Origin of the sequence: Streptomyces sp. NBC_01717 (assembly GCF_036248255.1) — a bacterium.
In the GTDB taxonomy this organism is placed as follows: domain Bacteria; phylum Actinomycetota; class Actinomycetes; order Streptomycetales; family Streptomycetaceae; genus Streptomyces.
Genome location: NZ_CP109178.1, coordinates 4,522,525 through 4,983,897 on the forward strand (window position 1 = coordinate 4,522,525; position 461,373 = coordinate 4,983,897).

The window sequence follows — 461,373 nt, forward strand, 5'->3', positions numbered from 1 at the left end:
CGAGCAGTTCTGGCGACGCGCGGTCCCGCTGCAGGAGGAGGTCCCCTACGAACCCACCCCCGAAGGAATCTCCGGCGTACGTCATTCGATCGCGAAGCTGCTGGTGGAGGGCCATGTCGACGAGGCCATCGCCCGCCGTCTCGGCATGAACGTACGCACCTGCCGCGCGCACATCGCCAAGCTCAGTTCCGCGCTCGGCAGCAACAGTCGTGCGCAACTCGGCTACCTCATAGCGCAGTCCGGGATCCTTGAGCAGGATCACTGACCCGCCACGTACATCGCCGCTGCGCAACCACTGTGTGTGTCGGTGTTCGACATGGCGTCCGACCTGCTTCCTTCGTGAAGGCGTGCCGTGACCGCGCAACGGGGGAGAACACAGCCACGACCCCACGACCCTTGTGCTCCCGAGGAGTTCATCACCCCCGACACGGCAACACTCCCCCAATGACTACGCTTCCACCACCGTCAGCTTGTTGCACTGTAAAAAGTGGGGGGCCCTCAGATGGCCGTAGACAGGGAAGTTCCGGTCCACCCGCATGATGCGCGAGAGCTGTGTGACTCCGCGATCCAGCTCTACGCCGAGGCGCTCCGCAAGGGGCGGATCCCACGCGCCGACCTCGCACCAGCCCCGTGCCTCATCGACATGGCCCTGGTCCACCCCGACCCCCGGGACGACGCGTGGATGCGCCCCGTGCCACCGTCCGCCGCCCTGGCACATCTGCTGCAGCCCGTCACCCGCGAGATCCACGAACGGATACGGCGCACCGCGGCCCTCGCGGACTCGCTGGCCCCCCTGGCGTCGGTGGTCAGTGAGGACCCCAACCTCGCCATCACCGTCATCGAGGGAAAGCCACAGATCAGGGCAGCCGTCGGCGACGCGACGGCGGGAGCATCGAGGGAGGTGCTGACGATGCAGCCAGGCAGCACCAGACCCTTCAATCAAATGCCGGAGGCGCTGCCCCGCGCCCTGTCCATGGTCGAGCAAGGGGCCAGCCTGCGACACATCTACCAGCACTCGGCCCGGTACGCTCCCCGACTCAAGGAGTACCTGGCCCAGGTCCCCGCGGACCGCCTCCAGGTACGCACCGTCGAACAGACCGTGGAACGACTGCTCATCTTCGACCGCGCGGTCGCCTTCATTCCCGCAAACGCCACGCGGGACGTCGCCCTGGAGATCCGCCACCCCGCCCTGATCCGCTTCCTGATCCAGATGTACGAGGTCCTGTGGGCGCAGGCCACTCCCCTCACCCAGCAACTGCCCACATCGGCCCCCGGCACCCCCGTCACCGCCGTACAGCGCAGCATCGCGCGCCTCCTGGTCGAAGGCCACGTCGACGACGCGGTGGCCCGCAAGCTGGGCATCAGCGTCCGCACCTGCCGGTCCCACATCGCCAAACTCATGCAGGCACTCGACGCCTCCAGCCGGACCCAACTGGGCGCGCTCATCGTCCGGTCGGGCATCGCTGAGCCGGACGGTGACGTCCGCACCGACGCGGAAGGCCCGCCACCCGTTTCCGGGTGACGGGCCTCGGCCGTCGTACGTACGCCGTAACCGCGCCTATTCCTTCGGCCTCTTCGGCCGCCAGACCACCAACGCACTGGTCTGCTGCACATCCTGATACGGCACCAGATCACGCCGGTACGACGCATGCACCTGCGCCTCGCGCTGCTGCATCGCCGCCGCCGCACCGTCCACTGCCGCGGAGAGTTCGGCGACGCGCTGCTGGAGCGCGGCCACCTGGTTCTCCAGCTCGATGATGCGCTTGATGCCCGCCAGGTTGATGCCCTCGTCCTGCGACAGTTGCTGCACGGTGCGCAGCAGCTCGATGTCGCGGGCCGAGTAGCGCCGGCCGCGGCCGGCCGTGCGGTCCGGGGAGACCAGACCGAGGCGGTCGTACTGGCGCAGTGTCTGCGGATGCAGGCCCGCGAGCTGGGCCGCGATCGAGATCACGTACACCGGTGAGTCATCGGTCAGTTGGTACGGATTACGTCGTCGGCCGTCCACATCATGCTCCCTTCGCGGCCTGGAACAGCTCCGCCCGCGGGTCCTCCCCCGCGGTCGCCTTCCGGTAGGCCTCCAGCGCGTCCTGCGCCTCGGGACCCAGTTCCTTCGGCACGGCCACCTCGACGGTGACCAGCAGGTCGCCCCGGGTGCCGTCCTTGCGTACCGCACCCTTGCCCCGGGCGCGCATCGTACGCCCGTTGGGGGTACCGGCCGGCAGTTTCAGGGTGACCGGGGGGCCGCCGAGCGTGGGGACCTTCACCTCGCCGCCGAGCGCCGCCTCCACGAAGGTGACGGGCACGGTGACCGTGAGGTTGTCGTCCCTGCGGCCGAAGACCGGGTGGGCGTCGACATGGACGACGACGTACAGATCGCCGGCCGGGCCGCCGCGCTCGCCCGGAGCGCCCTTGCCGCGCAGCCGGATCCGCTGGCCGTCGGAGACGCCCGCCGGGATCCTGACCTGCATGGTGCGCGACGAACGCGCCCGTCCACTGCCCTTGCAGACATCGCACGGGTCCTGGGCGATGAGGCCCCGGCCCTTGCAGTCCACGCAGGGATCGGTGAGCGAGAACCCGCCGCCGCTGCCGCGCGACACCTGGCCGGTGCCGACACAGGTCGGGCAGACCCTCGGGGTGCCGTTCTTGTCGCCGGTGCCCGAACACGCCTTGCAGGGCGCCTGGCTGGACATCCGCAGCGGGACCGTGGCCCCGTCGACCGCCTCGGTGAAGCTGAGCGTCACCTCGGACTCGATGTCCTGGCCGCGGCGCGGCTGCACACGTGTCCCCGCACCGCCGCCCCGGTTGAACAGGCCGCCGAAGACATCGCCGAGACCGCCGCCGCCACCGAAACCACCGGGGCCGCCGGCTCCGCCGCCCTGGGTGCCTCCGAAGAGGTCGCCCAGGTCGAAGTTGAAGTTGCCTCCCGCACCGCCGGGACCGGCCCGGAAGCCGCCGTTGCCGAAGAGGGCGCGCGCCTCGTCGTACTCCTTGCGCTTCTTGGAGTCGCCGAGGATGTCATTGGCCTCGGAGATCTCCTTGAAGCGCTCCTCCGCCTTGTCGTCGCCCTTGTTGGCGTCGGGGTGGAACTCGCGGGCGAGCTTGCGGTACGCCTTCTTGATCTCTGCGTCGGTGGCGTCCTTGGGGACGCCGAGAACCTTGTAGTAGTCCTTCTCGACGAAGTCCTTCGTGCTCATCGACGTCCCTCCTTCCGGACGATCGGCCGGGCGACCGGCCCGAGGGCCGGTCGCCGGGGCAGACGGTGGGCCCCTCGGTGGTCGGACGAAATGTCAGACCTCCTCGGTGCCACCGCTCTCCTCGTCGTCTGTCTTCTCTTCCTTCGCCGCCGCAGGGGCCGCCCCCGGCTGGGGTTCGGCCACCGCCACCCGCGCGGGGCGGATGGTGCGCTCGCCGATGCGATACCCCGGCTGGAGGATCGCCACGCAGGTCGTCTCGGTGACGTCCGGCGCGTACGAGTGCATCAGCGCCTCGTGGATCGTCGGGTCGAAGGGCTCGCCCTCCGTGCCGAACTGCTGCAGGCCCAGCTTGGCGACGACCGTCTCGAGTGATTCGGCCACCGACTTGAACCCGCCCACGAGCTCGCCGTGTTCCCTGGCGCGACCGACGTCGTCGAGCACGGGCAGGAGCTCGGACAGGAGACCCGCGACAGCGATCTCCTTGACCGTGACCCGGTCCCGCTCGACGCGGCGGCGGTAGTTCTGGTACTCGGCCTGGAGCCGCTGGAGGTCGCCCGTGCGCTCGGCGAGCGCGGTGCGGACCTGGTCCAGCTGGGCGGTGAGGCCGACTGTCTGTACTGAGTCCCCGGCCGGGGACGCCCCCTCCTCCGAAGAGGGGGCGGCGTCCTTCGGCTCAGCTCCGTCAGGGGTGGCGCCGGAGGGGACGTCAGGCTTCTCCTCGAAGCCCGGAGTCTCCTCGGTCACACCGCACCGCCCTTGGCGTCCCGCTCGTCGTCCACGATCTCGGCGTCGACGACGTCGTCCGCGCCGTCGGCGTGCGCCTGGCCGGGCTGCGGCTCGGCCTGCGGGCCGCCCTCGGCCTGTGCGTTCGCGTACATCGCCTGGCCCAGCTTCTGCGAGACGGCCGCGACCTTCTCGGTGGCGGTACGGATCTCGGCGGTGTCCTCGCCCTTGAGCTTCTCCTTCAGCTCGGTGAGCGCGTCCTCCACCTCCGTCTTCACGTCACCGGGGACCTTGTCCTCGTTGTCCTTGAGGAACTTCTCCGTCTGGTAGACGAGCTGCTCGCCCTGGTTGCGGGACTCGGCGGCCTCGCGACGGCGGTGGTCCTCCTCCGCGTACTGCTCGGCCTCCTCACGCATCCGGTTGACCTCGTCCTTCGGCAGCGAGGAGCCACCGGTGACGGTCATCTTCTGCTCCTTGCCGGTGCCGAGGTCCTTGGCAGCGACGTGCATGATGCCGTTGGCGTCGATGTCGAACGCGACCTCGATCTGCGGGACACCACGCGGGGCCGGCGGCAGACCGGTCAGCTCGAACATGCCGAGCTTCTTGTTGTACGCCGCGATCTCGCGCTCGCCCTGGTAGACCTGGATCTGCACCGACGGCTGGTTGTCCTCGGCCGTCGTGAAGATCTCGGACCGCTTGGTCGGGATCGTGGTGTTGCGCTCGATGAGCTTCGTCATGATGCCGCCCTTGGTCTCGATACCGAGGGACAGCGGCGTGACGTCGAGGAGCAGAACGTCCTTGACCTCACCCTTGAGGACACCGGCCTGGAGCGAGGCACCGATGGCGACGACCTCGTCCGGGTTCACACCCTTGTTGGCCTCCTGGCCACCGGTCAGCTCCTTGACGAGCTCGGCGACGGCCGGCATACGGGTCGAGCCACCGACGAGAACGACGTGGTCGATCTCGGAGAGCTGGATGCCCGCGTCCTTGATGACGTTGTGGAACGGGTTCTTGCAGCGCTCCAGGAGGTCCGCGGTGAGCTGCTGGAACTGGGCGCGCGTGAGCTTCTCGTCCAGGTGCAGCGGGCCCTCGGCGGATGCCGTGATGTAGGGCAGGTTGATCGTGGTCTCCGTGGAGGAGGACAGCTCGATCTTCGCCTTCTCCGCGGCCTCGCGGAGACGCTGGAGAGCCATCTTGTCCTTGGACAGGTCCACACCGTGACCGTTGGCGAACTGCTTCACCAGGTAGTCGACGACGCGCTGGTCCCAGTCGTCACCACCGAGGTGGTTGTCGCCGTTGGTGGCCTTCACCTCGACGACGCCGTCGCCGATCTCCAGGAGCGACACGTCGAAGGTGCCGCCACCGAGGTCGAAGACGAGGATCGTCTGGTCGTCCTTGTCGAGCCCGTACGCCAGTGCGGCGGCGGTCGGCTCGTTGACGATACGCAGGACGTTCAGGCCCGCGATCTCGCCGGCCTCCTTCGTCGCCTGACGCTCGGAGTCGTTGAAGTACGCCGGGACCGTGATCACCGCGTCGGTGACCTTCTCGCCCAGGTACGACTCCGCGTCGCGCTTCAGCTTCTGCAGGATGAAGGCGCTCATCTGCTGCGGGTTGAAGCTCTTGCCGTCGAGGTCGATCTTCCAGTCGGTGCCCATGTGGCGCTTGACCGACCGGATGGTCCTGTCGACGTTGGTCACCGCCTGACGCTTGGCGACCTCGCCGACCAGCACCTCGCCGTTCTTCGCGAAGGCGACGACGGACGGCGTGGTCCTGGCGCCTTCGGCGTTGGTGATGACGGTGGGCTCGCCGCCTTCGAGAACGCTGACGACGGAGTTAGTCGTGCCCAGGTCGATGCCGACCGCACGTGCCATTTCAATTCCTCCAACTGACTACTTGAGTGGATCTGACTCAAGGATGCATGACACCCGCCCCAGAGTCAACAGACCTGAGCGGGGTCGACTCAACTATCGTGCACACACCTCGCGCCACCTGCGGTTTGTCCGAGATGCGAGGGGTGCATATCCGGGCACATATCCAGCGACCACTACCGGCGATCGAGGGTGACACCTACCGACCCGACGGCCCACACGCCCCGCTCCATCATCGCCGCATGGGATCGTTCTGTCACAAAATGCCGCGAGATGCACAAAACCGGCATCCGACCCGTCCAACCCGGCAGGTGTGCACGATGCAGACGCAGATGACGGCGAAGCGCGCGCTGGATCTGGCCCTCGGCTCGGTCCTGCTCGTCCTGGCCGCCCCCCTGCTCGCCGCAGGAGCCGCCGCGCTCGCCGCACGGCGGCCACCCGGCGGCGTACTGACCCGCTCCGTGCGGATCGGCCTGGCCGGCCGGCCCTTCGTACTGCGCACCCTGCGCACCCGCCGACTGCGCCTCGACCTGCTCTCCCGGCTGCCCCATGTCGTACGGGGAGAGCTCTCCCTCGTCGGACCGGAACCGCTCCCCCCGGACGACGAGCGGGCCGGGACCGCCGACGGAACGACCGGCGGCGCCGGGGACGGGCCCGGCGCGCAACACTGGCGGCAGGAACTGAGACCCGGCCTGACCGGCCTGGCCCAGGTCCGCTCCCGCTCCGGGATGCCGTGGGACGAACCGGCCCTGCTCGACCAGCACTACGCCGAGCACCACTGGCTGGGACTCGATCTGACGATCCTGGCGGCGGCGGCCCACATTCCGCTGCGCGCCGCGGTCCGCAGGCTCACCCACCGCGGCAAGGCACACCTGAGCGACACAGATCACCGACTGCGCGGCTACAGCGCGGCGGAATAAGTGGATAGTGTCAGCACAGACTGATTAAGTTACTGCTTAGTAATCGCTTGTACTCCGACACGTCCCACAAGTGCCGGATCCCACCCTCGCAGGCCCGAGGAGCCCCCAAATGCAACTCGCCGCGATCATCGTGTCGCTGGTGCTGACTGTGGTCGGCGTTGCGCTCATCGCCCGAGCCGTCGCGCAGATCTACCGGTTCGTCAAACTCGGACAGCCGGTCCCGGTAGGCAGCCGCACCGACAACCCGAAGCAGCGCACGATCACCCTGGTCAAGGAGTTCCTCGGCCATACCCGGATGAACCGGTGGGGGATCGTAGGCTTCGCGCACTGGTTCGTCGCCATCGGCTTCCTGACGCTGCCGCCGACGCTGCTCCAGGCGTACGGACAGCTCTTCAAGGCCGACTGGGTGCTGCCGATCATCGGTGAATGGCTGCCTTTCGAGCTCTACATCGAGTTCATCGGCCTGATGACGACGGTCGGCATCCTCGTGCTGATCGCCATCCGGCTGCTGAACCTGCCCTCCCGGGCCGGCCGCAAGTCCCGGTTCGCGGGCTCCAAGGCCTGGCAGGCGTACTTCGTCGAGTACGTCATCCTCGTCATCGGCCTGGCGATCCTGACCCTGCGCGGTCTCGAGGGCGCGATCCACCACGTGGAGGGCTACGAAGCCGCGTACTTCGTCTCGTACCCCCTGGTCCTCGCCTTTAAGGGACTCGGCCTCGGCGCGCTGCAGAACCTCATCTACTTCACCGCGATGATCAAGATCGGCACCTCGCTGATCTGGATGATCACGGTCTCGCTCAACACCAACATGGGTGTTGCCTGGCACCGCTTCCTCGCCTTCCCGAACATCTGGTTCAAGCGCAACGCGGACGGCGCGGTCGCGCTCGGCGCGCTGCAGCCGATGACCTCCGGCGGCAAGGAGATCGACTTCGAGGACCCGGGCGAGGACGACGTCTTCGGTGTCTCCCAGGTCGAGCAGTTCTCCTGGAAGGGCATCCTCGACTTCTCCACGTGCACGGAGTGCGGTCGCTGCCAGTCGCAGTGCCCCGCATGGAACACCGGCAAGCCGCTCTCCCCGAAGCTCCTGATCATGTCGCTGCGCGACCACGCGCACGCCAAGGCCCCGTACCTGCTCGCCGGTGGCGGCAAGGACATGGAGGGCAACGAGAAGGCGTCCGAGGAACAGCTGAAGGACGTCCCGGCCGCGGCGCTGGCGGAGGCCGAACGCCCCCTCATCGGCACGGTCGAGGAGAACGGCGTCATCGACCCGGACGTGCTCTGGTCCTGCACCACCTGCGGTGCGTGCGTGGAGCAGTGCCCGGTCGACATCGAGCACATCGACCACATCGTCGACATGCGCCGTTACCAGGTGATGATCGAGTCCGCGTTCCCGTCCGAGGCGGGCACGATGCTCAAGAACCTGGAGAAGAAGGGCAACCCCTGGGGGCTCGCCAAGAAGCAGCGCGTCGAGTGGACCAAGGAGGTCGACTTCGAGGTCCCGATCGTCGGCAAGGACGTCGAGGACCTGTCGGAGATCGACTACCTCTACTGGGTCGGCTGCGCGGGCGCCCTGGAGGACCGGGCCAAGAAGACCACGAAGGCCTTCGCCGAGCTGCTGCACATCGCGGGCGTGAAGTTCGCGATCATGGGTGGCGACGAGAAGTGCACGGGAGACTCGGCCCGCCGCCTGGGCAACGAGCCGCTGTTCCAGCAGCTCGGCCAGGAGAACGTCGCGATGCTGAACATGGCGTTCGGCGAGGACGACGAGGACGAGACGACGAAGAAGCCCAAGTCGTCCAAGAAGATCGTCGCGACCTGCCCGCACTGCTTCAACACCATCGCGAACGAGTACCCGCAGCTCGGTGGCGAGTACGAGGTCATCCACCACACGCAGCTGCTCCAGCACCTGGTGGACGAGGGGAAGCTGATCCCGGTGACCCCGGTCGAGGGCCTGATCACGTACCACGACCCGTGCTACCTGGGCCGGCACAACAAGATCTACACGCCGCCGCGCGAGATCATCGCGAAGGTGCCGGGTCTGCGGAACGAGGAGATGCACCGCCACAAGGAGCGCGGCTTCTGCTGCGGCGCCGGTGGTGCCCGGATGTGGATGGAGGAGCGGATCGGCAAGCGCATCAACAACGAGCGCGTCGACGAAGCCCTCTCCCTCAACCCGGACATCGTCTCCACCGCCTGCCCGTTCTGCCTCGTCATGCTGACCGACTCGGTCAACGGCAAGAAGAACGACGGCAAGGCGAAGGAGTCGGTCCAGGTGGTCGACGTCTCGCAGCTGCTGCTCGACTCGGTGAAGACCCCGGCGGACCCGGCGGGCGAGCCGGAGTCCGAGAGTGCGCCGGAGCCGGAGCCGGTGAAGTAGCTTTCGGCCGCAGGAGGGGCTGACGGGGAACTCCCCGTCAGCCCCTCCTGTCGTTTCCGGCCCCTCCGCCCCCACCGCTTCACAGTGCTGCGGGGCGACGCTTCCGGTGTGCCTCAACCGTCGGCGAGCAGTCGGCCGACGCGGAGAGCGACGGGCCGCCCGGGAGCGGAGCCGGGGCTTTCGGGACGGTTTCGTACAGGGCGGTGCTCGGCCGGAAACGGGAGCCTCCGGGGAGGCCCCGCGCCTCCCCCTCCCGCCGCCACCTCCCGCCCCAGAAATAGTTGCGGCCCCCATACAACCCTCCGGCCCCACCGCGAGTCTCCTGTTCGCCAACTGCAGGGCTACACCTGGGACAACTCCCGGCAAACGCTCGCGGAACGCACCCCATTGACTGCGGATGCCCGCCAGGCATCCCCGCATGCTGCAGGAGAACCCGCATGCAGAAACACCTGCGTATCGCCCTCGCATCGGCCGCCGCGGCCGCGCTGACGGGCGGACTGCTCTCCCTCTCGACGGGCGTGGCCGGCGCCGCCGACTCCGTCCACCACCCCATGGCCGACTTCAACGGCGACCACATCGGTGACGTCGCCTTCTCCGCCGGCTGGGCGACCGTAGGCGGCAAGAAGGACGCCGGCCAGATCGTCGCCCTGTACGGCTCCGCGAACGGCGTGACGTCCACCGCCCGCAAAACGGTCAGCCAGAACACGACCGGCGTGCCCGGCAGCGCCGAGACCGGCGACGCCTTCGGCTGGGTCAGCGCCTACGGCGACTTCAACGCCGACGGGTTCGACGACCTGGCCGTCTCCGCGCACTATGAGGACGTGGACGGCGACACCGACGGCGGCACCGTCGCGATCCTGTGGGGTTCCTCCTCGGGCCTCACCGGCGGCACGACGATCAAGGACCCGGCCGTCTCCTCGCACGACCATTGGGGCCGCACGCTCGCCGCGGGCGACTTCGACAACGACGGCAAGGACGACCTCGCGATCGGTTCCTCGGCGAGCACGATCTACGTCTACAAGGGCGGCATCACCAAGACGGGCACCTCGGGCGGCCGGTACACCGTCAAGCCGCCGATCGAGTCCGGCGGCACCAGCGGTCCGCTCAACCTCACCGCGGGCGACGTGAACGGCGACGGCGCCACCGACCTCGTGGTCGACGGCTACGAGACCACGACCGACTACGGCTGGAACACCAACTACTACGTTCCCGGCACCGCATCCGGCCTGAACGCCTCGTCCGCGAAGGCACTGAAGCCCGGCATCATCACCGCCATCGGCGACGTCAACGGGGACAACTTCGGCGATATCGTGACCGGCCAGGAGTGGGACAAGCCCAAGGACGGCCCGGTGCTGCCCGGCACGGTCGACGGCGGCAAGGTCAACATCACGTACGGCTCCGCGGGCGGCCCCGCCACCACCACGGCCATCAGCCAGGACACCGGCAACGTCCCCGGCGGCTCCGAGCGCGGCGACTACTTCGGCGGCGAGCTGTCCCTCGGCGACATCAACGGCGACGGCTTCCAGGACCTGGTCGTCGGCGCCCCGGGCGAAAACCTGGGCAGCGCCGTGGACACCGGCTCCGTGACGGTCCTGTACGGCTCCGCATCCGGCATCAACACCCAGTCCGGCGGCCAGTTCTTCGCCCAGTCCACGGCCGGCGTCCCCGGCTCGGACGAGTCGAAGGACTACTTCGGCAACGAGGTCAAGCTCACCGACGTCAACGGCGACGGCAAGGCGGACCTGACGATCGGCGCGTACGGCGAGAACGGCGGCAACGGCGCGCTGACCTACCTCCCGTCCAACGGCACCCGCATCACCACGACGGGCGCGCGCTCGCTCTCGACGACGTCGGTGGGCGTGTCCACCGACGCGTACCCGGGACTGGGCGGCAACGCGGCCAACTGACCGGCCGCTTCGCGTTGTCGGGCCCGCACCGTCTCGGTGCGGGCCCCTTCCCTATCGCCACCCACCTCTGGAGCACCATGCGGAAGCGCACCCCTGTCCTGGCGGCAGCGATGCTCACCACGACCGCCCTCCTCAGCTTCCCGGCACCCGCGTTCGCGGCTGCCGCCAAGTACGCCGACGACTTCAACGGCGACGGTTACCGCGACCTGGTGGTGGGTGCCCCCGACGCCACCGTCTCCGGCAAGGCGGAAGCAGGTGCCGTCGTCGTCCTCTATGGTTCGGCAGCGGGTCCCGGTAAGGCCAAGAAGCAGTTGATCTCCCAGGCCACCGCGGGCGTGGTGGGCACCGCGGAGGCGTACGACCGGTTCGGCGAGTCCGTGGCCTCGGCCGACCTGGACGCGGACGGCTACGCGGACCTGCTCGTCGGCTCGCCGTACGAGGATGTGGGCGACGCACGCAACCGGGGCTCGGTCACTGTCCTCTGGGGCAGTTCCCAGGGGCTCAAGACCGGTGTCGCGCTGTCCACGCCGTCCCCGGCCTTCGGCGGTGACGGCTGCTCCTTCGGGACCGGGCTCGCCGCCACCAGCCCCACCGCCACCTCTCGTGCCGTCGTGACCGTGCCGGGCTGGTGTGCCGTGCGGACGCTCAGCGGGCCCGTCAGCCGGACCGGGAAACCCGCTTCGTCCGCACTGCTTGTAGACAACCCGTCCGCCGAGGACGCACTACTGGGCGACCTGGACAACAACGGGCACCCGGACGAAGTGGAGATCTCCGTGGGCCTCGGCGACCACCCGGCGGGCGGTGTGTTCGTCAACCCCCACGACACCCAGACCTACGAGCCGCCGCTCTCCACCGATGGCGACAACGCCACCATCGGTGACGTCAACGGCGACGGGTACCGCGACCTCGTCATCGGAGATCCCGGCGACATGACCATCGACGGCACACCCCAGCCCGGCACCGGCCACCTGGGCGGTCAGATCGCCATCTGGCCCGGCGGCGCGCAGGGCATCGACCCCGCCGCCACGCCGATCCTGATCCACCAGGACACCCCCGGAGTGCCCGGAACCGCCGAGAGCGACGATTCCTTCGGCGCCGATGTGAGCGTCGCCGACATCAATCAGGACGGATACGGCGACATCGCGGTCGGCGTCCCCGGTGAGGACCTCAACGGCACCCGGGACGCGGGCAGCGTGATCGTGATCCCGGGAAGCGCGACCGGTCCCACCGGCGCGGGCTCCACCAGCATCACGCAGAACTCCGCAGGCGTACCCGGAGCCTCCGAGCGCTCCGACAGGTTCGGCGCGACGGTCCGCCTCGCCGACTTCACCAAGGACGGCAGGCCCGATCTCGCCGTCGGCACACCGGGCGAAGTCGCCCCGGGTGCCACCCGCAGCACCGGCGGTGTCTGGGTGTTCAAGGCCTCTTCCACGGGCCTGAGCCTCGCCACGTCCTACAGCATCATGGCCGGCTCCGTGGGTCTGCCCACGACCACGGACACCTCCTGGTCGTCCGTACTCGCTCCGTGACCCCGACACGCCACCCGTTCCCTGGAGAAGCAACTGCCATGCGTCTTCGCACCACCACGGCCCTGGCCGCCCTCGTCGCGGCGGGCCTGACCCCCCTCACCCTGCCCACCACACCTGCCTCCGCCGGTACCACGAAGTACGCGGACGACTTCAACGGCGACGGGTACCGCGACCTCGCGACATCAGCTCCTGACGCCACTGTCAGCGGCGAAGTCGGCGCGGGAGCCATCGTTGTCACCTACGGCTCAGCATCCGGCCTGGCCGCCTCCAGCCGCACGGTGATCAGCCAGAACTCCGCCTCGGTGCCTGGCGCCGCCGAGAAGTCCGACAGCTTCGGATCCAGCCTCGCCTCCGCGGATCTCGATCGCGACGGATACGCAGACCTTGTCGTCGGCGCCGAATACGAGGACGTCGGCACCTACACGGACGCAGGCAGCGTCACCGTTCTGTGGGGCAGCGCATCGGGGCTGTCGGGCGGGGCCACTCTGTCCCCTCCCCGCCGGCGCTTCGACAAGGACCGCAGCGGAATGTCCGTCGCGACCGGCGACTTCGACGGCGATGGCTCGATCGAGGTCATGGCCGCCGGGAACGGCGACCTGTGGCACATGGAAGGCCCGTTCACCCGCTCGGGCACGGCAGCCGATACCGAGTACATCTTCAACGACACCACACGAAACCTCGCCGTCGGTGACATCACCGGCAACGGCAGCGACGAACTCCTCATGCTGGGCGGAATGGCCGACGACGACCTCGGGGGCGAGGTCGCAGTGATGAGCTGGGACTCGGGCGAGTGGCAGAACACAGAGATCGCTGCGGACGGCCTCACCGGAGCCGTCGGCGACATCGACGCGGACGGATATGCAGACGTCGTCCTCGGCCGCGGCGACAAGCACGGCAACGAGGCGAAAGCGGGCATCGCCAAGGGCGGCCAGATCACAGTCCTCCATGGCAGCCCGGCCGGCCTGGGCGCCACGCGCCCCGCACGCACGCTCAGCCAGGCGTCCTCCGGGATTCCCGGCACCGCCGAGACCTGGGACGGATTCGGTGACTCCGTCGCCATGGGCGACATCAACGGCGACGGCTACGCGGATGTTGCCGTGGGGGCCCCGGCCGAGGGCGTCGGTGACCAGCCCGAGGCCGGTGCGGTCACCGTCCTTCGAGGCTCGGCGACCGGTCTGACCACGACGCGCGCGGTCTCCTTCACGCAGAACAGCACGGCGGTCCCGGGCACGGCTGAGAACCTCGACAGCTTCGGCTCGGCAGTACGTCTCGCCGACCTCAACGGCAACGCCAAAGCGGACCTGTCCATCGGCGTCGCGGGCGAGAACGAGGTGGGCGGGATCTGGTACCTGCCCGGCACGTCGACCGGTCTCACGGGCACCAAATCCGTTGGCTGTACCGCCACTTCACTGGGTCTGGCCTCGGCCGGCTTCCCCGCGCTGGGCGAGGACTTCGCCCAACCCCGTTGATCAAATACGTCTCGTACATGACGCATGACCGTCGGCGAGCCCGTCCCGAGTGGTGCACAGCATCCGGGCGGGCTCGTCGCCTTCGGGGATTCAGATGGTTCCCGGCCCTGTCCGGCCAGGCCCAGCGCGTTCTCCCCGCGCGCGCTCGGAGTGCCCTCGGCCGTCGATCCCCTCCGGCACGGATCCGCACTCCCGACCGCCCCGTACACACCCCTCACTGCTGCCCCGGGACACCCTTAGGGGATGTCACAGCTCGGCCGCAAAGCCGGGCCCGATCCTCCGGGCCCGGCACCTCACTGTCCCGGACCAGGTACGTTCGATTACGTGGCTGGATTCAGGATCGGACGCGGCCGGGACAACCGCACCCCGCAGCAAGGGCAACAGCAACCGCGGCAGCAGCCGTACGGCACGCAGGCACCACCGCCGCCGTACGGTCAGCAGCCATGGCCGCCGACGGGAGGCAACGGCACCCCGTACACAGCCGGCCGGCCCGGCGGACATCAGGGCAACGGCGGCTACGGCGGCGCACACGGCGAGCCCGAATACTTCGGCGACCCGTACAACCAGCCCCAGCAGCCCCACCGAGGCGACCCGTACGCCAACAACCCGGGTCACACGCAAGCGTTCAGCATCGACGAGGACCCGTACGGCGACGGCAACACCTACCGCGCCGGCCAGGCCCCCGCCCAGCCCGCAGGCCCCCGCCTGCACTGGAAGGATCTGCTGAGCGGCATCGTGCTGCGCCCCGGCCCGACGTTCTGGCAGATGCGCGACTACCCCGTCTGGGGTCCGGCGCTCATCGTCACGTTCCTCTACGGCCTGCTGGCACTCTTCGGTTTCGACCAGGCCCGCGACGACGCGATCCACGCGACGCTCTCCGCCGCCGTCCCGTACGTCGTCCTCACGGGCGTCGGCTTCGTCATCGGCGGCCTCGTCCTCGGCGCGGTCACCCACACCCTCGCCCGCCAGCTCGGCGGCGACGGCGCCTGGCAGCCGACGGTCGGCCTCTCCATGCTGATCATGTCGATCACGGACGCACCGCGCCTGATATTCGCGCTGTTCCTGGGCGGCGAGAACTCCCTGGTCCAGGTCCTCGGCTGGGTGACCTGGCTGGCCTCGGCCGCACTCTTCACCTCGATGGTCAGCAAGTCGCACGACCTGCCGTGGCCGAAGGCACTGGGCGCATCCGCGATCCAGCTGATCGCCCTTCTGTCGATCATCAAGCTCGGCACGATCTGACGCACCCACCACCCGCACCACAGAAATGACCCCCGGCGCCGCGGCACCGGGGGTCATCCACTTTCCACTGCGGCTTCCGCCTCAGGCGTCGAGAACCTGCCCACTGCGCCGCACGACAGGCTTTTCCACACTCCACGGGAAGTTGATCCAGCGATCGGTCTTCTTCCACACGTACTCGCACTTCACGAGCGAGTGCGACTTCTCGTAGATGACCGCGCTGCGCACCTCGGCGACGTGATCGATGCAGAAATCGCGCACCAGCTTCAGCGTCTTGCCCGTATCGGCGACATCATCGGCGATCAGGACCTTCTTGTCCGAGAAATCAATGACATTCGGAACGGGCGCCAGCATGACCGGCATCTCCAGCGTCGTCCCGACCCCGGTGTAGAACTCCACATTCACCAGGTGGATGTTCTTGCAGTCCAGCGCATACGCCAGCCCGCCCGCGACGAAAACCCCGCCCCGGGCGATGCTGAGCACCACATCCGGCTCGTACCCGTCGTCGGCGACGGTCTGCGCGAGCTCCCGCACGGCATGACCGAACGCCTCGTACGTCAGGTTCTCTCGTACGTCATTCATGGTCCGGCATCACACCTGAGTCCGATGGAAGTTCATGAACGAACGCGAGGCCGTCGGCCCACGCTGCCCTTGGTAGCGCGACCCGTACCGCTCCGAGCCGTACGGGAACTCCGACGGAGAACTCAGCCGGAACATGCACAGCTGGCCGATCTTCATTCCCGGCCACAGCTTGATCGGCAGCGTCGCGAGATTCGACAGCTCCAGGGTCACATGCCCGGAGAACCCGGGGTCGATGAACCCGGCCGTCGAATGCGTCACCAGCCCGAGCCGGCCGAGCGAGCTCTTGCCCTCCAGCCGCGACGCAAGATCGTCGGGCAGCGAGATGACCTCGTACGTCGAGGCGAGCACGAATTCGCCGGGATGCAGGATGAACGCCTCGTCCCCGTCCGGCTCGACCGTACGGGTCAGGTCCGCCTGCTCGACGGCTGGGTCGATATGCGGATAGCGGTGGTTCTCGAACACCCGGAAGTAGCGGTCGAGCCGCACGTCGATGCTCGAGGGCTGCACCATCGACGGATCGAACGGATCAATGCGGACCCGCCCGGCGTCGATCTCGGCCCGGATGTCCTTGTCTGAGAGAAGCACGTCCCGAGGATACGCAGAGCGCGCGGGCCCGCCCCAACCGGACCGCCCCGCGCGCTCTGGCACAACCGTCTGCCGACGCCTCTACCGCTCCTCGAACACCACAGGAACGGCATGCCGCAACCGGGCACAACGCGGACAGCGGATAAGCCTCCCGGGACCGATCCGACCGGACCCGAGCTGCTGCAGCGGGAACGAAGCGGTAGCGAAAATGTGCCCTTCGGCACAGCGGACGACGGTGCGCTCCATGGAGTCCATCAAGTCCCTTCCCCAACAAGCCTTGGACGAGAAAGCCACATTAGGGGATGAACAGGACGCCGCTCCAGGCGGCACTCCGACCACGTACGCTACGCCCCAACTCCCGCCCCCGGCAGCCGCATCCACACCTCGGACACAACACCCAGGCCCCCGGCTCACGCACCGGGGGCCTGCCATGGGGTACAGTGTGCGACGATGAGCGTTGATCAACCAGCGCTCCGCGCGGGTGTAGTTTAATGGTAGAACATGAGCTTCCCAAGCTCAGAGCGCGAGTTCGATTCTCGTCACCCGCTCCACGACGAAGGCCCAGGTCAGCGACCTGGGCCTTGCTTGTTGTCTGGACCACCCTCAGCCCGCCGTGCCCTTCGCGTGCCCCAAGTCGCCCAAACTCACAGCCGAAGGGGCGGATAGCGGACCGGCTCAAACGGCAACAACTCTCGGCATCTCGGATTCCGAGACCCACTTGACGTGACCTGCATCACTCTGAATGAGTGTGGGTGGGCATCACTTATGCGAAGTGACGGTGCAGAAGGGTCTACTCCCTTGACCCACCCTCTTCCCCGGAGCTCGCTTGGACATCGAGGGCGTACGGGTGGACGTACCTGCCTTCGTTGAAGGGGGTGAACCAGCTCTTGATGCTCATAGGTGCGATGCCCATATGCGCGAGTGCCGGGTCCTCATCAATGCCGTCCGTCGCGTCGTCGTACAGCCACTCGTGGTCCATGTCCTCGTAGACCTGGTCGGCGAAACAGTCGAGCGCTGATGACGTCCCCGAGTCCAGAAGGCCGTACATGTCGAGCGTGCTCTTGGCCTGTCCCAGGAGAAACCTGAGCGAGAGTTCCTCTGCCACACAGCTGAGCTGCTGGAATGACCCGTTGGTAAAGCGGGTGGTCAAAGCGATCGCGGTCACGAGGAAGCGGCGCGCGAAGGCGGCGTTGTACTGCAGTGCGTAGCGGTCGGGCAGCTCTTCCAGGAGCCAGAACGGGCGCTCGCTCTCGGCGACGGTTGTCCGGTGCTGAGCGAGGGTCTGCAGGTCCTGGAACAGTTCGTCCACGAGCAGATGAGTGCCGTGTACCAGCGCTCCTGCGGCGAGTCCGGCGTCCTCCGCCGAAACGCCGAAGTCGAACGCATCCTCCTCGGCTTCTTCCCTGTCCTCCTCGCCGGCGACTCCGAACATCTCGGGACCGAAGGACTTCAGTCCGCCCGCCATAGAGCGGAGCGTGATGCGCATAGCCGCGCTCTCAGCCGCCTGATCCGCCTCGATCCAGGACTCGGAATCCGATCCTGCGACCGGCTGAGTGTGACGGGCTCTGCGGGACGCCGGATCGTCAGGTGGTGCATCAGGACCGTCTGCCGCATCAAGGCTCTCCTTCGCCAACTCGGGGTGTAATTCGACCTCGCACCGGTCGACGGTCCACTCGGACAGCAGATCCGAACGCTCAAGAAGCTCGCCCACAACGGATCGGACAGCGTCCTCGGCGAACTCCAATGAGGGAGCGTCAACGAAGACCTTGAGCAGTGCCCCGCCGGGGTACACCGCCACGATGGAGTCGAGGAGATCCGCCTCCATGTCGTCCGGGCCTTCAATGCCGTCGATCGACGCAAAGCCCAGCTCAAGTAGGGATACAGCGCCAGCACGTTGCAGAGCATCCATCTCCTGAGCGCCAGCGGGGATCCGGATGTCTACAGTCACGACATGAGTCACGCGAGCCAGAGTGGCAGGGCAGCACCACCGCGCGAGGGAAAACAGTCTCTTTGACGGGTTGGGGCAGTCCATCACCTGGCCTGCCCCAACCCGGTGGTGCGGCTACGCCTCGTGGGCCCTTTTGCGTTCGGCCGCCCGACGGCGTTGGGTACGCACCCGCTCGTCCATCCCTGTAGCCACCTCACGCTGCCGCTCGTCGTCGGAGTGCTGATAGATCAGCGCCGCCTTCTCCGAGGACTGGCCTGCGCGGACCATCGTGTCCTTGAGCGTGGCACCCGACTGGGTGGACAGGGTGTGGCCGGTATGGCGGAGGTCGTAGAAGCGGAAGTCCTTCGGCAGGCCGACCTTGGCCCGCGCCCTGCGCCACTTGCGACCGAATGTGGACCGCCGGAAAGGGGCGCCCTTCTCGCCTACGAACAGGAGCCCGTTGGCCTCCTTCTCGGCGTACCAGTCCAGGTGGCGCTTCACCTCGATGTGCAGGAAGGCCGGGAGGAAGACGGTGCGCCTGCCAGCGGTCGACTTCGTGTCGCCTTCGACCCGACGGCCGGTGGTCAGCTCGGGTGCTGCGTCACTGATCTTGACCGCGAGGGGTTCGAGCGTGACGTCGGGCCGTCGCAGGGCCGCCTGCTCCTCTGGGCGCATCGGGCCGTAGGCACCGAAGTACACCATCAGCCGCCACCTCGGCCCCATGGCATCAGCGAGGGCGTCGACCTGTTCGACGGTGGCCGTCGGGCGTTCCTTAGCCTTCTCGCTGCCGGCGCCCCTGATCCGGCAGGGATTGCGGCGGATCAGCTCGTCGTCGGTGGCCGTCTCCATGATGGCCTTGAGGAGACGGTAAGACTTGGCGACGGTCGTCGTGCCGGTCGCCTCCAGTCGCTCGGCCCGCCAGGTGCGCACGCCGGGCGGCGTGATGCCGTCCAGGTTCATGGAGCCGAACGCAGGCAGGAGGTGTAGCCGCAGGAGCCTGCGGTACAGCTCCTCCGTAGTGGCGGAGAGTCCGCGCTCCTCGATCCACTTCACCGCGTACGTCTCGAAGTTGACCGCACCGGCGTCGGGGTCCACCCAGTGCTTGCGCTCAATGTCGGCCTGGGTGAGGGTGAGCCAGGTCTGCGCTTCGGTCTTGGCCGCGAACGTCTCCGGAGCGGCCCGTCGACTGCCGTCCGGGGCCCAATAGCGCACCTGCCACCGGCCGGAGGAGAGCTGGCGTACGGAGCCGAATTCGCGCCGCCGCTGCGGCTTGCGGCCTGCCATCAGGCTGCCTTCCCGTAGCGGGCTCGCGCCTCACTCGTAGTCAGGACCGTCCGCTCCTCGATGTAGGCAGCCAGGGCGTTCCCCGGGATGCGGACGGGCTTGCCGAGCTTCACGTAGCGAATGCGGCGCTCCTGGATGAGACGCCGGATGAAGCGGACGCCTGTTCCGAGGCGCTGGGCGGCCTCCTCCACGGTTAGGAGGCGGTCAGCCGTGTGTGTCACCTCCTTCGCGGCACGCGCAGTCTGTGCGGAGGCATGAGATATCGCCGGTCGGCGCAAGGGAAGTCCTCTCCTGGCAGTCAGGGGCGCGGCAACGCCGGTCTGCCGAGGTCGGTCGAAAGGGATGGCGATTGTGCTGACCCGTTCCTGGGGGCTTGCGTGCCCAGGGGGTCGGAGCTGGGCTACGCCTCTGGGGCGGAGCCGTGCTGGTCGGTGTTGGGATGTTCGCCGGGCGGGGCCCCGTAAGCCTGCAGCAGGTGGCTGCTGGCCGCTTCGGCCATGGCGTTGGAGACCATCACATCGGCCTCTTCACGGATGTCGGGGTGCTCGGCGAGGTAGGCGTCGAGGGCGTCGCGCGCCCGCGTGAAGGCGGCGTTGGCGCGCTGCGTCTGGCGGTACGCGTCGACGACGTCGTCGATGAGTTCCATGGCGCGGGCCATGGCCGCGAGCCGGGGAGGGCCGACCATGTTGCGCAGCGAGACGCCGAAGACCTCGGCGAACCCGATCGCTTCGTCCACGTTGATACGGCGCTTGCGGTTCTCGATGCGCCAGACCGCGGACGGGTTCATCTCGAACCCGGCCTCGTTCATGCGGTCGGACAGGGAGTTGGTGCTCCAGCCGCGCGCTTCGCGTTCCAGCTTGATCCGTACCGCGACGTTCTCCTCGCCGCTGAGCAGGACCCCTTGGGGGGAGCCTTCGTCAGCCATACCCACCTCCTTCCGTACGTAGTACGTCGCTGCCATTTGCAACGAGATCAACAGTAGCATGCTTCTGCGAGATGCAGAACACTTCTGCAATCAGCAATTCATGTGGCAAAGTGGTGGTGCCAGCCACAGCAGACCCAAGGAGTCGTACGGCCGCTCAAGCGCACGAAAAAGCCCCCCGGCACAGCCGGGGGGCCAAGCGCAAACCTCTCAACCGCCATCCCTAGCGATCAACCTGCGAGGCCGGGATTGCCGTCCCATGTGGCCCGCAAGCAGAGGAGCTCGATGCCCAGTATGGACGAAGTCACCCCGAACACGCCATCCCTCTCCGCCACGCCCGTCGTGTGGCCGGCCGTTGCCATACCCGGCCAACCGGCCGAGCCCGTGTCCTCCACGCCGCCGTCCGCGCAGCCGCCCGCAGACGAGCCCGAACCCGCCCCGGCCTCCGAGGGAGAACAGGTCTTGGCAGACCTACGGGCGCAGTTCCGGCGGTACGTCGTGCTGCCGGGCGAGGAAGCCGTCACCGCCGTGACGCTGTGGGTGGCGGCCACCCACCTGCAGACGGCGTGGCAGCACGCCCCACGCCTCGCGGTCGTCGGACCGGCCAAACGGTGCGGCAAATCGCGGCTCCTGGACGTGATCACCGAAACCGTCCACGACCCGCTCATCACGGTCAACGCCTCCGCCGCCGCGGTCTTCCGGTCGATCACCGAGGCCCCGCCCACTCTGCTGGTCGACGAGGCCGACACCCTCTTCGGCTCGGCGAAGGTCGCGGAGAAGAACGAGGAGATGCGCGGCCTGCTCAACGCCGGACACCAGCGCAACCGGCCCACCCTGCGGGTCTCGGGCCCCAACCACGAGGTCTCGAAGTTCCCCACCTTCGCCATGGCCGCCCTCGCGGGCATCGGCGACCTGCCCGACACGATCATGGACCGGTCGGTCGTCATCCGGATGCGCCGCCGCAGGCCGGGCGAGAAGGTCGCGGAGTTCCGCACTGTCCGGGACACGCCCGAGCTGCACGCACTGCGCGACCGGCTCGTGGCCTGGCTGGCCCCGCTCCACGCCGAGGCGATGGACCTGACACCGAGCATGCCGGTCGAGGACCGGGCCGCCGACACCTGGGAGCCGCTGGTCGCCGTCGCCGACCTCGCCGGCGGCCAGTGGCCCGACCTCGCGCGCGCCGCCTGCCAGGCGATGACGAAGCACGAGGTCGAGCAGGACCAGGACAACGGCGGCCTGAGCATCCGCCTCCTGGCCGACATCCGCCGCGCCTTCGCCGCTGAGGGCAACCTCTCCGCGATCCGCACCGGCCGCCTCCTCGACATCCTGAATCAGGACGACGAGTCGCCCTGGCCTGGGTACACCGACAAGGGCCTGACCCCGCGCGGGCTGCAGATCCTGCTGAAGCACTACGGCATCAGCGCGGCCAACCGCCGCTTCCCCGGCAACGTCCAAGCCCGGGGGTTCACCCGCCTGCAGTTCGCCGACGCCTGGGCGCGCTACTGCCCCGAGCCGGACTCCACGACCGGCGCCTGACCCGACACGACCCGTCGCGACCCGTACCCGCGCAGGTCAGCGCGGTTACGGGTCACCGGCCCGCAACGAGTCGACTCGACATCACCGCCGCTCCCGTACCTGCTCTGACCAGGCACGCAACGAGTCGCGACGAGTCTCCCCGACCACGGCCACATCAGCCGCCTCCGCACCCCTGGAGCACCACCTTTGCCCTCACCCACCACCGTCATCGCCCCACCCGCTGCCCCGGCGCCACTGGCCGCCGCAATCCGCACGGGTGTGGCGCTGCTGGCCGTGGCAGCCTTCGCGCTCTCCTACGACGCCCTGCGCCAAATGGCTGTCGCCAGCCACATCCACCGGGCTCTCACCTACGCCTTCCCCCTCGTCATCGACGGCTTCATCGCCATCGGGATCGGCGCCCTGCTCATCCTGCGGACCGCACCGCTGCCCGCTCGCCTCTATGTCTCGGCGCTGGTCGGCATCGCCACCGCCACGAGCATCTGGGCCAACGTCCTGCATGCCATCCGCCTCAACCAGCAAGCCGGCCACGCCGGACTTGCCCTCGACGACGTCACCGTCGGCGTCATTTCCGCCATCGCCCCACTCGCCCTGGCCGGATCCGTCCACCTCTACCTCCTCGTCGCCCGGCGCCCGACCACTCCCGAAAGCCACAACAGCAAGGGCCACAGCGCCAACAACGGCCACAAACCCGCTGAGGTAAACAAGGACAGTGCCAACGCCGCGGCGGGACCGACCACGAAGCAAGTGGCGGAAGCCACGCACCAGCCCGGTAAGCCACGAGGTCAACAGCCAAGCGTCTCCCTGGAGCAGGCCATCGACATCGGTCGCACAGCCCCCCTCGGGCGGGCCGGCCGCGTCTCGCGCCGCAACGTCGAGAAGGCGATCCGGGACAAGGGTTTCGGCATCTCCCGGAGCCGCCTGGATGAGGTCAAGAACCTGCTGCAGGCCGAACTCGACGAGGCCACCACGGGCACCAACTGAACCCCGCAGCCCACGTCATCCCAGCCCGCCGCTCCCGCGAATCAGCACGGGAGGGGCGGGCCCTCACCCCACTACTGCTTGCAGGATTCCCCATGCATGACCTCGACCACGAACTCGCCTCAACACAGGAGCAGATGCCCTTCACCCCAGCCCCGGACGGAGCAAGCTGTAGCGCTGGACCGTCCAAGGGCCGGTCCAGCGCGCTTGCCCCCGCCCCAGGGGTGGCGGAGGAGGTCCTGCGCCAGGGGGCGCCCGACCAGGAACTGGTGGCCGAGGGCGGCCACCAGCGGGACAAGCTCACAGCCAGGCAGGGCCGTCGACGCCCCCGCCAGCCCCGCCAGCGCGTAAAACGCCTGACCTTCCGCGCCAGCGAGGCCGAAGAAGCCGAGATCCAGGCCGCCGCCGACGCAAAGGGGGTCTCCAAAGCCCGGTTCATAGCTCAGGCGGTCCACGCACAACTCCGCGGCCGGAACGGACTCGACCAGGACGAGGCCCTCGACCGGCTCGAAGCTGCCCGCGTCGACCTGGCCCGTGTCGGCAACAACATCAATCAGATGGCGCGGATCCTGAACTCCGGCGGCGACGTCATCCATCTCGCCCGCGCCACCAATGAGGTCGGCGAGGCGGCAGCCATGGTGAAGGCTGCCGCCCGGAAGCTGGTGAGCTGAACTCCTTGGTCCCCGACATCAATCCGCCCGGCGGCCGGACGATCGGCCTGCTCAAGTACCTCTACCGAACCAGCGACATCGAAGCCCACATCGACCCGCACATCGTCGCCGCCTACGACCCCTTCATCGCCGATCCCGGCCGCGATCCGAGCGCCACGTTCACCGAACTCGCCGCCGATCTGGACCAGTGGGTCGACGCCCTGAAGTACAAGGCGCCGGCCAAGCATGTCTGGCACTGTTCGGTGCGCACCGCGGACACCGACCGCATCCTGAGCGACGAGGAATGGGCCACCGTCGCACGCCGCATCGTCAACGCCACTGGCATCGCCCCCGAAGGCGACGAGCAAGCATGCCGCTGGATCGCCGTCCGGCACGCTCCCGATCACATCCATCTCGTCGCCACCCTCGTACGCGCCGACCGCACCCAGCCACGCCGCCACAAGGACGCCACTCGCGCCCAGGCGGAATGCCGGGAGATCGAAAGGGAATTCGGCCTGCGACAACTGAAGAAGGGCGACGGCACCGCCGCCAAACGCCCCACCAGTGCCGAGCGCCGCAAAGCCGAACGCCTCGGTCAGGAGGCCACCTCGCGTGAACTGCTGCGAGAGCACGTCCACCGCGCCCTCGCCGGCGCCGCTGACGAGACCGAGTTCTTCGACCGCCTGGCCGCCGAAGGCGTACGCATCAAGAAGCGCGTCGCGCCATCCGGTGACCTGCTCGGTTACGCCATCGCGATCGTCGGCGATCGCAACGCCGACCAGGAACCCATCTGGTACTCCGGCTCGAAACTCGCACCAGACCTGTCCCTGCCCAAGATCCGTGAGCGATTCAAGGCCAACGGGAACGCCCCCGAGCCCCCGGCCCTCATGGAACGATTCGGCGAATCCGCCCCAGGCCGCGCCCGCCGTTTCGCCGCCGAAGCCGTCGATACGGCACTCACCGCGCTCGCCTCCCCCGACGACGAGGCCGTGGCTGCCCACCTCGTCGGGGTGGGCGAAGTCCTCGACGCCCTCACCCAAACCACCCTGGGCCGTCCACATAAGGAACTCCAAGACGCCGCACGGACCTTCGAGCACGCAGTGCGCTCCCACATTCGCGGCGAGCAGACCCAGATGTACGCCCTGCGACGGGCTGCCCGCCAGATCGTCCACTCCGGCCCTGCCCTCGGACGCGGCGCAGATGGCGCCACCACCGCTCTGGTCCTGGACCTTCTGATCCTCACCGTCATCGCCGCCGGACACTGGCACGCCGCCCACCATCACGGCCAACAAGCCGAAGCCGCACGCCGAACCGCCATGCACCTGCGCACGGCGTACCGGGCTGCTGCTGCAGACCCGTTGGCCGACATGCGCGCTTACGGCGAAAGGCTCACCGCCCGCACGCAGCAGCATCACGCCCAAGCGTTCCGCTCTGCACTGCCCAAGCTGGCCGACCGCGTCCAGGTCGAGGCCGGTTGGCCCGCCCTGACGGCCGTACTCGACCAGGCACAGCGCGCCGGCCACGACACCACAGCCCTCCTGCGTAAGGTCTCGGCGCAGCGGGAGCTCTACAGCGCAGACTCTGTCAGCGAGGTGCTTGTCTGGCGCCTGTACCGGCTGGACCTCGTACCCGCCAAGATGCCCACCGCTGCACCAGCAAACCAGCGCACGGCGGCACAGGACCTGCACACCGTCCCTCCGGCCACTCTCGCGAGTACACACGGTGCGCGCTCTCGCCAGCGTTGAGCACAACGCCGGCGTCTATGACGTGACGCCGATCGGCAGCCCGTTCGCCTGACCCTCATCAGGCGAACGGACATCGATCAGCCGAGCAGACGGGCAACCTGCTTTCGCAGGGGTGCTTCGAGCTCCAGGTTGTTTCCGCGCTCCATGCCCTGAGGTACTCGCTGGCCACGACCAGTTGGGCGAAGTGCCCCGCGGTCGACTCCAGCATGGGCTTGAACTCGTGAAAGACGCGGTCGGCGACGGCAGGGGAGGTGAGGCTGGAGATGTAGAGAGTGGCTTCGTCGTACCCGGCCGGAGCCAGCCCCCACCGCTCCCAATCCAGGATGCAGAGTTCGGGACCGGCCAGATTCGACCACTGGATGTCGGCGTGTGCCGTGCTCCACTCCATGACCTCGGTGCTGACGTCCGCGCCGAGGAACTGGGGCACTACGCAGCTCGTGGACACAAGCGAGATCGCGTCCAGCGCATCACGCAGTGCTGCCCACCAGATAGCTACTCATCGCTCGCGCCCTCCTGGAGCCGCTCGCGGTAGAGGCTGACGAAGCGTCTCGTCAGCCGGCCGAGGTCACGCATGTACTCGTAGGCGGCGAATTGGGAAGTGGCAGCCGTGGGCCGGGCGTTCAGCTCCAACAGGCGGTATGCATCCCTGTCCGCACGGCCGCTCCGCGCGCTCCTTCGACGCACGATAAGGCACGTCCGCGCGCTGGGCCCGCAGCCGCTGTGCCCGTCCCGAAGGTTCTCGACTTCGGCACCATTTCCGCTGAAGGGGCCACACGCATTCCAGTTGAGGAAAATCACTGATGCGGGAGAATTGTCGGCTCTCTATTCCGTTCCGGCAGTGGTCGCCGCAGGTGACGTTGTTCCTGCAAACCGGCGAGGACTTGGCCGAGGAGCAGTGGGGGCGCCTGGCCGCGCGCGGCATCGCGGTGGTCGACGGCGAGGTGACCGGTCTGGTCCTGGTGGAGGACCGGCTGGCCGGGGTCCGGCTGGCCTCGGGCAAGCAGGTGCCGGTGGAGGCGCTTACGGTCGCTCCGCGGATGGTGGCGTGCGGCGAGGTGCTCTCCGGCCTCGGGCTGGGCACGGTGGAGCATCCCATGGGGGTGGGGGCGTACATGGCGTCGGATGCGAGCGGGCTGACGGAGGTGGCCGGGGTGTGGGTGGCGGGCAACGTCACCGACTTGATGGGCGGCCTCGCGGCCGCGCAGGCGGCCGGTGTGCAGGCCGCCGCGGCGATCAACGCGGATCTGGTGGACGCGGGCACCGACGCTGCCGTGGCCCGCCGCAGGTCAGCCGCCTCCGGGGGCGTTTTCGGCGTGGCCGGTGAGGCCGAGGTCTGCGCGCGGGTCCTGGGCGAGCGGCGTCATGGTCTCGACTCACTGCTGCGCTCCGAAGGGCCCGCGCAGCCGTAGCGGCGGACCGACGGCGCTCGCGTTCGGGGTCAGTTGGGGCGGGCATGCAAGTGGGCACGCTCGCCCTGCTGTCCGAAGATGACGAGGAGTTCCACCGGCTGGTCGTCGGCGGGACCGAGCCAGCGCGGTACGTGGGGGTCGAACACCGCCACCTCGCCGGGTGCCAGGACAAGAGCACGGTCGCCGAGCAGGAGAGGCAGGCGGCCGTTGAGGACGTAGACCCGCTCATAGCCCTCGTGGGTCTTCAGTCCGGGCTCGTCGGCGCTGGGGTACCGCGGTGATGACGTGGGTGGAGTCCGTGCCAGTGCGGCCAGCAGCAGGTCCAAGGCCCTTCTCCTCCAGGCCGTGCGCGACCGCCCAGGAGCGGAACTCCGACAGCACCGTGTGGTCGAAGCCCGGGTCGGCCAGCTCCAGTCCGAGGACGTATTTCCCCAGGTTGGCCCACACTTCCTCGGCGGCCTGCCGGTCGGTGAGGTTCTCGGTCTGCTGCAGCACGGTGACCAGCACGAGGCGTCCCGGGGACCAGCCCGGCCTGCCCCGCTGTCCGAACCCGGCCGCGAACTCGGCATCGGCGAACAGCTCCCCGAGCTGGTCACGGACCCCCATCGGCAGCGGGACCTCCCGCTTACCCGAGTACATCGCCCGGATCGCCGCGGCGATCTCCGGTGCCGGCTCCGGCCAGGGCTGCGGCTGCACCGACACCACACACTCCATCCTGCCGACAGACGTCACCGGCCTGCCGCAAGATCACATTCCACGCGTCGCCTGACGAGCACTCACCGAGCCCAGGAATTGACCACCAGGATCGAACAGCCGTGGCGTGGTCAGGCTGGAGTTGCCGAGCGGTGTGAAGCGCCGCGGTGTCATCCGTTGTCCTTCGTCACGCTCATGTCCTGGGTGCCGACAACGGAGAGCAGTCGGAGCGCGTTATGGGAGGAGCTGCCGCGTTCGGCGGTGAAGCAGACGAGGCGTTGGTCGCGCAGGGGAACGGCGAGGGTGTCGCAGTTGAGCTGCAGCGTGCCGACCACGGGGTGCTGCATGGTTTTGTGGTGGTGGGCGCCGCTTTCGACGTGATGGTGGTCCCACAGCTCGGCGAACTCGGCGCTGCGCCTGTGCAGCGTGTCGACCATGGTGCCGATCTGCGGGTCGTTGGGGTAGCGGCCGGCGGCGGCGCGTAGCTGGCCGACCGCCAGCTGGCTGAACTCCTCGGCACCGGTCATGCCGTAGTGGCGGTCGGCGGGATCGGGGTGGAGGAAATGACGGTAGATGAGGTTGCGCCGGGCCGGGGGCACAGCGGAGAAGTCCTCGAAGAGCGCGGTGGCGAGCGAGTTCCATGCGATTACGTCGTAGCGGGCATTGACGACGAACGCAGCGATTTCGGTCATGTGCTCCAGCAGGTTCAGCACCGTCGCCGGAACGTCCGAGCGCGGTCCATCCGGCGACTCCGGTGCGACGCCGGCAAGTTCGAAGAGGTGGACACGTTCGTCCGTGCTGAGGCGCAGGGCGCGGGCCAGTTCGCTCAGGACCCGTCGGGAGGGGCTGGATCCGCGTGCCTGTTCCAGACGTGCGTAGTACTCGACGGAGATGTGCGCGAGCCGGGCCACCTCTTCGCGGCGCAGCCCGGGTGTGCGCCGGGCGGTGCCGGCCGGCAGGCCGACGTCGTGGGGTTGCAGCCGCTCCCGCATGGTTCGCAGGAATGCGGCCAGGTCAATGCGGTCCATGTAGCCCAGTATCGTCTTCGCCGCGAACGTTGCCAGGTACAGACTGGGCGTGGATGATCCGGACGTCGGCGGCTGGACCTGATGGCGGTCGATCCACGGCACGCCCCGGGGGCGCCGGCGTGCCGGTCGTCCCGAGGCGTGCTGTGGCTTCGTCGGCGCGTTACGGATGGATCTGCGCGCCGTGGCCGAGGTCGAGGCGGATCGAGTCCCGTACGACGAGAGAGCTGCCGGCCGTGAACACTCCGCCGCGGCCAACACGCCGGTGTACTTCGCGATGACCGGTGCGGCGGCGTAGTCGGTCACGGCGTCTACGGAACCGCGGAGGTCGTTCTGGTGGTCTCAGCCGACGGTGAGGGCGTCCTTGTGGGCGCTCAGCCAGTCGCGGAAGGTCTGCAGACCCGGGTGCAGGTTCCGGACGAGGTTCAGGTCGCGGGCGCCGGTGAAGGCCTCGGCGGCCTCGGTGTAGTACTGGAACATGTTGCCGATCTCCACGGCGGCGGGAATGCCCAGTGCCCGGAACTGGTCGTGGGTGAGCGGCTGGTAGGCCACCGGCTCGCCGTACAGCTCAGCGAACGCAGAGGCCAGCTGCTCGCCGGTCAGATGCTCACCGGCGATACTGACCGTCTCCCCGATGAACTCCTCACCACGGGCGAAGATCGCCAGTGCGACCCTGCCGATGTCTTCGGCGGCGATCCCGGCCAGCGCGCGGTCGCCCATCGGCAGGCTCAGCACCAGGTGGCCGGAGTCGTCGCGGCTGGGGGCGAAGCCCTGCAGGAACGCCTCCCAGTAAAAGGTGGTGCGCAGCAACGTCGTCGGCACGCCGAGGTCGACGAAGAACCGGTCCGCCTCAGCCTTGGCATCGAAGTGCGGAACGGTGTAGGACCCCTCGAGTACGGGCACCCGCGCGTCGGAGACCGGGAGGTGGGCGCGGGTGTCCTCCAGCGTCGACCAGATGACATGCCGCAGCCCGGCGCCCTTCGCGGCCCGCGCCGCATTGCCGGCCTGGGCCAGCTCCGTCTCGGCGGACATGCCCTCCCAGTAGTTCGTCACCACGTACGCGCCGTACGCGCCGTCGAACGCCCGGCGCAGGCTCGCCTCGTCGCCGAGGTCGGCCTCGACCACCTCGGCGCCGCTGTCGGCCAGTGCACGAGCCTTGTCCGACCTCGCGTCGCGGGTGATCGCGCGGACCGCGAACGGCCCGTCCTGGTCGGCCAGGATGGCGCGCGCCAGTCCGCCGCCCTGGGCGCCCGTGGCCCCGACCACCGCAATGATCTTCTTCTCGGACACTTTCCATCACTCCATGTCGTGTTGATACGACGGACACTTCTGCCCTGTCACGGCTCGATTGTTGGTTGCGCACCAGAGGGCCAACCAGGCACGGATTGGGCGAGGCTCATCGCAAACTGATCAGTACGCCGTGCCCGGCGGTCGTGGCGCTGCTGCGCGCTGCTGCCGCCCACAGGTGCTTGTTCGACGGCACGGCGGGGTCAGGCTTCTCGCTTCGACCCGTACCTGAAGCGGGGTCAAAGATGTGCAGAGGTCGCGGCACGCACAGGGGCGCGAGTGCGCTGTTGCGACGGGGGTCGGCGGACGAGGTGAAAAGGGCCCGGCCGTCGGAGTCTCGGCGCCGTGAGGCGTTGCGTCCGGGTGAAGGCGGGCTGGGGCCCCCGGTTACTCGTCGCCGACCCGTGGAGTCACACGGTGACGCCCCGCGTCACCGCGTCACCGCGTCACCGCGACGGCGGGACGTCCTGGCGGCGCTGGGACCCGGGGTGTCGATTCGGCCGCATGATCCTCTCACCGAATCGCGCCATGGTCGCCCGGGGTACGACTCTGGGAACCAGGGCGACGAGCTTCCACGGATATCCGATGACCACATGCGGACGATTTCTCTCCAGCGCCCGCAAGGTGTCGCGGACAACGCCTTCTGGTGGCCGCTTGGGCCCCATGCGTGCCTCGTCGTCGTTCCCGAGGACCTGAAAATATTCGGTGTCGGTGGCGGACGGGCAGCAGGCCACTATGCGGATGCCGCGGGCGCGGTACTCGGCCCACAGCGATTCACTGAACGCCTCTACGAACGCCTTTGAAGCGGCATAGACCGCTTGAAACGGCACAGCCTGAAATGCGGCGACAGAGGAAACATTGATGACGGCGCCGCCGCCTTCTGTGAGCATTCCAGGCAGGTAGTGATGGGTGAGATCGACAACCGCGGCGGCGTTCACCATCACCATGGCATGTTCGCGGTCGGGGTCGATTGTGTCGAATGGGCCGTAGGTGGCGAAGCCGGCGTTATTGACAAGGATGTCGATGTGCAGGCCAAGCTTTTCTGTGGCGGCGTGAACGGCGGCCGGGGCCGTGGGCAGACTCAGATCGGCGACGACGACGTGCGCCGGGCGCGCGTAACGGTTCTCTATTTCAGCGGCGAGTTCCGTGAGGCGCTGCTCGCGTCGCGCGACCAGGACGACCTGGCAACCGCGCGCTGCGAGTTCTCGCGTGAAGGCGGCTCCTATACCTGAGGAGGCTCCGGTGACGAGGGCAGTGCGCCCTTTGAAGTCCATGCAAAGGCCTATCTGCTAAATGAAGGAATGCGCCTCGCCGAAGCGAAGCGGCTCAGTTGGGGATGACTGTCGGGGCACGGTGCCCATGCCGGTCTCCCCGATGGGGAGGTTCGGGTGCGAGTCGCCTTGAACCCCGCCACGTCGAGAGGACGCCCTGCCACACGCTCGGCCTGCCAGGCGGCGTGCGACACCAGGAAGCAGCCACCGTGGGGCGAGCCTCGAAGAGCGGGGCCCGCATCGGGCTGTTGAAGGCAGGAAGGGAGCCCGTGCCGCTCGCGGACCAGCGCACGCGCCTCGATCTCCCGCCCCATGGCAACTCCCGTCCGAACTCCGCCGACCTACGGATCCCCCCAGGGCCGCCGTCGTGCACAGGCTGCGGTCTGGGAGTGTCCGAGGGCTTTGAAATCGTGCCTTCCTTGTCCCAGGGGGATGCCGATTGGCATCTGCCGACGATCTGGTGCAAATCTCACAGCGAGAGCAAGATCTTCAGCGGTCTCCTAGGCCTGCTCGACGATCTCGGCGATGATGTCGAAGGGGTGATACTCGGCGAACTTTCTCTGGATCTCGCCCGCACGCTCGCGGTACCGCAGTTCGTTCAGTACCTCGTCGACGGCGGCGCGGACAGCGGTCACCTGTGGGCGGGCGCTGTGCAGGTTGACGCCGGTGCCGGACCACTCCACGCGGGCGGCGACCTCGGGCTTGTCCTCGGTCTCACCGGCGACGACGAGTGGTACGCCGTGGCGCAGCGCGGTCTGGACGCCGCCGTAACCGGCGTTGGTGACCAGGACATCGGCGAGCGGCAGCAGCTGCTCGAAGGGTACGAATCCGGCGAGGTGGACGTTGGCGGGGACCTGGCCGTCCATCTCCGCCCGCACCATGTCGGGGCCGTCGGGGCGTGCGGTGGCAGCGACGACGGTCACGTCCGCATCCGCCAGGGCGCTGAGCGTGGGGACGACGAGTTGGGACAGGTCGTTGTTCTCCACGGTGCCCTGGGTGACGACGACGACCGACCGGCCGGAGGACAAGTCCGCCCACCAGTCGGGGCGTTCGAATTCACTGTCGGGGCCAGCCGGGAAGGGGCCGATGAAGCGGAAGCCGTGCGGCGCGTCGCTGCGCGGGTACTCGAAGGCGGGAACGGTCAGTTGGAGCAGGTGGTCGGGGACCGCGGCCATGGCGTTGAAGAGGGGGCCGGGGAGCGTGACGCCCATCGAGGTGAAGACGCCCTCCACGTACTGTTGCGCATCGGCGAAGATCGCCCCCATCTGGACGCGCATCTCGTTGTAGCGAGCGCGTTCTTCGTCGGTGGTGGGCGGGAGCAGCCCCGGCCCGAAAGGCGCGGTGTCCACACTGTCGAAGGGGGGCGGCGTGATGCCGATGTTCACCAGGAGCGGGCGCTGACCCCGAGGGGCACGCAGGGCCGTCGGCAGCGTCCCGAAGGACGTGAGTTCGCTGATCACCACGGTGGCGGGGAACTCTGCGAGCAGTTCCTGAAGGCGCTTGTCGTGGACCGGCGCGGGGTCGGCGCCGAAGTGCTTGAGGTCGAAGGCTATGCGTTCGAAGGGGGCGAGTTTCTCGCGCTCGACGAAGCCGGCGTCGAAGGCGCCTCTGCCGGGGTCGACCTCCGCGGGGTACGGGACGAAGCGTGCCCCAGTCTTGCGAACCCGGTCTTCGAACTGGACGCCCGTGTAGAAAAGCACCTCGTGGCCGCGTTCGGTCAGGTCGGTCGCGATCGCCGCGAGGGGCACGATATGGCCGAGCAAAGGGCTCGCTGTGACAATGATCTTCGCCATGGTTCCATTTCTGGATATGCCGGACCGCAATCCGGGTGCAACTGATGGGGATACGTATCGGGTTTCAGATGGAACGATCCAGATACACCAAGCATCTTGCCCGCGCCGGGAAGTACTTGCTGCACGGCGTCAAGCGGCGCGGTGCCACCGTTAACCTGCAGGACCGGCGGCTGCGCTGCCAGGCCCAACCTGTACCTGGCAACCGTCGTCGTGTGGTTGTTGGGTGAGCGCGTGATTCGCATCGCCCTCGGCGCCGCTGTGCGTTGCGGGCGTGTGCCCCTGGCACGGCAACCGGCTGATGATGCCCCCGGTCCTGGGGTAGTTCAGCGGAAGCCCGGGAACACCCCAGGACGGCAGCAGACTCCACGGCCGCAACGCGACGTCGACGGCCATGGTGAGCTTGTCGACGAATTCCGGACGGTCGGTGACGCGGTGCTTCCAACCCTCGGCGGCGGTGCAGGACCTCGGCGATCTGCCGCGGCCTCCCGGCATCGGTGGAGACGCTAGGAGCGTGTCTCAGTAACCGGCTACCCGCTGTCGGAGTGCACCCGGATGTGGCTCTGGCAAGATTTTCGTAGCCGGAGATCATCCCGATGTGGGCAGTCGCCCGGTTTGCGGGGTGGGAAGCCTTTGAGTGTGTTCTGTTGAACTGCCAAAGTTGTTACCGCACTTGGCCGGGTTGCTGGTGTTCTCGGTCGATACTTCCGGTCCTGTCGTGGTGATCGAGGCCCGTACGCGCTCCCGTGTTCCAGCACGATGCAGCGGGTGCGGCGTCGTGAGCGACTGGATCCACAGCCGCTATGTCCGGCATCTTGCCGATGCGGCGCTCGGCGGCCGGCCTGTCCGGATCGACCTGTCCGTGCGCCGTCTGTACTGCGAGAACGCGTCCTGCCCGAAGGTGACCTTCGCCGAACAGGTACCGGGGTTGACCGTGCGCTACCAGCGGCGAACGCCACTGCTGCAGCACCTGGTCGAGGCGGTCGGCGTGGTGCTGGCAGGCCGGGGCGGAGCCCGGATGCTGCGCGTCATGAACGTCAGACTCTCGCGCTGCACCGTGCTCGCCCAGCTGATGCGGATGCCACTGCCGCCGCTGGTCACACCCAGAGTGCTGGGGGTGGACGACTTCGCGCTCTACGGCGCCACCTACGGCACCCTCCTGGTCGACGCCACCACCCGTCTCCCGCTCACCCTCTGGGAGGGCAGGGACGCCGAACAGCTCAGCCGATGGCTGCGCGCGCATCCCGGAGTCGAGGTCGCCTGTCGCGACGGATCTCTCACCTACCGGCAAGGGATCGCCGACGGTGCCCCCGACGCCGTCCAGGTCAGCGACCGCTTCCACTTGTGGTAGGGCCTGTCCCGGCGCGTTCAGGAAGTCGCCGCCGCCCACCGCGGCTGCCTGCCAGCCGCACTTCCTGCCCCCGAACAGGCCAGACCTGAGACGCCTTCGACGACAACAGAACCTGGACAGGACGCTCCCGCCGGTCAGCATGCCCGGCGGCTTTTCGAGGCCGTGCACGCGCTGACTGACGCCGGCCGCCCCTACAGCGCCGCGGCCCGCGAACTCGGACTGGACCGCCGCACCGTCCGCAAATACGCCCGGGCCTGCAGCTGGCACGAGGTGATGCGCCGCCCTCCACGCCGCCCATCAACCCTGGATCCCTACCTCGACTACCTGCAGCAACGCTGGGACGAGGGCCAGCACAGCGCCAAGATCCTCCACCAGGAACTCCTCGGCAAGGGCTACCTGGGCCACTACCAGCGCGTGAAAATGGCCCTCGCACCTCTACGACGCGGCCTGCCTCTGGACGAGCCCCGCGAGCGGCCGCCCTCTCCACGAGAAGCCGCACGCTGGATCACCACCAACCCACTCCGGCACGGCCCGCAGACCGCTGAGCGTCTGCGGCGGCTGCTCGAACATTGCCCGGAACTTCAGCGCGCCCACGAACTGATCCGACAGTTCGCCGCCATGCTCGATACGCGCGACGCCACACCGCTGCCCGAGTGGCTCGACCAGCTCACCAACAGCGGACTGGCACCCTTCGCCAGCATCGCCACCGCCCTACGCGAAGACCAGAAAGCGGTCGCCCAGGGAATCACAACCCCGTACAACTCCGGAGTCAACGAAGACCGCATCACCGACGTCAAACTCCAGAAACGCGTCATGGGCGGCCGGGCCAGCGTCCCACTCCTCCGCCACCGAGTCGTACTGATCGCCCACCTACGCCGCCACTACACGGACCAGCGGACCTTGCTCCAAGATGATCTCCGGCTACGAAAATCTTGCCAGAGCCCCGGATGTGCCCAGTCACGTACAGCTGAGCGTGCCCAGGACGCCTGCACTGGATTCAGGTCCGTCGTCTGAACGTGCCGGGGGCTGTCCCGTGCGTGCGCTTGAATGCGTTGGCGAAGGCGAACTCGGAGGCGTAGCCCACCTGGGCGGCGACGGATTTCAATGGTGCGTCCGATGCCCGCAGCAGGCGCGCGTCCGTGGTCATCCGCCACCAGGTCAGGTAGCTGAGGGGTGGTTGGCCGATCAGTGTGGCGAAGCGCCTGGCGAACGGTGCGCGGGAAAGCCCCGCTTCCGCGGCGAGTTTCGCCACTGTCCACGGTGCCGCCGGGGCCCGGTGGATGGCGTGGAGGGCTGCGGTGACCGGCGGGTCGTTGAGCGCGGCGGCCCAGCCGGTGGTGTTGCCCCGGGCGGGCTGTTCGTTGAACCAGATGCGCAGGATGTACAGCAGCAGTGTGTCCAGGAGCGCGGGGACCACCGCGGCCGCGGCTATGGCCGGGCGATCACCGTCGCCGGGGCGGCCGCCCTGCGGGAGATGGGCTCGTCAAGCGTGCGCGTGTGCACGCCGAGCTCCAACGTCGGCGGCGTCGCCACATACAAGGCAGCCGGGTTCGCGGCGAGACCGGAGATCGCCGACCGGATCCGGAAGGTCTGACGTCGGGGTCCCAGACCTTCTCACCATGCGGCAGCACCTCGTACGGCGGCCGTGCGCGGCAGAGCCTGCCACCTCCCGCAGATCTTCGACCCGCACACGAGCAGCCGCTTCCCGTGCCTCCAACAACCCCAGCACCGACGCCATCGCGCACCCCTCACCGAACAAGCGGAACAGAACGTCGGAACTCTCCCTTACCCCGCCCGAAACCATGCCTGACCAGGGAGAATCAAAAGATCACGTTCGGTTGAGATACGTTCTGAGGCCAAGTCAGCCCCAGCCCTGGTCCGGAGCAACTCTCGTACGAGATAGCGGTGTTCCTGACCTGTCACGCATACTCGGGCGATGCCATTTCAGCGTTGACGCGGGGGTAACAGGGCGATGGAACGCGGCGGGAGGATCGCCGACCGGTACGAGCTGGTCAAGCGGCTCGGCAGCGGTGGCATGGGCGAGGTGTGGGCCGGGCGGGACCACGACCTGCATCGCAACGTCGCGCTCAAACTGCTCATCCTCAACCAGGGAACCCATTCTGACCTGCCCAAGCGGTTCGAACGCGAGGCGGTTGCCGCTGCGCAGATCAACCACCCGAACGTAGCTGCCCTCTACGAACGCGGTGTCCAGGGCAACGTGCACTACATCGTTCTGGAGAAGGTCGAGGGCTCCAGCCTCGGCGACGTCATCCTTCACGACGGCCGCCTGGACCCCGCCCGCGCACTAGCCATCGCCGACGGGATCTGTGCAGCGCTGGTCGCCGCACATCGCGCCGGAGTCGTCCACTACGACATCAAGCCCCACAACGTGATGCTCACCGCTGACGGACAGGTCAAGGTGGTCGACTTCGGGATCGCCGGATTCAATCAGACACCCTTGCCCCTGGCACGAACCACCGTGTTGACCCCGGCCGGTACCGCCGAATACGCCGCACCGGAACAGTTCCTGGCCGAGCGCGGCGATGAACGCTCCGACCTGTACGCGCTCGGCGGAGTCCTGTTCGCGATGCTGACCGGCCAACCACCGTTCACCGGGGACGGGTTCATGGAGGTACTCCAGCGCAAGCTGGCCGAGGACGCACCGCGACCCGACACGATCCGCCCCGGTCTTCCGCCCGCTTTGACTGCGCTCGTCAGCGAACTCCTGGATCGCGTCCCCGACCGGCGCCCACAGACGGCACAGCAGGTCCAGACGTACCTCAGCCGCCTCCAGAGGGGCCCAGGAGCTCCAAAAACCTCCGACCGTCCGCCCATCCCGGACGCCGGACCCGGCAGCACGGTCGCCATCAGCCCCGGCGGTCTTCAGTCTCCCCTCGTACAAGCCCTGGCGTCGGTCTCAGGGCCGCTGGAATTCGGCGCTCAACTGCGGGTGCTGCGGCAGCGGGCGGACGGCACGTGGACCGAAACGCGGATGGCCCATGCGGTGTTCTCGTCGGAGTGGCCCTTAGACCCCAACGACCAGGCGAGAGCCGACACCATCGTGGAGCGCTGGTTCAACGGCGCCAGCCTCCCCGCGCGCTGGGCCGCCCTTGAGCGGCTCGTGACCGCCCTCGGTGCCCGTGACGACGAAGTATCGGCCGTCCGTGTCGCATGGATCCGTGTCATCTCGTCCCACCCGGACGTCCCGCTCACGCCCGACGGTTCCCTCGGCCCGACAGCACCCCGCGCCACCCAGCCCGCACCCCAGCCGCCCTCCCGACCGCCTGGCCGTGTCTGGCGATGGTTGCGGTGAGAAACCTTATCTCAACCGATCATGGAACGTGCGGTTCGAACAGGCTTCCCGCCCGGGTGATCTTCCCGTTGTACGCGCATGAAGACAGGGCCTCTCGGTAGCTCGGGGATGCGAATCTGACCGAGCAGTGCCGGGAGGCCCTAGTGTCCTTGTTGTACGTGTCCGAGCCGGTCCAGTTCAACTCGGCTGCTCCATCGTGTGATTGCCTCGCGCATGTGTACGGCAACGCGGCCGACCATCCCGATCGGGTGCGCCGGTATCCGTCGGACATGACGGACGCGGAGTGGGCGGCCGTGCGGCCGTTGCTGCCGGTGCCGGCCTGGCTGAATGGGCGGGGTGGACGCCCCGAGGGCTACTGCCACCGCCAACTGCTGGACGCGATCCGCTACCTGGTCGCGGGCGGGATCTCCTGGCGGGCGATGCCCGCGGACTTTCCAGACTGGGGCCGGGTCTACGCCTTCTTCCGCCGCTGGCGCGAGCACGGGCTGGTCACCGAGTTCCACGACCGGCTGCGCGGGAAGGTCCGTGAACGCGAAGGCCGTGAGGCCGAGCCCACCGCGGGGATCATCGACGCCCATTCGGTGCGGGCCGCCGCGACGGTGCCGTCCGCCTCACGCGGCTACGACGGCGGAAAGAAGGTGCCGGGCCGCAAACGGCACATCGTGACCGACACGCTGGGCCCGCTCCTGGTCGTCTCGGTCACCGCCGCGAACATCGGCGACCGGGACGCCGCGGCAGGACTGCTGACCCGGCTGCGCCTTCTGCACCGCGACATCTCCCTCGTCTGGGCCGACGGCGGCTACACCGGCGGCCTCGTCGACTGGTGCCGGGACAGACTGGCCCTGACCTTGGAGATCGTCAAGCGCACCGACGACATGACAGGGTTCGTGGTCCTCCCCCGACGCTGGGTGGCAGAGCGCACGTTCGCGTGGTTGATGAACTCCCGCCGTCTGGCCCGGGACTACGAGACGTTGCCGGCCAGCAGCGAGGCGGTGATCCGGTGGTCGATGGTCACGCGGATGAGCCGGCGTCTGGCACGGCCACGGGCCGCCGGCCGGCACTGAACATCCCCGATACCTCAAGGAGGAGCCACCCGCGGTCTGCCAGGCGCCTGGCCTTCGAACGCACCCCCTCGACCTTCGCCGGCGTCGTCCCAAGGCCCAGCTCCGCCGCGATCTCCTTGGCCTTCACCGGTCCCTTGCCCGCGGACCGCCGCTCCTCCAACACGCCCAGAATCCGCTGGTAGTCGGGCGCGAGCAGGGTCACCGGCAGCCCGTCCCACCAGGGCGGCACCACCGACCCCGGCACCGGTGAGGGCACCGTTTCCTGCTCCGCCTCGGTCACGGCAGTCGTCTCGGCGGCGGACAAGGCCAGGGCCTCGACCAGCTCCTCCCGCAGGCCCTCCACCCGCACCCGGGCAGCCGCCTCCCGCTCCTCCAGTATTCCCAGCACCGACGCCACCGCGCACCCCTCGGTCATGAAGCAGATACAAGACGCCGCATGCCTCCCTCACTCCGAGCAAAACCATGCCTGACCAGTAGAAATCAACGGATCACGTTCGGTTGAGATACGGCTTCTCAGGTCAGGACTTGGTGCTGGATGAGCCGTAGACGGATCGGGCCGGTGCTGTGGTGGATGGCGTTGGAGAGCAGTTCACTGACGATCAGCTCCGTGGTGGTCACCAGTCGCTCCAATCCCCATTCGCTGAGCTGACGGGCGGCCACGTGCCGGGCGGTGCGGACGGCGAAAGGCTCGTTCGGCAGGTCCCAGGAGGCGACCTGGGTTGGGCTGAGTGCGTTCGTGCGGACAAGGAGCAAGGTGACGTCATCACTTGATGCCTGAGTCGCCAACGTCTCGGTCACTTGGGTGCTGAGGTCTTCCAGGGGTCGACCGGCATGCGCTGCCAGGGTGGCGCCCAGGCGGTGCATGCCGACGTCGATGTCGTCGTCGCGGGTCTCGATCAGGCGTCGGTGTAAAACGCGAGCACGCTGCCCTCGGACAGCTCCAGTTCCACGGCGTCGAAGGGGACCAGCCCGATGCCGAGGGGGGCTCCTGCGGGAAGGTCGGGGAAGGTGACGTGGCCCTGCGGGTCGACGATCACAGGCGGAGGGTGCCCGGCCCGTGCCATCGCGCACCGCCGGGTGACCGGGTCGTAGACGGCATACAAACAGGTAGCGCCCAGAACCACGGGGCCATGCTCTGGCGCGTCGGCGTCGTCCTCGGTCAGCCGGCGGACCGTGCCATCGAGGTGGGCCAGCAGTTCGTCGGGAGGCAGATCCAGGTCCGCGAGCGTGCGCACGGCGGTGCGCAGCTGGCCCATGGTCGCCGCGGCGTTGATGCCGTGCCCGACCACATCCCCGACCACGAGGGCCACCCGCGCGCCGGACAGCTCGATTACGTCGAACCAGTCGCCCCCGACGCCTACGTCCGTGTCGGCTGGCAGGTAGCGCGAGGCCACCTCGGGCGCCGTCATGTGCGTCGGATGACCAGCACGGCCACGTCGTCGAGGTGGTCTACCGCGACCGCGGCGTCGAGGATGCGGTCGGCGGTCTCCTCGGCGCTCAGTCCGTCGTGGAGGGCCGCGCCGGCCAGTGTTCCGGCTCGCTCCAGTCCGGCTTCCAGTGTGAGGCCCGGTCCTTCGACCACGCCGTCGGTGACCATGACCAGCGCGCTGTCCTTGTCCAGGGTGAAGGTCTCCTCGCGGTACTCGGTGTCGGGCACGACTCCCAGGACCGGCCCGCCCGGCAGCTCGCGGATGCTGTGGCTGCCGTCGTCGCGCGCGCACAGCAACGGCACATGGCCGGCGCTGGCGCCCGTGACCCGTCCGTCGTCTGGGTCGATATGCAGCATGGTGCAGCTGGAGAATCGTGCCGCGTCCATCGTGACGAGCAGTTCGTTGGTGCGCGTCAGCACGGTTGCCGGATCCGGTTCCTGGGCGGCGATCGCGCGCATGGAGGCGCGTACCTGTCCCATGGCTGCGGCGGCGTCCACGTCGTGCCCCTGGGCGTCGCCGATCTCCAGGGCGATCGTGCCGTCGGGCATCACGAAGGCGTCGTACCAGTCGCCGCCGATATCCAGCCCGTCGCGGCTCGGTCGGTAGCGGGCGGCGACCTCCAGGCCCGCGAGGTGCTCGGGCAACGTGGGGAGCATGGTCTTCTGCAGCGCCGCGGCCAGCTCCACTCGCGCCTGTTGCAACCTGATGCGCCTCAGTGCCTGGCCTGCCAGGTCGGCCAGCGTACCCATGAGGGTCATCTCGTCCAAGGATGGCCGGTATCCGCTGCCGTGGGTCACCAGCCACGCCCCGAGTGGCTGATTGCCGGTCTCGCTGAGGGGGGTCATGGAGACGGCGTAGTCGGAGCCGAGTCGGCCGAGCCGCGGAAATTCGGCCCCGTTTGGCCAGCGATGGATGTAATCCGTTCGGTCGGGGATGAACTGCGGCTTGCCGGTGCGGATCGCCTCGGGCAGCGGGCTCGGATGGTCCAGCGACATGCCGTGCATGGGGCTGGCCTCCCGCATGGCTATCCCGGCATCGGTGGAGACGCGCAGGCGGCCTTCGTCGACGAGCGCGAGCAGGGCGCCGCTGGCGCCGAAGGTGGCGGCGAGCCGGGTCAGGACGACCTGCTGCAGCTCCTGCTCCGTGGCTGCAGTGATCAAGGCGGAGGAGAACTCGGCGATGTCTTTGGCGCGCTGTCGCTCGGCAGCCAGCGCGGCCTGCGCCTTCTCTTTGCGCCTCTCCTGCTTGGTGTCGTCGCGGATCACCCCGAAGATCCGCTCGGGGCCGCCATATCCCAACTGGATCCGACGGGTCTGAGCGGCCAGTTGGTGCCAGCCGCCGTGCTGGGGGAGGTACCGCAACATCAACCAGGGGGATTGGGCGGAGGTCGAGCGCAGGAGCCGCCGCAAGGTTTCCCGGTCGTCAGAGTGCACTGCCGAGATCACTCTGGAAAGCGACGCAGTGGGACCCGGGAAGAGCGCGGCCAGGGCGGGTGCGCCACCGAGCCACTCCAGCTGGTGCTCATGGGGTGAATACATCCACAGGCCGAGGTGGGCGGCCGTGGTGGCCATCCGGAACGGGATCAGCAGGCTCGCCAGGTCGTTTCGCGCATCCAGGGCATGCACCCAGACCAGCTGCTCGTCACCAGTGGGATCCTCGACCGTCCGTGCCTCGACCAAGCAGGCGACGGGTGCTCCGCCTCGTCCGGGGAAGTCCAGCACCCGCATCGCGACCGTCTTCGTCCTGGCGGCGGCCACCACGAGACTCTCGGCCGACATCCGCTGGCTTGCGGGCCACAGATCACCGAAGTCACGTCCCAGCAACTGCTCAGCGAAGTCACGTCCCAGGCACTGCTCCGCCGGCTGGCCCAGCGCTGTGGCCATCGCAGCGTTGAGGCTGCGGATGGCACCGTCCAGCGCCAAAAGAGCTGCCGGGTCATCCCCTCGAAGGAGTTCGTCCGAGGCATCCATTGCGGCTCCCTGGAACATACCAAAACAGCCTCTTCAGCCATTTTCGCGCATTTTGCCGCGATATGTCGGTAAAGGCTGCGTCTGACCGCCTGCGTCGAGTGACGACGGCAGGGAACCCGCTGGAAACGGCAGACGGCCGCCCGTGAAGAGGGGGCGACGGAGCTCGGTTGCGGTACAGCAGCGGAGTACAGCAACCCCAGCAATGGCCCATGGCCTGTAGCGTCCCTTGGAGACTTCGACGCGACCGCTAAGGCCGCCGTTGACCGATCCACATCCAGCTACGAATCAGAAGTTTCCCGTGCCACAACCGCGCCAGATCGGGCGGGGACTCACGGGAAACTGCGGCTACTGGCGGAGACCACAGCCAGCAGCCGCCGAAGTCGCATCTCGCAGGTCAGCGATCCAGGGCGGCTTCGCCGCCCGCCGTGGGGCAGGTAAATGGGCGCGCCGAGCACCCCGTGACCCTTGATCAACACTGCATCGCGGGGCGGCAACGCAGGAGGCGGAGGTCAGCTGGTCAACTACCTGCGGTTTTGCCCACCCCGGTTGGTATTTACGCGTCAGAGGTGCTACATCCCGCAAGCGATCAGTGATTCCCAAGCTCAGGGCGCGAGTTCGATTCTCGTCACCCGCTCCATCGAAAGAGCCCCAGGCCAACGGCCGGGGGCTTCTTTGTTGCCTGGGCTTGGTGCGCATCGGGCGACACGCCTGCACCACACTCTCTGTACAGGCCTGCACCGCACTCTCTGTATCGGGGTCGCCGGAAAGCCGGCCGGACCGCTCGAAACCGCCCGGCCTCGGCGACAGCCGGGGACAGTAATCGCGAGCCGCTTCGCGCATACTCCAGTATGCTTGCCGCATGTCCTCAACGACTCGCATCACCGTCACCCTGCCCAGCGACCAGGTGGCGGAGCTCCGCAAACTCACGGACAACGTTTCCGGCTACGTGGCTGAAGCGGTCGCCCGCCAAATTCGGCACCAGCTGCTGGGCGACGACCTACGACGCCATGAAGAAGAGCACGGAAGCTTCAGCGACGAGGAACTGGCGGAGGCCCGGTCGAAGATCTTCGGTGCCGCCGGCACCTCCAAGGACGCGGACGCCGCATGAGTGAGCGCATCGAAACCGTTGTCCTGGACTCGGAAGGGCTTTCGGCCTGGATCACACAGGACCGCAAGTTCCTCGCGATGCTGCAGGTGTTCCACGAGATGGGTGCCGACCTTGTCATCGGGGCGAACACCATCGTGGAGGTCAGCCACTCTCGCACCAACATTCCGCGCCTCAACTGGACGCTGTCGCGGATCAAGGTGGACCCGGTCACGGAGCAAGCGGCAAGGGCCGCTGCAGAACTCCTCAAGGGAGCCGGACTGCACGGCCACAAGTACGCCATCGACGCCACCGTGGCCGAAGTGGCCCTTCGCCAGCTAAAGCCGGTCGCGCTGCTGACGTCCGACAGCGACGACATGACAAGGCTCTGCGGTGGCCACGTCCGGATCATCCCCCTCTGACTCAGCCCTCTTCGAGAAGATGCGCCTCGACGCTTCCTCATCGGGATGTCCCATGGCATGCAACCTCGGTGGACGTCCACAGCGCCCTTGCCGCTCGTGCCCCATCCGTGCCCAGCCGAACGGTCAACAGCAGTGAACAAGGGCTCCGAGGGTGCCGTGCCAGGAGCGTCTCCAGAGCGGCGTATCAGCAGGTCAGGGCGCATTCGGTCACCGCAAGAACCGTTGATTCCCAAGCTCAGAGCGCGAGTTCGATTCTCGTCACCCGCTCCATACAAAAGCCCCAGGCCAGTAGCCCGGGGCTTCTTTGTTGTCCGGACCAGTTCAAGCGTCCCGTGCCATATCCGTGCCAGATGCCTGGTCATCCACTGCTTCGCGCCGAGCCCGTACGAGCTGGTCGAGGCCGGCCGCCACCTCGCGCTGCCGCTCCAGGTCCGAGTGCTGATAGATGAGCGCGGCGCGTTCGGTCGACTGCCCCGCGCGCACCATCGTGTCCTTCAGCGTCGCCCCGGAACGGGTCGTGAGCGTGTGCCCGGTGTGACGAAGGTCGTAGAAACGGAAGCCGTCAGGAAGACCGACCTTCGTACGCGCAGCACGCCACTTCCGCCCGAAGATGGACCGGCGAAACGGCTTACCCTTCTCCCCCACGAACAGCAGTCCGTCCGGACCATTCTCGGCGTACCAGTCGAGATGCCGACGGAGGTCGGCCCGCAGAAAGGCCGGCAGAACCACGAGCCGCTTGCCCGCCTCGGGACTTGGTCGGCCCCTCTGCCCGATTGCCGGTGGTCAGCTCCGGAGCAGCCCGCCGTACCCGGACGGCCAGGTTGTCGAGATCGACGTCCTTCCGACGCAGCTCGGCTTGTTCCTCCGGCCGGAGCGGTCCGTAGGCACCGAGGAAGACCATCAGCCGCCAGCGAGGCCCGAGGGCATCGGCGAGCGCGTCGACCTGGTCGACGGTGGCGACAGGCCGTTCGGCCGCCGGTGGCCATGAGTCGATCACCGCATAGAGCGGCCCACGGCCAAGACGATGGTTGCGGACGCTACCCCCTCCGGAACAACGAAGAGACCACCCATCCGGCCGGGGTGGTCTCTTCGTTCTAGGGCCTGTCCGAAGGGTCGCGTCACCGACCCCGCACCGACAGCACTGTCACACGAATGGCCCAACATGACGTGCCACCCACATGGGCGAAGATCAAGCTGATTAGTGCCCCAACCGAGGCAATCCGTGAAAGGCGAACCAAATGCGCATTCGACGAATCCTCGCCGCCGTCATCGCCACGGCTGCCCTCACCGGACTCGGCCTCACAGGCGCCGCCACCGCCACCGCCGCCACCGCCACCGCCACCGCGCAGGGTGCCCCATCCGTCGTCACCCCTTCTGAGTGCAGGCAGGGCGGCGGAATGCCCGATCTGGCGGACAACCTCTGCAAGGGCGGTACGCACGAAGGGGAGCAGGTCGACTGAACCCCACAAGGCGCCCCGCAGCCACGCGCCGCGGGGCGCTCCCGCGCGAGCGTAGCCGGGAGAGTCGCAGGGACTGTGCGGACCCGTCGGGCACGCTAAGTCCGAGTCGGCCCAGAAGCACGCGGCGGGCGGGAGCTCCCGAACGCCGTCGCGCGCGGGCGCAGCGAGCTGCCAAGGTTTGCGCGGCCGTAGGCCGACGATGTGGACTTCTTGGTGGTTCTAGCCAGTTCGACCGACTACCGCGAGTGTGGTGTCGGGCGGGACGAAGGAGTCGCTGACGGGAGCGGTCGGCCAATCTGCGGCCAGGCAGTGCGCATGCGGATCTTGCTGGACTTGTATGCCCAGGTCAAAGGCTCGTAGTGGCGATAAGCGGACCGGTCTTGAAGACCGTGGCTGCGCGAGCGCGGTAGAACAGCCCGGCCTCCTGTGGGGCACGTCCCGTGCCCCACCGCTCTCAGGCACTGCCGCCCGGTGGGGCGGCCCCGGCGACCTTCGACGCGCCCCGGCGCACTGGCCACCAGCTGTACAGGACGGACAACAGCAGGATCGGGGCGGTGGCCCAGGCCATCAGCTTGAGGCTCGTCCCCCCGTCCCCGTCGTCGGAACCCATCAGCACAATCGGGAAGCCGCCGAGCGCGAGGGCCAAGCCCGCCACGAGCCCGGCGATGGGCTCCCAGGGCGGGTTGGCCCCCTCGGGCGTGGGTCGATGCCGCAGCCACCACCAGTACGACAGGAGTCCTAGCCCGGAGGCCAGCGCCGCCACGGCGAAGGCCCCGGGCAGCCGCCCGTCGTGGACGGGGGACCGATAGGTCTCCTGCGTAAGGGAACCGAACCGGATCGCACGGAGTTCGTCGTTCCAGTAGATGCCGGTCACACGGTCGCCGCGGCGCACGGAGTCGTATACCTGCAGTGAGCCGTCCATGCGCACCCGGTGCTCGGCCCCTTCGGGACGGTCCGCGTAACGCAGGGTGAGGAAGTATTTGTGGGTCTTCCCGCTGAAATCGGTCTTCTTGTCCGTGACGGTCGCCACGACGGCCGCCCGGCATGTGTCGGACCGGGTGCCGACCGGGCAGTCCGGCGCCGCGGCGTACGCCCGGTTGTCCCTCTCGGCGAGCGGCACGAGGGCGAACAGCACTCCCGACACCAGAACGAGCAACAGGCCGACCGCGCGAACACGCCGCGCCCCTCCTGCGGATTGCCGGATACCTTCTCTTGCCCCGCCCACCACGTCCGTCTCCCCCACCGTTTCGTCCCCCTGGCATACTCCGCTCCCACAGCATCGTTCACCAGGCGGTGCACCCGGCATCAAGATGCCCTACAGATTGCCGGACACCGACCTGGACAGCCGCCCTGCACTCCTGGAGCCGATGCCGGACGGAATTGAGCACTGTGCCTCATGAAGTTGCGGGTCACGGGGCTGGTGTGCGCGGGGCTCGGGATGCTCGTGCAGGTCGTGGGCGGGTGACTTCAGTTCAGATCATCGGCCACCGGGAGACTTCTCGGTTCGTCAGAACCAGCAGGGCTCTCTGACCAGGGCGGTCGCCCACTTCGGGTCGGTGCGAACCTTGCCGAGGACCCGCCAGTTCTTCAGGTGGGCGAAGCCGTGATCCACCGGTGCCCGGACTGCGGCAAGAGCTCGGTTGGCCAGTTTCTGACTGTAAGTCAGACGTCGGTTTCGGGCGGCCTTGTAGCCGGTGATCACTGCCTGGTCGGCGCCAGAACCGGTGTCGTCGAGCCCGACGAACCCCAGGTCGGCGATCGCGCCGAGCCCGGCAGCCCGCCCGCTCGGCCTGGACCTCTTGCAGCTGCTCGACCAACTCCTCGGCGAGTGGGTCCATTTCACCCGGACGAGCCGTGATCCGCTCCAGCTCCCGCACGCCCACGCCCTCCCGACGTACCGGCCCGGTGACGGATCGTGAGAGCGGCAGCACGGTCACCGCAGCCGAACCCGACAACGCCCCCGGCCGGCATGTCAGACGATCTTCACCGTGGACACCGGCCGACGATCAGCGCGAGTATCCCGCCCGCACCTCACACCAGTCCCGCGACCTGCAAACTTCACAATGCACAGGTCTCAGTCTCCCGCTACTGCGCATCCGTCAGTTCGCGTCGCCGCGCCATACGACCCACATGCTCAGCGCCGACCCTGATCCAACCACCCAGCAAGAGCCATCAGAAACGACCTAACAGGCTGAGTCGGGAGTGCGCTGCGGAGCAGCCAGGACCCAGGCGGCGAAGGCTTCGACGCCGTCCACGACTGCCTCGAAGCGCGGGGAGTGGAACAGGTCGAAAGCGTGCTGTCCGCCGGGCAGTTCGGCGTAGACCACGGTGCTCTCCGAGACGCGGCGCAGTTGGGCGACGAAGTTCCGGGCGGCCTCGACGGTCGCCAGCGCGTCCCCGGTGCCGTGGGCGATGAGGAATGGTGGCGCACCGGGGTTGAGGTACGCATACGGTTGGTACGGGGACGGCGTTTCATCGGGCTCCTCGCCGAAGAAGTGGCCGTAGTAGCCGTAGAGGCAGATCGCAGCGGTGACCGAGGTGTCGGCCGACTCGAATCCGGGCTGGAACACCGGGTCGTTCGGAGTGAGCGCGCACAGGGACGCCAGGTTGGATCCGGCGGAGCTGCCCGCCACGAACAGCCTCGACGGATCGGCGCCGTACTCGGGGGCGTGCTCGCGGACCCAGGCAATGACCTTCTTGGCGTCGATCTGGTGGCCGGGGAAAGTGGTCTGGGGCCGCAGCCGGTAGTTGGCGCTGATGCACACCCACCCCTGGCTGGCGAGCCGGTACAGCAGGGGCCGTGCTTCGCGGTTCTTCGCTCCGCTGGTGTAGTGGCCGCCGTGGAAATAGATCAGGACCGGCGCGTTCTGCGGCGCGTCGCGGCGGCGGTAGATGTCGAGGAGATTCCGGCGCCCGGCGTCCCCGTAGCTGATGTTGGGGATCCGCTGCACGTCACGCCGCCGCATCAGGCCCGGCAGCAGCAGGATGCGGGCCCAGGGCCGGTGGCGGCGCAGCGGTACGTGCACACGATCCCGCCAGCCGGCCCCGAGGCCCCGCTCAAGAGCCCGTCCGACCGCCTGATCCGTGCGCAGGCCCCGCCAGGCGGAGACAGCAAGGCCGACGGTGGCGACGGCGGCCACCGCGGCCGTCACCTTGGCGCCCGGTGACTCCAGATCGCCCTGGGCGGCGGCCAGTGCCGTGGAGGCCACCAGGACATAGATGCCCACGAACGGCACCTCGTTGAGGCCCAGGCCGAACCAGAAGCTCATGGTCGCCAGTGGCCGGGGCCGGCGTGGCGCGACAACGGCGAAGAAGGTGCACCAGGCGAAGAGCGCGGTCGTCGCCACATATCCCATCGGCATGTCCATGAACGTAGCACCGTCAACTTCGGGAAATTTCCTGTGACTTCAGTCAGGCCGACGTCGTCGAGCAGGCCCGGCAGATGTCAGGAGATCCGTACTGTCACGGACTTACCGGGCTTGAGGTTGATCCGCTTGCGGAAGTCACCGGCGCGCAGCTCGGTCGTCGTGCCGCCGACGCTGCGGACCGTGGCCTCGGTTGCTTTGCCGTTGCGCCAGGACAGGTCCACCTCGAAGCCGCCTCGGGCTCCCACACCGCTTACCGAGCCCTTGGCGGCCCAGGCGTGAGGGAGTGCGGGCAGCAGTTCGATCACGTCCGGTCGGGAGTAGAGGATCATCTCCAGGGCGGCCGCGGAGCCGCCCAGGTTCGCATCGATCTGGAAGATCGTGTAGCTGCCCTGGCTGTACATGTCGAACCAGTTGGCCGAGCTGCCGTTGCCGTTGTTGAGCGATGGTCGGAGGATCGTCAGGTAGAGCTGGTATGCCTTCTCCGCGTCCTTAAGACGGGACCAGCACAGCGACCGCCACGCGCACGCCCAGCCGTAACTGTCCATGCCACGGGCGGTGAGCAGCGCGCGGACACCGTCGAGCAGTGCGGCGGGGCTGGTGTCGGCGCTGATCCTGTCGCCGGGGTACAAGCCGATGAGCGGGGACAGGTGACGGTGCGTGGTCTCGCCAAGGTTGTCCGGGCTCATCCATTCCTCGAGCCAGCCGGTCTTCGGGCTGACCTGAGGCATGTAGAGCTTGTCCTGCATCGCTGCCAGGTCGGCAGCGAGCTCCACGTCCCGGTGCAGTGTTCCGGAGGCCACCTTGAACTCTTCGAAGAGCTCCCACGCCAGTTCCTGGGCGTAGGTGTTGCCCTTGCCGTCCGGGCCGTGCTCCGGCGACCAGGAAGAATCGTCGATCAGCACCTCGCGTGACGTCCCGTCCGGATCCGTGACCGTTTTGGTGATCAGCCGTGCCTGCCAGAACTCGGCCGCGCCCTTGAGCACCGGGTATATCAGTTCCAGGTAGTCGCGGTCCTGGCTGTACTCGTAGTGCCTCCAGAGGGAGTTGCAGAGCCAGGCGTTGCCCGACGGGTGCCAGACCCAGCCGCTACCGCCATAGATATTGGTGGAGAAAGCGATCGCCCAGCCGGCTATCTTCCCGGTGCTGTTGCGAAACCTGTTGCGCTCGTTGTTGTACAGCCGCTTGGTGACGTCGGTCCAGACCGGCAGCTGGGACACGCAGTACTTGGCGAGGGCATGGGAGTTCTCGCCAAGTCCGGCAGGGTCGGCCAGCCAGTAGTTCATCTGGACGTTGATGTCGGTGTGGTAGTCCGCGTACCAGTCCGGGTTGTTGTTGTGCACCCAGAGACCCTGCAGGTTCATCGGGAGCCAGTCACGGGAGCCGGTGATGGTCAAGTAGCGGCCGTACTGGACGTAGGTTGCCTCCAGTTCCGGGTCTGGCGTGGATTTGTCGGTGTACCGCACCGCGATCCGCGACCATGAATCCAGCGAGCGCTGCACCGGGGACGATTTGCCCAGGTCGATCGTGAACCGGTTGTAGAGCCGCTGGTAGTCCGCCACGTGCGTGTTGAGCAGCTGGGTGGCGGACACCTTTGCCGCAGCGCTCACCTTGCCGCGGGCGACGGCGAGGGGATCAGTGGCCGGCTCGCGATAGTTCTTTGTGGCATCGGGAGAGTAGTCGGTGCCGCCGCACAGCACGATCAGCAGCTCGTGACAGTCGACAAAAATGATCTTGTCGCCGTCCACGCGCACCTTGCCGGTATCGCTGGCCGCGGTCACTGCGGCGGCATAGCGCAGGCCGTTGCCCAGCGCCCCGGCGATCGACAGCTGCCCGTTGCCACCGGACGTCGTCTCATCGTGCGTACCGGACAGCGAGACCGTGCCGGTGTGCTTGCCGTCGCCGGTGAGCCGCATGACGACCACGTCGTCCGGATGGCTGATGTAAACCTCGCGACGGTAGCGAGTACCACGGTGTCGATAGGTCGCGGACACCACGCCGTTGCTCAGGTCGAGCTGGCGCCGGTAGTCGCTCATCGCGTCGCCCGAGTGGCCGGGCAGCGCGATGCGGAGTTTGGCGAGTAGTCCGAAGCTTCCGAAGTCGTCTTTGCCGTAGGGCAACTGTCCGTCGTCGGTGAGAGTGTCGTTGCGGCCGCCGGTCCAGAACGAGCCGTCGGTGAGGTAGACGAAGTCGTCCGCCGGGTCGCAGCCGATCAGCGCACCCAGCCGGCCGTTGCCGACCGGTAGGGCCTCCTGGATGATGTTCGCCTCAACAGCAGGCGTGCGGTACCAGATCGTGGTGGCTTTGCCTTCCGGAACCATGTCCACGCCGGACGGGCGGATCGGGTCGGCGTGCGCGGTGAACGGGTACAGGCCGCCGGCGAAGGCGAGACCACCGCCGGCGGCGCCGGCGAAGCGGAGGAAGTTGCGACGGGATGAAGTGGGCACGGCAGGTCCCTTCGACAGGAACACACGGGATGTCGCCGCTAACTATTCACAATTATTTGGTCGGGTCAACGGTCAGCACCTACATTCATCCGATCTATAAACCTGAAGTAGCCGTCTTTGTAAGCTTTTCATCCACTTCACGGTCCTTCCATTACTGACTGGCACACGTGAGATCCGATGACTATCCGCGACGTTCGTTGAGCGCCCCTGGCTCCGGTCGCGCATCAATGCTCAGGGCGCTCTTCGTGAACACGTACTGACTGGTACAGAGCGGGGTGCTGAACTCGCCGTCTGGTGGTAGAGCACCGAAGCCTCACGGAGGCAGGTACGTCCTCCGGCGTGGTCACCGAGGTCACCTTCTGCTCGGCCTGGCCGGATCGCTCCCCTGTGGGCATTTTCCATGCGTGTCACACATCCAGGCCTCTCGTGCCCGATCCCGGTCCTGGATCTTGATGGACGACCCGATGTCACCGCGTCTCCGTTGCAGACACACGTGCACTGCCGAACCAGGGACACGGGCCCCGTGCTCCCTGTCGTCAAACCGCACGTCTTCTGCCACGGCGGACCCGGCATCTCGGATTTCTTGGGCGACTTGGCCGATCTCTTGACAGACCGGACCACCGTGCACCGCTGGGACCAACGGGGATGCGGGCGGTCGCAACGACGCGGGCCGTACTCCGTCGCCCGATCCGTGGCCGACCTGGACGTCGTCCGCCGCCACACGAGTAGCGCTCAGGCCGCACACTGGTGCAACTCGGCTCAAACTGGTTCGGGTTGCGATTCCGGTTGCCGCGCTGGTGCGGTCCTCGGTTTCCACAGTGCGTTGGTCCTTACGTAGCCGTGGACCACTGAGGTCGTCACCAGCATGAAAAGTGGTCCGGACACCCACGGGTGCTTCGCGATCTCCAACGGTAGATAGCGATAAGACACCAAGAGCGCAGCGAAGACGGTTGCGCCGCAAGCGACCAGCTGGATCCCTGATCGATCCCAGCCGCGGTCGAGCGAACGCAGAGCTGCCTCGATCGTGAGCGTAAACACCACGCCGGCAATGAGATCCGCGCCGTAGTGGTAGCCAAATCCCAGCGTTGCGCAGAGCGTAGCTATCAGCCAGAACGTGCCTGCGAATCGCAGAAGCCGTGGACCCGTCCGGGAATGAATGAAGATCGCGGTAGCCCACGCCGTGTGCAGGCTGGGCATGCAGTTCCGTGGGGTGATCTCGTCGAACGGCATGTGGTGCGGGGTATTGATCGGCGGCGGCGTTTCCGGCCACAGGTCGGCCACCGCCCAGTGCTCGCTGGGCGGCGTTTCCGACCACAGGCTGACCGTCGCCCAGTGCTGGGCGCCGGTGCCGTAGGCGAAGATCGGTCCGACCACCGGGAAGATCATGTAGATGGCGGGCCCGAGGAGGCCGATCACCAGAAAGGTGCGCACCAGATGATGGCCCGGGAAGCGGCGCTCGACCGCCACGTTACGCAGTTGATAAAGCGCGACGATGACCGCGGCCACCGCGAGCTGACCGTAGACGATGTCGAGAAAATTGAAGCCGATCGGGCCGGTGGCCGTGACGATCCGGCCCACCAGCCACGACGGGTTGCCCAGCGCGTGATCGGCGGTTGCCACGTACTGGTCGAGCACCGCTGGGCGGGTCTTTGATGTGATGAGTAGCCAGGTGTCGCCGGTCTTGCGGCCGGCCACCAGCAGGAGGCCCAGCCCGACGCCCTTCAGCAGCAGGACACGTTCCGGGCCGGTACGGCGAGTGACAGCGATGACCGCATAGCCCAGAAGTACCCACAACGCACCGTTGCCGAAGGGGTGGCCGCCGGTCATCTTGGCGTCGACCGCCCACCGGACCACCAAGAAGGCGACGTCGATACCGATCGCGGCAGCAGCTGCGGTGAACCGTTGCCGCCAGGTGAGCACCACCATCATCAACGCCATACCGGCGTACAGCAGGAAGCCTGATTTGGGGGCGAATATCACCTCTCGCGCCTGGTTGGTGATCGGCCCCGGCAGGCCGTAGCGACGTGCGGCGATCTCCAGCGCGATCAGGAATCCGAGGGCCGCGACACCCGCAACGCCCCAGAGTCTCACCCGTGGTTGACGCCACACGGAGAACACTGTTCTGCTGCTTATTCGCGAAAAGGCCTGCGATGGTATATATCTCAATTTTCAGCCGATTTTCTATATTTTGATTAAAAGTCAGGGTGGATTCGCTTGCCACCTTCCGATCGGGCTGCCTTCTCCCTCACCAAAAGCAGCCCGCCCGACGGGCGAAGACGGAAAGAGCGCAGTCCGGGTTCCGCCTCGTTCATGATGCGGCGTGGGACGCGTCGCCCGATCGTTGGCTCCGGCTCGGCGAGGGGAACACGGATCCTGAGTTGTCGACGTCGACGTCCCGCCGGCGTATCCCTACAGCCTCAGCGAGCCCGTCGCCCTGGATGTCCCGTCATCCGGACTACCGTGAACAGTGGCGGCCGCACCAGATGCGCACCAGGTTCGAGTGCTGATCGATCAGCGCGGCACGCTCGGAGGACTGCCCGGCGCGGACCATCGTGTCCTTCAGCGTGGTGCCCGACACAGCTCGTCGGTCGTGGCGGAGAGACGGCACTCCTTACCCATTGCAGCGCGTGGTCCTTGAAGTTGACTGCCCCGGCATCCGGGGCCTGCCAGCCCCCTGCCGAACGTCGGTCTGCTGTTCCGCGAGCCAACAGCATCCCGCGTCGTCTCGAAAGTGTGCGGGGCCGGACGGTCGATGCCATCGGGGCCGAGGTAGCGAGCCTGGTACCGGCCTGACGGCAGCCTTCGGATGCGGCCGAAGCGCCGCTTCTTCTTCGCCATCAAGGTTCCACGTGGGCCGAAGGCGGACGGGACGGAAGCTGGGGTGAGTGGTGGGTCGGGGTCGCAGCCAGGTGCGGATTACCTTCGAGCTGTAGCCCTTGTCGCCGACGACGTGATCGGGCCTGACGCGCGGGCGCTCAGTCGAGGACCGCGAGGTGGTCGGCGGCGCCTCCGTGCCACTCGATCATGAAGAGGGTGGCGTCGTCGCTGGTGCACCCGCGCCGTTCCCACTTCAGTGTGTGGGAGAGCCGGCGCAGATCCGCCCGCAGCCCCTGCGACGGCTCCTCCCCCAGGCGGTTCACGCAGCGGATGAGGCGTTCCTCGCCGAACTGCTCCCCGTTGTTGACGTGTTCCTCGATGATGCCGTCGGTGTAGCACAGCACCCGGTCGCCTTGCTGAAGCGTGTGCTCTCTGATCCGGGGCTCCTCACCGCCGAAGCCGACGGGCAACGTCGTCGCGCTCTCCAGCTGCTGCACGACCCGGCCGTCGCGGATCAGCAGCGGCGCGGGGTGGCCCGCGTTGACCAGTTGCATCTCACCGGTGGCGATGTTCACATGCATCAGCTGCGCTGTGACGAAGTGGTCCGGCCCGAACTGCCGCGAGATGGCATCGTCCATCAACGCGTACTTCTCGGCCAGACTGACGAAGACGCGCCGGGCATGACGGTAGGCGCCGATGGCCACGGTCGCCATCGTGGCAGCGTCCAGGCCGTGGCCCATCGCGTCGATCACGGCCACATGCAGGATGTTGTCGTTGAGGGCGTAGTCGAAGCTGTCGCCGGCGATGCGGTAGGCGGGCTCCAGGATGCCGGCCACCTCGACCTGCGGCACGGACATCGACATCGGCGGCAGCAGGCTCCACTGGATCTCCGCGGACACGCTCATCGGCTCACGGCGCCGGGCCCGGGAGAACTGGTCGGTGTAGGCGCCCTTGGTGACCAGCATGTCGGCGACCAGGCCGGAGAGCCGACTCAGCAGCCGCCGGTCGTCGTCACCGACGGCGTCCAGAGTGAGGGCCATCACGCCCACCGTGTCGCTGCCGTCCAGCAGCGGCAGGTACATCCGGACGCCCGAGGGGGCTTGCGGCACCTCGACGACGCCCCCGCGCAGGAACGCCCGGCCGGCGGGGGAATCAATGATCGGCTCGGGCTGGCTGACGTGCAGTTTCCTGCCCGGCAGCGACACCAGCAGCTCCTGCGCGTAGTCCTGGAGCAGGATGGAGACGTCACGACCTCCGATCCTGGCAACCTCCTCCGCGACCAGCGGGACGATCAATTGCGGCGGCAGCAGCCGTGCCCTGTCCAGCAGCAGACCGAGCAGCCGCTCGCCAAAGCCCTCCGACCGATCCACGCTCTCCTCGCCCATGGCCGGAATGCCACCTCCTTCCTGCCACCGCCCCGGTCACCGCCTCCGCACAACGTGACCGGATACGCCCGCCCGATCGGCTCATTACGCCAAGCGCGGCATGTCGGCCCACGTCGTCGGCGGTCCGCGGTTCACTCGGAGCTATGAACAAGGCTGGGCAACCCCGAAGCCTCCCGCACTCCGGCAGAGCTCTACGCTGACCTCCTGAACAGCGGTGATGCACTCACTGACCACTTGAGTCCGCCATGGTTTCCGGCGAGTCGGCGTGCGCGGTCGGGGACATGAGCGAGGGTGCCGCCAGGGCGGCTGCTGTCAGCGAGGCGGCGCCCGGCGCCGGTAGGGATGATCACGGTCGGGGTGACGAACCGCCGGTCACGAGGACACGAGCGGTGTTGCCTCCGGGTGTGGTGACCGGAAGGTTCCGGCATGCCGTTCGATCCGTCGGGGGCTCATATCCCCAGGACTGCCGCACTCCGCCGGATGCCCCGCCGGAGTACCTTGGACATACCCAGAACATTCCGTACACGAGCTTCCGAGCCCGTGTCGTTCTTGGCGATTCACAACGCCGGGCCGGTGCAGACCGGCCCGGGGCAGGGTTCGCGTCATGACTGCGACCATTCTGTACACGTCCGCGGTCGACGACCGGACCTTCTCTTTGTCCTCGTTGCCGCCGCGCCTCTCGCTGGCCCCGGCCGGCACCGATCCCGCGCTGCTGGACGGCGCGTGGTGGCCGCGGTCGCGCGATCTGACGGCGGAACTTCCCGCGCTGACAGCGGTGCTCGACCCGCTGTGGGGGCGGATCACCCGCGTGACGGTGAACCCCACCGTCTGGCCCGTGATCCCACGGAAGGTGCCCGTCCGGGGCCATGTGGTCCACGTCGGCTGGTTCAAGCCCGAACAGGACCCGAACAAGTTGCTGCTCCTCTCCTACACCACCGGCCGTTGGGACCTGCTGGTGATCCCACCGCAGACGGACCCGGGTACCGCCGCCCGACTGCTGACCGCAGCCGCCGATCCGGCACGGAGCCTCACCGCCAGTGGGCTGCTGCGGGAGGCCGAGCTCTTCCGGGCTGCGGCCGAGGCCGACTGGGACCTCGCCCGGGAGACGGTCTGGGACTCCGAAGGCGGCCACAGCGCCCGTCCGGCCTCGCGACGCCGTACCGGAGCAGTCGTCGCCCGGGCGCCCGGCCCACGGGAAGGGATGTGAGGCGTGGAGATCTTCATCGATGTGCACGCCCGGAGGAGTGGCTGGCTATGACTTCGGACGCGCATGTCCCTGGCCGTACCGATGACGCGGCGCCGCTCCTGCTCCTGTCGGACACGAGCGGCCAGCCGATCGTTCCCGGGGTCGCGGTGCTGCGGATGGAGACGACCTCCAATCGTGAGGGGATCTTCGACGGTGCGTGGTGGCCGCGTTCCCGCGACATCGCGTCCCAACTGCCCCGGCTGATCGATGCCTTGGTCGCTCGACTGGGACCCATCGCGCGGGTCGGTCTGGACGCGAGTGCCTGGGACAATGCTCCGGGCCACCTCGTGATCGGTGGCCGGACCGTCCGTATCGACTGGTCCGCCGTCGACGACAGCACGATGATCGTCACGCGTGGTGAGCAGGACCACTTCTCGTTCCTGGTGATCCCTCCCCAAGCCGGTGCCGCCGCCGCGCGCGCTGCGATGGCCATGGCCGTGCAGGACGGAAACTGCACGCCTGCGGAGCAGATCCTCATGAGCGTGGGCATCATCCCCGCATCACCGAGTTGATGCGGGCATGGAAGCGGCTCCGGATGGTCTCGCCACCGGAGCCGGCCCTTCCAGGGCGCCACACGTGAGAGTGTGCGTCCTTGCCTTCAGGATACACCGCAAATCGGTCTAAAGCGGATTCGTTCCCCGCCTATTCCGAAGTGCCGTGCCGCTGCCCTGCTCTGCGCCACAGGTATGAGCATTGCTCTAGGAGTCTGACCGGGGAGGTTGTGCGCCCCTGGGGGTATGTCCAGGGGCGCAGTCACCTCACAGACGCATGGCGCTGCTCCTCAGAGGCCGCCGCCGTTGCGATACAGCCATGAGAACGAGCGGACGCTACCAAGCCTTGTGGCTGTTGTCCTTGTGGCTGTTGTCCTTCTTGCCGTTACTCTTGTGACCGTCCCCCTTAGATCCCTTGTCTCCCTTGTGGCCCTTCGGGCCCCTGTCTCCCTTGTGGCCCTTGTCTCCCTTGTGACCCTTCGGACCCCTGTCTCCCTTGTGGCCCTTGTCTCCCTTGTGACCCTTCGGTCCGGGAGGCCCGGAGGGGCCAGGAGGCCCGGAGGGTCCGGGAGGACCGGTGGGGCCGGTCGATCCGGTCGGTCCGGGAGGACCGGTGGGGCCGGTCGATCCGGTCGGTCCGGGAGGACCGGTGGGGCCGGTCGATCCGGTCGGTCCGGGAGGCCCAGCCGGTCCCGTCATGCAGACCGACCTCGTGATGACGTTGTGGTCCAACGTGACCGCACCATTACGCGCCAGCGCCCGGCCCTCAATCGCCGCATTGGTGGTCACCGTGATGGCCGTCAGGGCCAGGATGTTGCCCTTGAAGAAGGAGTTGGTGCCGAGGGTGGCGGAGCTCCCCACCTGCCAGAACACGTTGCAGGCCTGCGCTCCGTTGATGAGCGAGACGTTGCTCGACGAAGCTGTGGTCAGAGTGGAGCCGATCTTGAAGATGAAGACGGCGTTCGGGTCACCCTGGGCGTCGAGAGTGACAGTCCCGGTGAGACCCAGCGACGACGAAGCGCTGTAGACGCCGGGAAACAGCGTGGATCCGCCGATGTCACCCGGGGAGGTCAGGACGGTGTTGGTCGGCCTGCTGGCCGCGTCGTTGTACGCGATGGTCAGGTCGGACTTAGCCTGAACGGCGGCGGCATCGGCGACGTGCTGCACTCCGTTGACGACTCCGGGCGGAAAGCCCGTCACCGAGCTCCCAGGGCTGAGTCCCAGGTCGCCGTTGACGACCGTGTTGGGGACCGGGGGGACGACCACATTGGTGACCGTTGTACCGGCCAGGACCGCGTAACTCGTGGCGGCCCCCAATCCCACGGACGCCTCAGCTGCGCTCGCAAGGTTCGAGATCAAAGTCATCGTCAGCACCAGCGCGGCCGCGGGCAGCATGGCGACAGTTGCTTTGAATCTCCGTGTTCGCCGCCTGCCAGGCGGGGTGGAGGGGATGGCATCCAATGCCATGGATGAGTCCTTTCTTCGTCACCGTTGACCTCAGTCGCCAGGCTCCCTGGCGCTCGAGGTGAGCTCTGGTCAGGTCACAGGCGCTGTACTCACGACGAGCTCTCGCTGACTCGTGATGCATCGTCACTCGCCTATAGAAACTACTCATATACATGTAAAAAGGATTTTATTTGGACTCAAGGAGTCGCGCTGACACGGCGTTCGCTCTACCAGCGGATACCAACGGATCAACTGGGCTACCGACGCAGCAGCAATGACGAGCACAATCACGCCGCCGACCCTGGCCTGGCCGGGGCGGAACAGCAGCGCGGCACCACCCCCGGCAACCGCTACGGACGTCCCAGCTTCCGACTGTCCGGTTAGGGATGTGACCAGCAGTAGCGGCCCGGACCGAGACTGGATGGCCTGCCTTGGCGGCCGCGCTGGACCAAGCCCAGCGCGCCGGCCACAACAGCACAGCCCTCCTGCGCAGGGTCACTGCGCAGCGGGAGCTCGAAAGCGCGGATTGCCTCAGCGAGGTGCTTGTCTGGCGCCTGTACCGGCTGGATCTCGTGCCGGCACGCGCCAAAGGAGCAACGACCGGCGAAGCGGGTCGTCCACACCGCTCATCCTGTCGCCGTCCCGGGTGCGGAGGCTACGCACCCCCGTCGGCGTTGAGGACGACACCAGCGTCCATGACCCCTGGAGGTACTCGCCGGCCACGACCAGTCGGGAGAAGTAGCCAGAGGCCGACTGCAGCATCGCCAAACAAGAACAGGCTCGGCTCCTCCTTGGCCCGCCCGCGTCGGCGGGTTCACGGCAGGCCCGCACCCATGGCCTTGAAGGCCAGGGGCGAGGTCGTCTGGCTGAACGCTTGACAGGGACGGACGGCTTCCCCGGATCGCGGGGGAAACCTCGAGGTATCCGGGGGCGAGCTCGTGGAGCTGTCCGTCATCGAAGAGGGGGTTGGCGCGAGGGGTGATCCAGGGGCCGGGGCCAGCAGTCACATAAATGCTGGCCCCAGCCCCCGGCCATCTACGTCACACCTGGATTCGCGAGGCTGCCGCACCCGCGCGGGTGGGCATGCTCAGTCATTGCTCTGCTGTCGTACGAGGCGCTGGGCGCGCTCGCGTCGTGTCTTGGAGAAGGGGTCCACTGTCGTACCGGCGCCCTGGCCGGGAGTGGTCTCCCCCTTGCGCAGCTTGCGTGCCACGTCGCGTACTTCGCGGCTGTCGGGTCCCCGGTCGAGGTAGAAGAGGGATTCATCCAGCGGATTGTCGTCCCCTCCCCAGCGGACGACCCCTTCGAAGTCGGCGAGGATGTCGCGCACCACGATTTCTTGGAGGGGGAAGAGGCTTCCCTTGGCGGAGGCGCCTGGGCGGATGCGGACCGCGGTGCCAGAGGCGAGGTTGGACGAGGGCAGGCTCTTGTTCAGGCTGTCGATCGACCGCCAGCCGGCGAGGTCGATGGAGTGGAGTGGTTCGACCTCGTAGTGGAAGCGGCGGATGACGTGGAGCAGGATGGCTTCTGCGTCGCCGATGCGGATGTCGAGCTTGAGGCCGGTTCCGGGAACTGGGCGGGTCCACACGGTGGAGACATGGTTTGCCTCCTTCTCCAACGGCCAGCCGTTGGCGGATGTGGGTACGTCGGCCGGTGCGGTCTTCGGGGCCTCGATGGACGCGGCCGTCGCTACGCTCGGCGTCAGAGAGGTCACAGCAGTTGCGGCTGCGACGACGCCCGCGTGCATCAGCACGGTACGTCTGGAAACGTCTCGTATGTTGTGCTGCATGTCTTCGTATCCCTTCTCACGGTGTGTTGATGATCAGCGCCGTGATCGGCAGCAAAGTGGCAAGGACGCTGAGTAGCCAGTAGGTGGGTGGTGTGAGCGAACTCCGGCGTGCAACCGCCCGGTTCACAGCCATCCAGAGCAGGATGTACGGGCCGACGACGACGGCAGCGATCGGCAGCCAGAGCGCCATACCGTCGTTTTCCTCCGCCGGGGGGCCTGTCAGCCAGCTTGATGCGAGGTACCACAACAGCCAGAACGGCACTACGCCTGGGATCCCCAGAAGCAGATTTGCACCCAGAGCTGCCGGCCACCGCCTGATCATCTCTCCAACTTTCCTAAGTTCACCCGTGCTACTCGGCACGAGACAACGCGTTGTAGTTCTCCAAGACGTTGTACAAGCCCATGAGTTCTTGTCCGTACTGCTCGGCATCCGGACCTTCACCGTTGTACCGGCCGAGTACGGCCTCGGTGACGTGGACGGAGCTGTTCAGGTTCGGTCGGCCGATACCGAGCAGCTCCCCGTTCCAGAGCAACGTGTAGGCGACCGAGCGGACGTTGTATTCCTGGTCGTCGTGGAGTTTGTTCCAGACGTTCTCCAGATCGTCCTCGTTCTCGTAGTCGAGCCCCGTGCCGTTGATAATGCCTTCGCCGATGCAGTAGTTGCGGGCCTGGATGGCGGTCTTGGCGAAGATCTGGCCCCAGCCGGTGCTGCAGTCGTCCTTCAGACCCGCTTTGACCGCTGCGTCGGCGGCGAAGTCCAAAGGATTGAGTTTGCGCAGTTCCCACATGACCGGGGCCTGGATGAGGGCCTTACGGACGCGCAGGGTTCGGGCCAGCGAAGTGAAGAGCCAATCGGCATCCACCACTGCGTTGAAGGCTTCCGTGGTCGAGATGCCGCCGAGGGTGGCCCAGTCATCGTCAGCCGTCCAGCCCTCCCCGCCGGTCTCGGGAACGCCGATGGATGTCAGATAGTTCTTGACGGCGTTCAGCATGGAGGCGCGATAGGCGTCCTCGTCCAGGTCGACGTCCAGGCCGTCGAACGAGACACCGGCATCGAAATCGGCCTGTCCGGTGTCGCGGCCCGAGGCGATGTTGTTGTCGATCTCGAGTGATCCGCTGTCCGAGCCCACCGTGATGGTGGATATCTGGTCGAAGGACCACTTGGCGGGCAGTGGATAGCCGAGGTTCCCGGAGAAGCCGCTGGACATGTCGGAGACCATGCACACGGTTGCGTACCCGGCGTCGATGACGCGCTGGCAGACGTTGCGCGCACCGTAGATGCCCACGTTGTACTTGGAGTTCTCACTGATGGTCCGCGTGATGGCGCGGAAGTGCGGGATGACGTAGTCGGTGACTTCACCGTCCATCGCGTCGTAGTCGACCGCGAAGTAGATGATGGTGCCCGGCTTGAAGCCGTGGTACCGGGCCCAGTCGAGGGCCTCGAAGGCGTCCCTGGTGCCTTGGTTGGTGTTGAAGTAGTCGGCGGACCGGCTCCACGTCTGGTAGATCGGGTAGCAGCGCAGCCCGGCTTGCTTGATGGTGGCGAGCTCACCGGGCTGGATCTGCTTCTCCTTCAGATCCCCATCGGGGAAGGGGTTGTAGAGATACCGCCCGACGTACTTGTAGCCGGCTGCCTTGAGCGCTGCCGCGCGCTCCGGGGTGATCATGGTGACGCCGTCGCAGGCTTCGCCCTTGCGGGACTGGTCGCCGTAGGAAACGAGCAGGGACGCCCACGTCGGAAAGTCGCCGGCGCCGGTGACAGGGAGCAGGCTGAACGCCTGGAAGGTCTGCACGCCGGACTGCACCGCGGCGGTGAAGTTCCCGAAGGGCACGGTGTTCTTATTCAGGATCATTGCCGCGGTGAAGAGTTGAGCCCACACGCCTGTGGAGTTGTTTGCGACCGATACGGTGTGCGACTTCAGCCCGGACTGCGTTCCAGGACCGAAAACCCCGTTCGCTACGCCGTCCGCCATGCCGAGCTCGTACTGGATGGCGAAGAGCATGGATTTGGCGACGTCTCTGGAGTGGTGTCCGTCGCAGGGGATGATGTAGAAGTCCTTGCGCAGGACGTACCGCCCGTTGAGCCACTGCTGGATTGAACGGATGGTGTCTGAGCCGCCGCTGATGGTGACGTAGGCGTCCATGTTGAACAGACCCTTGGCCGTCTTCGGCCATAGGGCGCTGCCTGGGTACGTGCCGTCCACGCCCATGTTCTGGTGCAGCTCGGCGATGGCGCTCTTGACCCGGTCATTGTAGGTACCGTCGATCTCGCCGCCGTCGTAGCCCTTGCAGTACAGGGCGGACTGGATGATGCGGCAGAAGTTCGCTGACGGGATTGTCGTCTCGTCGAGCTTGCCGTACTTCGAGCCGATCGTGGCCAAAGTCGTCGGGCCGAAAGAATCCGAGAGCGCGGTGATGCCCATCTCGTACTGCAGCGCCCGGGTGAGGGCATACATGACAGGCCAGCCGGTCTGGCCGTTCTCGTCCAGCTTCGATATGCCGAGAGTGGCACCGTTGTTGTAGGTCGTGTTGATGAATCTCTGGGCGAGTTGGACCATTTCGTCGGCCATGTGTCTCCTGCTTCCTTCCCAGTGATCAGAGCCATACCCGCTATTGGGGATGCCCTGTCGAAATCGATTTCCGTAAGCAGGGCTCGGTCCCGATGGGAACTTGGGTTGGCGCGCCTGCAAGTGCGTTTTGGGGTGCCATCGTCAACCGAGAACTTGCTGGTCTGCCATAACCGATTCCTCTCGTGTGAACGTTCAGGGACGAGCCCGCGGCCCGGTCGGGCCCCGGGCGGTAATTGACGTCAGCGCCGCAGTGCCTCGACGGGCTGGCGGCCGCTTGCATGCCAGGACGGGTCAGACCTGCCGGCAGGCCTGTGACGAGTGCGAGGTCGCCCAACTCCGGCACGGGGAACGGAGACCTGCTCCAGCACGCGCTCAAGTTGAGGGCCGCCACCGTAGTGGCCGGGTGTCAGGACGAGGGCGAGGGGCCGGCATCGTCCCTCTGCGACGAGGTGGATCTTGGTGGCGAAGCCTCCCCGGGAGCGCCCCAGGCACTCGCCGAGCTGACCAGCTCCGCCAGCCGGACGGCCAGTCTCCGCAGCACCGGATCGACCCGGTTCGTCCCCCTGTCGGCCCCCTTTTGAGGAGCTGCGGCAGGCGGCGCTTTCCTCGCGCCGGGGGCATGCCGATGGGCCCGCACTGCGGTGGAGTCCACCGACACGTCCCGGTCGATCCGCCTCTCAGCGTCCTCGGCAGCCTGGACACGGGACAGCAGCATCGTCCATGTCCCGTCCGCTGACCAGCGACGATGACGTTTGTAGACCGTCTCCCACGGCCCGAACCGTTCGGGCAGATCCCGCCACTGCACACCCGTCCGCACCCAGTACAGCACCCCGTTGATCACCCTCCGGTGATCACTCCACCGACCCCCACGCGCACCACCACGAGGCAGGAACGACTCCAGTCGATCCCACTCCGCATTCGTCAGATCCCCACGCCCCATAGACCCAGCCTGACCCCAACACCCCACCTACGTCCGGAGATCCGAGAAACAGTGCCTGGTGCTTCAGGCCCTGGATGCACCGGTACTTGACCGTGGCAGCCCGGTCTCTCGCCCCATGGTTCGCGTCGAGAGGGTCACCAGCACGGGGCTCGTGCCACTCTCGTGCCACAACGGGCGGGGAACCAAGGGGAATCGCGGTGCGTACGGGTCCACGCCGCCCAATCCATCCAAGGCGGGGAATCCACAGGTCAGGCCGACGATCGCCCCACCACGCCCCTGAAGCGGATGTCGCAGGTTCGAGTCCTGCCGGGGCCCCAGCGCAAAGGGCCCGGACCGATCACGCTCCGAGGCCTATGGAGAACAGTTCGGTGTCACATGAGCGGCCGGTCCCGCCGACCAGGCAGGGACCGGCCGTCGTCCGCAGGGATGCACTCCCCTGGTCAGTGGGTGAAGGGGCCGCCGAGCGTGGTGTAGGACAGTTTGAGCGAGATCACGGTGTACGACTTCGAGCCGGTGCCGATGGTCCCGGACGTCGAGCCCTTCAGCATGTGGACAAGGCCCGACCGGGTGTTGTCCAGCCAGTCGTTCGTGTCCACCATGAGGTCGGCGCGGCCGTCCCGGGTGTAGTCGGTGAGCTTGAGGTTCCGTCCGAAGTAGTCGTCGTTCTCGACGGCGCCCGCGATACCGGAGGTGTTCTGGTCGTACGCCTTGGCTCCGCTGCCGGACAGACCCCCTGCACGGCCGAGCAGCACCGTGACCATGCCGGCCTGGCGCTTGCCCGCCAAGTCCTCGCCGGGGGCCCCGATGGCGAGGTCCGCGTATCCGTCGCCGTTGACGTCGCCGGCGGCGACGGCGGCGCCGAAGTAGTCCTCGTTCTCCGAAGAGCCGGGAACGCCCGCCGTGTCCTGTGTGAACTTCAGCGGTTTGCGAGCCGTGTTCGGCCCGGCGGAGCCGCCGTACTGGACTGTGACGTAGCCCCGTTCCCCGTCCGGCCGCTCGTAGCCGCGGCCGATGGCGAGGTCGCCGTAGCCGTCCTTGTCGAAGTCGCCGATGGTGGTTATGGGGCCGCCGCCGATCTGGTGGCCGCCGTCGTCGGGCACGCGCATCTCGCCCGTGCGCCGGGTGAAATCGCTGCCTCCGCGGTGGAAGTAGGCCCGCAGGTCCACGTCGTCGTAGCCGTCTTGGAGATCTCGGCCAAGAATGTACAGGTCAGTGGCGGCATCGGCGGTGACCCGGCCTGCCACCAGCTGGGAGGCGTCCAGATAGCCGTAGCCGCCGCCGAGGGACTGCCAGCCGCCGCGTCCGCCGGTGCGGGTGAAGGGGCCCTCGAGCAGGACGACACCAGCCCGGCTGCCGCTGAGAGCGGTGAGGTCCTGGTCACCGTCGCCGTCGAAGTCGCCGGCCACGACGTCCAGCCCGAACCGGTCGCCCTGGCCCGGGTACTCCGGCGCGACGGGCGAGTGGAAGACGGTGCCGGAACCGAGGCCCTTGGCACCGCCCCAGACGACGGTCAGCCCCCCGCGGCCCTGGATGTCGCCGACGTCCTCGCCCGGTGAGGCGACGACCAGGTCGGCGTAGCCGTCGCGGTCGAGGTCGGCGCTGGTGGCGGCGAATCCCCAATCGTCACCCTGCTCCACCGCGCCGGGTATGCCAGGCGAGTCCTGGTGGATGGTCTGGACCCGCGTGCCGGGGCCGGTCGACGTGCCGTAGACGACGGTGACCCTGCCGTCCTTGCCATGCGCCCCGCCGAGCATGACGAAGTCGCGGTAGCCGTCGCCATTGAAGTCGTCGGCCGGCTTGGCGGAAGCCGCGACCGCCGAGGGGGCAGCGAGGAGCGGGCCGCAAACCGCTGCCGCGAGCACCGTGGCAGTGGCGAGGACGGTACGTGTGACGCGCATGGTTCTCCGTTGTCCGATAGCAGGCGGTGGCGCTTGAACTGCGATCTTCGACCTGTACGGATGCCCAATGGTTGTACGGCAGTGACGGGCGTGGTCGCCGTGCGGCGGCGTCAGCCGTCTGCAGTGCCGTCTCTGGGCCGTCCGAGGCCGCTCAGCAGCAGCCGACAATGACCGACGACGACTCAGGCGGACGCGGCGAAGCCCCGGAGCTGCAGGAACGCAGGTCCCCGAGACCCCCTACAAGACCCAGGGCAAGAAGAAGCCCAGTCGAGTCGGCAATTGCGTGGCCGTGGAGTCCTGTCGCCTCCACCATGGCCGTATGGAACGGTTGCAGATCAGCGCGTGGCAGTACGTGGCGGAAGTACTTCCCGCCGAGGAAATCCCGTCGGCCTCAACGGCCTTCGCCTGCTGCGCGAGCGCGCCTGGACCGGCTCCCTCAGTAGCGCTGGACCACGCTGACATCCACGGCTGACATGGGCCTCGGACATCAAGGTCGGCGCACATGGGCACACGCCGGCGAACAGGTGCATCCTGACCAACAGGCCCTGGCGGCTGGGGAGGCCAGGTGATCCGTGTGCACACCTGCCTACGGATCAGATGGCGCCCACTGCCGCAAGAGCAGCCCCGATTGGCCGAGACGAGCGCACTACGTCCCGAGCCCCCGTGCCCCGCTGACCCGTGTCCCGTGTCCCGTGTCCCGTGTCCCGTGTCCCGTGTCCCGTGTCAGCGAACCTTGAGCGTGTGTCATCGACCCTTGGGCAGCACTGCCCCAGGGCTTCCCTCAAGGGCTGACCGTTGTCATGATCCAGCCATGGCTCACAACAGCTCACCCGTCTACCAGGCGCGCTACGGCTGGGACCTCAAGACCGCTGGCGTCGTAGCGCTTTCCGCCGTCTTCACAGCAGTCCTGCTGCTCCCGGGCATGCCGGTGTTCGCGCAGATACTGGGCCTGCCGCTCTTCGGCGGGGGCGGGCTGTTCATGTCGTACGTGGCACTGAGCCGCAAGGTCGCGTTCCGGGTGGACGAGACAGGGGTGCTTCTTGGAGGGAGCCCCGCCCGGTACAAGGCCACCACCAGCCATGTGCCCTGGGATGACATCACAGGTTTCGTGCTCTGGCGCCAGGCCGCGGGCAGCGCTTCCCTGCCCTATGTCGGGGTCACCCGGCGGAAAGGCGCTCCGGCCCTCCCGGGAGATGGCCCAAAGGCCCGTGCTGCCCTCAAGTACCTCGTTCCGGTGCCGGCGGACGTCGCACTGGCCTCACGGGCGGTGACCGGGTGGCGCTTGGACAAGGACCGACTAGTCGCTGCCGTCGCCCACTTTGCGCCCGAGATCCCCGTGCGTGACCTCTCGTAGTCGACGTACACCTTGTGCGCGCACCCTACGCGCGGTCGATCAAAGTTCGTTGGCACGAAGCTCAACGTTGGATGGCACAGCACACCCCGCCAGATCAAGATGCCCACCACTGCTCGATAGGACCATCCGGCAGTCCCTCTGAGAAACCTCACGGCAACCTCTATGGCCATGGTTGACCGATCCCTCCATATCTACGGATCAGGAGTTCCCCATGCCACAACCGCGCCGGATCGGGCGGGGACTCACGGGGAACTGCGGCTGCTGGCGGAGGCCGGAGACAGCAGCCGCCGAAGTCGGTATCCCGCAGATCAGACCCCAACTCGCCCCGCCTCGCTCGTAAAGCGGGTGTCGCAGGTTCGAATCCAGCCGGGGCACCAGCAAGAGGCCCCGGACCGTTCATGGTCCGGGGCCTTTGACATCAGTTCCGCCGCATCGGGTGAGGGTCCTCAGCTCGTGTTCCCCGGAGCGGCGTACAGGCATCGACTCGGGGGCCCCGCCGGTGCTCAGGCGGCCTGGCCAGGCCGACGCGTGGGGTGCTTCTGAACGAGTCCGTGCTCGCCTGCGTAGTCCTGTAGCAGTTGCCGCAGGTGGTGCCGGGCCCGGTGGATGCGGGAGCCGACGGTGCCCGTGGTCACGCCCGTGAAGTCGGCGGTCTCTTGATAGGTGAAGCCCTCGACGTCACAGAGGTAGATGGTCACCCGTTGCTCGGGGGGAAGGGCGCGCAGGGCTGCCCGGACGTGTGGGTTGCCCAGGCGGTCCAGCACCTCGGCCTCGGCCGAGCGCAGTCCCCGCGGCATGTGGGACTCGGCGTGCGCCTGCTGCCAGTCCTCGATCTCGTCGGTGCGGCTGCGTGCCGGCTCGCGCTGTGCCTTGCGGTTGTTGCTGAGGAAGGTGTTGGTCAGGATGCGATCGAGCCAGGCTCTGAGGTTGGTGCCCTGCTGGAACTGGTCGAAGTGCGCGTACGCCTTGGCGTAGGTCTCCTGTACCAGGTCTTCGGCGTCGTCCGGATTACGGGTCATGCGCAACGCGCCTGAATACATGCGATGGCGGAGTTCCAGGGCACATTCGAAGCCGGCCATGCATTGGGCATCGGGCGGCTTGTCTTCGTCGGTGCGCCGTTCTCGGTGCCGGCCGGTGCTGTCGCCTACCGTCGGCATCCCGCTCGGAGTGCTGACAGGGGGAGCGGCGATGGATGTGGGCATCGATGGTTTCCTCCTTCGACTCACTGCAAGTGCGTTGCGGTTCCGCGGGGTGCGGGATGCCGGCCAGCCGGTCCGCGCAAGCTCTCGTCCGCTCCGTCAGCCGGGCTCTGACCCACCGTCTGCCGGCTGCTGAACGACACGCGCTCGGCCGGCCCGACCGAGGCCGTACTGAGCAGGGGCGCCCTGAATCACCCGCGCAGACAAGGGACACGGCGATCAGCACGACAGCCTCCTCTCGGCGGACGGCGGACGGCGGACGGCGGATGGCGGACGGGAAGTGCCCGAAGGCGTACCGCGGTTCCGCGCGCGGTACGCCCTGTCTCAGCTTTGCGGCAGGCCGAACCGATACCGGCCACCCTGGATTTCGAAGACGTAGGGACGCGTCAACTTGTCCCATGCGCCGATCAAGTCGGCGTCCAAGGCGGCGTTCCCCAGCGTGTGCAGGATGTCCCGCACCTCAGGGGAGCGCCTCGGGTTCTCGCCCGCCAGCCAGGCGGTGACGATCTGTTCCTGGGCGCAGGACAGCAGCCGAAGCTCACGCTCGCGGGCTCGGCGGCGCTCACAGCGCAGGACCCACCGCCAGCCCAGAGCGCTCCCGCTGCGCCTGCCCGACCGACCCGGTCGTGTCCCGGTATGACGCCCCAGGCGGACGTTCACGCCGATGGCGAGGACGGTGATCAGACCCAAGGCCGCCATCGTGTACGCGATCTCGTTCGTCGCACTCACTTTGTCTCCTGCCTTGCCGGCGCCGTGCCCGTCTCCGCTACGCGCTCTTGGTACGCAGCTCCTCCAGTGACGCCGCCGTCAACCGGTGTGGTGTCCGACCGGGTTCGACCAGCACGACGTTGCAGGCCGCGGCGTGGGTCATCGCGGCGGTGAAGCTGCCGTCGGCGAACTGTGCCACCGGTCCGCGCGGGGATCGGCCGACCGCGATCGCGTGTGCTTCGACGTCGGCGGCGTGCTGGGCGAGGACCCTGCCGGCCGTGGCGTGGTCGCCGATGCTGGTGAGTACCTGTCCGGTGGCGGTGATGCCGTGTGCTGCGAGGTGGTTGAGGTGGGCGAGGACTGCGGCGCGTGCCTGGTCGCCGTCCTCGGTGTCGACGGCCTGTTCCTCGATGACGGCGATCTCACGGACGTGGACGACCTCCAGAGGGCTGTCGGTGTCGCGGGCGATGGCGGCGGCCGCGTCGACGATCAGGGCCGCGTCCTTGGCGGCGCCGACCGCCACGATGACCGGGCGGTACCCGGGCGCCGGAGTGGCCCCGACGCGCTCGAGGGTCGGGCGCACCGTCTCGCCGTGGGCCTCGTTCTTCTCCGCGGCGCTGACCAGCTTGTGGCCTGAGGCAAGGACGAAGACCGCGAGGATGAAGGCGGCACCGCCGACGTAGAACGGGACGCTGAGGTTGGTGGCGTCGGCGAGCTTGCCGGCGACGAACGGGGCCAGGCCGCCTCCGATGAACCGGACGAAGCCGTAGGACGAGGAGGCGACCGATCGCTCGACCGGTGAGACGAGCATGACGGCCTGGGTGGTGAGGGTGTTGTTGATGCCGATGAACGCGCCGCTGACGATGACCGCGACAATCACGGCGACGGGGGTGTCGACGCCGACGGCGATGACCGTCATGACGATGCCGAGCGCGATCAGGTTTCCGTAGAGCACCGGGGCGGTGCCGAATCGGGCCTGCAGGCGGGGCGCGACGAACACGCTGAAGGCGGCGACCAGCAGGCCCCAGGCGGTGAAGACCAGGCCGAGCTGCTCGGCGTCGAGCTCCATGGGGTACGGCGCGTAGCCGAGCATGGTGAAGAATCCCCAGTTGTACAGCAGCGCCATGATGCCCATGGTGAGCAGGCCGCGGTGCCGCAATGCCTTGAGCGGGGCGGCCAGCGATGTGCGGTGCTCGGGCTTGGGCAGCGCGGGGACGAACGCGATCGTGGCGATCAGGCAGACGGCCATGAGTGCGGCGACGCCGAAGAACGGCCCGCGCCAGCTGATGGTGCCCAGTTCACCGCCGAGCAGTGGACCGACCGCGATGCCGAGACCGAGTGCGGCTTCGTACAGGATGATCGCTCCACCGAAGCCGCCGCTGGCCGAGGCGACGATGACCGCCAGGCTGGTGGCGATGAACAGGGCGTTGCCCACGCCCCAGCCGGCGCGGAAGCCGACGATGCCGTCTATCGAGCCGGAGGCGCCGGCGAGCGCGGAGAACACGACGATCAGCACCAGGCCTATGACCAGCGTGCGCTTGGCGCCGATCCGGCTGGAGATCCACCCCACCACGAGCATCGCGACCGCGGTCACGACCAGGTAGCTGGTGAACAGCAACGACACCTGACTCGGTGTGGCATGCAGGTTCTTCGAGAGCGAGGGCAGGATCGGGTCGACCAGGCCGATGCCCATGAACGAGATGACGCAGGCGAACGCCACGGCCCAAACAGCACGTGGCTGCTTGAACAGGCTCGCCGTTGTCCCATGCGATGCACTCATTGCCTATTTTCCCTTGGAAGAAGGTTGTCTCTCATCGATGCCGGCGGTCACTTGGACGCCTGGGCCTGGACCGATCGGGCGAGCGCGGGGAGGGCGATCAGCACCGCGGACTGCTCCTGCGGATCAAGCCGGTCCATCAGCTCGCGCAGAGCCTCTGCACGCTCGGCATGCCGCTGTCCGACCACGTCGGCTCCGGCGTCGGTCGACTCGACCAGCACGCCTCGCCGATCGTCGGTGCTCGCGATGCGGCGCACCAGCCCGTCGCGTTCCATACGCGTGACCAGCTGTGTCATTCCGGGCTGGGAGACGCCCTCTGCGCGTGCCAGCTCGGTCACCCGCTGGGGTCCCTCGCGGCCGAGGCGGCTCAACACGGACGAGGCCGCCGGGCTCAGACCCCCGGCCGTGCTGACCTGACGCACATACCGCACCAGCTGCTCAAAGGCGACGACGAGCTCTTCACCGGAGCCACCGGACTCCATAACCCTATTATGCATAACTGCATTATGGAAGGGGGTGGGTCGATCGTCAATGTGACCTGGATCTCAACTCTGATGGGTCAGCGGCTGGAGCAGGCAGCAGCTTGAGCAGGCGGCCCATGGGGCACGCGATGGTGAACATCGAGGGCTGCTTGAGTCCGCCCCCCTCCCGAGTGCGGGGGGCGGAGTCGCCGTCCGGCCGCGGCCGGGGTGAGGGTTCGGTTCCGTGGACCGGACGACTCATCCACTCAACCAGCCCGCATTCCCCTGCCTCAAACCCCACGTAGGCCATCCGGCGGTACGGCGGGGTCCGCCGTTGTCCGCGGTCCAGGCCGCCGCCAGGCATGGGCGGTGAGATCAGAAAACGGTGGTGGGCTCGAAGGTGTTGCGGGCACGGCTGGACACCAGCGGCTGTGGGGCCGGTGTAGCCACAGGGTCAGGCCCAGCTGTCGGGCCAACCGTCTCGGACGAGGAACTTGTCCTGGGGGAGTTCCAGTCCACTGAGCGTTTCGGGTGTGGCCCCGACGATCGCCCGCACGTATTCGACGTCGCCGGTGACGAGCGTCTTCTTGTCGCCCACCTCGTCGGTGACGAGGAGGAGGCCGTAGCCGTCGGGTACGGGATCGAGGCCGGCGGCCAGGCAGAAGCGGCGGTAGTTCTCCAGATCGCCGAGGTCGGCCGGGGTGGCAAACGCGATCCCTTGGGGGGTGAGCATGCCGTCATCCTCTCGCCTCGGTGGCTGTGGGCGGGTGGCCGCCGCACTGCGGGCAGTACGGGAGTTCCTGCTGCTCGAAGCCCTGCCTGGTACAGCAGCGGAGTACCGCGACCGCGGCGACCACCCCGTGCAGCAACCGCGCCGGCCAGGGCGGCGGCTCGCGGGGAACAGCGGAGCAACAGGCCGGCGGTGCAGATCCATGACCGCCGGCCGAGCGAGCAGCGGTCTCATCCACAGTCTCATCCGCAGCCGTTCACGGCCGTTCAGCCGTCCTACAGCCACCAGTGGAGCCCGGCTCACGAACGACCGTGAATCACGGCGAACGGGTCCGTGCAGAGCTGGAAAGAGTGTCCGGACCGGCCCAGGCGTCGCGCAGCACCTCCGCCCCCCGGACGCAGCCCAGGGGGCGTCACACGTGTCCCAACCCTCCGTCGGACGCCGGTGGTCGCGCCCGGTCCGGCCTCGGGCCGGGAACTGGCGGCCCTGCCCGGCCCGGAGCCGACCTGCGGGCCGGGCCGGCCCTCCAGCCGGGCCCGGACGGCGGCCGACGCCGTCGGCCGGCCCCCGGTCAGTCCGTGCCCTGCTGCGGTTCTGACTGCCCGGTGCCACTCTCGGTGAGAGCCGTGCGCGCGGCCAGCAGCAGTTCTTCGGAGAGCGGGTTGCCCCGGGTGGCGCGGGCAAGGGCGAGGGCACCGACCATGGTGCAGAGCTGGGCCATGCCGTCGTCGTCGCCGGTGGCCAGCCGAGCGGCGCGGTTGCGTACCCCGTTGATGTAGACGTGGTGGGCGTGGGTGGCCTGGCCGGGCTCGCGCCCCAGGTCAGAGGCGAATCCGGAGACGGGGCAGCCGTCGCCGGGGTGATCGCGGTGCCAGACCGAGAGGTACTGCTCGATCAGTGTCCGGCGGGCGGCCTCGTGCTCCTCGAGCGTCACCGCCGAGTGTTCCGCCTGCTCGGCGAAAGCGTGGGCGATGGCCTCGTCGACCAGGTCCTCCTTGGAGGCGAACTGCTTGTGGAACCCGCCATGGGTGAGCCCGGCGGCCTTCATCAGGTCGGCGACGCTGACCGCTGTGCCTTTCTCGCGGAACATCCGGGAGGCGGTGGCTACGACCCGCTGCCGGTTCTCCTGTGCTTGCGCCTGGGACACGCGGCCCATGGAATCACTCTCCCCAGATAGATGTTGCTTGCAATCTATCCTAGCCCCCGTTTAGATTGCTTATGACATCTATTTGGCGCCGATGAAATCACCCGTCAGATCAAGCAGGGCCTTGCGCTGCCTCCCACCGTCTGAGGCCGACGGCCTCCGCCCCCGACAGCACTGGAGACCCCTGTGGCATCGCCACCCGCCCCCACCGAGTCCTCCACGCCCGCATCGTCCACGCCACCCGTGCCATTTCGTCGCCTTTTATGTGGGCCTCCAGCGCAACCCCCAGCCGGCACGGAGTGCCGCTGGCCGTGACCGGGCAGCAGCTCGCCACCGAGGTCCGGCAGACGCTCGGCGACCGCGTCGACGTGCACCAGGCCGGCGCTTCTGATGGGCCCGCGGTCCCGGCACGTCGCCGCCCGGGGCTGAGGGCCCGCTGCCCGGGAGGCGCGTGGCAGGGCCCCGTATGCCGACCTGCCGCTCGCTCTGCGGAAACCGCGACCCGCGAGCCCGGAGTGGATCTGCGGTGACTTCGCCGGGGCCACGCCTTGCCGACAGCTCCGCTGACGCTCGGATCACACCTCGACTCAGATATTCCATTACTCCGAAGGAGATCGACTGATGGTTAGCAGCAACCTTGTTCTCATCCCCGGTGCCGGCGGCGTGGGCCGTACGGTCTTCGAGCAGTTGCGCGCTCAGGATGTGCCGGTGCGTTTCATGGTCCGTCGCGAGGACGAGCGTGCGGCTGAGCTGCGGGCGCTCGGCGCAGAGGTCGTCATCGGTGACCTGACCCGGCCCGAGACGGTGGCGGCCGCGCTGCAGGGCGTGGCACGGATGTACTTCGCGATGCGTGTGTCGCCGGACCACCTGCTCGCGGCGACCGTGGTGGCCTCCGTTGCGAGGGAGTACGGGAAGCTGGAGGCTCTGGTCGACCTGTCGCAGATGACGGTGTCGCAGATGACCGCCACCAGCACCGAGGAGTCGCACCAGCAGCGGCTGCACTGGCTGGCAAAGCAGGTGTTCGACTGGTCCGGCCTGCCCGTGGTGCACATCCGGCCGACGGCGTTCCTGGACACTCCGCTGTTCACCATGATGGCGGCGCGGTCGATTCAGGAGAACGGCACGATCGCGCTGCCGTTCGGCACCGGACGCACTTCGCCGATCGCCGTGGCCGACGTCGCCCGGGTCCTCGCCACCGTGCTCCGCGACCCGGCTCCGCACATCGGGCAGGTCTACGAGCTGACCGGGCCGCGCTCGGTCGACATGACGGAGCTGGCCGCGGAATTCACTCTGGCGCTGGGACGACCGGTGACCTACGTGGACGTGCCCCCGGAGACGTGGGCGGCCCAGCTCCCGAAGATGGGGATGCCGCCGCACCTCGAACAGCACGTCGCCACCATGGCCCAGCTGCACCGGGACAACCGTTACGACCGCACGGCCGACGGCGTCGAGCGCGTGACGGGCATCCCCCCGCAGTCGATCGAGGCGTTCGTGGCCGCCCGCAGGGACTTCTACCTGGGCTGAGCCGCCCCGGCCAAGGCCGGCCCCGCGACTGCTGCCGCGGGGTCGGCCGGGCCCTCTTGGCCCTGTCGAAGACCTTGACGTGGGAGGAGTCGACCACTCAGCGCGACCGGTCCGGCCTGGATGCGGCGTTCAGCGCGGCAAGCAGGATCTCGTGCAGGTGTTGCCAGACCTCGGCCTCGTTCCACTCACGCAGTCGGCGCCGGCACGTCATGCCCGCACCCAAGCCCAGTTCCTTCGGCAGGTACTCCCACTGGATCCCGGCCGTAGAGCACGTACAAGATCCATGATCTGCCGTTTGCCTGCGCGGGACTTGGGGTCGCCGCTCACCCGGCGGCCCGTATTCAGTGCCGGGGCAGCCCGCCGCACCCGGACCGATTCGGTGTCGAGGTCGTTGTCGGCGCGGCGTCTACAGCACCTTCCCAGCACCGGGCGGGCGGCGTCTGCGCGTGCGGGCCCCTGGCGATCGGCCCCGTGCGGCTCGTGCGCAGCGCCGCCGCGGAGACCGCGCCTGGAGGCGCTCGGCCGCGGCGTGACATAGCGTTTCCCTGACGGGCCGGAGCCGACAGTCGTAGTACGGAACGGCGGATCAGCGGTGGAGCAGCACGAGGGCAAAGCCTCCTGCCAGGCGGATGAGGGATGGTGGTCCGGCCGTCTGCATGAGCTCTGGAGTCTCGCCGACAGGGCGCAGGACGTGACGGACCTGGCGGATTCCCTCTACGACATGCTGCTCCGTATGCCCGGTGTGCTGGCCGTCGTGGGCACCCGCTGGAGCGGTGGGCTGCTGCACTATCTGCGGAGTGTCACCCTGGCGGAGCCGACGCCATCTTTCGTGGAATTCGAACAGGATTTTGGCGAATCCACCGCCGCCGGGGCTCCGTGCGGCGATCCGACTGTCACGGTTCACGATGTGTCGGAGCTCGACGGCGCCATGCCCCATGTCCAGGTTCTGGCGGCAGCGGGCGCGCGGAGCGTGGCGTTGTGTGCCGTGCCACTGGGGCAGGGCGGCTGGGCGTCGTTGATGGTCGGGACCGCAGACAGGGACGCGGTCGATGTGACGCTACGGGCCCGGTTGAAGCAGGTGGCCGAGGTCACCATGGTCTCCGACAGGCGCATCACGGCGCGGCGCGAGGACGAGCTGCGTCACGTGAGTGACGCCTTCCTGGCGGAGGCGTCGTTGCAGATGGATTCGAGCCTTGATGTGGAGAGGACCGTGCGACGGGTGGCTCGGACGGCTGTGCCCGCTGTCGCCGAGGGGTGCGTCCTGCATCTGCGTCGTTCCGGCGGACTGGCTCCCGTGGCCTGCTCACACATGGACGCGGGCGAGCAGCAGTGGCTCGGTGTGGTCGCGGCCGAGGACCTGTGGCTCACGGATGTGTTGCAGCAGGTCGTCAACCGCGGGCAGGCGCTGGTGTTGCATGGTGACGAGCTGGCAGGGGGACCCTTCGGGCCCACCTCGTCCGGGGCGGGGCGTGCTGTGCGTGCGGTCAGTGTGAATCCGCTCAAAGCTCGGGGGCGGGCTCTGGGCACTCTGACGTTCCTCTACCACCGGGTGGACCTCGCGGAGGTGGCCTCTCTGTTCCTTGCCGATCTTGCCGACCGGGCCGCGTTGGCCATCGATACCAGCACCCTCTACGAACAGCGGCGCCAGCACGTGGTCTCCCTCCAGCGGCATCTGCTACCGAGAGAGCTGCCGCGGATTCCGGGTCTCACTCTGAGTTCGGCATACGAAGTGGGCGATGAATCGCTCGATGTGGGCGGTGACTTCTACGACGCCGTCCCGGGGGCGCGGGGCGGTGTGACGCTCCTTGTCGGTGACGTCTGCGGTCGCGGGGCGGAGGCTGCGGCACTCACCGGTCTGGCCCGCCACACCTTGCGCACCCTGCTCGAGAACGGCAGTACGCCCGAGCACGCGCTGGGACGGCTGAACCAGGCTCTGGTCAGGGAGGGCACGTCCCGCTTCGTGACAGCGCTCGTAGCCGTGCTGGTGTCGGAGGGGAAGGGATTTCGCCTGCGTTATTGGAGTGCTGGACATCCGGCGCCTCTGGTGCGGCGTGAGGATGGCGCTGTGGAGGAGCTCGCGGCCCACGGGGATCTGCTGGGTGTGCTGGAAGAAATCGAGTACGGATCCGGGTCGGCGCATGTGGCGCCGGGGGACGCGCTGGTGCTGTTCACCGACGGGGTGACCGAGGCGAGAGCGGCTGACGGGACGTTCTTCGAATCCTGCCTGCAGGACGCGGTGGCGCAGCAGGGGGCCGGTGACGCTCAAGGGTTCGCCGAACGGCTGGCAGCAGCTGTTGTGGAATTCCGGGCGGCGGGTGCGGACGACATCGCCGTGCTCGTCGCACAGGCGGAGATGGTCGCGTGAGCGGGTCGGCCGAGGATCCGAGGATCGATCACGATTTCGTCTGGGTGGTCGAGGATTCGGCGGAGGACGCCGAGGCCATTCAGCGGGCGCTCGGCCGCACTCATCCGGGTCTGACGCTGGAATTCACCGACAGGGGGGCGGGAGTCGCCGAGCGGTTGCTGGAAGCCACCCGACGACCGGGGCTCGTCCTCCTGGATCTGCACATGCCCGGTCTCAGTGGAACCGCGGTGCTCCGATCGATCCGCTCCATGCCTGAACTGAACAGCGTGGCCGTGGTTGTCTTCACGGCCTACACCGCGCCGGACGAGGTCGACGCGACCTACGCGGCGGGGGCCGACAGTTACATCTACAAGCCGGTCAACTTCGAGCTCTTCCGCACCGTCCTGAAGGGCGCTGTGGACTACTGGCAAAGAAGAGCGAAGGGCGGGGACGAGGGCCCTGCCGCTCAGTCGCCGCCTTCGTGACCCAGAGTGAAGTAGAAGCTGGTCCCGCAGCCTGGTTGGCTTTCGAGCCACAGCTCGCCGCCGTGCCGTTCGACGATCCGTTTGACGATCGCGAGACCCACGCCGGTGCCTCCACCGCGCTCGTCCTGCCCGTGCAGTCGGCGGAACAGCTCGAAAACCTCGCCCTGATGGTCGGCCGGAATGCCGATGCCGTTGTCGCGGACCACGACGGTCTGCTGGGGGGTCCCGCCCGCCGGCGTGCGGAGTGTGTCGACCAGGATCTCGACCGTGCGGTCTCCTTGATCGGCGGCGTACTTGGCAGCGTTCACCAAGAGATTGACCAGGACCTCGTAGAGCCGGTGCTCATCGGCGTACACCTCGGGTAGATCTCCTCTGACGACCCGCACGTGGGCCTCGGCCAGACGTTCCCCGGCCACCTCGAGCGCGGAGTCCAGCACCCGGTCCAGTGGGACACGGATGCGGTGCAACCCGCCTCGGCCCAGCCGGGCGAAGTGCAGCAGCGAGTCGAGCAGGTCATCCATCCGGCCGGCCAGTCGCCGCATGGTGAGCATCCGTCGGACAGTCGTCGCGTCGAGGTCCGCTGCGGCGTCCTCGATGACGAAGGTCGCGGCGTTGAAGATGCCCCGCAGTGGTTCCTTGAGGTCGTGGGCTGCTGCATGGGCGAACGAGTCGAGGTCGGAGTTGGTGACGCGTAGCTGTTCGGTGAGCGCTGTCAGTTCGGCCTCGTGCCGGAGTACGAGACCGGTCAGCGTGCGCCAGAGCTCCTGCGCGGTGGCGCGGTCGGTCGGCGTCCAGGGCAGGCTCCGTCCACGTACCACCGCGCGGAAGACGGCACCTGACCCGCGAGGGGTGAGCCGCTCGCCTCGCGGGCCGACCTGGACGGGTTCGGAAGGGTCGGTGGCCCATTGGCGGGCGGTGGGACGGTCTCTGCGGAACCAGGCGAGGAAGTCGCCCGAGCGGCTCAGCGTCACCATCAGGATCCCCGCCGGACCGCTTTCCGTCATGTCGCCGCCGGGTCGGTCCGGTTCCTCGGACAGGCGGTCCGTACTCCAGACCGTGCCCGGTGACAGCCCTGCCGCGCGTGCCTGGAGGATCTCCAGCAGAGCGGGTGCGACACGCATCCCGCTGGAGGTGCTGCGTCCGCCCCGGCAGAGCACCGCAGCATCGGCGTCCAACAGTGCTCTGAGGGCGTCGTCGCCTGCCAGAAGTGAGCCCTCCAGATCGGACGTGACCCGGGAGATGATCTGGTCAAGCCGCTCACGGGACGCGGTGAGCGCCTCCGCCTGCTCTCGTTCCTCGATGACCGCGAGTTGCAGGGAGAAAGCGACACCGAAGAACTCACATACCGCCCGCAGTTCCGGGGGAATGGTGGCGGGGGCGTCGCCATGACAGGCGATCAGCCCCCAGAGCTCGCCCTCCCGGAGGACACTCACCGACATCGACGACTTCACACCGATGTTCCGCAGGTACTCCAGATGAAAGCCGGACACGGTGCGAAGTACGGAATTCGACAGGTCCAGTGGCAGGCCTGAGCCAGGCCGTCCCGGGGGGTGCAAGCCCACACTGACGTCGTCCACGTCAGCGATCACCCGGATCCAGTTGTCGCGGTAGAGCCGCCTCGCCTGGGGCGGGATGTCGCTGGCGGGGAACCAGAGCCCCAACCAGGGTTCGTGGCCGTCGGTGAGTTCCTCCGCGACCACCTCTCCTGGTCCGTCCTCGCCCTCGAAGCGGTAGGCGACCACACGGTCGAAGCCGGTCAGCGCCCGGATCTCACGGGTGGCCGCCTGGCAGCACTCGGCTGCCGTGGTCGCCGACCGAAGCCGTGTCAGGGCTCGCCGAACCCCCTGGTAGTAGCGCGAGAAGTGCGGCAACGCGACGGCTCGCGGCTCGCACTCCATGATCAGAAAGGGCCCTTGCCGGTGTGCGGTCACGTCGAACATCCGAGGGGCGCCTGCCACGTCGATGGAGACAGGGAGAACCAGGCTTGCCGCCTCGTGCTGAGCGCTGACCCCAAGAGCCTCGGCCCAGTCCTCGGGGGACAGCACCCGCGTGATGGGTCTCCCGACCAACTCCTGGGCCGCGATCCCCAGCAAGCGACCGGTGTTCAGGGCTGCGGTGTCCACGGTGCCGGTATCGGCCTCCACCGCGAGCAGGGTGCCGTGGGACTGGATCCTGCCCAGCAGATGAATGGGCTCCTCGACGCATTCGCTGAGGTCGAAGCCCAGGGCCGCCGCGGCCTCGGCCTCCCGCCCTGGGTCCGGAAGGGACATCTCTTCTCCCACGCACCGTGTTCTCGATCCGGTCCGGTCGGCCCGTCCGGCCCGCCGAGATCCTTCCACGTCACCCTGGGCCGAGAGGCCGCTGAGGGCGCGTGTCGTCGCTCCTGGCGGCGTTCCTGCTGAGCCTGCTCCCGGCATCACGGTCTCCTTCGTGCCCCGGATGCCTCCGCATAGCGTTCACTGTTAATCCATTGCAACGAATGAGCAACTATCGTTGCGTTAGCTCCGTGAATCGTTGCAACGAATTCCACGCCTTCACCTGCACTGATGGCGATTATGCGCAACAGGCCTATTGAAGGAATCTTGAACGCAACGTAGCTTTTCCATCATCGGAAACACCGAACCGAAGGAGAGCACAATGCAGAAGTTCGACACCCCCGCCCCCGTCTCGACCGTCCTGGACATCCCCGCGGGACGTATCTGGTTCATCGCCGCCGATCGGGCCGACACCACCGTCGAGGTCCTGCCCGCGGACGCCTCGAAGGGCCGCGACGTGAAGGCGGCGGAGCAGATCACGGTCGAATACGGCGACGGGGTCCTGCGCATCGCGGCCCCGGAGGCGAAGAACCGGATCCTCGGCCTCTCCGGGTCCGTCGAGGTGACCGTCCAACTGCCCGCCGGCTCCCGCGTCGAGGCGAAGGCGGCCGGCGCCGAACTCCGCGGCGTGGGACGGCTCGGTGACGTCGCCTTCGAGGGCGCGCAGGGCTCGGTCAAGCTCGACGAGGCCGACAGCGCCCGCCTCACCGGCCTCGACGCCGACATCACGGTCGGCCGCCTGAACGGTCCCGGCGAGATCAGCACCCAGAGGGGCGACGTGAACGTCACCGAGGCCGTACGCGGCACGCTCACGCTGAGCACCCAGATGGGCGACATCACCGTCGGTGCCGCCCGCGGAGTCTCCGCCTCCCTGGACGCCGGCACCACCTACGGCCGGATCAACAACACGCTCAAGAACACCGACGGCACCCCCGGCTTGACTGTCCACGCGACCACCGCCCACGGCGACATCGTCGCCCGCAGCCTGTAAAGAGGAGCAACCCCCATGACCAACCCGGCCATCGCGGCGAACGGGCTGCGCAAGTCCTACGGCGACAAGGTCGTGCTCGACGGCATCGACCTGACCGTCCCCGAAGGAACGATCTTCTCCCTGCTCGGCCCGAACGGCGCCGGCAAGACCACCGCCGTCAAGATCCTCTCCACTCTGATCAGCGCCGACGCCGGCTCCGGCGAGATCCACGTCGGCGGCCACGACCTCACCGCCGACCCCCAGGCGGTCCGCGCCGCGATCGGCGTCACCGGACAGTTCTCCGCCGTCGACGGGCTGATCACCGGCGAGGAGAACATGCTCCTCATGGCGGACCTGCACCACCTGTCCAAGAGCGAGGGGCGCCGGATCACCGCCGAACTCCTCGAGCGCTTCGACCTGGTGGAGGCCGCGAAGAAGCCCACCTCCACCTACTCCGGCGGCATGAAGCGCCGCCTTGACATCGCCATGACGCTGGTCGGCAACCCGCGGATCATCTTCCTCGACGAGCCGACCACCGGCCTCGACCCCCGCTCCCGCCACAACATGTGGCAGATCATCCGCGAACTCGTCACGGGCGGCGTCACCGTCTTCCTCACCACCCAGTACCTGGAGGAGGCCGACGAACTCGCCGATCGCATCGCGGTCCTCAACAACGGCAGGATCGCCGCCGAGGGCACCGCCGAGGAGCTCAAGCGGATCGTCCCCGGCGGCCACGTGCGACTCCGGTTCACCGACCCGACCGCGTACCAGTCCGCCGCCGCCGCGCTGCGCGAGGCCACCGGGGACGACGAGGCGCTCGCGCTGCAGATCCCCAGCGGCGGCAGCCAGCGCGAACTGCGCTCCATCCTCGACTGGCTGGACGCGGCCGGTATCGAGGCGGACGAGCTGACCGTGCACACCCCCGACCTCGACGACGTGTTCTTCGCCCTGACCGGCACCAGCGTGCCCAGCCTGCCCAGCCAGCCCAAGGAGGCTGTCCGATGAGCTCCCTGTCCCTCGCCGTACGCGACTCGTCCACGATGCTGCGCCGCAACCTCCTGCACGCGCGCCGCTACCCGTCCCTCACTCTGAACCTGCTGCTCACCCCGGTCATGCTGCTGCTGCTCTTCGTCTACATCTTCGGCGACGCGATGAGCGGCGGCGCGGGCCGCTCCGCCTACATCGCCTACATCGTCCCCGGCATCCTGCTCATGACCATCGGCTCCACCGTCGTCGGCACCGCGGTGTCCGTCTCCAACGACATGACCGAGGGCATCATCGCCCGTTTCCGCACCATGGCCATCCACCGCGGCTCCGTGCTCATCGGTCACGTCATCGGCAGCGTGCTGCAGTCGGTCGCCAGCGTGGTCCTCGTCGGCGCCGTCGCCGTGGCCATCGGCTTCCGCTCCGCCGACGCCACCGCCCTGGAGTGGCTCGCGGCATTCGGGCTGCTCGTGGTCTTCGCCCTGGCGCTCACCTGGATCGCCGTCGGGATGGGCATGGTCAGCCCGAACGCCGAGGCGGCCAGCAACAACGCGATGCCGCTGATCCTCCTCCCGCTCATCTCCAGCGCCTTCGTCCCGGTCGACGCGATGCCGGGCTGGTTCCAGCCGATCGCCGAGTACCAGCCCTTCACCCCGGCCATCGAAACCCTGCGCGGGCTGCTGCTCGGCAGCGAGATCGGCCACAACGGGTGGCTCGCGGTCGCCTGGTGCCTGGGTCTCGCGGTGCTCGGCTACTTCTGGTCGGCTTCGAAGTTCAACAGCGACCCGAAGTAACCGCCGTGGCAGCGCGGGCCGCCTCCCGCAACTCGTCACTCCCCAGGGCGGCGTACTCCGACACCGCGTCGGCGTACGCCGCCCCGTCCGCGTCGGCGGCCACCCGCCGGGCCCGGGCAGACAGACATCATCGGCCGGAACTCCCGTAGCACGCCGAGCCGTTCGGCCGGCACGAGCAACGGCACTGCGCATCGGTCACCGACGGCCCGAACCGTGTCGGAGGGTAAGGGCTGTGCCGTAATCCCTCGTGGGCGCGAGGCAACACGGCCGATGACGCGCCTCGTACGGTCTGCCGTTTCATTCGGGGCCGGTGCGAAGGAGGGTCGAACCGAGGTACTTGACGGCGAGCAGTGCGACTTCCAGATCGGTGTGGCCTTTCTGGACCGGGTGTCCCAGGATTTCCTCGGCTTTCCGAATGCGGTACTGCACGGTGTTCTTGTGGAGGATTTGAGCGCCGGCGGTGGCGGTGTAGCTGCAGCCGGTGCCCAGGAATATCTGCACGGTCTCCCGAAGCCGTGCGCTGTGCTCGTCATCGACGGCCAACAGACCCAGGACGCCCCACACCCAAACACGCATGTTGTCGATGTTCGTGGCCATCAAGGCTATGGGAGCGACCGTGGGGAAATCGGTGAACTGCGGGGCCGGGCTGGCCGCTTCCGCGAGTTCCTGCGTGGACAATGCCTGCCGGTGCGTGGAGCGGAATCCGTCGAGCCCGTAACCCACGCCTCCGGCACACATGCGCACAGAAGGATCGCTGTGCTCGACAGCATTCGACACCTGTTTCCAGGAGACGTCGCCCTGCGAGCCGAGCGGCAGCCAGGCCCAGGACGCAATTGCGTCTCGGGGGACGAACAGCGGCCTGGCGGAGCAGCCCAGCTCATGGGCGATCTCGTCGGTGATCCGGTGGAGTCGAGCAAGGCCATCACCCCCACCCGTCGGTGTGGGCAACCAGGCCACCAGCCCGATGTGATGCTGCTGGAACCGGTAACCAAGTGCTGGTTCGGCCCAGTTGAGGTCGACGTCCTTCTCGGTGAGGATGTCTCGCACGCGCGCGGCGCGCGCGGCGGTCTGGCTGAGCAGCCAGTGATCACGTTCCTGTTGGTAGATCACGATGACATGCTGGGTTACACGGTCGATGTAACCGAAGCTCACCCGCAGCATGCGCCGGTTGGTCGCGGTGGCGAGATCCTCGTCGGTGCCCTGACGCTTGAGTTCGCCCAGAAACCAGTGCAGAAAACGCCAGTGGCCGATCCTGTAGGCCCTGGCCATCGCGCTGAGGGGGACACCTCTCTGAGCCAGCCTCCTGGCGTACTCAAGAGCGGCTGCAGGCCCCTCGATCTTTTCCAGAGGTATGTCGTTCTCGAAAATGTGCAGCAACGTAGCGACATTTTCCCCTACGCTCGCCTGCAGGATTTTGACGACGGTTGCGTCGCCCCTGAGTTCCGGGATCTCGGCAAGGACGTACTCCACTATGTCGCGGCTGATCTCCGTGAGGTGTGACCCTACGTTCTCCGCGACCACGGACAGTTGTTTCGCGGCCTCGGGATTCTCCGCAGCCATACCTCAATCCTACCGAGTGGTTCGTGGCCTATCCGCTTCTACGGGACGCAGATAGGCCGAACTCGGGAAGCCCATCCGATAACCGCCGCGGAAGGCCGTATTGCGGGCCCAGTGGTTGTCGCGCGGTCCACGCCCGGCCTCCGGTCACTGACGGGACCCCGGCGCGCGATCCGAGGGGATCGACTCCTTCCAGCCGTTCTTCGGAAACGCGCGGGTGCCGGATTTCGGGGCGGTCGTCGATCATGTCCTCATGCCCTCATGCCCTCATGAGCAATGAGTCGGTGGGCTTCCTACGCGCCCGACTGGACGAGGAAGCCGCCTTGGCTCGCCGCTGCGACGGGTCAGGCCGCGCGCCCGAAGGAGCGCAGCCGGGTGAAGGAGGACTCCAGTCCCCGCTTCAGCAGCCGCGCCGTCGGCCGTTCCACGAGGCGATGGACCAGCCAGCTCAGGACCAGGAAGCCGGCGATGACGAGGGCGACCAGCAGCCGGGCGTCCATGGCGTCGTGCAGGCGGCTGATCAGTGTCGTGCCGATGGCGTAGTGCATCAGGTAGAGCGGGTAGGTCAGGCAGCCCGCGGTGACCAGCCACCTCCAGCGGATGTGATCGGTGAAGCCGAGCGCGACGGCGACCATGACGAGCAGGAACACCGTGAAGATCAGCACGGATCCGCGCCAGCTGGAGACCCCTTCGTGCGCGACCCGCAGCCCCAGCTCCCGCTGGCCCATGAGCAACGCCATGGCGAGGATGCCCCATAGCAGCAGGTCCTGGCCGAAGCGGTGCATGAGGTAGAGGGCCAGACCCGCGATGAAGTACCAGGCACCGCTCGGGTCGGCCGCCAGCACCAGCAGCGGGAACTTGGACACGGGGGCGAGCATGGCGGCCGCGCCCCACACGCAGCAGAACACGACGACCCTGCGGTAGGTCAGCCCCATGGCGACCATGACCATGAAGAGCAGGTAGAACCGCAGCTCCGACCAGAGGGTCCAGTAGACGCCGTCGACGTTCGGCACGCCGGAGCCCGACTGCAACATCGTGAAGTTGAGCAGGATGTCCCGCCCCTGCGGCCGCCCCCACACGCCCGGCAGGGCGACCAGGACGGCCACGGTGAGGGCGACGGCGACCCAGTACGCCGGGTAGAGGCGAATCACCCGGGAGACGAAGAAGTCCTTCGGAGTGCGGCCCCAGCACGACATGCAGATCACGAAGCCGCTGATCACGAAGAAGATTTCCACGCCGATCCAGCCGAAGGACGCGAAGCGGAACACCGTGGGCATGATCTCGGACACCGGCCGGCCCCAGAACGCGTTGCCCGGCTGGTTGACGCGGGAGGTACCCGCGTAGTGGTGCAGGGCCACCATGAGGGCGGCGACCAGGCGTATGCCGTCGATGACGTACAGCCGGGGTCGTGCCCGCCCGGCCATGACAACCTTCCGCGCCGGGCGCCTCCGCGGCGGTGGCTCGGCGACCGCGACGCCGCCACCTTCGAGCGAATCGACGGCCGGGGGAAGCGGTTGCTGATACCTGCCCTGCATCACATCTACGCCATCCTGACAAGTGGAACCGACGGAACCCTGGCCCCACGGGCCACAGGCACCTCACGGTACGTCCCTGAAAACCCACCCAATCCGGATAGGCAGCGGCGATTCGGACACGCGAGAGTCGACCTTCGGGAGACTCTCGCGGATACGTCACGCCACGTTCTCCGCCACTTCACCCACCGAGCATGCGACCCTCGCGGATTTCTGGTCCTCCGCTGCTTCACGTCGAGCCCGTACGAGCCGGTCGGGGCCGGCCGTCACCACCTCGCGCTGCCGCTCGAGGTCCGACTCCGCGGGCCCTGGCATGAAGCTGTCCTGCGTCGTGCAGCATGTTGACACCGAAGCCTCTGTTTCGGACGCCGTGCCGCTGGCATCGTTTTCCCCGCAAGCACGGTCCGGTGAATTCGGGGGAATCAATGACCGCCGATGCCAGGCGCACTTCGCAACGCGTCATCCACTGCGCCGAGCCGTCCTTCTCGGCCGAAATTCCCTCGTTCGCCGGCAGTTCGTTCACCCGGCGCACGATCCGGTGAACGGGTGGCAGTGATCCGGACCGTAAAGAGAGAACAGGGGAGAACATGAAGAAGGCAATCCCCGCTGCCGGTATCGCACTCGGTGGTGCGGCTTCCCGCTCGGCATCCTGGTACCACGGCTGCGCCCATGGGCCGCCGTCGCGTCCATCCATCGAGCGGTCCCTGCGTGAACGGCTGCGGCGGCCGGAAAAGGACGCCTGCGATACGACCGCCCGGGGAGCGATGGAAAATACTGGTCGATCGTCAGGCCGGTTGTCTGCGAGCGCATTTCAGATCGAACCCATGGCAATACGCGAACGGTGGAGTCAACTGTGGCAATGGTCGGGCTGTTCTGGGTCTCCGAGGATGCGGTCCACGTCGGTGCACCACCTGGTGAGTCGGCCCCCGGTGTCCGGTTGGCCGCCGCGGGCCTCGATGCGGTCGGACCCGGGTCCGGCACCTGGAAGTGGGCCGAACTCAGCTCGGTGACCGTCGTCGGTGCGCCGGTGAGAGCGACTCCCGGCCGGCAGCTGTCGATGACGCTGGACGTGGTGCTCGGGGCCATGGGGCTGGGCGGACCGGAGGGCCCGGCCGAGATGACCGTACGTGTCCAAGCATCCGACGGTGTGGCCGAGTTGCTCGTGCACTCGGCCGCCGCCGGCGCGTACACCCCTCGTGAGATCGAACTGTCCCATCAGGTACTGCACCGCTTCGTCGCCGGGACCCTCAGTCCCGCGGTTCTCAGCGCATGGGGGCGTGCGCACGGTACGGGGAAGACTCCGCGCCCCACCGAACGCGAGACTCTTCTCCAGCAATGGGCGCAGTCCTGATGGCGGGCCTGTCGCTGCGGCCCGTTCCGGTCTGCGTGCTCAGGAACTCGGCTCCGCCGCTGGCCAGGCACGGGCACGATCCGGCCGCCTTCGTCGAGATCGGGTCCCTGACCAAGGTTCTCACCGGCACCGTACTGGTACGGATGGTCCGGGCGGGCCTGCTCGGCCTCGACGACGCGGTGGAGCAATGGCTCCCGATGCAGCCCGGATCGGGCATCACGCTACGGAACCTGGCAGACCACACCTCGGGCCTGCCACGGCTGCCACCGGGCCTGACCGGCCCCGATCCCTACGCGGCCTTCGACGAGGACGCGCTGCGGGCCCTCCTGGGCCGAATCGGGGAGGTCACCGTGAGGCAACCGGGTCAGGAGGCCGAGTACTCCAACCTCGGCTACGCCGTGCTCGGTGCGGCCCTCGTGTCCGCGGCCGGGCGTCCGTACGAGGAATTGGTCCGTGAGCACGTGCTCACGCCGCTGGGGGTGGACGAGGTGACCGCGCATCCGCCCGCCGATCGACTGCTTGGTGCGCGGAGCCTGTTCGGCAGAGAACGCGACCGGTGGACATTGGACGGGCCGATGCTGTCCGCAGGGGGGCTGTGGGCCACGCCTCGCGCGCTCGCCACCGTGGTCACCGGACTGCTGCTCGAGCGCGCGCTGGGCGAACCGGCACCGTCCTGGCAGTCGGCGGGGCCACTGTTGTGGCACAACGGGGCGACCCGCGATGCCTCGGCCTTCACCGGGGTGATCCCCCGGACGGGGAACTGGGTGCTGGTGCACCGGCTCGGCGGATCGCCCGACCGCACCGACAAGATCGGACTCGGCCTGCTCGCCGCCGGGAACACGGCGGGACAGAACGAAGGCGAACGCGCATGACCGGCATCGACGCCGCGGTCGTCGGCACCGGCCCCAACGGACTCGCGGCCGCCGTCACGCCGGCACGCGCAGGCCTGAGGGTGGAACTGTACGAGCGCGCCGACGACATCGGCGGCAGGCTGCGCAGCAAGGCGCTGTTCGACGAGGACGTCATGCACGACATGTGCGCCGCAGTGCATCCGATGGCCATGGCCTCGCGATTCTTCCGCGAGTTCGACCTCGGCGCGCGCGGCGTCGAATCGCGAGGCGGCCGGCCAAGGTCGGCTGAGGTCGCTGCGGCTGAAACACTCCGTTCACGGTGAACCAATATGTGTGTTCGCGAAGTGAGAAATCAGAACAAGGCGCAATGAGGGTATCTCATACAACAGGCCGAGCGAAATCATTCACCACGCAGAGCCGATCCCACCGTGCTACTGTCGATGTCAGTTGCAGTTGTGGTTCCCAAAAACTTCAAGTGCCTCCACCGGCCCTTCTGCCGTTGAGAGCGCTTTTGTATTTCCGGTCATTTTCCGGGCGGGGCAATCATCGCGCGACGCGGAGTCCGCACAGTGCGGACTCCGGGCACTGCCCCGAAGGAGATTCGACATGGCATCTGGCACCGTGAAGTGGTTCAACGCAGAAAAGGGCTTCGGCTTCATCGAGCAGGACGGTGGCGGCGCTGACGTGTTCGCCCACTACTCGAACATCGCCGCCCAGGGCTTCCGCGAGCTGCAGGAAGGCCAGAAGGTGAACTTCGACATCGCGCAGGGCCAGAAGGGCCCGACGGCCGAGAACATCGTTCCCGCCTGACGCTGACGCGTAGTACGAGCCGGGTCCCGCACCTTGGGGTGCGGGACCCGGTTCGTTTCATTTGAGGGTGCAGCCCTCCCCCGCAGCCCCCGGCACCACCAGCGGCAAGCATCGCGGAATCGCCGCCTCATCGCATGGGGCGCCCCATCCGGCTCCACCAGACGAATATTCCGTATGAGATTCCACTCCGGAAATTCGATCCTGACGCCCGAGACTCTGCACGCATTTCGGCGACTGACGCTGTTTCTGCTGCCACTCTGATCAACTTCGCTTTTCACTTCGGCCCGTTCTCGCGATTCACCGTGCTGCTCATCTGCTGCGGGAATTCCTTGATACGCGCCGCATCGAGGAAGGTTCCGCATGAACCTCACACGCACGAACAACCGCTTCTCCCGCACCCGTACGGGTGGCGGCTGCGCCGATGGCTCCGGTGGCGGCGACCGGGGCAGGCGCTTCGGCTCGTCGGCCGCATCACCGGCGCGCAGGCTCCCTCGGGAGTCCCGGTCGTCATCACGGCACCGGTGACCGAGCGCCCCGAGCGCAGCGGTGCCTCACGCCCTCGGCGCGGCCGCCCCTCGCAGGCGCCGCGCCGTACCGCCCAACGGCACTCCGCCTTCGACGCGGCAACCTAAGGGCTGTCCCGTAGAAACCTCGCGATCAGGACGCTGGTCCTCGCAGAAGACACCTTTTGACGGTGGGTCAAATGCATCCCCGCCCGGCGAGCACCACCCCAGGAACAGCACGGTGGTCTCCTGCCGAACCGCAGCACCCCGCCCGGACCGTTCCCCCTCCACTCCCTGTGAGGCATCATGCGCTGTGTCATCGCCCGCTTCCCGTTCGAGCTGACCAAGAGCGGCGTGCTGGAATCGATGAAGGCCGTCAAGCCCGAGCCGATCACCGGCGACTCCGTGACCATCGGTCGCCGTCAGTACCCCGCCAAGCAAGTGGGTGAGGTCATCACCCGCCAGGACCGCCGTGATTTCAGTGCCGGTGAGGTCGTCCGGGCCATGGCCCACCTCGGATTCACCTGCCGCACCCTGCCCAAGGCCGCACCCGCCCGCGTCCTCAGCCCGTTCCAGCAGGCTTCCGCGATGCTCGGCACGCCTTTGTCCGTCTGACCGACGGGCAGGCGCAAGCCGACGTCTGAACAGCGAGGAGGCCCGGTCGGCGCGCGCCGACCGGGCCTCCTCGCGTGTCGTGCGATTCCCGTCCTGGCGGGGCTCAGTGATAGCTGAAGTCGCCCACGGTCCAGGCGCTGACGTCCTCGATCGAGACCCGGTACATCCCGCCTGTCTCCGGGATCCCCACAGCCCCCTGCAGAATCCGTGCGACGTGGAAGTGCAGATGCGTGGGCGGCCCGTCCTTCCGGGTGGAGGCGGTGAAGGTGCCGGCGAACTCGCCCAGGTGGGCCGAATCCGTCAGGACCTCCGACACCCGCTGTCGCCAGACGGCTTCGGGAGCCAGCCGACCGGTGATGACAGTGCCACCGGTGACCACGGTCAGGGACATCTGATTGCTTTGCCCGGTCTCCACCAAGGCGGCGACGTCAACGAGCAATTCGTCAGGCTTCGACATGAGAGCCGATTCTATTCACCGGGACCGTCCGGCGAGCTTCGGCAGTGGGGCCATCGGCTGAACGCCGAAGACCGCCGCGCCGCGGCAGACACGGACGAGAGCTCCGGCTGAGCCCGTCAGCGCTCGGAGCCGACGACCTGCGGACGCGAGTGTGCGCACACCCGGAGAGCGAGAGCGGCACCCACGTCTCCTCCAGCCGCTGATCGCCGGCGGGGCAATTCCCGAGTCCGGAGGGCGAGTTCGATTCCCTTCACCCGCTCCACGCAAATGTCCCGGTCCGGTGGCCCGGGGCCGGTGAAGTCCAGCCGCTCATCCCGGTATTCGTGACGACATGTCCGGGAGCAGGACGCATCACCGCCAGCAGATCTTTGCAGCAGCGTCACAAGGGCTGCGCATCACCTTCGGCGCGTGCCAGTAGCGTTACTGCCCGCTCGATCCCGCGTGCGAACTCGAGACAGGTCGCCGGCGTCCCTGGCGGCGCAGCCATCACAGAAAAGATCGCAGATGGACTACTGCTCCGCGTGCCGCCGAATTCTCAATGGGGCGCTCGTGTGTCCGGGGTGCGGCGCATACGCTCCCGACATAGCCCCGCCCGCCGATCGCTCCCACGGCACGGCCGCCTCCGCCGCAACGGCGAGTCAGGCATGGCGCGTGGAGGAATGGCCTGCTCCGGGGTCGTACACCGGCACTCATCACGCCGAGGCGGACCCGATCGGCAGCGGCGCGCCCGGAGGCGCGACGGCGGACGCGTCGGCCACCGGTGCGTCCAGCGGCCCCGAAGGCACTGCCTCCACCGGGCAGGGCCGGGCGGCTCGGCGTCGGCAGCTGGCGCGCTGGAAGAAGAACAAGCGTCGGGCCGTGGCCGCAACGGCCGTTGCCCTTGTCGGTGGCGGCCTGACCGTTGCCGCGCTACCGGCCACCAGGTCGTCCAACAGCCACACACACGCGGCCTCACCGCCGGAGCCGGTGACCGCGGCCACCCCCCGGACAGCGACCACCGACTCGGTATCGGAGCAACCGGACACCCAGGTTCCGCAGCATCCCAGCCCCCACCGCCCGGCGACGACGAGCCGGCACCAGAGCGCCACCGTCGCCCTGCCGCACACCGCGACGCCGAGCCGACAGCCGAAGGCCGCCGCCACGGCCGCCTCTCCCGCGACCTCGAGCGCCACGCCGGACACCACACCCGAGTCGGCCGACGGGACGCACACGGGCAACGCCGAGACCCCGGCCCAGGCTCAGGCCCCGGCCCCCGAGACGACTCCGCCCGCTTCCACCGACCACTCCGGCGCAGGCCCATCGGGTGTGCACCTGCTGCCGATCACGTCGGCGGGTGATCCGACATCTCCGACGCAGATCTGTCTGATCGCTGTGTGCATCGGCTGACAGCTCCGTCGCCCTCGCACACAGACGTCCACGTGCGCGGACGAAGAAGCGGTCCCTCCCCGTCCGCGCCCTGACGGACAGCGCCACCGTGACCCCAGGGATGCGTGCGGCAGAACGGCGGCGAGCCTGGCCGCTTCCTGCGCGCCCGCCGGGCTCGGGTGGCCCCCGAACAGGCCGGTCCCGCAGCAGGCCGCGGCCTGCGCCTCGCGCCCGGTCGTCGCACCGCAGGCTGCGGCTGATGATGGGAGTACGGCCGAGCACTCGGAGCTGATCATGACGGGTTGGTTTGTCAGGGACTACTCCCAGGACGATCTCGAGGCGGTGATCCTCCTGGACACGGAGAGCGGCACGACCGGAGAGCCTCCCCTCTTCCAGCTCTCCGACACCGTGGCGGCCCTCCAAGCCCTTCATCCGGCCGTGGTGGCCATGGCGGACGATGTGATGATCGGGGCTGCGGTGAGCAGGGTGGAAGGCGACAGGGCGTGGATCCTGCGTATCTGCATGGCCCCGTCCTGGCGGCATCGAGGTCTGGGCAGTGCCCTGATCACCACCCTTGAGCACCGGCTCTTCGCCGGTGGCGTCCGGACGGTGCACGCGGTACTGCCCGAGGGCGAGACCGGTGCCGTCGCTCTGCACAACTGCGACTTCGGCACCCGCTCCGGCCTGGTGTTCTTCGAGAAGCGTGGGCCCGTGACCCCTCAGGCGATCAGCATGCTGGCCGCCCTCGGTGCGGAGCTGCCGCCCGGGGGGCTGTGGCAGAAGGTCGCGGGCATGGAACGGGAGAAACAGCTCATCGAGCGGCGTCTGGTCCTGCCGCTGGCCCATCCCGAACTGGCCGCCCAGCACGGGGTGGAGCTGCCACGCGCGGTCATGCTGTTCGGTCCGCCCGGGACGGGCAAGAGCACTTTCGCGCACGCGATCGCCAGCCGCCTGGGATGGCCCTTCGTCGAACTGTTCCCCGCACGTCTCGCCGCCGAGTACGGGCTGGCGACCGGGCTGAACCGACGGTTCGACGAGATCGCCCAGCTCGACCACGCGCTGGTCTTCATCGACGAGGTCGAGGAGATCGCCGCCGAACGCAGCGGTGCGGACGCGACCGCGGTCGGCATCGTCAACGAGCTGCTCAAGGCGATCGTCCGGTTCCGCAGCCAGGACGGCCGACTGCTCGTCTGCGCCACCAACAACGTGACCACGCTGGACCCGGCCTTCCTGCGGCACGGTCGCTTCGACTACGTACTGCCCATCGGCCCTCCCGACCACACGGCCCGGGCCGCGCTGTGGGAGAGCTACCTGGCACGAGCGGGCGCGGAGGCCGACAACGCGGCACTCGCGTCCGCCAGTGAGGGATTCACGCCCGCCGACATCGCCCACGCCGCACGTACCGTCTCGCAGGCCCAGTTCGAGCGCACCATCGACACCGGAACCCGGGCCCGCCCCACCACGGACGACTACCTGGAGACGATCGGCGCGACCAAGCCCACGGTCAGCAGCACCATGGCCCAGGAGTTCTCCGACCAGAGCGACAGGTTCGCCCGCATCTAGGGCCTCTCGTTTGGATCATGCTGGGCCACGGTGCTGCGGCGGTTGTCGCAGCACCCCGCCCCACCGCGGCCGCGGTGAGAACTCGGTCACCTCCGCGCAATGAAATGTGCCGGAAACGCACGGGTGTTCGTTACGAAACGCAACCCGGCCACCCTCTCTGTCGCCGGACCCCCACGCCGCCCCGAGGAGGGACTCCCTCTTGACCCCCGTGACCCTGGCCGCGGCAGGCCTCGACACAGGCGACACCGCCTGGCTGCTCGCCGCCACCGCGCTCGTCCTGCTGATGACTCCCGGGCTGGCCCTGTTCTACGGCGGCATGGTCCGCTCGAAGAGCGTCCTCAACATGCTGATGATGAGCTTCGTCTCCATCGCCCTGGTCACCGTCGTCTGGCTGGTCGCGGGCTATTCGCTGGCCTTCGGCGACGACGTCTTCGCCGGCCTCATCGGCAACCTCGACCACGTGGGCCTGGCGGGCATCGGTCCCGGCACCCTCACCGGCAGCGTCCCCACCCTGCTGTTCACCACGTTCCAGCTCACCTTCGCGATCATCACGGCGGCACTGATCAGTGGTGCGATCGCGGACCGCATGAGGTTCGCGGCCTGGCTGGTCCTCGTGCCGGTGTGGACCCTGCTCGTATACGTTCCCGTCGCACACTGGGTGTGGGGACCCGGCGGCTGGATCGCGCACTCCCTGGGTTCCCTGGACTTCGCCGGGGGCCTCGTGGTGGAGATCACGTGCGGAGCGTCCGGCCTGGCACTCGCCCTGGTGGTGGGCCCGCGCATCGGCTTCAAGAAGGACGCCATGCGCCCGCACAACCTGCCGATGGTGATGCTCGGCGCCGGCCTGCTCTGGTTCGGCTGGCTGGGCTTCAACGGCGGCTCGGCCCTCGGCGCCAACGGTCTTGCAGCGGCCTCGCTCCTCAACACCCTCGTCGCCGGATCCACCGGCCTGCTCGGCTGGCTCTTCGTCGAACAGAAGCGCGACGGCCACCCGACCACCTTCGGCGCGGCGTCGGGCGCGGTCGCCGGACTGGTGGCGATCACGCCCGCATGCGGCACGGTCAGCATCCTGGGCGGCGCCGTGGTCGGACTCGCGGCCGGCGTCGTCTGCTCGTACGCGGTCGCATGGAAGTTCCGGTTCGACTACGACGACTCGCTGGACGTGGTCGGCGTGCACTTCGTCGGAGGTGTCGTCGGCACGTTGCTCATCGGCCTGTTCGCGACGGCCACGATGACCGGCGGCAAGGAGGGTCTCCTCTACGGGGGCGGCCCGGGCCAGCTCGCCCGGCAGGCCGTCGCCGTGCTCGCCGTGGCCGCGTACACGTTCCTGGTGACCTACGGGATCGGTAAGGCGATCGACAAGCTGATGGGGGTGCGGGCCTCCACGGAGGAGGAGCTCACGGGCCTGGACCAGACGGTGCACGCGGAGAGCGCCTACGATCACGGCGTCCTGGGTCACGCCGCCCCGCAGGCCCTGGCCCTCGCGACACCTCATTCCAAGGACAGGAGCCCTGCCACATGAAGCTCATCACCGCGATCGTCAAGCCGTACCGCCTTGACGAGGTGAAGACCGCACTGCGGGAGCTCGGCGTGCACGGACTGACCGTTACGGAGGCCAGCGGATACGGGCGTCAGCGCGGCCACACCGAGGTGTACCGGGGCGCCGAGTACCGGGTCGACCTGGTGCCCAAGGCCCGCATCGAGGTCGTCGTCGAGGACGCGGACGTGGACCTGGTCATCGACGCGGTGGTCCGCGCCGCCCGGACCGGCAAGATCGGCGACGGCAAGGTGTGGGCGGTGCCGGTGGACACGGTGGTACGGGTCCGCACGGGCGAGCGGGGCCCGGACGCGCTGTAGCCGGACAGGTACTGACCTGCGGCGTCGAGGATCAAGAGCGCCCGCTTCCGCCGGCCGCTACTCGCCGATACGTACCACCGCCAGCGTGATGTTGTCGGGGCCGCCCGCCTCGATGGCGGCCTTCCACAGCTCGAAAGCGGCCCTGCCGTCGTTGTGCACCCGCAGCAGGCTGTCGAGTTCGTCCTCCATCACCGGGTCGGTCAGCCCGTCGGTGCAGACCAGGTAACGATCGCCTGCGGACAGTGGCAACGTCGTCACGTGGGGCGTGACGGCGCTGAACCGGGAGGCACCACCGAGCGACTGCGTGATGAGCGACGTGGTGCGCCGGCCGGGCGCCAACGGCGGACTGTCGTCGACGCTCACCCGGCGAAGCCCGTCCTGAGTCGCGTCGAGCACCCTGCTGTCGCCGACGTTGAAGGCGAGCAACGACTCCGCCAGCACGACGGCACCCGCGACCGTGGTACCCATGGCGGCCAGCTCCGGATGGCCGACGGCGGCTGCGTACACCGCATGATTGCAGGCCTTCAGAGCGTCACGGACGGCCTCCTCGCTGTCCAGCGAAGGGCCGATCGCGGCGAGTTGGCGGACGACCAGCGCACTGGCCACCTCGCCGGCCGGCTGCCCGCCGATACCGTCGGCGACCGCGACGACGAGCGGTGCGCCGAGAGGGAACAGCAGTGTCTGCGGGTTCTCGGTCACGGTGCCGCACAGCGTCCACGGCCCGACAACGAGGCTGTCCTCATTGTGATCGCGGATCAGCCCGGTGTGGCTCAATGCAGTGACAGCTACGTACGGCATCAGAGGGTCCCGCTCTCCGTGACGGCAGGCGCGTCCCGCACCTCCATTGTGGCGCTGCGAGCCGACGGATGCCCTCGTCGCTGCCCGGTTCTCGTCGGCCGCCGGTGGACAGGGCTGCACCTGGGTCTCCCGCCGGGTGAGGCGTTACCGCCGGCGTTACGGCCTTCGGCCCCACGGGCAGGCATCGGACCATGCCCATGCTCGTCGGAACGTCAGGGTGGCAGTACAAGGACTGGCGCGGCGTGCTCTATCCACCCGGGCAACCACAGCGGCTGTGGCTGGAGGAGTACGCCCGGCAATTCGGCACGGTGGAGAACAACAACGCCTTCTACCGGCTTCCCACCGCGGAGATCTTCGCCTCCTGGCGGGAGCGGACCCCGGAGGGGTTCGTCATGGCGGTCAAGGCCAGCCGCTACCTGACCCACCTGAAGCGGCTGCGCGACCCCGAGGAGCCGGTGCATCGGCTGATGGATCACGCCCAGGGTCTCGGCGACCGCCTGGGACCCGTGCTGCTGCAACTTCCGTCGCACTTCCGGGAGGACATCGAGGCTCTGGACGCCTGCCTGGCCTGCTTTCCCGACACGGTTCGGGTGGCCGTCGAACTCCGGCACACCTCGTGGTGGGAGGCGGAGCGAAAGCTCCGGACAGTGCTGGAACGGCATGGCAGCGCACTGTGCTGGGCCGATCGGGGGTCCCACCCGGTGACGCCGCTGTGGCGTACGGCGTCGTGGGGCTACGTACGGTTTCACGGCGGCATCGCAGAGCCGCCGCCGCGCTACGGCCGCCAGGCGTTGAAGTCGTGGGCCCGTCGCATCGTCGACGCCTGGCCCGACAAGAACGATGTGTATGTGTACTTCAACAACGACCTGGGCGGCGTGGCCGTCGTGGACGCCGCGAAGTTCGCACGGGCAGCGGCCGCGTTGGGCCGGACGGTGAGCCGTACGCCTCCGCCCCCGCCGGCACGGTCCACGTCCTGAGGGAAGCGGAGGACCGGAAGCAGCGCCTGTCCCACCGGCGGCACGACGAGGCCGGTGCACCCGTCGTTCCGTGACATCAGCCACACAGACTTTTGGCACTCAGGTCGTCGAATAGTAGATCGAGGCTCGACGGCATAGTGCGTTTTATCCGTCTTGATGCATAAATACTCCGCGCGAGATCGAGTGGTATTCGACCTGCTCGACACTTTCGCCCGTTCGTGCGGCGAACAACGGCTTCTGACGGACCAACGGGCTTCTTCGCCACCCCGGGAGCCGGACCAGCACGCCTGCGCGCCCGTTTCAAGAGCCGTCCACGGCTACGGGCCGAGGTAGTACTGCGGCCTGTTGCCGCACCCCGACACCAGTTCCAAGAATGTCGGCCGCAAGGCGTCTCCACGGCCCTGGTGCAGGAACCGGGCAGAGCCGGACCCCCTGGGGGCGCTCCGCGATCACCGAGCGAGGTCACGCATGAGGAAGCACCGCAGGAAGTCGTACTACCGGCCGATAGCCATCGCTGTCATCGCCGTGGGAGCCGTGGGTGTGCCGTCCGCCGCCATGGCCTGCCTGGGTACTCAGGGTGATGCGGGCGGTCGCCCCTCCGGCCACTGGGAGAACGTGAGCTCCCACCAGCGGTGGACGGGCTCGTCCTGGGGTCATGCGCCGACTGCGGGAGCGTCGAAGAGCCCCACTGCGACTCCCGGCGCACCGCAGACCACCGCGCCTCCCGCCGCACCTGCTACGACCGCACCGGCATCCGGGGACACGGCCCGCGTGCTGACGCTCGTCAACAACGAGCGCAGCAAGGCCGGATGCTCCCCGCTGACCACCAACGCGAAGCTGACCAAGGCCGCTCAGGACCACAGCAAGGACATGGCATCCCACCGGAACATGTCCCACACGGGCTCCGACGGTTCGTCGCCCGGCGACCGGATCACGCGTGCCGGTTACAGCTGGAGCTCCTACGGCGAGAACGTCGCCTACGGCTACTCCACGCCCGAGAAGGTCATGGCGGCCTGGATGTCCAGCCCGGGCCACAAGCGCAACATCCTCGACTGCTCGTTCAAGGAGATCGGCATCGGCCTCGCGCAGCCCAACAGCTACTGGACCCAGGACTTCGGCACGGCCCGATAGGGACACTGCGGGGACGGTGCGCATCCTCCCTCGGGTGAAGGCCCCGACCGGTTCGCCGGTCGGGGCCTTCGCCGTCGGTGCGGTTCCATGCGCATGGGCGACCGCCGGCGCGAGTCATGGCGCAGACCGGACGGGCCCCGGCATCAGGGTTCCCCGGGCGGCGTCAGGAGGCGCCGCTCGGGCCCTCCTGGAGATACGCGGCGATGTCGGCCATGTCGTTCCCGATCGCCAGCACGCCCTTGATGTCGGGCGCCGACGCACCGTTCACCCCGGCGAAGAACACGTCGTAATGTCCCTTGCCGGTCTCCAGATACCCGGCGATGGTCTCCGCGCCCACGCCCAGCCGGTCGTTGACGAGGTCGCCACCCGCGACGGTGCCCGTCTTGGCCGAGACCAGGCCGCGGGCGGGGCAGCTCCGGCAGGAGAACGCGAGTGACCCGTCGACGCCCAGCGTGGGCAGCGCCTCCCGGAAGCGGGTCGCGTCGGAGGTGCCCTGCCAGTACGTGAGGATCTGGGCGACGGCGCGGGGCGTGGTGCGGTCGCTCGGGTCGCCGCCGCGGCCGTCGGAGAGCTGAACCGTCTTACGGTCCACCTTGGCGACGTCCAGGAACTTCGCGAACACGGGGAAGCCGTCGGCGCACCGGGAACTGCCCGTGCTGACAGCCATGAGGCAGATCCCGAGATTCGCCCCGAGGTTGTGGCTCACCTTGAGGATGAGCCGGGCGTATTCGTCGTAGGACGGAGAAGTGAACCGGGCCACCTCCGGCGCGCCCCCGTACGACCGGGGCAGCCGGCCGGCCGGGTTGGGCCCCACGGGTTTGGCGGTGACCTCGACCCCGGCCCGCTTCAGTGCCTCGATCAGGGCAGTACGGCCGAAGGTGTTCGGATCACGGATGTCCGACACCCGCAGGACCGGGTCGGAATCGGCGGCGATGGTGCCGGAGAGCTTGATGCGGGTGCCGTCGGCGGAGGGTTTGACCGTGATGTCGGTGGGCTTGCCGGCCTCGACGGTACGGACGGTGGACGACACGGCGTACGGCGCCACCCGCGGACGCCAGTCGAGCCGGGCCGGCGCGCCCGGACCGTCGCCGGCGGTGGTGAGCAGATCGATCACGTTGTCATTGATGATCAGCGGCGTCGGGGTCGGATCGAGCTCCGGGTCGGAACGGAACAGCCGCGCGTCCACGATCACGTCGCCGACCACCTTGGTGATACCCGAGTCGCGCACCTGCTGGGCCAATCGGTCGATGCCGGCCAGCGGGTCCTGCGGGGTGAGGGTCGCTCCGGGAACGTCGTCGGCGTAGGTGTGGTCGATGGCGGTGAAGGCGACGGTGCCGTCCGCACGCGTACGGCCACCGAGGGTCAGATCGCCCTGGGCGACGAGGGCCAGGTCCCCGGTGAGGGTCGCGCCCTGGCGCTTTCCGACGGCGTGCACCGGTGTGACGAAGCGGTGATCGCTGCCGAGGGTGTGCCAGGTGCCGCTGACGCTGAACAGTTTGGCCACCGACCCGGGGATGAAGAACTGGTCGGCGGAGCGCGTCTGCACGATCTCGCCGGTCGCCGGGTTCTGCTGGAACATCCCCCACTGGGCATGCGGGTAGTAGGGCTTGTGCATGATCGACGCGATGCGCGGGTCGAGGCCGGCCAGCTCCTTCGACGGCGTCACCCAGGCAAGGCCGAACGCGGCCACACTGCCGGCGAGCAGGAGGCCGAGGACGGTGAGGACACGCTGACTGTTCCGGCTGCTGCTCCGGCCTGGCGTGATGGCTGATGACATGCGGACTCCACGTGGTGTGTGGTTCGCGGTGCTCACAGGGACCGAAAAGGGTGCTTCGAGGCTATGGGCCGTGAGGGGTGGAACGATTCGGCGCGGCGAGCGGGTCCCCCGGACGGTCGCGGGACGGGGCGGCCGGATGCGCCCGTATGGTCGCGAGGGGGTATCGGCTCACCCCTCCGGCGCCGCCCGCAGGCAGCTCACTGCCCCAGCAGCGCGGGCAGGTCCGCGAAGGAGTCCAGGACGTGATCCGGGGTGCCGGTGGCGGACCTGTGTGTCTCGGGCAGGTATTTGCCGGTCCTGACCAGTACGCCGGTGATACCGAAGCGCTGCGCCGCCAGTACGTCGGTCTCGATGTCGTCGCCCACCATCAGCGTCTCGGACGCGACGACGCCGAGGTGGGCCAGCGCGGTGGCGTAGAACGCCTCGGCGGGCTTGCCGGTGACTTCCGCCTCGACCCGGGCGGCCCGTTCCAGCCCCGGGAGGAAGGCCCCGGTGTCGAGGTCGAACCCTTCCGACGTGCGCCAGTAGAGGTTCCGGTGCATCGCGATCAGCCTGGCGCCGCGCTGGAGGTGGCGGAAGGCAGCATTGAGGGCCGCGTAGCTGAACGCGTCGCCCGCGCCTCCCACGACGACCACGTCCACGTCCCCCGGGGCACCCTCCGCCACGTCGACGAGTGTCACGCCCGCCAGGTCTTCGCGGACGTCGCCGCTGTTGAGCAGCGCGCACCGGGCGCCGGGGTGGTGCTCGCGCAGATACGCGGCAGTGACCGACGGTGCGGTGAGGATGTCGTCCTCACCGATGGGGAAGCCCGCCCCGGCCAGTTTCGCGGCGATGCGGGCGCGGGTGCGGGACGTGGTGTTGGTGACCAGGGCGAGCGGGAGTCCGGCGGCACGCAGCCGCTCCATGGCCGCCACAGCGCCGGGCAACGGCTGCCAGTCCACGGTGAGCACGCCGTCGATGTCGATCAGGGCCGCTCCGGACACTCCGTTTCGTTCCATACCGTCGAATGTCGCCGACTTGCGGGACCGCCGCACATGGGGTTGCTTCGAAGTAGGCACGTACGTGGTCACTGTCTCCCCTGGGTCGGGGGTGAGCCACTGTGTTGTTCACCGATCGCGCGGATGCGGGGCAGCGCCTCGCCGAAGCGCTCAGGCATCTGGCGGGGGAGAAACCCGTGGTGCTGGGTCTGCCGCGCGGCGGGGTTCCCGTGGCCGCGGCGGTCGCCACGGCGCTCGACGCCCCGCTCGACGTGATCGTGGTCCGCAAGCTCGGTGTCCCGTACCACCGTGAGCTGGCCTTCGGTGCCATCGGGGAGGGCGGTGTGCGGGTGATCAACGACGACGTCGTCCGCCGCGGAGGACTGAGTCCCACGGACATCGCCACCGTCGAGCGCGCCGAGCAGGCGGCGCTCGTACGGCAGGCCGAACAGTTCCGTGACGACCGGCCCCGGCTGGCGCTCGACGGCCGTACCGCGATCGTGATCGACGACGGGGTCGCGACCGGTGCCACGGCCTCGGCGGCCTGCCAGGTCGTACGGGCACAGGGCGCGGCCCGCGTGGTACTGGCCGTCCCGGTGGCTCCCGCGGACACGGTGGCCTGGCTGCGTACGCAGGTGGACGAGGTCGTCTGCCTCTCCACTCCGGTTCTGTTCTCGGCCGTCGGCGAGTGGTACCGGGACTTCTCCCAGACCTCCGACGAGGAAGTCATCTCCCTGTTGAAGGCGTAGCGCCACGCTGATCCATGCGGGGCCGGGTGGAGCCGCCCGGACCCGCTGCACCGGTTCACGCGTGCCGCCGTACAGACCCGTATACAGTGCGAAAAACATGCAACTTCAAGTACATGGGGGGCCGACATGGCACTGTTCGGGAACGCGCACACCATCGATACGGCGACGGCGCAGCAGGACTTCGCGCGGCTGCTGGGCCAGGGCGAGCAGGTGCACGCCGCGTACCTGCTGATACGCGACACCATCCTCTTCACCGACCGGCGTCTCCTCCTCGTCGACAAGCAGGGGATCACCGGCAAGAAGGTGGAGTACCACTCCGTGCCGTACCGGAGCATCACGCATTTCGCCGTGGAGACCGCCGGCACGTTCGACCTCGACGCGGAGCTCAAGATCTGGGTCTCGGGCACCTCGTTGCCGATCCAGAAGACCTTCACCAAGGGTGTCGACATCTACGAGGTGCAGGCGATCCTCACCCAGTTCGTGGCGAAGTAGGGTCCCGCCGGCTGCGCGGGCGGCTGCTCGGTCCATTCAGTCCGCGCAGTACGCGTCCTCCGCCGGGCGCGCCCCCGTCGTGAGGAACTCGGTGACCTTGCCCGTGCCGCACGCGTTGCCGTTGCCCAGGTAGACGCCGTGCCCCCCGTGGTCGACCGTGACTAGCCGCGCACGGTCGCCCAGGGCCTCACGCATCTTCAGCGCGCCGAAGTACGGGGTCGCGGGGTCCCGGAGGTTCTGGATCATCAGGATGTCGGACGGGCCCTCCGAGGTGATCTTGGTCGGCTTCTCGGCGGGTGCGTCCTTCCAGAACGCACAGGGCGTGATGTTGGCCGGCATCCCGGCCGTCAGCGGGTGACGCTCCCGGTCCGCGGCCACCGCCCTCCGGTACGAGGAGACGGATGCCGGCCAGCGCACGTCGTTGCAGATGACAGCCACCATGACCGCGGCGTCCTGGTCCGGCAGCGGGTTCGCGAGATCGGCCGGGAGAACCGGTGTGGCGGCCGGGTCCTGGGCCGCCAGGACGAGCCGGGCCGTCTGCTCGAACGAGGCGTCGCTGTAGAGAGCGCTCTGCAGCGCCTGCCGCAGCCGGTTGCCGGTCAGCGCGACGCCCGCCGTGGTCGTCGCCTTCGGCTCTCGGTCCAGCTCCGCCGCCACGGAGAGGAACAACGGCCGTACGTCCTCGGCCCGTCGGGCAAGTCGCAGCCCCTTGGCCTCCTGCGCCGGATCCGACGCCCAGGCCGCGAAGTCCCGGAAGCGGTCGTCCGCCGCCTGCGACATGTTGGCCAGCCAGCCGCGCGCGACCCGGGCCGGGTCGGGGTCCCCGCTGCTGTCCAGCACCCAACGGTCCGTGTGCTGCGGGTACTTCTGCGCGTACACGGCACCCACGTACGTACCGTACGAGACCCCCCACGCCGACAGTTTCTCCTCGCCCAGCGCCTGCCGGAAGCGGTCGATGTCGCGCACCTCGTTCGCCGTGGTGAAGCTGCGGAGCACGGCGCCCCCGTTGCGTGCGCAGGCCTCGGCGGTACGCCGGGACCGGGCGACGTTCTCCGTGATGTCACCGCCCGGCTCCGGCCAGGAGCGCAGGCTCGTCATGTACCGGTCGCCCTCGTCGAGCCCGCAGTTCGCCCGCGTACTGCCGCCGGTCCCGCGCGGATCGAGGCCGACCAGGTCGTACGCCCCCGCCATTTCCCTCTGCAGTGCCGCCCCCTTCTGCGTCAGCCGCTGCACCCCGGCGCTGCCCGGGCCGCCGGGGATCACGATCAACGTGCCGCGCCTCGCCTCGGGACGGTCACTGCGCAGACGGGAGACGGCGAGGGTGAGCTGCGGACCGGCCGGGTCGGCGTAGTCGAGCGGTACGGGCAGGTCGGCGCACTCCTGCCCGGCGGGTCCGCCGGGCCGGTCGCAGGGCCGCCAGGTGAGGGCGGGGACAGAAGTGCCGGACTTCGCCGGTGCGGCCTGGGCCGTCGGGGCGGTGGCCGCTGTCAGGGACGTGGCGACGGCGGTCGCGGAGAGCACGAGAAGCAGGGCCCGATTGCCGTAAGTGGTCATGGGACAAGGCTTGTTGAGCGGAATCCCCTTTCCCATCCGGCAGGCGTCACGGCTCCGGTGGGGGTAGCCCCCGAGGTTTCGGGGGCGGTCACCCGAGTGCCGGACCGGGCCGCGGGGCGGGAAGGCCCGGCGCCCACCGGTAGCCAGGGCAGCGGGACGATCCACCACGTGCGGCCGCCCGGAGAGCGATCCGAAGTCAGCCGTTCCTCCTGCCGAACAGCAGCTTCCACGGTGCGATCGCCGACTCGATCTGTACGCGCAGCCCGAGCTTCGATTCGCCGTTGACCCGCTCTTCGAATCTGATCGGCACCTCGACGATTCCCAGTCCGCGCCTGACCGTCCGATAGTTCATCTCCACCTGGAAGGAATATCCGTTGCTGCGGATGGACGGCAGATCGATCGCCTTCAGGGCGTCCGCCCGCCATGCCTTGAAACCGGCCGTGGCATCCTTCACGTGCAGCCGCAGAATCGCGTTGACGTAGAAATTCGCCCAGGCGGAGAGCGCCTTGCGGTGCCAAGGCCACTCGGTCGCGAGAGAACCGCCCTCCACATAACGGGAGCCGATCACGACGGCGGCATCGTCGGCGAAGAGTTTCTCGACCATGAGCGGGACCACCGAGGCCGGGTGGGAGAGGTCGGCATCCATCTGAATGACGACGTCCGCTTCTTCTTCGAGCGCGCGTGTCATACCGGCGACATACGCGCGGCCGAGCCCGTTCTTCTCCGTCCGGTGCAGAACGCCGACCATGCCCGAGGTCTCGGTCGCGAGCCGGTCCGCGACTTCGCCCGTGCCGTCGGGCGAATTGTCGTCCACCACAAGAATATGCAGGTTCGGTACGTGCAGATCCGTGAGCAGATCGACGAGGATGGGCAGGTTCGTCCGCTCGTTGTAGGTGGGGACGACCACCACGACCTTCGGGGAAGTCTTCTCCACGACCATTCCCTTGCGCTCTCAGGCATTTGCTGGTGATTCACGCTCTTGATCCGCGCGAGCCTAGCAGTCGGGAACGGCGCCTCTGCGAGTCATCCGGACAGTTATGCGCATCGCACCGGCCGCCCGTCCGCAAGCTCCCTGCCGCCCGCCGAGGAGATACGGGTCCGGCAGAAGTCGATACGCGAGCACGCCGTTGTTCCAAGGGTCCGAATCGATGAAAAAGGCCGTCGCGTTTCCGCACCCGCGTGCGGGAACATCGCTGACTCTTCCCGGACTTCACGGGTGTTGGGTACGCTGACGGGCGCGCAGACCCGGGTCCGTTGCACCCTTTCGCCGCCGAATCGGAGTGCGCCATCAACCTTCCGCAGACTCCGGCCGCTTTGCACGCGACGCGCCGTCCCGAGAGGCGTCACGAACCAGGTCCGGAACGGGGCTCCGCACCACTGTCCCGATACCGGGCCGGCCTATTGCCCGCGCTGCTGGCACTGCTGATGGGCCTTTGGGGGATCCGTCGCGAAAACTCCATGTGGCGCGACGAGTCGGTGACGTACCAGGTCGCCCATAGAAGCCTCTCCGAGATCTGGCATCTGCTCGGCAATGCCGATGCGGTGCACGGCCTCTACTACTTCCTCATGCACGCGCTGTTCGCCGTGGGGGGCGACAGCCTCGTGACACTCAGGCTCCCGTCGGTGCTCGCGACTTCCGTCTCCGCCTTTCTGGTGGCGGCGACCGGAAACCGCCTCGTGGGCCCCCGTGCCGGACTCATCGGCGGTCTCACCTTCGCTCTCCTGCCCATGGTCCAGATGTACGCGCAGGAGGGCCGCTCCTACGCCATGGTGTGCGCGCTCATCGCCCTCTCCACCTATCTGCTCGTCGGCGCCGTCGACAATTCCTCCCACCGGCGCTGGACCGCGTACGCACTCACCGTCGTCGCCGCCGGATGGCTCCACGAATTCGCGGTCCTCGCCCTGCCCGCCCACGGCCTGACGCTGTACCTCTCGCGGCTGCCCCGTGCGCTGATGCGGTCCTGGGCGGTCGCCGCAGGGCTGTCCGTGGTCGCGGTCGCCCCGCTCGCCCTGCGGTCCGCGGGCCAGTCGGGGCAGGTCTCCTGGATCGGGTGGCCGCATCCGGGCGAATGGCTCGTCGTCGCGGCCGTCACCCTCGTCGGCGTGCTCTGCGCCGGGTACGCGACGAGGCCGGCGGAACCGGCCTCGGGTACGAGGGCTCGGGCGGGCGTGCTCCGTCTGGTCAGGCTGGCCCTCCCGCTGCTGATCGCGCCCACGGCCACGCTCCTCCTCGCCTCCCTCTACGACCCGATGTACCTGGACCGCTACGTCCTCTACTCCCAGCTCGCCCTGGCCCTGCTCATCGGTGTGGCCGTGGACCGGCTGTGGGACACCGCGGGACGGACCGCCCGGCCGACGGCGTCCCGGTCACGGGCCGTGGTGTTCGGCACCGCGGCGGCCGGTGTGGTCGTCGCTCTCCTCCCGGTGACACTCCAGATGCGCACCCCGGACAGCCGCAAGGACGACGTCACCGCGATCGCCGCCCAGGTGCGGACCATGGCGTCGGACGACGCCGGTGTGCTCTTCATGCCGGCACGACGGAGGGAATGGGCCCTCTCCTACCCGGACGATTTCCGGGGCCTGGCCGATCTGGCCCTGCAGCGGGGCCCGAAGGCCGACAACACGCTTGAAGGCACCGAGTTCCCCGCCGACCGGATCCGGGTCCGGCTGCGCGCGTTCGACCGGATCGTGGCGCTCACCGATCCGCCGGGGCAGCCGGAGGACGCGTTTCCCGAGGAGGCGGTCAAGCGGGACATCCTGCGGCAGGAATTCGTCGTCTGCCGCCGCGTGCAGGCCAAGGGTGGCCAGGTCACGCTGTACGCGCGGCCGGGCAGGTGCTGACCCGGCCGCGCCCGGCCACGCGCCGGTCATCCGGCGCCTCTGCGCCGGGCGGGGCGCACACGCGGACGATACGCTGGTGCGAGCAGGGACTGTGATGGTGACTGACGGTTGCTGCGCGGCGGTGGGGCCCGCCGTACCCGAACCGCGGCAGCAGTGCCGCCAACGGTCCCTACTTGCGATGGAGTGTGCCCGCGTACGGGCACCCGGCAGGTAGGAGACGTATGCCCATGGGAGCCCAGCAGCCCCACATGTCCCCCGTACCCACAGGGTCCTGGGGATCCGCGGCGGATGAACCCGACGACGCCGAGGCCGCCATGTCCGTACCCGAGCAACGGGCCGAGCGGTCAGGGCGGCGGTGGTCCGGACGGCGGTCGTCCGGCGGGCAGTGGCCCGTCGTCGCCGTCGTCGCCCTCGGTGGTGTGCTCGGGGCGTGCGGCCGTTACGGGGCTTCGCTGATCTGGACGACTCCGCCGGGCGGCTTCCCCTGGACGACGCTGCTGGTGAATGTCATCGGGTGTGCGGTGATCGGCGTGTTCATGGCGATCATCAGCGATATCCGGTCGGTGCACCGGCTGGTGCGGCCCTTCTTCGGTACGGGGGTGCTGGGCGGGTTCACCACGTTCTCCACGTACGCCGTGGACATCGAGCGGCTCGTGGACGCCGGCCGGGCCGGTACAGGTATCGCGTATCTCGGGCTGACCCTGCTGGCGGCGCTGGCCGCGGTGTGGAGTGCGGTGTGGCTGACGCGCCGCGTGCTGGCGTGGAGGCAGCCATGACGAGGAAGGCCGAGGAGACGCACGAGACCGAGGAGAGCAGGGTGACCGGGGAGGCCAGGGCGACCGAACGGGGTCTGCGCCTGACCGTCCTCATCGGGGAGTCCGACGGCTGGCACCACCGACCCCTCTACGCGGAGATCGTGCACCGGGCACACCGGGCGGGGCTGGCGGGCGCGAGTGTGTTCCGGGGCATCGAGGGGTTCGGCGCCTCGTCGATGATCCACACCCAGCGGCTGCTGTCGCTGAGCGAGGACCTGCCGGTGGCCGTCGTGATCGTGGACACGGAGGAGCGGATCCGCGCGTTCCTTCCGCTCGTCGACGAGGTGATCGGGGAAGGCGTGGTGGTCCTGGACGACTGCGAGGTCATCCACTACCCCGGCCGGAAGGAGAGCCGGTGAACTGGCTGCTGGTGATCGCCGGCGCGGCGATCGGCGCACCACTGCGCTATCTGACCGACCGGGCGGTCCAGTCCCGGCACGACACGGTCTTCCCGTGGGGGACGTTCACGGTCAACGTGGCCGGCTCCCTGGTGCTCGGCCTGCTCACCGGAGCGGTGGCGGCCGGCGCGGCGTCGTCACAGGTGCAGCTCTTCGTGGGTACGGGGCTCTGCGGGGCGCTGACGACGTACTCGACGTTCAGCTACGAGACGCTGCGACTGGCGGAGGACGGGGCGAAGTTCTACGCGGCGGCCAATGTCGTGGCGAGCGTGGTGGCGGGGCTGGGCGCGGTGTTCGCGGGGGTCGCGGTCGCCGATGGGCTGTGGGCGTAGGTCCGTTCGGGACGCAGGCGCGAAGGGGCCGGGGGGCCGGGACGTGCGTCCCGGCCCCCCGGCCCTCGTGCCTCTCACCCGCCAGGCGTCAGACGGCCGTCGCCGATCCGAGCATCGCCGACGCCGCCTCGAGCGGTGTCGGCGCGGTCGCCGGGACGGGCACGTCCGCGGTACGGCAGGTGAAGCCGAGACGGGTCAGCGCGCGGGTCACCTCGCCGGAGGTGAAGTCGCGGCGGTCCTGGCGGGTGATCACCTCGCCGACCTGCTTGACGGGATAGACCCGGCGGCCGATGACCACCGAATCACCTGTGACGGGCTCCGGCTTGATGCCCTTCATCGATTCCATGACCTCGCTCTTGAACAGGTCGAAGGGGAAGCGGGCGATGACGCAGCGCATAGTGCCTCAACGGGGTTGAAGAGAAGGAACGGGATCAGTGGGCCGAGTCCGGCTCAGGCCGCGCGGTTGCCCGAGGACCTGCGCGGCGAACTGCCGCTCCCCCCGCGGGCCGAGGAGGACGACTGCGACGTGGACGTGCCGGCCGACGCGCGGCGCGCCTGTGACGGGCGGCTGCGGCGGCCACGCGACGACGCGCCGCTCCTGGCGCGCTCCGTCACCGGTGCCGTGATGGTGACCGGTACACCCGACGGGGCCTGCGCCCCGGTGATCCGGTTCAGTTCGGCCTCGCCGGAGCGGACCTGGGCGATCTTCGGGGTGATCCCCGCGTCGGCCATCAGGCGGGTCATCTCACGGCGCTGATTGGGCAGCACCAGCGTGACGACGCTGCCGGACTCGCCGGCGCGGGCGGTGCGGCCGCCGCGGTGCAGGTAGTCCTTGTGGTCGCTCGGCGGGTCGACGTTGACGACGAGGTCGAGATTGTCGACGTGGATGCCGCGGGCCGCGACGTTCGTGGCGACCAGCACCGTGACGTGCCCGGTCTTGAACCGCGTCAGGGTGCGGGTGCGCTGCGGCTGCGACTTGCCGCCGTGCAGCGCGGCAGCCCGTACGCCGCTGTTGAGGAGGTGGTCGGTGAGCTTGTCCACGGCGTGCTTGGTGTCCAGGAACATGATCACCCGGCCGTCGCGCGCCGCGATCTCCGTCGTGGTGGCGTACTTGTCGGCGCCGTGGACGTACAGCACGTGGTGCTCCATCGTCGTGACCGCACCGGCCGCCGGGTCGACGGAGTGGACCACCGGGTCGTGCAGATAGCGGCGGACCAGCAGGTCGACGTTACGGTCCAGGGTGGCCGAGAACAGCATCCGCTGGCCCTCGGGCGCCACCTGGTCGAGCAGCTCGGTGACCTGCGGCATGAAGCCCATGTCGGCCATCTGGTCGGCCTCGTCGAGGACGGTGATGGTGACCTGGTCCAGGCGGGCGTCGCCGCGCTCGATGAGGTCCTTGAGCCGGCCGGGCGTGGCGACGACGACTTCGGCGCCGCCGCGCAGCGCGCCGGCCTGCCGGCCGATCGACATCCCGCCCACGACGGTCGCCAGGCGCAGCCTCAGCGACTTGGCGTACGGGGTGAGCGCGTCGGTGACCTGCTGGGCCAGCTCCCGGGTGGGGACGAGAACCAGGGCCAGCGGGGAGCGGGGCTCGGCGCGCCGGCCTGCGGTACGGGCCAGCAGGGCCAGGCCGAAGGCGAGCGTCTTGCCCGAGCCGGTGCGGCCACGGCCGAGGACGTCGCGCCCGGCGAGCGAGTTGGGCAGCGTGGCCGCCTGGATCGGGAACGGCGTGGTCACGCCCTCGGTGGCGAGCGCCGCCAGCAGGGGCGCGGGCAGGTCCAGATCGGCGAACGCCTCGGCGGCGGGCAGCGCGGGGGTGATGGTCTTCGGCAGGGCGAACTCGCCCTGCTTGGCGGCGGGCCGACGGCCGTAACCACCGGAACCGGAACGCGAACCGGCGCCGGAGCGGCCCGGGGCGCCGTAGCGGCTCTGGCCGCCCTGGCCGCTGCCGGCCTGGGAGCGGAAGCCGCCGCTGCGGGAGTAACGGTCGTTCGTGCGAGCTGTGCGGTTCATGCAGAACCCTTCCTCGATATGGCGCGTATCGAGGAATTCGCTGCGGCGGAGCGGCGCAGGAATCGCAAGAACGGGCCGATGAAATGCGTTGACGAAGCCCGGCTGCGAAGAATGAGCCGTGTCCGACACGGATAAACCGTGTCCGTCACAGGGACTGGGGGGCGGCGCACGGTGGCGGGCCCGGAAAAAGCAACGAGCTGGGGCCCGCACCCCAAGGTGCGGGCCCCAGCTGCGCAAGTGCGTGTCAGCGCGTCAGCGCCGGAGCATTCGCAGGATCACGCGGGGGTGATGTTCTCCGCCTGCGGGCCCTTCTGGCCCTGCGTGACGTCGAAGTTCACCTTCTGGCCCTCCTGCAGCTCACGGAAGCCGCTTGCGGCGATGTTCGAGTAGTGGGCGAAGACGTCAGCGCCGCCACCGTCCTGCTCGATGAAGCCGAAGCCCTTTTCCGCGTTGAACCACTTAACGGTGCCAGTAGCCATGTTTTGTCTCCTTCTGGGGCAGTGCCCGGGGATCCGCACTGTGCGGAACCCGCGTCGCCGCGATGATTACCCCGTCCGGAATAAGAATGCCGGAAATACAAAAGCGCGCCCACCGGCACATTACGTCGGCGAGAGCACTTGGAGTTTTGGGAACCACAACTGCAACTGAGATCCACACTAGCACGATGGAGCCGTCCGGGCGCGGCAAGTAATTACACTCCGTCCGGTGTGTCATAAACCCTCATCGCGCATTGGATAAAATTCTGCGCTTGCGACAGCAGATATTCTGTCCCGCGGACCGGTCTCAGGACCCCGCACCCGCCCCGCCGGCCGAACCCGCCGTGGGCCGGCGCAGCTCCGCGTTGAGGCGCAGCGCCTCCTCCAGCTGGTCCTCCAGGATGACGATGCGACAGGCCGCCTCGATCGGCGTGCCGCCGTCGACGAGCTCGCGGGCGCGAGCCGCGATACGCAACTGGTACCGGGAGTAGCGGCGGTGGCCGCCCTCGGACCGCAGGGGCGTGATCAGGCGGGCGTCACCGATCGCCCGGAGGAAGCCCGGCGTGGCGCCGATCATCTCCGCGGCACGCCCCATGGTGTAGGCGGGGTAGTCGTCGTCATCGAGTCGGTCGGCGGCTTGCGGAGGGGTATCTGCGGGCATTTGCACCTCTTCCGGGCCCGCGGCGAGAGACATCGGAAGTGTCTCTGATTTCGTTGACCGAAAAAGAAACTCTCATGGTGCGAGCCATCATCTCTAGCATAGCCGCGACAGATTTCCCGGGCCTGTCAGGTGAAATTATCTGCCTGCCGGACAGGGGGCGCCCCGGAGCGCGACGGACCGCCGTACGCCTCCCCGCACGCGTCCCGGTACGCCTGTCCGCCCGCGTCCCCGTACGCCGGTCCGCACACCCGGTCGGACACACTGACCGGACGGTCAGTTGATGGCGACCCGGCCGACGGCCATAATGAACGCGTAGCCCTTCACGCATCCCCCGTCGTGAAGGGCTACGACTCGTTGCGGGCCCGCGTGGACGTACCAAGATTTCACGGGCAAGGGACTCCCCTCGTGGTCCCTTGCCCATGTTTTTTCGAGTTAACAGTGACGTAGAGTGTTTGCGCAAGCCCGCTCCTGGCACCGGAGCAGGATGTTCCGCTCGGACGGACGCGCGTACGGCGGACGTGGACGTGGGGGCCCCGATGGACAACGGCGAAGAACACGCGCCGGAGCTGCGGACACTGCAGCAGAAGGTCGAGTACATGGTGGAGGAGACCTTCCCCGGCCAGAAGATCTCCGGGCGGGTCTTCGCGGACCTGGTCAAGGAGCGCGGCGGCTCGCTGTCGCACAGCTACTTCTCGAACATCCTCGCCGGGAAGGTCACCCAGCCGTCCGAGGAGATCCTCAAGGCCCTAGGGCTGGGCTTCGGCGTCGACTGGCGCTTCTTCAAGGAGGAGTCCGAGGTCGTCGACGATGTCGTCGCGGGTCTGCGGTTCCTCGCGAAGCGGCGCACCGGGGAGATCAGCGGGCTGGCCGGCCGTGGCCTGGACGACGACGGTCTTCCGCCGGAGCTCCTGCAGTTCGCGCTCTCGCTCCTGGAGGACGCGAAGGACCGCCGGGGCGACGCAACCGACGGCCGGTCGGAGCAGTAGACCTCATGTCCTTGCGTGCGCTGCGGAAAGAGTGCGAGACCGGGCTGGCCGACCTGCCCATTCCCGCTCCGTTCTCCGTCGCCGGCCTGGTGGCGAACATGGAGGCGGCCCGCGGGCGCACCATCGTGCTGCACGAAATGCCCGACCGGCTGGCGCGGGTGAACGCCGCCTGCGGGCTGCGCCTGGCCTCCGGCCGGACCAGTTTCGTGCTCTACCGGCGGCGCCCGACCGCGTACCAGACGCAGCACGTCATCCTGCACGAGCTGTGCCACGAGTGGTTCGACCACGGCACCTCGCTCGACGCGGAGCAGCTCCAGCGGCTGCTGCCCGTCTTCGACACGTCCCTGATCTCCCGGGTCCTCGACTCCGGTGTCGCGGACGCACTGCGGGCGGGCGACGGCACGGTGCAGGCACGCGCCCAGTACGACACCCATGACGAGCGGGTCGCCGAGTTCGGCGCCTCGCTCATCCCCCGTATGGCCAGGGACGTGACCAGCGACGACATGATGGGCCGCCTCACCAACTCGCTCTCCCGCCCCTTCGCGCACCGCCGTCGCCGCGTCCTGTTCCGCCGGACCTGACCACCCGGTCCCGCCGCCCCCCTCCAGCTGTCCCCCCACCCAGAGGAATTTCGCCGTGACCCCGCTCGACCTCGCCGGCTATCTCATAGCCGGCCTGATGACGGCCGTCGCCGTGTGGCGCATGCCGGCCGCCCTGTGGGGCGACGAGGAGGACAAGCGTCGCCGGGCCCTGTGGGGCTGCTACGCCGGATTCGCCGCCGCCCTGTGGACCAAGACCCGGGTCGTCCGGATCGGACTCAACGACAGCCCGGTCACCGACCTTTCGGTCCTGATCAAGCACTACACCGCGACCGTCGCGATCCTGGCGATCCTCAGCTACATCGTCGCCATCTACGGCCAGTACCCCGACGCCGGTGACATCCCGCGGCACGTACGGTTCGCCCGGACGATCCAGCAGGTGGCGGCGAAGGCGTCCGTCGCCACGCTGGTCCTGCTGACGGTGCTCTTCTTCACCGTCGTCGACCGTTCCGTACCGTCGGACCGTTTCGTCTCCGACCACGCAGGCCAGTGGGGCGCCACGCTGTACATGAGCGTGTTCTACCTCTACCTGGGTGCCGCGTCCGCGGTCTGCGCGTACCAGTGGGCGCTGGCCACCGCCGGCGCCCGGCTGCGCCATCTGCGGGTGGGGCTCGGCATGATGACGTTCGCGATGTTCATCGGGGTCGGCTACACCGTCAGCCGCACGCTGTTCCTGTGGGTCAGCGTCATCGACCGGCCGAGCCCGGCCTTCGCCCTGGAGTTCGACGAGGTCACCGAGGCCGCGCAGATCGTGCTGTTCGCGTTCTTCGCGGTGGGCGCGTCCATCCCCGCCCTCAGCAAGGGCGGGCGCCGCGCGAAGCTGTGGCGGGCCCAGAGCCGGCTGCACGCCCTCTGGTACGAGCTCATGACCGCGTTTCCCGACCAGCCGTTCGAGCCGCCGCGGTCACTGCGCCGCGAACTGACCCGGTTCGACACCCCCGCCGATCTGCGGATCGACCGGTGGGCCGCCGACATCGCGGACGCGGTCGAGAAGCTGCGCCACTACGTACCGGACGACCTGCTGCCGGCCGCCGAGGCCGCGGCCGCCGCCGATACGCCGGACCCCGCGAAGTCCGGACCGCTCGCCGACGCCTACTGGATCAAGGCCGCCCTGACGGCCAGGAACGCCGGCGCCCCCGCAGGGCCGGCCGGGGCGGTCGGCACGCAGCACGCCACCGACCAGGACGGCGAAGTGGCGTGGCTGGTGCAGGTGGCGGCCGCGTACCGAACGATCACCGACGACCGGGCCCGGCGCGTCCTGGTGTCCCTCACCGACCTGGAGAAGACGGCGTGACGTCCACCATCGATCCCACCCTCGACTCCACCGTCGGCGCCCGGGTGCCGGCCGCCCGCAGGGTCACGGACGTGCTCCAGCCCCGCAACGTCCTGCTGGTCGGCATGCTCGCCATCGGACTGGCCGCCGCGGGCCACTGGACCGGTCTGCTGTGGGGCCTGCTCGGCGCCCTGTGCGCGGGGCTCGTCCCGGCCGGCTACATCGAGTGGGAGCGGGGGCGCGGCACCTGGGGCGACCGGCATGTCGTCGACCGTACGAAGCGTGCACCGATCTTCTTCGTCATCCTGGGCTCGATCGGTGCCGGCTCGGTCGTCATGGTCCTCGGGCACGCGCCGACCGGGATCCTGGTGGCGATGCTGGCGCTGTGGGCGATGACGGTCGTCCTGCTCGCCGTCAACACCGTCTGGAAGATCTCGGTGGACGCGTCGGTCGCCTCGGCGGTCGTCGCGCTGCTCGCCGCCGTCCATTCCCCGTGGTGGCTCCTGGCGTACGCGATGACGGCCGCCGTGTGCTGGTCACGGGTGGCGCTCGGGTATCACACCGCCGCACAGGTGGTGGCGGGAGCGTCGCTGGGCGCGGCGACGGCGGGCGCGTTCCTGCTCGTCTGACGGCCGTCCGGTCACCGGTGCTTCTCCCGGCGCATCCCCGGTTGCGTAACGTCAGGCATGCCCAAATAGTCGTGTACCGACGGACTTTTACGGACTGAAGCGTCCTGCGGTACGGGGCCGGGACGGCGCTTCACGTGCCCCGGGAGGGATTCGTGGGCGACGCCATCGGCCAGATGCCCAGCTCGGCGGCTGGTATCGCCATCGGCCCCAGGAGATCAGCATGACCACAGCCGCCGCATCGGGCACACCTGCCGCTCCGGTCACGCCGGACTTCGCGGACCGCACCGACTTCGAGAACGCCGACCGGGGCTTCGTGGCCGGCCCGTCGTCCACGACCATCACCACCGACGACGGACGCATGGTGTGGGACTTCACCGCCACCGCTTTCCTGGAAGGGGACTGCCCGGACAGCGTCAACCCGAGCCTGTGGCGGCAGTCCCAGCTGTGCGCCCGCGCCGGCCTGTACCGGGTGACCGACGGCATCTACCAGATCCGCGGCTTCGACATGTCGAACATGACCCTCATCGAGGGCGACACCGGTGTGATCGTCGTCGACCCGCTCGCCTCCGCCGAGACCGCCGCGGCCGGCCTCGCGCTCTACCGCGAGCAGCGCGGCGACCGCCCGGTCACCGGCGTGCTCTTCACCCATTCGCACCTCGACCACTTCGGTGGCGTCCACGGCGTCATCGGCCGGGCCGAGCAGGTCGACGGCGTACCGCTCCTCGCCCCGCAGGGCTTCACGGAGCACTCGGTCACCGGGAACGTGTACGCCGGTACGGCCGGGCTGCGGCGCGACGCCTACTGCTCGGGCACGAACCTCGACCGCGGCCCCACCGGTCTGGTCGGGACGGGCCTCGGCTTCACCACCTCCACCGGAACCCCCGGTCTCCTCCCGGCGACCATCGAGATCACCGGCACCGGACAGGTCGAGACGGTCGACGGCGTGGTGTTCCACTTCCAGCTGACGCCCGGCACCGAGGCACCCTCGGAGATGAACTTCCATCTGCCCGAACACCGCGCCCTGTGCATGGCCGAGAACGCCACCCACACCCTGCACAACATCCTGTCGCTGCGCGGCGCCGTGGTCCGCGACGCCCGGACCTGGTCCCGCTGCCTCGACGAGGCCGTCCAGCTCTTCGGCTCCGAGAGCGACGTCCTCTTCGCGTCCCACCACTGGCCCACCTGGGGCACGGAGCGGCTCACCGCGTTCCTGTCCGAGCAGTGCGACCTGTACGCCTTTCTGCACGACCAGACCCTGCGCCTGGCCAACCAGGGCCGCACCGCCACCGAGATCGCCGAGGTGATCGAACTGCCGCCCGGCCTCGCCCGCTCCTGGCACGCCCGCGGCTACTACGGTTCCGTCAGCCACAACGTGAAGGCGATCTACCAGCGCTACCTGGGCTGGTACGACGGCCACCCGTCCTCGCTGTGGGAGCACCCGCCGACCGAGTCCGCCCGCCGGTACGTCGACTGCATGGGTGGTGTCGACGCGGTGGTCGCCCGCGCCGGGGAGTACGTCTCCGACGGCGATCTTCGCTTCGCGGCCCAACTGCTCAAGCACGCGGTCTTCGCACAGCCCGACCACACCGGGGCCAAGGACCTGCTCGCCCGGACCTTCGAGCAGCTCGCCCAGGGTGCCGAGAACGCGATCTGGCGCAACTGCTACCTCATGGGCGCCCTCGAACTGCGCCAGGGCGTCACCGGGACCGCCCCCTCCGCCGGAAGCGTGCCCGCCGCGCTGAGCGTCGAGCAGATCTTCGACTCGCTCGCCATCCGCATCAACGGCCCCGAGGCATGGGATCACCGGGCCACTCTGGACTGGCGATTCACCGATCTGGACGAGCAGTACCGCACCAGCCTGCGCAACGGTGTCCTCGTGCCGACGAGAATGGATCCGGCGGAGGCCGCCGTCGGCTTCGAGGGTGCCCCGGGATTCGAAGACACCCCCGCCGACGTGACGTTCACCCTGACCCGGCCGCAGCTGCTGGACCTGCTGGCCGGGAAGGGGCTCGACACCATCGCGTACACCGGGGACATCGGCGCGCTCCGGACCCTGGTCTCGGTCCTGGACTCCACCGACCCGGACTTCCCCATCGTGACGCGCTGACCGCGCCCGACCCGGTGTTCCCGCTCCTTACGCTCCGGTGACGTGTCCGTACGGCGTCGGAGCGGAGCGCGCCCGGAGATCTAACGTGGCGTCATGCGCGTACTGCTCACCGGCGGAGCCGGGTTCATCGGGGGACACATCGCCGAGGCGCTGGTCGCGCGCGGCCATGAGGTGGTCGTGTTCGATGCGCTGCTGGAGTCAGCGCACGGTGGGGGTGCCCGCAGCGGCCGGGAAGGAATGATCGTCGCCGATGTACGGGACCGGGACGCCGTGGCCGATGCGCTGCGGGGCGTCGACGCGGTGTGCCACCAGGCCGCGATGGTCGGCCTGGGCAAGGACTTCGCGGACGCCCCTGAGTACGTCGGCTGCAACGACCTGGGGACGGCGGTCCTGCTGGCGGAGACGGCCGGCGCCGGGGTGCGCGATCTGGTGCTCGCCGGGTCGATGGTCGTGTACGGCGAGGGGCGGTACGACTGTCCCCGGCACGGGCAGGTCCGGCCCGGTCCGCGAGCCGTGGACGATCTGGCGGCGGGCCGGTTCGAACCTCGCTGCCCACGCTGCGGGAACGAGTTGACTCCGGGCCTGGTCACCGAGGACGCGCCGGCCGACCCGCGCAACGTGTACGCGGCGACGAAGCTCGCCCAGGAACATCTCGCCGCCGCGTGGGCGCGGGCGACGGGCGGCCGGGCGACGGCCCTGCGCTACCACAACGTGTACGGGCCGGGGATGCCGCGCGACACCCCGTACGCGGGTGTCGCGTCCTTCTTTCGCTCGTCGCTGGCCCGGGGCGAGGCACCGCAGGTCTTCGAGGACGGCCGCCAGCGGCGGGACTTCGTCCACGTACGCGACGTGGCGGCCGCCAACGCGGTGGCGCTGGAGGCCGTGCGGGAACGGCCGGCCGGCAGCTTCACCGCGTACAACACGGGCAGCGGCGAACCGCACACGATCGGCGAGATGGCCACGGAACTGGCCTGCGCGCACGGGGGCCCGGCACCGGAGATCACCGGTGGGTACCGGCTCGGGGACGTACGCCATGTGACGGCGGACTCGCGCCGGCTGCGGGAGGAGCTGGGCTGGCGGCCGGAGGTGGGGTTCGCGGAGGGGATGAAGGAGTTCGCGGGAGCGGAGCTGAGGACGGGTCCGGCGGGCGGTCGAGGACGGCCCGCTCACGCCTGAGCGGCCGCCGGGAGGGTGACCTCGAAGCAACAGCCGCCCGTGACGTTGCGGACCTCCGCCCGGCCGTCGTGCGCCTCCACGATGCCGCGGACGATCGCCAGCCCGAGCCCAGCACCGGCGGGTGGCGTACGGGCGTGGCTGCCGCGCCAGCCCGTGTCGAAGACCCTCGGCAGGTCCTCCTCGGGGATGCCACCGCAGCCGTCCGTCACCGACAGCACCACCCCGCCGTCGGCGCGGCGAGCGGCCACCGCGACCGTGCCGTCGGCCGGGGTACGGCGGATCGCGTTGATCAGGAGGTTGCCCAGGACCCGGCTCATCTCCTTGCTGTCGACCTCCACCGGCACGGCGTCGATACGGTCGCCGACGAGCCGTACCCCGTGCTCGCGCGCCAGCGGGTCCGCGCCCGCGAGAGCGTCGCCGACCAGGTCGTACGCGGAGATGCGGGTGGGGGTGAGGGTGAGCGATCCGGCGTGGATCCGGGAGAGTTCGAAGAGGTCGCCGACCATGTCGTTCATGCGTTCCACCTCGGTCCGTATCTGCCGCAGGTAGCGGCCGGAGTCGGCGGCCATGCCGTCCTCCAGCGCCTCGGACATGGCCCGCAGCCCGGCGAGCGGGGTCCGCAGATCGTGCGAGATCCATGCGACGAGCTCACGGCGCGACGTCTCCAGTGCGCGTTCGCGCTCCCGGGAGCTGTCGAGCTTGGCGCTGGTGGCCGCCAGTTCCTTTGCCAGGTAGGAGAGTTCGGCGGTCGCCTGCTCCTCGGGGGCGGCGAACGTACCGCCGTCGCCGAACGAACGGGCCGCGAGCGCCAGGTCCCGGCTCCGGGCCGCGACCCAGCGGCCGAGCAGCATCGCGGTGGCGAGGGACACCACGGCGGCCATGGCGACGACGGTCGTGACGACGGTCAGATCGTGCGCCGACAGGAACATCGCCCAGGCGACCGCGAGGGTCCCGGCGAGCATCGCGGTCACGGCGACGGCGGCGACGACGGCCAGCGACACGACGAGCGAACGGTGCCGGAAGAGGCGCAGGACCAATGCACCGAGAAGCCCGGCCGCTGCGGCGCCCAGGAACGCGAAGAGCGCGATGAGGAGGAGGTCGGTCATGAGGGGTCCGCATCGGTGGTCGGGGCGCCCGGCGGGGCGGTTCTCGTTCCGTCCGGGCGGGTCGGGGCCAGGGCCGGGTCCAGGCGGTAGCCCACACCCCACACCGTCTGGATCAGCTGCGGACGGGCCGGATCCGTCTCGACCTTGCCGCGCAGCCGCCGCACATGGACCGTCACCGTCGACAGGTCCCCGAAGTCCCACCCCCAGACCTCCCGCATCAGTTCCTCCCGGGTGAACACCCGGCCGGGATGGCGCAGGAAGAAGGTCAGGAGGTCGAACTCCCGGAGGGTGAGGGCGAGCTCGCGGCCGTCCCGCACCGCGCGGCGGGCGACGGGATCGAGACGGAGCCCGGCGCACTCCAGCGGGGCCCGGGCGTCATCCGCGTCGGGCGCCGTTCCCCGGCCCCGGCGGAGCACCGCGTCGACGCGCAGCACGAGCTCGCGCGGGCTGAACGGCTTGGTGACGTAGTCGTCCGCGCCCGTCTCCAGGCCCAGGATGCGGTCGTCCTCGTCGCCGCGTGCGGTCAGCATGATGACCGGCACACGGCCGTGCGCCCGCATCCTGCGGCAGACCTCGAAGCCGTCCATGCCGGGCAGCATCAGATCGAGGACGACCAGGTCCGGGCGGCGCGCCGTGAAGCACTCCAGCGCCGCCGGACCGTCGCCGGCCCGCCGGACGTCGTAACCCGCCCGCTCCAGATAGCCGACCACCACCTCGGCGACCGTCGGATCGTCGTCCACGACGAGGACATGGCCACGCGGGACACCGGGGTCGGTGCCGCCGGAACCCGGGGCGTCCGGGATGTTCTCCATACAGCCACTTTGGCATCCCGGTCGCCGGGAGAGCCGGTCGGCCGTCCGCCGAAGGGCCGACGTCCGGCTTTCGTAAGAACCTGAAGCCCGAAATGCCGGTTTTTGCTCCGTAGGGTGAGCGAGGTGACCGACTCCCTCCACACTCAGTCCCCGCGCGCCGATGTGATCCTGCCCTGTCTGAACGAGGCCGCGGCGCTGCCCCGGGTGCTGGCCGGCATCCCGTACGGCTGGCGTGCCATCGTCGTCGACAACGGCTCCACCGACGGGTCGGCCGACCTCGCCCGCTCCCTCGGGGCGACCGTCGTGCACGAGCCGCGCCGCGGCTTCGGCGCCGCATGCCATGCCGGTCTGCTCGCCGCCGAGGCGGAGTTCGTCTGCTTCTGCGACTGCGACGGCTCCCTCGACCCGGGGCTGCTGCCCGGCTTCGTACGCCGGATCGCCGACGGGGACACGGATCTGCTGCTGGGCCGGCGGCGCCCCGAGGGCCGCGGCGCCTGGCCCCTGCACGCCCGCGCGGGGAACCTGGCGCTCGCCCGCATGCTGCGCCGCCGGACGGGCCTGCGCCTGCACGACCTCGGTCCGATGCGGGCCGGGCGCCGGGCGGACCTGCTGGCACTGGACCTCACCGACCGGCGCAGCGGCTACCCGCTGCAGATGGTGGTACGCGCGTCGGACGCCGGGCTGCGGGTCGCGGAGACGGATGTCCCGTATCTCCCGCGCACCGGCAGATCCAAGGTGACCGGCACCTGGCGGGGAACGTGGCAGGCGGTACGCGACATGCGCGCCGTCCTGCGCGAGCCGCCGGAACGGACCTCGGCACGGGCGGTACGCCCGGGGGCGCCCCGATGAGAGTGGCGCCCGCCCACCGCGGCGTCGCGCCGGGTCGCACCACGCTCCTCGTGATCGCCAAGGAACCGCTGCCCGGCCTCGTCAAGACGCGGCTGACCCCGCCCTTCACCCCCGCCGAGGCCGCGCAGCTCGCCGAGGCCGCGCTCAGTGACACGCTGCGCACGGTGCTCTCGCTGCCGGCCCGGCGGCGCGTGCTCGTGCTCGACGGACGGCCCGGTCCCTGGTTGCCGCCCGGCATCGAAGTCGTCGCGCAGTGCACCGGCCGGCTCGACGAGCGGCTTGCGGCGGCGTTCGGCGGCTGCGCCGGACCGGCGCTGCTCATCGGCATGGACACTCCTCAGATCACCACCGCCGATCTGACGCCCGCCCTCTCCCCGGACGCCTGGGACGGGTGCGACGCCTGGTTCGGGCCCGCCGACGACGGCGGCTTCTGGGCGCTGGGCCTGGCCGCACCCGACCCGGACCTGGTGCGCGGCGTGCCCATGTCCACCCCGGAGACCGGCGCCGTCCAGCGGCGCCGGCTCGTCGACGCGGGGCTGACCGTGCGTGATCTGCCGCCGCTGCGGGACGTGGACACCGCGGCGGACGCCGCGCACGTCGCAGCTGCCGCACCGCACGGACAGTTCGCCTCGACCCTCGCCCGGCTGACCGGGGCGGCGAGCCGATGAGCGGGACGGTGCCGAACCGCTCGGTGCTGACTCCCGTGCCCCCGGACAACCGGCACCCGGACACCGCGCACCCCGGCACCGCGCATCCGGACATCGCGCATCCGGACATCGCCGCGTGGAGCACCGACCCGTACGCCGACGCGCTGCGCAACGGCCACGGGCCGCTCTTCCTCCGCCGCGCGGACGGCTGGCTGCTCCCCCTGGACGTCGAGCGCTGGTGCGGCGGAGCCGACGCCGCCGACCGGTCCGCGCTGCGCCGCTGCGAAGGGCCGGTCCTCGACATCGGCTGCGGGCCCGGCCGCCTCGTCGCGGAACTGGCCGCCCACGGCCACCGTGCGCTCGGCATCGACGTCAGCGAGACGGCCGTCGCCCACACACTGCGGATCGGCGGCTCGGCGCTGCGCCGTTCCGTCTTCGACCCGCTGCCCGGCGAGGGCCGCTGGGGCACCGTCCTGCTCATCGACGGCAACATCGGCATCGGCGGCGACCCGCACGGCCTCCTGCTGCGCACCGCGGAGCTGCTCGCGCCCGGCGGTCTGCTCATCGCGGAGACCGTGTCGCCGGACATCGACGAGCGGGTCCAGGTCCGGTTGTACGACGGCCGCCGCGCACCCGACGGGGTCGGCGGACCGGACTGTGCCGATGCCGGGCATTTCCCGTGGGCCCGGATCGGCACCCCTGCCCTGCTCCGGTACGCGCGGCCGAACGGCTGGCTCCCGGCCGATCAGTGGGTGGCGGACGGCCGCCCCTTCGTCGCCCTGCGCCGCGACCGGAGGGTCCGGACCGTGAGCCAGAGCGCCGACACCGCGAACAGCGCGGCCGTGATCAGCAGCCAGTTCCCGAGGAAGACGTCGGGGGACAGTCCGCTCGCCGGCTCGTAGTGCTTCGCCTGCCGGGTGATCAGCGGGAACCACATCAGCAGGAGCAGCCCGGACAGGAAGGCCGGTACGCGGACGAAGTTGACCAGGCCGGAGCGCGGCCCGAGCGCCACGCGTACGACGCGGTCCACCGTCGCGTACACCGGCAGCAGCACCAGATCGTGCAGCAGCGCCGACCCGACGAACCACACCACCACGCCGAACGTGTCCCCCTCCAGCAGCCGCACCCCCGCATAGCCCGCGAGCGCGAACGTGGCGGCCAGCAGGACGAATTGCAGCGGCCCTTCCCCGTACCAACGCCTGAGGACCGCCCCCGGCCCGGTCGCCTTCGTGCGCTTCGTCCGCTCTCCGGCGCGCTCGCCGCTCCGTCTCATCACAGCTCTCCGAACGTCAGCCGGGTCACCCATTTGGTGTTCAGCACACCGGGCGCGGCCGGCACGATGATCCGTGCCGGAAACCCGTGATCCGGCGACAGCGTCTCGCCGTTGACCTCCAGCGCCAGCAGCGAGCGCGGGTCGCGTACCTGGTTGTCCCGCAGCGCCGCCTTGCGGAACGGCCCGCTGCGCTGCACCGACTCGACGAGCACTCCCGGCGGCCGGTCCGGATACCCCGCGAGCGCCGCCAGGTCCCGCAGCCGCACCCCGCGCCACCACTGGTCCGAGGTCGACCAGCCCTCCACGCAGGCGATCGGCAGCGCCGCGCTGTACTGGTCCATGGCCAGCAGCTGTTCCCGGGTGAACGTGAGCTCCCCGGCAGGGCCTTGGACGGTCAGCCGCCACCGTTCCCCCGTGTCGGCCGGGGTGACCCGGACGGACGCGGCCGTCTTGTTGATCTGGAACCCGTTGGGCCCCGATCCGGGGTCGGCGACCCCGCGCGGGGTGAGGAGAGCGGTGCTCCGCAGCGCGTCGAAACTCCGGCCCACCGAGGTGACCAGCAGGAGCAGCGATCCGGCGCCCACCATGGCGAACGCGCCACGCCGGGAGATGGTGGGCTCGTCCGGTGCGGGGGCAGCCAGCTCATCCACTTCACCGCGCAGTTCCCCGTTGCGCAGCACCCGTACGGCCCGTGGGAGCTTCAGCCCGACGTGGGCGACGAACCCGGTGAAGAACACCCACGCGCCGTAGAAGTGCAGCGGATAGAACGACCCCGGGAACACGTACTCCAGCTGGATGTTGAGCAGACCCGTGACGAACTCGAACAGCGCGCCGCCGACGAGCAGCAGCAACGAGACCCGTTCCAGCGCATGCCCCACCGACCGGGCCGGCGGCAGCGCGAAGAGTTTCGGGATCACCGACCACAACTTCGCCAGCAGAACCGGTACGAGCACGATGCCGCCCGTGACATGCACTCCCTGGTCCAGCCGGTACAGCCAGTGCGGCCCGGTCGGCCAGGCGAAGAGGTAGAACCCCAGCAGCCCCTTGCCCGGCGTCTTGTCGTTGACCGCGGCGAGATCCGGGTTGTACGCGGCGTACGACAGCAGACCCGTCACGAAGACCAGCGTCAGCCCGACGAGGAGGACGAGACCGAGCACCGCCGTGAACCGGACACCGCGCACCGGACTGCGCCAGAACCCGGGCGCGGAAGGCAGCCGTTCCCGGACCCGGGACCCATCCGGGAACGAGGGGAACGGGATGCGGGATGCTCTGCCGTGACGTGTGTCGCCCATGCCCCGAAGCTATGTCCGGGCTGCCGGGCCCGGGCCCGCACGACTCCTGACGAAACGCTGACGTCACTCCCCGCGACGGCCAACCGGGCCAAGATCTCCGGGCCTGATCTGACAGTTCGGTGACGCGACCCGGTGGCACCGCCCGCAGCCGCCCCACCCTGCATAGCGTGCCTGCGTGAAGACCGAGGAACGCACCACCGGCCACCACCCCCCGCAGCAGCGCACCACCGGCCGCCGCGGCGATCTGATCGCCGCCGCCGCGGGTGTCCTGCTCGTCACCGCAGCCGTGCTGATCGGGCGCGCGATCCAGGACGCCCACGGAACCCTGGTCGCCCACTGGCCGCCCCTGCTGGCGTCCTGGTATCCGCACACCGGCCCCGGCACCCCGGCCGCCGTCGTCGTCGCTGCGGCCGTCGTCGCGTACGGGCCGGGCCTCGCCGACCGGCTGCCGTGGCGGGGCCTGCTCGCCACCGCGTGGGCCGCCTCCCTGGCCTGGATCCTCTCACTGGCGATGATCGACGGCTGGAGCCGGGGCATCGCCGAACGGCTCACCACGAAGCACGAATATCTCCAGGTCATCGGCCGGTTCGGCGACATCGAGGCGGCCCTGCACGGCTTCACCAGCCACATCCTGAGCGGCCGTCCGGACAACTGGCCCGCGCATGTCGCCGGTCATCCGCCGGGCGCCACGCTCACTTTCGTCCTGCTGGACCGGATCGGACTCGGCGGCGGCGGATGGGCCGGTGTCTGGTGCATCGTGCTCGGCGGCTCCGCGGTGGTCGCCGCGCTGATCGCGGTGCGCGCCCTGACCGACGAACGCCTGGCGCGGCGCGCCGCGCCGTTCCTCGTCCTCGCGCCGATGGCGGTCTGGACGGGGGCCTCGGCGGACGGCTACTTCGCCGCGGTCGCCGCATGGTCGGTCGCGCTCCTCGCCCTGGCGGCGACGCGCCGGCCCCACAGCCCCCGCCCGGCCGCTGCCGCCGCCCTCGGTTCCGGCCTGCTCTACGGCCTGACCTGCTACCTCTCGTACGGTCTGACGCTCATCGCGCTCCTGCTCCTCACCGTCCTCCTGCTGGCCCGCACGGCCCGCCCCGTGCCCCTCTTCCTTCTCGGGGCGCTCGTCGTCCCCGTCGCGTTCACCCTGGCGGGCTTCAACTGGTGGGAGGGGTACCGGCTGCTGGTCGAGCGGTACTACCAGGGGGCGGGCGGGATCCGTCCGTACTCCTACTGGGTCTGGGCGAACCTCGCGGCCACCACGGTCTCCGCCGGTCTCGCCACGGTCGCCGGCCTCCGCCGGGCCGCGGCCGGCGCCCCGGGATCCGTACGCGCCCTGCGCACCGGCACCACCTCCGCCCGGCACCAGCTGATCCTCCTCACCCTGGCCGCGCTCCTCGCCCTCCTCGTCGCGGACCTGTCCGGGATGAGCAAGGCGGAGACGGAACGCATCTGGCAGCCGTTCGTCCTCTGGCTCCTGCCCGCCGCCGCGCTGCTTCCCCCGGACACCCGACGTGGCTGGCTGATCGCGCAGGCCGTCGTCGCCCTGTTGGTCAACCACCTGCTCTGGACGGGGTGGTGACGGAGTACCACATGGCCGAACAAGGTCCTTGAACCGATCGCTCACCGGGTACAGGTGACCCGTGCCGACATTCGAGATCACCACAGCGAGCGCCGACGACATCGAGATGCTGGGGGAGTGGGCCCACGCCGAGGGCTGGAACCCGGGCCGGACCGACGGCCACGCCTTCTTCGCCACCGACCCGCGCGGCTTCCTCATCGGCCGGCTCGACGGTGCGCCCGTGTCCTCCGTCTCCGTCGTCCGGTACGGCTCCGGCTTCGGGTTCCTGGGCTTCTACCTCACCCGCCCGGAACTTCGCGGCCAGGGTTACGGCATCCAGGTCTGGCGCGCCGGAATGGACCGGCTCGCCGGGCGCAACGTCGGGCTCGACGGCGTCGTCGCCCAGCAGGCCAACTACCGGAAGTCCGGATTCCGCTCTGCCTGGACGAACATGCGGTGGGTCGGCCGGCCGGCCGCGGACATCGGCGCACCGCCCGGCATCACGCTCGCCGACGCCCGCTCGCTCCCCTTCGACCGGCTGGCCGTCTACGACCGGCGCTTCTTCCCCGCCGAGCGCGACAGCTTTCTCGCCCCGTGGATCGCCGCACCCGGACGCACCGCCCTCGCCGCCCTCGATGACGACGGGGAGTTGCGAGGGTTCGCCGTGATGCGCCCCTGCCGTACGTCGTCACGCATCGGCCCCCTCCACGCCTCGTCGCCCGAAGTGGCCGCCGCCCTGATGAGCGCCTTGTCCGCCACCGCACCGGACACCGAGATCGCCGTCGACGTACCCGGCATCAACCCGGCGGCGGTCACGCTCGCCGAACAGCTGGGTCTCGCACCGTCGTTCGAGACGGCCCGTATGTACACGGGCTCGATGCCGGACGTCGACCACACCGGGCTGTTCGGCATCACCAGCCTGGAGCTCGGCTGACCGCGGAACCCTAGCGCCGGAGCCTCTCCAGCACCCGGTCGCGGAGCAGTTCGTACTCCTCGCGCAGCCGTACGATCTCCGCCGGCCGGGGTATCACCGTGCCACCCGAGACGATCTCCTCCGGCCCGAACTGCTCCCGCGTGAGGTCGATCTCCACACCCATGCCCAGTCGGTTCCACCAGTGGAAGTCCGTGCGCTCGCCGTGGACCCGGACCTCGCCCCGGATCAGCTCGCCGCCCAGCAGGTCGTTGAGCACCATGGCGGTGACCCCGCACTGGTCGCGGGCCGGATTGCCGGCCGTCCAGTGCGGCCGATGGCCGGGTGTGGCCGTGTCGGCGCCCCAACTGGCGCGGACGGCGGCTTCGATGTCGGCGAGCAGCAGCGGCTTCGAGGACTCCATGACACCGATCCTCGCAGCGACCACTGACAACCCCTCGAGAATGTCCTGCTCCGGGGCCGGCACCGCGATGTCGTCCTTCGCTCCCTGACCGGACTTCTCCAGCACCTCGTCCAGCAGATCATCGAGGCTCCCGCCGGCCGGCAGGGACAGCTCCGCGAGCCGGCGCTCCGATACGTCGATGCCTCGCCCCGCCGCTCCACCGGACCGTCGGTGCACATGAACAGCACCGTCCCCGGAGCGCACTCCACCGGCGTCGTCGCATACCCGCCCTGTGGATCAGCGCGAGCCTCGGCGCGGTACGTCACGAGCGGCGCACGGCCGTGGCGTCGCCCCTGGCACGCAGCCGGTCGTAGTCCAGCGTGCCGTCCGAGGCCGGTGCGTCCAGCGGCAGCCGGAGGGCGGCGTCGACCGCCGCAGGGAGCGCGGACAGCCCCAGCAGACCCCTCACCAGGCCGGTTGTCATCGTGTGCCAGGCCCGGGCCCGGCGGAGCATCGCATGGTCGCTGGCGCGGATCGTCACCAGACAGGAACGGGCACCCGCCCGGCGGGCCCGGGTGGCGAGCGACTGGGAGGCCTGGGGGCTGGTCACACGATCACGGTTGCTGTGCAGCAGAACGACGTCCCGGTCCGCGAGTTGGGTGACCGGATCACCGGGCGGACACCACGGTGCAAGGCCGATCACCCCTCGCACCAGGGGATGCCCGGCCGCGCGCAGGGCGGCCCGGGCACCCATCGAGTGCCCGATGAGCACGACCGGCACATCGCCGAACTCGCGCCGCACGCCGTCCAGCGCACGTACGGCATCGTGCAAGGCATCCTCCCGGGACCCGTTCCACCCGCGGTGTCCGTACCGGACCTCCTGTACCGCCACATCCACCGGCTCGTCCCGGGTCCCACGGACCACACCCCGCGCGAACGGCCGCATACGCAGGGCCGGAAGGTTCAACGGCCCGGGCGGGGGCGGCCCCAGACCCGTCTCGCGTCCGCCGTGCAGAAGGAGCACCGCCGCCGACGGTGGTCGCCGATCCGCCATACGTACCTCCTGGTAGCGGAAGCCACCACCGTACCGAGCATGCTGTACCCAGACATCGCCGAACGCCGTACACCCGTCGCGCACAAGGGGACCCACCATGGGATCGTCACCACAAGTCGGCCAGTCCGTACCGGACTTCACACTGCCGGGCGGAACGCTCACCGGAGACACGTTCGAACGCAGCGACTACACGCTCTCGGCCGCCCGCGGCCGTACCGTCGTCCTCGCCTTCTACCCCGGCGACAACACGACCGTCTGCACCAAGCAGCTCTGCTCGTACTCCTCCGGCATGGAGACCTTCACCGGTCTCGACGCGGAGGTCTGGGGAATCAGTCCACAGGGTGTGGACAGCCATGAGTCGTTCGCCCGTACATATGGTCTGCGGATGCCGCTGCTCGCGGACACCGGGCGGGAGATCGCCCGGGCGTACGGGATCACGGCGCCCGGGATCGGGGTGCGCCGAGCCGTGTTCCTGATCGGGCCGGACGGAGTGCTGCGGTGGAAGCATGTCGCGGTCCTCGGGGCCACCTTCCAGTCCCTGGACACGCTCGCCGAGCACATCGCCGGCATCAAGGGCCGGACGGTCGGCTCGGCTTCACCCACTCCCGAGCAGCCGGGCGACGACGGCAGGACCGGGACCACCGGCTGACGGCGTCACCCACCCCACGTGCCCGGCGGTGAGCAGGAGGCCGCCGGGCACGGCTGTGTCCGGGCCCCGGCCACAGCCTGCGGGAGGGCGCTGCGGACGGTCCGTGACAGGTGCCCCCGCAAGCGGCGGAAGTCTCCGGTTAAGGTAATGAGACGTTAAAGAGATCGCCAAGTGCGTCGCTGTGCCGTCGTGCGCCTCGGGAGGAAGCCATGGGAACCCACCGGACCACGCTGCCCGGAGTCGGTGTGCAGTACGACTACACCACCGAGTCGGGACAACACATTTCGGTCGTCGTCCACCACGACGGGCGGCGGTTCATCGGCTTCTACGAGCACGACGATCCGGATTCGTGTCAGCTCTCCGTGCCGCTGACTCCACAGGAGGCCACCGCGCTCGCGCATCTCATCGACGCCGCGCCCATCGATGCCGTACGGACCGAGGGAATCGATCTCGTCACCGAGCACATACCGCTCGGGTCGCGCTCCCCTTACGGGGGGCGGCTGCTCGGGGACACCCGGGCGCGGACGCGGACAGGGGCGTCGATCGTGGCCGTGCTGCGGACACACAGTGCGCACCCGTCGCCGGGGCCGGACTTCCGGCTGGCCATCGGGGACACGCTTGTCGTCGTCGGTACGCGTGAGGGCGTCGACGCGCTCTCCGAGATCATTGCGGAGGGCTGACCGTGCACGACACGACCGCACTGCTGGTGGAGCTCGGCTCCGTCATTCTGGGGCTCGGGATCATCGGGCGGTTCGCCGGGCGGATAGGGCTCTCGCCGATTCCGCTCTATCTGCTGGCCGGCCTGGCGTTCGGGGACGGGGGGCTGCTGCCCCTCGGGGCCAGCGAGGAGTTCACCGCCGTCGGCGCCGAGATCGGTGTCATTCTGCTGCTGCTCCTGCTGGGGCTGGAGTACAGCGCGTCCGAGCTGGTGACCAGCCTGAAGACGCAATATCCTTCCGGGGTCGTCGACTTCGTACTCAATGCGACGCCCGGCGCGGTGGCTGCGCTGCTGCTCGGGTGGGGGCCTGTCGGGGCCGTCGCGCTGGCCGGGGTCACCTGGATCTCCTCGTCCGGTGTCATCGCGAAGGTGCTCACCGATCTGGGGCGGCTGGGAAACCGGGAGACGCCCGTCATACTCGGGGTTCTCGTCATCGAGGACCTGTCGATGGCCGTCTATCTGCCCCTGCTCACCGCGATGCTCGCCGGCGTCGGCCTGGCCGGCGGCAGCATCGCCCTGCTGGTCGCGCTCGGCACCGTCGGGTTCGTGCTCTATCTGGCGCTGCGGCACGGCCGGCTCATCAGCCGGGCCGTGTCCTCCGACAATCCGGAGATGCTGCTCCTCGTCGTCCTCGGGCTGACCGTCCTGGTCGCCGGGGTGGCCCAGCAGTTGCAGGTCTCCGCGGCGGTCGGGGCGTTCCTCGTCGGGATCGCGCTCTCGGGGGAGGTGGCGGAGGGCGCCCGCAAGCTGCTGACGCCGCTGCGCGATCTGTTCGCCGCGGTCTTCTTCGTGTTCTTCGGGCTCTCCACCGATCCGGCCCAGATCCCGCCCGTGCTGCTGCCGGCCCTGCTGCTGGCCGTCGTCACCGTCTTCACCAAGATCGGCACCGGGTGGTACGCGGCCCGACGCGCCGGTATCGGGTCTCCCGGGCGGTGGCGGGCCGGGGGCACGCTTGTGGCGCGCGGTGAGTTCTCCATCGTCATCGCCGGTCTGGCCGTGGCGACCGAGCCCCGGATCGGGCCCATCGCCACCGCGTACGTCCTGATCCTGGTCATCGTCGGTCCGCTCACTGCCCGCTGGACCCAGCCCGTCGTGGCCCGGATCCGGAAGCGGCGGCACCGTGGGGGCGGTGTCCCCGGGGGCGGGGGCGGCGTGCCGGTCGCTCACGAGGAGCTTCCGGTCGTGGAGCGCGCCTCGGCCGTCGACTGAGCCGTCGTCAGAGCGGGGTCGCCGCGTGCAGGATCCGCACCAGCGTCACCGTCGCGTTCAGCGACGACAGCGCCGACACCGTGGTTCCGGCGGTGGCCACCAGTCCCGCGAACGCGACATGAGCGGACGGCGGAGGCCAGAGCGCGTTCGTCGGGACGGGGTCCAGGAGTGCGGCGACCCGGCGCGGGATGGGGCCGACGGCCGCGAGCGCGGGCAGGGCGTCCGGTGACCGGTGTGCGAAGAGCGCCGCCTTGCCGACCGCGCCGGCCACCGCCCGCCGGTCGCCGGTCGCCTGCGCCGCCGCCTCGTCCGCCCATCGTTCCGTGCTGTATGCCACCGCCGTACGCAGCGGCAGCAGGAACGGGTTGGCCCGCGCGGCGAGCTGGGTGGCGAGGAGGTAGCGGTGGTGGCGGGCGGTCAGGTGGGCCCGCTCATGGGCGACGAGCGCCCGGCGTTCACGCGCGGTCAGGCACTCCATCATCGCCGTCGACACGACCACCCGGCCGGGGGAACCGGGGAGTGCGTACGCATACGGCTCCGGGTCCGGCAGCACGGCGACCGCGGACGGCTGCTCCGCGAGGGACCGCAGGGCCCGTGCGGCGCGGACGCGTTGGCGTAGGTGGTGGTGGACCGCCGACCCGCATGCCACGACCACCGCCGCCAGCACCCCGATCGCGACGATGCCCGCCTTCTCCTCGTACGGCACCGCCGCGCGCACCTCGGGGTCCGACCAGCCGTCCGGCAGCGGGTTGCCGGGGAGCTGGGCCGTTCCCACCACCATCAGCAGTGCCAGGCACACCGTGCTGCACAGGGCGAGCGTCGTACCGACGGCCGCCAGCAGGCGGGTGGCGCTGCGCGGGTGCAGATGCTGTTCGGCCAGGCGCGCGATCGGCAAGGCGGTCAGCGGCAGCACGAGGGGCAGGTAGACGAAGACGCCCATCGGTCAGTCCTCGTCCTTCTCCGTCGTCTGCGCCAGCAGCGCGCGCAGGCGTTCCTCGTCGCCCGGGGACAACGCCGAGACGAACCGGGCGAGTACGGCTTCGCGGTCCCGTTCGCCGTCCAGGACCCGGCGCATCCGCAGCGCGGCGAGACCGGCCTCGTCGGAGGCGGACGTCCAGGTGTAGGACCGGCCCTGGCGGGCGCGGGTCACGCACTTCTTCTCGTACAGACGGGACAGGATCGTGATGACGGTGGTGTACGCGAGGCCGCCGTCGAGGTGTTCCTGCACCCAGCCCGCCGTCGCGGGGCCGTTCGCCGAGCGCAGAACGGCGAGGACCTGAGCCTCCAGCTCGCCCTGCCCGCGCTTGCGCGGGCGCCGGCCGTCGGAGGGCGGGCCCGCCGGGGGCACGTTGTCGTGGGGCAGTTCGTTGTGCGGGTGGTGGCTGGCCCCGGCCGTGTCCATCGTGGTGACTGCCCTTCGTGCGATACCGCGTCGTCCACGGCGTCGCAGCATCGTACTGAAGGCCGGTTCCCGGACACAGCGGGCGATCATCCTGCTAACTTCTACACGTCTGTAGAGTTGGATCTCGTTCCGGCAACGCAACGCAACGTATGGAGACGTCATGGCACTGTGGGATCGGATCAAGGAATCCGCGACGACGATGCAGTCGCAGCTCGAGGCGAAGAAGAACGACCTGAAGAGCGGTGCGTTCCGGGACGCGAGCATGGCCATGTGCGCTCTGGTCGCCGCCGCCGACGGTTCCATCGACCCGTCCGAGCGCCAGCGCGTCGCCTCGCTGATCGCCTCCAACGAGGTGCTGCAGAACTTCCCGGCGGACGACCTGCAGCGGCGTTTCAACGAGTACGTCAACAAGCTCACCGCGGACTTCGCCTTCGGCAAGGTCAGCGTGCTCCAGGAGATCGGCAAGGCGAAGAAGAAGCCGGCCGAGGCCCGCGCCGTCATCCAGATCGGCATCGTCATCGGCGGCGCGGACGGCAACTTCGACAAGTCCGAGCAGGCCGTCGTGCGGGAGGCGTGCTTCGCGCTCGACCTTCCGCCCCACGAGTTCGACCTCTAGACACCTTCGTCGGGCATCCTCTCCAGGTCGGCCGAACAGCCCCCCGTACCGCCGGGAACACACCGCGATCCGACTGACCATCGGACCGCGCCCGGCCCTGCCGGGGACTCGCGACTCCCCCGAGCGAGTCCCCGGCCCATGTCCGACCGCACCGCGCCCGGCGTCGCTGCCACCCTCGGCAAAGCCACGCCCGCCGGGGCCGCCGACCGGTTCGGTACGTCCGGCCGTCAGGCGCGGACCGGTGCCGCGTCCTCGACCAACTGCGGGCGGGGCGCGCCCCTGCGGTAAAGGACCAGGGTGACCAGCAGCCCGAGGACGAAGTAGCCCGCCGACCACCAGTACGCGGTGGAGTAGCTGTGCAGCTGGGCCTGGGCGATGTTCGCGGGGGTCGGTGGCCGTCCGACGAGGTAGCTCGTGGCGGCGCCGGTGGCGAGCGAGTTCAGCAGCGCCGTACCGATGGAACCGCCCACCTGCTGGCTGGTGCTGACCATCGCCGAGGCCACACCCGCGTCACGGACCGCCACCCCGTACGTGGCCAGGTTCATCACGGTCGCGAAGACCATACCGAGGCCCAGACCGAGGAAGAGCAGGTTGGGCAGCACATGGGTGACGTAGCCGCTGGTCAGGTCCAGGCTCGTCATCCACACCATGGCGGCCGCGGCGATGCCCATGCCGAGCGGCACGATCGGTTTCGCGCCGAACCGCGGCACCAGCACATTGGTCGTCGTCATCGACGTCGCGATCATCAGGGCGACCATCGGGATGAACGCGAGACCGGTGGCGACCGGCGAGTAGAGCAGAGTCCTCTGCAGGTAGTACGTGAGGAACAGGAACACGCCGAACATGCCGCCGCCGGCGATGAACATCGCCAGATACGACGCCCCTCGGTTCCGGTTCAGCACCACCCGCAACGGCAGCAACGGATGCGCGGCCCGCGTCAGCCACCAGGCGAACGCCGCCAAGAGCACACCGCCCGCCGCGAGGAAGCCCCAGGTGTGCGGTGAACTCCACTGGTGGGACTCCGCGTTCGAGAAGCCGAACACGATGCAGAAGAGGCCCGACGAGACCAGGACCGTGCCCGGTACATCGAGCTTCGGACGGTGGGCGGGGGCCCCGGCGGTCAGCAGCCGGGCGCCGCCGGCAAAGGCGACCAGGGCGAACAGCAGGTTGACGTACAGACACCAGCGCCAGTTCAGGTACTCGGTGAGCACCCCGCCGAGCAGCAGCCCCACCGCGCCGCCCGTGCCCGCGATGGCACCGTAGATCCCGAAGGCCTTCGCCCGCTCGTTCGGGACGTTGAACGTCGTGGTGAGGAGAGAGAGCGCGGCCGGCGCCAGCAGCGCGGCGAACAGGCCCTGGAGGGCGCGGGCGACGACCAGGACCTCGAAGCCCGGGGCGGCGCCGCCGATCGCCGACACCACCGCGAAGCCGACCAGGCCGGTCAGGAACACGATCTTGCGGCCCACCAGGTCGGCTATCCGGCCGCCGAGCAGCAGCAGCGAGCCGAAGGCCAAGGCGTACGCCGTCACGATCCACTGGCGGTTGCCGTCGGAGAAGCCGAGGTCCTGCTGGGCGGAGGGCAGGGCGATGTTCACGATGGTGGCGTCCAGGACCACCATCAGCTGCGCCAGACCGATCACCCCGAGCACCCACCACCGATGCGCCGGTCCACGCTCACGCCCGGGCACGGGGCCGGCCGGCGAAGGGGTCGCGGTCCCTCTCACGCCATCCACGGAGCGTTCCCCCTCGAACGGCTCTCGCGCATGACGTGCATGACGGGCCATGTCCTGGGTCTCCCTCGGTGCGCACCCCGAAATCCCCCGCACTTCACGCTAAGCGCGGGTCAGGATCCCCGCATGCGGTGAGCAGCGCCCGGGTCCGGGCCTGCCGGGATCCGGCAGCGGGGCGGGCTGAACCGGGATCCGGCAGGGGGGCGGACCCGTCGGTCAGAGTTCCTTGGCCGGCCAGTCCAGCAGCCGGGCGCCGATCACCGCCGTCTGCAGCGTGTACCGGTGCATCGGGTCCGACGGGTCCGAACCGGTCAGCTGATGGACCCGCTCCAGCCGGTACGTGAGCGCCCGCACGCTCAGCGCCAGCTGCCGGGCCGTCTCGGCGGCGACACAGCCCGCGTCGAAGTACGCGGAGAGCGTCTTCAGCAGTGGTTCGGCGCCGCCGCGGGCCTGCTGGAGCGGGCCCAGCTGGCTGCGCACCAGATCGGCCATCGCCTGCCGGTCCCGGGTCAGCACCGGGTAGACCAGCAGATCGGCGGCGTACAGCACCGGATCGTCCAGGCCCATCCGGTCCCCTAGGTCGAGTGCGACGAGCGCCTCGTCGTACGACTGGACGACACCGCCCGGGCCCCGGTGCGGGCGGCCGACCGCGACCCGGCCGCCGTCCGTCGCCGCATGCGCCTGCTTGGCGAAGTAGCGCAGGACGTCAGGCTGGGAGCCCGGGGCTATACAGACCAGACGCCCGTCCTTGGTCGTCAGCAGGATCTCCCGGCCGTCGAAGCGAGCCAGCAGCGCCGACTCCACCTGCCGCGGCACGCTGTCCGTCTCGGTGTACGCCTGGGGGCCTGTCGCCACCGCGACCGCATGGGCACGTGACAGCCGCATCCCGAACCGGGTGGCCCGCTCGGCGAGCCGGCCCAGGTCGCTGCGCCCGTACAGAAGGTCGTCGATGAACTCGCGGCGCGCCGCCTCCTCCCGCCGTACGGTGAGCCGCTGGGCCCGCTCGAACCCTTCGGCGAACGAGTCGACGCACTGCTCCACCGCGGCCAGCACACAGTCGGTGGACGCCGGGTCGGTGGCGTCGGCGCTCGGCCAGGCGGCACGGGTCGCCGCCAGATGGAGACCGACCAGGGCGCGCAGCTGGAATCCGGCCTCGGCGGCCTCCCTGCCCAGGGCCCGGCGGCTCTCCAGCTCGTCGCGGGTCAGCCGGCGGCCGGTCGCGGCGACCTCGCCCAGGATGCGGGCGTAGCCCCCCAGATACTCGTCGGGGATCTCCGGCACCGGCACGGTCTGCCTCCAGTCTTGACGCGTCACTGACACTCGCTCAACGCATCCGGGCAGGTGCTGGTGCCCGGCATCAAGGACGTACAAAGATTGCCGGACTCCGGCAGTGCGGAGCAGCGGCGTCGGCTGTCACGATCGGGCCCAGCACCACCGGGGGAAACACGGGGGAGCACGGGGGATACGGGGGAAGACCCGGCTGCTGCGGCGCCGCTTGTCGGCGACGTCGCGGCACCGGGGTCACCTCCGGACGGCGCATCCACCGCACCCCCCGCTCACACGCAGGGGGAGTGGACCGATGCAGGAGTTCGTGGACGCGGCGCTCTCCTTTCCGACCGCCCTCTTCGGCGCGGCCCTGGTCGTCGTCATCTGCTTCTGGCTGCTGGTCCTGGCCGGTGCGGCCGACCACCACTCCTTCGACGCCGACCTCGACCCCGACCTGGCCGGGATCGGCGGCGTGCCGGTCGCCGTCTCGGTGTCCGTGATGATCGTCGTCGCCTGGTTCGCCGGCCTGACCGGCACCGTCCTGCTGCACCGCAGCTCGGTCACCGGCACCGCGCGCGCCGCACTCGCCTGCGCCGTGCTCGCCGGCGCGCTGCTGATCTCCTGGGCCGTGGTCCGACTGCTCGTCACCCACTACCGCCGCCGCTTCCCGGCCGAACCCCCGCCGTCCCGCCAGGACTTCCTCGGCCGGGTCTGCACCATCCGTACCGGCTCCGTCAGCTCCGACTTCGGCCAGGCCGAGGTCGCGGCTGCCGACGGGTCCACAGCGATCGTGCAGGTCAGGCAGTTGCGACAGACGGACGAAGCGGTCTTCACGGCGGGCAGTGCGGGGCTTCTCTACGCGTACGACGACGAGGGCGAGTTCTTCTGGGTCTCGCCCTACGACGTGACACTCGACCCGGGACCACCGACGCCACCGCGTACCCGCCCCCGCCGCACCGGCTGAGCCGCCGGCCGCCGCCGTACGCCGCGATCCGGCGCGCACACGGCTGCCCGCCGCCGCTCCGGCGCTGCGTCTCCTCTCACCTACCTCGCCTTCCTCACCAGCCGCCAAGGACTGTCATGGATGCCATCTCCCTGGGCTTCGGTGTGCTCATCGCCGTGGTCCTGCTCATCGCGATCGCTCTGCTCCTCGTCGTCAGCCGGCTCTTCCGCAAGGTCGAACAGGGCAAGGCCCTGATCATCTCCAAGACCAAGAAGGTCGACGTGACCTTCACCGGCGCCGTCGTCCTGCCGGTGCTGCACAAGGCCGAGTACATGGACATCTCGGTGAAGACGATCGAGATCCGGCGCACCGGCCGCGAGGGCCTCATCTGCCAGGACAACATCCGCGCCGACATCCACATCAACTTCTTCGTACGGGTCAACAAGACCGTCGAGGACGTCATCAAGGTCGCCCAGGCCATCGGCACCGAGCGGGCCAGCGACAAGATCGCCATCCAGGACTTCTTCGCCGCGAAATTCGCCGAGGCCCTCAAGACAGTCGGCAAGCAGCTGGACTTCGTCGATCTGTACACCAAGCGCGAAGAGTTCCGGGACCGCATCATCCGGGTGATCGGGACCGACCTGAACGGCTACCACCTCGACGACGCGGCGATCGACCACCTGGAACAGACACCGATGGCGCAGCTCGACAGCGCCAACATCCTCGACGCACAGGGCATCCGCAAGATCACTGAGCTGACGGCGATCGAGCACGTACGCACCAACGAGTTCCAGCGCACCGAGCAGAAGGAGATCACCCGGCAGAACGTCGACGCCCGCGAGACCATTCTGGAGCTGGAGCGCCGGCAGGCCGAGGCCGAGATCAAGCAGCGGCGCGAGGTCGAGACGCTGCGGGCCCGCGAGGAGTCGGCCACCGCCCGGGTCCAGGAGGAGGAACGGCTCGGCGCGCAGGCGGCGTTCATCCGTACCGAGGAACAGCTCGGCATCCAGCGCGAGAACCAGGCGCGGGAGATCGCCGTCGCGCAGAAGAACCGTGAGCGGGTCATCGCGGTCGAGAACGAGCGCATCGAGAAGGACCGGCTGATCGAGGTCACCGGGCGCGAACGGCAGACCGAGCTGAATCGGATCGCCGCGACGAAGGAGGTCGAGACGGAGCGCCGCGAGGTCGCCGATGTGATCCGGGAGCGGATCGCCGTGGACCGTACGGTCGCCGAGCAGGAAGAGTCGATCAAGACGCTGCGGGCCGTCGAGGAGTCGGAACGCACCCGCAAGTCGGTGATCATCGCCGCCGAGGCGGAGGCCCAGGAGAAACTGGTCAAGGACATCAAGGCGGCGGAGGCGGCCGAGGTGGCGGCCACCCACCGGGCGGCGGAGCAGCTGACGCTCGCCGAGGCCGGGCTCAAGAGCGCGGATCTCGACGCCCGGGCCAAGCTGCGGCTCGCCGAAGGCGTCCAGGCGGAGTCCGCGGCGCCGGGCCTTGCCGAGGTGCAGGTGCGGGAGGCGGCGGCAGACGTCATCGAGAAGACCGGTCTCGCCGAGGCGGAGGCCACGTCCGCCCGGCTCAGGGCCGAGGCGGAGGGCGCACGGCTGAAGGCCCTGGCGACCGCCGAGGGCACCCAGGCGCAGGCCACCGCGGACGCGGCGATGATCGGCGAGAAGCTGAAGGCCGAGGCGGCCGGGCTCACGGAGAAGGCGGCGGCCATGGCGGCACTGGACGACTCGTCGCGCGGGCACGAGGAGTACCGGCTGCGGCTCGCCGCCGAGAAGGAGATCCGGCTGGCCGGACTCGATGTGCAGCGGCAGGTCGCGGAGGCGCAGGCGACGATCGTGGCCGCCGGTCTGGAGAACGCCGACATCGACATCGTCGGCGGGGAGTCGGTCTTCTTCGACCGGTTGGTCTCGTCGATCTCGCTCGGTAGGAGCGTGGACGGCTTCATGGAGAACTCGGACACGGCGAAGGCCCTCGCCGGACCGTGGCTGAACGGGTCGTCGTCGTTCACGGAGGACCTGACCCGGGTGCTCGGGTCGGTATCCACGGGCGATGTGCAGAACCTGACGGTGTCGGCGCTGCTGATGCGGATGATGGCGGCGCCGGGCGTGGGAGCGGATGCCGGCCAGGTCCGGCAGCTGCTGGAGTCGGCGCGGAAGCTCGGGCTGGCGGATGTGCGGGTCGGGGCGTCGGCGGAGCCGCGTGACGGGGCGGCGGCGCGCAATGGGGCCCCGGTGGCGTAGCGGGGCGGGGCCGTCCGGCGGCCGGTCCGTCCTCGAACGCCGGGCGGGCCCGGGTCGACCGTCCCCGGGCCCGCCCACCACGCACTTCAGGCCCGCCCGGGCCGCGGTTCCGTCCTCGATCGCCGGACAGGCTCGACCTGCGGCGATCGAGGACAACATGCGGCCGGAGACCGCACAATCCGCAACCCACACCCGTAGGGAGCCGTACGCATGGACACCGACCCCGCCCTCACCGTGGACGCGGGCACCTACGACGTGCTGCGGCGCCGCCTCGCCGCACACGCCGCCGAACTCGCCCGACGGGCCGAAGCCCTCAACGCCCGCCGCACCGAGGCGTTCGGCTCGACGGAGCTGCGGTTGCTGGCCACCGAGCAGATCCGGACGGAGCAGCCGTCGCTGCCGCGCGATCTGGTCGCCGTGGGCGGCCAGTTGCTGTTCGGCTTCGAGCGCGGGCCGGGCGCGCGCGGCGAGGCCGCCGTCGCCGATGTACTCGCGCTGTACGGGCCGGACCTGGCCGGGAGTGGCGACACGCTCCTCGCCGACGAGGCGTTCGTACGCGAATTCACCGCCCTGCACCGCTACTTCCGCGACGCCCGCCTGCTCCGCCTGCGCCGTGTCGACGGCCGGCTGCTCGCCGTGTTCCGTACCGGCGAGACCGCCGACGACATCCGTGTCCTGCGCTGGGCGCTCGCCCCGGACGGCTCCCCCGGACCGTTCCTCGACGCGCGCGGCGACCGTGACCACGTCTTCCCGCCGTCGCACGACTTCACCTGGACCCCGGCGGGACGCGAGTCGCACATCCCCGGCCGGCACCCGCACATCGCGATCGGGGACAGCGGCGCCCTCTTCGTCGACACGCTCGGCGGCACCCTGACCGTGAAGACGGTCGACGACACCGACACACCCGACGGCATCTACGAGGAGCCGGTCACCGAACCGCTTCAGGCCCTCGCCGACGCCGACGTCGAGTACGCCGAGGTCGGGCCGCTGATCCTGCTGCGCATCCGCCCGTACAACGAGGACTCCTGGCGCCACCTGGTCTTCAACAGCCTGCTCTCCACCGTGCAGCGCCTCGACGCCATCGGTCCGGCCTGCCACCGGCTTCCCGAGGACCAGGGGATCATCTTCCCCGGCGGCACCTATCTCACCACCGGCACCGCGAAGACCTTCGACCTCGCCGAGCCGCTCGCCGACCCGGTCTTCGAGGGGGCCGTCCGGTCCCCCAACGGCGAGGACGTCCTCTACCTCTTCCGCTCCCGGGACGGCGGCCGCGGCCTGCTTCTGCCCTACAACCTGATCCGCCAGGAAGTCGCCGCCCCGCTGCTCGGCGGCGGTCACGCCCTGCTCGACGACGGCACGCTCGTCCTCCTCAAGGACGCGGCGTCGGCCGAGCCCGCCCGTGTGCACGCCGTGCAGCGCTGGCGGACCCCGTACGTCTCCGACACCTACGCCGCCTCCCGCCCGGCCGGGACGGGTCCGCTCGCCCGGGTCGGCAACGCCGATCTGGTCCGCGGCATCTCCGACTGTCTCGCCCTCGCGCACAGTGCCGCCGAGACCTCGCCGACCGCCGCCGTGTACGGACAGCTGGTCGCCGACTGCACCCGCGCCACCGACCGTAACCACTGGCTGGCCGACCCCGAACTCGGTGTTCTCGCCGCCCCGTTGAACGATCTCCGGGACACCGCGCAGCAGGTCCTCACCGAGTTCGAGACGGTACAGAAGCTCACCCAGCAGGCCACCGACGCGCTCGCGGAGTCGGCGGACCGGATCACCGCGCTCGTCCGCCGTATCCGCGGCGAAGCCCCGCGCTCGGCCGCCGCCTGGGTCTCTCAGCTCACCGAACTGCGCCGCGCGCACGGCCGCTTGGCGACGCTCGCCGAGATGCGATACGCGGACACCGACCGGATCGCCGCGCTCACCGCCGCCACCGCCGCCGACATCGGCTCGGCCGCCCAGCGCGCGGTCGCGTTCCTGAGCCGGGACGACGCGTTCACCGGCTACCACCAGGACATCGAGCAGCTCACCGCCGACGCCGTCGCGCTCACCACCGTGGTCGACGCCGCCGCGCTCGGCGACCGGCTGACGGAGATGACGGACGGGCTGGCGACGGTCACGGATGTCGTTACCGGGCTGGAGATCGGCGACGGAGCCGCCCGTACGTCGATCCTGGAGCGGATCGCCGAGGTCCTCGGCGGTGCGAACCGGGCCCGCGCCACGCTCGATGCCCGCCGCCGGGAGCTCCTCGACCACGAGGGGCGGGCGGAGTTCGCCGCCGAGTTCGCCCTGCTCGGGCAGGCGGTCACCGGCGCGCTGGCCGCAGCGGACTCCCCCGACGCATGCGACGAACAACTGTCCAGACTTCTCCTCCAGTTGGAGAACCTGGAGTCCCGGTTCGCCGAGTTCGACGACTTCCTCGCCCAGCTGTCCGAGCGGCGGACAGAGGTGTACGAGGCGTTCTCGGCCCGCAAGCAGACACTGCAGGACGCCCGCGCACGCCGCGCGGAACGGCTGGCCCGGTCGGCGGCCCGGGTCCTCGAAACGGTCTCCCGGCGCCTGTCCGCCCTCCCCGACCTGGACGCGGTCCACACATACTTCGCGTCCGACCCGATGGTCGCCAAGGTCCGCCGCACGGCGGACGAGCTGCGTGGGCTCGGCGACCCGGTGCGGGCCGAGGAACTCGAAGGACGGCTGAAGGCGGCCCGCCAGGAGGCGGGGCGGGCGCTGCGCGACCGCAGCGAGCTGTACGCGGACGGCGGAGCGACGATCCGGCTCGGTCGGCACCGGTTCGCCGTGAACACCCAGCCGTTCGACCTGACGCTCGTGCCGTCCGGGGACCGGCTCGCGTTCGCCGTCACCGGAACCGACTACCGGGCTCCCGTCACCGACCCGGCGTTCGACGCGGCCCGCCCGTACTGGCAGCAGCAGCTGCCGTCGGAGTCCCCGTCGGTCTACCGCGGCGAGCACCTCGCCGCCCGCCTCCTGGACGAGCACGGCGCGGAAGCGCTGGCCGCCCGCGCCCCGAACGAACTGACCATGCTGGTACGGGAGTCGGCGGCATCCGCGTACGACGAGGGATATCAGCGCGGCGTCCATGACGAGGACGCCGCCGCCATCCTGGCCACCCTGCTGCGACTGCACGCCGGGGCAGGTCTGCTGCGCGTCCCGCCGGCGGTGCGCGCGGCGGCCCAGCTCTTCTGGACATGGGAGGCGGACGACAACCTGCGCACCTCCTGGACGCGCCGGGCCGTCTCCCTGGCCCGGGCCCGCGAGACGTTCGGCCCGGCGCCCGCGATCACCGCGCTCCAGGAGGAGTGGGCGGCCAGGATGTGGGCGGATGACGCGCACACCGCCGCCGCATATCTCTTCGAGGAGCTGACCTCCGGCCCCGCCGGGTTCGTGACGAGCGGCGCCGTCCGCACCTTCCTGGAGAAGTTCCGCCGCACGACCGGAACTTCGGCATACGACGAGGACCTGTCCGCCCTCCGCGACGACCTCCCCGCGCGCCGCCAGCTCGTCGAGGGCTGGCTGACCTCGTACGCCCGCACGGGCGGCGCGGACATCTCGGGCGGTGACCTCGCCGAGGCGGTCGCCGTGGAACTCTGCCCGGAGCCGGGAACCGAGCGATACGACTGCGAGGCGCCGATCGCCGCGACCGTGGACGGCCTGCTCGGCGTCCACCCCCGCATCGACCGGGGCCGTCTGACCGTGCGCCTGGACGAACTCCTCGCCCGCACAGCGAAGTTCCGTACGACCGCCGTCCCCGGCTTCCGCGCCTACCAGCGGCAGCGCACCACCCTCGTCGCCGCCGAACGGGCCCGGCTGCGGCTCGACGACCACCGGCCGCGGGTGATGTCCGCGTTCGTCCGCAACCAGCTCATCGACGAGGTCTACCTGCCGCTGATCGGCGACAGCCTCGCCAAGCAGCTGGGCACGGCCGACGCCGACCGGCGCACCGACTCACAGGGCCTCCTGCTGCTCGTCTCGCCACCCGGCTACGGCAAGACGACCCTCATGGAATACGTGGCCGACCGGCTCGGCCTGGTCCTCGTCAAGATCAGCGGCCCCTCGCTCGGCCGCGAGGTCACCTCCCTCGACCCGGCGCAGGCACGCAGCGCGACGGCCCGGCACGAGATCGAGAAGATCAACTTTGCACTGGAAGCGCGCAACAACACGCTCCTCCACCTCGACGACATCCAGCACACCTCGCCCGAACTGCTCCAGAAGTTCATCCCCCTCTGTGACGCCACCCGCCGCGTCGAGGGCGTACGGGACGGCGAGCCGCGCAGCTACGACCTGCGGGGCAAGCGGTTCGCGGTGTGCATGACGGGCAATCCGTACACCGAGTCCGGCGAGCAGTTCCGGATCCCGGACATGCTGGCGAACCGGGCCGACGTGTGGAACCTGGGCGAGGTGCTGAGCGGCCGCGAGGACGTCTTCGCGTTCAGCTTCGTCGAGAACGCGCTGACCGCCAACCCGGTGCTGGCACCTCTCGCCGGCCGCTCCCAGGAAGATCTCGCGCTGCTCGTGCGCCTGGCCTCCGACGCGGACCCTTCCGCGATCGCACGCACGGACCGTCTCGACCACCCGTACACACCCGCCGAGCTGGACCGGATCGTCTCGGTCCTGCGCCACCTGCTGACCGCCCGCTCCACCGTTCTCGCGGTGAACGCCGCATACATCGCCTCGGCCGCACAGACCGACGCGACGCGCACCGAGCCGCCGTTCCGGCTGCAGGGCTCGTACCGCAACATGAACAAGATCGCCGGACGGATCGTGCCCGTGATGAACGACGCGGAACTCGCAGCGGTCATCGAGGACCACTACGCGGGGGAAGCCCAGACCCTCACCGCCGGCGCCGAGTCCAACCTGCTGAAACTGGCGGCCCTGCGGGGAACGCTCACCTCCGAACAGGCCGACCGGTGGGCGGCGATCACCGCCTCGTACGTACGCACCCAGGCACTGGGCGGCCCGGACAGCGACCCCATGACCCGGGCGGTCGCCGCCCTCGGTCTGCTCGCGGACCGGATAGCGGCGGTCGAGTCGGCGATCCGTCGATCCGGCGAGCCGATCAACGGGCCGAAGATCACCGACCGGACACTCTGAGTCGAACACCGGAGGCGGGCAAGGCATGCTGGGTTCCGTGTCGACACTTCCCCAGCAGCCCCAACGCTCCCCGTTCAGCGGCCACATGGTCGTCTGCGGCGACGACGCACTCGCCCAGCGGCTGGCGGTGGAGCTGCGTTACGTCTACGGGGAGCGGGTCACACTGCTGCTGCCGCCGGGGCGCGACCCACGCCGCCCGGATCTGCCGCTGACCCAACGCGGGCGGGCGGCCACGCTGTTCGGCCGGATGTCGGCGGCGATGAACCGCAACCTGGGCAACGGCGGCGCCGTCGCCACCGGAGCCAACGGCGGCTCCGACAACGACACCGGCGCCGGCGTGGAGGCGGTCCGCATCCTCGAGGCCGCCGAGCCGTCCGACGAGGCGTTCGAGGAGGCGGGTGTCGACACGGCCGCCGCGCTGGCGCTCGTCTACGACGACGACGAACGCAACATCCGCGCCGCGCTCACCGCCCGCCGCCTCAACCCCCGCGTCCGGCTGGTCATCCGGCTCTACAACCGCAAGCTCGGCCAGTACCTGGAGACCCTCCTCGACCAGGCCGCCGCCGTCGCCGTGCCCGGACTCGACCCGACGGCACTGGACACGTCCACCACCGTCCTGTCCGACGCCGACACCGCGGCGCCCGCACTCGCCGCGACAGCGCTGACCGGCTCCAGCAAGGTCGTCCAGGCGGAGGGCCTGCTCCTGCGGGCCGTCGAACGCACTCCGCCCCGGCAGGGCGAGGTCGCCGACCCCGGCCTGTGCACGCTCGCCCTGCTCTCCTCCACCACCCATGACCCGGCGGGCGCCGAGGGTTCCGACAGCAGCGGCGCCGAGGGGCCCCAACTCCTGCCCGACCAGCAGTCGGTGGCCGCCGCGACCGGCCGGGGCACGGTGGTCCTCGAGGCCATCCGGGAGGCCGCACCGGACGGGCCGCCCCCGCGGATGGGCGGCAGAAGCGCATCCCTGAGCCAGATCTTCTCGCGCCGGCTGCGCCGGTCGGTGCTGGGCGTCGCCTCGGCGGTGCTCGGCCTCACCGTGGCCTCCACGCTCACGACGGGCGAACATCCGCTGCACGCCGTGTACTTGACGTTGCTCGACCTGTTCGCGATGGGCGACCCGGCGATCGACGACTCCACCGCCCGGCAGGTCATCCAGCTGCTCTCCGGCATCGCCGGGCTGATGCTGCTGCCGCTGCTGGTGGCGGGAGTCCTCGAAGCCTTCGGCTCCCTGCGTACGGCATCGTCGCTGCGCCGCCCGCCCCGCGGACTCTCCGGCCATGTGGTGCTGCTGGGACTCGGCAAGATCGGTACCAGGGTGCTGGTCCGGCTCCGCGAGCTCAACATTCCTGTGGTGTGCGTGGAGGACGACCCGGCCGCGCGCGGCATCCCCGTCGCCCGGCGGCTGCAGGTACCCGTCGTCCTCGGGGACGTCACCCAGGAGGGCGTCCTGGAAGCGGCGAAGATCCAGCGCTCCCGCGCCCTGCTCGCCCTGACCAGCTCCGACACCACCAATCTGGAGGCCACCCTCTACGCCCGTTCGGTCAAACCGGACCTGCAGGTGGCGCTGCGCCTCTTCGACGACGAGTTCGCCACCGCCGTCTACCGCACCCTGCGCACCGCCCACCCGCAGGCCCTGACCCGCTCCCGGTCCGTCTCCCACCTGGCTGCCCCGTCCTTCGCCGTCGCGATGATGGGGCGGCAGATCCTGGGCGCGATCCCGGTCGAGCGGAAGGTGATGCTGTTCGCGGCGATCAAGGTGGCGGGCCACCGGCAACTGGAGGGCCGGACGGTCGAGCAGGCGTTCCGGGCGGGGGCCTGGCGGGTACTGGCGCTGGACGCCACCCCGCCGGAGGACCGGCACCCGGACCTGACGACGGCCGGTCCCGTGTCCTCGGACCGGCCGTCGGGGCTGATCTGGGATCTGCACCCCGGTTACGTACTCCGCGCCGAGGACCGCGTGGTGATCGCCGCGACCCGGCGCGGGCTCGCCGAACTACTGCGCAGGCGGAGCTCTTTGACGAACCGATAGAGCGTCAGGCGTTGGACGGGTCCGGGGCCGCACCCACCCTGCGCGAGGAGCCCTCCACGGGGCGCTCGGCGGCGCGCTCGGTGAGCAGCATCACGGCGGTCAGCAGGATGACCGATGCCGCCGAGACGTGCACGCCGAGCGCCGTGGTGAGCGAGCCGCCGTGGGTGAGGACCGCGAGCGCGTCACCGAGCGGGAGGATCGCGTCGATGAGCACCACCCAGCCCAGGGTCCGGCGCTGCCCTCGTGCGAACAGCAGGAACACCGTCGCCGCGACCGCGAGATCACGTACGCCCTTGACGGCGAAGTAGCCCGCGGCGTTCCCCTGCGGCCAGGGCTCGATGCCGAAGCCGTCGGGCGCGCCCTCGGGATTCAGCAGGAAGTTGAGTCCGAAGAAGAGCACGGCGGCGCCGGTGATCAGGGTCAGCGCGGTAGTGAAGTGACGCTTCATCATTCTTCCCCCAACACAGTGACGGAGCAGGCGAGTTCGCACTGTTCTAGCAGCGCTAGAATTTCAACCGATGCTAGACCTAATGTCGCTCACATGTCTAGCAATGCTAGAAACGACCTCCCGCGGCCCGCGTGAACGCCCCGGCCCGACCTGCCCCGACCTGCTGACCGGGGTGCTACAGCACTCCTCCCATCACCTGTCGTACCTGCGCCAGTGTCGCCTCGGCCACGGCGCCGGCCCGCTCGTTGCCGTCCCGCAGCACCGACCGTACGTATGCCATGTCCTGCGCGTACTCCGCCCGCCGCGCCCGCACCGGTGCCAGGCGCTCGTTGACGGCGTCCGTCACGGTCCGCTTGAGCGCGGCGCCGCCGCCGTCACCGATCTCCTCTGCGACCTCGTGCGGGTCGCGGTCGAGGCAGAGCGCGGCGAGCAGCACGAGCCCCGACACCTCGGGGCGGGTCTGCGGTGCGTACGTGATGTGCCGGTCGGCGTCCGTCCTCGCCCCGCGGATCAGCCGCGCCGTCTCGTCGGCGGTGGCGCCGAGCGCGATGGAGTTGGCCCGGCTCTTGCTCATCTTCGTTCCGTCGGTGCCGAGCAGCAGCGGTGCGGCGGAGAGCAGGGCGTCCGGCTCCGGGAAGACCGGCCCGTACCGCTCGTTGAAGCGGCGGGCGACGCTTCTGGTCACTTCGAGGTGCGGCAGCTGGTCCTGCCCGACGGGGACCAGGTTGCCCTTGCAGAACAGGATGTCGGCGGCCTGATGCACGGGATACGTGAACATCAGCCCGCTGACGGCGGACTGCCGGGAGTGCGCGATCTCGTCCTTGACCGTGGGATTGCGGCTCAGCTCGGCGACGGAGACGAGGCTGAGGAACGGCAGCATCAGCTGGTTCAGCGCGGGCACGGCGCTGTGGTTGAAGATCGTGGTCCGGGCGGGGTCGAGACCGATGGCCAGATAGTCCAGCAGCATCCCCTCCATGTGCTCGCCGAGCCGCTCGGCGACGTCCCGGTCGGTGAGCACCTGGTAGTCGGCGATGATCACGAAGACGTCCACACCGAGGTCCTGGAGCCGGACGCGATTGTGCAGGGTCCCGAAGTAGTGCCCGAGGTGCAACGCCCCGGTGGGCCGGTCCCCGGTCATCACGCGGAACCGCCCCGGATTCTGCTGGATCTGCTGCTCCAGCTCGGCACTGCGACGCTGAGCGGGGGTGGCGGTGACAGGTGCGGCGACGGTGGTCATGGGTCTCTCCTCGCGGGTACTGGTTGCGTGGAGGACGGCCCACCGGGATCGGCATCCGTACCCGTACGAGGGCAGAGAAAAAGGGCCGTCCATATCGAACGGCCCTGGTTCCGTGCAGATGAGGCGGCCGCTCCTAAGGGGAGCGCCACCAGTTTCGGCACGGTACGGAGGTCATGGGCCCGAGTCTAACGCGGGCCGGCCGGATCGGGCCGGGCATTCGTACGGCGTCGCGAAGGCCCTCGCGGCCGTTCGCGTCGTGCCCGTCCGGCTCACTTGTGGGCGTGCTCGCCCACGTAGAACAGCAGGTAGACGAAGCCGGCGAAGAGATGCGTGGCGAAGACGTACACGAAGACGCGCAGCGCGACGCCCCGCTCCTTCCAGCTCTCGCTCTCGCTCACTGGCCCTGCCTCTCCCGGTCCCGCGTGCCCGGCGCGCACCGGGAAGTCCTCGTCCAGGGTACGTACCGCCGGCGCCTCTCCCGGGCGCCGGAATAGAGAGGGCCGGTGCCCCGTTGCAGCCCATGAGAGAATTGGTTTAAAGTTCAACCATTACGACACTTACGGAGGCGGGCGCCATGCAGTTCGGGATCTTCACCGTCGGAGACGTCACCACCGACCCCACGACCGGTAGGACACCGACCGAGCACGAGCGGATCAAGGCGACACTCGCGATCGCGCTGAAGGCCGAGGAGGTGGGCCTGGACGTCTTCGCCACCGGCGAGCACCACAACCCGCCGTTCGTCCCGTCCTCGCCGACGACCACGCTCGGCTACATCGCCGCCCGCACCGAGAACCTGATCCTGTCCACGTCCACCACCCTCATCACCACCAACGACCCGGTGAAGATCGCCGAGGACTACGCGACGCTCCAGCACCTCGCGGACGGCCGGGTCGACCTGATGATGGGCCGCGGCAACACCGGCCCGGTCTACCCGTGGTTCGGCAAGGACATCCGCCAGGGCATTCCGCTCGCCGTCGAGAACTACGCGCTGCTGCACAAGCTGTGGCGCGAGGACGTCGTCGACTGGGCGGGCAAGTTCCGCACGCCGCTGCAGTCGTTCACCTCGACCCCACGCCCGCTGGACGGCGTCCCGCCGTTCGTCTGGCACGGCTCGATCCGCTCCCCGGAGATCGCCGAGCAGGCCGCGTACTACGGCGACGGCTTCTTCCACAACAACATCTTCTGGCCCATCGAGCACACCAAGAAGATGGTGAACCTCTACCGCCAGCGGTACGCGCACTACGGGCACGGCACCGCCGAGCAGGCCATCGTGGGCCTCGGCGGCCAGGTGTTCATGCGGAAGAACTCGCAGGACGCGGTACGGGAGTTCCGCCCGTACTTCGACAACGCGCCGGTCTACGGACACGGCCCGTCCCTGGAGGACTTCTCGCAGCAGACACCGCTGACCGTCGGCTCCCCGCAGGAGGTCATCGAGCGGACCCTGTCGTTCCGTGACGCCGTGGGCGACTACCAGCGCCAGCTGTTCCTGATGGACCACGCGGGCCTCCCGCTGAAGACGGTCCTGGAGCAGCTCGACATCCTCGGCGAGGAGGTCGTCCCGGTACTGCGCAAGGAGTTCGCCAACCTGAGGCCGGCCGGCGTGCCGGACTCCGCACCGGTCCACCCGGCCGTCGCCGCCCGCACGAAGGAGATCTGACCCCCATGCAGACCGAGGCCCTGAAGATCGTCGCCGTCTCCGCCGGGCTGAGCCAGCCGTCGTCGACCCGGCTGCTGGCCGACCGGCTGGCGGCGGCCGCCCGGGAGCAGCTGGCCACCGATCAGGACAGGCCGGTCGAGATCCGGGTGATCGAGCTGCGCGATCTGGCCGTCGACATCGCGAACCACCTGGTGACGGGCTTCCCGCCGCAGGCGCTGGACGAGGCGATCGACGCGGTGGCGACGGCGGACGGCCTGATAGCCGTGTCCCCCGTCTTCACCGCCTCGTACAGCGGCCTGTTCAAGTCGTTCATCGACCTGATCGACCATACGGCGCTGACCGGCAAGCCCGTCCTGATCGCGGCGACCGGCGGCACCGCCCGGCACTCGCTCGTCCTGGAGCACGCGATGCGGCCGCTCTTCGCGTACCTGCGGGCCACCGTCGTACCGACCTCCGTGTACGCGGCGTCGGAGGACTGGGGCTCGTCCGGCGACGAGTACACCGAGGGGCTGCCGTCCCGGATCCGGCGTGCGGGCGGCGAGCTCGCGCGGATGGTCTCCGGCGGCCGGGCGGCCTCCGGGGCGTCGAGGGCTCTCGGGCTCGACGACGACGTGGTGCCGTTCGAGCAGCAGCTCGCCGATCTGCGGCTGGACTGAAGACCGGGGCACACGGGCACCCGGACGCCCGAATGACGGCGGTCGGACCGACAGCCGAGCTCATGTCCGGTTTGATTACAGTCATCCGCAAAATTGCGCTGTGGTGTATCGGCAGATGCGTGCTGAACCGAGCTGGAGGCAGAGATGGGCAGGATCGTGGTGGGCGTGGACGGCTCCGAGTCGTCGATCAAGGCGCTGCACTGGGCCGTACGCCAGGCCGAGCTGACCGGCGACTCGGTGGAGGCCGTCAACAGCTGGGAGTACCCCGCGACCAGCTGGGCGTCCATGATGCCGGGCATGCCGGAGGACTTCGATCCGCAGGCCGTGGCGATCGTGTCGCTCACCGAGGCGCTGGAGGAGGCCCTCGGTGCGGAGGGCGCGGCCGCGGTCAGCAAGATCGTGGTGATCGGCAATCCGGCACAGGCCCTGCTCGACCGCGCCAAGGGCGCGAACCTGCTGGTCGTCGGGGCGCGCGGGTACAGCGGGTTCAAGGCGACCCTGCTCGGCTCGGTCAGCCTCCATGTCACCCAGCACGCGCCGTGCCCGGTGACGGTCGTCCGCGACTGAGAGACCTGAGCGATCCGGTGGGACGGACGGCCCCGCTTGCGCCGGTGCGCGCGGGGCCGTCCGCGTCTACAGCGCCACCACGTCCGCGACGACGCAGGCCACGTTGTCCGGGCCACCCGCCGCGTGCGCCAGGGCGACCAGTTCCCGTACGGCTGTGTCGGGGCCGTCCGCCGCGCCCAGCGCCCCGGCCAGTTCCGTACCGTCGACCACCGCCGACAGGCCGTCCGAGCAGAGCAGATAGCGGTCTCCGGGCCTGGCCTCCTGCAGCTGTACGTCGGCTCGCGCCGGACCGTCCTGACCGGGCCCGCCCACCAGCGCCTTGAGCAACAGGGCGCGCTGCGGGTGCGAGGCCGCCTCGTCCTCGGTGAGCGAACCGTCGTCGATCATCGACTGGACCAGGCTGTGGTCGTGCGTGATCCGGAACAGTTCACCGCCTCGCAGCAGATACGCCCGCGAGTCCCCGATGTGCACCAGGCCCAGCTGCGACCCGGTCCACACCATCGCGGTCAGCGTCGTCCCCGACTCGTCAGGCGCACCGCTCCCCGCGACCGCGTCCCGCACCGCCCGCGCGGCCAGGTCCGCCGCATCCTCCAGGGCGTTCAGGAGGTCCGCGGCCGGCACGGCACCGCGCACCGCACCCTGCGCCATCGGCTTCAGCGCATCGATCGCCGCCGTGCTCGCCCCCGCGCCGCGTTCCCCGAACCCGTCGGCGACCGCGAGCAGCCGGGCCCCGGCGAACGCCGCGTCCTGGTTGGTCCCGCGCACCGCACCCGGGTCGGACTGTGCCGCGTACCGGATTCCGAGCGTCCCCAAGGTTTCCCGGTCCATGTCCACCTGCGACATTTCGACTTCCTCCGCTGCCAGATGGTCGACGAGGAAGGTCGCCAGGTCCCGCCGGGCCGCCGTCTCGGCCTCCACCTGCGCCCAGTACGTCCGGATCGCTGCGGCGGCCGCGCCCGCATCGAGCGCGACCACCTCCTTGATCCCGGCCAGCGGCATCCCGATCCGGCGCAGCCAGGCCACCAGCCTGGCCGTCCCCACCTGCGTCCCGTCGTAGTACCGGTAGCCGTTCACCGGATCGACCAGGGCGGGCCGGAGCAGTCCCAGCTCGTCGTAGCGGCGCAGGGCCTTCGCGGACAGCCGTGACGACCGGGCGAACTCCCCGATCGTCACGAGCGCCGCCGTGCCCTTCGCACGCGCCTCGCGTTCCACCACAGACCTCCTCGTACCGGGCGGTCCGCCCGGCCCCACCGATGCTGGGGCTTCCCCCGCGGAGAAGGTCAAGGATGACGGAGAAGCGCGGGGCTCAGTCCTTTGTCACGTAGAACGCATAGAACGCGCACACCAGCATCCCGGCGCCGGTGACCAGGCCCAGGATGATGGCCGCGAGCACGGTCGTCTTGTCGGACAAGCTGTAGAGGAAGCCGACCGAACCGCCGAACAGCGTGCCGTACGCGATGGCCTTGGCCTCCACCGGCAGTCGCTTCTGCGCCCGGCCGAGGGCGTAGCAGAGCGCCGCCAGCACGGCGCCGGAGACCAGACCGAGCGCGAGCTGCGTGCCGGTGAGCACACCGCCGCCGCGCACGATGGACGTCGCCCACCAGCCCAGGATCACGCCCAGCGTGACGGGCATGGCCCAGCTGAGTGTGCTGGGGCGCTTGGTGCGCGCCCGCGTGGCGCGGCGTGGCATCGAAGCGTGTGTGGCCATGGCCGAGAACTCCTTCCGTGGCCCCCTGTTCACTCAAGGGCACACCCGGTTGCGCCGCCCGGCAACTCGAATGGCTCACTGCCGTGGGCGCGGCGTCGCCGTACGGGATTCCCTTGGGGGATGCGGACCAATATCTCAGCGGCTCTGTCGGCGGTGGTGCTGGTGCTGCTCGCCGTCCTCGTCCCGCTGAGCGCGCTTTGCGCCTGGGTCGATCTGGAGATCGACAACCCGGACCTGTACGTCGCAGCGGTGGAGCCGCTCGCCTCCGACCCCGGCGTGCAGGACACCATGTCCACTCTGATCACCGACGAGGCGACGAAGCAGATCGACGCCGGGCTGCTCCAGGGCGCCTCGGGGGACTTCCTGTACGGGGCGGTGCGGTCGTTCACCACCACGGATGCCTTCCGTTCCGCCTGGGTGGCCGCCAACCGCTCCGCCCACGAGGCCGTCACCGCCGCGCTGAACGGTGAGAGCGGCGAGGCCGTGCGCATGGACCTGGCGCCGGTGATGCAGCAGGCCAAACAGAACCTGGTGGACAGCGGAGTGCCGTTCGCCGACGGATTCCCGGTCCGGCGGACCGACATCACCCTGCTCTCCGCCGACCGCGCCGACCAGTTGCGCCAGACGTTCCGCCCACTGCGGGCCGGCGGTGTCTGGCCCGCCGTCGGCACGCTGGTGTTCGCCGGCGCCGCCGTGCTCGTGGCGGCGGCGCGCGGCGGGCCCGGACGACGGGGCTCCGCCTTGGCCGCACTGGCCGCCACTGCGGTCGTCGGGCTGGGCTTCGCGCTCGGTGCGCTGGTGCTGCGCGGGGCGATCGCGGTCGCCCGGAACCGGGTGCTGGCCGGGGTGCCCGGCAGCGATCGCGACGGGGCGGCGGCGGTGTACGACGCGCTGACGAGTTCGCTCCGTACGGCAGTGTGGATCGTTCTCGCCGCCGGGCTGGCGGTGGCGCTGTGCGCGGTGTTCGCGCGGATGTGGGCCGGGCGCGGGTCCGCACGGCCCGAGCCGACCGCACATGGAACAGGATCCGGGCCTCTGACACCGCTCACCGCGAAAGGACCCGTCCCCGGGAACAGCTCCGGGCACGACCGCTGACGCCGGCTTCGACGTGCGGCGGCGCGCGGGCCGGGGAAGAGTGGAGCCCGAGACTGCGTCACTGTCTGGGCGACTGAGAGGCATCCGTATGCGAGCCGTAGCCGTCAGCGCGTTCCGGGCCGAGCCGAACCTGGTCGAGGTGCCCAAGCCGATTCCCGCAGCAGGCGACGTACGGGTGCGGATCGAGTACGCCGCGCTCAACCCGTCCGACTGGCAGACCGCGGACGGCGCCCTGGAAGGACAGGCGCCGCATGTCTTCCCCCTGGTCATCGGCGTGGACTACGCGGGCCGGGTGGACATGATCGGCACCGGCGACAACCGCTTCCGGGTCGGCGACGCGGTCTTCGGACGGGTCACCGGAACGCCGGTCGGCGCGGGCACGTACAGCGAATACGTGTCCGTCCCACAGGACTCCGCGATCGCCCTGGTCCCGGACGGCCTTCCCCTGCGGATCGCCGCCGCGCTGCCGACCGCCGGGATGACCGCCGCCCAGATCCTGGAGACGGTGGTGCTCCGCGGCCACGAGAGCCTCCTGGTCGTGGGGGCGGCGGGCGGCGTCGGCAGCTGTCTGACCCAGCTCGCGGCCGCCCGGGATCTGCGCGTCCTCGCGGCGGTGCGGGGCGACGAGGGGTGGCGGATGGGGGCGCTCGGCGCCGCCGTCACCATCGACACGACGGCTCGTCCGCTCGAAGCGGCGGTACGGGAGGTGTCTCCGGGCGGCGTCGACGCGCTCGTCGACCTGGTCTCCACCACGCCGGAGGCGTTCGCGGCCACGGCGGCGCTGGTGCGGAGCGGCGGTGTCGCCGTCACCACGCGGGGCGTCGCCGGCGGGGCCGCTGTTCCCGAGGGCGTCGGGTCCATCGACTTCCGGCTCGAACCGACACCCGTTCTGCTCGACGTCCTGGCGGCGGGCGCCGCGGAGGGTGTGCTGAACGTGCTCATCGACATCGAACTCCCACTGGAGAAGGCCCCGCAGGCCCTCGACCGGAACCGCACGGGCGGCGCCCGCGGCAAGACGTTGTTCGCGCTCTGACCCACGCCCCGGAAGAACCACTCGCACAGGGAGTCCGAACAAGTCCGAACGAGGCCGAAGGAGGCGTCATGGACGACCGGGAGATCCTCGACAACATCGGCGGTCTGGTCTCCGAGGAGCGAAACCTGCGCGACCGCTCCACCCGGGAGACTGGGCTCTCCGCGGACGAGAAGTCACGCCTGCGCACGGTGGAGACCCAACTCGAACAGTGCTGGGACCTGTTGCGGCAGCGGCGCGCGCTCAGCGAGTTCGGCGAGGACCCGTCCGGAGCGAAGGTACGCCCGGCCGGCGAGGTGGAGGGCTACCAGAACTGACGCACGGCACCGGAGGCTGAGCGCATTGGCAGATGCCGAGGCGGATCGGAAACGGTACGCGCCACCGGCCTGGCTGCTGACGGGACTTCGCCCACAGCCGGCCCCTGTCCCGTGGGCCGCAGTCGTCCGCGCCTCCATCGCCCTGGCCGCACCGCTCGCCGTCGGCTTTGCGCTGGACCGGCCCGCGTACGGCGCGCTCGTCTCCATGGGTGCGCTCTCCGGTGTCCTCGGCGACACCGCCGACGCGTACCGGATGCGGATCCTCAACATCGCTGTTCCGCAGCTGTTCGGCGCGCTCGGCATCATGCTCGGCTCGTTCGTGTACGGGACGGGCTGGGCGGCCGTCGGTGCGCTGACCGCCGTCGCCCTGGTGTCCGGCATGATGTCGACGATCGGCGCCGTGGCCTCCCTGTCCGGGCTGCTGCTCCTGCTGAACTCGGTCGTCGCCACCGGGCTGCCGCTGCCGAAACCTTGGTGGGTGGCGCCGCTGCTGCTGATGTTCGGCGGCCTGTTCGTGCTCGCCCTGACGCTGCTGGCGTGGCCGCTGCGGCGCAAACTGCCGGAGCGGGTCTCGGTCGCGGACACATACCTCACGGTCGCCGATCTGCTGGCCGCCGCGGGAACCGACGCGTACGAGGAGCGACGGCAGGCAGTCACCCGGTCGCTGAACACCTCGTACGACCTGATCCTCGCCCGCCGGGCCCGGTGCCACGGCCGCAGCGGCGCGATGGTGCGGCTGCTCGCCCAGCTCAATGTGGTCATCCCGCTCGTCGAGGCGGCGCCCGCGGTGCATGTGCGGCGGTCTCCACTACCCGACGCGATCCCGGCGGCGGTACGTGAACTGGCGGAGGACGTCGAGGAGAGCCGCACCGGCGGCGTCGAACCGGAGCTACCCGCACCCGACTCACCCTCCACCCGGGCAGTGGACAGCGCGCTGCGCCACGCGGCGGCCGTCGTGCGCAACGCCGATGCCTACATCGTCGACGACCGGCTCGGACGCCCCGCCGCGCTGGCGGTGAGGATCCGGCGGGCGACCCGCTCCGTGCTGCTCTCCGAGACGTCCTGGCGGTACGGGCTGCGGCTGGCACTCTGCATCGGCCTGGCCCAGGCACTGACCTCACTGGTCTCCGTGGACCGCTCCTACTGGGTGGCGCTGACCGTCACGTTCGTGCTCAAGCCGGACTTCGGCTCGGTCTTCTCCCGTGCGGTCCTGCGTGCGGTGGGCACGGCGGCCGGTCTCGTCATCGCCGCGCCCGTCCTCGCCGAGGTTCCGATCGGGTGGTGGGACGTACCGGTGATGGTGCTCCTGGCCCCGCTGATCCCGGCGCTCACGGTCAAGGGGTACGCGTTCCAGACCGCGGCCATCACACCGGTCATCCTGCTGCTGTCCGATCTGCTGAACCACCGGGGCGTCGCTCTGGTGCAGCCCCGCCTGGTGGACAGCCTGATCGGCTGCGTGATCGTGCTGGTGGCGGGCTATCTGCTGTGGCCGGAGAGCTGGCACACCCGGATCGGCCACCGGCTCGCGGACGCGGTGACGGACCTCGCCGACTATGTGGGATCGGCATTCGACACGGGGGACGACGGCGACGGGGTCCCCCACCCCGACCAGGCGGAACGGGCGCGGGCCAGGCGCCTCATCTACCGCGATCTGTCCTCCATACGTTCCGAGTTCCAGCGTGCCCTGACGGAACCGCCGCCGGTCGGCGCCCGGGCCGCCGCCTGGTTGCCGCTGGTCGTCGCGATCGAGCGGATCGTGGACGCGACGACGGCGGCCCGGGTCCGGGTGAACCACGGGGCGCCGGAACCGGCGCCCGCGGAGGTGGCCGACATCCGGCAGCAGCTGCGCGAACTGTCGGAACGGCTGCGGGCGACCGAGGTGCTGGTGGGAGTGCGCACCGAACTGCCGGGCGACGAGGAAGGGGTGCTGGAGCCGCTGCGCCAGGAGGTGGCGGCGGCACGGGCGATCGCCTCACCACAACCGTAGGGGGTCGTGGGAACGTGACGGGTCAGGGCGCATGTGTCGCGTTCCCGCAGCGGCAGCCCGCGGCTGCGCGCCCGTGCCCGGCTCAGGCCGGGTGGTCCCCGGGGCCACGGCTCTGCAGGCGCTCCATCTCGCGGCGGTCGCGTTTGGTCGGGCGGCCGGTGCCCCGGTCGCGGACCGGCACCTGGATCACCGCTTCCCGCGGCGGCGGGGGCGGACTGTTGTCGACGAAACACTCCGCGGCCACCGGAGGGCCGACCCGCTTCTTCACGATGCGCGACACCACGACGATCCGGTCCCGGCCGCCGTGCCGGAGCCGTACCTCGTCCCCCACATGCAGGGTCTGCGCGGGCTTGGCCCGGTCGCCGTTGACCCTGACGTGTCCGGCGCGGCAGGCGGCAGCGGCCTGCGAGCGGGTCTTGGTCAGCCGTACCGACCAGATCCAGCTGTCGACGCGGACGCTTCCCTCCGCCTGCGGTGTCTCACCGGAAACCATGCATCCGACTCTAGACGCCGTGCAGAGGTCGCGTATCCCTCGTGGCGTCCAGGTCCACTCAGCTGTAATCACGGGACTACGATGCGGACAGTCTTCCCGAACGGACCGACCACTTCCGTTCGGATTTTCGAAGATCTGTTTCTGACATGCCGCCACATGTCGTGCCGCTGAAGGATGTACGGGACTCCGGCCGGGGCACGGCACACTTCCGGAAGCAGTTGAGAACAGCGATGCGCAGCATGCCCGACCGGCCCGGCCGTGGGCTCCAGCCCAACGTCCTCGGCACGTTCCACACGATCGTGATGGCCGTGGCGGGCAGCGCCCCCGCCTACTCGCTGGCCGCAACCAGTGCCGTGCTCGTCGGCACGGTAGGTCTCGGTGGTCCCGCCGCCCTGCTGTACTGCGCGATACCGATGCTCGGCATCGCCCTCGCCTACCGGCAGCTCGGCCGGATCGACGTCAACGCGGGCGCCGGCTACTCCTGGGTGGGCAGGACCCTGCACCCGTTCCTCGGCTTCCTCAGCGGCTGGGCACTGGTCGTCGCGGCGACCCTGTTCATGGTCGCGGGATCGCTGCCCGCCGGGACGATGACGCTGACCGTGATCGACTCCCGGCTCGCCGACGACACGACGCTCGCCACCTTCATCGGGGCCGGCTGGTTCCTGGTGATGCTGCTCGTCGTGCTCGGCGGAGCCCGGCTCAGCGCCCGCAGCCAGCTGGTGATCTCCGGGGTCGAGCTGGTGATCCTGCTGGTCTTCGCGGTCGTCGCACTCGTCCGCGGGACCGGCCCGGGCGAGGGCACGGGAGCCGGACCCGGCGTCGCGCACGCCTTCGACTGGTCCTGGCTCGGCTTCGGGCACTTCGACGGCGTCTCCGGCTTCGCCTCCGGTGCGCTGATCGCCGCCTTCTACTACTGGGGCTGGGACGTCACCGGCAACCTCAGCGAGGAGACCCGCAACAGCCGCCGCACCACGGGCCTGGCCGGGATCGTGGGCGTGCTCACCGTCTTCTCACTCGTCGAGGTGTTCACCATCGCGGTGAACGTGATCCTCTCGGCCGACGACATCGAGCGGCACAGCGCCAACGTACTGACCGTGCTCGGCGAACGGGTCTGGCCCGGCGTCGGCGGAAAGCTGCTGGTGGTGGCCGTGATGCTGTCGACCGTCGCCACGCTGCAGACCACACTCATCCAGGTCACGCGCTCGCTGTTCGCGATGGGCCGCGACCGCACGATGCCCGCCGCGTTCGGCCGGGTGCACCGCAGCTGGAACACCCCGTGGGTGGCGGTCGCCGCCGTCGGAGGCGTCGCTCTCGCCCTGATCCTCGCCTCCCTCGCCCTCGGCCCGGTCCACCACATCCTGGGTGTGGCCGTCGAGGCCATCGGGCTGCAGATCGCCGTGTACTACGGCCTCGCAGGCCTGGCCGCGGTCGTCGCGTACCGCAAACTGCTGTGCCGCTCGGTCGCGGACCTCGTCCTCGGCGGACTCTGGCCGCTGGCCGGTTCGCTCTTCATGTTCTGGATCTTCTTCGAGGCGCTCGGCGACTTCAGCGCGACGGCGCTCGCACTCGGCCTCGGCAGTCTCGCCGTGGGAGCCGTCCCGATGCTCTGGTACTGGCAGCGCGGCAGCTCGTACTACCGGCCGGCGAAGCTCGACGCCTCGCAGACCGTACGGACCGAGGAACCGTCCGACTACGCCCACTCCACCACGATCGTCACCGATTACTGATGGCCGTACGCCGCCGTACACCCCCACCGGTGCGCTTCGACCCGGATCTCGGCGACCGGCCGCTCACCGCGGCCCGCCAGGACATCGTCATCGGCCGCTGGCAGGGCGTACGCGATCTGCTGCACGCCACCGGCAACCGGTGGGCCCTGCGGACCCACCGGATCCGGATCCTCGCCCACGCCGTCGCGGGCAGCACCACCGTGGAGACCTGGCTGGCCGCCGAGCCGAAGAGCGCCGACGCGCAGGTGCTGAAGGCGGCGACCGAAGTGGTCCGGCTGTTCGGCCGGGCCGTCGCGGCGGGGCGGGGCACCGGACTCGACCAGAACCGGGTGGACCGGGTCGTCGACTGCTGTCTGCGGGCCGCCGACGTCTGCCCGCCCGATCCGATGCCCTGGGCATCGCTTCTGACAGCGGCCCGGCTGTACGAGGACGGGGCCAGGCGACGCGTCACACAGTGGTGGGACGAGCTGCTCCGCCGCGATCCGCACCACATGGAGGGGCACACCCAGCTGCTGCGTTACTACTCGGCACGCTGGCACGGCACCCACGGCACCATGTACGACTTCGCGCGCGACGCGGCGGGGGCGGCGCCGCCCGGTTCTCCGCTGCCGGTGCTGGTGCAGATCGCCAGGGTCGAGGAGCACCGGTACGTCTCCGACGCCACGCACGGGCGGCCCGTCATCGCGCCGCTCACCGGGCAGCAGCACTGGAACCACGAACTGGCCGTCACGGACGTACGCCGCACCTGGGACCGGTGGCTCGGGATGCGCGAGGCGGGGCCGGTGGAGGCGGAGGAGGTCGGCGAGCTGAACTACCTGGCGCACGCCGCGTGTTACGCGGGGCGGCCGACGGAGGCCGCGGACGCGTTCCGGCTGCTGGACGGCCGGGCGGTGCGGGTGCCGTGGTCGTACACCGGGGACGCGGCGGCCCAGTTCACGCGGTGGCGCCGCCAGGTCGCCACCGCGTGAACCGCTGTGCGCGGATGGAACCCCCGCTCCGATGCCGTGACCGATGCTGCGCCGGACGGACGAGCACCCGGCGGTCCTGGACCGGCGGACCGCAGATCCCGGCTCCGTTCGACACGGTCGGCAACTACCCCGGCTCGCCGTGTGGGACGTGACGCCAGGTGCGCGATCACGCGGTACGAGAGACTCCAAAAGAATGCAAGGTGAAGTCCGGGCCACCGCCGTCCGATTGACACGGAGGCGGGCCGCGCCACCGAACGGCTGGATCCGGCCGCTAACCTTACGTATCCGCCCTGGCCAGGGATCAATTCCCGCAGTACGGACATTCATCGCACTCAACTCATGCGAAAGGCCTCGCCCATGGGCATTCGGAGCTTGCTGCGCAAGGTGTTCGGCCGCGACCGTACGGAGCAGGACGAGCCGACGACGGCCACGGTCCCGCCCCAGACGGAGCGCACCCGGCCCACGGAGTCGGAGTCGGTCGCGGTGGACGAGCCGGTGGCCGAGACCGCACCGGCAGTCGAACCCGCGTCGGCCGCAAAGGTCTCGGTACCCGCCCCCGCGTCGCCCCGGACCCTCTCGGGCGACAGCGGCCTGGCGACGGACCTGGTGGCGGAGGCCTTCGACAAGGCCTCCGCACCCAGCCCGAAGCCCACCCACACGGTCCCGCCCCAGGGCTCGGCCTCGAAGCGCGTCGTGGCCGAGGCCGCGGCGAAGGCTGAGCCGGCTGCGACCGAGGTGGAGCCGGTGTCGGCTGCGGCCGAAGCCGAGGTGGAGGTAGCGCCGGCCACGGCCGAGGTCGAGGCCGAGATCGCGCCGGCCGAGGTCGAGGTCGAGCCGGAACCGGCCACCACCGAGCCGGAGGCCGAGACCGCACCGTCCGCCGAGACCGAGGTCGAGCCCGCACCGGTCGAGGTCGAGGTCGAGGTCGAGGCAGAACCGGCCACCGCCGAGCCGGAGGCCGAGACCGAGGTCGAAGCAGAACCGGCCGCCACCGAGCCGAAGGCCGAGACCGAGGTCGAAGCAGAACCGGCCACCACCGAGCCGAAGGCCGAGACCGAGGTCGAAGCAGAACCGGCCACCACCGAGCCGAAGGCCGAGACCGCACCGGCCGCCGAGGTCGAGGCCGAGCCCGCGCCGGCCGAGGTCAAGGCCGAGGCGGAACCCGTCATCGCCGAGCCCGAGGCTGCGGTCGCCCAGGTCCTGGAGCCGGCCCCCGCCGCCGAGGTCGCCACCGAGCCCGAGCCGGTCGTCGTCGTCGAGCCAGTCGTCGCGGCAGCCGACGCCGCGCCGGTCGCCGACGCCTTGCCGTCCGAGCCGGACTCCGAGCCCGCACCGGCAGAGATCACCGAGGCGCCCGCCCCCGAGGCATCCGCACCCGCAGAGGTCGCCGAGGCCCCCGCCGTCGCCCTCGCTCAGGTCGAGGGCGACGCCCCCGCGCTCGTCGACGCCTACAAGGCGGCCCAGGCCGGGCTGAAGACGCACGGGCTGAGCGGGCTTCGGGCCACCGTGTACCTGGTGCTCGACCGCTCCGGCTCGATGCGGCCGTTCTACAAGGACGGCAGCGCCCAGCACCTGGGCGACCGCACGCTCGCCCTCGCCGCGCACCTCGACGAGAACGCCACCGTGCCCGTCGTCTTCTTCTCGACCGACATCGACGGCACCGGCACGGTCGGCCTCACCGACCACAAGGGCCGGATCGACGAACTGCACGCGGGGCTCGGCCGCCTGGGCCGTACGAGCTACCACCGCGCCGTCGAGGAGGTCGTTGCGCACTACGAGAAGTCGGAGGCCACCGGCCCCGCCCTGGTGATCTTCCAGACGGACGGACCGCCGGACGCCAAGCAGCCCGCCAAGCAGGCGCTCGCCGAGGCGGCACGGCTTCCGCTGTTCTTCCAGTTCGTCGCGTTCGGCGACGAGGACGCGAAGGGCTTCGACTTCCTCCGGAAGCTGGACGCCCCGAACGCCGCGTTCTTCCACGCCGGCCCCGCCCCGAGCGAGGTGCCCGACGCCACGCTCTACCAGGAGATCCTCGCCGCGCTCCCCGCCTGGCTCGTGGCCCGCGAGACCGCCGCCGACAACGGCTGACCAGGCAGGTCGACCGGCAGACGTACGGTCACGGCGAGCCCGCCCTCGGGCAGGCACCGCCGTGACCGTGCCGCCGGGCACCACCGCTACAGAACGTACGATCGAAAGGCCGGGCCCCGACCCCGTACGGCGGCAGGTCCAGCTCCAGGTCGTCCCGGGACGCGACGCCCCGCACCGTGTCGAGCCGCCGCGCCTCTCCGGCGGGCGTTTCCCGCCCGGCGCAGCCCCCGTGACGAGGAGTTCCTCGAGGATCTCCGCTCCCACCCCGGACCGGCCATGGCCACCGGAAGGGGCGGCGGCGTTTATCGGTGTGAGTGGATCACCCAGGGGCCGTTAGGATTTCGACCATGGCGGCCACTGGATCCGAGAAGCAGGGGGCGACGGCGTACTACGTCTCGACCCCCATTTACTACGTCAACGACGCTCCTCACCTGGGCCACGCCTACACGACCGTCGCAGGCGACGTGCTCACCCGCTGGCACCGCCAGCGTGGCGAGAAGGTGTGGTACCTCACCGGCACGGACGAGCACGGTCAGAAGATCATGCGCACTGCCGAGGCGAACAACGTCACCCCGCAGGAATGGTGCGACAAGCTCGTCGAGGAGGCCTGGAAGCCCCTCTGGGAGCACCTGAACATCGCGAACGACGACTTCATCCGTACGACGGAGAAGCGGCACACGGACCGTGTGCAGGAGTTCGTGCAGGACCTGTACGACAAGGGCGAGATCTACAAGGGCGGGTACGAAGGCCCGTACTGCGTGGGCTGCGAGGAGTACAAGCTCCCCGGCGACCTCATCGAGGCGGAGGACGGCACGAAGCTGTGCCCGGTCCACAAGAAGCCGGTGGAGATCCTCAAGGAGGAGAACTACTTCTTCAAGCTGAGCGAGTACGGCCCGAAGCTGCTGGAGTTCTACGCGAACAACCCCGGCTTCATCCAGCCCGAGTCGGCCCGCAACGAGGTCGTGAACTTCGTCAGGCAGGGCCTGCAGGACCTGTCGATCTCGCGCTCGACCTTCGACTGGGGCATCCCGGTGCCGTGGGACGAGAAGCACGTCATCTACGTGTGGGTCGACGCGCTGCTCAACTACGCGACGGCGGTCGGCTACGGCGCCAACCAGGAGAAGTTCGACGGGACGTTCCCGGCCGATGTGCACCTGATCGGCAAGGACATCCTCCGCTTCCACTCCGTCATCTGGCCCGCGATGCTGATGGCGCAGGGCCTGCCGCTGCCCGGCAAGGTCGTGGCCAATGGCTGGCTGATGGTCGGCGGCGAGAAGATGTCGAAGTCGAACCTGACCGGCATCAAGCCGCAGGACCTGACCTCGCACTTCGGCGTGGACGCGTACCGCTGGTACTTCCTGCGGGCGATCGCGTACGGCAACGACGGCTCGTTCTCCTGGGAGGACTTCACCGCCCGCTACACCTCCGAGCTCGCCAACGACTACGGCAACCTCGCCTCGCGCGTCGCCGCCATGGTCGGCAAGTACTTCGGCGGGGCGCTCCCGGAGGCCACCGCCCCCGGCGAGGCCGAGAAGGCGGTCCAGGAGGGTCTCGCGAAGGCCGTCGCCACCGCCGACCGGAAGATCGGCGATGAGCTGGACTTCCAGGCCGGCATCCTGGCGATCTTCGAGTTCGTGAAGCAGGTCAACGGCTACATCACGGAGCAGGAGCCCTGGAAGGTAGCCAAGGACGAGTCGCCCGAGGGCCAGGCCCGGCTCGCGACGATCCTGTACACGGCCGCCGAGGCGCTGCGCGGTGTCGCGGTCCTGCTGAGCGCCGTGATGCCGGAGACCTCGCAGAAGCTGTGGGAGTCGCTGGGCGCCGAGGAGTCCCTGGGCGCGCTGCCCGACCAGCGCGTGCAGGACGCGGGCGGCTGGGGGAAGCTGCCGGCGGGCGCGACGGTGACGAAGGGTGCGGTGCTGTTCCCGCGCCTGGAGGAGAAGCCCGCGTAGGACCACGGCTCGGTACGCGGAGGCCCACACAGGGCTCGGTACGCAGATGAGGGGCCCGGACCGGTGACGGTCCGGGCCCCTCCCGTATGCGTGTGTGGGGGCAACCCACATACGTGACGTCCGGTCAGCGGGCCAGCGCCGCGCCGTCACCCATCACGATCACCGGAAGCTTTGCCGGGTCGAGGATGCGCAGCAGCTCCTCCATCCGGTCCTCGGGAAGCGAGATGCAGCCCTGGGTCGGCCCGCCGTGGTCGACATGGAGCCAGATGCCGCCACCCCGCTCCTCGCCGAGCGGACGGGTCGGGTCCAGCGGGGACGCGCCGGGGACACGGTTGTAATCGATGGCGATGACGTAGTCGAACGACCCCTCCAGGGACTCTCCGTCGAACCCTTCGCCGCTCGCCGTGAAGGCCGGACTCTGTACATAAGGCAGCTCGGTGCCCGGCGCTTCGAACAGACCGCCCGCGGCCGTCAGCCCGTAGACACCGATGGGGGTCCGGAGGTCGTTCACCCGGTGCTCGTCGGTCCAGCCGTACAGGGCGTTGTGGGCGGGCCACGGGCCGGCGGCCGGCTCCCAGCCCACCGCGGGGTCGTCGCGGGTGTAGAGGACGGCCGTGGCCTCGCTGGAGTCGGGGGAGTTCCCGGTGACGACGAGCGCTTGCCGGGACTCGGCAGGGATCGCGGACCTGACCATCTGCCCCAGCATCCGGATCTCGCGGGGCGCGGTCGGGGCGGCCGGCCCACGCGCGGCAGCGGCCCCTGGGCCCGCCGCGCCGGTGGGCGCGTGGGCGCCGGCGTTGCCGGTGGGCGCGTGGGCGCCGGTGCGCACGGCGGCGGGTCCGGGTGCTGTACCTCCCGGTCCGGGTGCCGTACCTGCCGCGGCGCACCCGGTCAGCAGCAGGAGGAGGAGTGCCGCACAGACCGTGTACGGGGGACGTCGGGACGCGCGAGGGCCGGGACGGGGCACGGGTTCGAGAACAGGCACGGGGGGCTCCTAGCAGTCGGCGTCGAGGGCAGCGGGGACAGAGATCCCCGCACCAAAGTCCCCGAGCCAGTCTTTGCCGAGCCGACCGACGATTAATCAGACAAAGCGGCCATACGGCCGCATCCGATCCGGTGCGACCTGTCATCCCGGGCGTGTCCTGCTGTCCGATGTGACCGCGCACGCATGGGAAAGGGCCCGGAACCGCGCCCTGTCGTGGCGATTCCGGGCCCGTCCCCTCGGCGGGGGAACGGAGCCTCAGAGGTCCGTGCCGTCGTGCGTCTCGTCCGGGTCCACGCCCATCGTGATCGAACCGACGACGCCACGCGCCATGTGGTTCTTGCGGTACGAGAGCTTCATCAGCCCGCCCGTGACACCGCTCTGGTCGTAGATGGTGTCCTCGGTGAGGGTCGTACGCGTGGTGGTGCTGGTCGAGTACGGCGCGATCTTCGCCGAGTCGAGCACCGCGGACTCCGAGAAGAAGAACTGACCGGTGTGACAGGTGCGTCCGCCCTCGTACCCGGCGTCGGTCATCTTCCCGCCGACGTGCACCTTGGTGTGGATGTGCACACAACGGCCCTGGTACCAGCCCGGGAAGATCGTCTTGAACTCCACATAGCCGTGCTTGTCGGTGAGCTGGGTACCACGCAGATAGCGCTCGTCGTCGGTGGGCTCCGAGTGTCCGCCACCGCCGCCACCGGGCCCGCCGGACGGGGGCGTACCCGTCGGGGCGTCGGTGGGGGTGCCGGTCGGGGCATCCGTCGGAGCCCCGCTCGGCGGAGTGCCGCCACCGCCGGGGCCACCGGAACTCATCGACTCGTAACCGGAGTAGATGCCCAGCGCATCACAGTGCCAGATGTCGACGGCCGCCCGGCTCACGGGCTTGCAGGTGTCCGAGTCGATCACCTTGAGGCGGAGGGTCATCGGGATGCCCTCCTTGTCCTCGGTGATGTCCTTCCGGATCTTGTCGGCGTCGATGTAGTACGGGCCCTCGGTGGTCTCCGAGGTCAGCCGGTAGCACTCCTCACCTTGCCCGGCGGCGGACTTCTTCCCACTGCCACTGCTCGTGACCTCGTCGGCCGAGGCACCGGCGACCACGCCCGCCCCGATCCCGGCGGCCACGATCGCCGCGCCACCGGCGAACACCATCCGGCGACGCGTCATGTCTTTCTTGTGTGCGGGTCCTTGAGTCTCTGTCATGCGAAGTGAGACTAGGCAGGGGAGCTGGCAGGGGCGTGTGTGTCAGCTGTGCGTTGCTGTGGAGGGCAGCCACGACGCGGAACAGCCCCTGCCCGACGGCCAGGGGCTGTTTCACGTGGAACAGAAGCGGAACCGCTGACGCTTACTTCGCGCCGGTGTCCCTCGCTACCGAGTCCTTGGCCTCGGCCTTCTCCTTCGCCGTCGCGGCGGGCTTGCGGAGCTGGATGTTCAGCTCGCGCAGCCGCGCCTCGTCCAGCACGGTCGGCGCGCCCATCATCAGGTCCTGCGCGTTGCCGTTGAGCGGGAAGGCGATCGTCTCGCGGATGTTCGGCTCGTCGGCCAGCAGCATCACGATGCGGTCGACACCGGGGGCGATGCCACCGTGCGGCGGGGCGCCGAGACGGAACGCGCGGAGCATGCCCGCGAACTCGTGCTCGACGGTCTCACGGTCGTAACCGGCGATCTCGAACGCCTTGATCATCAGCTCGGGCTCGTGGTTACGGATGGCGCCGGAGGACAGCTCGATGCCGTTGCAGACGATGTCGTACTGCCAGGCAAGGATGTCCAGCGGGTCCTTCGTCTCCAGGTCCTCCAGGCCGCCCTGAGGCATGGAGAACGGGTTGTGCGAGAAGTCGATCCTGCCGGTCTCCTCGTCCTTCTCGTACATCGGGAAGTCGACGACCCAGCAGAACCGGAAGACGCCCTCCTCGAAGTGGCCGGCGCGCTTGGCGGCCTCGACCCGGACGGCCGACATGATCTTGGAGACCTCGTCGAACTCGCCGGCACCGAAGAAGACGGCATGGCCCGGGACGAGCGACAGACGCTCGGTGAGGGTCTTGATGTCCGTCTCGGTGAGGAACTTGGCGATCGGACCGGCGAGAGTGCCGTCCTCGCCGACGCGGACCCAGGCGAGGCCCTTGGCGCCCTGCTCGACGGCGTACTCACCGAGGCCGTCGAAGAACTTACGGGACTGGCCCGCGGTGTCCGGCACCGGAAGAGCGCGGACGTGCTTGCCGGCGAACGCCTTGAACTCCGAGCCGGCGAAGACGTCGGAGATGTCGACGAGCTCCAGCTTGGCGCGCAGGTCGGGCTTGTCGTTGCCGTACTTCAGCATCGACTCGCGGAACGGGATCCGCGGGAAAGGCGACGTGACGTGGCGGCCGTTGCCGAACTCCTCGAAGAGCTCGGTCATCAGCTTCTCGATCGGCTGGAAGACGTCCTCCTGCTCGACGAACGACATCTCGACGTCGAGCTGGTAGAACTCGCCCGGCGAGCGGTCGGCGCGGGCGTCCTCGTCGCGGAAGCACGGCGCGATCTGGAAGTAGCGGTCGAAGCCCGAGATCATCAGCAGCTGCTTGAACTGCTGCGGGGCCTGCGGCAGCGCGTAGAACTTGCCGGGGTTCAGCCGGGACGGGACGACGAAGTCACGGGCGCCCTCGGGAGAGGTCGCGGTGAGGATCGGGGTCGCCATCTCGTTGAAGCCGAGAGCCACCATCTTCGAGCGGATCGAGGCGATGACGGCGGAGCGCAGCATGATGTTGCGGTGCATGCGCTCACGGCGCAGGTCGAGGAAGCGGTACTCCAGACGCCGCTCCTCGTTGACCCCGTCGTCGGTGTTGATCGTGAAGGGCAGCGGGGCGGCCTCGCCCAGCACCTCGACCTCGGTGACCTCGATCTCGATCTCGCCGGTCGGGAGGTCCGGGTTCACGTTGTCGGCGCCACGTGCGGAGACCTTGCCGTCGATCCGGACGACGGTCTCCTTGGTGAGCTTCGACAGGGCTTCGTTGCCGGGCGTGCCGGGGCGGGCGACGAGCTGCACGAGACCGTAGTGGTCGCGCAGATCGATGAAGAGGATGCCGCCCAGGTCTCGACGATTGTGCAGCCAGCCGCTCAGCCGGACGTCGGTGCCGACGTCAGAGGCGCGGAGCTCGCCGCAGGTGTGGGACCTGTACCGATGCATCGTCGTTCATCCAGTCTTCGCGGTTGGGGTGGATTCAGCCTCCCCAGGCTACCGCCCGCACCCCCACGACTTCATTGTCATAGTTACTTCAAGATCATCCAGCGAGGTCAGGACCACCCGCCGACGGCCGCCCTCGGTGGCGTCGGCCGAGCACATCTTCATAAAGTGGGGCAATGCGCACCGAGGAAGTCCTGGCCGCGACGGCGACCGGCCTGTGGCGCTGGGACCACGGAGCCGGTTCGGTCACGCTCGACGCGGAGGCGGCCCGGCTGCTCGAGCTCCCGGCCGAGGCCGGCGTCTTCCGCGAGGCCGCGGTGCGCGCGCGTTTCCACCCGGTCGACTGGAACGAGATCTACGGGGTGGTGAACCTCGCACTCGCCGAGGGCACCCTGGCCGAGGCGCGGCTGCGGATCGTGGACGGGGGCGGCCGGGTGCTGCGTACCGTACGCAGCCGCTCCAAACCGCTGCCGGTCGCATCGGCCGCCAGCGAGAGCTACGTACTGGTCGGCACCCTCCAGGAGGTCGCCGAACCGCAGCCGGGCACCACCGGGGCGCACACCCCCATCACCGGGGACTGGCGCCGGTCCCGCGAGGCGTTCCTGCTGGACGCGGGGCGGGCGCTGGCCGAGGCCCGTTCCACGGCGGAGGTGTTGCGGGTCGCCGCCTCGCTCTCCATGCCCGGGTTCTCACCGGACGGGCTCGCCGTCTTCGGTGTCGCGGGCGAGCGGCTGACGATCATCGGCCACCACGGGCACAACAAGGGCGACGAGAACCCGTTCAACGACATGCCACTGGAGACCGACTACCCGGCCGCCCAGGTCGTACGGACCGGGCGGGCGATCTATCTCCCCTCGCCCGAGGAGTACCACCGCCGCTTCCCGGCCACCTGGCCGCTGGCCAGCCGCTTCGGGCGCCGCTCCTGGGCCTTCCTGCCGCTGATCGTGTCGGGCCGCACGATGGGTGCCTGGATGGCGGGATTCCGGCACCCGGTGTCGTTCTCGCCGGACGAACGTTCGGTGCTGACGACGGTCGCCCGGATGCTCGCCCAGGCCCTGGCACGGGCCGGGGAGGCCGAGACCGAGCGGGAGCTGTCGCAGGGGCTCCAGCGGTCGATGATGCCGACCCTGGGCCCCGAGATCCCCGGCATGACGGTCGCCGCCCGGTATGTGCCGACCGGTGGCGGGCTCCAGGTGGGCGGCGACTGGTACGACATGATCCCGCTCCCCAACGGCCGTATCGCCCTCGTCATCGGCGACGTCCAGGGCCATGACGTGCGGGCGGCCGGGCTGATGGGCCAGTTGCGGATCGCTCTGCGCGCGTACGCCTCCGAGGGGCACCGCCCGGACGCGGTGCTCTCCCGTGCCTCCCGGTTCCTCTCCGGGCTCACCGACGCGTACGACGACGGGGAGGAGACCGGCCCGCGGTTCGCGACCTGTCTGTACGCGGAGGTGGACCCGGAGACCGGCACGCTCGACATCGCCCGGGCCGGTCACCCCGACCCGGTGGTGATCAGCAGCGACGGGACCGCGGTGATCCGGCAGACCGGCGGCGGGCTGCCGCTCGGTGTCGAGACCGACGCCGACTATCCGACGACCCAGCTCGTCCTGGAGACCGGCGAAACGATCATGCTGTGCACGGACGGACTGATCGAGACCGGCGGCCACGACATGGCCACCGGCTGGGACCGGCTCCGACCGGTCCTGGAGCAGCAGTGCGGTGACCTCGAGAAGCTCGCCGACGAACTGGTGCAGGCTGTGCACGGTCCGACATCGCACTACACGACGGGCCCGCTGGCCGACCGCCGCGAGGACGACGTCGCGGTGCTCGTGCTGCGTCGCGAGGCCGGCGCCATGCCGCGGACGGCGCCGCGCCGCACCGCGATGACCATCGCCCAGGCCGAACCTGAGCGGATCTCGGCCGCCCGGCAGCAGCTGCGCGAACTGCTGCACGACTGGGAGGACCCGGAACAGATCGACGCGGCCGTGCTGATGGTCTCCGAGATGACCACGAACGTCCTGGTCCACACGGACGGCGACGCTCTGATGGTCGCCGAGGCCACCGGGGAGCGGGGCGAACGGCGGCTGCGGGTGGAGGTGGCGGACGGCAGCGACGAACTGCCGCACAAGCGGCAGCCGGGCGAGATGGCTTCCAGCGGGCGGGGCCTGGTGCTGATGGAGGTGCTGGCCGACGCGTGGGGGGTGGATCCGCGCGGGGCGGGCAAGTCGATCTGGTTCGAGCTGCACGAGTCGTAGGGGCGGGGCGCCCGGGTGCGTCCGGTGGCCGCTCCGCCCTCAATCGCCGGGCGGGCTCGATGTGCCGGGTGGTGGTGTGTCCGGCGGTGTCGCCGGGTCGGGTGGGGTGGAGGGGGGCGGTGGGTTCGGGTCGGGGCTGTAGCCCTTGCGGAGTTCGCCGAGGACGCCGAAGGCCGCGGCGCACGCCGGTACCGCCAGCAGCATCCCCAGCAGGCCCGCCACGCTCGCCCCCGCGGTCAGCGCGATCATGATCATGGCCGGGTGCATCTGGACCGTACGGCTCTGGATCACCGGCTGAAGCACGTGCCCCTCCAGCACCTGGACCGCGAGCACCACTCCGAGCGCCCAGAGCGCGATCACGACTCCCCGGTCCGCCAACGCGACCAGGATGGCGACAGCGCCCGAGAGGAACGCGCCGAGGTACGGGATGTACGCGCCGACGAAGACCAGCGCCCCGAGCCCCACCGCGCCCGGCACCCGCAGGATCAGCAGGCCGACGGTGATGCAGACGGCATCGATCAGCGCGATGAACGTGGTGCCGCGCATGAAGCCCTCGACGGCCTCGAAGGCCCGCCGCCCCATCGCCTCGACCAGCTCACCGGTGCCGCGCGGGGCGACGGTGTGGGCAAGGTCCACGGCCCGGTCGGAGTCGCGCAGGAAGAAGAAGGTCAGCAGCAGGGCGAGGACGCCGGTCGCGATCAGTGAGCCGACCAGGCTGATCCCGGTCAGCAGCCCGCCCGCGGCGCTTGCGCCGAACTTCTCGACGAGCTTCTGCGCGTTGGCGGCCAGGTCGTCCACATTGATGTCGCGCGCGAACCCGAAGTGGTCGATGACCCACTGACCGGCGTCCTTCAGCGACTGGACGATCTGGCCGCCGGTGTCGATGAGCGCGGTGACGACGATGTACCCGGCGCCGCCGCCCACCGCGACGAGCAGCGCGCAGGTGAGCCCGGCGGCCACCGATCGGTTCACCCGGTGGTCGGCCAGCCAGCGGTGGACGGGGCCGAGCAACGCCGTACCGAGCAGGGCGAGCAGGACGGGTGTGACCGCGGTCTTGAAGACGATGCACAACCAGATCGCGACCGCGGCGACACCGGTGACCAGCAGAATTACGGCGCACCACGCCGCTGTCCGCCGCGCGGCGTCGGGCAGGAGGGGCTTTTGGGTATGCACCCTCCCACCCGATCACGGTGCGGCGGTCATGTCCCGCCTGCACGGCCGTACGGGTGACGGACCGTCAGCGCGGCTCTTGCCGCAGGGTCACTCACCCATGCCGTGGACCGCGGGCACGGTGCCGAGACGGCCGGCCTGGAAGTCCTCGAACGCCTGCTTCAGTTCGGCCTGGCTGTTCATGACGAACGGCCCGTAGTGCGCCATCGGCTCCCGGATCGGACGGCCGCCGAGCAGCACGACCTCCAGGTCCGGGGTGTTGCCGTCCTGCTTCTCGTCCGCGCGGACGGTCAACGAGGATCCGGCGCCGAAGACCGCGGTCTGCCCCATGTGGACGGGGCGGCGCTCCTCACCGACCGTGCCGCGGCCGGCCATCACGTACGCGAGTCCGTTGAAGTCCTCGCGCCACGGCAGGGTCACCTCGGCGCCGGGGCGCACGGTGGCGTGGACCATCGTGATCGGGGTGTGGGTGACGCCCGGGCCCTCGTGACCGTCGAGCTCACCGGCGATGACGCGGAGCAGCGCGCCGCCGTCCGGGGAGGCGAGGAGCTGGACCTGGCCGCCGCGGATGTCCTGGTAGCGGGGAGCCATCATCTTGTCGGCCTTGGGCAGGTTCACCCAGAGCTGGAGGCCGTGGAAGAGACCGCCCGACATGACGAGGGACTCCGGCGGGGCCTCGATGTGGAGGAGGCCGGATCCGGCCGTCATCCACTGGGTGTCACCGTTGCGGATGGTGCCGCCGCCGCCGTTGCTGTCCTGGTGGATGAAGGTGCCGTCGATGATGTACGTGACGGTCTCGAAGCCGCGGTGGGGGTGCCAGGGAGTGCCCTTGGGCTCGCCCGGCGCGTACTCCACCTCGCCCATCTGGTCCATCATGATGAACGGGTCGAGGTACTTGTAGTTGATCCCGGCGAACGCGCGGCGAACCGGGAAGCCTTCGCCCTCGAATCCGCTCGGCGCCGTGGTGACGGCGAGCACGGGACGGGCCGTGGCGTCGCCCGAGGCGGCGACCTTGGGCAGGGTCAGTGGATTTTCGACGGTCACTGCGGGCATGGGAGCCACCTCCGGGATTGTTCTGGCTTCAATTTAGTTGAACAGTGAACATCTCGCAAGGGGCTCCGCATTCCCGGCGCGTCGCATGCAGCAGGAGGGGCCCGTACCTCAGCGGTACGGGCCCCTCCTGGCGTCGGAAGGCCGGCGGTCAGCCGTCTGCGGCGATGGTCTAGCCGTACATGCGGCGCATCGCGAAGTCGACCATCTGCTCCACGGCCTTGGCGTCGAAGACCATGCGGTGCTCGCCCTCCATGTCGAGGACGAAGCCGTAGCCGGTGGGCAGCAGATCGATCACCTCGGCGCCGGTGATCACGAAGTACTTGGACTCCTTGCCTGCGTACAGCCGCAGCTCCTTGAGCGTGGTGAACATGGGGATCACCGGCTGCTGGGTGTTGTGCAGGGCGAGGAAGCCGGGGTTGTCGCCGCGCGGGCAGTAGACCTTCGAGGTCGCGAAGATCTGCTGGAAGTCCTCGGCGGACAGGGATCCGGTGGTGAAGGCCCGTACCGCGTCACCGAGGGAGGGCGGCGAGGGTTCGGGATACAGCGGCTGCTCGCCGTAGCCGCCACCCATCTGCTGCTGTGCACCCTGGTTCTGGTCGTAGCCGTACATACCCCAAAGAGTAATGGGACACATCCACCCCTCGAGGGGTTGCGTCTTATTACTCACGGGTAGCATCATCTGGGAGGTCAGCTGATATGCCTACCGCCAGCTCGTCGCCCGCCCGGCCCTCACCCCTTGACCGGGGCGCTGCGCGCCACTGCTATTGATTACGGAGCCTTCCCATGGGGCACTACAAGTCGAATCTCCGCGACATCGAGTTCAACCTCTTCGAGGTCCTCGGGCGCGACAAGCTGTACGGCACCGGCCCGTTCGCCGAGATGGACGTCGAGACGGCGAAGAGCATCCTCGACGAGGTCGCCCGCCTCGCGGAGAACGAGCTGGCCGATTCCTTCGCCGACGCCGACCGCAACCCGCCGGTCTTCGACCCGGAGACCAACACGGCGCCGGTCCCGGAGACGTTCAAGAAGTCGTACCAGGCGTTCATGGACTCCGAGTACTGGCGCCTGGGCCTGCCCGAGGAGATCGGCGGCACGACCTCCCCGCGCTCCCTGATCTGGTCCTACGCGGAGCTGCTGCTCGGCTCGAACCCGGCCATCTGGATGTACTCCTCGGGCCCGGCGTTCGCCGGCATCCTCTTCGATGAGGGCAACGAGGCGCAGAAGAAGATCGCCGAGATCGCCGTCGAGAAGCAGTGGGGCTCGACGATGGTGCTGACCGAGCCGGACGCCGGTTCGGACGTCGGCGCGGGCCGCACGAAGGCCGTCGAGCAGGAGGACGGCTCCTGGCACATCGAGGGTGTGAAGCGCTTCATCACCTCGGGCGAGCACGACATGTCCGAGAACATCATTCACTACGTGCTGGCCCGCCCCGAGGGCGCGGGTCCGGGCACGAAGGGTCTGTCGCTCTTCATGGTCCCGAAGTTCCACTTCGACTGGACCACCGGTGAACTGGGCGAGCGCAACGGCGTGTACGCGACGAACGTCGAGCACAAGATGGGCCTCAAGGCGTCCAACACGTGCGAGATGACGTTCGGCGACCAGCACCCCGCCAAGGGCTGGCTGATCGGCGACAAGCACGACGGCATCCGCCAGATGTTCCGCATCATCGAGTTCGCCCGGATGATGGTCGGCACGAAGGCCATCGCCACCCTCTCGACGGGGTACCTGAACGCGCTGGAGTACGCCAAGGAGCGGGTCCAGGGCACCGACCTGGCGAACTTCATGGACAAGACCGCGCCCAAGGTCACCATCACGCACCACCCCGACGTGCGCCGCTCGCTGATGACGCAGAAGGCGTACGCGGAGGGCATGCGCTCCCTCGTGCTGTACACCGCCTCCGTCCAGGACGCGATCCAGGAGAAGGAGGCCGCCGGCGAGGACGCGAAGGCGCTGCACGGCCTCAACGACCTGCTGCTCCCGATCGTCAAGGGCTACGGCTCCGAGAAGTCGTACGAACAGCTGGCGCAGTCGCTCCAGACGTTCGGCGGCTCCGGGTACCTCCAGGAGTACCCGATCGAGCAGTACATCCGGGATGCCAAGATCGACACCCTCTACGAGGGCACCACGGCGATCCAGGGCCAGGACTTCTTCTTCCGGAAGATCGTCCGCGACCAGGGTGCCTCGCTCAACGCGCTGTCCGAGGAGATCAAGAAGTTCCTCGCCGGCGCCCAGGGCAACGAGGAGCTGTCCGGTGCGCTGGACTCGCTCGCCAAGGCGGCCGTGGACCTGGAGGCGATCGTCGGCACGATGATCACCGACCTCACCGCGACCGGCGAGGACGTCAAGAACATCTACAAGGTCGGCCTGAACACCACCCGCCTGCTCCTGGCCTCCGGCGATGTCGTCGTCGGCTACCTGCTGCTGAAGGGCGCGGCCGTGGCGGCCGAGAAGCTGCCGACCGCCTCCGCGAAGGATGTCGCCTTCTACCAGGGCAAGATCGCCGCGGCGAAGTTCTTCGCCGCCAACGTCCTGCCGGGCGTCTCGGCCGAGCGCGCGCTCGCCGAGGCGGTCGACGGTTCGCTGATGGAGCTGGACGAGGCCGCGTTCTAGCCTTCGCCCCACAGCGTCGGTCAACGAGGCGCCGCCACCCGAATGCTTTCGGGTGGCGGCGCTTTCGTATCGTCACGCCGCCTGTGGCGAGGACAGGTCCGGTAAACACCCAGGCTGCCCGCCTCGAACCTCGATCTTGCCGGTCCTTATGATCGGCATCCGTATCCGCCGGGGGGCACCCTTCGCCACCGTGATCGCGGAACGCGCGCAACAGGCGCAGGACGGCACGAAGCCGTCGGCGGTGACGGCCGCGGGATAGGTACGGGCCGGGGTGGCGGTACGCGGATTCTTCCCGGCCCATCGTCGTTACAGTGAAGAACATGAGTTCTCCCCTCCGCTTCGACCGCGGCCACACCGACGACCTGATGGCCTTCCTGATGGCCAGCCCCTCCCCGTACCACGCCGTGGCCACCGCCGCGGCGCGGCTGGAGAAGGCCGGCTTCCGGCAGGTCGAGGAGACCGCGGCCTGGGACGCGTCCACCGGTGGGAAGTACGTGCTGCGCGGCGGGGCGATCATCGCCTGGTACGTGCCGGAGGGCGCCGGGGCGCACACCCCGTTCCGGATCGCCGGGGCGCACACCGACTCGCCGAATCTGCGCGTGAAGCCGCTGCCCGACACGGGGTCGTACGGCTGGCGGCAGATCGCTGTCGAGGTGTACGGCGGCACCCTGCTCAACACCTGGCTGGACCGGGACCTCGGCCTCGCGGGCCGGATCAGCCTGCGCGACGGCACGCACCGGCTGGTCAACATCGACCGGCCGCTGCTGCGCGTTCCTCAACTGGCCGTGCATCTGGACCGGTCGGCCAACACCGACGGTCTCAAGCTCGACCGGCAGAAGCACATGCAGCCGATCTGGGGGCTCGGGGACGTCGAGGAGGGCGACCTGATCCGGTTCGTCGCCGAGGAGGCGGGCGTCGGCGCCGAGGACGTGACCGGCTGGGACCTGATGCCGCACGCCGTGGAGCCGCCGGCCTACCTGGGCCGGGACCGCGAACTGCTGGCCGGGCCGCGGATGGACAACCTGCTCTCCGTGCACGCGGCGACGGCCGCGCTCGCCGCCGTCGCCGGACAACCGGACGACGAGATTCCGTACATCCCGGTGCTGGCCGCGTTCGACCACGAGGAGAACGGTTCGCAGTCGGACACCGGCGCGGACGGACCGCTGCTCGGCACGGTGCTGGAGCGCTCCGTCTTCGCCCGTGGCGGCACGTACGAGGACCGCGCCCGGGCCTTCGCGGGGACCGTCTGTCTCTCCTCCGACACCGGTCACGCGATCCACCCCAACTACGGCGAGCGCCACGACCCGACACACCACCCGGTGGCGAACGGCGGGCCGATCCTCAAGGTCAACGTCAACATGCGCTACGCGACGGACGGCAGCGGCCGGGCCGTGTTCGCGGCAGCGTGCGAGAAGGCGGGCGTGCCGTGGCAGACGTTCGTCTCCAACAACTCGATGCCCTGCGGCACGACGATCGGCCCGATCACCGCGGCCCGGCACGGCATCCAGACCGTGGACATCGGCGTCGCGATCCTGTCGATGCACAGTGCGCGTGAGCTGTGCGGCGCGGACGACCCGTATCTGCTGGCGAACGCGCTGGCGGCGTTCCTGGCGGGCTGATCCGCCTTCCGCACATGGTTGTTGCCGGGCCGGGTACGCGATCCGTACACGGCCCGGAGCCTCCGGGCCGCCGAGGAGGCGTGACCCATGGGACTCGGAGGATTTATCATCCTCATCGCCGTCGGAGCGATACTCACCTTCGCCACCGACTGGCAGATGGACAGCGTCAATGTCGACCTGGTCGGCTGGATCATGATGATCGTCGGCATCATCGGAGTCTTCGTCTACGCGAGCATCGCTCGGCGCCGCCGGATGGTCGTACCACCCAGCACCACGGTCGTGTCCGAGGACGAGCGCCGCGGAATCTGAACCGAATTCCGGCCTCTTTGCTGTTGCGGCACAGCTCACGTCGGTTCGGCGGGCCCCCGGGCAGTGATCTCAGTTCATTGCCCGGGGGCGGAGTGACAGCTCCGCAACGGCGCCGACGACTTCTGAACCCGTCGGCCCGTCAGGCCTGCTCGTCCATCCCGGCGAGCACCAGCGGCAGCCGCGACGTCCCCTGCGCACTCACGCGGACGGGGACGCCCCAGTCCTGCTGGTGGACGTGGCAGGCCGGGTACTCGTTCGCCGGGTCGTCGTCACAGGACGCCGCCATCGCGGACACATGCAGGACGCCTTCGGTGACGCCGTCGGCCAGGACCAGGTCGCGGAAGAGATCCGTGCCGGGGCCGGCGCCCTCCGCCAGCAGCTCGGGCGGGGTCGACGAGACCAGCAGCCGGGTCGAGGGACCGTACCGGGTGTCCAGCTTCTGACCGGCGGGCGCCTGGAAGACCACGTCCAGCCGGAGCGTGCCGGGCGCGATCTCGGTGGCCGCGCGCTGGGTGCGGTGCGCCTGGTCGGCGACGCGTACGGCCTCCTCGGGCAGCCGCAGCCGGGTCAGCCGGTGCCGGGCGGACTCGACGACGACGAGATCGCCGTCGACCACCACGGCATCGCTCGGCTCGCGCAGATCCGTGGCCAGCGTGGTGACCTCGCGGGTGGCGGGGTCGTAACGGCGCAGGGCGTGGTTGTACGTGTCGCTGACGGCGACGGACCCGTCGGGCAGCGCGGTCACGCCCAGCGGGTGCTGGAAGAGCGCCTGGTCGGCGGCGCCGTCGCGGTGACCGAAGTCGAAGAGGCCGGTGCCGACGGCCGTGTGCACGGTCCCGTCCCGGTCCACGTACCGCAGCGCGGACGTCTCCGAGTCGGCGACCCAGAGCCGTTCGCCGTCGGCCGAGGCGGCAAGTCCGGACGGCTGGGCGAACCAGGCCTCGTCTGCCGGACCGTCGACAAGTCCTTCGTTGGTCGTGCCCGCGGCGACCTGCACGGTTCCGGACTCGGGGTCGTACGACCACAGCTGGTGGACACCTGCCATGGCGATCCACAGCCGGTCGGCGAACCAGGCGACGTCCCACGGGGAGGAGAGGTCGACCTCCCGCGCCGGACCGGACGTCGGAGAGCCCCGCCACCACTGGTGGCCGGTGCCCGCAAGGGTCGTCGTCACCCCCGTCGTGAGGTCGAGGGCGCGGATGGCGTGGTTGACGGTGTCGGCGACGGCGATCCGGCCGTCGGGCAGCACGGCGAGCCCCTGCGGCTCACTGAACCGGACCTCGTCGGGCGCGCCGTCCGCGAGCCCACGGTCCCCGGTGCCGAAGTGACGGCGGACCGTCTCACCGTCCCGTTCGATCTCGACGAGGCGGTGGCGGGTGGTGTCGGAGACGAGGAAGCCGCCGTCCGGCAGCAGCAGGGCCTTGCCGGGGAAGCGCAGATGCGTGGCGACGGGCTCGGGCGCCACGTACGGTCCGTCGCCGCGGCGCAGCGTGCCCTTCGCGGCGTGCTCGGCCTCCAGCTCCTCGACGAGCTTCTCGATGGCGTGCGCATGGCCCTCGCCGGCGTGCTGGGCGACGACATAGCCCTCGGGGTCGATGACGACGAGCGTCGGCCAGGCGCGTACGGCGTACTGCTTCCAGGTGGCGAGCTCGGGGTCGTCGAGGACGGGGTGGTGGACCTCGTACCGCTCGACGGCGTCGACGACGGCCTGGTGCTCGGCCTCGTGGACGAACTTCGGCGAATGCACGCCGATGATCACCACGGTGTCGCGGTGCTTCTCCTCCAGCTCGCGCAGCTCATCGAGGACATGCAGACAGTTCACACAGCAGAACGTCCAAAAATCCAGAATGACGATGCGTCCCCGCAGGTCAACGAGGGTGTATTGCTGGTCACCGGTATTGAGCCAGCCACCCTTGCCGACCAGCTCGGGGGCCCTGACGCGCGTACGTGTTGCCATGTGAACAGTCAACATCACCGTGGTGCGTCCGCATTCCGGAGGGTCTCAGGCATAGCAGAGGTCTCACACGCCCCAGGGAGTCCCACCGGACGTTTCACGTGAAACCGGGCCCTGTCCGACGCTGGGGCGAGGCCCGGTCCGACGGATGCATCAGCGGATGCCAGACGGTGGTGCGAGTCCGGTCCGACCGATGTGTCAGCGGCCGTTCGACGGCGGGGCAAGACCCAGCCGTCGGTCCTTGAGCGCCGGGAACTGCTCCCGCGTGGCGGTGACCCCAGCCGGGTCGAACTCCACGGTGAGCACCTCCTCGTCCGCGCCCGCCTCGGCGAGCACCTCGCCCCACGGGTCGACGGCGATGCTGTGCCCGGCCTGCTCGACCCCGGCGTGGGTACCGGCGGTGCCGACGGCCAGGACGTACGCCTGGTTCTCGACGGCGCGTGCCTGGGCCAGCAGCGTCCAGTGGGCGCGGCGCCGCTCCGGCCAGCCCGCCGGGATGACGAGCGTCTGCGCGCCCGCGTCGACCAGGCCGCGGAACAGTTCGGGGAAGCGAAGGTCGTAGCAGGTGGCGAGGCCGAGCGTGGTCTGCGGCAGGGCGACCGTCACGAGGTCCTCGCCGGCGCCCATCATCACCGCCTCGCCCTTGTCGAAGCCGAAGCGGTGGATCTTTCGGTAGGCGGCTGCCCGCTCGCCCTCCGGGGTGAAGACCAGCGAGGTGTTGTAGAGCGTGCCGTCGTCGGCGCGCTCCACGAAGGAGCCGGCGTGCAGCCAGACTCCGGCGTCGGCCGCGGCCTTCGCCATCAGGTCGTGGGTGGGCCCGCGGAGCGGCTCGGCCTCGTCGGCGAAGGCGGTGTACGCGAACGCGCCGACCGGCCAGAGTTCGGGGAGGACCACCAGATCGGCGCCACGCTGGTCCGACACCAACGACGCCACGCGATCCCTGCGGGAATTGACGGATTCGTCCGGGTCTACTGCGATCTGGATGAGGGAGGCGCGCACACTACCACCGTCCTGGCATTCGAGCCGTCAACACGGGCCTACGATCGTCACACGAAAGCACTGCCGGGGTGCCTGCTCGCAGCGTAACTTAGCGACCGAACCTCCCACGCAGCCCGCAGCCGCCGCCCGCCGACCGCGCCCAGCAGTCCAGCCCATGCACCGCAGAACCGCACGAGGGGTCCCGTGACCGTCCATCCCAGCCTCCAGACCTACGCCGATGCCTGGACCCACTCCGTCGAGTCGATAGCCGAGCTGGTGAAGCCGCTCGCCGAGGGGGAGTGGAACCGCCGTACACCGTGCCCCGGTTGGTCGGTGCGCGACATCGTCTCGCACATCATCGGCATGGAGTGCGAGCAGCTCGGCGATCCGCGGCCGATCCACACGCTGCCGCGCGATCTCTACCACGTACAGAACGACTTCACCCGCTACATGGAGATGCAGGTCGACGTGCGGCGCCACCACACCGCACCCGAGATGACCTCCGAGCTGGAGTACACGATCATCCGCCGCTCCCGTCAGCTGCGGAACGAGTCCCGTGACCCGGAGACCATGACCCGCGCGCCGCTCGGCGCCGAGCAGACCCTGGAACTGGCGCTGCGGATGCGGGCCTTCGACGTCTGGGTGCACGAGCAGGACCTGCGGACGACGCTGGGTGCGCCCGGCAACCTGGACTCCCCCGGAGCCACCATCGCCCGGGACACGCTGCTCGCCGCGCTGCCGAAGGTGGTCGCCAAGGACGCGGGTGCACAGCCCAATTCGGCGGTCGTGCTCGATGTGCACGGGCCGGTGGAGTTCCTGCGCACGGTCAGGGTCGACGCGGACGGTCGTGGTTCGGTGGACGGTTCACCTTCGCTGGGGCCCGCGGTGACGCTGTCGATGGACTGGGAGACCTACGTCCGGCTCGCCTGCGGTCGGGTTCGCCCGGCGGCGGTCGCGGACCGCATCAAGGTCGAGGGCGACCAGGACCTGGCGACGGCGATCCTGCAGAACTTCGCCGTGACGCCGTAACAGCACGGTCGGCGGCGCCCGTCTTTCGTGAAGTGAAGAGACGGGCGCGCCGCCGAGCCGGCTGCCGCAGGGGTCACGCGGGCACGTGCACGGCCTCCACGCGGCTGATCACATGGTGGTTCCGCTCCCGCAGCGTGGCGCGGGCGTGCAGACGCAGAATCTGGACGACCCCGAACACCTCCAGCACGAAGACGGAGGCGAAGGCGATGCTGTAGTTGTCGCCCGTCGCGTCGAGCAGCACACCGACGGCGAACAGGGTGGTCATCGAGGCGGTGAAGCCGCCCATGTTGACGATCCCCGAAGCGGTGCCCTGCCGCTCCGGCGGGTTGGCCGGGCGCGCGAAGTCGAAGCCGATCATCGAGGCGGGACCGCAGGCGCCGAGCACCACGCAGAGCGTGACCAGCAGCCACATCGGCGCATGGTCGCCCGGGTACAGGATGGCCGACGCCCACAGGACGGCGGTCACCGCGACCGTGCCGAGGGCCAGCGGGGCGCGCGCGGCATGGTGGCGGGCGATGACCTGCCCGTAGACGAGGCCGACGGCCATGTTGGAGAGCACCACCAGGGTGAGCAGCTCACCGGCGGTGGACCGGCTCAGTCCCTGCGCCTCCACCAGGAACGGCATCCCCCACAGCAGCAGGAACACCATGGCCGGGAACTGCGTGGTGAAGTGCACCCACATCCCGAGCCGGGTGCCGGGTTCCCGCCACGCGGCGGCGATCTGCTTGCGTACGTACGCCCCGCCGGCGTGCTCGACGGGCGGCGGTTCGTGCCCCTCCGGGTGGTCCTTCAGGAAGAGGAGCAGCAGCACCAGCACCACGACCCCGGCGACCGCGCTGCCCGCGAACGTGGCGGTCCAGCCGAAGCCGTGGAGGGCGCGGGCGATGAAGAGCGTGGAGACGAGGTTGCCCGCCATGCCGAAGAGCGCGGCGATCTGACCGATCAGCGGCCCGCGCCGGGCCGGGAACCAGCGGGCGCCGAGCCGCAGCACGCTGATGAACGTCATCGCGTCGCCGCAGCCGAGCAGCGCACGGGAGGCCAGCGCCGTGGCGTACGACGGGGAGAGCGCGAAGCCGAGCTGCCCGACGGTGAACAGGACGGCCCCGATGGTGAGGACCTTCTTGGTGCCGAGCCGGTCGACCATCAGGCCGACAGGTATCTGCATGCCCGCGTAGACGAGCAGTTGAAGGATGGAGAACGTCGACAGGGCGGACGCGTTGACGCCGAACCGGTCGGCGGCGTCCAGGCCGGCGACCCCGAGGCTCGTACGGAAGATGATCGCGACGAAGTAGACGGCGACACCGATGCCCCAGACCCGGGCGGCACGCCGGCCGCCGGGCGGATCACCGGGCAGGGACAGGGTGGGAGCGGCGGCAGAGCTCACCGGTCCTCACCCCGGACCAGCACCTTGACCCGGCTGACGTGGCGCCGTACGACCTGTGCGGCACCGTCCGCGTCACCGGCCCTGATCGCGTCCAGCAGCTCGCCGTGCTCGGTGATGTTGGCGGCGATCCTGTCGGGGTGCGCCTCCATCACGGCGACGCCCATCCGCAACTGCCGGTCGCGCAGCTGGTCGTAGAGGCGCGAGAGGATCTCGTTGCCCGCGTTGCGCACGATCTCGGCGTGGAAGCAGCGGTCCGCGACCGAGACGGCTGCGAGGTCGCCGGCCGCCACGTGCTGCCGCTGCTCGTCGAGCAGCTCCTCCAGCCGGGAGATCAGCTTCGCCGAGGCAGGCACGGCCTTGCGGGCGGCGAACTCCTCGACCAGCAGCCGGGTCTCGACCACGTCCGCGATCTCCTGCGCGGAGACGGCGAGCACCAGGGCCCCCTTCTTCGGGTAGAGCTTGATCAGCCCTTCGACCTCCAGCCGCAGCAGTGCCTCGCGCACCGGGGTCCGGGAGACTCCGACGGCCTCCGCCAGGTCCCCTTCGGTGAGCAGCGTCCCGCCCTCGTACCGGCGGTCGAGCACCGCCTGCTTGATGTGGGTGTAGACGCGCTCGGCGGCGGGCGGCTGTTTGACGGGCGGGCGGGTCACGGCAGGGGGTGCGGCAGGCATGCACACAGCATAGATACAACATGCGTGCATGCTGGGACAGCGTCCGGGATCTGGACGGTAAAGCCCCGGAAATTACCTCGGGAATCGGCACATCCATCCGCCCGTCTCATGAGTCTCACCACCGAGCGGCACCTTCATGTAGCCGCATTCCAGGGGCATTTGGAGCGTTCAAGTTGAAAATCGGCATTAAGGGCATAAACCGTGTATCCGCCACTGTCACCGTGGCCCTGACCGCGGGTGCCGTCCTTGCAGGCAGCGTCTTCGCTGCCACGGCGCAGGCCGCCACGCCGCCCACACCCACGATCGTCGCCAAGGGCGGCTACGTGATGAACAACGGCACCGCGAAGACTCTCTTCACGAAGGCCGCGGACACCCGTCGCTCCACCGGTTCCACCACCAAGATCATGACCGCCAAGGTGGTGCTGGCGCAGAAGAACCTGAACCTGGATTCCAAGGTCACGATCCAGAAGGCGTACAGCGACTACATCGTCTCCAAGGGCGCCTCGTCGGCCCACCTGATCGTCGGCGACAAGGTCACCGTCCGCCAGCTTCTGTACGGGCTGATGCTGCCGTCCGGCTGCGACGCCGCGTACGCCCTCGCCGACAAGTTCGGCACCGGCACCTCCCGCTCGGCCCGCGTGAAGTCGTTCATCGGCAAGATGAACGCCTCCGCCAAGTCCCTCGGCCTGAAGAACACCCACTTCGACTCGTTCGACGGCATAGGGAACGGCTCGAACTACTCGACGCCGCGCGACCTGACGAAGATCGCCAGCAGTGCGATGAAGAACTCCACGTTCCGCGCGGTCGTGAAGACCAAGTCGACCAAGCAGAAGGTCACCACGAAGAGCGGCGGCTACCGCTACATGTCGTGGTCCAACACCAACACGATGCTCAGCAGCTACAGCGGCGCGATCGGCGTGAAGACCGGTTCCGGTCCTTCGGCCAAGTACTGCCTGGTCTTCGCCGCGACCCGGAACGGCAAGACGGTCATCGGCACCGTGCTCGCCTCCACGAGCGCGACCGCCCGCACCTCGGACATGAAGAAGATCATGGACTACTCCTTCAAGAAGTAGTCCTTCATCCCGCACCCGGGACACCAGGAGGGGCCTGCCGCGCACTGCGGCGGGTCCCTTCCCGTACCCGGGCCCTCCCCGCCATCCGGCCTGAAAGGGCAACACGGACTTGACCAGCATTTCTCACAGACGCCTGCGCACCGTCGCCGCGCTGTCGGTCGCCGCGACCTCCTGCAGTCTGCTCACGGCTGTGAGTACCACGACCGCCTCGGCGGCGACGACGTGCGCCTCGCCCGTCTTCAAGCGGCAGTTCTTCGCCAACACCACGTTCTCCGGAACGCCGAAGAAGACCGACTGCGACTCGGTGATCGACCAGAACTGGGGCACCGGCGCACCCGCCTCCGGTCTACCGACGAACAACTTCGGTGTCCGCTGGTCCCTGACCCGGGACTTCGGCTCCGGCGGCCCGTTCACCTTCACCGCGTCGGCCCTGGACGGCATCCGGGTCTACGTCGACGGCGTGCGCAAGGTCGACATCTGGAAGAACGTCTCCACCACGCAGAAGAAGACGGTCAACGTCACCGTCCCCAAGGGCAAACACTCCCTGCGCATCGACTTCGTCAACTGGACGGGCTCCGCCGACGTCAAGTTCGCCTACACACCGCGGACGTCGGCCACCGTCGACAAGGTCAAGCCGCTCGCCCCGGTCGGCGTGAAGGCGGTCCTCGACAACGCCACGGCCAACGCCAAGGTGACCTGGACGAAGAACAACGAGATGGACCTCGCGGGCTACCGGGTCTACCGCCGGCTCAAGGGCTCCAGCACCTTCACCCACGTCAAGACGACCACCGCGACCTCGTACGCGGGTCTCCCGCCCGAGGCCGGGAAGACGTACTACTACGAGGTCCGCGCCTACGACAAGGCCGGAAACGTCTCCACCGGCAGCACCGACCAGCCGGTGACCACCGTCGCCGTCACCGCTCCGGCGGGTCTCACCGCGCAGGGCACGGACGCCGCGATCGTGCTGTCCTGGCAGCCCGCCCCGGGTGCGGTCCGCTACAACCTGAAAAGCGACGACCAGAAGGTCCGCTCCGTCACCGCCACGTCCTTCAGCGACACCACGGTGAAGCGTTCCGAGAAGCGGACCTACCAGGTGGCCGCCGTGGATGGCGCCGGGCGCACCTCCGCGTACAGCTCCACCGTGACGGCCTACCGTCCGGTCGCGGCGCCGAAGGACATCGTCGCGACACCGGGGATCAGCAGGGTGACCTTCACCTGGACGACCGATCACGCCGTCGACGGCAATGTGTACGACTTCCACGTCTACCGCTCCGAGACGCTCCCGGTGGACACCTCGGCCGACCCGGTCCGCTGCACCACCAGCTGGAAGTCGCTCGGCGACGGGCGGCTCCAGTACACCTGCACCGACACCTCACCGGCCGGGGGTCGTTCGTACCACTACGTCTTCAAGGCGTACGACAACGCGGGCAAGGAGTCGCTGCCTTCCGCGACCGTCGGCGTCACCACTCTCGCGCAGGACACCACACCCCCCGCGGCGGTCACCGGGCTCGCCACCGAGGCGACCGAGTACGGCATCGAGCTGCACTGGAACGCCAACACCGAGCCCGACCTCAAGCGGTACGTGGTGTACGTCGGCGAGCTGATCGACAGCGATGACGAGCGGGTCTGCTACGGCGTCTCGTCCGTGTACCTCGGCGCGGGCACCACGTCCTACACGGATGAGCGGCTGCCCGACGGCGAGGAGCGGTGCTACTTCGTCGACGTCGAGGACACCTCCGGCAACTCCAGCTTCCGGGCGACTCACGACGCCGAGATCGCCGTCGTCACCGAGCGGGATCTGACACCGTCCGTCGAGACGCCGGCCAACGCGTCCCTCACGCTCACCGCGCTCAAGGGCGCCACCGGCACCTCGGTGGACCTGTCCTGGAACACGGTCGCGGACGCCGCGGGCTACCTGGTCGAACGCTGGAACCCGGCCACTGACGCCTACGAGCAGCTGACCACCGGACCCGTCACGGAGGTGTCGTACACGGACGCCACCGCTCCGGCCGGCACCACCCACTTCTACCGGGTGACGCCCGTGCTCGGAGACGGAACCGAGGCGGCACCCGCCGCGGCCTGGGTCATCCTGGCACCCGCCAAGTGACCTGACCCGGCAGCAGAAGCGGGCCTGCGCGGAGGAAACTCCGCGCAGGCCCGCTTTCTCATGTCTCACACAGCCGTCAGGCCCAGGTGATGAGCCTCTTGGGCTGTTCCAGGATCGCGGCGACGTCCGCCAGGACCTTGGAACCGAGCTCGCCGTCGACCAGACGGTGGTCGAACGACAGCGCCAGTGTGGTGACCTGACGGGGCTTCACCTTGCCCCTGTGGACCCACGGCTGCAGCTTGATCGCACCGACCGCAAGGATCGCGGACTCGCCCGGGTTCAGGATCGGCGTACCCGTGTCGACGCCGAAGACGCCGACGTTGGTGATCGTCACCGTGCCGCCCGCCATGGCGGCGGGGGACGTCTTGCCCTCGCGCGCCGTGGTGACCAGCTCGCCCAGCGCCGCGGCGAGCTGGGGCAGGGTCTTGTCGTGCGCGTCCTTGATGTTCGGCACGATCAGACCGCGCGGGGTGGCGGCCGCGATGCCCAGGTTCACATAGTGCTTGTGCACGATCTCCTGGTTGGCCTCGTCCCAGGCGGCGTTGACCTCGGGGTTCCGCTTGATCGCGACCAGAAGCGCCTTGGCAATGATCAGGAGCGGATTGACCCGGACCCCCGCCATGTCCTTGTCTTCCTTGAGCTCCGCCACGAGCTTCATCGTGCGCGTGACGTCGACCGTGACGAACTCGGTGACATGCGGCGCCGTGAACGCGCTGCCGACCATCGCCTGCGCGATGGCCTTCCGTACGCCCTTGACCGGGATACGGGTCTCCCGGGCACCCGGGACGGGGGCTGCGGCAACGGGCACCGCAACAGCCTCGGGAGCCGCGGTCGGGGCGAGGGGTGCGGATGCCGGCGCCGGTACGGGCGCGGCCGCCGCGTGCACGTCCTCGCGGGTGATGATCCCGCCCGGACCGGTCGGGGTGACCGTCGCCAGATCGATGCCCAGGTCCTTCGCCAGCTTGCGCACCGGCGGCTTGGCCAGCGGCCGGCTCTCCGGGACAACGGTGGTGGCGGGGGCGGGGACGTCGGCGGCAACGGTGGTGTGACCGTTCAGCTCGCCCTGGATCGCGGCAGCCGCGGCAGCCGGCGGCTCGGTGCCCTTGCGGGCGCGCCGCTTGGTGGAGGACTCGGCCACGCCGTAGCCCACCAGCACGGGCTGGCGGCCCTTCGGTGCCTCCGGTTCCGGTTCGGCCACGGCCGGAGCCACCGGCTCCGCCGCCGCTTCGCCGCCGCCCGGCACCACGTCCACCGCGATGATCACCTGGCCGACGTCGACGGTCGTGCCCTCGGGGAAGCGCAGCTCGTGCACCACCCCGTCGAACGGGATCGGCAGCTCCACGGCCGCCTTGGCGGTCTCGACCTCGCACACGACCTGGCCGTCGGTGACGGTGTCGCCCGGCTGGACGTACCACTTGAGGATCTCGGCCTCGGTCAGTCCCTCGCCCACATCGGGCATCTTGAACTCACGGAAGCGAGCAGACGTTTCGGTCATCGTCGTCACGAACCTTCTCCTCAGTACGCCAGCGAGCGGTCGACGGCGTCGAGCACGCGGTCCAGGCCCGGCAGGTACTCGTCCTCGAGGCGCGCCGGCGGATACGGGACGTGGTAGCCACCGACCCGGAGCACCGGCGCTTCGAGATGGTAGAAGCAGCGCTCCGTGATGCGGGCGGCGATCTCGGCCCCGGAGCCGTAGAACACCGGCGCCTCGTGGACCACGACCAGCCGGCCGGTCTTCTCGACCGACGCCTGGACGGCGTCGAAGTCGATCGGGGACATCGACCGCAGGTCCAGGACCTCGATGGACTTGCCCTCCTCCTGGGCGGCCGCGGCCGCTTCGAGGCAGACCTTCACCATCGGGCCGTACGCGACGAGGGTGAGGTCCGAGCCCTCCCGTACCGTCGCGGCCTTGTGCAGCGGTCCGGGGATGAGGTCGGTCTCGACGTCGCCCTTGTCCCAGTAGCGCCGCTTCGGCTCGAAGAAGATGATCGGGTCGTCGCTCTGGACGGCCTGCTGCATCATCCAGTAGGCGTCCGAGGCATTGGACGGCGAGACCACCTTCAGCCCCGCGACATGCGCGAACAGGGCCTCGGGCGACTCGCTGTGGTGCTCGACGGCGCCGATGCCGCCGCCGTACGGGATCCGGACGACGACCGGCAGCTTGATCTTGCCGAGCGCGCGGGCGTGCATCTTCGCGAGCTGCGTGACGATCTGGTCGTACGCCGGGAAGACGAAGCCGTCGAACTGGATCTCCACGATCGGCCGGTAGCCGCGCAGGGCCAGACCGATCGCCGTGCCGACGATGCCGGACTCGGCGAGCGGGGTGTCGATGACCCGGTCCTCGCCGAAGTCCTTCTGGAGCCCGTCGGTGATCCGGAAGACTCCGCCCAGCTTGCCGACGTCCTCACCCATGATGAGGACCTTGGGGTCGGTGTCGAGGGCCTTGCGCAGCGACTCGTTGAGCGCCTTCGCGAGGGACATCTTCTGGGTGGCCATGACTAGTTGCCCTCCTCGGCGAACGAAGCCTGGTAGGCGGCGAACTGGGCGCGCTCCTCGTCGACGAGCGGGTTCCCGTCGGCGTAGGCGTGGTCGAAGATCGCCATCCGGTCCGGGTCGGGCATGGCCCGTACCGCTTCGCGGACCCGCTTGCCGAGGGCTTCGCTCTCCTCGTCCAGCGCGGTGAAGAACGCCGCGTCGGCGAGTTCCTGCTGCTCCAGGTACGTACGCAGCCGCAGGATCGGGTCCTTGGCCTCCCAGGAGGCGCGCTCCTCGTCCGCCCGGTACTTCGTCGGGTCGTCGGAGGTGGTGTGCGCGCCCATCCGGTAGGTGAACGCCTCGACGAGGGTGGGACCCTCGCCCCGGCGGGCCCGCTCCAGCGCCGACTTGGTGACGGCCAGGCAGGCCAGTACGTCGTTGCCGTCGACCCGGACGCCCGGGAAGCCGAAGCCCTGTGCGCGCTGGTAGAGCGGCACCCGGGTCTGCTTCTCGGTCGGCTCGGAGATCGCCCACTGGTTGTTCTGGCAGAAGAACACCACGGGCGCGTTGTAGACCGCGGAGAAGGTGAACGCCTCGGCGACGTCGCCCTGGCTGGAGGCGCCGTCACCGAAGTACGCGATCACGGCCGAGTCCGCGCCGTCCTTGGCGACGCCCATGGCGTAGCCGGTGGCGTGCAGGGTCTGCGAGCCGATGACGATCGTGTACAGGTGGAAGTTGTTGGTGTTCGGGTCCCAGCCGCCGTGGTTCACACCGCGGAACATCCCGAGCAGATTGGTCGGGTCGACCCCGCGGCACCAGGCGACGCCGTGCTCACGGTAGGTCGGGAAGACATAGTCGTCGTCGCGCAGCGCCCGGCCGGAGCCGATCTGGGCGGCCTCCTGGCCGAGCAGCGAGGCCCACAGGCCCAGCTCGCCCTGACGCTGCAGCGCGGTGGCCTCGGCGTCGAAGCGGCGGGTCAGGACCATGTCCCGGTACAGACCGCGCAGCTCGTCCGCGGTCAGGTCGATCGTGTAGTCCGGGTGCTCCACCCGCTCGCCCTCGGGCGTCAGCAGTTGTACGAGCTCGGGCTCGGAACTCTGTGGCGTCTTCGCGGCGCTGGTCCGCTTGCTGCTGCGTCGCGGTTTGCGCGCGGCAGTGCTCTCCACGGTCACGTGCGTGCTCCTCCGTCGGTCCGGCCCCCGGGGTCTGCCGGGAGACCAGTGCGGCTCGCCTGTGTCCGTACCCGTGCACGGGGTGGGTGCCGCTCGGCCGGGAACAGGCGTGACAGGTGCCCCGGCGAGCGTCCTGTCAAAGGCACGTTACCCAGTGCGTCGCACAACTGCGAAACCCTATCTGACCTGCGATTTTGCTTGGATTTCCAAGTAAATCGAAAAAGTCGGGAACTTTCGCTGGTCACAGCACTGGTAACAGCCTTGCAGGCCACCGGAACAACGGCACGTTATCCCGCCGTTCAGCGGCAGGGAAGAGGGGAGTGTGTGAGACTGCATTTGTGGGCGAAGAAGGAAAAATCACCGTATTTCTGCTGGACGATCATGAGGTCGTCCGCCGCGGAGTGCACGAATTGCTCGCGGTCGAGGACGACATCGAAGTCGTCGGCGAGGCGGGCACGGCGGCGGACGCGCTGCTCCGCATCCCCGCCACCCGGCCCGATGTGGCGGTGCTCGACGTGCGGCTGCCGGACGGCAGCGGGGTGGAGGTCTGCCGGGAGATCCGCTCCAAGGACGAGAGCATCAAATGCCTGATGCTGACCTCGTACGCCGACGACGAGGCCCTCTTCGACGCGATCATGGCGGGCGCGTCGGGATACGTGCTGAAGGCGATCCGCGGAAATGAGCTGCTGGCCGCGGTACGGGACGTGGCGGCCGGAAAGTCGCTGCTCGACCCTGTCGCGACCGCGCGCGTGCTGGAGCGGCTGCGCGAGGGCAAGGAGGCCCGGGGCGACGACAAGCTGTCCGCCCTGACCGACCAGGAACGCCGCATCCTCGATCTGATCGGCGAGGGCCTGACGAACCGGGTGATCGGCGAACGGCTGCATCTCGCCGAGAAGACGATCAAGAATTATGTCTCCAGCCTCCTGTCCAAGCTGGGCATGGAGCGGCGCTCGCAGGCCGCCGCCTATGTGGCGCGGCTGCAGGCGGAGCGGCGCTGAGCCGCGCGGGCGGGGCTTCGCGGAGGGGTTTGGCGGGTTTCGGGACCTTGGTCCCCGATCACCGGGGCCCGCGGCCTCTTTCTGCACCCGTCGAGGTACCCGAAAGTGGACCCATGTCCTCTGCGGAACCCCGAACGATGGAAGCCCAAGTGATGGAAGTCCGAGCGATCGAGCTGATCCGCCGGGTGCGGTACGGCCGGCTGGCGACCACCCGTCGGGCTCTCCCGTTCCTGGCGGTGGCCCGCCATCTCGTGATCGACGGGCGTGTGGTCCTGCGGATGCACAGCGGTCTCGGGCACCACGAGTCGTGCGACGGCACCGTCGTCGCGTACGGGGTGGACAACTTCGACGCGGCCGCCACCGGCGAGGGCGGCGGCGAGGACAGTGGCGCCCTGTGGTCGGTGCAGTTCACCGGACCCGCCGAGGTCGTGCACCCCACGGAGGAACAGCGCACGCTCTTCGGTGCGGCGCCGCTGCAGGTCAACGGCGAACCCTTCGAGCCGGTCTATCTCCGCCTCGACCCGCACTTCGTCACCATGCACACTCTGGACTTCCACGCAACTCAACCGAGCCACCACACAGCGTGATCTAACATTTGGTGAGTGCCGCGCTCATCTGTAACCCTCCCGCCTGTTCCGCCGGTCGGCGAGGTGCTGCGCCGCTATCCGAACGCCGGTGAGCCCCTCACCTGCAAGCCCATCACCCTGGGCCTCCTCAACCACGGCTACCGCGTCTCCACCACCCGCGGCTCGTACTTCCTCAAGCACCACCTCGACGACTCCACCGGCGACCGCGCGACGATCGTCCGCCAGCACCGCGCCACCCAGCGGCTGCAGTCACTCGGGGTGCCCGTGGCCCCGCCCGTCGAGGACACGGAGGGCGACACGGTCACGGAGATCGGCGGCCGGTGCTACGCCCTGCACCCCTGGGTCGACGGACTGCACCGGGTGGGCGCCCAGCTGACCACCGCCCAGTCGCAGCGGCTCGGGGCGCTACTCGGAGCCGTACACACCGGGCTCGCGCAGGTGATGGAGAGGGGGGTGGCCCAGGCGCGCGGACATGCCGGCCCGAACGCCGCCGACACGTTCGCCCTGATCGACGATCTGCTGGCCGCGGCGCGCGGCCGGCGCCCCCGGGACGCCTTCGACGAGCTCGCCGAACACCGCCTCGTCGAGCGGCGCGCCCTGCTGGAGCAGTACGCCGACCATCGGCCGCCCACCCCCGACATCCCGGCGACCGGCTGGGTGCACGGCGACTTCCACCCGCTGAACGTGCTGTACCGGGACGCGGACCCGGTGGCGATCATCGACTGGGACCGGCTGGGGGTGCAGCCGCGCGCCGAGGAGGCGGTACGGGCGGCGGCGATCTTCTTCGTACAGCCGACCGGGAAGCTGGAACTGGAGAAGGTCCGGGCGTACGCGCGGGCCTACCGGCGGGCGGCCGGAGCGAGCGCCGCCGAACTCGCCGCCGCGGTGCACCGGGTGTGGTGGGAGCGGCTCAACGACTTCTGGATACTGCACTGGCGGTACCGCCTGCACGACCGAAGGGCCGACCCGCAGTTTCCTGCGGTGTCGGCCCTGGCGGTCTGGTGGACGCGGGAGTACGAGGCGGTGCGCGAGGCCTTCACGGAGTGAGGGCCCGGCGCATCAGGGAGTGGCGCCCGCGGCGGTTCCGGCGGTGCCGTCGGCACCGGTGGTGGTCCCGCCGTCGGTGGTCGTGCCACCGTCGGTGGTGGTCCCGCCGTCGGTGGTCGTACCCCCGTCGGTGGTCGTGCCACCGTCCGTACCGGTGCCGCCGTCCGTGCTCGTGCCGCCGTCGGTCGTCGTGCCGCCGGTGGTGCCGGTGTCCGGCGGGGAGGCCGTCTCGGACGGGGCCTCGGACGGTTTGCTGGGCGTGGTGGACGGCGTGGTGGACGGCTCCCAGCTCGGCTGCTGCTCGCCACCGGTGGTTTCGTCCTGCGGCGGGACCACCTTCGTGTCCTCGTCGCTGGGCGCCTCCGAACTCTTCGTCGGCGCCGGGGTGCTGGAGGTCGTGGTCGGCGTCTTTCTGTGGTTGTTGTCGCCGGTGTTCGCCGCGTTGACCGCGATGGCGACACCGGCTCCGATCGCGATCAGCGCGAGGACGACGAACAGCCAGAGCTTGCCGCGGCCGCCGCCGCCCCCGTGACCGCCGTCGTATCCGCCGTCGTCCGGGTTCATCGGCGGCAGGATCGGGCCCTGCGAGGTGTCGCCGTGCTGCGGGTGCCCCATCGCCATCGTGCCGCCCGCCATGCCCATGGCAGGGGTGTGGCCGCCCTCGTGCATGGCGACCGGGCCGGTGTTCCAGGTGCCCGTGTGACCGCCCTGCACCTGAAGCATCTGCAGGCTGTACTGGACCAGCCCGCGCATCTCCTCGGCGCTCTGGAACCGGTCGTCCGGGTCCTTCGCGAGCGAACGCATGACGAGCCCGTCCAGCTCCGGCGGCACCACGTCCGCGACCTCGGACGGCGGGACCGGGATGTCCTGGACGTGCTGGTAGACGACGGAGAGCGGCGTCTCACCCGTGAACGGGGGCCGCAGCGCGAGGAGTTCGTACAGCAGACAGCCGGTGGCGTACAGATCGGAGCGGTGGTCGACGGCCTTGCCGAGCGCCTGCTCGGGGGAGAGGTACTGCGGCGTGCCCATGACCATGCCGGTCTGGGTCATGGTCGACTGCGCGCCGTGCAGCGCACGGGCGATGCCGAAGTCCATCACCTTGACCGCACCGGAGTGCGTGATGATCACGTTCGCCGGCTTGATGTCGCGGTGCACGATGCCGTGCTGATGCGAGTAGGCGAGGGCCTCCAGCACACCCGAGACGATGATCAGCGCCTGCTCCGGCGGCGGGGCCTCGGCATTGAGCAGCAGATCACGGATGGTGCGGCCCTCGACGAGCTCCATCACGATGTACGGGACGGTCTGACCGCCCACGACGTCCTCGCCGGAGTCGTACACCGCGACGATCGCGTGGTGGTTGAGGCCCGCGACCGACTGTGCCTCACGTGTGAACCGGGCCTTGGAGACCGGGTCCTCGGCGAGATCGGAACGGAGGAGCTTCACGGCGACCGTACGTCCGAGCCGGACGTCCTCGGCCGCGAACACCTCGGCCATGCCGCCCCGGCCGAGCCGGTGCGTCATCCGGTAACGTCCGTCACCGACCACACCGCCGATGCCCCAGGAGTCGGCCGCATCCGAAACTCCGCCGCCGTTTGCTTCGGGTTCGGGTGCCATCAGTCCTCGCCGTCGTATCTGTCCGCGCGTCCGCGCGTTCTCACGGTGTCTTGCATGCCTTGCTGCATTGCCACGTCACGCTACAGCCTCTGCCGGACACCCCGTTTCGAGAGGGACGGGCCATCCAACCGGCTGCCGCACCGCTCACGCAAATTCCATGCGGTTCCTGTAACGCTTCCGAGACGCTTCCTGTGCTTAGGGTCACGGAACGGGCACCCGGCTTGACGTGTCGTACCCCTCGGGCAGACTTGGCGCGTAATAGGGATCTTCGCGTGAGACGCGCGCCGAGGGGGAGCAAGTCATGAGCCAGGACGGCGCACACGGTGCCCAGGGTCGCTACGCGGGCGGTTCGGTCGCCGGCGGCCGTTACCAGCTCCGCGACCTGCTCGGCGAAGGCGGAATGGCGTCCGTATATCTGGCGTACGACTCCGCGCTCGACCGCCAGGTGGCGATCAAGACGCTGCACACGGAGCTGGGGCGCGAGCAGTCGTTCCGTGAGCGGTTCCGGCGCGAGGCGCAGGCTGTTGCCAAGCTGCAGCACACCAACATCGTCTCGGTCTTCGACACCGGCGAGGACGAGCTCGGCGGCGCGCTGATGCCGTACATCGTCATGGAGTACGTGGAAGGTGAGCCGCTCGGCTCCGTACTCCAGGCGGACATCCGTAACTACGGTGCGATGCCGGCCGAAAAGGCGCTCAAGGTGACCGGCGACGTGCTGGCCGCGCTGGACACCAGCCACGAAATGGGCCTGGTCCACCGCGACATCAAGCCCGGCAACGTCATGGTGACCAAGCGCGGTGTCGTGAAGGTCATGGACTTCGGCATCGCCCGCGCCATGCAGTCCGGCGTCACATCGATGACGCAGACCGGCATGGTCGTCGGCACTCCCCAGTACCTCTCTCCCGAACAGGCCCTCGGCCGTGGCGTGGACGCGCGCTCCGACCTGTACTCGGTCGGCATCATGCTGTTCCAGCTGCTGACCGGCCGGATCCCGTTCGACGCGGACTCCCCGCTCGCCATCGCGTACGCGCACGTCCAGGAGGAGCCGGTCGCGCCGTCCTCCATCAACCGGTCGATCACCCCGGCGATGGACGCGCTGGTGGCCCGCGCGCTGAAGAAGAATCCGAACGAGCGCTTCCCCAGCGCGGCGGCGATGCAGGACGAGATCACACGCGTGCTGAACGCGGGCGGCCGGACGGGCGCCCCGGTGATCGTCGGCGGCGGCGCTCCGGCGAACAGTGGCTCGGGCGTCGGCTCGGCGGTCTTCCCGCCGGTCGACCAGTCCGCACCGGCGCCGCAGAACGTGCAGATGCCGTACCAGCCGCAGCAGTACCAGCAGCAGGCCGGCCCGTACGGGCCGCCGACACCGACCCCTGCCCCATCGCCGTCGTACGGCTACCCGCAGGCGAACCCGGCGTACGGGACCCCGGCTCCGATGCAGCAGCATCAGTACCGGACGCCGGCGCCGTACGACATCACCCCGCATCCGGTGGGTGGTGGCGGTTCCGGCAGCGGTGGTGGCAGCAAGCGGAACATGCCCGTGATCGTGGGCTCGATCGTGGTCGCACTGATCGCGATCGGCGGGCTGATCACGGTGCTGTCGCTGAGGGACGACCCGGGCTCGGACTCGGGCAACGGCGGCGACCCGACCAGCTCGGCGGTGGCCGGCGAGCACAAGGATCCGGAGCGGAACCGGACGATGAAGACCGAGGACTGCACGGACGCCATGGAGGACAGCGACGACCCGAACAAGGTCGACGCGCCGAGCTTCCTGTACAAGGACATCGTCTCCGCGAAGGAATGCGCCCTGGCCGCGGGCTGGACGATCAAGACGATCGAGGTCGCCGGGAACACCTATGCCGAGGACCAGGTCATCGACCAGTTCCCCTCTTCGGGTACCGCCGTCCCCGAGAAGGGCGCCCACTTCGAGCTGCGCATCTCCACGGGCGACCCGGCCTGAGCAAGCCGGTAGCGCTGTTCGGCGGTAGCCCGTTCAGCGGTACCACCGCTCGGCGGCAGCGCTGTTCGTACGGAAGTGACGGCCCGGCACGCGTGAGGTGTGCCGGGCCGGTTCGCCTCCCGATCCACCGGATGCCGGACATATCGGCTCATGTGACGCTGGCCTCATGGCTTCAGGACTCCTCCCCCCATGGGCTTCGAGGTGCCTGGCCTGCCTGGTGATAGCGACGGGGGCGGCGCTAGGGCCGGTGCAGGGTCAGGCGCGCGCGGATCAGCGCGAAACCGGCTGGACGCCGGGGTCGGCACGCAGGCCGACCAGCCCTTCGGCAGCTGCTCCGGCGGCCCCCGAGACCCCCACGACTCCCCCCTCCTCTCCGTCCACCGGGTCGTCCGCCGACTCCCCGGCCGAGCCGGCCGCCGCTCCCCCGGCCGATCCGCCCGCCGCCCCTTCGGCCGATACGCCCATAGCCCCACCGGCCGAGCGGCCCATCGCTCCTTCGGCCGAACCGCCGTCGAAACCTCCTGCTCCGGCGACTGCGACCCCGTCCGACAGCGCCCCGGCCACCCCCTCCGCCTCGGCTTCGCCGTCCCATTCCGACCCACCGTCGCCCTCGCCCTCCGTTTCCGACTCCCCCTTCCCCTCCCCCTCGCCCTCGCTCTCCCCCTCGCCCTCGCTCTCGCCGTCCGCTTCCGACCGGCCCTCACCCTCGTCATCCACCCGACGGCGCGCGCGCCTCAAGGCGCAGCCCCCGCTCGCCGGGCGAGAGGCCGGGGAAGGCCGGCTCCGGCCCGGTCGGCCGTTCTCCCCTCGGGAGCTCGCGAAACGGGACGACTCTTTCGAACAGTCCGACCAGCTGCCCGCCGCGACGGCCCCGGCGGCACTGCCCTCGACGACGATCACGGCGACAACCACGGTCAGCGGTTCCCCGGTGCCGGGTCGGTTCGCGCCACAGGGCCTCGAACAGCCCGCCGCGCGGCAGGTGCAGCTGGTGTCACTGGGCACCGGAATCGCCCTGATAGGGCTGGGTCTGGGCTTCCTCGGGCTCCGATTGCGCCGTACGAACTGAAGGACTCAGGGGCTTGCACCGATCGGCATACTCGGTATACATACTGAGTATGTCGATCCGCCATGGGCTCCTGGCCCTCCTGGAGCGCGGGCCTCGCTACGGCTCCCAGCTCCGCACCGAATTCGAGTCGCGCACCGGCTCCACCTGGCCCCTGAACGTCGGCCAGGTGTACACCACGCTCAGCAGGCTGGAACGCGACGGCCTGGTCGTCCAGGACGGCGAGGACGATCAGGGCCACGCCCTCTACTCGATCACCGACGCCGGCCGCACCGAACTGCGGAACTGGTTCGAGACGCCCGTCGACCGCAGCAACCCGCCCCGCGACGAGCTGGCGATCAAGCTCGCCATGGCGGTCGGTGCGCCCGGCGTCGACATCCGGGCCGTCATCCAGTCCCAGCGCCACCACACCGTGAGAGCGATGCAGGACTACACCCGGCTGAAGGCGCAGGCGCTCGCCGACGTCCCGGGCAACCGCGACGAGGTGGCCTGGCTGCTCGTACTGGAACAGCTGATCTTCCAGGCCGAGGCCGAGGCCCGCTGGCTGGACCACTGCGAGTCGCGGCTGGTCCGTCTCGCCGAGGCCGCCGCCACGGATCCGGAACCAGAGGCACGTACGGCCAACCACACCCAGGCGCGCACGCCTGCCCGCCCGCGTACCCGGCGCTGACCACCCGCGTACGAGGCACCGGCCGGCCTCGATCGCGGCGCTGCCCGCCCGCATGCGCGGCGTCGACCGCCTTCCGCCGCGTCGCAGGCCGCCCACGTACGCGGACTCGACCACAGACCATTCCCGAGGGGGAACTACTCACCATGTCCTCGCACGACCCGTCCGCAACCCCGTCACCCCGGCTGTCCGCCGCGCCCCTGCCGGTCGACGCTCCCGTGCTCGAACTCCGCGCCCTCACACGTACCCACGGAACCGGCATCGCCGAGGTGCACGCCCTGCGCGGCATCAATCTCTCGGTGCACACCGGTGAACTCGTCGCCGTGATGGGCCCGTCCGGCTCCGGCAAGTCCACCCTGCTCACCCTGGCCGGTGGTCTCGACACCGCGACCGGCGGCCAAGTGATCATCGAGGGTCAGGACATCTCCACCCTCGGCCGCAAGGGCGTCGCGGCCCTGCGCCGGCGCAGCGTCGGCTATGTCTTCCAGGACTACAACCTGATCCCGGCGCTGACCGCCGCCGAGAACATCGCCCTGCCTCGCGAGCTCGACGGGGTCTCCGTCCGCAAGGCGCGCAAGGAGGCGCGGGCCGCGCTGGAGGAGATGAACCTCCTGCAGATCGCCGACCGGTTCCCCGACGAGATGTCCGGCGGTCAGCAGCAGCGGGTCGCGATCGCCCGCGCGCTGGTGGGGGACCGGCGCCTGGTGCTCGCCGACGAACCGACCGGAGCGCTCGACTCCGAGACCGGTGAGGCCGTCCTCGCCCTGCTGCGCAACCGGTGCGACCAAGGTGCGGCCGGGGTGATGGTGACGCATGAGCCGCGTTACGCCGCCTGGGCGGACCGGGTCGTGTTCCTCCGGGACGGCTCGATCGTCGACCAGACACTGACCGCCGGTGCCGACTCGCTGCTCGCCGCCGAGGGCGCCAAGTGAGCGTGTTCACGGGCTGGCGTGCCGCCCTCAGGATCGCCCGGCGCGACGCGATGCGGGCCAAGGGCCGCAGTGCACTGGTCGTCGCGATGATCGCGCTGCCGGTGCTCGGGGTGACGGCCGCCGATGTGACGTACCGCAGCGTGGAGCCGACCCGGGTCGAAAAGCTGACGGCCTCGATGGGCTCCGCGGACGCGCTGTTCAGCGACCCGGGGATGGGGGCGGGTGCGATCCAGCAGATGCCCGACGGGCAGTCGTACAGCCCTGCTTCGGAGGACAGCGCGAGGCCGGGCGACGAACCCGTTCCGCCGATCGACATAAGAGCCGCACTCCCCGAAGGCGCGCACGCGATCAGCCTTCAGTCCGTCCCTGCCACCGTCACCACCAAGTACGGCATCACCACCGCCGACGTCGTCGAGTTCCGGACGTCGGCCCCGATGGCCCGCGGCAAGGTCGCCCTCGTGCGGGGCGCCTTCCCGCACGGCGACGGCGAGATGGCTGCCACCGAGGCCTTCCTGACCAAGTCGGGGCTGCACGTCGGTTCGCGCACCACTCTGCACGGCGCCGAGCGCACGTACACCATCACCGGTGTCGTCGAACAGCCCGACGACCTCAAGTCCGCGGCGCTGTACGCCGAGCCGGGGGCGGTCATCGCCCCGTGGGCGAACACGGCCGAGCACGACAAGAAGGTGCTGCCGCCGAACGCCGACTCCAAGAAGTGGCTGGTCAAGGGAGCCGAGGGGGCCGGCGTGAGCTGGTCCGACGTGCTCGCCGCCAACGCGCGTGGCGTCCTCGTCGTGTCCCGGCAGGTGGTCCTGGACCCGCCGCCGGACTCCGAGGTCCCGATGGCCCGGTCCATGAGCGGCAGCTCGTACGGCGGCTCCGAGGAGCTCAGCGCGGCGCTGATCACCGTGGTCGCCATGGCCGTCCTGGAGCTCGTGCTGCTCGCCGGACCGGCCTTCGCGGTCGGCGCCCGCCGCTCCCGCCGCCAACTCGGCCTCGTCGGTACGTGCGGTGGCGACCGGCGCCATGTCCGGGCCGTGGTGCTCTCCGGTGGGCTGGTGCTCGGCGGCGTCGGTGCCGTGGCCGGTGTCGCGGCCGGATTCGCGCTCACGGCGGTGTTCCGCCCGGTGATCGAGGGCTGGGCCGGAAACCGCTTCGGATCGCTGGCCGTCCACCCGTCGGAGCTGCTGATCATTGCCGTGATCGGCCTGGTCACCGGTCTGCTGGCAGCGCTCGTACCCGCGATCGTGGCGAGCCGGCAATCCGTGCTGGAGTCGCTCAGCGGCCGCCGCGGCATCCGCCGCAGCTCCCGGGTACTGCCGGTGCTGGGCTCCATCATCCTGCTGATCGGCATCGCGGTCGCGGTCTACGGCGGCACCAGCGGCAACTCGACACTGGTCGCCGGCGGGTCGGTCGTCGCCGAACTCGGCCTGCTCGGCTGCATCCCGGTGATCGTCGGCTTCCTCGGACGGCTCGGCCGCAGGCTGCCGCTTTCCCCGCGGATGGCGTTGCGCGACGCGGCCCGCAACCGGGGGCGTACGGCCCCCGCGGTCGCGGCCGTGATGGCAGCCGTCGCGGGTTCGGTGGCCATCGCCACCTACATGTCCAGCGGCCAGGCCGAGTCGGAGTTCGAATACACCGCGAACCTCACCCCGGGCACGGTCGCGCTCGTCGCCTTCGACGGCAAGGCGGCCGACCGGCTCCCGCTCGCCCGCGCCGCCGTCGAACGCAACCTCGCCGTCACCGGCGGACACGCCGACGTCGGCCGGGTCTGGGCGGGCAGCGACTGCAACGTCTACTACGAGGAGGAGGACGGCTGCGGCTCGGTCGAGCTGATCAAGCCCGCCGGCAAGGGCCACTCCTGCCCGCTCGTCGGCAAGGGCGCCAAGAAACTCGCCGCGAGCCTCTCCGCCGAAGAGCACAAAAGGCTGATGCGGTCCCCCGCCTGCCTGGACGAGCTCATGTACGCGAGCCCGTTCATCGGCATGGCGGACGGCGTCGTCCTGGGCGACGCCAAGTTCCTCTCCACCTATGTGAAGCTCCAGGACCCCGCGGCCGCCAACGCCCTGGAGGCCGGCACACCCGTGCTGCTCAACCCGGCGTACGCGAAGAACGGCGAGGTCACCCTCAAGGCCGTCCACAGGTACAGCGACCGCGACAAGAAGAACCGCAAGCTGCACCCGGGCAAGGCCGAAACCCGCACCGACCGGCTGAAGGTGTATCAGGCACCCGAGCAGTACGCCACCACACCCGGGGTCCGCATGATCCTGCCCCTGCAGACAGCGGAACGGCTCGGTCTGCACACCGAGATGAACGGCAGTGTCTACGCGGTCGCCCATGAGCCGACGGACAGCGAGGACCAACGGGTCTCGGCGGCGGTCGAAGTGGCCGGCGGCGGGATCTATCTCCAGTCGGAGACGGGTCCGTCCGGGCGGCAGGACACGATCCTGCTGTTCCTCTCCCTGTTCGCCGGTGTGGTGACCCTGGGCGCGGCCGCGATCGCGACCGGTCTCGCCAAGGCCGACGCGGAGGCGGACCTCACCACGCTCAGCGCGGTGGGCGCACCCCCACGCGTACGGCGCACCCTCTCCGGTTTCCAGTGCCTGGTCGTCGCGCTCACCGGCGTCCTGCTCGGCACGGCAGCCGGTCTGGTGCCCGCGGTGGCGCTCCGGCTCATCGATCTGCGTGAGGCCGTGAAGAACATGCGGGCGCAGCCGATGGAATCCGCCTACACCCCGATCGTGCTGCCGTGGACGACCATCGGGTTGCTGGCCGTGGTGGTGCCGTTGCTGGCCGGGCTGGGTGCGGCGGCGTTCACCCGCTCACGGCAGACCGTGGCGCGCCGGGCCGGGTGACGCGCGGCCGGACACCGCGGTCGAAGGCTGATTGCGGGGCTGACCGGGCGGTTTCGTTGCCCCCGAGAATGGTGGATCAACCGTAATCGGGGGCACCACCCTGTTGAACAGCACGTGTGCGAGACAATGGCGGCATGGAGATGCCGAGGAATGAACGGTCGCACGAGCACCCCCAAGTCCTCGTAGTGGGACAGGACGGCATGGCGATCGGCGGCGGCGGTGGCACTGACGACGAATCGCGTGAGGTCCCGGTGACAGAAATGGTCGAACAGCCCGCGAAGGTCATGCGCATCGGCAGCATGATCAAGCAGCTCCTGGAAGAGGTCAGGGCGGCTCCTCTCGACGAGGCGAGCCGGGTCCGGCTCAAGGAGATCCACGCAAGCTCCGTCAAGGAGCTGGAGGACGGCCTCGCGCCGGAGCTGGTGGAGGAGCTCGAACGACTCTCCCTGCCGTTCACGGAGGAGTCGGTCCCCTCCGAAGCCGAACTCCGGATTGCACAGGCCCAGTTGGTGGGCTGGCTGGAGGGTCTCTTCCACGGCATCCAGACCGCACTGTTCGCCCAGCAGATGGCGGCCCGCGCGCAGTTGGAACAGATGCGCCGCGCGCTTCCGCCGGGCAGCGGTCACGAGGACGACGACGGCTCGGACCCGCACGGAGCGATCCGATCGGGCCCGTACCTGTAAGGGCCGTACGCCGGTTTTTCTGCACCTCAATCTCATCCACGTACATACGAACAGCGGGCCCGGCACACAGGAGCGTGTGCCGGGCCCGCTGTGTCTCCGGCTGCGTTCAGGCCGCCGGCGTGCGCAGGAGCACCTTGCCGATGTGGGTGCTGGACTCCAGCACCCGGTGGGCCTCCGCGGCGTCCGACATCGGCAGCGTACGGTCCACGATCGGCTGGACCACGCCACTGCCGATCAGCGGCCACACATGCTCGCGCACGGCGGCGACGATGGCAGCCTTCTCGGCGAGCGGACGGCCGCGCAGGGACGTTGCGGTGATCGCGGCGCGCTTGTTCAGCAGAGCGCCCAGATTGAGATCGCCCTTGACGCCACCCTGCAGGCCGATGATGGCGAGCCTGCCGTTGACCGCGAGCGCCTTCACATTCCGGTCCAGGTACTTCGCACCGACGATGTCGAGGATGACGTCCGCGCCCGCCCCGTCCGTCGCCTTGCTCAGTTCCTCGACGAAGTCCTGCTCCCGGTAGTCGATCAGAATGTCGGCTCCGAGCTCCGCGCACCGCGCCAGCTTCTCGGGACCGCCCGCGGTCACCGCGACCCGTGCGCCCACGGCCTTGGCGAGCTGGATCGCCATCGTGCCGATACCGCTGGAGCCTCCGTGCACCAACAGCGTCTCGCCGGGGCGCAGATGGGCCACCATGAACACGTTCGACCAGACCGTGGCCGTCACCTCGGGCAGCGCCGCGGCCATCACCGGATCGATGCCGTCCGGCACGGGCAGCAACTGCCCGGCAGGTACGGCGACCTTCTCCGCGTAACCGCCGCCCGCGAGCAGCGCACACACCGCGTCGCCGACCGACCAGCCGGTGACACCGGGGCCGACCTCCGCGATCCGGCCGGCGCATTCCAGACCGGGGTACGGGGACGCGCCGGGCGGTGGGTTGTAGAAGCCCTGCCGCTGCAGAACATCGGCGCGGTTGACCGCGCTGGACACGACCTCGACGAGGACCTCGCCCTCGCCGGGTACGGGATCGGGGACCTCGGCCCATACGAGCGCCTCGGGGCCACCGGGTGCGGGGATTGTGATCGCATGCATGGCGGCGAGGCTACTCCGTGGCGGCGGCGCAACGGGTCGGCGGCGGGGTTACGACACGTCGGGGTCGCCTGCCGTCCGAGGCGGACGACACGTTGCCCGCCTTCCGTCCGAACCACGCGCGACTCACCGCGGGCGAGTCACCAGACTGTCACGCCCCTTGCGGGCGCGGCGTATTCAGTGGCGGGGCGCTGCCCGAGACACGCACGATCGTGATCAGGCGGTCCGTCAACTGCAGCGGACTGGCCGCCGGATCGTCGTAACCGATCAGCCGATGGCCGCGCAGCACGCTCACGACCAGATCGTCGGTCTCCCGGACGCTCTTGCCGACCTCGGCCTTTATCACCGGCCGTTCGACAAGATCGAGGCCGGTGCCCTGCTGGATGAGATCCTCCATCACCGTGCCCGCACTGGGACTGAGGACGGAGAGGCCGAGCAGCCGGCCTGCCGCACTGGCGCTGGTGATCACGGCGTCGGCGCCGGACTGCCGCAGCAGCGGAGCGTTCTCCTCCTCGCGGACCGCAGCAACGATCTTCGCGCCGCGATTGAGCTGCCGCGCGGTCAGCGTGACCAGCACCGCCGTGTCGTCGCGCTGGGTGGCGATGATGATCTGCCGCGCCTTCTGGATCTCGGCCCTCAACAGCACATCGCTGCGCGTCGCATCCCCGACGACACCCACGAACCCCTCGGCGTTGGCGGACTCGATCACCTTGGTCGCAGGGTCGACGATCACGATCTGTTCCTTCTTCAGACCGGTGGCACAGAGCGTCTGGATCGCCGACCGGCCCTTGGTGCCGAAACCGACGACAACTGTGTGGTCACGCAAGTTGGTTCTCCAACGGTTCAGCCGGAAGTCCTCCCGGGTCCGCTCCGTCAGGACCTCCAGGGTGGTGCCGACCAGAATGATCAGGAAGAGCACGCGCAGCGGTGTCACGAGCAGCACATTGGTCAGCCGTGCGCTGTCGCTGTACGGGGTGATGTCGCCGTACCCCGTGGTGGAGAGGGTGACCGTCGAGTAGTAGACGGCGTCCAGCAGATCCACCGAGCCATCGGCGTCGTCGTGGTAGCCGGAACGGTCGAGCCAGACGATCAGCACCGTGGCGGCCAGGACCAGTATCGCCATCAACAGCCGCTTGGCGACCTGCCGGAGAGGCCGGTCGACGACTCGGCGCGGAAGCAGGATCCGGGTGGGCACGAGGTGCTCGTCGACCCGCCGGGCCATCGCGTCGTGGCCGGGAAGTTTCACGTGAAACACCCTTCCGTCCACGGCGTCGCCGAGGCCCACGGCAGATCGAGGATCTCCACCTGGGTGCCGGACCGTACCCCGCCCGGTGGTACGACGGCCAGCCCGTCGGCGGCGGCGATCCCGCGGAGCATGGCCGGGCCGTTGTAGTGCAGAGGCACTACGTGCTCGACGCCGGCACCCGCCTCGTTACCGGCCGGGCTGCCGGCACGCTGAGCCGATCCGACCCGATGGACGACGGGGACCAAGCGGGTGTCGTGCGGGTGGCCGTGCACCTCGTCGCGTACGACGACCCGGTACGGCTCCTCCGGTGCGCGGCCGCCCAGCCCACGCAGGAGAGGCTCGGCGAGCGTGAGGAGACCGGAGACGGCGGCGAGCGGGTTGCCGGGCAGCCCGACGAGATACGGGCCACCGGAAGGCAGCCGGGCCAGCAGCATCGGGTGGCCGGGGCGTACGGCGACGCCGTCGACCAGCAGCCCGGCACCGATCTTGGCCAGGACCGGGTGGACATGATCGACCGGACCCGCCGCAGTGCCCCCGGTGGTGATGACAAGGTCCGCCTCGGAGGTGGTGAGGGCGTGCTGAAGCGCCTCCGCGTCGTCGCCGAGACGGCGCGGGGCGGAGACCTCGGCGCCCAGGGCCCGCAGCCAGGGTCCGATCATGGGGCCCAGAGCGTCCCGGATCAGCCCGTCGTGCGGCAGACCCGCGGTGAGCAGCTCGTCCCCTAGGACGAGGACGTCGACGCGCGGGCGGGGGACCGTCACCAACTCGTCGTATCCGGCAGCGGCGGACAGCCCGAGGACAGCCGGCGTCACCAGGATCCCGGCGGGCAGCAGTTGATCACCGGAACGGCACTCCTGGCCGCGCGGACGGATGTCCTGCCCGGGGACCACCTGCCGTTGTGCGTACAACAGCCCCTTGGCCTCGTCCACATGGGCGTGTTCGCTCCGGATCACGGCAGTGGCATTCGCCGGGATGCGGGCGCCTGTGGCGATCCGTACGCCCTCACCGTCGGGGAGCGGGGCCGGGGCGCTGTGCCCGGCGAGGATGCCCAGCTCTCCGTTCCCGCTCTCGCTCCTGCCGAGAGCCCAGGGGCCAGGTCCGGCGACGACCCAGCCGTCCATGGCGGACGTGTCGAACGACGGCAGATCGGTGAGCGCGGCCAGGGGTTCAGCCAGCACGTGTCCGAGAGCCCGGTCGAGGGAGAGCCGCTGGGTACGGGGGGCGGCACCGCGCCCGGCCCGCGCGGCGAGAGCACGGGCCTCACGCCAGGCGGTCGCCTGTCCGCGCCGGTCCCGAGCGGGGGCCAGACCGGAACTCCGGCCGGAATCGTGACCGGTACCGTTGCCGGGCTTCCGGTCGAGGCTGTGACCGGGGCTCCGGTCATCGCTGTGCCCGGGACTGCAGTCAGAACTCTGGCGAGGACTGACCCCGGAACTACCGGCGCTGAGGCTGGGGCCGGGTCCGTGTTCGGTGCTCTGACCGGAAGTCTCACCAGCGCTCTGTCGGGGGCTCTGCACCGAGGCCCTGACCTGGGGCTGCGACTGAGCCACGAATCGAGGCTCACGCGAGGACTGCCCCGCAACCAGCGCAAGAGCCTGATCGACGGCACGGTCCTCCTCGGCGGCATGGGCTGCGTCGGCGGCGCGGGCCTGCTCGGCGGCATGGGCTGCGTCGGCCGCCGGGGGCACATCGGCAGTACGGGTCACGTCGGCCGCCCGGGGCACATCGGCAGCACGGGTCACCTCCGCTACCGGGGCTTGCTCATCGCCGTGAGCCACCCCGGCCACCCGGCCCGCCTCCGTCGAGCGGGTCTGCTCGACGGCACCGGCTTCCCTCTCGGCGCTGGTCAACCCGACCGCCCAGGCCACAGCGTCTTCCGGCGGAGTGCCCGCGGCGGCATGCTCAGCCGTCGGAGGCCTGCTCCCCGGATCCGGCACAGGCCCCGGTGCCCGCTCCGCCGCCGGGCCGCCTTCGGCCCTGCGCTGGTACGCCGTCATGGCGTCTCGGCCTCGTCCGCCCAGCGGAGGGCGAGCGCGGTCGCCTTGCGAGCAGCCTCTGCCACCGCCTCGGGTCCGCCCCCGCCGTCACCCGCCTTCGCCGCCGCGTACCCGACCAGAAACGTCGTCAGGGGCGCGGCGGGCCGGGCGACACCGTGGGCGGCATCGCGGGCGAGATCGAGCAGGACGCCGGTGTCGACGTCGAGTTCGATGCCCAGTTCGTTCTTGACTGCGGTGATCCATTCGTCCAGCACGGTCCCATGCTCTCTGATACGGGCCCGGGCTGTGGCAATGTCTTCCCAGGTGTCGCAGTCGAACGAGGCGAGCGGACCCGCCTCGACGCGGGCGAGGTCCAGTTCGTGTGTCAGCAACCGCAGCGGCAGTCCGGCCAGACCACCGTGCTCGGTGGCGAGCAGAGCCAGCTCGCGGCGGAGCGGTTCGGCGCGGTAGACCGCGACCAAGGGCTGGTCCCGGCCGTCCTGATCGACGCACAGGGCCCCGTCGCGGCCCCCGTGCCCGGCGGCGGCCAGCAGCGCCTCGACCGTGCTCTCCCCCAGGAACGGGAGGTCGGCGGAGAGTACGAGCACGCGCTCCGCGCTCGTATGCCGTACCCCGGCGCCGAGTGCCGCCAACGGGCCCCCGCCCTGCGGCTCTTCGCGTGTCCAGGTCACAGCGCGCGGGGTGGGCCGCCGACCGCCCACCACGACAGTGGTGGCGGCATCGGTGCAGGCCGCGAGCACCCGGTCGAGCAGTGCCCGGCCACCGACCCGAACGGCCGGCTTGTCGGCACCCCCGAGGCGCTTGGCGGCCCCTCCGGCAAGAACGATGGCGTCATACGCGGTCATGCCTCGAGTATGCGTGCCATACGCCCCTGTCGAACCTCCCCGCCCTCTCCCTCCTCGTCTTCCTCCTACAACGTGCGCAGCAGCAGCGCCGGTTGTTCCACGCAGTCGGCCACGTATCGCAGGAAGCCGCCCGCCGTGCCGCCGTCGCAGACCCGGTGGTCGAAGGTCAGCGAGAGCTGGACGACCTGGCGCACGGCCAGCTCGCCCCGGTGCACCCACGGCTTGGGCACGATCCGGCCGACACCCAGCATCGCCGCCTCGGGGTGGTTGATGATCGGCGTCGACCCGTCGACCCCGAACACCCCGTAGTTGTTCAGCGTGAACGTGCCGCCGGTCAGCTCCGCCGGCGTCAGCTTGCCCGTCCGGGCCGCCTCGGTCAGCCGACCGATCTCGGCGCCGATCGACTCCGCGTTACGGGACTGCGCATCCCGTACGACAGGGACGACCAGCCCTCGCTCCGTCTGGGCCGCGAAGCCGAGATGGACGGCGGGCAGCCGCACGATTTCCCGGGCCTCCAGGTCCACCGTGGAGTTGAGCTCGGGGAACCGGGCCAGGGCCGCCGTACAGATACGGGCCAGCAGGGCGAGCACCGACACCTTGGGCCCCGCGGTCGGACCACCGGCGCCGTTCATCGCGGCTCTGGCAGCCATCAGCTCGGTGGCATCCGCGTCGACCCAGCACGTGGCATCGGGAATCTCACGCCGACTGCGCGCCAGCTTGTCGGCGACCGCGCCCCGTACACCGCGCAACGGAATCCGCTCCCCGGCAACCGAGGCCGACACCGGCGCCGGCCCCGAGGCAAGGGGCGACACCGGGACCGGCACCGACGGCGCCACCGCCGTCCCGTTCGCCGCGGCCCTGATCGCGGATTCGACATCGGCCCGCAGAATCAGCCCGTCGCGTCCCGACCCCGTCAACTGCCGCAGATCGAGATCGTGCTGCCGCGCCAGCCTCCGTACCAACGGAGAGACAACCGCCACGGGCCCCGACGCCTCATCGGGAACCGGCGCAGGGACCGGAACCGGGGCCGGAGCAGGAGCCATCACAGACACCGGGGCCGACTCCGCCACCTGCCCTGCGGCAGCCGAAATCGCCTCGGGCCGCACCCGCCGGCGTCTCGCCGCCGGCGCCCCCGTCCCGTACCCCACCAGCACATTGCCGGACGACTCGGCCCCGTCGGCGCCCTTGCCGGAGAGATCCCCGGGAAGGTCGCCCTCCGCGGATCCCACAGCCACCGTCAACAACGGTGAACCGACCGGAAGTTCCGTACCCTCCTCGCCGAAGCGTGCGGTCACCACGCCCCCGTAGGGACACGGCACCTCCACCATCGCCTTGGCCGTCTCGACCTCGACGACCGGCTGGTCGATGGCGACCACGTCGCCGACCTCCACCAGCCAGCGGACGATCTCCGCCTCGGTCAGTCCCTCGCCGAGATCGGGCAGCTTGAATTCGAGCACCTGTGGCATCAGCTCTCCGCCTCCCACTGCAGCCGCGCGACCGCGTCGAGCACCCGGTCCACGCCCGGCAGATGGTGCCGCTCCAGCATCGGCGGCGGATACGGGATGTCGAACCCGGCGACCCGCAGCACCGGCGCCTCCAGGTGGTGGAAGCATCGCTCGGTGATGCGAGCTGCGATCTCCCCACCGGGGCCGCCGAACCCGGACGACTCATGAACGACGACCGCGCGACCGGTACGCCGCACCGAAGCGGCGACCGTCTCGTCGTCGAACGGCACCAGCGAACGCAGATCGACCACTTCGAGATCCCAGCCCTCCTCGACGGCCGCCTCGGCGGCTTCCAGGCAGACCGGCAGGGACGGCCCGTACGTGATCAGCGTCGCGCTGCGCCCGGGACGGCGGACAACGGCCCGCCCGATCGGCTCGACCTCCACCGGCGCCTCCGGCGACCATGCCGACTTCGACCAGTACAGCCGCTTCGGCTCCAGGAAGACCACCGGATCGTCGGAGGCTATCGAGGCCCGCAGCAACCCGTACGCGTCGTCGACCGTGGCCGGCGTGACGACGTGCAGGCCCGGCGTCGCCATGTAGTAGGCCTCCGAGGAGTCGCTGTGGTGCTCGACCCCGCCGATCCCGCCGCCGTACGGCACCCGCACCGTGATCGGCAGCGGCATGGCCCCCCCGGTCCGGTTCCGCATCTTGGCGACATGGCTGATGAGCTGCTCGAACGCCGGATAGGCGAATGCGTCGAACTGCATCTCCACCACAGGCCGCAGCCCGTACATCGCCATGCCGACCGCCGCACCGAGGATGCCCGCCTCGGCCAGCGGCGTGTCCGTACAGCGGTCCTCGCCGAACTCCTTCGCCAGCCCGTCGGTGATCCGGAAGACCCCGCCGAGCGTGCCGACGTCCTCACCGAGGACGTGCACCGTCGGGTCCTCGGCCATCGAGTCACGCAGCGCACGCCCGAGAGCCTGCGCCATGGTGGCCGGCTTGGCCCTGTCCGTCTGCTCGCCGGCCATCGCCGCCGTGGTCATCGGCCGTCCCCCGCACCGCTCGTACCGTCCTGGCCTTGCTCGGCGTCCAGCTCCACCCGCAGCCGGGCCGCCTGCTCCCGCAGCTGCGCGGTCTGTTCCGCATAGACATGGGCGAAGAGGTCCATCGGGTCGAGCACCGCATCGGCGTTCATCCGCTCACGCAGCCCGGCCGCCATCCGCTCCGCAGCGGCGCGCGCCTCTTCGATCCCGTCCTCGCCGAGCAGCCCGCGGGCCGTCAGTTCCCGCTCCAGAAGCTGGATGGGGTCGTGCGCCCGCCACGCCTCCACCTCGCTCTCACCGCGGTAGCGCGTGGCGTCGTCGGCGTTCGTATGCGCGTCCATCCGGTACGTCACGGCCTCGACCAGGGTCGGGCCGCCACCCGCCCGGGCCCGCGCCACCGCTTCGCCGAGCACCTGGTGCACGGCGGCCGCGTCATTGCCGTCGACCAGCCGGCCCGGCATGCCGTACCCCACCGCCTTGTGCGCCAGCGACGGCGCCGCCGTCTGCTTGGCCAGGGGTACGGAGATCGCAAATCCGTTGTTCTGCACCAGGAAGACCACCGGGGCCCGCCAGACGGCCGCGAAGTTCAGTGCCTCGTGGAAGTCGCCCTCGCTGGTCCCGCCGTCGCCGACCATGGCGAGCGCCACCACGTCGTCCCCCTTGAGTCGCGCCGCGTGGGCCAGGCCGACGGCGTGCGGCAGCTGGGTGGCGAGCGGGGTGCAGAGCGGGGCGATGCGGTGCTCGCGCGGGTCGTAACCGGTGTGCCGGTCACCACGCAGCAGGGTCAGTGCCTCGACCGGGTCGAGGCCGCGCGCCACCGCCGCGAGCGTGTCGCGGTAGCTGGGGAAGAGCCAGTCGCGCTCCTCAAGCACCAGCGCCGCAGCTATCTCGCAGGCCTCCTGTCCGGTGCTGGACGGGTATACGGCGAGCCGGCCCTGTTTGGTGAGGGCGGTGGCCTGGGCGTTGTACCGCCGACCGCGCACCAGCTCGGCGTAGAGCCGCAGCAGCAGCTCGGGGTCTGCGTCGGCCACGGCGTCCGTACCGAGCACGCGGTACGGCTCGGGGTCCGGGAGCAGCGGCGCGGGGTCGGTGAGCGGCTTCCAGGCCGGGGGCGGCGTGGGCCGGTAGGCGGCCGCGCCGGGCAGCTCTTGGACCGTCATGACAAGCACCTCCTGGCATCGAGGGATATCGAGCAGCGTCTGGCGATATCGAGGGGTCGCCCGATATCGAGGGGTGGCTGAATACGTCGAAATGTCGAGCACTGTCCGAGGCGCGGATGTGGTGTGCCTCACCTACCGATTGTTCGGTCGCGAGCGCATTTTGGCTACAGGCACCGTCAGCCTGTGGACAAACGGTTCTCCACAGCCTGGGATAGGGACAGGTCGTCCAAGGCAGGGAGGCACGGGGACATGGCAGCTGAACAAATGGCCGACGGGGCCGAGGACCCCGGCCAGGTTCCGCCCGCGCGCCCGCTCGACGCCATCGACCGCGACATCCTCCGGCTGCTCCAGACGGACGGCCGTGCCTCGATACGGTCGGTGGCCGACCGCGTCCATGTGTCGCGCGCCAACGCCTACGCCCGGATCAACCGGCTCATCGACGACGGAGTGATCCGCGGCTTCAGCGCGCGCGTGAACCATGAGCGGGCGGGGCAGGGAGCCTCCGCATACATCACGCTCAAGATCGTCCAGAACTCCTGGCGGACGGTGCGCGAGCAGCTCCAGGCACTGCCGGGCGCGACGCACATCGCGCTGGTCAGCGGCGACTTCGACGTACTGCTGCTGGTGCACACCCCGGACAACCGGTCGCTGCGCGAACTGGTCCTGACCAGGATCCAGGCCATCCCGGAGGTGCTCTCCACCCGCACCCTCCTGGTGTTCGAGGAGACCGACCTGGGCCCGGGGCCGGACCGCCCCACCGAACTCAGCTAGCGCGGATCACGCGCAGCCGCGCCCGTGCCGCCACCGGTCGGCGGCACGGCGGCACGGCGGCACGGCGGCACGGCGGCAAGCATCACTGCAGCTCAGGAAGGCAGGCATTCGCAGGAGGGCAGCCGTTGAGCAGGGTGGTGGTCCTCCCCGTCCGGCCGTGTGCGGTTCAGCGGCTGGAACGCATCCCCTCGAATGCCAGCTGAACGACCGTGTCCGCCAGCTGCTCCCCCTCGCCGCCGCCGCCCGGCTGCGGCCGGTACCACTCCACCAGGGAGTTGACCATCCCGAAGAGCAGCCTCGTCGCCAGCCGTATGTCCACGTCGGAGCGGAGATCACCGTCCGCGACCGCCGCCTTCAGCAGCTCGGCCACGCGCTGGTCGAATTCGCGCCTTCGCTCCATGGCCCAGCGCTCGGCCGTCGTATTGCCCCGCACGCGCAGCAGCAGCGTGACATAGGGCAGTTCGGCTATCAGCACCTCGACGGTACGGCGGGTGACGTATTCGACCCGCTCGATCGCGCGTCCCCGACTCGCCCCCGATTCGTCGAGAATCCCGAAGAGCCCGTCCAGCGCCCGGCTGACCGCACGTCGCAGGAGCTCTTCCTTGCCCGCGACGTGGTGGTAGATGGACGACTTGGAGATGCCCGCTGCCTTGGACAGGTGCTCCATCGACGTGCCGTCGTAACCGCGCTCGTTGAAGACACGGACGGCGACGGTGAGGAGAGTCTCCGGGGTGTACGTGTCCCGCTTGGCCGTGGTCATGTCCGCGATCCTCCCCTACGAGTTGTCCACAGGTTCCGTGGGCCCCCTTGTCCCGACCGATCGTTCGGTTACTCTAACTCTGTCCGCCCGTCCCTGCCCAGCTCGATGAGGAGTTGGTCCGTCATGGCCGCCGAGCTCTCCCCGCAACTGCTGTCCGAGAAGCACCGCCCCACGCTCGACCAGGCCCTCGACGCGGTCCGTACGCGCGCCTACTGGTCCCCGCATCCCGAGCATCCGAAGGCGTACGGCGACGGCGGCGCCCCCGGCAGCCTGAGCGCTGCCGAGGGCAAGGCCGCGTTCGACGCCGTGCTGCACACCCGGCTCGACCTCGGCCAGCCGGGCACCGACGGCTGGACGGGCGGGGAGATCTCTCCCTACGGTCCGGAGCTCGGCGTCGAATATCCGCATGCCGATCTGGACGTGCTGCTTCCGGCGATGCGTGCAGGGATGGCCGCCTGGCGCGAGGCAGGGCCCGAGACCAGGGCCCTGGTCTGTCTGGAGATCCTGTCGCGGATCAGCGCCCGCACCCATGAGTTCGGCCACGCCGTGATGCACACGAGCGGGCAGGCCTTCATGATGGCGTTCCAGGCGGGCGGCCCGCACGCCCAGGACCGTGGCCTGGAAGCGGTGACGTACGCGTACGAGGAGCAGACCCGCACCCCGCGGACCGCGGACTGGTCCAAGCCCCAGGGCAAGCGCGACCCGCTCCAGCTGCACAAGTCGTTCATCGCGGCGGGCCGCGGCATCGCGCTGCTGATCGGCTGCAACACCTTCCCCACGTGGAACGGCTATCCGGGCCTCTTCGCCTCCCTCGCCACCGGTAACCCCGTCCTGGTGAAGCCGCATCCGCGCGCCGTGCTTCCCCTCGCGCTCACGGTGCAGGTGGCCCGCGACGTGCTGAGTGAGGCGGGCTTCGACCCCAACCTGGTCTGTCTGGCCGCCGAGCGGCCGGGCGAGGGCATCGCCAAGACCCTGGCGGTCCGACCCGAGATCAGGATCATCGACTACACCGGATCCACCGCCTTCGGCGACTGGCTGGAGGCCAACGCCCGCCAGGCCCAGGTCTACACGGAGAAGGCCGGGGTCAACACGATCGTCGTCGACTCCACCGACGACTACCGGGGCATGCTGGCCAATCTGGCCTTCTCCCTCTCCCTGTACAGCGGCCAGATGTGCACCACCCCGCAGAACCTGCTGATCCCCCGCGACGGCATCACGACGGACGCCGGCGACAAGACGTACGACGAGGTGGTCGGTGACATCGCCGCGTCGGTCACCGGCCTGCTCGGCGACGACGCCCGGGCCAACGCACTGCTCGGTGCGCTGGTCAACCCTGAGGTGAAGGCCCGGCTGGAGGCGGCGGCCGGACTGGGAGAAGTCGCCCTGGCATCGCGTGAGGTGGCCAACCCGGAGTTCCCGGACGCGGTGGTCCGCACCCCGCTCGTCGTCAAGCTCGACGGCACCAAGCCGGACGACGAGGCGGCCTGTCTCGCGGAGTGCTTCGGACCGGTAGCTTTCGCGGTCGCGGTCGACTCGACGGCGGACGCGGTGGACCTGCTGCGCCGCACGATCCGCGACAAGGGCGCGATGACGGTCGGCGCGTACACGACCTCGCCGGACGTGGAGCGCGCGGTGGAGGACGTCTGCCTGGAGGAGTCGGCCCAGCTCTCGCTGAACCTGACGGGCGGGGTGTACGTCAACCAGACGGCGGCCTTCTCCGACTTCCACGGCTCGGGCGGCAACCCTGCGGCGAACGCCGCCCTGTGCGACGGGGCGTTCGTTTCGAACCGCTTCCGCATGGTGGAGGTCCGCCGCCAGGCCTAGCAAGGGGCCGCGTTCAGTCTTTCCGGCGCTGGGGGCGCAGGAGCAGGAGCCAGGGGGCAGGCAGAACCCCCTGGCTCCGGTGCCCCCGCCGCCTCAGACCCCGGGCTCCGGAATGTCGGCGTACCGCTGCACCCACGCGTGCATGGCGATGGCCGCCGCAGCCCCCGCGTTGATCGACCGCGTCGAGCCGAACTGCGCGATCGAGCAGACCATCGCCGCGTGCTTGCGGGCCTCTTCCGTCAGCCCCGGCCCTTCCTGCCCGAAGAGCAGCACACATCGGCGCGGCAGCTCGGTCCGCTCCAGCGGCACCGCCCCCGGCAGATTGTCGATCCCGATGATCGGCAGCCCCTCGGCCGCCGCCCAGGCGGTCAGATCCGCCGTGTCGGGATGGTGCCGCACATGCTGGTACCGGTCGGTGACCATCGCACCGCGCCGGTTCCAGCGCCGCCGGCCGACGATGTGGATCTCCTTGGCGAGGAAGGCGTTCGCGGTGCGCACCACCGACCCGATGTTGAAGTCGTGGCCCCAGTTCTCCACCGCCACATGGAAGTCGTGCCGACGCAGATCCAGATCGGCGACGATCGCCTCCCGCGTCCAGTAGCGGTACTCGTCGCCGACATTGCGCCGGTCGCCGTGGGCGAGCAGCTCCGGGTCGTACCGCTCGCCCACGGGCCAGGGCAGCGCATGCGGCCCGACACCGATCTCCGCCCCGAACCCGTCGTCGTACTGCATCGGCTCCACGGACGGCTCACCCACGGCAAGGGCTGCGTTCGACGGATCCGCGCTGCTGGGACTGCTGCTACTGCTGGTAGGGCCGGTGCTGCCGGTATCGCTGCTCACCCGACGAGCGTATGGCCACCGCTTCCGCTGTGCTGCGGGGCCTCCTCCTCGCCGCTGCGCCGCTGCCCGGGCACCCGGGCCGCGCCCGAGAACAGCCGCTGCCGCCCGAGCGTCACCCGGCCGCCCAGCCAGACCAGGAAGACCGTCGGCAGGAAGACGGAGTCTGCGGCGATCATCGCCATCGAGAAGAAGGGCAGACCCAGCAGCAGGGCGATGCCGGCGTGCTCGCACATCATGGCGACGAGCAGGACGTTCTTGACGCGCCGGTTGAAGAGGGTGAAGGGGAAGGCAACCTGCACGATGACCGTGCCGTACGTCAGGATCATGACCATCACACCGCTGGACGCGAGGATGCCGGACAGCTCGGGCCAGGGCGTGAAGTAGTCGAGCTTGAGCGGGTAGTACAGCGCCGTGCCGTCCTGCCACCGCGACCCCTGGATCTTGTACCAGCCCGCTGTCGCGTAGATCAGACAGACCTCGGCCATGATCACGACGAGCGTGGCGTTGTGGACGAGGTTGGCGATCACATCGAGCAGAATGCGCGGCTCGCTCCGCGGTGCGTAGCGGTTCACGGCCCACCAGAGCCCGTGGCCGATCCACAGCACCCAGAACAGGGCCGGCAGCCACCAGGTGCCGCCGAAGCCGTCGGCCACCGAGCCCGCCACGAGAACCAGGCCGAGCCCCACCCAGAGGACCGCCCCGGCCACATTCCGCACCGGCCGACCGGCGCCGGCCCCTTCAGGGGCCGCTCTCCGCGCCGCTCGCCGCGCGTCCAGCGACCAGACCTGCCCGCAGCGCGTCAGCACCAGATAGATCGCCATCAGATGGATGACGTTGTCGCCACCGTCGCCCAGGAAAATGCTGCGGTTCTGCAGCGAGAGCACACCGACCATGAACAGGACGGACATCGCGCGGGTGTGCCAGCCGACCATCAGCAGCGCGGCGGACAGCAGGGCGACCGCATAGACGAGCTCGAACCAGAGGGTGCTGTCCGACCACAGGAGCGCGGAGAAGGCTTCGTTGCCCGATATGAGCTGCTTCGCCATACCCCAGCTCCACGGGGAGTCGGGGCCGTACATCTCGTGGCGGTGCGGCAGCTCACGCAGCAGGAACAGCAGATAAGTGACGGAGAAACCGATCCGGATGACAGCGCTCTGGTACGGCCCGAGGGCCGAGGACGTGATGCGCTGGACACCGCGGGCGAGCGTGCGGTCGGGGGAAGGCGTGCTCACTTGTCCGCCTCCTTGGCGCTCTCGGGAAGGTCGGCGGGGGTGACGGTCCACCACGGCAGCACCCGATAGTTCGGCCTGGTGCTGATCTTCTCCGTACTCCACGGCGGCGCCGGGACGGAGCGCACTTCGGAGCGGACCTGGATGCGCTCGACTGTGCCGCCGTAGTCGTGCTCACTCAGGCGGAGCATCACGATGCGGCGGATATAGCGCTCGGCGAGTTCGCCACGCAGGCCGTTCGGACGGTTCTCGGTGTCGTGGGAGTTGAGATAGAAGTCCCAGCCACGGCGGAGCTCGTTCTGATCGACGTGGCTCGGGAGGAGATTGCTGCGTATCGCCTTGCCGTCCTCGCCGGAGAGGCTCATCCAGGGAGTCGTGCGGCGTCCGTCGGCGCCGGCTATCTCGGCCCGGACGTGCACGCCGACGTTCTGCTGCAGCGGATTGGGCGCGAAGAGCTTCCAGTTCTGTTCGAACTCGGGATAGACCCAGTCGTCGACCACTTTGCCGTGCTGCTTGGTCAGGGTGTTGGAGGGGGCGACGTGCAGAAACACCATGGCCAGATGCGTGCAGGCGATCAGCCCGATGATCGACAGCGCGACCACGGCACCGATCTGGTACGGAAGAGACAGACCGGAGACACCGGAACGGAGAGGCGCGGGCGCTGCGGCGGAACCGACGTCCCGGCCGGTGTCGAACGGCGCGTCCTCGCGCCGCTCCGCCTCCGGCCCGACGCTTCCGTTCCCGCCTCCGACACGCCTGTCGTCGTACGAATCCATCCCGCCCCGATCCCCGTCGATCCCCGGTCAGTTATCCACAGGGTTGACACCCTACGGGCCGCCGACTCACCATTGAAGTCATTGAACCGAACGATCGGTCGGTAGGGAGCCCGGTATGGCGGCAGTGACTGCGGACCAGACAACGCAGGCGAAGGCGCAAGGGACGGTGCAGGCGGCAGCAGGCGGCCCCGACGGGGCCGACGGTGCCCAGCTGGCCGCGTTCGACGCCGCGGTGGCAGCCGACGAGCGCATCGAGCCGCGCGACTGGATGCCGGACGCCTACCGGGCCTCGCTGGTCAGGCAAATGGCCCAGCATGCCCACTCCGAAATCATCGGCATGCAGCCCGAGGCCAACTGGATCAGCCGCGCCCCCTCGCTGCGCCGCAAGGCGATCCTGATGGCCAAGGTGCAGGACGAGGCAGGACACGGGCTGTATCTCTACAGCGCGGCGGAGACCCTCGGGACGAGCCGCGAAGAGCTGCTCGACAAACTCCACGCGGGCCGCCAGAGGTATTCGTCGATCTTCAATTACCCCACGCTGACCTGGGCGGATGTCGGCGCGATCGGCTGGCTGGTGGACGGCGCCGCAATCACCAACCAGGTGCCGCTGTGCCGCTGCTCGTACGGTCCGTACGCCCGGGCCATGGTCCGCATCTGCAAGGAGGAGTCCTTCCACCAGCGCCAGGGGTACGAGCTGCTGCTCACCCTCGGCCGCGGCACCCCGGCGCAGCGCGAGATGGCCCAGGACGCGGTGAACCGCTGGTGGTGGCCGTCCCTGATGATGTTCGGCCCGCCGGACGACGCGTCGGCGCACTCGGAGCAGTCGATGACCTGGAAGATCAAGCGGCACTCGAACGACGAGCTGCGGCAGCGGTTCGTCGACATCTGTGTCCCGCAGGCCGAGGCGCTGGGGCTCACCCTCCCGGACCCGGACCTCCGGTGGAACGAGGAGCGTGGACACCACGACTTCGGGCCGATCGACTGGACAGAGTTCCAGGAGGTTCTGAAGGGCAACGGCCCGTGCAACGAACAGCGCCTCACCCAGCGGCGCCGGGCACACGAAGAGGGCGCCTGGGTACGGGACGCGGCGGCTGCGTACGCCGTGAAGCACCACGCAGAAAAGCACACCACACCGACACCGACCGCGGAGGCGACGGCATGAGCAGCTCGACGGACTGGCCGCTGTGGGAGGTGTTCGTGCGGTCGCGGCGCGGCCTCTCCCACACCCATGCGGGCAGCCTGCACGCGCCGGACGCCGAGATGGCTCTGCGCAACGCCCGCGATCTGTACACGCGCCGTTCCGAGGGCGTCTCCATCTGGGTGGTGCCGTCCACGGAGATCACGGCCTCCTCGCCGGACGAGAAGGACTCGTTCTTCGAACCGGCCGGTGACAAGCCCTACCGGCACCCGACGTTCTACGAGATCCCGGAAGGGGTGAAGCACCTGTGACCGCGGCCCTCGCCCTCGGCGACGACGCGCTGGTGCTGGCGCACCGGCTGGGGGAGTGGGCGGGCCATGCGCCCGTCCTGGAGGAGGATGTGGCCCTCGCCAACATCGCCCTCGATCTGTTGGGGCAGGCCCGGGTGCTGCTCTCGCTCGCCGGGGACGAGGACGAGCTGGCGTTTCTGCGCGAGGAGCGGGCGTTCCGCAACGTCCAGCTGGTCGAGCAGCCCAACGGCGACTTCGCCCACACCATCGCCCGTCAGCTCTACTTCTCCGTCTATCAGCGGGGGCTGTACGAGCAGTTGGCAGCCGGGGAGGGAGAGTTCGCCGGGCTGGCGGCGAAGGCCGTCAAGGAGGTCGCCTACCACCAGGACCACGCCGAGCACTGGACGCTCCGGCTCGGCGACGGGACGGCGGAGAGCCACCAGCGGATGCAGCACGGGGTGGACGCCCTGTGGCGGTTCACCGGTGAGCTGTTCCAGCCGGTCGAGGGCGTGGAGATCGACTGGCAGTCGCTGCAGAACAGCTGGCTGGCGACCGTCACCGGCGTGCTGGAGCAGGCAACGCTGACCGTACCGGCCGGCCCGCAGTCCGGGGCCTGGACGGCCGGGGCGGGACGGCAGGGCATCCACACGGAACCCTTCGGCCGGATGCTCGCCGAGATGCAGCACCTGCACCGCAGCCACCCGGGAGCGTCATGGTGACCGGGACGCTGCTGGAGGAGGAGGTGCGCATGCTCGCCGGGTCCGTGCCCGACCCCGAGCTGCCCGTCCTGACCCTGGAGGAGCTGGGAGTGCTCCGCGGGGTGGACGTGCTCGGCCCCGGCAAGGTCACGGTCCGCCTCACCCCGACGTACACCGGCTGCCCGGCGATCGAGGCCATGTCCGCCGATATCGAGCAGGTGCTGCACGACCACGGGATACCGGAGGTCTCCGTGGTCACCGTCCTCGCACCGGCCTGGTCGACGGACGACATCAGCGCGGAAGGACGGCGCAAGCTCGCCGAGTTCGGTATAGCGCCGCCGCGCCCGCACGACGCCGCCGGCCCGTCCGGCGGTCCGGTGCCGCTCGCCCTGTCCGTGCGCTGCCCGCACTGCGGCTCCACGGACACGGAGCTGCTGAGCCGGTTCTCCTCCACAGCCTGCAAGGCGCTGCGCCGCTGCGTGAGCTGCCGCGAACCGTTCGACCACTTCAAGGAGTTGTAGATGTTCCATCCGCTCCGGGTCCGCGCGATCGAGCGGCTGACCGACGACTCGGTGGCCGTCACCTTCACGGTGCCGACCGAGTTGCGCGAGACCTTCCGCCACGAGCCCGGCCAGCATCTCAACGTGCGTTACACGGTCGACGGCGAGGAGATCCGGCGTTCGTACTCGATCTGCGCCCCGGCCACCGAGGCGCCGGCCGATCCGGCTCTGCGGGTGGGCATCCGGCTGGTCGACGGCGGTGCGTTCTCCACATACGCCCTCAAGGAGCTCGCCGTCGGCGACCAGGTCGATGCGATGCCTCCGATGGGACGCTTCGTGCTCACGCCGCGCGCCGGGCATTACGCGGCGATCGTCGGCGGCAGCGGCATCACCCCCGTGCTGTCGATCGCGTCGACACTGCTGGCGAGGGAGCCCGCGGCCCGGTTCTGTCTGATCCGGAGCGACCGGACCGCGGCCTCGACGATGTTCCTGGACGAGGTCGCCGACCTCAAGGACCGCTACCCGGACCGGTTCCAGCTGGTGACAGTGCTCTCCCGCGAGGAGCAGCAGGCCGGTCTGCCGTCCGGCCGGCTCGACCGGGAGCGACTGACCGGGCTGCTTCCCGCGCTGCTCTCGGTGGGAGAGGTGGACGGCTGGTACCTGTGCGGGCCGTTCGGTCTGGTCCTGGCGGCGGAAGGCGCACTGCACGGCCTCGGCGTCGACCGGACCCGTATCCACCAGGAGATCTTCCACGTCGACGACGGGCCGGCCACGACCACCCGCACCCGCGTCGAGGCGCCCGCGCACAGCAGACTGACCGCGCGGCTGGACGGCCGCTCAGGCAGCTGGCCGGTCCGGGACGGCGAATCACTGCTGGAGACGGTGTTGCGCAGCCGTGCCGACGCGCCGTACGCCTGCAAGGGCGGGGTGTGCGGGACGTGCAGAGCCTTCCTGGTCTCCGGCGAGGTCCGGATGGACCGCAACTTCGCGCTGGAACCGGAAGAGACGGGGGCTGGTTATGTGCTGGCCTGCCAGTCGCATCCGGTCACACCGGAGGTGGAGCTCGACTTCGACCGCTGACACCAGCGGATCCTCAGTCCGCTGCCCTCTCCGTCTGCCCTCCTCCTCTCTGCTGTTCCCTTCTTGTAGAACCTGTTCTATCTTGACGACCCGTCAGGTCCGAGTACGAGCGCAGCGGTTCGCAGGAGGCCAGGGCAGTGGACTTCACCTTCACCGAGGAGCAGCAGGCAGCCGTCGAGGCAGCGAGGGCGGTCTTCTCGGGCGTCGAGCCCGACGGCGTGCCCAGCCCCGCTCTCACCCCGGGAGCGGTGGCCGAGGACGTCGACCGCCCCCTCTGGGCCCAGCTGGCCGCGGGTGACCTGCTGGGCCTGACGCTGGCGCCGGAGCACGGCGGGGCCGGGCTCGATCCGGTCGCGCTCTGCCTGGTCCTGCGGGAGTCGGCCAAGGTGCTCGCCCGAGTACCGCTGCTGGAGACCTGCGCGGTCGCGATGTCCCTCCAACGCGACGGTGATCCCGGTCTGGCCGCCGAACTGCTGCCCCGCGTCGGCCGGGGCGAGCTGGTCCTCACCGTCGGGGCCAACGGCCGCACCGGCCACGACCCGGCCGAACTCGCCGTCACCGCCCTCCGGGACAGCAACGGGAAGAACGACCGGTCCAGCAGTAACGACAGCAGCGACGCCGGCCACGGCAGCGACAGTTCGGCCTGGGTACTCGACGGGGTGCAGTCAGGCGTGCCGTGGGCCCACTCCGCGGACTGGATCGCCGTGCCCGCCCACACAGCCGACGGCCACACCGTACTTGCCCTGGTATGCCGCACCGCCGAAGGCGTCACACTGGTCGAACAGGTCTCCACCAGCGGCGAGTTGCTCGCCGAGGTACGGCTCGACGGGGTACGGATCGAGGACCGCGCACTGATCGGCACCCCGGGAGCCTGGGAGTGGCTACGCGCCCTGCTCATCACCGGAACCTGCGCCCTCGCACTGGGACTTGGCGAGACAGTGCTGTCCATGACGAGCGAATACACGGGAAAACGCGAGCAGTTCGGAGTCCCCATCGCGACGTTCCAGTCCGTCGCTGTCCAGGCGGCCGACCGGTACATCGATCTGCGGGCCATGGAAGTCACACTCTGGCAGGCGGCCTGGCGGATCTCCACGGGTACAGCCGGCGCGCTGCCCGTCGCGGGTGATATCGCCGTGGCGAAGATCTGGGCCTCGGACGGCGTCCGCCGGATCGTGCAGACGGCACAGCATCTGCATGGCGGCTTCGGTGCGGACACCGACTACCCGCTGCACCGCTTCCACGCCTGGGCAAAGCAGATCGAGCTCTCGCTCGGCCCGGCGGCGGCGCATGAGGAAGCACTGGGCGACCTGCTGGCCGCTCATCCCCTCGGCTGAGAACCACGGGCCCGGCCCCGGACCATCCGGGGCGGACCAGATGGGACCCCGGCCGGGTCAGAGAACGAAGGCCGGGGTGCCGTTGTCGGTGACCATCGGACGTCCGGCACCGTCCCAGGCGAGCATTCCGCCGTCGATGTTCACGGCGTCGATGCCCTGCTGCACCAGGTATTGGGTGACCTGGGCGGACCGGCCACCCACCCGGCACATCACATGCACGCGCCGACCGTCCTCGGCGGCTTCGGTCAGCTCACCGAAGCGTCCGACGAAGTCACTCATCGGAATGTGCAGGGCACCTTCGACATGCCCGGCGGCCCATTCGTCGTTCTCCCGGACGTCCAGCACCAGACCGTCCGACGGCACCGCCGCGACATCCACCGAGGGCAGCGGAGCGAAATTCATGGTCATGCCTTCTCTCGTGCGTACGCTCCGGAGTCACGCTCCAGAGTCACCGGAAACGCTACTGCACCAGCCCCGCAAGCTCCGCCTCGCGCTGCGAGACCTCGCCCAGCAGCTGCTCGGCGATCTCGTCGAGCAGCCGGTCGGGGTCGTCGGGCGCCATCCGGAGCATGGCCCCGATCGCGCTCTCCTCCAGCTCCTGCGCAAGGACCGTCAGCAGCTCCTTGCGCTGGGTCAGCCAGTCCAGCCGGGCGTAGAGCTCCTCACTCTCGCTGAGCTCCGCCCGCTGCGTGGCCGGTCCGGCAGCCCACTCCTGCGCCAGCTCCTTCAGCAGCACTTCGTCCCCGCGCCCGTAAGCGGCATTGACGCGCGTGATGAACTCGTCCCGGCGCGCCCGCTCCGTCTCGTCCTGGGCCAGATCCGGGTGGGCCTTGCGTGCCAGCTCGCGATAGAGCTTGCGCGCCTCCTCGGTCGGCCGAACCCGCTTGGGCGGCCGGACCGGCTGCTCGGTCAGCATGGCCGACGCCTCGGGGGACAACCCGTCGGAGTCGATCCAGTCGTGGAAGAGCTCCTCGACACCCGGCATCGGCATCACGAGCGCCCGCGCCTCCTGCGCCTTGCGCAGGTCCTCCGGGTCACCGGTCCTGGCGGCCCGGGCCTCCGCGATCTGCGCATCGAGCTCGTCGAGGCGGGCGTACATCGGGCCGAGCTTCTGGTGGTGCAGCCGGGAGAAGTTCTCGACCTCGACCCGGAAGGTCTCCACGGCGATCTCGAACTCGATCAGCGCCTGCTCCGCCACCCGCACAGCCTTCGCCAGCCGCGCCTCGGGGCGCGCCCCATCAGCAGCACTGCCGGCATCCGCATCGGTATCCGCGCCGGCGCCCGCACCCTCGTCGGCCCTGCGGCCAGGCTGCTCGTGCTGCTCGTGCTGCCGGTCGTTGTCCTGCCGGTCATCGTCGTTCCGGGTGGTCGGCACCCCGGCGGCTTCGTGGGTCACCCGTCCAGCGTATGGCCCAGCCCCACGCCCCGAGGACGCGCGGTCGGCGGAACCGCCCCTCATACCCCGAGCTCGGCCGCTATTCGCCCCGAACCGACGGCCCGCACCAACTCCGCATGGTCCGCTTCCGTACGGTCCGCGTACGTCACCGCGAAGTCCGCCATCGCCTCGTCCAGCTCGTCGTTCTTCCCGCAGTACCCCGCGATCAGCCGCGGGTCGGCGCTGTGTGCATGGGCCCGCGCCAGCAGCGCACCCGTCATCCGCCCGTAGTCGTCGACCTGGTCGGCCGTCAGGGCCACCGGGTCCACACTGCCCTTGCGGTTCCGGAACTGCCGCACCTGGAACTGCCGACCGTCCACGGTCGCCCACCCCAGCAGAATGTCGCTGACGACCTGCATCCGCTTCTGCCCGAGGACCACCCGACGTCCCTCGTGCGCCACCTCCGGCACGTCGAACCCGACGGCCGGCAGATACGGCGCCAGCGCGGACGGCCGCGCCTCCTTCACCTGCAGCACCAGCGGCTCGCCCCGGTGGTCGAGCAGCAGCACGACGTACGACCGGGTGCCGACGCTCCCCGTGCCGACCACCCGGAACGCCACATCGTGGATCGCGTACCGGGCGAGGAGCGGCACCCGGTCCTCCGAGATCGTGCTCACATAGTCGCCGAGCCCCGCCGCCACCGCGGCGGCCTCCGCATCCGGCACCCGTCGCAGCACCGGCGGTGCGTCGACGAAGCGGCGTCCGCCGTCCTCGGACTCCTCCGTGGACTTTGCTGCGAAGCGGGCGCTGGTGTTGTTACGGGCTTTCTGCGAGACCCGTTCCAGTGTGCCGAGCAGATCCCGCGCATCCGTGTGCGAGACGAGCTCCTCATCGGCGATGGCATTCCAGGCATCGAGAGCGGGCAGTCTGGCCAGCAGCCGCATCGTCCGCCGGTACGCGCCCACTGTGTCGTACGCACCCTGGCGGCAGGTGTCCTCGTCCGCCCCGGCCTCGCGCCCCGCGAGCACCAGCGACGTGGCGAGCCGCTTCAGGTCCCACTCCCACGGGCCGAACACGGTCTCGTCGAAGTCGTTCAGATCGATGACCAGGCTGCCCCGAGCATCGCCGTACAGCCCGAAGTTGGCCGCATGCGCATCGCCGCAGAGCTGAGCGCCCACCCCCGTCACGGGTGTGCCCATCAGGTCGTGGGCCATCAGCCCGGCCGAGCCCCGCAGGAACGCGAACGGCGTGGCAGCCATCCGCCCCACCCGGATCGACGCGAGGCCGGGAACGCGGCCCCGGTTCGACTCCTCGACCGCCTGCACCGCGTCCGGCCGGCCGGCCGGAAGGACAAGGGAGTCGTGCGAGGCCCTGGGCGCCCGGTCACGCAACGCCTTGCCCGACGCTCGGGGCGACTGCGGCACACTCTGCTCCGCCACGGCCGCGCGCCGTGCGAACCCGGGCACGACCGGAATGCGCGGACCATCCGTCACGGCCCGCTGTACCGGCACCGTCGCCTCGAACTGATCCATGGCACGCAGCCTCCCCCGCCCTCGACCGGCGTCCTTGTCCAACATCAACTGCGGACGACGGTACCGCCGTCCGCCGACAGGCGTCTGCCCCTGTGGAAAACCGAGGCAGACACCTGTGGACAACGCTCTGTCCTGGTCAGACGGCGACGGTCTCCTCGAGCTCTTGCTCCAGCTCCTCGCCTGTCTCGGCCTCGGACCGACGTTCGGCCTCGGACAGGCTCTCCACCCTGGAACGGCTCGCCGCCACCGACCGGCTCTCCGCCCCGGCCCGGTGCCGGGACCCGGCCGCGCCCTGAGCATGCGCGGCGACGCTCCGCCGCTTCGCTTCGGCCAGCCCGGCCACGCCCATCACGGCCAGCCCCGCCACGAACCACAGCGTGAGAACCAGCACATGTCCGCCGAGTGCGTACCCGCCGAAGTACACATGACTGCGCACACCCTCGACAAAGCCTGCACCGTTCCAGAAGGCGTGCAGCGAACCGAAGAAGCCGGGCTGCAGTTCGGGCCGGAAGATGCCGCCGGAGCTGGTGAAGTTGAGCATCACGAACAGCACCATCAAGCCGAGCGTCGTCCATCGCTTCAGGAACGTGTGCAGCCCGACCCCGACCATCAGGATGCCCGCCGAGTAGAGCCACGCCATCGCCCAGACGCCGCCGAGCCCGTGATCCACCAGTCCGAACAGCGGCCCCGCGAACGCCGCACCGATCGCGCTCACCACGAGCGACGCGCCGACGACCAGCGCCGCCCTGATCCGCAGCGCCAGCGCCGCGCCCGCGCCACCGATCACCGCGACCGACGCGTACGATCCGATGCTCACCGCGACGAGCAGGAAGAAGATTCCCTGGCCGGTCGGATCGCCGTCCGCGGTCGGCGCCGTGTCCGTCACCTTCAGCGGGTCCCCCTGTGCGGCCGCCACCTTCGTGAAGACCTTCTCGACCACCGTGGCGCTGGTGTCCGAGGAGGCGGTGGCCACCAGCAGCTCGGGGTGCTTCCCCGGCAGGTAGGCGCCGTAACTCTGCTGTGTCTTCAGGTCGTTCACCGCGGAGGCCCGATCGGCCACGGTACGCACGCTCAGCGCTCCGTCGCCCTTGTCCTGCAGCGTCTGTGCGAGCACCTGGGCCCTCGGCCCCGACCCCACCACGTCCACCCGCAGGTCGTGCGGTTCCGGAGCGTGGAACGCCCCCAGGTAGGCGAGCCCCATACCGATGCACATCAGCAGTGGAGTGACGAGATGGCTCAGCACATGACGCAGGGCGCCTGCGGTGGAGCCGGCGGCGGCACTCTGGCCTGTGGACATCGGAACTCCAATGGTTGGCTTTTACAACTCCTCTATCCGTTGTACTATACAACTGAAATTTTAGAAAGGTGAGCTCCGTGACAGGCACCCCCCGGGAACGCAAAGAGTCACTGGATGTCATTCAGCGAGAACTGACCGCGTTCGCACGCAGGGCGCGCGCTGCCGCAGCCCGTCTCCATCCCGAGCTGCCCCTGGTCTCGTACACGCTGCTGGCACACATCGACGACCAGCACGGCTGCCGCGCAACAGACCTGGCGGCGCACTACATGCTGGACAAGTCGACGGTCAGCCGACAGATCAGCGCCCTGGAGAAGCTCGGCCTGGTCGAGCGCCACCCGGACCCCGCGGACCATCGCATCCAGGTGCTGCATCCCACCGAGGCCGGAACCCGGGCCCTCGCCTCGACGCAGGCCACCCGCCACGCAGCCTTTCAGGAGCGCCTAGCGGAGTGGACGGCGGACGATCTGACCCGGTTCGCGGAGTATCTGCTGCGCTACAACTCGTCGGGCGGGACGACCGCCCAGGACGCACCCCAGCAGCCGTAGCCACAGCTCCGGCCACAGAGGCTGCAGCCGCAGGAGCCGGAGCCGCTAGCAGCCGCCGTCGTCCGCGAGGTACGTCTTCGACCAGAGCGCCAGCTCCTTGAGCGCGGGCTCCATCGCGGCGCCCGCCTGCGTCAGGCGGTAAGAGACCCGCAGCGGTGGCCCCTCGTCGACCTCGCGGACCACCAGCCCGGCAGCACCGAGCTCGGACAGCCGGTCCGAGAGCATGCGCTCGCTGATGCCCGGAATCGCCCGCCGCAGATCGGCGAAGTGCACCGGATGCTGCATGAGTACGGAGACGATCGGGCCTGTCCAGCGCTTCCCGAACAGCTCGAAAACGCGCGTGATGCCCACGTCGACCCGCCGACACGCCTGTTCGCTGTGCTCCGCCATACACCCAGAGTACTGCGTCGCCGTGCGGGACTTACGAATAGTAAGGGCCTATGCTATTACTAGGTACGAACGAAAAAGACGCCCTCCTGTCAGGCCGGGCGCCATCCCTAGATATCCGTGGAGACCCCCATGGCCACGCTCCTGCACCTCGACTCCGCCGTCTTCCCCCAGGGATCCGCGTCGCGCGAGGTCACCGCCACCTTCGTCCAGACGTGGCTCGAACAGCACCCCGACGGCCAGGTCGTCTACCGCGACCTGGCCGCGAACCCGCTGCCCCACCTGGACGCCGCCGCGGCCGCCGCCGGCGCCGGGGACCCGCTGCGCAGCGAACTCGCCGCCGAACTGGCAGCGGCAGACGCCGTCCTGATCGGCGCGCCGATGTACAACTTCAGCATTCCGTCCACCCTCAAGGCCTGGCTCGACCAGGTGATCATCGTCGGCCACAACGCGGGCCCCGACAGCCCGGTGGCCGGCACCCCGGTCACCGTCGTCGCCAGCCGCGGCGGTTCGTACGCCCCCGGCACGCCGCGTGCGGACTCCGAGTTCGTCCAGAACTACCTGGAGAAGCTGCTGACGAGCATGTTCGGCGCAGAGGTCGACTTCATCGTTCCGGAGCTGACGCTGGCCCACTCCCAGCCGGCGATGGCCGAGCTCATCCCCCTCGCCGAGGCTTCCCGCGCCAAGGCGTTCACCGATGCCGCAGAGAAGGCCAAGGCCCTCGCCGCCCGCCTCGCGGCCTGAGCCATGCAATGACGAAGGGTCGGGGCCCGCGGAGTGGTCGACCTCCGCGGGCCCCGACCCTTCGTCACTCTCATACATATCGGAACACACACCCGGGCCACCCCGAATCGGGCGTTTCACGTGAAACAACGCGCCGAATCCACAACGCGCCGTATCCGCCGGGGAACGAAGAAGCCCCACAGGCCGTTGGCCTGTGGGGCTTCTTTCTTGTGCGCGAGGGGGGATTTGAACCCCCACGTCCCTAAGGACACTGGCACCTGAAGCCAGCGCGTCTGCCGTTCCGCCACTCGCGCATGAGTGGTGTTTTCAGACTCTCTCACCTGTTGGTGCGAGCGCCTGGCGACATCCGGAAGATTAGCACGCTGGACAGGGTGGATTCACATCCGTTGTTTCGCAGACGGATGCAGAACGAATGACGGACAGCGGGAACGCGCGACGACCTCCCCCCACTCCTCCTCAGTGCACCCCAGGTGCGGGACACTGTCAGGACACCACCTCTACGATCCGTGTGAGGGGTGACACTCATCCACAGGGCAGACAAGGGGAACCAGCCGATTTCCCGACGCGTGGATACGATCAGTAAGCAGTACAGCGACGAGAACACCGGAGGAGGTGCCCCATGGGAGTCATGAAGCGTTTCGAGCAGCGTCTCGAAGGTCTGGTCAACGGCACCTTCGCCAAGGTGTTCAAGTCCGAGGTCCAGCCGGTCGAGATCGCGGGTGCCCTCCAGCGCGAGTGCGACAACAACGCAACGATCTGGAACCGCGAGCGAACCGTCGTTCCCAACGACTTCATCGTCGAGCTCAGCGCCCCGGACTACGAGCGCCTCAGCCCGTACTCCGGCCAACTCGGCGACGAGCTCTCCGGTCTGGTCCGGGACTACGCCAAGCAGCAGCGCTACACCTTCATGGGACCCATCAAGGTCCATCTGGAGAAGGCCGACGACCTCGACACCGGGCTCTACCGCGTACGGAGCCGCACGCTTGCGTCGAGTTCGTCACAGCAGGGCCAGCAGGCTCCTCAGGGCCACCTGGGACAGTCCGGCCACCCGGGCCAGGGGCGGCCGGCCGCCCCCCAGCCCACCGGCGGCTACGGCTACCCGCCCAGCTCCGTCCCGCCCATGCCCGCGGCCCCGCCGCCGGGCGGCGGCCGTCCCGGAGCACCCACCACCGACCGGCGACCGTCGGCCGCGCCCGGCGCCATGCCGAGCCCGCAGGTGCGACGCTGGATCGAGATCAACGGCACCCGCCATCAGATCTCCCGCCCGACGCTGGTGCTGGGACGCAGCACCGACGCCGACGTGCGGATCGACGACCCCGGCGTATCCCGTCGGCACTGTGAGATCCGGACCGGAACGCCCTCGACGATCCAGGATCTCGGGTCTACCAACGGCATCGTGGTGGACGGGCAGCACACAACCCGCGCTACGCTCCGCGACGGCTCGCGGATCGTCGTGGGTAGCACCACCATCGTTTACCGGCAAGCCGAAGGGTGAAGCGGGGGCAATGTCAGAGCTGACCCTGACGGTCATGCGGCTAGGTTTCCTGGCTGTTCTGTGGCTGTTCGTGATCGTGGCCGTCCAGGTCATCCGCAGCGACCTGTTCGGAACGCGCGTCACGCAACGCGGCTCACGCCGCAGTGCGAGCGACGCACGTCCGCAACAGGCACGCCAATCTGCCGCGGCACCGCCGCAGCAACGCCAGCAGCCCGGCCGCCAGCGCCGGGGGGCACCGACCAAGCTGGTCGTCTCCGAAGGCACCCTCACCGGCACCACGGTGGCGCTCCAGGGGCAGACCATCACCCTGGGACGGGCCCACGATTCAACGATCGTGCTGGACGACGACTACGCGTCCAGCAGGCATGCCAGGATCTACCCCGACCGTGACGGCCAGTGGATCGTCGAGGATCTCGGGTCCACCAACGGCACGTATCTCGACCGGACCCGTCTCACCACCCCGACGCCTGTTCCGCTGGGCGCGCCGATCCGGATCGGCAAGACCGTCATCGAGCTGCGGAAGTAGTACGACAATGAGCGAGCGGAGCGAGCGAGCCGCGGCCGTCCGGGCAACGGACCCGGCCCGGCTCCCGACCGGAGGGTGGGCAGTGTGGCTCGAGACCGGCTGTACCCCGAGCCGACGGGCGAGGTGCGCATGAGTCTGTCCCTGCGCTTCGCCGCCGGATCGCACAAGGGCATGATCCGGGAGGGCAACGAGGACTCCGGCTATGCCGGTCCACGCCTTCTCGCCATCGCGGACGGCATGGGCGGTCAGGCGGCCGGTGAGGTCGCCAGCTCCGAGGTGATCTCCACGCTCGTCCAGCTCGACGACGACGTGCCTGGTTCGGACATCCTCACCTCGCTCGGTACGGCGGTCCAGCGGGCCAACGACCAACTGCGCATGATGGTCGAGGAGGACCCCCAGCTGGAGGGCATGGGCACCACGCTCACCGCCCTGCTCTGGACCGGTCAGCGCCTGGGCCTGGTCCACGTCGGCGACTCCCGCGCGTACCTGCTGCGCGACGGCGTACTCACCCAGATCACCCAGGACCACACCTGGGTGCAGCGGCTGGTCGACGAGGGCCGGATCACCGAGGAAGAGGCCACCACCCACCCGCAGCGCTCCCTGCTGATGCGCGCGCTGGGCAGCGGCGACCACGTCGAACCCGACCTCTCCATCCGTGAAGTCCGGGCCGGCGACCGCTATTTGATCTGCTCCGACGGGCTCTCCGGCGTCGTCTCGCACCAGACGATGGAAGAGACCCTCGCCAGCTACCAGGGCCCGCAGGAGACGATCCAGGAGCTCATCCAGCTCGCCCTGCGCGGCGGTGGCCCGGACAACATCACCTGCATCGTCGCCGACGTCCTCGACGTCGACAGCAACGACACCCTGGCCGGGCGGCTCAACGACACCCCGGTCATCGTCGGCGCGGTCGCCGAGAACCAGGCCGCCCAGCTCAACGACGGCGGCGCGATGGAGACCCCCGCCGGACGCGCGGCCGGCCTCGGACGGCCCGTCCCACCGCCCGCGGGCGGCTTCGGCCCACCCGGAAGCGGTGACGGCCTCGGCTACGGCGGAATGCCGAACGGCTCCTTCGACGCGTACACCGACGACGACTTCATCAAGCCCGGCGGCGGCCGCAAGTGGCTGAAGAGGTCCCTGTACATCGTGCTCGCGCTGGCCGTCATCGGCGGCGGTGTGTACGGCGGTTACCGCTGGACCCAGAACCAGTTCTACGTGGGCGCCAGGAACGAACACGTCGCGCTGTTCCGCGGCATCAGCCAGGACCTCGCGTGGGTCTCGCTCTCGAAGGTCGAGAAGGACCACCCCGAGATCGAACTCAAGTACCTCCCGCCCTACCAGCGCAAGCAGGTCGAGGCGACCATCGCCGAGGGCAACCTGACGGACGCCCGCGAGAAGATCAGCGAGCTCTCGACCCAGGCATCCGCCTGCAAGAAGGACGCGCAGCGCCGCGCGGCCGAGGCGGAGAGCAAAGCCCGCACCGGCGAGGGCGAAGCCGGCGGCACGGGCTCGGAGGTCACCAAGACGTCCGCCCGGTCCGACGCCACCAAGACCAACCCGGCCACAGCGACTCCCACTCCCGGCCCCAGCCTCTCGGAGGAAGAGCAGAGGCTGGTCCCGCAGTGCGGTAAGCAGTAAGCCGTAGGGGAGCCTTCAGCACCATGAGCGTTGTCACCAATACGACCACGATCGGCGCGATCGACGCGCCGAGCCGTCGCAACACCGAGCTGGGCCTGATGGCTTTCGCCATCGGGATCTCGGTGTTCGCGTACGCCAATGTGGGCCTTGCCATCGACGGCGAGCTCCCCTCCGGCATGCTCGGATACGGGCTAGGCCTGATCCTGCTCGGCGGCGTCGCCCACCTCGTGGTGCGCAAGTTCGCTCCGTACGCGGATCCGCTGCTGCTGCCGCTGGCGACCCTGCTCAACGGGCTGGGGCTGGTGCTGATCTGGCGCCTGGACCAGTCACCTCGGCTCATCCAGCGGGCCAAGTCGCTGTTCGGCGCCTTCAGCCCCGACGCACCCAAACAGCTGATGTACTCCGCGATCGGCGTCGCCCTGTTCGTCGTCGTACTGATGGTGCTCAAGGACCACCGCATCCTGCAGCGCTACACGTACATCTCCATGGCCGTGGCACTGGTACTGCTGATCCTGCCGGTGTTCTTCCCTGCGGTGAACGGCGCCAAGATCTGGATCAGCCTCGGCCCGTTCTCCATCCAGCCCGGCGAATTCGCGAAGATCATAATCGCGGTCTTCTTCTCCGGCTATCTCATGGTGAAACGAGACGCGCTGGCTCTGGCCAGCCGCCGCTTCATGGGTCTGTACCTGCCCCGCGGCCGCGACCTCGGACCGATCCTCGTGATCTGGGGACTGTCGATCCTGATCCTGGTCTTCGAGACGGACCTCGGCACATCCCTGTTGTTCTTCGGCCTCTTCGTGATCATGCTGTACGTCGCCACGGAACGGACCAGCTGGATCGTCTTCGGTCTCCTGATGTCCGCGGCGGGGGCGGTCGGTGTGGCCACGTTCGAGTCGCACGTCCAGCAGCGCGTCGACGCCTGGATGGACCCGTTCGCCTGCTACACGACCGACGGCGCCTGCCAGCAGATCGGTGACGCCATCATGTCCTTCGGGTCGGGCGGCACGCTCGGCACCGGCTGGGGCCAGGGCAACTCCGACCTGATCGGCTTCGCCGCCAACGCCGACTTCATCCTCTCCACCGTCGGCGAAGAGCTCGGCCTCGCCGGAATGATGGCCGTCCTGCTGATCTACGGTCTGATCGTCGAGCGCGGTGTGCGCACCGCTCTCGCCGCCCGCGACCCGTTCGGCAAGCTCCTCGCGATCGGTCTCTCCGGCGCCTTCGCGATCCAGGTCTTCGTCGTCGCCGGCGGTGTCATGGGACTCATCCCGCTGACCGGTATGACGATGCCGTTCCTCGCAGCCGGTGGTTCGTCCGTGATCGCCAACTGGGCTCTGATCGGCATCCTGATCCGGATCAGCGACACCGCACGCCGCCCCGCACCGGCCCCTGCTCCTTCCTCCGATGCCGAGATGACCCAGGTGGTCCGACCGTGAACAAGCCCCTGCGCCGGATCGCGATCTTCTGCGGCGTCCTCATCCTCGCCCTGCTCGTGCGGACCAACTACCTGCAGTACGTCCGCGCCGACGAGCTGAACACCCGCGACGAGAACCGCCGCGTCCGCATCGAGCGGTACGCCCATGAGCGCGGCGACATCATCGTCGACGGCAAAGCGATCACCGGTTCGGCCGTGACCAAGGGCAGCGACTTCAAGTACAAGCGGGTCTGGAAGAACGGCCCCATGTGGGCGCCCGTCACCGGGTACTCCTCGCAGGCCTTCGACGCCTCGCAGCTCGAAAGCCTCGAGGACGGCATCCTCACCGGCAACGACGACCAGCTCTTCTTCGACCGCACCCTCTCGATGTTCACGGGCGAGAAGAAGCAGGGCGGCAACGTCGTCACCACCCTCAACGCGGCCGCCCAGAAGGCCGCCTTCCAGGGGCTGGGCGACAAGAAGGGTGCCGTCGCCGCGATCGACCCGCAGACCGGCGCCATCCTGGCCCTCGCCAGCACCCCCTCGTACGACCCCTCGACTTTCGCGGGCAACTCCGACACGGACACCAAGGCCTGGCAGAAGCTCCTGAAGGACAAGGACAAGCCGATGCTCAACCGGGCATTGCGCGAGACCTACCCGCCCGGCTCGACCTTCAAGGTCGTCACCGCCGCCGCGGCCCTGGAGAACGGCCTCTACACCGACATCGACGGCAAGACGGATTCCCCGCTGCCTTACCGGCTCCCGCAGGTGAGCACCGTCCTGCAGAACGAGGGCAACATCCCTTGCGAGAACGCCTCGCTCCGGGAAGCACTGCGGATGTCCTGCAACACCGTCTTCGGCAAGATCAGCGATGACCTGGGCAACCAGAAGATGATGGACGAGGCCGGCAAGTTCGGCTTCAACAAGGAGATCTTCACCCCGGTCCGCGCCGACGCGAGCATCTACCCGAAGGACAACCGGCCGCAGAACGCCATGGCGGGCATCGGCCAGGCGTCCAACCGCGCCACTCCGCTGCAGATGGCCATGGTCGCCGCCGCGGTCGCCAACGACGGCAAGCTCATGCAGCCGTACATGGTCGCCGAGCGGCAGGCTCCCAACCTCGACGTCATCTACACCCACGAGAAGGAGCAGCTCAGCCAGCCCCTCTCGGGTGAGAACGCGCAGAAGCTCCAGCAAATGATGGAGACCGTCGTCAAGAGCGGCACGGGAACCAACGCCCTCATCGACGGCGTCACTGTCGGCGGCAAGACCGGTACCGCCCAGCACGGTCTGAACAACAGCGAGAAGCCGTACGCCTGGTTCATCTCGTACGCGAAGACCGACAGCGGCTCCCCGGTCGCAGTGGCCGTAGTGGTCGAGGACAGCCAGGCCAACAGGGACGACGTCTCCGGTGGCGGCCTCGCCGCACCGATCGCCCGGGATGTGATGAAGGCGGTCATCGACAACAAGTAGTGACGCCCATCACATGGGGCGCCATATCTGCACATTGGGATACCGGTCAGATATCAGGTGACGGCTCTGGGCCGATCAGGTAGTGCGTGGCCGGTAGCGTATGCGCGAGCAGCACACCGCCGGACCACACACCGGTGTGGTCGGGACTGACGGAGAGGGCTGGAACAGTTATGGAAGAGCCGCGTCGCCTCGGCGGCCGGTACGAGCTGGGCTCGGTGCTCGGCCGTGGTGGCATGGCCGAGGTCTACCTCGCTCACGACACCCGGCTCGGCCGCACCGTCGCTGTGAAGACGCTGCGGACCGATCTCGCCCGCGACCCGTCCTTCCAGGCCCGGTTCCGCCGTGAGGCCCAGTCCGCCGCCTCGCTCAACCACCCGGCGATCGTTGCCGTCTACGACACCGGCGAGGACTACGTCGACGGGGTCTCCATCCCGTACATCGTGATGGAGTACGTCGACGGGTCGACGCTCAGAGAACTTCTGCACTCCGGCCGCAGACTGCTGCCCGAGCGCACCCTCGAAATGACGGTCGGGATCCTCCAGGCGCTGGAGTACTCGCACCGGGCAGGCATCGTCCACCGCGACATCAAACCGGCGAACGTCATGCTGACGCGCACCGGCCAGGTCAAGGTCATGGACTTCGGCATCGCCCGTGCCATGGGTGACTCCGGCATGACGATGACCCAGACGTCGGCCGTCATCGGCACGGCCCAGTACCTCTCCCCGGAGCAGGCCAAGGGCGAGCAGGTCGACGCACGTTCCGACCTGTACTCGACCGGCTGCCTGCTCTACGAGCTGCTGACGGTCCGGCCGCCGTTCATCGGTGACTCGCCCGTCGCGGTTGCCTACCAGCACGTACGGGAAGAGCCGCAGGCCCCCAGCAACTTCGACCCCGAGATCACGCCCGAAATGGACGCGATCGTGTTGAAGGCTCTGGTCAAGGACCCGGACTACCGCTACCAGTCAGCCGATGAGATGCGCGCCGACATCGAGGCCTGCCTCGACGGCCGGCCGGTCTCCGCCACTGCGGCGATGGGCGCGGCCGGCTACGGCGGCGGCTACGACGGGTACGGGCAGGACCAGCCGACCACGGCACTGCGCGCTTCCGACCAGCACGGCGCCCAGACCTCCATGCTGCCCCCGGTCAACCCGGACGACGGTGGCTACGGATACGACGAGCGCCCGGACCGCCGGCGCCAGAAGAAGAGCAACACCTCGACGATCCTGCTGATCGCCGCGGGCATTCTGGTGCTGATCGGCGCGATCCTGATCGGCAGATCCGTCTTCGGCGGCGACAACAGCGACAACGGCAAGGTCGACGTGCCGAACATGGTCGGGTCGACCGTGGACGAGGCGAAGGATCTCGCGACCAACGCCGGCGTCATCCTCAAGGTCGGCTCGAAGGAACCCTGCGAGGACCAGCCCAGGGGGAAGATCTGCAGCCAGACCCCCAAGGACGGCCAGATGCGGGAGAACGAGACCGTCACGGTCGTCGTCTCCAGCGGTGCGCCGAAGGTCGAGGTTCCGGACGTCACGGAGAAGTCCGAGGAGAACGCCCGCAAGAACCTGGAGGACAAGGGCTTCACGGTGCGGGTCGTCGCGTCCGAGTCCTCCGACGCGCAACCCGGCACCGTACTCGACCAGGACCCCAAGGGTGGCACGAAGGCTGAGCCGGAGTCCGAGGTCAAGATCACGGTCGCCAGGCAGGCCACCCAGAACGTCCCCCCTGTGATCGGCCAGCAGTTCGACGCCGCGAAGGCCCAGCTCAACCAGGTCGGCTTCGAGAATGTCTCGCGAAACGACGTCGACTCGCCGGAGCCCGCAGGTCAGGTCATCGACCAGACCCCGAAGCCGGACGGCAAGAAGCCGCTGGACACCCAGATCGTCCTGAAGGTCTCCAAGGGCCCGGCGCAGCCCGCGACCAAGCCGATCCCCGAAATCAGGTTCAAGACGGTGGGCGAAGCCAAGCAGCTCCTGGCCGCGCAGGGCTTCACCCAGATCCAGTTCGCGGACGGCAGCGCTACGGACGACAACGCCCGGGTCATCAGCAGCGATCCGGCACCGGGCACCCAGGCCGACCCTGCAACCACCGTCGTCACCCTCACCACCGGGGGCGGCAACGGTAACGGGAACGGGAATATCTTCGGCGGCCCGTCCGGCTCACGGGACTGACCCCGAACCGCACCACACATCGGGCCCCGGCACCTCGAAGGTGACCGGGGCCCTTTGTTGTACCTGCCGCGCCGCCTCCTGCCCGGCATACCGCACATGCAGCCGGAAACCGATCGTGTCTTCATATGTGCTGATTCGTTGATCCGTTGGGGTGGCGTGGGGATCAGACCTCACCCAGCTCGCACAGGCATCCGAGACGAGCCGAAAGGACATGAACGTGATCAACGATGCAGTACTGCTGGAGTCGAGGTCTCTACGAGCAAGCATCGGGGAGCAGTCGGAAGCGTTGGACAGGGTCAAGGTGCTGTCGTTGCTGCCGGACGGCATGCATGTGACGACGGCGATGGTGGCGGCGTACTTCGAGGTAGGAGTTGAAGCCGTCAAATCGTTGGTCAAAGATCACCGCGAGGAGCTACGAAACAACGGCTACCGTCTCCTGACTGGGCCAGAACTGAGGTCCTTCAAGGACCTCAGTCAGGTCAAGTCACGCACACCGTCGCTCGCCATCTTCAGTCGCCGAGCCGTCCTCAACGTCGCCATGCTCCTCCGGGACAGCGAAGTCGCACGTCAGGTGCGTACGTACCTCCTCGACAGGGAGTACGCGGCGCGGACCCAGCCTGTGGATAACTTCGTCCACGGTGAGCCCACGTCCCTCGACGCCCGCATCGACCGACGCATCACCCACATCCTCGGCAAGACCGTCGTCCCCATGCTCAACGCCCTCATCGAGGCCTCCGGTGAGCAGCACAAGGAGCTGATCTCTCTCCGGGACGACGTCAAAAAGATCGAGCGGAAACTCTGCAACCATCACCACCGGCTCAGGCACCTCGAACAGGCTCAGGGCCCGCGCCCGTACACCGGCGTCATGGCATCGATCGACGCGATGAACTGGAGGGAGTTCGAGCATCACGTCGCCGTCCTGCTTCGCCGCGACGGCTGCACCGACATCGTGGTGCACGGCGGCCCCGGCGACCGTGGAGTGGACGTCACCGCACTGACGGCGGACGGCCGCAGCGTCGTCGTGCAGTGCAAGAGCTTCGCCCCTTACCGTCCGGTCTGGAGCGGCGAAGTGCAGAAGTTCCTGGGCGCCTCCAGGGTCCAGCACCGGGCAGACGTGGCTCTCTTCGTAGCGACCACCTCCTTCACACCCGATGCACGCGCCATAGCGGAGACCCACGGCATCACGGTCGTGGACCGAGGCCACCTCGAGAAGTGGAGCGCCGGGGTGCCGCTCCCGGTCCTGTAGTAGCCGACCAAGAGTCCACCGGACGTAGAGAGGCCCGAAGCCGCAAAAGGAAGTTGCGGCTTCGGGCCTTTCGCCATCCTAGGGTCAGCGCAGCTCCGCCGGTTTCGTACGGTCCTTGTCGACCTTCTCCGTGCGCACCAGCTCGCCCCACACGATGTACCGGTACCTCGACGTGTAGACCGGCGTGCACGTCGTCAGCGTGATGTAGCGGCCGGGCTTCTTCACGCCCGCTTCCTTCGGGACCGGCTGGAGCACCTTGACGTTGTACTTGGGGGTCTCGGGAAGCTCCTTGAAGACCTTGTAGACGTACCAGGTGTCCTTGGTCTCGAAGACGACCGCGTCGCCCGTCTTCACCTTGTCGATGTTGTGGAACTTCGCCCCGTGCCCGTCGCGGTGCGCCGCCAGAGTGAAGTTTCCCTGCTTGTCCCAGGGGAGAGCCGACTTCACCGGGTCCGTGTAATAGCCGGCGATGCCGTCGTTGAGGTTCTTGGTGTCGGTGCCCTTCTTGACCAGCACCTCGCCGTTCTTCATCGCGGGTACGTGCAGGAAGCCGATGCCGTCCTTGGTGTCGAGGGCGCCGGGTCCGTCGGCCCAGCGGTCTCGGACGGTGTGGCCCTGCTTCGCGGCCTCGCGGTCGGCGAGCACATTGGTCCACCACAGGGAGTAGACGACGAACAGTCCCAGTACCAGGCCCGCAGTGATCAGCAACTCGCCGAAGACACTGACCGCGGTCGCCACGGGGTGGCGGTCCCTGTTCCGCACCGGGGGCGCGGACTCGTCGGTCTGTTCTTCCTGCTGCTGGGTCCTCGCTGCCACCGCACCCGTCCCTGTTGTGATGATGTTCAGCCGACGAGCGCGTCGGGCTTTCCCTTGCTGCGCGGCCGTTCGTCGACCATCTTGCCCCACACGATCAACCGGTATGTACTTGTGAATTCGGGCGTACAGGTCGTCAGAGTGATGTAGCGGCCGGGCTTTGTGAAACCTGATGCGGGTGGCACCGGTCCGATCACCGAGACGTTGGACGGCGACGTCTGCGGAAGGACGCTGGTCATCTCGTACGTGTAGTACGCGTCCTGCGTCTCGACCACGATCGGGTCACCCTTGCGCAGCCTGTTGATGTAGCGGAACGGTTCGCCGTGCGTGTTGCGGTGACCGGCCAGCGCGAAGTTGCCCTGCGCGGCCGACGGCATCGCCGTACGGAGCGCGCCGTCGCCGTAGTGACCGACCATGCCGCGGTCGAGGACCTTCTCCTTGCTGGTGCCCTCGGCGATCGGGGCGACCACATCGAGTTTCGGGATGTGGATGATGGCGAAGCCCTGCCCCGGCTCGAACGCTCCGGGCTTGCGGTCGCCCTTTGCCCAGTCGTCCTGGATCTTGTGCGTCTCGTTGCCGGCGATCTGGTCCGCGCGAACATTCGTCCACCACAACTGGTACGTGACGAACAGCAGCATCAGCACACCGAGCGAGATGAACAGCTCGCCCACGACCCGGCTGGCGACGACGGCGGGGCTGTCCTTGGCCGCGCGGGCGGCGCGCCTCGCCTCGACGCGCGTCAGCGGTCTCCCGCCCGGCGCCGTCGATTCCGACCGGGCTTCCGGCCGCGGTTCGGCGCGTCGGCGGCCGCGCCCCTTGGCGGCGCGCCGGCGCTCGGCGCGGCCGCCCGCGGGTGGGTCCGCCCGCGGTCCGGGTTCGGCCGGCTCCGGGCGGGAGTCGGTGGCCGCCGTGCTGTCCGCGTCGGGCTCCGGTGCGTACTCGGACACGTACTGCGGCTCCGCCTCCGGTCGCAGCGCAGGTGCGGGTGGAGTCACCGCACGATCGGCCATGCGCCGGGGGTCGGCCGTCCGCAGGCCGACCGTCTCGTCGTGGAGGGGGCGCGGCTGAGGCGAAGACGCCGTGACGGGCTCCTGCTGCCCGTACCAGTCCCGTTCGTACCCTTCGGGGTCGTACCACTCGCGCGGCGGCCCCTGGGGCTCTTGAGCCCCTTGTGACGCCTGCGCCTGCCCGCCCTGCGCCACCCCGGTGTCCGCCCCCTCCACCGGAGGGTTCTCCGCCGGGAACCACGGCGAAGTGTGCTGTCCCGGCAGCGGATCGTTCAGCGGATCCGCCAACTGGTCGACTGCCGCCTCGAACGCGCCCGTGGCCTCGTACGCATGTTGCTCGTACGGGCCGTCCTGTCCGGGGTCGTGCTCGGGACGGAGTGCGGTCACGCGACGGCCTTGCCCACCACCGGCGCGAGCCCCACCGACCTCGCGACAGCGCCCGCATCACCGCACTGCGTCAGCCAGTTGGCCAGCATCAGATGGCCGTACTCCGTCAGTACCGACTCCGGATGGAACTGCACGCCCTCCACCGCCAGGTCCCGGTGGCGCAGGCCCATGATGATGCCGTCGGCCGTGCGCGCCGTGACCTCCAACTCCTGCGGGATCGTGTCCGGTTCGGCGGCGAGCGAGTGGTAGCGGGTCGCGGTGAACGGGGACGGCAGTCCGGCGAAGACTCCCTTGCCCTCGTGGGTCACCGGCGACGTCTTGCCGTGCAGCAGCTCCGGGGCCCGGTCCACCACACCGCCGTACGCCACGGCCATCGACTGCATGCCGAGGCAGACACCGAAGACCGGAACGCCGGTCGCAGCACAGTGGCGCACCATGTCGACGCAGACGCCGGCCTGCTCGGGGGTGCCGGGGCCGGGCGAGAGCAGGACGCCGTCGAAGCCGTCCTGGGCATGGGCCGTGGTCACCTCGTCGTTGCGCAGCACTTCGCACTGGGCGCCGAGCTGGTAGAGGTACTGAACGAGGTTGAAGACAAAACTGTCGTAGTTGTCGACGACAAGGATGCGGGCGCTCACTGGCCGGCCCCCGTTCCGCTCGTGCCGTCGACCGTCACGTCCCCGAACGGAAGCAGCGGCTCGGCCCACGGGAAGACGTACTGGAAAAGCACGTAGACGACGGCGAGCGCCAGGACGAGCGAGATGAGCCCGCGCACCCACACATTGCCCGGCAGATGCTTCCAGATCCAGCCGTACATGCTGTCCCCTCCATTCGGTACGGGACCAGACTAAAGGGCCGGGGCCGGAGCGTGGGTCAGCTGTGGAAAGCTGCGGGTCTGCCGTCGGTCACAGGCCTGGTCTCGTCGAGATGCGCCCAGGCGATCAGCCGGTGGCTGCTGCCCCATTCGGGGTCGCAGGTCGTCAGCGTCAGATAGCGTCCGGGGCCGTCGAAGCCGGACTTGCGGGGGACGGGGTCGATCACGCCGGTGTCGCTCGGCACGGTCCGGTAGGGCTTCTTGTCGATGCGGTACGTGAACCATGTCGTGCCGTCCGTCACGATCACCGCGTCACCGGGGCGCAGTTTCGGGAAATCCTTGAACGGATCCCCGTACGTGCGTCGGTGTCCGGCCACGGCAAAGTTGCCGGTCGCGCCGAGGGAGGCGGTTCCCCGGTAATGACCGAGGCCCTTCTGCAACGTCCTGACCTTGGTGTTCTCCAGGATGGGCCACTCCCAGCCCTTGCCGAGACGGGGGATGTACAGCATCGCGAACGCCTTCCCGTCCGGGTACGCGGCAGGTGTGGGCGGCGCGGGCGCGGTGGAAGCGGGCGCATCGGTGGTGGGCGAGGACGACGGCGACACGGTCGGCGCGGGTGCGGACACGGCCCCGCGAGCCCACCGGTCCTGAAGGCCGTCGATCTGCCCCTCGGTCGCGCCGGCGGCCTTCACTCCGGTCCAGAACAGCACGTAGACCACAAAGAGGATGATCAGGGCGCCAACGGTGATGCACAGTTCGCTGAACGTCCTGACGATCAGTCGCACCGACACCGGTCGGCCTCCCCGGAACTGCTCGCTACTTCACCGGCTTCGCATAGTGGAGATCCACTGTGCCCGAGTAGCCGGGAAGAGTCACCGCCTCGCGCTCGTCGACTTTCCAGCCCAGCCCGTACGCCTTCACGTACAGCAGGTAGTTCTGGATCGCCGGGGAGTTGTCGAGGGCCTTCTTGAGGCTGTCCGGGTCGCCGACCGCGGTGATCTTGTACGGGGGTGAGTAGACCCGGCCCTGCAGGATCAGGGTGTTGCCGACGCAGCGCACGGCACTGGTGGAGATCAGCCGCTGGTCCATGACCCGGATACCGCGGGCACCGCCCTGCCAGAGGGCGTTGACGACCGCCTGCAGGTCCTGCTGGTGAATGACCAGGTCATTGGGTTGCGGATCGGGGTAGCCGGGCTTCGCGGTGGCGTCCGGCGGGGCGTCGTCGAGGGTGACGGCGACGGCCCGGCCGGAGAGCTTCGCGGTGCCTGCCTCCCGCTCCAGAGCCTTGAGCCTGGCGTCCTCAGCCTTCGTGCTGCCGTCGTCGCGCTGGGCGAGGGAGTCGATGTCGTCACGCAGGGATGCGTTGGAGTCGTCGAGCGCCGCGTTCTTCCCGCTGCGCTGCTGGATCAGGTCGGAGAGCTTCAGCAGCGAGGAGTCGGTGCGGATATTGGTGCCCTTGGCCGTGTTGGCGCTGGTGACGAAGATCAGTCCGGCGAGGGCGAAGACGGCAGCGGTGAGCACCCGGACCGGGTGCCTGAAGGGGCGCCGGACCGGCCCTTGGGGAGAGTCGGCAGAATTGCTCAACGTACCCTTATCTCCTTCGGCGCCACGGAAGCACTACGCTAACGGACGCCCGGGGGAGGCAGCATTCCCCCTCGCGCCCCGGCGCCAGCCATAGTTCCCTGCGCGGTCACGCAGCGCATCGACAGGAGAGTTCCTCGTGCCGAAGTCACGTATCCGCAAGAAGGCCGACTTCACGCCGCCTCCGGCGAAGCAGGCAACCAACATAAAGCTGACCAACCGCAGTTGGGTGGCGCCGGTGATGCTGGCGTTCTTCCTGATCGGTCTGGCCTGGATCGTCGTTTTCTACGTGACCGACGGCGATCTGCCGGTCGACGCGCTCGGGAACTGGAACATCGTCGTCGGCTTCGGCTTCATCGCCGGCGGCTTCGGCGTCTCCACCCAGTGGAAGTAGCTCCACCTCGTACCTGGCACCACAGCTGACCCCGGTAGCGCAACCCTTGCCCTGAGTTACCCACAGCGTTATCCACAGGCGGGGGAAAAGGTCAGACGATCTGTGGATAACTCCCTGGATGTTGACGCCGGTGTGACTGCAGCCTCCCCTCTCGAGGGGTGGCACGCCCCTTGTCCGGACTGGAAAAACCCAGCTCAGCGACAAGGGGCACAGTTGTACCCACAGAAATGCACAAGATCACACCCCTGCTGTGGACAACTGTATGAAGGGCGACCTCGGACGGTCTGCGATCACCCCTGTGATCAGGTCAGTGCGGCCGTTCTGGCGACCACGATGAGGATCACCGCCGCCAGGACCAGCGCACAGGTGCCGTACTGCACCAGCGCACGCCGCCCGCGCGGTGCATGCACCATGGCGACGGCGATCACCGTGCCCGCGATCAGACCGCCGACATGCGCCTGCCAGGCGATTCCGCCCCAGGTGAAGGTGAAGAGCAGGTTCAGCGCGAGGAGCACGAGGACCGGCCGCATGCCGTAGTTCAGGCGGCGCATGAGCACGGCGGTGGCGCCCAGCAGGCCGAAGATGGCGCCGGAGGCACCGAGTGAGGGCTGATTCGGTGCGGCCAGCCAGTAGGTGAGAGCGCTGCCCGCCAGGCCGGAGAGCAGATAGAGCGCGAGGTAGCGGGCGCGCCCGAGCGCTGCCTCCAGGGGGCCGCCGAGCCACCACAGTCCCAGCATGTTGAACGCGATGTGCCACACCTCCTGGTGCAGGAACATCGAGGTCACCAGCCGGTACCACTGGCCCTCGGCAACGCCCTCCGGCGGGCCGCCGTAGTAGAGGTTGGCCCGACCGAACAGCGTCAGATCCGGGAGCAGGGCCGGTTTCACGTGCACCACGATGAACAGGGCGACATTGAGAGCGAGCAGGATCTTGGTGACCAGCCGGGGGTCGGCCGTGACGGTGCCGCCGGCGAGGGTGCGCGGCTGATTGGCCGCCGGTCCGTGTCCCGTGCCGGATCCCTGGCGGACGCAGTCCGGACACTGGAAGCCGACCGAGGCGCTGACCATGCACTCGGTGCAGATCGGGCGGTCGCAGCGGGTGCAGCGGATCCCTGTCTCACGGCCCGGGTGGCGGTAGCAGTCGAGCGGGCCGTCGGTGGCGCCGGACTGGTCCCGGGTGCCGGGCGGCTGCTCGTCCATCGGTCCCATCACTTCCTGGTCCCCTTGGTATCTCGTGAGCGGCAGCGCGCACAAAGCCGCCCTGCTCATCCGCTATGTAAGCAGTACGGACAAGCAGGGCGGTTGGTTCCCGGCGGAGGAATCAGAGAGTGATCATCCGGTGACCACCGGAGATCATCGGGTTTCGACGACGACCGACTCGATCACCACGTCCTGTACCGGACGGTCGGTGCGGGCGTTGGTCTGGGTGCCCGCGATGGCGTCCACGACCTTCTTGCTGGCCTCGTCCGTCACCTCACCGAAGATGGTGTGCTTGCCGGTCAGCCACGCGGTGGGCGAGACGGTCACGAAGAACTGCGAGCCGTTGGTGCCCGGGCCGGCGTTGGCCATGGCCAGCAGATACGGCTTGTTGAAGCTGAGGTCCGGGTGGAACTCGTCACCGAACTCGTAGCCCGGGCCACCGGTGCCGTTGCCCAGCGGGTCGCCGCCCTGGATCATGAAGCCGCTGATGACACGGTGGAAGACGGTGCCGTCGTACAGCCGGTCCTTGGACTTCTTGCCGGTCGCGGGGTGGGTCCACTCGCGCTCGCCCGTGGCGAGCTCGACGAAGTTCTTGACCGTCTTGGGCGCGTGGTTCGGCAGAAGCCGGATCTCGATGTCGCCTTGGTTGGTCTTCAAGGTGGCGTAAAGCTGCTCGGCCACGATCTGCCTTCCGTAAGTCTTCGCTGACGTCCACCGATCCTCGCACGGACCATCCCTCAGGTCGCCCGACCGCCACCCGCGAACGGACATCCCTCACCTTCTTGCCTGATTTCACGCCGCTCGCCTGCCGCTTCCCGCAGGAACAAATGAGGCCAAGCGCGTGACGAACCGGCGCGTACTGAGCTGAACCGTGGCATTGTCGTCGGCAAGCTCCCCTTGCACCGCATTGCCCGAGGACGTCTCTCACGACCGTCCCTCACGACCGTCGCTCATGACCCGGATGCCCGCCCCACATGCCAGTTGGGCCACCGGCAGGCATGATCTCGAAATGGGTGGAAAGGCGGAGTACTACCCGCCACCAAGGAGGAGGATCCCGTGACCCGCATCGACAGCGTGCGCGCCGCAACCGACTCGGCGAAGGAGAGCGTGCAGCACGCCGCGGAAGTGGTGGCGCCCTACGCCGAAACGGCCAAGGACCAGGCCGCACGCTATGCGCACGAGGCCCGTACGCGGCTCGCGCCGAAGGCGTCGAAAGCAGCCCAACAGGCCCGTGTCCAGTACGACGCATATCTCGCACCGCATATCGAACTGGCCCGTTCTCATGTGCCGCCCAAGGTCGACGAGGCCGCGCAGCGCGCCGCGCTCCGCACCCGCCAGGCCACCAAGTACGCCGCTGAGTACACCGTGCCCCGCGTCGGGTCCGCGATGGCCGCCGCCCAGCCCGTCGCCGAGGAGGCCACGTCCCGCAGCATCGCGGCCCTGGCCGCCCTGCGCGGTCAGGTCACTCCGAAGGAGATCCAGCAGCTGGCCAAAAAGCACAGAAGGCGGGCCAAGGCCGGCCGCGCGCTGAAGGGCTTCGCCGTGGTCTCCGTGGTGGCGGCCGGCAGCTATGCCGCCTGGCGGTGGTGGGACAAGCAGGCCAACCCGGACTGGCTGGTCGAACCCCCCGCCCCCACGGAGGTCTCCGACCGCGCGCCGCTGACCTCGGTCGACGGCAGCGGCCCGACGGTCCTCGACCCCGAGGTCCGTGCCAAGCAGGACGACGCCGGCCCCGACGGGACGGACGAGGTGGACGGAACCGACCTCGACGACCGCCGCTGAGCCACCGGCCGACAGTACGGGCGCCGGGAAGCCCTGAGGGTTTCCCGGCGCCCGTTGCGTTGTTCATGGAGAGCCATCGGCAGGTGGGAAGAGGCGGTACGGAATCCGTACCGCCTCTTCGCATACGGGCATGCGCCGAAGTCCGCTCACAAGACCTTGGAGAGGAAGGTCCTGGTGCGGTCGTGCTGCGGGTTGGTGAGGACGTCTCCGGGGTTGCCGGCTTCGACCACTACGCCGTCGTCCATGAAGACGAGGGAATCGCCGACTTCGCGTGCGAAGCCCATTTCGTGGGTGACGACGACCATGGTCATGCCGTCTTCGGCGAGGCCGCGCATGACGTCGAGGACGTCGCCGACGAGTTCGAGGTCGAGGGCGGAGGTGGGCTCGTCGAAGAGCATCAGCTTGGGTTCCATCGCCAGGGCGCGGGCGATGGCGACCCGCTGTTGCTGACCGCCGGAGAGCTGGGAGGGGTAGTTGCCCGCCTTGTCGGCCAGGCCGACGCGGTCCAGGAGTTTCCCGGCGCGTTCGCGGGCGACGGCTTTGGTTTCGCCCTTGACCTGGACGGGGGCCTCCATGACGTTCTCGAGGGCGGTCATGTGCGGAAAGAGGTTGAAGCGCTGGAAGACCATGCCGATGTCGCGGCGTTTGAGAGCGACCTCGCTGTCCCTGAGCTCGTAGAGCTCGTTGCCGTTCTGCCGGTAACCGACGAGGTCGCCGTCGCCGTGGAGGCGGCCTGCATTGATCTTCTCCAGGTGATTGATGCAGCGCAGGAAGGTCGATTTGTCGGAGCCGGAGGGGCCGATGAGGCAGAACACCTCGCGGGGGGCGACTTCGAGGTCGATGCCCTTGAGGACCTCGATCGGGCCGAAGGACTTGTGGACGCCCTCGGCCTTCACCATCGCGGTCATGCCGTGACTCCCTTCGGGCGGCGTACGGAAAGCAGGGTGGCTCTGATCTTCTGCAGCGGAGTCGGCGGGAGGCTGCGGCTGGAGCCGCGGGCGTAGTGCCGTTCCAGGCAGTACTGGCCGACGCTGAGGATCGAGGTGAGGACGAGGTACCAGACGGCTGCCAGGAACAGCGACAACTCAAGGGCGCCCCACTGGCACGGGAGATCAGCGTTGCCGTACTCCGTACCACCGCCGCGCGCAGTATTCGCGAGCTGGTCGAGGCCCTCACGGAACAGGCGAGGCTGATCCAGCGGCGCTGGAGCGACGCGGACGCCGGACTCGCGTAGCCGGCCTCGTGCGTTCCTCGTCGGCCGCTACCGCGGACTGACTCTTGTCCCGCTTGCCGAGGGATGCCCTGGGGCGGCGCTGCAGCGGACCCGCACCGACACGGCGCTGACGTCAGAAACGCAGAGACTCCCCTGGCCTGCGTTTCCACAGGCCAGGGGAGTCTCTACAGATGTGGAGCCTAGGAGATTCGAACTCCTGACATCTGCCTTGCAAAGGCAGCGCTCTACCAACTGAGCTAAGGCCCCGAAAAGTGGACAGCACCGGACGCATCAGCGTCTCGGTCACCGCCGCAGACCAGAGTACCGGGTGACCCCCTGAATCTTCCAAAAAGATTGGGGCTCCCGGTCAGCAACCACTCTCCGTAAGATGCTCGTCGAGGTTCGCAGCAGCGAAGCCGCAGCGAAGGGGAGACGCAATGGACGCAGCTCAGCAAGAGGCGACGGCAAGAGCCAGGGAGCTTCAGCGCAGTTGGTACGGAGAGCCACTGGGGGCGCTCTTCCGTCGGCTGATCGATGATCTCGGCCTGAATCAGGCCCGGCTCGCCGCCGTACTCGGGCTGTCCGCCCCCATGCTCTCCCAGCTGATGAGCGGCCAGCGGGCGAAGATCGGCAACCCGGCGGTCGTCCAGCGTGTCCAGGCCCTGCAGGAACTGGCCGGCCATGTCGCCGACGGCAGCGTCAGCGCGGGGGAGGCCACCGACCGCATGGAAGAGATCAAGAAGTCCCAGGGTGGCTCCGTCCTCACCGGCACCGGTCAGACCTCGACCACCGGCGGGGCGCCCACCGTCCGGCGCGTGGTCCGCGAGATCCAGTCGCTGCTGCGGTCGGTCGCGGCCGCCGGGGACATCATCGATGCCGCCGACTCCCTCGCCCCGACCCACCCGGAACTGGCAGAGTTCCTCAGGGTGTACGGGGCGGGGCGCACCGCGGACGCGGTGGCGCACTACGAGGGACACCAGGGCTAGGGCCTGTCCGACAAGTCCTAGGGCACTACCCCCGAGAGCCGGGCACGAGCCGAAACAGGAACTGGGAGCGGGCGCAGCGCAATGGGTGAGGTCTTCGCGGGTCGGTACGAGCTGATCGATCCGATCGGACGTGGTGGCGTCGGCGCCGTCTGGCGTGCCTGGGACCACCGGCGTCGCCGGTACGTGGCGGCCAAGGTGCTCCAGCAGAGCGACGCGCACACGCTGCTGCGCTTCGTCCGCGAGCAGGCGCTGCGGATCGAGCATCCGCATGTGCTCGCCCCGGCCAGTTGGGCTGCGGACGACGACAAGGTCCTGTTCACCATGGATCTGGTCAGCGGCGGCTCGCTGGCACATGTCATCGGGGACTACGGCCCGCTGCCCCCGCGCTTTGTCTGCACGCTGCTGGACCAGCTGTTGTCCGGGCTGTCGACGGTGCACGCCGAGGGGGTCGTGCACCGCGACATCAAGCCCGCCAACATCCTGATGGAGGCCACCGGCACCGGCCGGCCGCATCTGCGGCTCTCCGACTTCGGCATCTCCATGCGCAAGGGCGAGCCGCGCCTCACCGAGACCAACTATGTGGTGGGAACGCCTGGTTACTTCGCGCCCGAGCAGATGATGGGTGCGGAGCCCGACTTCCCCGCGGACCTCTTCGCCGTCGGTCTCGTCGCGCTGTATCTGTTGCAGGGTCAGAAGCCCGACTCCAGGGCTCTCGTCGAGCATTTCGCGTCGCACGGCACACCCAGCGCCCCGCAAGGCATCCCGGAACCGCTGTGGCAGGTCCTCGCAGGCCTGCTCCAGCCGGATCCCCAGGCCCGGTTCCGGACGGCCACGGGCGCGCGCAAGGCTCTGACCGCCGCCGTCGAGATGCTGCCGGAGCCCGGCGTCGACGACGAACCGGTGGAAGTCTTCGACCAGATCGGCCCGCTGCCCGCCGGATTCGGTCCCGCAGGCCCCCTCGCGGCCCCCCGGACTCCCGCCCAACCCGCGCATGCCGCGCAGAACCCACAGATCACACCCACGGGCCAGGCACTCCAGCAGGACGCCCGACTGTCCGGACAGCCGTCCGTACAGCAGCCGCACACCTCGTCGCCCTCCTCGATGTCGGAAACGGGCAGCTTCCACCTCGCCCCGCCTCCGCAGCAGCCACCCACCCCCCAGCCACAGGCCCGGACTCAGGCCCAGTCCCAGCCGGTGCAGCCGGCCGCTTTCCCCCATCCGCTCCCGGCGCATACAGGTTCCCCCTTCCCTGCCGCCGCACCGGATCCCTCCCAGGCCCCGACAGCAGCGGTGCAGCACGAACAAGCTCTCACTCGTGCTTACACCGCTCAGCAGCCGCAGGTTCCCCATCCCACAGCGGGAGTTCCCGCGCACGTTCCTCAGAGGCGCCCGGGACCGCCCCTGAAGGTGGCGGTCCCGGTCCTGCTGGTGGCGCTGATCTGTTTCGCCGTGGGTATCTGGGCGCTGACTCAGACCTGAGTTCGCCGGCCTCAACCGCTGACGGCTCCCGACCGCCAGGGCCGCCCCGGAATCACCAGGCCTGCGGCGGTCCTCCGTACGGCGGCTGCCCGGCCGTGCCCACGGCTGCCTGCCCGCCCGCGACGGTCGCCGCGCGTCGCCGCGCGAGCAGCGTCCACGCCCCGAGCACGAGCACGAGCACGGCGCCCGCGCCGATCCCGGCGGCGGCAACCACCTCCATCGTGTCGCTCTTGGCGGCCTGCGGGGCACTCTGCCCGTCCCTGGCCATGTCCTTGTCGTCCTGTGTGACACCGAAGAGCCCGGCGGAACCCTCGTACGGCGACGGACCCGCGGAGTTCTCGACCTTCACCTTGAGGGTCATCGGGATCGCCCTCTTGCCGTAAGCCTTCTCGACCTTCGGGCTCAGCGTCACCGACAGGTAGTACCAGCCCGCGAACCGCATGGCGCTGACATCGGCGCTGGAGGCGAACCGGTTCTCGTACGCCACCGGAGGCAGCGGATCCAGTGCCACGGAGGCCGGCTTACCCGAGTACGACAGCGGCGAGGCCTCGTCGACATGGCCGTGTGCCGGATTGTCCAGGGACAGTGCGAGCGCGCTGCCGACGTATTCGTCCGATCCGTCGACGCTGTTGCCGAGATCGACGGTGGCGAAGATCTGCTGCCCCCAGTCCACCGGCACCCGGTAGAAGCGGGTCTGCCCCGGCTCGATGGTGTCGTCCCACTCGCCGGTGTCCAGGCTGGTGGCGTCGTAATAGCTGGTGCCGCCCGGCCGTTTCTGCGCGGCCTGGGTGGGCGGTGACGGCGACGCCGACGGCCAGTTCTCCGGCGCCTCGGTCGGTACCGACCCGCCCTGCTTCAGCTTCGGCTCCGAGTTGTAGCGGAGCTCCAGGTCCCACTCCTCCGGAGTCGAGGTCTCCTTGCCCTCCCGCTCGACCAGCACGTTGTACGTACCGGCCTCGTCGCAGGTGGTGCTGCCCTTCTCCGGGACCCGGTAGGCGTACGCGGCAATCGGGCGGGGGTACTCCGCCGACTCGAACCTGGCATCCTCCGAGCTGCACTGCAGGTCCGTGCTGTCCCGGATGCTGACCGTGATGCCGTCCCCGTACGCGACCTGGCCGCCGAGCTTGGGCACCGCCACCGCCGAGACATACGCATTCGTGCCGGCATCGAGGTCGATGCGGTAGTAGAGCTTCTCGCCCGGCTTGATCGAGCTCTTGTACACGGCTCCGGGGGTCAGCGCCGACGCATCGGTGCTGATCTCCGCGCCCCGGACCGTCTTGGCCTCGGGGTCGAACGTGTACGGAGCAGGCTCCCCGGCCGCGTACGCCTGCCCCGGCAGCGCCGCCACCGCGCACATCGCCGCGACTGCGGCCAGCGTCGCCCGGCCCCTGTTGCGCTGGCTCATCACGCGCTTCCCCTCGTCGTCTGGGTGGCCGACCTGCGGCGGCTGCGCACGAACACCAGCCCCGCGATCACAACCACCACGGCGACCGCCCCGGCAGCGGCCGCGATGCCGGTCCATCCTGCCCCGCCCGTACCATCGCTGTCTGCGGCCGAAGGTGAATTGCCCCTCTTGTCCGCCTCGTTGCCCATCTTCTTCCCGAGGACGGGCGCACCGTGTTCCGGTCCGGCCCGCTCGTCGCCGAGCACCGATACCCGAAGCACCACACCGACCTGCGGGTTCTCGGCGATCTCAGCGGCCCGCGCACCCAGCGTCACGGAGATGTAGAACTCGCCCCTGGTGTGCACCGGCTGGACCGCGGAGCGGTACTCGTAACGGTTGGTCCAGGCGACCGGAACCGACCCCATCCTGATTGCGGCCGGACGACCGTTGTACATGGCCGTCGAGGTGAACTCGCCGCCACCGCCGACCGGGAAGCGGGCCGGTGTGAACAGCTGCGTCGCCCCGTACGAGTACGAGGAGGCCCGCTCCACGGTCGGCTCGTTGGCGAACTCGACGTCGTAGCGCACCTGCTGGCCCCAGCCGGCCGGAACTTTGTACCAGAGCGTCTGCGACGGCAGGATCCGGTCGCGCCACACGCCCCGGCCGAGCTCCTCGGCATCGTTGAATCCGGTGCCGCCCCGCACATCACGCGGGTCACCGGAGGGCAGCGCGGCGCTCCTGCCGCCCACGCCGTACTCCGGCTCCGAGGCGGCGGGCGTGACCCCCTTCTTCAGCGGCACCTCCACCCCGTGGACGAGCTCCAGCGGCCAACGCGCAGCATCGGAGCCCTTCCTGCTCTCCCGCTCCACCACCAGCCAGTAGCGGCCCGCCCTGTCACAGACGCGGGTTCCCTCCGGGGCGGGGATGCGGGCGACCGCCGAGGTCAGCGGGACCGCGCCCTCCTTCTGGTAGAAGTGCTCGGTGTTCGTCGCGCAGGAACTCTCGGCGCCGTACGCAATGCTGGTACGCAGCGCATCGAAGGTGTCGACAGCCGCCCCGGGCTGAGGCACAGCCGTCGCCGAGAAGTCCGCCGTGGACACCGCGTCCAGATCGACGGCGTAGTACCGCTTCTCACCCGGGCCGATGGCGTCCAGATACTGCCCGGGTGCGAGCAAAGGTGCCCGGTCGCCGGTCGCGGCGCCCTCGACCCGCTTGCCGCGGAACCGGTAGCCGTCCGCGGAGAGTTGCGATGCCCGCTGCAACTGCCTGGCCAGTGACTTGGCGTCCGGCGCGTCGTAGTAGCGGCCGTTGCCCGCCTCCGCGATGCATTCGAGCTGCTCGCGGGCCCTGCCCTTCACCTGGAAGCCGACGGTGTCGATCCGCAGTCCGGCCCTGTCGTTGCCGAGCTGCTCGGCCACCTCGCAGGGCTGCGGCGTGCCGCAGTTGTCCTCACCGTCGGAGATCAGCAGGATCGTGCGCGTCCCCATGGCGCCGTCGGCGGACCCGGGAAGGTCCTCCGCGGCCTTCTGCAGGGACAGGCCGATGGGTGTGTCTCCTCTGGGCCGCACGCCTGCCACGGCCTCCTTGACGGCGGTGCGGTCGAGCGGTTGCACCGGCCGTAAGAGCCGGGTGTCCGTACATCCCTGGGGGCGATCGGCGCCGTACACCCGCAGCCCGGTCGGATAGTGGTCGGGGAGACCGTCCACGACCGTGCCCACGGCGCTGCGTGCGGTTTCCATCCGGGTCCGGCCGGTGCCGTCGTCGTCCGCCATGGATCCGGAGGAGTCCAGCACCATGACGAGGCTGCTGTTGTCCGGGGCGGCCGTGCCCGGCGCGGCAGCTGCTCCGTGGGCTCCGGATCCGGCTGCCGCGGCCGGCAGCGCTCCTGCCATCAGGGCGAGCAGTGCCCCGCCGGCCAATGCCCCCACTGCTGTTGCAGTCCGGCGGTGATTGAGTCCCCTCACCCGTGCCCCCCTCGACCGAAACGCCTGCCTCTTTGCTCACGCAACTTATTGATTTGCGTAGGCGAACTCAAGAGCACGGGTGTCACGGTCCCGCAACAGCACGAAGCCCCGGCCGCTCAGCGACCGGGGCCCGCAAAAAGGCTGTTCTGTCTCACACACCCGAACCTGCGGGCACGGAGTCAGTCGCCTCCGTCCACAGATCCTGCTCGGCGCGATCCGCCTGGATCTGGCGGTACACGAGGAGCCCGCCGATGGCGGCCAGTGCGACCAGGAGAAGCTTCTTCACCGCGCGACCTCGTCTTTCCTTGACGTAGGAGACTTCTGCCGCCCGACTATACACACCGGCCGATATCGATCGGTTACCTCCCCGCGACCCAGCCGGCGCCCGGGTAAAACCGACCATCCCGACCGGTCCGCACCAACTCGTCCAGCCCGGTTGAACCATACGAGTGGTGTTCATCTGAAGATCGGCGGATCCGTGGCGTCGGTCCCTCAAATCGCGAGCCGGATCCACATCATCAGAAAGGTAAGCAAACCGGACCACCCGAAAGCGAGGGGCCATGAGCGCCTTCAAGGTCAAGAGCATCTGGACCGCCTTCATCACCGCCTTCTTCGCGCTCCTCGCGTCGATGGGGCTCATCAGCGCCCCCGCCGCGAACGCGCAGCAGCCGACGGCCACGAACCAGGAGCACACGGGTGCTGCCGCCGCAACCGCGACCACCCCGTCGGTGCGATGGACCCTTCCGCGTGACAGGGCGCTGCCACCCACGATGAAGCAGCGCATCCGCGCCGAGGCGCACGGCTCGTCACCGGCCACCAGAAACCTGACCGTGGACGCGAGGAACACCCTGGGCGCCACAGGCACCACAGGCGCCGCCCGCATCGCGCACGGCACCCCGGCGGGGAAGGCATCACTCCTTCCACCCTGAGAGCGGTGCACCTGACGCACAGGGCCCCTGGTCCGGTTCACACCGGACGGGGGCTTTTTCGTGCGCCCGCACCCCTGCCGGGAAAGGGCCCGCCCGCTCACTCCTGCCGCACCCTGCCCCGTACACCGCCACGCACCGACCGCCCCGCGCGTACAGCGCCACCTGCAACCGCCCCGCACACACACCCGCGCGTACAGCGCCACGTACAACCGCCCCGCCGCGCTGCGCGCGTACAGCGCCACCTGCAACCACCGCGCGCACCCCCGCGCCGTTGCACCGCCCCACGCACGGCCACCGCCCCCACCGGCCCGTGCACCCCGGCGCGCAGAAGATTCCACAACAGCACCAGGCGAACCGCAGATGACGGACGACCCCGAACACGCGCAAGCACACCGCACACCATCGAACGCAGAAGGCCCGGTATCTCCGAAGAGATACCGGGCCTTCTGTTGTCACTGTGGGGCTAACAGGATTTGAACCTGTGGCCTCATCCTTATCAGGGATGCGCTCTAACCAACTGAGCTATAGCCCCGCCGCGCTGCGCGCTGACTTCTGAAGATTAGCGCACGTCGGGGCCAGTCCCAAAATCGATACCCGAAGCCCTACTCGTCCTCGGCCAGCGTGAGCTCCACGCCGCCCACGAAGCCCGCCGACAAGTTGTAGATGAAGGCGCCCAGCGTCGCCAGCGCGGTGGCCAGCACCACGTCGATCACCGCGATGACCGACGTGAAGATGAGAACGCGCGGAAGCGACAGGAACGACTGCAGATCGAAGCCGTTGCTCTCGTTGGAACCGGTCGCCTCGCTGATCGTGCCGCCCACGGTGGAGAAGACGCCCATGGCGTCCATCACCATCCACAGGACCGCCGCCGCCACGACCGTGCAGATGCCGAGCGCGATGGAGAGCAGGAAGCTGACCTTCATCACCGACCACGGGTCGGCCTTCGCCACCCGCAGTCGCGCCTTACGGATTCGCGGAGTTGTCCGCGCCCCCGTCCGCGGCAGACGGGTCGCCTGCGCATCACCGGCGCCCTGTGTGCCGTGCTGCTGCGCTCCTTGGGGCCGGCCGCCCTGCGTCCCGCCCGCGGGCGAGGGGTACGCCTGCGGCGGGTGGTAAGGCCCGCCTGCCTGCCCCGGTGCGGGCTCGCGTTCGCCGGGCAGCGGCCCGGTCGCGTATCCCTCGTACTGGGGCTGAGGCCCCCGGGTGTCTGTCACAGTGCCCCCTTGGGAGTCCGTGGCAGGGCCACGGGCACCGTTCGCTCCGGCTCCGGAAGCGGCCGGCCCGGCGCCCGTGGCTCCACTCACGCTCTACTCCTCGTGCTCCCCGGCCGAAGGCGACGTGCCTTCGACAGTGCCCTCGACAGTCGACTCGGCTGTCGTCACCTCGGCAGTCGTCTCGACCGTCTCGCCCTCGGCGTCACCGGCCCCGTCGACCTCTTCGGCCTCGCGGCCGGCCTCGGCGTTACGAGCGATACCGACGACGGCATCGCGCTTGCCCAGATTGATCAGTTGGACGCCCATGGTGTCACGGCCCGTCTCCCTGACTTCATTGACTCGCGTACGAATCACACCACCGCCGAGCGTGATGGCAAGGATCTCATCCGTCTCCTCGACCACCAGCGCGCCGACCAGCGAGCCCCTGTCCTCCACGATCTTGGCGGCCTTGATACCGAGGCCGCCGCGACCCTGAACGCGGTACTCGTCGACGGGGGTCCGCTTCGCGTACCCACCATCGGTGGCAGTGAAGACGAACGTACCTGGCCGAACGACATTCATCGAGAGCAGTTGGTCGCCCTCGCGGAAACTCATCCCCTTGACACCCGAAGTGGCGCGGCCCATCGGGCGCAGCGCTTCGTCCGTCGCAGTGAACCTGATCGACTGGGCCTTCTTGCTGATGAGCAGCAGATCGTCCTCGGCCGAAACCAGCTCCGCACCGATCAGCTCGTCGTCGCTGCCGTCCTCCGTCTCACGGAGGTTGATCGCGATGACACCGCCCGAGCGCGGCGAGTCGTAGTCCTTCAGCGCGGTCTTCTTCACCAGGCCGCCCTTCGTGGCCAGGATCAGATACGGCGCGGCCTCATAGTCGCGGATCGCCAGGATCTCGGCGATCTGCTCGTCCGGCTGGAACGCCAGCAGGTTGGCGACATGCTGCCCGCGCGCATCACGGCCGGCGTCCGGCAGCTCGTACGCCTTGGCCCGGTAGACCCGGCCCTTGTTGGTGAAGAACAGCAGCCAGTGGTGGGTCGTCGACACGAAGAAGTGGTCGACGATGTCGTCTTCCTTGAGCTTCGTGCCGCGCACGCCCTTGCCGCCGCGCTTCTGCGAGCGGTAGTCGTCCGTCTTCGTACGCTTCACATAGCCGCCGCGCGAGATCGTGACGACGATGTCCTCCTCGGCGATCAGGTCCTCGATGGACATGTCACCGTCGAAGGGCACCAGCTTGGAGCGTCGGTCGTCGCCGAACTTGTCGACGATCGCCGCCAGCTCTTCGCTGACGATCTGCCGCTGCCGCTCGGGCGACGCCAGGATCTGGTTGTACTCGTTGATCTTCGCCTGGAGCTCGTCGTGCTCGGCCGTGATCTTCTGGTGCTCCAGCGCGGCCAGTCGGCGCAGCTGCATCTCCAGGATCGCGTTCGCCTGGATCTCGTCGATCTCCAGGAGGCCCATCAGGCCCTCACGGGCGATCTCGACCGTCTGGCTGCGCCGGATGAGGGCGATGACCTCATCGATCGCGTCGAGCGCCTTGAGCAGACCGCGCAGGATGTGCGCCCGCTCCTCCGCCTTGCGCAGGCGGAACTTCGTACGCCGGACGATGACCTCGATCTGATGCGTCACCCAGTGGCGGATGAACGCGTCGATCGACAGCGTGCGCGGCACCCCGTCGACCAGGGCCAGCATGTTCGCGCCGAAGTTCGTCTGCAGGTCGGTGTGCTTGTACAGGTTGTTCAGTACGACCTTGGCGACCGCGTCCCTCTTCAGCACGACCACAAGACGCTGGCCGGTGCGCGAGGACGTCTCGTCACGGACGTCCGCGATCCCGCCGACCTTGCCGTCCTTGACCAGGTCGGCGATCTTCTGCGCGAGGTTGTCGGGGTTGGTCTGGTACGGAAGCTCCGTGACGACCAGGCACTGCCGGTTCTGGATCTCCTCGACCGCGACGACGGCGCGCATCGTGATGGACCCACGGCCCGTGCGGTACGCCTCCTCGATGCCCTTGCGGCCCACCACGAGCGCACCGGTCGGGAAGTCCGGGCCCTTGATCCGCTCGATCAGGGCGTCCAGCAGCTCCTCGTGCGAGGCCTCCGGGTGCTCCAGGTACCACTGCGCACCCGACGCGACCTCACGCAGGTTGTGCGGCGGGATGTTGGTCGCCATGCCGACCGCGATGCCCGCGGAACCGTTGACCAGCAGGTTCGGGAAGCGCGCCGGCAGAACCGTCGGCTCCTGATTACGGCCGTCGTAGTTGTCCTGGAAGTCGACGGTCTCCTCGTCGATGTCCCGGACCATCTCCATGGACAGCGGCATCATCTTGCACTCGGTGTACCGCATGGCGGCAGCCGGGTCGTTGCCCGGAGAACCGAAGTTGCCGTTGGAGTCCACCAGCGGCATCCGCATCGACCACGGCTGCGCCAGTCGCACCAGTGCGTCGTAGATCGACGAGTCACCGTGCGGGTGGTACGTACCCATGACGTCACCGACGACACGGGCGCACTTGTAGAAGCCCTTCTCGGGCCGGTAGCCGCCGTCGTACATCGCGTACAGCACACGGCGGTGGACGGGCTTGAGACCGTCCCGTACGTCGGGCAGCGCACGCGACACGATGACGGACATCGCGTAGTCGAGGTAGGAGCGCTGCATCTCCGTCTCGAGCCCGACGGGCTCGACACGCATTCCCACACCCGCGGCTGCGGGTTCTTCTTCAGGCGTCACAGGGGTGTTCTCGTCGGCCATTGCTGGTCAAAGTCCTTTCGAGCGGCGGCTTGCTGGTACGGCCGACTCAGATGTCGAGGAAGCGGACGTCCTTGGCGTTGCGCTGGATGAACGAGCGCCGTGCCTCGACGTCCTCACCCATCAGCACCGAGAAGAGGTCGTCGGCCTGCGCCGCGTCGTCCAGCGTGACCTGGCCGAGCACCCGGTGATCGATGTCCATCGTGGTGATGCGCAGCTCCTCGGCGTTCATCTCGCCGAGACCCTTGAAGCGCTGGATCGAGTCTTCCCTGATCCGCTTGCCGTTCTGCTTGCCGAGCTCGACGAGGGCGTCGCGCTCGCGGTCCGAATACGCGTACTCGAAGTCGTCCCGACCCCACTTGATCTTGTAGAGCGGCGGGCGGGAGAGGTAGACGTGCCCGGCCTCGACCAGCGGACGCAGGAAGCGGAAGAGGAACGTCAGCAGCAGCGTGTTGATGTGCTGACCGTCGACGTCGGCGTCCGCCATCAAAATGATCTTGTGATAGCGGAGCTTCTCGATGTCGAAGTCCTCGTGGACTCCGGTACCGAAGGCCGAGATCAACGCCTGGACCTCGGTGTTCTGCAGGATCTTGTCGACCCTGGCCTTCTCGACGTTCAGGATCTTGCCTCGGATCGGCAGGATGGCCTGGTACATCGGGTTACGGCCGGACTTCGCCGAACCACCGGCGGAGTCACCCTCGACGATGAAGATCTCGCACTTCGTCGGGTCGTTGGACTGGCAGTCGCTCAGCTTGCCCGGCAGCGAGGCGCTCTCCAGGAGACCCTTGCGACGCGTCAAATCGCGCGCCTTGCGGGCCGCGACGCGGGCCGTGGCCGCCGCGATGCCCTTACGGACGATGTCCGCCGCCTCGTTCGGGTTCCGGTCGAACCAGTCCGTGAGGTGCTCGTGGACAACCTTCTGGACGAAGGTCTTCGCCTCCGTGTTGCCCAGCTTGGTCTTCGTCTGACCCTCGAACTGCGGCTCGCCCAGCTTCACCGAGATGATCGCCGTCAGACCCTCACGGATGTCGTCACCGGTGAGGTTGTCGTCCTTCTCACGCAGCAGCTTCTTGTCCCGCGCGTACTTGTTGACCAGCGTGGTCAGCGCCGCGCGGAAACCCTCCTCGTGGGTACCGCCCTCATGCGTGTGGATCGTGTTCGCGAAGGAGTACACACCCTCGCTGTACTGCGTGTTCCACTGCATCGCGATCTCGGCCGAGAGGAGTCGCTCCTTGTCCTCGGCCTCGATGTCGATCACCGACTGGTGAATGACGTCGCCCTTGCGGGAGTTGAGGTACTTCACGAAGTCGACGATGCCGCCCTCGTAGTGGTACGTGACCGTGCGGGCCGCTTCCTCCTCGGCGATCTCGACCGCCTCCGCGACATCCGCACCCGCCGTCGCCTTCGCCGACTCACGCTCGTCGGTGAGATTGATCGTCAGACCCTTGTTGAGGAACGCCATCTCCTGGAAACGGCGCGCCAGAGTCTCGAAGGAGTACTCGGTGGTCTCGAAGATGTCCCCGTCGGCCCAGAAGGTGACCGTGGTCCCCGACTCCTCGGTGGCCTCGTTACGGGCCAGCGGCGCCGTCGGCACACCGAGCTTGTAATCCTGGGTCCAGCGGTAGCCGTCCCGCCTGACCTCGACGGAGACGCGCGACGACAGCGCGTTCACCACGGAGACACCGACACCGTGGAGACCACCGGAAACGGCATAACCGCCGCCGCCGAACTTACCGCCGGCATGCAGCACGGTCAGCACGACCTCGACCGCCGGCTTCTTCTCCGACGGCACGATGTCGACCGGGATACCACGACCGTTGTCGATCACACGAACCCCGCCGTCGGCGAGGATCGTGACGTCGATCGTGTCAGCGTGCCCGGCCAGGGCCTCGTCGACCGAGTTGTCGACCACTTCCTGTACCAAGTGATGCAGGCCACGCTCACCGGTCGAGCCGATGTACATGCCAGGTCGCTTGCGGACCGCGTCCAAGCCCTCGAGGACGGTGATCGCGCTGGCGTCGTACGAGGCAGTTACCCCGCCGCTCTCACCGGGTGTGGACGGAATGTTCTCGTTGGGGTTGCCGGAATCGGCCACGAAGCGCCCTTTCTGGCACAGCACAGGCCGTTCTCCGGGCAGGCGGGAGCGGCTGCGTCGTTCGGCTTGTATCGACGACTCCCGCGAAGATGCGGGATTGTCCACCAGTCTACCGGTAGCGCCGACATGAATGGGGGTTTGCCGGTACCTGAGTCCGCATGTGCCGCCCTGGATGAGCGCCTGACGACTCCCCATATTCAGGATGGGGCTCTAAGAGGCTCACACGGGCATTGAGCGCTTCGGCCTGTCAACCTCCCGCTACGGTGAGGGACGCATCAGCCGATCCGCACGGTTTCAATCGCCACAGAACGACACATCCCAGAACCCGAGGGCACCGCGGCGAACCAGGCAGCACACCGCCACAGCCGACTCTCGGCAGAACCGGTAACGCCTGCCGCCGGAGCCCGACAGGGGGCCGAGTATGAAGAGAAATCCCAGGTCAGCCGTACGTGTCGCCCGGGCCGGTACTCCCCGGCGCGCGCAGCGGACCGTACCTGCGCTGCGGACCGCCCGGCCCCAACACCTTGATCAACTTCACTGTGCCGTGCCCCAGATCCGCGTTGAGCCGCGCCACCAGCTGCGGCGCCAGCAGCCGCAGCTGCGTCGCCCACGCCGTCGAATCGCACTGCACCGTGAGCACCCGCTCCTCGGGGTCCTCGTCATAACGCAGCGGCACACAATGATTGGCCAGATCCTCACCGACGATCTGCGGCCAGCGGCCCATCACTCCGCCCACCGCAGCAGGCGTCTCCCAACCACGCTCGGTGATCAGACGATTGATCGCAGCACCCAGCGGCAACGGATCACGACCGTCCGCCCGCGCTCCGGAACGCAGCCCGCCGCCCCGCCTGGCCTGCTTCTTCTGCTGGGCCGCAGCACCCCGCGCCCGCGCCTGCTCCTTCGCGGCACGCAACGCCACCCGGGCCAGATCGACCCCCGACGCCTCCGGCTGCTTCACCTCGGGCGCCGGTTCCTGCGGGCCCGAACCGCCGGCAGCCCCCATGCCCTTCGCCACACCACCGGAGCCACTCATACGCGCTCCACCTCGCCCGCCGACACCGTGTACCGCGTACCCGCCAGCACGCCCGGAACGTCATCGTCCACCGCGGCCGTCACCAGCACCTGCTCACCCGGAGCCACCAGCTCCGCCAACCGCTCCCTGCGCCGCGCGTCCAACTCGGCAAAGACATCGTCCAGAACGAGCACCGGCTCATTGCCCTCGCTGCGCAGCAGATCGTACGAAGCCAGCCGCAACGCCAACGCGTACGACCAGGACTCGCCATGGCTCGCATACCCCTTGGCAGGCATACCGCGCAGCCCCAGCAGCAGATCGTCACGGTGCGGGCCGACCAGCGTCACACCCCGCTCGATCTCCTGCTTACGCACCTCCGCGAGGGCAGCGATCAGCTGCTCGTACAGCTCGTCCCGGGTACGGGCCGGCTCCACGCCCGCGCCGACCGAACTGCGGTACTCCAAGGTCACAGGGCCACCGCCGGGCGCGACATCCGCGTACGACTTGTCGGCCAGCGGCTGCAGGGTCGCGATCAGATCGAGCCGCTGCGCCAGCAGCTCCGCGCCCACCCGGCCCAGATGCTGGTCCCACACATCGAGGGTGGACAGATCCATCGACCGGCCGCCGTGCCTGCGCGCCATCGCCGCGGACTTCAGCAGGGTGTTGCGCTGCTTCAGCACCCGCTCGTAGTCCGAGCGGACCCCCGCCATCCGCGGCGAACGCGCCGTTATCAACTCGTCGAGGAAGCGCCGACGCTCCCCGGGATCGCCCTTGACCAGCGCCAGGTCCTCCGGAGCGAACAGCACCGTCCGCACGATCCCCAGCACGTCACGCGGCCTGACCTGTGACGATCTATTGATCCGGGCGCGATTGGCCTTGCCCGGATTGAGCTCCAGCTCGATCAGCTGGGAGCGCTCGCCCTGTGCGACGGCGGCCCGGATGACAGCCCGTTCCGCACCCATCCGTACCAGCGGGGCGTCGGAGGAGACGCGGTGGCTGCCCAGCGTCGCGAGGTAGCCGACGGCCTCGACGAGATTCGTCTTGCCCTGGCCGTTGGCACCCACGAACGCGGTGACGCCCGGATCGAGAGGTACCTCGACCCGGGCGTACGAGCGGAAGTCGGCCAGCGAGAGATGCGTGACATGCATGGGTGTACGCCGACCTTCCCGGCTTCCTGCTCCGTAGCGCGGGCCGGAGGTGCTGGTCCGGCCCGCCTTGCGTTGCGGTTACTTCTTGTTCTCGACCGCGTGGCCACCGAACTGGTTGCGCAGCGCGGCGATCATCTTCATCTGCGGGGAGTCGTCCTGCCGCGAGGCGAAACGCGCGAAGAGCGACGCGGTGATCGCGGGCAGCGGCACCGCGTTGTCGATCGCCGCCTCCACCGTCCACCGGCCCTCACCCGAGTCGGCCGCGAAGCCGCGCAGCTTGTCGAGGTGCTCGTCGTCGTCCAGCGCGTTGACCGCCAGGTCGAGCAACCAGGAACGGATGACCGTGCCCTCCTGCCAGGAACGGAAGACCTCACGCACATCGGTGACGGAGTCGACCTTCTCCAACAGCTCCCAGCCCTCGGCGTAGGCCTGCATCATGGCGTACTCGATGCCGTTGTGAACCATCTTCGCGAAGTGGCCGGCACCGACCTTGCCCGCGTGGACGGAACCGAAGTCACCTTCCGGCTTCAGGGCGTCGAAGATCGGCTGAACCTTCGCCACGTGGCCGGCGTCACCGCCGTACATCAGCGCGTAGCCGTTCTCCAGGCCCCAGACACCACCGGAGACACCGCAGTCGACGAAGCCGATGCCCTTGATGCCCAGCTCGACCGCGTGCTTCTCGTCATCGGTCCAGCGGGAGTTCCCGCCGTCCACGACGATGTCACCGGGCGAAAGCAGCGCGGCCAGCTCGTCGATCGTGGACTGCGTCGCCGCACCGGCCGGGACCATCACCCAGATGACCCGCGGGCCCTTCAGCTTGCCCACAAGCTCTTCGAGACTGTGGACATCGGAAACGTCCGGATTGCGGTCGTAACCCAGGACGGTGTGGCCTGCGCGGCGGATGCGCTCGCGCATGTTGCCGCCCATCTTGCCGAGGCCGACGAGACCGAGCTCCATCAAAGATTCCTTAAGCGTTGTGCCGATTCGTACCCAATAGCCGAGCCTACGCCCGGCCGAGGACAGGCCGACGGGCATGCTCGGCACTGAGCGTGCCCGTCGGGACCTGCCGTAACGGACCGAAGGTCGTATCAGCCGGAGAGGCGGACCGGCATGATCAAATACTTGTACGCGTCATCCGCCTCGGCATCCACCGCGGGCCGACCACTGAGCAGCGCGGGCTTGGTGGACGTCGTGAAGGAGAGCTGGGCGACCGGGGAGTCGATCGCGCTGAGCCCGTCGAGCAGGAACGTCGGGTTGAAGGCGATGGAGATGTCATCGCCGTCCAGCACGGCGTCGACACGCTCCACAGCCTGTGCATCGTCGCTGGAACCGGCTTCCAGGATCAGCACACCCTGCTCGAAGCTGAGCCGCACCGGGGTGTTCCGCTCGGCGACGAGGGCCACACGCTTGACAGCCTCGACGAACGGGGCGGTCTCGATGACCGCGACCGAGTTGAACTCCGTGGGAAAAAGCGTCCGGTACTTCGGCAGGTCGCCTTCGAGCAGTCGCGTGGTGGTGCGCCGCCCCGCGCCCTCGAAGCCGATGAGGCCCTCACCGGCACCCGAGCCGGACAGCGCCAGCGTCACCGTGTCACCGCTGGTCAGCGCCTTGGCGGTGTCCAGCAGTGTCTTGGCGGGCACCAGGGCGACGGCCGAGGCGTCCGGGTTCTCCGGCTTCCACAGGAACTCGCGGACCGCGAAGCGATAGCGGTCGGTGGAGGCCAGGGTGACCGTGTCGCCCTCGATCTCGATGCGCACACCGGTCAGGACGGGCAGCGTGTCGTCGCGGCCCGCTGCGATGGCGACCTGGGCGGCTGCGGAGGCGAAGACCTCACCGGGGACCGTGCCCGTCGCGGTCGGCATCTGCGGCAGTGCCGGGTACTCCTCCACAGGAAGGGTGTGGAGTGTGAATCGCGAGGAGCCGCAGACCACCGTGGCCCGCACACCGTCGGTGGAAATCTCCACCGGTCGGTTGGGAAGGGCGCGGCAGATGTCGGCGAGCAGTCGGCCGGAGACCAGCACCGTGCCGTCCTCCTCGACCTCGGCATCCACCGAGACCCGGGCCGAGACCTCGTAGTCGAAGCTCGAGAAGCTGAGGGCCCCGTCCTCAGCCTTCAGCAGAAGGCCCGCAAGAACGGGCGCCGGCGGACGGGCCGGAAGGCTGCGAGCCACCCAGGCCACCGCCTCCGCGAGTACATCGCGCTCCACCCGGATCTTCACCGGAACCGCCTCCTGCTGTTGCTCGCTCGCCCTGCTGGCCTTCGTCGACTGGTCGGGGTCACTCCGCCGATGGCAGGAGGAGGACGCCGGGGACCAGTCTGACGTACGGCACCGACACTCGGTGCTGCTCGGGGTCAAGTCGCGACAAGAGGTTCGGGGAGCTCCGGCATCAAGTTGTGCACAGGCCCCACTTCGAAGCAGATTCCCAGCTAACTCTAAGTGGCAGTAGTAGTAGGGGCTGTGGAAACCGTGGATAACGTCGTTTCCGCAGGTCAGGCCCTACTTTTTGTCCACCGGCCCTGTGGGTGGCACCGGTGGACAACCCGGTGTTTCTGTGGACACCCGAAAGTTCTGCACACCCGATGCACAGGGTGGGGGTGTTTCTCCCCAGGGCTGTCCCCAGCTTTACCCAGGTTCCCCACAGCCCAACCAGCCTCCTTGGTGTGACGCCTTTCACTCTGCGCGGTGAAAGGCGGTGTCGCGTTGCCGAACAGTGGACAGGGGTGTGGAGAAGCTGGGGACAACATGGCCCTCCCTGTGGGCCGCCAGTGGACAACATCGGATGCCCCTTGTGGACGAATATTCTGTCCACAGGCTGTGGATCACTGTTGGCCACAAATCCCCAGGCTCTTGACCTGGCCTGATGAAGTATCGGCTGTCGCCCCTGTGGAAGCAGTATGGACAACTTCGTGGTCCCCAGGCTGTGGAGGGCGAATTCTCCCCAGATCTGTGGAGAACCCCAGGTCGGCGGCGTGTATTCGAACACCGGGGTCGCGACGGAGACGCACGGAAGCCGTTCGAAGAGGTCTGGGACCTGCTCCGGACGCCCTTCGGAAGCGCTCATGCAGCCCGTCGAGACGGTGCAGAGGTCCACGGAGACGTCTCAGAAGCCCTCTCAGAAACCCCCCGGAGGAGCTAGGGACACCTTCGCGGGCGCCCAGAAACGGCGAAGGGCGCCCCGAGGACTGTGTGAGAGTCCGTCCGGGGCGCCCGTCCGGCGCCGTACAGAGAACGTGAGAGATGCCGTCCGGCGCTCCGTCAGCCGTTCTTGATGCGGTTGGTGAGTTCGGTGACCTGGTTGTAGATGGAACGCCGCTCCGCCATCAGTGCACGGATCTTGCGGTCCGCGTGCATCACGGTCGTATGGTCGCGACCACCGAACTGCGCACCGATCTTGGGCAGTGAGAGATCCGTCAGCTCGCGGCAGAGGTACATCGCGATCTGGCGAGCCGTCACCAGCACCCGGCTGCGCGAGGATCCGCAGAGGTCCTCCACCGTCAGACCGAAGTAGTCCGCGGTCGCCGCCATGATGGCCGACGCCGTGATTTCCGGAGCCGAGTCCTCGCCGCCCGGGATCAGGTCCTTGAGCACGATCTCGGTCAGCCCGAGGTCCACCGGCTGCCGGTTGAGGCTGGCGAAGGCCGTCACCCGGATCAGCGCGCCCTCCAGCTCGCGGATGTTGCGCGAGATGCGGGACGCGATGAACTCCAGGACCTCCGGCGGGGCGTTGAGCTGCTCCTGCACAGCCTTCTTGCGGAGGATCGCGATCCGCGTCTCCAGCTCCGGCGGCTGCACGTCGGTGGTCAGCCCCCACTCGAAGCGGTTCCGCAGCCGGTCCTCCAGGGTGACCAGCTGCTTGGGCGGCCGGTCCGAGGACAGCACGATCTGCTTGTTGGCGTTGTGGAGCGTATTGAAGGTGTGGAAGAACTCCTCCTGCGTCGACTCCTTGCTCGCCAGGAACTGGATGTCGTCGACCAGCAGGATGTCCACGTCGCGGTACCGCTTGCGGAAGGTGTCGCCCTTGCCGTCGCGGATCGAGTTGATGAACTCGTTGGTGAACTCCTCGGAGCTCACGTAGCGCACCCGGGTGCCCGGGTAGAGGCTGCGCGCGTAGTGCCCGATGGCATGCAGCAGATGGGTCTTGCCGAGTCCCGACTCCCCGTAGATGAAGAGGGGGTTGTACGCCTTCGCGGGTGCCTCGGCGACGGCGACGGCAGCCGCGTGCGCGAACCGGTTGGACGCGCCGATGACAAAGGTGTCGAAGAGGTACTTCGGGTTCAGCCGGGCATGCGGCTCGCCGGGACCGGGTGCGGGTGCGGGCTGTGCGGCCATCGGGCCGGTGACGCCACCGGGGCGCCCGGTGCCGGGACCGCCGTGCCGGTGCTGGGGCTCGGGCATGTCGTGGCGCTCGGAGCGCTGCTGCTCGTAACCCTGGCGCTCGGGCGGCTGCGACCGGTAGTCGTGCTGCGGCTGTTGCGGACGGTAGTCGTGTTGCTGCTCACGCCACTGCTCCGCGGACGTGTCGCGCTCCTGGAAACCGCCGAGCCGGGGCTGCTGCCAGGAAAGATCCTCGGAGGTGCGCGGCCAGGCGCCCGGCTCGGGGCGCTGCTGCTGGTAGTCGGGGTAGGCCGGCCGGGCCGTCGGCATGCCGTCGTCCGTGGGCCGGTGGCCGTAACCCTCGTACGCGTCGTTGTGTTGCCGCTCGTCGTGCTGCGGTCCCTGGTAGCGGTGCTGCTGGGACTGGTGCATCGGGGGCGCCGGCGGGTTCGGCGGTTCGCCCGCGGAGTCGTCGACGGTGATCGCGATCCGGATCGGGCGGCCGCACTCCCGGCTCAGCGTTTCGCTGATGAGCGGCGCGAGCCGGCCTTCCAGGACGCGCTTGCCCCATTCATTGGGGACGGCGAGCAGCGCGGTGTCGGCGACGAGTGCGAGCGGCTGGCAGCGCTCGATCCACTGCTTGTCCTTCGGCTCGATGCCCTGCTGGCCCTCCCCGAGGAGCTGCTCCAGCACTCGTGGCCACACTGCGGCAAGATCGGCAGGTACGTCAGCCACAAGGCACGCTCTCTCGCTGGTCCCACGAATGTGTGGTTCTCGGGACGGGATGGGTAAGGCCCGGCAGGCGGGAAGAAAAAGAACCGGAGTTCAGCCACGGTAGTCAGGCCGACCCGCGTCGTTCAAGTTGTTGTCCACAGGCTGTGTACAGCGCGGGTCGTGGTAAGGCTGTCACAGGGCCACCGCGGAGCCGGTTTGACCGGATGGCGTAGCCGCGCGTACCGTGACCAGGTCGAGTTGTCGATGGCTGCTGCCGCCTGCCTCCGATGGGCAAAGATCACGATCAGTGATTGTGAAGCGGTGCACTAAGGCGTTTACGCGAGTCTCTCGTGGGCGCACGGTGACAGCCAGGCGATGTCCCGCCAACACACGATCATTTCTGGAGCCCCCGAGTGAGCAAGCGCACCTTCCAGCCGAACAACCGTCGTCGCGCGAAGACCCACGGCTTCCGGCTGCGTATGCGCACCCGTGCCGGCCGCGCGATTCTCGCGTCCCGCCGTGGCAAGGGTCGCGCCAACCTGTCCGCCTGATCGCGTACAGGTCATGACGTGCTGCCTACCGAGAATCGGCTGAGGCGGCGCGAGGACTTCGCGACCGCAGTACGTCGAGGACGCCGGGCCGGCCGCCCGCTACTCGTCGTCCATCTACGCAGCGGTGCAACGGACCCGCACGTGACTGGGGAGAGTGCTCCCCCGCCGCGTGCGGGTTTCGTTGTCAGCAAAGCCGTGGGTGGAGCGGTCGTCCGCACAGCGGTGAAGCGCAGGCTTCGCCATCTGGTCCGCGAACGACTGGCCCTGCTGCCCCCCGGTAGCCTGGTTGTCGTACGAGCGTTGCCCGGATCGGGTGACGCCGACCATGAACAGCTGGCCCGAGACCTGGATGCCGCCCTTCAGCGGCTGCTGGGAGGGGGCGCGCGATGAAGTACCCGCTGCTGGCTCTTATCAAGCTGTATCAGTGGACGATCAGCCCACTACTCGGGCCCGTCTGCCGTTACTACCCGTCGTGTTCCCACTATGGATATACGGCGATCGACCGGCACGGAGCGATCAAGGGAACGGCGCTGACCGCATGGCGCATCCTGCGATGCAATCCGTGGTCACCCGGCGGCGTGGATCACGTTCCGCCACGCAAACGCCCGCGTTGGCACGAACTGCTGCGTAACGCAATACGTGGCAGCAAGGGCGGGGACTCCGCCGCTGATGTGCCTCCTGGGGGGACGGTCTCCGAACCCCCTAGCCCGGCCTCAGAGACCTCGCCCAAAGCTCAAGGAGCCTGATTAGTGGACACGATTGCCAGTCTGTTCAGCTTTATCACCTACCCCGTTTCGTGGGTCATCGTCCAGTTCCACAAGCTGTACGGAGCGATCTTCGGCGATGACACGGGTTGGGCCTGGGGCCTGTCCATCGTGTCCCTGGTGGTGCTGATCCGGATCTGTCTGATCCCGCTTTTTGTTAAGCAGATCAAGTCGACCCGGAACATGCAGGTGCTCCAGCCGAAGATGAAGGCGATCCAGGAGCGCTACAAGAGCGACAAACAGCGTCAGTCCGAAGAGATGATGAAGCTGTACAAGGAGACGGGTACCAACCCGCTCTCCTCGTGCCTTCCCATCCTGGCGCAGTCGCCGTTCTTCTTTGCCCTGTATCACGTGCTCTCGGCCATCGCCTCTGGCAAGACGATCGGTGTCATCAACCAGCCGTTGCTGGACAGTGCCCGACAGGCACACATCGTCGGCGCTCCGCTGGCTGCGAAGTTCACCGACAGCGCGTCGGAGGTCGCCGCTCTCGGTGCCTCGCTGACCGACGTCCGTGTCGTCACCGCGGTGATGATCGTGATGATGTCGGCGTCGCAGTTCTTCACCCAGCGCCAGCTGATGACGAAGAACGTCGACCTGACGGTCAAGACGCCGTACATGCAGCAGCAGAAGATGCTGATGTACGTCTTCCCGCTGATCTTCGCCGTCATGGGCATCAACTTCCCCGTCGGCGTCCTCGTCTACTGGCTGACCACAAACGTCTGGACCATGGGTCAGCAGATGTACGTGATCAACCAGAACCCGACCCCGGGCAGCAAGGCGCAGGACCAGTACCTGGGACGTCTGCTGAAGAGCGTCACCGCTCACGGTGAGGTGCGCGGCAGGACCAAGCGCAACACCGTGAAGCGGATCGTCTCCAAGGGCTCGGACCGCAACGACATCGAGCGGAAGTTCATCGCCGGACTGGCCAAGCTCGGCCTCGCCGCCCAGGAGGACGGCACGGTGACCAAGAGCGACACCGCTGTCGCCGAGGCCGAGGGCGGAGCCGCGCAGAAGCGCCAGCAGCCCAAGCGCCAGACCAAGGCGAAGCGTCAGAGCGGTGCGGCCCAGCAGGGCGCTGCGAAGGAGGCCGATTCCACCGAGTCGGAGCCCAAGACCTCGCTGGAGAAGCAGGACGCACCGCAGGACGACAAGCCCAAGCCGGCGGGCAAGCCCGCGTCCGGCTCCTCACGCCAAGCCAAGTCCGGACAGGGCAAGGGTCCGCAGCGGCCCAAGCACCCGTCCAAGAAGTAAGAAGGAGTCCATCCGTGACGGAAGGCACCACCTCCACGGCCGCTGAGGGCAGCGACACCTTGACCCGCCTCGAGCAGGAAGGGGAGATCGCAGCCGACTACCTCGAGGGCCTGCTCGACATCGCCGATCTCGACGGTGACATCGACATGGATGTCGAGGCGGACCGGGCTGCGGTCTCGATCATCAGCGACTCGGCACGTGAACTGCAGAAGCTCGTGGGCCGCGACGGTGAGGTGCTGGAGGCGCTCCAGGAGCTGACGCGACTGGCCGTGCACCGGGAGACCGGTGACCGCAGCCGGCTGATGCTGGACATCGCGGGCTTCCGGGCCAAGAAGCGCGAGGTCCTCGCGGAGCTGGGTGCCAAGGCCGCGGACGAGGTCAAGAAGACCGGTGAGCCGGTCAGGCTGGACCCGATGACGCCGTTCGAGCGCAAGGTTGTGCATGATGCGGTTGCGGCCGCAGGTCTGCGCAGTGAGTCGGAGGGCGAGGAGCCGCAGCGCTTCGTCGTCGTTCTCCCGGCCTGACCGGACCCCTGTTCTGTCGGCCCCGTCTGTTCGCAGGCGGGGCCGATCTTTGTCAGCCTGATAGTCAGCCACCCACAGTGCGGTAATGCGGTACGGAAGGACGGTTCCCGTGACGGCGGAGGTAGAACTTCCCCAGGCGCCCGAAGGGGCGCGGGCGGTTTTCGGTGAGTTCTTCCCGGAGGCTGTCCGGTACGCGGAACTGCTTGCCGATGCCGGGGTCAAGCGAGGGTTGATCGGTCCTCGTGAGGTGCCGCGGCTGTGGGAGCGGCATCTGCTGAACTGTGCGGTGCTCTCCGAGGTCGTGCCCGAGGGTGTCACGGTCTGCGATGTGGGCTCCGGCGCCGGTCTCCCGGGTATTCCGTTGGCGCTGGTGCGTCCGGATCTGAAGATCACCCTGCTGGAGCCGCTGCTTCGGCGGACGAATTTCCTTCAGGAAGTGGTCGAGCTGCTGGGGCTGGACCACGTGACGGTCGTCCGCGGCCGGGCCGAGGAGGTCCTGGGGACGCTGCAGCCGGTTCATGTCGTGACCGCTCGCGCTGTGGCGCCGCTCGATCGGCTGGCGGGCTGGGGCGTGCCGCTGTTGCGTCCGTACGGAGAGATGCTCGCACTCAAGGGCGATACCGCCGAGGAGGAGATCAGCGGCGCGCGTGCGGCCTTGAGTAAGCTCGGGGTGGTGGACACCGAGGTGCTGCACGTCGGTGAGGGCGTGGTCGAACCGATGTCCACTGTGGTGCGGGTGGTGGTCGGTGAGAGTCCGGGCGGTGTGAGGTTCGCCGCAAAGAGGGCGAAGGCTGCCAGGGTCAGCCGTACGCGGCGGCGTCGCTGAGGCAGTGTCGTAACGCTGCGACGTGGCCCGTTGCATACGGTTCGCGCCGTTTACCAGTGGTGCTCCGCGCAAGCGGCCATATGTACCGCATGCGGAGTGTCGTGCCCCTGTAGCTACGCTGCAGGGGCATCGTGTTTCACGTGAAACGTCGCTCTCTGCTGCATGGAATCATCAGTCGCGGTCGTGCGGCTGCCGCGCCGCGGCATCGCAAGCCCGTTAGGGCTACGGAGTTGTCCACAGATGTGGATTCATCCACAGAAGAGTGGGCCTCGCTGGTTCGCGACCCCGAAAGCATGGCAGGCTCTGCTCATTGCGAGCCTGAAGTCGAGGAGAGTGAATCCGTGCGGTCCGACGCCAACATCGCGGGACCGATGACCGATCCGGTCCCCGGTCCCCGAACCGAATCGGCGGGGGACGGTGTTTCACGTGAAACACCGCCGCCGATGGATGACACCCCCATCGGTCGTGCGGCCCAGCTGGCCGTCGAGGCCCTCGGCCGCGCCGGCGAGGGGCTGCCCCGTCCTGACCAGACGCGCGTCATGGTGGTGGCCAACCAGAAGGGCGGGGTGGGCAAGACCACTACGACAGTGAACCTTGCCGCCTCGCTGGCCCTTCACGGCGCACGCGTTCTCGTGGTCGACCTCGACCCGCAGGGCAACGCCTCCACGGCGCTGGGCATTGATCACCATGCCGAAGTCCCCTCCATCTATGACGTCCTGGTCGAGAGCAAGCCGCTCTCCGACGTGGTTCAGCCCGTCCCGGACGTCGAAGGCCTCTTCTGCGCCCCCGCCACCATCGATCTCGCCGGTGCGGAGATCGAGCTGGTGTCGCTGGTGGCGCGGGAGAGTCGACTGCAGCGGGCGATTCAGGCGTATGAGCAGCCGTTGGACTACATCCTCATCGACTGCCCGCCTTCGCTCGGACTGCTGACGGTCAATGCCCTGGTCGCGGGCGCCGAGGTACTGATTCCTATCCAGTGCGAGTACTACGCGCTCGAGGGACTGGGACAGCTGCTGAGGAACGTCGACCTCGTTCGGGGGCACCTCAACCCCGATCTGCATGTGTCGACGATCCTGCTCACCATGTACGACGGCAGGACCAGGCTCGCTTCCCAAGTGGCGGAGGAGGTGCGCAGCCACTTCGGTAAGGAGGTGCTGCGCACAAGCATTCCTCGATCCGTGCGGATCTCGGAGGCACCGAGCTACGGACAGACCGTCTTGACCTACGACCCGGGTTCCAGCGGGTCCCTGTCGTATCTTGAAGCCGCTCGTGAGATCGCCTTTCGGGGGGTCGGGGTGCATTACGAGGCTCAGCATGCCCAGACGGGCAGCCAGAACAGCCAGCAGAACATTTCGGAGGGGATCCAGTGAGTGAGCGTCGTAGAGGGTTGGGGCGTGGGCTCGGTGCACTGATTCCCGCTGCCCCGCAGGAACGTCAGGTGCCGGCCTCCGGAGCGGGTTCGGACTCGTCGGGCGTGATTCCGGTGATGACGACCGAGCGAGGTGTGGCTGCCGCGAAGGTGACCACACTCACGGCTGCTCCCGTGGTGCCGGAGCCGAGTGCACCCGCGGAGTCCGAGTCGTCCGCGGAGCCGACGGATGCCGCAGGGGCGTACTTCGCCGAGGTTCCTATCGGATCCATCACTCCGAACCCTCGTCAGCCGCGTGAGGTGTTCGACGAGGACGCGCTTGCGGAGCTGGTCACCTCTATCAAGGAGGTCGGCCTGCTCCAGCCCGTAGTCGTGCGGAAGCTGGGGCCGGAACGCTACGAGCTCATCATGGGCGAGCGGCGCTGGAGGGCCTGCCGTGAGGCCGGTCTGGAGCGGATCCCGGCCATTGTCCGGGCCACGGACGACGAGAAGTTGCTTCTGGACGCGCTCCTGGAGAACCTGCACCGGGCTCAACTGAACCCGCTGGAGGAGGCAGCCGCGTACGACCAGCTGCTCAAGGACTTCAAGTGCACGCATGACCAGCTGGCGGACCGGATCGGGCGCTCGCGTCCTCAGGTGTCCAACACGCTGCGGCTGCTGCGCCTGTCTCCGCCGGTGCAGCGCAGGGTCGCTGCCGGGGTGCTGTCCGCCGGTCACGCGAGGGCGCTGCTGTCCGTGGACGACTCCGAGGAGCAGGACCGGCTGGCCCATCGCATCGTGGCGGAGGGGCTCTCGGTGCGAGCGGTCGAGGAGATCGTGACACTGATGAGCTCCCGCCCCAGCAGCACTCCCAGGTCCAAGGGGCCTCGGGCCGGCGGCCGGTTGTCACCCGCGCTCTCCGACCTCGCATCCCGGCTCTCTGACCGTTTCGAGACCAGGGTGAAGGTCGACCTCGGACAGAAGAAGGGAAAGATCGTCGTCGAGTTCGCCTCGATGGAAGACCTGGACCGCATTCTCGGCAGCCTGGCGCCAGGCGAAGGCCGCGTGCTGGAGCGGGGTCTGTCCGACGAGCCTGCCGAGGACGGCGAGAGCTGACGTCCGGCGGAACGTCGGGGCGGGCTGTATTCCGGAACATGCGGGAATACAGCCCGCCCTTTGCTTTCTGACGGTATCGACTTCATCTCCGGGTGGATACGATTCGTTCTGGTATGGCACATCAGCTTGATCCACCTCGGCGGAGGGAGGGCCATGCGATCAGTGAGCCGCAGCCAACTGGTGACAGTGGGGCTGGGCCTGGGGGCTGTCGGAGGATTTGTCGGCGGCCTGCTCCGTGAACGGAGCGCATTGGCCGCCGCACGCGATGCGGCGGGCGAAGGAAGCGAGGAACAGCCTTCATGGGACGGCGGCTCGTACCGCTCACACTGGATAACCTTCCCGATCTCCCCAAGCGGTGCCGCTCGTGTGTCTTCTGGGAGCTTGATCCGGTCAGTGGGGAAGCTGCGATAAAGGCAGGGACCCCGGAGCTGGAGAAGGAAGCCTGGATCTCCGCTGTCCTTCTGGAATGGGGCTCCTGCGGCCGTGTCGTCTACGTGGACGACGTGCCGGTCGGCTTCGTTCTCTATGCACCACCGGCGTATGTGCCGCGCTCGACCGCCTTTCCCACCAGCCCGGTCTCCCCCGACGCCGTGCAGTTGATGACTGCTTGGATCACGCCCGGCTACCAGGGCCAGGGACTGGGGCGGGTCATGGTGCAGACAGTCGCCAAGGATCTGCTGCGACGGGGATTCAAGGCGATCGAGGCGTTCGGGGATGCCCGGTGGAAGGAGCCCGCGTGTGTGCTCCCGGCGGACCATCTGCTGGCGGTTGGCTTCAAGACCGTACGGCCGCATCCGGTGCATCCACGGCTGAGACTGGAGTTGCGCACGACGCTCTCGTGGAAGGAAGACGTCGAACTGGCGCTGGACCGGCTGCTCGGTGCCGTACAGAAGGAGCCGGTGCTGCGTCCGCTGTGATCGGAGGCCCCACGAGAACGTGAAACGGGTCCATCCCTTGGGGATGGACCCGTTTCACGTGAAACAGCGGCCGTGGTGCTACTCGGCGATAAAGCCTTCGAGGTCGCGGAGGATGGCGGCCTTCGGCTTGGCGCCGACGATGGTCTTGGCGACCTCGCCGCCCTGGTACACGTTGAGCGTCGGGATGGACATCACGCCGTACTTGGCAGCGGTGGCCGGGTTCTCGTCGATGTTGAGCTTGACGATTTCGATCTTGTCGCCGTGCTCGGCCGCGATTGCCTCCAGAGACGGGGCGATCTGACGGCACGGACCGCACCATGCGGCCCAGAAGTCCACCAGTACGGGCTTCTCGCTCTTCAGGACGTCCTCGTCAAAGGAGTCGTCAGTCACGTTCTTCAGGGCGCCGGCCACGGCGGCCTCCTTAACTTTGCGGGGTGTGGGGTGAGAGGCGTGGATCAGACGGCGGCCGCAGCGGCCTTCTCCTCGTCGGCGAGCGCAGAAAGGAAGCGCTCGGCGTCGAGGGCGGCGGAGCAGCCGGTGCCGGCAGCGGTGATGGCCTGCCGGTAGGTGTGGTCGACGACGTCGCCGGCACCGAAGACACCGGTCAAGTTGGTGCGCGTCGAGGGAGCACTGACCTTGAGGTAGCCCTCGTCATCGAGGTCGAGCTGGCCCTTGAAGAGCTCCGTACGCGGGTCGTGGCCGACAGCGATGAAAAGGCCGGTGACCGCGAGCTCGGACGTCTCGCCGGTCTTGGTGTTGCGCAGCGTCAGACCGGAGAGCTTCTGCTCGCCGTGGACACCGGCAACCTCGCTGTCCCAGGCGAACTTGATCTTCGGGTCGGCGAAGGCCCGATCCTGCATGGCCTTGGAGGCCCGAAGCGAGTCGCGGCGGTGGACGATCGTGACCGACTTGGCGAAGCGGGAGAGGAACGTAGCCTCCTCCATGGCCGTGTCGCCACCGCCGACCACGGCGATGTCCTGGTCCTTGAAGAAGAAGCCGTCACAGGTCGCGCACCAGGAGACACCACGTCCGGAGAGGGCGTCCTCGTTCGGCAGGCCGAGCTTCCGGTGCTGAGAGCCGGTGGTGACGATGACGGCCTTGGCGCGGTGCACCGTGCCCGCCGTGTCGGTGACAGTCTTGATGTCGCCGGCCAGGTCGACGGCAACCACATCGTCGGGGATGAGCTCGGCGCCGAACCGCTCCGCCTGGGCGCGCATGTTGTCCATGAGCTCGGGGCCCATGATCCCGTCCTGGAAGCCCGGGAAGTTCTCCACGTCGGTGGTGTTCATCAGAGCGCCGCCAGCGGTCACGGCGCCCTCGAACACCAGAGGCTTCAGCGACGCACGCGCGGTGTAGAGGGCCGCGGTGTAGCCCGCAGGGCCGGAGCCGATGATGATCACATTACGGACGTCGCTCACGGGTTTCTTCCTCGTCTCTGCAGACTGCCTACTGTCCACGCCTAATGGGGTCGGTTCAACGACTCACACCCCACCCAACGGATCCTACGGGGGATGCATTCCCGACGTGCCGGAGCGGCGCCCGGCACGCTTCTCAGGGGCGGGCGTAGGCGTGGGTCAGGAGCAGCTTGCCCTTGCCCGTGGGGTCTGCGTCGACACAGCCGGCATCCATGACATAGGCCTGGACGAGCGTCGCGTCGGTCTGGTGCGGCAGGACGACGAGGTAGGCGTGCGTTCCCTCGAAGGTACCTTCCTCGATGGCGAGAGCGGCAGTCCTTCGGCCGATGCCCTGCTGGATACAGGCGGGCACTGTCACGGCGGGGGTGCGCAGCGGTGTTTTGGGCGAGGGAGAGGACTCGGTATCGGGCGTCGACTGCATCTCGACGGATGGCGCCCGCTTGTCGTCCGATTCCCCTGAGGCGGGCATGCCGGTGCTGTTCAGGAGCGCTTCCACGCGTCGACTGAGCGGAGAACCCGAGAACGCGTTCATCCCGCCCTTGGGGGCGCTGACTCCGCTGTCCGCAGCCGTGGCCTTGCTGGCCCCTGCGGAGTCCGCGGAATTCTGGACCGTCTGCAGCATGAGGACGCTCACACCGACGATGGCTGCACCGAGGGCTGTGCCGAGAACGATGCGGCGGCGTCGTTGTGCGGGTCGGCGACCGGGGCCGGTGGTGGCCCGCGGGTACCCCGTAGGACGGTCTGCGAGGGTGGGCTGTGTCTCCCGGCCCCGTGTCTCCTGGCCCTCTGTCTCGTGATCGCCGGCTTCCTGCCCGTGTTCCACGACGGCCTGTGTTTCACGTGAAACATCTGCTGCGTCGTCCGAGGCGCGAAGTGGTTCGGCGGCCAGTGCGGCATCGATGCGGTCTGCGATGTCGTCGGGCATGTGCTCAGGAGCAGGCAGGGCGCCGAGGAGCCCACGGATCTTCTCGAGAGAGACCAGGACCTCTCCGCAGATGCCGCACTCGTCCACGTGACGGCGTACTTCCGCCGTGCGGGACGGAGACAGCAGTCCTTCGGTGAGGTCGGAGATTTCCGAGACGTCCGGATGCTGGGTCGTGTCGGCAGTTGATGTCATGTGTGTCCACCTCCGCCCTTCACTCCGGCAGGATCACTGGTTCCTGTGTCACTCGGCCCCGACGCGGGTGGGACGGATGCTCTCCGCGTCCGGTTCCTTCCGGGGCTGAGTTCACCGGCCTCTCTGCCCTCGCTGCGCAGATGGACGAGCAGAGGAGCGAGCCGGGCCCGGCCCCGCGCGCAGCGGCTCTTCACCGTGCCGGTCGGTACGTCGAGGATGCGGGCGGCCTCGGCCACGGGGTAGCCCTGCATGTCCACGAGGACAAGCGCGGCGCGCTGCTCGGCGGGAAGGGTGCCGAGCGCTGCCAGAAGTTCACGGTGCAGATCCTGGCGTTCGGCCGGCGCCTCGGCGGATTCGTGAGGCTCAAGAAGCTGCTCGAGCCGCTCGGTGTCGTCTACCGGTGAGGTCTTGCGTGTGGCGGCTTTACGGACCCGGTCGAGGCACGCGTTGACAGTGATGCGGTGCAGCCAGGTGGTGACAGCGGACTGACCACGGAAGGTATGGGCGGCCCGGAAGGCGGAGACCAGGGCGTCCTGGACCGCATCGGCCGCTTCCTCACGGTCCCCCAGGGTCCGTAGCGCCACGGCCCACAGCCGATCTCGGTGGCGTCGGACGAGCTCACCGAAAGCATCCGGTTCACCGGCTACATGGCGAGCGAGGAGGTCTGAGTCGCTGAGTGGCTCTGACGGCTCGGAGGCCACCTCCCCTCCCTCCCTCTGTGCGTCGGGGCCGTCTGTCTATCACGATTCATGTGCCGTGCGGCATAGAGATGAGGAAGATCGGTTCAGCGAGGGCCGCGGTCATCAGCGGCCGGACATGCAGCAGGCCGGCAGGGAGGATGGTCCCTGCCGGCCTGCTCGGTCAGCCGAGTACGGAGATCTCCGAGATCCCGCCACGGAAGGAACTTGCAGAACCGTCCGGTGGGAGTTCGGTGACATGGATCAGCACGTAGCGGGTGCGTACGGGCTTGGCGAGCGTCTCCTCCAGGCTGCTTCCTGCCTTGCTCAGCTTGGTGAGGCGCTGCGGGAAATCCGAAAGCGACGACGGAGCGGAGGCATCCTCGGCAGCTGCGAGCACTTCGGTCTTCTGGCCGCTGCGGTACAGCTGGACCTTGATGCCCCTGACGTTCTGCACACTGCCCAGGTCAACGACTATGCCGCTGCCGTCTCTGCGGGGCGCGAGGTTCCCGAAATTCGGGTAACCGTCGTACCTGGGGGTGATCCAGGCAGTGTCGGGCTTGCCGTCGACGGCGTTCGGTGCGTCCTGTTGCTGGATTCCCGACCCGCTGGGCATGAACTCTGTCGCACCGCTGAGCCGCAGCGGCTTGGCCGGGGCAGGAGAAGGCTTGTCACCGTTCTCCGGATCCGTCTGTGTGGTTCCCGGGTCGTCCGTCTCCTTGCCACGGTCGAGGAGCGTCTCCGCGAGTTGCCAGCTACCGAGGCCCAGGGCCGCGATGAGGAGCGCTGACACGGCCCACTTGAGCACCTTGCCGGTGCGACTCTGGAGCGGTGCCGGCGGTGTGACCATCACGGGCTGCGTCACGGGAACGCGGGGGCCGGCGGGCGGACGCCCGTAGCTGCCCTGCTGGTAGGTGGTGCGCTGGTACTCCGGGGGAGCCGTGAACGTGGGCTCCGGCGGGCGGATGCGGGGCATCGTCGCGACCGCCTTGGCCAGCTCGTCCGGTGTGGTGCACGGCTGCTCCTGCCGGGAGGCGGTGGCCCCGTCGTTGACGAGGGCGCGCATGGCGAGTTCGGAGAGACCGCGGTGGACTCCGGCCCGCACCTGGTCGGGGGCGATCAGCCCCACACCCTTGGGGAGCCCGGTGAGACCGTAGGCATCGATCTCGTACGGCCAGCGCTGCGTCAATGCGGCGTAGAGCAGGGCGCCGATCGCCTCGGTGTCCGCGCGCTGCGGACCGTCGGCTGTGATGCCGCGCAGGGCGGCGTTCACGGCGAGGCCGCGGATCCGGTACTGGCCGGTCGAGCTCCGCAGTACCGCGCCCGGGGTGAGCCTCAGATGCGCGAGGCCCTCGCGGTGCGCGGCCGCCATGGCCTGGGATACCTGGCTGACCAACTGGTAGGCGTCGTGAGCGTCCATCGGACCGGCGGCCAGCAGAGCCGTGAGCTCAGTGGCGTCGGGGAGCCATTCGTGGACGACATAGACGAGGTCGTCCTCCTCGACCGCGTCGAGTACCTGCACGAAACGCGGGTCCCCGAGCAGCGCGGAGGACCGGGCCGCGGCCAGCACGGAGCGGGCTCGTGGATGGTCCGCAGGGAGCAGATGCACACCCACTGCGCGGCGCAGTTTCTCGTCGACAGCACGCCAGCTGCTGAATCCGTCCAGACGGGTGACGCACTCCTCCAGCCGGTACCGTCTGGCCAGTTTGTGACCGCTGTGCAGGTCCGGGGTCGCTGCGGCGGCTTCAGAGCTGCTTCGCTCACCGTCCGCGTCCTGGGGGCTTGTGCCCTCCGTGTCCTGAGCTTCTGTCGTCCCGTCGGTCGTGGCCTCGTCCGCCTTGGCGGTCAGCGGTTCATCACCGCTGTTGTCGGCCACGTCGACGGCAGCCGTGCTACGTTCCGCCACCGTCGTTCCTGCCTCCCCATCCGTTGCGCGATGCCAGCCAGCTCTGCACAGTCACGCCAATTGTGCCCACACTCCAGCGCTATGCACGACACACGGAGACCGGCGATGGTTGTGCGGGCGGCCGGTCCTCAGCGTCCGAGCCGTCCGCGGACCATACCGACCATGCCGTTGATCTCTTCGATCCGCATGCGCTTCGCAGCGACGAAGAAGACCCCCATGAGCGCGGCCCCGCCGAAGATCAACGCGACCAGCGAACCGAGGGCACCTTCGCCCAGGCTCAGCAGCAGGGCGAAGCCCACGCCGCCGCCGATGACCGCTGCGGGGATCGCCGCGAGGCACAGGCGGGCGTACGTACGCACGACATGGGCGCCGTCCAGGTCGCCGCCCAGCCGGTTGCGCAGTCGACGCCAGGCGATGCCCACGCCGACGGCGTAGGCCAGCCCGTACGAGGCCGCCATGCCGACGACCGCCCACTGGGCCGGAAGGACCACGTAGCAGAGAGCGGAGGCGGCAGCGTTGACCGCGGCGACGATGACCGTGTTGTAGAACGGCGTGCGGGTGTCCTCGTACGCGTAGAAGCCGCGCAGCACGACGTACTGCACGGAGTACGGGATGAGGCCGAGTCCGAACGCCATCAGGATGAAGCCCATGGACCGGGCGGCCTCGGTGCCGCTGGACGAGTACAGCAGGGTGCACATCGGGACGCCGAGCGCGAGGAACGCGAAGGCCACCGGCACGATTGCCACGGCGGAGTTGCGCAGCCCTTGGGAGATGTCGTCACGGACCGCGCCGGGGTCGTTGTCGTGGGCGGCGCGGGAGATACGGGGCAGCAGGGCCGCCATGACCGAGACGGTGATGATCGCCTGCGGCATTCCCCAGATCAGCTGGGCATTGGAGTAGGCGAGGAAACCCGCGCCGTTCCTGCCGGAAGCCTTCCCGGCCGCTGTTGCCAGCTGCGTGACGACCAGGACACCGGCCTGGTTGGCGAAGACGAACAGGACGGTCCATTTGGCCAGCTTGACCGTCTTGCCGAGGCCGTGTCCCTTCCAGTCGAAGCGCGGGCGGAAGCGGAAGCCGGCCTCGCGCAGATACGGAATCATCGCGAGGGCCTGGACGACCAGACCGAGCAGCGTGCCGATGCCGAGCAGCCGGATGCCCTCCGGCGGAATCGTCTGCACACCCATGTGGGATTCGGCGGAGGTGCCGTAGACCCAGATGAACATGCCGAACGTGAAGATCATGACGATGTTGTTGAGGACCGGGGTCCACATCATCGCGCCGAACCTGCCGCGTGCGTTCAGGATCTGGCCCATCACCACATGTACGCCCATGAAGAAGATGGTGGGCAGGCAGTACCGGGCAAACGTGGTGGCGACGTTGTCGGCCGCAGGATCGTTCGCGATCGTGCTCGACATCAGGTGGATCAGCAGGGGGGCGGCGAAGACGGCGATCGCCACGATCACGCCGAGCGCGACCATCACAAGGGTCAGCAGACGGTTGGCGTAGGCCTCGCCGCCGTCCTCGTCGTCCTTCATGGATCGGACGAGCTGTGGAACGAAGACCGAGTTGAGTCCGCCGCCGACGGTGAGGATGTAGATCATTGTCGGCAGCGTGTAGGCGATGGTGAAACTGTCACCGAGCAGTGCCGCGCCCAACGCAGCGGTGATCACCAGGCTGCGCACGAATCCGGTGAGCCGGGACACCAGGGTGCCGGCCGCCATCACCGCGCTGGACTTCAGGAGGCTGGAGGCCCGGCCGCCGGACTTCGGCGGGGCCGGCGCCGGAGCCGGTTCGGGCTCGGGCGGAACGGGGGGCCCGGCCGGCCCCTCCTGGTCCCGGAACAGGTGCGCGAACGCGTCCGGTCCCTCGTGGCCCTCGGATGCCTGGGTGACGAGGTCGTCGACGCCGACGAACTGGGTGGTTGCCGCGTCTTCGCCGTACGGCAGGTGCCGGGACGGCCCGGCGGGCTCGGGCGGCGGGGTCTGTGCCCAGATGCGCGGATCAGGGGCGTACTGCGCCGCGGGCGGCTGCTGGTAGAGCGGCTGCGGCTGCTGGTATGTGCCAGGGGGCGGGGGCGGGTGTGCGGCGCGGTCGTACAGCACCTCGGCCACCGGGTCCTGGGCGGAGAGGTCCTGGGCGCGGTAGGGATCGCGGTTGTACGCGTCCTGGAGGTACGGGTCCGGCGCGGGGTCCACCCGCCCCGGGTCCGAAGGCGTCGGGGATCCATCGGAGGGCCCGGCTCCGCCCGCACCCTGACCGCGGTCACCGTCGTACGGCGCGTTCATCGATACCCCACCTCATTGTCCCCGGCCGACCGGCCACGACAGACATCGCTCAACGGTCCACTTTCTCACCCGTGCCCGACGGCTCCCCGCTTTCCGGACCGGTGTCCGGCGTCGGGTCACTCGGCTGCTCGGGTTCACCGCCGTCGCCTCCGGACGGGCCGTCCGCATTGGCACGCTTGCGATGGGTGTACATCCTGATGCCCGCGAGGACCAGCAGCAACAGTCCGCCGGCGATCACCAGCAGCACGGTCGGTGTGACCTCGGAAACCTTCACCGTGAAGGTCATCTCCTCGCCGTACGGCGTGCCGTCCTCGGTGTAGAGCTGCGCCCTCACCTGCACCTGGCCGTTGGCGTTTGCCGAGGCGTCGAACTTCACGGACTGGCTGTGCCCGCCCGCGATGCGGATCGGCTTCTCCGCCACCGCGTCGCCGCCGTTCAGCTTGAGCCGTGTCGCGTTGTCCGACTTCAGCCGGAGAACAAGGTGATCGACATCCTGCACCAGCTTGTTCTGCACCGTCACCGGGATGGTGGCGCTGCGGCCGGACAGGGTGACGTCCGACTTGGAGATGAGTTGCACCTCGTTGGTGAGGCCGTGCAGATACGTGCGTACCGCGTCCCGGTACTGCTGTGCCTCCAGCGGCCTGCCGCGCCACGAGGTCGACATGGACCGGTTGATCGCGTTGCCGAAGGGGGTTACGACCCGCTCGGGCTGGGTGAGGATGACCCGGAAGCTGTCGAGCGAGGCCTGGGTGGCCTTGATGTCCTGGAAGGCTTGGGTGGGCAGCTCCTGGCTGCGGAGCTTCCTCGGGTACTGGGAAGTACTGGGAACCCTCGTCGTCGCGTCGGCGTCGGGCTTCGCCTCGGCCGCGTCCACCAGGTCGAGGGGCTGCGTCCACCGTTCGTCGTCGAGGGCGTGCAGGGCGCGTGCCATCGACTGTGCCTGAGCGGCGGTCGGCACCCTCTGCGGTGCGACGACGATGCTGCGCTCGGTGTCCGTGTCCTGGTCGTTCAGCGCGAGGGTCGTGGCGAGGAACTTCTGAACGGCGAGGGTGGAATTCCCCGCATTGGACATGTCGCCCTCGAAGGCCCTGGAGAGCCGGTAGTCGGCGACGACAGCGGTGGTGCCGCCACCGATCGGCCGGGCCGCGCTCGGCGTGTACGGCAGCCCCCCGGTCTCCTGGAGGCTGTCGCTGCGGGCGATCACGTTGTGCGCACCGGCCGATGTGGCGACATCGACGATCGATGGATCGATGGCGCCTTCGACCGGCCACGCGAAGTCCGTGGACGGCTTCACATGCAGGACGGTCTCCACGGTCGGGCCGGCCACCTCGGTGGCGTTCTGCAGGTGGCTGAGGCTTCCCGAGACGTTCTTTCCGCGGTGGGCGAGGGATGCCAGGTCGGGGTCGGCGAACGGCAGCGCGACGACCTTGTCGTCCGCCACGGCTGTCTCCAGGTTGGTGAGCCACTGCTTGGCGACGGCCTGGTTCTTCCCGGCGATGGTGGTGTCGCCGACCTTGATGCGGTAGCTCTTCGTCATCGCGTCGACACCGGCCAGCAGATCCGGGTCGATCACCCAGGTCACAGGCAGCTGGCTGCCCAGCGAGACCATCTGCTCGAGGCGACCGCCGGGAGCGAGCTCCGCGGCGAGGTCGTCGTCGGCGAAGACCGGGGTCTGCTGCTCGTCGGAACCCGTCTCGGCAGTGAGGTGCGCCGATGCGATCAGCGGCCAGAGATAGGTGATCCGGGTCCTGGCATCACTCTCGTCCTCCTGCCAGGGAAGGAAGGTGCGCTCGATGCCGAGGACCTGCTCGTACGGGACACGGGGGGTCTGTCCGGACAGCGAGACACCGAACTGGTAGACACCGGCGTCGTCGAGCCCCAGCTTGCCGACGGGCACGGACAGGGTGAAGTTCTGCGTGATCCCGGACGGGAGCTTCGCGATCTTCAGTGTGTACTTGCCGCCGATCGCGGCCGGATCGCTGCCGGGCACGTACCCGGTGCGTTCGGCGGCCGCGTCGATGGACGTCCGGCCGAACAGTCGCGGCCCCACCCGCAGGTCGACCCGGGCATCGGTGACGGTTTCCTTGCTCCTGTTGGTCAACGTGCCGGAGACAGTGAGTGTGTCCCCCTTCACCGGCGCGCTGGGGGCCAGGGAGTCCAGGGTCACGTCGACGGTGCTGGAGCCGGCCGGAGCCTTGCTCGCCTCGCCGGCCTGCGCCCCGGGCGCGGCCGGACCGGCCAGCAGAGTGGCGACGAGCGGTGCTCCAAGGATCACGGAGGCTGTGCGCCGCAGCCACCGGCGGGCAGGAGAGTGACTGATCCCCTTAATGTCTGCCGCCTCGGCCACGCGCCTGTCCGTCCCTCGTCGTAGTCAGCTGCTGTCGATCGTTGTCGGTTGCTGCGTCCCCGCATGGTAACGATGTGCGCCGGGGCCACGTGCTCGGGAGTGCGCTTGGTGATCGGGAGAGTCTTGCAGGGCGAAAAGAAACGATGACGCCCGGGCCGGTCCGGGCACGTACCCTTTTCTGTTGTGCCGAACGCCAATGAAGACATCTCCAGTGCCCTGACCCAGGTGCAGCACCGCGCAGTCAGTGAACTGCTGCGGGTGTCCCCGGTCGCCGACGACCTCGCCCGCCGTTTCCAGGATGCCGGATTCAGTCTCGCCCTGGTTGGCGGCTCGGTCCGGGACGCGCTTCTCGGCAGGCTGGGGAACGACCTGGACTTCACCACCGATGCCCGCCCCGAGGACGTCCTGAAGATCGTCCGCCCGTGGGCGGACTCGGTGTGGGAGGTCGGCATCGCCTTCGGCACGGTGGGGTGCCAGAAGAACGGCTACCAGGTCGAAGTCACCACGTATCGGTCAGAGGCGTACGACAGGACCTCGCGCAAACCGGAGGTTTCCTACGGCGACTCCATCGAGGAAGACCTCGTACGCCGCGACTTCACGGTCAACGCGATGGCTGTCGCGCTGCCGCAGAAGGAATTCATCGACCCGCACGGCGGCCGTGAGGACTTGGCGGAGCGCGTGCTGCGTACCCCCGGGACGGCCGAGGAGTCGTTTTCCGACGACCCGCTGCGCATGCTGCGCGCCGCGCGCTTCGCCGCGCAGTTGGACTTCGATGTCGCCCCCGATGTGGTTACCGCGATGACTGAGATGGCAGGACGTATCGAGATCGTCTCCGCCGAGCGGGTCCGTGAGGAGTTCAACAAGCTGCTGCTCTCCGCTCACCCCCGGAAGGGTCTTGGCTTGCTGGTCTCCACGGGGCTGGCGCAGCAGGTGCTGCCGGAGCTGCCCGCGCTGCGACTGGAAAGTGACGAGCATCACCGTCACAAGGATGTCTACGAGCACTCGCTGACCGTCCTGGAGCAGGCGATCGATCTGGAGGAGGACGGACCCGATCTGACTCTGCGGCTCGCGGCGCTGCTCCATGACATCGGCAAGCCGCGGACCCGGCGCTTCGAGAAGGACGGGCGCGTCTCGTTCCATCACCACGAGGTGGTGGGCGCCAAGATGGTCAAGAAGCGAATGGCTGAGCTCAAGTACTCCAACGACATGATCAAGGACGTCTCGAAGCTGGTGGAGCTGCACCTGCGCTTCCACGGCTACGGCGACGGGGAGTGGACCGACTCCGCCGTTCGCCGGTATGTGCGTGATGCGGGTCCGCTGCTGGAGCGGCTGCACAAACTGACCCGCTCGGACTGCACGACGCGGAACAAGCGCAAGGCCAGTGCCCTCTCGCGGACGTATGACGCACTCGAGGAGCGCATTACGCAGTTGAAGAACCAGGAGGAGCTGGACGCCATCCGGCCCGACCTGGACGGCAACGAGATCATGCAGACGCTGGGTGTCGGTCCTGGGCCGGTGATCGGCAAGGCGTACGCGTTCCTGCTGGAGCTGCGGATGGAGCACGGCCCGATGGCGCACGACGCCGCGGTCGCTGAGCTCAAGAAGTGGTGGGCCGCGCAGAACTGAAGTCGGAGCCGGCGTCATGTTTCACGTGAAACATGACGCGACCGACGCGACGAGGGCACTGTTTCACGTGAAACAGTGCCCTCGTCGCGTCTACCGGCTTCGAGGTCGGCCCGTCGGTTACGGCCGTGGGGCCGCTGCCCGTACGGTCCGGGGCCTCGCTGCGGCGGATAGGCCATTCGGCGCTCCCTGGATGTCCGTCATCCTTCCCTTCGGCGCACGCACGCTATAGCGATCCAGCGACGCGACTCCACCGGAACATCGCCACTGCGACGATCGTGTAGAGCGCGGCAACTCCGATCACCACTGCGGCCGACTCGCCGTCAGGAGGCAGGAGCAGGGCGGCTACTGCGGCAGCGCCCACAAAGGCCACGTTGAACAGCACGTCGTACAGGGAGAAGACCCGGCCTCGGAACGAGTCGTCCACCGACGTCTGCACGACGGTGTCCGTTGCGATCTTCGCCCCCTGGGTGACCACTCCGAGGATGAACGCCGCGATCAGCATCGGTTCGGGGCTGAACCACAACCCCAGCGCGGGTTCGAGGACGGCGGCCGCGGCGGCACAGGCCGCCATCCAGCGGAACCGGCCGAGCCGCCCCACCGCCCAGGGCGTCACCAGGGCGGCCGCGAAGAATCCCGCACCTGAGAACCCCACGGCAAGGCCGAGCAGGGCCAGTCCGCCGGAGTTGCTGTCGGACCAGGCGTACCGGCACAGCATCAGCACCATGACGGTCAGCGACCCGTAGCAGAACCGGATAACCGTGATGGCGGCCAGTGCCCGTGCTGCGTCCTTCCGCTCCGCCAGATGGCGCAGTCCGCCGACGAGTCCCCGTGCGGTGGTGGCCAGGGCATCCCTCAGCCGGAGACGGGGGCCGCCCGGATCCGGCCCGAGGAGACCGGCCGCAAGGCGCAGGGATGCCAGCGCCGACGCCAGGTAGAGCCCCGCGCCCAGCAGCACGACCGCCGCATCGGAGTCCGCCGCGACCAGACGTACAGCGAAGGCAAGGCCGCCGCCCGCCGTGGCGGCGAGCGTTCCCGCGGTCGGTGAGAGCGAGTTGGCCATGACCAGTCGGTCCTCGTCGACGACCCGGGGCAGCGCGGCCGAGAGGCCCGCCAGTACGAAGCGGTTGACCGCGGTGACGCACAGCGCCGAGGCGTAGAAGAGCCAGTCGGGCGCGGTGCCGAGGATCAGCAGGGCGGTGCAGCAGGCGAGGGCGGTGCGCAGCAGATTGCCGTACAGAAAGACCTGGCGGCGCGGCCAGCGGTCCAGGAAGACGCCGGCGAAGGGGCCGATGAGCGAGTACGGAAGCAGCAGTACGGCCATCGCGGAGGCGATGGCTCCCGCCGATGTCTGCTTCTCCGGGGAGAAGACGACGTGTGCGGCGAGGGCGACCTGGTAGACGCCGTCGGCGGACTGGGAGAGGAGCCGTACGGCGAGCAGACGACGGAAGTTCCGAAGGCGCAGGAGTACGCGCAGATCACGTACGACGGGCATGAGGGCAAGGGTCACATACGTTGAGGGTCCCCGGGCGGATTACCCGGGGACCCTCAACGATGCGGGAGAGGCGGAGCGTTGCCGCTCATCTCTCTCCTACGGTGACACGCCGTTTCCGGTCGGGTCAGCGCTCGACGTCGCCGTTGATGAACTTCTCGACGTTCTCACGGGCCTCGTCGTCGAAGTACTGGACCGGCGGGGACTTCATGAAGTACGAGGACGCGGAGAGGATCGGGCCACCGATGCCGCGGTCCTTGGCGATCTTCGCGGCACGCACGGCGTCGATGATGACACCGGCGGAGTTCGGGGAGTCCCAGACCTCGAGCTTGTACTCCAGGTTCAGCGGAACGTCACCGAAGGCGCGACCCTCGAGGCGCACGTACGCCCACTTGCGGTCGTCCAGCCAGGCCACGTAGTCCGACGGGCCGATGTGCACGTTGTCCGCACCCAGCTCACGGTCACGGATCTGGGAGGTGACGGCCTGCGTCTTGGAGATCTTCTTGGACTCAAGGCGCTCACGCTCGAGCATGTTCTTGAAGTCCATGTTGCCGCCGACGTTCAGCTGCATCGTGCGGTCCAGGACGACGCCCCGGTCCTCGAAGAGCTTCGCCATCACGCGGTGCGTGATGGTGGCGCCGACCTGCGACTTGATGTCGTCGCCGACGATCGGGACACCGGCCTCGGTGAACTTGTCAGCCCACTCCTTGGTGCCGGCGATGAAGACCGGGAGGGCGTTGACGAACGCGACCTTGGCGTCGATGGCGCACTGCGCGTAGAACTTCGCAGCGACCTCGGAACCGACGGGCAGGTAGCAGACGAGAACGTCGACCTGCTTGTCCTTGAGGACCTGGACGATGTCGACCGGCGCCTCGGTGGACTCCTCGATGGTCTCGCGGTAGTACTTGCCCAGACCGTCGTGGGTGTGGCCGCGCTGGACCGTCACGCCGGTGTTCGGCACGTCGGCGATCTTGATCGTGTTGTTCTCGCTCGCGCCGATGGCGTCCGCGAGGTCGAGGCCGACCTTCTTCGCGTCGACATCGAAGGCGGCGACGAACTCGACGTCACGCACGTGGTACTCGCCGAACTGGACGTGCATCAGACCAGGCACCTTGCCGGCCGGATCGGCGTCCTTGTAGTACTCGACGCCCTGCACCAGCGAGGCGGCGCAGTTGCCCACGCCGACGATGGCTACGCGAACCGAACCCATTCCGGTTGCTCCCTGTGTTGAGTGTTCTCGGTGATTCCGATGAAGGCCCTGCGGAACTGCCGGGACTTCATTTGCCGGGGTCGTCGGACGGATCCGGCGGGGTGTGACCCCGATGCCGGGGCAGGCCGTCCGACTCTCCTGCTGTGTTCTGCGGAGCCGAGCCCTCGGGCGAGGATCGTCGCTGATCCCGTCCCGACCGCTCGCTCTCGATGAGCTCGTTCAGCCAGCGCACTTCGCGCTCCACGGACTCCATGCCATGTCGCTGCAGCTCAAGTGTGTAGTCGTCGAGTCGCTCGCGGGTTCGTGCCAGAGAGGCGCGCATCTTCTCCAGGCGCTCCTCCAGCCGGCTGCGGCGGCCTTCCAGCACACGCATCCGCACCTCGTGCTCCGTCTGCCCGAAGAAGGCGAAGCGGGCTGCGAAGTGCTCGTCCTCCCAGGAGTCGGGGCCGGTGTGCGAGAGCAGCTCCTCGAAGTGCTCCTTACCTTCTGCCGTCAGCCGGTAGACGATCTTGGCGCGGCGCCCAGCCAGTGAAGAGGCAGGGGCGACCGCACGGCCGGTGGCGGGCGGGAGGTCGACGGGAGCATTTCCTGTTTCCTCGATCAACCAGCCGTTGGCGACCAGCGTCTTTAGGCAGGGGTAGAGGGTGCCGTAGCTGAAGGCGCGGAAGATCCCCAACGAGGTGTTGAGGCGCTTGCGCAGTTCGTACCCGTGCATCGGCGACTCGCGGAGCAGGCCGAGTACGGCGAATTCGAGGATGCCGGAGCGTCTGCTCAACTTCGCCTCCTCCTTACTCCGAGTGCTCTCGCGGAGCCCTATGCCGAGCTGATGTATCGACTCGATACATCCTGACGATAGATCGCTCGTCGCGTTGCGACAAGGGGGACCGTCGTGAACGGCGTCACATCATCAATTCGTAGGAAGCGACTTGCGTTATTTGGGGTGAACTTCGGCCCTAGGGGGGTTTTGACCGTGCGTAGTCTGTGCGGCATGCAGACCACCGGGAACCGTGTGGCGTCCGCGCGCGTCAGTCATCGCGGACCGATCGGATCGGCTGCGGATGAGCCTGTCGCAGGGCTGGTCCGTAATTCGGGGGGACCGGATCTCAACTGCCGCTTCCAGGCGTTCTCGCCTGCCCGAGGAGTAGTCGTTCGATGAGCGAGCACCGTCGCAAAACGCAGCAACCGCAAGGTGGCGGGCGTGCCGCGGCCAGACGAGCCGCCCAGTCGTCCTCAGGACGCCGTGCAGCGCCGTCACGCGGAGTAACTTCCGAGTCACCTTCCGATTCTTATGGCGGGGAGAGTCCGTACGGCGGACGTGCCGAGGCCAGGAGGGCCGCCCAGCGCGGCGGGCGTCGTGCCGCCGAGGGGGGTGGCGCGGGTTATGGCGGAGGGGGTCGCCGCCGTGGTGGCGGCGACGGGCGCGAAGGCCCCGGCAGGGGCCGGGGACGCGGCAATCAGCCTCCTGCCAAGAAGCGCTTCATCGACTACCCGCGCGCCGGCAAGTACGGCGCGAGGCGCTGGATGCCGTCGTGGAAGCTGGTCTCCGGTCTGTGCATCGGTTTCCTGGGCCTGCTCATGGGGGCCGCCGGGCTGGCGTACGCGATGGTCGGCACGCCCCAGGTGAAGGATGCTGCCAAGGCGGAGAACAACGTCTATTACTGGGCGAACGGCAAGCAGATGGTCGCGACGGGTGGTGAGACCAACCGTCAGATCATCGATTACTCGCAGATCCCCGCAGCCATGCGGAACGCTGTCATCTCGGCGGAGAACAAGTCGTTTGAAACGGACAGTGGTATCGACCCCATGGGCATCGCCCGGGCCCTCTACAACATGGCCAAGGGCGGTGAGACCCAGGGTGGCTCGACGATCACCCAGCAGTATGTGAAGAACTCGCGGCTTTCTCAGGATCAGACACTGAGCCGCAAGTTCGAGGAGTTGTTCATCACGCTCAAGGTCGGCAAGACGATGGACAAGAAGGACATCATGGCCGACTACCTCAACATCTCGTACTACGGACGAGGTGCATCGGGGATCCAGGCCGCGGCCCGTACGTACTACGGCCAGGACGCCAGGGATCTGGACGCGAGCCAGTGTGCCTTCCTGGCCACGTTGCTCAAGGGTGCAACCTACTACGATCCGGCGGGTGCGCCCGAGTACGACCCCGTACAGGCCACCGCGGCGAAGAACCTGGATCGCGCGAAGAAGCGCTGGGCCTGGATCCTCGAGGAAGAGGTGAAGGACAGCCGGATGACGGCTGGGGATCGCCAGAAGTTCCTGAAGCAGGGTTTCCCCATGCCGGACCCGCCGAAGAAGAGTGCGGAGTTGGGCGGCCAGATCGGTTATCTGGTGGACCTGGCCAAGTCGAACTTCCTCAACAACAACACCAATGGCATCACCGCTGACAAGCTTGCCCAGGGCGGGTACGAGATCCACACCACCTTCGTGAAGAGCAAGGTGGACAAGCTCAACGCCGCTGTCAAGAAGGTCTACGACAACAAGATCAAGCCGAAGCAGCGCCCCACGACGGACACGCACGTCCAGTTCGGTGGCGCGTCGGTGGATCCGAATACTGGTGCCATCGCCGCGATCTACGGCGGCCAGAATGCGACGACGCATTACACCAACAACGCCGACACCACCGGTGCGCAGGTCGGTTCGACCTTCAAGCCGTTCGTGCTGACGGCCGCGATGGAGTACGGCAAGCGTGACCCGGCCGGCGAGCAGGTTCAGGACGAGGCGCAGCGTACGAAGGTCTCGCCGAAGAGCATCTACAACGCCGACGACCTGCTGAAGATCAAGAAGTACAACGGTGAGGTCTGGACCGATGAGAACGGCAAGGAGTGGCTGCAGTCCAACGACGGCCATGAGTCGAGGGGCAACATCACCCTTCGCGAGGCCATGCAGTGGTCCGCCAACTCCCCGTACGTCCAGCTCGGTATGGACGTCGGCACCGACAAGGTGAAGGAGGTCGCCGTCGCCGCAGGTCTGCGTGACGACAGCTCCATGGCGGACTCGACCGTTCCGTCCTTCTCTATCGGTACGTCCCAGCCGAGTGCCATCCGGATGGCGGGGGCGTACGGCACCTTCGCCACCAGCGGTCTGCAGCACGATCCGTACTCGGTCGAAGACGTCAAGTACCGCGGCGAGGTCATCTATCAGCACAAGAAGGTCAACAAGCGTGCCTTCGACAACGCCATCGCCGACAACGTCACCGACGTTCTGAAGAACGTCGTGGAGAAGGGAACCGGCACGCCTGCCCAGCTCCCCGGCCGCGACGTCGCGGGCAAGACCGGTACGACGGACGACAACAAGTCCGCCTGGTTCGTGGGCTACACCCCGCAGCTGTCGACGGCCATCAGCATGTACCGGCTGGACGACAACGAGAAGCACAAGAACCGTAAGTTCGAGAAGATGTACGGCACGGGTGGCGAGAAGACGATCCACGGTGCCTCGTTCCCGGCCCAGATCTGGCACGACTACATGATCGAGGCGCTGAAGGGAACTACGCCGGAGAGCTTCACGAAGCCGGAGCCCTGGGGCGAAACGGTCTATGGCGGTGGCGCGAAGAGCCCCAGCCCGACGCCGAGCATCGTGCCTTCGGAGACCCCCTCCAGCACGCCGTCCTCGACGCCTTCGACGACTCCCTCCGTACCGACGCCCGACCCGAGCGACAGCTGCGGGGCATGGGACTGGAACTGCCAGAACAACAACGGCGGCACCAGCAGCGGAACCGACACCGGCGGAGGCACCACCACCGGCACGACTGACGGCGGTACGGGCAGTACGGACACCGGAACCACTACCGGTACGTCAGCGGCCGACGGTGGTACCACGGACACCGGCGGGAACGGCAACGGCAACGGGAACGGGAACGGCAACATCTTCGGAGGTCCGGCCGGGTAGCGCCCGGCAGGCAAGCGCTCCACTCGGCCGGCAGGCCGGCGAAGGGGAGCCGCAGGAGGATGTCCCCAGGGCCGCCGCACCACTCGGTGCGGCGGCCCTCACCGTTTCCACAGTCCCGTACGGCAGGATGTGCGGCATGCCAAGCGCAGAGGACACGAGCGTGCACCAGGAGCGGCCCGTCGTACGGCCCACGCAACAGGACGAGATCGCGGTGGCCGGCAGTGAGCTGATCGGTGGCCGGTCGGGACGCTGGGCGAGGATCGGCACCGGCCCGCTCACACCCGTGCGTGTCGTCGCGCTGGTGGCGATCGGGATGTTTGCGCTCGGCATGGTGCAGAAGGCGCCCTGCTACAACTGGGCGTGGTTCAGAGGCGCCAGTTCGCAGTACACGCACGCGTGCTACTCCGACATTCCGCATCTCTTCGTCGGGCGTGGCTTCGCCGACGGCCTCGTGCCGTACTTCGACCGGCTGAGCGGCGACATGCAGTACCTCGAGTACCCCGTACTGACGGGTGTGTTCATGCAGGTCGCGGCCTGGCTGACGCCCGGCGGCTCCATGCAGTACCGCGAGCAGATGTACTGGATGGTCAACGCGGGCATGCTCATGATCTGCACCGCGGTCATGGCCGTGTGTGTCGCCCGTACACACCGGCGCCGTCCGTGGGACGGGCTGCTGGTCGCCCTGGCGCCCGCCTTCGCGCTCACCGCGACGATCAACTGGGACCTGCTGGCCGTCGCCCTGACGGCCGCGGCCATGCTCATGTGGTCCCGGCAGCGGGCGCTTGCGTTCGGCATCCTCATCGGCCTCGCCACGGCCGCCAAGCTCTATCCCGTGTTCCTGTTGGGGCCGATCTTCGTGCTCTGCTGGCGCGCGGGCAAATGGCGGGAGTTCTTCGTGGCGACGCTCGGCGCGGCCGCGTCCTGGTTGGTGGTGAACCTGCCGGTGATGGTGTTCGCGCCCGAGGGGTGGAAGAAGTTCTACACGTTCAGCCACGACCGGCCGCTCGACTTCGGTTCGTTCTGGCTGATCATCGCGCAGCGTGCCGGCATCTCCATCTCGGTCGACACCGTGAACAACATTTCGCTGCTGCTGACGATCCTGCTGTGCGCGGGCATCGGCGTGCTGACCCTGATGGCCCCGCGCCGGCCCCGCTTCGCTCAGCTCGCGTTTCTCGTCGTCGCGGCGTTCATCCTCACGAACAAGGTCTATTCGCCACAGTACGTGCTGTGGCTGATCCCTCTTGCGGCGCTGGCCAGGCCGCGCTGGCGGGACTTCCTCATCTGGCAGGCGTGCGAGGTCATGTACTTCCTGGGGATCTGGATGTACCTCGCGTACACGACGAGCGGCGACAAGCACCAGGGGCTGCCGACGGAGGGCTACCAGCTGGCGATCGCCGTGCATCTGCTGGGCACGCTGTACCTCTGCGCCGTCGTCGTACGGGACATCTTGATGCCGGAGCGGGACGTCGTACGCAGCGACGGGTCGGACGATCCGTCTGGTGGGGTGCTCGACGGCGCCGAGGACGCCTTCGTACTGGGACACGCAGCGACGCACCGGCCGCGGCACGCGGCGCACGCGGTCGAGGGGCCGTGGGTGGAGTGGGGCGCGACGCACGAATCCGCCACCGACTGAGCCGGGCCTCGCCGGAAGGCTGCGAGCCTCCGGCGAGGCCCTGGCCTCAACGGTCGTTCTCCGGGTCGGCCCGGCGCCTCAGCGGTCGACGAGGCGGTCGAACTGGGTGGTCGTGTGGCGCAGATGGGCGACCAGCTCGTCCCCGACCTTCGGCTCCGGTGCGTCCGCAGGTACGAACAGGATCGACACCTGCATGTGCGGCGGCTCGGCGAACCAGCGCTGCTTGCCCGCCCAGACGAACGGCGACAGATTGCGGTTGACCGTGGCCAGGCCTGCGCGGGCGACGCCCTTGGCCCGCGGCATCACGCCGTGCAGGGCCTTCGGGGCCTCCAGGCCCACACCGTGGGACGTACCGCCGGCCACGACCACCAGCCAGCCGTCGGAGGCGGCCCTCTGCTGGCGGTAGCCGAACCGGTCGCCCTTGACGACACGTGTGACGTCGAGGACGGAGCCCCGGTACTCCGTCGCGTCGTGGTCGCCGAGCCACAGCCGCGTGCCGATGCGGGCGCGGAAGCGGGTCTGCGGGAACTGCTGCTGCAGCCGGGCCAGTTCCTCGGCACGCAGATGACTGACGAACATGGTGTGCAGCGGCAGCCGGGCCGCCCGCAGGCGGTCCATCCAGCCGATGACCTCCTCGACCGCGTCCGAGCCGTCCGTCCGGTCCAGCGGCAGGTGCAGGGCAAAACCTTCGAGGCGTACGTCCTCGATGGCGGCGTGCAGCTGCCCCAGCTCCTCCTCCTTGACGCCGTGACGCTTCATCGAGCTCATGCACTCGATGACGACCCGGGCCCCGACCAGCGCGTGCACACCGTCCACGGAGGACACGGACCGGATGACGCGGTCGGGCAGTGGCACCGGCTCCTCGCCCCGCCGGAACGGGGTGAGCACCAGCAGATCGCCGCTGAACCAGTCCTTTATGCGGGCCGCCTCATAGGTGGTGCCGACGGCCAGGGTGTCGGAGCCGAAGCGGATCGCCTCGTCGGCGAGCCGCTCGTGGCCGAAGCCGTATCCGTTGCCCTTGCAGACCGGGACGAGCCCGGGGAACTGGTCGAGCACGGATTTCTGGTGCGCCCGCCAGCGCGCGGTGTCGACGTAGAGGGAGAGCGCCATGGCCGGTCCGGAACCTTTCTGGTGGCTGCGGTGTATCAGAGGTATGCGGAGCTTGATGAAGTGCCTGAGATTGTTGGCCTGCCTTCCGGCATGCCTGCTGAAGCACCTATTGAAACGAATGAAGCCGTTTTCGTTTTCGTCAGCGGCGCGACATGTACATATCGAGAGCCTTGTGGAGCAGCTTGTTGAGCGGGAAGTCCCACTCGCCGACGTACTCGACGGCTTCGCCGCCGGTGCCGACCTTGAACTGGATCAGACCGAAGAGATGGTCCGTCTCGTCGAGCGAGTCGCTGATGCCACGAAGGTCGTAGACGGTCGCGCCCATCGCATACGAGTCGCGCAGCATGCGCCACTGCATCGCGTTCGAGGGCCGGACCTCGCGCCCGATGTTGTCGGATGCGCCGTACGAGTACCAGACGTGGCCACCGACGACGAGCATCGTCGCCGCCGACAGGTTCACGCCGTTGTGCCGCGCGAAATAGAGCCGCATGCGGTTGGGGTCCTCGGAGTTGAGTACCGTCCACATGCGCTGGAAATAAGAGAGCGGGCGCGGCCGGAAGTGGTCGCGGACCGCGGTGATCTCGTACAGTCGCTGCCATTCGGCGAGGTCCTCGTAACTGCCCTGGACGACCTCGACACCGGCCTTCTCGGCCTTTTTGATGTTGCGGCGCCACAGCTGGTTGAAGCCCTTGAGGACGTCTTCCAGCGACCGGTTGGCCAGCGGGACCTGGAAGACGTAGCGCGGTTGTACGTCACCGAATCCGGCGCCGCCGTCCTCGCCCTGCTGCCAGCCCATCTTCCTCAGCCGGTCGGCGACTTCGAAGGCACGAGGCTCGATGTGGGTGGCCTCCACGTCGCGCAGGCGCTTCACATCAGGGTCCTGGATACCGGACTTGATGGCGGCCGAGTCCCAGCGACGGATGACCACCGGCGGGCCCATCTTCACGGAGAAGGCCCCCTGCTGCTTGAGATGCGCCAGCATCGGCTGCAGCCAGTCGTCCAGGTTCGGGGCGTACCAGTTGATGACCGGGCCTTCGGGGAGGTACGCGAGATACCTCTTGATCTTGGGCAGCTGGCGGTACAGGACCAGGCCGGCGCCGACCAACTTGCCGCTCTTGTCGAACCATCCCAGATTCTCCGAGCGCCATTCGGTCTTCACATCAGCCCACGCCGGGACCTGGCAGTGACTGGCCGAAGGCAGACTCTGGATGTACGCCAGATGCTGCTCTCGGCTGATGGTCCTCAGGGTCAGGCTCATGTCGGGGCGCTCCTCGGCAGGTGTGTCCCCATCGGTCAGGGGCTCCGGCTCTCGCGCCGAAGCCTACTGCGACCGGGGAGCGCCCCGTCTGGCCCTATGGGACCTTGCCGACCCGGTGGAACCCGGCAGGCCGGTCCACCGGGACCTGGACGGCCCCGTGGTGCGGACCGGCGCCGGGTCCCGGTGCGTTCGGCCGGGTCCGGGCCGGGATCAGCCGACCACGCCGCCGAAGAGGCCTCCATGGGCCATGCCCAGGAAGAATCCGATGGCGGACGCGCCCATGCCGAGGATCAGCGGGAACCTCTCGCGTGTGGTCACCGAGATGTACTGCCCGTACGCACCCGTCAGGATCCCGACGAGTCCGGCCCACGAGCTGATCAGATGCAGACTGTGGAACATCGCCGTCACGAAGGCGAGAAGGCCGAGAACGACGGTCACCGCCACCAGGGCGTCCTGGAGCGGATGTGGCCTGCCGTCCGTGGCCAGCAGGGAAACGGCAGGGCGGGTTCGCATTGTCTGTGCCATGGAGTACCTCCTGGCCGAAAGGCGGCGCATCGTGTCGCCGCTCACACCCGATGTGTACAGACTGCGTCTCCTGAGCACCGGATTTCAACCGGAAGCCGGTGTGCGGGTACTCTGTACGGTCTGCACCGGTGTCTGCCCAGGCCAGCACATCAGCCCCTCTCGATGGAGGGCGTTGTCAGTGCCGGCTGTTTTACTCGGAGACACTGTTGCTTTACGCATCACGACCCTCCTGCCACGGAACGACCGTGGCCGCTGAGTCCAAAGGAGGTGGGTTCCACATGCGTCACTACGAGGTGATGGTCATCCTCGACCCCGATCTCGAGGAGCGCGCTGTCTCCCCGCTGATCGAGAACTTCCTCTCCGTCGTCCGTGAGGGCAACGGAAAGGTTGAGAAGGTCGACACCTGGGGCCGTCGTCGTCTCGCTTACGAGATCAAGAAGAAGCCCGAGGGCATCTACTCGGTCATCGATCTGCAGGCCGAGCCTGCGATCGTCAAGGAGCTCGACCGCCAGATGAACCTGAACGAGTCGGTCCTCCGGACCAAGGTCCTCCGTCCCGAGATCCACTGAGCATCTAGCTCAGCGGTCATCGGGTTCGAGTAGCAGCAAGCAGCCAGAAGCAATCCCCGCCGAGAGGTTCACCCATGGCAGGCGAGACCGTCATCACGGTCGTCGGCAATCTCGTCGACGACCCCGAGCTGCGCTTCACCCCGTCCGGTGCGGCGGTCGCGAAGTTCCGTGTCGCGTCCACTCCCCGCATCTTCGACCGGCAGACCAATGAGTGGAAGGACGGCGAAGGCCTGTTCCTCACCTGCTCGGTCTGGCGGCAGGCGGCGGAGAACGTCGCCGAGTCGCTTCAGCGAGGCATGCGCGTTGTCGTGCAGGGCCGGCTGAAGCAGCGGTCGTACGAAGACCGCGAAGGCGTGAAGCGCACGGTCTACGAGCTGGACGTCGAGGAAGTCGGCCCCAGCCTCAAGAGCGCCACGGCCAAGGTCACCAAGACCACCGGTCGCGGTGGCCAGGGCGGCCAGGGTGGTTACGGCGGTGGCCAGCAGGGCGGCGGCAACTGGGGCGGCGGTCCCAGTGGCGGTGGCCAGCAGGGTGGCGGCGGTGCTCCCGCCGACGACCCGTGGGCCACCAGCGCGCCGGCAGGCGGCCAGCAGGGCGGGGGTCAGCAGGGCGGCGGAGGCGGTTGGGGCGGAAGCTCCGGCGGTTCCGGCGGTTCTGGCGGCGGCTACTCGGACGAGCCTCCCTTCTAGGGAAGCTCGTACCCCCACTTCTTGATCACACAGGAGAAACACCATGGCGAAGCCGCCTGTGCGCAAGCCTAAGAAGAAGGTCTGCGCGTTCTGCAAGGACAAGACCCAGTACGTGGACTACAAGGACACGAACATGCTGCGGAAGTTCATTTCCGACCGCGGCAAGATCCGTGCCCGCCGCGTCACCGGCAACTGCACGCAGCACCAGCGTGACGTCGCCACGGCAGTCAAGAACAGCCGTGAGATGGCGCTGCTGCCCTACACGTCCACCGCGCGATAAGGGAAGGGTGACCGAATAATGAAGATCATCCTCACCCACGAGGTCTCCGGCCTCGGCACTGCCGGCGACGTCGTCGACGTCAAGGACGGGTACGCCCGTAACTACCTGGTTCCGCGTGGCTTTGCCATCCGCTGGACCAAGGGTGGCGAGAAGGACGTGGCGCAGATCCGCCGCGCCCGCAAGATCCACGAGATCGCGACGATCGAGCAGGCCAACGAGGTCAAGGCCAAGCTCGAGGCCGTGAAGGTTCGTCTGGCTGTTCGCTCCGGCGACGCCGGCCGTCTCTTCGGCTCCGTCACCCCGGCCGACATCGCCTCGGCGATCAAGGCTGCCGGTGGCCCGGACGTCGACAAGCGTCGCGTCGAGCTCGGCTCGCCGATCAAGACGCTCGGCGGACACCAGGTGTCCGTGCGTCTGCACCCCGAGGTTGCAGCGAAGCTCGGCATCGAGGTCGTTGCTGCCTAAGGGCAGAGCTCACCAGAGGTGAGGGGCCGCACTCCATGGGAGTGCGGCCCCTCGTCGTTTCACGTGAAACAGGCTCCGTGGCCGGTGGTCAGCGGGTGGCCCCGGTGACGATCCACTTGCCCGAACGGGTTCGCAGCCAGAGCGTCACCATGCGGACCGTCATCATCAGGGTCATCGCCCACCACAGAGCCGTCAGCCCCCCGCCGATCGTGGGCACGAGCAGGGCGACCGGAGCGAAGGCGGTCAGGGTGATCAGCATGGCCCAGGCGAGGTAACGGCCGTCCCCGGCGCCCATGAGCACACCGTCCAGGACGAAGACCACGCCGGCGATCGGCTGGGACAGTGCGACCACCAGCAAGGCCGGGATGAGTGTGTCCTGCACCGCTCCGTCGCCGGTGAAGAGCGGGACGAACAGGGGTCTGGCGAGCACGATCAGTGCCCCGAGCACCACACCCGAGGCAATGCCCCACTGGACCATGCGACGGCATGCCTCACGTGCGCCCTGGGTGTCGTTGGCTCCCAGATAGCGGCCGATGATGGCCTGCCCGGCGATGGCTATGGCATCGAGGGCGAAAGCCATCAGGCTCCACAGGGAGAGGATGATCTGGTGGGCGGCGATATCGGTGTCGCCGAGGCGTGCGGCGACGGCGGTCGCGATCATCAGTACGGCACGGAGCGACAGCGTACGGACCAGGAGGGGGACGCCGGCCTGTGCGCTGGCCCTGATTCCTGTCGCGTCGGGGCGCAACGAGGCCCCGTGCCGACGCGCTCCCCGTATCACCACGATCAGATAGGCGGCAGCCATCCCGAGCTGAGCGATCACCGTGCCCCAGGCCGATCCGGCGATGCCGAGCCCGGCGCCGTAGACAAGACCCGCATTGAGGGCGCCGTTGGCCGCGAAGCCGCCGATGGCGACATAGAGCGGGGTTCTGGTGTCCTGCAGGCCGCGGAGTACGCCGGTCGCGGCCATCACGATGAGCATGGCAGGGATGCCGAGACTGGATATCCGCAGATAGGTGGTGGCGTACGGGGCGGCGGTATCGGAAGCGCCGAAGATCTCGACGAGCCAGGAAGCCGAGGGGAGCGTCACGGCTATGACGGCGACACCGAGGAGCAGGGCCAGCCAGATGCCGTCCATGCCCTGCCGTATCGCGGAGGCAAGATCGCCCGCCCCTACCCGCCGGGCGACCGCAGCCGTGGTGGCGTACGCGAGGAAGACGAAGATGCTGACGGCGGTGGTGAGGAGTGCCGCGGCGACTCCCAGACCGGCCAGTTGCGGTGTGCCCAGATGGCCGACGATGGCGCTGTCGACCATGACGAAGAGGGGCTCGGCCACGAGTGCGCCGAAGGCGGGGACGGCGAGCGCGATGATCTCGCGATCATGCCGTCGACGGCTGGAGTGCGAGGTCGCCGGAGCCAGGGTCATGGGCGCAATCTAACCTTCCACAGGTAACGGATGCAAGGCATAAGTGATCCTTACATTTGCTGGCGCGTTGTGTTCTTCTGCACGTGGTTTGCCGTGATCTTGTGCCGAGTCTGAAAGTTTTTCTCCCCCACAGCCCGTGGATGGAGAAAGGCCAGGTCAGGACTGTGATCATGGCGGCGTTATGAGTTTGTCCACAGTGCTGTCCCCCGCTCCGTGCACAGGTTCTGCGGAGTTCTCCACAGCATCTGGTCCGTCGTCCACATGCCCTGTGGATAACCAGATTGGCTGACGGTGCCGGGCCGCCTACCGTGGACCGGCGCCCACACCCCGTTTCAGCCCTGGAATCCCACAGAACTCGACGTGATGGAACCGGAGTCGAGCGTCTTGATTGTCGGTGCTGTGCCGTAAGAAGGAGTGGCACGGCGAGGGTCCGCGGAGCGGACGGGAGGAGGTGGCCGGTGAGTATTCCCGAGCCTTTGGACGACCCCTGGACCGACACCGGTCCCAGTGACCGTCTGCCTGTTTCCCGCCAGCGTCGCGGTGACAGCCGGGACCGTGGTGAGCAGCACGACCGCGGTCGGGAGAGCAGCGGCTGGGACGGTGGATCGCCCGGCTTCGAGCGCGTACCTCCGCAGGACCTCGACGCCGAGCAGTCGGTTCTCGGCGGCATGCTGCTGTCCAAGGACGCCATCGCCGACGTCGTGGAGATCATCAAGGGGCACGACTTCTACCGCCCCGCCCACGAGACCGTCTTCCAGGCGATCCTCGATCTCTATGCCAAGGGCGAGCCGGCCGACCCGATCACGGTCGCGGCCGAGCTGGTCAAGCGCGGCGAGATCACCAAGGTGGGCGGTGCTCCCTACCTGCACACTCTCGTCCAGTCCGTGCCGACCGCGGCCAACGCCTCGTACTACGCGGAGATCGTCCACGAGCGGGCGGTCCTGCGGCGACTCGTCGAGGCCGGCACGAAGATCACGCAGATGGGATACGCGGCCGACGGCGACGTCGATGAGATCGTCAACTCCGCGCAGGCCGAGATCTACGCCGTCACCGAGCAGCGCACCAGCGAGGACTATCTGCCGCTCGGCGACATCATGGAAGGCGCACTCGACGAGATCGAGGCGATCGGATCACGCTCCGGTGAGATGACCGGTGTACCGACCGGCTTCACCGACTTCGACGCGCTGACGAACGGCCTGCACCCGGGCCAGATGATCGTCATCGCGGCACGTCCGGCCATGGGTAAGTCCACGCTGGCCCTGGACTTCGCCCGGGCCGCTTCGATCAAGCACAACCTGCCCAGCGTGATCTTCTCCCTCGAAATGGGGCGCAACGAGATCGCGATGCGTCTGCTGTCCGCCGAGGCGCGGGTGGCGCTGCACCACATGCGCTCGGGCACGATGACCGACGAGGACTGGACGCGGCTGGCCCGCCGGATGCCGGACGTCTCGGCCGCCCCGCTCTACATCGACGATTCGCCGAACCTGTCGATGATGGAGATCCGGGCGAAGTGTCGTCGTCTGAAGCAGCGGAACGACATCAAGCTGGTGATCATCGACTATCTGCAGCTGATGCAGTCCGGTGGTTCGAAGCGGGCCGAGAGCCGTCAGCAGGAAGTCTCGGACATGTCCCGAAACCTCAAGCTGCTGGCGAAGGAGCTGGAACTGCCGGTCATCGCGCTGTCCCAGCTGAACCGTGGTCCTGAGCAGCGCACGGACAAGAAGCCGATGGTGTCCGACCTGCGTGAATCCGGCTCCATCGAGCAGGACGCCGACATGGTGATCCTGCTGCACCGCGAGGACGCGTACGAGAAGGAGTCCCCGCGAGCGGGCGAGGCGGACCTGATGGTGGCCAAGCACCGTAACGGTCCGACGGCGACGATCACCGTGGCGTTCCAGGGCCACTACTCACGCTTCGTGGACATGGCACAGACCTGAGGCGTGCCCGGCGGAGCATCGCCGGGTCCGTGACCTGGGTGGGTTCCCCGGCAGACCGTGTGTGACGCACCGGGGGCTTGGATTGCCCGAGGGCGGCGCGGCCATGCTTGCCGCGTTCGCCGACGTGGTCACTCCGTGGGGATGATCCGCGTGACGATCGTCTCCACCAGCCGGTCCAGGTCGCGGTCGGCTCCGCCGCCGGTGAGCATGCCGGGCAGGGTGAAGTGGTCCAGCAGCAGGCCCGTCATGGCGAGGTAGAGCACGAGGAACGCGTCGGCATCGCCCGGTAGGCCGGCCTCCCGGTGGAAGCGGGCGTTCGCGTCGAGGTCGGCGCGAACAGTTCGGTCGAGGTGATCGCGGAGGGCCGGCCGGCGGGTGGCCTCCAGGCGCAGTTCCAGCATGGCGAGATAGCCGGTGCGGTCATCTGCCATGCGCTGCACCAGCCACTGCATCAGCTCGGTGACCAGCTCGCGTGAGGGCGTCGGGCGCATGGCCTCCTCGACCCTGACCGGGTCCGGTGTCATCCGGTCGGTGATCCGGGCACCCGTCTGCATGAACAGATCGTCCCGACTGGCGAAGTAGTTGGACGATGTGCCCACGGGGACGCCCGCCCGTGCGTCGACGGCGCGGAAGGTGAGTCCTCGTGCGCCCTCGTGCGCCAGCACCTCGATGGCCGCGTCTACGAGCGCAGTCCTGCGCTCGGGGTTCCTGACCATGCGTATCTCCGCATTCTCTGGCTCATCGCTGGAAAGGGATTGCTCAACCACTACATATGAAGCACTATGAGTGTAGTGGTTTAGTACTCCGCCAACCCACACCGAACGGGGACCTCGTGCGAAAGCTGACCTACTTCATTGCCTGCTCCATCGATGGCTTCATCGGGGACCCGGGCGGCGACGCGTCGTCCATGTACCCGTTCGTGAACGAGGAGTTCATCGAGTTCCTCACATCCCAGTATCCGGAGACGGTTGCGACCGAGGGCCGCCGTCAGCTCGGCTTTCACCATGCCGAGAATCAGAAGTTCGACACCGTGATCCAGGGACGGGCCAGCTACCAGCTGGCGCTGGACATGAACATCACCAGTCCGTACGCCCAGCTGCGCGAGCTCGTGGCCTCGCGGACCCTGAAGGAATCGCCCGACCCGAACGTCGAGCTCATCTCGGACGATGTGGTCGGCAGGGTGCGGGAACTCAAGGCGGAGGACAGCGAGCTGGGAATCTGGCTCTGCGGCGGCTCTCAGCTCGCGGGGGAGTTGCTCGACGAGATCGACGAACTCGTGATCAAGACGTATCCGCTGGTCTACGGATCGGGCATGCCGATGTTCGGATCGGATTTCGCGGCCACCGAGTTCGCGCTCGAGTCGGTGCGTGTCTTCGACAACGGGGTGCTGGTCAGGACGTACAGCCGGAAGCGTTGACCTCTTGGTCCGCGTACCGCGAAATGGGGTCGCCACGAAGCGGCTGCGCCGGTACTTGTTGACCATGACCTACCACTCAGAAGAACTGCTTCCCGGCACGCAGCGCGCGCTGCTGCACCGCATCGCCACCGCGCAGGCCGAAGGCCGCGCACCCTCACTCGTCGCCGCGGTGCAGCGTCAGGGCCGGGTCGTCTGGAGCGGATCCCGCAGCTGCGTCGACGACCATGCCCCTGACGCCGATACGCAGTTCAGGATCGGCTCCCTCACCAAGACCTTCACCGCCGTGCTGGTTCTGCGGCTGCGCGACGAGGGTCTGCTGGATCTCGACGATCCATTGGAGAAGCATCTGCCCGGAACGGGCGTCGGCGGTGTCACCGTCCTTCAGCTGCTCGGTCACAGCGCGGGACTGGGCGCCGAGTCGCCCGCACCCTGGTGGGAGCGGACGCCGGGCACGCTGCGTCCCGAACTCGCCGATGTCCTCGGCGAGCAGACCCGGATGCATCCTCCGGGCCGGCGCCATCACTACTCCAACCCCGGCTACACACTGCTCGGTGCGCTGATCGAGGCGGTGCGCGGGGCATCCTGGGCGGAGGTGCTGGAGCGCGAGATTCTGGAGCCGCTGGGCATGAGCCGTACTTCCACCCAGCCGCAGGCGCCGCACGCGGGTGGCTGGGCGGTGCACCCCTGGGCCGATGCCTTGCTGCCCGAACCTGCCGAGGACCTCGGCCTGATGGCTCCGGCAGGGCAGCTCTGGTCCACGACCACCGACCTCCTGCGGTTCGCCTCCTTCCTTGCCGAGGGGGACGACCGGGTTCTCGGCGCCGCCTCGGTGGAGGAGATGCGCGCGCCGTCGGCGCCGCCCGAGTCCGGTGACTGGGAGGGTAATTACGGTCTCGGCCTGCAGGTTGTACGCGAGGACGGGCGCACCCTTCTCGGGCACACCGGTTCGCTGCCGGGCTTCCTGGCAGCGCTCTGGCTCAGCACCGAGGACGATGTGGCTGCGGTGGTGCTCACCAACACCACCTCGGGACTATTCGTCGGTGAGGTCGCCGCGGACCTAGTGGGGATCGTCGCCGATGCCGAGCCCCGTATTCCGGAGCCCTGGCGACCGCTGACCGAGGTCGACGCGGAACTCCTCGCCCTCACCGGTCCCTGGTACTGGGGCACGCGTCCGAACATCCTGCAGCTGACCGCGGACGGGGGGCTGACACTGCAGCCGCTGCGTGGCAGTGGTCGCGGCGCCCGCTTCGTCGCGCAGCCTGACGGCAGCTGGATCGGGCTGGACGGGTACTACGCCGGGGAGACGCTCCGCGTCGTCAGGGCCGGCGACGGCAGTGTGAGCCACCTCGACCTGGGGTCGTTCGTCTTCACGCGTGAACCGTACGACCCTGCATCGGCCGTCCCCGGTGGGGTGGACGCCGAGGGCTGGCGAGGCCTCGGCGCCTGAGTGCGACGCCGGCACGGACCTGTGCCGCGGCGGCGTCAGGTTTCACGTGAAACGCGAAGTGTGGTGACCGATACAGGCAGCCGGCGCGGACCGCTCAGGCCGTCAACTCCCTGTCCAAGGGTGTACGGAAGCGCGGAGTGATCCGCGTTTCACCGACCCATCCCGACAGCCGGGACGCCTCCGCCTCGATCGCGGTGGTGGCCTCCCGGCCGACGTCGGTCAACAGTCGCCACACCAGTTCACCGTCGGCGCGCTGAGCCCAGCCGCCCACGATCCGGCCGTTCCACCACACCGTCGGTCCGATATTGCCGGCCCGGTCGAAGAGCGCCGCCCGGTACCCGTCCGGCAAGTGGAAGCCGCGATCGGCCCAGCCCATCGCGCTCGGGTCGAGGGCCGGGAGCAGCGCCGCCCAGGGTTCCAGGTTCGGTTCGGGCTCCGTGTCCCCTGGCGAGACCCAACCTGTGGCGCCGCTGTCGAGCCGCACCTCCTCGGCTCCGGCGACTTCCAGCGCCTGGCGTACCTGGCCGAGGCCCCAGCCCGTCCACCACTTCAGGTCGGCCTCGGTCGCGGGGCCGTAGGAGCGGAGCCAGCGCAGGGCCAGTTCGGCCCGTGCCGCTGCGGGCTCCCGGGCGGGCCAGGGCTCGGCTGCTGTCCATCGGAACTGGCTGGACGTCCAGGAGCCGCGCGGCCTGTCCCTGCGGATCAGGCCATCGGCCGCCAGCACCCGTATGACGCGCGTGGCGACGCCCTGCACCGTCTCCTGCTTCTTGCCTGGAAAGACCGTGATCTTCGTACGCAGCGCCGGTACGGCGGCGGACAGCTCACTGCCGGTGGCGGAGCCACGAGCCGTCAGGGCGGCGAGAGTCTCCTTCTCCGTCTCGGCGAGCCAGTGCGCGTCCAGTCCGTTCCCGTCGTCCCGCAGGTGCTTGAGGAAGGTCCGGCGCTCCTTGGCGGCCACAGCCCGGGCGTTCGACGCGTCGACGCACGGAGCGAGCCCGTGCGACACGGTGAACAGGGTGTTGCGCATGGAGAGCAGCCGGACCAGTGAGACGTCTTCGTAGAGAGCCCGTTCCACCGCGCCGACGCTTGCCTCGGACAGCCGGGCGCAGACGGAGAGAAAGAGCGTGGCCGCGTCGGTGGCGTGCAGGGCCACGACCGAGTCGGCCACGGACTCCGCGGACGCTGCCCGTACGGAGGGTGCCAGGAGATGGCGCCGACCGAGCCTGGACCGCCGCTGTGCGTCGCTGATGCCGTGCACCGGGACCTCCTTCGGTCCTTGGTATCGCCTTCGGGCTGCGAGCAGCGGTCAGAGGGCGAGCTTGAAGCCAACATGACTGGCGATGAAGCCGAGTCGCTCGTAGAAGCGATGCGCATCGGTCCGGGTCGCGTCGGACGTCAGCTGGACCAACTGGCAGTCCTGGCGCCGGGATTCGTCCACGGCCCACTGGATGAGCCGAGTGCCGAGGCCGCCCCCGCGCTCATCGGCATGGATGCGGACGCCCTCGATGATCGAGCGTGTCGAGCCGCGCCGGGACAGTCCGGGGATCACGGTCAGCTGCAGGGTCCCCACGACAACGCCGTCGCGTGCGGCGACGACCAGATGCTGGTTCGGATCGTCGGCGAGCCGCTGGAACGCGGCGCGGTACGGGGCGAGGTCGTCCGGTGACTCGCGCTGTGCGCCCAGGGGATCGTCCGCCAGCATGGCCACGACCGCCGGGATGTCGGTGAGGGCAGCAGGCCGTATCTCCAGATCGCTCATGATCGGCAGACTACGCAGATCACACCGCCTGTGCGGGGACCTTCAGCTCTTCGACCGTCCTGACGAGGGGTGCCAGCTCGGGATTCCTGGCGGCCTCGTCGAGAGCGGCACGCAACGCCGTGTCATTGGTCGGCCGGGCCTCGGCGAGGAGGGTGAGGCCGGCTTCGGTGACATCCGTGTAGATGCCGCGGCGGTCGGTGTCGCAGAGATACCGGGTCAGCAGGCCGCGGTCCTCGAGACGAGTGACCAGGCGGGTGGTGGCGCTCTGGCTGAGCACGACGGCGTCCGCGACCTGCTTCATCTGGAGATGGCCGCCCGGGCCGTTGTGCTGCCGGCTCAGGACGTCGAGCAGGGAGTACTCCCGCACGCTGAGGCCGTGCCCGGACTGCAGGGCCCGTTCGATGCGGGCCTCGATCTTGCCGTGGAGCAGGGAGAGGGCGCACCAGCCCTGGGAGAGGGCGGTCAGTGCGGGATCCGTCGCTGTCATGGTCTCTCCTCCGTGCGGGAGCTGCTTCCGTCCAGGATAGGGGACGTCTGCAATAGCCCGCGCTTGCAATTAACTAGCGTCTGCAATTATTGTCGACGCTTGTAAGGCGCAGACGCAATCTTCTGGGAAGGTGAAACCCATGCCGCTCGCGCTCCTCGCCCTCGCCATCGGGGCATTCGGTATCGGCACCACCGAGTTCGTGATCATGGGGTTGCTCCCCGAGGTTGCTGCGGACTTCCAGGTCTCGATCCCGACCGCAGGATTCCTGGTCACGGGCTACGCCCTCGGTGTCGTAGTCGGCGCCCCGCTGATGACGGTCCTCGGCACCCGGGTCACCCGCAAACGCATGCTGATGCTCCTGATGGGGCTGTTCATCCTGGGCAATGCGGTGTCCGCCGTAGCCCCCGTCTTCGGCGTGATGCTCGCGGGACGGGTGATCGCCTCTCTCGCCCACGGCGCGTTCTTCGGCATCGGGTCGGTCGTCGCGGCCGATCTGGTCGCCCCGCAGAAGAAGGCCGGCGCGATCGCCACGATGTTCACCGGCCTCACCGTCGCCAATGTCGTCGGCGTACCGCTGGGAACGTACATCGGGCAGAGCGTCGGGTGGCGCACCACGTTCTTCGTCGTTGCGGCTCTCGGAGTCGTCGGCCTCCTCGGTGTGGCCAAGCTGGTTCCCGAGCAGCCGAGGGCAGAAGGCGTACGGCTCCGCCACGAGCTGGCCGCGTTCCGCAATGTGCAGGTGCTGCTCGCCATGGCGATGACCGTCCTGGGCTTCGGCGGTGTCTTCGCCGCGATCACCTACATCACGCCGATGATGACCGAGACCGCCGGTTACTCGGCGTCCTCCGTCACATGGCTGCTGGTCCTCTTCGGGCTCGGCATGGTCGGGGGCAATCTGCTCGGCGGCAAGTTCGCCGACCGCCACCTGATGCCGATGCTGTACGTGTCGCTGGGCGCCCTCGCCGTGGTCCTGTCCCTGTTCACTCTGACCGCCCACAACAAGATCGCGGCAGCCGTCACCATCGTTCTGATCGGCGGTCTGGGCTTCGCGACCGTACCGCCGCTGCAGAAGCGCGTGCTCGACCAGGCCGCGGGTGCCCCGACCCTCGCCTCCGCCGTCAACATCGGCGCCTTCAACCTCGGCAACGCACTGTCGGCGTGGCTCGGCGGCATCGTCATCGCGGCGGGCTTCGGCTACACCGCACCCAACTGGGTCGGCGCCGCCCTGGCCGCATCCGCCCTGGCCCTCGCCGTCCTCTCCAGCGTTCTGGAAAGCCGGACGGTCACGCACAGCCGACGCGTCGCCGGTCAGGTCCCCGAGCCGGTCGCAGTCGCCGAAGCCCGGCGCTGACACCCCCACAACCACCACACGTACGTACGCCCCATCGCACCAAGGAGATATCCCTCATGACCACCACCCTCTCGCCGGCCGCCGTAACTCCGCTGAGCGTCCAGGACGCGGAAGCGCTCGTCGCCACTGCTCGCACCGCCGCGGAGGCAGCCGGTGTCGCCGCTGCCGTCTCGGTCCTCGACGCGGGCGGTCACCTGCTGGCTTTCCGGCGCGACGACCGGGCCGTTCTCATCGCGGGCGAGACCAGCACCCGCAAGGCGTACACGGCCCTCCAGCTCGGTGCCCCGACCGCCGACCTCGTCGACGCGGTCCAGCCGGGCGGGCTCTTCCACACCCTGCCGACCGCTCTTGACCGGCCGCTGCTCTTCATCGCCGGCGGGGTGCCGGTCTTTCGCGACGGCCGGCTGATCGGCGCCGTCGGCGTGGGCGGCGGCGCACCCGAGCAGGACCACGGCTTCGCGACAGCTGCCGTGGAGGCGCTCGCCTAGTCGGCGAACCACCCCCCGCAGACAGCGGAAGCACATGAATGTCCGTTCCCAAGTGCCTGGAGAACCTCGGCACGGGGGACGGACATTCGCGGTTGCGCGGGTGGACAACCTTTCGGCCGGCCGGTAGGTGTCAGCCCGTCGCCACAGTCAGCGGCGCGAAGCGACGAGTCCAGTCGCCCGGCAGCTCCGGGGCCCGGTAGGTCATCACCGTGGTGAAGGAACCGGCTTGCAGACCGCACTCCTTGAGCACGCTCAGCAGTTCCTCGTGGCGTGCGTCGATATCCAGGCGAAGGGGGCGGTCCGTTGCCTTCGCGAGCGAGGTGACAAGCGCCTTGGCCGTGTCGGTGTCCCGGGCGATCAGCGGACCGACCGCGTGGGTCCGCTCACTCGGCCAGACGGCCGCGTAACCCACCAGCTCACCGTTGTCCTCCGCGACCCGCAGGTGGTCCGCGAACGCCGGCAGCCGGGCGAGAATATGAGTCCGGTCGGCGCCGAAGACCTCCGCGTCCAGCCGGAGCATGGCATGCAGATCCCCGGCGGCGGCCGGGCGGACGGTCACGGCGCCCGCCGTCGAAACGCCACCGCTCGATGCATCGCTCGGCCGGAAGTGCCCGATCACTCGCTCTGCCCGCCCCACCGTTTCGAAGCCGAACTCTTCGTAGAGGGGCCGCCCCGGCTCCGTCGCGTACAGGCTGAGCGAGGTCTTCCCGGTCGCCTCGATCACATGGCGCATCAGACGACGGCCGATCCCCTGCCGCGCGTACCGCTCGGCGACGAGCAGCATGCCGACGGCGGCGAAGCCCTGGCCGTAGGAGGTCACCACACAGGCGGCCATCAGGCCTTTGCCCTCGGGGTCGTCGATGCCGTAGCCCGTCCCTGCGGACAGGAGCAGGCCCCATCGGAGCTCATCACGCGGCCAGCCGCGGTCCTCGCAGAGATCGGCGCAGGGGACCAGGTCTCCCCGGGTGAGACGCCGGACGGATGCGTCGGCGTGCGGACGGGGCAGTGGGCTGGGCATGAGGCTCAGGCTGTCCGACGCACTGATCGCTCGTCCACCGCTTTACCGGAACTGGCCGAGACCCGCAGCCGTCGGCCGCGCCGGGTCGGCCCCCATGGCTTCAGTACCGAGACCGCGGTGATGAAGAGATACGTGGCTGTCGCCACGGAAGGTGCGACGACCAGATTGATGTCGGCGGCGCCCTGTGCCGCCGCCTCGTTGATGCCCGGCCGCAGCGAGAAGATCGACAGGGCCGTGGTGATCAGAGTGAGCCAGAACTTTGTCCAGACCCAACGGTGTCTGGCCAGGCCCCACGAGGTGCCGAGTGCCAGCACGAGACCACTGAGGAGCGAGATCAGAGCGACGGGCACGACCAGCCAGTCCCCGAAGATCTTCATGGCGCGGGTCGCGGCCTGCGCGGTGGTGGTGTCGCCGGTCAGGAAGGCCGTGATCCCGAGTGTCAGCAGGCAGACGGTGAGGCCCAGCCAGCTGACGGAGACCGCGACATGGACGACCAGGAGACTTCGGCGAGCGGGGCGCTTGAGTGGTTTCACGTGAAACACGGTGCCCGGCAAAGGGCAGTTGGGCGTCCGACAGCGGGAGTATCCGTGTGTACGTGCTTGGGCGTACGTGGTGCCTTCCTGTCGCACTCTCCGGGCGGGCGCCGTGGCATGAAGTCCTGCCCTGGATCCCGGCTACGGCCATGGGGCAAGGGAGCGTAACGGGAAACGTGGTTCGGATACCCGGACTTCCCATTATTTGTCCGGCCCTGAGCCGACGCAGGCATGCTGGGACGAGGGGCCGCACGCGGTGGCTGCGAGCACTGTCGGCACGCAAGGCGACCAGAAGATGTTCGAGGCGAGGCACAGTTATGGACGCTCCGGCCACCATGCCCGGCGACGAAACTCTCAGATCTCCCGATGCGAACCTGATCCACCGCACGCTGGCGGAGATCGCCCCTGTCGCAGACCAGGCCACCTCGTACTTCTACGCCTTGCTCTTCGTCCGCCACCCCGAACTGCGCGCCCTCTTCCCGGCCGCGATGGACGCCCAGCGAGACCGTCTCCTGCGGGCGATCCTGACGGCCGCCGACCGCATGGACGACCCCGATGCGCTGACCGAGTACCTCGGCGGACTGGCCCGGGGACACCGCAAATACGGCACCCTGCCCACGCACTATCCGGCGGTCGGCGAGGCCCTCCTCGGCGCCCTGAGCCGCTACGCCACCACGTGGGACGGGGTGGCCGAGGCGGCCTGGATCCGCACCTACACCGCGCTGTCGCAGATCATGATCGACGCGGCCGCCGAGGACGAGGAACGAGCGCCCGCCTGGTGGGTCGCGGAGGTCGTCTCCCATGACCTCAGAACGCCCGACATAGCAATCCTCACGCTCCGCCCCGACCAGGCCTACCCTTTCCTGGCCGGCCAGTACACCGCCCTGGAGACCCCGTGGTGGCCGCGGATCTGGCGGCATTACTCCTTCGCCTCGGCGCCGCGGCCCGACGGTCTGCTCACGTTCCACATCAAGGCGGTTCCGGCGGGCTGGGTCTCCAACGCGCTGGTGCACCGGGCCCGCCCCGGCGACGTCCTGCGGCTCGGCCCGCCCGCCGGATCGATGACGGTCGACCACACCACCCACAACGGTCTGCTCTGCCTGGGCGGCGGCACGGGCATCGCACCCATCAAGGCCCTCGTCGAGGACGTCGCCGAACACGGCGACCGGCGCCCGATGCAGGTCTTCTACGGCGCACGCAGCGACCGCGACCTGTACGACATCGACACGATGCTGCGGCTCCAGCAGACCTTTCCCTGGCTCGCCGTCCGCCCGGTGGTCTCCGGCGGGTCAGGCGGGGGACTGAAGGGCCTCTTGCCCGAAGCGGTGCGCGAGCTCGGCCCGTGGCACGAGTACGACGCCTACCTCTCGGGCCCGCCGGGGATGATCCGCAGCGGCGTGGACGTACTCACAGGCATCGGCATGCCGTCCGAGCGCATCCGCTACGACGCCGTCGAGGAATTGGCACCCACGACGGGCCCGGCCTGAACACGAGCCCGACCCAGCAGGAGCAGGCGGAAACAGCCCCCCGGGCCTCGGATCAGCCCAGGTCCGGCGCGTGCATCGCCCGCACGCCCTCGATATTGCCGTCCAGGTAGTGCCGCAGCGACAGCGGTACGAGATGAACGGCGGCGATCCCGATCCGGCTGAACGGCACCCGTACGACGTCGTACTCGCCGCACGGATCCTCGATCTCGGGGCCGTGCCGGCGGGACAGGTCCATCGAGTCCAGCCGGCAGACGAAGAAGTGCTGCACCTTCACGCCCTTCACCCCACCGCCCTCGATGTGCTCCACGGTGTCGACGAAGCAGGGGACCACATCGGTGATCTTGGCGCCGAGCTCCTCGTCCACCTCGCGGTGCAGAGCTTCGACAACGGTTGCGTCCTCGGGCTCGACCCCGCCGCCCGGCGTGAGCCAGTACGGATCCACCCCAGGCTTGGTGCGCTTGATGAGGATGAGGTCGTTGCCGTCGAGCAGGATGGCGCGTGCGGTGCGCTTGACCACAGGACGTTCGGTCATGGCAAGAGAGTGGCCCACAGAACCCGTTCTGAAACACCAGCACGCCCGGGGGTCACCAGTCGGCTGCAGCGCGCACCAGCCACTCGTGCGCCCGCGCGATGTGAGGCAGGGCGAGTGTGCCGGTCCGCGCGGCCAGGAAATAGGTGCGCAGCGGCGGGACCGGCGGGTCCAGGAGCGCCACCACCTCGCCGCGCTCCAGCGCCCCCTCGCAGAGATAGCGCGGCAGTACGGCAAGCCCGGCGCCCGCGGCGGTGCACTCCAGGACGGCCCGCAGATCCGGTGCTATGACGGTGCCCGCGGCCGCGGGACGGCAGTCGAAGACAGCCGCCCAGTAGCGGGAGACGAATGGCAGGCTCTCGTGCACTTCCACCACCGGCAGCTGCTCCAGCACCACGGGGCCTTTGTGCCGCAGCGTTCCGGGGCCGAGGCGCGCGGCCCAGCGCGGGGCGGCGACCAGCACGTGTTCCTCGTCGCAGAGCGGAGTCGCGGTGAGCAGCTCACCGCGCGGCCGGGCTGTCGCGATGGCCAGATCGTGGTGTCCGGCGGCGAGCCCCTCCAGCGTCTCCTCGGCATTCGCGAGGAACGAACTGCGCAGAGCGAGACCGTGGGAGACGAGGGGCGTGAGTGCGGGCAGAGCGCGCAGCGAGATGAATTCCGGGGGCCCGGCCAGATGCAGCGTCCGTACGGCCGACTCCTCGTCGGCCCCGCTCTCGGCGATCTCGACCAGCGCGTCCAGATGGGGGGCCGCCCGGTGCGCGAGCTCGTCGCCCATGGTCGTCGGGGTCACGCCGCGGGCCCTGCGCAGGAAGAGCGGGCGGCCCAGCTGCCGTTCCAGTGTGCGTATCTGCGAGGTGACCGCGGGCTGGGAGAGGCCGAGCAGCGCGGCGGCCCGGGTGAAGGACCCGGCCCGGTGCACCGTCACGAAAGTACGCAGCAGGGCCAGGTCCACGTCCTGTCCCCTCCCACCCTTGCGAAGCGTCCGACCCGAACAACTATAAATATGTCGATAGGTCGCTGTCGCTACTGTGATTGGACACTGACGCAGAGTCAATTAGCCTTGTCCAGGCGGTTCTTCGCGCGTGGAACCGGGACGGTCCGAGCCACGAGGGGGGAGGCTCGGACCGTCCGTACCGGCCATGTCTTCCTGTGCCATGCCGGCTCAGCGCCGGCTCATCGCCCCGCTCGGCGTCCGCCCATCGCGTCGTCCAGCGCCCGTTCCACATCGGCCACCAGGTCGCCCGCGTCCTCGGCCCCGACCGAGAACCGGATGAAGCCTTCGGGTACGGCGTCGCCGCCCCAGCGCGCCCGCCGCTCGGCGGTGGAACGCACGCCGCCGAAGCTCGTGGCGTCGTCGACCAGCCGCAGCCCGCCCAGGAAGCGCTCGGCGATCTCGCGGTCGGGCAGCACGAACGACACCACGGAGCCGAAGCGCCGCATCTGCCGGACGGCGACCGGGTACGAAGGGTCGGTGGGCAGCCCCGGATACCGCAGCCCGGTGACCTCCTGCCGCTTGCCCAGCGCCTCGGCGAGAACGAGCGCGTTTGCGCACTGGCGGTCGATCCGAAGCTCCAGCGTGGCCAGCGAACGGTGCGCGAGCCAGGCTTCCATCGGTCCGGGGATCGCCCCGACGACCTTGCGCCAGCGCCGCACGCCCGCCGCCAGCTCCGGATCGTGGCAGGCCACGTGGCCGAGCAGGATGTCACCGTGTCCGGTCATGCCCTTGGTGTCACTGGCCACCGAGAAGTCGGCGCCCAGCTCCAGCGGACGCTGACCGAGCGGGGTGGCGAGCGTGTTGTCGACGGCGACCAGGACGCCGGCCCCGTGCGCGGCCTCGATGAGCCGCCGCAGGTCGCAGACGTCGAGCCCAGGGTTGGACGGTGTCTCGATCCACAGCAGTCGGGCCCCTTCCAGGACCGCCAGCTGTGCGTCGCCCCCGGTGGGTGCGGTCCGCACCTCGACGCCGTAAGCCTCCAGCTGCTGGCGTACGAGCGGCAGCGCCTGATAGCCGTCGTCGGGCAGGACGACCGTGTCCCCGGACCGCACCTGGGACAGCAGTACGGCCGAGATCGCCGCCATGCCGGAGGCGAACACCGTGGTCTCGACCGTCTCCCCCGGCGCTTCGAGCTCGCCGATGGCCCGCTCCAGGTGCGTCCAGGTCGGATTGGTGTCCCGGCCGTACGTGTACGGGCCGGTCGGCTCACCGGAGAGGTGGAAGTGCGCGGCGAATACCGGACCGGGCAGCGTGGGTTCGTACTGCTCCGGTTCGGGAAGACCCGCCCGTACCGCCCGGGTTCCGTCACCCATGGTGCTCATGCTGTTCCTTCTGTTCTCTGGTCGTACCGGTGCTTCTGATCAAGCTGATGCTGCTGGTTCCGCTGATCGCTCTGATTCGGCCGGGTCAGTCCTCGTCCGGCAGGACGACATTCAGCGCCCAGGACACGACCGAGATGATCAGGCCGCCGAGCACGGCGGTCCAGAAGCCCTCGACATGGAAACTGAGGTCGAACTGGTCGGCCAGCCATGAGGTCAGCAGCAGCATCAGCGCGTTCACCACAAGGGTGATCAGCCCCAGTGTGAGTATGAACAGCGGCAGGGTGAGCACCTTGACTATGGGCTTCACCACGAAGTTCACCAGCCCGAAGAGCAGGGCCACGAGGATCAGCGTGAGCACCTTGCGACCGGTACTGCCGCCGGACAGCGTGATGTTGTCGAGCAGCCAGATGGCCACGGCCAGCGCACCTGCGTTGGCGATCGTCTTGACTACAAAATTCTTCATGTGTCTGATCGTGGCAGACATGATCGGTGGCGAACACCGGCAGGGCGAAAGCAAGGGGCGGACGGGCCATGAAGGCATTCAGGCTGGACGAACTGGAGGCGGAACGGGCCGCCAACGACGGCGCGTATCTGCAGTTCCTGCGGGAACGGAACATGTCTGTCGGCCTGTACGCGCTTGACGCCGGCGACCTCGATCCGCAGCAGCCGCACAACCAGGACGAGGTCTACTTCGTCGTCAGCGGCCGCGCCTCGATCACCGTAGGCATGGAGACCACACAGGTGGGCAGGGGAAGCGTGGTGTACGTACCGGCCGGTGTGGCCCACAAGTTCCACCACATCACCGAGGATCTGCGGGTCATGGTGGTCTTCTCTCCGCCGGAGAGCTGAGCCGGGCCCTCAGGGATCCCTAAGGGTTCGATCAGGGGAGTTCGGGGGCTCCGGTGCCCCCGCAGCCCACCCCCGCGCCTCTAGCATCGAAGCAGGTGCTCATCGAAGCCGTTACGCACAGAGACGAGGTTGGGACGATGGCCGTTCGGGAGATATTCGCGGGGATGCCCTGGTGGGTGAAGTGGGTCGCGGTGCCCGTCATCGCGATCGTCGTGTTCGGCGGCCTGATCGCCAGCGTGATCGGGTTCGTGATCGGTCTGCTCTTCAAGGTCCTGGTCTTCGTGATCCTGGTCGGCGGGCTCGTGTTCGTCGTACGGAAGTTCATGTCGTCCTCGTCGTCTCGCGGCGACTGGTAGGCGCCCGGCCGGTCACCAGTCGGGCAATTAGCCCAGCAGGGCTAAGTACAAGACGAAACGACGCCCCCCGCGGACGCTGCCGATACAGTGGCGGTCCGCTGCCGTTGCCTGGGAAACAACTGTCCGCCACCACCCTGACCAGTGGTTTGTGTACACGCTCGGTCTCCGGACCCCAGGTCTGCGGCAGGTCCGTGGGGGCGGCCCCCACGAACGGGCTGACTGCCCGTCACCACGCCTGGGGGTGACCTTTGACCACGGCATCGAGTACCGCTGTCCCGACGTTGATCGGTTCGGTTCAGCGGGCGTTGAGGCTGTTGGAGGCTGTGGGCGCCCATCGGGACGGGGCGCCTGCGAAGCAGCTCGCACGGGAAGCGGGGCTTCCTCTTCCCACTGCCTATCACCTGTTGCGCACCCTGACCCATGAAGGCTATCTCCGCCGGGAGAACGGCGTATTCCTCTTCGGCTCCGCCGCCGAGAGGCTGGTCGACGACGGTGCGCTGCAGAGTCGTCGCAGCACCATGGCCCAGTCGCTGGCCCGCTGGCGCGACATCATCGGTGCACCGGTGTACTGCGCCGTCTACCGTGAGGGTGAGATCGAACTCATCGCGGTCGCCGACACCCCCGCGGCACCGGCGGTCGAGGAGTGGGCCTCGTTCCGGGAGACCGGACATGCCCATGCGATCGGCCAGTGTCTCTTGAGCCGGCTCGACGAGAAGGCCCGTGAGGACCATCTGGATCGTCACCCTGTGCAGCCCCTGACCCGCTACTCGGTGCGGGACCGACCGGCGTTTCTTGAGCGTCTGAGGTCGTTGGAGCGAACGGAACCTGTTGTCGAACGACAGGAGTACGCCCTCGGAACGGTCTGCGCCGCCATCCCGATCGCGGTCGGCTACACGGCCGCCGCCATGGCCATTTCGGTACCCCTCGACGAAGAAGATCGCTTGCTCCCCGCAGTCGAACGACTACGCGGTGAAGTGGCGAGCCTCTTGCGTTCGCTCGTGTTCTCTATCAGTATCTGAAAAATCACTCCTTGTGATCTGCTATCGCGTGCACCACGATGGCGTCAATAGGGCCATGGGGGATCATTCCTGGCCAGATTCATCTACTGCGGGGTTGAACGATGCGCGAGTCGGTTCAAGCTGAGGTCATGATGAGTTTTCTCGTCTCCGAGGAGCTCTCATTCCGTATCCCGGTGGAGCTCCGGTACGAGGTATGCGATCCGTATGCGATCCGGATGACCTTCCATCTGCCCGGTGACGCCCCCGTCACCTGGGCTTTCGGTCGCGAGCTTCTGTTGGACGGCCTCAACAGCCCCAGCGGTGACGGCGATGTGCACATCAGTCCCACGGAGCCCGAGGGACTGTCCGACGTACACATCCGGCTTCAGGTCGGCGCGGACCGCGCTCTCTTCAGGGCCGGCACAGCGCCACTCGTCGCGTTTCTCGACCGGACGGACAAGCTCGTCCCCCTCGGCCAGGAGTGCACACTGAGTGACTTCGAGGGCAACCTCGAGGAGGCGTTGGGCCGGATCCTGGCCAAGGAGCAGAATGCCGGCTGAAAAGGTTTGGGCCGACGGCCGGCGCGCCGGTCGAACACGGCGTCCGCCGAACGGGTGATATGTACTCCGCGCCGGGACGGCCGCTGCCTTGAGCGTCAATGCCTCGCCCTGCGACGCCGGCCCCTTCCGTTCCGTGCGGGTGCCGAAGCTCCGGCTTCCGCGCCGAGCCCTGTGCGGTCCGCGGAGACGACCAGCGCCGCCAGCACCGTGGTCACCGGCACCGAGGCGACCAGTCCGATCGACCCGACCAGCGTTCGTACGATCTCCTCCGCCACGAGTTCGCTGTTGGCCACCGTGCCCACACTGCTCTGCGCGATCGAGAACAGCAGCAGCAGGGGAAGCGCGGCGCCGGCGTAGGCGAGCACCAGCGTGTTGACCACTGAGGCGATGTGGTCCCGACCGATCCTGATACCCGCCCGGTACAGCTTCCGCGCACCCATCGTCGGGTCGGCCTGGTGCAGCTCCCAGACCGCCGACGTCTGGGTGACCGTCACATCGTCCAGCACGCCGAGCGAGCCGATGATGACGCCGGCCAGCAGCAGGCCGCTCATGTCGATGTGGGGGTACAGGCCGTGGATGAGGCCGGTGCTGTCGTCGGTGTTGCCGGTCAGGCTCGCCCAGTCGATGAAGAGCGAACCGAGCAGCCCGATCAGCAGCAGCGAGATCAACGTGCCGATGACCGCGACCGAGGTGCGGGCGGTCAGCCCATGGCACATGTAGAGCGCGATCAGCATGATCGCGCTGGCCCCGATGACCGCGACCAGCAGCGGATTCGAACCCTGCAGGATCGCGGGGAGGATGAACAGGGTCAGCACGGCGAACGACACGGCGAGCGCGATCAGCGCCATCACCCCGCGCAGCCTGCCCACCACGACCACTGCGAGAGCGAAGATCCCGGCCAGCAGAGCCATCGGGAACTTCCGGTCCACATCCGTCACGGAGTACTGAAGGTCATGGGGCGCGTCGGGGGCGTACGCGACGATCACGCCCTGTCCCTCGTGCAACTGCCGTGGCGCGTCGGGCTGGACGATCTCGACGAAGGTCCTTCCCTTCTCGTGGCCGGTCGTCACCTTGATCGTGGCCTTCTCGCACAGTCCCGGCTCCTGGCCGGGCGTGGTGTTCCCCGACGGCGTCGTGGTGTTGCCGGTGACCGGGGTCTGCGCGGCGTTCACGTTCTTGCAGTCGACCTTGTCGACGTTCACCACCGTGGCCTGCTGGGTCTGCCGGTCGAAGCCGACGCCGGTGCGCTCGTGCGCGGGTGCACCGCCCGGCCAGAGCACCACCAGGCCGACGACGACAGCGGTGGTGAACGGGATCAGGACGGCCGCGATGACCTTGCGCAGATGTTTCGAGACCGGCGCGGCAGGCCCGTGGCTGTGCGAGTGACCGTGCTGTTGGTCCTGCGGTCCGGGGTCATTTCGAGGGGACGTCACCGGGGGATCATCGCAAGAAGAGAAGGGGGCCACTGTTCAGTACGCCTCGAAGGGCGCTAGCTTGATGACACCTTTGTACACGCGGGAGCTCGGAGCACCGGGCTGAGAGGGCGCTGATATCCGTACATCCGTACGGGACAGGCTGCGCCGACCGCCGAACCTGTTACCGGGTAATGCCGGCGTAGGGAGTAGGTCTCCATGACCACATCGGACGCACGCACGCCTGCCTCGAACCAGAGCGACGAGGCCGGAAAGTCCATCGGCTGGCACAAGGGATACGTCCAGGGCTCGCGCCCGGACCTCCGGGTGCCGGTCCGGCAGGTGCACCTCACCAACGGCAACGCCGTGACGCTGTACGACACGTCGGGGCCGTACACCGATCCCACCACCGACACCGACGTCCGCCGCGGCCTCGCGCCGCTGCGGGAGAACTGGATCGTCGCCCGCGGCGACACCGAGGAGTACGCGGGCCGCCCGGTCCGCCCCGAGGACGACGGGCTCAAGCACACCTCGCCGCGCGGCGGACTGCGCAACCTCGACGCGGTCTTCCCCGGTCGCCCGCGGCAGCCGCGCCGCAGTCGCGACAGGCAGCCGGTGACCCAGCTCGCGTACGCCCGCCGGGGCGACATCACCCCGGAGATGGAGTACGTGGCGATCCGGGAGAACGTCGAACCCGAGGTCGTACGCGAGGAGATCGCCGCAGGCCGGGCGGTCCTGCCGGCCAACGTCAACCACCCGGAGATCGAGCCGATGATCATCGGTAAGCGGTTCCTGGTGAAGGTCAACGCCAACATCGGCAACTCGGCGGTCACCTCCTCCATCGAGGAGGAGGTCGAGAAGATGACGTGGGCGACGCGGTGGGGCGCCGACACGGTCATGGATCTCTCCACCGGCCGCAACATCCACACCACCCGTGAGTGGGTTCTGCGTAACTCCCCGGTGCCGATCGGCACCGTTCCGCTCTACCAGGCCCTCGAAAAGGTCGACGGCAGGGCGGAGGAACTGACCTGGGAGATCTACAAGGACACCGTCATCGAGCAGGCCGAACAGGGCGTCGACTACATGACGGTCCATGCCGGCGTGCGCCTCCCGTACGTCCCGCTCACCGCCCGCCGCAAGACCGGCATCGTCTCCCGCGGCGGCTCGATCATGGCGGCCTGGTGCCTGGCGCACCACAAGGAGTCGTTCCTGTACGAGAACTTCGAGGAGCTCTGCGAGATCCTCGCGACGTACGACGTGACGTACTCGCTGGGCGACGGGCTGCGTCCCGGCTCGATCGCCGACGCCAACGACGAGGCGCAGTTCGCCGAGCTGCGCACGCTCGGCGAACTCAACACGACTGCCAAGCGGTTCGGTGTCCAGACGATGATCGAGGGCCCGGGCCATGTCCCGATGCACAAGATCAAGGAGAACATCGACCTCCAGCAGGAGATCTGCGAGGAGGCGCCGTTCTACACGCTCGGCCCGCTGACCACCGATGTGGCCCCGGCGTACGACCACATCACCTCGGGCATCGGTGCCGCGATGATCGCCTGGTGGGGGACGGCGATGCTCTGCTACGTCACGCCCAAGGAGCACCTGGGCCTTCCCAACCGGGACGACGTGAAGACGGGCGTCATCACCTACAAGATCGCGGCCCATGCGGCGGACCTCGCCAAGGGGCACCCGGGTGCGCAGGACTGGGACGACGCGCTGTCGGACGCGCGCTTCGAGTTCCGGTGGGAGGACCAGTTCAATCTGGCTCTCGACCCGGACACGGCGCGGGAGTTCCATGACGAGACGCTGCCGGCGGAACCGGCGAAGACGGCGCACTTCTGCTCGATGTGCGGCCCGAAGTTCTGCTCGATGAAGATCTCCCAGGACATCCGGCGTGAGCACGGCGGTTCGCAGTCGGAGATCGATGCGGGCATGGCGGAGAAGTCCAAGGAGTTCGCGGCGTCCGGTAACCGCGTCTATCTGCCGATCGCGGACTGAGTCATCAGGTGGTGCACCGCGCCGGGCGCTGCGAGAACCGTCCCGGCGTGGTGCACCTCTCCGGGCCGAAGGCCAGGAGGAGGAGCAGGGCCGCGCGTACGAGGAGAACGAGACCTGCTCCGATCGCCGGCACGAGGACGACGAGCAAGAGATCTTGCCCCGGTCAGTCCAGCTCGTGTTCCGGTCCGCCGAAGTCCGGGCTGGTGAAGTCGGGGCTGGTGAACGACGGGCGGGGACCCGCCGCCGGGCCCTCTTCCGGACCCGAGAAGTCCGGCCTGGAGTAGCCGATCTTCGGGATGCGGTTGGCCGAACGGTGCGGTGTACGTGATGCGGGGCCGGCCGTCGGGTCGGCGAGCGCATCCCGCAGGAACGGCAGGATGCCCCGCTCCAGCAGCGCATGGCGCCAGGCTTCCCTGGCGCGCGCCACATCCTCCGGCAGCTCGTCCTCGGTGTCCTCGGCCGGCAGCGACGTCGAGCCGTTGCGCAGCGCCGTGGTGAGCAGTCCGATGGCGGCGGCCAGTATCGCCGCCGCCATGACCGCCGCGAAGAACCAGCCGGCGGTGACCATGGTGTCGGCGAACGACGGGGGCCTGCTGAGTATCTTCAGGATGTAGCCGACCAGCAGGAAGATCAGCGCGGCGGTGCCCGCGAGCATCGGCGCCAGGACGGTGACGACCGCCCCTATGCCGGCGCCCGGCCGGTCCGGATCGTCCGCTTCGGACCCGAGGCCCGAACCCTGGGCCGAGTCGGCGGCCGGTCCGCGCAGCTCTTCACGGACCTTCACGTAGTGGTCGTACTCGGTGGCTGCCGCCGCGGTGATCAGAGCCGTGGCGTTCAGCGCCATGGTGCGCAGCTGTTCCGTGTTGAGCCGTTCGCCGACTCCGGCCAGATCCGGTCGTTCGTGAGCGTGGCGTAGCGCATCGCCGAGGATCCGCTCGTACTCGGGTCGGTCCTCGGCCAGCAGGTGCGGAGCGCTGTTCATGTGCATCCCCCGATGCTCCGTTGGGCCTGAGTACCCGCTTGGACCGGGCAGTTGGGCGGAAACGGAGGAGAGCCTGCTACTGATAGGCCGATGGTAGAGCGCCCACGGCACGGGGTGACAGGGGGTTTCCGTAAATAGGCCCAGTGGTCGGCGTGGTCAGGTCGTGGATGCGTCTTCCCCGAAGACCGTCAGTCATGCAACGGCAGCCGGACGACCAGCAGCTTTCCGGCCATGGTCACGCCGCCGTCCATGGCGATGGCGAAGCCGTCCGCGTACACGTGCGGGCCGTCCACCACGGGGCCGGCGCTGTCCTCGCCGTCCTCCGAGCCGACCTCGCCGAGCAGATACGGAATGGGGCTGTGACCATGGACGATGCGCTGTCCGCCGTACGCCGCCATCAGCTCCTGGACTGCCTGCGAGCCCCCCTCGTCGCGGAAGGCGAACCGCCTGGTGAGCTTGCGGAACAGGTCCCAGCACTCGTCGGCGTCGTTACGCGTGAGAATGGCGTGCACGGTCTCGTTGACGTCTTCGATGGTGGAGCCGTAGTCGAGGTACGCCGTCGTGTCGGAGTGCATCAGAAGGTGCCCGTCCTCCTCGACGACCGCGTCGAGACGGGACATCCACTGGAGGTGGACGTCCTGGAGCCGCTCCATGTCGGACTTCTGGCCGCCGTTGAGCAGCCAGGCGGCCTGGAAGGTGGCGGTGCCCGCACCGGAGTTGACCGGTGTGTCGGCGAACCGCTTTGCGCCGATGAGCAGCAGTTCGTGGTTGCCCATCAGGGCCTTGCAGTAGCCGCCCGCGGCCGCGGCCTCGGCGGACAGACGCATGACCAGGTCGATGACGCCGATGCCGTCCGGACCGCGGTCGGTGAAGTCGCCGAGGAACCAGAGCCGGGCGTTGCCCGCGGCCCAGGCACCGTCGGCGTCGATGAGGCCCTGTGCCATGAGGGCGTCGCGAAGCTCGTCCAGGTAACCGTGGACGTCGCCGACCACGTACAGCGGCCCGAGACCCTGGTCCGTGGCGGGCCGCGGATCCGGGACGGCCTGCACCTGGACGGTGTCACCGCGGTTGATCACGGGAAGATCGCGCGCGGTGGGCGTGTATCCCTCCGGCTCGTCGCCCGGTACGACATCGCCGGGGTGCGGCGCCGCGGGCGGCGCCGGAGTCTGCGCATAGGGCGGCACACGGAAGTCACGCAACGTCGCCGTCCGTTCCACGGGTTCCTGACCGGCCCCCTGTGTCATCGACCCCTCCACCACCGTCGCGCCGCCGTACACCTGACGGGCCCTGCTGGTCGGGGTGGTCCGCGGTGTCGTGCGCCCATCATAGGAATGCGGATCGTGCAGTGTGATGCACCAGGGGAGGTGAATCCGGGCGCACGACAGGTTCACCGGCCGATTGGTCCCAATTGGCCTGATCAATCCCTGGACGGGGACCGAGGCGCGCTGACCGTGGTACGTGGCGGACGGCGTTGCGAGGACGTCCGGACGATGAGTTCGGTCGGTATGACCCGCTCCACCGGACCGTCCTGGTCGACACCTTCGATCGCGTCGATGAGGAGCTGGACGACCGCGGTGCCGATCTGACGCGGTTTGAGTGAGAGCGTGGTGATGGGGGGCTCGGTCGTCGCGTACACGGTGGACTCGCTGCAGCAGACCAGCAGCAGATCCTCGGGGACGCGCAACCCGTACCGGCGCGCGGCCGCCAGCAGGTCGGTGCCGTTGGGGTCGAAGAGCCCGTATACGGCGTCGGGCCGGTCCGGGCGGGCGAGGAGCCGGTCGGCGGCTACCGCCCCCGCACACGGATCGTGGGCGGGATAGGACTCGTAGACCGGATCCTGGCCCACGCGCTCGCACCAGTGGAGGTATGCGGTGGTGGAGAGCCGGGTGTACGTGTCGGTGGTGGTGCCGGTGAGCAGGCCGATCCGGCGGGCCCCGGCGGCGGCGAGGTGGTCGAGGAGGTCGAGCACGGCGGCCCGGTGGTCGTTGTCCACCCACGCGGTGACCGGCAGGGTCCCGGCGGGGCGGCCGTCCGAGACGACGGGCAGCCCCTGGCGGACGAGTTCGGTGACGACCGGGTCCTGGTCGGAGGGGTCGATGACGACGGTGCCGTCTAGGGCGACGTTCGACCAGACGTCGTGGCGTGAGGTGGCGGGGAGGATGACGAGGGCGTAGCCGCGGGCGAGCGCGGCAGAGGTGGCCGCTCTGGCCATCTCGGCGAAGTAGGCGAATTCGGTGAAGGTGAAAGGTTCATCCCCGTACGTCGTCACGGTCAGGCCGATGAGGCCGGACTTGCCGGTACGGAGGGTTCGGGCCGCGGCGGACGGGCGGTAGCCCAGGCGCTCGGCGACCTCGCGGACATGGCGGCGGGTGGCGTCCGGGAGCCGTCCCTTGCCGTTGAGCGCGTCGGAGACGGTCGTGATGGAGACCCCGGCGGCGGCGGCCACATCCCGGATTCCCGCTCGTCCCTGCCGGCCGCCGCGCCGGGGTGTCTCCGTCCGGCTCACCTGGTGCTTCCCTGCTGCTGTCATCGCGAGCCGATAGTAGGGCTCGGGCAGGCGGTTGGGCCGGTCGCATATTCACGCATTGACAGACACGTTTCTGCATGATCGTTTGGTATCAAATGCCTTGCAAAGCAAGGGAGTTGGTGGGATCGACCATAGTGTGTGACGCGTCGATGAGGGTGGGCCTACTAAGTGGTCGATGTTTCGAAGAGGTCTCAACTCACCTCTTCGGGGGATGCGCGCCACGGAGTGAGCCACCGGCGCGCGCCGGGATGAGGGACGCTCCCCCCATTCCCGGCCCCACCGGACGAATCCTCCGCTCGCCCATTCGCACCGGCGCCCAATCCTCATAAGGTGAGCAGTATTGATGTGTACGACGGTCGAGGAGGACCTGCGGTGAGCGAGACGAGCCCCAAGCTGCGTGCCGAACTGGACGGCGTCCCCGCCTATGTGCCGGGCAGGCCGGCGGCGGCCGACGGACCGCTCGCGTTCAAGCTGTCCTCCAACGAGAACCCCTATCCGCCGCTGCCCGGCGTGATGGACTCCGCCCTGGCCGCGGCCGCAAACTTCAACCGATACCCGGACATGGCCTGCACCGGTCTGATGAACGAGCTGGCCGACCGGTTCGGCGTGCCTGTCTCGCATCTCGCCACCGGAACCGGCTCCGTCGGGGTGGCGCAGCAGCTGCTCCAGGCCACGTCGGGCCCGGGCGACGAGGTCATCTACGCCTGGCGTTCGTTCGAGGCGTACCCGATCATCACCCAGGTCAGCGGCGCGACCTCGGTGAAGGTGCCGCTGACCGACGGTGAGGTGCACGACCTCGACGCGATGGCGGACGCGATCACGGACCGCACCCGGATGATCTTCGTCTGCAACCCGAACAACCCGACCGGGACGGTGGTGCGCAGGGCAGAGCTGGAGCGGTTCCTGGACCGGGTGCCGGGCGATGTGCTCGTGGTGCTCGACGAGGCGTACAAGGAGTTCATCCGCGATGTCGAGGTGCCGGACGGCATAGAGATCTACCGGGACCGGCCCAATGTGGCGGTGCTGCGGACGTTCTCCAAGGCCTACGGTCTGGCCGGCCTGCGGGTCGGATTCGCAGTGGCCCACGAGCCGGTGGCGGCCGCACTGCGCAAGACGGCGGTGCCCTTCGGGGTCAGTCAGCTGGCGCAGGACGCGGCGGTCGCCTCGCTGCGCGCCGAGGACGAACTGCTCGGCCGGGTCGGCTCCCTGGTCTGCGAACGCATCCGGGTGCACAAGGCTCTGGTGAGCCAGGGCTGGACCGTACCGGAGTCCCAGGCCAACTTCGTCTGGCTGCGGCTCGGTGACCGCACGCTGGACTTCGCCGGGGCGTGCGAGCGGGCCGGAGTCGTGGTCAGGCCGTTCGCCGGCGAGGGCGTGCGGGTCTCGATCGGCGAGGACGAGGCGAACGACATCTTCCTGAGGGTGGCGGAGGAGTACCGCAAGGAGCTGTAACCGAAGTCGCGCTCACCGCGACCGATCGCGGTGAGCCGTGTGCGCGTGCACCGGAAGGCCCCGTACCTCTCGTTCGTCGAGGTGCGGGGCCTTCGCGTGGGAGCGTCCCGATAGGGGGACCCCCCCTCGAACGCCCCGAAAGCCTGTGCGCCATAATGCTTGTGAATGTGAACGCGTTCACAAGCGCGTCCTGTTCCTCCCGTGATCGGCCGGTTGGCAGTGCGAACCTCCGCTCACTACGGCGACGTAAGGAGATGACGACGTGGAGCTGGCTCTGGCGCCCGAGACCTTGGCGCGATGGCAGTTCGGGATCACCACCGTCTACCACTTCCTTTTCGTTCCCCTGACGATCTCTCTCGCCGCGCTCACCGCCGGCCTGCAGACCGCCTGGGTGCGGACCGAGAACCAGAAGTACCTCAGGGCCACCAAGTTCTGGGGCAAGCTCTTCCTGATCAACATCGCCATGGGTGTCGTCACCGGCATCGTCCAGGAGTTCCAGTTCGGCATGAACTGGTCCGACTACTCACGCTTCGTCGGAGACGTCTTCGGCGCCCCGTTGGCCTTCGAGGCGCTGATCGCCTTCTTCTTCGAGTCCACCTTCATCGGGCTGTGGATCTTCGGCTGGGACAAGCTGCCGAAGAAGATCCACCTCGCCTGCATCTGGATGGTCTCCATCGGGACGATCCTCTCCGCGTACTTCATCCTCGCGGCCAACTCCTGGATGCAGCACCCGGTCGGCTACCGGATCAACAAGGAGCGCGGACGGGCCGAGCTCACCGACTTCTGGCATGTGCTCACCCAGAACACCGCGCTCACCCAGTTCTTCCACACCCTCACGGCGGCCTTTCTGGTCGGCGGCGCGTTCATGGTCGGCATCGCCGCCTTCCACCTGGCGCGCAAGCAGCACATCCCGGTGATGCGCACCTCGCTGCGGCTCGGACTGGTCACCGTCGTGATCGCCGGACTGCTCACCGCCGTCAGCGGCGACCTGCTCGGCAAGGTCATGTTCAAGCAGCAGCCGATGAAGATGGCCGCCGCCGAGGCGCTCTGGGAGGGGCAGAACGCGGCACCCTTCTCGATCTTCGCGGTCGGCGATGTGGCCAAGGGGCACAACACCGTGGAGATCTCCGTCCCGGGGATACTGTCGTTCCTCGCGGACGACACCTTCCACTCGTACATCCCCGGCATCAATGACATCAACAAGGCCGAGCAGGACAGGTTCGGACCCGGCGACTACCGGCCCAACATCCCGGTCGCCTTCTGGAGCTTCCGCTGGATGATCGGCTTCGGGATGGCGTCCTTCGGTCTCGGCCTGCTCGGACTGTGGCTGACGCGGAAGAAGTTCATGCTGCGACCGGGGCTGCGGACCGGTGAGGACGAGGTGCCGCATCTGGTCCTCTTCAGGAACAAGGCACTCAGCCCGAAGCTCACCAAGCTCTACTGGATCGTCGCCCTCTGGACGCTGCTCTTCCCGCTGATCGCCAACTCCTGGGGCTGGATCTTCACCGAGACGGGCCGCCAGCCCTGGGTCGTCTTCGGGGTTCTGCAGACCCGAGACGCAGTCTCCCCCGGCGTCTCGCAGGGCGAGGTGCTCACCTCACTGATCCTCTTCACCCTGCTCTACGCGGCGCTCGCTGTGATCGAGGTCAAGCTGCTCACGAAGTACATCAAGGCCGGGCCGCCAGAACTCACGGAGTCCGACCTCAACCCGCCCACCAAGATCGGCGGCGACGACCATGACGACGCCGACCGGCCGATGGCCTTCTCCTACTGAGAACAGAGGAGCGGAGAGATGGAACTCCACGACGTCTGGTTCGTCCTCATCGCCGTCCTCTGGACCGGCTACTTCTTCCTGGAGGGATTCGACTTCGGTATCGGTGTCCTCACCAAGCTGCTGGCCCGGGACCGCCAGGAACGGCGGGTTCTGATCAATACGATCGGGCCCGTCTGGGACGGCAACGAGGTGTGGCTGCTCACCGCGGGCGGCGCTACCTTCGCCGCCTTCCCCGAGTGGTACGCCACGCTGTTCTCCGGCTTCTACCTGCCGCTGCTGATCATCCTGCTCTGCCTGATCGTGCGCGGTGTCGCCTTCGAGTACCGGGCGAAGCGGCCCGAGGAGAAGTGGCAGACCAACTGGGAACACGCGATCTTCTGGACTTCGCTGATCCCGGCCCTGCTCTGGGGTGTGGCCTTCGGGAACATCGTGCGCGGCGTGAAGATCGACGCCGACATGGAGTACGTGGGCAACATCGGGGACCTGCTCAACCCGTACGCGCTCCTCGGTGGTCTGGTCACGCTCTTCCTCTTCACCTTCCACGGCGCGGTGTTCGCCGCGCTCAAGACGGTCGGGGACATCCGGGAGCGGGCGCGCGGCATGGCGCTCAAGCTGGGTCTGGTCACCGCGGTGCTCGCGCTCGGTTTCCTGAGCTGGACCCAGATCGACAACGGTGACGGCAAGAGCCTTGTCGCGATGATCATCGCCGTACTGGCGCTGGTCGGAGCGATCGGTGCCATAGCGGCCGGACGTGAGGGCTGGTCGTTCGCGCTCTCCGGAGTGACCATCACGGCCGCGGTCGCGATGCTCTTCCTGACGCTCTTCCCGAACGTCATGCCGTCCTCGCTGAACGACGCCTGGAACCTCACGGTCACCAACGCCTCGTCCAGTCCGTACACGCTGAAGATCATGACCTGGTGCGCAGGGATCGCCACCCCCGTGGTGATGCTGTACCAGGGATGGACGTACTGGGTGTTCCGCAAGCGGATCGGCACGCAGCACATCGCCGAGGCGCACTGACGCGCCCGGGCCTCTCTGTCGGGCGGGAGAAGGGTCCCGGCCCTTCTCCCGCCCCGGTCCACCGAACGAGCTCTCTGGGGGCTGTTTCACGTGAAACCGATCGACCCGCGTCTGCTCCGTTACGCCCGCGCGACCCGGCTCTTCCTGGCGGCCGTGGTGGCACTCGGAACGGTCGGGGCTGCACTGGTCATCACCCAGGCCATGCTCATCGCCGAGGTGGTGGTGGGCGGGTTCGAGGACGGGCTCACCGTTCCCGGGCTGCGCACCCCGCTGATCCTGCTTGTGGCGGTCGCGCTCGGCCGCGGGCTGGTCTCCTGGCTGACCGAACTGGCCGCCTACCGGGCCAGCGCGGCGGTCAAGTCCGAGCTCCGCCGCCGGCTGCTCGACCGGGCGGCGGCGCTCGGACCGGACTGGCTGAGCGGCCAGCGCACCGGCTCCCTGGTGGCGCTCGCCACGCGCGGTGTAGACGCGCTCGACGACTACTTCGCGCGCTATCTGCCGCAGCTCGGACTCGCGGTGGTCGTTCCGGTGGCAGTCCTCGCCAGGATCGTCACCGAGGACTGGGTCTCAGCGGCGATCATCGTGGTCACGCTGCCGCTCATCCCGCTCTTCATGATCCTGATCGGCTGGGCCACCCAGTCCCGGATGGACCGCCAGTGGCAGCTGCTCTCGCGACTCTCCGGACACTTCCTCGACGTGGTCGCCGGACTGCCGACGCTGAAGGTCTTCGGCCGTGCCAAGGCCCAGGCCGAGTCCATCCGCACCATCACCTCGCAGTACCGCAGGGCCACCCTGCGGACCCTGCGGATCGCCTTTCTGTCGTCCTTCGCCCTGGAGCTCCTCGCCACCCTGTCGGTGGCACTGGTCGCCGTCACCATCGGCATGCGGCTCGTGCACGGTGAACTCGACCTCTACACCGGCCTGGTGGTGCTGATCCTCGCACCCGAGGCCTATCTGCCGATCCGTCAGGTCGGAGCGCAGTACCACGCGGCAGCCGAGGGGCTCTCGGCCGCGGAGGAGATCTTCGCGATTCTGGAGACCGAGCCGCGAGCGGGCGGTACGGCGGACGTCCCGCCGTCGCTGCGGCTGGAGCTGGAAAGGGTGACCGTCCGGCACGAGGGCCGTGCCGAACCTTCGCTCGACGGGGCCTCGCTGGTGGTGGACGAGGGAGAGACCGTCGCCCTGGTCGGCCCGAGCGGTGTCGGGAAGTCCACGCTGCTCAATGTGGTGCTGGGGTTCAAGGCGCCCGACGAGGGGCGGATACGGGTCGGCGGCGTCGATCTGGCGACGCTCGCGCCCGAGCGCTGGCGGGAACGGATCGCCTGGGTGCCGCAGCGCCCCCAGCTCTTCGCGGGCACGATCGCGGAGAACGTACGGCTGGCCCGGCCGGACGCGGACGACAGCGCGGTGACGGCGGCGCTGCGGGACGCGGGGGCGCACGACTTCGTGGCGGAACTGCCCGACGGCGCGCAGACGCTCCTCGGCGAGGACGGTGCGGGACTCTCCGCCGGTCAGCGGCAGCGGCTCGCGCTCGCGCGGGCGTTCCTCGCCGACCGGCCGCTCCTGTTGCTCGACGAGCCGACCGCGAGCCTGGACGGCGAGACGGAGGCGGGGATCGTCGAGGCGGTACGGAGGCTGGCGGCGGGGCGGACCGTGCTACTGGTCGTGCACCGTCCGGCGCTGCTCTCGGTCGCCGACCGCGTGGTGGTGCTGGACCCCGGTGCGGCACCGGAACGGCAGTGGGCAACGGTGCCGGGCGAGGCGGCGGCCGTGGTGCCCAGGCAGCCGCGCGCGGACGGCTCCGGGAACCGGGACACGTACGAAGCCGGGCAGGAGACCGAGGCGCTGCGGCAGACCGTGACCCGGTCCGGACAGGTGCTCGCCCGGGTCCGTGAGGCCGCAGGGGCACAGCGCGGACAGCTGGCGCTCGCACTGGTGCTGAGCAGTCTCGCTCTGGGGTCGGCCGTCGGACTCATGGCCGTCTCCGGCTGGTTGATCTCCCGCGCCTCCGAACAGCCCCCGGTGCTCTATCTGATGGTCGCCGTGACAGCGACCCGCGCCTTCGGGCTCGGGCGCGCCGTGTTCCGCTACGCCGAGCGTCTCGTCTCGCACGACGCTGTGCTGAAGATGCTCGCCGAGCTGCGCGTCGCCGTGTACCGCGGACTGGAGCGCATCACGCCGGCCGGACTGGGCCGGACGCGGCGCGGGGATCTGCTGTCCCGGCTCGTCGCCGACGTGGACGCGCTGCAGGACTACTGGCTGCGGTGGCTGCTGCCTGCCTGGACCGCGGTCGTGGTGGGAGCGGCGGCAGCCGGGTTCACCGGCTGGCTGCTGCCTCAGGCTGGTGTCGTGCTCGCCTTCGGACTGTTGCTGGCCGGGGTCGGGGTGCCGCTCGTGAGTGGCGCCTGTGCCCGTCGTGCGGAACGCCAACTGGCGCCCGCGCGGGCCGATCTGGCCACCCGGATCACCGATCTGCTCAGTGGGACCGCCGAACTGACCGTCGCGGGCGCCTTGCCCGCGCGCAAGGAGAGGACGCGGGAGGCCGACACCGTCCTGACCCGGATCGCGTCACGTGCGGCGACGGCCACCGCACTGGGCGGCGGCCTGTCGGCCCTGATCTGCGGCCTCACTGTCGTCGCCGCCGCACTCGTCGCCGTCCCGGCGGTTCACGACGGACGGCTGGCGGGCGTGGAGCTCGCGGTGGTGGTGCTCACCCCGCTTGCCGCCTTCGAGGCCGTCACCGGTCTGCCACTCGCCGTGCAGTACCGGCAGCGGGTCAAGCGGAGCGCGGAGCGGGTGTACGAGGTGCTGGACGCCCCGGTGCCGGTGCACGAGCCCGCGATCCCGGCCGAGACCCCCGCGACACCTTTCCCGCTGGAGGTACGGGGGGTGACGGCCCGCTACGCGGGAGCGTCGCGGGACGCCCTGGACTCCGTCGACCTGACGCTGACCGCAGGCCGGCGCATCGCGGTCGTCGGCACTTCGGGCTCCGGGAAGACCACCCTCGCGCAGGTCCTGCTCCGCTTCCTGGACGCGCGGGCGGGGACGTACCGGATCGGTGGTGTGGACGCCTCGGCGCTGGACGGGGACACCGTCCGGCGGTTCGTCGGGCTCTGTGCCCAGGACGCGCATGTCTTCGACAGCTCCATCCGGGAGAACCTGCGGCTGGCCCGCACCGTCGCAACGGACGACGAGCTGCGGGCCGCCCTCGCCCGGGCGCGGCTGCTGGACTGGGCAGAAGCGCTGCCCGACGGGCTCGACACCCTCGTCGGCGAGCACGGAGCGCGCCTCTCCGGCGGTCAGCGCCAGCGGCTCGCGCTGGCCCGGGCGCTCCTCGCCGGCTTCCCCGTTCTCGTTCTGGACGAGCCTGCCGAGCATCTCGACCTGGCGACGGCGGACGCACTGACCGCGGATCTGCTGGTCGCGACCCGGGGCCGTACGACAGTCCTGATCACCCACCGACTGACGGGGCTCGAAGCGGTCGACGAGGTGCTGGTGATGGACGCAGGCAGGATCGTGCAGCGTGGTCCGTATGCCGCTCTCGCGGCGGCGGACGGACCGCTGCGCCGGATGCTGGAACGCGAACGGGAGACCGTGCGGGAGGCGGATCGAGTGCCGGACAGCGCCGCGCGGGCGTAGAACGGGCGTGGAAGACGGGCGGCGGCCCCCGGATCGGTCCGCAGGACCCATCAGTCCACTTTCCTCCCTAAATAGGACTAACTAGGCTCTGGGTATGGCAGAGCAGGACCCGAAGGACTCACTCGAAGCCGCAACGCAGGCGACCCGCGGTCTGCAGGGCCTGTCCACCGAGCTCACCGCCCGCGTCCCGCAACTGCTGGAAGCGATGCGCTCCGTCGGCACCGGGCTCGAACTGCACTCCACCCTCGATCGGATCTGCGAGACCGCCGCCGATCTCGCCCACGCCGCCTACGCCGCCATCGGCGTCGCCGACGAGGGGGGCAAGGGGCTCTCCGACTTCCTCACACACGGAGTATCGACAGAGGTGGAAGCCGCGATCGGGCACCGGCCCGATGGACACCGTGGACTCCTCGGTGCACTGCTCCACGACCCGGCCCCCGTGAAGCTCGCCGATCTGACGGCCGATCCGAGGTTCGCCGGATTTCCCCCGGGCCATCCCCCGATGCGGACCTTCCTCGGCGTCCCGATCCGGGTGCAGGGCGAGATCTTCGGCAATCTCTATCTGGCCGAGAAGGACGGCGGGGGCGAGTTCACCGACTACGACCTGCACCTGGTTCGGGTGCTCGCCACGGAGGCCGGGATCGCCATCGGCAACGCCCGGCTGTACGAGGCGGCACGCCAGCGCGAGCGGTGGATCGACGGATCGGTGGCCGTGACCACCGCGCTGCTCTCCGGCGGGGACGCCGACGACGCCCTCACCGTCGTCGCGGAACAGGCCCGCCACCTCGCTGCCTCCGCCGCGGGGATCGTGCTCCTTCCGGCCGAGGGGGGTGGGCTGGAGGTCGTCGCCGTCTCCGCCGACGAGCCGTCCGCCCCGCTCGGGTTGATCATCGGCCCGGAGAGTCCGGTGGTGGCGAAGCTGCTGGCCGGTGAGGCGGTCTTCACAGACGACTCGGCCACCGACTTCCGCATGGTCACCCGTCTTGCCCACCGGTTCGGCCCGAGCATGCTGCTGCCGCTGCACAGCGGCGGACGGGTGCTCGGCGCACTCGCCACCCCGCGAGCCCGGGGCGACCGGCCGTTCACCGAAACGGAACGGACCCTGGCCACACAGTTCGCCTCGCAGGCCGCACTCGCGCTGATGATGGCCGAGGCGCAGCGGGATCGGGAGCGGCTCGCAGTCTATGAGGACCGTGACCGGATCGCCCGTGACCTGCACGATCTCGTCATCCAGCGGCTGTTCGCCACCGGGATGATGCTGGAGAGCGCCCAGCGCCGGTCGGTGGTGCCGGAGGTGCAGACCGGTGTCGGCCGGGCGGTCGACGAGCTGGACGTGACCATTCAGGAGATCCGTACCGCGATCTTCGCGCTGCAGCAGGAACCGGCCGAGGCGCCGGCCGGGCTGCGCACCCGCGTCCTGCGCGAGATCAACATGGCGGCCGTCCCCCTCGGCTTCAAACCGTCGCACCGCTTCCTCGGCCCGGTCGACTCACTGGTCGGCGAGCTGACCGGCAAGAACCTGATCGCGGCGTTGCGGGAGGCGTTGTCGAACGCCTTCCGGCATGCCGGGGCGTCCCGCATCGACGTGGTCGTCGATGCGACCGCCACGCTGCCCGACGGACGCGACGCGGTACGTCTGTCGGTCGCCGACGACGGGGTGGGCATCCCGGAGGGCGGCCGGCGCAGCGGGCTGCGGAACCTGGCGCGCCGGGCGGAATCGCTGGGTGGGGCGAGCTGGTTCGGGCCGGGAATCGCTGACGACGGGGGCGGCACGACGGTGGTGTGGGAGGCACCGCTGTGACGGCCGCCTTTCGGGGTTCGGGCGGCCTCGGGGTGATCGGCGGGCGTTTTCAGCCTTCGCTACGGTGCTTCCGGCGCTCGGCGACGAGCCGCTCGATGACGACCGCGACACCGTCCTCGTTGTTGGTGACGGTCCGGCCGGAGGCAGCGGCCAGCGCTGCGGGGTGGGCGTTGCCCATCGCGTACGAGGTGCCCGCCCAGCTCAGCATCTGCACGTCGTTCGGCATGTCCCCGAAGGCGACGACCTCGGCGGGCGAGATGCCGCGCTCGGCGCAGCAGAGTGCCAGCGTGCTGGCCTTGGAGACGCCGGGACCGCTGACTTCCAGCAGGGCCGTGGGGCTGGACCGGGTGAAGGACGCCCGGTCACCGGCCGCGGTGCGAGCCACTTCGAGGAATTCGTCCGGTGCCAGTTCTGCGTGGTGCGCGAGGAGCTTCAGAACGGGGGCTCCTGTACCGCGCACCTCTTCGTGGAGCAGCTTCTCGGCGATGGCGACGGTGGCGCCCGGGTCGAAGTGGAACGGCGGGTAGGACGGTTCGTAGTGGATGCCGGTGGTCAGCTCGACGGCGAACGAGGTGCCGGGGGCGGCCACACGCAGGGTGTGGACGACATCGAGGGCGATATCGCGTTCCAGCGGCCTGACCTCGACCAGCTTGCCGCCCGCGTGCAGATCGGCGACCGCGGCGCCGTTCGCGCAGATCGCCAGACCGTGGCCGTGGACGTGGGCGCTGACGACATCCATCCAGCGGGCCGGTCGGCCGGTGACGAAGAAGACCTCGATCCCGGCCTCCTCGGCCGCGGCGAGTGCCGCGATTGTGCGGTCCGAGACGGTTTTGTCGTCGCGCAGCAGAGTGCCGTCCAGATCGGTTGCAATCAGCCGGGGGGCGGCAGGCAGAGGCGAATCGATAGCTGAGGTCACTCAGCCATTCTCGCGTACGGGAGCGCACGGGTGTGCGGAGGGGCGCGCATTTGAGGATGCGCGCCCCTGAGCTGGGGAACATGTCTGAGGCATATGCCAGAGGATCCGGCGGGCCGCTGTCGCGCTGTCGGCAGCGGGTGTGCCGGCCAGCGGGCGGCGGGTATCGCGGTCGGCGGGCGGCAGGCGTGGGTCAGCCGAGCTGGGACAGGCCCTCCGTGGCGATCCGCTCGAAGACCTTCTCGTCCGCCGCGAAGTCGGAGTCCGCGATCGGCGTGTGGATGACGATCTCCGTGAAGCCCAGCTCGAAGTGGGAGCCCGCGAAGTCCACGAACGCGTCGAGGGACTCCAGCGGGCGGTCCGGGGTGAAGCCGGTGAGCAGGATCTTGTCCAGCTCGGCCACATCCCGGCCGACGGCCTCGCAGGCCGTGCCGAGCTTGGTGATCTGCCCGCGAATGGCCTCCACGGACTGCTCCGGGGTGCCCGTCTCGAACAGCTTGGGGTCTCCGGTGGTGACCCATGCCTCGCCGTACTGTGCGGCGAGCCTCAGCCCGCGCGGCCCGGTGGCGGCCACCGCGAAGGGCAGCCGCGGCCGCTGCACACAACCGGGGATGTTCCGCGCCTCGTTCGCCACGTAGAGCTCGCCCTCGTGCGTGACCGACGGCTCCCGCAGCAGCCGGTCGAGCAGCGGCACGAACTCGGCGAAGTGGTCCGCCCGTTCGCGCGGGGTCCACGGTTCTTCGTCGCTCCCACGCAGCGTCGTTGCGTCGAAACCGTTGCCGCCTGCGCCGATACCGAGGGTGATGCGTCCGGCGGAGACGTCGTCCAGCGTGATGAGGTCCTTGGCCAAGGTCACCGGGTGCCGGAAGTTGGGGGACGTGACAAGGGTGCCCAGACGCAGCCGCTCGGTGACGGCGGCCGCGGCGGTCAGGGTCGGAATCGCGCCGAACCACGGTCCGTCGCGGAAGGTCCGCCAGGCCAGGTGGTCATATGTGTACGCGGCGTGGAACCCCAGCTCCTCGGCGCGCTGCCAGATCTTCCGGCCGTCGCTCCAGCGGTGGATCGGCAGAATTACAGTGCTCAGACGCATACCTACGACCATACGGTGGACGTGCAGCGGACAAAAAACCCACGACAGCCCTAACGACGGACGCTGCGGCTGAGCCAGGGCGACAGGGTTCCGCGCGGCACGAGCTCCTTGTAGGTCTCGTCGCCTGGCAGCGGCACCATCAGCCACCATCCGGGCGGGAAGACTGTGCCCTTCACATGGGCCATCCCGGTGTGGACCGACCGCAGGAAGGCGGGCACGGAGTCGCGTGGGACGTCGGGGAACTCGATGCCGTCGACAGTGATCTTCGCGTCGTCGTCAGGGAAGACCTGAACGGTGACGGCCGGGAAGCCGCTCAGCTCGACGAAGGCTTCGTGCGGCAGCGAGCCGTCCGGATCGGTGACCGAGAAGGCGCCGGCGGAGGTACGCCGGGAGACCTGGTCGGCGCCGATGTCATCTGTGGTCCGCACCTCCAGGCCGAATTCGCGGGCGACCTCGCGGATCGCCACGACTACGGCTTCGGTGCTGGCGAAGTGGGGACGGTCCATGCTCACGATCATGCCGGTGCCGCCGAGTCGGTGCGGTGGGTCGGCGTGGTGGGGGGCGGGGGCGATCGGACCCGGCCGGGGCCGTTCGGGTTCAGCCGGGGAAGCGCAGGAACTCGGGCGGAACCGCCTCTGTCAGCCAGACCCCGTTCGCGCTGACGTAGAAGACATGACCCGCTCGGTGCATCGCGGCCGCGTCCACGGAGAGGACGACAGGCCGGCCGCGCCGGGCGCCGACACGGGTCGCCGTCTCGCGGTCGGACGACAGGTGGACGTGGCGTCGGTTCATGGGGCGCAGCCCCTCCGCGCGGATCGCGTCCAGGGCGCGACCCACCGTGCCGTGGTAGAGGTACGCGGGCGGCTCGACCGGCGGCAGATCGAGGTCCACCGGGACGGTATGGCCCTGGCTCGCACGGATGCGGTCGCCTTCGATGGCGTAACGCTGTTTGTCGTTGACCGCGACGACATGGTCGAGCTCGGCCCGGGTGATGGGGAAGTCGTGCCGGGCCGTGGCGCGGAGCAGCTCGTCGATCGACACCCAGCCGTTCGCATCGAGAGTGATGCCGATCCGCTCCGGTTGATGCCGCAGGTGTTTCGAAAGGTATTTGGACACCTTGACGGTGCGTCTTTCATCCATCCCGCAAGAGTGCCCGTGACGATCTCGTCGGCGCATCCGGATTTGCTCAGGATTCAGACCAGCGATTTTCACCCACAGGTTTGATCCACAGCCAACTTGGTTTATCCACAGGCGATTTGACGATTCTGTGGACAAGTCACGGCGTAATCAATCCATTTGATCAACTTGCCTGAATTTGGCATGTGATGCGGTAAGTGTATCCAATGTCCGTGCCTGTACCTCGCGTTCGGCGGCAGCCGCGACGAAAGCCGCGACGTTCTGCGGCCCAACAAGCTGTTGAACCGCCCCTAGTGTGTCCGGCGGCAGCAGGACGGGGCGGGGCTCTCCTGCAGAGGGAGCCGAGCCGAGCGGCGTATCCGCGCCGAGGTGATGCTGTAGATGGCGGGTGGCGAACGTCCGCATGGCGCGCGCCAGTTCCGCATCGACCGTCTGCTGGGCGAGCGGGCGAAGTCGCCGCACAAGCTCTGCGGCTTCGACGGCATCGGCGTCCGTCGGTGGGCGATGGCCGAGGTAACGCGCGAACACGTGCTCCGTGGTGAACTCCAGGAAACGCGCGGCGATGTGTTCGACCTGACCGCGAAGCTCCCTCAGATGACCGGAGATTGCTGTCAGCGGTACGCCGGCTCCGTGCAACTCGACAGCTACCGAAAGCTCTTGTGGACTCGGCACCAGAAATTCGTCGGGCCGGCCCGGGATCGGCTCGAGCACGCCGAGCTCGACCGCCTCGGCGACCGCCTGGTCGTCCTGCGCACCGCCGAATCTCCTGTTCAGCTCGTCCCGGGAGATCCGGTCGGCCTGTTCGTCCGTCCAGGGCCCATGCACCTCGGCGACGAGCCCGAGCACCCCGCCGAGGCCGCGGCCCGCGTCCCACGCCTCCAGCAGTTCCTTGATGCTGGCCAGCGTGTAACCGCGGTCCAGCAGGTCGGCGATCTGCCGGAGCCGGGCAAGATGTGTGTCCCCGTACACATTGGCCCGGCCGCGCCGCTCCGGTGTCGGCAGCAGTCCCCGGTCCTGGTAGGCCCGGATCGTGCGGACCGTGGCGCCGCTCGCATGCGCCAGGTCCTCGATCCGGTATTCGGCGGCGGACCGGCTCGTCACCGCCGACGTTCCCCGCCCGCTCACAGCGGCGGCTTCAGCCGGGCGATCCCGCGCAGCGCTCCGGGGCTGAACCTGGACAGGAACCGGGCGGCGCGGGCCTCCGGTGTCACCGGCACCACGGCCCGGTTGTGCACCACGGCCTCGATGATCGCGTCGGCGACCTTCTCCGGAGGGTAGTTGCGCAGCCCGTACAGCCGGCCGGTCCGCTGCTGCAGCCGTTTCTCCTCGGCGGCGTCGGCCCCGGCGAAGCGCGCCGTCGCAGTGATGTTGGTGTTCACGACACCGGGGCAGATCGCGCTGACCCCGATCGAGCGCTCGGCCAGTTCGGCCCGCAGGCACTCGCTGAGCATCAGCACGGCCGCCTTGGAGGTGCTGTACGCGGGCAGCGCCCGGGACGGCTGATACGCGGCGGCGGACGCGGTGTTGACGATATGGCCGCCCTGGCCACGCTCGGCCATCTGCTTACCGAAGATCCGGCAGCCGTGGATGACTCCCCACAGATTGACGTCGAGGACGTTCTTCCAGTCCTCGCTCGTGGTCTCCAGAAAGGAGCCCGACAGCCCGATCCCGGCGTTGTTGACCAGGACGTCGACGACGCCGTACTCGGCGGCGACCTTCTCGGCGAGCTTCTCCATCGCCTGCTCGTCGCTGACGTCGACCACCTCGCCCCAGGCCGCGGGGGACCCGATCAGACGGGCCATCTCGGCCGTTCTGGCCGCCCCTTCCGCGTCCCGGTCCACGGCCACCACCCGGGCGCCGGCCTCGGCGAAGGCGAACGCGGTGGCCCGTCCGATACCGCCGGCCGCGCCCGTCACCAGCACCAGCTGCCCGCCGAACCGGTCCGCGTGCGCCCCGGTCGGTGCGGGGGCCTGGAGCGGCCGCCCGTCCTCCTGGGCCGACTCGATGCCGGACACGAACTCGCTGATCCAGGAAGCCAGCTGGTCCGGCCGGGTGCGTGGCACCCAGTGCTTGGCCGGCAGGGTGCGCCGCACCAGCTGCGGTGCCCACAGCTCCAGTTGGTCGTAGAGCCGCTCCGAAAGGAAAATGTCACCGGTCGGTGTGATCAGCTGGACCGGCACATGTGCGAAAGCGTCGTCACGCGGCCTGCGCAGCCGGGCACGGACGTTGTCGCGGTAGAGCCAGGCGCCGTGCGCCGCGTCGTCCGGCAGGGAAGGCGTCGGGTAGTCGCCTGCGGGCACGCTCTCCAGCCGCTGCAGTATCCGGGGCCACCGCTTGCCGAGGGGACCGCGCCAGGCAAGCTCCGGCAGCACCGGAGTGTGCAGCATGTACACGTACCAGGACTTGGCGCCCTGGCCGAGCAGCTGGCCGACCCGGCGCGGGGTGGGCCGGGACATCCGCTGCTTGATCCAGTGCCCGAAGTGGTCCAGGGAGGGACCCGACATCGAAGTGAAGGAAGCGATCCGGCCCTCGGTGCGCTTGACCGTCGCGAACTCCCACGACTGGACCGAACCCCAGTCGTGTCCGACCAGATGCACTGCCCGGTCCGGGCTCACCGCGTCGGCCACGGCCAGGAAGTCGTCGGTCAACTTCTCCAGCGTGAACCCGCCGCGCAGCGGCTTCGGCGCCGTCGACCGGCCGTGTCCGCGCACGTCGTACAGCACGACATGCCACTGCTCGGCCAGCTGCTCCGCGACCTGCGTCCAGACCTCCTTGCTGTCCGGGTAGCCGTGCACGAGCACGACCGTGGGACGCGTCTCGTCGCCCAGCTCGGCAACGCACAACTCGATCCCGCCGGTACTTACCCGGCGTTCGCGGATCCCCGGCACATCCTGAAGACTCACGCCGCCACCCTTTCCTCGGCCCAGCGCCGCACATGCGGCAGATCGTCGTCCAGCCAGAAGGCGCTCTGCTCGGGGTCCTTGGAGTCGGTGACGACCAGGATCTCCTCGAACTTGGCGCCTGTGCCCCGGAATCCGAGATGGGGCTCGACCGCCCACAGCCCCGGCTGCGGCGGATGGTCGGAGAAGCTGTACGGGCTCCACAGCGGCGACCAGCCGTCCCGGTGCCCGTGCAGTGCATCGCTGACCAGCCCCTTGAGCGACTGCGTGCCGAACCCGAAGACACGCGGGGACCAACGGCGTTCGGCGACCCGGTCGATCTTGTGGGCGATGACTCCGAAGGGGTACGCGCGATGCCTGTTGGCATACCCCTGCCTGATCATCAGGCGCTCGACGTCCTCATAGATCTCGCGCAGAGAACGCCGCTCGCGCACCTCGCCCAGAAGCAGCGCGCGGTGGGCTTCCAGATCGGCGAGGAGCTTGTCGTGCAGCGGGTTGAGCCCGAGGCAGCCGGAGTATCCGATGTCCGCCGTGAACCCCTTGTGCACCGGAGCCATGTCGAGGATGAACGGCATCCCCGGCTCCAGCTTCCGGTTGGTCGGGAAGAACTGCAGCGGCACCTTGAAACCGGCGAACGCCGTACGGTCCCCGAACCAGGCGAACGGGAGATGGAACCAGTCCCGCACCCCGCGCTCGCGCAGCCACTCCCGCTGCATCCGGGCCGCCTCGCGCTCCGTCACACCCGGTTCGAGCCTGGCGGCGACCGCCTCCGCGCATGCGTACGCGAGGCGCTGCACCTCTCTGAACCCCTGGAGTTCCGGGGCCGTTGCGTCCTTCACCGGTGAGGCCATGCCACCGTCCGTCCCATGCCGTGTGCGGTACGTGCTCGTAACGTGACACTGATGAATGTGACAATGCCCGGCGGCTACGTCAAGGGGCGTGCGCAGACCTGTGGACAACTCCACGAGCACCCCGCACCGGCCCGCCTCCGGCCACACCTCTGGCTTTCGTCCCTCTGTCCCCTCTCGTCCCGCTGTTTTCGTCGCTCTCAGCCGTCCTCCTTCGTGGGGTCCCCCTACGGGTCCGTACGACTGGAGTCTGATGCGGATCCAACCGCCTGGTCTGACGACCGGTGTGGCCCGCGCCACTACCTTCGAGTACGTGACTGTGATCGCAACCGAAAGCCTGAGCAAGCGGTTCCCTCGGGTGACCGCTCTTGACCGGCTCTCCCTGGACATCGGGCCCGGTGTAACCGGCCTGGTGGGTGCCAATGGAGCCGGCAAGTCCACACTGATCAAGATCCTGCTGGGTCTGTCCCCCGCAACCGAAGGCCGGGCCGCGGTGCTCGGGCTGGACGTCGCCACCAGTGGCGCCGCCATCCGGGAACGGGTCGGCTACATGCCCGAGCACGACTGCCTGCCACCGGACGTCTCGGCCACCGAGTTCGTCGTCCACATGGCGCGGATGTCCGGCCTGCCGCCGACGGCGGCGCGCGAGCGCACCGCCGACACCCTGCGCCATGTGGGGCTGTACGAGGAGCGCTACCGCCCCATCGGCGGCTACTCGACCGGTATGAAGCAGCGTGTGAAGCTGGCTCAGGCGCTGGTCCACGACCCGCAGCTGGTCCTCCTCGACGAGCCGACCAACGGGCTGGACCCGGTAGGGCGGGACGAGATGCTCGGCCTGATCCGCCGCATCCACACCGACTTCGGCATCTCGGTCCTGGTGACCTCGCACCTCCTGGGCGAGCTGGAGCGCACCTGCGACCATGTCGTCGTCATCGACGGCGGCGCACTGCTGCGCTCCAGCTCCACCAGCGATTTCACCCAGACCACCACGACCATCGCGGTCGAGGTCACCGACAGCGACACCCACCCGGACGGCACGGACGCGCTGCGCCGGGCGCTGACCGCGGCCGGGGTCAGGCTCGTGGGCCGCGACGGCATCGAGGCCGACAGCCTGCCCGGCGCCGGTCACATCCTGCTGATCGAGGCCACCGGCGAGGAGACGTACGACGTCGTCCGCGACAGCGTCGCCGGGCTCGGACTCGGGCTCGTACGGATGGAACAGCGACGCCACCACATCGCCGAGGTCTTCCGTACCGAAGGCACCACAGAGGCAGCGGAGACAGCCCTGGCCGGCGCCGCACAGCAGAAGGGGAGCGGTCACGATGAGCACTGAGACCGGGGCCGTGACCGGGAGCGAGACCACCCGGATCCACAACATCGGGTACCGCTCCTACGACGGCCCGCGCCTGGGCCGCGGCTATGCCCGCCGCTCGCTCTACTCGCAGTCCCTTCGGGGCTCCTTCGGACTGGGTCGTTCGGTCAAGTCCAAGGTGCTGCCGATGCTGCTCTTCGGTGTGATGTGCCTGGTCGCGCTGATCATCGTGGCCGTCGCGATGGCCGCCCCCGACGCGACGAAGCTCGTGATCAAGTACACGGACTTCGCGATCTATCTGCAAGCCGTCATCGGCCTGTTCATCGCTTCGCAGGCACCGCAGTCCGTCTCCCGGGATCTCCGTTTCAAGAGTGTCCCCCTCTACTTCTCGCGGCCCATCGAGCGTGCCGACTACGTCGTCGCCAAGTACGCCGCCATGGCATCCGCCCTGTTCATCCTCACTGTGTCGCCGCTGCTGGTGATGTACGTGGGCGCTCTGCTGGCGAAGTTCGACTTCGCCGACCAGACCAAGTGGTTCGGGCAGGGGGTGGCGTCGGTGGCGGTGCTCTCCGTGCTCTTCGCCGGGCTCGGTCTGGTCGTCGCCGCACTGACACCGCGCCGCGGCTTCGGCGTCGCGGCGGTGATCGCCGTGCTGACCATCTCGTACGGAGCGGTCTCCACGGTCCAGGCCATCGCTTGGGAGACGGGCTCGGCGGGCGCGGTGCAGTGGCTGGGCCTCTTCTCGCCCATCACGCTGATCGGCGGCGTCCAGACCGCGTTCCTCGGTGCCACCTCCGCCTTCCCCGGAGGGGAAGGACCGGGCACCGGGGTAGGTGTGGTGTACCTGATCGTTGTTCTCGCGCTTGTCGCCGGCTCGTACGCCGTACTGATGCGCCGCTACCGGAGGGTCGGGCTGTGACCACCATCGAGATCGACCACACCTCGCGCTGGTTCGGCAATGTGGTCGCCGTCAACGACGTCAGCATGACCGTGGGCCCCGGCGTGACCGGGCTGCTCGGCCCCAACGGCGCGGGGAAGTCCACGCTGATCAACATGATGGCCGGGTTCCTTGCTCCGTCGACGGGCAAGGTCACGCTCGACGGCGCGCTGATCTGGCGCAACGAGGCGGTGTACCGGCAGATCGGGATCGTGCCGGAGCGGGAGGGGATGTACGACTTCCTCACCGGCCGCGAATTCGTCGTCGCCAATGCGGAACTGCACGGACTCGGTGATGCGGCGGCGCGCAAGGCGCTGGCCACGGTCGAGATGGAGTACGCGCAGGACCGCAAGATCTCCACGTACAGCAAGGGCATGCGTCAACGCGTGAAGATGGCGTCCGCGCTGGTCCACGAGCCGTCGGTGCTGCTCCTCGACGAGCCGTTCAACGGGATGGACCCGAGGCAGCGGATGCAGCTGATGGAGCTGCTGCGGCGGATGGGCGCCGAGGGCCGTACGGTCCTGTTCTCCTCCCACATCCTCGAAGAGGTCGAGCAACTCGCCTCGCACATCGAGGTGATCGTGGCCGGACGGCATGCGGCGTCCGGCGACTTCCGGAAGATCCGCCGGCTGATGACGGATCGCCCGCACCGCTATCTCGTACGGTCCAGCGACGACCGGGCACTCGCTGCCGCGCTCATCGCCGACCCGTCGACGGCCGGGATCGAAGTCGACCTGGGCGAACAGGCCCTGCGGATCCAGGCGGTCGACTTCGGACGATTCACCACGCTGCTCCCGAAGGTCGCGCGTGAACACGGCATCCGTCTGCTGACGGTCTCGCCGTCCGACGAGTCCCTCGAATCGGTCTTTTCCTATCTCGTAGCGGCCTGAGTAGCGGCCTGAAAGGAGCTGTGAAGCGTCATGTACAACCCCACAGTCGCCCGGCTCACCTACCGGGCCCTGCTCGGGCGGCGCCGGGCCGCGATCCTCTTCGTCCTGCCCGCGCTGCTGATCGCCATCGCCGTGGCGGTACGGATGTTCGCCGGGGCCGATGACCAGGTCGCCGCCAATGTGCTGGGCGGTTTCGCCATCGCCACGATGGTGCCGCTGATCGGTGTGATCGCCGGTACGGGGGCCATCGGCCCGGAGATCGACGACGGATCGATCGTCTATCTGCTGGCCAAGCCGGTGAAGCGGCCGACGATCATCTTCACCAAGCTGATCGTTGCGATCGCCGTGACCATGGTCTTCTCCGCCCTGCCGACATTCGTCGCGGGTCTGATCCTCAATGGCAACGGCCAGCAGATCGCGGTGGCGTACACGATCGCGGCGCTGGTCGCCTCGATCGCGTACAGCGCGCTGTTCCTGCTGCTCGGCACGGTCAGCAGGCACGCAGTGGTCCTCGGTCTGGTCTACGCGCTGGTCTGGGAGGCCCTCTTCGGCAGCTTCGTGCCCGGGGCGCGCACGCTCAGCGTGCAGCAGTGGTCGCTCGCGCTTGCCGAGAAGGTCGGCGGGGAAGGCGCGATCACCTCCGAGGTCGGACTGCCGCTCGCGACGGTTCTGCTGGTGGCAGTCACGGTGCTCGCCACCTGGTACGCGGGCCAGAAGCTGCGCACGCTGAAGCTCGCCGGCGAGGAGTGAGCGGGAGCCCATCGCAATCTCTTCGCACCTCGTATGCGGCAACCCCCGTCCACTGGGCGGGGGTTGCCGCATGAGCGGACAGTCGTACGCGTAACTGTCCGTTTATCGGCTCGTTGTTCAGGGTGCGTGGAGGCAACTGGAATCCGTGGCGTCGTAGCGTTCGTGAAATCGGGGATTGCCGATGCCGGTGAGGGAACACCCGCCGGGTCGGTCATTGGGTGAGTGGCAACCGTGAGCGTCCTCCGCCTCTGAAGCCCGGGGACAGGGCTGTCCATCGTCGGTTTCACCATCGGAAGGCATGTCCATGCCCACGGAAGTCGCCCTGCTCGAATCGCGCGCGCTGCGCGTCGAGCAGATGGGGCGCGTCGACGTCCTCGACAAGGTCAAGAGTCTTGTCATGCTCCCGGACGGAATTCACGTCCGCACAGAGGACGTGGCTCGTTACTTCGAAGTATCCACAACCGCCGTCAGAAGGCTCACCGACCGGCATCAGGGCGAGCTCGCGGAGAACGGCATGCGGGTGCTGCGCGGCGCTGATCTGCGCTCCTTCCATAGCGACATCCTGTCGCTATGGGAGAGGGAGGGGAGGGAAAAGCCGGAAAGTTATCCACAGGCAGCCACTCAGATCCGGCTGTACACCCGCAGGACCGTGCTCAATGTCGCGATGCTTCTTCGCGACAGCGACATCGCGCGATGCGTCCGTACATACCTGCTCGACGCCGAGCAGGACCTGCGTGCGGGGTACGCCTCGCTCGAACATCGCGTCACCAGGGTCGAGAGTTGCCTCGCCGGAGTCGGCAGCGCTCTCCAGGAGCTCGGGCCGGTCCTCAACCGGATGTCGCACCGGCTCGACAGCCTCGACCGTCGGCTGGACGCCACGCATCAGGTCGTCGGCGCCATGAGCGTACGGCTGGGCCACATGTCCGAGGACATCGTCCGCATCGATGGCCGGATGGATGATCTCGCCCGCAACCTGAAGGATCTGAGCCGCCGCAACAGGCAGCGTTGATCCGACTGCTGATCGCGGACTTTCGGTACCACCCGGAAAATGGGTGGCACCGAAAGTCCGCCCCAGGCACAGTTGTTGGTGCGGCACAGGCCGACAGCGAATTCCACAGACCGGGAGAGGAGCGCGACGATGACCGAGAGTCCGAGTCCGTCGAATTCCCATCGGGGCGGCCCGGAGCAGGCGCCGGAGTAACCATCACCTCACTCCGCCGAGCCGCTCGCAGCGGGAAGCCCGGGGCGGCCCTTCTGCGCGCATCGCGCGGCCGCCCTCCCGGAGGATTGGCCGAGTGGTAAGGCAGCGGCTTGCTAAGCCGTCGTCGGGGCCTGGACCCCGCGCGCGTTCGATCCGCGCATCCTCCGCACAGTTGGTCAGCCCGGTCGGAACAGGCAACTCATCTGCGCATCTGTGCGCCGGTGCAACTGAGCAACCGGCGCAGATGCCTAGAGCAGCTGTTCCAGCACCACTGCGATGCCGTCGTCCTCGTTCGACGCGGTGATCTCGTGTGCCACGGCCTTCAGGTCGTCGTGCGCGTTGGCCATCGCCACACTGTGCCGCGCCCAGGCGAACATCGGGATGTCGTTCGGCATGTCACCGAAGGCGAGCGTGTCCGCCGCCTTCACGCCCAGTCGGCGCGCTGCCAGCGAGAGCCCGGTCGCCTTGCTCAGCCCCAGCGGCAGGATCTCCACCACGCCGGGTCCTGCCATGACCACGTCGACCAGGCTGCCGACGGCTCCGCGCGCGGCTTTCGCCAGCGCGTCGTCGTCGAGTGCCGGATGCTGGATGTAGACCTTGTTCAGCGGCGCGGACCACATCTCGGTCGCGTCCTCCACGAAGACGGCCGGAAGCGGCCCCTCCTGCACCCGGTAGCCGGGGCCGACCAGCACCTCGCCGTCGAGTCCGTCGCGGCTCGCCGCCAGCGCCAGCGGGCCGACCTCCGCCTCGATCTTGGACAGCGCGAGACCGGCGAGCTGCCGGTCCAGCGTCAGCGAGGTCAGCAGCTTGTGCTCGCCCGCGTGGTAGACCTGCGCGCCCTGACCGCAGACCGCGATGCCGTTGTAGCCCAGGTCGTCCAGGATGTGGCGGGTCCACGGGACGGCCCGTCCGGTGACGATGATGTGCGCGGCACCGGCCGCCGTCACGGCGGCCAGTGCCGCGCGGGTGCGCTCGGAGACCGTGTCGTCGTTACGCAGCAGCGTGCCGTCGAGGTCGGTCGCGACGAGCTTGTAGGGGAAGGTCACTTGGCGACCGGCTCCAGAACCTCACGCCCGCCCAGGTACGGACGGAGCACCTCGGGCACCCGCACCGAACCATCGGCCAGCTGGTGGTTCTCCAAGATCGCCACAATGGTGCGCGGTACGGCGCAGAGCGTGCCGTTCAGGGTGGCGAGCGGCTGAACCTTCTTGCCCTCGCGCATCCGGACGGAGAGGCGACGCGCCTGGAAACCGTCGCAGTTCGACGCTGACGTCAGCTCGCGGTACTTGCCCTGGGTCGGGATCCACGCCTCGCAGTCGAACTTCCGGGAGGCCGAGGACCCCAGGTCGCCGGTGGCCACATCGATCACCTGGAACGGCAGCTCAAGACCGGTGAGCCACTGCTTCTCCCAGTCGAGGAGACGCCGGTGCTCGGCCTCGGCGTCCGCCGGGTCGACGTACGAGAACATCTCGACCTTGTCGAACTGGTGGACCCGGAAGATGCCTCGGGTGTCCTTGCCGTACGTACCGGCCTCACGGCGGAAGCACGGCGAAAAGCCGGCGTATCGCAGCGGCAGCTTGTCCGCGTCGATGATCTCGTCCATGTGGTACGCGGCGAGCGGGACCTCGGAGGTGCCGACCAGGTAGTAGTCGTCCTTCTCCAGGTGGTACACGTTCTCCGCGGCCTGGCCGAGGAAGCCGGTGCCCTCCATGGCGCGCGGGCGAACCAGCGCCGGCGTCAGCATCGGGATGAATCCGGCCTCGGTGGCCTGCGCGATCGCAGCGTTGACCAGGGCGAGCTCGAGCAGCGCACCGACACCCGTCAGGTAGTAGAAGCGCGAGCCGGAAACCTTGGCGCCGCGCTCCACGTCGATGGCGCCGAGTGCCTCGCCGAGTTCCAGGTGATCCTTGGGTTCGAAGCCCTCGGCGCCGAAGTCGCGGATGGTGCCGTGCGTCTCGAGAACGACGAAGTCCTCCTCGCCCCCGACCGGCACGTCCTCGTGGACGATGTTGCCGAGCTGCAGCAGCAGGCTCTTGGCCTCCGCGTCCGCCTCGTCCTGTTCCGCGTCGGCGGCCTTGACGTCGGCCTTCAGCTGCTCGGCCTTCTTGAGCAGCTCGGTGCGCTCCTCGGGCGAAGCCTTGGGGATGAGCTTGCCGAGCGCTTTCTGCTCGGAGCGGAGTTCGTCGAAGCGGACACCGGACGACCTGCGCCGCTCGTCGGCGGAGAGAAGAGCGTCGACGAGCGCGACGTCCTCTCCACGGGCGCGCTGGGAGGCGCGAACACGGTCGGGGTCCTCACGGAGCAGGCGAAGGTCAATCACGCGTCCAGGCTACCGGTGTGCGCTTCCATAGCTCGAACCGATATTGCCGAGCGTGTCACTTTGCCCGAATTGCCGGAATTGGCAATGCTGGGGAACGCTCGATGTCGTAGGTGATCTTGGCCGTCAAATAAAGAGCTCCTATTCCCCTAAATGGGGTATTAAGGGGCTTCCGTTCTTGACGTACCAACCTTGCGTGGGGCGGGAGTTGGAGGTCTTGTCCACAGGGGGCGGTGACCCTCCGAAGTTATCCACAGGCTGTGAAGAAGATCTGTGGACACAGGAAGAGATCATTCCGAAAGCCACATGAAGGCTCATGGATTCCCTGTTCAAACTCGCTTCACACACTCATTCGGGTGGGAATTCCTCGTCCTAAAGAGTTGATCAATGGAATTGAGGTGACACAGGCCGACCTGCGGCTCTGTGGAGGGGTGTGGGGTGACTGGAGCGATTTGTCGACCATGTCGTATTGAGGTGTCGACTTGTCCCCAGGTCGAGAACCAGCCCTGTGGATAACTCTGTGGGTTATGAAAATCGGGTGATAGCACCGGTGATGGGCACACGCCACCGCGGCACGGGGAGTAGCCCCGGCCCTCGATCTCCGCCCTCGGGCCCGCCCGTCAACCGCGGCCCCTGGTCCCGACCGTCAGGCCCGGCCGTCCTGATTCCGGGCCAGCCAGTCCGAGGCGTCCGTGAAGTCCGTGTCCGACGTCCCCGCACGCGGCGGCCGTACGTCCTCCGGCGTCACTCCGGCCCGCGGATACGAACCGAGGAACCGCACCTTCGGGCAGATCCGCTTCAGCCCCATCAACGCCTCGCCGACCCTGCGGTCCGCGATGTGCCCCTCGGCGTCCACTGCGAAGCAGTAGTTCCCGATGCCTGCACCCGTCGGGCGCGACTGGATCAGCATCAGGTTCACCCCGCGCACCATGAACTCCTGGAGGAGTTCGAGCAGCGCACCGGGGTGGTCGTCGCCCAGCCAGATGACCACCGACGTCTTGTCCGCACCGGTCGGCGCCGCCGGCCGGGCCGGGCGGCCCACCAGGACGAAGCGAGTCTGCGCGTTCTCCGCGTCGTGGATCTCCGTCACCAGTGGTTCGAGACCGTACGTCGCCGCCGCGAACTCACCGGCGAAGGCGGCGTCGTACCGTCCCTCCTGCACCAGCCGCGCACCGTCCGCGTTGGACGCGGCCGACTCCCACACGGCCTCAGGCAGATGGGCCGCCATCCAGTTGCGTACCTGCGGCTGCGCGGCCGGGTGCGCGGTGACCGTCTTGACGTCGGACAGCTTGGTGCCGGGCCGCACGAGCAGCGCAAAGGTGATGGAGAGCAGCACCTCGCGGTAGATCATCAGCGGTTCGCCGGTCGTCAGCTCGTCGAGGGTCGCGGTGATGCCACCCTCGACGGAGTTCTCGATCGGAACGAGTGCAGCCGCGGCAGCCCCGCTCCGTACCGCGTCCAGAGCCGCCGGTACGGAGACCATCGGGACAAGTTCCCGGGTGGCTGCTTCCGGGAGCGTACGGAGGGCGACCTCGGTGAAGGTGCCTTCGGGACCGAGATAGGCGTAGCGCGTGGCGGACATACCGTCACCCTAATGCGCCGCGGTCGCTCACGACTCCAGCAGCCGCTGACCCACGTACTCGCCGTCCGCCGCGCCGCCCGGCACTGCGAACAGGCCGCTCGCCTCGTGCCGGATGAACGGCGACAGCGCGTCTCCCCGGTCGAGCTTGCGCTGTACCGGCACGAACCCCTTCAGCGGATCCGCCTGCCAGCAGATGAACAGCAGTCCGGCGTCCGGAGTACCGTCCGCCGCGATGCCGTCGTGGTACGAGAAGGGGCGCCGCAGCATCGCCGCGCCGCTGTTCCTCTCGGGGGAGGAGATCCGGGCGTGGGCGTTGTCCGGGATCAGCAGCTTGCCGTCGGGCCCCGCCTTGTCGAGGTCCATCTCGGTGGTCTCGGTGCCACCGCTCAGCGGTGCGCCGTCCGCCTTGCGCCGCCCTATGACCCGCTCCTGCCGGTCCAGCGGGAGCTTCTCCCAGTCGTCGAGCAGCATCCTGATCCGTCGCACGACTGCGTACGAGCCACCGGCCAGCCAGCCGTATTTCGCGTCGTCGCCCTCCGCCGTGTGCGACGGGACGAAGATGCGCCGGTCGAAGTCGCTCTCCGACGGCTTGGGGTTGGCGGTGCCGTCGATCTGGCCCATCAGATTGCGGGCGGTCATCGGCTTGGCCGTGGCGCCGGGGGTGCGGTTGAAGCCGTTCATCTGCCAGCGCACCCGGGCCGTCGTGGTGGCTTCCTTCTGGATGGCGCGCAGTGCGTGGAAGGCGACGAGAGCGTCGTCGGCACCGATCTGCACCCAGAGATCGCCGCCGGAGCGCTTGGGGTCGAGCCGGTCGGAGGAGAACGGCGGCAGCGGGTCCAGCCCCGGCGGCCGATGGGCCACCAGGCCCGTGCGTTCGAAGAAGGTGTGCCCGAAGCCGAAGGTGACGGTCAGCGAGGACGGTCCGGCGTCCAGCGCGATCCCGGTGTCGTGCGTCGTGCCGTCCGCACTGCCGCCGGCGGTGGGTTCGCCGGCCATCAGCCGCTGGGCCACGGTGGACCATCGGCGCATCAGGGCGGCGGCTTCCTTCCGTCCCGCGCCGGGTGCCAGATCGAACGCGACGAGATGGCCGCGCGCCTGAAGCGGAGTGGTGATCCCCGGTTGATGTTTCCCGTGAAACATCGTCCGGGCCGCGCCGATCGTCGTCAGCGCGGTCGGCTCGTCGGAGCGGGTCGCGGCATAACCCGTCGCGCCACCTGCCGCACCCAGCACCAGTCCGGCCGCACCGGCCGCGCCGACACCGCCGAGCAGTCGCCGCCGGGAGAGGTCCCCCGTTGCGGCCTCGGCTCCGGCGCCCGTGCCGAGCTTGCCGTTCGCGTCGCCCGTGCCGTTCTTGCTGCTGGAGCCGCGCTTGCCGTTCGCGCTGCTCATGCTGGTTCCGCTCATGATCCCGCTCAGCCGATCTTCACGTTCTTGGCGATGGTGGTCTGATCGATGTCCGACGTCCGCACGGTCACCGCCATCTTCCAGTTGCCCGCCATCGGGATCTGGACGCCGCTCGCTGTCCAGTGCCCCTCGGTGAGCCGGTCGGGGACGACGGGCAGCGGACCGATGTCCTTGGACGCGAGGGTGAAGGCGAGCTTCACCTCGGGGACGTCCATGGGCTGTCCGTCGGGGCCGTCGATCCAGATGTGGAGCCCGTTGGCGCCGGTTCGACCGGGGTCGATGTCCATCCGGACCGTCCCCTTGCCGTTCCGGCCGCCGGTGTCGAACGGCAGGCTCACCGCGATGGGGCCCGCTGCCGTGGGCGCGGATGCGGCCGTCGAGGTGCGGGCCGCTTCCTCCTCGGTACGTCCGGGCTCGGTCGAGGTCAGCACGGTCGTCACCGCCAACAGCGCCACCGCGACCCCGACTTCCGCCAGTACCGAGCGGCGGAGCCCGGACCGGTCGGGGTCGGCGTCGCGGATCCGCTTCTTCGTTGCGGTCGCCACGGCGGCCTTCTGCCGGTCGAGTTGGGCTGCCCGTGCGGGATCCGCGGGCACGGTCGCCGGCTCGGTCTCCACAGCGCTCCCGGTGCCGGCGTCAGCGGTACCGGCACCCGTGCCCTGCGCCTTTGTCGTGCCCGCAGGCAGGCGCGCCGTCCAGCGCCGCGAGATCCAGGCGACCCCGACCAGGACGGCGACGAGCCCCACCTTCACGAGCAGCAGCTGCCCGTACCGGGTACCGGTCAGCGCGGACCAGGAGCCGACCTGTCGCCAGGACTGGTAGAGCCCGGTCGCGGTGAGCACCAGCACACTGCCGAACGCGATACGGGAGAAGCGGCGTACCGCCGTGACTTCGATGTCCGGGGTCCGGTAGAGCGCGACCAGCAGCGCGGCGAGGCCGCCCAGCCAGGCGGCGACGGCCAGCAGGTGCAGTACGTCGACCGGCATCGCGATGCCGGGCTGGATCCCGGTCGAGGCGTGTTCGGCCAGCGCCCATGTCCCGGCGATCCCGGCGGCGATGACCGCGCCACCGATGGCCAGCCCGAAGGTGAGGTCCTTCTTCTCCCGCTCGTCCTCGCGCTTCGCGTACGCCCCGAACAGCACGGCGATGAAGAGTGCGGAGGCGCCGAGCAGCAGCAGCCGGGAGACCAGCGCGGCCCCCGGCTTGGTGTCCAGCACGGCTTTCAGGCCGTCCAGGTCGAAGATGTCCGCGAGCTTTCCGGAGCCGGTGTACGGGTTGCGCAGCAGAAGCATGACCAGGGTGGCCGTGGTGAGCGTCATCCAGCCGCGTACGACCAGGCGCTGCAGCGGGCGGGCGCTCGCCCCGCGCTGCCAGCAGGCCAGTACGAAGGCTGCGCCACCGGCCAGCAGGATGAAGCCGGCGTACGCAGCGTAGCGCGCGATGCCGTAGAGCGTGCCGACGAGGCCGCCTCCGGCCTGGTCCGTCGGAAGGGCGACGGTCGTCTTGGACGGGGCTCCGATGGAGAAGGTGAAGGCGCCGGAGACCGGGTGGCTGTCCGCGGAGACGGCCTGCCAGGCCACGGTGTACGTGCCGTCGGGCAGCCCCGCGTGCAGCGGGACGCTGTACTTCACGGTGGAGGCGATTTGCAGGTTGCGTGGTTCCGCACCGGTATCGGCGCGTTTGCCGCTCGGGTCCAGGACCCGGACGGAGCCGTCACCCATGGCGACCTGTTCGGAGAAGGTGAGCGTGACCTCCTTGGGGGCGGTGGCGACCACCGCCCCGTCCTGCGGATCACTCCCGGTGAGCGCGGCATGCGCGGACGCCGGTCCAGCGCCGCCCAGCAGCAGGCCGAACACCGTGCCGACGAATACGGCAAGGAGTGCGGCAGCGGCGAGTGGGCGACGCATCGGGGACACGGACGGGGTCGGTCCGAAGTGCGGGGCGGTGGCTGTCATGGAGTGTCAGTCCCTCACTGCTTCTTCGGGTTGTGGGTGGTCTCCTTCACGGGAAGGTCGACCTTTATGGGGTCGGCCTTCTCGAAGTGCAGCTCGACGGACACCTTCTCGCCCTGCCTGGGCTGCTGCTTCAGTTTCATGAACATGATGTGGTTGCCGCCGCGCTCCAGGTCCAGCTCGCCGCCCGCGGGCACCTCGAAGGACGTCACCATGCGCATCGTCTGGTTCGTCGTCCGGTGGATCGTGACGTCGTCGGAGAGCGGGCTGGTGACCGAAGTGAGCCGGTCGGAACTGTCGCCGCTGTTCTGTACGACGAGGAAGCCGGCCGCCATGTCGTTGACCGGCTGCGGCATGAAGGCGCCGGTCACCTTCAGTTCGGGCTTGCCGCCCGAGGTCGAGCACCCCGCCAGCGTCAGCCCGGTGGTGAGGGCGACGACGCCGGCGAGGACGGTGCGGCGGTTCACGGGTTCTCCCCCTTGATGATCTTGGGGAGGTCCTTGGTGTAGTCGTCGGGCGTGGTGTCCTCGCTGTACAGCACGTACCCCTTGTCGGTCTTCGGGGAGAACGCGATGACCTGCGACCCGTGCATCGAGACGACCGTGCCGTCCTTCTCCTTCTTCGGAGGGTCGATGCCGATGCCGATCTGGCGTGCGCCCGCCTGGATGGTCGGGAAGTCGCCGGTGAGACCGATGAAGGAGGCGTCCTGGGCCCTGAGCCAGCTGCCCAGCGAGGACGGGGTGTCCCGTTCGGGGTCGGTGGTGACGAAGACGACCTGGAGCTTGTCCTGGTCGGCCTTGGGCAGGGACTTCTTGGCGATGGCGATGTTGCTCATGATGAGCGGGCAGACGTCGGGGCAGTTGGTGTAGCCGAAGTAGATGAGCGTCGGCTTGCCCTTGGTCCGCTCGCGCAGGTCGTACTTATTGCCGTGGGTGTCGGTCAGGACGAGGTCGGGCTTGGTGAACGGCTGGTCGAGCACCGTCGCGGCCTTGGTCTTCGCCTGGGCGGAGACGTCCGCGAGGGGCTTGTTGGCGTCGTCGCTGCTGCCGCAGGCCGACAGGGTGAGTGCGGCCGCGGCGACGAACGCCGCGACCAGCACCTTCTTCTTACGCATGGATTGCTGATTCCTGGTGGGTCGGTGATTCGGTGGGGCCGGAAGGTCAGGCGGTGCGTCGACGGCCGGCGAGGACGCCGAAGGCCACCCCGGCGGCGCCGATGAGGATGCCGACGATGCCGAGGATCCGGGCCGTGGTGTCACTGGAGGAGGACGGCGCGGCTGACGCCTCGGTGTGCTCGTCCTTCGTCCGGTCGGCGCCGGCCGCACCGGTCTTGGCGGCGGCGCCGTGCTCGTCGGTGGTCGCGGCGGTCAGCTTGAGAACCGGCGCCGGGCTCTCGGGCTCCTCGGCGCCGTCCTTCTGCTCCTCGATCCAGCGGACGACGTCCTTGTTGTCGTACGTCTGGATGGCCTTGAACACCAGTTGGTCGGCGTCCTCGGGGAGCTGGCCGACGGAGAGCGGGAACTGCTGGAACTGGCCCGGGCGGATGCCGAGGTCGTTCTTACTGCCCTCGGCGGACCAGGTGACCTTGGAGACGGCCTCGTTGATCTTGTTGCCGTGGACCTCGAGCGGCTTGGCGAGCTTGCTCTTGGTGACGACGATCTTCCAGCCGGGCACCGGCTGCGGCATCACGGAAGCGAGCGGGTGGTCGGTCGGGAAGTTGACCTCGAGCTTGGTCGTCGAGGCGTTGTCGCGCTCGTTGGGGACCTTGAAGTTGATCGTGGCGTAGCCGCCCTTGGCGGCCTCGCCCTGCGGCTGCACGCTGACGTGCGCGGAGGCCGTACCGGCAACGATCAGCACGGTGGACGCGGCGACGCCGCCGACGAGGGCGATGCGGGAAATGTTCATGGAAGGAATCACTCCACTGAAGCACGTAGGAAAGGTGGTCCGACGCGCGGGATGCGCGACGGCATCGCGACACCTCTTCCTCACGTGCGGCGTGCTCGCACCGAGCTCGGCGGCCACCGCATGGCGGGCGCCGAGCGGTGACTGCGGTCGAGTCGTGCGTGCAACGAGCGGAGGGTGTCGCGTCAGGCTGCGAGGGTGAATACGGGCGGAGGCCCGCGCCTGATCACCAGGTGCTGCAATGGATCGCCGGTGGCGGGAGCCGGGGCGTCGACTGCGGTACGGGGGATGTGCGGCCCGGTCGCCGGTTCGCCCGGGAGACCGGCGCGCAGTGCCCGTACAAGAGCGAGCGCGGCCCGCAGCGCACGCAACCGGGCCCCGGCCATGAGCTGCTTGGCGCCGTGCGCCGACAGCCGGACCAGCCGGAACAGTGCGATTTCGCCGCGCCGCAGCAGCCAGCCGGTGGCCAGCGCGGCCAGCAGGTGGCCGAGCAGCATGGGCAGGCTGGGCAGCAGACCGGCGAGCGCGGCCGGGTCGGTCACGGCGGCGACCGCCGCTCCCGTCGCGGTGGCCATGTGCTGGTGGCCCTGGTCCATCGCCGTCACCGTCGCCGGATCGATGCCTGCGTCGGTGACGATGCGGTGGGCGGCGGCGGCGTTCAGTTGCTCCGGGCCCGCGCCGCAGACGAGGCCTGCCGCGAACCGGATCAGTGAGCTGTCGCCCGCCGCGTCGGCCGTCGACGTGCTGGGGACGCCGTGCGAGCCGAGGCCGAAGAGCGTGTGCAGGGCGATCTGCCCGCCGGCCAGGGTGGTGGCGATGGACGGCATGGAACGCTCGCGTCCGGCGAGCGGCGCCACCACCGCGAAGACACCGAGGAAGCCCGCGAGCAGCGTCCACCAAGGAACGGTCGCGCAGGAGGCCAGTGTGTGACCTGCCGCGGACAGCGCGACACAGGCCGCGGTGAACACCGCGGCCCTCAGTAGCCGCAGACCGGCTCCGGCGCGTGCGACAGGCGTAGACATGGCGGGGTCATCATCGCACTGCGCCCCCGGCCTCCGTACGTCAGGTCCGGAAGGTCGTCTTCAGACCGGTTGGACACGAGGCGCGTGAGCTGGACGGGTCCGGCATACACGGGTGTACGGAGTGCTGGTATCCGCCGAATGAGCGGTCTCACATCAGAACTGTGCTTACGAACCGCCCACTGCGGCAATACGTATCGGTATGTCGAGCCGCAGCCAGGAGGCTGGAGCATGAGCATCTGGTGGTCACTCCATTTGCGGCGCGAAGCTGCGAGCGTTCCGCTCGCCCGTCGCTTCCTGCTCGGCACCATGGAGTCCGCGGGCGTGGATCCGGACATCTCTTTCGACCTGTCGCTCGCGCTCAGCGAAGCCTGTGCGAACGCTGTCGAGCACGGCGGGGAGCAGAGGAGCGCCAACGACCTCGTCGCCCCCGGGGACTGCGATCCATGGGACGCGTGGGACTCCTGGAGCGAGCAGTCCGGTACGACCTCCGGGCAGTACTGGGTCACCGCGTATCTGGACGGCGAGAAGTGCCGTATCGAAGTCGCCGACTCGGGGCCCGGCTTCCCCGCCCGGCGTGTGCTTCGCACTGCCGAACAGCCGTATGCGCATCAACCGCCCGCGCACCAACCGCAGCAGCTTCCGCCACTCAGCGCCGAGGACGGCCGAGGACTCTGCCTCATCGAACAGCTCGCCGACCACGTCCACTTCGCCAACCGCCCGGGCCGTGGTGCGGTGGTGAGCTTCGACAAGGTCCTGAAATGGCGGGAGGGCGCCCTGCTCATGGTGTCCTGAGCGGGGCGCCCTCCGACGCTCGGTGCCGACCGTCCCCGACCGGTCCCGGCCGTCGGTGATCAGCGCTTGATCAACCCTTGAGTCAGCCCTTGAGCTGAGCCATCCAGGCCTCGACCTCGTCGGCCTGGCGCGGCAGCTTGTCGGAGAGGTTCCGGTTGCCGTCCTCGGTGACGAGGATGTCGTCCTCGATCCGGACGCCGATGCCGCGGTACTCCTCCGGCACGGTCAGGTCGTCGGCCTGGAAGTACAGACCGGGCTCCACGGTGAGGCAGACGCCGGGCTCCAGCGTCCCGTTGACGTACGTCTCGGTGCGTGCGGCGGCGCAGTCGTGGACGTCCATGCCGAGCATGTGGCCGGTGCCGTGCAGGGTCCAGCGGCGCTGCAGACCCAGCTCCAGGACCTTGTCCACGGACAGATCGCCCAGCAGACCCCACTCGACGAGCTTCTCGGTGAGCACGCGCTGCGCGGCGTCGTGGAAGTCGCGGTAGTCCGCGCCGGGCTTGACGGCCGCGATTCCCGCCTCCTGGGCCTCGTACACCGCGTCGTAGATCTTCCGCTGCAGCGGCGTGAACGTGCCGTTGATGGGAAGGGTCCGCGTCACATCGGCGGTGTAGAGGTCATTGGTCTCCACACCGGCGTCGAGCAGCAGCAGCTCGCCGGAGCGCACGGGGCCGTCGTTGCGCACCCAGTGCAGGGTGGTTGCGTGCGGGCCCGCGGCGCAGATCGAGCCGTAGCCGATGTCGTTGCCCTCGATGCGGGCGCGCAGGAAGAACGTGCCCTCGATGTAGCGCTCGCTGGTCGCCTCGGCCTTGTCGAGGACCTTCACGACGTCCTCGAAGCCGCGCGCCGTGGCATCGCAGGCCTTCTCCAGCTCGGCGATCTCGAAGGCATCCTTGACCAGGCGCGCTTCGGAGAGGAAGACCCGCAGCTCCTCGTCGCGCTCCGCGGTGACCTTGTCGGTGAGCGCGGACTCGATGCCCGCGTCGTGGCCGCGGACGTTACGGACCGGTCCGGTGGCCTCCTTCAGCGCGGACGGGAGCTGACGTACGTCCTTCGCCGGGATGCCCAGCAGCTGCTCGGCCTCGGTCAGGGAGTGGCGGCGGCCGACCCACAGCTCGCCCTGGCCGTCGAGCCAGAACTCGCCGTTCTCGCGGTTGGAGCGCGGCAGGAGGTAGATGGTCGCCTCGTGCCGGTCGCCCTTCGGCTCCAGGACGAGCACGCCGTCCTGGGTCTGGTCGCCGGTGAGGTACGCGTACTCGGTGGAGGCGCGGAAGGCGTACTCGGTGTCATTGGAGCGGGTCTTCAGGTTGCCCGCGGGAATGACCAGACGCTCGCCGGGGAAGCGCTCGGACAGTGCGGCGCGACGGGCCGCGGTGTGCTCGGCCTGGGCGATCGGCTCGAGGCCGTGCAGCTCGGTGTCGGCCCAGCCCGACTTCATGTTGGCGGCGAGCTCATCGGAGACGCCCGGGTACAGGCCGTTCTTCCGCTGCTTGACCGGCTCTGTCTCTTCGGTCTCCGGGGTCTCCGGGGTGGGCTCCTCAGACACGACTTGTCTCTCCTTGATACGACACTGGACCCCGTCCATCGTACGGGCGTACGGAAGGGGGCCCAGGGCCGGAAGACCTCTTACAGAGACCGGCTGCCGAGAACCGTTGCAGAGACTGATCCGAAAGCGCGATCGCAGAGACCGAGCAGAGAGGCCGACCGGACGGCACCCCTCGGCCGAATCGCGAAGCGACGCTGATGATGCGGCTCAGTCGAAGCGCGCGGCCAGAATGACGATGTCCTCGGCGCTGTCCACCTGGTCGAGCCCGTTCGGCAGGACGGTGCGCAGCACATGGTCGACCACCGATCCGGCGTCCCGGCGCAGCGCCTTCGGTACGCTCGCGGCCGCCGAGTGGAGCCGTGCGAACGCCCGGTCCATCGAGTCGCCGGTGCGGCGCAGCAGCCCGTCGGTGTACAGCAGCACGATCTCGCCGGGCGCCGGAGCGAACTCCACGCTCGGCGCCTCCCAGCAGGCGAGCATGCCCAGCGGCGCGGACAGGGTGGTCTCGACGAACTCCGTGCGCCGGTCGCCGATCACCAGTGGTGGGGTGTGCCCGGCACCGGCCAGCACGATCTTGCGTGCGGCGGGCTCGCAATAGGCGAAGAGCGCAGTGGCGGACCGTGCGGGTTCGGTCAGCCGCAGCAGCAGTTCCAGATCGGAGAGCACGGCAACCGGATCCTCGCCCTCCATCACCGCGTACGCCCGCAGGCCGGCCCGCAGCCGTCCCATGGCGGTCAGCGCGCTGGGCCCGGAGCCGCCCACCGAACCGACGGCGAGACCGAGCGCACCCTCCGGCAGCGCCATCGCGTCGTACCAGTCACCGCCGCCGCGCGGTGCGCCGCGATGGCGGGCGGCCAGCTGCACGCCGGGGACCCGGGGCAGCCGGCCGGGCCGCAGCTCGTCGGTGAGGGCAGCCACTTCTGCCCTGGCCCGATGCAGTTCCAGCAGCCGAGCCAGGTGTGCGGCCGCGTAGCGGGCGTAGAGGCCGACGAGGTGGCGCTGGCGTTCCAGGGGTTCGGCAGGCTCGTCGTAGAGCCAGACGGCCGCGCCGAGCCGACCGGTCGCGGCGGTGGTGAGGGGCAGGGCGTAGCTGGCGGCGTATCCGAGCCGGGCGGCGACTTCGCGGTGGCGGGGGTCCAGGCCTGTGTCGCCGAGCAGATCGGGGCTGGTCTGGGGTCCTTCGGCGCCCGGGAGGCCGTCCAGGATCCTGCCGTACGAGGTTGCGCTGCGCGGCACCGTCTCGATGTGGCCGAGCTCGGCGTGGGCGAGTCCGAGACCGATGGTGGAGACCGGGCCGCGACGGTCGGAGGGTTCGAAGACGATCAGCCCGCGGCGGGCGCCGACGAGGGCCGCACCGGCACCGAGCAGCTCGTGCAACGCGTCGTCGAGGGTGTTGGTTCCGGCCAGGCGCTCGGTGAGCTCGTGCAGCGTGGTGAGGTCGGAGACCCAACCGGCCAGACGGTCTTGGAGAAAGGCTCCTGGCGCGGCCGGCACACCGTCCAGAGGCCCGGCAGTGTGCGCTGAAACAGGAACTGCGGGATCGATTCCAGCCACTTTCGGCAGGTGAGGGGCGCTCATGGCAACCGGCTTTCCGACCAGTGCGTTTCGTCGAATAGCATCGCAAACCCCCATGTCATTCTGCGCCGCTATCAGTGCATCCACATGTACACGCAGATGTAAGCCGATGTCCAGCATTGTCCCTGCGGGATTCGTGGTGTCCGCGCGACTACTAAGTTGGCCAAAAAATGCACCCTATGGGCGCTATTTGCTGTCGACTGGGTCTGGCTCGACAGGGGGTGCCCTCGGGGTGAAGTCCCGGGGGAGCGTCATTCCGGGCATGCTGGGTACGTAATCGGTGATGAACCAGGGGCAGTTCCGATCGCCCCGGAACCTGGCAGCGAGCCCGGACGTCCACACATGTGACGGCCGCGCCCCACCCCCGAGTGGCGGGGTTGTGCACCATGGGACGGCAGGCGCGATGCGCGCTGCCCCTCGCCATGTTTTTGGCTGGACCGGCTCAGCTCGACTCGGCTCACGCTCGGTACCGACGGGTTACCCGTACCGCAGACTTAGAGAGCTTGTACGCACGGTGAAGTAATGCACACGTGGTGTGACGCACGCGTGTTGTGATGTGGCCCTCGGCGTTCAACGGAAAGGAACGAGCGCTCATGCGCGAGATCCTCGGAAGGCGACGCAGGCTCCGGCTCCGGCGCAAGGCACGGCCCGCCCAGCTCGACGCGGCCCTGACCTGTGCCACCGCATGGCAGTGGCCCGTGCTTCCCGGAGTGGGGCTGAGCGCAGGCGGTGGTCGCGGTGACCGCGGCCGTGGCTGCGCCTGCCCCGATCCCGAGTGCGCCGTACCCGGCGCACACCCCTTCGATCCCGGTCTCCTCGCGGCGACCACCGACGAGCGCATGGTGCGCTGGTGGTGGACCAACCGGCCCACCGCGCCGATCATGCTGGCCACCGGGGGCCGCGCCCCGTGCGCACTCAGCCTGCCCGCCGTGGCCGGCGCCCGGGCGCTGACCGAGCTCGACCGGATGGGGATGCGACTCGGTCCGGTGGTGGCGACACCGACACGGTGGTCGCTGCTGGTCGCTCCCTACACCCTCGAACAGCTTGGCGAGCTGTTGCACGCCAAGGACTGGGTGCCCAGTTCGCTGCGTTTCCACGGCGAGGGGGGCTATCTCGTTCTTCCCCCCTCCGAGGTGGGTGCGGGACAGGTGCGCTGGGAACGGGCTCCACTGCCTGGCCCCGTGGCGCCCTGGCTGCCGGGTGTGGAGGCTGTGCTGGACGCGCTGGTCGAAGCGAGCAACAGCGCTCCCGACGGTGGCAGCCGACTCGCGTACTGAGAGGGACCGGTCGGCGTCCGTGGCGACCGGTGGGACTTCCGGGCGGGCGTACGGGCTGCTCGGCTCACTCGTTCGGGTGTGAGCCGTCCGAGTTTCTGCGTCAAATGAGTGCGCTCCACCCCGGCGCCGTCATTTTCGTCGATATCTTCGGCGCACCGTCAGGAATTCCCGCGCAGTCGACAGGTGGGGCCGCCATGAATCTCCGCATGATCGTTATGGCGGGTGTGGTGGTCTCCGCCGTCGTGCTTCCGCTCGCGGCTTCTGCGGAACCCGCGGGCGGCACCGGTCCCGTATCGCGTAATGCAAAGTCTGCCGGTGCAAAGTCCAGCGACGGCAGGCTTTTTGACGGGCCTTCCGGAATCGGTTCGAAGGAGCCTTCGAAGGAGTCTTCGGGGGCTGCTCCAAAGGGATCTTCGCAGGGGAGTTCCTGGCCCGGACTTCTGTCCGATATCGACTTGCCGGGCGAACGCGGGGAAGTCGGCGGGCCCGGCGGTGGTAGCGGCTCCGCCTTCACCGGATCGGCTGGTTCGGTGCTGTGGACCGCCGCCCGGTGCGGCCCCGAGCCGACCTCCCCCGAGGGCGTCGAAGGGCAGACCTGTGTCCTGGTCGACGGGCATGCCGCATGGGCGCGCAGCTACTACCGCAATACGACGGGTGACGAACTCCGGTCCGTACTCACGCTGATGGGGTCCGGAGGTCGGACCGTCGAAACGCACTGCACGGTGGAATCACGGGATGAGCCGGGCGACTGCGAGACGCCGCACCGCTCGTCGTACGGAGGTCCCGAGGAGTACGTGGCGGTGGCCGAGTATGCGGGCGGCGGCGGGGTGGCCGAGGAGGCTCCGCTGCTGTTGAGGTCCGGACCCGATCCGGCGCCTTCCGCGGCGGGTTGACGCCGGATCCGCAGTCGCTGTGCCCGGTCCCGTGCGTCGCTCCGTGCGCCGTGTCCGGGCATGAGAACGCCCGGTCGCTGGCGACGGGGGATGCACCAGCGACCGGGCTTCTAGAACGGTAACAAGAGATCTGCCGTTCGCAAATTCGATCTCGCTTATTCGGACAGCTATTTACTTGCGGGTACTGCGAGTTGTGACGTGAGTCACCGATCGGCCCGCCGCTGTCGTCAGACGGTCACGGTCAGCTGAGCGTCACCTGGCGGTTGGTGAGACCGCCGCGGGCCCGCCGCTCCTCCGCGGTGAGCGGCGCGTCCGAGGCGAGTGCCTGCGCCAGCCGCTCCGCGAGCTCGGCCGCGGGCTTCTCGCACTCCTCGGCCCCCATCGCGCTCGGCAGATCCCAGACCGGGACCATCAGTCCGTGCGCGCGGAAGGAGCCGACCAGCCGCGTCCCCTCACCGAGCGAGGAGGTGCCGGCGGCGTGCAGCCGGGCCAGCGCGTCGAGGAGCTGCTCCTCGGGGTGCGGCATGACCCAGCGCAGGTGGTTCTTCTCCGGGGTCTCGCACCAATACGCGGCGTCCACGCCGGAGAGCATGGTGGTCGGGATCGCCGCCTCGTTCGCACGCTCCAGGGATGCGGACACCTCGGGCGTGGCGTTCTCCGCGCCCGGGACCCAGAACTCGAAGCCGGAGTGGACGATCGGCTCGAACGCGGCTTCCGGGTCGAGCAGGTCCTGCAGGCGCGGCCCGTCGGCCGGTACGCGCCGGGCGGCGACGGGTGAACCGGGCTCGGTTTCCAGCGCGCATTGCAGGGTGTCCGCGAGGTCGCGGCTGAGGTCGCCGGAGGAGGTGTCGTTCTGCAGGGCGAGCAGGACGGAGCCGTCGTCGCGGCGCAGCGCCGGCCACGCCATCGGCAGCACGGTTGCGAGCGTCACGGCCGGCACGCCCTCGGGCAGTCCGCCCTTCAGGGTCAGTTCGACCGTTGCCGCGGGCACCAGCTCGCGCAGGGCGACCCAGTCGCACTCGCCCGCGAGGCCCTCGAACGGGCGCTGGACCAGCTCGGTCACGGCCTGGGCGGCGGCGCGGCCGTGACAAGCCTTGTAGCGGCGGCCCGAACCGCACGGGCAGGGCTCGCGAGCCCCGACCACCGGGATCTCGCTGTCCTTGAGCTGCTGCTTCCCGGCCTTGGTCTGAGGGCGCTTCTTGGCCATGGTGGGCTTTCTCCCGATTGCGACAGTGCGGTCTGGGCCGCGAGCCTAGCCGCCCGTGCCGGGTCCGGGGCACAGCCGCCCGGGGCGCATGGGGTGCGTGCGCCGGAGCGCCGGTGTGTCGCGATCCGTTCAGCCCCACCCGGACGTCGGTGCGCAGGCTCTTCCGTGCACACGATTCGCAAGCCCGTCGGTTCACCGGTCCGTGCGTACGCCGAACCGGTGCATCGGCCTCAGGCCACGTCAGCCCGCGTCGTCGAAGGCGTCGGCGAAGTCCAGCCCGTCGAGTTCCGGCAGATGCCCGTTCCCGTGGTCGCGCCCGCGGCCCTCGCTGACCAGCACCCACACGGTGACCTCGCCGGACGAGCTGTCGCGCACGCCCCACTCCTCGGCGAGCGCGCTGATGATGTTGAGCCCGCGGCCACCGCGCGCCGTCACGGACGGTGTGGCCGGAATCGGTCGGGTCGGACCGCCTCCGTCCGTCACCTCGACGGTCAGCCCGCCTGTTCCGTCGACGCGCCAGGCGGCACGTACGTCGCCGTCACCCACATCTGTGTGTCGCCCCAGCGGCCTGCCGTGTCGGCAGGCATTGCTGAGAAGTTCGGAAAGGATCAATACAGCATCGTCGACGACCGAATCCGACACCCCGTAACTGCGCAATTGCTCGCGCATCCGGTGCCGCGCCTGCCCCACGCCCGCAGGGCCATGGGGTACGGCCATGCTCGACGACGTGGGCACTTCCTGTGCCACCACCAACGCCACCCCCGAGACCTCCTTTGCCCCACGCCACGGAGTGGATGCCCTCCTGGACTGGACCGGAAACCGGCCAATGGCCTGCCAGTGACGCACTCGTAACGATCGAATACAGGCTGAATGCGCCGGTGTACACCCTGTAACTGATGTTAAAAGCGACCCAGTTGGGACAGAACCTGCTTTGGGCGATTCGTGATGATTGCCTCGACACCAAGGTGTGCGCAGAGCTCCACGTCCTCGGGTTCATTGACTGTCCAGACGTGCACACGGTGGCCGGCGCGGTGCAGCCGCTCGATGTAACCCGGGTGACTGCGTACGATCCGCAGCCCCGGACCGGCGATCCGGGCGCCGGCCGGAAGCCGCCCGTCGCGCAGCCGCGGCGAGACGAACTGCATCAGATAGACGGTCGGCAGGGTGGGCGAGGCGGCCTGAATGCGGTGCAGGGAGCGTGCCGAGAAGCTCATGATCCGGACCGGCGAGGGGCCCTCGTCCGGCGGAGTGTCGAGCTCGAAGCGCTTCAGCAGATGCAGCAGCCGTTCCTCCACCTGGCCCGCCCAGCGAGTGGGGTGTTTGGTCTCGATGGCCAGCTGGAGGGGGCGCCCGGCAGCGCGCGTCTCGACGACCAGCTCGAGCAGTCGCTCAAGAGTGAGTACGGAGGTGAGCTCGCCCGGCACGGGATCCCAGTCCGGGGACTCCTCGCGGTCCTTCCAGGAGCCGAAGTCGAGGGCGGCGAGTTCGGCGAGTTCCAGGGCGGAGACGGCGCCGCGGCCGTTGGACGTACGGTTCACCCTGCGGTCGTGCACGCAGACGAGGTGGCCGTCGGAGGTGAGCCGTACATCGCATTCCAGCGCGTCCGCGCCGTCCTCGATGGCCTTCCGGTAGGCGGCCAGGGTGTGCTCGGGAGCGTCGTCGGACGCCCCGCGGTGTGCGATGACCTGGATGGGATGTTGCATGGTGTGCTGCCGTGCGTGGGTCACCGCGTCATGGTGCCACCGAGCGGCGGCGGGGGTGCGTACCTTGCGGTGGGGGACCGTTTTGCCGGATATAAAGATTGGTGCACGGACGCACAGGTCCTGCTTACAGTGGCCTGACGGGTCATGGGAAAAGCTGGCTCCAGACACGTACACAGCGGATCTCTTGCCGAAAATTGATGAGGAACCGAGGAGTAAAGAGCTGTGAGCACAGAGAACGAGGGCAACGAGGGCACCGCGGCTCAGGCCGTTCCGTCCGTTCCGTCCGCACCTCCCGTGCCGGCCGCTGCTCCTGAGGGCACGCCTGCGCCCCCGTCGGCGCCCGCGGGCCCGGATTCGTCGGACGCGGCGGCGACGCAGCAGTCGGGACAGGCGATGGACTGGCCCCCGCCGCAGTCCCCCGGGCCGCAGCACGCGCCGTCCGCGCAGCCGCAGTCGGCCGGTGCCTGGCCGCCTCCCCCGCCTGCCGTTCCCGCGTACGCGCAGGGCGCGGGCGGTGCCGGTGGTCCGGTGTGGGGGGCGCCCAACCAGCTGCCGGCGCCGGCGGCCCCGCGGAAGGGGCGCGGCAGCGGCCTGGTGGCCGCGGTGGCCGTCGCGGCGCTCGTGGCGGGCGGCATCGGCGGCGCCCTCGGCTACTGGGCCGCCGACCGGAACGACAGCGGCAACTCCTCCGGGTCGACCACGGTCACGGCGTCGACCAATCCGCAGGCCCTCAAGCGCGACCCCGGCACGGTCGCAGGCGTCGCGGCCAGGGCGCTGCCCAGCGTGGTCACCATCGACGCCCAGAACGGCGACGGCGAGGGCGGCACGGGCACCGGCTTCGTGTACGACAAGGAAGGCCACATCCTCACCAACAACCACGTGGTGGCTTCCGCGGCGAACAATGGCCAGCTCACGGCGACGTTCTCCAACGGCAAGAAGTACGACGCCGAGGTGGTCGGCCGCGCGGAGGGTTACGACGTCGCCGTACTGAAGCTCAAGAACGCGCCGTCGGGGCTCGCCCCGCTGCTCCTCGGCAACTCGGACCAGGTCGCGGTCGGTGATTCGACGATCGCGATCGGCGCGCCGTTCGGTCTGTCCAACACGGTCACGACCGGCATCATCAGCGCGAAGAACCGCCCGGTCGCCTCCGGTGACGGCTCCGGCGGCAGCAACTCGTACATGAGCGCACTGCAGACCGACGCCTCGATCAACCCGGGCAACTCCGGCGGCCCGCTGCTCGATGCGCGCGGTGCGGTCATCGGTATCAACTCGGCCATCCAGTCGACCGGCAGCAGCGGTCAGGCCCAGGCGGGATCCATCGGCCTCGGTTTCGCGATCCCGATCAACCAGGCGGAGAACGTCGCCCAGCAGCTGATCAAGACCGGTCAGCCGGTCTACCCGGTGATCGGTGCCACGGTCACCATGGACGAGAAGACCGGCGGCGCCGTCATCTCGGAGCAGGGCTCGGGCGGCACGCCGCCCGTCAGCCCGGACGGGCCCGCCGCCAAGGCCGGTCTCAAGGCGGGCGACGTCATCACCAAGTTCAACGAGACGGTGATCGACAGCGGCCCGACCCTGATCGGCGAGATCTGGACCCACAAGCCGGGCGACAAGGTCACGCTGACCTACAAGCGCGACGGCAAGGTGTCGACGGCCGAAGTCACCCTGGGGGAGCGCAAGGGCGACAGCTGACCGGCTAGGCTGTCCTCGCGTCAAGGCCGGTCCATGACCGATGACGCGGGGTGGGTTGCCCGAGCGGCCTAAGGGAACGGTCTTGAAAACCGTCGTGGCAGCGATGTCACCGTGGGTTCAAATCCCACACCCACCGCAGCACCTGTGAAGGGGCGTCCGAGAGGACGCCCCTTCTGCGTGCGCGGCCGACTGTGTCGGTACCGGTCGGTGGTGCGGGCTCAGGGGAATCGGCCGGGGCGTTCGGCGTCCTCCGGGCCCATGGGGCGGCCGGAGGTGAGCCGGTCGGCCGAGGCGATGGTGGCCCGGGCCTCGCGTTCGGTGAGGCCGGTGCGGACTGCGGCGTCGGTGAGGGCGTCCGCCAGGGCGTCGCCGAAGCCGTGTTCGTACGCACGGCAAGCAGCCCAGAAGAGCCGGGTGTTGCGCTGTCCTTCGTGTGCCGCGAGAACGAACTGGACCAGGCCCTGGCCGTGGTGGGGGCGGCCGGAGGGGTGGTGAGGACGTGCGGGGGGCGTGAGCAGACGGAGGAGCGCGCGAGGGCAGGGGGCCGGGGAGAGGTCGGCGGCACCGGGGGCGAGTCGGTAGGTGCCGCGGGTGGTGACCGAGCCCGGACCGACCAGGTAGCCGCCGGTACCGCGGATGTCGATGCCGGGGGCGAGGCGGCTGGCGGAATTCGGTACGGATACGCCGGGCGGGCCGGTGAGCCAGATGTGGCGGCCGCCGCTGGGAGTGATCACCGTGACCGTCGGCGGGATGGTGAACAGGTGGTGCAGTGCCAGCTGCTGGAGGGCCACCACGGAGTCGTTCCGGCCGGTGGCGTCGATGTCGAGGTCGACGCCGATGAGGTGGTGCGGGGCGCGGCCGCAGGCGATTCCGTAGCCGGTGGCCCAGGGGGCGGCGGCGAAGAGGGCGCGTACGGCGGCAGGGTTCGTGGTGGCGTCGTGGACGCCGTGTCCGGGGAGGCCGCAGGCGCCTCGGCAGGTGACCGGCCGGTCCTCGTCGTGATGGGGAGAGCGCAGGGCGGGGAGCTTGGTGGCGGACAGCGGGATGACGGGGAGCCCGTGCTCGGCAGCGGAGAGCGCGTGGGCGAGGGCCAGGGTGGCGGTCTGCCGGTCGGTGATGGCCATAGCTCTATATTCGTACAACTGTTCGAAGAAAGGAAGAGGTGGCGGGGGTGGGGCGGGCGGCGGTGGAGGACGCGTCCGGATCGGTCGCTTTGGATTGGCCGGGCCGGATCGCGCAGGGCGGAAGGGCGAAAGATGTGCCGAAACGCTTTTCCTCTTGGGGTGCGCGGGATTGCGCGGTGCCGGAGTGCGTGCCGGGGGTGTGAGCTGCGGCTTCGGGGACGAGCAGGAGGTTTATCGGGTGTTCCTCATGCTTGCGGGGGAATCGGTAGACCTGGGTGGTTCGCCGGGGATTCGGTGGGCAGTTTTGGTCTCGCGACGTCGTGACCAAGAACGAGGCGGTCGGCCAACTGCCTCGAAACCAGCCGCACTTTGGTTCCTGGAGGAAATTGACATGGCAAGCATCCGTACCGCTCGCGCCCTCGCCGCCGTTGCCGCACTGCCCCTCGCCGTCGCGCTCTTCGGCGGCGTCGCCCAGGCCGACAACGGCGCGTTCGCGAACGACGGGTCGAACGCGGGTGTCGCGACGATCAGCGGCAGTGGAGTCGGCAGGAACAACTCCGGCAACTCGTCGACGTCGCAGCAGCAGGCCACCGGTTCCGGGGCGTCGAACCAGAGCAACTCGGCGCAGGTGAACCGCTCTGCGTTCACCACGATCTACCAGCTCAACAGGAATGTCACGGTGAACTTCACAAAACTCTGGTGAGCCGGGGTCCGCCGTGGGCCGGTCGGGGGGCCGGCGCGGGGTGGGGTGAACAACGGCCTGCGCGAAGTCGCTTCTGCGTCTTCGCGCAGGCCGTTCGCGTTTCCCGCGCAGGAGCGTTCGGGTGTCGCCGACCTTGACAGCGGCCACGAATCTGACGGACAGTCAGAAACCCTGACCCGTACGCCCGCGTCCGGAAGGCCCGCCGCCGTGCACCTCGCCCCGACGGAGCGTCAGCAGCAGCTGCGCGCCGAGCTCCGCACCTATTTCCGCGATGTGATCACCGGGCCGGACGTGGCTTCCGGGACGGATGTGACGTCCGGGATGCGGGCAGGACGTGCCGATGATCCGGCCGAGCAACGCCGACTGCTCCGTCGGATCGGCTCCGACGGGATGCTCGGACTGGGCTGGCCCGTCGAGTACGGGGGTCAGGGCCGCGGTCCCGACGAGCAGTTCGTCTTCTTCGACGAGGCGTACCGGGCGGGTGCGCCCGTGTCCATGGTCACGCTCAACACTGTCGGCCCGACCTTGATGAAGTACGGGACCGAGGCGCAGAAGGCGTACTTCCTGCCGCGGATTCTGAACGGCGACCTCGTTTTCGCGATCGGTTACAGCGAGCCGGAGGCCGGCACGGACCTGGCCGCGTTGCGCACGAGAGCGGTGCGGGACGGGGACGCCTGGGTGATCGACGGGCAGAAGATCTTCACCAGTAATGCGCAGAACGCGGACTGGATCTGGCTCGCCTGCCGTACGGATCCGGATGCGGCCAAGCACAAGGGCATCTCGATCATCCTGGTCCCGACGGACGCCCCCGGGTTCGCCTGGACCCCCATCGAGACCGTGGGTGGTCTGACCACGACGGCCACCTACTACGACGGGATACGGGTACCCGTCACGAATCTGGTCGGCGAGGAGAACGGCGGCTGGGGGCTGATCACCAACCAGCTGAACCATGAGCGGGTGGCGCTCGCCGCGATCGGGATGCAGGCCGAGGAGTTCTACGAGGCGGTGCTCGCCCACGCCCGTACCCCCGATCCGGTGAGTGGGCGGCGCGCCGTTGACGAGCCGTGGGTGCGGTCCCGGCTGGCCGAGGCCTATGCCCGGCTGGCGGCAACGCGCCTGCTCAACTGGCGTTTGGTGGGGGATGTGGGGGCGGGCTCGCTGGCCCCCGGCGAGGCGAGCGGCGTGAAATTCATGGGAACCGAATCGGCCGTCGAGGTGTATCGAATGTGCCAGGAAATCGCGGGCGAGGCCGGGATGGTCCGCGGTGGTTCGCTCGGCTCCTTCGGGGACGGGGAGCTGGAGCGGATGAACCGGGCGGCGCAGATCAACACCTTCGGGGGCGGGGTGAGCGAGGTGCAGCGGGAGATCGTCGCGACGATGCGGCTCGGCATGAAGAGGGGGAAGCGGTGACGGACGTGCGATACGGGCAGGGTGGCGGGAGCCCCCGGGACGGGCGCGGCGGGCAGGGCGGGTCGGACGAGTTGTACGAGCGGCTCAAGGCGTACGAGGGGCGGGCGGCCGCCACTGCGGGCATCGGCAAGGACCTGGTCAACGAGCCGATGATCAGGCATTGGTGCGAGGCCGTGGGAGACACGAACCCGGCGTACGCGGGGCCTGGGGCGATTGCTCCGCCCACGATGCTGCAGGCGTGGACGATGGGCGGCCTGTCGGGGCACTCGGACCGTTCCGGGGCGTACGACGAGCTGTTCGCCCTCCTCGACGGCGCCGGGTACACCTCGGTGGTCGCGACCGACTGCGAGCAGGAGTATCTGCGTCCGCTGCGGCCGGGGGACCGGATCACCTTCGACGCGGTGATCGAGTCGGTGTCGAAGCGGAAGACGACCGGGCTGGGGACGGGCTACTTCGTCACGACGCGGATGGATGTCCGGGCAGCCGGGGAGCCGGCCGGGACGCACCGTTTCCGGATCCTCAAGTACACGCCCGCAGCGGTGAGGCGAGGGGCGAAGCCGGGAGGGCCGCCCGGGATGAAGGAAGGCGGCCGGAGTCTGCGGCCGAGGCCGGTGATCAATCGGGACAACGCCGGGTTCTGGCAGGGCGTCGCCGAACACAAATTACTCATCCAGCGGTGCGGGGAGTGCGAGACCCTCCGCTTTCCCTGGCTGCCCGGGTGCAACGAGTGCGGTTGCCAGGAGTGGGACACGGTCGAGGCGAGTGGCGAGGGCACCGTCTTCAGTTACGTAGTGATGCACCACCCGCCCTTCCCGGCCTTCGGCGCCTCCGACGACGCCGGGCCGTACGCGGTGGCGCTGATAGAGCTGGCGGAAGGCGTACGGATGGTCAGCAATGTGGTCGGTGTGCCGTACGACAAGGTGCGGACAGGGATGCCGGTCAGGCTGGAATTCCTGCGCACAGATCCGGAGTTGGAGCTTCCGGTCTTCCGGGGGAGCGAGGGTTGACATGGACTTCACGCCCACGGAGGAGCAGACCGCGGCGCAGGGTCTCGCCGCGCAGATCTTCGGAGATCTGGCCACGCACGAGCGGCTGGCCGCTGCCGGGACGGGGACGGACACCGAGCTGTGGAAGGAGCTGTGCGCGGCCGGGTTGACGGCCGCCGTCGAGGAGATCGGGCTGCTGGGTCTGGTGCTGCTGCTGGAGGAGCAGGGGAGAACGACTGCGCAGGTGCCGTTCGCGGTGACCTGTGCGTACGGGCTGCTTGCCGTCGCCGAGCACGGTACGGACGAACAGCGGGAGCGACTGCTTCCGCCACTGCGGGACGGCACTGCTGTCGCCACCGGCGCCTTCCCGGCACGCGATGGTCTACGGGCCGACGGGGAAGGGCGGTTGAGCGGCAGTGTGCCCTATGTGCCGTGGCTTCGGGACGCTGCTCTGGTGCTCGTGGCGGACGTGGACCGGGAGCTGTGGATCGTACGGACCGCCGACCCGGGCGTGGCGGTGACACCTGTGGAGACCACGGCCCCATGGTCGGCGGCCCGGCTCGCCCTGGACCGGGTGTCCGGCGAGCGGCTCGGTGGTCCGGAAGGACGGACGGGCACGGGCACGGGGACGAACAGCGCAACCGGGACAGCGGCGTATGAAGCTGTGCTGGCCGCGAGCCGAACGGCGTTTGCGGGGTTGCAGGCCGGGGTGTGCGCCGGGTCGCTGGCCAGGGCGGTTGCCCACACCACCACCAGGGAGCAGTTCGGGCGCCCGCTCTCCACCAATCAGGGGGTGCTGCTGCGCGCCGCCGATGCCCATATGGACACCGAGGCGATACGGGTCACCGCATACGAGGCGGCGTGGCGCCACGACAAGGGGTTGCCCTACGCGGCCCAGGCGCTGACCACGGCCTGGTGGGCGTCGGAGGCGGGAAAGAGGGTCGTGCATGCCGGACAGCATCTGCACGGTGGGACGGGCGCCGACCTCGATCACCCCGTGCACCGGCACTTCCTCTGGGGCCGTCAGCTCGACGCCTATCTGGGGTGCGGCAGCGAACTGCTGCAGGAGCTGGGGCAGTTGCTGGTGAAAGAGGGGTCGCAATGAAGGTCGGCGAGGAGCTGCCACCGCTGGAGGTCGCGGTGACCCGCACCTTGATCGTTGCGGGCGCCATCGCCTCCCGCGACTACCAGGACGTGCACCATGACGCCGAGCTCGCACAGCAGAAGGGCTCCCCGGACATCTTCATGAACATCCTGACGACCAACGGCCTGGTCGGGCGGTACGTCACCGACCAATTCGGTCCCTCGGCGGTGCTCCACAAGGTCGCCATCAGGCTGGGCGCGCCCAACTATCCGGGGGCCACCATGGTGTTGAGCGGCACCGTCACGGCCCTCGGAGACGACGGGACGGCCGAGGTGACGGTCGTCGGAGCCAATGGTCTCGGCAGGCACGTCACCGGCAAGGTGACCGTCAGTGTTCCGGAGGGATCCGCATGAGCGTGCGCAGGGCCGATTCGCTCGGTGGGCGGGCCGCGATCGTAGGGATCGGGGCGACCGAGTTCTCCAAGGACTCCGGGCGCAGCGAACTGAAGCTGGCCGTCGAGGCGGTGCGGGCCGCCCTCGACGACGCAGGGCTGACCCCCGCCGATGTCGACGGCCTGGTCACCTTCACGATGGACACCAGCCCCGAGATCACTGTGGCCCAGGCGGCCGGCATGGGGGAGCTGTCGTTCTTCTCCCGCATCCACTACGGGGGCGGGGCGGCCTGCGCCACCGTGCAGCAGGCGGCGCTCGCCGTGGCGAGCGGGGTGGCCGACGTGGTGGTCTGCTACCGCGCGTTCAACGAGCGTTCGGGGCGCCGCTTCGGTTCCGGGGTGCAGCACCGGGAACCGACGGCTGAGGGAACTGCGCTCGGCTGGAATCTTCCCTTCGGGCTGCTCACCCCGGCCTCCTGGGTCGCCATGGCCGCCCAGCGCTACCTGCACACGTACAACCTGACGCCGGAAGCCTTCGGCCACGTCGCGGTCACCGACCGGCGCCATGCCGCGCGCAACCCGGCGGCGTACTTCTACGAGAAGCCGATCACGCTTGCCGATCACGCCGCGTCGCGCTGGATCGTCGAACCTCTACGGCTGCTCGACTGCTGTCAGGAGACCGACGGCGGACAGGCGGTCGTCGTCACCAGTGCGGAGCGGGCCCGCGACCTTCCCCGGCCGCCGGCAGTGATCATCGCCGCCGCTCAGGGTGCCGGACGGGCGCAGGAACAGATGACCAGTTTCTACCGTGACGGGCTGACCGGACTGCCGGAGATGGACGTCGTCGCCAGACAGCTCTGGCGTACCTCCGGACTCGCTCCCGCCGACATCGATGTGGGCATCCTCTACGACCACTTCACTCCGTTCGTTCTGATGCAGCTGGAGGAGTTCGGATTCTGCGGAGTGGGTGAGGCCGCCGACTTCGTGGCGGACGACGCGCTGCCACTGAACACACATGGAGGCCAGTTGGGGGAGGCATATCTGCACGGGATGAACGGCATTGCGGAGGCGGTCCGGCAGATCCGGGGCACGTCGGTGAATCAGATACCCGGGGCGGCCAGAACGCTGGTGACGGCAGGCACGGGGGTCCCCACCTCGGGACTGATACTGGGCACGGACGGCGCATGACGGGGGCGCGGGGCGGTGGGGTCGTCCTCGGGCGACCCTGAGTCCTGATGACGGCCTCTACTCCTTCAGGAGGTGGGGCCGACCCCACCCCTACAACCTGAGGCGGACGTGGCTTCGGGACCTGGGGCCGATCCCCCGGGGTAGTGCCCACTCCTAGCGTGGACCTATGACCACGCCAGTCTGCACGGGCGCCCCCAGGGGAGCCGCTGCCGCCACCGGATACGCGCCGCACACCTCGTCGGTGTCGCACACGCAGCACGCGCCACGCGCCTCATCGGCGTCACGCCCGCAGCACGTATCGGCCACCACGCAGGCCTCGCACACCGCGCTCACTCCGTACGGGCCGCGTGCTCCGTACGTTCCGTACCCGTCGTTCTCGTCGTTCGTGCGGGCGCGGGGGCCCGTGCTGCTGCGTACCGCTCGCTCGCTCACCGCGAACCCGAGTGATGCCGAGGATCTGCTGCAGACCGCGCTCACCAAGACGTACGTGGCGTGGGAGCGGATCGAGGATCACCGGGCGCTCGACGGCTACGTTCGCCGGGCGCTGCTGAACACCCGGACCTCGCAGTGGCGCAAGCGCAAAGTCGACGAGTTCGCCTGTGACGAGCTGCCCGAGCAGGAGGCCTCCCCGGCGCCCGATCCCGCCGAGCAGCAGTCCTTGCACGATGCGATGTGGCGGGCCGTGCTGAAGCTTCCGGACCGGCAGCGGGCGATGGTCGTCCTGCGTTACTACGAGGACCTCAGCGAGGCGCAGACGGCCGAGGTGCTCGGTGTGTCCATCGGCACCGTCAAGAGCGCGGTCTCACGAGCGCTCGGCAAGCTCCGCGAGGACCCGGAGCTGATCCCGGTGCGCTGAGCCCGAACCTCGCCGGCGGGCGGCCAGCACGGCGGGCTGACGGGTCGGCAGGCCGCTGGGCGCGGGCTCGCGAGGCCTTCCGGGTGGTGCGACGGTGGGGGTATCAGCCTTCCTCCCAGGACACAGAAGCCGAGAAAGGTGGCGACGGTCATGGCTGAACATCCGCATGCCGCGCTGGTCCGCAAGGGCTACGAAGCCTTCAACCGCGGTGACATGGAGACGCTGGCCGAGATGCTGACGGGCGACGCGACCCACCATGTCCCGGGCAGCAGTCCACTCTCCGGTGACTACAAGGGCCGGGACGAGATGCTCGCGTACTACCGGCGGCTGGCCGAGGAATCGGACGGCACGATGACGGTCACACTGCTGAATGTACTGGTCGACGGCCGGGGGCACGCAGTATCTGTGCATCGGGTCCTCGCGAAGCGCAAGGGGCGGACGATCGACGCCATGGGCGGCATCGTCTTCCGGATCATCGGCGACAAGGCCACCGACCTTGACGAGTGCATGGAAGACATTGAGGTCAGCGACGAGTTCTGGTCCTGATTCCCGGTTTCCGGCACCGCGGGCCCCGTCGGCACGCCGGCCAGGGGAATCCGACGGAAACCGATTCGTACTCCCGGGAGTAGTGACATACCGAGCGGTATGTGCGCAGAATCAGCGGAACCTTACTGCCGCGTAGCGCCCACCGGGAGGACGCCGTGCTGAGCACCATGCAGGACGTACCGCTGACTGTCACCCGCATCCTGACGCACGGGATGACGATCCATGGGAAGTCTCAGGTCACGACCTGGACCGGCGAGCCCGAGCCGCAGCGGCGAAGCTTCGCCGAAGTGGGCCGTCGTGCCACACAGCTCGCCCACGCCCTGCGCGACGAGCTCGGTGTCGTCGGCGACCAGCGGGTGGCGACCCTCATGTGGAACAACGCGGAGCACATCGAGGCGTATCTCGCGATCCCCTCCATGGGCGCGGTGCTCCACACGCTCAACCTGCGGCTTCCCGCCGAGCAGTTGATCTGGATCGTCAAGCACGCGGATGACAAGGTCGTCTTCGTCAACGGCTCGCTGCTGCCGCTTCTTGCGCCGCTCCTCTCCCACCTGACGTCGATCGAGCATGTGGTGGTCGTGGGGCCCGGCGACCGTTCGGTGCTCGACGGAGCCGTACCGCAGGTGCACGACTACGAGGAGCTGATCGCCGGCCGCCCGACCAGCTACGACTGGCCCGAGCTGGACGAACGCCAGGCCGCCGCCATGTGCTACACCTCCGGCACCACCGGCGACCCCAAGGGCGTCGTCTACTCCCACCGTTCCATCTACCTGCACTCCATGCAGGTCAACATGGCAGAGTCGATGGGGCTGTCCGACAAGGACACCACGCTGGTGGTCGTCCCCCAGTTCCATGTCAACGCCTGGGGTCTTCCGCACGCGACGTTCATGACCGGCGTCAACATGCTCATGCCGGACCGCTTCCTGCAGCCCGCTCCGCTCGCCGACATGATCGAGCGTGAGAAGCCGACCCACGCCGCCGCCGTCCCCACCATCTGGCAGGGACTGCTTGCCGAGGTCACCGCCAACCCGCGCGATCTGACCTCGATGGCCCGCGTCACCATCGGCGGCGCGGCCTGCCCGCCCGCCCTGATGGAGGCGTACGACAAGCTGGGTGTCCGCCTCTGCCACGCCTGGGGCATGACGGAGACGTCGCCGCTCGGCACCATGGCCAACCCGCCCGCCGGTCTGACGGAGGAGCAGGAGTGGCCGTACCGGATCACCCAGGGCCGTTTCCCGGCCGGCGTCGAGGCGCGGCTGGTCGGCCCCGGCGGCGACCAGCTGCCCTGGGACGGCGAGTCGGCCGGTGAGCTGGAAGTGCGCGGACCCTGGATCGCAGGTGCGTACTACGGAGGTGCGGACGGCGAGGCACTGCGCCCCGAGGACAAGTTCAGCGACGACGGCTGGCTGAAGACCGGTGACGTCGGCGTCATCAGCGAGGACGGCTTCCTCACCCTCACCGACCGCGCCAAGGACGTCATCAAGTCCGGCGGGGAGTGGATTTCGAGCGTCGAGCTGGAAAATGCCCTGATGGCGCACCCGGATGTGGCCGAGGCCGCCGTCGTCGCCGTCCCGGACGAGAAGTGGGGTGAGCGTCCGCTCGCGACCGTGGTCCTCAAGGACGGCGCCACCGCCGACTACGTCACCTTGAAGGGGTTCCTCGCGGAGGCCGGCATAGCGAAGTGGCAGCTGCCGGAGCGCTGGACGCTCATTCCGTCGGTGCCGAAGACCAGCGTCGGCAAGTTCGACAAGAAGGTGATCCGCAAGCAGTACGCGGACGGCGAGCTGGAGATCACCCAGCTCTGATCGACGGGTCCGAGGGGTTCCTCACGGTCTGAGAGGGTCCGCCGGGCGCATCCGACGAGGGCGGTACGGAATCCCGTACCGCCCTCGTCGGATGCGCCCGGCGTCGGTCAGTTCGTGCCGATCTTCGCCAGCAGGTCGACGATGCGGGACTGCACCTCTTCGCTCGTCGAGCGTTCCGCCAGGAACAGCACGGTCTCGCCCGAGCTGAGCTTCGGCAGTTCCGCCCGGTTCATGTCGGCCGAGGTGTAGACGACCAGCGGGGTCCGGTTGAGCTGGCCGTTCGCGCGCAGCCAGTCGATGATCCCGGCCCGGCGGCGGCGTACCTGCATCAGGTCCATCACCACCAGGTTCGGCCGCATCCGGGTGGCCAGCGCGACAGCCTCGTCGTCGGTGGCGGCCCGCGCGACCTGCATGCCGCGGCGTTCCAGCGTCGCCGTCAGTGCCACCGCGATCTCCTCGTGCTCCTCGATCAGCAGCACCCGCGGCGGGTGCTGCTCGCTGTCGCGGGGAGCGAGCGCCTTGAGGAGTACAGCGGGGTCGGCACCGTACGCCGCTTCCCGCGACGCCTGCCCCAGACCGGCCGTCACCAGTACCGGAACCTCCGCGGCCACCGCCGCCTGGCGCAGCGACTGCAGGGCCGTACGCGTGATGGGGCCGGTCAGCGGGTCCACGAAGAGTGCGGCGGGGAATGCCGCGATCTGGGCGTCCACCTCCTCGCGGGAGTGCACGATCACCGGCCGGTAGCCGCGGTCGCCCAGCGCCTGCTGGGTGGAGACGTCGGGCGCGGGCCAGACGAGGAGCCGACGCGGGTTGTCCAGCGGCTCCGGGGGCAGCTCGTCGTCGACCGGTTGCGGCGACGGACGGTTGGCGACCTCCACCGCGCCTCCCGGACCGTCCAGCGGCTCCGGACCTTCGGCGCCCTCGTCGGGTGCCCCGATCGCGTATGCGCGCCCCTCGGCCGCAGGGGCGGACAGCAGTTGCCCGGAGGTGCTGGTGGTGGGAGCGGCAGCGGGCTGCGCAGTAGCCGCCGGCGCGGCACCGGGCTGCGCGGCGGCCGGATGCGGCACGGCGGGCTGTGCGGTGCGCTCGGCCTCGGGCGGGGCGGCGAGCTTACGGCGCCGGCCGGCGCCGCCGAGCGTCTGGTTCTGCTGATGGGCGAGGTGCTGGACGAACGGCACGCCCTGCCCGAGCGTCCGCACGCTGAACGCGCGCCCCTGCGTCGAGTCGGCCGACGCGGAGGCGGGCATGGGGGCCTCGGCCGGCAGCGGCTGGCGCCGTGCATCCGGTACGGACTCGGCTGCGGGAGCGGGCACGGGCGCAGGTACGGGCGCGGTGTCTCGCGGGCGGCTCTCTGCCACACCGGCGGGGTCGGTGGTGCCGGTGGTGTGGGTGGTGTGACCCGCTCCGGCCCAGTCCGGGCCGTCACCGGGGGGTGTGAGGGAGGCCTGCCCCTGTCCCGAGGTGCCGTTCTCCGCCCAGCCCCCTGGCTGCGCGGGCAGCCCGGGCTGCGTCGGCTGCTGCAGGGGCTCCGGCTGATCCGGCTGCTGCGGCGCGCCGGCCTGACGGGCCCGGCGGCGGCCGCTCGGCGTGGGGTGTGCCTGCGGTGGCGTGTGCTCGTCGTGCGGGGCCCGCACGGTGTCATGGCGTCCGGGCAGCGAGGGGTCCGCCTCACCGGCCGTGGGCGGGATCCGGTCGGCCTCGGCCGGCGGGAGCGCGAACGCGGTCCGCGGCCCCGCCGACTCGGCCGGAACGGACCGGTCCTGCGCGGTCCCGAGCGCCCGCCGGGCCCGACGCCCGGTCGGCTGCTGGGCCTGACCCTGCTGCGGTCCGCCCTCACTCTGCCCCTGGCCGGCGGCAGGAGCGACTGCCGGGAGGGCCAGCTGATTCTCGTTGCTCTGACGAGTCCGGTGCCCGCCCGCAGACGCCGGCATCGGCATCTCGGCCGGAACACCCTGCGGCGGCACGGTCTGCCCGCGCTGCGGACGGCCGCCACCGCCCTGTGCGCCCTCGGCCGCCGTCACCACGGAGCCCTCGGACGGGGCCGCGACACCGGGCAGAGCCAACGCCTGCCCGGGCCCCTGCCCCGGCTGCGGAGACTGGGTGGACTGTGCGGGCAGCGACGACTGCGCGGCCGCCTCGGCCGGGCTGGGCCTCCCCCGCCTGCGGCCGGATCCCTCGCCCTGCTGCTGGGCGGGGACGAGCCCCTGAGGCGACTGCGGACCCTGCTGGACCTGCTGAGCCGGCTCCTCCTGTGTCACCGCTTCACGCCGCGCCCGGCGCCGTCCGGTCGGCTCCACCGCCCCAGGGCCGGCCTCCGGTCCGGCTTCCGCCGCACCCACCGGGCTCTCCAGGAAGGCATCCGTCGACGCCCTGCGGGCCCTGCGCCGCCCGCCGGGCGGTGTGCCCGGCTGCTCCTGAACGGCACCGGCCCCGGCAACACCACCGACCGTCGCCTCCACCGGTGCCTGCACGACGGGCGGCTCCGGCGGCGTCACGGTGCCCGACCCCGCGCCCAGCGGCACCTCCAGTACATACGCGCTGCCGCTCATTCCCGGCATCTCGTGCGTCTGGAGGACACCGCCGTGCGCCCGCACGATTCCGCGCACGATCGGCTCGTGCACCGGGTCTCCCCCGGCGAACGGTCCGCGCACCTCGATCCGGACGACCTCACCGCGCTGCGCCGCCGCCACGACCACCGTCGAGTCGACATAGCCGCCGCCCGGCACCACACGTGCCTTGCCGGTCGAGTCCACCCCGGCGACATCCGCGACCAGATGCGCGAGCGCAGTCACCAGTCGGCCCGCGTCGACCTCGGCCTCGATCGGCGGCGCGTGCACCGCGAACTGGGCCCGGCCGGGGCCGATCAGCTCGACGGCGGCGTCGATACCGGCCGTCACGACGCCGTCGAGCAGCACGGTCTCCTTGATCAGCTGCTCCGCACCGCTGTCCAGCCGCTGGAAGCCCAGCACGTTGTCGACGAGCGTCGTCATGCGGGCATAGCCGGCGGCCAGGTGGTGCAGGATCTGGTTGGCCTCGGGCCACAGCTGGCCCGCCGGGTCGGCGGCGAGCTTGAAGAGCTCGCCGCGCAGCTCCTCCAGCGGGCCGCGCAGCGACTCGCCGAGTACGGCGGTCAGCTGGTGGTGCCGGGCGGTCAGGTCCGTGATCCGTTCGGCCTGCTCCTCCAGCTCTGCCGAGTACCGCTCGGTCCGGTCGGCCAGCTCGGTAGCGTGCTGTTCGGTGAGCTCGGAGACTTCGGCGGTGTGCTGTTCGGTGAGCTCGGTGACCTCGGTGGCGTGGCTCCCGGTCAGCTCGGTGAGCTGAGCAGTGTGCTGCTTGGTGAGTTCCTCGTACGGCCTGCGGTCGGTGAACGTCATCACCGCGCCGACCAGCTGCTCCCCGTCGCGGACGGGCGCGGTCGTCAGGTCGACCGGCACCGGTGCACCGCTCTTGGACCACAGGACCTGCCCGCGCACCCGGTGCTTGCGCCCGGACTTGAGCGTGTCGGCGAGCGGTGACTCCTCGTACGGGAACGGCTCGCCCTCCGCACGCGAGTGCAGGATGAGCGGGTGCAGCTCCTGGCCGCCCAGGTCGCTGGCACGGAATCCGAGGATCTGCGCGGCGGCGGGGTTGACCAGAACGACCCGGCCGTCCGTGTCCGTACCGACGACACCCTCGGCCGCGGCCCGCAGGATCATCTCGGTCTGCCGCTGCGAACGGGCCAGCTCGGCCTCGGTGTCGACGGTGCCCGAAAGATCCCGTACGACGAGCATCAGCAGCTCGTCACCCGTGTAGCTGCCGGTGTAGCCGGCCTGGAAGTCGTTGTACGCGGCCTGCCCGTCCTCCAGGCTGGCGCTGGTGACCTCGACCGGGTACTCGGTGCCGTCGGTCCGCCGCGCGGTCATCCGCGTCGGTTTCGTACGGCCCCGCTCGTCCGCGGCCTCGGGCCTGCGCATCGACCCCGGAATCAGCTTGGAGTCGAACTCCGGAAGCAGATCGAGCAGTCCACGACCGACGAGCGCGGTGCCCGGAGTCTCGAACATTTCGAGGGCGATGGTGTTGGCGTTGACGACCGTGCCGTTGCAATTGACGAGCAACAGCCCGTCCGGAAGGGCATCGAGTATGGCTGCGAGGCGAGCAGCGCCTCGGGATGGCCTGCTGCTCACGACGACGCTTCCTCCCTGATTACCGCACCTTGCCGACAGCGGGCCCCATCTTGCCCCTCGGGCCGCAGGCTGTCACTGGAGGAGTCTAAAGGCAGGGGAGGGGCATCCGACGGCGGATGAGGGGGAGCTCTCACCAAGGTTCTGTGCATACGGTGTACGACTCCTGCTCTGTGCGAGTCCTGTGAAGCTCCCGGCACGGGTTCTGCGACGAGCTCGGCCGCCCTGGTCAGCGGACGTTGGGGAGCACCGGACGGAGCGTGTTCCAGCGGGCGATCTCGCAACCGTCGGTCCGGTCGAAGGACGCGTCGACGTGCTGCCCCTGCCAGGTCCCGGTGACCCGGGCCGTGGCCGAGCCGCCGAACTGCTGGGTGCACATGGCGTCCGCGGGCACCGGACGGAAGGGGTCCGTGCCGCCCTCCCTGTCCGTGGGCTGCGCGAGCTCCGCCAGCCGGTCGCAGGCCTGCTGCGCCACCGGATGGGTGCCGCCGGCCGGGAGGCACCGCAGTTCGTACACGCCGTCGGCCTCCCGGTCGCCGGAGTCCGAGACCGTCACCGTCAGCCGGGTCTTCCCGGTGCCGTCGTCACCCTGGAGCGCCGACGGCAGCGGCAGCGGAAGGGACAGCAGCGGCAGAGGGCCGGTTGCGGCGGTCGCGGCGGTCGCGGCCGGTGCGGCAGCCGACAGTACGGCGAAGGACGCGACAGCGGTGAGAGCGAGGCGGCGCAGCATACGGAGCTCCTGTGGGACGCGGAAGAACGGCGGAGGCGGTACCCCCGTCTTCACTAACGCTCCGCACGCCGCGGCGTTGCGCAACCCGGACGCTTTGCTCTCGTGGCCGACTGCCTAGTACCGTAGGCGGCGATTGGAGAGACAGCGCTCAGCTGTGTCATCATCTGCACGCACCACTCGCGCTCGCGCGAAGTGTGCTGGAGGCGTCGCCTAGTCCGGTCTATGGCGCCGCACTGCTAATGCGGTTTGGGTCTTAAAGCCCATCGAGGGTTCAAATCCCTCCGCCTCCGCTTGATCGCTGAAGCCCCGAGCCACTGGCCGGGGCTTCAGTCGTATCCGGACGCGGAACGTGCTCGCGGCAGCGCGGGGCGAGGTGACCGAATGAGGCGCCACAGGGCGTTTTCGCAGGTCAGAGGTGGTGTGGGTAATGGATTTCGCGTGACGGCGCGGGTCATGTAATGTTGTTCCCGCAACGCCGACCAGGCAGAAAAGCCCGGAACGCCAAGCACTCGTAGCTTAACGGATAGAGCATCTGACTACGGATCAGAAGGTTGCAGGTTCGAATCCTGCCGAGTGCACACAGCTGAGAGGCCCCCCGGATAAGTCCGGGGGGCCTCTTGCGTGCCTGTGTCCGGACTCGCCGTTCCCCCTGTCCGCACTTGGCTGGTCGTCCTTCCGTTCGCGACCTGTTCATGAGGATCTCCGCCCCGGCCCGGAGCCTCGTTACGATCGCACGCATGAGCTGGCACTGCACCGGGTTGCGATGGCCCCAGGAAGGGCCGGTCCTGGGGTGGCAGAAGGGCGGGGCGACGGATCGGGCGAGGCGTGAGGCCGGTTCGACGCGGGTGAGTGTCCTTGTGTACGGGAAGGAACTCGGGTTCCGCGCCGGCGGTGAGCGGCACTGTGTGGGCGCTCGGGGGAATGCATGTCCGCTGGGGGCCATGGTGTCCGGGCGGAGTACGGGGGCGCGGTGCCCGGAGTGCGCGCGGCTGGACCGGGCGCACTCGGTGGCCGCCGACACGATTGCCGACGACCCGCGGACGTACCGCGTTTACCTCGCGTGGTTCGGGCCCTCCATGGTGAAGGTCGGGATCACCGCCGAGGAGCGGGGTGCGGCGCGGCTGAGGGAGCAGGGGGCCGTGGTCTACAGCTGGCTGGGGCGCGGGCCGCTGATGGCGGCGCGGCGTACCGAGGAGCTGCTGCGGTCGGCGCTGGGGGTGCCGGACCGGATCCCGTACGCGCGCAAGCGTGCGGTGCGGGCCGCGCTGCCCGGGGCGGCGGAACGGGTCGCGGAGGTCGAGGGGTTGTACGGGCGGGCGGCTGCGCTGGAGCGGGAGGGGGCCGGGTGGCCGCAGTCGCTGGAGCGGCTGCCGTTCGAGCCCGTCGACCACACGGGGTTGTTCGGGCTCGACGGCCCGGTCGAAGTGGCGCGGGTGGTGACCGAGTTGATGGACGGCGGGGTGGTCGCGGGGCGGCTGGTCGCGGCCGCCGGGCCCGATCTGCATCTGGCGGCCGCGGACGGGGTGGTCGTGCTGGACACCCGGCTGATGACCGGATGGGAGCTGGTCGGGGCCGATGCGCGGTCGGGGGTGACGGCGCCGGTGATCGATATCGGGGGCGGCGGCGTACAGGACGGGCTCTTCTGAGATCGTCGGTGATCAGGTCGGGACAGGACGGGTCGGGGCGGACGGGGAGTGCGCGGTGAGTGGCGGCAGCGATGAGGTGGTGCGGTTCTGGGAACGGCTCGGGCTGCCGGGACTGATCGATGTCCATACGCATTTCATGCCGGAGCAGGTGCTCCGCAAGGTGTGGGCGTACTTCGACTCCGCCGGTCCGCTGACCGGGATGGAGTGGCCGATCGCCTACCGGCACGACGAGGACGAACGGCTGGCGCTGCTCCGGTCCTTCGGCGTGCGGCGGTTCACCTCGATGCTCTATCCGCACAAGGCGGGGATGGCGGCCTGGCTGAACGGCTGGGCGGCCGACTTCGCGCGGTGGGTGCCCGACTGTCTGCACACCGCGACCTTCTTTCCCGAGGAGGGCGTGGAGCGTTACGTCCGCGAGGCGGTCGAGGCGGGGGCGCGCATCTTCAAGTCGCATATTCAGGTGGGGGCGTACGACGCGAACGATCCACTGCTCGAACCGGTCTGGGGGCTGCTGGCGGAGGCCGCGGTCCCGGTCGTGATGCACTGCGGGTCCGGTCCCGCGCCCGGCAAGTACACCGGACCCGAGCCGGTCGGCCGGCTGCTCGCCCGGCATCCGCGGCTGCGGCTGGTGGTGGCGCACATGGGGATGCCCGAGTACGCGGAGTTCCTGGCGCTGGCGGAGGCGTACCCCGAGGTGCGGCTCGATACGACGATGGCGTTCACGGACTTCTCGGAGGAACTCACGCCGTTCCCGGTGGCGGAGCGGGGACGGCTCGCAGACCTCGGGGACCGGATCCTGCTGGGGACGGACTTCCCGAACATTCCGTACCCGTACGTGCACCAGCTGCATGCCCTGGAGCGGTTGGAGTTGGGGGACGACTGGTTGCGGGCGGTCTGCTACGGGAACGCGCACGCGATGTTCGACCGGCGCTGAGCCCGCGCTTCCCGGTTTCTCAGGGAATTCACAGGATCGGGAAAGAACCCTCTCAGAGGCGTCTCACAGGGTTGCGGCATGACGACGACCACGCCCCAGGGGCGTACCGAACTGCTGAGGCCGGACCGCAATCCCGTCCGTGTGCTGGTCGTGGACGACGAGGCGCCGCTCGCCGAGCTGCTGTCCATGGCCCTGCGCTACGAGGGCTGGGAGGTGCGCAGCGCCGGGGACGGTGCGAGTGCCGTCCGCATGGCGCGCGACTTCCGGCCCGATGCGGTGATCCTCGATGTGATGCTGCCCGACACCGACGGGCTCTCGGTGCTCGGCAAGCTTCGCCGGGACCTCTCCGAAGTCCCCGTGCTGTTCCTGACCGCACGCGACTCGGTGGAGGACCGGATCGCCGGACTCACGGCGGGCGGCGACGACTATGTGACGAAGCCGTTCAGCCTGGAGGAGGTCGTGGCGCGGCTGCGCGGGCTGATCCGGCGGTCCGGGACGGCGACGGTGCGGAGTGAGTCGACGCTCGTCGTCGGTGACCTGGTGCTCGACGAGGACAGCCATGAGGTGAGCCGGGGGACGACCTCCATCCACCTCACGGCGACCGAGTTCGAGCTGCTGCGCTTCCTGATGCGCAATCCGCGACGGGTGCTGAGCAAGGCGCAGATCCTGGACCGGGTGTGGAACTACGACTTCGGCGGGCAGGCGAACGTCGTCGAGCTGTACATCTCGTATCTGCGCAAGAAGATCGACGCCGGACGGGCGCCGATGATCCACACCCGGCGCGGAGCCGGATATCTCATCAAGCCCGGTGAGTAGCCCGGTGAGTAGCCCGGTGAGCCGTCGGGCGCGGAGGCGGGGAGAGCGGTGGGGAAGAGGGCCGTGGACACTGCGGACCCGGCTGGTGGTGTCCGCGGTGACGCTGATCGCCGTGGTGGCCGCGGTGATCGGCTCGGTCACCACCATCGCCTTCCACAGCTACATGTACGGCAAGCTCGACGACCAGCTGCGTTCCATCGCCATGCGGGCCTCGAAGCCGCCGCCGGGCGGCGGCGCGGGTGGCCGGCCACTGCTCGCCGACGGCCCGGAGGACGATCCGCTGGCGTTCATAGACGCCCGCGGGCAGCCTTTCGGCACGCTCGGTGCGGTGTCCGTGGACGGCTCGATCACTGTGTCGAGCGTGGTCCAGGAGAACTCCGCCGCACTCGAGCAGAGCGCAGCGGCCGGTGAGAGGCCGTTGAAGGGGGCGGAGGAGAAGGCCCTGGAGGCGGCGGACATCGAGGTCGGGGAGGGGGCGCGGAGCGTTGATCTTCCCGGGCTCGGCTCGTACCGGGTGAAGGCCGTCGAGGGGGCGGACGGGACGACGACCGTCCTCGTCGGCATCCCCGCCGCCGAGGTGCGAGGCGCCCTCACCACTCTGATCCTCGTCGAGGTCTGTGTCACCGGGGCCGGGCTGATCGCCGCCGGAATCGCCGGGGCCGCCATGGTCGGGGTCGCGCTGCGGCCGCTGCGCCGGGTCGCCGCGACCGCCACCCGGGTCTCCGAACTCCAGTTGCACAGCGGTGAGGTGGCACCCCTGGAGCGGGTGCCGGCGGCCGAGGCGGATCCGCGGACCGAGGTCGGACAGGTGGGCGCGGCGCTCAACCGGATGCTGGGCCACGTCGGTTCGGCGCTGGCGGTGCGCCAGGAGAGCGAGATGCGGGTACGGCAGTTCGTCGCGGACGCCAGCCATGAGCTGCGGACACCGCTGGCCTCGATCCGCGGATACGCCGAACTGACCCGGCGCGGACGCGAGGAGACCGGTCCCGACACCCGGCACGCGCTGGGGCGGATCGAGTCCGAGGCGGAGCGGATGACGGGCATGGTGGAGGATCTGCTGCTCCTGGCCCGCCTCGATGCCGGGCGCCCGCTCTCGTACGAGAGCACTGATCTGTCACCGATCGTCGTCGACGCGGTGAGCGATGCCCGCGCGGCCGGGCAGCGGGGTCACCACTGGCGGCTGGAGCTGCCCGACGAACCCGCGACTGTGCACGCCGATCCGACCAGGCTCCACCAGGTGCTGGTCAATCTGCTGGCCAATGCCCGTACGCACACCCCGCCCGGCACCACCGTCACCGCGCGCGTACGGGCCGGGGCAGCTCATCCGTGGGTGACGCTGGAGGTGCAGGACGACGGGCCGGGAATCCCGGCGCAGCTGCTGCCACATGTCTTCGAACGGTTCGCGCGCGGCGACGCGTCGCGCTCGCGCAGCGCGGGTTCCACCGGGCTCGGCCTGGCCATCGTGCAGGCTGTCGTCACCGCGCACGGCGGCCGGGTGGAGGTGCGGTCGGAGCCGGGGTGCACGGTCTTCGCCGTCCATCTGCCTGCGGTTCTGCCTGCTGTTGCGCCGGTCCGTGCCGACTCACAGCACAACCACAGGTCCATCACACCGGTGTGACAGCGGGGTTGGCGACTGTCGATGACATGCGAACCGACTCTTCCTGGAGCACCTTGCCGGCCCGGGAGCATCTCCTGGCCGGAGCGGTCGACTCGGCAGATGCCCCCGTCCTCGATGTGGTGGTACCCGTCTACAACGAGGAGAAGGACCTCGAAACCTGTGTGCTGCGCCTGCACGACCATCTGGTGCGCACTTTCCCGTACGCCTTCCGGATCACCGTCGCCGACAACGCGAGCACCGACCGCACGCCCCAGGTGGCGGCCCGGCTGGCGGCGATCCTCCCGCGGTGCCGCTCGTACCGGCTGGAGGAGAAGGGGCGCGGACGTGCGCTGCGTACCGTCTGGTCGCAGTCGGACGCCCCGGTCCTCGCCTACATGGACGTCGATCTCTCCACCGACCTCAACGCTCTGCTGCCGCTCGTCGCACCGCTGATCTCCGGGCATTCGGACCTGGCCATCGGATCGCGCCTGGCCCGCAGTTCGCGTGTCGTGCGGGGATCGAAGCGGGAGTTCATCTCGCGGGCCTACAACCTCATTCTCCGGTCGTCGCTGGCCGCGCGGTTCAGCGACGCGCAGTGCGGGTTCAAGGCCATTCGGCGGGACGTCGCGCAGCGCCTGCTGCCGATGGTCGAGGACACCGGCTGGTTCTTCGACACCGAGATGCTGGTCCTCGCAGAGCGCGCCGGGCTGCGCATCCATGAGGTTCCGGTGGACTGGGTCGACGACCCCGACTCCACGGTCCACATCGTGCGGACGGCTACCGAGGACCTGAAAGGTGTGTGGCGGGTGGGCCGGGCACTGGCCGTCGGGGCACTGCCGCTGGACCGTCTCGCCCGGCCCTTCGGGGACGATCCGCGCGACCGCGGACTGAGCGGGGTGCCGGGCGGCCTGGCCCGGCAGCTGGTCGGGTTCTGCGTCGTGGGCGCGCTCTCCACCCTCTTCTATCTCGCCCTGTACTCGCTCTTCCGACTGGGCGCCGGCCCGCAGATCGCCAACGGCGGCGCGCTGCTGGTGTCGGCCGTCGCCAATACGGCAGCCAACCGGAGACTCACCTTCGGCGTACGCGGCCGGAGCGGCGCGGTACGCCACCAGGCGCAGGGCCTCGTCGTCTTCGCCGTCGGCCTCGCGCTGACCAGCGGCTCGCTCGCAGCGCTGGGCGCGGCCACCGGCTCGCCCTCGCACGGCACGGAACTCGCCGTGCTGATCGCGGCCAACCTCGCAGCGACGGTGCTGCGGTTCCTGCTGTTGCGCGCCTGGGTCTTCCCGGACCGGGCCCCCGCGGCCGGCCGCGCCGACGACACTCACCACGAACTGGGGAACGTCCGATGACCACCCTGCACCCCACCGACCGATTTCCGGCACCGCCGACCACGGCCGCACCGGCTGCGGACGAGCCGCTCCTGCGACGCGTACGGAAGGGCAGGCCCGAGGACCCGCGCTGGGCACGGCCCGCCTTCCTCGCCCTGCTGCTGGCCATTGCGCTGGCGTACCTGTGGAATCTCAGCGCCTCCGGCTACGCCAACTCCTTCTACTCCGCCGCCGTGCAGGCCGGCAGCCAGAGCTGGAAGGCGTTCTTCTTCGGCTCACTGGACGCGGCGAACGCCATCACCGTCGACAAGCCCCCGGCCACGCTCTGGCCGATGGCCCTGTCGGTGCGGATCTTCGGCCTCAGCTCATGGGCGATCCTCGCTCCGCAGGTGTTGATGGGGGTGGCGACGGCCGGGGTGCTGTACGCGGCGGTGCGCCGCCGGTTCGGCGCGGCTGCCGGACTGATCACGATGGCGGTGTTCGCGCTCACGCCCGTGGCCGCGCTGATGTTCCGCTTCAACAACCCGGACGCCCTGCTCGCGCTGCTGATGACCGTGACCGTCTACTGCGTGCTGCGCGCGCTGGAGAACGGCCGGACGAAGTGGCTGGTCTGGGCCGGGGTCGCGGTCGGTCTCGCTTTCCTGTCGAAGACCCTGCAGGCGTTCCTGATCCTGCCGCCGCTGGCCGTGCTGTACGCGGTGTGCGCGCCGACGACGGTACGGAAGCGGTTCGGCCAACTCGGGCTGTCGGCGCTCGCGATGGTGGTCGCGGGCGGCTGGTGGGTGGCGATCGTCGAACTCTGGCCTGCCTCCTCCCGCCCGTACATCGGCGGTTCACAGAACAACTCCTTCCTGGAACTGACCTTCGGCTACAACGGGCTCGGCCGGATCAGCGGCGACGAGACCGGCAGCGTCGGAGGTGGCGGTGGCGGTGGCGGTGGCCAGTCCGGCGGCCAGTGGGGCGAGACCGGCATCGGGCGGATGTTCAACTCCGAGATCGGCAGCCAGATCTCCTGGCTGCTGCCCGCCGCGCTGATCCTGTTCATCGCGGGCATCTGGATCACCTGGAAGGCGAAGCGGACGGACACCGCCCGCGCGGCCTTCCTCGCCTGGGGCGGCTCGCTGCTGATGACCGCGGTCGTCTTCAGCTTCATGGCCGGCATCTTCCATCAGTACTACACGGTCGCCCTGGCCCCCTACATCGCGGCGCTCGTCGGCATGGGCGTCACGGTGCTGTGGGAGGAGCGGGCCAAGTGGGCGGCGAGCGGAGTGCTCGGCGCCACCGTCGCTGTCACCGCTCTGTGGTCGTACGTGCTGCTGGGGCGAACCCCGGACTACCTGCCGTGGCTGCGCTGGGCCGTCCTGATCGGCGGTCTCGTGGGCGCGGCGGGTCTGCTGCTCGCGGCCCGGGCCGGGCGCCGGCTGGCGTTCGCCGCGGTGGTGATCGGTTTCGTCGCATCACTGGCGGGGCCGACGGCGTACACCCTGAGCACGCTGAACACCGGGCACCAGGGCTCGATCGTCACGGCCGGCCCGTCGGGCGCCAGCACGATGGGCGGTGGCGGCCGGGGCGGTCCCGGGGGTGGTGGCGGAATGCAGCCTCCGGGCCCGAACAGTCGGAACGGCCAGGCCAATCAGCAGGGCGGCGCCACGGGCCGGCCGCCGACCGGCGGCCAGGGCGGCTTTCCGGGCGGCGGCCGGCAGGGCCAGGCCCAGGGCAATCAGCAGAACGGCATGCCGGGCGGCGGCCCTGGCGGCATGGCCGAAGGCGGTATGGGCGGAGGCGGCGGCATGGGCGGTCTGCTGAACGGCTCGTCGGTCAGCTCACAGGCCAAGAAGCTCCTGGAGAAGAACGCCGACGCCTACACCTGGGCAGCCGCGGCCATCGGCTCGCAGAACGCCGCCAGTTACCAGCTCGCCACCGGCGACCCGGTGATGGCGATCGGCGGCTTCAACGGCAGTGACCCGTCCCCGACGCTCGCCCAGTTCAAGCAGTACGTCGAGGACGGAAGGATCCACTACTTCATCTCGAGCGGCACGGGCGGGATGGGCGGCGACAGCGGCACCTCGTCCAAGATCAGCTCGTGGGTCGAGGACACCTTCGAGAAGGTCACTGCCGGCAGTTCGACCTTCTACGACCTGACGCGGCCCAAGAGCTGATCCGAACCGGCCGTCAGCGTCGGAGCAGCAGATCGGCGACAACCGGGCGGTGGTCCGAGGCGAGTGTCTCGGCCACCGCCGCGTCGCGTACCCGTACGCCGTCCTTGGACACGGCCACGAAGTCGATCCGCTTCACGGGGTTCAGCGCGGGGTAGGTCGGCGCGCCCGGGTCGGCATCGGCCAGCTCCTCCCAGAGCGGGGCCAGTTCCGGGGCACCCGGCTCCGCGTTGAAGTCGCCGAGCAGTACCTTCCGCCCCTCGTCCTCCGCCATGACGCGCCGGGTGTCGGCGACCTGCGCGATCCGTACGGACGGGTCGCCGCGGTAGTCGAGGTGCGTCACATATACATGCACGGGCATCCCCTTCACCCGTACGACCACCTCGCCGAAGCCGGGCGCGGGCGCCGGCACGGGGTCGGGGTCCTGGGTGGAGAGCCGGGTGATCTCGTGGTTCTCGGCGCTCACGATCCGGTACCTGGACAGCACCGCGACGCCGAACTCACGCCGTGGCGCCCCCGGTGTCGTGGGATCGAGGCTGTATATCGGGGCGAACGACACCCGCATGTGCAGCCGCTCGGCCAGCTCGCCCGCGACATCCCGCCACTGGCTGCGGGTGTCCCAGTGGACGTCCACTTCCTGAAGCCCGATCACATCGGCGTCCAGTGCGCGCAGTTCCGCCGCCTGCCGGTCCAGATCGAAGACGTTGTCCATGCCGGCGCCCGCATGGATGTTGTACGTGGCGACGCGCAGCGGCACCGGATGGCCGTGCCCGGCAGCTCCGGCGGGCGGGACGGCGGCCACCCCCAACAGGCCCGCAGCGATCAGGACTTCCGCCGTACGGCGACGCAGTGACATGCCACTCCCGGTGCTAGTCGGCTCCCTCTCGGATCAGCGCCGAGCACCGTACCGCGCGAAAGTTGCTTGTACACCGTACGCAGGTTGCTTTACGGTGTACAACGATTCTCCCGTACACCGTATAAGAACTCCAGGAGCTCAAGGAGCCCGCATGACGGCGACCGAAGCCGCCCAGAACCGGCTCACGTCCCCAGGCCACCCGCAGCGCTGGATGATCCTCGGCGTCATCTGCCTCGCCCAGCTCACCGTGCTGCTCGACAACACGGTCCTCAACGTCGCGATCCCCTCCCTCACCCGGGAGCTGGACGCGTCCACCGCCGATGTGCAGTGGATGATCAACGCCTACTCGCTCGTCCAGTCGGGTCTGCTGCTCACCGCCGGCAGCTCCGCCGATCGCTACGGCCGCAAGAAGATGCTGCTCGCGGGCCTCGCCCTGTTCGGAATCGGTTCTCTGGTGGCGGGGCTCGCCCAGTCGTCCGCGCAACTGATCGCCGCCCGTGCGGGCATGGGCATCGGCGGGGCGCTGCTGATCACCACGACCCTGGCCGTCGTAGTCCAGATCTTCGACGACGCCGAACGCGTGAAGGCGATCGGTATCTGGTCCACCGTCAACTCGCTCGGTTTCGCCGTCGGGCCGCTGATCGGCGGGGTCATGCTCGACCACTTCTGGTGGGGCGCGATCTTCCTGGTCAACATTCCGGTCGCGATCCTCGGCCTGGTCGCCGTGGTCCGGCTCGTTCCCGAGTCCAAGAACCCGCGCGGCGACCGTCCCGACCTGCTCGGGGCGCTGCTCTCCACCGTCGGTATGGCCGCTGTCGTGTACGCGATCATCTCCGGCCCGGAACACGGCTGGACCTCGGGCCAGGTCCTGCTCACGGCCTTCACCGGGGTCGCCGTCCTCACCGGCTTCGTGCTGTGGGAGCTGCACATCCCGTACCCGATGCTGGACATGCACTTCTTCCGGAACCAGAAGTTCATCGGGGCGGTCGCGGGCGCGATCCTGGTGGCGTTCGGGATGGGGGGCTCGCTGTTCCTGCTCACCCAGCAGCTCCAGTTCGTCCTTGGCTACGAGCCGCTGGAGGCGGGCCTGCGTACGGCTCCGCTGGCGCTGAGCGTCGTCGCGCTCAACCTCACGGGGCTGGGCGCCAGGCTGGTGCCCAGGCCGGGCACGCCCGCCACCATCGCCACCGGGATGAGTCTGCTGGCCGCGGGTCTCGCCGCGATCGCCCTGTTCGGCGGCAACGGCTACGGCGGCATGCTGCTGGGCCTGGTCGTGATGGGCGCGGGAATCGCCCTTGCCATGCCCGCGATGGCCAACGCGATCATGAGTGCCATTCCGCCGGAGAAGGCGGGCGTGGGCGCCGGGGTCAACGGCACGCTGGCCGAATGCGGCAACGGGCTCGGGGTCGCGGTGCTCGGTGCGGTCCTGAACTCCCGGTTCGCCGCCCTCGTGCCGGCGGCGGTCGGCGCCGCCTCGCTGCCCGCCGCCGTCGCCGCGGCGACCGGAGACGGGGAGCGGCAGCGGATCACCGACGCCTTCGCCTCGGGGCTGGAGACGAGTCAGCTGGTCGGAGCGGTGGCGGTGCTGGCCGGCGGTCTGCTCGCCGCCGTACTCCTGCGGCGGGCGGAGCGGGCAGAATCGGCTCAGGCAGACTCGGCCGCGGCGGCGGCCTAGCATCAGGCGGGGCGTACCTAACCGTATGAATCCGGTTACTGCGCACACGGTACGGATCCGGTCCGTCCCGCCGGCAAGACGAGGAGAGTGCGCCATGGTGTCCGCGGCCGACCGTGTCAAAAACCGTGCCCGGACCAGCGTCTGGCTGGACCAGCGGACACCCTCGCGCCCCCGCAGGGCCGACCAGCCGGCCGGACTGGACCGCGAGAAGATCACCGCGGCAACGGTCCGGCTGCTGGACGCCGAGGGCCTCGCCAAATTCTCCATGCGCCGGCTCGCCGCCGAGCTGGACGTCACCGCGATGTCCCTCTACTGGTACGTCGAGACCAAGGACGACCTGCTGGAGCTGGCCCTGGACTCGGTCTACAGCGAGATCGCACCTCCCCGGGAGGAGACGCACTGGCACGACCGGCTGCGCGAACTGGCCACCACCTACCGGGAACTGCTGGTCCGGCACGCCTGGGTGTCGCCGCTCGCGGGTCACTTCCTCAACATCGGCCCGCACTCGATGCTGTTCTCGTACGCCGTCCAGGACGTGATCCGGGCGACGGGGCTGCCGCTGCGCAGGCAGACGGGAGCACTCTCCGCGGTCTTCCAGTTCGTCTACGGATTCGGCACCATCGAGGGCCACTTCGTGCAGCGCAGTGCGGAGGCGGGGCTCAGTCAGGACGAGTTCTTCCAGCAGGCGATGGGCACGATCCGGTCCCAGCCGCAACTCAGCCGGATCGTGGAGTCCTCGCAGGACCTGATGGACGCCCGCGGCGGCGACACGGTCGAGGAGATGCGGGAGCGGGACTTCACCTTCGCCCTGGACCTGCTGATCGCGGGCATCGAGGCGATGCGGGACCGCTGAGACCCTGCCCGTCCCGTACGACTCTCAGTACCCGCGCCTTACATCCACGGCCGTGTCCGGCACCCGCCCCTCCGCCATCGCCTCCCAGCACGCGGCGAAGTCGACGACGATGTCCTCGTCCGCCGTGATGCCCGCGGAGTGCGAGGTGATCACCGTGCGGGGCAGCTGCCAGCACCGGTCGCCGGGTCCGGCGGGCTCCTCGGGCAGTACGTCGAGCACCGCGCGTCCCACCGCACCGGTGTGCAGGGCGGCCTCCAGCGCTGGCATGTCCACTGTCGCGCCCCGGCCGACGTTGACGAACGTGGCTCCGCCCATGCCGGCGAAGCGGTCCGTCCCGAAGAAGCCGTCCGTCGCGGGGGTCAGCGGCAGCGTGGAGACCACCCACCGCGCCGAGGCGAGCGACTGTGCGTCGTCGTCCGCCCCGACGACCCGGTCGAAGCCCGCCGATGCCGTACGCGCCGCGCGCCCGACGCCCACGGTCCGGATGCCGCACGCCCGCAGCAGACCGGCGACGGCCGAGCCGATGCGACCGGTCCCGTAGATCACGGCGGTCTGCCCGGAGGCGAGTTCGGAAGGGATACGGCGCCACTCGGCCCGTTCGTGCTGGGCGGTGAACTCGGGGACGGACTGGCAGTCGGCGAGCACCCAGGCCAGTACGTACTGGGCGATCCGCTCACCCATTCGGCCCACCGTCCGGGTGAGCAGCGCCCCGGACGGCCACGGTCCGGCGCTGAGCAGGGCGTCCGTACCGGCGTTCACGCTGTGGAACCACACCAACGGTCCACCCCGAAGCGCATCCGGAAGCGTGGCCCCGACGCAGATGAAGGGTTCCTCCGGCGGTGTGCCGGAGAAACCCTGTTCCACCGGGCGGCCGGTGATCCGCTCCAGGCCGCGGACGACGGAGGCGCCGACGGTCGGCGCGGCCAGCAGCCGGGCCCGGGCGAGCAGGCCCGGCGCCGGAAGGTTCTCACTCATCCCGGAACAGCGGTCACTTGCCGGGCGCCAGGTGGGCGGGGAAACCGCCCGTGGCAATGGGCCCCCACCGCTCCGGAGTGATCCGGATGATCGACTTGCCCTGCTTCACCATCGCCGCCCGGTATTCGTCCCAGTCCGGATGCTCCCCCGAGATGTTCCGGAAGTACTCGACGAGCGGCTCGACCGAGTCGGGTGCATCGATCACCTCGGCCGAGCCGTCGATCTGCACCCACGCCCCGTCCCAGTCGTCCGACAGGACGATCACGCTGACGTGCTCGTCCCGCTTCGCGTTGCGGGCCTTGGCCCGTTCGGGGTACGTCGAGACGACGATCCGGCCCGAGTCGTCGACTCCACAGGTCAGCGGGGAGCCCTGGGGGCGGCCGTCGGACCGGGTGGTCAGCAGGATCGCCCGGTGCCGGGGCCGTACGAACGCCAGCAACTCATCGAGCTCCACGGCGGTGTTGGTCGCGATATTGGGTGCCATGCCCGCAGACTACGACGGCAGGGAGTCACCCTGCACGGCCTGGATGTCCAGCTCGACCCGGAGCGTCGTACCGATCGCCGAGATGCCGGCCTGGACCACCTGGTTGTAGTTCATGGCGAAGTCGTCGCGGCGCAGCTCGGCCGTGGCGCTGAACGCAGCGCGCGTCCCGCCCCACGGGTCGGGGCCGGTGCCGAGGTAGCTCAGGTTCAGGTCGATGTTTCGCGCGACACCGTGCATCGTCAGCTCGCCGTGCACGGTCCAGCGGTCGGGACCGGCCGGGGCCAGCCCGTGGGAGCGGTACGTGATCTCCGGGAACCGGTCCGAGTCGAGGAAGTCCGCGGACCGCAGGTGCTTGTCCCGCATGTCGTTGCCGGTGTCGATGCTGGCCGCGCTGATGATCGCGTCGACCCGGGACCGGTGGAGCTCCTCGGCGATCTCGATCCGGCCGCTGAACTCGGTGAACCGGCCGTGCACGCTGGAGATCCCCAGGTGCTGCGCGACCGCGCCCACCGAGGAGTGCGCCGGGTCCAGCGACCAGGCACCCGGCGGCGGCAGCTCCACGCCGCCCTGGCGGGCCAGCACCACCGTGCCGGCCTCGACCCGGCCGCTCGCCGTGACGAGGGCGGTCGACGCGGCCGGGGCGTACCCGACCGCGGTCACGATCACCGTGTACGCGCCGGCGGGCAGCAGAGCGTCCGTCCGGACCGCCCCGTCCTCGTCGGCCGCGGCTCGCAGCACCTGGGTGCCGGTCATGTCGGTCACCGTCACGACCGCGTGCTGGACGGCCCAGCCGTCCCGCGTCCGTACCTGTGCGCGAAGTCCCATCCCGTTTCTCTCCTTGTTCCATGACTCAATGAGTCGGGCCCCGGGGCGGGGACGGCAGGCCGTCCCCTGCCTGCCGTCCCCACCACCGGGGCCCATTTCCACCGGGGGCAGCCTCTCCGCTCGAAGCGCTGCCCACCAGGGGGCTGTGTTACTCGATCACTCGCCGGGGTGGGCGAGCTCGATGTGGTGGCCGTCGACCCCGCGACCGGCCACGGTCAGCGCGCCGGCCACCGGCGGGTAGCCGGTCGCGATGACCGAGTACTCGCCCGCGTCCAGGTCGGCGAAGGCGTACGCCCCGTCCTCCCCGGTCGTCGAGGTGGCGACCACATTGCCCGCCGCGTCGACCAGCGTGACGCGGGCGTCCGGCAGCGGCCGCAGCGCGGCACCGGCCCGCACGACACCCTGGACCAGCGCACCGGACTGCAGTGCGGCGTCGATCCGGGTGACCCCCTGGCCGCCGATCTCCACCGGCAGCGCCAGCGGACGGTACCCGGCAGCGTTCACCGCGACAGTCACCGCGCCGGGCACCAGCTCGGCGAAGGTGAATTCGCCGTTCTCGGTGGACTTGCCGGTGGCCAGCACATCGCCGCGCACATCGGTCACGATGACCATGGCGCCGTCGACCGGAGCGCCGCTCTCGGCGGCCCGCACGGTCCCGGCCAGGCCGCTCGTGCCGACGAGCAGGATGTCGTACGACAGCTGCTCGTCACCGACGACCACCGTGGACGCCTGCGGCTGGAAACCGTCGGCGGACGCGATCAGGACGTAGCTGCCGGAGCCCGGCGCCTGCACGCCGTAGCCGCCGTCGGCCTGGGCGACGGAGCGCCCCAGCTGCCGGCCGCCCAGCGAGATCAGCGTGACGGCGGCACCGGCCACGGGTACGCCCTCGGCGCCCCGCACCACACCGCGTACCGCCGTGCCCGGCGTGGTTGCCGCCGGAGCTTCGAGCGTGTCGACCGAGGTGACCCCGGCTGCGCCCTCGGCGACCAGCGCGGCGGCACCGGACGGGACCTCGGCGAGGACCGCGGCAGGAACCTCGGCCTCCGCCGGGGCGTCGTTCGCGGCGTTCGTCTTCAGCGCGACCTCCTTGATGAAGATCGTGATCAGGAAGGCGATCAGCGCGGCCGGAGCGGCGTACATGAAGACATCGCCGACACCGTGCCCGTAGGCGCTCTCCACGACCGTACGGAACGGTGCGGGCAGCTTGTCCAGGTCGGGGATGCCCCCGCCGCCGGTACCGCCGTGGCCCAGGGCCGCGCCCTTCGGACCGAGGTCCGCGAGGCCGTCCTTGACGTAGTGGGTGACGCGGTTCCCCAGGACGGCGCCCAGTGCCGAGACGCCGATCGCACCGCCGAGGGAACGGAAGAAGGTGACGACGGAGCTGGCCGAGCCGAGGTCGGACGGGGCGACCTGGTTCTGCGTGGCGAGCACCAGGTTCTGCATCATCATGCCGATGCCGAGACCCATCACGAACATGAAGATCGCGATGTGCCAGTACGTCGTGTCGTACCGGATCGTGCCGAGCGTCCCGAGCCCGGCGGTGACCAGGAAGCCACCGCTGACCAGCCAGGCCTTCCAGCGGCCGGTCTTGGTGATGATCTGGCCGGAGATGGTCGACGAGAGGAACAGACCCGTGATCATCGGGATCGTCATGACGCCGGACATCGTCGGCGACTTGCCGCGCGCCAGCTGGAAGTACTGGCTGAAGAAGACGGTGCCCGCGAACATCGCGATACCGACGAACAGCGAGGCGAGCGAGGCCAGTGTGATGGTGCGGTTACGGAAGAGGCGCAGCGGGATGATCGGCTCGCTGGCCCGGGACTCCGTGAAGACGAAGAGGGCGGCGAGCACCACGGAGCCGGCCAGCATCGCGGCGGTCTGCCAGGACATCCAGTTGTACTTGTCGCCCGCGAAGGTCACCCAGAGCAGCAGCAGCGAGACGGCGGCGCTGATGAAGAACGCACCCGTCCAGTCGACCTTGACCTCGCGCTTGACGACCGGGAGCTTCAGGGTCTTCTGGAGCACGATCAGTGCGATGACCGCGAACGGCACACCGACGTAGAAGCACCAGCGCCAGCCCATCCAGCTGGTGTCGGTGATGACACCGCCGAGCAGCGGGCCACCGACGGTGGCGACGGCGAAGACCGCGCCGAGGTAGCCGCTGTAGCGACCGCGCTCACGCGGGGCGATCATCGCGGCCATCACGATCTGGGCGAGGGCGGAGAGACCGCCGACGCCGATGCCCTGCACGACACGGCAGGCGATGAGCATGCCGCTGCTGGTCGACAGACCGGCCACGACCGAGCCCGCGACGTAGATGATCAGGGCTATCTGGACCAGCAGCTTCTTGCTGAACAGGTCGGAGAGCTTGCCCCACAGAGGCGTGGTGGCCGTCATCGCGAGCAGCGAGGCCGTGACGACCCAGGTGTACGCGGACTGACCGCCGCCGAGGTCCGAGATGATCTCGGGAAGAGCGTTGGAGACGACGGTCGACGACAGGATCGCTACAAACATGCCGAGCAGCAGCCCGGTCAGTGCTTCCATGATCTGCCGGTGTGTCATCGGCGCGCCGTCGGAGGAACTGATTCCCCCGTGCTTGGCGTGGCCGCCCCGCACACCGGTGGGTGTGGTCGTAGCCATTGAGTTCCTTGTCTTTGCTTCTGTTACACGGGTGTACGGGTGTACGAGTCGTCTTCGCTGTCGGCGGGCCGCAGACGGCACTCGTCGCTGTGCTTTCCGAGGGCGCACCCGCCGGAGCCGCGACGGGCGAAACTGTCGCGCAGCCGGGCCAGCAGCGTGTTGAGCTGTCCGACGTCGTCGTCGGACCATTCCTGAAGGTGATGGGCGAACATGTCTGTGACCCGCAGGTTCAGGTCGACGAGTACGTCGTCTCCCGCGGGGGTCAGCCGCAGGATGCGGGACCGTTTGTCCGCCGGGTCCGGAGACCGTTCTATCCAGCCGCGCTCGGCCACATGGGCGACATGTCGGCTGGTCACCGACATGTCGACGGCCATCAGCTCGGACAGTCTGCTGATCCGCATCTCGCCGTGCTGATCGAGGAGGGCCAGCACGGCGGCGCATCCGCCGGGACATTCAGCAGGCAGGGCGCGGTCGATTCCGCGTTTGACGGCTCCGATGGCGCTGAGCTGGCGGGCCAGTTCTTCGTACTGACGCCGTGCGGCCACGAGACCCTCCAGACTGCTCTCATACATCTTGTTGCTTAGGGCAACCATAAAACCTGTTGGTTGCTGCAGGCAAACGAAAACGGCCTTGCATAAGTAAAGGAACGCAAAAGGCTACGTAGGGACCGGGTCAAACGCCCAGCGTGCGCCCGGCGCACTTCGCGGCCGTGTGCATCGCGCCACAGCCCGCAGTGGTTCACGGGTTCTCCCTCTCCGGCGCGGGGCCTTCACCGACCCGGGGGTTGGGCCGTACCCCCGAGTTCGCTAGGGTCCTGGCCCATGGCACACAACCCCCATGCCCCCCAGGGCCCCGAGGGCAACTACGACCCGGCGGGCAGCACCCAGATGTTCCGCGCCTTCGTCGACGAGGGCGAGCCGCAGCGCCGGCAGCAGCCGGCCGCGTCGTCCGGACCGAGGACCGGGGTGATCGTCGCCGTCGTCGCGGTGGTTGTCATCCTCGGCGCGATCGCCTGGCTCGCGCTCGGCTGACCTGGCTGCGCTCTCTCCATCCGTCACTTCCAGACAGCGGTGACGTCCCGGGTCTCGATATGCATGCCCAGGGGCACCCGCCAGGCGTCCACACAGACCGTGTACGTCTTCTTCCGTGCCGCTCCCGCGTCGATCGGCGCGGGCAGCGGCGCTGTCGATTCGATGGTCGCCCAGTCGATTCCCAGCGCGCCGATGATGTGCGTGGCGAAGGTGGCCGTCCCCGAACGGACCGGTGAGCCACCGGAATTGCGGAACTCGACGGTCACCTTTTCGCACCAGCGGTCATCGGCCGCCGCCCGCTCGGGTGCGCTCAGCGTCAGCACGGCAGGTCCAGCGGATGCGGTGGACCCTGGTGCGGACGGGGTGGAGGGGCCCTGCGAGACGCTCCCCGCGGCGCCGGAGCCCGTGCCGCCGGGGCCGTCGGAGCTCCCTGTGCCGCTGCTGCTCGAACTGCTTGTGGAGCCCGCGGTGCCCCCGGTGGCGGCGCCGGACGAGCCGGGCGACTGCGCGCCGCCGCCCGCGCCGTTCCCTGTAGCGCCCGCCCCGCCCGAGGTGCCGCTCTGCGCGGAGGAGCCCGGCTTCGGCTCCGGGCCTCCGCCGGCGTCACCGCCTCCGCCTTCACTCCCGGCGCCGTCCAGCGGGATCAGCGTCACCTTCCCCGAGGGGGCCACCGCCCCCGTCGGCGCTTTCTCCGGCCCTGCACCCACCGCGCCGACCGCCACATAGCCGTCACCCCCGCCCGCCCCCGCGCCACAGGCGGCGAGCGCGCCGCCCAGGCACAGCACGGCCGCCGAGGCGGCGAACACTGTGCCCCGGCGGCCGGTCGAGCCCCACGTCTGACGTCGCATCGCGCCAGTGTGGCTGACGGTCCGTCAATTCGGAACCCTCGTGCCCCAGCGCGGCGTTCGGCGGCGCCCGGTCGCGGTCAGTCGGCAATGAGCCCTTCCCGAAGCTGGGCGAGCGTCCGGGTGAGCAGCCGCGAGACATGCATCTGCGAGATGCCGACCTCCTCGCCGATCTGCGACTGGGTCATGTTGGCGAAGAACCGCAGCATGATGATCTGACGCTCCCGGGGCGGGAGTTTGGCCAGCAGCGGCTTCAGCGACTCGCGGTACTCGACGCCCTCCAACGCCGAATCCTCGTAACCGAGCCGGTCCGCCAGGGAACCCTCGCCGCCGTCGTCCTCGGGAGAGGGCGAGTCCAGCGAGGACGCGGTGTACGCGTTGCCGACGGCCAGGCCGTCGACCACGTCCTCCTCGGAGACCCCGAGCGCCACCGCGAGCTCCGGCACGGTCGGCGAGCGGTCGAGCTTCTGGGCCAGCTCGTCGCTGGTCTTGGTCAGCGCCAGCCGCAGCTCCTGGAGGCGGCGCGGCACCCGCACCGACCAGGAGGTGTCGCGGAAGAAGCGCTTGATCTCGCCGACGACGGTGGGCATCGCGAACGTCGGGAACTCCACGCCCCGCTCGCAGTCGAACCGGTCGATCGCCTTGATCAGACCGATCGTGCCGACCTGGACGATGTCCTCCATCGGTTCGTTGCGGCTCCGGAACCGCGCCGCCGCGTAACGCACGAGCGGGAGGTTGAGCTCGATGAGTGTGTCCCGTACGTAGGCACGCTCCGGGCTGTCGTCCGGTCCGTCGGGACCCGGTGCGGGACCCAGGGCGGCGAGCCGCTGGAACAGGGAGCGGGACAGAGTGCGGGTGTCGATGGCTTCCGACGAGCTGGTGAGCACAACGGGTGCGGGTGCGCTCTTCGTGAGCGTGAGCACCTTCGAGCTGCCCTGTTCTGCGGACATGCCACCCCCTTGAGGTCGCGGACGGTCGCGTTGAGCCGCGACCATCGGAGGAACGCAGCCTCCACCTGAATACCGGAGGCGGGGCTGCGGCAAACGCGGTTCACGCAGAATGTCACATGTCGGCAACACGCTGTAGTGACATGTCGACAAGTCAAGGTGGAGTATGCGCAGTTAACAGGGGGTGTGCGGCATTCAGGCGTTCCGGAGCGGGCTTCGGGTGATCTACCCGATCCGGTTACGCCTCGATCCTATTTGCGGATCTGAGGCGCGCGAAGCTTCTCGCCAACAGTCTTGACACATGCATCTGGGAGACGCCCAGTTCGGCGCTGATCTGCGACTGTGTCAGATTGCTGTAGTAGCGCAGGAGGAGGATCCGCTGCTCGCGTTCGGGCAGCTGGACGAGCAGGTGCCGGACCAGGTCGCGGTGTTCGACGCCGGCGAGTGCGGGGTCCTCGTAGCCGAGCCGGTCGAGCAGTCCGGGCAGCCCGTCGCCCTCCTGGGCCGCCTCCAGTGAGGTCGCGTGGTAGGAGCGGCCCGCCTCGATGCAGGCCAGGACCTCCTCCTCGGAGATCTTCAGTCGTTCGGCGATCTCGGCGGTGGTGGGTGAGCGGCCGTGCGCGGTCGTCAGGTCCTCGGTGGCGCCGGTGACCTGGACCCAGAGCTCGTGCAGCCGTCGCGGTACGTGGACGGTCCGTACGTTGTCCCGGAAGTACCGCTTGATCTCGCCGACGACAGTGGGCATCGCGAAGGTGGGGAACTGCACGCCGCGCTCGGGGTCGAACCGGTCGATGGCGTTGATCAGACCGATCGTGCCGACCTGGACGACGTCCTCCATCGGTTCGTTGCGGCTCCGGAAGCGCGCAGCGGCGTACCGGACGAGGGGGAGGTTCGCCTCGATCAGCGCCGCCCGCACCCTGCCGTGCTCGGGAGTTCCCGGCTCCAGCTGCTTGAGCTCCCCGAAGAGGACCTGGGTGAGCGCTCTGGTGTCCGCGCCCCGGGTCCTGGCAGGCGTCGTGCTGTCGGGCGTCTCCGTCTGGACGGTCTGGGGAGGCACTTGAGGCGCTGTACTGGCCGGCACGATACGCCACCCCTTTGCGGTCAACTTCGGTCAACTCATCCGTCAAAAGCGGTCATAGCATCACAAGACATGTCCACTGTGTGCAAGCACCGCGTAGTGCCGTGTTGGGGTCAAGTTGGTTTAAACAAGAGGAAAAGCCCCTCACCGGATCGGTGGGGGGCTTACGCGCTCCTGGACCGAGAGGCCCGGAACGTCGGAACCGAGGGGGTCAGAACGGATAGTCGGCGATCACCCAGGTGGCGAAGGCCCGCCACTGTCCGGCGGCGGCCTGATGGGCCGGGTGCTCGATGTAGCGCTTCAGCGCGTCCTCGTCGGCGACCGCGGAGTTGATGGCGAAGTCGTAGGCGATCGGCCGGTCGGTGATGTTCCAGGCGCACTCCCAGAACTCCAGCTCGGGGATCTTTCCCGCCAGCTCCTGGAATGCCTTCGCCCCGGCGACGACCTGCGGATCGTCGCGCCTCACGCCGTCGTTCAGCTTGAACAGGACCAGGTGGCGGATCATGGGGTACTCCTACTTCACGAGCTCGGACATGAAATCGCCGACGCCCTGTGCGGCACTCGAAACACCCTCGAACCCTACCTGGACAAGATCCGCGGCCCGGGCTGGGGACGTGATGATCGTGTACAGCACGAAGACGACAACCATGTAGAGCGCGATCTTCTTCGCTTGCACCATCAGCCCCTGCCACCCCATTCGATCCCCTGTGCAGTCGGGCGATTCTATCCGCACAGATGGCCGTATCCGGTGGGGGTTTCCGACGGGGTTTGCGATGGGCTTCACGAACCGGAGTCTCGCGCACCACTGACAGGAGGGACGCCTCTTCGGCACGCTCCGCCGGGCGCACGCGCGGCGTGGATCTCCGGGCCCGGCCGTCTTCAGTACGCGTGCCGGTCCGGCTTGCTCGTCCACGTGTCGTAGGCCTGAGCGCCGATTTCCGGGTAGACCTGTTCGATCCTGATCCTGCGTTGGTCGAGCGGCTTCTTGAAGTCCTCGTACTGGTAGGCGTCGTCGAAGCCGATCCGGCGGGTGTCGTCCAGGTCGCAGCTGAAGTACACCGCATCGATCCGCGACCAGTAGATGGCGCTCATGCACATCGGGCAGGGGGCGCCGCTGATGTAGATCGAGCAGCCTTGGAGCATCCGGGCCCGCTCGGGCACGGGATCCGGTGAGCCGTCAGGACGGGGCACGTATTCCAGAGTGCTTTCGTTCTGGTGTTCTTCGGAGATCGACGGAGCCTCGGGGTTGAGCCGCTGCACGGCCTTGCGGATCGTTTCCATCTCGGCGTGGGCCGTGGGGTCCCCGGTGAGGAGCACTCGGTTCTGCCCGCGGGCGATGATGTCGCCGTTGCGGGTGAGCACCGCACCGAAGGGCCCGCCCCAACCGTTCTCCACCGACTCGGTGGCCAGTCGGACCGCTTCGGTGATGAGCTCTTTGTGTTCCATCTGGGTCTCCGATCGACATCGATGCCCTTGGCGAAACAAACGTGCGAAAAGGGCAATCAAATGTCTGATGTGCCCCTAAAATAACGCATACATTAGGCTACTGCAGGTGAGCCCCCGTGCAAGCCGTGAGCCGCCGGCAGAGAACGCCACCGTGGTGACCTCGCAGAAGGTGTGCGCGGGTCGCGCCGACGACTATCAGCGCTGGCAGCACAGGATGAACGAAGCGGCCCGCGAATTCGACGGGTTCGAGGCTGTCGAGGTGTACCCGCCCGCAGCAGGCGACGAGAACGAATGGGTGGCGGTCTTCCGTTTCGCCGGTGTCGACCACCTGACGGCCTGGCTGGATTCGGGCAGACGGCAGGAACTGCTCGACGAAGGGCAGGAATTCTTCGAGGGATCTCCGACGCAGGAGGTGCTTCGTGGCGGCGGCCCTGCCGAGCAGGCGCCGGAGACGATCACGGCCGTCATCTCGCACGAGGTGAAGCCCGGGCGGGAAGAGGAGTTTCTGCGCTGGCAGGGGAAGGCCTTCAAGGCACAGGCGAAGTCACCCGGATTCATGGGGTCCGAGCTGTTCAGGCCCGTGGAGGGCGTGCAGGAGCACTGGGTCGCCGTCTTCCGGTTCGACTCCCGCGAGCACCTCGACGACTGGCTCTCCTCCGATGTCCGCCAGACACTGTTGGAGGAGGGTCGCACCTATTTCGCCTCCTACGACGTACGCAAGGTCCGCTCGTCCTTCAGCGGTTGGTTCCGCTTCGGCGACGGCAAGCAGGACAACGCACCGCCCAACTGGAAGCAGGCCATGACCGTGCTCCTGGCCCTCTATCCCACGGTGATGGTGCTGAACCTGACCGAGGGGCGCTGGCTGGACAAGCTCGGCGTCCCCGGATACATCGGCCTCTTCATCGGTAACGTACTGAGCGTCAGTGCGCTGACCTGGCTGCTGATGCCCCTGGTGAACAAGGCACTCGCCTTCTGGCTGGTGCCCAGCCGCGCGACCACCTACCGCGTGCACCTGACCGGTGCCGCGGCAGTGGTGCTCTGCTACGCACTGGTCCTCGTCATCTTCGGCCTGACCACCCACTGACCGATTCCGCCGGCCGACTGCGGTCGAGCCGCCCGAGGAGGCCTTGATGCCCGAACGGACGCCCGCAGGCCTGTTCGAGGGGACCCTGCTCCGACGGGGTGACCCCGGCTACGACCGTGCCCGGGCCGACGCGGTGTGGAACGGGCTGACGCCTGAACGGTTCCCTGAGGCCATCCTGCAGGCCGCCGCCGAGCGGGACATCCCCCTGGCCCTGGCCTGGGCACGCGCCCAGGGACTGCGCGTCTCCACGCGCTCCGGCGGGCACAACTGGTCCGGTTCCCAACTCCGCGACGGGGGACTGCTGATCGACCTGTCACGGTTACGGCACTGCAGCGTCGACCCGGTGTCGGTGACGGCCGAGGTGGGGCCCGCCGTCACCGGGACGGACCTGGTCGAGGCCCTCGCCCCGCACGGCCTGGCCTTCCCCGTCGGCCACTGCCCCTCCGTCGCAATGGGCGGCTTTCTGCTGAGTGGCGGACTCGGCTGGAACTCTCGTGTGTGGGGGCCGGCATGTGCCGACGTCCTGGAGATCCGGGCTGTCGCCGCCGACGGCCGGACGGTCATCTGCAGCGAGACCGAGAACGCCGACCTCTTCTGGGCCGCGCGCGGCGCGGGGCCGGGCTTCTTCGCCGTCGTCACCGGATTCCGGCTCGGTCTGCACCCTCACCCCGCCGCAATCACGACCACCGGCCTCACCTTCCCGCTGGCCGACGTCGAGCGTGTGACGGGCTGGGCCGTCCGGACCGCTCGTGACCTGCCGTCGAACGTCGAGACGGCTCTCGTCCTGGCAGCCTCCGGCGAGGCGACGGCGACGGCCCCGCCCGGGCCGCGGATCACCGTCGGTGCCACCGCGTTCGCCGCGACACGGGACGAGGCGCTCGCTGCTCTCGAACCCCTGGGTGCCTGCCCGTTCGCCGGGCAAGCCCTGTCCCGGCAGCTACCCGAGCCGACGTCCTTCGCCTCACTGCACGCCGGCGCTGCTCGGGCGTGGCCGTCGGCGCTTCGCTACGCGGCCGACACGCTGTGGTCGGCGGAGAGCTACGAGACCCTGATGACCCGCGTCGCCGGCGTCCTCGCCCGGGCACCCTCCGGCAAGTCCCTGGTGCTCGCGCCCGTGCAGCCGGTCTCCCCGGACCCGGAGCTGCTGCGGAACATGGCTTTCTCGGCGCCCGGCGAGTCCTACCTCGCCTGTTACGCGGTCTGGGACGATCCGGCTGCGGACGAGGCGAACACCGGGTGGCTGCGGGAGACGATGGCCGCGGCGGACCCGTCGGGTCGCGGTGGTCACTACATCGCCGAAGCGGATCTGGAAGCCGATGCCGACCGGGCCCGGCGCTCGTACGCCGCCGCCGACTGGGTCCGCCTGCGGGAACTCAAGCTCAAGTGGGACCCGGACAACGTCTTCCACTCCTACCTCGCGCCGGTGCCATGGGGCGCCCGGCTCGAGTGTCCTTGATACACATCCGGCACCGATCACGGGGACCGTCACGACGGGTCCTCGCGCGGCATCGGCGCCAGGTTCTGTCCGGCGGATCATGTGACCGCAACGCGCGCTCGCGTCGCGGATTCAGGTCTTGCACGCAACGGAGGAGTTCTGCGTGTTTGTGGTGAGGACGTCCGGCCGAGGCGCGGCAGTCGACGACGACCGCCGTGAGTTTCAGCCTCCTGGGCAAGAGCCAGGTCAGCGGGCTGGCCCTTGCACGCCCGGTCACCACGGGCGTCCGGTCCCGCGCGGTCCTGGAACTGCAGCAGAACTACGGCGGTCTGCGGTTCAGGGCTCTGGTGGGTGGCGAGTTCACGCCGGGAGAGGGCGATCGGCCGGCCTGGCGGGTCAGGTTCTGGGAGACGGTCCGGTCCACTCCACAGCAGGGGCTGCTGCGCGGTGCGCTGCTGCCGGGCCTGCCCGAAGGGCTGGATCATGCCGCGGTGGCCGGTCTGCATGCAGACCTCAGCAGCGGGGCTCTACCAGCCGGCCGGCTGGTGATCGACCGGGCGGGCTACGACCAGGAGTCCTCCCCGGTGCTGTTCGCGACGGCTGCGGAGCTCTTGCTGCACGTCCTGCTGGCGGGCACCTTCGGATCGCCTGCGGAGCCGGTCATCAGGTCCTGGGTGACCACCGGTCGAATTCCGGTGGCGCTGCCCAGAGTTGATGTTCAGGCGTAGGCATCACTCACGGATCGCTGATGGCTGTATCGCCGCGCAAGCGGAACGGTCCACAGAACCCTTGGCCATGGATATTCTCTGGCGATGTCGAATCAGTCAGTGACAGCGGGAGTCGCTCTCGCCGGCGTGATGGCGCACTGCGGCGGAAGCCCGGTCGGCGCCGTGAAGTTCCTGGTGGGGGCGATAGCCTCCGCGCCGGCGGCCCCGGAGCCCCATGCGGCCCTCGCCGAGTTGTGGCGGGACCGTCGCTCGGAGCTCGAGGAGGGCCTCGAAGGGGACGGGTCCTTGAGCGCTGTGCTGGCACAGGCGTACTTCCTGTTCCTCGACGGGGACATGGACGACGCGGTGATGTCCCTCGGTTCGGTCACGGGGGCGCGGCCCGACGTGGCGTGGGGCACCGCCCCCTGGTTCGGCGATGCGCGGTTCCTCGGCGCGGTGAGTGCCGAGGCGTTGGCGGAGGCATGTCTGCGGACGTTGGACTACGGCCACAACCTGGACACCGACGAGATGCGCGAGCGGTTCATGCCCTGGTTCCATGCCATCGACGTGGTGTCCGAACGGAGTCCGGTGCCGGAGTCGCTGGCCGCCATGGCCCGGTTGCCCCGTGCCTGCGGCCGCTACGAGCTGGCTTTCGCCCTGTGCGACCGTGGCGATGCCGTCGATCGGGTCATGTGGACTGCGGTCGCACGCGCGAGCACCTGGCGTGCGATGGGCAACCTGGACCAGGCTGCGGCGTCCTTCGAAGGCGCCCTGGCCCTGGACCCTGCCAACTGGTCCCTCTATCTGGACCTTGCCGACGTGCGCGCCGAGCAGGGTGATTTCGTCGCCGCCGTGGGTCTCGTCGAACAGGGCCTGCAACACGAACCGCGGGAAGTCTCCCTGCGCGCGGCGGGTGCCGCCTATCGCACGCGCCTGTCCGGCTCGTCCGACGACCTTCGGGCCCTGATCGTCCTGGCTCCGGAGCTCGCGAGCACCTCCTACCGGGACCTGCTGATCGACTACGCGTGCGCGGGGCCGGGGCTGCCCCACGGACTCGTGGCCGAGGCCCGCCGTATCTGCGAGAACTGAACACGCGCTCTCTGGCAGGACGCTCATGGGCTGATCTCAGCCCGGGACGATCTCCCAGGGTCCTTGACCTGTGTTTCCGGCAGCCTGACGGCGTCTGAGACGGAAGCTGAGACGTAACGCAGTGAAGGGGCGGACTCGTATGAGTCCGCCCCTTCATCTACCTGCGGTAGCGGAGGGATTTGAACCCTCGGTGAGTTTCCCCACACTCGCTTTCGAGGCGAGCTCCTTCGGCCGCTCGGACACGCTACCGAGAGAGAGCTTAGACCATCTCGGCCGTGGGTCGAAATCCGATTCCCCGGCGTGCGCGGAAGCCGGGCCGGAGGTGGGGGTGCCGCAGCGTCAGCGGTCGCGGAAGAAGGCCGTCAGCTGGGCGGAACAGGCGTCCTCCAGGACTCCGTGGATCACTTCGGGGCGGTGGTTGAGCCGCCGGTCCCGTACGACGTCCCAGAGTGAACCTGCCGCGCCCGCCTTCTCGTCCCGTGCCCCGTAGACCACACGGGCCACCCGGGACTGCACGAGCGCGCCCGCGCACATCGTGCACGGCTCCAGGGTGACCACCAGCGTGCACCCGGAGAGCCGCCACTCGCCGAGCGCCGCGGCGGCCCGGCGCACAGCGAGGATCTCGGCGTGCGCGGTCGGATCACCGGTCGCCTCGCGTTCGTTGTGTCCCGTGGCGAGCAGGGCGCCACCCGGGCCGAGGACGACGGCGCCGACCGGCACATCGCCGGCCCGCGCCGCATGCGCGGCCTCGTCCAGGGCGCGGCGCATGGGCGCCCGCCACGGGTCCCGTACAGGATCGTGCGGTTCTGGCAGTCGGTGCGGGCCCGGTCGTTCGGTCACCCGCGGACCCTAACGGACGGTTTCCAGGACCTCGGCCGCTCCCAGCGCGTCCGCGATCTCCACCAGTGCGTCCGTCCGCAGCATCAGCAGCTCCTTCTCGGGGAGTCCGAGGTCGGCCAGGACCCCGGTGTCACCGAGCGGACCCGTCGGTACGGCGTCGGCGTCGAGCCCGTCGTCGTTGTCGTCGTTGTCGTTGTCGTCGAGGTCGGTGTCGTTGTTGTTGTCGGTGGTGTGGTCCGGCTCGCCGTCCTCCGTACCGTCGAGGCCGACGAGCTCTTCGAGGGCGGCAATCGAGTCCTCGGCCTCGGGTTCGCGGCCGAGCAGTTCATCGGTGAGCAGGATCTCCCCGTAGGAGGAGCGGGCGGCGGCGGACGCGTCCGAGATGTAGATACGGGGGTCCTCCTCACCGTCCACCCGGATGACGCCGAACCAGGCGTCCTCCTGCTCGATGAAGACGAGCACCGTGTCCTCGTCCACCGAGGCCTCACGGGCCAGATCCGTCAGATCGGACAGGGTCTCCACATCGTCGAGTTCCGTGTCGCTCGCTTCCCACCCGTCTTCGGTGCGCGCGAGCAGTGCGGCGAAGTACACCGTGACTCTCCCACTGGTCATAGGGGTGTCGGTCCGGCGGGAGGACAGTCGGTGATCCGGCTGTCCTGTGCCCCGCCCATCGGAATCGTGGCAGAAACAGAGCGTTCGCGAGAGGAGTTCGACCGTTGCGTCGTCCATGAGTTGTCGACAACACCGCTTCCAGGGGGCCGTCCGGCGGTCCCGGCGGCTACCAGCGGAAGGTCCGCATCCGCATGGCTTGGCGCATTCGGGCGGCCCTGGCCCGGCGTGGCTGGACCCGGTCGCGCAGCGCCTTCGCCTCATGAAGCTCACGCAGGAACTGGGCGCGGCGCCTGCGGCGCTCCTCGTCCGTCTCGGGCGCGTCCAGCGTGTCCCGGCGGCCCTGCGTGTCCTGCGGTTCCGGCTGGCCCCGCTCCTGCTGCTCCCCGTCGGGCATCGGCGCATCACCCCAAGCCTGGGTCCGTATGCCGACACCTTCCCTCCGAACGGGTGATTGATGCCAGCGCACGGGTGCGGGTGGCCCGGCTACTGTTGAGCCCATGCGGATCCACGTCGTCGACCACCCGCTGGTCGCGCACAAACTCACCACCCTGCGCGACAAGCGCACCGACTCCCCGACCTTCCGGCGGCTCGCCGACGAGCTGGTCACCCTGCTCGCCTACGAGGCCACCCGGGACGTGCGCACCGAGCAGGTCGACATCGAGACCCCGGTGACGCCGACCACCGGCGTGAAGCTGTCGCACCCGCGGCCCCTGGTCGTGCCGATCCTGCGGGCCGGTCTGGGCATGCTCGACGGCATGGTGCGGCTGCTGCCGACCGCCGAGGTCGGCTTCCTGGGCATGATCCGCAATGAGGAGACGCTCAAGGCGGAGACGTACGCCACGCGGATGCCGGAGGACCTCTCGGGCCGCCAGGTGTACGTCCTGGACCCCATGCTCGCCACCGGCGGCACGCTGGTCGCGGCCATCCAGGAGCTGATCAAGCGTGGTGCGGACGACGTCACCGCCGTCGTGCTGCTCGCGGCGCCCGAGGGCGTCGAGGTGATGGAGCGCGAGCTGGCCGGTACACCGGTCACCGTGGTCACCGCCTCGGTCGACGAGCGGCTCAACGAGAACGGCTACATCGTGCCGGGGCTCGGCGACGCGGGCGACCGGATGTACGGCACCGCCGGCTAGGGCCTCTCGTTTGGATCATGCTGGGCTCGCGGGGTCCGGCACGCACATCTGCGGCGTTGTCGTCAGTCTTCCCCGAGCTCTCGGCTTCGCTCGAGCGGGGGAGACCCCATTCGCTCCGCCTGGGGTCCTTCCTCCGCCTTGCAGCTGCACGCACCGGACCCCGCTCCCTGATCCGGCCTGATCCGAACGAAAGACCCTAGGCGCTGCCCGGCCCGACGTTTCCGAAGAAGGCTCTCGGCCCTCGCATCCTGCACTGCGGTGTCATCCGCAGGAGGGTGCGGGGGCCGGCTTGTTCAGTGCGGCAAGGGCCGCAGCAGCGGCCTTCGGGGTGTTCAGCTTCTTGAACGTCGTGCCGAGGATCAGATCGACATCCGCCGTCTTTCGGGTGTCGGTCTTCGGCGTGGCGCCCGTCAGCTGCGTACCGAGGACCGGGAACGTGCCGTTCGTGGCCGTCGGGGCGCCCAGCAGGATCCCGGGACCGGGGACCTTCTTGTCGTACGCGGCAGAGGCGTTGCCCACCTTGCCGATGCGGAAGCCGCGCTTCTTCAGCTCGTCGGCCGCGGCCTTCGCGAGCCCGCCGCGCGGTGTCGCGTTGTAGACGTTGACCGTGATCCTCGCCGGCTTCGGGAGCGCCTTCGCGGGCGCCGACGGCTTGACGGAGGGGCAATCGGCCTTGCGGTCGGCGGCGCTGGCCGTCCTGTCGCCGGTGAAGACGTCGATGAGCTGCAGCGTGCCCCATCCGGCCACCCCGAGGGTCACCACGGAGGCGAGGGACACGAGGACCAGTCTGCGGCGGTGCCGGGGACGCCGCATGCGCGGATACTTGTCGCCCGTGATGCGGTACTTTCCGCCCAGGCCGGGGGGAGTGAGCATGCTCATGGGCGCAGCGTAGTGCGACCCGGTGAAGATGCGTACTAAATGATCAACCGATGGCACCCGTCCGGGTGCGAAAGCACCCGAAAGCACCCGATGGGTGCCGTTCGTCAGCCGAGTTCGAGGACCCGGGCGTGCAGAACCTGGCGTTGCTGGAGCGCTGCGCGGACCGCGCGGTGCAGCCCGTCCTCCAGATAGAGGTCGCCCTGCCACTTCACGACGTGCGCGAACAGGTCGCCGTAGAACGTGGAGTCCTCGGCGAGGAGGGTTTCGAGGTCCAGCTGACCCTTGGTCGTCACCAGCTGGTCGAGGCGGACCGGGCGCGGCGCGACATCCGCCCACTGCCGGGTGCTTTCCCGGCCGTGGTCGGGATAAGGCCGCCCATTTCCGATGCGCTTGAAGATCACACGGAAAGCCTACCGGCCAAGAGCCTCCGGGCGCAGCTATGGAGCGCTACTGCGATGCTGGCCAGAGCGTCATAAATGCAGACATTCCGGAATAGAGGCCGTGATGAGTGGCAGCGACAGCACGGGCGGGAGCGCGGAATCGGGCATCGGAGACGGCGTCGGAGCGGGCCCGGGGGAGGACGTCGGCGTGCTGCCGCAGCAGGCCCGGGAGATCGCGGACGGGTACGTCGTCGACGGCGCCGCCCTCGACCTGGGTGCGCTGCTCTGGGACGGTGCCTGCCTGCCTGCTGCACAGATCCGCATCCCGCTGGCGATGCTCAACCGGCACGGACTCGTCGCCGGCGCCACCGGCACCGGCAAGACCAAGACCCTCCAGCTCATCGCCGAGCAGCTGTCGGCCAACGGTGTGCCGGTCTTTCTCGCCGACATCAAGGGCGATGTGTCCGGCATCGCCGCTCCCGGCGCGCCGGGCAGCAAGGTTGCCGAGCGGGCCGGGCAGGTCGGGCAGCAGTGGGAGGCCAAGGGCTTCCCGTGCGAGTTCTACGCGCTCGGCGGCATCGGCCCCGGCATTCCGCTGCGGGCGACGGTCACCGACTTCGGCCCCGTACTGCTCTCCAAGGTGCTCCAGCTGAACCGTACGCAGGAGCAGTCGCTCGGCCTGATCTTCCACTACGCCGACGCCAAGGGCCTGGAGCTGGTGGATCTGAAGGATCTGCGGGCCGTCGTCGCGTTTCTCGTCTCGGACACCGGCAAGCCCGAACTGAAGGGGATCGGCGGGCTCTCCACGGCCACGGCCGGGGTGATTCTGCGGTCGCTCACCGCCTTCGAACAGCAGGGGGCGAGCGACTTCTTCGGCGAGCCGGAGTTCGAGACGGCGGAGTTCCTGCGGCAGGCGCCGGACGGCCGGGGGCTGGTTTCCGTGCTGGAACTGGCGGCCGTACAGGACAAGCCGCAGCTCTTCTCGACGTTCCTGATGTGGCTGCTCGCGGATCTCTTCCACGATCTGCCGGAGGTCGGCGACCTCGAGCGGCCCAAGCTGGTGTTCTTCTTCGACGAGGCGCATCTGCTCTTCAACGGGGCGTCGAAGGCGTTCCTGGACTCGATCACGCAGACCGTGCGGCTGATCCGTTCCAAGGGAGTGGGCATCTTCTTCGTCACGCAGACTCCGCGCGACGTACCGGGGGATGTGCTGGCGCAGCTCGGCAACCGGGTGCAGCACGCGCTGCGGGCGTTCACCCCGGACGACGCGAAGGCACTGCGGGCGACGGTGAAGACGTTCCCGAAGTCGTCGTACGACCTGGAGGAGTTGCTGACCGGGCTGGGCATCGGCGAAGCGGTGATCACCGTGCTGAGCGAGAAGGGCGCGCCGACGCCGGTCGCCGCGACCCGGCTGCGGTCGCCGCAGTCGCTGATGGGTCCGCTCGGCGCGGCGGGACTGGACGTGGCGGTGAAGGGTTCGTCGCTGTACGGGAGTTACGCACAGCCGGTGGACCGGGAGTCGGCGTACGAGAAGCTCACCGCCGAGCACGAGGCGGAGCAGCGGGCCGCGGCGGAGGCCGCGGGCCGGCCGGCGAAAGAGCCGGCGAAGAGGTCCGGACAGCCGGAGGACGATGCCTCGCTGGTGGAACAGGTGGTGGGGAGTGGAGTGTTCCGGTCGCTGGCGCGGTCGGTCGGGACGCAGCTGGGGCGGGAGATCTCGCGCTCGCTCTTCGGTACGGCGCGCCGCAGGAGGTAGCGGAGGCGGTGGGGTGGGAGCCGGACAGCGGCTCCCACCCGGGAGCAGCCGGCACGGCGGCCGTGCGCCGCCGCGGCCTCACCTCTTCTTTGCTGCCGCCGCCTTCGCCGCCGCCTTCGCCTCCTGTTTGTGCGCGCGGACCTCGGCGAGTGACTCGGGGCCGGTGATGTCGGCGACCGAGCGGTGCGACCCCGCCTCCCCGTAGGGCCCCGCCGCGGCCCGCCAGCCGGTCGGCCGGACGTCCAGCTGCTTGCCGAGCAGCGCCAGGAAGATCTGCGCCTTCTGGGCACCGAACCCGGGCAGCGCCTTCAGCCGTTTCAGCAGCTCGGCGCCGGTCCCGGCGTCGCTCCAGACCGCGCTCGCGTCACCGTCGTACTCCGCGACCAGGAACTGGCACAGTTGCTGTACCCGTTTGGCCATGGAGCCGGGATAGCGGTGCAGAGCGGGTTTGGCGGTGAAGAGCTCGGTGAACGCCTCGGGGTCGTAGGCGGCGATCTCGTGGGCGTCCAGGTCGTCGGAGCCCATCCGCTGCGCCAGGGCGAACGGGCCGGAGAAGGCCCACTCCATCGGGACCTGCTGGTCCAGCAGCATGCCGATCATGGCCGCGAGCGGGCTGCGGCCGAGAAGCTCGTCCGCCTCCGGCTGCTGAGCGATCCGCAAAGTGATGGCCTTGCTCTTGTTGCTCTGTGTCATGTCTTCGATCATCGCGACAGCGGCGGGCGACGGCGAGTCCAGGTGCCGCCGATGGCCGATCGCCGCCGCTGAAGAGGGGACGACGAAGGGCAATCGTCGATGTACTCGCGGCCGTAGGTGCCCGGCAGCGGCCTGGCTCAGACAGACGGTTGCCAGCCGAGAGCCGGGCCGAGCTCGGTGGCGATGTCGGTGAGGATCTGGACGTAGTCGTCGTGGTCGAAGGTGAAGGGCAGTGCGAACGCGACCTCGTCGACCTCCCGGAACGCGGCGTGCGCATGGAGCCGTTCAGCGATCTCGGCGGAACTTCCGACGAGATCGGGCGCGAACATCATGCGGGCCGGCCCCTGCGGAGCGGTGGTGCGAGGCATCCGCTTGTGGGCGTATGCCTCGTACTTGGCGCGCTGCTGTGCCGAGGCGGTGTCGGTGGGGATGACGACCAGCCCGTGGGAGACGCGGGCACGCTCGCCGTCGGGGTGATGGGCGCGGAAGGCCCGGATGTGTGAGAGCTGGATCTCGGCGAAGTCCTCCGACTCCTCCGCCTTCACGACACTGCTGGTCAGGAAGTTCATGCCCTGCTCACCTGCCCAGCGTGCCGACCGCAGGCTGCCGCCGCCGTACCACATACGGTCGGCCAGGCCGGGTGAGTGCGGCTGGACGCGGTCGGAGTACGCCTCGAAACCCTCCGTACCGCTGAAGTCCGTGGCCGGCTCCCCGCGTACGAATTCCAGGAGCCGTCGCACACGCTCGTAACCGAAGTCCTCGGCGTCGGCGGTGTCGGGGTAGAGCGCGTGCTTCACCCGCTCGTACTGCATCGGTGGCCCGACGCTGACCCCTGGATTGAGGCGGCCCCCCGACAGGATGTCGACGGTCGCCAGATCCTCGGCCAGCCGCAGCGGATTTTCCCAGCCCAGCGGGGTGACCGCGGTGCCCAGCTGGATGCGGCTGGTGCGCTGGGAGGCCGCCGCCAGAACGACGACCGGGGAGGAGATGCCGTACTGCAGATGCCGATGACGCACCCACGCGCTGTCGAAGCCCAGTCGCTCGCCCAGCTCGATGATCGAGAGGGTCGACTCGTGGCCCCGGCGCGGATCGGTCTCGTCGAACAGCCCGATGGTCAGAAAGCCCAGCTTCCGCAGTGGCTTCGAGGTCGGCGGCACAGCATTCCTCCATCGCTCACGGCAGATACTGCCGTACACCGGCGTTGCCCCGATTGTGGCCGATGGCGAAAGGGCCCCACCGCTCGCGGTGGGGCCCTTCGTGAGGCGACGGGTCCGTGAGGTGGTCCGGACGAATCGGCCTAGTTGGAGAAGTACAGGTACTTCCAGGACCCGTACGTCGTCGTGTTCACGTTGTCGCCGGACGACCCGTTGACGTACACCGACCGCATCCGCGCCTTGATGCCGGACCGCCCCGGAGCCTCCAGATAGACGGCCGACTTGCCGCTCGTGCCGAGCGTGAAGTACTCGGAGTCGGCGGAGTACCACTTTCCGCCCGAGTAGACCTGGAGGTCGAAGCGCTGCTGACGGCCCTTGTAGTAGGTCATCGTCGTCGTGAGCAGCGGGTCGGTGCTCTTGTGGAACCAGTAGTACGACGTCGAGCCGATCTTTGCCGTCTTGTAGTGCTTGGAGACGGCGGTGGAGACCTTGACCCTGGCGTACGCCGTGGACTTCACCGTCCTGGGCGCGTAGCGGGCGTCGCCCTTGAAGACCGCGGTGATCTCCGTGTCCCGCGTCATGTCGACCCAGGCGCCGATGTTGCCGCTGGAGTTGACCTTCCCGGTCTTCACCAGCTTGTTGGGCTTGTCGCTGCCGAAGGGGTTCGCCCAGATCTCGACCGAGCGGTTCTTGTACGTCGAGCCGAGGTGCGCGGTGAAGGCGACGTCGGTGCCGTAGTTGTAGACCTTGCCGTTCTTGTCCAGGGTCAGTGCCGGCTTCGCACGGGAGACCGCGACCTTGTCGGACGCGCTGACCGCCGTGTGCGCGGCGTCGCCCGCGTAGGCGACCTTGTACGTGACCGTGCCGCCGACCGACGGGGTGTCGGTGAAGGTGTACGAGCCGTCCGCCTTCACCGTGACGGCGGGCAGTGCCTTGCCGCCAGGGCTCTCCAGGTCGGTGCGGGTGACCTGCAGTTTGACACCGCTCGGCAGCGGCACCGTCGCCGACAGCTTCCCGGTCACGGTGAGCTGCTTGCCGCGCGTGGCGGTCGACGGCGCGTTCGCCGTCAGGCTCGGGACGTTCAGCGTCGGGTCGGTGAGCGCCTTGAGGGTGTAGCCCCCGCTTGTCCCCACGAGCGCGAAGATCCGTGAGGAGTCCGGGGCCCATGCCAGGTCGGCCGTGCCGGACGTGCTGGTGGCGTAGGTGCGGAGCGGCTGGGTGGTGTCGGGCCGGTAGACCGCAACCTTGGCCCCGGTGACCTGCGCGACCAGTCCGTTCGCGGCGACATCCGCCTTCTGCCCGGAGGGGTAGGCGCCGGCGGCGCTGAACTTCCCGTCCGCGTAGGCGTCCCGCTGCGCGCCGTTGATCAGCACCTGCGGGGCGCCGGGGACGAGGTCGATGTCCCCGATGCCGCTGTTCAGTGTGTAGTCGCCCCAGTAGTAGGCGAGCAGCTGCGCAGTGGTGCCGGAGACGTCGACGACGGCCATGGAGTCCGTGGAGATGCCGGTCTGGCCGACCGCCAGCAGTCCGGGCGCGGAGGGGTCGGTGTCGAGGAGCGCCGGGTCGTGGATCATGGCTTCGGCCGGCAGCTGCCCGAGCGCCACCGCGTCGGTCCCGCTCACCGGGTCAACCGCGGGGTCGACCGAGCCAAGATTGCCGGACCACTGGTCGCCGTACGAGAACCAGGCCTTGCCCCCGGCGAAGGCGACATAGCGCGGGCCCGTGTCGGTGGCCACGGCGTAGCGGGCCTTGATGTCGAGGGTGGCCGCGTCGAGGGCCACGATCTCGTGGCTGCCCCCCGCAGCCGCGTACAGGGTCGCGCCGTCGTCGGACACCGCCAGATCGGAGACCCCGCTGATGCCGCTCACCGAGTCGACGAGGGCGCCGCTGTAGTCGGCGGCCAGGATCTTCCCGGTCGAGCTGTCGCCGACGAAGACCCGCTTGAGGGCGCCGTCCGCGACGATGCCGCCGGGCGAGGTGACGACGGCGGAGGCAGCGGAGGCGGATCCGGCCGCTGCGACGCTCAGTACCGCTGAGCTGAAGAGGACCGCGAGAGCTGTCGCGGTCGAGATGCTGCGCGTGCGCACAGTGTTTTACCCCCACGAGAAAAACCCGGTGGATGACCGGGAGTTGAAAGCGCCGCGCAGCACCCGGACGTGACCGCGAACGTGCGGTGACAACCGGGGCGCGGCTGCTGTCGGGCAGCGTATGGCATGGGAGTGACAAACGGGTACGGCCCCGCATGCGCCGGGGCATCGCCCATTGGGAGGCGGCGCGAACTCATTCGGGCGCATCACCCGCGCCGTCACTCCTTCTCGTTCTCCCCTGTGGCTTGAGTGATCTTCAGTACGCCGTCCTTCGGCCTTCCGGGGCTGGTCCGCCGGTCCCCTTCCGGTGCCATCCCGCACGGTGACGGCGTCCCCAGACACGATCACCAGGAGTTGTAGTGACATCACCACGACGGTGTGCCGGGCCGGCCGCCGCGGCCGCCCTGCTGGGCTCGCTGTTTCTCGGTGCTCCGGCAGCCCAGGCGGCATCGGCCGCATCGGCCGCACCGGCCGCATCGGCCGCATCGGCCGCCGAGAACACGTACCGGCCATACGTCTGCCGGGGCCTGGTACCGGACCCCATTCCGTACGCCCTGCGCTCGGACTACTTCTGCGACGACTGGCGGCTCGGCCCGAAGAAGCTGCCGACCCGTGGGCTGGTGGCGAACACCCTCGACCGCTACCAGCGCCTCGGCCGCCTCACCGCGACCCGGTTCCTGAACCGGTGGTGGGACCCGGCCGCGGACACCGGCCAGGGAGACTGGCGCTACCCGGACGCCGACGGTTACGCGAAGGACCCCCAGGGGCAGCCGATCGCCGCCGAACTCGTGCTCCACGCGGGTCAGAAGGTCGACCGCTTCGGCAACGAGGCAGGCCGCTACCTGGCACCCGCCGGCACCAAGTACGGGAAGCGGAGCATCCCGCCGTCCAGCCTCAACACCGCCGATCCACGCCACCCGTACAACTACTACCTGTACCGGGTGACCAGGGACGTCGCGGTGTGCGCGGGACCGATCGCCCCGGCGTTCGAGCAGCCCGGCCTGGGTGTCCAGTACGTGACGTCCAGCTCGTACTGCCCGAACATTCCGCGCACCTCCGTGCTGGACCTGGTGCGCAACGGGACCCTGGTGCGGCTCGCGACGTCGTAAGTTTCCCGGCCGCGACGGCTGCCGCATGCCTTGTACGGATCGCCCCGGATGGGAGACTTGTTCCGTGGACCGTCACCAGCTGTGCGAGGCGCTGCGGGCAGCCGGGGTTCCCGATGCCCACTACGAGGTCCCCGGCTGCCCGGGCAGCCGCCCTCCGCACGAGGGCTACTACCTGGCTCAGCGAGAGGGCGAGTGGATCGTGGGAGTCCACGAGCGCGGCAGGCGCGAGGTACTGGAGACCTTCGCCGACGAAAGCCGGGCCTGCGCATGGCTCTACGAACGTCTCACCGACGAGAGCCCGCCGCCTTCCCGGCTCACACCGACGGAGATGGACGAGCTGCTGCACGACAGTGAGGGCATCGAACGGCGAGCGCAGGAGCAGCTCGAACGGGCGCTCGCGGAGAGCCGGCGCGGGACCCGGCACGACCCACCGACCGGTGGCCACTGAGCAGGGCCGGCCCAGGGGGCGCCATGTCTCCCGGCCTTTCCGGCCGCATCGACATCGACCTCCTTCCCGGACGACCGGTCGCCGCCTGACTCACCACCCTGAGCGGCGCTGTCCAGGTGCAGCGAGTGGCAGCCATGCCGGGGTCGACAGAGGATGAGAGCGCTGCTTCCGCGCCGCTAAGGAGGCCCGGACATGCGCTGGTGGTCGTCACTGATCACGATCGGCCGGGACGGGCTACGCATCCAGCGGGCGTTCGCCGCCCCCTCGGCGATCGCACGGGCCGTACTGGCCGTGCTGCTCGCCACGGTCCTCGGCCGGTTGCTGGACGACCCGGTCGCCGGGGCCATGGCCAGCGTCGGTGCGTTCATCTGCGGCATCGGTACGCTGCTGACGCCACTGCGGCACCGTGCGGTGAACGCGCTCGGGATGGCCGCGGCCTTCAGCGCAATGGCGGTGCTGGGGGCCCTGGTGCACGGAACCACCTGGCTGTTCCTGCTGCTGCTCGCGGTAGCGGCGTTCGCCGCCGGACTGTGGCGGACGCTGGGCGTCGCGCCCGGCATCCGGGGTTGCCTCACGCTCATCGGGCTGATGATCACGGCTGATCTCGCTCCCGACGTGCACGGCGGCCTGGTGATGGCCGGGTGGATCGCGACCGGGACCGGACTCGTCGTGGTCCTGCAGCTGCTCCCGCCGTACGGTCCGCGGTTCGCCGCCCAGCGGCGCGCCCTGGCGGCCCTGTACCAGTCGCTCGCCGAGGCCTCGGTCACGGCCGACTCCGCCGGCTCGGTCCGGTCCGATCCGTTCACGGCGGCCCGGCAGGCGCTGGGCCTGCTGCCGCAGTTCAGCCGACCGCCGGCGGCGGCCGTGTTCGGACTGCTGGGAGAGGCCGAGCGCATCCGCCGCGCGCTGCAGACCCTGCGGCTGACGGTACCCGCGTCGGTAGCGGCCGGGAACGAGGAGGCACTGGCCGCCGCCGCGCAGGTGCTGGGCGACATCTCCCGTACGGTGGCCTCCGGCCACGAGCACCACATCCCCGACGAGGTCTGGACCCTCCTGGAGTCGTGGGCGGCCGACTCGCCCGTGCGCAGCCCGCGCGACCTGGCCGCGCGGCTGCGGCTGGCGGAGCAGCTGGCCCGGCGCTCGACCGACGCCCGCCTCGGCGATGTGTTGGAACCCCACACCGAGGTGCCGGGCCTGTACGCGGGTACGCCGTCCGTGGCACGCACCGCCCGGCGGATTCGGGCGCAGTTGCGTCCCCAGTCGCCGATCTTCCGCCATGCGGTGCGGCTCGCAGTGGGCGTGGCGGTCGCCGAGGTCGTCGGCCGGTCGATCGGCGGGTGGGGCGGGCTGGGCATCTCCGCGCACGGGTTCTGGGTTGCCCTGACCACCATGCTGGTGCTCTTTCCCGAGTACGGGCACACCATCGCCCGCGGCTGGGGACGGGCGGCCGGGGCCGTGCTGGGCGGCTTCCTCGCCTGGGTGCTGTCCCTGCCGCACTGGTCGCCCACCGGCCTTGCGGTCGCGTTGGTGGTGCTGGCCGCGGCCTCGTTCGTGACCCTGCGGACCGGACAGCTGATGCTCAACCTGTGGCTGACCACTTGGATCGTCTTCCTGATCCACCACGTCGGCGGGCTGCCCGGGCCCACGGCGTGGGCCCGCGCCGCCGACACCGTGCTCGGCGCCGCGCTCGCCGTACTCATCTTCCTGGTCTGGCCGACCTGGTCCACCCGGCGGCTGCCGGGCCTGCTCGCGGAGTGGCTGCGGGTGCAGGACCGGCTGCTCCCCGAGCTGCTGACCGGCTATGCCGACGTCAGAGCGACCGATCCGGCAGCCATCGACGAGCTGCGAGCGCGATCACGGCAGGTCAGGGAGCACCTGGAGGCCGCGGTGGAGCGGTCGCACGCCGAGCCGGCCGAGCACCGCGGGCCCTGGTCGAGTGCTCAGCTGGAGCAGATCAGGACCCAGGTGTCCAAGGTCGCCGGATGCGCCACCCTGCTGGGCGGACACCTGCCGCGTACCCCGCAGGACACCGTGCCGGGGCTGACCGAACTGGCCGATCCGCTGCACGAACACCTTGCCGCCCTGGCCCGCGCCGCCGCCGGAGCCGAGACCGTGGTCCCGGGGGCACTGCGGTCGGTGTTCGACTCGTTCATCGCCCGCTCGGGCCTGCTGGCCGAGACGTCCGACGGCTCCGGAAGCGCCGCGACCAGCCGCGCCGTCGCCCTGAGCTCCGCAACCGTCGACGCCGTCGAGGCCCTGACCGCCACCATTGCCTCCCGCCACCGCCCCCATCGCCACGCGACAGCCTGAAATTCCGGGGGGTCGCCGTCCGCACTGACCATGAGAGGCCTGGATCCCTGCCGTGGCCCGACCACCGGACCAGTCGCCGGCTCGCCCGTGCTCACCTGCGGATGATGTGGTCCCACGGATATGGGGTGGTCAGCGTGACTGGTGGACCTCCGGCCCCTGCTGCCATCGGTTGCGCGTAGAGATCCGGGCCCGATGAGGTGGGAGGGAAGCCTGGCATGGCGGCGTCGAGATGCGCATCCAGGCTCAGCGCAGCGGTGACGAGGGCAAGGTGGGTCAATGCCTGCGGGAAGTTGCCGAGTTGCTCGCCGGTCAGCCCGATTTCCTCGGAGTACAGACCGAGATGATTGGCGTAGGTGAGCATCTTCTCGAAGACGAGTCGCCCTTCACGCAGATGGCCGGCGCGGGCGAGGGCTTCGACGTACCAGAAAGTACACGCCGAGAAGGTGCCTTCGGAACCGCGTAGCCCGTCCGGAGAGGCAGAGGGGTCGTACCGGTACACGAGGCCGTCGGACACGAGATCTTTCTTGATCGCGTCCAAGGTCGAGAGCCATCGCGGATCCTGAGGGGGGATGAACCCGACCGCGGGCATCCGCAGAAGCGCGGAGTCCAGGACCTCGCTGCCCAGGTACTGCGTGAACGCGGCACGCCCCGGACTCCAACCTCGCTGCAGGATCTGCCAGTAGATGGCGTCGCGTTCCTTCGTCCAGCGCTGCACCTCGGCGGGGCGGCCGCTTCGGGAGGACATGCGGATGGCTCGGTCCAACGCGATCCAGCTCATGAGCCGCCCATAGGTGAAGTCCTTGTCACCGCCCCGCGTTTCCCAGATACCGGCTTCGGGACGGTCCCAGTTCTCGCACACCCAGTCCACCGTGTCGATCAGCGCCTGCCAGACGCGGCAGGTTGTCGGCAGACCGCGCTGGTCGGCGAAATGGAGGCACTCCAATGCCGATCCGTAGATGTCGAGCTGCAACTGGTCAGCGGCACCGTTACCAACCCGCACCGGGGCCGAGGAACGGTAGCCCTCCCAGTGACCCAGGGTCTGCTCCGCCAGGTCGGAGGAGCCGTCGACGCGGTACATGATCTTCAGAGGGTGCTCGCCCGGACCGGCGGCTTCCTGAACGCGGTCGCCCAGCCACTCGGTGAACGCCATGGCTTCGTCGGTGAATCCCAGCCCGAGCAGCGCGTGCAGGGACAGGGACGCATCACGCACCCACGCGTAGCGATAGTCCCAGTTGCGCTCGCCTCCGACCTGTTCCGGCAGGCTGGTGGTCGGAGCCGCGACCATGGCCCCGGACGGGGCATACGTCATCAGTTTGAGCGTCATGGCGGAGCGGTTGACCACCTCCCGCCACCGTCCCGTGTAGCGCGAACACGCCAGCCAGCTGTGCCAGAAGGCGATGGTGTCCTCCAGAAGGCGCTCGCATTCCTCCGGCGGAACGACGCGTGGCGGACCGTCAGCGAACGTCTCCAGCACGAGACCGCGGGTCATACCGGCTCGCAGGCCTATAGACATGAGCACGTTACCTGCGCGGATTCTCCGGTCGTCCAGGCGCTCGTCGTCGAATGTGTCCACCACGTGGATGGTCAGGTCCGTGTCTCGGCCGGCGAAATGCCAGCCGCCCATGGACGATGTGACCTCATGCGGTTGCCGCGCGTAGTCGAACCGGGGGGCGATCTCGATGTCGAACGAGATCTCGCCGCGTGTGCACCGCAGCATGCGGACCAGCCGGTGGTTGCTCGTCGGGTTGCGTGGCGAGGCAGGCGGCATGAAATCCACGACCGATCCGACGCCTTGCTCGGTCATGAATCTGGTGAGCAGCACACAGGTGTCCGGGTAGTAGAGCTGCTTGGTCGCATACGTCGGCGCCTGGGGAGCGATGGTCCAGTGACCGCCGTTCTCACCGTCGAGCAGTGCTCCGAAGATACTCGGCGAGTCGAATCGCGGGCTGCAGAACCAGTCGATCGTTCCCTCGGTGGAGACCAGCGCCGCCGTCTGCAGGTCACCGATGAGTCCGTGGTCTTCGATCAGCGGATGTTCGTTCATGGGGTCTCTTCCCATTTGCCTGGCGTCAGCGGTGACGTCGCTGCTCCCGGCCATGCCGCTTGCGGACACGCCATGTGCCCCACCTCCAGACTGCCCGGCGTTCCCAGGGTTCGCATTACTCCTGGAAGCGGACCGACTCGTCCGGCACATACGCCGACGGTGTCCTCCGGTGGGAGAGGCCGGCTTCGTCCGGATAGCCGGATCACCCGGCCACCGCAGCAACGGTTCTGCCCATCCTCGGTTCCCCGAGCAGGTCGTGATGCAGATCATGGGGTGGTCGTCCACGGCGATGGCGGCCCGCCGTCAGCACGTGACGGGCGGCATCCTCGCCGATGTCGCGCAGCGGGTCGGCGGCCTCGTCCGGGAGGTGGCTCAGGACGCCGAGGAGAGTGGGCCGGAGGGCTCCGAAAAATCTCGTGAGACTGCGGACGAGACCACGAACGTCGAAGGGCCCCACCGCAAGCGGTGGAGCCCTTCAACGTATTGCCCGGTGAGAGCAATGGCGGAGGATACGAGATTCGAACTCGTGAGGGGTTGCCCCCAACACGCTTTCCAAGCGTGCGCCCTAGGCCACTAGGCGAATCCTCCGCGGCAAACAATACAAGACGTTGAGGAGTGCTCGCGAACACGTTCCCCACGGCGGGGGTCGGGACGGCGGCCGGTGGACTTGATCGGGGTGGGATCGGCTAAGGTAGGCATCAGCCCCTCACGTGGCGCTATCTGACTGAACTCCCCCAGGGCCGGAAGGCAGCAAGGGTAGGTTGGCTCTGGCGGGTGCGTGGGGGGCCCTTGCGTTCTCGGGGCCTGCGGAGTTTCCCGGCGTCTTCCGGTGGTGCGGGGCCGCCCGGGCCCCGGTGCTGTGCCCGGGCCGGGGCCGGTTGTCGGTCCGCCCCGATAACCTCGTAGGTGTGTCGTCCCTTGCGCTGTACCGCCGCTATCGCCCCGAGTCGTTCGCCGAGGTCATTGGGCAGGAGCATGTCACTGACCCGCTGCAGCAGGCCCTGCGGAACAACCGGGTCAATCACGCGTACCTGTTCAGTGGGCCGCGCGGCTGCGGGAAGACGACCAGTGCGCGCATCCTCGCCCGCTGTCTGAACTGTGAGCAGGGGCCGACGCCGACGCCGTGCGGGGAGTGCCAGTCCTGCCGCGACCTCGCGCGCAACGGGCCGGGGTCGATCGATGTCATCGAGATCGACGCCGCATCGCACGGTGGCGTGGACGACGCCCGTGATCTGCGGGAGAAGGCGTTCTTCGGGCCCGCGTCCAGTCGTTACAAGATCTACATCATCGACGAGGCGCACATGGTCACATCGGCGGGGTTCAACGCCCTGCTGAAGGTGGTCGAGGAGCCGCCGGAGCACCTCAAGTTCATCTTCGCGACCACCGAACCCGAGAAGGTCATCGGCACGATCCGGTCGCGTACGCACCACTACCCGTTCCGCCTCGTGCCGCCGGGGACGCTGCGCGAATATCTCGCCGAGGTCTGCGGCAGGGAGAACAGCTACGTCGAGGACGGCGTCCTCCCGCTGGTCGTGCGGGCCGGTGCCGGATCCGTGCGTGACTCGATGTCCGTGATGGACCAGCTGCTGGCGGGCGCGGGCGACGACGGTGTGACATATGCCATGGCGACCTCGCTGCTCGGTTATACGGACCTGTCGCTGCTCGACTCCATCGTGGACGCGTTCGCCGCGGGCGACGGGGCCGCGGCGTTCGAGGTCGTGGACCGGGTGATCGAGGGCGGAAACGACCCGCGGCGCTTCGTCGCCGACCTGCTGGAGCGGCTGCGCGACCTGGTGATCCTGGCCGCTGTGCCGGACGCCGGGGAGAAGGGCCTCATCGACGCACCCGCCGATGTGGTCGAGCGGATGCAGGCCCAGGCGTCCGTCTTCGGCGCCGCCGAGCTGAGCCGCGCCGCCGACCTGGTCAACCAGGGGCTCACGGAGATGCGCGGGGCGACCTCGCCCCGTCTCCAGGTCGAGCTGATCTGCGCTCGGGTGCTGCTCCCCGCGGCCTTCGACGACGAGCGTTCGCTGCAGGCCCGGCTGGACCGACTGGAGCGCGGCGCGTCCTTTGCGGCCGCCGGGGCCGGGCCCGCCATGGGATACGTACCGGGGCCTCAGGCGCAGGCGCATGCACCGGTAGCCGTGGTTCCGCCGGGTGACGGGGTCGCCGCGGCGCGGGCAGCCGCGCGGGGGGACGCCCCCGAGGCCGCGCCCCCCGCCGCGCCCGTACAACCCGCCGAGTACGCGGCGCCGGCAGCGTCCGCTGCTCCTGCTCCTGTTCCTGCTCCTGCTCCTGCCCCCGCCGCTCCGCAGCCGCCCTCCGAGGCTCCCGCGGGTGGGCAGCGTCCCGGGGCCTGGCCCGCCGCGGCCGCGCCGGAGTCCGGGCGCCGCCCCGGTGGCTGGCCGACCGCCTCCGCCCCGGGTCAGGCACCGGCCCCCGTCGCCCCTGCCCCGGCCCCCGCAGCCCCGGCCGCCGCCTCCGGTGCTCCCCAGCCGAGCCCGGGCATGATGCAGGGTGCCGCGCAGGTGCGGAACATGTGGCCGGACATCCTCGAGGCCGTCAAGAACCGGCGCCGGTTCACCTGGATCCTGCTCAGCCAGAACGCGCAGGTCACCGGGTTCGACGGCGCTACCCTGCAGATCGGCTTCCTGAACGCCGGTGCCCGCGACAACTTCGCGAGCAGCGGCAGCGAGGACGTGCTCAAGCAGGCGCTCGCCGAGCAGTTCAACATGCAGTGGAAGATCGAGGCGATCGTCGACCTGTCGGGTGGCGCGGGACAGCCCCCGCAGACCGGTGGTGGCCGGCCGTCCGCCCCGCCCGCACCGCAGCGCCCGGCCGCGCCCGCCCCGCAGCAGTACGAGTCCCGGCCCGCGCCGGCCCAGCACCAGCAGCCGGGCGCCGCCCCCGCCGCGGCCCCCGCCCCGCAGCCGCAGGCCGCTCCCGAGCCGCCGCGTCCGGTCGCCCCGGAGGACGACACTCCGGAGGCGGACGACCCGGATCTGGTCGACTCGGCGCTCTCCGGTCATGACCTGATCGTCCGGGAGCTGGGGGCCACCGTCGTCGAGGAGTTCACCAACGAGTAGCGCGGGCCGGGCGGGGCCGCGGTACGCCTCACGGGATGTCCACGGAGCGGCATCCGTCAAGGCCGCCGCGCCCCGGCGGTTAGGCTGCACCCCGTGAAGGTCCTCGTCATCGGCGGCGGCGCCCGCGAACACGCCCTGTGCCGCTCTCTCTCCCTCGACCCCGACGTCACCGCTCTGTACTGCGCGCCCGGCAATGCCGGCATCGCAGAGGTGGCCGAACTGCACCCGGTCGACGCGCTCGACGGCGACGCCGTCGCGCGCCTCGCCACCGAACTGGGCGCCGAGCTGGTGGTCGTCGGCCCGGAGGCGCCGCTTGTCGCCGGGGTCGCCGACGCCGTGCGCGCCGCGGGCATCCCCTGCTTCGGCCCCTCCGGTGAGGCGGCCCAGCTTGAGGGCTCCAAGGCGTTCGCCAAGGACGTGATGGCCGGGGCGGGTGTCCCCACCGCCCGCAGCTACGTCTGCACCACCCCCGCCGAGATCGACACCGCCCTCGACGCCTTCGGCGCCCCGTTCGTCGTCAAGGACGACGGCCTCGCCGCAGGCAAGGGCGTCGTCGTCACGGACGACATCGCGGCGGCCCGTGCCCACGCGCTGGCCTGCGACCGCGTGGTCATCGAGGAGTTCCTCGACGGCCCCGAGGTGAGCCTCTTCGCGATCACGGACGGCACCACCGTGCTGCCGCTCCAGCCCGCCCAGGACTTCAAGCGCGCCCTCGACGACGACGAGGGCCCGAACACCGGCGGCATGGGCGCGTACTCCCCGCTCCCGTGGGCCGATCCCAAGCTGGTCGACGAGGTCATGGAGACGGTCCTCCAGCCGACCGTCGACGAGCTCCGCCGCCGCGGCACCCCTTTCTCCGGGCTGCTGTACGCGGGTCTCGCGATCACCTCGCGCGGCGTCCGGGTCATCGAGTTCAACGCCCGCTTCGGCGACCCGGAGACCCAGGTGGTCCTGGCCCGTCTGAAGACTCCACTGGCCGGTGTCCTGCTGGGTTCCGCCAACGGCACCCTCGACGAGCTGCCCCTGCTCAAGTGGCGTGACGACGCCGCGGTCACCGTGGTCATCGCCTCGCACAACTACCCGGACACGCCGCGGACGGGTGACCCGATCCACGGCCTCGACGAGGTGGCGGCGCAGGACGCCCCGCATGCGTATGTCCTGCACGCGGGGACCAGGCGTGACGGCGACGAGATCGTCAGCGCGGGCGGCCGCGTGCTGTCCGTGACCGCGACCGGCAAGGACCTCGCCAGCGCCCGCGAGCGTGCCTACACGGCGGCCGCTCGGATCCGGCTCGACGGCTCGCAGCTGCGTACGGACATCGCGCGGAAGGCCGCCGGAGTCTGACCGGCCGGCCCTGTGCATCGCGCCCCCTCAGGCCCGAGGCCCGAGGGGGTGCGGCATGTCCCCGGACGTCCCGGCCGGCTGCCCGAGCGCCTTTGCCCTATGGACACCGGTCCGTCAGCACCTTTGCCCAAAGCCATTCCATCGAGTGACGGCTGAGCCATCCGGATGACGGCCGCCGAGGCCCCAACTAGGGTGCGGCGCAAGCGTTCCGGCACTTGGCCCACCGGCATTGCGATGTCAGTGACGGGTGCCACAGTGGGGGAGTGAGCACTACCGCCGCGGGGGCAGAGGGGGTGACGTCCGGCTGTGTCCGGTACCGGTACTGGTGAGGAGCTGGGTGCGCAGGCTGCGCGCGCCAGAGCTCTCGCCCTGCTGCGCATCCGCAGCAGGGCGACAGCCGTGGCCCTGCTGCCGGCGGCGGTCGCCGTCGTGCTGCTCGTCGCAGCCGCGCAGGGCCGCATCGGCGGCGGCGGTTGGGACGCCGTGCGCTGGGCCGTGACGGCCTGCGCGGCGGTCGTGCTGCTGGGCGCCGCAGCGGTCTCGGTCGCGATCGCACGAGCGAGGCCGGCGGTCAGTCCGACCGTCCCGCTCACCGAGCAAGCCGCCCCCGATCTCTATCGGCTGGTCCGGGACCTCGCCGACCGGCTCGACGTACCCGCGCCGTCGGCCATAGCCCTGACGCCCGACTGCGACAGCTGGCTGGAGGACCGCACACACCGCTCCGCGCAGCCCGCGGAGAGCCCGGCGACCCGGCCCGCCGCTCCCGGTGGCCGCCGTCATCGGGCGCCGGTGGCGCCCGTGCTGGTCATCGGGTCGCCGTTCCTGTGGTGGATGCGGGTCGCTGAGCTACGGGCGGTGCTCGCCCCGGTCGTCGCGGGTACGGGCCCCGCCGCCCACCCCGATATAGCCGCCGCCCGCCGTTTCGTACGAGGGCTGGACGGCGCGGTCGCCGACGCGGCCGCCCCCGCCCTCGGACGGTTCTCGGGGCTGCGCAGGCTGCCGCGCGGCCTCGTCGGCTGGATCGCCCGGCTGCTCCTGCGCAGCTGTCGCGGCCATGCCGCCGCGATGGAGCGGGGTGTCGCCGCCGCCGCGTCCGAGCGTGCACAGGCTGTGGATTACGGGCTGCGGATCGCGGCCCAGGAGCAGGTCGGCCTTGCCTACGCGGGCTGGGACCGGCTGCTCACCCGGGTCGCGCTGCCGGCCTGGCGGATGGGCCGCTGGCCGTCACGACTCGACGCGGGCGTCGTCTCCGCCCTCACCGAGCTGTCCCGGCGTGATCGCCTCGCCGAGGGCTTCACCTCCCGACTCGGTGAGCGCCCCGCCTGCGACCTCCTCGAGGAGCCGGGCGCCGCCGACGAGGCGGCCTCGCTGCTCGCCGCCCGCCTCTTCCACGGCGGCCCCGCAGAGACCGGTCCCGACTGGTCCCCGGTCGACTGGCAGCAGTATCCGGAAGAGGTCGTCGACCGGAAGTGGCGTACCGAAGCGGCCCGGCTGCTCCGCGTCCTCGACGCGATGGGCGTACGTCCCGCCCCGGCCGGAGGACCCGACGAGGCGGTCGGGGGAGCCGGGGCTGTCCGGGCTTTCGGGGCACACGGCGCCGATGCCGTCGGTGTCGCCGTGCCCACACTGGCCCGGGTCGTCGAGCAGCTCGCCGGCCCGGACGGGCGGGGCGAGGAGCTCGCGGCCGGGATCAGCGCGGCGGTGGCCCGCGAGGAGGCGGCAGCCCCGCAGCAGCCCCCGGCAGGCCCGCCCGCCGTTTCCGACGGGGACGCCCTGGACTTCTGGGGCCCCGACCCCCTGCCGCTCTTTCCGCTCCAGCCGCCCCGTACCGGCACGGAGCTGCTCGCAGATCATGTCGCGGCGATGGTCTGCTGTGCCGCCGTGGACACGGCAGGCGCGGCGCCCGGCCTCGACTGGCTCGACGGGCCGGCCCTGCTGGTCGACGGCGAGCGCCGGGCGGATCTGGGTAGTCCCGTGCTCAGCCTGGTCGAGGACGGGGACGCCGGACCGCTGCGTTGCTGGCTCGCCTCGGTCGGTGTCCGCACGGACAAGCCCGTCCGTCTCGTGTGACCCAGGGCCCACCCCGTCCCCGCCCGGCAATCCGGAGGGGCGCGTTCCATTCACGTCAATTCACGACGAACGGTGACGGAGTGCATGCGTTATGTGATGTGCTGGGGATCGGCGCTGACAGCCGTCACATCACAGGCTGACACTCGGCGCGCCGAGTCGGCACATCACCGTTGTCTCGGGGGATTCGAGGGAGGTAAGCGCTATGGGGGCGGAGCAGATTCGTCGGTGGGAATCGGGTGCCCTGGCGCATGCCGTCTCCGACCCCTTCGGCCAGGGCCCCCTCCCCTGGCTGCGCGGCAGCGAGAACTACTTCGACGACACCGGCCAGGTCGTCCCCTGGTACGCCGATCTCGCCCTGGCCCGAGGTACCGGAGGCGGCACCCGTACCGCCGACGACGTGCACCGCCAGATCAAGGGCTTCATCTCGACCGGCGCGGCGGCACCCGGCGAGGCGATCGACTTCCACATCACCGTGGACCCGCCCCAGCAGTTCTCCGTGGACATCTACCGGATCGGCCATTACGGCGGCGACGGCGCCGCCAAGATCACCACCAGCCCGCGGCTCTCCGGCATCGTCCAGCCGCCCCCGCTCACCGCCGACCGGACCGTCTCCTGCCACCACTGGTGGCAGTCCTGGCGGCTGCAGATCCCCACCTACTGGTCGATCGGCGCCTATGTCGCCGTGCTCACCACGGCCGACGGATACCGCTCCCACATCCCTTTCACGGTGCGTGACGACCACCCGGCGGATCTGCTGCTCGTCCTGCCGGACATCACCTGGCAGGCGTACAACCTCTACCCCGAGGACGGCCGCACCGGCGCCAGCCTCTACCACGCCTGGGACGAGCAGGGCCGGCTCCTGGGCGAGGAGGACGCCGCGGTCACCGTCTCCTTCGACCGCCCGTACGCGGGTGCCGGTCTGCCGCTCCATGTCGGTCATGCCTACGACTTCATCCGCTGGGCCGAGCGGTACGGCTACGACATCGCGTACGCCGACACCCGAGATCTGCACGCGGGCCGGATCGACGTCGGCCGCTACCGGGGCCTGGTCTTCCCGGGCCACGACGAGTACTGGTCGGTCCCGATGCGCCGCACGGTGGAGGCCGCCCGGGAAGGCGGCACCTCGCTGGTCTTCCTCTCCGCCAACACCATGTACTGGCAGGTCAGCCTCTCCCCGTCGCCGTCCGGCGTACCGGACCGGCTGCTCACCTGCCGCAAGCGCCGTGGCCCGGGGAAGCCCGCGCTCTGGCGCGAGGTCGACCGGGCCGAGCAGCAACTCCTCGGCATCCAGTACGCGGGCCGGGTCCCCGACCCCCACCCCCTGGTCGTACGGAACGCGGAGCACTGGCTCTGGGACGCGACCGGGGCCGACGAGGGCGACGAGATCGACGGACTGGTCGCGGGCGAGGCCGACCGCTACTTCCCGCGCACCACACTCCCCCAGCACGAGAACCGCATCCTGCTCGCCCACTCCCCCTACCAGGACAGCGAAGGCGCGACGCGCCACCAGGAGACGTCCCTGTACCGGGCCCCTTCAGGCGCCCTCGTCTTCGCCTCCGGCACCTTCGCCTGGTCCCCGGCGCTGGACCGCCCCGGCCATGTGGACCCGCGCATCCAGCGCGCCACCGCCAATCTCCTCGACCGCATCTGCAAACACGCCTGAACGACTTGTCGCCGCCGCCACGCGCTGCCCCTGCTCCACCCCGCTCCACCTCACCCCATCCGGATACGGGACAATCGGAACGACTCCTGGATCAACCTACGCGGAGGCAGCGTGTCCGGATTCGTAGAAAAGCCCGAGCCCGTGGTGGTCCCCGGACTCACCCACCTCCACACCGGCAAGGTGCGGGATCTGTACCGGAACGAGGCGGGCGACCTCGTCATGGTCGCCAGCGACCGTATGTCCGCGTACGACTGGGTCCTGCCCACCGAGATCCCCGACAAGGGGCGCGTCCTCACCCGGCTGTCGCTGTGGTGGTTCGACCAGCTCTCCGATCTCGTCCCGAACCACGTCCTGTCCACGGAGCTCCCCGCCGGGGCACCCGCGGACTGGGCCGGCCGGACGCTGATCTGCAAGTCGCTGCGGATGGTCCCGGTCGAGTGTGTCGCCCGCGGCTATCTGACCGGCTCGGGCCTGGTCGAGTACAACGCGTCCCGTACGGTCTGCGGCCTCGCCCTCCCCGAGGGCCTCGTCGACGGCTCCGAACTCCCGGCGCCGATCTTCACCCCCGCCACCAAGGCGGCCGTCGGCGACCACGACGAGAACGTGTCGTACGAGGAAGTGGCCCGCGAGGTCGGCACGGAGACCGCGGCCCAGCTGCGCCGCACCACCCTCGACGTCTACGCCCGGGCCCGGGACATCGCCCGTGAGCGCGGCATCATCCTCGCGGACACGAAGTTCGAGTTCGGCTTCGACGGTGACGAGCTGATCATCGCGGACGAGGTGCTGACACCGGACTCGTCCCGCTTCTGGCCGGCCGCCGCCTGGGAGCCGGGCAAGGCCCAGCCCTCGTACGACAAGCAGTTCGTACGGGACTGGCTGACCTCGCCGGCCTCCGGCTGGGACCGCAAGAGCGAGCAGCCGCCCCCGGCACTGCCGCAGGAGATCGTCGACGCGACCCGGTCGAAGTACCTGGAGGCGTACGAGCTCCTCACCGGCAACGTCTGGCAGTAGGACACGAAGAAGGCCCCGGTCACGAGGACCGGGGCCTTCTTGCATGGAGCGAACGACGAGGTTCGAACTCGCGACCTCAACCTTGGCAAGGTTGCGCTCTACCAGCTGAGCTACGTTCGCATGCGCCGAAGCGCGAAAACCACTATACCCATCCTCGGTCCCGCGCGAGACGCACTGCCGCATGACGGTTCTCCGCGCCGAGCTTCGAGGCGGCCGCGGAGAGGTAGTTCCGTACGGTCCCCTGCGACAAGGACGCCCGCTCCGCGATCTCCGCCACCGGCGCGCCGTCCGCCGCCAGTTCCAGTACCTCGGCCTCGCGCACGGTCAGCGGCGAGTCTCCGGCGGAGATCGCATCGGCTGCCAACTCCGGGTCCACATAACGGTTTCCGGCGTGCACGGTACGGATGATGCCGGCCAGTTGCCGGGCACTGACCGTCTTCGGTACGAACGCCCGCACACCCGCCGCGAGCGCCCGCTTCAGATGTCCGGGGCGGCCGTGACCGGTCACGATCATGGTCCGGCAGCCGGGCAGTTCGGCCCGCAGCGATGTGGCCACACTCACACCGTCCGCCCCCGGCATCTGCAGATCGAGGACCGCCACATCGGGACGGTGGGCCCGCGCCATGGCGAGAGCCTCCGGGCCGGTCGCCGCCTCCGCGACCACCACGAGGTCGTCCTCCAGCGCGAGCAGCGCGGCGAGCGCCCCCCGGATCAGATGCTCGTCGTCGGCGAGCAGTACACGTACCGCGCTCATCGCCGCCCCTCCAGAGCCGCAGGACGGCTTTCCCCGCGCGTCAGCGGGATCCTCGCCGTCAGCCTGAACATTCCGGCGCCCACCGGACCCGCGTCCAGCGAACCGTCGAGGACGCCCAGCCGCTCCCGCAGCCCGGCCAGCCCGGAACCGCTCTCCCCGGCCGCCGTGCACGGTGCCCCGTCGTTCTCCACGTCCAGCACCACCCCGTCCGCCGAGGTGCTGAGCCGGATCGTGCAGAGCCGGGGGTCACCGTGCCGCAGGACATTGGTCGCCGCCTCCCGCACGGCCCAGCCGAGCGCCGACTGCACGGCGGCGGGCAGCTGCCCGCCGCCGTCGCCCGTCACCTCGCACACGATGCCGGCCGCCTTCAGCACGCCCTGCGCGCCGACCAGTTCCGTACTCAGATCGGCCTCCCGGTATCCGCGGACTACATCGCGCACCTCCTGCTGGGAGGCGCGCGCGATCCGTTGCACCTCGACCATCTGGTCCACGGCCTCCGCCCTGCCGCGCTGCGCCAGCTCCACCGCCAGTTCGCTCTTCAACGCGATCACGGCCAGATTCCGGCCCAGGACGTCATGCATGTCCCGGCCGAACCGCAGCCGCTCCTCGGCGACGGCCAGCCGCGCCTGCAGATCCCGGGCGCCCTCCGCCTGCCACATCACGCCGAGGCTCCAGACGCTGGGCCGTATGGACACCAGGACCAGGAGGCACCCGAACATCGTCGTCGGGATCACCCCGGCCAGGATGCCGCCGCGCACCCCGACGGCGGCGAAGAGCCCGACGGTCAGGGCCGTCAGGACCAGGGACTGGACCAGGAAGGTACGGGCCGGGACGAGCAGCACCTGGGTGATCATCAACGCCATTGGGGTGTTCATGACCAGCAGAAGCAGCCCGTCGTCGTCGATGCCGCCTGCGCCGCTCAGCGCCGCCAGCAGCCCCAGGGCCAGCGCCATCAGCGCCGACGGCGCCACCAGCCGGCGCCGGGGGAAGACGGACGTGCCGAGATAGTGCTCGTACGACGGCTTCACGTTCCTGTTGCTCAGCACGCACTGCGCGAGGCTCACCAGCAGGAGTGTCCCGCCCAGTGCCAAGGGCAGCGGATCGTGCGAGATGTCCGAGGAGAAGGGCGCCAGTCCCCACGCCAGCGTGAAGAGCCAGGGCATCACCGCCACGGTGAACCGCGAATAGAGAGAAATTCGCTCGAGCTTGCCGCGCTCCTGCCAGCCGCGCTGCCAGCCCAGCATCCGTCCCCACACAGCACAGCCCCCTCAGCGCCGGGGTTCCCAGCGGAACCACCGCTGCACAGCAAACACCGCAAGCGCCGTCCAGACCAGCGCGTTGAGCCCTGCCCGGAGCAGCTCGGCGCTCTCCCCTCCGCCGAGCCAGCCGGTCCGTACGAGGGTCATCACCCCGGTCATCGGCAGCAGTTCGCACACCGACGCCAGTCCGTCCGGGAGCACGTTGAGGGGTACGAAGAGCCCGGAGCCCACCATCGAGACGAGGAACAGCGGCAGGGTGGTGAGCTGCGCGGTCTGGACGGTGCGGGTCATCACAGAGGTCGCTGCCGCCAGTGCGGTGAGCATCACCGCACCCAGCAGCAGCCCGGCGGCGAGCAACTCGGGCCGCTGCGGCCCGTCGAGCCCGAAGGCGGCGGAGCCGACCGAGATCATCAGCGCGGTCTGCACAAGGGCCAGAGCCACGGACGGCAGAGCGGTACCGGTGAGGATCTCCCGGTCGGGTACCTCTCCGGTACGCAGCCGCTTGAGCACCAGATCCTCGCGTCGTGCGACGTAGGCGGCGGCCAGGTTCATGTAGACGACCTGGATCAGCACCATGCCGACGCCGCCGCTCAGTGCCGCTCCGGCGACGCTCACGCCGGTGCCGGCGAGGTCGACCGATTCGAGCGACGACTTCATCGCCGCGACCATCACGACCGGGACGAGCAGCGCGACGAAGACCGCCGTCCTGTTCCGCAGGAGCAGCGTCAGCTCGGCCCGCCCGAGAGCGCGCAGCCGTCCCTGGACCGTTGTGCTCGTCATGCCGCCACCGCCGCTTCCTGTCCTGAGGTCTCACGTGCCGTCGTGTCCTGTGCCGTCCGAGCGATATCGAGAAATGCCTCTTCGAGCGAGGCCGAGCGGGCGTCGAGCCGCAGTAGTTCCACGTCCGACTCCTGTGCCCAGCGCAGCAGTTCGCCCAGCGACTCCTGCAGCCGGTGGGTGCGGATCTCGATCCGCCGGCCGTCGGCCGCGGCCCGCAGCCCCAGCGGCAGCCGCCGTGCGCCGACCCCGCCGGGCAGCTCGAACCGGATCCGGGCCGGGCGGGACGCTGTCACCTCGGCAGGCGTGCCCGCCACCACGATCCGGCCCCGGTGCATGATCGCCAGCCGGTCGGCGAGTGATTCCGCCTCTTCCAGGTAGTGCGTGGTGAGCAGGACCGTCGTGCCGCCGTCCCGCAGCGTCCGTACCAGCTCCCAGGTGTCACGCCGCCCCTCGGCATCGAGCCCGGTGGTCGGCTCGTCCAGGAAGAGCACGTCCGGCCGGCCGAGCAGCGCCAGTGCCAGATCGAGGCGCCGCTTCTCGCCGCCGGAGAGCTGCTTGACCCGTACGCGCGCCCGGTCGCTGAGCCCGACCAGTTCCAGCGCCTCGCCGGTGGGCCGCGGCGCACTGGTGCATCCCGACCACATCCGCAGGGTCTCGGCGACCGTGAGATCGGACGGGAATCCGCCTTCCTGGAGCATCACCCCGATCCGGGGGCGGACGGCGGCGCGCTCGCGATACGGGTCGTGGCCCAGCACCCGGACGAGACCGCCGTCGGGCCGGGCCAGCCCTTCCAGCAGTTCGACGGTGGATGTCTTGCCCGCGCCGTTCGTCCCGAGCAGCGCGAAGATCTCGCCGCGCGCCACGGAGAAGGAGATCCCGGTCACCGCCTCGAAGCCGCCGGCATAACGTCGCTGCACTCCGTCCGCCGCGATCACGCATTCATCAGTGGTCATGCCTTCAGGTTTCCGCCGGATGGCGGCCGCGAGCAGTGCGAGCTGTCATCACTGCCCATGACAAACGTCATGGGCGGTCACGGAGCAGGGCGTCGGAATACGACGAAGGCCCTGGTCGATATCGACCAGGGCCTTCGAACAACACGATCAAGAGCGGACGACGAGATTCGAACTCGCGACCCTCACCTTGGCAAGGTGATGCTCTACCAACTGAGCCACGTCCGCATTGCTGCCGCTCAGCTTTCACTGGGCGGTGCGAACACCACTCTACCTGATCCACCGGAGTGGTCCATAAGAGTGATGCAGAGCGGGTGACAGGAATTGCACACTGCGCCTTCCCCCTGGAAGGGGGATGTTCTGCTACTGAACTACACCCGCACGCTGCGTGAGGTTCGGCCTTTTCGGCCTTGCCCCTCGGCGTGCTCCAGACTCTAGCCGACCTGATGGGGTGTCGCGCAAGTCGGTGCCTGCGGGGTGTCGCCGCAAGGTGGGTTCCGGTGTCCCTCAACTCGCCTCGCGGAAGGCCTCGTAGACCTTCTTGGGGATCCGGCCGCGGGCCGGTACGTCCATTCGGTGGGACCGGGCCCAGGCGCGCACGGCCGCCGGGTCGGGCGCGAGCGAGGTGTGCCGGTACGACACGGGGGTCTTGCCGTGCTTGCTGGCATTTGTCTGCTTACGGCCGGCCGCCATGTACGGGGCCAGGGCCTTGCGCAGTTTCTTTGCATTGGACGGATTCAGGTCGATCTCGTACGACTTCCCGTCCAGGGCGAAGGCAACCGTTTCCGCCGCTTCTCCCCCGTCGATGTCGTCGGAGAGCGTGACCACTACGCGCTGAGCCACGGATATTGGTCCTTTCCTGCGGCATCGGCGCGTCTGACATGCGCTGATGCCGGCCTTCCGGCTGCTGGGCGGATGGGGGCCGACATGTGTCGACTGTTTAGAGGCAATACTGCTTTCCCTGCTAATCATTTGTACAGCGGTAGGCACCGCATTGTGAAGCCCAGCCAATTACCTGCGCGTGTCCACCTTCTATGCGCGATCCTGTGAGGATTTTTTTCGCGGGACTTTTCCCGCACGTTGTCACGGCCGATATCTCCGCGTGATCAGGGCCCGGTGATATCTACCCGCGTAGAATTTCCGGCCAGGTAGGCTGAGGTCACCTGCGGGGGTCTGGGGAGCCCCCCGGAGAAACAGCCGCACCACACCACCACCGGGAGTGCCAGTGGCACGCGTCGTAGTCGACGTCATGCTCAAGCCCGAGATCCTCGACCCGCAAGGACAGGCGGTGCAGCGCGCACTGCCCCGTCTCGGCTTCGAGGGAATCGCGGACGTACGTCAGGGAAAGCGTTTCGAGCTCGAGGTCGAGGGGCCGGTCGACGACGCCGCCCTCACCCGCATTCATGAGATGGCCGAGACGTTCCTCGCCAACACCGTCATCGAGGACTTCACCGTGAAGGTGGAGAAGGCCGAGGAGTCGAAGTGACTGCTCGTATCGGAGTCGTCACCTTTCCCGGCACGCTCGACGACCAGGACAGCCTGAGGGCCGTACGCGTCGCGGGCGCCGAACCCGTATCGCTGTGGCACCGCGACAAGGACCTGCACCAGGTCGACGCGGTCATCCTGGCGGGCGGTTTCTCCTACGGCGACTATCTGAGGGCCGGAGCCATCTCCCGGTTCTCGCCGGTCATGGAGACCGTCATCGAGCAGGCGAAGGCCGGAATGCCGGTCCTCGGTATCTGCAACGGCTTCCAGATTCTGACCGAGGCACATCTGCTGCCCGGCGCGATGCTGCGCAACAACCACCTGCACTTCATCTGCCGCGATCAGAAGCTGCGCGTCGAGAACGCGGAGACCGCCTGGACCTCGGACTACTCCGCGGGCCAGGAAATCTCCGTACCGCTCAAGAACATGGACGGGCGTTACGTCGCCGACGAGCGCGTCCTCGACGAGCTGGAGGCGGAGGGCCGCGTCGCCTTCCGCTACCTGGATGTGAACCCCAACGGTTCGCTGCGCGACATCGCCGGCATCACCAATGCCGCGGGCAACGTCGTCGGTCTGATGCCGCACCCGGAGCACGCCGTCGAGCCGCTGATCGGAACCGGTCGCACCGACGGCCTCGGTTTCTTCACCTCGATCATCAAGAAGCTGGTCAACGCATGAGCCTGGATACGGTCAAGCACGCGGCCGAGACCCCGGACGTCGCGCAGCCCTGGAAGGAGCTCGGCCTCAAGGAGGACGAGTACGCCCGGATCCGCGAGATCCTGGGCCGTCGTCCCACCGGCGCCGAACTCGCCATGTACTCCGTGATGTGGTCCGAGCACTGCTCGTACAAGAGCAGCAAGGTCCACCTCAAGCAGTTCGGTGAGAAGGTCCCCGCCAACGACGCGATGCTCGTCGGCATCGGCGAGAACGCCGGTGTGGTCGACGTCGGTCAGGGTTACGCGGTCACCTTCAAGGTCGAGTCGCACAACCACCCCTCGTACATCGAGCCCTACCAGGGCGCGGCCACCGGCGTCGGCGGCATCGTCCGCGACATCCTCGCCATGGGCGCCCGCCCCGTCGCGGTCGTCGACCCGCTGCGGTTCGGCGCGGCCGACCACCCCGACACCAAGCGGGTACTGCCCGGCGTCGTCGCGGGCATCGGCGGGTACGGCAACTGCCTCGGTCTGCCGAACATCGGCGGCGAGGTCGTCTTCGACGCCTGCTACCAGGGCAACCCGCTCGTCAACGCCGGCTGCATCGGCGTGATGAAGCACGAGGACATCCACCTCGCCAAGGCGTCCGGCCCCGGCAACAAGGTGATCCTGTACGGCGCTCGCACCGGCGGCGACGGCATCGGCGGCGTCTCGGTCCTGGCCTCGGAGACCTTCGAGTCGACCGGCCCGGCGAAGCGCCCGGCCGTCCAGGTCGGCGACCCGTTCCAGGAGAAGCTCCTGATCGAGTGCACCCTGGAGATCTTCGGCGAGAAGCTCGTCGCCGGTATCCAGGACCTCGGCGGTGCGGGCCTTTCCTGCGCCACCTCGGAGCTGGCCTCCGCGGGCTCCGGCGGTATGCGCGTCGAGCTGGACACCGTTCCGCTGCGCGACTCCTCCCTCTCGCCCGAGGAAATCCTCATGAGCGAGTCGCAGGAGCGCATGTGCGCGATCGTCGAGCCGGACAAGGTCGACCGCTTCATGGAGATCTGCGAGAAGTGGGACGTCATCGCCACCGTCATCGGTGAGGTGACCGAGGGCTCGCAGCTGGAGATCTTCTGGCACGGCGAGCAGATCGTCGACGTGCCGCCGCGGTCCGTCGCCCACGAGGGCCCGACGTACCACCGCCCGTTCGCCCGCCCGTCCTGGCAGGACGCGCTGCAGGCCGACGACGCGAACAAGCTGGCCCGCCCGGCGAACGCCGCCGAGCTGCGCGAGCAGGTCCTCAAGCTGGTCGCCTCGCCGAACCAGGCCTCCAAGGCGTGGATCACGGACCAGTACGACCGGTTCGTGCAGGGCAACACCGTGCTCGCGATGCCCGAGGACGCCGGCATGGTCCGGATCGACGAGAAGTCGAACCTGGGCGTGGCCATGGCGACCGACGGCAACGGCCGGTACGCGAAGCTCGACCCGTACACGGGCGCGCAGCTCGCACTGGCGGAGGCGTACCGCAATGTCGCCACCTCCGGCGCCAAGCCGCTCGCCATCTCGGACTGCCTGAACTTCGGTTCGCCCGAGGACCCGGACGTCATGTGGCAGTTCGCCGAGGCCACCCGTGGTCTCGCGGACGGCTGCCTGGAGCTCGGCACCCCGGTCACCGGCGGCAACGTGTCGCTGTACAACCAGACCGGTGAGACGGCGATCCACCCGACGCCGGTCGTGGCCGTGCTCGGTGTGATCGACGACGTGACACGGCGTACGCCGGTCGCCTTCAAGGAAGAGGGCCAGCTCCTCTACCTGCTCGGCGACACGCGTGAGGAGTTCGGCGGCTCGGCCTGGTCCGAGGTCGTCCACAACCACCTCGGCGGTCTGCCGCCCAAGGTCGACCTGGGCCGCGAGAAGCTGCTCGGCGAGATCTTGATCTCGGCGTCCCGCGACGGCATGGTCGACGCGGCGCACGACGTCTCCGACGGCGGTCTGATCCAGGCGGTCACCGAGTCCTGCCTCCGTGGCGGGAAGGGTGCCCGGTTGGTCGTGCCGGACGGTCTGGACGCGTTCACCTTCCTCTTCTCGGAGTCGGCGGGCCGCGCGGTCGTCTCGATTCCGCGCAGCGAGGAGCTCCGTTTCAACGACATGTGCGGTGCGCGGGGTCTGCCCGTCACCCGGATCGGTGTCGTGGACGGCGAGGAGATCGAGGTCCAGGGCGAGTTCAGCATTCCGCTGAGCGAGCTCCGCACGGCGCACGAGGCGACGATTCCGGGTCTGCTCGCCTGAGCCGGTGCCGTGTCAGCGCTTTGAGCGAAGCCCCCGTCCGGTCCACCGGGCGGGGGCTTCGTCATCGCGTGCGTACCGGTGCCGGATCGGTCCGGCGGTGGTGAGCGGCAGCGTCACTGCGGCTCGGAGTACGGCCTGGGCTCCTTCGCGACCGAGGCCGACCTGGGCACGGCGCCCGCCGGCTGCCCGTAGGCTCGCTGCCATGCCGCCGTCCCAGAAGCGCGCCCGTCGCTACGACCTCGTCCGGACCCGCACCGCCGTACAGGCGCAGTTCGCCCATGTCCGGGCCGCGGTCAGTACTCTGACGCCGGATCAGCTGGCTCTGCCGACCCGGCTCGGGGAGTGGACGGTGCGCGAACTCGCCGCCCATCTGACAATGGCGGTCTCGAACGTCTGCCGGAACCTGGAACTGCCGGAGCCGCCCGGCGAGAAGCCCGAGCTCGCGCTGCTGGAGTGGCCGTTCTCGACCGCCGAGCGGGCCGGCCGGATCACCGACGACGCCAAGGCGCTCGCCGCGGACCGCCCCGATCTCGACGCGCTGTACGCGGAGGCCGCCGAGCGGTTCGAGGCGGTGGTGCCGGGCGTGGGCGAGGACCGGTTGCTGCCCACCCGGGTGGGCGTGATGCGGCTGGGTGACTTCCTCGTCACCCGCACGGTCGAACTCGTCGTGCACACGGACGACCTGAACGCGGCGGCCGGGCTGGACATCCCGTACGACCGGCAGGCCCTCGCCGCCTGCACCCGGCTGCTCACGGACGCTCTCGCGGAGAAGGCGCCCGGCGGTTCGGTCGAGGTGCGGGTCCCGCCGTTCTCGGTCGTCCAGTGCGTCCAGGGTCCGAAGCACACCCGCGGTACGCCGCCCAATGTCGTCGAGACCGATCCGCTGACCTGGATCCGGCTCGCCACCGGGCGTACGCAGTGGTCCCGGGCGCTCGACGAGGCGAAAGTCAGCGCGAGCGGTGAGCGGGCCGACCTGAGCGACCTGCTGCCACTGCTCGGCTGAAAGGCGGGGAACCGGATCGGACCCTCGTACCGTCACATGGCCATGTTCGGACAACGAATGACTGTCAGCGTCCTGGCTCTCCTCACCCTCGCCGCGTGCGGTACGGAGTCGGGTTCCGGCTCGGGGTCCGGCGACGGCAGCGGCACCGTACGGACCGACCTGCCCGTCACCGGCGTCCACTGGAACGTCGATTCGGTGACGGTCGGAGGGAAGAGGACCGTGGCCCCGGACGGCGCGCACGTCACGATCACACCCGACGGCAGGGCCACCGGCAACTTCGGCTGCAACCACTTCACCGCCCCGGTCCGCGTGGACGGTGACACGGTCACCGTGAAGCCGGCCACGGCCACCGAGATGGGTTGCGAGAAGGATCTTCAGCAGTTCGAGCGGGCCCTGTCCAGCACGTTCAGCGGCAGACTCACCGCTGCTGTGGCGGAGAAGAGCCTGACCCTGACCACGGCGAAGGGCGACTCCATCGCCTTCACCTCGGAGCGTGCCGCCCCGCTCGTCGGCACCACCTGGACCGTCACCGCTCTGGTCTCCGGTTCGGCCTCCTCGTCACTGCCCGCCGGTGCGGGGAGGAAGGCGCAACTGAGCTTCGGCAAGGACGACTCCGTGCAGGGCAGCCCGGGCTGCAACCAGATCCGCGGCACCGCGACGGTCTCCGGCTCCGCCATCACGTTCGGCCGGATCAACGGCACGAAGATGATGTGCCCGGATCCGCAGATGAAGGTGGAACGCGCGCTGCTCGCGATCCTGGACGGGAGGACGACGTACAGGATCGATCACCGCACGCTGACCCTCACCGCCGCGAACGGCGAGGGTTTCAGCGCCACGGCACCCGCACCCGGGAAGTGAGTCAGGCCCCCGTCGAGTACGGGAGCAGGCCGGCGTCCGTCCTCTCCCAGGACGCCCGCAGCTCGGCCAGCAGCTTCGGTTCGGCCTGTGCCCGGTCCGCCTGTTCCCGCTGGTCATGGGCGAGCTGGAACAGCTGGTCGGTCCCGCTCCTGCCCCGGTAGTACTTCCAGCCGCCGCGTCGCAGCGCCCGCTCCCCGCGTACCCGCCAGAACAGATCCCGCTCCTTCGGCTCCTCGCCCCTCAGCAGGTATCCGGCGAGGCTGATGCCGTCCAGCGGGTACGCGGGGTCCGGCCGCGCGCCGCCGAGCTCCAGCAGCGTCGCGGTCCAGTCCGGCGAGAACACCGGCAGACCGCTCACCTGGTGCGGGTCGATCCTGGCCGGCCAGCGCAGCACTGCCGGGACCCGGATCCCGCCCTCCTGCAGCGAGGACTTGTTGCCGGAGAGCGGCCACTGGTACGAGAACCGCTCGCCGCCGTTGTCGCTGGCGAAGAAGACCAGGGTGTCCTCCGCCTGGCCGGACCGCTCCAGTGCCTTCAGCACCTCGCCGACCGAGCGGTCCAGGTCCTCCACCATCTGTTTGTACTTCGCGACCGAGCCGCCGTCCGCGTGGAACAGCCCCGCCAGGCCCCCGGCCCTGATCCTGCGGACGATCTCGGCGCTCTCGGCCGTGTCGCCCTCCGCGATCCACGGCCAGTGCGGGGTGGTGAAGTTGAGATTGAGCAGCCACGGCTTGTCGTGGTCGCGCCGTACGTACTCGCTCGCGCGCTCGGTCAGGATCCGCGTGTAGTAGCGGAGGTCCTTGTACTCGGCGTCGCCCTCGTACAGGTCGTACTCGCCGGCGAGGCCGAGCTTGGAGTAGTACTCCAGCGCCCCGCCGAAGTTCCCGAAGAACTCGTCCCAGCCGGACTTGGTGGGGCTGTAGTCCGGCAGATAGCCGCAGTGCCACTTGCCGATCAGCGCGGTGGCGTACCCGACTCCGCGCAGCAGAGAGGCGAGCGTCGGGTGCGTGGGTTCGAGGCCCACCGACCGGTCCGCGATGGGCTCGGCGAGACCGCCCTTCGTACGGCCCGGGTAGCGCCCGGTGTAGAGGCTGAAACGGGTGGGGGAGCAGGTCGCGGAGCCGGAGTAGGCGTCCGTGAACCGCACGCCCTGGCGGCCGAGACGGTCCAGGTTCGGGGTGCGGATGTGCGGGGAGCCGTACGAGGAGAGGTCGGCCCAGCCGAGGTCGTCGCCGAGGATGAAGAGGATGTTGGGCCGCCGGGAGTGCTTGCCGCGGGCCGCCCGGAAGGGACGCTCACGGGACGCCTCGTCGGGAGCGGCCGCAGCCGCCGAGACAGGCGTGGCGGCGGAGGCGGGCGTGGCGACGGCCGGGATTCCGACCGCGGCTGTTGCGGCGGTCGCGCCGACGGCGGTCCCGAAGGCACGCCGGGTCAGCGATATCGAATCCGCACTTTCGTTCGAACTACTTGGGTCGCGAGAAGGCATGACTGCTCCAGGACAGGGCTCGGCCGCGCACGGCGGGGCGGAGGGAGGCCTAACCCGACCCGTCAGGCGTCACCTGCGGACATGCGGACGCGCACACGGGTACGAGTGAGGGAAAGCAGGAACGGAAGCGGAGGACGCCGACGCGAGGGCGGGCTCGGCGCCGTCAGCAGGCGCGCGTCGACGCGGTGTGCGTCGCGGAAATCAGGCGCAGCGACAGATGGCGCTCGCGACACGTCCCAGATCGACGTGGCGGCGCTCCACGAGCGTGACCGAACGGTCACCGAGAGGCTGCATGGGGCAGGAGCCTGCCAAGGAGGCATGCGCCTGTCAACGCCGGTCTCGCACTCCGGACGTCGGCCGACGCGCCGCGGGGCAGCGAGATCCGAAACCGGGACCGGTGCGATCCACGAACCGAGGTGTGGTGGCGGGGAAGCCGCATACCGCCCCGTCGGCCCCTCGTCCGGTGTGAGGCTCACCACGAAACGAGCGTTCGGGCAGCGCCTTCACCGGTCCGCCGACCGGCTCGCCGAGCGCGCGCCCGGCGCCGCGGCCCCGTGACATCCGCATGGCCGGAACTGGTCGGTAACCCGCCGCCAGACCGGGCCTCAACCGCCCCCGGCCCCTCCCGCGCTGCCTCCGCAGCCCGCTCGCAGCCGAAAACCATCACTGTCCGTGATCTCTCGATCCACCCCGGGAACGGCGTTCCGACGCCCTTCCCAGTGCTCCGGCGAGGTGTCCCCAATTCGGACCCGTGGTCGATCTCGCCTACACTCGGTGGCGTGCCCCGTGGTGATGGACGACTCAACCACGACCTGCTCCCCGGAGAGAAAGGCCCCCAGGACGCTTGTGGCGTCTTCGGTGTCTGGGCTCCGGGCGAAGAGGTCGCCAAGCTCACCTATTTCGGACTGTATGCCCTGCAGCACCGTGGACAGGAGTCCGCGGGCATTGCAGTGAGCAACGGGTCCCAGATCCTGGTCTTCAAGGACATGGGACTGGTCTCGCAGGTCTTCGACGAAACGTCTCTGGGATCTCTCCAGGGCCATATCGCGGTCGGTCATGCCCGCTACTCCACCACCGGTGCCTCGGTGTGGGAGAACGCGCAGCCGACGTTCCGTGCGACCGCGCACGGCTCGATCGCCCTGGGTCACAACGGCAACCTGGTCAATACGGCCCAGCTCGCCGAGATGGTCGCCGACCTTCCCCGCAAGGACGGCCGCGCCACCCAGGTCGCCGCGACGAACGACACCGACCTGGTGACCGCTCTGCTCGCCGGCCAGACCGACGACGACGGCAAGCCGCTCACCATCGAGGAGGCCGCCGCCAAGGTGCTTCCCGATGTGAAGGGCGCCTTCTCGCTCGTCTTCATGGACGAGCACACCCTCTACGCCGCCCGCGACCCGCAGGGCATCCGCCCGCTGGTCCTCGGCCGGCTGGAGCGCGGCTGGGTGGTCGCATCGGAATCCGCTGCCCTCGACATCTGCGGCGCCAGCTTCGTACGTGAGATCGAGCCGGGCGAGCTCGTCGCCATCGACGAGAACGGCCTGCGCACTTCACGGTTCGCGGAAGCGAAGCCCAAGGGCTGCGTCTTCGAGTACGTCTACCTGGCCCGCCCCGACACCGACATCGCCGGGCGGAACGTGTACCTCTCCCGCGTGGAGATGGGCCGCAAGCTGGCCGCCGAGGCCCCGGTCGAGGCCGATCTGGTCATAGCGACTCCGGAGTCCGGCACCCCCGCCGCCATCGGTTACGCGGAGGCCAGTGGCATCCCGTTCGGTGCCGGTCTGGTCAAGAACGCGTACGTCGGCCGGACCTTCATCCAGCCGTCCCAGACCATTCGCCAGCTGGGTATCCGCCTCAAGCTGAACCCGCTCAAGGAAGTCATCAAGGGCAAGCGTCTGGTGGTCGTCGACGACTCGATCGTCCGCGGCAACACCCAGCGCGCACTGGTCCGGATGCTCCGTGAGGCCGGCGCCGCCGAGATCCACATCCGGATCTCCTCCCCGCCGGTGAAGTGGCCCTGCTTCTTCGGTATCGACTTCGCGACCCGCGCGGAGCTGATCGCCAACGGCATGTCGGTCGACGAGATCTGCACGTCGATGGGTGCCGACTCGCTCGCGTACATCTCGCTCGACGCGATGGTCGAGGCGACGACGATCGCCAAGCCGAACCTGTGCCGCGCCTGCTTCGACGGCGAGTACCCGATGGAGCTCCCGGACCCGGAGCTGCTCGGCAAGCAGCTGCTGGAGACCGAGCTGGCGGCAGGCCCCGCGGCCACCGCCGCGGCCGACGCGCTGCGTCGTCCGTGACCGGTCCGCCACACCAGCTCTGCCATCAGCCCCGTATTTCCACACGAAAGATCCCAGGCAATGTCTGAGACAACAGGTGCTTCCTACGCGGCAGCGGGCGTCGACATCGAGGCCGGCGACCGTGCCGTCGAGCTGATGAAGGAGTGGGTGAAGAAGACGCAGCGCGCCGAAGTCGCGGGCCTTGGCGGCCTGGGCGGTTTCGCCGGCCTCTTCGACGCCTCGGCGCTCAAGCGTTACGAGCGTCCGCTCCTCGCCTCCGCCACCGACGGCGTCGGCACGAAGGTCGACCTCGCCCGCCAGATGGGTGTGTACGACACCATCGGCCACGACCTCGTCGGCATGGTCGTCGACGACCTGGTCGTCTGCGGTGCCGAGCCGCTCTTCATGACCGACTACATCTGCGTCGGCAAGGTGCACCCCGAGCGTGTCGCGTCCATCGTGAAGGGCATCGCCGAGGGCTGTGTCCTGGCGGGCTGCGCCCTGGTCGGCGGCGAGACCGCCGAACACCCGGGCCTGCTCGGCCCCGACGACTTCGATGTCGCCGGCGCCGGTACGGGCGTGGTCGAGGCCGACCGGCTGCTCGGCCCGGACCGTATCCGTAAGGGTGACGCGGTCATCGCGATGGCGTCGTCCGGACTTCACTCCAACGGGTACTCGCTCGTCCGCCACGTCGTCTTCGACCGGGCCGGCTGGGCGCTGGACCGCGACGTCGAGGAGTTCGGCCGCACGCTCGGCGAGGAGCTCCTGGAGCCCACCAAGATCTACTCGCTGGACTGCCTGGCGCTGACCCGTACGACCGAGGTGCACGGCTTCAGCCACGTCACCGGCGGCGGCCTCGCCAACAACCTCGCCCGGGTCATCCCGGACGGGCTGCACGCCACGGTCGACCGCTCCACCTGGACGCCCGGCGCCGTCTTCGACCTGGTCGGCAAGGCCGGTCAGGTCGAGCAGCTGGAGCTGGAGATGACGCTCAACATGGGTGTCGGCATGATCGCGATCGTCCCCGCGGAATCGGTGGACGTCGCGCTGACGACGCTGGCCGACCGCGGAGTCGACTCCTGGGTCGCCGGTGAGATCACGGACCGCGGCGCGCATGCGACGGGTGCCGAGCTCACGGGTTCGTACGCGCGGTAGGCGGGGCGGGGCAGGACGCACCACCGGAGCCGTCCGGTGCCGTTCTGCCCTCCATCGCCGGAAGCCCCGGGAACGACCGCGTCCCGGCCCGGCACGCTCAGCTGGATCCGGGCAGCACAAAACCCGGTCCGGGCGAGCCCGAACCGGGTTGTTGTGTCAGCGCGAGGTCAAGCGCCGCGGCGCTGTGACGACGGACCGGACTGATCGTCCTCGTCCTCGTCATCGTCGTCGTTGTACAGATCCGCGTACTGTGCGTACGGGTCATCTTCCTCGTCGTCGTCCTCGAACGGCTCTGCGTTCGGTGGTTGACTCGAAGGCGATGCGCCCAGCTCATTGGCCAGACGCGACAGGTCAGTCCCGCCGCTGCTGTACTTCAGCTGGCGGGCGACCTTTGTCTGCTTGGCCTTTGCCCGGCCGCGCCCCATGGCTCGACCCCCTCGGTGACGGGGCTCGACGGCCCCAGAGTCTTGACACGCGTTCATGTTTCAGGACGGACTCTCGGCAGAGAGACCGTGCCCGTAGGGCTTTAACGGTACCTGCTTCCGTGGCCATACGGTACGCCGCCCGCATCACAGGCCCCGGAACAGGACCAGCAAGAAGCCCTGTCCTCGCTGGTCAACTGCGATTTTAACCTCTTCTTGGCATGCGACCCGCCGACCGGCGTGAGTCTTGTCTCGCCGGTCGGCGGATCGGTGGGCCATGGAGCGCCGAGGTGCGGGGAAGACGCCTGGTGAGGCACCCGGGACCCTCGGTGACGGATGTCAGCGGCGGCGCGCCTCAGCCATCCGCTGCTCGGCGATCCGGTCGGCCGCCGCGGCCGGCGGAATGCCGTCATCCTTCGCACGTGCGAATATGGCGAGCGTGGTGTCGAAGATCTTCGACGCCTTCGCCTTGCACCGGTCGAAGTCGAAGCCGTGCAGCTCGTCGGCGACCTGGATGACACCGCCCGCGTTCACCACGTAGTCGGGGGCGTAGAGGATCGAACGATCCGCGAGGTCCTTCTCGACACCCGGGTGCGCGAGCTGGTTGTTGGCCGCACCGCACACCACCTTGGCGGTGAGTACCGGAACGGTGTCATCGTTCAGCGCGCCGCCGAGCGCGCAAGGGGCGTAGATGTCGAGGCCCTCGGTGCGGATCAGCGTCGCGGTGTCCGCGGCGACCGCGACCTCGGGATGGAGCTCGGTGATCCGGCGCACCGACTCGTCGCGTACGTCCGTGATGACGACCTCGGCGCCGTCCTTCAGTAGATGCTCGACGAGGTGGCGGCCGACCTTGCCGACGCCCGCGACCCCCACTTTCCGGCCACGCAGCGTCGGGTCGCCCCACAGGTGCTGGGCCGAGGCCCGCATGCCCTGGAAGACACCGAAGGCGGTGAGCACGGACGAGTCGCCGGCGCCACCGTTCTCCGGGGAGCGGCCGGTGGTCCACCGGCACTCGTGGGCGACGACGTCCATGTCGGCGACGTAGGTGCCGACGTCGCAGGCGGTCACGTAACGCCCGCCGAGCGAGGCCACGAACCGGCCGTAGGCCAGCAGCAGTTCCTCGGTCTTGATCTTCTCGGGGTCGCCGATGATGACGGCCTTGCCGCCGCCGTGGTCGAGACCGGCCATGGCGTTCTTGTACGACATGCCGCGCGCCAGGTTCAGCGCATCCGCGACGGCCTCCTCCTCGGAGGCGTACGGATAGAAGCGGGTGCCGCCGAGGGCCGGGCCCAGGGCGGTGGAGTGGATGGCGATGACGGCCTTGAGGCCGCTGGCACGGTCCTGGCAGAGCACGACTTGCTCGTGGCCCCCCTGATCCGACTGGAACAGGGTGTGCAGGACGCCGTCGGTCACATCGGTCACTGTGGTGACTCCCAAGTACGAATCGGCGGAGACCCTCCTGAAGGTGGGGAGGGTCCCGGACCGACCGGCACGGCCGGTCCGACTGGGCAAGAGCGTAAGTCCTGCGCGGACGTAGATCTGTTCCAGTGCCGAGGATCACCCCCCGGCGGAGTACGGGCGTGACACGATTTGCTGCATGTCGGTGGTGTCTTCGGTTGTCGTCCCTTACGCGTCCTACCTCCGGGTGTACGAACCGCTGGCCGCCTTCCCGGAGCCTGAACGCACCCACTGGGCCCGGTATGCGGGGCGCGCCCGTATCCCCACGGCCCAGGACGAACTGCGCCGTTCGCTGGCCAACTTGGTGGCCACTCCACCGGTCGGGGTGCCGGTGCACGAGAGCGGGGACGCGTTCGTCGCCGAGCTGAACGGCGTGGTCTGCGTCTGTCCGTGGCGGACCCGGCTGCGCGGCTGGCTGGCACTGGGGGAGCTGGCGGAGATGTTCCCGGCTCCGGTGCTCGACGCGGTGCTGCCTCCGGTGGTGCGCGGGCAGGCGGTCGCGGACCACGAGCGGTGGGCGGAGCGCAATCCGGACGCCCGGCCGTGGATTCGAACCGCGGTGTGGCAGGTCCCGGTGCGGTGGTTCGTCCTCTTCGCCGACGAGGAGCGCGAGCACACCGGGGCGGACGCGGACGGGGGAGCGCCGGTGCTGCGCTACCGGACTCCGATGGTGCAGGCGCGGCGCCGGCTGGCCCGGGCGCTGAAGACGCTGCGTGAGAGCGTCGACGAGGGTCCGCTGACCGAGGGGCTGGTGGACGTCGGGCGCTGGCTGGAGGAGTTCCATCCGCGTGCGCTGGTCGAGCTGGACTACGGCGGCCTGGTGCACGCGCTGTCGGCGAAGCAGCTCGCCGAGGACCGGTCGGCCCTGGATGTCGCCGAGGGCATCGCGGCGCTGCAGGCCGGTGACTCCGAGGGCGCGGGTGAGGCGTACGGGCGGCTGGCCGAGCGCTGGCGCGCCGTGAGGGACCGTCAGTTCGCCAACTGATCCCGGCCGATCCGAGCCGGCTTTGAACCGTTGCCCCGTGTGACTCGTGAGAGCGGTGAGGGCGAAGGGGCGGGAACGTACTCCAGTGACTCCAGGACCTACGTCCCGAACCGGGCCTTTGCCTCAAGGGTGACGGATAGCACTAACTGGGCCCTTGCGCCCTTCCCTACTCCTCGTGCCAAAATAGGACAAGGAGTCCGGGGAGGACTCCTTCCGTCCAAGTATGGGCGGAATGCTCGGCATTGCACGCTATGGGGGGTCTGGTGACTCCTGATCGCTCTGTGACTGATCGTCACGGTGGTGTGACTGTCCGCTATGGCATGGTCCATCGGCTTCCGTCGCTGATGAACACCTGGGAGGGCAATTCCATCGGTTTGGCCGACGTGGCTGGACGGATGGTGTAGTTGTAGTGCCGAGGACAAGCCGTTCGTCCTATAACCGACTCGGCCCGCGTCCGCCATTTCGGGCAACGTGGGTCAAGGTGCAGAATTTAGAGGAAAGAACCGAGATGGTTCGGTTCTCCCGAGGAGGCCGCTCATGACCGCTCGCACCCCTGATGCCGAGCCGCTGCTGACCCCGGCTGAGGTTGCCACGATGTTCCGCGTGGACCCGAAGACGGTCACCCGTTGGGCCAAGGCAGGCAAGCTCACGTCCATCCGCACGCTCGGTGGACATCGCCGGTACCGCGAGGCAGAGGTCCGCGCACTGCTTGCGGGTATTCCGCAGCAGCGCAGCGAGGCCTGACACACCCCTGTCGCCGCGCCATAACCGGGCTGCCCGGGTCCCCCAACCCGCGTTTGCCCATCCATAGCTCCACACGACGGGCGTCCGCCCCAACGGGCGCCATACCTATGCCATACGGGTGCGTCGTTCGATCGCGCTGGACTCCGCCGGGTCCAGCGCGATCTTTTTTGTGCCCGCACGGCGGATGGCGGTCCTGCGAGGCGACCCGGGATCGGCTGTGCGGCGGCTTCTGTGCCGGCCGGTGATGACTGTCGGGCGCGCCTGCCGGCCCTGCCGGACGGTCTCCTGGGGGCTCTCTCGGCGGCCCCCCGATGACCCCGTCCGAGTAGTGCAATTGCACATATTAAATTCGCCAGTTGTAGGAAGGGTGTAAAGTCACCCTTTCTCAAAACTCATGCAGTGACTCCCGTCACACGGCCCGAGTCTTGCCGGCGTCGAGACCGCCACTGCCGAGAAAGGGAATTCCTCGCTCTTGGGCATGGGGCGACAGGCCTTCCTCCTCGGCTGTCACCTGGTCGGCCGACGCGTCGGAGGCGTGGGCGGGCGCGGCGGCTGCGGCGGTGTCAGGAACGGCCGCCGGCGCCCCGCTGGGGAGGTCGGGGGGTTCGGGGGCACGCGTGGCCCCGGAGGCCGTCACGTACCCGAGGAAGCCCGTGACCGGTTCCATGGAGTCGGCGGCGGGCTCCATGGCGAGCCGCAGGAGCCGATGGCAGATCGGGCAGTGCCGGGTGAGATGCCGGTAGCCGGAAGCGGCCGCCAGGTGGGCGCGCAGCAGCGCCCGGGTCTCGTGCCTCGCCGTGGATGCCGCCATCCGCGCCACCCCCCGGTGGAACGCGCTGCCCCGCGCCGTGAAACAGGGACAGTCCCTGTTGTCTGAGTACTCGTTGGCAGTTGCCGGAGTCAAGACACGCGAAAGCCCGGATCCTTGAGGATCCGGGCTTTCATTACTGCGGTCCTGACGGGATTTGAACCCGCGGCCTCCACCTTGACAGGGTGGCGAGCACTCCAAACTGCTCCACAGGACCAGGTTTTCGCTGCTGCCTTGCGGCTGGCTGCGAAAACAGACTGTACAGGAGGTTGGAGGCTCTGGTCGACCTCACTCCTGGTGGTGGCTCGGTTACAGCCCCGAGGGCGCCCGGGTCACGGCGCCGCGGCGTCGATCGCCTTCACGATCCGCTTGTCGGAGACGGGGTACGCGGTGCCCAGGGCGTGTGCGAAATAGCTGACCCGGAGCTCCTCGATCATCCAGCGGATGTCCAGGACCTCCTGCGGAACGGGCCTGCCCTGCGGCATCTGTTCGAGCAGCCAGGCGTACTCGTCCTGCATCTCGTGGACCTTCTCCATGCGCGTGGTGTCGCGCTGGACGGCCGTCGGCATCTGCTGCAGCCGGCGGTCCGCTGCGACCAGATAGCGCATCAGGTCGGGCAGCCTGCGCAGCCCGGTCTTCGTGACGAAACCCGGCGGTACGAGGGCCGCGAGCTGGTCCCGCACATCGGTGACGTTGCTGACCAGGACGAGGCTGCTGGTGGCCTTCAGGCGCCGCTCGCAGGCCTGCCAGGCGGCCAGTACCTGCTGGACCTGGGCGACGGTGTGCTCGGTCAGTGCGACGAGATCGGCGCGGACCTTGTCGTACAGCTTCCGGAACGACTCCTCGTCCCAGGCCGGACCGCCGTGGGCGCCGATCAGCCGGTCCGCGGCCGCCGTCGCGCAGTCCTCGAACAGGGCCTGGATGGAGCCGTGCGGGTTGCGGGACAGGGCCAGCTTCTGCTGGTTCGTCAGCTTGTCCGAGGCGAACTTGGCAGGGTTCACCGGGATGTTCAGCAGGATCAGCTTCCGGGTGCCGCGCCACATGGACTGCAGCTGCTCGGCCTCGGTGTCGAAGAGTCGTACGGCCACGGTCTCGCCCTGGTCGACCAGCGCCGGGTACGCCTTGACCGGCTGGCCGGCCCGACGGGTCTCGAAGACCCGGTTCAGGGTGCCGATCGTCCAGTCCGTGAGGCCCGACCGCTCGATGGACTCGCCCGACGGGCCCGCGGTGGCCGCAGCGGCCTTGGAGAGGGCCTGACGGGCCTTGGGGCGCAGCTGGAGCTTCAGCGCCTCCAGGTCCTTGTCCTCGGCCACCTTGCGGCGCCGCTCGTCGACGATCCGGAACGTGATCTTCAGGTGGTCCGGGATCCGGGACAGGTCGAAGTCGTCGGCGGAGACCGGGACGCCGACCATCCGCTGGAGCTCACGCGCGAGTGTGGCCGGCAGCGGCTCCTGCAGCGGCACCGCCCGGTCCAGGAACTTGCCCGCGTAGTTCGGCGCGGGGACGTAATGCCGGCGGATCGGCTTGGGCAGCGACCGGATCAGCTCGGTGACGACCTCTTCGCGCAGCCCCGGGATCTGCCAGTCGAAGCCCTCCGAGGTGACCTGGTTGAGCACCTGGAGCGGGACATGGACGGTCACACCGTCCGCGTCCGCGCCGGGCTCGAACTGGTAGGTCACCTTGAACTTGAGCTTCCCCTGCCGCCAGGAGTCCGGATAGTCGTCCTTGGTGACGGCCCCGGCCTTCTCGTTGATGAGCATCGAGCGCTCGAAGTCGAGCGTGTCCGGCTCGTCGCGGCGCTTGTGCTTCCACCAGGAGTCGAAGTGCGCGCCGGAGACGACGTGCTCGGGAATCCGCTGGTCGTAGAAGTCGAAGAGTGTCTCGTCGTCCACGAGGATGTCGCGGCGGCGCGCCCGGTGCTCCAACTCCTCGACCTCGCCGAGCAGTTTGCGGTTGTCGTGGAAGAACTGATGGTGCGTCCGCCAGTCGCCCTCGACCAGCGCGTTCCGGATGAAGAGATCGCGGGACGTCTCCGCGTCGATCCGGCCGAAATTGATCTTGCGCTGGGCCACGATCGGTACGCCGTACAGCGTGACCCGCTCGTACGCCATCACCGCCGCCTGGTCCTTCTCCCAGTGCGGCTCGCTGTACGTGCGCTTCAGCAGATGCTGGGCCAGCGGTTCGATCCACTCCGGCTCGACCTTGGCATTGACCCGCGCCCACAGCCGGGACGTCTCGACCAGCTCGGCCGACATCACGAACCGCGGCTGCTTCTTGAAGAGCGCCGAACCGGGGAAGACCGCGAACTTGGCGCTGCGCGCACCCAGGTACTCGTTCTTCTCGGTGTCCTTCAGCCCGATGTGCGACAGCAGCCCGGCCAGCAGCGAGGTGTGCACCGCCTGCTCGGGCGCGGCCAGGTCCGCCGAGGGCTCCTCGAGATTCATGCCCATCTGCTTGGCGACCGTGCGCAGCTGCGCATAGATGTCCTGCCATTCGCGGATGCGCAGGAAGTTCAGATACTCCTGCTTGCACATCCGGCGGAAGCTGGACGAGCCGCGCTCCTTCTGCTGCTCGCGGATGTACCGCCACAGATTCAGGAAGGCCAGGAAGTCGGACGTCTCGTCCTTGAAGCGGGCGTGCTGCTGATCGGCCTGCGTCTGCTTGTCCGAGGGCCGCTCGCGCGGGTCCTGGATGGAGAGCGCGGCGGCGATCACCATGACCTCGCGCGTGCAGCCGTTGCGGTCGGCCTCGATGACCATGCGGGCGAGGCGCGGGTCGACGGGCAGCTGCGCGAGCTTCCGCCCCAGCTGCGTCAGCCGCTTCTTCGGATCCTTCTCGTCCGGGTCCAGTGCGCCGAGCTCCTGGAGAAGCTGCACACCGTCGCGGATGTTGCGGTGGTCCGGCGGGTCGATGAAGGGGAACTTCTCGATGTCGCCGAGGCCGGCCGCGGTCATCTGGAGGATGACGGACGCCAGGTTCGTGCGGAGGATCTCCGCGTCCGTGAACTCCGGGCGGGTCAGGAAGTCGTCCTCGGAGTAGAGCCGGATGCAGATGCCGTCCGACGTACGGCCGCAGCGGCCCTTGCGCTGGTTGGCGCTGGCCTGCGAGATCCGCTCGATGGGCAGCCGCTGGACCTTGGTGCGGTGGCTGTAGCGGGAGATCCGGGCGTTGCCCGGGTCGATCACGTACTTGATGCCGGGGACGGTCAGCGAGGTCTCGGCGACGTTCGTCGCCAGAACGATCCTGCGGCCGGTGTGGCGCTGGAACACCCGGTGCTGCTCGGCGTGCGACAGGCGCGCGTAGAGAGGGAGCACCTCGGTGTGGCGGAGGTTCTTCTTGTTCAGGGCGTCCGCGGTGTCGCGGATCTCGCGCTCGCCGGAGAGGAAGACCAGGACATCGCCTGGGCCCTCCGCCTGGAGCTCGTCGACGGCGTCGCAGATCGCGGTGATCTGGTCGCGGTCGGAGTCGTCGCCCTCTTCCTCGAGGAGCGGCCGGTAGCGCACCTCGACCGGATACGTACGCCCGCTGACCTCGACGATCGGTGCATCACCGAAGTGCCGGGCGAAGCGCTCGGGGTCGATGGTCGCCGAGGTGATGACGACCTTCAGATCGGGGCGCTTGGGCAGCAGCCTGGCCAGGTAGCCGAGCAGGAAGTCGATGTTCAGCGACCGCTCGTGGGCCTCGTCGATGATGATCGTGTCGTACGCGAGCAGTTCGCGGTCCGTCTGGATCTCGGCCAGCAGGATGCCGTCCGTCATCAGCTTCAGATACGTGGCGTCCGGATTCACCTGGTCGGTGAAGCGGACCTTCCAGCCGACCGCCTCGCCGAGCGGGGTCCTCAGCTCGTCGGCGACGCGCTCGGCGACCGTACGGGCCGCGATCCGCCGCGGCTGGGTGTGCCCGATCATGCCCCGGACGCCGCGCCCCAGCTCCATACAGATCTTGGGGATCTGCGTGGTCTTGCCGGACCCGGTCTCACCGGCGACGATCACGACCTGGTGGTCGCGTATCGCCTCCAGGATCTCGTCCTTCTTCTGACTGACCGGAAGCTCTTCCGGGTACGAGAGAGCGGGCACCCGCGCGGCGCGCCCTGCGAGCCGCTCGGCTGCCTTCCCGGCCTGGGTGGCGATCTCGTCCAGCACTGCCTGCTGGGCCTCGGGCTTACGGATCCGGCGCGCCCCTTCGAGGCGGCGGCCGAGCCGGTGCGCGTCGCGGAGCGAGAGCTGTCCGAGCTGGGACTGGAGATCGACAAAGGAAGTAGACATACGGGTCCCAGGATCGCACCCGGGCCCGAGGAACGGCGAACATATTTTGCGCGGCCTGCGTCACGACCGTGGTGACCGTGGGGAAGGCCGGGATCACAGCACGTACCATTTCGGGCAACCGATCTTCGTGCCGCAGTCGAAAGCTGGTCCCCGTGTCCCGTGCGCAGTGGTGCTGCCCGGCGGCGGTGCCCGCAGTCGTACCGGGGCTCTTCCGCGGGGCTGCGACGGCGGTGGGTGGCGAGGCGTCGCAGAAGGCGGCCGCCGGACAGGGGGCGGCCGAGCCTCCCGTACGAGTCGGGTTGCGGGGCTCCGAGCCTGCCGCGCCCACCCCGGTGGAACTCTCCGTACTGCGGGTCTAGACGGCCCCGCGTCACCCGGCCGTCCCCTCACCACCCCGTACTACGAGCACGGAGCTTGCCATGCCCACGCCCAAAACGCCCTCGCCGAAGCCGTCCTTCAGGAAGCCGCTGCTCTACGGCACCGGCGTCGTCCTCGCCGCCGCGTTGCTCGGCTACGTCTCCCACCGGGCCACCGCTCCCGACCACTCGGCTTCCGATTCCTCGTACGTCGCCGAGGTCACCGCCGACCCGGATGCCGGCGTCTACCCCGAGCTGGCGAAGCTCGCCCGCCGCGACCCCGGCGACAAGCTGGCGCAGGGCCGGGCGGACGCGCCCGTCGTCCTCATCGAGTACGCCGACTTCAAATGCGGCTACTGCGGCAAGTTCGCCCGCGACACCGAATCCGCTCTGGTGAAGAAGTACGTCGGCAACGGCACCCTGCGCATCGAATGGCGCAACTTCCCGATCTTCGGCGCCGAGTCCGAGGCAGCCGCGCGCGCCGCCTGGGCCGCAGGGCAGCAGGGCCGCTTCTGGCAGTTCCACGCCGCCGCGTACGCCGAAGGGGCCAAGGAGAAGGGCTTCGGCAAGGCCCGGCTGAAGGCCCTCGCCCAGCAGGCGGGGGTGGCGGACCTCGACCGGTTCGCCCGCGACGCCGACAGTTCCGCCGCGTCCGCCGCGGTCAGCAAGGACCAGGAGCAGGGATACGGGATCGGGGCCACCTCCACCCCGTCGTTCATGATCAACGGCCGCCCGATCGCCGGTGCCCAGTCGATGGAGGTCTTCACCCAGGCGATCGACGCGGCGGCGGACCGGGCCAGGAACACCAAGGATGCCAAGGGCGCCGACAAGTGACCTCGGGCATCGGCTACTTCGCGGCCCTGCTCGGCGGGCTGCTGGCCCTGGTCAGCCCGTGCAGCGCCCTGCTGCTGCCCGCCTTCTTCGCCTACTCCATCGACTCCGCCGCCCGGCTGCTGGCCCGTACCGGCATCTTCTACGCCGGTCTGGCCACCACCCTTGTGCCGCTCGGCGCCGCCGGCTCGTATTCCGGACGGCTCTTCTACAGCCACCGCGACGAGCTCGTCCTCGGCGCCGGCTGGCTGATCATCGTCCTCGGCGCGGCGCAGATCGTGGGCCTCGGCTTCGCCTCGCGCCGGATCGCCGCGCTCAGTGGCCGGATCAGGCCGACGACCGTCGTGTCCGTCTACGCCCTCGGCGCCGTCTACGGCCTGGCCGGCTTCTGTGCCGGGCCGATCCTCGGCAGCGTCCTGACGGTGGCGGCGGTCAGCGGCAGCCTCGTCTACGGCGGACTGCTGCTCGCCGTCTACGCCCTGGGCATGGCCGTTCCGCTGTTTCTGCTCGCGCTGCTCTGGGAACGCTTCGACCTCGGTCGCCGGGCGTGGCTGCGCGGTCGGACCTTCCGGTTCGGCCGCTTCGAACTGCACACCACGACCCTGCTGTCGGGGCTGTTCTTCATCGGGCTCGGCGCGCTGTTCCTGGCCTACGACGGGACGACCGCGCTGCCCGGACTGCTGGATGTGGACGATTCGTTCGCCGTCGAACAGTGGGCCCGGCGCATCGGCGAGTTGGTGCCGGACGCGATCGCGCTGGTGACCGCGGTCGCGGTGGTGCTGCTGGTTCTCGGGGTGCGGGCGTGGCGCCGCCGGGACGTGAACTCCGCGGAGCGGGAAGAGGTCTGACACGACGAAGGCCCCATCCGGTGGATGGGGCCTTCGAGAGGTGGCTGGGGCCGGGATCGAACCGGCGACCTATCGCTTTTCAGGCGATCGCTCGTACCAACTGAGCTACCCAGCCACGCAGCACTTACGAGCTGCAGCGGTCCTGACGGGATTTGAACCCGCGGCCTCCACCTTGACAGGGTGGCGAGCACTCCAAACTGCTCCACAGGACCAAGCTGTTGTGCGACTAAGTGTCGCACAAGGTGGTGCGTGCCCCCAACGGGATTCGAACCCGTGCTACCGCCTTGAAAGGGCGGCGTCCTGGGCCACTAGACGATGAGGGCAGAACTGCTACTTCTGCGTCTATCGCCCCCCGAAGAGGGACGTGAGAAGCATCTGACTCCGCTTCCCCTCAAGAGGTTCCGCTTCTTCTTCAACCTCTGGGGTCTCGGAACGGTCAGGCCCTGACCGGCGCCCTTGGGCACGTCGGAGACTGTACTACGGCGTTTCGGTGTCAGCCAAACCGAATAGGCGAAGGGGTCGCTCCGGGTTGGTTCCCCTCCGGCAGATGGCGGCTGACCTCGGCCGTTGTCAGGCCGAGCCCGCCGAGTGTGATCTCGTCCCAGGCCTGCAGACGGCGGGTCGTGCGGTCCAGATAGAGCACCGAGGCGCGCACCTTTTCCGGCTTCTTGTTCTGCAGGGCGCGCAGGCCGCCGCCGCCCGTGGAGCCTTCGACCTTGAGTCGGGTGCCGAATCTCATCAGCTCGTTCTGCCGGTGGTGCACATGGCCGGCGAGGACCAGCGGAACCGTGCCGTCCGTCTCGCGGGCCGCGTCCGGCTCGTGGGTGACGGCGATGTCGACCGGCGTGCCGGCCTGCTCCTGGTCGCGCAGCGCGGAGGCGAGCCGCATGCCCGCCAGCCGCTCGGCGGCCGCGCCCTGGGCAGGCTGCGAGCGGTCCGGGGTGAACTGGGGGTCCCCCATGCCGGCCACCCGCAGCCCGCCGACATCCACCGCCCGGCCGTCGTCCAGCACGTGCACGTTCTTGAACCGCTCCAGATACATCTGGGTGATGCGCGAGTCGTGATTCCCGCGGACCCAGACGTAGGGCGCGCCGAGATCGCGGATCGGGTCGAGGAAGCCGTTCTCGACCGCGGAGCCGTGGTCCATCGTGTCGCCCGAGTCGATGATCACGTCGATGTCGTACTGCCGGACCAGCGAGCCGATGATCTGCCAGGACGCGGGGTTGAGGTGGACGTCGGAGACATGCAGGACGCGGAGGGTGGCGGGGTCCGGACGGTAGACGGGGAGCGTCGACGTGGCGTCGTACAACTTGGTCACATTGGTGACGAGCCGGGCCAGTTCGCGCTGGTAGACGTCGAAGTCGGTGACGATCGAGCGGGCGTCACCGACCACCGACGGAGCGCTGGAGAGCAGGCCGGAGAACTTGGGCTCCAGCACGGACCTCGGGTTCCAGGTTGCGTACGCGCTGACGCCCGACGCGGCCAGGAGCGCCAGTGCGAGCCCGCCGGCGGCCAGGGCGCGGCGCGGGCGGCGGTAGACGGCGAGGCCGAGCGCGGTGGCGCCGGAGACGACGGCTGTGCAGGAGCGCAGAGCGAGGTCGCGGGCGCCGGTGGAGACGTCCTCGGTGACCTCCTGCTGGAGACCGGAGAGCCGTTCGGGGTGCTGGACCAGAGCCTCGGAGCGCACCGGGTCGAGGCGGTCGACATCGACGTCGAGACGGACCGGGGCTATGTGGGAGTCCAGCTCCAGGGCGCCGAGCGGGGCCACGTTGATCTTCGTGCCGCCGGTGAGGGAGGGGCGCAGGGTCATGGTGGTGTCCATGGGCCCGACGGGCGTACGGACACTGCCGACGATCAGCAGCCCCAGCCAGGCACCGAACACGACGACGGCGAGCAGGCCCAGTGCGCGGGCGTAGGGGTGCGGGGTGGCGCCGAGGGAGGGCGCGAGGGCGGGGGTGTCGCCGGGGACGGCGGGACGGGAACGGTGGTGGCGCAGGGCGCGGGCCACCGCGTCGGCTGCTGCGGTCACTCCGGCCGGGACGGCTGTTGCTGCGCGGAACGGGTGGCGGGGCATTGGGCGCGTATGCCCGGGGAGTGGGGCGGCCATGCGGGACGAGGGGGGTTGGGGCGCGGCGGCCGGGGGTCGTGCGGCCGGGCTTACGTGACAATGGCGGGGTGCTGGAGATGACGCGCGAAGAGTTCGAGGAACTGGTCGCCGAGGCCCTGGACCGCATTCCGCCGGAGCTGACGCGGCTGATGGACAACGTCGCGGTGTTCGTCGAGGACGAACCGGACGCCGGCGATCCGGAGCTGCTCGGGCTGTACGAGGGCACGCCGCTGACCGATCGCGGTGAGTGGTACGCCGGGGTGCTGCCGGACCGGATCACGATCTACCGGGGGCCGACGCTGCGGATGTGCGAGTCGCGCGAGGATGTGGTCGCCGAGACGGAAATCACGGTCGTCCACGAGATCGCCCACCATTTCGGCATCGACGACGAGCGGCTGCACGCGCTGGGATACGGCTGAGCCGACGGGCGGAAAGTGAGCGGCCGTTCGGGTCGGGCGGGGCGCAGGGGCGTCCGGGATCGGGGCTCGGGGCGTGTCCCTTGCGGGGGAACGGGAGTTGGGCACAGCGCCCCCTCCCGTCCCGTTTCGCTCCCGCCCCGGAGGTGCCGCCCGTGCGCCAGTTGCCCGCCTTGTCCGTCCCTGTTCGATGGGCAGCCGTCACCGCCGTGACGCTCGCCGCGTCCACCGGCTGCATGAGCATCGGCGACGACGGGGGGAAGTCGGTCCCGTCGCAGTCGGCCCGGCCGAAGGGCTCGGTGAGCGAACCGGACG

General features: G+C 69.2%; 401 protein-coding genes, 17 tRNA genes, 1 other RNA gene and 12 pseudogenes (2 of these 431 cut by a window edge). 209 read left to right on the forward strand and 222 right to left on the reverse strand.

Going from position 1 to position 461,373, the window contains the following annotated elements:
* Positions 1–265 carry the 3' end of a helix-turn-helix transcriptional regulator gene (locus tag OHB49_RS20445; protein ID WP_329162003.1) on the forward strand. 740 nt of this gene lie to the left of the window's left edge, so only the last 265 of its 1,005 coding nucleotides appear in the window; its start codon lies off the left edge, out of view; its stop codon occupies positions 263–265.
* Positions 266–502: 237 nt separating this feature from the next.
* On the forward strand, positions 503–1,522 hold the full coding sequence (locus OHB49_RS20450; protein ID WP_329162004.1) for a LuxR C-terminal-related transcriptional regulator: 1,020 nt from the start codon (positions 503–505) through the stop codon (positions 1,520–1,522).
* Between the two features lie 36 nt (positions 1,523–1,558).
* On the opposite strand, the gene OHB49_RS20455 is transcribed toward OHB49_RS20450, so the two are convergent.
* The 4 genes from OHB49_RS20455 to dnaK all read right to left on the reverse strand — a co-directional run bounded on the left by OHB49_RS20455 (position 1,559) and on the right by dnaK (position 5,788).
* Positions 1,559–2,005, reverse strand: coding sequence for a heat shock protein transcriptional repressor HspR (locus OHB49_RS20455; RefSeq protein ID WP_329162005.1), 447 nt, complete (start codon positions 2,003–2,005; stop codon positions 1,559–1,561).
* Position 2,006: 1 nt separating this feature from the next.
* The gene (gene dnaJ, locus OHB49_RS20460; protein WP_313938427.1) at positions 2,007–3,194 is read right to left on the reverse strand and encodes a molecular chaperone DnaJ; all 1,188 of its coding nucleotides are present in this window, start codon (positions 3,192–3,194) and stop codon (positions 2,007–2,009) included.
* 93 nt (positions 3,195–3,287) lie between these two features.
* A complete protein-coding gene (gene grpE / locus OHB49_RS20465) occupies positions 3,288–3,938 on the reverse strand; it encodes a nucleotide exchange factor GrpE (RefSeq protein WP_030977678.1) in 651 nt (216 codons plus the stop codon).
* Positions 3,935–5,788 carry a molecular chaperone DnaK gene (dnaK, locus tag OHB49_RS20470; RefSeq protein ID WP_329162006.1) on the reverse strand — a complete coding sequence of 618 codons (1,854 nt, stop codon included), beginning with the start codon at positions 5,786–5,788 and terminating at the stop codon, positions 3,935–3,937. The genes grpE and dnaK overlap by 4 nt, the downstream gene beginning before the upstream one ends.
* Positions 5,789–6,105: 317 nt before the next feature.
* Between dnaK and OHB49_RS20475 the strand changes: the two genes are divergently transcribed.
* From OHB49_RS20475 to OHB49_RS20500, 6 genes are all read left to right on the forward strand, one after another.
* Positions 6,106–6,705, forward strand: coding sequence for a sugar transferase (locus tag OHB49_RS20475; protein WP_329162007.1), 600 nt, complete (start codon positions 6,106–6,108; stop codon positions 6,703–6,705).
* A gap of 109 nt (positions 6,706–6,814) precedes the next feature.
* Entirely contained in the window at positions 6,815–9,082 is a 2,268-nt protein-coding gene (locus OHB49_RS20480; RefSeq protein WP_329162008.1) for a (Fe-S)-binding protein, read from the forward strand.
* A gap of 437 nt (positions 9,083–9,519) precedes the next feature.
* Positions 9,520–10,989, forward strand: a complete 1,470-nt coding sequence (locus tag OHB49_RS20485; RefSeq protein WP_329162009.1) for an FG-GAP-like repeat-containing protein — start codon at positions 9,520–9,522, stop codon at positions 10,987–10,989.
* Between the two features lie 77 nt (positions 10,990–11,066).
* Positions 11,067–12,518: an FG-GAP-like repeat-containing protein gene (locus OHB49_RS20490; protein ID WP_329162010.1), complete on the forward strand. Its 1,452-nt coding sequence runs from the start codon at positions 11,067–11,069 to the stop codon at positions 12,516–12,518.
* Between the two features lie 38 nt (positions 12,519–12,556).
* Complete coding sequence (locus tag OHB49_RS20495) at positions 12,557–13,987, forward strand: FG-GAP repeat protein (RefSeq protein WP_329162011.1); 1,431 nt, start codon at positions 12,557–12,559, stop codon at positions 13,985–13,987.
* A 324-nt stretch (positions 13,988–14,311) separates the two neighbouring features.
* Positions 14,312–15,226 (forward strand): Yip1 family protein, encoded by a 915-nt coding sequence (locus OHB49_RS20500; RefSeq protein WP_329162012.1) that lies wholly within the window; start codon positions 14,312–14,314, stop codon positions 15,224–15,226.
* Positions 15,227–15,307: 81 nt separating this feature from the next.
* On the opposite strand, the gene OHB49_RS20505 is transcribed toward OHB49_RS20500, so the two are convergent.
* Positions 15,308–15,805, reverse strand: a complete 498-nt coding sequence (locus OHB49_RS20505; RefSeq protein WP_267003717.1) for a phosphoribosyltransferase — start codon at positions 15,803–15,805, stop codon at positions 15,308–15,310.
* Positions 15,806–15,814: 9 nt separating this feature from the next.
* Positions 15,815–16,390: a dCTP deaminase gene (gene dcd, locus OHB49_RS20510; RefSeq protein ID WP_030977663.1), complete on the reverse strand. Its 576-nt coding sequence runs from the start codon at positions 16,388–16,390 to the stop codon at positions 15,815–15,817.
* Positions 16,391–16,867: 477 nt separating this feature from the next.
* On the opposite strand from dcd, the gene OHB49_RS20515 reads away from it, so the two are divergent.
* Positions 16,868–16,941: transfer RNA gene (locus tag OHB49_RS20515), tRNA-Gly, on the forward strand.
* Between the two features lie 239 nt (positions 16,942–17,180).
* Here the strand turns inward: OHB49_RS20515 and OHB49_RS20520 are convergent.
* From OHB49_RS20520 to OHB49_RS20535, 4 genes are all read right to left on the reverse strand, one after another.
* Positions 17,181–18,350, reverse strand: a complete 1,170-nt coding sequence (locus OHB49_RS20520) for a hypothetical protein (RefSeq protein ID WP_329162013.1) — start codon at positions 18,348–18,350, stop codon at positions 17,181–17,183.
* A 102-nt stretch (positions 18,351–18,452) separates the two neighbouring features.
* Positions 18,453–19,601 (reverse strand): tyrosine-type recombinase/integrase, encoded by a 1,149-nt coding sequence (locus OHB49_RS20525; protein ID WP_329162014.1) that lies wholly within the window; start codon positions 19,599–19,601, stop codon positions 18,453–18,455.
* Entirely contained in the window at positions 19,601–19,822 is a 222-nt protein-coding gene (locus OHB49_RS20530) for a helix-turn-helix domain-containing protein (RefSeq protein ID WP_329162016.1), read from the reverse strand. The genes OHB49_RS20525 and OHB49_RS20530 overlap by 1 nt, the downstream gene beginning before the upstream one ends.
* A gap of 179 nt (positions 19,823–20,001) precedes the next feature.
* Complete coding sequence (locus tag OHB49_RS20535) at positions 20,002–20,526, reverse strand: helix-turn-helix domain-containing protein (protein ID WP_329162018.1); 525 nt, start codon at positions 20,524–20,526, stop codon at positions 20,002–20,004.
* Between the two features lie 291 nt (positions 20,527–20,817).
* Here OHB49_RS20535 and OHB49_RS20540 point away from each other — a divergent pair, with 291 nt between their 5' ends.
* The 4 genes from OHB49_RS20540 (at position 20,818) to OHB49_RS20555 (ending at position 25,432) form a co-directional block, all read left to right on the forward strand.
* Positions 20,818–22,059 (forward strand): DUF3631 domain-containing protein, encoded by a 1,242-nt coding sequence (locus tag OHB49_RS20540; RefSeq protein WP_329166564.1) that lies wholly within the window; start codon positions 20,818–20,820, stop codon positions 22,057–22,059.
* Positions 22,060–22,245: 186 nt separating this feature from the next.
* Entirely contained in the window at positions 22,246–23,040 is a 795-nt protein-coding gene (locus OHB49_RS20545) for a DUF2637 domain-containing protein (RefSeq protein ID WP_329162020.1), read from the forward strand.
* 92 nt (positions 23,041–23,132) lie between these two features.
* On the forward strand, positions 23,133–23,708 hold the full coding sequence (locus OHB49_RS20550; protein WP_329162022.1) for a plasmid mobilization protein: 576 nt from the start codon (positions 23,133–23,135) through the stop codon (positions 23,706–23,708).
* Between the two features lie 5 nt (positions 23,709–23,713).
* Entirely contained in the window at positions 23,714–25,432 is a 1,719-nt protein-coding gene (locus OHB49_RS20555) for a relaxase/mobilization nuclease domain-containing protein (RefSeq protein WP_329162024.1), read from the forward strand.
* A gap of 58 nt (positions 25,433–25,490) precedes the next feature.
* Here OHB49_RS20555 and OHB49_RS20560 read toward each other — a convergent pair whose 3' ends face one another.
* Together OHB49_RS20560 and OHB49_RS20565 are read right to left on the reverse strand one after the other, a co-directional pair.
* Positions 25,491–25,859: a hypothetical protein gene (locus tag OHB49_RS20560; protein WP_329162026.1), complete on the reverse strand. Its 369-nt coding sequence runs from the start codon at positions 25,857–25,859 to the stop codon at positions 25,491–25,493.
* 65 nt (positions 25,860–25,924) lie between these two features.
* Positions 25,925–26,062, reverse strand: a complete 138-nt coding sequence (locus OHB49_RS20565) for a hypothetical protein (protein ID WP_329162027.1) — start codon at positions 26,060–26,062, stop codon at positions 25,925–25,927.
* Between the two features lie 221 nt (positions 26,063–26,283).
* Here OHB49_RS20565 and OHB49_RS20570 point away from each other — a divergent pair, with 221 nt between their 5' ends.
* A complete protein-coding gene (locus OHB49_RS20570) occupies positions 26,284–26,841 on the forward strand; it encodes a hypothetical protein (protein WP_329162028.1) in 558 nt (185 codons plus the stop codon).
* Positions 26,842–26,870: 29 nt separating this feature from the next.
* Here OHB49_RS20570 and OHB49_RS20575 read toward each other — a convergent pair whose 3' ends face one another.
* From OHB49_RS20575 to OHB49_RS20600, 6 genes are all read right to left on the reverse strand, one after another.
* A complete protein-coding gene (locus OHB49_RS20575) occupies positions 26,871–27,167 on the reverse strand; it encodes a cupin domain-containing protein (RefSeq protein ID WP_443079545.1) in 297 nt (98 codons plus the stop codon).
* Positions 27,067–27,543 carry a transposase gene (locus tag OHB49_RS20580; protein WP_443079546.1) on the reverse strand — a complete coding sequence of 159 codons (477 nt, stop codon included), beginning with the start codon at positions 27,541–27,543 and terminating at the stop codon, positions 27,067–27,069. Before OHB49_RS20580 ends, OHB49_RS20575 begins: the two co-directional genes overlap by 101 nt.
* Positions 27,544–27,704: 161 nt before the next feature.
* Positions 27,705–28,562, reverse strand: a complete 858-nt coding sequence (locus tag OHB49_RS20585; protein WP_329162030.1) for a helix-turn-helix transcriptional regulator — start codon at positions 28,560–28,562, stop codon at positions 27,705–27,707.
* A 339-nt stretch (positions 28,563–28,901) separates the two neighbouring features.
* Positions 28,902–29,849: an NmrA/HSCARG family protein gene (locus OHB49_RS20590; RefSeq protein WP_329162032.1), complete on the reverse strand. Its 948-nt coding sequence runs from the start codon at positions 29,847–29,849 to the stop codon at positions 28,902–28,904.
* 443 nt (positions 29,850–30,292) lie between these two features.
* Positions 30,293–31,120: an SDR family NAD(P)-dependent oxidoreductase gene (locus tag OHB49_RS20595; protein ID WP_329162034.1), complete on the reverse strand. Its 828-nt coding sequence runs from the start codon at positions 31,118–31,120 to the stop codon at positions 30,293–30,295.
* Positions 31,121–31,617: 497 nt separating this feature from the next.
* Positions 31,618–32,910 carry a glycosyltransferase gene (locus OHB49_RS20600; protein WP_329162036.1) on the reverse strand — a complete coding sequence of 431 codons (1,293 nt, stop codon included), beginning with the start codon at positions 32,908–32,910 and terminating at the stop codon, positions 31,618–31,620.
* Positions 32,911–33,628: 718 nt separating this feature from the next.
* Here OHB49_RS20600 and OHB49_RS20605 point away from each other — a divergent pair.
* Positions 33,629–34,258 (forward strand): transposase, encoded by a 630-nt coding sequence (locus OHB49_RS20605; protein WP_329166566.1) that lies wholly within the window; start codon positions 33,629–33,631, stop codon positions 34,256–34,258.
* Between the two features lie 162 nt (positions 34,259–34,420).
* Complete coding sequence (locus OHB49_RS20610) at positions 34,421–35,272, forward strand: transposase (protein WP_329162038.1); 852 nt, start codon at positions 34,421–34,423, stop codon at positions 35,270–35,272.
* Here the strand turns inward: OHB49_RS20610 and OHB49_RS20615 are convergent.
* Positions 35,256–35,678 (reverse strand): annotated as a pseudogene (locus OHB49_RS20615) (helix-turn-helix transcriptional regulator); the annotation flags it as partial. The gene OHB49_RS20610 and the pseudogene OHB49_RS20615 overlap by 17 nt on opposite strands.
* Between OHB49_RS20615 and OHB49_RS20620 the strand changes: the two are divergent.
* From OHB49_RS20620 to OHB49_RS20630, 3 genes and pseudogenes are all read left to right on the forward strand, one after another.
* Positions 35,670–35,852, forward strand: a pseudogene (locus OHB49_RS20620) (GNAT family N-acetyltransferase); the annotation flags it as partial. The pseudogenes OHB49_RS20615 and OHB49_RS20620 sit on opposite strands and share 9 nt — an antisense overlap.
* 378 nt (positions 35,853–36,230) lie before the next feature.
* The gene (locus OHB49_RS20625) at positions 36,231–37,571 is read left to right on the forward strand and encodes a serine/threonine-protein kinase (RefSeq protein WP_329162040.1); all 1,341 of its coding nucleotides are present in this window, start codon (positions 36,231–36,233) and stop codon (positions 37,569–37,571) included.
* A 269-nt stretch (positions 37,572–37,840) separates the two neighbouring features.
* A complete protein-coding gene (locus OHB49_RS20630) occupies positions 37,841–38,635 on the forward strand; it encodes an IS5 family transposase (RefSeq protein ID WP_329162042.1) in 795 nt (264 codons plus the stop codon).
* Here the strand turns inward: OHB49_RS20630 and OHB49_RS20635 are convergent.
* The 3 genes and pseudogenes from OHB49_RS20635 to OHB49_RS20645 form a co-directional block, all read right to left on the reverse strand.
* A complete protein-coding gene (locus OHB49_RS20635; RefSeq protein WP_329162044.1) occupies positions 38,583–39,050 on the reverse strand; it encodes a hypothetical protein in 468 nt (155 codons plus the stop codon). The genes OHB49_RS20630 and OHB49_RS20635 overlap by 53 nt on opposite strands.
* A 104-nt stretch (positions 39,051–39,154) precedes the next feature.
* Positions 39,155–40,041 (reverse strand): annotated as a pseudogene (locus tag OHB49_RS20640) (SpoIIE family protein phosphatase); the annotation flags it as partial.
* The gene (locus OHB49_RS20645) at positions 40,041–42,035 is read right to left on the reverse strand and encodes a SpoIIE family protein phosphatase (protein ID WP_329162046.1); all 1,995 of its coding nucleotides are present in this window, start codon (positions 42,033–42,035) and stop codon (positions 40,041–40,043) included. The gene OHB49_RS20645 and the pseudogene OHB49_RS20640, both read right to left, overlap by 1 nt.
* Before the next feature lie 859 nt (positions 42,036–42,894).
* On the opposite strand from OHB49_RS20645, the gene OHB49_RS20650 reads away from it, so the two are divergent.
* Both OHB49_RS20650 and OHB49_RS20655 read left to right on the forward strand, forming a co-directional pair.
* A complete protein-coding gene (locus tag OHB49_RS20650; protein WP_329162048.1) occupies positions 42,895–43,143 on the forward strand; it encodes a type II toxin-antitoxin system CcdA family antitoxin in 249 nt (82 codons plus the stop codon).
* On the forward strand, positions 43,140–43,541 hold the full coding sequence (locus OHB49_RS20655; RefSeq protein ID WP_329162051.1) for a PIN domain-containing protein: 402 nt from the start codon (positions 43,140–43,142) through the stop codon (positions 43,539–43,541). Before OHB49_RS20650 ends, OHB49_RS20655 begins: the two co-directional genes overlap by 4 nt.
* 321 nt (positions 43,542–43,862) lie before the next feature.
* On the opposite strand, the pseudogene OHB49_RS20660 reads toward OHB49_RS20655, so the two are convergent.
* Positions 43,863–44,517: pseudogene (locus OHB49_RS20660) on the reverse strand (tyrosine-type recombinase/integrase); the annotation flags it as partial.
* A 262-nt stretch (positions 44,518–44,779) separates the two neighbouring features.
* Here OHB49_RS20660 and OHB49_RS20665 point away from each other — a divergent pair.
* On the forward strand, positions 44,780–45,001 hold the full coding sequence (locus tag OHB49_RS20665; protein ID WP_329162053.1) for a hypothetical protein: 222 nt from the start codon (positions 44,780–44,782) through the stop codon (positions 44,999–45,001).
* 454 nt (positions 45,002–45,455) lie between these two features.
* Here the strand turns inward: OHB49_RS20665 and OHB49_RS20670 are convergent, their stop codons facing one another.
* The 4 genes and pseudogenes from OHB49_RS20670 to OHB49_RS20685 all read right to left on the reverse strand — a co-directional run bounded on the left by OHB49_RS20670 (position 45,456) and on the right by OHB49_RS20685 (position 50,813).
* Positions 45,456–46,145, reverse strand: coding sequence for a hypothetical protein (locus tag OHB49_RS20670; protein ID WP_329162055.1), 690 nt, complete (start codon positions 46,143–46,145; stop codon positions 45,456–45,458).
* A gap of 328 nt (positions 46,146–46,473) precedes the next feature.
* Positions 46,474–46,781 (reverse strand): annotated as a pseudogene (locus OHB49_RS20675) (transposase family protein); the annotation flags it as partial.
* A gap of 403 nt (positions 46,782–47,184) precedes the next feature.
* Positions 47,185–48,363, reverse strand: coding sequence for an alpha/beta hydrolase (locus OHB49_RS20680; protein ID WP_329162057.1), 1,179 nt, complete (start codon positions 48,361–48,363; stop codon positions 47,185–47,187).
* Between the two features lie 83 nt (positions 48,364–48,446).
* Positions 48,447–50,813: a glycosyl hydrolase family 95 catalytic domain-containing protein gene (locus tag OHB49_RS20685; protein WP_329162059.1), complete on the reverse strand. Its 2,367-nt coding sequence runs from the start codon at positions 50,811–50,813 to the stop codon at positions 48,447–48,449.
* Positions 50,814–51,213: 400 nt separating this feature from the next.
* Between OHB49_RS20685 and OHB49_RS20690 the strand changes: the two genes are divergently transcribed.
* Positions 51,214–51,651 carry an alpha/beta fold hydrolase gene (locus OHB49_RS20690; RefSeq protein WP_329162061.1) on the forward strand — a complete coding sequence of 146 codons (438 nt, stop codon included), beginning with the start codon at positions 51,214–51,216 and terminating at the stop codon, positions 51,649–51,651.
* Here the strand turns inward: OHB49_RS20690 and OHB49_RS20695 are convergent.
* The 3 genes from OHB49_RS20695 to OHB49_RS20705 all read right to left on the reverse strand — a co-directional run bounded on the left by OHB49_RS20695 (position 51,573) and on the right by OHB49_RS20705 (position 55,015).
* Positions 51,573–52,922 carry a phosphatase PAP2 family protein gene (locus OHB49_RS20695; protein WP_329162062.1) on the reverse strand — a complete coding sequence of 450 codons (1,350 nt, stop codon included), beginning with the start codon at positions 52,920–52,922 and terminating at the stop codon, positions 51,573–51,575. The two genes, OHB49_RS20690 and OHB49_RS20695, sit on opposite strands and share 79 nt — an antisense overlap.
* Positions 52,923–53,268: 346 nt before the next feature.
* Entirely contained in the window at positions 53,269–53,391 is a 123-nt protein-coding gene (locus OHB49_RS20700; protein ID WP_267881604.1) for a hypothetical protein, read from the reverse strand.
* Positions 53,392–53,788: 397 nt separating this feature from the next.
* Positions 53,789–55,015: a PP2C family protein-serine/threonine phosphatase gene (locus OHB49_RS20705; RefSeq protein WP_329162065.1), complete on the reverse strand. Its 1,227-nt coding sequence runs from the start codon at positions 55,013–55,015 to the stop codon at positions 53,789–53,791.
* A 604-nt stretch (positions 55,016–55,619) separates the two neighbouring features.
* Between OHB49_RS20705 and OHB49_RS20710 the strand changes: the two genes are divergently transcribed.
* Positions 55,620–56,222 (forward strand): DUF5994 family protein, encoded by a 603-nt coding sequence (locus OHB49_RS20710; protein WP_329162068.1) that lies wholly within the window; start codon positions 55,620–55,622, stop codon positions 56,220–56,222.
* Positions 56,223–56,269: 47 nt separating this feature from the next.
* Positions 56,270–56,773 carry a DUF5994 family protein gene (locus tag OHB49_RS20715; RefSeq protein WP_329162072.1) on the forward strand — a complete coding sequence of 168 codons (504 nt, stop codon included), beginning with the start codon at positions 56,270–56,272 and terminating at the stop codon, positions 56,771–56,773.
* A gap of 315 nt (positions 56,774–57,088) precedes the next feature.
* Here the strand turns inward: OHB49_RS20715 and OHB49_RS20720 are convergent, their stop codons facing one another.
* The 6 genes and pseudogenes from OHB49_RS20720 to OHB49_RS20745 all read right to left on the reverse strand — a co-directional run bounded on the left by OHB49_RS20720 (position 57,089) and on the right by OHB49_RS20745 (position 65,395).
* Positions 57,089–58,219 (reverse strand): ice-binding family protein, encoded by a 1,131-nt coding sequence (locus OHB49_RS20720; RefSeq protein ID WP_329162073.1) that lies wholly within the window; start codon positions 58,217–58,219, stop codon positions 57,089–57,091.
* 1,066 nt (positions 58,220–59,285) lie between these two features.
* Positions 59,286–59,987, reverse strand: a complete 702-nt coding sequence (locus OHB49_RS20725; protein WP_329162074.1) for a hypothetical protein — start codon at positions 59,985–59,987, stop codon at positions 59,286–59,288.
* Between the two features lie 16 nt (positions 59,988–60,003).
* Positions 60,004–60,177, reverse strand: a complete 174-nt coding sequence (locus OHB49_RS20730) for a hypothetical protein (RefSeq protein WP_324608715.1) — start codon at positions 60,175–60,177, stop codon at positions 60,004–60,006.
* A gap of 160 nt (positions 60,178–60,337) precedes the next feature.
* Positions 60,338–62,557 carry a glycoside hydrolase domain-containing protein gene (locus OHB49_RS20735; protein ID WP_329162078.1) on the reverse strand — a complete coding sequence of 740 codons (2,220 nt, stop codon included), beginning with the start codon at positions 62,555–62,557 and terminating at the stop codon, positions 60,338–60,340.
* A gap of 314 nt (positions 62,558–62,871) precedes the next feature.
* Positions 62,872–63,497 (reverse strand): annotated as a pseudogene (locus OHB49_RS20740) (IS5 family transposase); the annotation flags it as partial.
* 440 nt (positions 63,498–63,937) lie between these two features.
* Positions 63,938–65,395, reverse strand: a complete 1,458-nt coding sequence (locus OHB49_RS20745) for an FG-GAP and VCBS repeat-containing protein (protein ID WP_329162080.1) — start codon at positions 65,393–65,395, stop codon at positions 63,938–63,940.
* An 811-nt stretch (positions 65,396–66,206) separates the two neighbouring features.
* Between OHB49_RS20745 and OHB49_RS20750 the strand changes: the two genes are divergently transcribed.
* The gene (locus OHB49_RS20750; RefSeq protein WP_329162081.1) at positions 66,207–66,749 is read left to right on the forward strand and encodes a hypothetical protein; all 543 of its coding nucleotides are present in this window, start codon (positions 66,207–66,209) and stop codon (positions 66,747–66,749) included.
* Between the two features lie 503 nt (positions 66,750–67,252).
* Here OHB49_RS20750 and OHB49_RS20755 read toward each other — a convergent pair.
* The 6 genes from OHB49_RS20755 to OHB49_RS20780 all read right to left on the reverse strand — a co-directional run bounded on the left by OHB49_RS20755 (position 67,253) and on the right by OHB49_RS20780 (position 72,780).
* Complete coding sequence (locus OHB49_RS20755; protein WP_329162083.1) at positions 67,253–67,951, reverse strand: sigma-70 family RNA polymerase sigma factor; 699 nt, start codon at positions 67,949–67,951, stop codon at positions 67,253–67,255.
* Between the two features lie 321 nt (positions 67,952–68,272).
* Positions 68,273–68,677: a hypothetical protein gene (locus tag OHB49_RS20760; RefSeq protein ID WP_329162084.1), complete on the reverse strand. Its 405-nt coding sequence runs from the start codon at positions 68,675–68,677 to the stop codon at positions 68,273–68,275.
* Between the two features lie 37 nt (positions 68,678–68,714).
* A complete protein-coding gene (locus OHB49_RS20765; protein ID WP_329162086.1) occupies positions 68,715–70,436 on the reverse strand; it encodes an MFS transporter in 1,722 nt (573 codons plus the stop codon).
* Positions 70,437–70,483: 47 nt separating this feature from the next.
* Positions 70,484–70,930, reverse strand: a complete 447-nt coding sequence (locus OHB49_RS20770) for a MarR family winged helix-turn-helix transcriptional regulator (protein WP_329162087.1) — start codon at positions 70,928–70,930, stop codon at positions 70,484–70,486.
* 418 nt (positions 70,931–71,348) lie between these two features.
* Positions 71,349–71,627 carry a hypothetical protein gene (locus OHB49_RS20775; RefSeq protein WP_030977624.1) on the reverse strand — a complete coding sequence of 93 codons (279 nt, stop codon included), beginning with the start codon at positions 71,625–71,627 and terminating at the stop codon, positions 71,349–71,351.
* Positions 71,628–72,195: 568 nt separating this feature from the next.
* Complete coding sequence (locus OHB49_RS20780; RefSeq protein ID WP_052190015.1) at positions 72,196–72,780, reverse strand: TetR/AcrR family transcriptional regulator; 585 nt, start codon at positions 72,778–72,780, stop codon at positions 72,196–72,198.
* A gap of 609 nt (positions 72,781–73,389) precedes the next feature.
* Between OHB49_RS20780 and OHB49_RS20785 the strand changes: the two genes are divergently transcribed.
* Positions 73,390–74,292, forward strand: a complete 903-nt coding sequence (locus tag OHB49_RS20785) for an NmrA family NAD(P)-binding protein (RefSeq protein ID WP_329162090.1) — start codon at positions 73,390–73,392, stop codon at positions 74,290–74,292.
* 211 nt (positions 74,293–74,503) lie between these two features.
* Here OHB49_RS20785 and OHB49_RS20790 read toward each other — a convergent pair.
* Positions 74,504–74,668, reverse strand: a pseudogene (locus OHB49_RS20790) (hypothetical protein); the annotation flags it as partial.
* A 216-nt stretch (positions 74,669–74,884) separates the two neighbouring features.
* Between OHB49_RS20790 and OHB49_RS20795 the strand changes: the two are divergent.
* Positions 74,885–76,657 (forward strand): PP2C family protein-serine/threonine phosphatase, encoded by a 1,773-nt coding sequence (locus tag OHB49_RS20795; protein WP_329162092.1) that lies wholly within the window; start codon positions 74,885–74,887, stop codon positions 76,655–76,657.
* Entirely contained in the window at positions 76,654–77,121 is a 468-nt protein-coding gene (locus tag OHB49_RS20800; protein WP_030972693.1) for a response regulator, read from the forward strand. Before OHB49_RS20795 ends, OHB49_RS20800 begins: the two co-directional genes overlap by 4 nt.
* Here OHB49_RS20800 and OHB49_RS20805 read toward each other — a convergent pair.
* Positions 77,103–79,391, reverse strand: a complete 2,289-nt coding sequence (locus OHB49_RS20805; RefSeq protein WP_329162095.1) for an ATP-binding protein — start codon at positions 79,389–79,391, stop codon at positions 77,103–77,105. The two genes, OHB49_RS20800 and OHB49_RS20805, sit on opposite strands and share 19 nt — an antisense overlap.
* Before the next feature lie 367 nt (positions 79,392–79,758).
* On the opposite strand from OHB49_RS20805, the gene OHB49_RS20810 reads away from it, so the two are divergent.
* Genes OHB49_RS20810 through OHB49_RS20820 form a run of 3 tightly spaced genes read left to right on the forward strand, consistent with a single transcriptional unit; the run spans position 79,759 to position 82,184 of the window.
* Positions 79,759–80,427: a DUF4097 family beta strand repeat-containing protein gene (locus OHB49_RS20810; RefSeq protein WP_329162097.1), complete on the forward strand. Its 669-nt coding sequence runs from the start codon at positions 79,759–79,761 to the stop codon at positions 80,425–80,427.
* Between the two features lie 15 nt (positions 80,428–80,442).
* A complete protein-coding gene (locus tag OHB49_RS20815) occupies positions 80,443–81,411 on the forward strand; it encodes an ATP-binding cassette domain-containing protein (RefSeq protein ID WP_329162099.1) in 969 nt (322 codons plus the stop codon).
* On the forward strand, positions 81,408–82,184 hold the full coding sequence (locus OHB49_RS20820; RefSeq protein ID WP_329162101.1) for an ABC transporter permease: 777 nt from the start codon (positions 81,408–81,410) through the stop codon (positions 82,182–82,184). Before OHB49_RS20815 ends, OHB49_RS20820 begins: the two co-directional genes overlap by 4 nt.
* 297 nt (positions 82,185–82,481) lie before the next feature.
* Here OHB49_RS20820 and OHB49_RS20825 read toward each other — a convergent pair whose 3' ends face one another.
* The 3 genes from OHB49_RS20825 to OHB49_RS20835 form a co-directional block, all read right to left on the reverse strand.
* Positions 82,482–83,744 (reverse strand): PucR family transcriptional regulator, encoded by a 1,263-nt coding sequence (locus tag OHB49_RS20825; RefSeq protein ID WP_329162103.1) that lies wholly within the window; start codon positions 83,742–83,744, stop codon positions 82,482–82,484.
* Between the two features lie 341 nt (positions 83,745–84,085).
* Complete coding sequence (locus OHB49_RS20830) at positions 84,086–85,276, reverse strand: acyltransferase family protein (protein ID WP_443079547.1); 1,191 nt, start codon at positions 85,274–85,276, stop codon at positions 84,086–84,088.
* A 156-nt stretch (positions 85,277–85,432) separates the two neighbouring features.
* On the reverse strand, positions 85,433–85,588 hold the full coding sequence (locus OHB49_RS20835; protein ID WP_158711183.1) for a hypothetical protein: 156 nt from the start codon (positions 85,586–85,588) through the stop codon (positions 85,433–85,435).
* A gap of 538 nt (positions 85,589–86,126) precedes the next feature.
* Here OHB49_RS20835 and OHB49_RS20840 point away from each other — a divergent pair.
* From OHB49_RS20840 to OHB49_RS20865, 6 genes and pseudogenes are all read left to right on the forward strand, one after another.
* Complete coding sequence (locus OHB49_RS20840; protein WP_329162107.1) at positions 86,127–86,624, forward strand: hypothetical protein; 498 nt, start codon at positions 86,127–86,129, stop codon at positions 86,622–86,624.
* Positions 86,609–87,496, forward strand: a complete 888-nt coding sequence (locus tag OHB49_RS20845; RefSeq protein ID WP_329162109.1) for a serine hydrolase domain-containing protein — start codon at positions 86,609–86,611, stop codon at positions 87,494–87,496. Before OHB49_RS20840 ends, OHB49_RS20845 begins: the two co-directional genes overlap by 16 nt.
* Positions 87,493–87,735: pseudogene (locus OHB49_RS20850) on the forward strand (NAD(P)-binding protein); the annotation flags it as partial. The gene OHB49_RS20845 and the pseudogene OHB49_RS20850, both read left to right, overlap by 4 nt.
* A gap of 346 nt (positions 87,736–88,081) precedes the next feature.
* On the forward strand, positions 88,082–88,285 hold the full coding sequence (locus tag OHB49_RS20855; RefSeq protein ID WP_014047008.1) for a cold-shock protein: 204 nt from the start codon (positions 88,082–88,084) through the stop codon (positions 88,283–88,285).
* Between the two features lie 467 nt (positions 88,286–88,752).
* A pseudogene (locus OHB49_RS20860) lies at positions 88,753–88,917 on the forward strand (DEAD/DEAH box helicase); the annotation flags it as partial.
* 177 nt (positions 88,918–89,094) lie between these two features.
* Positions 89,095–89,403, forward strand: coding sequence for an SCO5918 family protein (locus OHB49_RS20865; protein ID WP_030972671.1), 309 nt, complete (start codon positions 89,095–89,097; stop codon positions 89,401–89,403).
* A 103-nt stretch (positions 89,404–89,506) separates the two neighbouring features.
* Here the strand turns inward: OHB49_RS20865 and OHB49_RS20870 are convergent, their stop codons facing one another.
* A complete protein-coding gene (locus OHB49_RS20870; RefSeq protein WP_030972669.1) occupies positions 89,507–89,860 on the reverse strand; it encodes a hypothetical protein in 354 nt (117 codons plus the stop codon).
* Between the two features lie 504 nt (positions 89,861–90,364).
* Between OHB49_RS20870 and OHB49_RS20875 the strand changes: the two genes are divergently transcribed.
* The 4 genes from OHB49_RS20875 to OHB49_RS20890 all read left to right on the forward strand — a co-directional run bounded on the left by OHB49_RS20875 (position 90,365) and on the right by OHB49_RS20890 (position 94,645).
* On the forward strand, positions 90,365–91,246 hold the full coding sequence (locus OHB49_RS20875; protein ID WP_443079548.1) for an SCO2400 family protein: 882 nt from the start codon (positions 90,365–90,367) through the stop codon (positions 91,244–91,246).
* Positions 91,247–91,519: 273 nt separating this feature from the next.
* Positions 91,520–92,788, forward strand: coding sequence for an ATP-binding protein (locus OHB49_RS20880; RefSeq protein WP_030972665.1), 1,269 nt, complete (start codon positions 91,520–91,522; stop codon positions 92,786–92,788).
* Positions 92,789–92,987: 199 nt separating this feature from the next.
* Positions 92,988–94,310: an ammonium transporter gene (locus OHB49_RS20885; protein ID WP_329162116.1), complete on the forward strand. Its 1,323-nt coding sequence runs from the start codon at positions 92,988–92,990 to the stop codon at positions 94,308–94,310.
* Positions 94,307–94,645 carry a P-II family nitrogen regulator gene (locus OHB49_RS20890; protein ID WP_329162118.1) on the forward strand — a complete coding sequence of 113 codons (339 nt, stop codon included), beginning with the start codon at positions 94,307–94,309 and terminating at the stop codon, positions 94,643–94,645. The genes OHB49_RS20885 and OHB49_RS20890 overlap by 4 nt, the downstream gene beginning before the upstream one ends.
* Positions 94,646–94,702: 57 nt before the next feature.
* Here the strand turns inward: OHB49_RS20890 and OHB49_RS20895 are convergent, their stop codons facing one another.
* Positions 94,703–95,443: a PP2C family protein-serine/threonine phosphatase gene (locus tag OHB49_RS20895; protein WP_329162119.1), complete on the reverse strand. Its 741-nt coding sequence runs from the start codon at positions 95,441–95,443 to the stop codon at positions 94,703–94,705.
* A 191-nt stretch (positions 95,444–95,634) separates the two neighbouring features.
* On the opposite strand from OHB49_RS20895, the gene OHB49_RS20900 reads away from it, so the two are divergent.
* Positions 95,635–96,420, forward strand: a complete 786-nt coding sequence (locus OHB49_RS20900) for a DUF72 domain-containing protein (RefSeq protein WP_329162121.1) — start codon at positions 95,635–95,637, stop codon at positions 96,418–96,420.
* 468 nt (positions 96,421–96,888) lie between these two features.
* Entirely contained in the window at positions 96,889–97,551 is a 663-nt protein-coding gene (locus OHB49_RS20905; RefSeq protein ID WP_030972655.1) for a CAP domain-containing protein, read from the forward strand.
* A gap of 163 nt (positions 97,552–97,714) precedes the next feature.
* On the opposite strand, the gene dacB is transcribed toward OHB49_RS20905, so the two are convergent.
* Positions 97,715–99,328, reverse strand: coding sequence for a D-alanyl-D-alanine carboxypeptidase/D-alanyl-D-alanine endopeptidase (gene dacB / locus OHB49_RS20910; RefSeq protein WP_329162123.1), 1,614 nt, complete (start codon positions 99,326–99,328; stop codon positions 97,715–97,717).
* A 197-nt stretch (positions 99,329–99,525) separates the two neighbouring features.
* Entirely contained in the window at positions 99,526–100,326 is an 801-nt protein-coding gene (locus OHB49_RS20915) for an HAD-IIA family hydrolase (protein ID WP_329162125.1), read from the reverse strand.
* A 101-nt stretch (positions 100,327–100,427) separates the two neighbouring features.
* On the opposite strand from OHB49_RS20915, the pseudogene OHB49_RS20920 reads away from it, so the two are divergent.
* Positions 100,428–101,045 (forward strand): annotated as a pseudogene (locus OHB49_RS20920) (phosphoribosyltransferase); the annotation flags it as partial.
* Positions 101,046–101,180: 135 nt separating this feature from the next.
* Positions 101,181–101,546, forward strand: a complete 366-nt coding sequence (locus tag OHB49_RS20925; protein ID WP_030931508.1) for a PH domain-containing protein — start codon at positions 101,181–101,183, stop codon at positions 101,544–101,546.
* Positions 101,547–101,582: 36 nt separating this feature from the next.
* On the opposite strand, the gene OHB49_RS20930 is transcribed toward OHB49_RS20925, so the two are convergent.
* Both OHB49_RS20930 and OHB49_RS20935 read right to left on the reverse strand, forming a co-directional pair.
* The gene (locus tag OHB49_RS20930) at positions 101,583–103,100 is read right to left on the reverse strand and encodes an alpha/beta hydrolase (RefSeq protein WP_329162127.1); all 1,518 of its coding nucleotides are present in this window, start codon (positions 103,098–103,100) and stop codon (positions 101,583–101,585) included.
* Between the two features lie 196 nt (positions 103,101–103,296).
* Positions 103,297–104,034 (reverse strand): polyprenol monophosphomannose synthase, encoded by a 738-nt coding sequence (locus tag OHB49_RS20935; protein WP_030972647.1) that lies wholly within the window; start codon positions 104,032–104,034, stop codon positions 103,297–103,299.
* A gap of 524 nt (positions 104,035–104,558) precedes the next feature.
* On the opposite strand from OHB49_RS20935, the gene OHB49_RS20940 reads away from it, so the two are divergent.
* The 4 genes from OHB49_RS20940 (at position 104,559) to crcB (OHB49_RS20955) (ending at position 107,486) form a co-directional block, all read left to right on the forward strand.
* Positions 104,559–105,941: a glycosyltransferase family 39 protein gene (locus tag OHB49_RS20940; RefSeq protein ID WP_329162130.1), complete on the forward strand. Its 1,383-nt coding sequence runs from the start codon at positions 104,559–104,561 to the stop codon at positions 105,939–105,941.
* 314 nt (positions 105,942–106,255) lie between these two features.
* Positions 106,256–106,717, forward strand: coding sequence for a fluoride efflux transporter CrcB (gene crcB, locus OHB49_RS20945; RefSeq protein WP_329166568.1), 462 nt, complete (start codon positions 106,256–106,258; stop codon positions 106,715–106,717).
* Positions 106,714–107,115 carry a DUF190 domain-containing protein gene (locus tag OHB49_RS20950; protein WP_329162132.1) on the forward strand — a complete coding sequence of 134 codons (402 nt, stop codon included), beginning with the start codon at positions 106,714–106,716 and terminating at the stop codon, positions 107,113–107,115. Before crcB (OHB49_RS20945) ends, OHB49_RS20950 begins: the two co-directional genes overlap by 4 nt.
* Positions 107,112–107,486, forward strand: coding sequence for a fluoride efflux transporter CrcB (gene crcB / locus OHB49_RS20955; RefSeq protein WP_329162134.1), 375 nt, complete (start codon positions 107,112–107,114; stop codon positions 107,484–107,486). Before OHB49_RS20950 ends, crcB (OHB49_RS20955) begins: the two co-directional genes overlap by 4 nt.
* Before the next feature lie 88 nt (positions 107,487–107,574).
* Here the strand turns inward: crcB (OHB49_RS20955) and OHB49_RS20960 are convergent, their stop codons facing one another.
* The 4 genes from OHB49_RS20960 to OHB49_RS20975 form a co-directional block, all read right to left on the reverse strand.
* A complete protein-coding gene (locus tag OHB49_RS20960) occupies positions 107,575–107,883 on the reverse strand; it encodes an SCO5918 family protein (RefSeq protein WP_329162136.1) in 309 nt (102 codons plus the stop codon).
* Between the two features lie 53 nt (positions 107,884–107,936).
* On the reverse strand, positions 107,937–109,499 hold the full coding sequence (locus OHB49_RS20965; protein WP_329162137.1) for a DEAD/DEAH box helicase: 1,563 nt from the start codon (positions 109,497–109,499) through the stop codon (positions 107,937–107,939).
* 275 nt (positions 109,500–109,774) lie between these two features.
* Positions 109,775–109,978 carry a cold-shock protein gene (locus tag OHB49_RS20970; RefSeq protein ID WP_015609674.1) on the reverse strand — a complete coding sequence of 68 codons (204 nt, stop codon included), beginning with the start codon at positions 109,976–109,978 and terminating at the stop codon, positions 109,775–109,777.
* Between the two features lie 304 nt (positions 109,979–110,282).
* Entirely contained in the window at positions 110,283–110,636 is a 354-nt protein-coding gene (locus OHB49_RS20975) for a MerR family transcriptional regulator (protein WP_329162138.1), read from the reverse strand.
* 536 nt (positions 110,637–111,172) lie between these two features.
* On the opposite strand from OHB49_RS20975, the gene OHB49_RS20980 reads away from it, so the two are divergent.
* From OHB49_RS20980 to OHB49_RS21005, 6 genes are all read left to right on the forward strand, one after another.
* Complete coding sequence (locus tag OHB49_RS20980) at positions 111,173–111,622, forward strand: hypothetical protein (RefSeq protein WP_030972639.1); 450 nt, start codon at positions 111,173–111,175, stop codon at positions 111,620–111,622.
* Positions 111,623–111,627: 5 nt separating this feature from the next.
* Positions 111,628–112,203, forward strand: a complete 576-nt coding sequence (locus OHB49_RS20985; RefSeq protein ID WP_329162140.1) for a toxin — start codon at positions 111,628–111,630, stop codon at positions 112,201–112,203.
* A 55-nt stretch (positions 112,204–112,258) separates the two neighbouring features.
* Positions 112,259–113,515: an MAB_1171c family putative transporter gene (locus OHB49_RS20990; protein WP_030972637.1), complete on the forward strand. Its 1,257-nt coding sequence runs from the start codon at positions 112,259–112,261 to the stop codon at positions 113,513–113,515.
* Entirely contained in the window at positions 113,512–114,123 is a 612-nt protein-coding gene (locus OHB49_RS20995; RefSeq protein ID WP_329162143.1) for a hypothetical protein, read from the forward strand. The genes OHB49_RS20990 and OHB49_RS20995 overlap by 4 nt, the downstream gene beginning before the upstream one ends.
* Before the next feature lie 220 nt (positions 114,124–114,343).
* Positions 114,344–116,230, forward strand: coding sequence for an alkyl/aryl-sulfatase (locus tag OHB49_RS21000; protein WP_329162144.1), 1,887 nt, complete (start codon positions 114,344–114,346; stop codon positions 116,228–116,230).
* A gap of 93 nt (positions 116,231–116,323) precedes the next feature.
* Positions 116,324–117,406 carry an NAD-dependent epimerase/dehydratase family protein gene (locus OHB49_RS21005; protein ID WP_329162146.1) on the forward strand — a complete coding sequence of 361 codons (1,083 nt, stop codon included), beginning with the start codon at positions 116,324–116,326 and terminating at the stop codon, positions 117,404–117,406.
* On the opposite strand, the gene OHB49_RS21010 is transcribed toward OHB49_RS21005, so the two are convergent.
* Positions 117,397–118,512: a sensor histidine kinase gene (locus OHB49_RS21010; RefSeq protein WP_329162148.1), complete on the reverse strand. Its 1,116-nt coding sequence runs from the start codon at positions 118,510–118,512 to the stop codon at positions 117,397–117,399. The two genes, OHB49_RS21005 and OHB49_RS21010, sit on opposite strands and share 10 nt — an antisense overlap.
* The gene (locus OHB49_RS21015; protein ID WP_329162150.1) at positions 118,509–119,324 is read right to left on the reverse strand and encodes a response regulator transcription factor; all 816 of its coding nucleotides are present in this window, start codon (positions 119,322–119,324) and stop codon (positions 118,509–118,511) included. The genes OHB49_RS21010 and OHB49_RS21015 overlap by 4 nt, the downstream gene beginning before the upstream one ends.
* 123 nt (positions 119,325–119,447) lie before the next feature.
* Here OHB49_RS21015 and OHB49_RS21020 point away from each other — a divergent pair, with 123 nt between their 5' ends.
* From OHB49_RS21020 to OHB49_RS21030, 3 genes are read left to right on the forward strand one after another with little or no spacing between them, the layout of a single operon-like run.
* The gene (locus OHB49_RS21020) at positions 119,448–120,173 is read left to right on the forward strand and encodes a glycosyltransferase family 2 protein (RefSeq protein ID WP_329162152.1); all 726 of its coding nucleotides are present in this window, start codon (positions 119,448–119,450) and stop codon (positions 120,171–120,173) included.
* Positions 120,170–120,841, forward strand: a complete 672-nt coding sequence (locus tag OHB49_RS21025; protein ID WP_329162153.1) for a TIGR04282 family arsenosugar biosynthesis glycosyltransferase — start codon at positions 120,170–120,172, stop codon at positions 120,839–120,841. The genes OHB49_RS21020 and OHB49_RS21025 overlap by 4 nt, the downstream gene beginning before the upstream one ends.
* Positions 120,838–121,722 (forward strand): class I SAM-dependent methyltransferase, encoded by an 885-nt coding sequence (locus OHB49_RS21030; protein WP_329162154.1) that lies wholly within the window; start codon positions 120,838–120,840, stop codon positions 121,720–121,722. Before OHB49_RS21025 ends, OHB49_RS21030 begins: the two co-directional genes overlap by 4 nt.
* A gap of 370 nt (positions 121,723–122,092) precedes the next feature.
* Here the strand turns inward: OHB49_RS21030 and OHB49_RS21035 are convergent, their stop codons facing one another.
* Positions 122,093–123,385 carry a molybdopterin-dependent oxidoreductase gene (locus tag OHB49_RS21035; protein ID WP_329162155.1) on the reverse strand — a complete coding sequence of 431 codons (1,293 nt, stop codon included), beginning with the start codon at positions 123,383–123,385 and terminating at the stop codon, positions 122,093–122,095.
* 175 nt (positions 123,386–123,560) lie between these two features.
* Here OHB49_RS21035 and OHB49_RS21040 point away from each other — a divergent pair, with 175 nt between their 5' ends.
* Positions 123,561–124,961, forward strand: coding sequence for a hypothetical protein (locus OHB49_RS21040; protein WP_329162157.1), 1,401 nt, complete (start codon positions 123,561–123,563; stop codon positions 124,959–124,961).
* A gap of 61 nt (positions 124,962–125,022) precedes the next feature.
* Positions 125,023–125,874: a GNAT family N-acetyltransferase gene (locus tag OHB49_RS21045; protein ID WP_329162158.1), complete on the forward strand. Its 852-nt coding sequence runs from the start codon at positions 125,023–125,025 to the stop codon at positions 125,872–125,874.
* A 10-nt stretch (positions 125,875–125,884) separates the two neighbouring features.
* On the opposite strand, the gene OHB49_RS21050 is transcribed toward OHB49_RS21045, so the two are convergent.
* Positions 125,885–126,274, reverse strand: coding sequence for a YunG family protein (locus tag OHB49_RS21050; protein ID WP_329166569.1), 390 nt, complete (start codon positions 126,272–126,274; stop codon positions 125,885–125,887).
* Between the two features lie 301 nt (positions 126,275–126,575).
* The gene (locus tag OHB49_RS21060) at positions 126,576–127,307 is read right to left on the reverse strand and encodes a serine aminopeptidase domain-containing protein (RefSeq protein ID WP_329162160.1); all 732 of its coding nucleotides are present in this window, start codon (positions 127,305–127,307) and stop codon (positions 126,576–126,578) included.
* A 97-nt stretch (positions 127,308–127,404) separates the two neighbouring features.
* Between OHB49_RS21060 and OHB49_RS21065 the strand changes: the two genes are divergently transcribed.
* The 3 genes from OHB49_RS21065 to OHB49_RS21075 all read left to right on the forward strand — a co-directional run bounded on the left by OHB49_RS21065 (position 127,405) and on the right by OHB49_RS21075 (position 129,883).
* On the forward strand, positions 127,405–127,956 hold the full coding sequence (locus tag OHB49_RS21065; RefSeq protein ID WP_329162161.1) for a peroxiredoxin: 552 nt from the start codon (positions 127,405–127,407) through the stop codon (positions 127,954–127,956).
* A gap of 209 nt (positions 127,957–128,165) precedes the next feature.
* On the forward strand, positions 128,166–128,636 hold the full coding sequence (locus OHB49_RS21070; RefSeq protein WP_030972612.1) for a cation:proton antiporter regulatory subunit: 471 nt from the start codon (positions 128,166–128,168) through the stop codon (positions 128,634–128,636).
* A gap of 2 nt (positions 128,637–128,638) precedes the next feature.
* Positions 128,639–129,883, forward strand: coding sequence for a cation:proton antiporter (locus tag OHB49_RS21075; RefSeq protein WP_030972610.1), 1,245 nt, complete (start codon positions 128,639–128,641; stop codon positions 129,881–129,883).
* A gap of 7 nt (positions 129,884–129,890) precedes the next feature.
* On the opposite strand, the gene OHB49_RS21080 is transcribed toward OHB49_RS21075, so the two are convergent.
* Together OHB49_RS21080 and OHB49_RS21085 are read right to left on the reverse strand one after the other, a co-directional pair.
* Positions 129,891–130,823, reverse strand: a complete 933-nt coding sequence (locus tag OHB49_RS21080) for a M56 family metallopeptidase (protein ID WP_329162165.1) — start codon at positions 130,821–130,823, stop codon at positions 129,891–129,893.
* A gap of 3 nt (positions 130,824–130,826) precedes the next feature.
* Entirely contained in the window at positions 130,827–131,285 is a 459-nt protein-coding gene (locus tag OHB49_RS21085; RefSeq protein WP_329162167.1) for a BlaI/MecI/CopY family transcriptional regulator, read from the reverse strand.
* A 160-nt stretch (positions 131,286–131,445) separates the two neighbouring features.
* Between OHB49_RS21085 and OHB49_RS21090 the strand changes: the two genes are divergently transcribed.
* Positions 131,446–131,901, forward strand: a complete 456-nt coding sequence (locus tag OHB49_RS21090) for a tellurite resistance TerB family protein (protein ID WP_030972604.1) — start codon at positions 131,446–131,448, stop codon at positions 131,899–131,901.
* A 227-nt stretch (positions 131,902–132,128) separates the two neighbouring features.
* Here the strand turns inward: OHB49_RS21090 and OHB49_RS21095 are convergent, their stop codons facing one another.
* Entirely contained in the window at positions 132,129–133,550 is a 1,422-nt protein-coding gene (locus OHB49_RS21095) for an MFS transporter (RefSeq protein WP_030972602.1), read from the reverse strand.
* 297 nt (positions 133,551–133,847) lie between these two features.
* Positions 133,848–134,918, reverse strand: a complete 1,071-nt coding sequence (locus OHB49_RS21100; RefSeq protein ID WP_329162168.1) for a PucR family transcriptional regulator — start codon at positions 134,916–134,918, stop codon at positions 133,848–133,850.
* 292 nt (positions 134,919–135,210) lie between these two features.
* Between OHB49_RS21100 and OHB49_RS21105 the strand changes: the two genes are divergently transcribed.
* From OHB49_RS21105 to OHB49_RS21120, 4 genes are all read left to right on the forward strand, one after another.
* Positions 135,211–135,861: a hypothetical protein gene (locus OHB49_RS21105; RefSeq protein WP_329162169.1), complete on the forward strand. Its 651-nt coding sequence runs from the start codon at positions 135,211–135,213 to the stop codon at positions 135,859–135,861.
* Positions 135,862–135,977: 116 nt separating this feature from the next.
* The gene (locus tag OHB49_RS21110; RefSeq protein WP_329162170.1) at positions 135,978–138,092 is read left to right on the forward strand and encodes a flotillin family protein; all 2,115 of its coding nucleotides are present in this window, start codon (positions 135,978–135,980) and stop codon (positions 138,090–138,092) included.
* 210 nt (positions 138,093–138,302) lie between these two features.
* Positions 138,303–143,195 (forward strand): DNA repair ATPase, encoded by a 4,893-nt coding sequence (locus OHB49_RS21115; protein ID WP_329162171.1) that lies wholly within the window; start codon positions 138,303–138,305, stop codon positions 143,193–143,195.
* A 25-nt stretch (positions 143,196–143,220) separates the two neighbouring features.
* Positions 143,221–145,224 carry an NAD-binding protein gene (locus OHB49_RS21120; protein WP_329162173.1) on the forward strand — a complete coding sequence of 668 codons (2,004 nt, stop codon included), beginning with the start codon at positions 143,221–143,223 and terminating at the stop codon, positions 145,222–145,224.
* A gap of 4 nt (positions 145,225–145,228) precedes the next feature.
* Here OHB49_RS21120 and OHB49_RS21125 read toward each other — a convergent pair whose 3' ends face one another.
* From OHB49_RS21125 to OHB49_RS21135, 3 genes are all read right to left on the reverse strand, one after another.
* Entirely contained in the window at positions 145,229–145,672 is a 444-nt protein-coding gene (locus OHB49_RS21125) for a DUF4267 domain-containing protein (protein ID WP_329162175.1), read from the reverse strand.
* Between the two features lie 175 nt (positions 145,673–145,847).
* On the reverse strand, positions 145,848–146,909 hold the full coding sequence (gene trpS / locus OHB49_RS21130; RefSeq protein ID WP_030972588.1) for a tryptophan--tRNA ligase: 1,062 nt from the start codon (positions 146,907–146,909) through the stop codon (positions 145,848–145,850).
* Positions 146,910–147,178: 269 nt separating this feature from the next.
* On the reverse strand, positions 147,179–147,307 hold the full coding sequence (locus OHB49_RS21135; protein ID WP_234432866.1) for a DUF6126 family protein: 129 nt from the start codon (positions 147,305–147,307) through the stop codon (positions 147,179–147,181).
* 176 nt (positions 147,308–147,483) lie between these two features.
* Between OHB49_RS21135 and OHB49_RS21140 the strand changes: the two genes are divergently transcribed.
* The 3 genes from OHB49_RS21140 to OHB49_RS21150 all read left to right on the forward strand — a co-directional run bounded on the left by OHB49_RS21140 (position 147,484) and on the right by OHB49_RS21150 (position 149,789).
* The gene (locus tag OHB49_RS21140; protein ID WP_030972585.1) at positions 147,484–148,566 is read left to right on the forward strand and encodes an LLM class flavin-dependent oxidoreductase; all 1,083 of its coding nucleotides are present in this window, start codon (positions 147,484–147,486) and stop codon (positions 148,564–148,566) included.
* A 5-nt stretch (positions 148,567–148,571) separates the two neighbouring features.
* Positions 148,572–149,222, forward strand: a complete 651-nt coding sequence (locus OHB49_RS21145) for an FMN reductase (RefSeq protein WP_329162177.1) — start codon at positions 148,572–148,574, stop codon at positions 149,220–149,222.
* A gap of 144 nt (positions 149,223–149,366) precedes the next feature.
* Positions 149,367–149,789, forward strand: a complete 423-nt coding sequence (locus OHB49_RS21150; protein ID WP_030972581.1) for a universal stress protein — start codon at positions 149,367–149,369, stop codon at positions 149,787–149,789.
* Between the two features lie 66 nt (positions 149,790–149,855).
* On the opposite strand, the gene OHB49_RS21155 is transcribed toward OHB49_RS21150, so the two are convergent.
* Positions 149,856–151,001, reverse strand: coding sequence for a MerR family transcriptional regulator (locus tag OHB49_RS21155; RefSeq protein WP_329162178.1), 1,146 nt, complete (start codon positions 150,999–151,001; stop codon positions 149,856–149,858).
* A gap of 94 nt (positions 151,002–151,095) precedes the next feature.
* Positions 151,096–151,497 (reverse strand): hypothetical protein, encoded by a 402-nt coding sequence (locus OHB49_RS21160; RefSeq protein WP_030972577.1) that lies wholly within the window; start codon positions 151,495–151,497, stop codon positions 151,096–151,098.
* A 120-nt stretch (positions 151,498–151,617) separates the two neighbouring features.
* On the opposite strand from OHB49_RS21160, the gene OHB49_RS21165 reads away from it, so the two are divergent.
* From OHB49_RS21165 to OHB49_RS21180, 4 genes are all read left to right on the forward strand, one after another.
* Positions 151,618–152,592, forward strand: a complete 975-nt coding sequence (locus OHB49_RS21165) for a hypothetical protein (RefSeq protein ID WP_329162180.1) — start codon at positions 151,618–151,620, stop codon at positions 152,590–152,592.
* Between the two features lie 88 nt (positions 152,593–152,680).
* Positions 152,681–153,625: an NADP-dependent oxidoreductase gene (locus OHB49_RS21170; RefSeq protein ID WP_329162181.1), complete on the forward strand. Its 945-nt coding sequence runs from the start codon at positions 152,681–152,683 to the stop codon at positions 153,623–153,625.
* A gap of 68 nt (positions 153,626–153,693) precedes the next feature.
* On the forward strand, positions 153,694–153,939 hold the full coding sequence (locus OHB49_RS21175; RefSeq protein WP_030972571.1) for a DUF2630 family protein: 246 nt from the start codon (positions 153,694–153,696) through the stop codon (positions 153,937–153,939).
* Positions 153,940–153,964: 25 nt separating this feature from the next.
* The gene (locus tag OHB49_RS21180) at positions 153,965–155,926 is read left to right on the forward strand and encodes an FUSC family protein (RefSeq protein WP_329162184.1); all 1,962 of its coding nucleotides are present in this window, start codon (positions 153,965–153,967) and stop codon (positions 155,924–155,926) included.
* An 82-nt stretch (positions 155,927–156,008) separates the two neighbouring features.
* Here the strand turns inward: OHB49_RS21180 and OHB49_RS21185 are convergent, their stop codons facing one another.
* On the reverse strand, positions 156,009–156,419 hold the full coding sequence (locus OHB49_RS21185) for an RNA-binding S4 domain-containing protein (protein ID WP_329162185.1): 411 nt from the start codon (positions 156,417–156,419) through the stop codon (positions 156,009–156,011).
* Between the two features lie 239 nt (positions 156,420–156,658).
* Here OHB49_RS21185 and OHB49_RS21190 point away from each other — a divergent pair, with 239 nt between their 5' ends.
* The 3 genes from OHB49_RS21190 (at position 156,659) to OHB49_RS21200 (ending at position 161,199) form a co-directional block, all read left to right on the forward strand.
* A complete protein-coding gene (locus OHB49_RS21190) occupies positions 156,659–158,146 on the forward strand; it encodes an APC family permease (RefSeq protein WP_329166570.1) in 1,488 nt (495 codons plus the stop codon).
* Entirely contained in the window at positions 158,146–159,114 is a 969-nt protein-coding gene (locus OHB49_RS21195; RefSeq protein WP_329162186.1) for a hypothetical protein, read from the forward strand. The genes OHB49_RS21190 and OHB49_RS21195 overlap by 1 nt, the downstream gene beginning before the upstream one ends.
* A gap of 357 nt (positions 159,115–159,471) precedes the next feature.
* A complete protein-coding gene (locus tag OHB49_RS21200; protein WP_329162188.1) occupies positions 159,472–161,199 on the forward strand; it encodes a VWA domain-containing protein in 1,728 nt (575 codons plus the stop codon).
* Here OHB49_RS21200 and OHB49_RS21205 read toward each other — a convergent pair.
* Positions 161,130–161,322: pseudogene (locus tag OHB49_RS21205) on the reverse strand (two-component sensor histidine kinase); the annotation flags it as partial. The gene OHB49_RS21200 and the pseudogene OHB49_RS21205 overlap by 70 nt on opposite strands.
* A gap of 224 nt (positions 161,323–161,546) precedes the next feature.
* Between OHB49_RS21205 and metG the strand changes: the two are divergent.
* Positions 161,547–163,151: a methionine--tRNA ligase gene (gene metG, locus OHB49_RS21210; RefSeq protein WP_329162190.1), complete on the forward strand. Its 1,605-nt coding sequence runs from the start codon at positions 161,547–161,549 to the stop codon at positions 163,149–163,151.
* 124 nt (positions 163,152–163,275) lie between these two features.
* On the opposite strand, the gene OHB49_RS21215 is transcribed toward metG, so the two are convergent.
* The 3 genes from OHB49_RS21215 to aspS form a co-directional block, all read right to left on the reverse strand.
* The gene (locus OHB49_RS21215) at positions 163,276–164,136 is read right to left on the reverse strand and encodes a hypothetical protein (RefSeq protein WP_329162192.1); all 861 of its coding nucleotides are present in this window, start codon (positions 164,134–164,136) and stop codon (positions 163,276–163,278) included.
* Positions 164,137–164,391: 255 nt separating this feature from the next.
* Entirely contained in the window at positions 164,392–165,333 is a 942-nt protein-coding gene (locus OHB49_RS21220) for an intradiol ring-cleavage dioxygenase (protein WP_329162194.1), read from the reverse strand.
* A 142-nt stretch (positions 165,334–165,475) separates the two neighbouring features.
* Entirely contained in the window at positions 165,476–167,293 is a 1,818-nt protein-coding gene (gene aspS, locus OHB49_RS21225) for an aspartate--tRNA ligase (protein WP_329162197.1), read from the reverse strand.
* A 173-nt stretch (positions 167,294–167,466) separates the two neighbouring features.
* Here aspS and OHB49_RS21230 point away from each other — a divergent pair, with 173 nt between their 5' ends.
* On the forward strand, positions 167,467–169,545 hold the full coding sequence (locus OHB49_RS21230) for an ATP-binding SpoIIE family protein phosphatase (RefSeq protein ID WP_329162199.1): 2,079 nt from the start codon (positions 167,467–167,469) through the stop codon (positions 169,543–169,545).
* Positions 169,546–169,584: 39 nt separating this feature from the next.
* Here the strand turns inward: OHB49_RS21230 and OHB49_RS21235 are convergent, their stop codons facing one another.
* The 3 genes from OHB49_RS21235 to OHB49_RS21245 all read right to left on the reverse strand — a co-directional run bounded on the left by OHB49_RS21235 (position 169,585) and on the right by OHB49_RS21245 (position 172,378).
* Positions 169,585–170,718 (reverse strand): AI-2E family transporter, encoded by a 1,134-nt coding sequence (locus tag OHB49_RS21235; protein ID WP_329162201.1) that lies wholly within the window; start codon positions 170,716–170,718, stop codon positions 169,585–169,587.
* Between the two features lie 87 nt (positions 170,719–170,805).
* Complete coding sequence (locus OHB49_RS21240; protein ID WP_313938310.1) at positions 170,806–171,768, reverse strand: pirin family protein; 963 nt, start codon at positions 171,766–171,768, stop codon at positions 170,806–170,808.
* Between the two features lie 169 nt (positions 171,769–171,937).
* Complete coding sequence (locus tag OHB49_RS21245; protein ID WP_030930244.1) at positions 171,938–172,378, reverse strand: SseB family protein; 441 nt, start codon at positions 172,376–172,378, stop codon at positions 171,938–171,940.
* Between the two features lie 173 nt (positions 172,379–172,551).
* Here OHB49_RS21245 and OHB49_RS21250 point away from each other — a divergent pair, with 173 nt between their 5' ends.
* The 3 genes from OHB49_RS21250 to OHB49_RS21260 all read left to right on the forward strand — a co-directional run bounded on the left by OHB49_RS21250 (position 172,552) and on the right by OHB49_RS21260 (position 176,306).
* Positions 172,552–174,378 carry an acyl-CoA dehydrogenase gene (locus tag OHB49_RS21250; RefSeq protein WP_030972547.1) on the forward strand — a complete coding sequence of 609 codons (1,827 nt, stop codon included), beginning with the start codon at positions 172,552–172,554 and terminating at the stop codon, positions 174,376–174,378.
* Positions 174,379–174,698: 320 nt separating this feature from the next.
* Positions 174,699–175,997, forward strand: coding sequence for a M18 family aminopeptidase (locus tag OHB49_RS21255; RefSeq protein WP_030972545.1), 1,299 nt, complete (start codon positions 174,699–174,701; stop codon positions 175,995–175,997).
* A gap of 87 nt (positions 175,998–176,084) precedes the next feature.
* Positions 176,085–176,306, forward strand: a complete 222-nt coding sequence (locus OHB49_RS21260; protein ID WP_030972543.1) for a DUF6458 family protein — start codon at positions 176,085–176,087, stop codon at positions 176,304–176,306.
* Positions 176,307–176,445: 139 nt separating this feature from the next.
* Here the strand turns inward: OHB49_RS21260 and OHB49_RS21265 are convergent, their stop codons facing one another.
* On the reverse strand, positions 176,446–178,263 hold the full coding sequence (locus OHB49_RS21265) for an NHL domain-containing thioredoxin family protein (protein WP_329162208.1): 1,818 nt from the start codon (positions 178,261–178,263) through the stop codon (positions 176,446–176,448).
* Positions 178,264–178,458: 195 nt separating this feature from the next.
* Positions 178,459–179,259 (reverse strand): carbon-nitrogen family hydrolase, encoded by an 801-nt coding sequence (locus OHB49_RS21270; RefSeq protein ID WP_329162211.1) that lies wholly within the window; start codon positions 179,257–179,259, stop codon positions 178,459–178,461.
* Between the two features lie 183 nt (positions 179,260–179,442).
* Between OHB49_RS21270 and OHB49_RS21275 the strand changes: the two genes are divergently transcribed.
* On the forward strand, positions 179,443–180,267 hold the full coding sequence (locus OHB49_RS21275; protein WP_329162212.1) for a maleylpyruvate isomerase family mycothiol-dependent enzyme: 825 nt from the start codon (positions 179,443–179,445) through the stop codon (positions 180,265–180,267).
* 73 nt (positions 180,268–180,340) lie between these two features.
* Here the strand turns inward: OHB49_RS21275 and OHB49_RS21280 are convergent, their stop codons facing one another.
* Entirely contained in the window at positions 180,341–181,651 is a 1,311-nt protein-coding gene (locus OHB49_RS21280) for an MFS transporter (RefSeq protein WP_329162213.1), read from the reverse strand.
* Complete coding sequence (locus OHB49_RS21285) at positions 181,648–182,322, reverse strand: GntR family transcriptional regulator (RefSeq protein WP_030930267.1); 675 nt, start codon at positions 182,320–182,322, stop codon at positions 181,648–181,650. Before OHB49_RS21285 ends, OHB49_RS21280 begins: the two co-directional genes overlap by 4 nt.
* Positions 182,323–182,495: 173 nt before the next feature.
* Here OHB49_RS21285 and OHB49_RS21290 point away from each other — a divergent pair, with 173 nt between their 5' ends.
* Both OHB49_RS21290 and OHB49_RS21295 read left to right on the forward strand, forming a co-directional pair.
* Positions 182,496–183,395 carry a D-alanyl-D-alanine carboxypeptidase family protein gene (locus OHB49_RS21290; protein WP_329162215.1) on the forward strand — a complete coding sequence of 300 codons (900 nt, stop codon included), beginning with the start codon at positions 182,496–182,498 and terminating at the stop codon, positions 183,393–183,395.
* A gap of 190 nt (positions 183,396–183,585) precedes the next feature.
* The gene (locus tag OHB49_RS21295) at positions 183,586–185,502 is read left to right on the forward strand and encodes a fibronectin type III domain-containing protein (RefSeq protein ID WP_329162217.1); all 1,917 of its coding nucleotides are present in this window, start codon (positions 183,586–183,588) and stop codon (positions 185,500–185,502) included.
* Positions 185,503–185,578: 76 nt separating this feature from the next.
* Here OHB49_RS21295 and OHB49_RS21300 read toward each other — a convergent pair whose 3' ends face one another.
* Genes OHB49_RS21300 through pdhA (OHB49_RS21310) form a run of 3 tightly spaced genes read right to left on the reverse strand, consistent with a single transcriptional unit; the run spans position 185,579 to position 189,149 of the window.
* A complete protein-coding gene (locus OHB49_RS21300; protein WP_329162219.1) occupies positions 185,579–187,006 on the reverse strand; it encodes a dihydrolipoamide acetyltransferase family protein in 1,428 nt (475 codons plus the stop codon).
* A gap of 11 nt (positions 187,007–187,017) precedes the next feature.
* Positions 187,018–187,998 (reverse strand): alpha-ketoacid dehydrogenase subunit beta, encoded by a 981-nt coding sequence (locus tag OHB49_RS21305; protein WP_329162222.1) that lies wholly within the window; start codon positions 187,996–187,998, stop codon positions 187,018–187,020.
* A 2-nt stretch (positions 187,999–188,000) separates the two neighbouring features.
* A complete protein-coding gene (gene pdhA, locus OHB49_RS21310) occupies positions 188,001–189,149 on the reverse strand; it encodes a pyruvate dehydrogenase (acetyl-transferring) E1 component subunit alpha (protein WP_329162224.1) in 1,149 nt (382 codons plus the stop codon).
* A 338-nt stretch (positions 189,150–189,487) separates the two neighbouring features.
* Here pdhA (OHB49_RS21310) and OHB49_RS21315 point away from each other — a divergent pair, with 338 nt between their 5' ends.
* From OHB49_RS21315 to OHB49_RS21325, 3 genes are all read left to right on the forward strand, one after another.
* On the forward strand, positions 189,488–190,147 hold the full coding sequence (locus OHB49_RS21315; RefSeq protein ID WP_329162226.1) for a response regulator transcription factor: 660 nt from the start codon (positions 189,488–189,490) through the stop codon (positions 190,145–190,147).
* Between the two features lie 113 nt (positions 190,148–190,260).
* Positions 190,261–190,734, forward strand: a complete 474-nt coding sequence (locus OHB49_RS21320; RefSeq protein WP_392752617.1) for a pyridoxamine 5'-phosphate oxidase family protein — start codon at positions 190,261–190,263, stop codon at positions 190,732–190,734.
* 63 nt (positions 190,735–190,797) lie between these two features.
* Positions 190,798–191,781 carry a phosphotransferase gene (locus OHB49_RS21325; protein ID WP_329166571.1) on the forward strand — a complete coding sequence of 328 codons (984 nt, stop codon included), beginning with the start codon at positions 190,798–190,800 and terminating at the stop codon, positions 191,779–191,781.
* A gap of 12 nt (positions 191,782–191,793) precedes the next feature.
* On the opposite strand, the gene OHB49_RS21330 is transcribed toward OHB49_RS21325, so the two are convergent.
* Complete coding sequence (locus tag OHB49_RS21330; protein ID WP_329162229.1) at positions 191,794–193,395, reverse strand: protein kinase domain-containing protein; 1,602 nt, start codon at positions 193,393–193,395, stop codon at positions 191,794–191,796.
* Between the two features lie 301 nt (positions 193,396–193,696).
* Between OHB49_RS21330 and OHB49_RS21335 the strand changes: the two genes are divergently transcribed.
* The gene (locus OHB49_RS21335; protein WP_329162231.1) at positions 193,697–195,355 is read left to right on the forward strand and encodes a protein kinase domain-containing protein; all 1,659 of its coding nucleotides are present in this window, start codon (positions 193,697–193,699) and stop codon (positions 195,353–195,355) included.
* Positions 195,356–195,625: 270 nt separating this feature from the next.
* Here the strand turns inward: OHB49_RS21335 and OHB49_RS21340 are convergent, their stop codons facing one another.
* Positions 195,626–196,072: a hypothetical protein gene (locus OHB49_RS21340; protein WP_329162233.1), complete on the reverse strand. Its 447-nt coding sequence runs from the start codon at positions 196,070–196,072 to the stop codon at positions 195,626–195,628.
* 398 nt (positions 196,073–196,470) lie between these two features.
* Between OHB49_RS21340 and OHB49_RS21345 the strand changes: the two genes are divergently transcribed.
* From OHB49_RS21345 to OHB49_RS21360, 4 genes are all read left to right on the forward strand, one after another.
* The gene (locus OHB49_RS21345) at positions 196,471–197,088 is read left to right on the forward strand and encodes a PadR family transcriptional regulator (RefSeq protein WP_329162235.1); all 618 of its coding nucleotides are present in this window, start codon (positions 196,471–196,473) and stop codon (positions 197,086–197,088) included.
* Between the two features lie 143 nt (positions 197,089–197,231).
* Positions 197,232–198,017, forward strand: a complete 786-nt coding sequence (locus OHB49_RS21350) for an ABC transporter ATP-binding protein (protein WP_030972510.1) — start codon at positions 197,232–197,234, stop codon at positions 198,015–198,017.
* The gene (locus OHB49_RS21355; RefSeq protein WP_329162237.1) at positions 198,014–200,872 is read left to right on the forward strand and encodes an FtsX-like permease family protein; all 2,859 of its coding nucleotides are present in this window, start codon (positions 198,014–198,016) and stop codon (positions 200,870–200,872) included. The genes OHB49_RS21350 and OHB49_RS21355 overlap by 4 nt, the downstream gene beginning before the upstream one ends.
* Before the next feature lie 134 nt (positions 200,873–201,006).
* Positions 201,007–201,555 (forward strand): bacterial proteasome activator family protein, encoded by a 549-nt coding sequence (locus OHB49_RS21360; RefSeq protein ID WP_078879122.1) that lies wholly within the window; start codon positions 201,007–201,009, stop codon positions 201,553–201,555.
* Between the two features lie 106 nt (positions 201,556–201,661).
* Here the strand turns inward: OHB49_RS21360 and OHB49_RS21365 are convergent, their stop codons facing one another.
* The 7 genes from OHB49_RS21365 to pdhA (OHB49_RS21395) all read right to left on the reverse strand — a co-directional run bounded on the left by OHB49_RS21365 (position 201,662) and on the right by pdhA (OHB49_RS21395) (position 210,387).
* A complete protein-coding gene (locus OHB49_RS21365) occupies positions 201,662–202,648 on the reverse strand; it encodes an NAD(P)H-quinone oxidoreductase (RefSeq protein ID WP_329162239.1) in 987 nt (328 codons plus the stop codon).
* 148 nt (positions 202,649–202,796) lie between these two features.
* Positions 202,797–203,930, reverse strand: a complete 1,134-nt coding sequence (locus tag OHB49_RS21370; RefSeq protein ID WP_030972504.1) for a potassium channel family protein — start codon at positions 203,928–203,930, stop codon at positions 202,797–202,799.
* The gene (locus tag OHB49_RS21375) at positions 203,888–205,579 is read right to left on the reverse strand and encodes a molybdopterin molybdotransferase MoeA (protein WP_443079665.1); all 1,692 of its coding nucleotides are present in this window, start codon (positions 205,577–205,579) and stop codon (positions 203,888–203,890) included. The genes OHB49_RS21370 and OHB49_RS21375 overlap by 43 nt, the downstream gene beginning before the upstream one ends.
* A gap of 305 nt (positions 205,580–205,884) precedes the next feature.
* Complete coding sequence (locus OHB49_RS21380) at positions 205,885–206,733, reverse strand: NTP transferase domain-containing protein (protein ID WP_329162242.1); 849 nt, start codon at positions 206,731–206,733, stop codon at positions 205,885–205,887.
* 65 nt (positions 206,734–206,798) lie between these two features.
* Positions 206,799–208,199 carry a dihydrolipoamide acetyltransferase family protein gene (locus OHB49_RS21385; RefSeq protein WP_329162243.1) on the reverse strand — a complete coding sequence of 467 codons (1,401 nt, stop codon included), beginning with the start codon at positions 208,197–208,199 and terminating at the stop codon, positions 206,799–206,801.
* On the reverse strand, positions 208,199–209,227 hold the full coding sequence (locus OHB49_RS21390) for an alpha-ketoacid dehydrogenase subunit beta (RefSeq protein WP_329162245.1): 1,029 nt from the start codon (positions 209,225–209,227) through the stop codon (positions 208,199–208,201). The genes OHB49_RS21385 and OHB49_RS21390 overlap by 1 nt, the downstream gene beginning before the upstream one ends.
* Positions 209,224–210,387: a pyruvate dehydrogenase (acetyl-transferring) E1 component subunit alpha gene (pdhA, locus tag OHB49_RS21395; RefSeq protein ID WP_030972499.1), complete on the reverse strand. Its 1,164-nt coding sequence runs from the start codon at positions 210,385–210,387 to the stop codon at positions 209,224–209,226. Before pdhA (OHB49_RS21395) ends, OHB49_RS21390 begins: the two co-directional genes overlap by 4 nt.
* 264 nt (positions 210,388–210,651) lie before the next feature.
* Between pdhA (OHB49_RS21395) and OHB49_RS21400 the strand changes: the two genes are divergently transcribed.
* Positions 210,652–211,158, forward strand: a complete 507-nt coding sequence (locus OHB49_RS21400; protein ID WP_030972498.1) for an Lrp/AsnC family transcriptional regulator — start codon at positions 210,652–210,654, stop codon at positions 211,156–211,158.
* A gap of 166 nt (positions 211,159–211,324) precedes the next feature.
* Here the strand turns inward: OHB49_RS21400 and OHB49_RS21405 are convergent, their stop codons facing one another.
* The gene (locus OHB49_RS21405) at positions 211,325–211,918 is read right to left on the reverse strand and encodes a TetR/AcrR family transcriptional regulator (RefSeq protein WP_030972496.1); all 594 of its coding nucleotides are present in this window, start codon (positions 211,916–211,918) and stop codon (positions 211,325–211,327) included.
* Positions 211,919–212,041: 123 nt separating this feature from the next.
* Here OHB49_RS21405 and paaN point away from each other — a divergent pair, with 123 nt between their 5' ends.
* A complete protein-coding gene (gene paaN, locus OHB49_RS21410) occupies positions 212,042–213,742 on the forward strand; it encodes a phenylacetic acid degradation protein PaaN (RefSeq protein ID WP_329162250.1) in 1,701 nt (566 codons plus the stop codon).
* Between the two features lie 93 nt (positions 213,743–213,835).
* Here paaN and OHB49_RS21415 read toward each other — a convergent pair whose 3' ends face one another.
* Genes OHB49_RS21415 through OHB49_RS21425 form a run of 3 tightly spaced genes read right to left on the reverse strand, consistent with a single transcriptional unit; the run spans position 213,836 to position 216,587 of the window.
* Positions 213,836–214,582, reverse strand: a complete 747-nt coding sequence (locus tag OHB49_RS21415; protein ID WP_329162252.1) for a TrmH family RNA methyltransferase — start codon at positions 214,580–214,582, stop codon at positions 213,836–213,838.
* Positions 214,579–215,814 carry an HTTM domain-containing protein gene (locus OHB49_RS21420; RefSeq protein ID WP_329162254.1) on the reverse strand — a complete coding sequence of 412 codons (1,236 nt, stop codon included), beginning with the start codon at positions 215,812–215,814 and terminating at the stop codon, positions 214,579–214,581. The genes OHB49_RS21415 and OHB49_RS21420 overlap by 4 nt, the downstream gene beginning before the upstream one ends.
* On the reverse strand, positions 215,811–216,587 hold the full coding sequence (locus OHB49_RS21425) for a DUF5819 family protein (RefSeq protein WP_030972488.1): 777 nt from the start codon (positions 216,585–216,587) through the stop codon (positions 215,811–215,813). Before OHB49_RS21425 ends, OHB49_RS21420 begins: the two co-directional genes overlap by 4 nt.
* Before the next feature lie 115 nt (positions 216,588–216,702).
* On the opposite strand from OHB49_RS21425, the gene paaA reads away from it, so the two are divergent.
* The 6 genes from paaA (at position 216,703) to OHB49_RS21455 (ending at position 221,627) form a co-directional block, all read left to right on the forward strand.
* The gene (gene paaA, locus OHB49_RS21430) at positions 216,703–217,749 is read left to right on the forward strand and encodes a 1,2-phenylacetyl-CoA epoxidase subunit PaaA (RefSeq protein ID WP_030972486.1); all 1,047 of its coding nucleotides are present in this window, start codon (positions 216,703–216,705) and stop codon (positions 217,747–217,749) included.
* Entirely contained in the window at positions 217,746–218,036 is a 291-nt protein-coding gene (paaB, locus tag OHB49_RS21435; protein ID WP_030972485.1) for a 1,2-phenylacetyl-CoA epoxidase subunit PaaB, read from the forward strand. The genes paaA and paaB overlap by 4 nt, the downstream gene beginning before the upstream one ends.
* Positions 218,033–218,734 carry a 1,2-phenylacetyl-CoA epoxidase subunit PaaC gene (paaC, locus tag OHB49_RS21440; RefSeq protein WP_329162258.1) on the forward strand — a complete coding sequence of 234 codons (702 nt, stop codon included), beginning with the start codon at positions 218,033–218,035 and terminating at the stop codon, positions 218,732–218,734. The genes paaB and paaC overlap by 4 nt, the downstream gene beginning before the upstream one ends.
* Positions 218,728–219,234, forward strand: coding sequence for a 1,2-phenylacetyl-CoA epoxidase subunit PaaD (paaD, locus tag OHB49_RS21445; RefSeq protein WP_329162260.1), 507 nt, complete (start codon positions 218,728–218,730; stop codon positions 219,232–219,234). Before paaC ends, paaD begins: the two co-directional genes overlap by 7 nt.
* Positions 219,235–220,293, forward strand: coding sequence for a 2Fe-2S iron-sulfur cluster-binding protein (locus OHB49_RS21450; protein ID WP_329162261.1), 1,059 nt, complete (start codon positions 219,235–219,237; stop codon positions 220,291–220,293).
* 137 nt (positions 220,294–220,430) lie between these two features.
* Positions 220,431–221,627: an acyl-CoA dehydrogenase family protein gene (locus tag OHB49_RS21455; protein WP_329162263.1), complete on the forward strand. Its 1,197-nt coding sequence runs from the start codon at positions 220,431–220,433 to the stop codon at positions 221,625–221,627.
* Positions 221,628–221,684: 57 nt separating this feature from the next.
* Here OHB49_RS21455 and OHB49_RS21460 read toward each other — a convergent pair whose 3' ends face one another.
* From OHB49_RS21460 to OHB49_RS21475, 4 genes are all read right to left on the reverse strand, one after another.
* Positions 221,685–222,029 carry a rhodanese-like domain-containing protein gene (locus tag OHB49_RS21460; protein ID WP_030930368.1) on the reverse strand — a complete coding sequence of 115 codons (345 nt, stop codon included), beginning with the start codon at positions 222,027–222,029 and terminating at the stop codon, positions 221,685–221,687.
* Positions 222,030–222,087: 58 nt separating this feature from the next.
* Positions 222,088–223,023 (reverse strand): J domain-containing protein, encoded by a 936-nt coding sequence (locus OHB49_RS21465; RefSeq protein WP_329162265.1) that lies wholly within the window; start codon positions 223,021–223,023, stop codon positions 222,088–222,090.
* A 59-nt stretch (positions 223,024–223,082) separates the two neighbouring features.
* Positions 223,083–224,534, reverse strand: coding sequence for a DUF2252 domain-containing protein (locus OHB49_RS21470; protein ID WP_329162267.1), 1,452 nt, complete (start codon positions 224,532–224,534; stop codon positions 223,083–223,085).
* Positions 224,535–224,670: 136 nt separating this feature from the next.
* Complete coding sequence (locus OHB49_RS21475; protein ID WP_329162269.1) at positions 224,671–225,831, reverse strand: hypothetical protein; 1,161 nt, start codon at positions 225,829–225,831, stop codon at positions 224,671–224,673.
* Positions 225,832–225,908: 77 nt separating this feature from the next.
* Here OHB49_RS21475 and OHB49_RS21480 point away from each other — a divergent pair, with 77 nt between their 5' ends.
* Positions 225,909–226,376: a MarR family winged helix-turn-helix transcriptional regulator gene (locus OHB49_RS21480; RefSeq protein WP_329162271.1), complete on the forward strand. Its 468-nt coding sequence runs from the start codon at positions 225,909–225,911 to the stop codon at positions 226,374–226,376.
* 45 nt (positions 226,377–226,421) lie between these two features.
* Here OHB49_RS21480 and OHB49_RS21485 read toward each other — a convergent pair whose 3' ends face one another.
* Entirely contained in the window at positions 226,422–226,766 is a 345-nt protein-coding gene (locus OHB49_RS21485; RefSeq protein WP_030972465.1) for a winged helix-turn-helix transcriptional regulator, read from the reverse strand.
* A 129-nt stretch (positions 226,767–226,895) separates the two neighbouring features.
* On the opposite strand from OHB49_RS21485, the gene OHB49_RS21490 reads away from it, so the two are divergent.
* Positions 226,896–227,507 carry an FMN-dependent NADH-azoreductase gene (locus OHB49_RS21490; RefSeq protein ID WP_030972462.1) on the forward strand — a complete coding sequence of 204 codons (612 nt, stop codon included), beginning with the start codon at positions 226,896–226,898 and terminating at the stop codon, positions 227,505–227,507.
* Positions 227,508–227,717: 210 nt separating this feature from the next.
* Here OHB49_RS21490 and OHB49_RS21495 read toward each other — a convergent pair.
* Positions 227,718–227,800 (reverse strand) — tRNA-Leu (locus tag OHB49_RS21495).
* Between the two features lie 326 nt (positions 227,801–228,126).
* Here OHB49_RS21495 and OHB49_RS21500 point away from each other — a divergent pair.
* The 7 genes from OHB49_RS21500 to OHB49_RS21530 all read left to right on the forward strand — a co-directional run bounded on the left by OHB49_RS21500 (position 228,127) and on the right by OHB49_RS21530 (position 237,467).
* Positions 228,127–229,002: a DUF3662 and FHA domain-containing protein gene (locus OHB49_RS21500; RefSeq protein WP_329162274.1), complete on the forward strand. Its 876-nt coding sequence runs from the start codon at positions 228,127–228,129 to the stop codon at positions 229,000–229,002.
* A gap of 10 nt (positions 229,003–229,012) precedes the next feature.
* Positions 229,013–229,528, forward strand: a complete 516-nt coding sequence (locus OHB49_RS21505) for an FHA domain-containing protein FhaB/FipA (RefSeq protein ID WP_030930391.1) — start codon at positions 229,013–229,015, stop codon at positions 229,526–229,528.
* Positions 229,529–229,657: 129 nt separating this feature from the next.
* On the forward strand, positions 229,658–231,163 hold the full coding sequence (locus tag OHB49_RS21510; RefSeq protein ID WP_329162276.1) for a Stp1/IreP family PP2C-type Ser/Thr phosphatase: 1,506 nt from the start codon (positions 229,658–229,660) through the stop codon (positions 231,161–231,163).
* A gap of 23 nt (positions 231,164–231,186) precedes the next feature.
* Complete coding sequence (locus tag OHB49_RS21515; RefSeq protein WP_030972456.1) at positions 231,187–232,599, forward strand: FtsW/RodA/SpoVE family cell cycle protein; 1,413 nt, start codon at positions 231,187–231,189, stop codon at positions 232,597–232,599.
* Positions 232,596–234,050 carry a penicillin-binding transpeptidase domain-containing protein gene (locus OHB49_RS21520; protein ID WP_030972454.1) on the forward strand — a complete coding sequence of 485 codons (1,455 nt, stop codon included), beginning with the start codon at positions 232,596–232,598 and terminating at the stop codon, positions 234,048–234,050. The genes OHB49_RS21515 and OHB49_RS21520 overlap by 4 nt, the downstream gene beginning before the upstream one ends.
* A gap of 170 nt (positions 234,051–234,220) precedes the next feature.
* Positions 234,221–236,221, forward strand: a complete 2,001-nt coding sequence (pknB, locus tag OHB49_RS21525; protein ID WP_329162279.1) for a Stk1 family PASTA domain-containing Ser/Thr kinase — start codon at positions 234,221–234,223, stop codon at positions 236,219–236,221.
* Between the two features lie 211 nt (positions 236,222–236,432).
* Positions 236,433–237,467: a restriction endonuclease gene (locus tag OHB49_RS21530; RefSeq protein ID WP_329162282.1), complete on the forward strand. Its 1,035-nt coding sequence runs from the start codon at positions 236,433–236,435 to the stop codon at positions 237,465–237,467.
* Between the two features lie 84 nt (positions 237,468–237,551).
* Here the strand turns inward: OHB49_RS21530 and OHB49_RS21535 are convergent, their stop codons facing one another.
* Genes OHB49_RS21535 through OHB49_RS21560 form a run of 6 tightly spaced genes read right to left on the reverse strand, consistent with a single transcriptional unit; the run spans position 237,552 to position 242,069 of the window.
* Entirely contained in the window at positions 237,552–238,283 is a 732-nt protein-coding gene (locus OHB49_RS21535) for a class E sortase (RefSeq protein WP_329162284.1), read from the reverse strand.
* 26 nt (positions 238,284–238,309) lie between these two features.
* Positions 238,310–239,674: a class E sortase gene (locus OHB49_RS21540; RefSeq protein WP_329162286.1), complete on the reverse strand. Its 1,365-nt coding sequence runs from the start codon at positions 239,672–239,674 to the stop codon at positions 238,310–238,312.
* On the reverse strand, positions 239,671–240,309 hold the full coding sequence (locus tag OHB49_RS21545) for an aminodeoxychorismate/anthranilate synthase component II (protein WP_030930417.1): 639 nt from the start codon (positions 240,307–240,309) through the stop codon (positions 239,671–239,673). The genes OHB49_RS21540 and OHB49_RS21545 overlap by 4 nt, the downstream gene beginning before the upstream one ends.
* Entirely contained in the window at positions 240,306–240,488 is a 183-nt protein-coding gene (locus OHB49_RS21550; RefSeq protein WP_030930420.1) for a hypothetical protein, read from the reverse strand. The genes OHB49_RS21545 and OHB49_RS21550 overlap by 4 nt, the downstream gene beginning before the upstream one ends.
* Before the next feature lie 56 nt (positions 240,489–240,544).
* Positions 240,545–241,276, reverse strand: a complete 732-nt coding sequence (locus OHB49_RS21555) for a class E sortase (protein ID WP_030972443.1) — start codon at positions 241,274–241,276, stop codon at positions 240,545–240,547.
* Positions 241,277–241,301: 25 nt separating this feature from the next.
* Positions 241,302–242,069: a DUF881 domain-containing protein gene (locus OHB49_RS21560; protein WP_329162289.1), complete on the reverse strand. Its 768-nt coding sequence runs from the start codon at positions 242,067–242,069 to the stop codon at positions 241,302–241,304.
* A gap of 136 nt (positions 242,070–242,205) precedes the next feature.
* Here OHB49_RS21560 and crgA point away from each other — a divergent pair, with 136 nt between their 5' ends.
* A complete protein-coding gene (gene crgA, locus OHB49_RS21565; RefSeq protein WP_030972440.1) occupies positions 242,206–242,460 on the forward strand; it encodes a cell division protein CrgA in 255 nt (84 codons plus the stop codon).
* A 302-nt stretch (positions 242,461–242,762) separates the two neighbouring features.
* Here the strand turns inward: crgA and OHB49_RS21570 are convergent, their stop codons facing one another.
* Complete coding sequence (locus OHB49_RS21570) at positions 242,763–243,659, reverse strand: rhomboid family intramembrane serine protease (RefSeq protein ID WP_329166574.1); 897 nt, start codon at positions 243,657–243,659, stop codon at positions 242,763–242,765.
* A gap of 153 nt (positions 243,660–243,812) precedes the next feature.
* A complete protein-coding gene (locus OHB49_RS21575) occupies positions 243,813–244,340 on the reverse strand; it encodes a peptidylprolyl isomerase (RefSeq protein ID WP_030972436.1) in 528 nt (175 codons plus the stop codon).
* Positions 244,341–244,715: 375 nt separating this feature from the next.
* On the opposite strand from OHB49_RS21575, the gene OHB49_RS21580 reads away from it, so the two are divergent.
* Positions 244,716–245,441, forward strand: coding sequence for a DUF5324 family protein (locus OHB49_RS21580; protein ID WP_329162290.1), 726 nt, complete (start codon positions 244,716–244,718; stop codon positions 245,439–245,441).
* Between the two features lie 146 nt (positions 245,442–245,587).
* On the opposite strand, the gene OHB49_RS21585 is transcribed toward OHB49_RS21580, so the two are convergent.
* The 3 genes and pseudogenes from OHB49_RS21585 to OHB49_RS21600 form a co-directional block, all read right to left on the reverse strand.
* Positions 245,588–246,349: an amino acid ABC transporter ATP-binding protein gene (locus tag OHB49_RS21585; protein ID WP_329162292.1), complete on the reverse strand. Its 762-nt coding sequence runs from the start codon at positions 246,347–246,349 to the stop codon at positions 245,588–245,590.
* Positions 246,346–246,554 (reverse strand): annotated as a pseudogene (locus tag OHB49_RS21590) (amino acid ABC transporter permease); the annotation flags it as partial. The gene OHB49_RS21585 and the pseudogene OHB49_RS21590, both read right to left, overlap by 4 nt.
* A 294-nt stretch (positions 246,555–246,848) precedes the next feature.
* Positions 246,849–246,921: transfer RNA gene (locus OHB49_RS21600), tRNA-Ala, on the reverse strand.
* 170 nt (positions 246,922–247,091) lie between these two features.
* On the opposite strand from OHB49_RS21600, the gene OHB49_RS21605 reads away from it, so the two are divergent.
* Positions 247,092–247,640, forward strand: a complete 549-nt coding sequence (locus OHB49_RS21605) for a helix-turn-helix domain-containing protein (RefSeq protein WP_329162294.1) — start codon at positions 247,092–247,094, stop codon at positions 247,638–247,640.
* A gap of 81 nt (positions 247,641–247,721) precedes the next feature.
* Entirely contained in the window at positions 247,722–249,119 is a 1,398-nt protein-coding gene (locus tag OHB49_RS21610; RefSeq protein ID WP_329162296.1) for a serine/threonine protein kinase, read from the forward strand.
* A 52-nt stretch (positions 249,120–249,171) separates the two neighbouring features.
* Here OHB49_RS21610 and OHB49_RS21615 read toward each other — a convergent pair whose 3' ends face one another.
* The 3 genes from OHB49_RS21615 to OHB49_RS21625 all read right to left on the reverse strand — a co-directional run bounded on the left by OHB49_RS21615 (position 249,172) and on the right by OHB49_RS21625 (position 252,753).
* A complete protein-coding gene (locus tag OHB49_RS21615; protein ID WP_329162300.1) occupies positions 249,172–250,524 on the reverse strand; it encodes a hypothetical protein in 1,353 nt (450 codons plus the stop codon).
* Positions 250,524–252,395 (reverse strand): vWA domain-containing protein, encoded by a 1,872-nt coding sequence (locus OHB49_RS21620; protein WP_329166575.1) that lies wholly within the window; start codon positions 252,393–252,395, stop codon positions 250,524–250,526. The genes OHB49_RS21615 and OHB49_RS21620 overlap by 1 nt, the downstream gene beginning before the upstream one ends.
* A gap of 223 nt (positions 252,396–252,618) precedes the next feature.
* Positions 252,619–252,753 (reverse strand): DLW-39 family protein, encoded by a 135-nt coding sequence (locus OHB49_RS21625; protein WP_003958712.1) that lies wholly within the window; start codon positions 252,751–252,753, stop codon positions 252,619–252,621.
* Between the two features lie 274 nt (positions 252,754–253,027).
* On the opposite strand from OHB49_RS21625, the gene OHB49_RS21630 reads away from it, so the two are divergent.
* Positions 253,028–253,396 (forward strand): DUF6344 domain-containing protein, encoded by a 369-nt coding sequence (locus OHB49_RS21630; protein WP_329162302.1) that lies wholly within the window; start codon positions 253,028–253,030, stop codon positions 253,394–253,396.
* Between the two features lie 458 nt (positions 253,397–253,854).
* On the opposite strand, the gene OHB49_RS21635 is transcribed toward OHB49_RS21630, so the two are convergent.
* From OHB49_RS21635 to dnaA, 9 genes are all read right to left on the reverse strand, one after another.
* Positions 253,855–253,928, reverse strand: a tRNA-Ile gene (locus OHB49_RS21635).
* Between the two features lie 70 nt (positions 253,929–253,998).
* On the reverse strand, positions 253,999–254,610 hold the full coding sequence (locus tag OHB49_RS21640) for a DUF3566 domain-containing protein (protein WP_030972428.1): 612 nt from the start codon (positions 254,608–254,610) through the stop codon (positions 253,999–254,001).
* A 93-nt stretch (positions 254,611–254,703) separates the two neighbouring features.
* Positions 254,704–257,346, reverse strand: a complete 2,643-nt coding sequence (gene gyrA / locus OHB49_RS21645) for a DNA gyrase subunit A (RefSeq protein WP_329162306.1) — start codon at positions 257,344–257,346, stop codon at positions 254,704–254,706.
* A 46-nt stretch (positions 257,347–257,392) separates the two neighbouring features.
* A complete protein-coding gene (gene gyrB / locus OHB49_RS21650) occupies positions 257,393–259,462 on the reverse strand; it encodes a DNA topoisomerase (ATP-hydrolyzing) subunit B (RefSeq protein ID WP_329162308.1) in 2,070 nt (689 codons plus the stop codon).
* Positions 259,463–259,877: 415 nt separating this feature from the next.
* The gene (locus OHB49_RS21655) at positions 259,878–260,471 is read right to left on the reverse strand and encodes a DUF721 domain-containing protein (RefSeq protein WP_030972420.1); all 594 of its coding nucleotides are present in this window, start codon (positions 260,469–260,471) and stop codon (positions 259,878–259,880) included.
* Positions 260,468–261,598: a DNA replication/repair protein RecF gene (recF, locus tag OHB49_RS21660; RefSeq protein ID WP_329162310.1), complete on the reverse strand. Its 1,131-nt coding sequence runs from the start codon at positions 261,596–261,598 to the stop codon at positions 260,468–260,470. The genes OHB49_RS21655 and recF overlap by 4 nt, the downstream gene beginning before the upstream one ends.
* A 78-nt stretch (positions 261,599–261,676) precedes the next feature.
* Positions 261,677–262,555, reverse strand: a complete 879-nt coding sequence (gnd, locus tag OHB49_RS21665; RefSeq protein WP_329162312.1) for a phosphogluconate dehydrogenase (NAD(+)-dependent, decarboxylating) — start codon at positions 262,553–262,555, stop codon at positions 261,677–261,679.
* Between the two features lie 131 nt (positions 262,556–262,686).
* Positions 262,687–263,817 carry a DNA polymerase III subunit beta gene (dnaN, locus tag OHB49_RS21670; protein ID WP_030930479.1) on the reverse strand — a complete coding sequence of 377 codons (1,131 nt, stop codon included), beginning with the start codon at positions 263,815–263,817 and terminating at the stop codon, positions 262,687–262,689.
* 1,038 nt (positions 263,818–264,855) lie between these two features.
* Positions 264,856–266,649, reverse strand: coding sequence for a chromosomal replication initiator protein DnaA (gene dnaA / locus OHB49_RS21675; RefSeq protein WP_329162315.1), 1,794 nt, complete (start codon positions 266,647–266,649; stop codon positions 264,856–264,858).
* Between the two features lie 392 nt (positions 266,650–267,041).
* Here dnaA and rpmH point away from each other — a divergent pair, with 392 nt between their 5' ends.
* The 9 genes from rpmH (at position 267,042) to OHB49_RS21720 (ending at position 273,925) form a co-directional block, all read left to right on the forward strand.
* On the forward strand, positions 267,042–267,179 hold the full coding sequence (rpmH, locus tag OHB49_RS21680) for a 50S ribosomal protein L34 (RefSeq protein ID WP_030930485.1): 138 nt from the start codon (positions 267,042–267,044) through the stop codon (positions 267,177–267,179).
* Positions 267,180–267,197: 18 nt separating this feature from the next.
* The gene (gene rnpA / locus OHB49_RS21685) at positions 267,198–267,569 is read left to right on the forward strand and encodes a ribonuclease P protein component (protein WP_078852784.1); all 372 of its coding nucleotides are present in this window, start codon (positions 267,198–267,200) and stop codon (positions 267,567–267,569) included.
* Complete coding sequence (gene yidD, locus OHB49_RS21690; protein WP_078852785.1) at positions 267,566–267,925, forward strand: membrane protein insertion efficiency factor YidD; 360 nt, start codon at positions 267,566–267,568, stop codon at positions 267,923–267,925. The genes rnpA and yidD overlap by 4 nt, the downstream gene beginning before the upstream one ends.
* Positions 267,926–267,928: 3 nt before the next feature.
* Positions 267,929–269,194, forward strand: coding sequence for a membrane protein insertase YidC (gene yidC, locus OHB49_RS21695; RefSeq protein WP_030973743.1), 1,266 nt, complete (start codon positions 267,929–267,931; stop codon positions 269,192–269,194).
* A gap of 14 nt (positions 269,195–269,208) precedes the next feature.
* The gene (locus OHB49_RS21700) at positions 269,209–269,718 is read left to right on the forward strand and encodes a Jag family protein (protein ID WP_030973744.1); all 510 of its coding nucleotides are present in this window, start codon (positions 269,209–269,211) and stop codon (positions 269,716–269,718) included.
* A gap of 109 nt (positions 269,719–269,827) precedes the next feature.
* Complete coding sequence (gene rsmG, locus OHB49_RS21705) at positions 269,828–270,544, forward strand: 16S rRNA (guanine(527)-N(7))-methyltransferase RsmG (protein ID WP_030973746.1); 717 nt, start codon at positions 269,828–269,830, stop codon at positions 270,542–270,544.
* Between the two features lie 293 nt (positions 270,545–270,837).
* The gene (locus tag OHB49_RS21710; protein ID WP_078852786.1) at positions 270,838–271,914 is read left to right on the forward strand and encodes a ParA family protein; all 1,077 of its coding nucleotides are present in this window, start codon (positions 270,838–270,840) and stop codon (positions 271,912–271,914) included.
* Complete coding sequence (locus OHB49_RS21715; RefSeq protein WP_078852787.1) at positions 271,911–273,008, forward strand: ParB/RepB/Spo0J family partition protein; 1,098 nt, start codon at positions 271,911–271,913, stop codon at positions 273,006–273,008. The genes OHB49_RS21710 and OHB49_RS21715 overlap by 4 nt, the downstream gene beginning before the upstream one ends.
* 299 nt (positions 273,009–273,307) lie before the next feature.
* A complete protein-coding gene (locus OHB49_RS21720) occupies positions 273,308–273,925 on the forward strand; it encodes a GNAT family N-acetyltransferase (RefSeq protein ID WP_030973750.1) in 618 nt (205 codons plus the stop codon).
* Between the two features lie 78 nt (positions 273,926–274,003).
* Here the strand turns inward: OHB49_RS21720 and trxA are convergent, their stop codons facing one another.
* The 7 genes from trxA to OHB49_RS21755 form a co-directional block, all read right to left on the reverse strand.
* Positions 274,004–274,336 (reverse strand): thioredoxin, encoded by a 333-nt coding sequence (trxA, locus tag OHB49_RS21725; protein ID WP_030930508.1) that lies wholly within the window; start codon positions 274,334–274,336, stop codon positions 274,004–274,006.
* A 44-nt stretch (positions 274,337–274,380) separates the two neighbouring features.
* A complete protein-coding gene (gene trxB / locus OHB49_RS21730; RefSeq protein ID WP_313938239.1) occupies positions 274,381–275,343 on the reverse strand; it encodes a thioredoxin-disulfide reductase in 963 nt (320 codons plus the stop codon).
* 133 nt (positions 275,344–275,476) lie between these two features.
* Positions 275,477–276,457: an anti-sigma factor family protein gene (locus tag OHB49_RS21735; RefSeq protein WP_329162325.1), complete on the reverse strand. Its 981-nt coding sequence runs from the start codon at positions 276,455–276,457 to the stop codon at positions 275,477–275,479.
* Positions 276,454–277,158: an RNA polymerase sigma factor SigM gene (gene sigM, locus OHB49_RS21740; protein WP_329162327.1), complete on the reverse strand. Its 705-nt coding sequence runs from the start codon at positions 277,156–277,158 to the stop codon at positions 276,454–276,456. Before sigM ends, OHB49_RS21735 begins: the two co-directional genes overlap by 4 nt.
* Before the next feature lie 160 nt (positions 277,159–277,318).
* Complete coding sequence (locus OHB49_RS21745; protein ID WP_329162329.1) at positions 277,319–279,040, reverse strand: protein kinase family protein; 1,722 nt, start codon at positions 279,038–279,040, stop codon at positions 277,319–277,321.
* A gap of 128 nt (positions 279,041–279,168) precedes the next feature.
* Positions 279,169–281,325: a murein biosynthesis integral membrane protein MurJ gene (gene murJ / locus OHB49_RS21750; RefSeq protein WP_329162331.1), complete on the reverse strand. Its 2,157-nt coding sequence runs from the start codon at positions 281,323–281,325 to the stop codon at positions 279,169–279,171.
* A gap of 49 nt (positions 281,326–281,374) precedes the next feature.
* Entirely contained in the window at positions 281,375–283,672 is a 2,298-nt protein-coding gene (locus OHB49_RS21755; RefSeq protein WP_329162332.1) for a DUF6049 family protein, read from the reverse strand.
* A gap of 183 nt (positions 283,673–283,855) precedes the next feature.
* On the opposite strand from OHB49_RS21755, the gene OHB49_RS21760 reads away from it, so the two are divergent.
* Positions 283,856–285,298 carry a CCA tRNA nucleotidyltransferase gene (locus OHB49_RS21760; protein ID WP_329162334.1) on the forward strand — a complete coding sequence of 481 codons (1,443 nt, stop codon included), beginning with the start codon at positions 283,856–283,858 and terminating at the stop codon, positions 285,296–285,298.
* 223 nt (positions 285,299–285,521) lie between these two features.
* Here OHB49_RS21760 and OHB49_RS21765 read toward each other — a convergent pair whose 3' ends face one another.
* The 3 genes from OHB49_RS21765 to OHB49_RS21775 form a co-directional block, all read right to left on the reverse strand.
* Positions 285,522–286,790: an MFS transporter gene (locus OHB49_RS21765; protein ID WP_329162335.1), complete on the reverse strand. Its 1,269-nt coding sequence runs from the start codon at positions 286,788–286,790 to the stop codon at positions 285,522–285,524.
* A 124-nt stretch (positions 286,791–286,914) separates the two neighbouring features.
* Positions 286,915–287,997: an inositol-3-phosphate synthase gene (locus OHB49_RS21770; RefSeq protein ID WP_030973768.1), complete on the reverse strand. Its 1,083-nt coding sequence runs from the start codon at positions 287,995–287,997 to the stop codon at positions 286,915–286,917.
* A gap of 67 nt (positions 287,998–288,064) precedes the next feature.
* Positions 288,065–288,772, reverse strand: a complete 708-nt coding sequence (locus tag OHB49_RS21775; protein WP_030973770.1) for a PadR family transcriptional regulator — start codon at positions 288,770–288,772, stop codon at positions 288,065–288,067.
* Between the two features lie 377 nt (positions 288,773–289,149).
* Here OHB49_RS21775 and OHB49_RS21780 point away from each other — a divergent pair, with 377 nt between their 5' ends.
* Together OHB49_RS21780 and OHB49_RS21785 are read left to right on the forward strand one after the other, a co-directional pair.
* Positions 289,150–291,900 carry a transglycosylase domain-containing protein gene (locus OHB49_RS21780; RefSeq protein ID WP_329162337.1) on the forward strand — a complete coding sequence of 917 codons (2,751 nt, stop codon included), beginning with the start codon at positions 289,150–289,152 and terminating at the stop codon, positions 291,898–291,900.
* A 136-nt stretch (positions 291,901–292,036) separates the two neighbouring features.
* Positions 292,037–293,533 (forward strand): glycosyltransferase family 87 protein, encoded by a 1,497-nt coding sequence (locus OHB49_RS21785; protein WP_329162339.1) that lies wholly within the window; start codon positions 292,037–292,039, stop codon positions 293,531–293,533.
* 78 nt (positions 293,534–293,611) lie between these two features.
* Here the strand turns inward: OHB49_RS21785 and OHB49_RS21790 are convergent, their stop codons facing one another.
* The 3 genes from OHB49_RS21790 to OHB49_RS21800 all read right to left on the reverse strand — a co-directional run bounded on the left by OHB49_RS21790 (position 293,612) and on the right by OHB49_RS21800 (position 296,426).
* On the reverse strand, positions 293,612–294,643 hold the full coding sequence (locus OHB49_RS21790; protein WP_030973776.1) for an alanine racemase: 1,032 nt from the start codon (positions 294,641–294,643) through the stop codon (positions 293,612–293,614).
* 139 nt (positions 294,644–294,782) lie between these two features.
* Positions 294,783–295,901 (reverse strand): lipid II:glycine glycyltransferase FemX, encoded by a 1,119-nt coding sequence (locus OHB49_RS21795; protein WP_030973778.1) that lies wholly within the window; start codon positions 295,899–295,901, stop codon positions 294,783–294,785.
* A gap of 210 nt (positions 295,902–296,111) precedes the next feature.
* Entirely contained in the window at positions 296,112–296,426 is a 315-nt protein-coding gene (locus tag OHB49_RS21800) for a hypothetical protein (protein ID WP_030973780.1), read from the reverse strand.
* Positions 296,427–296,704: 278 nt separating this feature from the next.
* On the opposite strand from OHB49_RS21800, the gene rpsF reads away from it, so the two are divergent.
* From rpsF to rplI, 4 genes are all read left to right on the forward strand, one after another.
* Complete coding sequence (gene rpsF / locus OHB49_RS21805; RefSeq protein WP_030930552.1) at positions 296,705–296,995, forward strand: 30S ribosomal protein S6; 291 nt, start codon at positions 296,705–296,707, stop codon at positions 296,993–296,995.
* Between the two features lie 74 nt (positions 296,996–297,069).
* Entirely contained in the window at positions 297,070–297,684 is a 615-nt protein-coding gene (locus OHB49_RS21810) for a single-stranded DNA-binding protein (protein ID WP_030930554.1), read from the forward strand.
* 43 nt (positions 297,685–297,727) lie between these two features.
* Entirely contained in the window at positions 297,728–297,964 is a 237-nt protein-coding gene (gene rpsR / locus OHB49_RS21815) for a 30S ribosomal protein S18 (RefSeq protein ID WP_003967857.1), read from the forward strand.
* 18 nt (positions 297,965–297,982) lie between these two features.
* Complete coding sequence (gene rplI, locus OHB49_RS21820; protein WP_030930556.1) at positions 297,983–298,429, forward strand: 50S ribosomal protein L9; 447 nt, start codon at positions 297,983–297,985, stop codon at positions 298,427–298,429.
* A gap of 88 nt (positions 298,430–298,517) precedes the next feature.
* Here rplI and OHB49_RS21825 read toward each other — a convergent pair whose 3' ends face one another.
* Complete coding sequence (locus OHB49_RS21825) at positions 298,518–299,855, reverse strand: MATE family efflux transporter (RefSeq protein WP_329162342.1); 1,338 nt, start codon at positions 299,853–299,855, stop codon at positions 298,518–298,520.
* A 458-nt stretch (positions 299,856–300,313) separates the two neighbouring features.
* Here OHB49_RS21825 and dnaB point away from each other — a divergent pair, with 458 nt between their 5' ends.
* Positions 300,314–301,792, forward strand: a complete 1,479-nt coding sequence (gene dnaB / locus OHB49_RS21830; protein WP_030930560.1) for a replicative DNA helicase — start codon at positions 300,314–300,316, stop codon at positions 301,790–301,792.
* A 128-nt stretch (positions 301,793–301,920) separates the two neighbouring features.
* Here the strand turns inward: dnaB and OHB49_RS21835 are convergent, their stop codons facing one another.
* Entirely contained in the window at positions 301,921–302,508 is a 588-nt protein-coding gene (locus tag OHB49_RS21835; protein WP_030973784.1) for a TetR/AcrR family transcriptional regulator, read from the reverse strand.
* 116 nt (positions 302,509–302,624) lie between these two features.
* Between OHB49_RS21835 and OHB49_RS21840 the strand changes: the two genes are divergently transcribed.
* Positions 302,625–303,209, forward strand: coding sequence for a dihydrofolate reductase family protein (locus OHB49_RS21840; protein WP_329162343.1), 585 nt, complete (start codon positions 302,625–302,627; stop codon positions 303,207–303,209).
* 64 nt (positions 303,210–303,273) lie between these two features.
* Entirely contained in the window at positions 303,274–304,656 is a 1,383-nt protein-coding gene (locus OHB49_RS21845; protein WP_329162344.1) for a serine hydrolase domain-containing protein, read from the forward strand.
* 94 nt (positions 304,657–304,750) lie between these two features.
* Here the strand turns inward: OHB49_RS21845 and OHB49_RS21850 are convergent, their stop codons facing one another.
* From OHB49_RS21850 to OHB49_RS21860, 3 genes are read right to left on the reverse strand one after another with little or no spacing between them, the layout of a single operon-like run.
* Entirely contained in the window at positions 304,751–305,914 is a 1,164-nt protein-coding gene (locus OHB49_RS21850; protein WP_329162345.1) for a winged helix DNA-binding domain-containing protein, read from the reverse strand.
* 48 nt (positions 305,915–305,962) lie between these two features.
* The gene (locus tag OHB49_RS21855; protein ID WP_329162346.1) at positions 305,963–306,415 is read right to left on the reverse strand and encodes a GNAT family N-acetyltransferase; all 453 of its coding nucleotides are present in this window, start codon (positions 306,413–306,415) and stop codon (positions 305,963–305,965) included.
* Positions 306,416–306,434: 19 nt separating this feature from the next.
* Positions 306,435–306,902 (reverse strand): MarR family winged helix-turn-helix transcriptional regulator, encoded by a 468-nt coding sequence (locus OHB49_RS21860; RefSeq protein ID WP_030973794.1) that lies wholly within the window; start codon positions 306,900–306,902, stop codon positions 306,435–306,437.
* A gap of 139 nt (positions 306,903–307,041) precedes the next feature.
* On the opposite strand from OHB49_RS21860, the gene OHB49_RS21865 reads away from it, so the two are divergent.
* Positions 307,042–308,253, forward strand: coding sequence for an MFS transporter (locus OHB49_RS21865; protein ID WP_030973796.1), 1,212 nt, complete (start codon positions 307,042–307,044; stop codon positions 308,251–308,253).
* Between the two features lie 56 nt (positions 308,254–308,309).
* Positions 308,310–308,741, forward strand: a complete 432-nt coding sequence (locus OHB49_RS21870; protein WP_030973798.1) for a GlcG/HbpS family heme-binding protein — start codon at positions 308,310–308,312, stop codon at positions 308,739–308,741.
* 130 nt (positions 308,742–308,871) lie between these two features.
* On the opposite strand, the gene OHB49_RS21875 is transcribed toward OHB49_RS21870, so the two are convergent.
* Together OHB49_RS21875 and OHB49_RS21880 are read right to left on the reverse strand one after the other, a co-directional pair.
* Complete coding sequence (locus OHB49_RS21875) at positions 308,872–309,759, reverse strand: GNAT family N-acetyltransferase (RefSeq protein ID WP_329162351.1); 888 nt, start codon at positions 309,757–309,759, stop codon at positions 308,872–308,874.
* Between the two features lie 5 nt (positions 309,760–309,764).
* The gene (locus tag OHB49_RS21880; RefSeq protein ID WP_329162353.1) at positions 309,765–310,292 is read right to left on the reverse strand and encodes a DUF2269 domain-containing protein; all 528 of its coding nucleotides are present in this window, start codon (positions 310,290–310,292) and stop codon (positions 309,765–309,767) included.
* A gap of 335 nt (positions 310,293–310,627) precedes the next feature.
* Here OHB49_RS21880 and OHB49_RS21885 point away from each other — a divergent pair, with 335 nt between their 5' ends.
* Positions 310,628–311,779 (forward strand): globin domain-containing protein, encoded by a 1,152-nt coding sequence (locus tag OHB49_RS21885; RefSeq protein ID WP_443079549.1) that lies wholly within the window; start codon positions 310,628–310,630, stop codon positions 311,777–311,779.
* Between the two features lie 52 nt (positions 311,780–311,831).
* Here OHB49_RS21885 and OHB49_RS21890 read toward each other — a convergent pair whose 3' ends face one another.
* The 4 genes from OHB49_RS21890 to OHB49_RS21905 form a co-directional block, all read right to left on the reverse strand.
* A complete protein-coding gene (locus OHB49_RS21890; RefSeq protein ID WP_030930591.1) occupies positions 311,832–312,311 on the reverse strand; it encodes an NUDIX domain-containing protein in 480 nt (159 codons plus the stop codon).
* Between the two features lie 52 nt (positions 312,312–312,363).
* On the reverse strand, positions 312,364–313,260 hold the full coding sequence (locus OHB49_RS21895; RefSeq protein ID WP_030973806.1) for a LysR family transcriptional regulator: 897 nt from the start codon (positions 313,258–313,260) through the stop codon (positions 312,364–312,366).
* Positions 313,261–313,481: 221 nt separating this feature from the next.
* The gene (locus tag OHB49_RS21900) at positions 313,482–314,624 is read right to left on the reverse strand and encodes a cystathionine gamma-lyase (protein ID WP_329162357.1); all 1,143 of its coding nucleotides are present in this window, start codon (positions 314,622–314,624) and stop codon (positions 313,482–313,484) included.
* Between the two features lie 85 nt (positions 314,625–314,709).
* Positions 314,710–315,087 (reverse strand): phage holin family protein, encoded by a 378-nt coding sequence (locus tag OHB49_RS21905; RefSeq protein WP_030930596.1) that lies wholly within the window; start codon positions 315,085–315,087, stop codon positions 314,710–314,712.
* A 68-nt stretch (positions 315,088–315,155) separates the two neighbouring features.
* Here OHB49_RS21905 and OHB49_RS21910 point away from each other — a divergent pair, with 68 nt between their 5' ends.
* The 4 genes from OHB49_RS21910 to OHB49_RS21925 all read left to right on the forward strand — a co-directional run bounded on the left by OHB49_RS21910 (position 315,156) and on the right by OHB49_RS21925 (position 317,387).
* Positions 315,156–315,473, forward strand: coding sequence for a cupin domain-containing protein (locus OHB49_RS21910; RefSeq protein ID WP_030973811.1), 318 nt, complete (start codon positions 315,156–315,158; stop codon positions 315,471–315,473).
* A gap of 137 nt (positions 315,474–315,610) precedes the next feature.
* The gene (locus tag OHB49_RS21915) at positions 315,611–315,829 is read left to right on the forward strand and encodes a DUF5326 family protein (protein WP_030930600.1); all 219 of its coding nucleotides are present in this window, start codon (positions 315,611–315,613) and stop codon (positions 315,827–315,829) included.
* A gap of 248 nt (positions 315,830–316,077) precedes the next feature.
* The gene (locus OHB49_RS21920; protein WP_329162358.1) at positions 316,078–316,848 is read left to right on the forward strand and encodes an IclR family transcriptional regulator; all 771 of its coding nucleotides are present in this window, start codon (positions 316,078–316,080) and stop codon (positions 316,846–316,848) included.
* 101 nt (positions 316,849–316,949) lie between these two features.
* The gene (locus OHB49_RS21925) at positions 316,950–317,387 is read left to right on the forward strand and encodes an SsgA family sporulation/cell division regulator (RefSeq protein WP_030930605.1); all 438 of its coding nucleotides are present in this window, start codon (positions 316,950–316,952) and stop codon (positions 317,385–317,387) included.
* A 95-nt stretch (positions 317,388–317,482) separates the two neighbouring features.
* On the opposite strand, the gene OHB49_RS21930 is transcribed toward OHB49_RS21925, so the two are convergent.
* Positions 317,483–318,820 carry a YibE/F family protein gene (locus tag OHB49_RS21930; protein WP_329162359.1) on the reverse strand — a complete coding sequence of 446 codons (1,338 nt, stop codon included), beginning with the start codon at positions 318,818–318,820 and terminating at the stop codon, positions 317,483–317,485.
* A 198-nt stretch (positions 318,821–319,018) separates the two neighbouring features.
* Here OHB49_RS21930 and thiC point away from each other — a divergent pair, with 198 nt between their 5' ends.
* Complete coding sequence (thiC, locus tag OHB49_RS21935; protein ID WP_329162360.1) at positions 319,019–320,794, forward strand: phosphomethylpyrimidine synthase ThiC; 1,776 nt, start codon at positions 319,019–319,021, stop codon at positions 320,792–320,794.
* A 163-nt stretch (positions 320,795–320,957) separates the two neighbouring features.
* Here the strand turns inward: thiC and OHB49_RS21940 are convergent, their stop codons facing one another.
* The 3 genes from OHB49_RS21940 to OHB49_RS21950 all read right to left on the reverse strand — a co-directional run bounded on the left by OHB49_RS21940 (position 320,958) and on the right by OHB49_RS21950 (position 324,306).
* Positions 320,958–321,782 (reverse strand): hypothetical protein, encoded by an 825-nt coding sequence (locus OHB49_RS21940; RefSeq protein WP_329162362.1) that lies wholly within the window; start codon positions 321,780–321,782, stop codon positions 320,958–320,960.
* 182 nt (positions 321,783–321,964) lie between these two features.
* Positions 321,965–323,020, reverse strand: coding sequence for a metallophosphoesterase (locus OHB49_RS21945; RefSeq protein WP_329162364.1), 1,056 nt, complete (start codon positions 323,018–323,020; stop codon positions 321,965–321,967).
* A gap of 173 nt (positions 323,021–323,193) precedes the next feature.
* Positions 323,194–324,306, reverse strand: coding sequence for a LacI family DNA-binding transcriptional regulator (locus OHB49_RS21950; RefSeq protein WP_078852792.1), 1,113 nt, complete (start codon positions 324,304–324,306; stop codon positions 323,194–323,196).
* 369 nt (positions 324,307–324,675) lie between these two features.
* Here OHB49_RS21950 and hisC point away from each other — a divergent pair, with 369 nt between their 5' ends.
* The 5 genes from hisC (at position 324,676) to OHB49_RS21975 (ending at position 333,989) form a co-directional block, all read left to right on the forward strand.
* Complete coding sequence (gene hisC, locus OHB49_RS21955) at positions 324,676–325,755, forward strand: histidinol-phosphate transaminase (protein ID WP_329162366.1); 1,080 nt, start codon at positions 324,676–324,678, stop codon at positions 325,753–325,755.
* Positions 325,756–326,017: 262 nt separating this feature from the next.
* Positions 326,018–327,529, forward strand: coding sequence for a cytochrome ubiquinol oxidase subunit I (locus OHB49_RS21960; protein ID WP_030973828.1), 1,512 nt, complete (start codon positions 326,018–326,020; stop codon positions 327,527–327,529).
* 18 nt (positions 327,530–327,547) lie between these two features.
* Positions 327,548–328,549, forward strand: coding sequence for a cytochrome d ubiquinol oxidase subunit II (gene cydB, locus OHB49_RS21965; protein WP_329162368.1), 1,002 nt, complete (start codon positions 327,548–327,550; stop codon positions 328,547–328,549).
* A 90-nt stretch (positions 328,550–328,639) separates the two neighbouring features.
* Complete coding sequence (cydD, locus tag OHB49_RS21970; RefSeq protein WP_329162369.1) at positions 328,640–332,188, forward strand: thiol reductant ABC exporter subunit CydD; 3,549 nt, start codon at positions 328,640–328,642, stop codon at positions 332,186–332,188.
* A 94-nt stretch (positions 332,189–332,282) separates the two neighbouring features.
* Positions 332,283–333,989 carry a sensor histidine kinase gene (locus tag OHB49_RS21975; RefSeq protein ID WP_329162370.1) on the forward strand — a complete coding sequence of 569 codons (1,707 nt, stop codon included), beginning with the start codon at positions 332,283–332,285 and terminating at the stop codon, positions 333,987–333,989.
* A gap of 49 nt (positions 333,990–334,038) precedes the next feature.
* Here the strand turns inward: OHB49_RS21975 and OHB49_RS21980 are convergent, their stop codons facing one another.
* From OHB49_RS21980 to OHB49_RS22010, 7 genes are all read right to left on the reverse strand, one after another.
* Positions 334,039–334,905, reverse strand: coding sequence for a Cof-type HAD-IIB family hydrolase (locus OHB49_RS21980; RefSeq protein WP_329162372.1), 867 nt, complete (start codon positions 334,903–334,905; stop codon positions 334,039–334,041).
* 190 nt (positions 334,906–335,095) lie between these two features.
* The gene (locus OHB49_RS21985; protein WP_443079550.1) at positions 335,096–336,004 is read right to left on the reverse strand and encodes an LLM class flavin-dependent oxidoreductase; all 909 of its coding nucleotides are present in this window, start codon (positions 336,002–336,004) and stop codon (positions 335,096–335,098) included.
* Between the two features lie 38 nt (positions 336,005–336,042).
* Entirely contained in the window at positions 336,043–336,498 is a 456-nt protein-coding gene (locus OHB49_RS21990) for a hypothetical protein (protein ID WP_329162375.1), read from the reverse strand.
* A 91-nt stretch (positions 336,499–336,589) separates the two neighbouring features.
* Positions 336,590–337,132, reverse strand: a complete 543-nt coding sequence (locus tag OHB49_RS21995; RefSeq protein ID WP_030973840.1) for an RNA 2'-phosphotransferase — start codon at positions 337,130–337,132, stop codon at positions 336,590–336,592.
* A 147-nt stretch (positions 337,133–337,279) separates the two neighbouring features.
* Complete coding sequence (locus OHB49_RS22000; RefSeq protein WP_329162378.1) at positions 337,280–338,230, reverse strand: MerR family transcriptional regulator; 951 nt, start codon at positions 338,228–338,230, stop codon at positions 337,280–337,282.
* A gap of 20 nt (positions 338,231–338,250) precedes the next feature.
* Positions 338,251–340,032: an SDR family oxidoreductase gene (locus OHB49_RS22005; RefSeq protein WP_329162380.1), complete on the reverse strand. Its 1,782-nt coding sequence runs from the start codon at positions 340,030–340,032 to the stop codon at positions 338,251–338,253.
* Positions 340,029–340,880, reverse strand: coding sequence for a M24 family metallopeptidase (locus OHB49_RS22010; RefSeq protein WP_329162382.1), 852 nt, complete (start codon positions 340,878–340,880; stop codon positions 340,029–340,031). Before OHB49_RS22010 ends, OHB49_RS22005 begins: the two co-directional genes overlap by 4 nt.
* A 355-nt stretch (positions 340,881–341,235) precedes the next feature.
* On the opposite strand from OHB49_RS22010, the gene OHB49_RS22015 reads away from it, so the two are divergent.
* The 6 genes from OHB49_RS22015 to OHB49_RS22040 all read left to right on the forward strand — a co-directional run bounded on the left by OHB49_RS22015 (position 341,236) and on the right by OHB49_RS22040 (position 346,134).
* Complete coding sequence (locus tag OHB49_RS22015) at positions 341,236–342,210, forward strand: ABC transporter ATP-binding protein (protein ID WP_329166576.1); 975 nt, start codon at positions 341,236–341,238, stop codon at positions 342,208–342,210.
* On the forward strand, positions 342,200–343,108 hold the full coding sequence (locus OHB49_RS22020) for an ABC transporter permease (RefSeq protein ID WP_329162384.1): 909 nt from the start codon (positions 342,200–342,202) through the stop codon (positions 343,106–343,108). Before OHB49_RS22015 ends, OHB49_RS22020 begins: the two co-directional genes overlap by 11 nt.
* A complete protein-coding gene (locus OHB49_RS22025) occupies positions 343,105–344,016 on the forward strand; it encodes an ABC transporter ATP-binding protein (protein ID WP_030929934.1) in 912 nt (303 codons plus the stop codon). The genes OHB49_RS22020 and OHB49_RS22025 overlap by 4 nt, the downstream gene beginning before the upstream one ends.
* A 30-nt stretch (positions 344,017–344,046) precedes the next feature.
* Entirely contained in the window at positions 344,047–344,766 is a 720-nt protein-coding gene (locus tag OHB49_RS22030; RefSeq protein ID WP_329162386.1) for an ABC transporter permease, read from the forward strand.
* Between the two features lie 304 nt (positions 344,767–345,070).
* Positions 345,071–345,775 carry a hypothetical protein gene (locus OHB49_RS22035; RefSeq protein ID WP_329166577.1) on the forward strand — a complete coding sequence of 235 codons (705 nt, stop codon included), beginning with the start codon at positions 345,071–345,073 and terminating at the stop codon, positions 345,773–345,775.
* A gap of 272 nt (positions 345,776–346,047) precedes the next feature.
* Positions 346,048–346,134: transfer RNA gene (locus OHB49_RS22040), tRNA-Ser, on the forward strand.
* Between the two features lie 81 nt (positions 346,135–346,215).
* Here OHB49_RS22040 and OHB49_RS22045 read toward each other — a convergent pair.
* The 9 genes from OHB49_RS22045 to OHB49_RS22085 form a co-directional block, all read right to left on the reverse strand.
* Positions 346,216–347,013: an HAD family hydrolase gene (locus OHB49_RS22045; RefSeq protein ID WP_030973850.1), complete on the reverse strand. Its 798-nt coding sequence runs from the start codon at positions 347,011–347,013 to the stop codon at positions 346,216–346,218.
* Positions 347,010–348,287, reverse strand: a complete 1,278-nt coding sequence (gene serS / locus OHB49_RS22050) for a serine--tRNA ligase (RefSeq protein ID WP_267004211.1) — start codon at positions 348,285–348,287, stop codon at positions 347,010–347,012. Before serS ends, OHB49_RS22045 begins: the two co-directional genes overlap by 4 nt.
* 643 nt (positions 348,288–348,930) lie before the next feature.
* Positions 348,931–349,866, reverse strand: coding sequence for a prephenate dehydratase (gene pheA / locus OHB49_RS22055; protein WP_329162388.1), 936 nt, complete (start codon positions 349,864–349,866; stop codon positions 348,931–348,933).
* Between the two features lie 27 nt (positions 349,867–349,893).
* A complete protein-coding gene (efeB, locus tag OHB49_RS22060) occupies positions 349,894–351,255 on the reverse strand; it encodes an iron uptake transporter deferrochelatase/peroxidase subunit (RefSeq protein ID WP_329162389.1) in 1,362 nt (453 codons plus the stop codon).
* 23 nt (positions 351,256–351,278) lie between these two features.
* Positions 351,279–353,225, reverse strand: coding sequence for a copper resistance CopC/CopD family protein (locus OHB49_RS22065; protein WP_329162391.1), 1,947 nt, complete (start codon positions 353,223–353,225; stop codon positions 351,279–351,281).
* Positions 353,226–353,239: 14 nt separating this feature from the next.
* Complete coding sequence (locus tag OHB49_RS22070; protein ID WP_030973861.1) at positions 353,240–353,689, reverse strand: copper chaperone PCu(A)C; 450 nt, start codon at positions 353,687–353,689, stop codon at positions 353,240–353,242.
* Positions 353,686–354,336, reverse strand: a complete 651-nt coding sequence (locus tag OHB49_RS22075; protein WP_329162394.1) for an SCO family protein — start codon at positions 354,334–354,336, stop codon at positions 353,686–353,688. Before OHB49_RS22075 ends, OHB49_RS22070 begins: the two co-directional genes overlap by 4 nt.
* Positions 354,337–354,382: 46 nt before the next feature.
* Positions 354,383–355,126 (reverse strand): YcnI family copper-binding membrane protein, encoded by a 744-nt coding sequence (locus OHB49_RS22080; protein ID WP_329162395.1) that lies wholly within the window; start codon positions 355,124–355,126, stop codon positions 354,383–354,385.
* 182 nt (positions 355,127–355,308) lie between these two features.
* Positions 355,309–356,145, reverse strand: a complete 837-nt coding sequence (locus OHB49_RS22085; RefSeq protein ID WP_329162397.1) for a hypothetical protein — start codon at positions 356,143–356,145, stop codon at positions 355,309–355,311.
* Positions 356,146–356,373: 228 nt separating this feature from the next.
* On the opposite strand from OHB49_RS22085, the gene OHB49_RS22090 reads away from it, so the two are divergent.
* Positions 356,374–356,937: an ATP-binding protein gene (locus OHB49_RS22090; RefSeq protein ID WP_329162399.1), complete on the forward strand. Its 564-nt coding sequence runs from the start codon at positions 356,374–356,376 to the stop codon at positions 356,935–356,937.
* Between the two features lie 82 nt (positions 356,938–357,019).
* Here the strand turns inward: OHB49_RS22090 and OHB49_RS22095 are convergent, their stop codons facing one another.
* Positions 357,020–358,483 carry an aminopeptidase P family protein gene (locus tag OHB49_RS22095; protein WP_329162401.1) on the reverse strand — a complete coding sequence of 488 codons (1,464 nt, stop codon included), beginning with the start codon at positions 358,481–358,483 and terminating at the stop codon, positions 357,020–357,022.
* A gap of 207 nt (positions 358,484–358,690) precedes the next feature.
* Entirely contained in the window at positions 358,691–360,178 is a 1,488-nt protein-coding gene (locus tag OHB49_RS22100; RefSeq protein WP_199919227.1) for a PP2C family protein-serine/threonine phosphatase, read from the reverse strand.
* A 473-nt stretch (positions 360,179–360,651) separates the two neighbouring features.
* On the opposite strand from OHB49_RS22100, the gene OHB49_RS22105 reads away from it, so the two are divergent.
* Positions 360,652–361,335 carry a bifunctional DNA primase/polymerase gene (locus OHB49_RS22105; protein WP_030973875.1) on the forward strand — a complete coding sequence of 228 codons (684 nt, stop codon included), beginning with the start codon at positions 360,652–360,654 and terminating at the stop codon, positions 361,333–361,335.
* A gap of 455 nt (positions 361,336–361,790) precedes the next feature.
* Complete coding sequence (locus tag OHB49_RS22110) at positions 361,791–362,228, forward strand: hypothetical protein (protein ID WP_329162406.1); 438 nt, start codon at positions 361,791–361,793, stop codon at positions 362,226–362,228.
* Between the two features lie 241 nt (positions 362,229–362,469).
* Here the strand turns inward: OHB49_RS22110 and OHB49_RS22115 are convergent, their stop codons facing one another.
* The 3 genes from OHB49_RS22115 to OHB49_RS22125 all read right to left on the reverse strand — a co-directional run bounded on the left by OHB49_RS22115 (position 362,470) and on the right by OHB49_RS22125 (position 365,138).
* Entirely contained in the window at positions 362,470–363,435 is a 966-nt protein-coding gene (locus OHB49_RS22115; RefSeq protein ID WP_329162408.1) for a DUF5926 family protein, read from the reverse strand.
* A 240-nt stretch (positions 363,436–363,675) separates the two neighbouring features.
* Positions 363,676–364,281, reverse strand: coding sequence for an ATP-binding protein (locus tag OHB49_RS22120; protein ID WP_078852794.1), 606 nt, complete (start codon positions 364,279–364,281; stop codon positions 363,676–363,678).
* Positions 364,282–364,334: 53 nt separating this feature from the next.
* Positions 364,335–365,138 (reverse strand): glycerophosphodiester phosphodiesterase, encoded by an 804-nt coding sequence (locus tag OHB49_RS22125; RefSeq protein ID WP_234432893.1) that lies wholly within the window; start codon positions 365,136–365,138, stop codon positions 364,335–364,337.
* Positions 365,139–365,360: 222 nt separating this feature from the next.
* On the opposite strand from OHB49_RS22125, the gene OHB49_RS22130 reads away from it, so the two are divergent.
* Positions 365,361–366,830 (forward strand): S1C family serine protease, encoded by a 1,470-nt coding sequence (locus tag OHB49_RS22130; RefSeq protein WP_329162410.1) that lies wholly within the window; start codon positions 365,361–365,363, stop codon positions 366,828–366,830.
* A 49-nt stretch (positions 366,831–366,879) separates the two neighbouring features.
* Positions 366,880–366,966 (forward strand) — tRNA-Ser (locus tag OHB49_RS22135).
* 82 nt (positions 366,967–367,048) lie between these two features.
* Here the strand turns inward: OHB49_RS22135 and OHB49_RS22140 are convergent.
* A complete protein-coding gene (locus OHB49_RS22140; protein ID WP_329162411.1) occupies positions 367,049–367,954 on the reverse strand; it encodes a bifunctional DNA primase/polymerase in 906 nt (301 codons plus the stop codon).
* A gap of 391 nt (positions 367,955–368,345) precedes the next feature.
* Here OHB49_RS22140 and OHB49_RS22145 point away from each other — a divergent pair, with 391 nt between their 5' ends.
* From OHB49_RS22145 to OHB49_RS22185, 9 genes are all read left to right on the forward strand, one after another.
* Positions 368,346–368,657: a hypothetical protein gene (locus OHB49_RS22145; protein WP_030973885.1), complete on the forward strand. Its 312-nt coding sequence runs from the start codon at positions 368,346–368,348 to the stop codon at positions 368,655–368,657.
* Positions 368,658–368,864: 207 nt separating this feature from the next.
* On the forward strand, positions 368,865–370,067 hold the full coding sequence (locus tag OHB49_RS22150) for an acyl-CoA dehydrogenase family protein (protein WP_329162413.1): 1,203 nt from the start codon (positions 368,865–368,867) through the stop codon (positions 370,065–370,067).
* A gap of 5 nt (positions 370,068–370,072) precedes the next feature.
* Positions 370,073–371,074 carry a bifunctional MaoC family dehydratase N-terminal/OB-fold nucleic acid binding domain-containing protein gene (locus tag OHB49_RS22155; protein WP_329166578.1) on the forward strand — a complete coding sequence of 334 codons (1,002 nt, stop codon included), beginning with the start codon at positions 370,073–370,075 and terminating at the stop codon, positions 371,072–371,074.
* 1 nt (position 371,075) lies between these two features.
* Complete coding sequence (locus OHB49_RS22160) at positions 371,076–372,158, forward strand: acyl-CoA dehydrogenase family protein (protein ID WP_329162415.1); 1,083 nt, start codon at positions 371,076–371,078, stop codon at positions 372,156–372,158.
* Entirely contained in the window at positions 372,155–372,550 is a 396-nt protein-coding gene (locus OHB49_RS22165) for a MaoC family dehydratase (RefSeq protein WP_329162417.1), read from the forward strand. The genes OHB49_RS22160 and OHB49_RS22165 overlap by 4 nt, the downstream gene beginning before the upstream one ends.
* Complete coding sequence (locus OHB49_RS22170) at positions 372,547–373,716, forward strand: lipid-transfer protein (RefSeq protein ID WP_329162419.1); 1,170 nt, start codon at positions 372,547–372,549, stop codon at positions 373,714–373,716. Before OHB49_RS22165 ends, OHB49_RS22170 begins: the two co-directional genes overlap by 4 nt.
* 166 nt (positions 373,717–373,882) lie before the next feature.
* Entirely contained in the window at positions 373,883–374,572 is a 690-nt protein-coding gene (locus OHB49_RS22175) for a SigE family RNA polymerase sigma factor (RefSeq protein WP_329162421.1), read from the forward strand.
* A gap of 150 nt (positions 374,573–374,722) precedes the next feature.
* Positions 374,723–375,118 carry a nuclear transport factor 2 family protein gene (locus OHB49_RS22180; RefSeq protein ID WP_329162423.1) on the forward strand — a complete coding sequence of 132 codons (396 nt, stop codon included), beginning with the start codon at positions 374,723–374,725 and terminating at the stop codon, positions 375,116–375,118.
* Positions 375,119–375,273: 155 nt separating this feature from the next.
* A complete protein-coding gene (locus OHB49_RS22185) occupies positions 375,274–376,923 on the forward strand; it encodes a long-chain fatty acid--CoA ligase (RefSeq protein ID WP_329162424.1) in 1,650 nt (549 codons plus the stop codon).
* A 107-nt stretch (positions 376,924–377,030) separates the two neighbouring features.
* Here the strand turns inward: OHB49_RS22185 and OHB49_RS22190 are convergent, their stop codons facing one another.
* The gene (locus OHB49_RS22190) at positions 377,031–381,086 is read right to left on the reverse strand and encodes a hybrid sensor histidine kinase/response regulator (protein ID WP_329162425.1); all 4,056 of its coding nucleotides are present in this window, start codon (positions 381,084–381,086) and stop codon (positions 377,031–377,033) included.
* Positions 381,087–381,312: 226 nt separating this feature from the next.
* Complete coding sequence (locus OHB49_RS22195) at positions 381,313–381,813, reverse strand: SSI family serine proteinase inhibitor (protein ID WP_329162426.1); 501 nt, start codon at positions 381,811–381,813, stop codon at positions 381,313–381,315.
* Positions 381,814–382,012: 199 nt separating this feature from the next.
* Between OHB49_RS22195 and OHB49_RS22200 the strand changes: the two genes are divergently transcribed.
* The 8 genes from OHB49_RS22200 (at position 382,013) to OHB49_RS22235 (ending at position 390,293) form a co-directional block, all read left to right on the forward strand.
* Positions 382,013–382,103: transfer RNA gene (locus OHB49_RS22200), tRNA-Ser, on the forward strand.
* A gap of 215 nt (positions 382,104–382,318) precedes the next feature.
* Positions 382,319–382,391: transfer RNA gene (locus tag OHB49_RS22205), tRNA-Arg, on the forward strand.
* 159 nt (positions 382,392–382,550) lie between these two features.
* Positions 382,551–383,459, forward strand: coding sequence for a DUF2797 domain-containing protein (locus tag OHB49_RS22210; protein WP_329162427.1), 909 nt, complete (start codon positions 382,551–382,553; stop codon positions 383,457–383,459).
* 55 nt (positions 383,460–383,514) lie between these two features.
* Complete coding sequence (locus OHB49_RS22215) at positions 383,515–384,393, forward strand: amidohydrolase family protein (RefSeq protein WP_329162429.1); 879 nt, start codon at positions 383,515–383,517, stop codon at positions 384,391–384,393.
* A 78-nt stretch (positions 384,394–384,471) separates the two neighbouring features.
* Positions 384,472–385,209 (forward strand): response regulator transcription factor, encoded by a 738-nt coding sequence (locus tag OHB49_RS22220; RefSeq protein WP_030973902.1) that lies wholly within the window; start codon positions 384,472–384,474, stop codon positions 385,207–385,209.
* Between the two features lie 16 nt (positions 385,210–385,225).
* A complete protein-coding gene (locus tag OHB49_RS22225; protein ID WP_443079666.1) occupies positions 385,226–386,827 on the forward strand; it encodes a HAMP domain-containing sensor histidine kinase in 1,602 nt (533 codons plus the stop codon).
* Between the two features lie 26 nt (positions 386,828–386,853).
* Positions 386,854–388,155: a bifunctional glycosyltransferase family 2/GtrA family protein gene (locus tag OHB49_RS22230; RefSeq protein WP_329162434.1), complete on the forward strand. Its 1,302-nt coding sequence runs from the start codon at positions 386,854–386,856 to the stop codon at positions 388,153–388,155.
* Entirely contained in the window at positions 388,152–390,293 is a 2,142-nt protein-coding gene (locus OHB49_RS22235; RefSeq protein WP_329162436.1) for an ArnT family glycosyltransferase, read from the forward strand. The genes OHB49_RS22230 and OHB49_RS22235 overlap by 4 nt, the downstream gene beginning before the upstream one ends.
* 13 nt (positions 390,294–390,306) lie before the next feature.
* On the opposite strand, the gene OHB49_RS22240 is transcribed toward OHB49_RS22235, so the two are convergent.
* Positions 390,307–391,146, reverse strand: a complete 840-nt coding sequence (locus OHB49_RS22240) for an endonuclease/exonuclease/phosphatase family protein (protein WP_030973910.1) — start codon at positions 391,144–391,146, stop codon at positions 390,307–390,309.
* Between the two features lie 151 nt (positions 391,147–391,297).
* Between OHB49_RS22240 and OHB49_RS22245 the strand changes: the two genes are divergently transcribed.
* Together OHB49_RS22245 and OHB49_RS22250 are read left to right on the forward strand one after the other, a co-directional pair.
* Complete coding sequence (locus OHB49_RS22245) at positions 391,298–392,821, forward strand: MFS transporter (RefSeq protein ID WP_329162438.1); 1,524 nt, start codon at positions 391,298–391,300, stop codon at positions 392,819–392,821.
* A 94-nt stretch (positions 392,822–392,915) separates the two neighbouring features.
* Positions 392,916–393,674: a TetR/AcrR family transcriptional regulator gene (locus OHB49_RS22250; protein WP_030973913.1), complete on the forward strand. Its 759-nt coding sequence runs from the start codon at positions 392,916–392,918 to the stop codon at positions 393,672–393,674.
* Positions 393,675–393,698: 24 nt separating this feature from the next.
* Here OHB49_RS22250 and OHB49_RS22255 read toward each other — a convergent pair whose 3' ends face one another.
* The 5 genes from OHB49_RS22255 to OHB49_RS22275 all read right to left on the reverse strand — a co-directional run bounded on the left by OHB49_RS22255 (position 393,699) and on the right by OHB49_RS22275 (position 399,143).
* Complete coding sequence (locus OHB49_RS22255; protein ID WP_329162440.1) at positions 393,699–394,649, reverse strand: NAD(P)-dependent oxidoreductase; 951 nt, start codon at positions 394,647–394,649, stop codon at positions 393,699–393,701.
* Positions 394,650–394,662: 13 nt separating this feature from the next.
* Positions 394,663–395,133 (reverse strand): PPOX class F420-dependent oxidoreductase, encoded by a 471-nt coding sequence (locus tag OHB49_RS22260; protein WP_329162441.1) that lies wholly within the window; start codon positions 395,131–395,133, stop codon positions 394,663–394,665.
* Positions 395,134–395,142: 9 nt separating this feature from the next.
* Positions 395,143–395,958, reverse strand: a complete 816-nt coding sequence (locus tag OHB49_RS22265) for a YceI family protein (RefSeq protein ID WP_329162442.1) — start codon at positions 395,956–395,958, stop codon at positions 395,143–395,145.
* A 156-nt stretch (positions 395,959–396,114) separates the two neighbouring features.
* A complete protein-coding gene (locus OHB49_RS22270) occupies positions 396,115–398,598 on the reverse strand; it encodes an MFS transporter (RefSeq protein ID WP_329162443.1) in 2,484 nt (827 codons plus the stop codon).
* Positions 398,599–398,621: 23 nt separating this feature from the next.
* Positions 398,622–399,143, reverse strand: coding sequence for a MarR family winged helix-turn-helix transcriptional regulator (locus OHB49_RS22275; RefSeq protein ID WP_313938146.1), 522 nt, complete (start codon positions 399,141–399,143; stop codon positions 398,622–398,624).
* Positions 399,144–399,419: 276 nt separating this feature from the next.
* Here OHB49_RS22275 and OHB49_RS22280 point away from each other — a divergent pair, with 276 nt between their 5' ends.
* Positions 399,420–399,629 (forward strand): hypothetical protein, encoded by a 210-nt coding sequence (locus OHB49_RS22280; protein ID WP_030929795.1) that lies wholly within the window; start codon positions 399,420–399,422, stop codon positions 399,627–399,629.
* Positions 399,630–399,652: 23 nt separating this feature from the next.
* Here OHB49_RS22280 and OHB49_RS22285 read toward each other — a convergent pair whose 3' ends face one another.
* From OHB49_RS22285 to OHB49_RS22310, 6 genes are all read right to left on the reverse strand, one after another.
* The gene (locus OHB49_RS22285; protein ID WP_329162446.1) at positions 399,653–400,477 is read right to left on the reverse strand and encodes a hypothetical protein; all 825 of its coding nucleotides are present in this window, start codon (positions 400,475–400,477) and stop codon (positions 399,653–399,655) included.
* 77 nt (positions 400,478–400,554) lie between these two features.
* Positions 400,555–401,424, reverse strand: coding sequence for an RNA polymerase sigma factor SigF (locus tag OHB49_RS22290; RefSeq protein ID WP_313938144.1), 870 nt, complete (start codon positions 401,422–401,424; stop codon positions 400,555–400,557).
* A gap of 235 nt (positions 401,425–401,659) precedes the next feature.
* On the reverse strand, positions 401,660–402,502 hold the full coding sequence (locus tag OHB49_RS22295; RefSeq protein ID WP_030973929.1) for an RNA polymerase sigma factor SigF: 843 nt from the start codon (positions 402,500–402,502) through the stop codon (positions 401,660–401,662).
* Between the two features lie 208 nt (positions 402,503–402,710).
* Positions 402,711–403,004: a Dabb family protein gene (locus OHB49_RS22300; RefSeq protein WP_329162449.1), complete on the reverse strand. Its 294-nt coding sequence runs from the start codon at positions 403,002–403,004 to the stop codon at positions 402,711–402,713.
* A 9-nt stretch (positions 403,005–403,013) separates the two neighbouring features.
* Entirely contained in the window at positions 403,014–403,178 is a 165-nt protein-coding gene (locus tag OHB49_RS22305; RefSeq protein WP_176902190.1) for a hypothetical protein, read from the reverse strand.
* A gap of 200 nt (positions 403,179–403,378) precedes the next feature.
* Positions 403,379–403,945 (reverse strand): nucleoside deaminase, encoded by a 567-nt coding sequence (locus OHB49_RS22310; RefSeq protein WP_030973933.1) that lies wholly within the window; start codon positions 403,943–403,945, stop codon positions 403,379–403,381.
* A 106-nt stretch (positions 403,946–404,051) separates the two neighbouring features.
* Here OHB49_RS22310 and OHB49_RS22315 point away from each other — a divergent pair, with 106 nt between their 5' ends.
* The 4 genes from OHB49_RS22315 (at position 404,052) to OHB49_RS22330 (ending at position 408,260) form a co-directional block, all read left to right on the forward strand.
* A complete protein-coding gene (locus tag OHB49_RS22315) occupies positions 404,052–405,029 on the forward strand; it encodes an antibiotic biosynthesis monooxygenase (RefSeq protein ID WP_329162453.1) in 978 nt (325 codons plus the stop codon).
* A 46-nt stretch (positions 405,030–405,075) separates the two neighbouring features.
* A complete protein-coding gene (locus OHB49_RS22320) occupies positions 405,076–406,485 on the forward strand; it encodes an FAD-binding oxidoreductase (RefSeq protein WP_329162455.1) in 1,410 nt (469 codons plus the stop codon).
* A 194-nt stretch (positions 406,486–406,679) separates the two neighbouring features.
* On the forward strand, positions 406,680–407,192 hold the full coding sequence (locus tag OHB49_RS22325; protein WP_329162457.1) for a hypothetical protein: 513 nt from the start codon (positions 406,680–406,682) through the stop codon (positions 407,190–407,192).
* An 84-nt stretch (positions 407,193–407,276) separates the two neighbouring features.
* A complete protein-coding gene (locus tag OHB49_RS22330; protein ID WP_329162459.1) occupies positions 407,277–408,260 on the forward strand; it encodes a tetratricopeptide repeat protein in 984 nt (327 codons plus the stop codon).
* A gap of 164 nt (positions 408,261–408,424) precedes the next feature.
* Here OHB49_RS22330 and OHB49_RS22335 read toward each other — a convergent pair.
* The 4 genes from OHB49_RS22335 to OHB49_RS22350 all read right to left on the reverse strand — a co-directional run bounded on the left by OHB49_RS22335 (position 408,425) and on the right by OHB49_RS22350 (position 410,106).
* Positions 408,425–408,509: transfer RNA gene (locus OHB49_RS22335), tRNA-Ser, on the reverse strand.
* Between the two features lie 90 nt (positions 408,510–408,599).
* On the reverse strand, positions 408,600–409,028 hold the full coding sequence (gene tadA / locus OHB49_RS22340; RefSeq protein WP_030973944.1) for a tRNA adenosine(34) deaminase TadA: 429 nt from the start codon (positions 409,026–409,028) through the stop codon (positions 408,600–408,602).
* 81 nt (positions 409,029–409,109) lie between these two features.
* Positions 409,110–409,691, reverse strand: coding sequence for a tRNA adenosine deaminase-associated protein (locus OHB49_RS22345; RefSeq protein WP_329166579.1), 582 nt, complete (start codon positions 409,689–409,691; stop codon positions 409,110–409,112).
* 187 nt (positions 409,692–409,878) lie between these two features.
* A complete protein-coding gene (locus tag OHB49_RS22350; protein ID WP_030973949.1) occupies positions 409,879–410,106 on the reverse strand; it encodes a hypothetical protein in 228 nt (75 codons plus the stop codon).
* Between the two features lie 103 nt (positions 410,107–410,209).
* Here OHB49_RS22350 and upp point away from each other — a divergent pair, with 103 nt between their 5' ends.
* Positions 410,210–410,845, forward strand: coding sequence for a uracil phosphoribosyltransferase (gene upp, locus OHB49_RS22355; protein WP_030973951.1), 636 nt, complete (start codon positions 410,210–410,212; stop codon positions 410,843–410,845).
* A gap of 261 nt (positions 410,846–411,106) precedes the next feature.
* On the opposite strand, the gene OHB49_RS22360 is transcribed toward upp, so the two are convergent.
* Together OHB49_RS22360 and OHB49_RS22365 are read right to left on the reverse strand one after the other, a co-directional pair.
* Entirely contained in the window at positions 411,107–411,724 is a 618-nt protein-coding gene (locus OHB49_RS22360) for a LytR C-terminal domain-containing protein (RefSeq protein WP_329162464.1), read from the reverse strand.
* A 104-nt stretch (positions 411,725–411,828) separates the two neighbouring features.
* On the reverse strand, positions 411,829–412,125 hold the full coding sequence (locus OHB49_RS22365; RefSeq protein WP_003955420.1) for a type II toxin-antitoxin system VapB family antitoxin: 297 nt from the start codon (positions 412,123–412,125) through the stop codon (positions 411,829–411,831).
* A 103-nt stretch (positions 412,126–412,228) separates the two neighbouring features.
* Between OHB49_RS22365 and OHB49_RS22370 the strand changes: the two genes are divergently transcribed.
* On the forward strand, positions 412,229–413,860 hold the full coding sequence (locus tag OHB49_RS22370) for a helicase HerA-like domain-containing protein (protein WP_329162466.1): 1,632 nt from the start codon (positions 412,229–412,231) through the stop codon (positions 413,858–413,860).
* A gap of 78 nt (positions 413,861–413,938) precedes the next feature.
* Here the strand turns inward: OHB49_RS22370 and OHB49_RS22375 are convergent, their stop codons facing one another.
* The 3 genes from OHB49_RS22375 to OHB49_RS22385 form a co-directional block, all read right to left on the reverse strand.
* Positions 413,939–414,553, reverse strand: a complete 615-nt coding sequence (locus OHB49_RS22375) for an HhH-GPD-type base excision DNA repair protein (protein WP_329162468.1) — start codon at positions 414,551–414,553, stop codon at positions 413,939–413,941.
* A gap of 137 nt (positions 414,554–414,690) precedes the next feature.
* On the reverse strand, positions 414,691–415,710 hold the full coding sequence (locus OHB49_RS22380; protein ID WP_329162469.1) for an LLM class flavin-dependent oxidoreductase: 1,020 nt from the start codon (positions 415,708–415,710) through the stop codon (positions 414,691–414,693).
* A 140-nt stretch (positions 415,711–415,850) separates the two neighbouring features.
* Positions 415,851–417,794, reverse strand: coding sequence for a YncE family protein (locus OHB49_RS22385; protein WP_329162471.1), 1,944 nt, complete (start codon positions 417,792–417,794; stop codon positions 415,851–415,853).
* 359 nt (positions 417,795–418,153) lie between these two features.
* Here OHB49_RS22385 and OHB49_RS22390 point away from each other — a divergent pair, with 359 nt between their 5' ends.
* The 3 genes from OHB49_RS22390 to OHB49_RS22400 all read left to right on the forward strand — a co-directional run bounded on the left by OHB49_RS22390 (position 418,154) and on the right by OHB49_RS22400 (position 421,661).
* Positions 418,154–418,903: a TNT domain-containing protein gene (locus OHB49_RS22390; protein ID WP_329162473.1), complete on the forward strand. Its 750-nt coding sequence runs from the start codon at positions 418,154–418,156 to the stop codon at positions 418,901–418,903.
* A 64-nt stretch (positions 418,904–418,967) separates the two neighbouring features.
* Positions 418,968–419,351, forward strand: a complete 384-nt coding sequence (locus OHB49_RS22395; RefSeq protein WP_052189785.1) for a hypothetical protein — start codon at positions 418,968–418,970, stop codon at positions 419,349–419,351.
* A 192-nt stretch (positions 419,352–419,543) separates the two neighbouring features.
* On the forward strand, positions 419,544–421,661 hold the full coding sequence (locus tag OHB49_RS22400) for an FUSC family protein (protein ID WP_329162475.1): 2,118 nt from the start codon (positions 419,544–419,546) through the stop codon (positions 421,659–421,661).
* A 91-nt stretch (positions 421,662–421,752) separates the two neighbouring features.
* Here the strand turns inward: OHB49_RS22400 and OHB49_RS22405 are convergent, their stop codons facing one another.
* Positions 421,753–423,705 (reverse strand): glycoside hydrolase family 15 protein, encoded by a 1,953-nt coding sequence (locus OHB49_RS22405; protein WP_063756381.1) that lies wholly within the window; start codon positions 423,703–423,705, stop codon positions 421,753–421,755.
* Between the two features lie 500 nt (positions 423,706–424,205).
* Positions 424,206–424,293, reverse strand: a tRNA-Ser gene (locus tag OHB49_RS22410).
* 110 nt (positions 424,294–424,403) lie between these two features.
* On the opposite strand from OHB49_RS22410, the gene ffs reads away from it, so the two are divergent.
* From ffs to OHB49_RS22440, 6 genes are all read left to right on the forward strand, one after another.
* Positions 424,404–424,498: signal recognition particle sRNA small type (gene ffs / locus OHB49_RS22415), an RNA gene on the forward strand.
* A gap of 115 nt (positions 424,499–424,613) precedes the next feature.
* The gene (locus OHB49_RS22420) at positions 424,614–426,791 is read left to right on the forward strand and encodes a DNA polymerase III subunit gamma and tau (RefSeq protein ID WP_329162479.1); all 2,178 of its coding nucleotides are present in this window, start codon (positions 424,614–424,616) and stop codon (positions 426,789–426,791) included.
* Between the two features lie 93 nt (positions 426,792–426,884).
* Positions 426,885–428,135: a phosphoribosylamine--glycine ligase gene (gene purD / locus OHB49_RS22425; RefSeq protein ID WP_030979963.1), complete on the forward strand. Its 1,251-nt coding sequence runs from the start codon at positions 426,885–426,887 to the stop codon at positions 428,133–428,135.
* Positions 428,136–428,441: 306 nt separating this feature from the next.
* A complete protein-coding gene (locus OHB49_RS22430) occupies positions 428,442–430,205 on the forward strand; it encodes a hypothetical protein (protein ID WP_329162482.1) in 1,764 nt (587 codons plus the stop codon).
* 202 nt (positions 430,206–430,407) lie between these two features.
* Positions 430,408–431,868, forward strand: a complete 1,461-nt coding sequence (locus tag OHB49_RS22435; protein WP_329162484.1) for a N,N-dimethylformamidase beta subunit family domain-containing protein — start codon at positions 430,408–430,410, stop codon at positions 431,866–431,868.
* 111 nt (positions 431,869–431,979) lie between these two features.
* On the forward strand, positions 431,980–432,879 hold the full coding sequence (locus OHB49_RS22440; RefSeq protein ID WP_030979960.1) for a phosphoribosylaminoimidazolesuccinocarboxamide synthase: 900 nt from the start codon (positions 431,980–431,982) through the stop codon (positions 432,877–432,879).
* Positions 432,880–432,923: 44 nt separating this feature from the next.
* On the opposite strand, the gene OHB49_RS22445 is transcribed toward OHB49_RS22440, so the two are convergent.
* The 8 genes from OHB49_RS22445 to OHB49_RS22480 all read right to left on the reverse strand — a co-directional run bounded on the left by OHB49_RS22445 (position 432,924) and on the right by OHB49_RS22480 (position 437,465).
* Positions 432,924–432,999: transfer RNA gene (locus OHB49_RS22445), tRNA-Gly, on the reverse strand.
* A gap of 22 nt (positions 433,000–433,021) precedes the next feature.
* On the reverse strand, positions 433,022–433,633 hold the full coding sequence (locus OHB49_RS22450; protein WP_030979959.1) for a response regulator transcription factor: 612 nt from the start codon (positions 433,631–433,633) through the stop codon (positions 433,022–433,024).
* The gene (locus OHB49_RS22455; protein ID WP_329166580.1) at positions 433,630–434,877 is read right to left on the reverse strand and encodes a sensor histidine kinase; all 1,248 of its coding nucleotides are present in this window, start codon (positions 434,875–434,877) and stop codon (positions 433,630–433,632) included. Before OHB49_RS22455 ends, OHB49_RS22450 begins: the two co-directional genes overlap by 4 nt.
* Positions 434,878–434,901: 24 nt before the next feature.
* Positions 434,902–435,672, reverse strand: coding sequence for an ABC transporter permease (locus OHB49_RS22460; RefSeq protein WP_329162487.1), 771 nt, complete (start codon positions 435,670–435,672; stop codon positions 434,902–434,904).
* Positions 435,669–436,625, reverse strand: coding sequence for an ABC transporter ATP-binding protein (locus OHB49_RS22465; RefSeq protein WP_329162489.1), 957 nt, complete (start codon positions 436,623–436,625; stop codon positions 435,669–435,671). The genes OHB49_RS22460 and OHB49_RS22465 overlap by 4 nt, the downstream gene beginning before the upstream one ends.
* 152 nt (positions 436,626–436,777) lie before the next feature.
* Positions 436,778–436,850, reverse strand: a tRNA-Gly gene (locus tag OHB49_RS22470).
* An 81-nt stretch (positions 436,851–436,931) separates the two neighbouring features.
* Positions 436,932–437,003: transfer RNA gene (locus tag OHB49_RS22475), tRNA-Gly, on the reverse strand.
* 126 nt (positions 437,004–437,129) lie between these two features.
* Positions 437,130–437,465, reverse strand: a complete 336-nt coding sequence (locus OHB49_RS22480) for a histone-like nucleoid-structuring protein Lsr2 (RefSeq protein ID WP_030979955.1) — start codon at positions 437,463–437,465, stop codon at positions 437,130–437,132.
* Positions 437,466–437,847: 382 nt separating this feature from the next.
* On the opposite strand from OHB49_RS22480, the gene purS reads away from it, so the two are divergent.
* The 5 genes from purS to OHB49_RS22505 all read left to right on the forward strand — a co-directional run bounded on the left by purS (position 437,848) and on the right by OHB49_RS22505 (position 442,892).
* Positions 437,848–438,108 (forward strand): phosphoribosylformylglycinamidine synthase subunit PurS, encoded by a 261-nt coding sequence (gene purS, locus OHB49_RS22485; RefSeq protein WP_030929711.1) that lies wholly within the window; start codon positions 437,848–437,850, stop codon positions 438,106–438,108.
* On the forward strand, positions 438,105–438,785 hold the full coding sequence (gene purQ / locus OHB49_RS22490; RefSeq protein ID WP_030929707.1) for a phosphoribosylformylglycinamidine synthase subunit PurQ: 681 nt from the start codon (positions 438,105–438,107) through the stop codon (positions 438,783–438,785). Before purS ends, purQ begins: the two co-directional genes overlap by 4 nt.
* Positions 438,782–441,031, forward strand: coding sequence for a phosphoribosylformylglycinamidine synthase subunit PurL (purL, locus tag OHB49_RS22495; protein ID WP_037854022.1), 2,250 nt, complete (start codon positions 438,782–438,784; stop codon positions 441,029–441,031). Before purQ ends, purL begins: the two co-directional genes overlap by 4 nt.
* A gap of 202 nt (positions 441,032–441,233) precedes the next feature.
* Complete coding sequence (locus tag OHB49_RS22500) at positions 441,234–442,034, forward strand: maleylpyruvate isomerase family mycothiol-dependent enzyme (RefSeq protein WP_329162492.1); 801 nt, start codon at positions 441,234–441,236, stop codon at positions 442,032–442,034.
* A gap of 57 nt (positions 442,035–442,091) precedes the next feature.
* Positions 442,092–442,892 carry an META domain-containing protein gene (locus tag OHB49_RS22505; RefSeq protein WP_234433064.1) on the forward strand — a complete coding sequence of 267 codons (801 nt, stop codon included), beginning with the start codon at positions 442,092–442,094 and terminating at the stop codon, positions 442,890–442,892.
* A 1-nt stretch (position 442,893) separates the two neighbouring features.
* Here the strand turns inward: OHB49_RS22505 and OHB49_RS22510 are convergent, their stop codons facing one another.
* On the reverse strand, positions 442,894–444,378 hold the full coding sequence (locus OHB49_RS22510) for a sulfatase family protein (protein ID WP_329162496.1): 1,485 nt from the start codon (positions 444,376–444,378) through the stop codon (positions 442,894–442,896).
* Between the two features lie 201 nt (positions 444,379–444,579).
* Entirely contained in the window at positions 444,580–444,672 is a 93-nt protein-coding gene (locus tag OHB49_RS45850) for a putative leader peptide (RefSeq protein ID WP_352303411.1), read from the reverse strand.
* Between the two features lie 485 nt (positions 444,673–445,157).
* On the opposite strand from OHB49_RS45850, the gene purF reads away from it, so the two are divergent.
* Both purF and purM read left to right on the forward strand, forming a co-directional pair.
* On the forward strand, positions 445,158–446,684 hold the full coding sequence (gene purF, locus OHB49_RS22515; RefSeq protein ID WP_030979951.1) for an amidophosphoribosyltransferase: 1,527 nt from the start codon (positions 445,158–445,160) through the stop codon (positions 446,682–446,684).
* Between the two features lie 60 nt (positions 446,685–446,744).
* Complete coding sequence (gene purM / locus OHB49_RS22520; protein ID WP_329162498.1) at positions 446,745–447,818, forward strand: phosphoribosylformylglycinamidine cyclo-ligase; 1,074 nt, start codon at positions 446,745–446,747, stop codon at positions 447,816–447,818.
* A 167-nt stretch (positions 447,819–447,985) separates the two neighbouring features.
* Here the strand turns inward: purM and OHB49_RS22525 are convergent, their stop codons facing one another.
* Both OHB49_RS22525 and OHB49_RS22530 read right to left on the reverse strand, forming a co-directional pair.
* Positions 447,986–448,243: a DUF3073 domain-containing protein gene (locus OHB49_RS22525; RefSeq protein ID WP_030979949.1), complete on the reverse strand. Its 258-nt coding sequence runs from the start codon at positions 448,241–448,243 to the stop codon at positions 447,986–447,988.
* 336 nt (positions 448,244–448,579) lie between these two features.
* Entirely contained in the window at positions 448,580–449,662 is a 1,083-nt protein-coding gene (locus OHB49_RS22530; protein ID WP_329162503.1) for a Leu/Phe/Val dehydrogenase, read from the reverse strand.
* Between the two features lie 175 nt (positions 449,663–449,837).
* On the opposite strand from OHB49_RS22530, the gene OHB49_RS22535 reads away from it, so the two are divergent.
* Positions 449,838–450,683, forward strand: coding sequence for a hypothetical protein (locus OHB49_RS22535; protein WP_329162505.1), 846 nt, complete (start codon positions 449,838–449,840; stop codon positions 450,681–450,683).
* A gap of 537 nt (positions 450,684–451,220) precedes the next feature.
* On the forward strand, positions 451,221–451,427 hold the full coding sequence (bldC, locus tag OHB49_RS22540) for a developmental transcriptional regulator BldC (RefSeq protein ID WP_003949541.1): 207 nt from the start codon (positions 451,221–451,223) through the stop codon (positions 451,425–451,427).
* A 409-nt stretch (positions 451,428–451,836) separates the two neighbouring features.
* On the opposite strand, the gene OHB49_RS22545 is transcribed toward bldC, so the two are convergent.
* The 3 genes from OHB49_RS22545 to hrpA all read right to left on the reverse strand — a co-directional run bounded on the left by OHB49_RS22545 (position 451,837) and on the right by hrpA (position 456,500).
* On the reverse strand, positions 451,837–452,238 hold the full coding sequence (locus OHB49_RS22545) for a DUF6274 family protein (RefSeq protein WP_329162507.1): 402 nt from the start codon (positions 452,236–452,238) through the stop codon (positions 451,837–451,839).
* 139 nt (positions 452,239–452,377) lie between these two features.
* Positions 452,378–452,452: transfer RNA gene (locus OHB49_RS22550), tRNA-Asp, on the reverse strand.
* A 115-nt stretch (positions 452,453–452,567) separates the two neighbouring features.
* Positions 452,568–456,500, reverse strand: a complete 3,933-nt coding sequence (gene hrpA / locus OHB49_RS22555) for an ATP-dependent RNA helicase HrpA (RefSeq protein ID WP_329162510.1) — start codon at positions 456,498–456,500, stop codon at positions 452,568–452,570.
* 152 nt (positions 456,501–456,652) lie between these two features.
* On the opposite strand from hrpA, the gene OHB49_RS22560 reads away from it, so the two are divergent.
* Genes OHB49_RS22560 through OHB49_RS22570 form a run of 3 tightly spaced genes read left to right on the forward strand, consistent with a single transcriptional unit; the run spans position 456,653 to position 458,535 of the window.
* Positions 456,653–456,859: a hypothetical protein gene (locus OHB49_RS22560; RefSeq protein WP_329162512.1), complete on the forward strand. Its 207-nt coding sequence runs from the start codon at positions 456,653–456,655 to the stop codon at positions 456,857–456,859.
* Positions 456,860–456,919: 60 nt separating this feature from the next.
* The gene (locus tag OHB49_RS22565; RefSeq protein WP_329162514.1) at positions 456,920–457,690 is read left to right on the forward strand and encodes a DsbA family protein; all 771 of its coding nucleotides are present in this window, start codon (positions 456,920–456,922) and stop codon (positions 457,688–457,690) included.
* A complete protein-coding gene (locus tag OHB49_RS22570; RefSeq protein ID WP_329162515.1) occupies positions 457,687–458,535 on the forward strand; it encodes a cytochrome c biogenesis CcdA family protein in 849 nt (282 codons plus the stop codon). Before OHB49_RS22565 ends, OHB49_RS22570 begins: the two co-directional genes overlap by 4 nt.
* Positions 458,536–458,576: 41 nt before the next feature.
* Here OHB49_RS22570 and OHB49_RS22575 read toward each other — a convergent pair.
* From OHB49_RS22575 to OHB49_RS22590, 4 genes are all read right to left on the reverse strand, one after another.
* Positions 458,577–458,650 (reverse strand) — tRNA-Phe (locus tag OHB49_RS22575).
* A gap of 22 nt (positions 458,651–458,672) precedes the next feature.
* A tRNA-Asp gene (locus OHB49_RS22580) sits at positions 458,673–458,747 on the reverse strand.
* Between the two features lie 38 nt (positions 458,748–458,785).
* Positions 458,786–458,858, reverse strand: a tRNA-Glu gene (locus tag OHB49_RS22585).
* Between the two features lie 170 nt (positions 458,859–459,028).
* Entirely contained in the window at positions 459,029–460,609 is a 1,581-nt protein-coding gene (locus tag OHB49_RS22590; protein WP_078853088.1) for a metallophosphoesterase family protein, read from the reverse strand.
* A 101-nt stretch (positions 460,610–460,710) separates the two neighbouring features.
* Between OHB49_RS22590 and OHB49_RS22595 the strand changes: the two genes are divergently transcribed.
* Both OHB49_RS22595 and OHB49_RS22600 read left to right on the forward strand, forming a co-directional pair.
* Positions 460,711–461,061, forward strand: a complete 351-nt coding sequence (locus OHB49_RS22595; RefSeq protein WP_329162518.1) for a metallopeptidase family protein — start codon at positions 460,711–460,713, stop codon at positions 461,059–461,061.
* 152 nt (positions 461,062–461,213) lie between these two features.
* Positions 461,214–461,373, forward strand: partial view of a hypothetical protein gene (locus OHB49_RS22600; RefSeq protein ID WP_329162519.1) — the 5' end (the start) only. 434 nt of this gene lie beyond the right edge of the window; only the first 160 of its 594 coding nucleotides appear in the window; its start codon is at positions 461,214–461,216; the stop codon falls past the right edge of the window.

Bases quoted from the DNA above. Each gene is read 5' to 3' on its own strand.
- OHB49_RS20450 (WP_329162004.1), top strand. From the start codon at position 503: ATGGCCGTAGACAGGGAAGTTCCGGTCCACCCGCATGATGCGCGAGAG.
- dnaJ (WP_313938427.1), bottom strand. From the start codon at position 3,194: ATGAGCACGAAGGACTTCGTCGAGAAGGACTACTACAAGGTTCTCGGC.
- dnaK (WP_329162006.1), bottom strand. From the start codon at position 5,788: ATGGCACGTGCGGTCGGCATCGACCTGGGCACGACTAACTCCGTCGTC.
- OHB49_RS20475 (WP_329162007.1), top strand. From the start codon at position 6,106: ATGCAGACGCAGATGACGGCGAAGCGCGCGCTGGATCTGGCCCTCGGC.
- OHB49_RS20480 (WP_329162008.1), top strand. From the start codon at position 6,815: ATGCAACTCGCCGCGATCATCGTGTCGCTGGTGCTGACTGTGGTCGGC.
- OHB49_RS20485 (WP_329162009.1), top strand. From the start codon at position 9,520: ATGCAGAAACACCTGCGTATCGCCCTCGCATCGGCCGCCGCGGCCGCG.
- OHB49_RS20490 (WP_329162010.1), top strand. From the start codon at position 11,067: ATGCGGAAGCGCACCCCTGTCCTGGCGGCAGCGATGCTCACCACGACC.
- OHB49_RS20495 (WP_329162011.1), top strand. From the start codon at position 12,557: ATGCGTCTTCGCACCACCACGGCCCTGGCCGCCCTCGTCGCGGCGGGC.
- OHB49_RS20505 (WP_267003717.1), bottom strand. From the start codon at position 15,805: ATGAATGACGTACGAGAGAACCTGACGTACGAGGCGTTCGGTCATGCC.
- OHB49_RS20525 (WP_329162014.1), bottom strand. From the start codon at position 19,601: ATGGCAGGCCGCAAGCCGCAGCGGCGGCGCGAATTCGGCTCCGTACGC.
- OHB49_RS20535 (WP_329162018.1), bottom strand. From the start codon at position 20,526: ATGGCTGACGAAGGCTCCCCCCAAGGGGTCCTGCTCAGCGGCGAGGAG.
- OHB49_RS20540 (WP_329166564.1), top strand. From the start codon at position 20,818: ATGGACGAAGTCACCCCGAACACGCCATCCCTCTCCGCCACGCCCGTC.
- OHB49_RS20550 (WP_329162022.1), top strand. From the start codon at position 23,133: ATGCATGACCTCGACCACGAACTCGCCTCAACACAGGAGCAGATGCCC.
- OHB49_RS20585 (WP_329162030.1), bottom strand. From the start codon at position 28,562: ATGGACCGCATTGACCTGGCCGCATTCCTGCGAACCATGCGGGAGCGG.
- OHB49_RS20595 (WP_329162034.1), bottom strand. From the start codon at position 31,120: ATGGACTTCAAAGGGCGCACTGCCCTCGTCACCGGAGCCTCCTCAGGT.
- OHB49_RS20600 (WP_329162036.1), bottom strand. From the start codon at position 32,910: ATGGCGAAGATCATTGTCACAGCGAGCCCTTTGCTCGGCCATATCGTG.
- OHB49_RS20625 (WP_329162040.1), top strand. From the start codon at position 36,231: ATGGAACGCGGCGGGAGGATCGCCGACCGGTACGAGCTGGTCAAGCGG.
- OHB49_RS20630 (WP_329162042.1), top strand. From the start codon at position 37,841: ATGACGGACGCGGAGTGGGCGGCCGTGCGGCCGTTGCTGCCGGTGCCG.
- OHB49_RS20635 (WP_329162044.1), bottom strand. From the start codon at position 39,050: ATGACCGAGGGGTGCGCGGTGGCGTCGGTGCTGGGAATACTGGAGGAG.
- OHB49_RS20645 (WP_329162046.1), bottom strand. From the start codon at position 42,035: ATGGATGCCTCGGACGAACTCCTTCGAGGGGATGACCCGGCAGCTCTT.
- OHB49_RS20650 (WP_329162048.1), top strand. From the start codon at position 42,895: ATGTCCTCAACGACTCGCATCACCGTCACCCTGCCCAGCGACCAGGTG.
- OHB49_RS20655 (WP_329162051.1), top strand. From the start codon at position 43,140: ATGAGTGAGCGCATCGAAACCGTTGTCCTGGACTCGGAAGGGCTTTCG.
- OHB49_RS20665 (WP_329162053.1), top strand. From the start codon at position 44,780: ATGCGCATTCGACGAATCCTCGCCGCCGTCATCGCCACGGCTGCCCTC.
- OHB49_RS20680 (WP_329162057.1), bottom strand. From the start codon at position 48,363: ATGCCGATGGGATATGTGGCGACGACCGCGCTCTTCGCCTGGTGCACC.
- OHB49_RS20690 (WP_329162061.1), top strand. From the start codon at position 51,214: ATGCGTGTCACACATCCAGGCCTCTCGTGCCCGATCCCGGTCCTGGAT.
- OHB49_RS20705 (WP_329162065.1), bottom strand. From the start codon at position 55,015: ATGGGCGAGGAGAGCGTGGATCGGTCGGAGGGCTTTGGCGAGCGGCTG.
- OHB49_RS20710 (WP_329162068.1), top strand. From the start codon at position 55,620: ATGACTGCGACCATTCTGTACACGTCCGCGGTCGACGACCGGACCTTC.
- OHB49_RS20715 (WP_329162072.1), top strand. From the start codon at position 56,270: ATGACTTCGGACGCGCATGTCCCTGGCCGTACCGATGACGCGGCGCCG.
- OHB49_RS20720 (WP_329162073.1), bottom strand. From the start codon at position 58,219: ATGGCATTGGATGCCATCCCCTCCACCCCGCCTGGCAGGCGGCGAACA.
- OHB49_RS20725 (WP_329162074.1), bottom strand. From the start codon at position 59,987: ATGCAGCACAACATACGAGACGTTTCCAGACGTACCGTGCTGATGCAC.
- OHB49_RS20730 (WP_324608715.1), bottom strand. From the start codon at position 60,177: ATGGCGCTCTGGCTGCCGATCGCTGCCGTCGTCGTCGGCCCGTACATC.
- OHB49_RS20735 (WP_329162078.1), bottom strand. From the start codon at position 62,557: ATGGCCGACGAAATGGTCCAACTCGCCCAGAGATTCATCAACACGACC.
- OHB49_RS20745 (WP_329162080.1), bottom strand. From the start codon at position 65,395: ATGCGCGTCACACGTACCGTCCTCGCCACTGCCACGGTGCTCGCGGCA.
- OHB49_RS20750 (WP_329162081.1), top strand. From the start codon at position 66,207: ATGGCTCACAACAGCTCACCCGTCTACCAGGCGCGCTACGGCTGGGAC.
- OHB49_RS20755 (WP_329162083.1), bottom strand. From the start codon at position 67,951: ATGCCCACATCCATCGCCGCTCCCCCTGTCAGCACTCCGAGCGGGATG.
- OHB49_RS20765 (WP_329162086.1), bottom strand. From the start codon at position 70,436: ATGAGTGCATCGCATGGGACAACGGCGAGCCTGTTCAAGCAGCCACGT.
- OHB49_RS20770 (WP_329162087.1), bottom strand. From the start codon at position 70,930: ATGCATAATAGGGTTATGGAGTCCGGTGGCTCCGGTGAAGAGCTCGTC.
- OHB49_RS20775 (WP_030977624.1), bottom strand. From the start codon at position 71,627: ATGCTCACCCCCCAAGGGATCGCGTTTGCCACCCCGGCCGACCTCGGC.
- OHB49_RS20780 (WP_052190015.1), bottom strand. From the start codon at position 72,780: ATGGGCCGCGTGTCCCAGGCGCAAGCACAGGAGAACCGGCAGCGGGTC.
- OHB49_RS20785 (WP_329162090.1), top strand. From the start codon at position 73,390: ATGGTTAGCAGCAACCTTGTTCTCATCCCCGGTGCCGGCGGCGTGGGC.
- OHB49_RS20805 (WP_329162095.1), bottom strand. From the start codon at position 79,391: ATGTCCCTTCCGGACCCAGGGCGGGAGGCCGAGGCCGCGGCGGCCCTG.
- OHB49_RS20810 (WP_329162097.1), top strand. From the start codon at position 79,759: ATGCAGAAGTTCGACACCCCCGCCCCCGTCTCGACCGTCCTGGACATC.
- OHB49_RS20815 (WP_329162099.1), top strand. From the start codon at position 80,443: ATGACCAACCCGGCCATCGCGGCGAACGGGCTGCGCAAGTCCTACGGC.
- OHB49_RS20820 (WP_329162101.1), top strand. From the start codon at position 81,408: ATGAGCTCCCTGTCCCTCGCCGTACGCGACTCGTCCACGATGCTGCGC.
- OHB49_RS20825 (WP_329162103.1), bottom strand. From the start codon at position 83,744: ATGGCTGCGGAGAATCCCGAGGCCGCGAAACAACTGTCCGTGGTCGCG.
- OHB49_RS20830 (WP_443079547.1), bottom strand. From the start codon at position 85,276: ATGCAGGGCAGGTATCAGCAACCGCTTCCCCCGGCCGTCGATTCGCTC.
- OHB49_RS20835 (WP_158711183.1), bottom strand. From the start codon at position 85,588: ATGCCAGGGCCCGCGGAGTCGGACCTCGAGCGGCAGCGCGAGGTGGTG.
- OHB49_RS20845 (WP_329162109.1), top strand. From the start codon at position 86,609: ATGGGCGCAGTCCTGATGGCGGGCCTGTCGCTGCGGCCCGTTCCGGTC.
- OHB49_RS20855 (WP_014047008.1), top strand. From the start codon at position 88,082: ATGGCATCTGGCACCGTGAAGTGGTTCAACGCAGAAAAGGGCTTCGGC.
- OHB49_RS20865 (WP_030972671.1), top strand. From the start codon at position 89,095: ATGCGCTGTGTCATCGCCCGCTTCCCGTTCGAGCTGACCAAGAGCGGC.
- OHB49_RS20870 (WP_030972669.1), bottom strand. From the start codon at position 89,860: ATGTCGAAGCCTGACGAATTGCTCGTTGACGTCGCCGCCTTGGTGGAG.
- OHB49_RS20875 (WP_443079548.1), top strand. From the start codon at position 90,365: ATGGACTACTGCTCCGCGTGCCGCCGAATTCTCAATGGGGCGCTCGTG.
- OHB49_RS20880 (WP_030972665.1), top strand. From the start codon at position 91,520: ATGACGGGTTGGTTTGTCAGGGACTACTCCCAGGACGATCTCGAGGCG.
- OHB49_RS20890 (WP_329162118.1), top strand. From the start codon at position 94,307: ATGAAGCTCATCACCGCGATCGTCAAGCCGTACCGCCTTGACGAGGTG.
- OHB49_RS20895 (WP_329162119.1), bottom strand. From the start codon at position 95,443: ATGCCGTACGTAGCTGTCACTGCATTGAGCCACACCGGGCTGATCCGC.
- OHB49_RS20900 (WP_329162121.1), top strand. From the start codon at position 95,635: ATGCCCATGCTCGTCGGAACGTCAGGGTGGCAGTACAAGGACTGGCGC.
- OHB49_RS20905 (WP_030972655.1), top strand. From the start codon at position 96,889: ATGAGGAAGCACCGCAGGAAGTCGTACTACCGGCCGATAGCCATCGCT.
- dacB (WP_329162123.1), bottom strand. From the start codon at position 99,328: ATGTCATCAGCCATCACGCCAGGCCGGAGCAGCAGCCGGAACAGTCAG.
- OHB49_RS20915 (WP_329162125.1), bottom strand. From the start codon at position 100,326: ATGGAACGAAACGGAGTGTCCGGAGCGGCCCTGATCGACATCGACGGC.
- OHB49_RS20925 (WP_030931508.1), top strand. From the start codon at position 101,181: ATGGCACTGTTCGGGAACGCGCACACCATCGATACGGCGACGGCGCAG.
- OHB49_RS20930 (WP_329162127.1), bottom strand. From the start codon at position 103,100: ATGACCACTTACGGCAATCGGGCCCTGCTTCTCGTGCTCTCCGCGACC.
- OHB49_RS20940 (WP_329162130.1), top strand. From the start codon at position 104,559: ATGTGGCGCGACGAGTCGGTGACGTACCAGGTCGCCCATAGAAGCCTC.
- crcB (WP_329166568.1), top strand. From the start codon at position 106,256: ATGTCCGTACCCGAGCAACGGGCCGAGCGGTCAGGGCGGCGGTGGTCC.
- OHB49_RS20950 (WP_329162132.1), top strand. From the start codon at position 106,714: ATGACGAGGAAGGCCGAGGAGACGCACGAGACCGAGGAGAGCAGGGTG.
- OHB49_RS20960 (WP_329162136.1), bottom strand. From the start codon at position 107,883: ATGCGCTGCGTCATCGCCCGCTTCCCCTTCGACCTGTTCAAGAGCGAG.
- OHB49_RS20965 (WP_329162137.1), bottom strand. From the start codon at position 109,499: ATGAACCGCACAGCTCGCACGAACGACCGTTACTCCCGCAGCGGCGGC.
- OHB49_RS20970 (WP_015609674.1), bottom strand. From the start codon at position 109,978: ATGGCTACTGGCACCGTTAAGTGGTTCAACGCGGAAAAGGGCTTCGGC.
- OHB49_RS20975 (WP_329162138.1), bottom strand. From the start codon at position 110,636: ATGCCCGCAGATACCCCTCCGCAAGCCGCCGACCGACTCGATGACGAC.
- OHB49_RS20980 (WP_030972639.1), top strand. From the start codon at position 111,173: ATGGACAACGGCGAAGAACACGCGCCGGAGCTGCGGACACTGCAGCAG.
- OHB49_RS20985 (WP_329162140.1), top strand. From the start codon at position 111,628: ATGTCCTTGCGTGCGCTGCGGAAAGAGTGCGAGACCGGGCTGGCCGAC.
- OHB49_RS21000 (WP_329162144.1), top strand. From the start codon at position 114,344: ATGACCACAGCCGCCGCATCGGGCACACCTGCCGCTCCGGTCACGCCG.
- OHB49_RS21005 (WP_329162146.1), top strand. From the start codon at position 116,324: ATGCGCGTACTGCTCACCGGCGGAGCCGGGTTCATCGGGGGACACATC.
- OHB49_RS21010 (WP_329162148.1), bottom strand. From the start codon at position 118,512: ATGACCGACCTCCTCCTCATCGCGCTCTTCGCGTTCCTGGGCGCCGCA.
- OHB49_RS21015 (WP_329162150.1), bottom strand. From the start codon at position 119,324: ATGGAGAACATCCCGGACGCCCCGGGTTCCGGCGGCACCGACCCCGGT.
- OHB49_RS21025 (WP_329162153.1), top strand. From the start codon at position 120,170: ATGAGAGTGGCGCCCGCCCACCGCGGCGTCGCGCCGGGTCGCACCACG.
- OHB49_RS21030 (WP_329162154.1), top strand. From the start codon at position 120,838: ATGAGCGGGACGGTGCCGAACCGCTCGGTGCTGACTCCCGTGCCCCCG.
- OHB49_RS21035 (WP_329162155.1), bottom strand. From the start codon at position 123,385: ATGGGCGACACACGTCACGGCAGAGCATCCCGCATCCCGTTCCCCTCG.
- OHB49_RS21050 (WP_329166569.1), bottom strand. From the start codon at position 126,274: ATGGAGTCCTCGAAGCCGCTGCTGCTCGCCGACATCGAAGCCGCCGTC.
- OHB49_RS21060 (WP_329162160.1), bottom strand. From the start codon at position 127,307: ATGGCGGATCGGCGACCACCGTCGGCGGCGGTGCTCCTTCTGCACGGC.
- OHB49_RS21065 (WP_329162161.1), top strand. From the start codon at position 127,405: ATGGGATCGTCACCACAAGTCGGCCAGTCCGTACCGGACTTCACACTG.
- OHB49_RS21070 (WP_030972612.1), top strand. From the start codon at position 128,166: ATGGGAACCCACCGGACCACGCTGCCCGGAGTCGGTGTGCAGTACGAC.
- OHB49_RS21080 (WP_329162165.1), bottom strand. From the start codon at position 130,823: ATGGGCGTCTTCGTCTACCTGCCCCTCGTGCTGCCGCTGACCGCCTTG.
- OHB49_RS21085 (WP_329162167.1), bottom strand. From the start codon at position 131,285: ATGGACACGGCCGGGGCCAGCCACCACCCGCACAACGAACTGCCCCAC.
- OHB49_RS21090 (WP_030972604.1), top strand. From the start codon at position 131,446: ATGGCACTGTGGGATCGGATCAAGGAATCCGCGACGACGATGCAGTCG.
- OHB49_RS21105 (WP_329162169.1), top strand. From the start codon at position 135,211: ATGCAGGAGTTCGTGGACGCGGCGCTCTCCTTTCCGACCGCCCTCTTC.
- OHB49_RS21110 (WP_329162170.1), top strand. From the start codon at position 135,978: ATGGATGCCATCTCCCTGGGCTTCGGTGTGCTCATCGCCGTGGTCCTG.
- OHB49_RS21115 (WP_329162171.1), top strand. From the start codon at position 138,303: ATGGACACCGACCCCGCCCTCACCGTGGACGCGGGCACCTACGACGTG.
- OHB49_RS21120 (WP_329162173.1), top strand. From the start codon at position 143,221: ATGCTGGGTTCCGTGTCGACACTTCCCCAGCAGCCCCAACGCTCCCCG.
- OHB49_RS21125 (WP_329162175.1), bottom strand. From the start codon at position 145,672: ATGAAGCGTCACTTCACTACCGCGCTGACCCTGATCACCGGCGCCGCC.
- trpS (WP_030972588.1), bottom strand. From the start codon at position 146,909: ATGACCACCGTCGCCGCACCTGTCACCGCCACCCCCGCTCAGCGTCGC.
- OHB49_RS21140 (WP_030972585.1), top strand. From the start codon at position 147,484: ATGCAGTTCGGGATCTTCACCGTCGGAGACGTCACCACCGACCCCACG.
- OHB49_RS21145 (WP_329162177.1), top strand. From the start codon at position 148,572: ATGCAGACCGAGGCCCTGAAGATCGTCGCCGTCTCCGCCGGGCTGAGC.
- OHB49_RS21150 (WP_030972581.1), top strand. From the start codon at position 149,367: ATGGGCAGGATCGTGGTGGGCGTGGACGGCTCCGAGTCGTCGATCAAG.
- OHB49_RS21160 (WP_030972577.1), bottom strand. From the start codon at position 151,497: ATGGCCACACACGCTTCGATGCCACGCCGCGCCACGCGGGCGCGCACC.
- OHB49_RS21165 (WP_329162180.1), top strand. From the start codon at position 151,618: ATGCGGACCAATATCTCAGCGGCTCTGTCGGCGGTGGTGCTGGTGCTG.
- OHB49_RS21170 (WP_329162181.1), top strand. From the start codon at position 152,681: ATGCGAGCCGTAGCCGTCAGCGCGTTCCGGGCCGAGCCGAACCTGGTC.
- OHB49_RS21175 (WP_030972571.1), top strand. From the start codon at position 153,694: ATGGACGACCGGGAGATCCTCGACAACATCGGCGGTCTGGTCTCCGAG.
- OHB49_RS21185 (WP_329162185.1), bottom strand. From the start codon at position 156,419: ATGGTTTCCGGTGAGACACCGCAGGCGGAGGGAAGCGTCCGCGTCGAC.
- OHB49_RS21190 (WP_329166570.1), top strand. From the start codon at position 156,659: ATGCCCGACCGGCCCGGCCGTGGGCTCCAGCCCAACGTCCTCGGCACG.
- OHB49_RS21195 (WP_329162186.1), top strand. From the start codon at position 158,146: ATGGCCGTACGCCGCCGTACACCCCCACCGGTGCGCTTCGACCCGGAT.
- OHB49_RS21200 (WP_329162188.1), top strand. From the start codon at position 159,472: ATGGGCATTCGGAGCTTGCTGCGCAAGGTGTTCGGCCGCGACCGTACG.
- metG (WP_329162190.1), top strand. From the start codon at position 161,547: ATGGCGGCCACTGGATCCGAGAAGCAGGGGGCGACGGCGTACTACGTC.
- OHB49_RS21220 (WP_329162194.1), bottom strand. From the start codon at position 165,333: ATGACAGAGACTCAAGGACCCGCACACAAGAAAGACATGACGCGTCGC.
- aspS (WP_329162197.1), bottom strand. From the start codon at position 167,293: ATGCATCGGTACAGGTCCCACACCTGCGGCGAGCTCCGCGCCTCTGAC.
- OHB49_RS21230 (WP_329162199.1), top strand. From the start codon at position 167,467: ATGCGCACCGAGGAAGTCCTGGCCGCGACGGCGACCGGCCTGTGGCGC.
- OHB49_RS21240 (WP_313938310.1), bottom strand. From the start codon at position 171,768: ATGCCCGCAGTGACCGTCGAAAATCCACTGACCCTGCCCAAGGTCGCC.
- OHB49_RS21245 (WP_030930244.1), bottom strand. From the start codon at position 172,378: ATGTACGGCTACGACCAGAACCAGGGTGCACAGCAGCAGATGGGTGGC.
- OHB49_RS21250 (WP_030972547.1), top strand. From the start codon at position 172,552: ATGGGGCACTACAAGTCGAATCTCCGCGACATCGAGTTCAACCTCTTC.
- OHB49_RS21255 (WP_030972545.1), top strand. From the start codon at position 174,699: ATGAGTTCTCCCCTCCGCTTCGACCGCGGCCACACCGACGACCTGATG.
- OHB49_RS21260 (WP_030972543.1), top strand. From the start codon at position 176,085: ATGGGACTCGGAGGATTTATCATCCTCATCGCCGTCGGAGCGATACTC.
- OHB49_RS21265 (WP_329162208.1), bottom strand. From the start codon at position 178,263: ATGGCAACACGTACGCGCGTCAGGGCCCCCGAGCTGGTCGGCAAGGGT.
- OHB49_RS21285 (WP_030930267.1), bottom strand. From the start codon at position 182,322: ATGCCTGCCGCACCCCCTGCCGTGACCCGCCCGCCCGTCAAACAGCCG.
- OHB49_RS21305 (WP_329162222.1), bottom strand. From the start codon at position 187,998: ATGGCCACCCAGAAGATGTCCCTCGCGAAGGCGCTCAACGAGTCGCTG.
- OHB49_RS21320 (WP_392752617.1), top strand. From the start codon at position 190,261: ATGTCCTCTGCGGAACCCCGAACGATGGAAGCCCAAGTGATGGAAGTC.
- OHB49_RS21330 (WP_329162229.1), bottom strand. From the start codon at position 193,395: ATGGCACCCGAACCCGAAGCAAACGGCGGCGGAGTTTCGGATGCGGCC.
- OHB49_RS21335 (WP_329162231.1), top strand. From the start codon at position 193,697: ATGAGCCAGGACGGCGCACACGGTGCCCAGGGTCGCTACGCGGGCGGT.
- OHB49_RS21345 (WP_329162235.1), top strand. From the start codon at position 196,471: ATGTCGATCCGCCATGGGCTCCTGGCCCTCCTGGAGCGCGGGCCTCGC.
- OHB49_RS21350 (WP_030972510.1), top strand. From the start codon at position 197,232: ATGTCCTCGCACGACCCGTCCGCAACCCCGTCACCCCGGCTGTCCGCC.
- OHB49_RS21360 (WP_078879122.1), top strand. From the start codon at position 201,007: ATGGAGATGCCGAGGAATGAACGGTCGCACGAGCACCCCCAAGTCCTC.
- OHB49_RS21365 (WP_329162239.1), bottom strand. From the start codon at position 202,648: ATGCATGCGATCACAATCCCCGCACCCGGTGGCCCCGAGGCGCTCGTA.
- OHB49_RS21380 (WP_329162242.1), bottom strand. From the start codon at position 206,733: ATGACCGCGTATGACGCCATCGTTCTTGCCGGAGGGGCCGCCAAGCGC.
- OHB49_RS21385 (WP_329162243.1), bottom strand. From the start codon at position 208,199: ATGCCACAGGTGCTCGAATTCAAGCTGCCCGATCTCGGCGAGGGACTG.
- OHB49_RS21390 (WP_329162245.1), bottom strand. From the start codon at position 209,227: ATGACCACGGCGGCGATGGCCGGCGAGCAGACGGACAGGGCCAAGCCG.
- pdhA (WP_030972499.1), bottom strand. From the start codon at position 210,387: ATGACGGTCCAAGAGCTGCCCGGCGCGGCCGCCTACCGGCCCACGCCG.
- OHB49_RS21400 (WP_030972498.1), top strand. From the start codon at position 210,652: ATGGCCGACGGGGCCGAGGACCCCGGCCAGGTTCCGCCCGCGCGCCCG.
- OHB49_RS21405 (WP_030972496.1), bottom strand. From the start codon at position 211,918: ATGACCACGGCCAAGCGGGACACGTACACCCCGGAGACTCTCCTCACC.
- paaN (WP_329162250.1), top strand. From the start codon at position 212,042: ATGGCCGCCGAGCTCTCCCCGCAACTGCTGTCCGAGAAGCACCGCCCC.
- OHB49_RS21425 (WP_030972488.1), bottom strand. From the start codon at position 216,587: ATGGATTCGTACGACGACAGGCGTGTCGGAGGCGGGAACGGAAGCGTC.
- paaA (WP_030972486.1), top strand. From the start codon at position 216,703: ATGGCGGCAGTGACTGCGGACCAGACAACGCAGGCGAAGGCGCAAGGG.
- paaB (WP_030972485.1), top strand. From the start codon at position 217,746: ATGAGCAGCTCGACGGACTGGCCGCTGTGGGAGGTGTTCGTGCGGTCG.
- paaD (WP_329162260.1), top strand. From the start codon at position 218,728: ATGGTGACCGGGACGCTGCTGGAGGAGGAGGTGCGCATGCTCGCCGGG.
- OHB49_RS21450 (WP_329162261.1), top strand. From the start codon at position 219,235: ATGTTCCATCCGCTCCGGGTCCGCGCGATCGAGCGGCTGACCGACGAC.
- OHB49_RS21460 (WP_030930368.1), bottom strand. From the start codon at position 222,029: ATGAATTTCGCTCCGCTGCCCTCGGTGGATGTCGCGGCGGTGCCGTCG.
- OHB49_RS21470 (WP_329162267.1), bottom strand. From the start codon at position 224,534: ATGGATCAGTTCGAGGCGACGGTGCCGGTACAGCGGGCCGTGACGGAT.
- OHB49_RS21475 (WP_329162269.1), bottom strand. From the start codon at position 225,831: ATGTCCACAGGCCAGAGTGCCGCCGCCGGCTCCACCGCAGGCGCCCTG.
- OHB49_RS21485 (WP_030972465.1), bottom strand. From the start codon at position 226,766: ATGGCGGAGCACAGCGAACAGGCGTGTCGGCGGGTCGACGTGGGCATC.
- OHB49_RS21490 (WP_030972462.1), top strand. From the start codon at position 226,896: ATGGCCACGCTCCTGCACCTCGACTCCGCCGTCTTCCCCCAGGGATCC.
- OHB49_RS21500 (WP_329162274.1), top strand. From the start codon at position 228,127: ATGGGAGTCATGAAGCGTTTCGAGCAGCGTCTCGAAGGTCTGGTCAAC.
- OHB49_RS21505 (WP_030930391.1), top strand. From the start codon at position 229,013: ATGTCAGAGCTGACCCTGACGGTCATGCGGCTAGGTTTCCTGGCTGTT.
- OHB49_RS21510 (WP_329162276.1), top strand. From the start codon at position 229,658: ATGAGTCTGTCCCTGCGCTTCGCCGCCGGATCGCACAAGGGCATGATC.
- OHB49_RS21515 (WP_030972456.1), top strand. From the start codon at position 231,187: ATGAGCGTTGTCACCAATACGACCACGATCGGCGCGATCGACGCGCCG.
- pknB (WP_329162279.1), top strand. From the start codon at position 234,221: ATGGAAGAGCCGCGTCGCCTCGGCGGCCGGTACGAGCTGGGCTCGGTG.
- OHB49_RS21530 (WP_329162282.1), top strand. From the start codon at position 236,433: ATGAACGTGATCAACGATGCAGTACTGCTGGAGTCGAGGTCTCTACGA.
- OHB49_RS21550 (WP_030930420.1), bottom strand. From the start codon at position 240,488: ATGTACGGCTGGATCTGGAAGCATCTGCCGGGCAATGTGTGGGTGCGC.
- OHB49_RS21570 (WP_329166574.1), bottom strand. From the start codon at position 243,659: ATGGACGAGCAGCCGCCCGGCACCCGGGACCAGTCCGGCGCCACCGAC.
- OHB49_RS21585 (WP_329162292.1), bottom strand. From the start codon at position 246,349: ATGACCGCGATGGTGAAGGCCGAGGGCGTCCACAAGTCCTTCGGCCCG.
- OHB49_RS21605 (WP_329162294.1), top strand. From the start codon at position 247,092: ATGGACGCAGCTCAGCAAGAGGCGACGGCAAGAGCCAGGGAGCTTCAG.
- OHB49_RS21610 (WP_329162296.1), top strand. From the start codon at position 247,722: ATGGGTGAGGTCTTCGCGGGTCGGTACGAGCTGATCGATCCGATCGGA.
- OHB49_RS21615 (WP_329162300.1), bottom strand. From the start codon at position 250,524: ATGAGCCAGCGCAACAGGGGCCGGGCGACGCTGGCCGCAGTCGCGGCG.
- OHB49_RS21620 (WP_329166575.1), bottom strand. From the start codon at position 252,395: ATGGCAGGAGCGCTGCCGGCCGCGGCAGCCGGATCCGGAGCCCACGGA.
- OHB49_RS21630 (WP_329162302.1), top strand. From the start codon at position 253,028: ATGAGCGCCTTCAAGGTCAAGAGCATCTGGACCGCCTTCATCACCGCC.
- gyrA (WP_329162306.1), bottom strand. From the start codon at position 257,346: ATGGCCGACGAGAACACCCCTGTGACGCCTGAAGAAGAACCCGCAGCC.
- OHB49_RS21655 (WP_030972420.1), bottom strand. From the start codon at position 260,471: ATGAGTGGCTCCGGTGGTGTGGCGAAGGGCATGGGGGCTGCCGGCGGT.
- recF (WP_329162310.1), bottom strand. From the start codon at position 261,598: ATGCATGTCACGCATCTCTCGCTGGCCGACTTCCGCTCGTACGCCCGG.
- gnd (WP_329162312.1), bottom strand. From the start codon at position 262,555: ATGGAGCTCGGTCTCGTCGGCCTCGGCAAGATGGGCGGCAACATGCGC.
- yidD (WP_078852785.1), top strand. From the start codon at position 267,566: ATGAAGTACCCGCTGCTGGCTCTTATCAAGCTGTATCAGTGGACGATC.
- OHB49_RS21710 (WP_078852786.1), top strand. From the start codon at position 270,838: ATGGCAGGCTCTGCTCATTGCGAGCCTGAAGTCGAGGAGAGTGAATCC.
- OHB49_RS21720 (WP_030973750.1), top strand. From the start codon at position 273,308: ATGGGACGGCGGCTCGTACCGCTCACACTGGATAACCTTCCCGATCTC.
- OHB49_RS21735 (WP_329162325.1), bottom strand. From the start codon at position 276,457: ATGACATCAACTGCCGACACGACCCAGCATCCGGACGTCTCGGAAATC.
- murJ (WP_329162331.1), bottom strand. From the start codon at position 281,325: ATGAACGCGCCGTACGACGGTGACCGCGGTCAGGGTGCGGGCGGAGCC.
- OHB49_RS21765 (WP_329162335.1), bottom strand. From the start codon at position 286,790: ATGCCCGTCGTACGTGATCTGCGCGTACTCCTGCGCCTTCGGAACTTC.
- OHB49_RS21770 (WP_030973768.1), bottom strand. From the start codon at position 287,997: ATGGGTTCGGTTCGCGTAGCCATCGTCGGCGTGGGCAACTGCGCCGCC.
- OHB49_RS21780 (WP_329162337.1), top strand. From the start codon at position 289,150: ATGAGCGAGCACCGTCGCAAAACGCAGCAACCGCAAGGTGGCGGGCGT.
- OHB49_RS21785 (WP_329162339.1), top strand. From the start codon at position 292,037: ATGCCAAGCGCAGAGGACACGAGCGTGCACCAGGAGCGGCCCGTCGTA.
- OHB49_RS21790 (WP_030973776.1), bottom strand. From the start codon at position 294,643: ATGGCGCTCTCCCTCTACGTCGACACCGCGCGCTGGCGGGCGCACCAG.
- OHB49_RS21795 (WP_030973778.1), bottom strand. From the start codon at position 295,901: ATGAGCCTGACCCTGAGGACCATCAGCCGAGAGCAGCATCTGGCGTAC.
- OHB49_RS21800 (WP_030973780.1), bottom strand. From the start codon at position 296,426: ATGGCACAGACAATGCGAACCCGCCCTGCCGTTTCCCTGCTGGCCACG.
- rpsF (WP_030930552.1), top strand. From the start codon at position 296,705: ATGCGTCACTACGAGGTGATGGTCATCCTCGACCCCGATCTCGAGGAG.
- OHB49_RS21810 (WP_030930554.1), top strand. From the start codon at position 297,070: ATGGCAGGCGAGACCGTCATCACGGTCGTCGGCAATCTCGTCGACGAC.
- rpsR (WP_003967857.1), top strand. From the start codon at position 297,728: ATGGCGAAGCCGCCTGTGCGCAAGCCTAAGAAGAAGGTCTGCGCGTTC.
- rplI (WP_030930556.1), top strand. From the start codon at position 297,983: ATGAAGATCATCCTCACCCACGAGGTCTCCGGCCTCGGCACTGCCGGC.
- OHB49_RS21825 (WP_329162342.1), bottom strand. From the start codon at position 299,855: ATGACCCTGGCTCCGGCGACCTCGCACTCCAGCCGTCGACGGCATGAT.
- OHB49_RS21835 (WP_030973784.1), bottom strand. From the start codon at position 302,508: ATGGTCAGGAACCCCGAGCGCAGGACTGCGCTCGTAGACGCGGCCATC.
- OHB49_RS21845 (WP_329162344.1), top strand. From the start codon at position 303,274: ATGACCTACCACTCAGAAGAACTGCTTCCCGGCACGCAGCGCGCGCTG.
- OHB49_RS21855 (WP_329162346.1), bottom strand. From the start codon at position 306,415: ATGAGCGATCTGGAGATACGGCCTGCTGCCCTCACCGACATCCCGGCG.
- OHB49_RS21860 (WP_030973794.1), bottom strand. From the start codon at position 306,902: ATGACAGCGACGGATCCCGCACTGACCGCCCTCTCCCAGGGCTGGTGC.
- OHB49_RS21865 (WP_030973796.1), top strand. From the start codon at position 307,042: ATGCCGCTCGCGCTCCTCGCCCTCGCCATCGGGGCATTCGGTATCGGC.
- OHB49_RS21870 (WP_030973798.1), top strand. From the start codon at position 308,310: ATGACCACCACCCTCTCGCCGGCCGCCGTAACTCCGCTGAGCGTCCAG.
- OHB49_RS21875 (WP_329162351.1), bottom strand. From the start codon at position 309,759: ATGCCCAGCCCACTGCCCCGTCCGCACGCCGACGCATCCGTCCGGCGT.
- OHB49_RS21885 (WP_443079549.1), top strand. From the start codon at position 310,628: ATGCCCGGCGACGAAACTCTCAGATCTCCCGATGCGAACCTGATCCAC.
- OHB49_RS21890 (WP_030930591.1), bottom strand. From the start codon at position 312,311: ATGACCGAACGTCCTGTGGTCAAGCGCACCGCACGCGCCATCCTGCTC.
- OHB49_RS21900 (WP_329162357.1), bottom strand. From the start codon at position 314,624: ATGAGCACCATGGGTGACGGAACCCGGGCGGTACGGGCGGGTCTTCCC.
- OHB49_RS21905 (WP_030930596.1), bottom strand. From the start codon at position 315,087: ATGAAGAATTTTGTAGTCAAGACGATCGCCAACGCAGGTGCGCTGGCC.
- OHB49_RS21910 (WP_030973811.1), top strand. From the start codon at position 315,156: ATGAAGGCATTCAGGCTGGACGAACTGGAGGCGGAACGGGCCGCCAAC.
- OHB49_RS21915 (WP_030930600.1), top strand. From the start codon at position 315,611: ATGGCCGTTCGGGAGATATTCGCGGGGATGCCCTGGTGGGTGAAGTGG.
- OHB49_RS21925 (WP_030930605.1), top strand. From the start codon at position 316,950: ATGCGCGAGTCGGTTCAAGCTGAGGTCATGATGAGTTTTCTCGTCTCC.
- thiC (WP_329162360.1), top strand. From the start codon at position 319,019: ATGACCACATCGGACGCACGCACGCCTGCCTCGAACCAGAGCGACGAG.
- OHB49_RS21940 (WP_329162362.1), bottom strand. From the start codon at position 321,782: ATGCACATGAACAGCGCTCCGCACCTGCTGGCCGAGGACCGACCCGAG.
- OHB49_RS21945 (WP_329162364.1), bottom strand. From the start codon at position 323,020: ATGACACAGGGGGCCGGTCAGGAACCCGTGGAACGGACGGCGACGTTG.
- OHB49_RS21950 (WP_078852792.1), bottom strand. From the start codon at position 324,306: ATGACAGCAGCAGGGAAGCACCAGGTGAGCCGGACGGAGACACCCCGG.
- cydB (WP_329162368.1), top strand. From the start codon at position 327,548: ATGGAACTCCACGACGTCTGGTTCGTCCTCATCGCCGTCCTCTGGACC.
- OHB49_RS21975 (WP_329162370.1), top strand. From the start codon at position 332,283: ATGGCAGAGCAGGACCCGAAGGACTCACTCGAAGCCGCAACGCAGGCG.
- OHB49_RS21985 (WP_443079550.1), bottom strand. From the start codon at position 336,004: ATGGTCGTAGGTATGCGTCTGAGCACTGTAATTCTGCCGATCCACCGC.
- OHB49_RS21990 (WP_329162375.1), bottom strand. From the start codon at position 336,498: ATGGACCGTCCCCACTTCGCCAGCACCGAAGCCGTAGTCGTGGCGATC.
- OHB49_RS21995 (WP_030973840.1), bottom strand. From the start codon at position 337,132: ATGGATGAAAGACGCACCGTCAAGGTGTCCAAATACCTTTCGAAACAC.
- OHB49_RS22010 (WP_329162382.1), bottom strand. From the start codon at position 340,880: ATGGCCTCACCGGTGAAGGACGCAACGGCCCCGGAACTCCAGGGGTTC.
- OHB49_RS22020 (WP_329162384.1), top strand. From the start codon at position 342,200: ATGAGCACTGAGACCGGGGCCGTGACCGGGAGCGAGACCACCCGGATC.
- OHB49_RS22030 (WP_329162386.1), top strand. From the start codon at position 344,047: ATGTACAACCCCACAGTCGCCCGGCTCACCTACCGGGCCCTGCTCGGG.
- OHB49_RS22035 (WP_329166577.1), top strand. From the start codon at position 345,071: ATGCCCACGGAAGTCGCCCTGCTCGAATCGCGCGCGCTGCGCGTCGAG.
- pheA (WP_329162388.1), bottom strand. From the start codon at position 349,866: ATGTCCGCCACGCGCTACGCCTATCTCGGTCCCGAAGGCACCTTCACC.
- efeB (WP_329162389.1), bottom strand. From the start codon at position 351,255: ATGAGCAGCGCGAACGGCAAGCGCGGCTCCAGCAGCAAGAACGGCACG.
- OHB49_RS22065 (WP_329162391.1), bottom strand. From the start codon at position 353,225: ATGACAGCCACCGCCCCGCACTTCGGACCGACCCCGTCCGTGTCCCCG.
- OHB49_RS22075 (WP_329162394.1), bottom strand. From the start codon at position 354,336: ATGCGTAAGAAGAAGGTGCTGGTCGCGGCGTTCGTCGCCGCGGCCGCA.
- OHB49_RS22080 (WP_329162395.1), bottom strand. From the start codon at position 355,126: ATGAACATTTCCCGCATCGCCCTCGTCGGCGGCGTCGCCGCGTCCACC.
- OHB49_RS22085 (WP_329162397.1), bottom strand. From the start codon at position 356,145: ATGTCTACGCCTGTCGCACGCGCCGGAGCCGGTCTGCGGCTACTGAGG.
- OHB49_RS22090 (WP_329162399.1), top strand. From the start codon at position 356,374: ATGAGCATCTGGTGGTCACTCCATTTGCGGCGCGAAGCTGCGAGCGTT.
- OHB49_RS22100 (WP_199919227.1), bottom strand. From the start codon at position 360,178: ATGCTGGACATCGGCTTACATCTGCGTGTACATGTGGATGCACTGATA.
- OHB49_RS22105 (WP_030973875.1), top strand. From the start codon at position 360,652: ATGCGCGAGATCCTCGGAAGGCGACGCAGGCTCCGGCTCCGGCGCAAG.
- OHB49_RS22115 (WP_329162408.1), bottom strand. From the start codon at position 363,435: ATGGCCAAGAAGCGCCCTCAGACCAAGGCCGGGAAGCAGCAGCTCAAG.
- OHB49_RS22125 (WP_234432893.1), bottom strand. From the start codon at position 365,138: ATGCAACATCCCATCCAGGTCATCGCACACCGCGGGGCGTCCGACGAC.
- OHB49_RS22140 (WP_329162411.1), bottom strand. From the start codon at position 367,954: ATGGCCATCACCGACCGGCAGACCGCCACCCTGGCCCTCGCCCACGCG.
- OHB49_RS22145 (WP_030973885.1), top strand. From the start codon at position 368,346: ATGGCAAGCATCCGTACCGCTCGCGCCCTCGCCGCCGTTGCCGCACTG.
- OHB49_RS22160 (WP_329162415.1), top strand. From the start codon at position 371,076: ATGGACTTCACGCCCACGGAGGAGCAGACCGCGGCGCAGGGTCTCGCC.
- OHB49_RS22165 (WP_329162417.1), top strand. From the start codon at position 372,155: ATGAAGGTCGGCGAGGAGCTGCCACCGCTGGAGGTCGCGGTGACCCGC.
- OHB49_RS22170 (WP_329162419.1), top strand. From the start codon at position 372,547: ATGAGCGTGCGCAGGGCCGATTCGCTCGGTGGGCGGGCCGCGATCGTA.
- OHB49_RS22175 (WP_329162421.1), top strand. From the start codon at position 373,883: ATGACCACGCCAGTCTGCACGGGCGCCCCCAGGGGAGCCGCTGCCGCC.
- OHB49_RS22180 (WP_329162423.1), top strand. From the start codon at position 374,723: ATGGCTGAACATCCGCATGCCGCGCTGGTCCGCAAGGGCTACGAAGCC.
- OHB49_RS22195 (WP_329162426.1), bottom strand. From the start codon at position 381,813: ATGCTGCGCCGCCTCGCTCTCACCGCTGTCGCGTCCTTCGCCGTACTG.
- OHB49_RS22210 (WP_329162427.1), top strand. From the start codon at position 382,551: ATGAGCTGGCACTGCACCGGGTTGCGATGGCCCCAGGAAGGGCCGGTC.
- OHB49_RS22220 (WP_030973902.1), top strand. From the start codon at position 384,472: ATGACGACGACCACGCCCCAGGGGCGTACCGAACTGCTGAGGCCGGAC.
- OHB49_RS22230 (WP_329162434.1), top strand. From the start codon at position 386,854: ATGCGAACCGACTCTTCCTGGAGCACCTTGCCGGCCCGGGAGCATCTC.
- OHB49_RS22235 (WP_329162436.1), top strand. From the start codon at position 388,152: ATGACCACCCTGCACCCCACCGACCGATTTCCGGCACCGCCGACCACG.
- OHB49_RS22240 (WP_030973910.1), bottom strand. From the start codon at position 391,146: ATGTCACTGCGTCGCCGTACGGCGGAAGTCCTGATCGCTGCGGGCCTG.
- OHB49_RS22245 (WP_329162438.1), top strand. From the start codon at position 391,298: ATGACGGCGACCGAAGCCGCCCAGAACCGGCTCACGTCCCCAGGCCAC.
- OHB49_RS22250 (WP_030973913.1), top strand. From the start codon at position 392,916: ATGGTGTCCGCGGCCGACCGTGTCAAAAACCGTGCCCGGACCAGCGTC.
- OHB49_RS22255 (WP_329162440.1), bottom strand. From the start codon at position 394,649: ATGAGTGAGAACCTTCCGGCGCCGGGCCTGCTCGCCCGGGCCCGGCTG.
- OHB49_RS22260 (WP_329162441.1), bottom strand. From the start codon at position 395,133: ATGGCACCCAATATCGCGACCAACACCGCCGTGGAGCTCGATGAGTTG.
- OHB49_RS22265 (WP_329162442.1), bottom strand. From the start codon at position 395,958: ATGGGACTTCGCGCACAGGTACGGACGCGGGACGGCTGGGCCGTCCAG.
- OHB49_RS22270 (WP_329162443.1), bottom strand. From the start codon at position 398,598: ATGGCTACGACCACACCCACCGGTGTGCGGGGCGGCCACGCCAAGCAC.
- OHB49_RS22280 (WP_030929795.1), top strand. From the start codon at position 399,420: ATGGCACACAACCCCCATGCCCCCCAGGGCCCCGAGGGCAACTACGAC.
- OHB49_RS22285 (WP_329162446.1), bottom strand. From the start codon at position 400,477: ATGCGACGTCAGACGTGGGGCTCGACCGGCCGCCGGGGCACAGTGTTC.
- OHB49_RS22290 (WP_313938144.1), bottom strand. From the start codon at position 401,424: ATGTCCGCAGAACAGGGCAGCTCGAAGGTGCTCACGCTCACGAAGAGC.
- OHB49_RS22300 (WP_329162449.1), bottom strand. From the start codon at position 403,004: ATGATCCGCCACCTGGTCCTGTTCAAGCTGAACGACGGCGTGAGGCGC.
- OHB49_RS22305 (WP_176902190.1), bottom strand. From the start codon at position 403,178: ATGGTGCAAGCGAAGAAGATCGCGCTCTACATGGTTGTCGTCTTCGTG.
- OHB49_RS22310 (WP_030973933.1), bottom strand. From the start codon at position 403,945: ATGGAACACAAAGAGCTCATCACCGAAGCGGTCCGACTGGCCACCGAG.
- OHB49_RS22320 (WP_329162455.1), top strand. From the start codon at position 405,076: ATGCCCGAACGGACGCCCGCAGGCCTGTTCGAGGGGACCCTGCTCCGA.
- OHB49_RS22330 (WP_329162459.1), top strand. From the start codon at position 407,277: ATGTCGAATCAGTCAGTGACAGCGGGAGTCGCTCTCGCCGGCGTGATG.
- tadA (WP_030973944.1), bottom strand. From the start codon at position 409,028: ATGCGCCGCGCCCTGGACGAGGCCGCGCATGCGGCGCGGGCCGGCGAT.
- OHB49_RS22350 (WP_030973949.1), bottom strand. From the start codon at position 410,106: ATGCCCGACGGGGAGCAGCAGGAGCGGGGCCAGCCGGAACCGCAGGAC.
- upp (WP_030973951.1), top strand. From the start codon at position 410,210: ATGCGGATCCACGTCGTCGACCACCCGCTGGTCGCGCACAAACTCACC.
- OHB49_RS22360 (WP_329162464.1), bottom strand. From the start codon at position 411,724: ATGAGCATGCTCACTCCCCCCGGCCTGGGCGGAAAGTACCGCATCACG.
- OHB49_RS22370 (WP_329162466.1), top strand. From the start codon at position 412,229: ATGAGTGGCAGCGACAGCACGGGCGGGAGCGCGGAATCGGGCATCGGA.
- OHB49_RS22375 (WP_329162468.1), bottom strand. From the start codon at position 414,553: ATGACACAGAGCAACAAGAGCAAGGCCATCACTTTGCGGATCGCTCAG.
- OHB49_RS22400 (WP_329162475.1), top strand. From the start codon at position 419,544: ATGCGCTGGTGGTCGTCACTGATCACGATCGGCCGGGACGGGCTACGC.
- OHB49_RS22405 (WP_063756381.1), bottom strand. From the start codon at position 423,705: ATGAACGAACATCCGCTGATCGAAGACCACGGACTCATCGGTGACCTG.
- OHB49_RS22435 (WP_329162484.1), top strand. From the start codon at position 430,408: ATGGGGGCGGAGCAGATTCGTCGGTGGGAATCGGGTGCCCTGGCGCAT.
- OHB49_RS22450 (WP_030979959.1), bottom strand. From the start codon at position 433,633: ATGAGCGCGGTACGTGTACTGCTCGCCGACGACGAGCATCTGATCCGG.
- OHB49_RS22455 (WP_329166580.1), bottom strand. From the start codon at position 434,877: ATGCTGGGCTGGCAGCGCGGCTGGCAGGAGCGCGGCAAGCTCGAGCGA.
- OHB49_RS22460 (WP_329162487.1), bottom strand. From the start codon at position 435,672: ATGACGAGCACAACGGTCCAGGGACGGCTGCGCGCTCTCGGGCGGGCC.
- OHB49_RS22465 (WP_329162489.1), bottom strand. From the start codon at position 436,625: ATGACCACTGATGAATGCGTGATCGCGGCGGACGGAGTGCAGCGACGT.
- purL (WP_037854022.1), top strand. From the start codon at position 438,782: ATGAGCCTGGATACGGTCAAGCACGCGGCCGAGACCCCGGACGTCGCG.
- OHB49_RS22500 (WP_329162492.1), top strand. From the start codon at position 441,234: ATGCCGCCGTCCCAGAAGCGCGCCCGTCGCTACGACCTCGTCCGGACC.
- OHB49_RS22505 (WP_234433064.1), top strand. From the start codon at position 442,092: ATGACTGTCAGCGTCCTGGCTCTCCTCACCCTCGCCGCGTGCGGTACG.
- OHB49_RS22510 (WP_329162496.1), bottom strand. From the start codon at position 444,378: ATGCCTTCTCGCGACCCAAGTAGTTCGAACGAAAGTGCGGATTCGATA.
- OHB49_RS45850 (WP_352303411.1), bottom strand. From the start codon at position 444,672: ATGCAGCCTCTCGGTGACCGTTCGGTCACGCTCGTGGAGCGCCGCCAC.
- purM (WP_329162498.1), top strand. From the start codon at position 446,745: ATGTCTGAGACAACAGGTGCTTCCTACGCGGCAGCGGGCGTCGACATC.
- OHB49_RS22525 (WP_030979949.1), bottom strand. From the start codon at position 448,243: ATGGGGCGCGGCCGGGCAAAGGCCAAGCAGACAAAGGTCGCCCGCCAG.
- OHB49_RS22535 (WP_329162505.1), top strand. From the start codon at position 449,838: ATGTCGGTGGTGTCTTCGGTTGTCGTCCCTTACGCGTCCTACCTCCGG.
- bldC (WP_003949541.1), top strand. From the start codon at position 451,221: ATGACCGCTCGCACCCCTGATGCCGAGCCGCTGCTGACCCCGGCTGAG.
- OHB49_RS22545 (WP_329162507.1), bottom strand. From the start codon at position 452,238: ATGGCGGCATCCACGGCGAGGCACGAGACCCGGGCGCTGCTGCGCGCC.
- hrpA (WP_329162510.1), bottom strand. From the start codon at position 456,500: ATGTCTACTTCCTTTGTCGATCTCCAGTCCCAGCTCGGACAGCTCTCG.
- OHB49_RS22565 (WP_329162514.1), top strand. From the start codon at position 456,920: ATGCCCACGCCCAAAACGCCCTCGCCGAAGCCGTCCTTCAGGAAGCCG.
- OHB49_RS22590 (WP_078853088.1), bottom strand. From the start codon at position 460,609: ATGCCCCGCCACCCGTTCCGCGCAGCAACAGCCGTCCCGGCCGGAGTG.